This is a genomic window from Sphingomonas sp. BT-65 (assembly GCF_026107375.2).
Lineage (GTDB): Bacteria > Pseudomonadota > Alphaproteobacteria > Sphingomonadales > Sphingomonadaceae > Sphingomonas.
The window spans coordinates 1,972,511-2,431,371 of record NZ_JAPCIA010000001.1; the positions used below are offsets into that span (position 1 = coordinate 1,972,511).

At 67.4% G+C, this 458,861-nt stretch carries 413 protein-coding genes, 8 tRNA genes, 2 pseudogenes and 1 riboswitch (2 of these 424 running past the window's edge); of the genes and pseudogenes, 194 read left to right on the forward strand and 229 right to left on the reverse strand.

Translation table 11 applies throughout. The features are described 5' to 3' along the window. The 4 genes from OK349_RS09475 to OK349_RS09490 all read right to left on the reverse strand — a co-directional run. On the reverse strand, positions 1-918 hold the 5' portion of the coding sequence (locus OK349_RS09475; RefSeq protein ID WP_265117566.1) for a transglycosylase domain-containing protein. The gene continues 1,182 nt to the left of window position 1, outside the view; the window shows 918 of its 2,100 coding nt (coding positions 1-918); the start codon lies at positions 916-918; the stop codon falls past the left edge of the window. 84 nt (positions 919-1,002) lie between these two features. After that, positions 1,003-3,060, reverse strand: coding sequence for a S9 family peptidase (locus tag OK349_RS09480; RefSeq protein WP_265117567.1), 2,058 nt, complete (start codon positions 3,058-3,060; stop codon positions 1,003-1,005). Between the two features lie 67 nt (positions 3,061-3,127). Beyond that, entirely contained in the window at positions 3,128-4,723 is a 1,596-nt protein-coding gene (locus OK349_RS09485; RefSeq protein WP_265117568.1) for a serine hydrolase, read from the reverse strand. Between the two features lie 161 nt (positions 4,724-4,884). After that, a complete protein-coding gene (locus OK349_RS09490) occupies positions 4,885-5,451 on the reverse strand; it encodes an HNH endonuclease (RefSeq protein WP_265117569.1) in 567 nt (188 codons plus the stop codon). Between the two features lie 113 nt (positions 5,452-5,564). Here OK349_RS09490 and gluQRS point away from each other — a divergent pair, with 113 nt between their 5' ends. From gluQRS to OK349_RS09515, 5 genes are all read left to right on the forward strand, one after another. Next, positions 5,565-6,521, forward strand: a complete 957-nt coding sequence (gene gluQRS / locus OK349_RS09495) for a tRNA glutamyl-Q(34) synthetase GluQRS (protein WP_265117570.1) — start codon at positions 5,565-5,567, stop codon at positions 6,519-6,521. Positions 6,522-6,530: 9 nt separating this feature from the next. Next, positions 6,531-6,761, forward strand: a complete 231-nt coding sequence (locus tag OK349_RS09500; RefSeq protein WP_265117571.1) for a twin transmembrane helix small protein — start codon at positions 6,531-6,533, stop codon at positions 6,759-6,761. 11 nt (positions 6,762-6,772) lie between these two features. Next, positions 6,773-7,342 (forward strand): cob(I)yrinic acid a,c-diamide adenosyltransferase, encoded by a 570-nt coding sequence (locus tag OK349_RS09505; RefSeq protein ID WP_265117572.1) that lies wholly within the window; start codon positions 6,773-6,775, stop codon positions 7,340-7,342. Positions 7,343-7,393: 51 nt separating this feature from the next. After that, positions 7,394-7,467 (forward strand) — tRNA-Gly (locus OK349_RS09510). 32 nt (positions 7,468-7,499) lie between these two features. Then, on the forward strand, positions 7,500-7,751 hold the full coding sequence (locus OK349_RS09515) for a hypothetical protein (protein WP_265117573.1): 252 nt from the start codon (positions 7,500-7,502) through the stop codon (positions 7,749-7,751). A 19-nt stretch (positions 7,752-7,770) separates the two neighbouring features. On the opposite strand, the gene OK349_RS09520 is transcribed toward OK349_RS09515, so the two are convergent. After that, positions 7,771-7,856, reverse strand: a tRNA-Tyr gene (locus OK349_RS09520). Positions 7,857-7,950: 94 nt separating this feature from the next. Here OK349_RS09520 and rlmB point away from each other — a divergent pair. Together rlmB and OK349_RS09530 are read left to right on the forward strand one after the other, a co-directional pair. Continuing rightward, complete coding sequence (gene rlmB / locus OK349_RS09525) at positions 7,951-8,706, forward strand: 23S rRNA (guanosine(2251)-2'-O)-methyltransferase RlmB (protein WP_265117574.1); 756 nt, start codon at positions 7,951-7,953, stop codon at positions 8,704-8,706. Between the two features lie 25 nt (positions 8,707-8,731). Continuing rightward, entirely contained in the window at positions 8,732-9,508 is a 777-nt protein-coding gene (locus OK349_RS09530; protein ID WP_265117575.1) for a hypothetical protein, read from the forward strand. 486 nt (positions 9,509-9,994) lie between these two features. Here OK349_RS09530 and OK349_RS09535 read toward each other — a convergent pair whose 3' ends face one another. Beyond that, positions 9,995-10,498 carry an SgcJ/EcaC family oxidoreductase gene (locus OK349_RS09535; RefSeq protein ID WP_265117576.1) on the reverse strand — a complete coding sequence of 168 codons (504 nt, stop codon included), beginning with the start codon at positions 10,496-10,498 and terminating at the stop codon, positions 9,995-9,997. A 245-nt stretch (positions 10,499-10,743) separates the two neighbouring features. Further along, complete coding sequence (locus tag OK349_RS09540; RefSeq protein ID WP_265117577.1) at positions 10,744-11,061, reverse strand: 2Fe-2S iron-sulfur cluster-binding protein; 318 nt, start codon at positions 11,059-11,061, stop codon at positions 10,744-10,746. Positions 11,062-11,139: 78 nt separating this feature from the next. Here OK349_RS09540 and OK349_RS09545 point away from each other — a divergent pair, with 78 nt between their 5' ends. From OK349_RS09545 to OK349_RS09575, 7 genes are all read left to right on the forward strand, one after another. After that, a complete protein-coding gene (locus tag OK349_RS09545) occupies positions 11,140-11,763 on the forward strand; it encodes a DNA-3-methyladenine glycosylase family protein (RefSeq protein ID WP_265117578.1) in 624 nt (207 codons plus the stop codon). A gap of 123 nt (positions 11,764-11,886) precedes the next feature. Next, on the forward strand, positions 11,887-12,999 hold the full coding sequence (locus OK349_RS09550) for an S-(hydroxymethyl)glutathione dehydrogenase/class III alcohol dehydrogenase (protein WP_265117579.1): 1,113 nt from the start codon (positions 11,887-11,889) through the stop codon (positions 12,997-12,999). 18 nt (positions 13,000-13,017) lie between these two features. Beyond that, a complete protein-coding gene (locus OK349_RS09555) occupies positions 13,018-13,410 on the forward strand; it encodes a VOC family protein (protein WP_265117580.1) in 393 nt (130 codons plus the stop codon). Further along, the gene (gene fghA, locus OK349_RS09560; RefSeq protein WP_265117581.1) at positions 13,407-14,249 is read left to right on the forward strand and encodes an S-formylglutathione hydrolase; all 843 of its coding nucleotides are present in this window, start codon (positions 13,407-13,409) and stop codon (positions 14,247-14,249) included. Before OK349_RS09555 ends, fghA begins: the two co-directional genes overlap by 4 nt. Then, complete coding sequence (locus tag OK349_RS09565) at positions 14,246-15,853, forward strand: phytoene desaturase family protein (protein ID WP_265117582.1); 1,608 nt, start codon at positions 14,246-14,248, stop codon at positions 15,851-15,853. Before fghA ends, OK349_RS09565 begins: the two co-directional genes overlap by 4 nt. Before the next feature lie 223 nt (positions 15,854-16,076). Further along, the gene (locus OK349_RS09570) at positions 16,077-16,478 is read left to right on the forward strand and encodes a hypothetical protein (protein WP_265117583.1); all 402 of its coding nucleotides are present in this window, start codon (positions 16,077-16,079) and stop codon (positions 16,476-16,478) included. 81 nt (positions 16,479-16,559) lie between these two features. Then, complete coding sequence (locus OK349_RS09575; RefSeq protein WP_265117584.1) at positions 16,560-16,892, forward strand: DUF1905 domain-containing protein; 333 nt, start codon at positions 16,560-16,562, stop codon at positions 16,890-16,892. Positions 16,893-16,947: 55 nt separating this feature from the next. On the opposite strand, the gene OK349_RS09580 is transcribed toward OK349_RS09575, so the two are convergent. Genes OK349_RS09580 through OK349_RS09615 form a run of 8 tightly spaced genes read right to left on the reverse strand, consistent with a single transcriptional unit; the run spans position 16,948 to position 20,995 of the window. Beyond that, complete coding sequence (locus OK349_RS09580) at positions 16,948-17,310, reverse strand: hypothetical protein (RefSeq protein ID WP_265117585.1); 363 nt, start codon at positions 17,308-17,310, stop codon at positions 16,948-16,950. Between the two features lie 27 nt (positions 17,311-17,337). Next, positions 17,338-17,571, reverse strand: coding sequence for a hypothetical protein (locus tag OK349_RS09585; protein WP_265117586.1), 234 nt, complete (start codon positions 17,569-17,571; stop codon positions 17,338-17,340). Between the two features lie 34 nt (positions 17,572-17,605). Next, entirely contained in the window at positions 17,606-18,349 is a 744-nt protein-coding gene (locus OK349_RS09590; RefSeq protein ID WP_265117587.1) for a pentapeptide repeat-containing protein, read from the reverse strand. Beyond that, positions 18,342-19,157 carry a hypothetical protein gene (locus OK349_RS09595; RefSeq protein WP_265117588.1) on the reverse strand — a complete coding sequence of 272 codons (816 nt, stop codon included), beginning with the start codon at positions 19,155-19,157 and terminating at the stop codon, positions 18,342-18,344. The genes OK349_RS09590 and OK349_RS09595 overlap by 8 nt, the downstream gene beginning before the upstream one ends. Positions 19,158-19,202: 45 nt before the next feature. Then, entirely contained in the window at positions 19,203-20,258 is a 1,056-nt protein-coding gene (locus OK349_RS09600; protein WP_265117589.1) for a ribonucleotide-diphosphate reductase subunit beta, read from the reverse strand. 4 nt (positions 20,259-20,262) lie between these two features. After that, positions 20,263-20,505 carry a hypothetical protein gene (locus OK349_RS09605; RefSeq protein WP_265117590.1) on the reverse strand — a complete coding sequence of 81 codons (243 nt, stop codon included), beginning with the start codon at positions 20,503-20,505 and terminating at the stop codon, positions 20,263-20,265. Next, positions 20,502-20,693, reverse strand: coding sequence for a hypothetical protein (locus tag OK349_RS09610; RefSeq protein ID WP_265117591.1), 192 nt, complete (start codon positions 20,691-20,693; stop codon positions 20,502-20,504). The genes OK349_RS09605 and OK349_RS09610 overlap by 4 nt, the downstream gene beginning before the upstream one ends. Further along, positions 20,693-20,995, reverse strand: a complete 303-nt coding sequence (locus OK349_RS09615; protein WP_265117592.1) for a hypothetical protein — start codon at positions 20,993-20,995, stop codon at positions 20,693-20,695. The genes OK349_RS09610 and OK349_RS09615 overlap by 1 nt, the downstream gene beginning before the upstream one ends. A gap of 68 nt (positions 20,996-21,063) precedes the next feature. Between OK349_RS09615 and OK349_RS09620 the strand changes: the two genes are divergently transcribed. Further along, the gene (locus tag OK349_RS09620; protein ID WP_265117593.1) at positions 21,064-21,336 is read left to right on the forward strand and encodes a DUF2171 domain-containing protein; all 273 of its coding nucleotides are present in this window, start codon (positions 21,064-21,066) and stop codon (positions 21,334-21,336) included. A gap of 85 nt (positions 21,337-21,421) precedes the next feature. Here the strand turns inward: OK349_RS09620 and OK349_RS09625 are convergent, their stop codons facing one another. Beyond that, complete coding sequence (locus OK349_RS09625; RefSeq protein ID WP_265117594.1) at positions 21,422-23,347, reverse strand: ribonucleoside-diphosphate reductase subunit alpha; 1,926 nt, start codon at positions 23,345-23,347, stop codon at positions 21,422-21,424. Between the two features lie 1,020 nt (positions 23,348-24,367). Here OK349_RS09625 and OK349_RS09630 point away from each other — a divergent pair. Next, complete coding sequence (locus tag OK349_RS09630; protein ID WP_265117595.1) at positions 24,368-25,891, forward strand: M20/M25/M40 family metallo-hydrolase; 1,524 nt, start codon at positions 24,368-24,370, stop codon at positions 25,889-25,891. Between the two features lie 149 nt (positions 25,892-26,040). On the opposite strand, the gene OK349_RS09635 is transcribed toward OK349_RS09630, so the two are convergent. Next, positions 26,041-26,541 (reverse strand): winged helix-turn-helix transcriptional regulator, encoded by a 501-nt coding sequence (locus OK349_RS09635; RefSeq protein WP_265117596.1) that lies wholly within the window; start codon positions 26,539-26,541, stop codon positions 26,041-26,043. Between the two features lie 88 nt (positions 26,542-26,629). Here OK349_RS09635 and OK349_RS09640 point away from each other — a divergent pair, with 88 nt between their 5' ends. Both OK349_RS09640 and OK349_RS09645 read left to right on the forward strand, forming a co-directional pair. Further along, entirely contained in the window at positions 26,630-27,274 is a 645-nt protein-coding gene (locus OK349_RS09640; RefSeq protein ID WP_265117597.1) for a dihydrofolate reductase family protein, read from the forward strand. 207 nt (positions 27,275-27,481) lie between these two features. Then, the gene (locus OK349_RS09645) at positions 27,482-27,811 is read left to right on the forward strand and encodes a hypothetical protein (protein ID WP_265117598.1); all 330 of its coding nucleotides are present in this window, start codon (positions 27,482-27,484) and stop codon (positions 27,809-27,811) included. 113 nt (positions 27,812-27,924) lie between these two features. Here the strand turns inward: OK349_RS09645 and OK349_RS09650 are convergent, their stop codons facing one another. Beyond that, positions 27,925-28,581, reverse strand: a complete 657-nt coding sequence (locus tag OK349_RS09650; RefSeq protein ID WP_265117599.1) for a thermonuclease family protein — start codon at positions 28,579-28,581, stop codon at positions 27,925-27,927. A 151-nt stretch (positions 28,582-28,732) separates the two neighbouring features. On the opposite strand from OK349_RS09650, the gene OK349_RS09655 reads away from it, so the two are divergent. Then, complete coding sequence (locus OK349_RS09655) at positions 28,733-28,921, forward strand: hypothetical protein (RefSeq protein WP_265117600.1); 189 nt, start codon at positions 28,733-28,735, stop codon at positions 28,919-28,921. A 258-nt stretch (positions 28,922-29,179) separates the two neighbouring features. Here the strand turns inward: OK349_RS09655 and OK349_RS09660 are convergent, their stop codons facing one another. The 3 genes from OK349_RS09660 to OK349_RS09670 form a co-directional block, all read right to left on the reverse strand. Further along, positions 29,180-31,261 carry a S9 family peptidase gene (locus OK349_RS09660; RefSeq protein WP_265117601.1) on the reverse strand — a complete coding sequence of 694 codons (2,082 nt, stop codon included), beginning with the start codon at positions 31,259-31,261 and terminating at the stop codon, positions 29,180-29,182. A 233-nt stretch (positions 31,262-31,494) separates the two neighbouring features. Next, positions 31,495-31,974 (reverse strand): methylated-DNA--[protein]-cysteine S-methyltransferase, encoded by a 480-nt coding sequence (locus OK349_RS09665; protein WP_265117602.1) that lies wholly within the window; start codon positions 31,972-31,974, stop codon positions 31,495-31,497. Positions 31,975-32,053: 79 nt separating this feature from the next. Then, complete coding sequence (locus OK349_RS09670; RefSeq protein ID WP_265117603.1) at positions 32,054-32,713, reverse strand: L,D-transpeptidase family protein; 660 nt, start codon at positions 32,711-32,713, stop codon at positions 32,054-32,056. Between the two features lie 247 nt (positions 32,714-32,960). Here OK349_RS09670 and OK349_RS09675 point away from each other — a divergent pair, with 247 nt between their 5' ends. Continuing rightward, on the forward strand, positions 32,961-34,763 hold the full coding sequence (locus tag OK349_RS09675) for an aminopeptidase P family protein (protein WP_265117604.1): 1,803 nt from the start codon (positions 32,961-32,963) through the stop codon (positions 34,761-34,763). 1 nt (position 34,764) lies between these two features. Here the strand turns inward: OK349_RS09675 and OK349_RS09680 are convergent, their stop codons facing one another. After that, positions 34,765-34,893, reverse strand: coding sequence for a hypothetical protein (locus tag OK349_RS09680; protein WP_265117605.1), 129 nt, complete (start codon positions 34,891-34,893; stop codon positions 34,765-34,767). Positions 34,894-34,994: 101 nt separating this feature from the next. Here OK349_RS09680 and OK349_RS09685 point away from each other — a divergent pair. From OK349_RS09685 to OK349_RS09695, 3 genes are all read left to right on the forward strand, one after another. Beyond that, positions 34,995-35,069, forward strand: a tRNA-Thr gene (locus OK349_RS09685). 140 nt (positions 35,070-35,209) lie between these two features. Then, positions 35,210-36,850 (forward strand): DUF5597 domain-containing protein, encoded by a 1,641-nt coding sequence (locus tag OK349_RS09690; protein WP_265117606.1) that lies wholly within the window; start codon positions 35,210-35,212, stop codon positions 36,848-36,850. Positions 36,851-36,874: 24 nt separating this feature from the next. Beyond that, positions 36,875-39,742, forward strand: a complete 2,868-nt coding sequence (locus OK349_RS09695) for a glycoside hydrolase family 31 protein (protein WP_265117607.1) — start codon at positions 36,875-36,877, stop codon at positions 39,740-39,742. Positions 39,743-39,925: 183 nt separating this feature from the next. Here the strand turns inward: OK349_RS09695 and OK349_RS09700 are convergent, their stop codons facing one another. Further along, positions 39,926-41,530 carry an alpha-L-fucosidase gene (locus OK349_RS09700; RefSeq protein ID WP_265117608.1) on the reverse strand — a complete coding sequence of 535 codons (1,605 nt, stop codon included), beginning with the start codon at positions 41,528-41,530 and terminating at the stop codon, positions 39,926-39,928. A gap of 113 nt (positions 41,531-41,643) precedes the next feature. Here OK349_RS09700 and OK349_RS09705 point away from each other — a divergent pair, with 113 nt between their 5' ends. After that, on the forward strand, positions 41,644-43,485 hold the full coding sequence (locus OK349_RS09705) for a sialate O-acetylesterase (RefSeq protein WP_265117609.1): 1,842 nt from the start codon (positions 41,644-41,646) through the stop codon (positions 43,483-43,485). Here the strand turns inward: OK349_RS09705 and OK349_RS09710 are convergent. Beyond that, on the reverse strand, positions 43,482-45,713 hold the full coding sequence (locus tag OK349_RS09710) for a WD40/YVTN/BNR-like repeat-containing protein (RefSeq protein ID WP_265117610.1): 2,232 nt from the start codon (positions 45,711-45,713) through the stop codon (positions 43,482-43,484). The two genes, OK349_RS09705 and OK349_RS09710, sit on opposite strands and share 4 nt — an antisense overlap. Positions 45,714-45,784: 71 nt before the next feature. Between OK349_RS09710 and OK349_RS09715 the strand changes: the two genes are divergently transcribed. Beyond that, positions 45,785-48,241 (forward strand): glycoside hydrolase family 3 protein, encoded by a 2,457-nt coding sequence (locus OK349_RS09715; protein ID WP_265117611.1) that lies wholly within the window; start codon positions 45,785-45,787, stop codon positions 48,239-48,241. 3 nt (positions 48,242-48,244) lie between these two features. Here OK349_RS09715 and OK349_RS09720 read toward each other — a convergent pair whose 3' ends face one another. Continuing rightward, the gene (locus OK349_RS09720) at positions 48,245-49,591 is read right to left on the reverse strand and encodes a glycoside hydrolase family 27 protein (protein WP_265117612.1); all 1,347 of its coding nucleotides are present in this window, start codon (positions 49,589-49,591) and stop codon (positions 48,245-48,247) included. A gap of 316 nt (positions 49,592-49,907) precedes the next feature. Between OK349_RS09720 and OK349_RS09725 the strand changes: the two genes are divergently transcribed. Genes OK349_RS09725 through OK349_RS09745 form a run of 5 tightly spaced genes read left to right on the forward strand, consistent with a single transcriptional unit; the run spans position 49,908 to position 59,301 of the window. Beyond that, positions 49,908-52,874 (forward strand): TonB-dependent receptor, encoded by a 2,967-nt coding sequence (locus OK349_RS09725; protein ID WP_265117613.1) that lies wholly within the window; start codon positions 49,908-49,910, stop codon positions 52,872-52,874. A gap of 52 nt (positions 52,875-52,926) precedes the next feature. Beyond that, complete coding sequence (locus OK349_RS09730; protein WP_265117614.1) at positions 52,927-54,465, forward strand: tryptophan halogenase family protein; 1,539 nt, start codon at positions 52,927-52,929, stop codon at positions 54,463-54,465. Beyond that, positions 54,462-55,994 carry a tryptophan halogenase family protein gene (locus OK349_RS09735; protein ID WP_265117615.1) on the forward strand — a complete coding sequence of 511 codons (1,533 nt, stop codon included), beginning with the start codon at positions 54,462-54,464 and terminating at the stop codon, positions 55,992-55,994. Before OK349_RS09730 ends, OK349_RS09735 begins: the two co-directional genes overlap by 4 nt. A gap of 39 nt (positions 55,995-56,033) precedes the next feature. Next, positions 56,034-57,635 carry a GH39 family glycosyl hydrolase gene (locus tag OK349_RS09740; RefSeq protein WP_265117616.1) on the forward strand — a complete coding sequence of 534 codons (1,602 nt, stop codon included), beginning with the start codon at positions 56,034-56,036 and terminating at the stop codon, positions 57,633-57,635. A 19-nt stretch (positions 57,636-57,654) separates the two neighbouring features. Then, on the forward strand, positions 57,655-59,301 hold the full coding sequence (locus tag OK349_RS09745; protein WP_265117617.1) for a family 43 glycosylhydrolase: 1,647 nt from the start codon (positions 57,655-57,657) through the stop codon (positions 59,299-59,301). On the opposite strand, the gene OK349_RS09750 is transcribed toward OK349_RS09745, so the two are convergent. From OK349_RS09750 to OK349_RS09795, 10 genes are all read right to left on the reverse strand, one after another. Next, the gene (locus OK349_RS09750; RefSeq protein WP_265117618.1) at positions 59,262-61,766 is read right to left on the reverse strand and encodes a glycoside hydrolase family 3 protein; all 2,505 of its coding nucleotides are present in this window, start codon (positions 61,764-61,766) and stop codon (positions 59,262-59,264) included. The genes OK349_RS09745 and OK349_RS09750 overlap by 40 nt on opposite strands. 38 nt (positions 61,767-61,804) lie before the next feature. Next, a complete protein-coding gene (locus OK349_RS09755) occupies positions 61,805-62,119 on the reverse strand; it encodes a hypothetical protein (protein WP_265117619.1) in 315 nt (104 codons plus the stop codon). Continuing rightward, positions 62,116-63,789, reverse strand: a complete 1,674-nt coding sequence (locus OK349_RS09760) for an AMP-binding protein (protein ID WP_265117620.1) — start codon at positions 63,787-63,789, stop codon at positions 62,116-62,118. Before OK349_RS09760 ends, OK349_RS09755 begins: the two co-directional genes overlap by 4 nt. Beyond that, entirely contained in the window at positions 63,786-65,366 is a 1,581-nt protein-coding gene (locus OK349_RS09765) for a tannase/feruloyl esterase family alpha/beta hydrolase (protein WP_265117621.1), read from the reverse strand. The genes OK349_RS09760 and OK349_RS09765 overlap by 4 nt, the downstream gene beginning before the upstream one ends. Beyond that, entirely contained in the window at positions 65,363-66,232 is an 870-nt protein-coding gene (locus OK349_RS09770) for an alpha/beta hydrolase (protein ID WP_265117622.1), read from the reverse strand. Before OK349_RS09770 ends, OK349_RS09765 begins: the two co-directional genes overlap by 4 nt. Positions 66,233-66,243: 11 nt before the next feature. Further along, positions 66,244-67,704: a carboxylesterase/lipase family protein gene (locus OK349_RS09775; RefSeq protein ID WP_265117623.1), complete on the reverse strand. Its 1,461-nt coding sequence runs from the start codon at positions 67,702-67,704 to the stop codon at positions 66,244-66,246. After that, positions 67,701-70,913, reverse strand: coding sequence for a family 78 glycoside hydrolase catalytic domain (locus OK349_RS09780; RefSeq protein WP_265117624.1), 3,213 nt, complete (start codon positions 70,911-70,913; stop codon positions 67,701-67,703). Before OK349_RS09780 ends, OK349_RS09775 begins: the two co-directional genes overlap by 4 nt. Before the next feature lie 79 nt (positions 70,914-70,992). Further along, a complete protein-coding gene (locus OK349_RS09785) occupies positions 70,993-73,914 on the reverse strand; it encodes a TonB-dependent receptor (RefSeq protein WP_265117625.1) in 2,922 nt (973 codons plus the stop codon). A 61-nt stretch (positions 73,915-73,975) separates the two neighbouring features. Next, complete coding sequence (locus OK349_RS09790) at positions 73,976-75,040, reverse strand: FecR family protein (RefSeq protein WP_265117626.1); 1,065 nt, start codon at positions 75,038-75,040, stop codon at positions 73,976-73,978. A gap of 32 nt (positions 75,041-75,072) precedes the next feature. Then, on the reverse strand, positions 75,073-75,606 hold the full coding sequence (locus OK349_RS09795; RefSeq protein WP_265117627.1) for an RNA polymerase sigma factor: 534 nt from the start codon (positions 75,604-75,606) through the stop codon (positions 75,073-75,075). 176 nt (positions 75,607-75,782) lie between these two features. Here OK349_RS09795 and OK349_RS09800 point away from each other — a divergent pair, with 176 nt between their 5' ends. Continuing rightward, positions 75,783-77,492, forward strand: coding sequence for a hypothetical protein (locus OK349_RS09800; protein ID WP_265117628.1), 1,710 nt, complete (start codon positions 75,783-75,785; stop codon positions 77,490-77,492). Positions 77,493-77,540: 48 nt separating this feature from the next. On the opposite strand, the gene OK349_RS09805 is transcribed toward OK349_RS09800, so the two are convergent. The 10 genes from OK349_RS09805 to OK349_RS09850 all read right to left on the reverse strand — a co-directional run bounded on the left by OK349_RS09805 (position 77,541) and on the right by OK349_RS09850 (position 89,984). After that, positions 77,541-78,869 carry an MFS transporter gene (locus OK349_RS09805; RefSeq protein WP_265117629.1) on the reverse strand — a complete coding sequence of 443 codons (1,329 nt, stop codon included), beginning with the start codon at positions 78,867-78,869 and terminating at the stop codon, positions 77,541-77,543. 88 nt (positions 78,870-78,957) lie between these two features. Further along, entirely contained in the window at positions 78,958-80,739 is a 1,782-nt protein-coding gene (locus OK349_RS09810; RefSeq protein ID WP_265117630.1) for an IlvD/Edd family dehydratase, read from the reverse strand. Beyond that, positions 80,736-81,701: a Gfo/Idh/MocA family protein gene (locus OK349_RS09815; RefSeq protein WP_265117631.1), complete on the reverse strand. Its 966-nt coding sequence runs from the start codon at positions 81,699-81,701 to the stop codon at positions 80,736-80,738. The genes OK349_RS09810 and OK349_RS09815 overlap by 4 nt, the downstream gene beginning before the upstream one ends. Before the next feature lie 2 nt (positions 81,702-81,703). Beyond that, positions 81,704-83,320 (reverse strand): sodium:solute symporter family transporter, encoded by a 1,617-nt coding sequence (locus tag OK349_RS09820; RefSeq protein ID WP_265117632.1) that lies wholly within the window; start codon positions 83,318-83,320, stop codon positions 81,704-81,706. A 25-nt stretch (positions 83,321-83,345) separates the two neighbouring features. Next, positions 83,346-84,059: an SDR family NAD(P)-dependent oxidoreductase gene (locus OK349_RS09825; RefSeq protein ID WP_265117633.1), complete on the reverse strand. Its 714-nt coding sequence runs from the start codon at positions 84,057-84,059 to the stop codon at positions 83,346-83,348. Next, the gene (locus OK349_RS09830) at positions 84,056-84,886 is read right to left on the reverse strand and encodes a fumarylacetoacetate hydrolase family protein (RefSeq protein ID WP_265117634.1); all 831 of its coding nucleotides are present in this window, start codon (positions 84,884-84,886) and stop codon (positions 84,056-84,058) included. Before OK349_RS09830 ends, OK349_RS09825 begins: the two co-directional genes overlap by 4 nt. Beyond that, positions 84,883-86,217, reverse strand: coding sequence for a phosphopyruvate hydratase (gene eno, locus OK349_RS09835; protein WP_265117635.1), 1,335 nt, complete (start codon positions 86,215-86,217; stop codon positions 84,883-84,885). Before eno ends, OK349_RS09830 begins: the two co-directional genes overlap by 4 nt. After that, complete coding sequence (locus OK349_RS09840; RefSeq protein ID WP_265117636.1) at positions 86,214-87,191, reverse strand: phosphotransferase family protein; 978 nt, start codon at positions 87,189-87,191, stop codon at positions 86,214-86,216. The genes eno and OK349_RS09840 overlap by 4 nt, the downstream gene beginning before the upstream one ends. 95 nt (positions 87,192-87,286) lie before the next feature. Further along, entirely contained in the window at positions 87,287-88,042 is a 756-nt protein-coding gene (locus OK349_RS09845; RefSeq protein ID WP_265117637.1) for a FadR/GntR family transcriptional regulator, read from the reverse strand. Between the two features lie 145 nt (positions 88,043-88,187). Beyond that, positions 88,188-89,984 (reverse strand): alpha-1,3-galactosidase-related protein, encoded by a 1,797-nt coding sequence (locus tag OK349_RS09850; RefSeq protein ID WP_265117638.1) that lies wholly within the window; start codon positions 89,982-89,984, stop codon positions 88,188-88,190. Between the two features lie 272 nt (positions 89,985-90,256). Here OK349_RS09850 and OK349_RS09855 point away from each other — a divergent pair, with 272 nt between their 5' ends. Both OK349_RS09855 and OK349_RS09860 read left to right on the forward strand, forming a co-directional pair. Next, positions 90,257-91,738 carry a sulfatase family protein gene (locus OK349_RS09855; protein WP_265117639.1) on the forward strand — a complete coding sequence of 494 codons (1,482 nt, stop codon included), beginning with the start codon at positions 90,257-90,259 and terminating at the stop codon, positions 91,736-91,738. A 42-nt stretch (positions 91,739-91,780) separates the two neighbouring features. After that, positions 91,781-93,739 carry a sialate O-acetylesterase gene (locus tag OK349_RS09860; protein WP_265117640.1) on the forward strand — a complete coding sequence of 653 codons (1,959 nt, stop codon included), beginning with the start codon at positions 91,781-91,783 and terminating at the stop codon, positions 93,737-93,739. 8 nt (positions 93,740-93,747) lie between these two features. Here OK349_RS09860 and OK349_RS09865 read toward each other — a convergent pair whose 3' ends face one another. The 3 genes from OK349_RS09865 to OK349_RS09875 are packed head-to-tail and all read right to left on the reverse strand — an operon-like array spanning position 93,748 to position 97,892. Further along, positions 93,748-95,466 carry a sulfatase family protein gene (locus OK349_RS09865; protein WP_265117641.1) on the reverse strand — a complete coding sequence of 573 codons (1,719 nt, stop codon included), beginning with the start codon at positions 95,464-95,466 and terminating at the stop codon, positions 93,748-93,750. Positions 95,467-95,475: 9 nt separating this feature from the next. After that, positions 95,476-95,835, reverse strand: coding sequence for an EF-hand domain-containing protein (locus tag OK349_RS09870; RefSeq protein ID WP_265117642.1), 360 nt, complete (start codon positions 95,833-95,835; stop codon positions 95,476-95,478). After that, positions 95,835-97,892: a sialate O-acetylesterase gene (locus OK349_RS09875; RefSeq protein WP_265117643.1), complete on the reverse strand. Its 2,058-nt coding sequence runs from the start codon at positions 97,890-97,892 to the stop codon at positions 95,835-95,837. The genes OK349_RS09870 and OK349_RS09875 overlap by 1 nt, the downstream gene beginning before the upstream one ends. Positions 97,893-98,191: 299 nt before the next feature. On the opposite strand from OK349_RS09875, the gene OK349_RS09880 reads away from it, so the two are divergent. Further along, positions 98,192-100,849, forward strand: a complete 2,658-nt coding sequence (locus OK349_RS09880) for a TonB-dependent receptor (RefSeq protein ID WP_265117644.1) — start codon at positions 98,192-98,194, stop codon at positions 100,847-100,849. Positions 100,850-100,968: 119 nt separating this feature from the next. Here OK349_RS09880 and OK349_RS09885 read toward each other — a convergent pair whose 3' ends face one another. Continuing rightward, positions 100,969-102,876, reverse strand: a complete 1,908-nt coding sequence (locus tag OK349_RS09885; protein ID WP_265117645.1) for a hypothetical protein — start codon at positions 102,874-102,876, stop codon at positions 100,969-100,971. Between the two features lie 371 nt (positions 102,877-103,247). On the opposite strand from OK349_RS09885, the gene OK349_RS09890 reads away from it, so the two are divergent. Together OK349_RS09890 and OK349_RS09895 are read left to right on the forward strand one after the other, a co-directional pair. Continuing rightward, a complete protein-coding gene (locus OK349_RS09890) occupies positions 103,248-103,604 on the forward strand; it encodes an ArsR/SmtB family transcription factor (RefSeq protein ID WP_265117646.1) in 357 nt (118 codons plus the stop codon). After that, complete coding sequence (locus tag OK349_RS09895) at positions 103,588-104,091, forward strand: SRPBCC family protein (protein ID WP_265117647.1); 504 nt, start codon at positions 103,588-103,590, stop codon at positions 104,089-104,091. Before OK349_RS09890 ends, OK349_RS09895 begins: the two co-directional genes overlap by 17 nt. A 200-nt stretch (positions 104,092-104,291) precedes the next feature. Here OK349_RS09895 and OK349_RS09900 read toward each other — a convergent pair whose 3' ends face one another. The 4 genes from OK349_RS09900 to OK349_RS09915 form a co-directional block, all read right to left on the reverse strand. Then, positions 104,292-105,215, reverse strand: coding sequence for an alpha/beta hydrolase family protein (locus OK349_RS09900; protein WP_265117648.1), 924 nt, complete (start codon positions 105,213-105,215; stop codon positions 104,292-104,294). Beyond that, entirely contained in the window at positions 105,212-106,003 is a 792-nt protein-coding gene (locus OK349_RS09905) for a sterol desaturase family protein (protein WP_265117649.1), read from the reverse strand. Before OK349_RS09905 ends, OK349_RS09900 begins: the two co-directional genes overlap by 4 nt. A gap of 37 nt (positions 106,004-106,040) precedes the next feature. Continuing rightward, positions 106,041-106,466, reverse strand: a complete 426-nt coding sequence (locus OK349_RS09910) for an EF-hand domain-containing protein (protein WP_265117650.1) — start codon at positions 106,464-106,466, stop codon at positions 106,041-106,043. Between the two features lie 74 nt (positions 106,467-106,540). Then, positions 106,541-107,023: a hypothetical protein gene (locus OK349_RS09915; protein ID WP_265117651.1), complete on the reverse strand. Its 483-nt coding sequence runs from the start codon at positions 107,021-107,023 to the stop codon at positions 106,541-106,543. 157 nt (positions 107,024-107,180) lie between these two features. Here OK349_RS09915 and OK349_RS09920 point away from each other — a divergent pair, with 157 nt between their 5' ends. From OK349_RS09920 to msrB, 5 genes are all read left to right on the forward strand, one after another. Continuing rightward, positions 107,181-107,897 carry a response regulator gene (locus OK349_RS09920; protein ID WP_265117652.1) on the forward strand — a complete coding sequence of 239 codons (717 nt, stop codon included), beginning with the start codon at positions 107,181-107,183 and terminating at the stop codon, positions 107,895-107,897. Beyond that, positions 107,894-109,234, forward strand: a complete 1,341-nt coding sequence (locus tag OK349_RS09925; RefSeq protein ID WP_265117653.1) for an ATP-binding protein — start codon at positions 107,894-107,896, stop codon at positions 109,232-109,234. Before OK349_RS09920 ends, OK349_RS09925 begins: the two co-directional genes overlap by 4 nt. A 1,187-nt stretch (positions 109,235-110,421) precedes the next feature. After that, positions 110,422-111,654 (forward strand): epoxide hydrolase family protein, encoded by a 1,233-nt coding sequence (locus OK349_RS09930; RefSeq protein WP_265117654.1) that lies wholly within the window; start codon positions 110,422-110,424, stop codon positions 111,652-111,654. 71 nt (positions 111,655-111,725) lie between these two features. Continuing rightward, the gene (locus tag OK349_RS09935) at positions 111,726-112,145 is read left to right on the forward strand and encodes a cupin domain-containing protein (RefSeq protein ID WP_265117655.1); all 420 of its coding nucleotides are present in this window, start codon (positions 111,726-111,728) and stop codon (positions 112,143-112,145) included. Positions 112,146-112,147: 2 nt separating this feature from the next. Next, complete coding sequence (msrB, locus tag OK349_RS09940; protein WP_265117656.1) at positions 112,148-112,651, forward strand: peptide-methionine (R)-S-oxide reductase MsrB; 504 nt, start codon at positions 112,148-112,150, stop codon at positions 112,649-112,651. Between the two features lie 196 nt (positions 112,652-112,847). On the opposite strand, the gene OK349_RS09945 is transcribed toward msrB, so the two are convergent. The 3 genes from OK349_RS09945 to OK349_RS09955 all read right to left on the reverse strand — a co-directional run bounded on the left by OK349_RS09945 (position 112,848) and on the right by OK349_RS09955 (position 114,597). Beyond that, on the reverse strand, positions 112,848-113,294 hold the full coding sequence (locus OK349_RS09945) for a DUF6130 family protein (protein ID WP_265117657.1): 447 nt from the start codon (positions 113,292-113,294) through the stop codon (positions 112,848-112,850). Between the two features lie 67 nt (positions 113,295-113,361). Further along, entirely contained in the window at positions 113,362-113,772 is a 411-nt protein-coding gene (locus OK349_RS09950; protein WP_265117658.1) for an organic hydroperoxide resistance protein, read from the reverse strand. 30 nt (positions 113,773-113,802) lie between these two features. Beyond that, positions 113,803-114,597, reverse strand: coding sequence for an SDR family NAD(P)-dependent oxidoreductase (locus OK349_RS09955; protein ID WP_265117659.1), 795 nt, complete (start codon positions 114,595-114,597; stop codon positions 113,803-113,805). 207 nt (positions 114,598-114,804) lie between these two features. Here OK349_RS09955 and OK349_RS09960 point away from each other — a divergent pair, with 207 nt between their 5' ends. Next, positions 114,805-115,026 (forward strand): DUF2798 domain-containing protein, encoded by a 222-nt coding sequence (locus tag OK349_RS09960; protein ID WP_265117660.1) that lies wholly within the window; start codon positions 114,805-114,807, stop codon positions 115,024-115,026. 59 nt (positions 115,027-115,085) lie between these two features. Further along, positions 115,086-116,006 (forward strand): alpha/beta fold hydrolase, encoded by a 921-nt coding sequence (locus OK349_RS09965; RefSeq protein ID WP_265117661.1) that lies wholly within the window; start codon positions 115,086-115,088, stop codon positions 116,004-116,006. Here the strand turns inward: OK349_RS09965 and OK349_RS09970 are convergent. Together OK349_RS09970 and OK349_RS09975 are read right to left on the reverse strand one after the other, a co-directional pair. After that, entirely contained in the window at positions 115,999-116,919 is a 921-nt protein-coding gene (locus OK349_RS09970; RefSeq protein ID WP_265117662.1) for a LysR family transcriptional regulator, read from the reverse strand. The genes OK349_RS09965 and OK349_RS09970 overlap by 8 nt on opposite strands. A 409-nt stretch (positions 116,920-117,328) precedes the next feature. Beyond that, on the reverse strand, positions 117,329-117,799 hold the full coding sequence (locus OK349_RS09975) for a YybH family protein (RefSeq protein ID WP_265117663.1): 471 nt from the start codon (positions 117,797-117,799) through the stop codon (positions 117,329-117,331). An 840-nt stretch (positions 117,800-118,639) separates the two neighbouring features. Between OK349_RS09975 and OK349_RS09980 the strand changes: the two genes are divergently transcribed. After that, positions 118,640-121,714, forward strand: a complete 3,075-nt coding sequence (locus OK349_RS09980) for a putative Ig domain-containing protein (protein ID WP_265117664.1) — start codon at positions 118,640-118,642, stop codon at positions 121,712-121,714. A 261-nt stretch (positions 121,715-121,975) separates the two neighbouring features. Continuing rightward, positions 121,976-122,233 (forward strand): VOC family protein, encoded by a 258-nt coding sequence (locus tag OK349_RS09985; RefSeq protein ID WP_265117665.1) that lies wholly within the window; start codon positions 121,976-121,978, stop codon positions 122,231-122,233. A 75-nt stretch (positions 122,234-122,308) separates the two neighbouring features. On the opposite strand, the gene OK349_RS09990 is transcribed toward OK349_RS09985, so the two are convergent. Then, on the reverse strand, positions 122,309-124,408 hold the full coding sequence (locus OK349_RS09990; protein ID WP_265117666.1) for an alpha-glucuronidase family glycosyl hydrolase: 2,100 nt from the start codon (positions 124,406-124,408) through the stop codon (positions 122,309-122,311). Positions 124,409-124,523: 115 nt separating this feature from the next. On the opposite strand from OK349_RS09990, the gene OK349_RS09995 reads away from it, so the two are divergent. The 3 genes from OK349_RS09995 (at position 124,524) to OK349_RS10005 (ending at position 129,660) form a co-directional block, all read left to right on the forward strand. Then, positions 124,524-126,932, forward strand: coding sequence for a glycoside hydrolase family 3 N-terminal domain-containing protein (locus OK349_RS09995; RefSeq protein WP_265117667.1), 2,409 nt, complete (start codon positions 124,524-124,526; stop codon positions 126,930-126,932). A 68-nt stretch (positions 126,933-127,000) separates the two neighbouring features. Beyond that, positions 127,001-128,194, forward strand: coding sequence for an SGNH/GDSL hydrolase family protein (locus OK349_RS10000; protein WP_265117668.1), 1,194 nt, complete (start codon positions 127,001-127,003; stop codon positions 128,192-128,194). Between the two features lie 140 nt (positions 128,195-128,334). Then, positions 128,335-129,660, forward strand: coding sequence for a Gfo/Idh/MocA family protein (locus OK349_RS10005; RefSeq protein ID WP_265117669.1), 1,326 nt, complete (start codon positions 128,335-128,337; stop codon positions 129,658-129,660). A gap of 99 nt (positions 129,661-129,759) precedes the next feature. Here the strand turns inward: OK349_RS10005 and OK349_RS10010 are convergent, their stop codons facing one another. From OK349_RS10010 to OK349_RS10035, 6 genes are all read right to left on the reverse strand, one after another. Further along, positions 129,760-130,728, reverse strand: a complete 969-nt coding sequence (locus OK349_RS10010) for an alpha/beta hydrolase (RefSeq protein ID WP_372340546.1) — start codon at positions 130,726-130,728, stop codon at positions 129,760-129,762. 72 nt (positions 130,729-130,800) lie between these two features. Beyond that, positions 130,801-131,919, reverse strand: a complete 1,119-nt coding sequence (locus tag OK349_RS10015; RefSeq protein ID WP_265117670.1) for a glycoside hydrolase family 43 protein — start codon at positions 131,917-131,919, stop codon at positions 130,801-130,803. Between the two features lie 35 nt (positions 131,920-131,954). After that, positions 131,955-133,469, reverse strand: coding sequence for an alpha-N-arabinofuranosidase (locus OK349_RS10020; protein WP_265117671.1), 1,515 nt, complete (start codon positions 133,467-133,469; stop codon positions 131,955-131,957). A gap of 128 nt (positions 133,470-133,597) precedes the next feature. Then, on the reverse strand, positions 133,598-136,273 hold the full coding sequence (locus OK349_RS10025; protein WP_265117672.1) for a glycoside hydrolase family 3 C-terminal domain-containing protein: 2,676 nt from the start codon (positions 136,271-136,273) through the stop codon (positions 133,598-133,600). Positions 136,274-136,327: 54 nt separating this feature from the next. Further along, positions 136,328-137,866, reverse strand: coding sequence for a tryptophan halogenase family protein (locus OK349_RS10030; protein ID WP_265117673.1), 1,539 nt, complete (start codon positions 137,864-137,866; stop codon positions 136,328-136,330). A gap of 63 nt (positions 137,867-137,929) precedes the next feature. Further along, complete coding sequence (locus tag OK349_RS10035) at positions 137,930-141,013, reverse strand: TonB-dependent receptor (RefSeq protein WP_265117674.1); 3,084 nt, start codon at positions 141,011-141,013, stop codon at positions 137,930-137,932. A gap of 139 nt (positions 141,014-141,152) precedes the next feature. On the opposite strand from OK349_RS10035, the gene OK349_RS10040 reads away from it, so the two are divergent. Continuing rightward, positions 141,153-141,836 (forward strand): SapC family protein, encoded by a 684-nt coding sequence (locus tag OK349_RS10040; RefSeq protein WP_265117675.1) that lies wholly within the window; start codon positions 141,153-141,155, stop codon positions 141,834-141,836. After that, the gene (locus tag OK349_RS10045; RefSeq protein WP_265117676.1) at positions 141,833-142,843 is read left to right on the forward strand and encodes a cupin-like domain-containing protein; all 1,011 of its coding nucleotides are present in this window, start codon (positions 141,833-141,835) and stop codon (positions 142,841-142,843) included. The genes OK349_RS10040 and OK349_RS10045 overlap by 4 nt, the downstream gene beginning before the upstream one ends. 134 nt (positions 142,844-142,977) lie before the next feature. Here OK349_RS10045 and OK349_RS10050 read toward each other — a convergent pair whose 3' ends face one another. Then, positions 142,978-143,238: a helix-turn-helix domain-containing protein gene (locus OK349_RS10050; protein WP_265118575.1), complete on the reverse strand. Its 261-nt coding sequence runs from the start codon at positions 143,236-143,238 to the stop codon at positions 142,978-142,980. A 247-nt stretch (positions 143,239-143,485) separates the two neighbouring features. Here OK349_RS10050 and OK349_RS10055 point away from each other — a divergent pair, with 247 nt between their 5' ends. Beyond that, entirely contained in the window at positions 143,486-144,163 is a 678-nt protein-coding gene (locus OK349_RS10055) for a FadR/GntR family transcriptional regulator (protein ID WP_265117677.1), read from the forward strand. Here OK349_RS10055 and OK349_RS10060 read toward each other — a convergent pair. Then, on the reverse strand, positions 144,153-144,665 hold the full coding sequence (locus OK349_RS10060; protein ID WP_265118576.1) for a gluconokinase: 513 nt from the start codon (positions 144,663-144,665) through the stop codon (positions 144,153-144,155). The genes OK349_RS10055 and OK349_RS10060 overlap by 11 nt on opposite strands. A gap of 205 nt (positions 144,666-144,870) precedes the next feature. Between OK349_RS10060 and OK349_RS10065 the strand changes: the two genes are divergently transcribed. From OK349_RS10065 to OK349_RS10080, 4 genes are all read left to right on the forward strand, one after another. Beyond that, positions 144,871-147,885, forward strand: coding sequence for a glycosyl hydrolase family 28-related protein (locus OK349_RS10065; RefSeq protein ID WP_265117678.1), 3,015 nt, complete (start codon positions 144,871-144,873; stop codon positions 147,883-147,885). A 114-nt stretch (positions 147,886-147,999) separates the two neighbouring features. Beyond that, on the forward strand, positions 148,000-150,993 hold the full coding sequence (locus tag OK349_RS10070) for a TonB-dependent receptor plug domain-containing protein (protein WP_265117679.1): 2,994 nt from the start codon (positions 148,000-148,002) through the stop codon (positions 150,991-150,993). An 86-nt stretch (positions 150,994-151,079) separates the two neighbouring features. After that, entirely contained in the window at positions 151,080-154,115 is a 3,036-nt protein-coding gene (locus OK349_RS10075; RefSeq protein WP_265117680.1) for a glycosyl hydrolase family 28-related protein, read from the forward strand. A 105-nt stretch (positions 154,116-154,220) separates the two neighbouring features. Further along, on the forward strand, positions 154,221-155,495 hold the full coding sequence (locus tag OK349_RS10080) for an MFS transporter (RefSeq protein ID WP_265117681.1): 1,275 nt from the start codon (positions 154,221-154,223) through the stop codon (positions 155,493-155,495). A 197-nt stretch (positions 155,496-155,692) separates the two neighbouring features. Here OK349_RS10080 and OK349_RS10085 read toward each other — a convergent pair. After that, a tRNA-Ser gene (locus OK349_RS10085) sits at positions 155,693-155,783 on the reverse strand. A gap of 86 nt (positions 155,784-155,869) precedes the next feature. Here OK349_RS10085 and OK349_RS10090 point away from each other — a divergent pair. Continuing rightward, a complete protein-coding gene (locus OK349_RS10090) occupies positions 155,870-156,745 on the forward strand; it encodes a peptidylprolyl isomerase (RefSeq protein ID WP_265117682.1) in 876 nt (291 codons plus the stop codon). A gap of 127 nt (positions 156,746-156,872) precedes the next feature. Here OK349_RS10090 and OK349_RS10095 read toward each other — a convergent pair whose 3' ends face one another. The 4 genes from OK349_RS10095 to OK349_RS10110 are packed head-to-tail and all read right to left on the reverse strand — an operon-like array spanning position 156,873 to position 160,394. Further along, positions 156,873-157,487, reverse strand: a complete 615-nt coding sequence (locus OK349_RS10095; RefSeq protein ID WP_265117683.1) for an ABC-type transport auxiliary lipoprotein family protein — start codon at positions 157,485-157,487, stop codon at positions 156,873-156,875. 8 nt (positions 157,488-157,495) lie between these two features. Further along, positions 157,496-158,467, reverse strand: coding sequence for an MlaD family protein (locus OK349_RS10100; protein WP_265117684.1), 972 nt, complete (start codon positions 158,465-158,467; stop codon positions 157,496-157,498). Positions 158,468-158,475: 8 nt separating this feature from the next. Then, a complete protein-coding gene (locus OK349_RS10105; RefSeq protein ID WP_265117685.1) occupies positions 158,476-159,288 on the reverse strand; it encodes an ABC transporter ATP-binding protein in 813 nt (270 codons plus the stop codon). Further along, the gene (locus OK349_RS10110) at positions 159,288-160,394 is read right to left on the reverse strand and encodes an ABC transporter permease (RefSeq protein WP_265117686.1); all 1,107 of its coding nucleotides are present in this window, start codon (positions 160,392-160,394) and stop codon (positions 159,288-159,290) included. Before OK349_RS10110 ends, OK349_RS10105 begins: the two co-directional genes overlap by 1 nt. Before the next feature lie 96 nt (positions 160,395-160,490). Between OK349_RS10110 and OK349_RS10115 the strand changes: the two genes are divergently transcribed. Continuing rightward, positions 160,491-161,165, forward strand: coding sequence for an HAD family hydrolase (locus tag OK349_RS10115; RefSeq protein ID WP_265117687.1), 675 nt, complete (start codon positions 160,491-160,493; stop codon positions 161,163-161,165). Positions 161,166-161,206: 41 nt separating this feature from the next. Here the strand turns inward: OK349_RS10115 and OK349_RS10120 are convergent, their stop codons facing one another. The 4 genes from OK349_RS10120 to OK349_RS10135 form a co-directional block, all read right to left on the reverse strand. Further along, a complete protein-coding gene (locus OK349_RS10120; RefSeq protein WP_265117688.1) occupies positions 161,207-161,464 on the reverse strand; it encodes a hypothetical protein in 258 nt (85 codons plus the stop codon). Between the two features lie 188 nt (positions 161,465-161,652). Continuing rightward, positions 161,653-162,858, reverse strand: a complete 1,206-nt coding sequence (locus tag OK349_RS10125; protein ID WP_265118577.1) for a DUF445 domain-containing protein — start codon at positions 162,856-162,858, stop codon at positions 161,653-161,655. A 127-nt stretch (positions 162,859-162,985) separates the two neighbouring features. After that, positions 162,986-166,117 (reverse strand): efflux RND transporter permease subunit, encoded by a 3,132-nt coding sequence (locus tag OK349_RS10130; RefSeq protein WP_265117689.1) that lies wholly within the window; start codon positions 166,115-166,117, stop codon positions 162,986-162,988. 21 nt (positions 166,118-166,138) lie between these two features. Next, the gene (locus tag OK349_RS10135) at positions 166,139-167,344 is read right to left on the reverse strand and encodes an efflux RND transporter periplasmic adaptor subunit (RefSeq protein ID WP_265117690.1); all 1,206 of its coding nucleotides are present in this window, start codon (positions 167,342-167,344) and stop codon (positions 166,139-166,141) included. Between the two features lie 245 nt (positions 167,345-167,589). Here OK349_RS10135 and OK349_RS10140 point away from each other — a divergent pair, with 245 nt between their 5' ends. Beyond that, positions 167,590-167,850, forward strand: coding sequence for a GlsB/YeaQ/YmgE family stress response membrane protein (locus OK349_RS10140; RefSeq protein ID WP_265117691.1), 261 nt, complete (start codon positions 167,590-167,592; stop codon positions 167,848-167,850). An 87-nt stretch (positions 167,851-167,937) separates the two neighbouring features. Beyond that, positions 167,938-168,648, forward strand: coding sequence for an SIMPL domain-containing protein (locus OK349_RS10145; RefSeq protein WP_265117692.1), 711 nt, complete (start codon positions 167,938-167,940; stop codon positions 168,646-168,648). 57 nt (positions 168,649-168,705) lie between these two features. Here the strand turns inward: OK349_RS10145 and OK349_RS10150 are convergent, their stop codons facing one another. The 3 genes from OK349_RS10150 to OK349_RS10160 form a co-directional block, all read right to left on the reverse strand. Next, on the reverse strand, positions 168,706-168,969 hold the full coding sequence (locus OK349_RS10150) for a GlsB/YeaQ/YmgE family stress response membrane protein (protein WP_265117693.1): 264 nt from the start codon (positions 168,967-168,969) through the stop codon (positions 168,706-168,708). Positions 168,970-169,096: 127 nt separating this feature from the next. Further along, positions 169,097-169,396, reverse strand: a complete 300-nt coding sequence (locus OK349_RS10155; protein ID WP_265117694.1) for a CtrA inhibitor SciP — start codon at positions 169,394-169,396, stop codon at positions 169,097-169,099. Between the two features lie 100 nt (positions 169,397-169,496). Further along, entirely contained in the window at positions 169,497-169,724 is a 228-nt protein-coding gene (locus OK349_RS10160) for a hypothetical protein (protein WP_265117695.1), read from the reverse strand. A gap of 116 nt (positions 169,725-169,840) precedes the next feature. Between OK349_RS10160 and mnmA the strand changes: the two genes are divergently transcribed. Then, positions 169,841-170,950 carry a tRNA 2-thiouridine(34) synthase MnmA gene (gene mnmA / locus OK349_RS10165; protein WP_265117696.1) on the forward strand — a complete coding sequence of 370 codons (1,110 nt, stop codon included), beginning with the start codon at positions 169,841-169,843 and terminating at the stop codon, positions 170,948-170,950. A gap of 7 nt (positions 170,951-170,957) precedes the next feature. Here the strand turns inward: mnmA and OK349_RS10170 are convergent, their stop codons facing one another. The 6 genes from OK349_RS10170 to OK349_RS10195 all read right to left on the reverse strand — a co-directional run bounded on the left by OK349_RS10170 (position 170,958) and on the right by OK349_RS10195 (position 175,877). Next, complete coding sequence (locus tag OK349_RS10170) at positions 170,958-171,635, reverse strand: hypothetical protein (protein ID WP_265117697.1); 678 nt, start codon at positions 171,633-171,635, stop codon at positions 170,958-170,960. A 50-nt stretch (positions 171,636-171,685) separates the two neighbouring features. Continuing rightward, the gene (locus OK349_RS10175; protein ID WP_372340547.1) at positions 171,686-172,393 is read right to left on the reverse strand and encodes a GNAT family N-acetyltransferase; all 708 of its coding nucleotides are present in this window, start codon (positions 172,391-172,393) and stop codon (positions 171,686-171,688) included. Then, positions 172,357-173,148, reverse strand: coding sequence for a PhzF family phenazine biosynthesis protein (locus OK349_RS10180; RefSeq protein WP_265117699.1), 792 nt, complete (start codon positions 173,146-173,148; stop codon positions 172,357-172,359). Before OK349_RS10180 ends, OK349_RS10175 begins: the two co-directional genes overlap by 37 nt. A 2-nt stretch (positions 173,149-173,150) precedes the next feature. Continuing rightward, positions 173,151-174,068 carry a cation diffusion facilitator family transporter gene (locus OK349_RS10185; RefSeq protein WP_265117700.1) on the reverse strand — a complete coding sequence of 306 codons (918 nt, stop codon included), beginning with the start codon at positions 174,066-174,068 and terminating at the stop codon, positions 173,151-173,153. Continuing rightward, a complete protein-coding gene (gene pdxH / locus OK349_RS10190) occupies positions 174,065-174,640 on the reverse strand; it encodes a pyridoxamine 5'-phosphate oxidase (RefSeq protein WP_265117701.1) in 576 nt (191 codons plus the stop codon). Before pdxH ends, OK349_RS10185 begins: the two co-directional genes overlap by 4 nt. 118 nt (positions 174,641-174,758) lie before the next feature. Further along, positions 174,759-175,877 carry a glycoside hydrolase family 130 protein gene (locus tag OK349_RS10195; RefSeq protein ID WP_265117702.1) on the reverse strand — a complete coding sequence of 373 codons (1,119 nt, stop codon included), beginning with the start codon at positions 175,875-175,877 and terminating at the stop codon, positions 174,759-174,761. Between the two features lie 134 nt (positions 175,878-176,011). On the opposite strand from OK349_RS10195, the gene OK349_RS10200 reads away from it, so the two are divergent. After that, complete coding sequence (locus OK349_RS10200) at positions 176,012-177,061, forward strand: LacI family DNA-binding transcriptional regulator (RefSeq protein ID WP_265117703.1); 1,050 nt, start codon at positions 176,012-176,014, stop codon at positions 177,059-177,061. 93 nt (positions 177,062-177,154) lie between these two features. Continuing rightward, entirely contained in the window at positions 177,155-178,561 is a 1,407-nt protein-coding gene (locus OK349_RS10205) for a sugar porter family MFS transporter (RefSeq protein WP_265117704.1), read from the forward strand. Positions 178,562-178,582: 21 nt separating this feature from the next. Here the strand turns inward: OK349_RS10205 and OK349_RS10210 are convergent, their stop codons facing one another. The 12 genes from OK349_RS10210 to OK349_RS10265 all read right to left on the reverse strand — a co-directional run bounded on the left by OK349_RS10210 (position 178,583) and on the right by OK349_RS10265 (position 195,128). Beyond that, complete coding sequence (locus OK349_RS10210; protein ID WP_265117705.1) at positions 178,583-179,413, reverse strand: aldose 1-epimerase; 831 nt, start codon at positions 179,411-179,413, stop codon at positions 178,583-178,585. Continuing rightward, a complete protein-coding gene (locus tag OK349_RS10215; RefSeq protein ID WP_265117706.1) occupies positions 179,410-180,300 on the reverse strand; it encodes an SMP-30/gluconolactonase/LRE family protein in 891 nt (296 codons plus the stop codon). The genes OK349_RS10210 and OK349_RS10215 overlap by 4 nt, the downstream gene beginning before the upstream one ends. Then, positions 180,297-181,085: a D-xylose 1-dehydrogenase gene (locus OK349_RS10220; RefSeq protein ID WP_265117707.1), complete on the reverse strand. Its 789-nt coding sequence runs from the start codon at positions 181,083-181,085 to the stop codon at positions 180,297-180,299. The genes OK349_RS10215 and OK349_RS10220 overlap by 4 nt, the downstream gene beginning before the upstream one ends. Continuing rightward, positions 181,086-182,252: a fumarylacetoacetate hydrolase family protein gene (locus OK349_RS10225; RefSeq protein WP_372340548.1), complete on the reverse strand. Its 1,167-nt coding sequence runs from the start codon at positions 182,250-182,252 to the stop codon at positions 181,086-181,088. A gap of 79 nt (positions 182,253-182,331) precedes the next feature. Continuing rightward, positions 182,332-183,906 carry an aldehyde dehydrogenase (NADP(+)) gene (locus tag OK349_RS10230; RefSeq protein ID WP_265117708.1) on the reverse strand — a complete coding sequence of 525 codons (1,575 nt, stop codon included), beginning with the start codon at positions 183,904-183,906 and terminating at the stop codon, positions 182,332-182,334. A gap of 150 nt (positions 183,907-184,056) precedes the next feature. Continuing rightward, entirely contained in the window at positions 184,057-184,800 is a 744-nt protein-coding gene (locus OK349_RS10235) for a FadR/GntR family transcriptional regulator (protein ID WP_265117709.1), read from the reverse strand. A 160-nt stretch (positions 184,801-184,960) separates the two neighbouring features. Next, complete coding sequence (locus OK349_RS10240; protein ID WP_265117710.1) at positions 184,961-187,852, reverse strand: TonB-dependent receptor; 2,892 nt, start codon at positions 187,850-187,852, stop codon at positions 184,961-184,963. Between the two features lie 103 nt (positions 187,853-187,955). Continuing rightward, positions 187,956-188,807 carry a rhamnogalacturonan acetylesterase gene (locus OK349_RS10245; RefSeq protein WP_265117711.1) on the reverse strand — a complete coding sequence of 284 codons (852 nt, stop codon included), beginning with the start codon at positions 188,805-188,807 and terminating at the stop codon, positions 187,956-187,958. Further along, positions 188,804-189,556 carry an SDR family NAD(P)-dependent oxidoreductase gene (locus OK349_RS10250; protein WP_265117712.1) on the reverse strand — a complete coding sequence of 251 codons (753 nt, stop codon included), beginning with the start codon at positions 189,554-189,556 and terminating at the stop codon, positions 188,804-188,806. The genes OK349_RS10245 and OK349_RS10250 overlap by 4 nt, the downstream gene beginning before the upstream one ends. A gap of 9 nt (positions 189,557-189,565) precedes the next feature. Beyond that, positions 189,566-190,837 carry an MFS transporter gene (locus tag OK349_RS10255; protein ID WP_265117713.1) on the reverse strand — a complete coding sequence of 424 codons (1,272 nt, stop codon included), beginning with the start codon at positions 190,835-190,837 and terminating at the stop codon, positions 189,566-189,568. Then, on the reverse strand, positions 190,834-193,011 hold the full coding sequence (locus OK349_RS10260; protein ID WP_265117714.1) for an alginate lyase family protein: 2,178 nt from the start codon (positions 193,009-193,011) through the stop codon (positions 190,834-190,836). The genes OK349_RS10255 and OK349_RS10260 overlap by 4 nt, the downstream gene beginning before the upstream one ends. Then, on the reverse strand, positions 193,008-195,128 hold the full coding sequence (locus OK349_RS10265; protein WP_265117715.1) for a polysaccharide lyase 6 family protein: 2,121 nt from the start codon (positions 195,126-195,128) through the stop codon (positions 193,008-193,010). The genes OK349_RS10260 and OK349_RS10265 overlap by 4 nt, the downstream gene beginning before the upstream one ends. Positions 195,129-195,367: 239 nt before the next feature. Here OK349_RS10265 and OK349_RS10270 point away from each other — a divergent pair, with 239 nt between their 5' ends. Continuing rightward, entirely contained in the window at positions 195,368-196,273 is a 906-nt protein-coding gene (locus OK349_RS10270) for an SH3 domain-containing protein (protein WP_265117716.1), read from the forward strand. An 80-nt stretch (positions 196,274-196,353) separates the two neighbouring features. Next, positions 196,354-196,842, forward strand: a complete 489-nt coding sequence (locus OK349_RS10275; protein WP_265117717.1) for an asparaginase domain-containing protein — start codon at positions 196,354-196,356, stop codon at positions 196,840-196,842. 25 nt (positions 196,843-196,867) lie between these two features. Here the strand turns inward: OK349_RS10275 and OK349_RS10280 are convergent. From OK349_RS10280 to infA, 5 genes are all read right to left on the reverse strand, one after another. Next, positions 196,868-196,943 (reverse strand) — tRNA-Phe (locus OK349_RS10280). Between the two features lie 21 nt (positions 196,944-196,964). Then, positions 196,965-197,159, reverse strand: a complete 195-nt coding sequence (locus OK349_RS10285; RefSeq protein WP_265117718.1) for a DNA gyrase inhibitor YacG — start codon at positions 197,157-197,159, stop codon at positions 196,965-196,967. Further along, the gene (locus tag OK349_RS10290) at positions 197,156-198,091 is read right to left on the reverse strand and encodes a ribonuclease (RefSeq protein ID WP_265117719.1); all 936 of its coding nucleotides are present in this window, start codon (positions 198,089-198,091) and stop codon (positions 197,156-197,158) included. Before OK349_RS10290 ends, OK349_RS10285 begins: the two co-directional genes overlap by 4 nt. Beyond that, positions 198,084-198,653 (reverse strand): Maf family protein, encoded by a 570-nt coding sequence (locus OK349_RS10295; RefSeq protein ID WP_265117720.1) that lies wholly within the window; start codon positions 198,651-198,653, stop codon positions 198,084-198,086. Before OK349_RS10295 ends, OK349_RS10290 begins: the two co-directional genes overlap by 8 nt. Positions 198,654-198,663: 10 nt before the next feature. Continuing rightward, the gene (gene infA / locus OK349_RS10300) at positions 198,664-198,882 is read right to left on the reverse strand and encodes a translation initiation factor IF-1 (RefSeq protein WP_066578926.1); all 219 of its coding nucleotides are present in this window, start codon (positions 198,880-198,882) and stop codon (positions 198,664-198,666) included. A gap of 162 nt (positions 198,883-199,044) precedes the next feature. Here infA and OK349_RS10305 point away from each other — a divergent pair, with 162 nt between their 5' ends. From OK349_RS10305 to OK349_RS10330, 6 genes are all read left to right on the forward strand, one after another. Further along, on the forward strand, positions 199,045-199,617 hold the full coding sequence (locus tag OK349_RS10305; RefSeq protein WP_265118579.1) for a NifU family protein: 573 nt from the start codon (positions 199,045-199,047) through the stop codon (positions 199,615-199,617). Further along, the gene (locus tag OK349_RS10310; protein WP_265117721.1) at positions 199,617-200,207 is read left to right on the forward strand and encodes a malonic semialdehyde reductase; all 591 of its coding nucleotides are present in this window, start codon (positions 199,617-199,619) and stop codon (positions 200,205-200,207) included. Before OK349_RS10305 ends, OK349_RS10310 begins: the two co-directional genes overlap by 1 nt. Beyond that, complete coding sequence (tsaB, locus tag OK349_RS10315) at positions 200,200-200,820, forward strand: tRNA (adenosine(37)-N6)-threonylcarbamoyltransferase complex dimerization subunit type 1 TsaB (protein WP_265117722.1); 621 nt, start codon at positions 200,200-200,202, stop codon at positions 200,818-200,820. Before OK349_RS10310 ends, tsaB begins: the two co-directional genes overlap by 8 nt. 68 nt (positions 200,821-200,888) lie before the next feature. Continuing rightward, positions 200,889-201,293: a GNAT family N-acetyltransferase gene (locus OK349_RS10320; protein ID WP_306310662.1), complete on the forward strand. Its 405-nt coding sequence runs from the start codon at positions 200,889-200,891 to the stop codon at positions 201,291-201,293. Positions 201,294-201,402: 109 nt separating this feature from the next. Then, complete coding sequence (locus OK349_RS10325; RefSeq protein WP_265117724.1) at positions 201,403-201,819, forward strand: Ros/MucR family transcriptional regulator; 417 nt, start codon at positions 201,403-201,405, stop codon at positions 201,817-201,819. 108 nt (positions 201,820-201,927) lie between these two features. Continuing rightward, positions 201,928-202,350 (forward strand): Fur family transcriptional regulator, encoded by a 423-nt coding sequence (locus OK349_RS10330; protein WP_265117725.1) that lies wholly within the window; start codon positions 201,928-201,930, stop codon positions 202,348-202,350. 3 nt (positions 202,351-202,353) lie between these two features. Here the strand turns inward: OK349_RS10330 and ubiG are convergent, their stop codons facing one another. After that, complete coding sequence (gene ubiG / locus OK349_RS10335; RefSeq protein WP_265117726.1) at positions 202,354-203,085, reverse strand: bifunctional 2-polyprenyl-6-hydroxyphenol methylase/3-demethylubiquinol 3-O-methyltransferase UbiG; 732 nt, start codon at positions 203,083-203,085, stop codon at positions 202,354-202,356. A gap of 50 nt (positions 203,086-203,135) precedes the next feature. Here ubiG and OK349_RS10340 point away from each other — a divergent pair, with 50 nt between their 5' ends. Continuing rightward, positions 203,136-204,395, forward strand: a complete 1,260-nt coding sequence (locus OK349_RS10340; protein ID WP_265117727.1) for an aspartate kinase — start codon at positions 203,136-203,138, stop codon at positions 204,393-204,395. A gap of 4 nt (positions 204,396-204,399) precedes the next feature. Here OK349_RS10340 and OK349_RS10345 read toward each other — a convergent pair whose 3' ends face one another. Together OK349_RS10345 and OK349_RS10350 are read right to left on the reverse strand one after the other, a co-directional pair. After that, complete coding sequence (locus tag OK349_RS10345; protein WP_265117728.1) at positions 204,400-204,642, reverse strand: hypothetical protein; 243 nt, start codon at positions 204,640-204,642, stop codon at positions 204,400-204,402. Between the two features lie 18 nt (positions 204,643-204,660). Continuing rightward, a complete protein-coding gene (locus OK349_RS10350; protein ID WP_265117729.1) occupies positions 204,661-205,077 on the reverse strand; it encodes a secondary thiamine-phosphate synthase enzyme YjbQ in 417 nt (138 codons plus the stop codon). 46 nt (positions 205,078-205,123) lie between these two features. Between OK349_RS10350 and OK349_RS10355 the strand changes: the two genes are divergently transcribed. The 6 genes from OK349_RS10355 to ftsH all read left to right on the forward strand — a co-directional run bounded on the left by OK349_RS10355 (position 205,124) and on the right by ftsH (position 213,606). After that, positions 205,124-206,143 (forward strand): NAD(P)H-dependent flavin oxidoreductase, encoded by a 1,020-nt coding sequence (locus tag OK349_RS10355; protein WP_265117730.1) that lies wholly within the window; start codon positions 205,124-205,126, stop codon positions 206,141-206,143. A gap of 64 nt (positions 206,144-206,207) precedes the next feature. Continuing rightward, the gene (ptsP, locus tag OK349_RS10360) at positions 206,208-208,487 is read left to right on the forward strand and encodes a phosphoenolpyruvate--protein phosphotransferase (RefSeq protein WP_265117731.1); all 2,280 of its coding nucleotides are present in this window, start codon (positions 206,208-206,210) and stop codon (positions 208,485-208,487) included. Between the two features lie 241 nt (positions 208,488-208,728). Next, a complete protein-coding gene (locus tag OK349_RS10365) occupies positions 208,729-209,613 on the forward strand; it encodes a helix-turn-helix domain-containing protein (protein WP_265117732.1) in 885 nt (294 codons plus the stop codon). Between the two features lie 93 nt (positions 209,614-209,706). After that, a complete protein-coding gene (locus OK349_RS10370) occupies positions 209,707-210,579 on the forward strand; it encodes a tetratricopeptide repeat protein (protein WP_265117733.1) in 873 nt (290 codons plus the stop codon). Beyond that, complete coding sequence (gene tilS / locus OK349_RS10375) at positions 210,542-211,579, forward strand: tRNA lysidine(34) synthetase TilS (RefSeq protein ID WP_265117734.1); 1,038 nt, start codon at positions 210,542-210,544, stop codon at positions 211,577-211,579. Before OK349_RS10370 ends, tilS begins: the two co-directional genes overlap by 38 nt. 68 nt (positions 211,580-211,647) lie before the next feature. Continuing rightward, a complete protein-coding gene (gene ftsH / locus OK349_RS10380) occupies positions 211,648-213,606 on the forward strand; it encodes an ATP-dependent zinc metalloprotease FtsH (RefSeq protein WP_265117735.1) in 1,959 nt (652 codons plus the stop codon). A 6-nt stretch (positions 213,607-213,612) separates the two neighbouring features. On the opposite strand, the gene OK349_RS10385 is transcribed toward ftsH, so the two are convergent. Together OK349_RS10385 and OK349_RS10390 are read right to left on the reverse strand one after the other, a co-directional pair. Then, positions 213,613-215,865 (reverse strand): hypothetical protein, encoded by a 2,253-nt coding sequence (locus OK349_RS10385; protein WP_265117736.1) that lies wholly within the window; start codon positions 215,863-215,865, stop codon positions 213,613-213,615. Further along, on the reverse strand, positions 215,862-217,562 hold the full coding sequence (locus OK349_RS10390) for an Hsp70 family protein (protein ID WP_265117737.1): 1,701 nt from the start codon (positions 217,560-217,562) through the stop codon (positions 215,862-215,864). Before OK349_RS10390 ends, OK349_RS10385 begins: the two co-directional genes overlap by 4 nt. A 111-nt stretch (positions 217,563-217,673) precedes the next feature. On the opposite strand from OK349_RS10390, the gene OK349_RS10395 reads away from it, so the two are divergent. Both OK349_RS10395 and OK349_RS10400 read left to right on the forward strand, forming a co-directional pair. Then, complete coding sequence (locus OK349_RS10395; RefSeq protein WP_265117738.1) at positions 217,674-218,045, forward strand: hypothetical protein; 372 nt, start codon at positions 217,674-217,676, stop codon at positions 218,043-218,045. Between the two features lie 5 nt (positions 218,046-218,050). After that, positions 218,051-218,956 (forward strand): DUF2268 domain-containing protein, encoded by a 906-nt coding sequence (locus OK349_RS10400; RefSeq protein ID WP_265117739.1) that lies wholly within the window; start codon positions 218,051-218,053, stop codon positions 218,954-218,956. A gap of 1 nt (position 218,957) precedes the next feature. Here the strand turns inward: OK349_RS10400 and OK349_RS10405 are convergent, their stop codons facing one another. Next, a complete protein-coding gene (locus tag OK349_RS10405) occupies positions 218,958-220,019 on the reverse strand; it encodes a DUF3667 domain-containing protein (protein ID WP_265117740.1) in 1,062 nt (353 codons plus the stop codon). 74 nt (positions 220,020-220,093) lie between these two features. Here OK349_RS10405 and OK349_RS10410 point away from each other — a divergent pair, with 74 nt between their 5' ends. The 16 genes and pseudogenes from OK349_RS10410 to OK349_RS10485 form a co-directional block, all read left to right on the forward strand. Then, positions 220,094-221,362 (forward strand): glutamate-5-semialdehyde dehydrogenase, encoded by a 1,269-nt coding sequence (locus OK349_RS10410; protein WP_265117741.1) that lies wholly within the window; start codon positions 220,094-220,096, stop codon positions 221,360-221,362. A 31-nt stretch (positions 221,363-221,393) separates the two neighbouring features. Next, the gene (locus tag OK349_RS10415) at positions 221,394-221,657 is read left to right on the forward strand and encodes a CopG family ribbon-helix-helix protein (RefSeq protein WP_265117742.1); all 264 of its coding nucleotides are present in this window, start codon (positions 221,394-221,396) and stop codon (positions 221,655-221,657) included. Continuing rightward, positions 221,645-221,941 (forward strand): type II toxin-antitoxin system RelE/ParE family toxin, encoded by a 297-nt coding sequence (locus tag OK349_RS10420; RefSeq protein ID WP_265117743.1) that lies wholly within the window; start codon positions 221,645-221,647, stop codon positions 221,939-221,941. The genes OK349_RS10415 and OK349_RS10420 overlap by 13 nt, the downstream gene beginning before the upstream one ends. After that, positions 221,938-222,561: a nicotinate-nucleotide adenylyltransferase gene (locus OK349_RS10425; protein WP_265117744.1), complete on the forward strand. Its 624-nt coding sequence runs from the start codon at positions 221,938-221,940 to the stop codon at positions 222,559-222,561. Before OK349_RS10420 ends, OK349_RS10425 begins: the two co-directional genes overlap by 4 nt. An 8-nt stretch (positions 222,562-222,569) precedes the next feature. Beyond that, on the forward strand, positions 222,570-222,968 hold the full coding sequence (rsfS, locus tag OK349_RS10430) for a ribosome silencing factor (RefSeq protein WP_372340549.1): 399 nt from the start codon (positions 222,570-222,572) through the stop codon (positions 222,966-222,968). A 12-nt stretch (positions 222,969-222,980) separates the two neighbouring features. Beyond that, entirely contained in the window at positions 222,981-223,403 is a 423-nt protein-coding gene (locus tag OK349_RS10435; protein ID WP_265117745.1) for a 23S rRNA (pseudouridine(1915)-N(3))-methyltransferase RlmH, read from the forward strand. Positions 223,404-223,407: 4 nt separating this feature from the next. Beyond that, positions 223,408-224,601: a murein hydrolase activator EnvC family protein gene (locus OK349_RS10440; RefSeq protein WP_265117746.1), complete on the forward strand. Its 1,194-nt coding sequence runs from the start codon at positions 223,408-223,410 to the stop codon at positions 224,599-224,601. A 107-nt stretch (positions 224,602-224,708) separates the two neighbouring features. After that, positions 224,709-226,052, forward strand: a complete 1,344-nt coding sequence (locus OK349_RS10445) for a S41 family peptidase (RefSeq protein ID WP_265117747.1) — start codon at positions 224,709-224,711, stop codon at positions 226,050-226,052. 6 nt (positions 226,053-226,058) lie between these two features. Next, entirely contained in the window at positions 226,059-226,535 is a 477-nt protein-coding gene (locus OK349_RS10450) for a disulfide bond formation protein B (RefSeq protein WP_265117748.1), read from the forward strand. Next, a complete protein-coding gene (locus OK349_RS10455) occupies positions 226,535-227,068 on the forward strand; it encodes a demethoxyubiquinone hydroxylase family protein (RefSeq protein WP_265117749.1) in 534 nt (177 codons plus the stop codon). The genes OK349_RS10450 and OK349_RS10455 overlap by 1 nt, the downstream gene beginning before the upstream one ends. Before the next feature lie 36 nt (positions 227,069-227,104). Further along, the gene (locus tag OK349_RS10460) at positions 227,105-227,506 is read left to right on the forward strand and encodes a hypothetical protein (RefSeq protein WP_265117750.1); all 402 of its coding nucleotides are present in this window, start codon (positions 227,105-227,107) and stop codon (positions 227,504-227,506) included. 221 nt (positions 227,507-227,727) lie between these two features. Then, the gene (locus tag OK349_RS10465; RefSeq protein ID WP_265117751.1) at positions 227,728-229,158 is read left to right on the forward strand and encodes a hypothetical protein; all 1,431 of its coding nucleotides are present in this window, start codon (positions 227,728-227,730) and stop codon (positions 229,156-229,158) included. A gap of 63 nt (positions 229,159-229,221) precedes the next feature. After that, positions 229,222-229,704: a hemerythrin domain-containing protein gene (locus tag OK349_RS10470; RefSeq protein WP_265117752.1), complete on the forward strand. Its 483-nt coding sequence runs from the start codon at positions 229,222-229,224 to the stop codon at positions 229,702-229,704. Positions 229,705-229,774: 70 nt separating this feature from the next. Continuing rightward, a complete protein-coding gene (locus OK349_RS10475) occupies positions 229,775-230,977 on the forward strand; it encodes a parallel beta-helix domain-containing protein (protein ID WP_265117753.1) in 1,203 nt (400 codons plus the stop codon). Beyond that, positions 230,974-231,996, forward strand: a complete 1,023-nt coding sequence (locus tag OK349_RS10480; RefSeq protein WP_265117754.1) for an SO2930 family diheme c-type cytochrome — start codon at positions 230,974-230,976, stop codon at positions 231,994-231,996. Before OK349_RS10475 ends, OK349_RS10480 begins: the two co-directional genes overlap by 4 nt. Before the next feature lie 8 nt (positions 231,997-232,004). Then, positions 232,005-232,667 (forward strand): annotated as a pseudogene (locus tag OK349_RS10485) (UdgX family uracil-DNA binding protein); the annotation flags it as partial. Here OK349_RS10485 and OK349_RS10490 read toward each other — a convergent pair. Together OK349_RS10490 and OK349_RS10495 are read right to left on the reverse strand one after the other, a co-directional pair. Beyond that, the gene (locus tag OK349_RS10490) at positions 232,651-233,163 is read right to left on the reverse strand and encodes a DUF177 domain-containing protein (RefSeq protein ID WP_265117755.1); all 513 of its coding nucleotides are present in this window, start codon (positions 233,161-233,163) and stop codon (positions 232,651-232,653) included. The pseudogene OK349_RS10485 and the gene OK349_RS10490 overlap by 17 nt on opposite strands. Next, complete coding sequence (locus OK349_RS10495; protein ID WP_265117756.1) at positions 233,160-233,678, reverse strand: ubiquinol-cytochrome C chaperone family protein; 519 nt, start codon at positions 233,676-233,678, stop codon at positions 233,160-233,162. Before OK349_RS10495 ends, OK349_RS10490 begins: the two co-directional genes overlap by 4 nt. Positions 233,679-233,785: 107 nt before the next feature. On the opposite strand from OK349_RS10495, the gene OK349_RS10500 reads away from it, so the two are divergent. Further along, positions 233,786-234,256: an outer membrane protein assembly factor BamE gene (locus OK349_RS10500; RefSeq protein WP_265117757.1), complete on the forward strand. Its 471-nt coding sequence runs from the start codon at positions 233,786-233,788 to the stop codon at positions 234,254-234,256. Between the two features lie 125 nt (positions 234,257-234,381). Further along, positions 234,382-234,903 carry an RcnB family protein gene (locus OK349_RS10505; RefSeq protein ID WP_265117758.1) on the forward strand — a complete coding sequence of 174 codons (522 nt, stop codon included), beginning with the start codon at positions 234,382-234,384 and terminating at the stop codon, positions 234,901-234,903. 241 nt (positions 234,904-235,144) lie between these two features. On the opposite strand, the gene pbpC is transcribed toward OK349_RS10505, so the two are convergent. Both pbpC and OK349_RS10515 read right to left on the reverse strand, forming a co-directional pair. Beyond that, positions 235,145-237,334 carry a penicillin-binding protein 1C gene (pbpC, locus tag OK349_RS10510; RefSeq protein WP_265117759.1) on the reverse strand — a complete coding sequence of 730 codons (2,190 nt, stop codon included), beginning with the start codon at positions 237,332-237,334 and terminating at the stop codon, positions 235,145-235,147. Positions 237,335-237,480: 146 nt separating this feature from the next. Next, positions 237,481-243,228, reverse strand: coding sequence for an alpha-2-macroglobulin family protein (locus tag OK349_RS10515; RefSeq protein WP_265117760.1), 5,748 nt, complete (start codon positions 243,226-243,228; stop codon positions 237,481-237,483). Positions 243,229-243,430: 202 nt separating this feature from the next. Between OK349_RS10515 and OK349_RS10520 the strand changes: the two genes are divergently transcribed. From OK349_RS10520 to OK349_RS10530, 3 genes are read left to right on the forward strand one after another with little or no spacing between them, the layout of a single operon-like run. Further along, positions 243,431-243,778, forward strand: coding sequence for an ArsR/SmtB family transcription factor (locus OK349_RS10520; RefSeq protein WP_265117761.1), 348 nt, complete (start codon positions 243,431-243,433; stop codon positions 243,776-243,778). Then, on the forward strand, positions 243,775-244,248 hold the full coding sequence (locus OK349_RS10525) for an SRPBCC family protein (RefSeq protein WP_265117762.1): 474 nt from the start codon (positions 243,775-243,777) through the stop codon (positions 244,246-244,248). The genes OK349_RS10520 and OK349_RS10525 overlap by 4 nt, the downstream gene beginning before the upstream one ends. Beyond that, on the forward strand, positions 244,245-244,898 hold the full coding sequence (locus OK349_RS10530; RefSeq protein ID WP_265117763.1) for a glutathione S-transferase family protein: 654 nt from the start codon (positions 244,245-244,247) through the stop codon (positions 244,896-244,898). Before OK349_RS10525 ends, OK349_RS10530 begins: the two co-directional genes overlap by 4 nt. Positions 244,899-245,300: 402 nt before the next feature. Here the strand turns inward: OK349_RS10530 and OK349_RS10535 are convergent, their stop codons facing one another. After that, a complete protein-coding gene (locus tag OK349_RS10535; protein ID WP_265117764.1) occupies positions 245,301-245,981 on the reverse strand; it encodes an RlmE family RNA methyltransferase in 681 nt (226 codons plus the stop codon). Positions 245,982-245,991: 10 nt separating this feature from the next. Continuing rightward, entirely contained in the window at positions 245,992-247,029 is a 1,038-nt protein-coding gene (locus tag OK349_RS10540) for a Ppx/GppA phosphatase family protein (protein WP_265117765.1), read from the reverse strand. Between the two features lie 191 nt (positions 247,030-247,220). Here OK349_RS10540 and OK349_RS10545 point away from each other — a divergent pair. Further along, a tRNA-Gln gene (locus tag OK349_RS10545) sits at positions 247,221-247,294 on the forward strand. A 59-nt stretch (positions 247,295-247,353) separates the two neighbouring features. On the opposite strand, the gene OK349_RS10550 is transcribed toward OK349_RS10545, so the two are convergent. After that, entirely contained in the window at positions 247,354-249,516 is a 2,163-nt protein-coding gene (locus OK349_RS10550) for a M3 family metallopeptidase (protein WP_265117766.1), read from the reverse strand. Between the two features lie 135 nt (positions 249,517-249,651). Here OK349_RS10550 and OK349_RS10555 point away from each other — a divergent pair, with 135 nt between their 5' ends. From OK349_RS10555 to OK349_RS10570, 4 genes are read left to right on the forward strand one after another with little or no spacing between them, the layout of a single operon-like run. Beyond that, complete coding sequence (locus OK349_RS10555) at positions 249,652-250,401, forward strand: ImuA family protein (protein WP_265117767.1); 750 nt, start codon at positions 249,652-249,654, stop codon at positions 250,399-250,401. Beyond that, positions 250,319-252,208, forward strand: coding sequence for a Y-family DNA polymerase (locus OK349_RS10560; protein ID WP_265117768.1), 1,890 nt, complete (start codon positions 250,319-250,321; stop codon positions 252,206-252,208). Before OK349_RS10555 ends, OK349_RS10560 begins: the two co-directional genes overlap by 83 nt. Beyond that, positions 252,205-255,516, forward strand: coding sequence for an error-prone DNA polymerase (locus OK349_RS10565; protein WP_265117769.1), 3,312 nt, complete (start codon positions 252,205-252,207; stop codon positions 255,514-255,516). The genes OK349_RS10560 and OK349_RS10565 overlap by 4 nt, the downstream gene beginning before the upstream one ends. Before the next feature lies 1 nt (position 255,517). After that, complete coding sequence (locus tag OK349_RS10570; RefSeq protein WP_265117770.1) at positions 255,518-256,042, forward strand: 2'-5' RNA ligase family protein; 525 nt, start codon at positions 255,518-255,520, stop codon at positions 256,040-256,042. A gap of 42 nt (positions 256,043-256,084) precedes the next feature. Here the strand turns inward: OK349_RS10570 and OK349_RS10575 are convergent, their stop codons facing one another. Together OK349_RS10575 and OK349_RS10580 are read right to left on the reverse strand one after the other, a co-directional pair. Then, positions 256,085-256,654 (reverse strand): methylated-DNA--[protein]-cysteine S-methyltransferase, encoded by a 570-nt coding sequence (locus OK349_RS10575; RefSeq protein ID WP_265117771.1) that lies wholly within the window; start codon positions 256,652-256,654, stop codon positions 256,085-256,087. A gap of 90 nt (positions 256,655-256,744) precedes the next feature. After that, positions 256,745-257,749 carry a fumarylacetoacetate hydrolase family protein gene (locus OK349_RS10580; protein ID WP_265117772.1) on the reverse strand — a complete coding sequence of 335 codons (1,005 nt, stop codon included), beginning with the start codon at positions 257,747-257,749 and terminating at the stop codon, positions 256,745-256,747. A 172-nt stretch (positions 257,750-257,921) separates the two neighbouring features. Here OK349_RS10580 and OK349_RS10585 point away from each other — a divergent pair, with 172 nt between their 5' ends. Then, entirely contained in the window at positions 257,922-259,211 is a 1,290-nt protein-coding gene (locus OK349_RS10585) for an adenylosuccinate synthase (RefSeq protein WP_265117773.1), read from the forward strand. Between the two features lie 90 nt (positions 259,212-259,301). Here the strand turns inward: OK349_RS10585 and OK349_RS10590 are convergent, their stop codons facing one another. The 10 genes from OK349_RS10590 to OK349_RS10635 all read right to left on the reverse strand — a co-directional run bounded on the left by OK349_RS10590 (position 259,302) and on the right by OK349_RS10635 (position 270,798). Further along, a complete protein-coding gene (locus OK349_RS10590; protein WP_265117774.1) occupies positions 259,302-259,541 on the reverse strand; it encodes a hypothetical protein in 240 nt (79 codons plus the stop codon). 147 nt (positions 259,542-259,688) lie between these two features. Next, positions 259,689-260,756, reverse strand: coding sequence for a chorismate synthase (gene aroC / locus OK349_RS10595; protein WP_265117775.1), 1,068 nt, complete (start codon positions 260,754-260,756; stop codon positions 259,689-259,691). Continuing rightward, positions 260,753-261,280 carry a GNAT family N-acetyltransferase gene (locus OK349_RS10600; protein ID WP_265117776.1) on the reverse strand — a complete coding sequence of 176 codons (528 nt, stop codon included), beginning with the start codon at positions 261,278-261,280 and terminating at the stop codon, positions 260,753-260,755. The genes aroC and OK349_RS10600 overlap by 4 nt, the downstream gene beginning before the upstream one ends. 15 nt (positions 261,281-261,295) lie before the next feature. Further along, positions 261,296-262,099 carry an enoyl-ACP reductase FabI gene (gene fabI, locus OK349_RS10605; protein WP_265117777.1) on the reverse strand — a complete coding sequence of 268 codons (804 nt, stop codon included), beginning with the start codon at positions 262,097-262,099 and terminating at the stop codon, positions 261,296-261,298. A 3-nt stretch (positions 262,100-262,102) separates the two neighbouring features. Continuing rightward, positions 262,103-263,038, reverse strand: coding sequence for a YihY/virulence factor BrkB family protein (locus tag OK349_RS10610; RefSeq protein WP_265117778.1), 936 nt, complete (start codon positions 263,036-263,038; stop codon positions 262,103-262,105). 6 nt (positions 263,039-263,044) lie between these two features. Further along, positions 263,045-263,989: a DnaJ C-terminal domain-containing protein gene (locus OK349_RS10615; protein ID WP_265117779.1), complete on the reverse strand. Its 945-nt coding sequence runs from the start codon at positions 263,987-263,989 to the stop codon at positions 263,045-263,047. Positions 263,990-264,018: 29 nt separating this feature from the next. After that, positions 264,019-264,945, reverse strand: coding sequence for a transglutaminase family protein (locus OK349_RS10620; protein ID WP_265117780.1), 927 nt, complete (start codon positions 264,943-264,945; stop codon positions 264,019-264,021). After that, positions 264,945-267,431, reverse strand: coding sequence for a circularly permuted type 2 ATP-grasp protein (locus OK349_RS10625; protein WP_372340571.1), 2,487 nt, complete (start codon positions 267,429-267,431; stop codon positions 264,945-264,947). Before OK349_RS10625 ends, OK349_RS10620 begins: the two co-directional genes overlap by 1 nt. 72 nt (positions 267,432-267,503) lie before the next feature. Next, positions 267,504-269,948, reverse strand: coding sequence for a DNA ligase D (gene ligD, locus OK349_RS10630; RefSeq protein WP_265117782.1), 2,445 nt, complete (start codon positions 269,946-269,948; stop codon positions 267,504-267,506). Between the two features lie 4 nt (positions 269,949-269,952). Further along, positions 269,953-270,798, reverse strand: a complete 846-nt coding sequence (locus OK349_RS10635) for a non-homologous end joining protein Ku (protein ID WP_265117783.1) — start codon at positions 270,796-270,798, stop codon at positions 269,953-269,955. A gap of 100 nt (positions 270,799-270,898) precedes the next feature. Between OK349_RS10635 and OK349_RS10640 the strand changes: the two genes are divergently transcribed. Further along, complete coding sequence (locus OK349_RS10640; RefSeq protein ID WP_265117784.1) at positions 270,899-272,440, forward strand: sodium:solute symporter family transporter; 1,542 nt, start codon at positions 270,899-270,901, stop codon at positions 272,438-272,440. 29 nt (positions 272,441-272,469) lie between these two features. Beyond that, the gene (locus OK349_RS10645; RefSeq protein WP_265117785.1) at positions 272,470-273,378 is read left to right on the forward strand and encodes a TraB/GumN family protein; all 909 of its coding nucleotides are present in this window, start codon (positions 272,470-272,472) and stop codon (positions 273,376-273,378) included. A 23-nt stretch (positions 273,379-273,401) separates the two neighbouring features. On the opposite strand, the gene OK349_RS10650 is transcribed toward OK349_RS10645, so the two are convergent. From OK349_RS10650 to OK349_RS10675, 6 genes are read right to left on the reverse strand one after another with little or no spacing between them, the layout of a single operon-like run. Further along, the gene (locus OK349_RS10650) at positions 273,402-274,517 is read right to left on the reverse strand and encodes a sialidase family protein (RefSeq protein ID WP_265117786.1); all 1,116 of its coding nucleotides are present in this window, start codon (positions 274,515-274,517) and stop codon (positions 273,402-273,404) included. A 41-nt stretch (positions 274,518-274,558) separates the two neighbouring features. After that, the gene (locus OK349_RS10655) at positions 274,559-275,317 is read right to left on the reverse strand and encodes an exonuclease domain-containing protein (RefSeq protein WP_265117787.1); all 759 of its coding nucleotides are present in this window, start codon (positions 275,315-275,317) and stop codon (positions 274,559-274,561) included. A gap of 49 nt (positions 275,318-275,366) precedes the next feature. After that, complete coding sequence (locus OK349_RS10660; protein ID WP_265117788.1) at positions 275,367-275,993, reverse strand: GNAT family N-acetyltransferase; 627 nt, start codon at positions 275,991-275,993, stop codon at positions 275,367-275,369. After that, positions 275,990-277,372: a phosphoglucomutase/phosphomannomutase PgmG gene (gene pgmG / locus OK349_RS10665; RefSeq protein ID WP_265117789.1), complete on the reverse strand. Its 1,383-nt coding sequence runs from the start codon at positions 277,370-277,372 to the stop codon at positions 275,990-275,992. The genes OK349_RS10660 and pgmG overlap by 4 nt, the downstream gene beginning before the upstream one ends. A gap of 53 nt (positions 277,373-277,425) precedes the next feature. Then, complete coding sequence (locus OK349_RS10670; protein WP_372340550.1) at positions 277,426-277,725, reverse strand: J domain-containing protein; 300 nt, start codon at positions 277,723-277,725, stop codon at positions 277,426-277,428. Positions 277,726-277,732: 7 nt separating this feature from the next. Continuing rightward, positions 277,733-278,542 (reverse strand): division plane positioning ATPase MipZ, encoded by an 810-nt coding sequence (locus tag OK349_RS10675; protein WP_265117790.1) that lies wholly within the window; start codon positions 278,540-278,542, stop codon positions 277,733-277,735. 80 nt (positions 278,543-278,622) lie between these two features. Between OK349_RS10675 and panC the strand changes: the two genes are divergently transcribed. Continuing rightward, complete coding sequence (panC, locus tag OK349_RS10680; protein WP_265118582.1) at positions 278,623-279,462, forward strand: pantoate--beta-alanine ligase; 840 nt, start codon at positions 278,623-278,625, stop codon at positions 279,460-279,462. A gap of 78 nt (positions 279,463-279,540) precedes the next feature. Continuing rightward, positions 279,541-279,837 (forward strand): SEL1-like repeat protein, encoded by a 297-nt coding sequence (locus tag OK349_RS10685; protein WP_265117791.1) that lies wholly within the window; start codon positions 279,541-279,543, stop codon positions 279,835-279,837. Position 279,838: 1 nt separating this feature from the next. Here the strand turns inward: OK349_RS10685 and topA are convergent, their stop codons facing one another. After that, positions 279,839-282,373 (reverse strand): type I DNA topoisomerase, encoded by a 2,535-nt coding sequence (gene topA / locus OK349_RS10690; protein WP_265117792.1) that lies wholly within the window; start codon positions 282,371-282,373, stop codon positions 279,839-279,841. 137 nt (positions 282,374-282,510) lie between these two features. Between topA and OK349_RS10695 the strand changes: the two genes are divergently transcribed. Further along, positions 282,511-282,939, forward strand: coding sequence for a hemerythrin domain-containing protein (locus OK349_RS10695; protein ID WP_265117793.1), 429 nt, complete (start codon positions 282,511-282,513; stop codon positions 282,937-282,939). Positions 282,940-282,952: 13 nt separating this feature from the next. Here the strand turns inward: OK349_RS10695 and OK349_RS10700 are convergent, their stop codons facing one another. Genes OK349_RS10700 through plsY form a run of 3 tightly spaced genes read right to left on the reverse strand, consistent with a single transcriptional unit; the run spans position 282,953 to position 285,306 of the window. Further along, positions 282,953-283,642 carry a hypothetical protein gene (locus tag OK349_RS10700; RefSeq protein WP_265117794.1) on the reverse strand — a complete coding sequence of 230 codons (690 nt, stop codon included), beginning with the start codon at positions 283,640-283,642 and terminating at the stop codon, positions 282,953-282,955. A 1-nt stretch (position 283,643) separates the two neighbouring features. Then, positions 283,644-284,729, reverse strand: coding sequence for a DNA-processing protein DprA (dprA, locus tag OK349_RS10705; protein WP_265117795.1), 1,086 nt, complete (start codon positions 284,727-284,729; stop codon positions 283,644-283,646). Then, positions 284,722-285,306 carry a glycerol-3-phosphate 1-O-acyltransferase PlsY gene (gene plsY, locus OK349_RS10710; protein WP_265117796.1) on the reverse strand — a complete coding sequence of 195 codons (585 nt, stop codon included), beginning with the start codon at positions 285,304-285,306 and terminating at the stop codon, positions 284,722-284,724. Before plsY ends, dprA begins: the two co-directional genes overlap by 8 nt. A gap of 100 nt (positions 285,307-285,406) precedes the next feature. On the opposite strand from plsY, the gene murI reads away from it, so the two are divergent. Continuing rightward, positions 285,407-286,204, forward strand: a complete 798-nt coding sequence (gene murI / locus OK349_RS10715; protein WP_265118583.1) for a glutamate racemase — start codon at positions 285,407-285,409, stop codon at positions 286,202-286,204. Positions 286,205-286,259: 55 nt separating this feature from the next. Here murI and OK349_RS10720 read toward each other — a convergent pair whose 3' ends face one another. Beyond that, positions 286,260-286,424 carry a hypothetical protein gene (locus OK349_RS10720; protein ID WP_265117797.1) on the reverse strand — a complete coding sequence of 55 codons (165 nt, stop codon included), beginning with the start codon at positions 286,422-286,424 and terminating at the stop codon, positions 286,260-286,262. A gap of 206 nt (positions 286,425-286,630) precedes the next feature. Here OK349_RS10720 and hemA point away from each other — a divergent pair, with 206 nt between their 5' ends. Beyond that, a complete protein-coding gene (hemA, locus tag OK349_RS10725) occupies positions 286,631-287,884 on the forward strand; it encodes a 5-aminolevulinate synthase (protein ID WP_265117798.1) in 1,254 nt (417 codons plus the stop codon). A 128-nt stretch (positions 287,885-288,012) separates the two neighbouring features. After that, on the forward strand, positions 288,013-288,240 hold the full coding sequence (locus OK349_RS10730) for a DUF2061 domain-containing protein (protein WP_265117799.1): 228 nt from the start codon (positions 288,013-288,015) through the stop codon (positions 288,238-288,240). Between the two features lies 1 nt (position 288,241). Here the strand turns inward: OK349_RS10730 and OK349_RS10735 are convergent, their stop codons facing one another. Next, complete coding sequence (locus tag OK349_RS10735; RefSeq protein ID WP_265117800.1) at positions 288,242-288,559, reverse strand: antibiotic biosynthesis monooxygenase family protein; 318 nt, start codon at positions 288,557-288,559, stop codon at positions 288,242-288,244. A 100-nt stretch (positions 288,560-288,659) separates the two neighbouring features. On the opposite strand from OK349_RS10735, the gene OK349_RS10740 reads away from it, so the two are divergent. Further along, complete coding sequence (locus OK349_RS10740; protein WP_265117801.1) at positions 288,660-289,214, forward strand: hypothetical protein; 555 nt, start codon at positions 288,660-288,662, stop codon at positions 289,212-289,214. On the opposite strand, the gene OK349_RS10745 is transcribed toward OK349_RS10740, so the two are convergent. From OK349_RS10745 to OK349_RS10765, 5 genes are all read right to left on the reverse strand, one after another. Continuing rightward, positions 289,211-289,948: a phosphatase PAP2 family protein gene (locus tag OK349_RS10745; protein ID WP_265117802.1), complete on the reverse strand. Its 738-nt coding sequence runs from the start codon at positions 289,946-289,948 to the stop codon at positions 289,211-289,213. The genes OK349_RS10740 and OK349_RS10745 overlap by 4 nt on opposite strands. Positions 289,949-290,001: 53 nt before the next feature. Further along, the gene (locus OK349_RS10750) at positions 290,002-290,148 is read right to left on the reverse strand and encodes a hypothetical protein (protein ID WP_265117803.1); all 147 of its coding nucleotides are present in this window, start codon (positions 290,146-290,148) and stop codon (positions 290,002-290,004) included. Between the two features lie 42 nt (positions 290,149-290,190). Further along, positions 290,191-290,436: a hypothetical protein gene (locus tag OK349_RS10755; RefSeq protein ID WP_265117804.1), complete on the reverse strand. Its 246-nt coding sequence runs from the start codon at positions 290,434-290,436 to the stop codon at positions 290,191-290,193. A gap of 75 nt (positions 290,437-290,511) precedes the next feature. Next, entirely contained in the window at positions 290,512-290,922 is a 411-nt protein-coding gene (gene arr / locus OK349_RS10760) for an NAD(+)--rifampin ADP-ribosyltransferase (protein WP_265117805.1), read from the reverse strand. A 147-nt stretch (positions 290,923-291,069) separates the two neighbouring features. Further along, on the reverse strand, positions 291,070-291,756 hold the full coding sequence (locus tag OK349_RS10765) for a hypothetical protein (protein WP_265117806.1): 687 nt from the start codon (positions 291,754-291,756) through the stop codon (positions 291,070-291,072). 457 nt (positions 291,757-292,213) lie between these two features. On the opposite strand from OK349_RS10765, the gene dgt reads away from it, so the two are divergent. Next, entirely contained in the window at positions 292,214-293,611 is a 1,398-nt protein-coding gene (dgt, locus tag OK349_RS10770; RefSeq protein WP_265117807.1) for a dGTP triphosphohydrolase, read from the forward strand. Here the strand turns inward: dgt and OK349_RS10775 are convergent. From OK349_RS10775 to OK349_RS10820, 10 genes are all read right to left on the reverse strand, one after another. Beyond that, on the reverse strand, positions 293,598-293,891 hold the full coding sequence (locus OK349_RS10775) for a hypothetical protein (protein ID WP_265117808.1): 294 nt from the start codon (positions 293,889-293,891) through the stop codon (positions 293,598-293,600). The two genes, dgt and OK349_RS10775, sit on opposite strands and share 14 nt — an antisense overlap. A gap of 299 nt (positions 293,892-294,190) precedes the next feature. After that, positions 294,191-294,748, reverse strand: a complete 558-nt coding sequence (locus OK349_RS10780) for a DUF2199 domain-containing protein (protein ID WP_265117809.1) — start codon at positions 294,746-294,748, stop codon at positions 294,191-294,193. A gap of 32 nt (positions 294,749-294,780) precedes the next feature. Beyond that, the gene (thiC, locus tag OK349_RS10785; protein WP_265117810.1) at positions 294,781-296,781 is read right to left on the reverse strand and encodes a phosphomethylpyrimidine synthase ThiC; all 2,001 of its coding nucleotides are present in this window, start codon (positions 296,779-296,781) and stop codon (positions 294,781-294,783) included. 36 nt (positions 296,782-296,817) lie between these two features. Next, positions 296,818-296,926, reverse strand: a riboswitch (TPP riboswitch). A gap of 38 nt (positions 296,927-296,964) precedes the next feature. Further along, complete coding sequence (locus OK349_RS10790; protein WP_265117811.1) at positions 296,965-297,468, reverse strand: hypothetical protein; 504 nt, start codon at positions 297,466-297,468, stop codon at positions 296,965-296,967. A 41-nt stretch (positions 297,469-297,509) separates the two neighbouring features. Beyond that, positions 297,510-298,412 (reverse strand): MipA/OmpV family protein, encoded by a 903-nt coding sequence (locus OK349_RS10795; RefSeq protein WP_265117812.1) that lies wholly within the window; start codon positions 298,410-298,412, stop codon positions 297,510-297,512. A gap of 67 nt (positions 298,413-298,479) precedes the next feature. Continuing rightward, positions 298,480-299,265, reverse strand: a complete 786-nt coding sequence (locus OK349_RS10800; RefSeq protein WP_265117813.1) for a sterol desaturase family protein — start codon at positions 299,263-299,265, stop codon at positions 298,480-298,482. After that, positions 299,253-299,546 carry a type II toxin-antitoxin system RelE/ParE family toxin gene (locus OK349_RS10805; protein WP_265117814.1) on the reverse strand — a complete coding sequence of 98 codons (294 nt, stop codon included), beginning with the start codon at positions 299,544-299,546 and terminating at the stop codon, positions 299,253-299,255. Before OK349_RS10805 ends, OK349_RS10800 begins: the two co-directional genes overlap by 13 nt. 4 nt (positions 299,547-299,550) lie before the next feature. Beyond that, positions 299,551-299,805 carry a type II toxin-antitoxin system ParD family antitoxin gene (locus OK349_RS10810; RefSeq protein ID WP_265117815.1) on the reverse strand — a complete coding sequence of 85 codons (255 nt, stop codon included), beginning with the start codon at positions 299,803-299,805 and terminating at the stop codon, positions 299,551-299,553. 68 nt (positions 299,806-299,873) lie between these two features. After that, positions 299,874-300,644, reverse strand: a complete 771-nt coding sequence (locus OK349_RS10815; RefSeq protein WP_265117816.1) for an SDR family NAD(P)-dependent oxidoreductase — start codon at positions 300,642-300,644, stop codon at positions 299,874-299,876. A gap of 31 nt (positions 300,645-300,675) precedes the next feature. Next, complete coding sequence (locus OK349_RS10820; RefSeq protein WP_265117817.1) at positions 300,676-301,287, reverse strand: TetR/AcrR family transcriptional regulator; 612 nt, start codon at positions 301,285-301,287, stop codon at positions 300,676-300,678. Positions 301,288-301,356: 69 nt separating this feature from the next. On the opposite strand from OK349_RS10820, the gene OK349_RS10825 reads away from it, so the two are divergent. The 7 genes from OK349_RS10825 (at position 301,357) to OK349_RS10855 (ending at position 308,355) form a co-directional block, all read left to right on the forward strand. Further along, the gene (locus tag OK349_RS10825; RefSeq protein ID WP_265117818.1) at positions 301,357-301,971 is read left to right on the forward strand and encodes a glutathione binding-like protein; all 615 of its coding nucleotides are present in this window, start codon (positions 301,357-301,359) and stop codon (positions 301,969-301,971) included. A 75-nt stretch (positions 301,972-302,046) separates the two neighbouring features. Then, positions 302,047-303,222, forward strand: a complete 1,176-nt coding sequence (gene crtY, locus OK349_RS10830; protein WP_265117819.1) for a lycopene beta-cyclase CrtY — start codon at positions 302,047-302,049, stop codon at positions 303,220-303,222. Then, positions 303,219-304,694 (forward strand): phytoene desaturase, encoded by a 1,476-nt coding sequence (locus OK349_RS10835; RefSeq protein WP_265117820.1) that lies wholly within the window; start codon positions 303,219-303,221, stop codon positions 304,692-304,694. Before crtY ends, OK349_RS10835 begins: the two co-directional genes overlap by 4 nt. A 2-nt stretch (positions 304,695-304,696) precedes the next feature. After that, positions 304,697-305,278 carry an LOG family protein gene (locus OK349_RS10840; RefSeq protein ID WP_265118584.1) on the forward strand — a complete coding sequence of 194 codons (582 nt, stop codon included), beginning with the start codon at positions 304,697-304,699 and terminating at the stop codon, positions 305,276-305,278. Beyond that, complete coding sequence (locus tag OK349_RS10845; protein WP_265117821.1) at positions 305,275-306,222, forward strand: phytoene/squalene synthase family protein; 948 nt, start codon at positions 305,275-305,277, stop codon at positions 306,220-306,222. The genes OK349_RS10840 and OK349_RS10845 overlap by 4 nt, the downstream gene beginning before the upstream one ends. Before the next feature lie 49 nt (positions 306,223-306,271). After that, entirely contained in the window at positions 306,272-306,466 is a 195-nt protein-coding gene (locus OK349_RS10850; RefSeq protein WP_265117822.1) for a hypothetical protein, read from the forward strand. 71 nt (positions 306,467-306,537) lie between these two features. Then, the gene (locus tag OK349_RS10855) at positions 306,538-308,355 is read left to right on the forward strand and encodes an ABCB family ABC transporter ATP-binding protein/permease (RefSeq protein ID WP_265117823.1); all 1,818 of its coding nucleotides are present in this window, start codon (positions 306,538-306,540) and stop codon (positions 308,353-308,355) included. Positions 308,356-308,362: 7 nt separating this feature from the next. Here OK349_RS10855 and OK349_RS10860 read toward each other — a convergent pair whose 3' ends face one another. Both OK349_RS10860 and OK349_RS10865 read right to left on the reverse strand, forming a co-directional pair. Beyond that, positions 308,363-308,512, reverse strand: coding sequence for a hypothetical protein (locus OK349_RS10860; RefSeq protein WP_265117824.1), 150 nt, complete (start codon positions 308,510-308,512; stop codon positions 308,363-308,365). Between the two features lie 6 nt (positions 308,513-308,518). After that, the gene (locus tag OK349_RS10865; RefSeq protein ID WP_265117825.1) at positions 308,519-309,844 is read right to left on the reverse strand and encodes a dihydroorotase; all 1,326 of its coding nucleotides are present in this window, start codon (positions 309,842-309,844) and stop codon (positions 308,519-308,521) included. 44 nt (positions 309,845-309,888) lie between these two features. On the opposite strand from OK349_RS10865, the gene OK349_RS10870 reads away from it, so the two are divergent. Further along, the gene (locus tag OK349_RS10870; RefSeq protein WP_265117826.1) at positions 309,889-310,632 is read left to right on the forward strand and encodes a CAF17-like 4Fe-4S cluster assembly/insertion protein YgfZ; all 744 of its coding nucleotides are present in this window, start codon (positions 309,889-309,891) and stop codon (positions 310,630-310,632) included. A 73-nt stretch (positions 310,633-310,705) separates the two neighbouring features. Here the strand turns inward: OK349_RS10870 and OK349_RS10875 are convergent, their stop codons facing one another. The 13 genes and pseudogenes from OK349_RS10875 to OK349_RS10935 form a co-directional block, all read right to left on the reverse strand. Continuing rightward, complete coding sequence (locus tag OK349_RS10875; protein WP_265117827.1) at positions 310,706-311,506, reverse strand: alpha/beta hydrolase; 801 nt, start codon at positions 311,504-311,506, stop codon at positions 310,706-310,708. Positions 311,507-311,601: 95 nt separating this feature from the next. Continuing rightward, the gene (locus OK349_RS10880) at positions 311,602-312,729 is read right to left on the reverse strand and encodes an OmpA family protein (RefSeq protein WP_265117828.1); all 1,128 of its coding nucleotides are present in this window, start codon (positions 312,727-312,729) and stop codon (positions 311,602-311,604) included. A gap of 108 nt (positions 312,730-312,837) precedes the next feature. Then, a complete protein-coding gene (locus OK349_RS10885) occupies positions 312,838-313,245 on the reverse strand; it encodes a DUF2793 domain-containing protein (RefSeq protein ID WP_265118585.1) in 408 nt (135 codons plus the stop codon). 6 nt (positions 313,246-313,251) lie between these two features. Beyond that, positions 313,252-314,247 (reverse strand): annotated as a pseudogene (locus OK349_RS10890) (phage major capsid protein); the annotation flags it as partial. Between the two features lie 381 nt (positions 314,248-314,628). After that, a complete protein-coding gene (locus tag OK349_RS10895) occupies positions 314,629-315,162 on the reverse strand; it encodes a Panacea domain-containing protein (protein ID WP_265117829.1) in 534 nt (177 codons plus the stop codon). A gap of 111 nt (positions 315,163-315,273) precedes the next feature. After that, positions 315,274-315,660 (reverse strand): HK97 family phage prohead protease, encoded by a 387-nt coding sequence (locus OK349_RS10900; RefSeq protein WP_265117830.1) that lies wholly within the window; start codon positions 315,658-315,660, stop codon positions 315,274-315,276. Then, a complete protein-coding gene (locus OK349_RS10905; RefSeq protein WP_265117831.1) occupies positions 315,657-315,962 on the reverse strand; it encodes a DUF6127 family protein in 306 nt (101 codons plus the stop codon). The genes OK349_RS10900 and OK349_RS10905 overlap by 4 nt, the downstream gene beginning before the upstream one ends. Beyond that, on the reverse strand, positions 315,959-317,074 hold the full coding sequence (locus OK349_RS10910) for a phage portal protein (RefSeq protein WP_265117832.1): 1,116 nt from the start codon (positions 317,072-317,074) through the stop codon (positions 315,959-315,961). Before OK349_RS10910 ends, OK349_RS10905 begins: the two co-directional genes overlap by 4 nt. A 142-nt stretch (positions 317,075-317,216) precedes the next feature. Next, complete coding sequence (locus tag OK349_RS10915; RefSeq protein WP_265117833.1) at positions 317,217-317,885, reverse strand: spermidine synthase; 669 nt, start codon at positions 317,883-317,885, stop codon at positions 317,217-317,219. Positions 317,886-317,917: 32 nt separating this feature from the next. After that, positions 317,918-318,646, reverse strand: coding sequence for an NRDE family protein (locus OK349_RS10920; RefSeq protein WP_265117834.1), 729 nt, complete (start codon positions 318,644-318,646; stop codon positions 317,918-317,920). 90 nt (positions 318,647-318,736) lie between these two features. After that, positions 318,737-319,387 (reverse strand): PilZ domain-containing protein, encoded by a 651-nt coding sequence (locus OK349_RS10925; RefSeq protein WP_265117835.1) that lies wholly within the window; start codon positions 319,385-319,387, stop codon positions 318,737-318,739. Between the two features lie 180 nt (positions 319,388-319,567). After that, the gene (locus OK349_RS10930; RefSeq protein ID WP_265117836.1) at positions 319,568-319,969 is read right to left on the reverse strand and encodes a GFA family protein; all 402 of its coding nucleotides are present in this window, start codon (positions 319,967-319,969) and stop codon (positions 319,568-319,570) included. Positions 319,970-320,040: 71 nt separating this feature from the next. Continuing rightward, on the reverse strand, positions 320,041-320,262 hold the full coding sequence (locus tag OK349_RS10935; RefSeq protein WP_265117837.1) for a hypothetical protein: 222 nt from the start codon (positions 320,260-320,262) through the stop codon (positions 320,041-320,043). 329 nt (positions 320,263-320,591) lie between these two features. On the opposite strand from OK349_RS10935, the gene OK349_RS10940 reads away from it, so the two are divergent. After that, on the forward strand, positions 320,592-320,972 hold the full coding sequence (locus tag OK349_RS10940) for an endonuclease domain-containing protein (RefSeq protein WP_265117838.1): 381 nt from the start codon (positions 320,592-320,594) through the stop codon (positions 320,970-320,972). 100 nt (positions 320,973-321,072) lie between these two features. On the opposite strand, the gene OK349_RS10945 is transcribed toward OK349_RS10940, so the two are convergent. Beyond that, the gene (locus OK349_RS10945) at positions 321,073-322,419 is read right to left on the reverse strand and encodes a DNA-packaging protein (RefSeq protein ID WP_372340551.1); all 1,347 of its coding nucleotides are present in this window, start codon (positions 322,417-322,419) and stop codon (positions 321,073-321,075) included. Continuing rightward, on the reverse strand, positions 322,416-322,958 hold the full coding sequence (locus OK349_RS10950) for a hypothetical protein (RefSeq protein ID WP_265117839.1): 543 nt from the start codon (positions 322,956-322,958) through the stop codon (positions 322,416-322,418). Before OK349_RS10950 ends, OK349_RS10945 begins: the two co-directional genes overlap by 4 nt. A 294-nt stretch (positions 322,959-323,252) precedes the next feature. Between OK349_RS10950 and OK349_RS10955 the strand changes: the two genes are divergently transcribed. Continuing rightward, positions 323,253-323,642 carry a DUF6491 family protein gene (locus tag OK349_RS10955; protein ID WP_265117840.1) on the forward strand — a complete coding sequence of 130 codons (390 nt, stop codon included), beginning with the start codon at positions 323,253-323,255 and terminating at the stop codon, positions 323,640-323,642. Position 323,643: 1 nt separating this feature from the next. Here the strand turns inward: OK349_RS10955 and dapF are convergent, their stop codons facing one another. Next, on the reverse strand, positions 323,644-324,582 hold the full coding sequence (gene dapF, locus OK349_RS10960) for a diaminopimelate epimerase (RefSeq protein ID WP_265117841.1): 939 nt from the start codon (positions 324,580-324,582) through the stop codon (positions 323,644-323,646). 28 nt (positions 324,583-324,610) lie between these two features. Between dapF and OK349_RS10965 the strand changes: the two genes are divergently transcribed. After that, positions 324,611-327,175 carry a DUF2339 domain-containing protein gene (locus OK349_RS10965; RefSeq protein ID WP_265117842.1) on the forward strand — a complete coding sequence of 855 codons (2,565 nt, stop codon included), beginning with the start codon at positions 324,611-324,613 and terminating at the stop codon, positions 327,173-327,175. 7 nt (positions 327,176-327,182) lie between these two features. On the opposite strand, the gene OK349_RS10970 is transcribed toward OK349_RS10965, so the two are convergent. After that, positions 327,183-327,662: a DUF6456 domain-containing protein gene (locus OK349_RS10970; RefSeq protein ID WP_265117843.1), complete on the reverse strand. Its 480-nt coding sequence runs from the start codon at positions 327,660-327,662 to the stop codon at positions 327,183-327,185. A gap of 92 nt (positions 327,663-327,754) precedes the next feature. Between OK349_RS10970 and OK349_RS10975 the strand changes: the two genes are divergently transcribed. The 5 genes from OK349_RS10975 (at position 327,755) to OK349_RS10995 (ending at position 332,841) form a co-directional block, all read left to right on the forward strand. Further along, on the forward strand, positions 327,755-328,324 hold the full coding sequence (locus OK349_RS10975) for a helix-turn-helix domain-containing protein (protein WP_265117844.1): 570 nt from the start codon (positions 327,755-327,757) through the stop codon (positions 328,322-328,324). Positions 328,325-328,390: 66 nt separating this feature from the next. Then, a complete protein-coding gene (locus OK349_RS10980; protein WP_265117845.1) occupies positions 328,391-328,753 on the forward strand; it encodes a hypothetical protein in 363 nt (120 codons plus the stop codon). 272 nt (positions 328,754-329,025) lie between these two features. Then, on the forward strand, positions 329,026-329,646 hold the full coding sequence (locus tag OK349_RS10985; protein ID WP_265117846.1) for a 2Fe-2S iron-sulfur cluster-binding protein: 621 nt from the start codon (positions 329,026-329,028) through the stop codon (positions 329,644-329,646). Then, positions 329,643-330,578 (forward strand): FAD binding domain-containing protein, encoded by a 936-nt coding sequence (locus tag OK349_RS10990; RefSeq protein WP_265117847.1) that lies wholly within the window; start codon positions 329,643-329,645, stop codon positions 330,576-330,578. The genes OK349_RS10985 and OK349_RS10990 overlap by 4 nt, the downstream gene beginning before the upstream one ends. Before the next feature lies 1 nt (position 330,579). Further along, positions 330,580-332,841: a xanthine dehydrogenase family protein molybdopterin-binding subunit gene (locus OK349_RS10995; RefSeq protein ID WP_265117848.1), complete on the forward strand. Its 2,262-nt coding sequence runs from the start codon at positions 330,580-330,582 to the stop codon at positions 332,839-332,841. 343 nt (positions 332,842-333,184) lie between these two features. Here OK349_RS10995 and OK349_RS11000 read toward each other — a convergent pair whose 3' ends face one another. Together OK349_RS11000 and OK349_RS11005 are read right to left on the reverse strand one after the other, a co-directional pair. Next, entirely contained in the window at positions 333,185-333,658 is a 474-nt protein-coding gene (locus tag OK349_RS11000) for an SRPBCC family protein (protein ID WP_265117849.1), read from the reverse strand. 37 nt (positions 333,659-333,695) lie between these two features. Next, on the reverse strand, positions 333,696-334,559 hold the full coding sequence (locus OK349_RS11005) for an SDR family oxidoreductase (RefSeq protein ID WP_265117850.1): 864 nt from the start codon (positions 334,557-334,559) through the stop codon (positions 333,696-333,698). 105 nt (positions 334,560-334,664) lie between these two features. Here OK349_RS11005 and OK349_RS11010 point away from each other — a divergent pair, with 105 nt between their 5' ends. Beyond that, the gene (locus OK349_RS11010; RefSeq protein ID WP_265117851.1) at positions 334,665-335,558 is read left to right on the forward strand and encodes a LysR family transcriptional regulator; all 894 of its coding nucleotides are present in this window, start codon (positions 334,665-334,667) and stop codon (positions 335,556-335,558) included. Between the two features lie 282 nt (positions 335,559-335,840). Here the strand turns inward: OK349_RS11010 and OK349_RS11015 are convergent, their stop codons facing one another. The 4 genes from OK349_RS11015 to OK349_RS11030 all read right to left on the reverse strand — a co-directional run bounded on the left by OK349_RS11015 (position 335,841) and on the right by OK349_RS11030 (position 339,765). Continuing rightward, positions 335,841-337,553: a serine hydrolase domain-containing protein gene (locus tag OK349_RS11015; RefSeq protein ID WP_265117852.1), complete on the reverse strand. Its 1,713-nt coding sequence runs from the start codon at positions 337,551-337,553 to the stop codon at positions 335,841-335,843. Between the two features lie 670 nt (positions 337,554-338,223). Beyond that, positions 338,224-338,466, reverse strand: coding sequence for a hypothetical protein (locus OK349_RS11020; protein WP_265117853.1), 243 nt, complete (start codon positions 338,464-338,466; stop codon positions 338,224-338,226). A 196-nt stretch (positions 338,467-338,662) separates the two neighbouring features. Next, a complete protein-coding gene (locus OK349_RS11025; protein ID WP_265117854.1) occupies positions 338,663-339,124 on the reverse strand; it encodes a PaaI family thioesterase in 462 nt (153 codons plus the stop codon). Then, positions 339,121-339,765, reverse strand: a complete 645-nt coding sequence (locus OK349_RS11030) for a TetR/AcrR family transcriptional regulator (RefSeq protein WP_265118587.1) — start codon at positions 339,763-339,765, stop codon at positions 339,121-339,123. Before OK349_RS11030 ends, OK349_RS11025 begins: the two co-directional genes overlap by 4 nt. 49 nt (positions 339,766-339,814) lie before the next feature. Here OK349_RS11030 and OK349_RS11035 point away from each other — a divergent pair, with 49 nt between their 5' ends. The 3 genes from OK349_RS11035 to OK349_RS11045 are packed head-to-tail and all read left to right on the forward strand — an operon-like array spanning position 339,815 to position 342,767. Next, complete coding sequence (locus OK349_RS11035; protein ID WP_265117855.1) at positions 339,815-340,603, forward strand: SDR family NAD(P)-dependent oxidoreductase; 789 nt, start codon at positions 339,815-339,817, stop codon at positions 340,601-340,603. Between the two features lie 54 nt (positions 340,604-340,657). After that, the gene (locus OK349_RS11040) at positions 340,658-341,752 is read left to right on the forward strand and encodes an alkene reductase (protein WP_265117856.1); all 1,095 of its coding nucleotides are present in this window, start codon (positions 340,658-340,660) and stop codon (positions 341,750-341,752) included. Positions 341,753-341,768: 16 nt separating this feature from the next. Then, entirely contained in the window at positions 341,769-342,767 is a 999-nt protein-coding gene (locus tag OK349_RS11045; RefSeq protein WP_265117857.1) for an NADP-dependent oxidoreductase, read from the forward strand. Positions 342,768-343,182: 415 nt separating this feature from the next. Here OK349_RS11045 and OK349_RS11050 read toward each other — a convergent pair whose 3' ends face one another. Next, positions 343,183-344,301 (reverse strand): hypothetical protein, encoded by a 1,119-nt coding sequence (locus OK349_RS11050; protein WP_265117858.1) that lies wholly within the window; start codon positions 344,299-344,301, stop codon positions 343,183-343,185. Between the two features lie 185 nt (positions 344,302-344,486). Then, positions 344,487-345,074 carry a hypothetical protein gene (locus OK349_RS11055; RefSeq protein ID WP_265117859.1) on the reverse strand — a complete coding sequence of 196 codons (588 nt, stop codon included), beginning with the start codon at positions 345,072-345,074 and terminating at the stop codon, positions 344,487-344,489. 432 nt (positions 345,075-345,506) lie between these two features. On the opposite strand from OK349_RS11055, the gene OK349_RS11060 reads away from it, so the two are divergent. The 3 genes from OK349_RS11060 to OK349_RS11070 all read left to right on the forward strand — a co-directional run bounded on the left by OK349_RS11060 (position 345,507) and on the right by OK349_RS11070 (position 348,157). Continuing rightward, positions 345,507-345,782 carry a PadR family transcriptional regulator gene (locus tag OK349_RS11060; protein ID WP_265117860.1) on the forward strand — a complete coding sequence of 92 codons (276 nt, stop codon included), beginning with the start codon at positions 345,507-345,509 and terminating at the stop codon, positions 345,780-345,782. Then, complete coding sequence (locus OK349_RS11065) at positions 345,779-346,432, forward strand: hypothetical protein (protein ID WP_265117861.1); 654 nt, start codon at positions 345,779-345,781, stop codon at positions 346,430-346,432. The genes OK349_RS11060 and OK349_RS11065 overlap by 4 nt, the downstream gene beginning before the upstream one ends. A 72-nt stretch (positions 346,433-346,504) precedes the next feature. Beyond that, positions 346,505-348,157, forward strand: a complete 1,653-nt coding sequence (locus OK349_RS11070) for an alpha/beta hydrolase family protein (protein WP_265117862.1) — start codon at positions 346,505-346,507, stop codon at positions 348,155-348,157. A 129-nt stretch (positions 348,158-348,286) separates the two neighbouring features. On the opposite strand, the gene OK349_RS11075 is transcribed toward OK349_RS11070, so the two are convergent. Then, positions 348,287-348,362: transfer RNA gene (locus OK349_RS11075), tRNA-Val, on the reverse strand. A gap of 93 nt (positions 348,363-348,455) precedes the next feature. Here OK349_RS11075 and gltX point away from each other — a divergent pair. The 13 genes from gltX to OK349_RS11140 all read left to right on the forward strand — a co-directional run bounded on the left by gltX (position 348,456) and on the right by OK349_RS11140 (position 360,005). Continuing rightward, positions 348,456-349,781 (forward strand): glutamate--tRNA ligase, encoded by a 1,326-nt coding sequence (gene gltX, locus OK349_RS11080; RefSeq protein WP_265117863.1) that lies wholly within the window; start codon positions 348,456-348,458, stop codon positions 349,779-349,781. A gap of 101 nt (positions 349,782-349,882) precedes the next feature. Next, on the forward strand, positions 349,883-350,551 hold the full coding sequence (locus OK349_RS11085) for an energy transducer TonB (protein WP_265117864.1): 669 nt from the start codon (positions 349,883-349,885) through the stop codon (positions 350,549-350,551). Positions 350,552-350,593: 42 nt separating this feature from the next. Further along, positions 350,594-350,950, forward strand: a complete 357-nt coding sequence (locus OK349_RS11090; RefSeq protein WP_265117865.1) for a hypothetical protein — start codon at positions 350,594-350,596, stop codon at positions 350,948-350,950. A gap of 14 nt (positions 350,951-350,964) precedes the next feature. Further along, complete coding sequence (ribD, locus tag OK349_RS11095; protein WP_265118588.1) at positions 350,965-351,909, forward strand: bifunctional diaminohydroxyphosphoribosylaminopyrimidine deaminase/5-amino-6-(5-phosphoribosylamino)uracil reductase RibD; 945 nt, start codon at positions 350,965-350,967, stop codon at positions 351,907-351,909. 17 nt (positions 351,910-351,926) lie between these two features. Next, positions 351,927-352,535 (forward strand): riboflavin synthase, encoded by a 609-nt coding sequence (locus OK349_RS11100; protein ID WP_265117866.1) that lies wholly within the window; start codon positions 351,927-351,929, stop codon positions 352,533-352,535. After that, a complete protein-coding gene (ribB, locus tag OK349_RS11105) occupies positions 352,519-353,664 on the forward strand; it encodes a 3,4-dihydroxy-2-butanone-4-phosphate synthase (protein ID WP_265118589.1) in 1,146 nt (381 codons plus the stop codon). The genes OK349_RS11100 and ribB overlap by 17 nt, the downstream gene beginning before the upstream one ends. Then, positions 353,664-354,083 carry a 6,7-dimethyl-8-ribityllumazine synthase gene (ribH, locus tag OK349_RS11110; protein WP_265117867.1) on the forward strand — a complete coding sequence of 140 codons (420 nt, stop codon included), beginning with the start codon at positions 353,664-353,666 and terminating at the stop codon, positions 354,081-354,083. Before ribB ends, ribH begins: the two co-directional genes overlap by 1 nt. Before the next feature lie 7 nt (positions 354,084-354,090). Then, on the forward strand, positions 354,091-354,636 hold the full coding sequence (locus OK349_RS11115) for a GNAT family N-acetyltransferase (RefSeq protein ID WP_265117868.1): 546 nt from the start codon (positions 354,091-354,093) through the stop codon (positions 354,634-354,636). After that, positions 354,633-355,079 (forward strand): hypothetical protein, encoded by a 447-nt coding sequence (locus OK349_RS11120; protein WP_265117869.1) that lies wholly within the window; start codon positions 354,633-354,635, stop codon positions 355,077-355,079. The genes OK349_RS11115 and OK349_RS11120 overlap by 4 nt, the downstream gene beginning before the upstream one ends. Before the next feature lie 71 nt (positions 355,080-355,150). Next, a complete protein-coding gene (locus tag OK349_RS11125) occupies positions 355,151-356,086 on the forward strand; it encodes a DMT family transporter (protein WP_265117870.1) in 936 nt (311 codons plus the stop codon). Positions 356,087-356,089: 3 nt separating this feature from the next. Then, positions 356,090-356,749 (forward strand): COQ9 family protein, encoded by a 660-nt coding sequence (locus tag OK349_RS11130; protein WP_265117871.1) that lies wholly within the window; start codon positions 356,090-356,092, stop codon positions 356,747-356,749. Further along, a complete protein-coding gene (locus OK349_RS11135) occupies positions 356,746-359,466 on the forward strand; it encodes an ATP-dependent DNA helicase (RefSeq protein WP_265117872.1) in 2,721 nt (906 codons plus the stop codon). The genes OK349_RS11130 and OK349_RS11135 overlap by 4 nt, the downstream gene beginning before the upstream one ends. Further along, positions 359,463-360,005 carry a SixA phosphatase family protein gene (locus OK349_RS11140; RefSeq protein WP_265117873.1) on the forward strand — a complete coding sequence of 181 codons (543 nt, stop codon included), beginning with the start codon at positions 359,463-359,465 and terminating at the stop codon, positions 360,003-360,005. The genes OK349_RS11135 and OK349_RS11140 overlap by 4 nt, the downstream gene beginning before the upstream one ends. 3 nt (positions 360,006-360,008) lie before the next feature. Here the strand turns inward: OK349_RS11140 and OK349_RS11145 are convergent, their stop codons facing one another. The 5 genes from OK349_RS11145 to rpmF form a co-directional block, all read right to left on the reverse strand. After that, positions 360,009-360,353 (reverse strand): MerR family transcriptional regulator, encoded by a 345-nt coding sequence (locus tag OK349_RS11145; protein WP_265117874.1) that lies wholly within the window; start codon positions 360,351-360,353, stop codon positions 360,009-360,011. A gap of 1 nt (position 360,354) precedes the next feature. After that, complete coding sequence (locus OK349_RS11150) at positions 360,355-360,654, reverse strand: integration host factor subunit alpha (protein WP_265117875.1); 300 nt, start codon at positions 360,652-360,654, stop codon at positions 360,355-360,357. 90 nt (positions 360,655-360,744) lie between these two features. Then, positions 360,745-361,725 (reverse strand): beta-ketoacyl-ACP synthase III, encoded by a 981-nt coding sequence (locus OK349_RS11155; RefSeq protein ID WP_265117876.1) that lies wholly within the window; start codon positions 361,723-361,725, stop codon positions 360,745-360,747. After that, positions 361,722-362,753, reverse strand: coding sequence for a phosphate acyltransferase PlsX (gene plsX / locus OK349_RS11160; protein WP_265117877.1), 1,032 nt, complete (start codon positions 362,751-362,753; stop codon positions 361,722-361,724). Before plsX ends, OK349_RS11155 begins: the two co-directional genes overlap by 4 nt. A gap of 26 nt (positions 362,754-362,779) precedes the next feature. Continuing rightward, entirely contained in the window at positions 362,780-362,959 is a 180-nt protein-coding gene (gene rpmF, locus OK349_RS11165) for a 50S ribosomal protein L32 (protein WP_265118590.1), read from the reverse strand. Positions 362,960-363,168: 209 nt separating this feature from the next. Here rpmF and OK349_RS11170 point away from each other — a divergent pair, with 209 nt between their 5' ends. Next, complete coding sequence (locus OK349_RS11170) at positions 363,169-363,603, forward strand: MAPEG family protein (RefSeq protein ID WP_265117878.1); 435 nt, start codon at positions 363,169-363,171, stop codon at positions 363,601-363,603. On the opposite strand, the gene nudC is transcribed toward OK349_RS11170, so the two are convergent. The 3 genes from nudC to mutY are packed head-to-tail and all read right to left on the reverse strand — an operon-like array spanning position 363,600 to position 366,870. Further along, positions 363,600-364,469, reverse strand: a complete 870-nt coding sequence (gene nudC, locus OK349_RS11175) for an NAD(+) diphosphatase (RefSeq protein ID WP_265117879.1) — start codon at positions 364,467-364,469, stop codon at positions 363,600-363,602. The two genes, OK349_RS11170 and nudC, sit on opposite strands and share 4 nt — an antisense overlap. 2 nt (positions 364,470-364,471) lie before the next feature. Continuing rightward, entirely contained in the window at positions 364,472-365,794 is a 1,323-nt protein-coding gene (locus OK349_RS11180; RefSeq protein ID WP_265117880.1) for a serine hydrolase domain-containing protein, read from the reverse strand. Then, positions 365,791-366,870, reverse strand: coding sequence for an A/G-specific adenine glycosylase (gene mutY / locus OK349_RS11185; protein WP_372340552.1), 1,080 nt, complete (start codon positions 366,868-366,870; stop codon positions 365,791-365,793). The genes OK349_RS11180 and mutY overlap by 4 nt, the downstream gene beginning before the upstream one ends. Before the next feature lie 27 nt (positions 366,871-366,897). Here mutY and OK349_RS11190 point away from each other — a divergent pair, with 27 nt between their 5' ends. The 6 genes from OK349_RS11190 to OK349_RS11215 are packed head-to-tail and all read left to right on the forward strand — an operon-like array spanning position 366,898 to position 374,174. Further along, positions 366,898-367,410, forward strand: a complete 513-nt coding sequence (locus tag OK349_RS11190; RefSeq protein ID WP_265117881.1) for a DUF721 domain-containing protein — start codon at positions 366,898-366,900, stop codon at positions 367,408-367,410. Beyond that, entirely contained in the window at positions 367,410-368,093 is a 684-nt protein-coding gene (locus OK349_RS11195) for a DsbA family protein (RefSeq protein WP_265117882.1), read from the forward strand. The genes OK349_RS11190 and OK349_RS11195 overlap by 1 nt, the downstream gene beginning before the upstream one ends. A 28-nt stretch (positions 368,094-368,121) precedes the next feature. Next, a complete protein-coding gene (locus OK349_RS11200; RefSeq protein WP_265117883.1) occupies positions 368,122-368,859 on the forward strand; it encodes a thioredoxin domain-containing protein in 738 nt (245 codons plus the stop codon). Between the two features lie 31 nt (positions 368,860-368,890). After that, positions 368,891-372,304 (forward strand): chromosome segregation protein SMC, encoded by a 3,414-nt coding sequence (gene smc / locus OK349_RS11205; RefSeq protein WP_265117884.1) that lies wholly within the window; start codon positions 368,891-368,893, stop codon positions 372,302-372,304. Positions 372,305-372,309: 5 nt separating this feature from the next. Further along, the gene (locus OK349_RS11210) at positions 372,310-372,846 is read left to right on the forward strand and encodes a YcxB family protein (RefSeq protein ID WP_265117885.1); all 537 of its coding nucleotides are present in this window, start codon (positions 372,310-372,312) and stop codon (positions 372,844-372,846) included. Beyond that, positions 372,843-374,174, forward strand: coding sequence for an MFS transporter (locus tag OK349_RS11215; RefSeq protein WP_265117886.1), 1,332 nt, complete (start codon positions 372,843-372,845; stop codon positions 374,172-374,174). The genes OK349_RS11210 and OK349_RS11215 overlap by 4 nt, the downstream gene beginning before the upstream one ends. Before the next feature lie 71 nt (positions 374,175-374,245). Here OK349_RS11215 and OK349_RS11220 read toward each other — a convergent pair whose 3' ends face one another. After that, the gene (locus OK349_RS11220; protein ID WP_265117887.1) at positions 374,246-376,534 is read right to left on the reverse strand and encodes a glycoside hydrolase family 3 N-terminal domain-containing protein; all 2,289 of its coding nucleotides are present in this window, start codon (positions 376,532-376,534) and stop codon (positions 374,246-374,248) included. A 213-nt stretch (positions 376,535-376,747) separates the two neighbouring features. On the opposite strand from OK349_RS11220, the gene OK349_RS11225 reads away from it, so the two are divergent. Continuing rightward, the gene (locus OK349_RS11225; protein WP_265117888.1) at positions 376,748-377,743 is read left to right on the forward strand and encodes a LacI family DNA-binding transcriptional regulator; all 996 of its coding nucleotides are present in this window, start codon (positions 376,748-376,750) and stop codon (positions 377,741-377,743) included. A gap of 31 nt (positions 377,744-377,774) precedes the next feature. After that, positions 377,775-379,205, forward strand: a complete 1,431-nt coding sequence (locus OK349_RS11230; RefSeq protein WP_265117889.1) for a glucoamylase family protein — start codon at positions 377,775-377,777, stop codon at positions 379,203-379,205. A 134-nt stretch (positions 379,206-379,339) separates the two neighbouring features. Here OK349_RS11230 and OK349_RS11235 read toward each other — a convergent pair whose 3' ends face one another. The 7 genes from OK349_RS11235 to OK349_RS11265 all read right to left on the reverse strand — a co-directional run bounded on the left by OK349_RS11235 (position 379,340) and on the right by OK349_RS11265 (position 391,737). Next, on the reverse strand, positions 379,340-381,172 hold the full coding sequence (locus tag OK349_RS11235; RefSeq protein ID WP_265117890.1) for a family 43 glycosylhydrolase: 1,833 nt from the start codon (positions 381,170-381,172) through the stop codon (positions 379,340-379,342). A gap of 11 nt (positions 381,173-381,183) precedes the next feature. After that, positions 381,184-381,858: a DUF6445 family protein gene (locus tag OK349_RS11240; protein WP_265117891.1), complete on the reverse strand. Its 675-nt coding sequence runs from the start codon at positions 381,856-381,858 to the stop codon at positions 381,184-381,186. Between the two features lie 77 nt (positions 381,859-381,935). Further along, on the reverse strand, positions 381,936-384,950 hold the full coding sequence (locus tag OK349_RS11245; RefSeq protein ID WP_265117892.1) for a TonB-dependent receptor: 3,015 nt from the start codon (positions 384,948-384,950) through the stop codon (positions 381,936-381,938). A 176-nt stretch (positions 384,951-385,126) separates the two neighbouring features. Then, complete coding sequence (locus tag OK349_RS11250) at positions 385,127-388,324, reverse strand: amidohydrolase family protein (protein ID WP_265117893.1); 3,198 nt, start codon at positions 388,322-388,324, stop codon at positions 385,127-385,129. Between the two features lie 79 nt (positions 388,325-388,403). Continuing rightward, complete coding sequence (gene metW / locus OK349_RS11255; protein WP_265117894.1) at positions 388,404-389,030, reverse strand: methionine biosynthesis protein MetW; 627 nt, start codon at positions 389,028-389,030, stop codon at positions 388,404-388,406. Next, positions 389,027-390,145 carry a homoserine O-acetyltransferase MetX gene (locus tag OK349_RS11260; protein ID WP_265117895.1) on the reverse strand — a complete coding sequence of 373 codons (1,119 nt, stop codon included), beginning with the start codon at positions 390,143-390,145 and terminating at the stop codon, positions 389,027-389,029. The genes metW and OK349_RS11260 overlap by 4 nt, the downstream gene beginning before the upstream one ends. A gap of 32 nt (positions 390,146-390,177) precedes the next feature. Continuing rightward, positions 390,178-391,737: a flavin monoamine oxidase family protein gene (locus OK349_RS11265; protein WP_301531115.1), complete on the reverse strand. Its 1,560-nt coding sequence runs from the start codon at positions 391,735-391,737 to the stop codon at positions 390,178-390,180. 84 nt (positions 391,738-391,821) lie between these two features. Between OK349_RS11265 and hisC the strand changes: the two genes are divergently transcribed. Continuing rightward, entirely contained in the window at positions 391,822-392,946 is a 1,125-nt protein-coding gene (hisC, locus tag OK349_RS11270) for a histidinol-phosphate transaminase (protein WP_265117896.1), read from the forward strand. Further along, entirely contained in the window at positions 392,943-393,692 is a 750-nt protein-coding gene (locus OK349_RS11275; protein ID WP_265117897.1) for a prephenate dehydrogenase/arogenate dehydrogenase family protein, read from the forward strand. The genes hisC and OK349_RS11275 overlap by 4 nt, the downstream gene beginning before the upstream one ends. Positions 393,693-393,694: 2 nt before the next feature. Here OK349_RS11275 and OK349_RS11280 read toward each other — a convergent pair whose 3' ends face one another. The 5 genes from OK349_RS11280 to ftsE form a co-directional block, all read right to left on the reverse strand. Continuing rightward, entirely contained in the window at positions 393,695-394,180 is a 486-nt protein-coding gene (locus tag OK349_RS11280) for an anthrone oxygenase family protein (RefSeq protein WP_265117898.1), read from the reverse strand. Positions 394,181-394,209: 29 nt separating this feature from the next. Further along, positions 394,210-394,896: a lysophospholipid acyltransferase family protein gene (locus tag OK349_RS11285; protein ID WP_265117899.1), complete on the reverse strand. Its 687-nt coding sequence runs from the start codon at positions 394,894-394,896 to the stop codon at positions 394,210-394,212. Further along, positions 394,889-395,371, reverse strand: a complete 483-nt coding sequence (locus tag OK349_RS11290) for a YdcF family protein (protein WP_265118593.1) — start codon at positions 395,369-395,371, stop codon at positions 394,889-394,891. Before OK349_RS11290 ends, OK349_RS11285 begins: the two co-directional genes overlap by 8 nt. Positions 395,372-395,436: 65 nt before the next feature. Further along, complete coding sequence (locus OK349_RS11295) at positions 395,437-396,327, reverse strand: cell division protein FtsX (protein WP_265117900.1); 891 nt, start codon at positions 396,325-396,327, stop codon at positions 395,437-395,439. Continuing rightward, the gene (gene ftsE / locus OK349_RS11300; RefSeq protein ID WP_265117901.1) at positions 396,324-397,031 is read right to left on the reverse strand and encodes a cell division ATP-binding protein FtsE; all 708 of its coding nucleotides are present in this window, start codon (positions 397,029-397,031) and stop codon (positions 396,324-396,326) included. The genes OK349_RS11295 and ftsE overlap by 4 nt, the downstream gene beginning before the upstream one ends. Before the next feature lie 162 nt (positions 397,032-397,193). Here ftsE and OK349_RS11305 point away from each other — a divergent pair, with 162 nt between their 5' ends. Then, on the forward strand, positions 397,194-397,907 hold the full coding sequence (locus tag OK349_RS11305; RefSeq protein WP_265117902.1) for an MJ0042-type zinc finger domain-containing protein: 714 nt from the start codon (positions 397,194-397,196) through the stop codon (positions 397,905-397,907). On the opposite strand, the gene OK349_RS11310 is transcribed toward OK349_RS11305, so the two are convergent. Further along, positions 397,879-399,237, reverse strand: coding sequence for an MATE family efflux transporter (locus OK349_RS11310; RefSeq protein WP_265117903.1), 1,359 nt, complete (start codon positions 399,235-399,237; stop codon positions 397,879-397,881). The genes OK349_RS11305 and OK349_RS11310 overlap by 29 nt on opposite strands. Before the next feature lie 293 nt (positions 399,238-399,530). Here OK349_RS11310 and OK349_RS11315 point away from each other — a divergent pair. Beyond that, positions 399,531-399,617: transfer RNA gene (locus OK349_RS11315), tRNA-Leu, on the forward strand. A 121-nt stretch (positions 399,618-399,738) separates the two neighbouring features. On the opposite strand, the gene OK349_RS11320 is transcribed toward OK349_RS11315, so the two are convergent. Further along, positions 399,739-400,152 carry a DUF2147 domain-containing protein gene (locus OK349_RS11320; protein ID WP_265117904.1) on the reverse strand — a complete coding sequence of 138 codons (414 nt, stop codon included), beginning with the start codon at positions 400,150-400,152 and terminating at the stop codon, positions 399,739-399,741. Beyond that, positions 400,149-400,949, reverse strand: a complete 801-nt coding sequence (locus OK349_RS11325) for a metal-dependent hydrolase (protein ID WP_265117905.1) — start codon at positions 400,947-400,949, stop codon at positions 400,149-400,151. The genes OK349_RS11320 and OK349_RS11325 overlap by 4 nt, the downstream gene beginning before the upstream one ends. A 243-nt stretch (positions 400,950-401,192) precedes the next feature. Between OK349_RS11325 and OK349_RS11330 the strand changes: the two genes are divergently transcribed. Beyond that, positions 401,193-401,819, forward strand: a complete 627-nt coding sequence (locus OK349_RS11330; RefSeq protein ID WP_265117906.1) for a TetR/AcrR family transcriptional regulator — start codon at positions 401,193-401,195, stop codon at positions 401,817-401,819. A 191-nt stretch (positions 401,820-402,010) separates the two neighbouring features. On the opposite strand, the gene OK349_RS11335 is transcribed toward OK349_RS11330, so the two are convergent. The 3 genes from OK349_RS11335 to OK349_RS11345 form a co-directional block, all read right to left on the reverse strand. Next, complete coding sequence (locus OK349_RS11335; protein WP_265117907.1) at positions 402,011-404,584, reverse strand: TonB-dependent receptor; 2,574 nt, start codon at positions 404,582-404,584, stop codon at positions 402,011-402,013. A 228-nt stretch (positions 404,585-404,812) separates the two neighbouring features. Continuing rightward, positions 404,813-405,370: a hypothetical protein gene (locus OK349_RS11340; protein WP_265117908.1), complete on the reverse strand. Its 558-nt coding sequence runs from the start codon at positions 405,368-405,370 to the stop codon at positions 404,813-404,815. A gap of 174 nt (positions 405,371-405,544) precedes the next feature. Further along, positions 405,545-408,613, reverse strand: coding sequence for a TonB-dependent receptor domain-containing protein (locus tag OK349_RS11345; protein ID WP_265117909.1), 3,069 nt, complete (start codon positions 408,611-408,613; stop codon positions 405,545-405,547). A gap of 412 nt (positions 408,614-409,025) precedes the next feature. Here OK349_RS11345 and OK349_RS11350 point away from each other — a divergent pair, with 412 nt between their 5' ends. Continuing rightward, positions 409,026-410,549, forward strand: a complete 1,524-nt coding sequence (locus tag OK349_RS11350) for a tryptophan halogenase family protein (RefSeq protein WP_265117910.1) — start codon at positions 409,026-409,028, stop codon at positions 410,547-410,549. 7 nt (positions 410,550-410,556) lie between these two features. Here the strand turns inward: OK349_RS11350 and ssb are convergent, their stop codons facing one another. Then, positions 410,557-411,105, reverse strand: coding sequence for a single-stranded DNA-binding protein (ssb, locus tag OK349_RS11355; RefSeq protein WP_265117911.1), 549 nt, complete (start codon positions 411,103-411,105; stop codon positions 410,557-410,559). A gap of 51 nt (positions 411,106-411,156) precedes the next feature. On the opposite strand from ssb, the gene OK349_RS11360 reads away from it, so the two are divergent. Then, entirely contained in the window at positions 411,157-411,330 is a 174-nt protein-coding gene (locus OK349_RS11360; RefSeq protein ID WP_265117912.1) for a DUF4169 family protein, read from the forward strand. Between the two features lie 173 nt (positions 411,331-411,503). On the opposite strand, the gene OK349_RS11365 is transcribed toward OK349_RS11360, so the two are convergent. Continuing rightward, a complete protein-coding gene (locus tag OK349_RS11365) occupies positions 411,504-413,351 on the reverse strand; it encodes a ferrous iron transporter B (RefSeq protein WP_265117913.1) in 1,848 nt (615 codons plus the stop codon). Further along, positions 413,348-413,596 carry a FeoA family protein gene (locus OK349_RS11370; RefSeq protein ID WP_265117914.1) on the reverse strand — a complete coding sequence of 83 codons (249 nt, stop codon included), beginning with the start codon at positions 413,594-413,596 and terminating at the stop codon, positions 413,348-413,350. Before OK349_RS11370 ends, OK349_RS11365 begins: the two co-directional genes overlap by 4 nt. Positions 413,597-413,736: 140 nt before the next feature. Between OK349_RS11370 and OK349_RS11375 the strand changes: the two genes are divergently transcribed. The 4 genes from OK349_RS11375 to OK349_RS11390 all read left to right on the forward strand — a co-directional run bounded on the left by OK349_RS11375 (position 413,737) and on the right by OK349_RS11390 (position 418,543). Beyond that, positions 413,737-415,326 (forward strand): lysine--tRNA ligase, encoded by a 1,590-nt coding sequence (locus tag OK349_RS11375; protein WP_265117915.1) that lies wholly within the window; start codon positions 413,737-413,739, stop codon positions 415,324-415,326. Between the two features lie 105 nt (positions 415,327-415,431). Further along, a complete protein-coding gene (gene nhaA / locus OK349_RS11380; protein ID WP_265117916.1) occupies positions 415,432-416,640 on the forward strand; it encodes a Na+/H+ antiporter NhaA in 1,209 nt (402 codons plus the stop codon). 4 nt (positions 416,641-416,644) lie between these two features. Next, positions 416,645-417,895, forward strand: coding sequence for a sigma factor (locus tag OK349_RS11385; protein ID WP_265117917.1), 1,251 nt, complete (start codon positions 416,645-416,647; stop codon positions 417,893-417,895). 243 nt (positions 417,896-418,138) lie between these two features. Continuing rightward, positions 418,139-418,543: a DUF2147 domain-containing protein gene (locus OK349_RS11390; RefSeq protein WP_265117918.1), complete on the forward strand. Its 405-nt coding sequence runs from the start codon at positions 418,139-418,141 to the stop codon at positions 418,541-418,543. Between the two features lie 33 nt (positions 418,544-418,576). Here OK349_RS11390 and OK349_RS11395 read toward each other — a convergent pair whose 3' ends face one another. The 4 genes from OK349_RS11395 to OK349_RS11410 all read right to left on the reverse strand — a co-directional run bounded on the left by OK349_RS11395 (position 418,577) and on the right by OK349_RS11410 (position 422,107). Further along, positions 418,577-419,506, reverse strand: coding sequence for an electron transfer flavoprotein subunit alpha/FixB family protein (locus tag OK349_RS11395; protein WP_265117919.1), 930 nt, complete (start codon positions 419,504-419,506; stop codon positions 418,577-418,579). Continuing rightward, a complete protein-coding gene (locus OK349_RS11400) occupies positions 419,503-420,252 on the reverse strand; it encodes an electron transfer flavoprotein subunit beta/FixA family protein (RefSeq protein ID WP_265117920.1) in 750 nt (249 codons plus the stop codon). The genes OK349_RS11395 and OK349_RS11400 overlap by 4 nt, the downstream gene beginning before the upstream one ends. Before the next feature lie 189 nt (positions 420,253-420,441). Beyond that, the gene (gene sucC, locus OK349_RS11405; protein ID WP_265117921.1) at positions 420,442-421,641 is read right to left on the reverse strand and encodes an ADP-forming succinate--CoA ligase subunit beta; all 1,200 of its coding nucleotides are present in this window, start codon (positions 421,639-421,641) and stop codon (positions 420,442-420,444) included. 166 nt (positions 421,642-421,807) lie between these two features. Beyond that, positions 421,808-422,107 carry a hypothetical protein gene (locus OK349_RS11410; RefSeq protein ID WP_265117922.1) on the reverse strand — a complete coding sequence of 100 codons (300 nt, stop codon included), beginning with the start codon at positions 422,105-422,107 and terminating at the stop codon, positions 421,808-421,810. Between OK349_RS11410 and OK349_RS11415 the strand changes: the two genes are divergently transcribed. Further along, positions 422,106-422,633 carry a sterol desaturase family protein gene (locus tag OK349_RS11415; protein WP_265117923.1) on the forward strand — a complete coding sequence of 176 codons (528 nt, stop codon included), beginning with the start codon at positions 422,106-422,108 and terminating at the stop codon, positions 422,631-422,633. The two genes, OK349_RS11410 and OK349_RS11415, sit on opposite strands and share 2 nt — an antisense overlap. Further along, on the forward strand, positions 422,630-423,376 hold the full coding sequence (locus OK349_RS11420) for a sulfite exporter TauE/SafE family protein (protein ID WP_265118594.1): 747 nt from the start codon (positions 422,630-422,632) through the stop codon (positions 423,374-423,376). Before OK349_RS11415 ends, OK349_RS11420 begins: the two co-directional genes overlap by 4 nt. Positions 423,377-423,519: 143 nt before the next feature. Here the strand turns inward: OK349_RS11420 and OK349_RS11425 are convergent, their stop codons facing one another. Further along, entirely contained in the window at positions 423,520-424,455 is a 936-nt protein-coding gene (locus OK349_RS11425; protein ID WP_265117924.1) for a ribose-phosphate pyrophosphokinase, read from the reverse strand. Positions 424,456-424,682: 227 nt separating this feature from the next. Between OK349_RS11425 and OK349_RS11430 the strand changes: the two genes are divergently transcribed. The 4 genes from OK349_RS11430 (at position 424,683) to OK349_RS11445 (ending at position 428,894) form a co-directional block, all read left to right on the forward strand. Continuing rightward, a complete protein-coding gene (locus tag OK349_RS11430) occupies positions 424,683-425,972 on the forward strand; it encodes a 3-methyl-2-oxobutanoate dehydrogenase (2-methylpropanoyl-transferring) subunit alpha (protein ID WP_265117925.1) in 1,290 nt (429 codons plus the stop codon). A 53-nt stretch (positions 425,973-426,025) separates the two neighbouring features. Next, on the forward strand, positions 426,026-427,030 hold the full coding sequence (locus OK349_RS11435) for an alpha-ketoacid dehydrogenase subunit beta (RefSeq protein ID WP_265118595.1): 1,005 nt from the start codon (positions 426,026-426,028) through the stop codon (positions 427,028-427,030). A 5-nt stretch (positions 427,031-427,035) separates the two neighbouring features. Further along, entirely contained in the window at positions 427,036-428,307 is a 1,272-nt protein-coding gene (locus OK349_RS11440) for a dihydrolipoamide acetyltransferase family protein (protein WP_265117926.1), read from the forward strand. A 107-nt stretch (positions 428,308-428,414) separates the two neighbouring features. Then, entirely contained in the window at positions 428,415-428,894 is a 480-nt protein-coding gene (locus OK349_RS11445) for an MAPEG family protein (protein WP_265117927.1), read from the forward strand. Here the strand turns inward: OK349_RS11445 and OK349_RS11450 are convergent. After that, the gene (locus OK349_RS11450) at positions 428,891-429,832 is read right to left on the reverse strand and encodes a hypothetical protein (protein WP_265117928.1); all 942 of its coding nucleotides are present in this window, start codon (positions 429,830-429,832) and stop codon (positions 428,891-428,893) included. The two genes, OK349_RS11445 and OK349_RS11450, sit on opposite strands and share 4 nt — an antisense overlap. 55 nt (positions 429,833-429,887) lie before the next feature. Beyond that, positions 429,888-430,781 (reverse strand): prephenate dehydratase, encoded by an 894-nt coding sequence (locus OK349_RS11455; RefSeq protein ID WP_265117929.1) that lies wholly within the window; start codon positions 430,779-430,781, stop codon positions 429,888-429,890. A gap of 123 nt (positions 430,782-430,904) precedes the next feature. On the opposite strand from OK349_RS11455, the gene OK349_RS11460 reads away from it, so the two are divergent. Further along, entirely contained in the window at positions 430,905-431,579 is a 675-nt protein-coding gene (locus OK349_RS11460) for a c-type cytochrome (RefSeq protein WP_265117930.1), read from the forward strand. A 94-nt stretch (positions 431,580-431,673) separates the two neighbouring features. Here the strand turns inward: OK349_RS11460 and OK349_RS11465 are convergent, their stop codons facing one another. Beyond that, a complete protein-coding gene (locus OK349_RS11465) occupies positions 431,674-432,543 on the reverse strand; it encodes an LOG family protein (RefSeq protein WP_265117931.1) in 870 nt (289 codons plus the stop codon). 118 nt (positions 432,544-432,661) lie between these two features. Between OK349_RS11465 and OK349_RS11470 the strand changes: the two genes are divergently transcribed. After that, positions 432,662-433,159 carry a group II truncated hemoglobin gene (locus OK349_RS11470; RefSeq protein ID WP_265117932.1) on the forward strand — a complete coding sequence of 166 codons (498 nt, stop codon included), beginning with the start codon at positions 432,662-432,664 and terminating at the stop codon, positions 433,157-433,159. Here the strand turns inward: OK349_RS11470 and OK349_RS11475 are convergent. Beyond that, complete coding sequence (locus OK349_RS11475) at positions 433,156-433,833, reverse strand: extensin family protein (RefSeq protein ID WP_265117933.1); 678 nt, start codon at positions 433,831-433,833, stop codon at positions 433,156-433,158. The two genes, OK349_RS11470 and OK349_RS11475, sit on opposite strands and share 4 nt — an antisense overlap. 185 nt (positions 433,834-434,018) lie before the next feature. Between OK349_RS11475 and OK349_RS11480 the strand changes: the two genes are divergently transcribed. From OK349_RS11480 to OK349_RS11490, 3 genes are all read left to right on the forward strand, one after another. Then, positions 434,019-435,179, forward strand: a complete 1,161-nt coding sequence (locus OK349_RS11480) for a phosphoserine transaminase (RefSeq protein WP_265117934.1) — start codon at positions 434,019-434,021, stop codon at positions 435,177-435,179. 147 nt (positions 435,180-435,326) lie between these two features. Next, on the forward strand, positions 435,327-436,904 hold the full coding sequence (gene serA, locus OK349_RS11485) for a phosphoglycerate dehydrogenase (protein WP_265117935.1): 1,578 nt from the start codon (positions 435,327-435,329) through the stop codon (positions 436,902-436,904). Positions 436,905-437,030: 126 nt separating this feature from the next. After that, positions 437,031-438,122: an ATP phosphoribosyltransferase regulatory subunit gene (locus OK349_RS11490; RefSeq protein WP_265117936.1), complete on the forward strand. Its 1,092-nt coding sequence runs from the start codon at positions 437,031-437,033 to the stop codon at positions 438,120-438,122. 165 nt (positions 438,123-438,287) lie between these two features. Here the strand turns inward: OK349_RS11490 and OK349_RS11495 are convergent, their stop codons facing one another. Next, complete coding sequence (locus OK349_RS11495) at positions 438,288-438,575, reverse strand: GNAT family N-acetyltransferase (protein ID WP_265117937.1); 288 nt, start codon at positions 438,573-438,575, stop codon at positions 438,288-438,290. Positions 438,576-438,666: 91 nt separating this feature from the next. Here OK349_RS11495 and recQ point away from each other — a divergent pair, with 91 nt between their 5' ends. From recQ to OK349_RS11520, 5 genes are read left to right on the forward strand one after another with little or no spacing between them, the layout of a single operon-like run. After that, positions 438,667-440,436, forward strand: a complete 1,770-nt coding sequence (recQ, locus tag OK349_RS11500; protein ID WP_265117938.1) for a DNA helicase RecQ — start codon at positions 438,667-438,669, stop codon at positions 440,434-440,436. Between the two features lie 11 nt (positions 440,437-440,447). Next, the gene (locus OK349_RS11505; RefSeq protein ID WP_265117939.1) at positions 440,448-440,882 is read left to right on the forward strand and encodes a protein tyrosine phosphatase family protein; all 435 of its coding nucleotides are present in this window, start codon (positions 440,448-440,450) and stop codon (positions 440,880-440,882) included. Beyond that, positions 440,879-441,277, forward strand: a complete 399-nt coding sequence (locus OK349_RS11510) for a hypothetical protein (RefSeq protein ID WP_265117940.1) — start codon at positions 440,879-440,881, stop codon at positions 441,275-441,277. The genes OK349_RS11505 and OK349_RS11510 overlap by 4 nt, the downstream gene beginning before the upstream one ends. Positions 441,278-441,335: 58 nt before the next feature. Next, entirely contained in the window at positions 441,336-442,298 is a 963-nt protein-coding gene (locus OK349_RS11515) for a sterol desaturase family protein (RefSeq protein ID WP_265117941.1), read from the forward strand. After that, positions 442,232-443,809, forward strand: a complete 1,578-nt coding sequence (locus tag OK349_RS11520; protein ID WP_265117942.1) for a GMC family oxidoreductase — start codon at positions 442,232-442,234, stop codon at positions 443,807-443,809. Before OK349_RS11515 ends, OK349_RS11520 begins: the two co-directional genes overlap by 67 nt. Positions 443,810-443,846: 37 nt before the next feature. Here the strand turns inward: OK349_RS11520 and OK349_RS11525 are convergent, their stop codons facing one another. The 7 genes from OK349_RS11525 to OK349_RS11555 all read right to left on the reverse strand — a co-directional run bounded on the left by OK349_RS11525 (position 443,847) and on the right by OK349_RS11555 (position 451,155). Further along, positions 443,847-446,252, reverse strand: a complete 2,406-nt coding sequence (locus OK349_RS11525; RefSeq protein WP_265117943.1) for a TonB-dependent receptor — start codon at positions 446,250-446,252, stop codon at positions 443,847-443,849. Between the two features lie 227 nt (positions 446,253-446,479). Continuing rightward, a complete protein-coding gene (locus tag OK349_RS11530) occupies positions 446,480-447,955 on the reverse strand; it encodes an ammonium transporter (RefSeq protein ID WP_265117944.1) in 1,476 nt (491 codons plus the stop codon). Between the two features lie 14 nt (positions 447,956-447,969). Further along, positions 447,970-448,308, reverse strand: a complete 339-nt coding sequence (locus OK349_RS11535) for a P-II family nitrogen regulator (protein WP_265117945.1) — start codon at positions 448,306-448,308, stop codon at positions 447,970-447,972. Between the two features lie 143 nt (positions 448,309-448,451). Beyond that, a complete protein-coding gene (locus tag OK349_RS11540) occupies positions 448,452-448,655 on the reverse strand; it encodes a DUF2007 domain-containing protein (RefSeq protein ID WP_265117946.1) in 204 nt (67 codons plus the stop codon). Continuing rightward, positions 448,655-449,488, reverse strand: coding sequence for an arylamine N-acetyltransferase family protein (locus OK349_RS11545; protein WP_265117947.1), 834 nt, complete (start codon positions 449,486-449,488; stop codon positions 448,655-448,657). Before OK349_RS11545 ends, OK349_RS11540 begins: the two co-directional genes overlap by 1 nt. After that, entirely contained in the window at positions 449,485-450,906 is a 1,422-nt protein-coding gene (gene tldD / locus OK349_RS11550) for a metalloprotease TldD (RefSeq protein WP_265117948.1), read from the reverse strand. Before tldD ends, OK349_RS11545 begins: the two co-directional genes overlap by 4 nt. Before the next feature lie 18 nt (positions 450,907-450,924). Next, complete coding sequence (locus OK349_RS11555) at positions 450,925-451,155, reverse strand: zinc-finger domain-containing protein (protein ID WP_265117949.1); 231 nt, start codon at positions 451,153-451,155, stop codon at positions 450,925-450,927. A 157-nt stretch (positions 451,156-451,312) separates the two neighbouring features. Between OK349_RS11555 and OK349_RS11560 the strand changes: the two genes are divergently transcribed. The 6 genes from OK349_RS11560 to polA form a co-directional block, all read left to right on the forward strand. After that, the gene (locus tag OK349_RS11560; protein ID WP_265117950.1) at positions 451,313-453,355 is read left to right on the forward strand and encodes a putative bifunctional diguanylate cyclase/phosphodiesterase; all 2,043 of its coding nucleotides are present in this window, start codon (positions 451,313-451,315) and stop codon (positions 453,353-453,355) included. A gap of 61 nt (positions 453,356-453,416) precedes the next feature. Beyond that, complete coding sequence (locus OK349_RS11565; protein ID WP_265117951.1) at positions 453,417-454,340, forward strand: ABC transporter ATP-binding protein; 924 nt, start codon at positions 453,417-453,419, stop codon at positions 454,338-454,340. Further along, on the forward strand, positions 454,333-455,916 hold the full coding sequence (gene nadB / locus OK349_RS11570) for an L-aspartate oxidase (protein ID WP_265117952.1): 1,584 nt from the start codon (positions 454,333-454,335) through the stop codon (positions 455,914-455,916). Before OK349_RS11565 ends, nadB begins: the two co-directional genes overlap by 8 nt. 125 nt (positions 455,917-456,041) lie before the next feature. Then, positions 456,042-457,148 (forward strand): serine hydrolase, encoded by a 1,107-nt coding sequence (locus OK349_RS11575; RefSeq protein ID WP_372340572.1) that lies wholly within the window; start codon positions 456,042-456,044, stop codon positions 457,146-457,148. A 56-nt stretch (positions 457,149-457,204) separates the two neighbouring features. Further along, positions 457,205-457,906 carry a 2OG-Fe(II) oxygenase gene (locus tag OK349_RS11580; RefSeq protein WP_265117954.1) on the forward strand — a complete coding sequence of 234 codons (702 nt, stop codon included), beginning with the start codon at positions 457,205-457,207 and terminating at the stop codon, positions 457,904-457,906. A gap of 183 nt (positions 457,907-458,089) precedes the next feature. Further along, positions 458,090-458,861: the 5' end (the start) of a DNA polymerase I gene (polA, locus tag OK349_RS11585; protein WP_265117955.1), read on the forward strand. The gene runs 1,994 nt beyond the window's last position; 772 of the gene's 2,766 nt are visible here — the first part of the coding sequence; the start codon lies at positions 458,090-458,092; the stop codon falls past the right edge of the window.

Below are 458,861 nucleotides of genomic sequence, written 5' to 3' on the forward strand. Positions count from 1 at the left end.
GAGGACCCAGTCGGCGAAATAGGTGCCCGACGGCAGCTGCTTGCTGCGCGCGAGGCGCAGGCGCGCGGGGGCGATCGCGCGCCCTTCGGCCTCGGTCAGGAAGCCGGCATCGACCATCGTGCCGACCACCACCTTCTGGCGCTCCCGCGCGCCCTTGAGGTTCGACGAGGGCGCGAGCCGCGACGGCGCCTTGACGAGACCCGCCAGCATCGCCGCCTGCCCCGTGGTCAGATCGTCGGCGGGACGGCTGAAATAGTGCCGCGCGGCCGCGTCGAGGCCGTACTGGTTGTCGCCGAAATAGACGTTGGAAAGGTAGCGCGAGAGGATCTCGTCCTTGGTCAGCCACGCCTCCAGCCAGAAGGCGATCAGCACCTCCTGGAACTTGCGGCCGAAGGTGCGCTTCGAGCTCAGGAACGCGTTCTTGGCGAGCTGCTGGGTGATCGTGCTGCCGCCCTGCGAGCTGTTGCTCGTGAAGACGTTGTTGACGAAGGCGCGGATGATGCCGCGCGGATCGATCCCCCAATGGCTGCGGAAGCGGCGGTCCTCGACCGCGATGAACGCCTCGACGACGTGGTCGGGCAGCTTGGCCGCGTCAACCGGCTTGCCGACCTCCGCGCCGGTCTTGGCGATCGGATTGCCCTCGGCCGAGAGCAGGGTGATCGAGGGCGGCACGGGCGGCTCAAGCGACTTGCTGAGCGGCGCGGTGAACACCAGCCACCCCACGGCGATCACGAACAAGATGATCAGCGCGGCGAGCCCGCGCATGCTCCAGCGCCACCACGGGCGCTGGCGCAGCGGCAGCCGCGGCGGCCGCCCGCCCGGCGGCAGGTCGCCGCCAGCGAAACCGTCGAACGGATTGGGCGGGGCCGCAGCTGCGCGCGGGTCCGCGATCTCGGGATACAGGGTGTCGTAGCGCATCGAACCGGGCACTGTATTAGAGCCCTACGACAGCGCGTTCAAGCGCCCGCCATCCAAAGCCGGTCAGGACAGCGGGCGCCTGCATCACTTGGCCGCCGGCGCGCTGGCCGCGACCTTGGGCGCCGCTTCCGCCAGCCCGGGGACATAGGCCGCGCCTTCCAGCACTTGGAGGCTCGAGCCGGCGAAGTCGCCGCCGATCGGCTGCGCGCGCCCGCCCAGGCACTTGGCCAGGAAGCCCTCGGTGATGCCGAAGAAGCTCAGCCGGTTCTCCGGCCGCACGAAGCCGTGCCCCTCGTCGGGATAGTTGATGTAGGTGACCGGCAGCTTCTTGGCCTTCATCGCCGCGACGATCTGGTCGCTCTCCGCCTTGACCACGCGCGGATCGTTGCCGCCCTGCCCGATCAGCAGCGGCTTGTTGATCGCATCGACGCGGCTGATCGGCGACTGCGCCATCATGCGCTTGAGATCATCGGGCTTCGAGGGATCGCCGATATGCTTGTAGAAGGTGCCTTCGAGGATCGGGCGCCAATAGGGCGGGAAGCTCTCCATCAGCGTCTTGAGGTTGGACGGACCGACGATGTCGACGCCGCACGCGAAGCGATCGGGGGTGAAGGTCAAGCCCACCAGCGTGGCATAGCCGCCGTACGAGCCGCCGAAGATCGCGACCTTGTCCCTGGTCGTGACGCCGCCCTTGATCGCCCAGTCGACCGCGTCGATCAGATCCTGATGCATCTTGCCCGACCATTCGCCGATCGCGGCGTTGACGAAGCCCTTGCCGAACCCGGTCGAGCCGCGGAAATTGACCGAGAGCACCGCATAACCGCGATTGGCGAACCACTGGTGGGCGCTGTTATAGCCATAGCCATCGCGCGCCCAAGGCCCGCCATGCACGTTGAGCACCAGCGGCACCGGCTTGTCGGGCTTGCCGTCGTTGTTCGCGTCCGCATCGGCGGGGAGCGTCAGATAGCTCACCAGCGTCTTGCCGTCGCCGGTCGGGATCTCGACCGGCCACATCGGCCGCAGCTTGTAGGCGGCGAGGTCGGGACGCGTCTCATAGAGCTTGGTCAGCGTCTTCGCCTTGCGGTCGTAGATATAGGTGGTGGCAGGCTTTTCCGCCGCGCTCGCCGCGACGATCAGCTTGCTCGCATCGTCGGTCGCCGAGGTGATCGCGACCTCGCCCGGCAGCTTCGCCTCGAGGAAATCGAGATCGGCCTTGGCCGCGGCGTTGAGCGGGGTCCACTCGTTCTTGAGATAGTTCACCGAATAGGCGATCGGCTCATAGCTATCGGGGTCGGTGAGCAGGCCCTGGATGTCGGCCTTGTCGCTCGCCGCGATCACCTCGGTCTTGAGGCTCGCCGCGTCCATCTTGACCAAAGCCGCCTTGTCGCGGCCGCGGCTGTCGACCCAGTAGAGCGTCGTGCCGTCCTTGTTGAAGCCGATCGGGTTGGTGGTGAAGAAATCCTCGTTCGCCACCGTCAGCACCTCGGCCCATTTGCCGTCGGCGCCGAGCCGGAAATATTTGCTGCCGCCGCCCGGCACCTGCTGAAAGGCGAAGCGGGGTTTGAGCTGATTGTCGGTGACGAAGCCGCCATAGCCGGGATTCTGCATCACCAGCTTCTTCGCACCGGTCTTGTAGTCGACCTCGTAGAGATCGAAGAATTGCGGGTTGCGGTCGTTGAGGCCGATCAGCACCACGTCGGGGCGCAGCTTGCTTACCCCCTGGATCTGCGCGCGCACCTTCTCCTTGGCCTCGGTCAACGCGACGTCGGCGCCGGTCGCGATCGCCACCGAATGGACGCGAAAATTCTCGTTCCCGCCCGAATCCTGGAGATAGATGATGTGCGCGCCGTCGGGCGCCCAGAAATAGCTCTGCAGCCCGCGCTTGGTCTCCTTGGTCACCGCCTTGGCCGCCCCCAGGTCGGCGATCGGCGCGACCCACACGTTCATCACGCCGTTCACCGGCGCGAGCCAGCTGACATGCTTGCCGTCGGGGCTGATCTGCCCGCCCGCGCGGCTGGGATTGCCGAAGATCTTGTCGCGCGGGATCAGCGTGTCCGCGCTGGCCTGGGGCGGCGTCGCGACGGCGGCCCCCGCGCTCAGCAGCACCGTGCCCGACAGCAGGGCAATGGCAAGTCGTTTCATGGATCATCCCTCCGTTGAATGCGAGCAGCCTAACCCCGCAACTGTATTATTTCAACAACACACTTGTTCAACGCACCGGCACGAAATCGAGGTGGTGGAAGTCATAGCTGAAATCGGCGAGCGGCGAGAGCGCCTTCATCCTGACGCCGGTGACCTTGCCGCCGGCGACCGCGAAGGTCACCACCGCGTCCTCGCCCGCCCCGGCGGGGAAGCGGGTGCGGAAACTGTCGGTGCCCCAGGGTTCGAGCACGCTCCGGAAGGCGCGCGTCGGCACGAACTTGATGTGCAGTCCCCCGCCCTTCGCCGTCACCACGATGTCGCCGTACCAGGCGTCGCGATAGCGGCCGGCATAGGCGGAAAGCGGCAGGCTCGGCTTACCCTCGGGCGGTTTGGCCTCACCAGCAGACACTTCTGCGAGCGCCTCGTCCTGCGCCTGTTTGTTGCGCGCGACATAGCTCGCCACCCAGTCATAGACCGGCGCGGTGCCGAGCAGATGATCGAGGATCGCGTTGCGGATGCCGCCCGACACGCTGTCCTCGGTGTTGCTGAACACCGCGACGCCGAGCCCGGCGGAGGGGATCATCGCGGTCTGCGTCACCTGGCCCGACAGGCCGCCCGAATGGCTGATCAGCCGCCGGCCGCGAAAGTCCTGCACCATCCAGCCGAGCGCATAGCCCTGCATCACCGGTCGCGCAGGGTTGAGATCGGTCGCGCCGTCGCTTGACGACATGATCACCTGCGGCTTCCACATCTCCGCCGCGGTCTCGGCGCTCCATAGCCTTTTGCCGCCGGGCAGCTCGCCGAGCGCCAGCTGCACCTCGAGCCATTTGGCGATGTCGGCGAGGCTGGCGTTGATCCCGCCGCCGGGGTCGATCAGCGGCGCCTCGTCGGGCTTGACCGGCTGCATCGGCCCGATGCCGCGCACCGGCGGGCCCAGCCGCGCGTGGCGCCCGGCGACATTGTCGGACTTGAGCAGCTCGCGCGAGGGCACCGCGTCGATCATCCCCAGCGGCGCCAGCAGCCGCTCGCTGACGAAGGCGCGCCAGCTCCTGCCCGAGATGCGCTCGATCAGGATGCCGGCGACAATGTAGAGGATGTTGTCGTAATCATAGCCGGTGCGGAAGCCGCGCACCGGGCGCAGGAACTGCAGCCCACGCATCACCTGCACGGTGTCGGCGGTCGATTGCGGGAAATACATGAGGTCGCCCGCGCCGAGCGGGAGGCCGCTGCGATGGACCAGCAGATCGCGCACGGTGAACATGGCGGTCACCGCCGGGTCGTGCATCTTGAACTCGGGCAAGTGCCTGGTCAGCACGTCGTCCCAACCGAGCTTGCCCTCCTCGACCAGCAAGGCGAGCGCGGCGGCGGTGAATGCCTTGGAATTGGAGGCGATGCCGAAGCGGGTGTGGACGTCGACCGGATCGGGCTTGCCCATCGTGCGCACGCCATAGCCGCGGAGCCAGGGTACCTGCCCCTTGCGTACGATCGCGACGCCGATGCCGGGCGTCTCGAACGCCTTCATGAAGTTCGAGACGATGGCGTCGACCGCGGCGTCGAGGTCGGCGGGCGCCGCATCCTGCGCCCAGGCCGGCAATGCCAACGCCACCGCACCGCCGAGCCCAAGCGCCAGCGCGCCGCGCCGGTCCACCGTCAATCCGCTCATTCCACCCCTCTCCACGCGCAACCGTCACCCCGGCCCTGTGCCGGGCCCCACGGCGCGGCGAGACATACCGCACGAGCCGTCAGGGCAAACCTTGCCGGGAGGTGGACCCCGGAACAAGTCCGGGGTGACGATCGAAACGGGATATTGCGCGACGAGAGACGTTACGCCTCGAGCTCGACATCCCAGTAGAGCCAGTCGTGCCAGGTCTCGTGCAGATGGTTGGGCGGGAAGCGGCGGCCATGTTCCTGCAGCTGCCAGCTGGTCGGGCGGATCGGCGCCATGAACAGCGGCATCGCGGCCTGCTTGGGCGTGCGCCCGCCCTTCTTGAGGTTGCACGGCGCACAGGCGGTCGCGACATTCTCCCACGTCGTCCGCCCGCCCTGCGCGCGCGGAATGACATGGTCGAAGGTGAGGTCGCGGTGGCTGCCGCAATATTGGCACTCGAACTTGTCGCGCAGGAACAGGTTGAAGCGCGTGAAGGCGGGGAATTGCGACGGCCGCACATATTGCTTGAGCGCGATCACCGACGGCAGCTTGATCGAAGCGGTGGGGCTGCGCACCTCGCGCTCATAATGGCTGACGATGTCCACCCGGTCGAGGAACACCGCCTTGATCGCCGTCTGCCACGGCCACACGCTCAGGGGATAATAAGAGAGCGGGGTGTAATCGGCATTCAGCACAAGGGCGGGACACCCGTCAGGATGGCGGATCAGATCGGGATGGTACATGGTCCCCCTCGTGCCCGTTACGCCAAGAACACTTTGCCGGTCCCGCCTCTCGCCACGAAGCGTTACGCCGTCATGACAACATATGCCGCGACTCGCGGTCAAGAGCCGCTTTGATGATTGTCACGCGTTTCGCGCCGAGCCCCACCGGACGGTTGCATTTGGGCCACGCTTTCTCCGCGATCCGGGCGCATGATTTCGCGCGCGAGCGCGGCGGATGCTTTCTGCTGCGGATCGAGGACATCGACGGGACGCGCAGCCGGCCCGAGCATGTCGCGACGATCCTCGCCGACCTTGCATGGCTGGGGCTCGCCTGGGACGGCGAGGTCGTGTTCCAGTCGCAGCGGCTGGCGCTTTACCAGGCCGCGCTCGACCGGCTGAAGGCGATGGGGCTGCTCTATCCCTGTTTCTGCACCCGCGCCGACATCGCCGCGAGCGCCAGCGCGCCGCACGGGCCGGAGGGTGCGGTCTATCCGGGAACTTGCCGGGGGCTGGATGCGCCCGATCTCACGCGGCCGCATTGCTGGCGGCTCGATATGACGAAGGCGCTTCAATTCCTCCCCCACCGGGGGAGGGGGACCACGCGAAGCGTGGTGGAGGGGCGGCGGGGCGCAGCACCGCCGTCTGCGACGGCGGCCCCACCGTCATCGCTTCGCGATGCCACCTCCCCTGAAGGGGCGGATTTGGCCTTTCACGACTCCATCCGCGGCGTGATCCTAGCCGATCCGGCGAGCCATGGCGACGTCGTACTCGCGCGCAAGGATGCGCCGGCATCCTATCACCTCGCCGTGACGATCGACGATGCGGCGCAGGGCGTCACGGACATCGTGCGCGGGGAGGATCTGTTCGCCGCAACCCATGTCCATCGCCTGCTCCAGGCGCTGCTCGATCTTCCCGTCCCGCGCTACCATCACCACGCGTTGCTCACCGGTCCTGACGGCGAGCGGCTCGCCAAGCGGCATGGCGCGCCGACACTCGCCGCGCTGCGCGAGGGCGGCGAGGATGGGCGGGCGCTCGCCGATGCGCTGCGCCTGGGCGAACTCCCAGTTGGATTCGCCGCCGCGAAGGCCTAAATCACGAATATGAAACTCTTCCTCATCCTGCTCCTCATCGCGGCAATGATCGCGACGGTCGTCGCGCTGGTTCGCGGCATCATCACCTTCCTCAAGGTGACCGAGGCGGATCTCAAGGGCGGCACGGGCCCGAGCGCCTCGGCGCTCAAGTCGAACAAGATGATGCAGCAGCGCATCCTGTTCCAGGGCATCGCCATCGCGATCGTCGCCGTGCTGTTGCTGATGGCCAGCAGCAGCTAAGGCCAGCGGCCTTGGTCAAGCTCAACAAGCTCTACACCCGCACCGGCGACGACGGCACCACTGGGCTCGTCGACGGCTCGCGCGTCGCCAAGCATGATCCGCGCATGGCCGCGATCGGCGATGTCGACGAGGCGAACAGCGCGATCGGCGTCGCGATCGCCACGCTCGACGGGGAATATCCCGCACGCCTGCTCGAGACCGTGCAGAACGACCTGTTCGACCTCGGCGCCGATCTCGCCACCCCGGGCGAGGACTTCACACCCTCCGAAACGGCACTGCGCATCGCGCCGGCGCAGGTCGCCCGGCTCGAAGTGGCGATCGACGCCGCCAACGAGGCGCTCGAACCGCTGCGCAGCTTCATCCTGCCCGGCGGCTCGCCCGTCGCCGCGGCGCTGCACCTCGCCCGCGCCATCACCCGCCGCGCCGAGCGCAGCGCGGTCGCCGCCGCACAGGAGGTGCCGCTCAACCCGCAGGCGCTCGCTTATCTCAACCGGCTGTCCGATCTGCTCTTCGTGCTGGCGCGAGAAACGAACCTGGCGGTGGCGGGCGACGTGTTGTGGAAACCCGGGGCGAACAGCTAAAAGGTTGACCGCGACCGCGCCGATATGGCAACCGGCGCGCCTGCCAAGTGCGCGGGTATAGCACAATGGTAGTGCAGCAGCCTTCCAAGCTGAATACGCGGGTTCGATTCCCGCTACCCGCTCCACCCCTTCGTTTCGTGTCCGTTATCGAATCGTCATGTGCCGCCCCTATGGCAGCCGGATCGGGATGGGGTTGCAGATGCGCGAACTGCTTGTCGGATATGGCTGGGCCATGTTGCCATTGGGTGCGATCGTGGGATTCGCCTTGCTTCTCGCACGGCGGAATGCCCGTCGCGTGCGGGCCGAGCGGCGTGGCCGGCGCCGTCAGCGCAACATCGCGCATCGGCGCGCCTGGGACTGGCTGATGGGCCGCGCCCGGCTGCGCATCACGCACGCTCCCGAGGAGTAAGCTCGCGATCCTGGGGAGGTGGTGGAAGGGACTGGATTCGAACCAGTGTACGCTCACGCGGGCAGATTTACAGTCTGCTGCCTTTAACCACTCGGCCACCCTTCCATGCGGCACGCCGAAGCGAGTGGGGGCCATTGCCGAAGCACGCCGCGCCTGTCAACGCCTTGCACCGCGCTTTCGTGCCGCCTAGCGTCGATCCGTGAGCCAGAGGCCAAGACGCGGGCATCGCCCCCAATCCGGATCGAACAGCAACCGCCCCCGCTTCTGGGGCCGCCACGCCGTGATCGCGGCGCTGGCCAACCCCGAGCGCACCGTGCGCAAGGTGTGGGGCACGCGTGAGGCGCTGGCGGCGCTGGAGCTGCCCCCGGTGCTCCCGATCACCTACGCCGACGTCGCCGACCTTGCCCGGATGGTGCCCGGCGATGCGCCGCACCAGGGCATCGTGATCGAGGTCGACCCGCTCGAGGAGATCTGGCTCGGCGACCTGCTGGAGCAGGGCGCGGACGACCGGCGGCCGCTGCTGGTGCTCGACCATGTCACCGACCCGCACAATGTCGGCGCGATCCTGCGCTCGGCGGCGGCGTTCGACGCGCTGGGGATCGTCACCCACGACCGGCATACCCCGCCCGAATCGGGGACGCTGGCCCGCTCGGCATCGGGTGCGCTGGAAATCGTGCCCTGGGTGCGCGTGGTCAACCTCGCGCGCGCACTCGACGAGATCGGCGAGGCGGGGTTCTGGCGGATCGGGCTGGCGGGCGAGGCCAAGGGCACGCTGGCGCAGGTGATGGGCGACACCCGCCCCGCGCTGGTGCTCGGCGCCGAGGGCGAAGGCATGCGCCACAACACCGCACAGCATTGCGACGAGCTTGCACGCCTGCCGATCTCGCCTAAGGTCGAGAGCCTGAACGTGTCCAACGCCGCGGCGATCGCGCTCTACGCCGCAGTGTCGCGCTAACGGAGCGCCAACGGGGGGAAGTGCGATGTTCGACCGGATCAAGGGCATTGCGCTCGCGCTGATCGCGCCGCTGGTGCTGGTCGGCTGCGCGTTCAGCCCGGGCAAGTTCACCTCATCGCTCACCCTGCTCGCCGACCGCAGCTTCACCTTCACCTATCAGGGCGAGGTGATCGCAGTGGATATCGCCGGGGAGATGGCGAAGGGCATGGGCGACGCGTTCAAGGACGACGACAAGGACAAGAAGAAGGACACCAGCACCACCGCGCTGCTGCGCGATGCCGCATGGCAGGACGAGGACGCCGCCGGGAACGCGACCGAGCCTGCGGATGACGACGCGAAGGATTCGGCTGAGGAAAAGGCCAAGAAGGAAGCCAAGTTCAAGGCGATCGGCGAGGCGCTGACCAAGGAGGCAGGCTATCGCTCGGTCACCTACAAGGGCGATGGCGTGTTCCTGATCGACTATCAGATCAGCGGCAAGCTGACCCATAATTTCCTGTGGCCCTATAATCTCGATGCCGAGGTGATCTTCCCGTTCGTGGTGATCGAGCTGCGCGGGCGCGACCAGGTGCGGGTCAAGGCGCCGGCATTCGGCGACAATGATTCGCCGGGCAAGGGCAAGACCGAGGACAGCAAGGCCAAGCTCGACGGCACCTTCACATTGGTCACCGACGGCGAGCTGGTGAGCCAGAACAACGAGGACGGCGCGAAGACCGAAGGCGGCCGCAAGACCGTGACCTGGAAGGCCACGCCGCTGAGCAAGGACGCGCCGATGGCGGTGGTGAAGATCGCGCCGCTGCCCTGAAGCGCGGCGGAAGCGGCAGGCGGAAGTTGACGAGGTTACGCGGAACGCGGTTCATCCTGTCAACTTCGTCGCCTTTGTCTGATGCGTGTTCGGCAGGGCCGTTCTGCTGCGCGGATCGACGAAATCAAAGAGCGGCCGACATGCGGCCAAGCGACGCAAGCAAATGAATTCCAACATTGCAAGCGGGGTGGCTATTGGGTGGAAAGCGGACGTTACGGAAGCCGTTCCCACGTCAGGTCGAATGTGCTTGCAACTCCGCCCAGTTGGCGTGGCGGGGTGCCCAGCGTCAGGCGGTTTCCCGTAAGCCTCACAGTCCTTACAAGGTGTCACACGCCCCCGCAGGCGCGGGTTCGGCGAAAACGACCGCCGCAATACCGATCGCGAATATGCTCACCACCGCAGTTTGCGCCCCTTACAGAATATCCGCAACGGGTGGAAAGCAGACCTTCAGCTAGAGCCAGAGCGGTTTCGAAGGAGTGCCAAAGGCTATCGCGCCGTTGCCGCCACTGCCGGCGTCAATCGGGTATTCTGTCCATACAGAATTCTCCAAACACCGTCGCGCTGGGTCAGCACAAGCAGTTTGTGGCCGAGGATGGTGGATCCAGCTTCACGGGAATCGCCCGTCAAGGTGGTAAGCGACCGCGCGACGACCACCCCCGGCGCAACCAGACTGATCTCCTGCGGATTGGAGAGCTGAGTGCTGTTACGGAAGAAGGTCCGATGCGCCTCGACATGCCCTTCTTCTATAGCTTGGCGGCCCCTCCATACTCGGCCAGTCCAGACGATCCAGGTCGCATCCTCGTGGAACAGTTGGGCGAAGGCATGCATATCGTGCGAGTTCCACGCGTTCTGCCATCGCTCGAAAATGCCGCTGATCTGCCGCAGGTCATCAGTAGCCAGCTCATTTCCGGGGACCTGTGCCGGTGCGCGCGCCTGTGTCGTCGGGCATGCGATGAGGAATGCGGCGGCAAGTAGGACAATTCGCATCATCACGGCTCCTCCCCCAGCAACATCTAACTTTGCGCAAATGTCCGCAATGGGTCGTTAGCAGTCGCCCCTACCTTCCATCATCCCGGCCTTGTGCCGGGATCCACCAGCAGGCGGGCTGGTAGCAAGATGCTCGATCCCATTGCGCGCGGCACCGTGGATCCCGGCACAGGGCCGGGATGACGGCTGGTTGGCCATGATCGCTATCCGCCGGAGGCTGTCACGCCCTCCGACCGTATGCGTCCGGATCAATCCTCCGCCGCGATCGTCACCTTGAGGCCGTCGAGCGCGGGGCCGAACTGGATCTGGCACGACAGGCGCGAGCGGTCGTCGCGGTCGGACGAGCTGTCGAGCAGGTCGTTCTCGTCCTCGCTCATCGGCGGAAGTTTGTCCGCAAATTCCGGATCGACATGGACGTGGCAGGTCGCGCACGAGCAGCAGCCGCCGCACAGCGCGAGCAGCTCGTCGAACCCATTGTCCCGGATCACTTCCATGACGCTCAGGCCCGTTTCGCCCTCCACCTCGCGTTCTTCTCCTTCGCGGGTAACGACGATAAGCTTGGGCATGATCAACTCCTTCGTGTCCCGCGCCCATGCCGGGCTTTGGCCCCGCGTTCAAGGTTTCCTCTGGCAAGGTTCCGCCCGATGGGCCTGAGCGCACACCAGATCCGCGCCTCGATCGATGCGATCGCCGCCACCGAGCCGCTGGTGGCCGCCGCGGTGGCGCGCGTCGGCTATCCCGAACCACGCATCCGCGACCGCGGCTATGAGACGCTGCTGCGCACGATCGTCGGCCAGCAGGTGAGCGTCGCCGCCGCCGCCTCGATCTGGAACAAGCTCGCCGCCGGGCTTGGCGACCTGACCAAGCCGGAGATCGTCGCCGCGGCTTCGGACGAGGCGCTGCGCGCCGCTGGGCTCTCGCGCCAGAAGGCGAGCTATGCCCGCAGCCTTGCGGACGAGGTGACCAGCGGACGGCTCGACCTTGCCAACCTGCCCGAGGACGATGAGGAGGCGATCGCCCAGCTTGTCCATATCAAGGGCATCGGGCGCTGGTCGGCGGAGATCTACCTGCTCTTCGCCGAGGGGCGGCCCGACATCTGGCCCGCGGGCGACCTTGCCGTGCAGATCGAGATCGGGCGGATCATGGGCCATGCCGAGCGGCCGAGCGAGAAGCTGACCCGCGAGATCGCCGAACCCTGGCGCCCGCATCGCGGCGCCGCGGCGATCCTCGCCTGGCACCATTACAAGGCCGACATGGAGGTCATCTAGGGCATATCGACAAACATTCCTCCCCCGGAGGGGGAGGAATAGTTGACTGTCGATACAGCGTGGGACTGGCGCCACCGGGCGTCCCTTGCCAAAGAGCGCGGGACAGCAAGGAGGCCAGACCCCATGAAGACCCGCGCCGCCGTCGCCTTCGAGGCGAAACAGCCGCTCGAGATCGTCGAGCTCGATCTGGAGGGGCCGAAGCCCGGCGAGGTGCTGGTCGAGATCATGGCGACGGGCATCTGCCATACCGACAGCTACACGCTCGACGGGTTCGACAGCGAGGGGATCTTCCCGTCGGTTCTGGGGCACGAGGGCGCCGGCGTGGTGCGCGAGGTGGGCGCAGGCGTCACCAGCGTGAAGCCGGGCGACCATGTCATCCCGCTCTACACCCCTGAATGCCGCCAGTGTAAGTCGTGCCTCAGCGGCAAGACCAACCTGTGCACCGCGATCCGCGCCACCCAGGGCAAGGGGCTGATGCCCGACGGCACCACGCGGTTCAGCTACAAGGGGCAGCCGATCTTCCATTATATGGGCTGCTCGACCTTCTCGAACTTCACCGTGCTGCCCGAGATTGCCGTCGCGAAGATCCGCGAGGACGCGCCGTTCCAGACCAGCTGCTATATCGGCTGCGGCGTCACCACCGGGGTGGGCGCGGTGGTCAACACCGCCAAGGTGCAGGTCGGCGAGAAAGTGGTGGTGTTCGGCCTGGGCGGGATCGGCCTCAACGTCATTCAGGGCGCGCGGATGGTCGGCGCGGACGTGATCGTCGGCGTCGACATCAACCCCGACCGCGAGGAATGGGGCCGCAAGTTCGGCATGACCCATTTCATCAACGGCAAGGGCAAGAGCCGCGACGAGGTGATCGCCGAAGTGCTGGCGCTGACCGACGGCGGCGCCGACTACAGCTTCGACGCGACCGGCAACACCGAAGTCATGCGCACCGCGCTCGAATGCTGCCATCGCGGCTGGGGGACAAGCATCATCATCGGCGTCGCCGAAGCCGGCAAGGAGATCGCCACCCGCCCCTTCCAGCTCGTCACCGGCCGGGTGTGGAAGGGCACCGCATTCGGCGGCGCCAAGGGCCGCACCGACGTGCCCAAGATCGTCGACTGGTATATGAACGGCAAAATCGCGATCGACCCGATGATCACCCATGTGCTGAGCCTCGAGGAGATCAACAGGGGGTTCGACCTGATGCATGCGGGCGAGAGTATCCGCAGCGTCGTCGTCTATTGACCACGAAGGAGTGGAGCCATGTTCAACCACATCATGCTCGGGTCGAACGACCTCGAGCGGTCCAAGGCGTTCTACGACGCGGTGCTCGGCACGCTGGGCTTTGACGGCGAAGCGTTCCGCAACGTTTCGGCGAGCGGGCATACGCGGCTGTTCTACCGGCACGACGGCGGCACGCTGTGCCTCTCCGAGCCGATCAACGACGAGCCCGCGAGCTGCGCCAATGGCGGGACGATCGGGTTCAAGTGCAGCTCGCCCGACCAGGTGAAGCTGTTCCACGACGTCGCGGTCGCCCATGGCGGCACCTCGATCGAGGACCCGCCGGGGCTGCGGCAGGGCCCGCTCGGACCGATGCATCTGAGCTATGTCCGCGATCCCGACGGCAACAAGCTCTGCGCCATCCACCGCCCATGACCATCGAAACCCTCTCCTCGACCAAGGCGCATGGCGGCATCCAGCACGTGTATCGCCACCAGAGCGCCACCACCGGCACGCCGATGACCTTCTCGGCCTTTGTCCCGGCGCATGCCGATGGCGCCAAGCTGCCCGTGCTCTGGTACCTCTCCGGCCTCACCTGCACCCACGCCAACGTCACCGAAAAGGGCGAGTACCGGCAAGCCTGCGCCGAGCATGGCGTGATCTTCATCGCCCCCGACACCTCGCCCCGCGGCGAGGATGTGCCCGATGACGACGCCTATGACTTCGGCCAGGGCGCGGGCTTCTATGTCGATGCGACGCAGGAGCCGTGGGAGGCGAACTATCGCATGCGGTCGTACATCGAGGACGAGCTGCCCGCGCTGATCCTGCGCGAGTTCGCTTGCGCCGACTTGTCGCGCCAGGGCATCACCGGCCACTCGATGGGCGGGCATGGCGCGCTGACCATGGGCCTGCGCAACCCCGACCGCTTCCGCTCGGTCTCCGCCTTCGCCCCGATCTGCGCGCCGCTCCACTGCCCGTGGGGCGAGAAGGCGCTGACCGGCTATCTCGGCGGCAACCGCGAGGAGTGGCGCGCCTATGATGCCTGCGCGATGATCGCCGACGGGCTGTCCGTGCCCGAGCTGCTGGTCGACCAGGGCGATGCCGACCCGTATCTGGCCGAGCAGCTCAAGCCCGAGTTGCTGGAGAAGGCGTGCAAGGACGCCGGGATCGACCTCACGCTGCGCATGCAGCCGGGCTATGATCACAGCTATTATTTCATCTCCACCTTCCTTCCCGGGCATGTCGGCTGGCACGCCGAGCGGTTGAAGCGGTGACCAAGCGCTACGACGCGCTGATCGTCGGCGGGGGGCATAACGGTCTGGTCTGCGCCTTCTACCTCGCCCGCGCCGGGATGAAGGTGCGGGTGCTGGAGCGGCGCGTGGTCGTCGGCGGCGCGGCGGTGACCGAGGAATTCCACCCCGGCTTCCGCAATTCGGCGGCGAGCTACACGGTCAGCCTCCTCCAGCCCAGGGTGATCGCCGACATGCGGCTCGCCGAGCGCGGATATCGCGTGATCGAGCGGCCGATCAGCAACTTTTTCCCGCTGGAGAACGGGTATTTGAAGCTCGGCGGCGGGGCGGAGCGAACGCGAGCGGAGCTCGCGCGCTTCTCTGCCAAGGATGCCGCGGCGCTCCCCGGGTACGAGGACGCGCTGGAGCGGGTCGCGGACATGCTGCGCAGCATGGCGCTCAAGACTCCGCCCAATGCGGGGGGCGGGATCGCGGCGCTGCTCGCCGCGGCGGCGCAGGGACGCGAGCTGGCGCGGATGCCGATCGCGGGGCAGCGCGACGCGCTGGCGCTGTTCGTCCAGTCGGCGCGCGAGTTTTTGGATGGGTGGTTCGAGAACGAGCATGTGAAGGCGGCGTTCGCGTTCGACGCGGTGGTAGGCAATTTCGCCGGGCCGTCGGCGCCGGGATCGGCATATGTGCTGCTGCACCATGTGTTCGGCGAGGTGAACGGCAAGAAGGGCGCGTGGGGCCATCCGCTCGGCGGGATGGGCGCGATCACCGGGTATATGGCCGACGCGGCGCGCGAGGCCGGGGTGGAGATCAGCCTGGAGGCGCCGGTCAGCCAAGTGCTGGTGGATGGCGGCCGCGTGGCGGGCGTGCGGCTGGCGAGCGGCGAGGAGATCGCGGCTTCGGTGGTCGCGGCCAATGTCGGGCCGGCGCTGCTGTACCGGCAGATGATCGACGCGAGCGATCTCGACGCGGATTTCCGGCGGCGGATCGACGGGTTCAAGACGGGATCGGGCAGCTTCCGGATGAACGTGGCGCTGTCGCAGCTGCCCGACTTCACCGTGCTGCCGGGCAAGGATGGCGAGCACCACAGGAGCGGGATCATCATCGCGCCGACCATGGACTATATGGACCGCGCGCATGCCGACGCGGTGACATATGGCTGGTCGAACGCGCCGGTGGTGGAGATGACCATCCCGTCCCTGGTCGACGACAGCCTGGCGCCGCCGGGCGCGCATGTCGCGAGCCTGTTCTGCCAGCATTTCGCGCCCGAGCTGCCCAACGGACGCAGTTGGGACGACGAGCGCGAGGCGGCGGCGGACGACATCATCGACACGGTGACCGAACATGCGCCCAATTTCCGGGACTCGATCCTCGCACGGCAGATCCACTCGCCGCTCGACCTCGAGCGCAAGTTCGGGCTGGTCGGGGGCGACATCTTCCACGGGCGGATGTCGCTCGATCAGCTGTGGGCGGCGCGGCCGGTGCTGGGGCATGGCGATTATCGCGGGCCGATCGCGGGGCTCTACATGTGCGGCGCGGGCACGCATCCGGGCGGCGGCGTGACCGGGGCACCCGGGCACAATGCGGCGCGCGAGATCTTGCGCGACCGATCGCTGATCGGGCGGTGGCTGCGGCGCTGATCGTTTCACCTGCGACTTTATTTCCACGCGTAATGCTGCTAACGGCGCCGAGCTCGTCCGGACTGGCCGGACCGATATGAGGAGGGCGGACATGTTCAAACTCGTTTCCGCGCTTCCCGAAACGCGGCGACCAGCCGCGGCTGTGTAAGCCGCCGGCCCGACGCGGCCGGCCCGTTTCCCAGGCAATCGAAATGTCCCGCGCCCCGCGCGGGGGAGCATCGTCATGTATCTGCGCTTCATCGCGCCGGGGTGGGAGGTCCGCCGCGGCGTGGACCGTGGCCTGTTCGGCCCGGCCTATAGCCATGCCCGCGATCCGGCGACGCCGGAGAGCATCGCGCGTGCCCTGTGGCACGAGATCCGCTGGTTCGAGCGCGAGCTGCCGGTGCCGCGGTGGCGCGCCTTCCAGGTGCGGTCGAAGCGGCGCTGGCGCCCGCACGGGATTTGCTGGTTCCGCGACGACGCGCGCGCGATGATCGCGCACGGCCATGTGCTGGCGGCATTGCTGCACGAGCTGGGCGTGCCGGTCACGCGCCACGTGACGCACCGGCCGGGCACGATCCTGTACCGGGACGACTGGCAGATCGTCGCCAAGCCCGACGCGGCGACCCCGACGCGGTGGCATTGAGCCGCCGCGCCGGGGCGCTGCGGCGACTCCCGCCAGCCCGCGCCCTTCCGGCCGCGGCGCGATCCGGCTAGATCGCGGGGCATGGCGCATGACGGCGACCCTTCGTTCGAGATCGAGGCCGAGCTGTGGCGCTGGACGCCCGAGCCGCCGGCCAAGGCGAGCTGGTATTTCGTGACGATCACCGGCGAAACGGCGGACGCGATCCGCGCGCTGGGGTTCGAGCGGCGCGCGCTGGGCGGGACGCGCGGGTTCGGATCGGTGCGCCTGGCGGTCAGCGTCGATGGGGTGGCGTTCGAGACCTCGGCCTTCCCGCACGCGTCGAGCGGGGGCTATCTGCTGCCGGTCAAGGCCGCGGTGCGCAAGGCCGCCGGGGTGAGCGAGGGGGCGATGGTGACCGTGGGGCTGTGGCTCTGACGGCCGTCGCGATCCGCGGAAAGTCCCAAAAGTCACACTGCCACGCGCGCGCGAGTCAGCCGTCCTCGTAATCATAGTCGTCGTCCGCATCCTCGTCGGTGGGCGGGGACAAAGCCTCGCGGCCGTCGACGAGCGAGGACGGCTGATAGTGGCGCGCGGTGAGCGGTTCGGCGGGGACGGCGCTATCGGCGAGCGCGCCGAGCGTCTCTCCGAACTGCGGGGTAACGCCGGCGCTCCAGTCGAGGATCCGGCCCCATTGGTCGCCCACGGCGGCATGGCGCACGGGCGCGGGGGCGACACGATCGAGCAGCCAGATCAGCAGCCGGTCGGACGGCTGGCGCACCTCGGCGACGACGACGCCGTCCTTCCACATCTCACGGATGCCGCCCTTGATCGCGCGCTCGTACGCCGTGGTCATCAGCCGCGCGGCGGCGAGCTGAAGCGCCTAATCCCAGGCGACGGAGAAGGCCCGACCATTGGGATGATGGCGCAGGCGATAGGCCGAGCGCGGGGTGATGCCGGTGATGTGCGCGGCTTCGGAGATGCAGCCGGTATCGGCGAGCGCGCGCAGGAAGCTGCGCTGGCGCTCCGCGGTCCAGCCGTCGTGGCGGGCGCGGAGGGTGACGGGGGTGTAGTCGGCGAGGGGGTCGGTGGTGTCGGTGGGGTGGTCATGCTTCATGGGTCGGCTCCTTTGGTTAGAGGAGCCGGGGTATTTAACCTAACTGGTTCGTGTAGGAAAACTCGATTTGATCGCTTTGCCGCTCTTCAACCCACCCTCGGGACAACGAGCGTAGAACTTCGTCTGCCCGTGGACTCTTAGTCACCGACTTAAGAAAATCGAGCACAGGAGTAGCTCCAATGTCTTTCGGTTCAACATTCCAGTAATGGAACATGCCAACAAGGATGGCAATTCGCATTGCCTTCGTTCTGCCGCCTAAATGCCCGAAGGACCCCACCGCTTCTTCGTATACATCCCGTTTGATTTTCAGGGAATGGGGACGACCACTCTGCTGAGATACAATAAACTGAGCACTTTTATTTCTATAAAACCAATCTGTCCAAATGGACGACCTTCCTAAAAAAGAAGTTTCCTTTTTGCTCCATTCTAGAAGAGATTTAATTGCCCAACCAGTATATAGATAACTTGTGTCCGCTTCATATATACGCAGGCAAATATAGAGATTTCTTGGGACGCTTACAGTCCGCCTTGTGTATGTAGCGTCCAATCTAGGATCAAAATGCTCGTCAATAAGAGTATGATCGTCTATTATGGCACTATGAAGATCGGCGCCGGTCAAATCTAAGCCACGCAAGTCTTGATTGCGTAGATCAACGCCAGCAAAGTTTAAGTTCCTGTAAAGCCGGATTGGCGATACGCCAGCGGCCTTTGCGAGCTCGACCAAATTGTCACTCTCGCATTCAAGAATTCTCCTTACAGCATCCTGCCAATTAACCACCAGACTCCTCAACCATCACGTCAGCCAGGCAAATCGACCCGAATGGATCGGAAATATTTGCAAATTCAAGATTTTCCGACGAAAGGATATGGGTTAAGTATGCTTCAACAGCTGCTATCTTATTTTTTAGATTATAGCTGTTTGATATTTTTTCGAGGATACCCTGATCCTTGATGTCTATATCCTCAATAATCAAATCTTCACGCCTGCATCTAACCTCTATTCTCATAGATCCTTGGATCTGATTTGCAGACTTCCGCAAGTCCTTTACAGAGAAGCGAGGGTCCTTCTCCGGGTCCCAAGGTCGTCCGTTCAATTTAGCCCCGAGCGTCGGTTTGCACTCCCAGCGATAGTGACCATCATGCGTCTTACTCTGAGTAATGAGAACCAAACGCATTTGCTCCTCAGAAGAGACTACCTCTGAGCTTGCCTGCTTCATTCCCAAACCACCGGAAGCAGCAGCGGCCGCCACAACTGGAAATGCAACTTTGGCATTCGCGGACATGTTGATGTCGGTCGATGTCTCAGATCGCCGAGCAATTTTAACACTGCTAATGGACTGGTTGCGCGCGACAGATCCTTTATCGACAGCGAGAGGTTCCGTTGGGGCGATAGCGACCACCACATCGGCCCGTCTTAAACTAAGCCGAAAGCGGATTGGCGCATTAGCTTCGCCACCTAGTCGCGCTTCACCGAACACTGCGTCGATATGAACCGTGGCGGTACCTGTTCTACCGTCGAATGGCGTGTGCCAACTGTCGATTGATACTACGTCTGCAAATATTCGCTTGAGATTGTTTCCGCTCAATCGCCCCCCTCCCGAGATTAGAACAATCAACCGTTGCGATCTACCTCACTCCGCCGCCACCCCGGCCCCATCGAACAGCCCGCCCTCGCCCGCGCCATCCTCGTTCGCCGCCGGCCCGGCCTTCGCCTTTTGCCGCTTGTCGAACGAATCCCACACCTCGCCCCAGTTCCCCCGGGTCGCGCCCTTCGAATATTCCGTCGCGCGGGTCTCGAAGAAGTTGGCGTGCTCGACGCCGTTGAGCAGCGGGGTGAGCCAGGGGAGCGGGTGCTCGTCGATCATGTAGATCGGGCGCAGGCCGAGCTGGTTCAAACGCCAGTCGGCGATGAAGCGGATATACTTCTTGATCTCCTTGGGCGTCATACCGGGGACCGGGCCCTGCTCGAACGCGAGGTCGATGAACGCGTCCTCGAGCCGCACGGTCGTCTGGCAGACGTCCATGATGTCGTCCTTGACCGCCTTGGTCAGGCAGTCGCGCTCCTTGCAGAAGGCGTGGAACAGGCGCGTGATGCCCTCGCAGTGCAGGCTCTCGTCGCGCACCGACCACGACACGATCTGGCCCATGCCCTTCATCTTGTTGAAGCGCGGGAAGTTCATCAGCATCGCGAAGGAGGCGAAGAGCTGAAGCCCCTCGGTGAAGCCGCCGAACATGGCGAGCGTCTTGGCGATGTCCTCGTCGGTGTCGACGCCGAACTTCTGAAGGTAATCGTGCTTGTCCTTCATCTCGGCATATTCGAGGAACATGCCGTATTCGCTCTCGGGCATGCCGATCGTGTCGAGCAGGTGGCTGTAGGCGGCGATGTGCACCGTCTCCATGTTGGAGAAGGCGGCGAGCATCATCTTGATCTCGACCGGCTTGAACACGCGGCCATATTTCTCGTGGTAGCAATCCTGCACCTCGATGTCCGCCTGGGTGAAGAAGCGGAAGATCTGCGTGAGCAGGTTGCGCTCGTGATCGGTGAGCTTCTGCGCCCAGTCGCGGCAATCCTCGCCCAGCGGCACCTCTTCGGGCAGCCAGTGGACCTGCTGCTGGCGCTTCCAGAACTCGTACGCCCAGGGATATTCGAAGGGCTTGTAGGTCTTGCGGGCTTCGAGAAGAGGCATTGGATTACTCCGGGACGAATTTCGTGAATGTGAGAACCAGCGCGGCGCCACCAAGCGCGATCCACAGGACCGCGACGACGCGAAGCGAGACGATGTTGAAACGGCGCATCGCGTCGAGCCAGCGCAGGGGAATGACCCCGAGGCTTCGATGCAAGGCATAGATCGCAGTCTCTACGCCGGCCGCATGCCGGAACAGCACGTAACCGGCGAAGATGATCGCGAGACCAATGAGGATGGCCGCGATCATGCCGCGCTCGCCAGGCTGAACACCAGCGCGAAGCCGGTGAGGAAGAGGCAGAGCGCGACCAGCATCATGCCGGCGATGCGCGTGGCATAGGCGCCCTCGGGCGTGGCGGCGCGGCGGCGCAGCAGGGCGAGGCCGGCGACGCCGCTGACGATGCCGAGGCCGGCCTGAAGGGCGAGCGCGCGGGTCACTATTCGCGGACCTTCACCACGCGCTCGCGCACCACGACCTTCTTGCCGCGCCACGAGCCGACGCCGAACACGACGATGCCGAGGAAGAAGCCGAAGTCGTACCAGCCGCCATTGTTGGGCACGGCATAGACCGCGACCTCGCTGAGGAAGAGCGAGAGCACCCAGGCGACCGGGAAGATGAAGCCGTGCCACAGGCCGAGCAGGAAGCCGGGCGCGGCGGGCTCGACCGCGGTGGAGACTTGCTGCGCGCAGGCGGCGAGCAGGGCGAGGCTGGCGATCGCGAAGGCCGAACGAAGCTTCATGGCTGCACTCCTGCATCGAACGGGCGACAAGCGCGTTGTGCGGTCGAACCCCGAAGTGGAGAACGCACATGACCGATATCAGCAACATCCGCGAGCATATGGAAGTGATCGGCGCCGATGGCGTGCATGTCGGTACGGTCGACCGCGTCGAAGGGGACCGCATCAAGCTGATCAAGGCCGACAGCGGCGCCGAGATCGAAGGCGTCGAGGATGAAGGGCGCCATCACCATTACATCCCCGCCGGGCTGATCGCCGAGGTCGAGGGCGACCAGGTGCGGCTCTCCGCCAACGCCGATGTCGCGATCACCTTCGAGGAGGAGGAAGACGGGGAGGCGATCTGAACCCCGAGTGCTTGCGGCGCCGCGCGCCCCAGCCTGAGGCCGGGGCGACGATGGAGGCCGGACGGGGCGCGCTAGCTCCGCCACCTCACTGGCACGCCAGACATTCGTCATAGTCGGTCGACTCGCCGAGATTGAACTGCGGCTTCTCGATCGTGTTGTCGGCCTCCACGCCGCCCGCGAAGCCGGCGCGCTGCACCGATTTCGAGCGGAGATAGTAGAGCGACTTGATGCCGAGCTCCCAGGCGCGGAAGTGGAGCATCAGCAGGTCCCACTTCTCGACATCGGCCGGGATGAACAAGTTCAGCGAGGCCGACTGGTCGATATAGGGGGTGCGGTCCGCGGCGAGCTCGAGCAGCCAGCGCTGGTCGATCTCGAAGCTGGTCTTGTAGCAGTCCTTCTCCTCCTGGCTGAGGAAGTCGAGATGCTGGACCGAGCCGCCCTGCTCGAGGATCGAGTTCCAGACATTGTCGGAATTCTTCGACTTCTCGATCAGGATCTTCTCGAGATAGGGGTTCTTGACCACGAAGCTGCCCGACAGCGTCTTGTGGGTGTAGATGTTGGCCGGGATCGGCTCGATGCAGGCCGAGGTGCCGCCGCAGATGATCGAGATCGACGCGGTCGGCGCGATCGCCATCTTGCAGGAAAAGCGCTCCATCACGCCCATGTCGGCGGCGTCGGGGCACGGGCCGCGCTCGACCGCGAGCTGCATCGAGGCCTCGTCGACCTGCGCCTTGATGTGCTTGAAGATGCGCAGGTTCCAGGTCTTGGCCATCGCCCCCTCGAAGGGCAGGCCGCGCGCCTGGAGGAAGCTGTGATAGCCCATCACGCCAAGGCCCACCGAACGCTCGCGGCTGGCGGAATAGGCGGCCTTCTCCATGCCCGGCTCGGCGCGGTCGATATAGTCCTGCAGCACGTTGTCGAGGAAGCGCATCACGTCCTCGACGAAGCCCTTGGCGTCCTTCCACTCGTCCCACGTCTCGAGGTTGAGCGAGGACAGGCAGCACACCGCGGTACGCTCGTTGCCGAGATGATCCTTGCCGGTCGGCAGGGTGATCTCCGAGCACAGGTTCGAGGTCGAGACCTTGAGGCCCAGATCGCGGTGATGCTTGGGCATGTTCTTGTTCACGTGATCGGCGAACACGATGTACGGCTCGCCGGTCGCGAGGCGGGTCTCGACCAGCTTCTGGAACAGCGCGCGGGCGTCGACCTTGGCGCGGACGCTGCCGTCCTTGGGCGACTTGAGCTCCCACTCGGCGCCATCGCGCACCGCTTCCATGAACGCGTCGGGGATGAGCACGCCGTGGTGCAGGTTGAGCGCCTTGCGGTTGAAGTCGCCCGAGGGCTTGCGGATCTCGAGGAACTCCTCGATCTCCGGATGCGAGATGTCGAGATAGCAGGCGGCCGAGCCGCGGCGCAGCGAGCCCTGCGAGATCGCCAGCGTGAGGCTGTCCATCACGCGCACGAACGGGATGATGCCTGACGTCTTGCCGTTGAGGCCGACCGGCTCGCCGATACCGCGGACATTGCCCCAATAGGTGCCGATGCCGCCGCCACGCGAGGCGAGCCAGACATTCTCGTTCCAGGTGTCGACGATGCCGTCGAGGCTGTCGGGCACCGAATTCAGGAAGCACGAGATCGGCAGGCCGCGGCCGGTGCCGCCGTTCGACAGCACGGGCGTCGCCGGCATGAACCACAGACGCGAGATATAGTCGTAGATGCGCTGGGCGTGCGCGGCATCATCCGCGTACGCCGACGCGACGCGAACGAACAGGTCCTGGAAGGTCTCGCCCGGGAGCAGGTAGCGGTCCTTGAGCGTCTCCTTGCCGAACTCCGTCAGCAACGCGTCGCGCGAGTGATCGACCTCGACCGGATAGGGCCGCGGGTTCACCGCCTTGGTATCGGGCTTGGCGGCCTTCTTCGCCTTGGCCGGCGCTGCGGCCTTGGTCTCGGCGATCGCCTCTGCGCTGTCGGTCTCGCTCACGCTCGGTTCCTGCTCTTCCCTAAAGTCCATCGTCGCTCGCCTCTTGCCCGTCCAGATCACGACTCGGGGGCATCCGGCGATGTTACCACCGCCCACGCTCGGGCGTGAGAACAAAAAGTGTCCACCGCCCTGTCCAAGGCACGAGCGGGCCCATACCGCGATATGGGGTCGCGGACGGCGTTCCACCAGTGCTTGGGCTCGACCCCCTGTCTAGCCACTAGAGATTGTGTCAGATCGGCCCGGGAGGCAAGACCGTAAATGACAAATGAAAGACTCGGTTCGTCGCTGATTTGACTCGGCTCGTGGCGCGTCCGGAACGGCTTGGCGGATGCGACGCGCGGACCTTCCTCGCCTTTTCAGAATGCAAGAGAACGAAGGCGGAACTCACAAATATTTCGTCCGCAGATTCATCCACAGGAAATTGCCCCGCGCTGGTCAGCCTTGGGAAAGCTTCGGCCGGTCACAACAGGATGGAGTGCTCCGTAAAGGCGCCGTGGGAGATCCGAACGATGCGAATCGCGTTGCTTGCCGCTGCCGCTGCCGTGACCACCCTCCCCGCCGCGGCGCAGATCCGCGACCCTTCGGGCGGGGTGCGCTGGCCGGCCCCCTCGCCCGCCCTGCCCGGCGTGGCGCGCGAGCTGGGCCAGGCCGACCAGTCGATCCGCGACGGGCGCGAGAGCGGGCAGCTGTCGGACGCGAGGCCAGGGCGCTGCGCCGCGAGAGCCGCCAGATCGCGGTGCTGGAGGAACGTTACGCGCGAGGGGGGCTTTCGGAGACCGAGCGCGCCGAGCTCGAATCGCGCATCCACGCGCTGCGCAGCGTCACCGGGGCGAAGCGGAGCAGCAAGCGCTAGGTAGAACCGCCACCACGCCTTCCCTACCGTCACCCCGGCCTTGTGCCGGGGTCCACCGGGAGGCGAGCGCTGGACATCAGGCTCGATCGCTCCGCGTTAGGCGCCGTGGACCCCGGCACAGGGCCGGGGTGACGGGTAGGCGATTGCAGTCCGTTCGCGTCGCGCTAGGCTCGCCCCCACACGCAGGGAGGCGGCACATGCATGAGACCAACGGCACCATCGGGCGGCGGGCGATGCTCAAGGGCGCGGTGGCGGGCGCGGCGCTGAGTGCCCCGGGCGCCGCGCTGGCCGCGGACAATATGGCCGAGGTGAAGCAGGCGATCGCCGCCGGGCACGACGCGGCGGTGAAGCGGCTGCAGGACTGGATCCGCCTGCCCTCGATCGCCGCGGAGAATCGCGGCTATCCCGAGGGCCCCGAACATATGAAGAGCCTCGCGCTCGACGCCGGCTTCCAGCATGCCGAGATCGTGCCGTCCAAGGGCAAGGCGGGGGTGTTCGCGACGCTCGACGCGGGCGCGAAAAAGACGCTCGGCATCTATTTCATGTACGACGTCAAGCAGTTCGACCCGGCGGAATGGGAGCATCCCCCGCTCGAGGCGAAGCTGATCGACAAGCCGGGCTTCGGCAAGGTGGTGATGGGCCGCGGCGCGGTGAACCAGAAGGGGCCGCAGGCGACCTTCCTCGCCGCGCTGCACGCGATGAAGGCGGCGGGGCGCAAGCTGCCGGTCAATCTGGTGCTGGTGGCCGAGGGCGAGGAGGAGATCGGATCGCCCAATTTCCACGAGATCGTCACCGCGCCGCAGGTCGCCGCCGCGCTCAAAAGGACCGTCGGCGTGATCATCCCGACCGGTTGGCAAAGCCCCGCGACGGGCGGCTTGACGCTGGCGCTGGGCGCCAAGGGGATGGTCGAGTTCGAGCTGACCGTATCGGGCGATAAATGGGGCCGCGGTCCCAAGGGCGACGTCCATTCGAGCGAGAAGGCGCGCGTCGACAGCCCGCCCTGGCGGCTGGTCGCGGCGCTCTCCACGCTGGTGACGCCCGATGGCAACACCGTCACGATCGACGGCATCCAGGACAAGGTGCGCCCGCTCAGCGCCCGCGAGCGCGAACTGATCCTGCTCAATGCGCGCGCCAACAGCGAGGAGGCGGCGAAGAAGGCGCTCGGTGTCAGCCGCTGGATCGGCGACATGAGCTGGGAGGAATCGCTGGTGCGGCTGGCGCAAGTGCCGACGGTCAACATCCAGGGCCTCGTCTCGGGCTATATGGGCCCGGGCGGCAAGACCGTGCTGCCAGGCAAGGCGACCGCCAAGATCGAGATGCGGCTGGTGCCCGACATGACCAAGGACGACACGCTGGCCAAGCTGCGCGCGCATCTCGACAAGCGCGGCTTCAATGATGTCGAGGTCAACGTCTCGGGCGGCTATGGCCCGACCGAGACCGACGAGAAGAGCGCGCTGATCCGCGCCGAGCTCGCCACCTGCGAGCGGCTCGGCGTGCCGGCGACGCTCTCGCCGCGGCTGGCGGGGAGCTGGCCGGGAGTGATCTTCACCGGCCCGCCGCTGGGCCTGCCCGCCGGCCAGTTCGGCTTCGGCCATGGCAGCGGGGCGCACGCGCCGAACGAATATTTCGTGATCGAGAGCAGCAATCCCAAGGTGATGGGGATGGACGCCGCGACGTTCGGCTTCGTCGACTTCCTCTATCAGGTCGCGGCGACGGCCTGAGGAACCATCCTGTCCTCCCCCGCCAGGGGGAGGTGGCAGGCGCAGCCTGACGGAGGGGGCGGACGCGGCGCATTCCAAGATCGAGCGGCCCGCCGCCCTCCCCCTCCGACGCCTTCGGCGCCACCTCCCCCTGGCGGGGGAGGATAGGACTATGCTTCCCCTCCACACGCCGCCAGCGCGGCGCGGGCCGCGTCGAGGCGCTCGCGCACCGGGGTCGCGGCGGGATCGGGCGCGGCGCCGAGATGCTCGACGCGCAACTCGTCCATGAAGGCGGCGATCAGCTCGGGCCCGCCCTCCTCCAATAGCTGGTTGCGGATCGCGAGCTCGGGCGTGACCGGCAAATGCCGCCGGCCCCACGCGCCCATCGCGACGAGCAATGGCAGCAGCTCGATCGCCGCCTCGGTGAGGTTGTAGCGCGCCTTCTGCTTGTGGCTGGGATCGTCGCCCTTGGTGACGAGCCCGCGCGCCTCGAGCCGCTTCAATCGGTCGGCGAGGATGTTCGACGCGATCCCCTCCATCGAGCCGCGCATCAGCTCGCGGAAATAATGGCGGTTTCCGAACATCATGTCGCGGATCACCACCAGGCTCCAGCGGTCGCCCAGCACCTCCAGCGTCAAGTTGATCGGGCAGCCCGATCGCGGTTCGCTCATGCCATCCTCCAAAAACCGCTTGCAATATACAATCAGTTTGACTAGTTCGCAACTGGTTGCTATTTGCAAGCAGTATGGGAGACGGACGATGAGCAAGATACGGGTGAACGGCTTCAGCATCTCGGCCGACGGCTATGGCGCGGGCGCAGAGCAGAGCCTGGCGGATCCGCTGGGCAAGGGCGGCGAGGACATCCACCCCTGGATGGTCGAGACGCGCCATTTCAAGGCGATGTACGGCAAGGAAGGCGGCGCTGAAGGCGTCGACAACGACTATACGGTGCGGGCGATGGCCAATCTCGGCGCCTGGGTGATGGGGCGCAACATGTTCGGGCCGGTGCGCGGCGAATGGCCCGATCACGAATGGAAGGGCTGGTGGGGCGACAACCCGCCCTATCACTGCCCGGTGTTCGTGCTGACGCATCATGCGCGACCGCCGCTGGAAATGGACGGCGGCACGGTGTTCCACTTCGTGACCGAAGGGCCGGAGGCTGCGCTGGAACTGGCGCGCGCCGCGGCGGGCGACAGGGACGTGCGCATCGGCGGCGGGGTGTCGACGGTGAGGCACTATCTCAAGACTCGCGCGATCGACGAGATGCACCTGGCGATCGCGCCCGCGTTGCTCGGCAAGGGCGAGGCGCTGCTCGAGGGCATCGACCTGCCCGCGCTCGGCTATCGCGTGGCCGAGCAGGCGGTGGGCGAACGCGCGCTGCATCTGGTGATCGCGCGAGGGTGAATCCGGCGGAATTGTGGCGGTCGGCTGAACCCCGGGTGAAGGGGCCGGCTTGCCGCCACATTCGCGCGGGTTCGGCCCGCCCGTTCCCTGCCACGCTTCGTCCCGCTCCATTGCAGGCAAGTGCGCGAGACCGGCCGTTTCGCTCGGCAACCGGCGCTGCGGCCGACCGTTCTTGCGCCGGTTCATGGCGACATGAGGAGACGAACGATGCGAACTTTGTGTATCACCGCCGCGGCGCTTGCCGCGTTCACCGCCGCCCCCGCGCTGGCCGACGACCGGGGCCGCCATATCTATGACGACAGCAACCACCATTATCTCGACTACAAGACCTCGATCAGCGAGGCGAAGCGCGAGCTGCGCAAGGATCTCGCCGACGCTGATGACGAGGCCGACCGCGTCGACGCCTATGCCGAATATGAGGCCGAGGTCGCCGATGCCGACAAGGATTTCCGCAAGGAGATGGCCGAGAAGGGCATCCGCATCCCCGCCGGCCGCGTGATGGTCGAGACTGAGGTGTCGATGCTCTCGCCGCGCTGATGCGGCGCTGATCTCCTGAACTGCTTACGTGGTCCGGACTTCAGGTCCGGGAGGGCGGGAGCGGCGTTCGCGCGGACAGTTCGCGAGTGCCGCTTCCGTCCTTTTTTGCCTGCTCAGCCGCACCAGCCCTCGCGACGGCCGCCGGCATAGGGCCGGGCGAGCCCCTCGGCGACCAGCGTGTCGCCGACGCCGCGGCCATCGACCGACACGAGATGCAGCTGCCGGCCATAGCGATCGGTGTCGCGGCCGATGCCGGCGAGCGCGACCTCGCCCGAATTGAGCAGCGCCCGCAGCCGCCGCGTCGCCGCCGCGCCGAGCTCGGCCTCGCGGGCGCAGCGCGCGGGATGCGTCTCGGGCGTGTCGATATCGGCGATGCGGATCTTGGCCCCATCCATCCAGAAGGTGTCCCCATCGACCACGCAATTGGCGCCGCCGCCGGTGTGGCAGAAGTTGAAGCTGGTGCGGACGCCGCGTGCTGGTGCGGCGGACATGGAAGCGCTTTCCCCATCCGCGAACAGCGCGGCCGCGTGGCGCGCCTGCGGATCGGCGGCGGACATGGCCTCGGTGGCGGCGGTATCGCCCGCGAGCATCGGCCATGTCGCCCAGCCGAGCCCCGCGAAGATCCCGGCGAACGCCATCGTCACCAGCTCGATCCGTCCGAAGCGCGAACGGCGGCGGGGGCGGCGTGCAAGGATGCGCGATTCGAGATGTGCGCCACGCCATGAGCGCCGGGCGAAGCGCGCACGGTGCAGGCTGAACGGCTCTTCCATCGGCGGTGATGCTAGTGGGCGCGCCTCACCAAATCCTTTCCAGACGGCGCGATTTCGGCCGCGCTTGCCGCCAGAATGGAGGCACCGGCGATATATCCGTTTCGGACCGGACAATCCCCAAATCGGCGCGATCGCCGGCTAACATGCGCGGGTGAGCGAGAAGGGGCGGATCATTTACGTGTGCGATGGCTGCGGCACGCCGGGCGTGACGCGCGAGGCCTGGGCGGCGTGGGACGTGGAGACGCAGGCCTGGGTGCTAACGGAGATGTTCGACTACGCCTTCTGCCACAGCTGCCACCGAAGGACGCAGCTGGTGGAGCGGGCGGTGGAGGGGGAGTGAAGGTGTCTGGCTGAATATCGCGGAGCCGTTGCGAAAGGGGAGGTTCGCACTCGGGTCCTCGAGACGGGGTCTGGACCGCGTGCACTAGCCCTGGGCGAGCCGGGGCGATCGAGTTCATCCCAACTCGTCACCCCGGCCTTGTGCCGGGGTGACGCTCCTTGCGCGATGGGTTGTGCGATGGGTTATGCGATGGGCGGTTGCGAATGCGACGAGGCGTTCGGGCGAGCAGTGCGGCAGGCGGCTTAGGCCGCTGCATGGCTACCCCGCGTTGCTCAATCCTAGCTGCCAGAGGACGAAGGCATTCTCCTCCGCGGCCTCGTGCAGGCTTTCCCAGCGGCCCGACTTGCCGCCATGCCCCGCGCCCATGTTGGTCTTGAGCAGCAGGACATTGCCGTCGGTCTTGGTCGCGCGGAGCTTGGCGGCCCATTTGGCGGGCTCCCAATAGGTGACGCGCGGATCGTTGAGCCCGCCCGAGATGAACATCGGCGGATAAGCCTGGGGCCGCACATTGTCGTAGGGCGAATAGCCGCGGATCAGCTCGAACGCCTGCGCGTCGGTGATCGGGTTGCCCCATTCGGGCCACTCGCCCGGCGTGAGCGGCAGGCTGTCGTCGAGCATGGTGTTGAGCACGTCGACGAACGGCACGTCGGCGACCACCGCGGCCCACAGATCGGGATCGGAATTGACCACTGCGCCCATCAGCTCGCCACCGGCCGAGCGCCCGGCGATGGCGATGCCGCCCTTGTGGGTGAAGCCGCGCGCGATCAGCCCCTTCGCGACATCGACGAAATCGTTGAAGGTGTTGGCGCGCTTCTCCAGCTTGCCATCGAGATACCATTGCTGGCCGAGATCGTCGCCGCCGCGGATATGCGCGATGGCGAAGGCGACGCCGCGGTCGAGGAACGACATGCGTGCGGTCGAGAAGCCCGGCGGGATGGCGTAGCCGTAGGCGCCATAGGCGTAGAGATAGACTTTGCCGCTCCCGTCGCGCGGGAAGTCCTTCGGATAGACGATCGAGCAGGGGACTTCGGTGCCGTCGCGCACAGTGATCTTGAGGCGCTCGGTGGCGTATTTCGACGCGTCATAGCCCGAGGGGATCTCCTGGACCTTCCGCACCTCGAGCTCGCCGGTCGCAACGTGATAGTCATAGACGGTGCCGGGCGTGACCATCGATTCATAGCCGAGGCGCAGCACGTCCATCGCATATTCGGGATTGTCGCCGAGGCTGGCGACGTAGCTCGGCTCCGGAAACACGATGCGCACCGGCGCGATTGCGGGATCGTAGCGATGCAGCTCGATCTGGTCCAAGCCGTCCTCGCGCCCCTCGACGATGAAGAAATCGGCGAAGGTGGTGACCCCGGTCATGTAGAAATGCGGCGAGGGCGCGATCCGCTCCTGCCACTCGCCCGGCGCGTCGAGGCTGGCGGTGACGAGCCGCCAGTTGGTGTGGGTGTCGTTGGTATGGATGAAGAGCGTGCCGTCATGCTCCTCGACGTCGTACTCGCGGCCGGGCTTGCGCGGGGCGACCAGGATCGGATCGGCGAGCGGGTCGTTCGCGGGGAGCAGGCGCACCTCGCTCGTCACATGATCGCCGGTCGAGATGACGATCCACTTGCGCGACTGGGTCTCGCCGACGCCGACGCGATAGCCCTCGTCATCCTCGTGGTAGAGTTCGACATCCGCGGCCGGGTCGCTGCCGAGCCGGTGGTAGCGGGCATTGTCGGTGCGCCACTGCTCGTTGGCGATGCCGTAGAGGAAGCCGGCATCGTCCGAAGTCCACACGATGTCGGAGAGCGTGCCGGGGATCTCGTCGGGCAAATGCTCGCCGGTCTCGAGGTCCTTGACCTTGAGCAGGAAGCGCTCCGAGCCGTTGTCGTCATAGGCATAAGCGAGCCAGCGGCCGTTGTTCGACACCGAGAAGCCGCCGAGGCGGAAATATTCCTTGCCCTCGGCCAGCGCGGGTTCGTCGAGGATGAGCTGGGCCTGTTCGTTTCCGGGGCCGCCCGCGACGGGCTTGCGCCACCAGCGGCGATATTCCCCGCCGGTCTCGTGATCGGTCCAGTAGAGGAAGGCACCGTCCTTCTGGGGCACGGTCGCCTCGTCCTCCTTGATGCGGCCGCGCATCTCCTTGAACAGCGTGTCGGCGAGCGGCTTCAGCGGCTTCATCACCGCTTCGTAATAGGCATTTTCTTCCTTGAGGTAGGCGAGCACCTCCTCGCTGGTGACATTGGGGTAGCCCGGGTCGCGCAGCCAGTTCCACGGATCCTCGATCGTCACGCCGTGGCGCTCGAAGCTGTGGGGACGGGTAGCGGCGACGGGGGGCGTGGGCAGATCGGTCATGCCCGATCCATAGCCCCCCGCCCCGGCTTGTCGAGAGCGCTAAGCCGGATCGACATTTGAGTTTCCGGGTCTTCGCCGGTCTGATTTCTCAACCGTCACCCCGGCCTCGTGCCGGGGTCCACCGGCAGGCAAGGGACGAGAAAGAGGCTCAAACTCAGCCGGGGAGTTGGGGTGGACCCCGGCACGAGGCCGGGGTGACGAAGAGGGCGGGCTAATCCGGATACCGATCCGCCCTAAGCCGCTTCGAGGTCGAGCAGCAGTCGCTTGGCCTCGAGCCCGCCGGCGAAGCCGGTGAGCGCACCGCCGGTGCCGATCACGCGGTGGCAGGGCGCGATGATCGAGACGGGGTTGCGGCCATTGGCGGCGCCGACCGCGCGGCTCGCGCTGGGGCGGCCGATCTGGCGCGCGATCTGCCCATAGCTGCGCGTCTCGCCATAGGGGATGGTGAGCAGCGCCTGCCACACGCTGCGCTGGAAATCGGTGCCGCGCAGATCGAGCGGGACGTCGAAGGCGCGGCGCTTGCCGGCGAAATATTCGCCGACCTGCGCGGCCGCTTGGACGAGGACGGGGTGCGTCGCATCCTCGGCGCTGGGGCCGAGCGGGACGCGGCCGGCGCGCTCATTTGGCCAGAGGATCGCGACAAGGCCCGTATCGCTGGCGACCAGCCGCAGCGTGCCGACGGGTGAGCCGATATCGGTGTGAACGAGGGTCATCTGAAGTCTCCTACGGATATGCTCCGCAAGATAGACCTGGGGCAACTCCAGTGCTTCCCGTGGCTTGCGGCCAAAGGAATCAGTTGGCGATCACCCCGCCCATGCCGAGCCGCTTGCCGCGGGTGATGATCACGCGGTCGCCGAGCTTGGCCTGCGCGAACAGCAGCTTCGCGAAGGGCAAGGGCACGCCGATGCAGCCGTGGGTCGCCGCGCCCATCTCGACCTCCGAGGCGTGGATCGCGACGCCGTCATCGGTGAGGCGCATCATATACGGCATCGGCGCGCCGTAGAGGTTGGAGATGTGATGCACCTTCTTCTGCGTGATCTTGTGAAGCCCAAGCGGAGTCGGCTTCTCGTCGGCGCCATAGAGGATCGCGGTGGCACCGATCTCGTAGCCGTCGCGGAAGACGGACAGGGTCTCGGCCTCGAGATCGATCGTGATCGTGAGCGCGCCGTCCGCGGGGATGCCCTTGGCGTCCCAATAATATTCGCCGAAGCGGATCGGGCCGGGGATATCGAGGATGCGCTTCACGACGAGCTCCGCGGGCGCGGGCGCGGGAGCAGCCACGGCGGGCTTGGGCACGGGCGGCTTGGCCACTGGCTTGGGTTGCGGCGCGACCGCGGGCTGCGCCGGTGCCGCGGCCGGCGAATTGGCGGGGACCAGCGCCGCAGCGCCCATCGCGGCGGCCACGCCGCCGACGAGAAGCCCCGTCCTGATCGCCCATCCACTCCAACGCACCTGCCCGACTCCCCTGCTCGCTGTCCCGCCATGATCCGCAATTCGGACGCGGCGTGCCACCCCCGATTTGGCGGCGTTCCATGCTGGCACAACCAGAGGGGCCGTTAACTTGCCCGCCGCGCCCCTTCCAAAAGCCGCGCGATCGGCCTAGCCATTCGCCATTGCCCGGACGGCTTCACAGGCGGCCCCGCCGCCCCCAGATTGGGCCTGGAGCCGCCGGATCACGCGCTTTCTAAGGACCAGAACCATGTCGACCTATGCCGATCGCCTGAACGCCCTTCGCGAGCAACTGAAGCGCGAGAAGCTGGACGGGTTCGTCGTGCCGCTGACCGACGAGCATATGAGCGAATATGTCGGCGCCTATGCGCAGCGGCTGGGCTGGCTCACCGGCTTCCAGGGCAGCGCGGGGAGCGCAGTGGTGCTGCCCGAGGCAGCGGCGATCTTCACCGACGGGCGCTACACGCTGCAGGTGCGCCAGCAGGTCGACGGCGCGCATTGGGAATATGTCCCGGTGCCGCAGGTGAGCATCGCCAGCTGGCTTGGTGAGCATGCGCCGCAGGGCGGACGGATCGGCTATGACCCGTGGCTGCACACGCGCGGCTGGGTCGAGGAGGCGAGGAAGGCGCTGGCCGAGAAGGGCGCCGAGCTGGTCGCGGTGACCAGCAATCCGATCGACGCGGTGTGGAACGACCAGCCGCTGCCCTCCGACGCCAAGCTTGCGGTGCAGGACGACGATAAGGCGGGCCAGACCAGCGCCGCCAAGCGCGCCGGGATCGCCGACTGGCTGAGCGAGCGCAAGGCCGATGCGGTGGTGCTCTCCGCGCTCGATTCGATTGCCTGGGCGTTCAACGTGCGCGGCAAGGATGTGAGCCACACGCCCGTCGCGCTCGCCTATGCCATCGTCCATGCCGACGGCACCGCCGACCTGTTCGTCGCGAAGGACAAGGTCGGCGAGGAGGTGGCGCAGCATCTCGGCAACGCGGTGCGCGTGCACGACCGCTCGGCCTTCGCGCCGGCGCTCGGCAAGTTCGCGGGCAAGCGCGTCGCGGCCGATCCCGCAGGGTCGGTGGCGGCGATCTTCGACGCGCTCGAGGCGGGCGGAGCCAAGGTGCTCGCCGTGCGCGATCCGGTGGTGCTGGCCAAGGCGATCAAGAACCAGGCCGAGATCTCCGGGCACAAGGCGGCGCAGGCGCGCGACGGGGCGGCGCTGGCGCGCTTCCTCAAATGGGCCGAGGCGGAGATGCCCAAGGGCGGGGTGACCGAGATTTCGGCGGCGGCGCGGTTGCAGGCGTTCCGCGAAGAGACAGGCGTGCTCAAGGACCTGTCGTTCGACACCATCTCGGGCACCGGCGCGAATGGCGCGATCCCGCACTACAAGGTGACCGAGGAATCGAGCCTGCCGATCGAGACCGGGCACCTGTATCTCGTCGATTCGGGCGGGCAATATGCCGACGGCACCACCGACGTGACCCGCGTGATTCCCGTGGGCGAGCCGACGCAGGAGATGCGCGACCGCTTCACCCGCGTGCTCAAGGGCCATATCGCGATCGCCACCGCTGTGTTCCCGGCGGGCACCACCGGCGGGCAGATCGACGCCTTCGCGCGGCGGCCGCTGTGGGAAGTCGGCTGCGACTATGCGCACGGCACCGGCCATGGCGTCGGCGCCTATCTGTCGGTGCACGAAGGGCCGCAGCGCATCGCCGCGCCCAACTATCCGGGCGGCGGGCCGGCCGAGCCGCTGCGCGCCGGCATGTTCCTCTCCAACGAGCCCGGCTACTACAAGGCCGGCGAGTTCGGCATCCGCATCGAGAATCTGGTGCTGGTGATCGAGAAGGACATTCCCGGCGCCGAATCGCCGATGCTCGGCTTCGAGACGCTGACCTTCGCGCCGATCGAGCGCGATCTCATCGAACCCGCGCTGCTGACCGAGGAGGAGCGGCGCTGGCTCGACGCCTATCATGCGCGGGTGCTGGAGGTGCTTGGCCCGCAGCTCTCGCCCGAGGAGCGGGTGTGGCTCGAGGCCAAGTGCCGGCCGATCGCCGCGCGATGAGCTAGTCGTCCTCGCGCTCGCGCGGCGGCTCGGGCCGGGTCTCCCCCACCGACCGCGCCTGCGCCTTGCGCTTGCGCAGGTTCTCGCGCAGCGCGGCGGCGAGGCGGGCCTTCTTCTCGGCATCGTTCATGGCGCGATGCGATAAACCCGGCGCGTCCGCCTTGACAACCAGGCACCCCTGCGCAAAAGGGCCGCTCCCGCGCGGGGCCGGACACGCCGCCCGCGCCGAGTGCTGCCGTAGCTCAGTGGTAGAGCGCATCCTTGGTAAGGCTGAGGTCGTGAGTTCAATCCTCACCGGCAGCACCATTTTTTTCCCGATGGTGATCGTACGCCAGCGTCAGCGACCTGGCTCAGACGACATAGACAGGCCAACATTGAAATGATACCGCTACCATAAACCGGGAGCGGCACGTTCTGCCACGCCCCGGACAAAAGGGGAGGAATGCGTGCATTGGATCGGCCGCCGTGCGGAAGACAAGGTTAGGAAGGTACCCCGGCTTGCGCTGGCCGTAGCCATGCTGTTCGCCGCCACCGCCGCGCCGGCTGAGGAACTGCCCCGCCTGGAAAGCCGTGACGGCCATCATGCGCTGATCGTCGACGGGGCGCCGTTTCTGGTGCTCGGCGCGCAGGTCAACAACTCGAGTGCATGGCCGGCGATGCTGCCCAAGGTGTGGCCGATGATGAACCGGCTCCACGCCAACACCGTGCAGGTGCCGATCGCCTGGGAGCAGATCGAGCCCGAGGAAGGCAAGTTCGACTTCAGCTTCCTCGACCAGCTGCTGCGCGAGGCGCGCGCCAACGACAAGCGCCTGATCCTTTTGTGGTTCGCGACGTGGAAGAACACCGCGCCGGCCTATGCCCCGGCCTGGGTGAAGCTCGACAACAAGCGCTTCCCGCGGATGCTCAACGCCAAGGGCGAGACGCATTATGCGCTGTCGCCCTTCGCGACATCGACGCTGGAGGCGGACACGCGCGCGTTCGTGCGGCTGATGGAGCACCTCAAAACCGCCGATCCGCAGAATACGGTGATCACCGTGCAGGTGCAGAACGAAGCCGGCACCTATGGCAGCGCGCGCGATCACTCGCCCGAGGCCAACCGCCTGTTCGCGGGGCCCGTGCCCGAGGCGGTGCGCAAGCGCTTCGGCAAGGGCCCGGGCAGCTGGACCGCGCTATTCGGGCGCGATGCCGAGCTCTATTTCCATAGCTGGGCGGTGGCCTCGTATATCGACAAGGTCGCGGCGGCGGGGAAGAAGGTGAAGCCGCTGCCAATGTATGTGAACGCGGCGCTGCCCAGCGATCCGTTCGTCTGGCAGGATCCGAACACCTACGCATCCGGCGGCCCCGCGCCCGCGGTGATCGATGTCTACAAGGCGGCGGCGCCGAACCTCGACTGGCTGTCGCCCGATATCTACAATCCGGACCACAAGGCCTATCTCGGCTTCCTTGGCCAATATGCGCGCAAGGACAATCCGCTGTTCGTCGCGGAGACGGGCAATGCGCGCCACTATGCCCGCTATTTCTTCGCGGCGATCGGGCGCGGCGCGATCGGCTTCTCGCCGTTCGGGATGGACGAGACGGACTATTTCAATTTCCCGCTCGGCGCGAAGGCGCTGGACGAGGCGACCGTCGCCGCCTTCGCGCGCAATTACGAGCTGTTCGCGCCGATGCAGCGCGTCTGGGCGAAGGCCGCAGCCGCGGGCAAGGTGTGGGGTGCGGCCGAGCCGACCGATCCGGCCGCCAAGTTCGCGCAAGTGCTGAATCTCGGCCGCTATACCGCCACCGTCACCTTCGGCCGGCCGCAATTCGGCGTCGATCCGCCCAAGGGGAATCCGTCACCTTCCGGCGGCGTCGCCGTCGCGGAGCTGGGACCGGACGAGTATCTGGTCACCGGCTTCGACGCGCGGATCGAGTTCGCGCGCGCCGAGGGCGACAAGAGGCCATTGCTCTTCGACCGGGTCGAGGAAGGTCATTACGACAAGGGCCAATGGGTCTTCCTGCGCCGCTGGAACGGCGACCAGATCGATTACGGCCTGAATTTCACGGGCGCCAGGCAAGTGCTGCGCGTCAAGCTCGCCACTTACCGCTAAACCACAAGATCGCCGGAGAGAGAGATGAAGATCGCCGCCCTGCTGAGCGCCAGCATGATAGCGTTGTCGGTGCCCGCCATGGCCCAATCGACGGAGGGCTGGCGCAAGACCGGCACCGGCATCGTGGTCACACCGGCGCAGGGCGAGGAGAAGCGCGTCGAGCTTCAGGTCTATGGCGACGGACTGATCCGCGTGACCGAGAGCGACACGGCCGATCCCAAGGTGCCGGAGAGCCTGCAGGTGATCGCCGCACCCGTGAAGCAGGGCTTCACCGTCAGCGAGAGCGGCGGCAGCGTGACGCTGGCGACGCCGAGCCTGTCGGCGACGGTGCGGCTGGTGGACGGCAATGTCGCGTTCCGGGACGCGGCGGGCAATGCGATCCTGAGCGAAGCGGCGAGCGCCAGCTTCCGGCCAGCGCATGCTGAGGGGCAGAATTACGTCGCGGTGACCCAGCAGTTCAACCGTGGCACCGACGAAGGCTTTTACGGCCTCGGCCAGCACCAGAACGGCCAGTTCAATTACAATGGCGAGGATGTCGAGCTCGCCCAGTATAATTTCGTCGCGGCGGTGCCCTTCGTCGTCTCGACGCGCAACTATGGCGTGCTGTGGGACAATAACGGCATCAGCCGCTTCGGGAATCCCAAGCCCTATGCGCTCGCCGGTGCCGCGGGCGATGGCCTGCGCGTCGAGGGCAAGGATGGCCGCCCCGGCTGGGACGCGCGCTATTATCTCGGCGAGCGGCTCGCGGTTTCGCAGAGCGAGCAGGCGATCAACTACCAGCATATCCGCGACCTCAAGAACTGGCCGGCGGACGCCAAGGCCAAGACCGTCGCGGCCGAGGGCGGGCAGAATACTGCGGGCAACGCGGTCGAGACCCAGCGCGTCGAATGGTCGGCGAACGTGACCGCGGACAAGAGCGGGCTGCACCGCTTCCGGCTCTATGGCTCAAGCTATTTCAAGCTCTATGTCGACGGCAAGCTGGTGATGGATCGCTGGCGCCAGAACTGGCACCCCTGGTTCCACAATTTCGACGTGCCGATGACAGCAGGCAAGCCGGTCGCGATCCGCATCGAATGGGAGCCGAACGCCGGCTATCTCTCGCTCCACCATAGCGATCCGTTGCCGCAGGCCGAGCGCCACTCGCTCACCCTGACCTCCGATCTGGCGCGTGCGATCGATTACTATGTCGTCGCGGGCAAGGACCTGGACGGGGTGGTCTCGGGCTATCGCAAGCTCACCGGCAAGGCGTCAATGCTGCCCAAATGGGCCTATGGCTTCTGGCAGAGCCGCCAGCGCTACGACACGCAGCAGGAGATCCTCGATGTCGTGAAGACCTATCGCGACCTCAAGATCCCGCTCGACAACATCGTGCTCGACTGGCGCTATTGGCGCGACGACGATTGGGGCAGCCACCGGCTCGAACCCAAGCGCTTCCCCGACCCCAAGGGGATGATCGACGCGCTGCACAAGCAGCACGCCAACTTCATGATCTCGGTCTGGCCCAAATTCTATCCGACCACCGACACCTACAAGGAGCTCGCGGCGGCGGGCGGCGTCTATACGCGCAACATCACCATGGGGAACAAGGACTGGGTCGGCCCCGGCTATCTCAACACCGACTACGACCCCTACAACCCCAGGGCGCGCGACATCTATTGGCGGCAGATCCGCGACCGGCTCGCGGTGCTCGGGGTCGACGGCTGGTGGCTCGACGCCAACGAGCCCGACATGCACTCCAACCTCTCGCCCGAGGAGCGCGCCTGGATCATGGGCCCGACCGCGCGGGGCCCTGGCGGCGAATTCTACAACAGCTTCTCGCTGCCGCATTCGGAGAATGTCTATCGCGGCCAGCGCGCGATGCGGCCCGATGTGCGGCCCTATATCCTTTCGCGCTCGGCCTTTGGCGGCATCCAGCGCGCCGGGGCGACCATCTGGTCGGGCGACATCGCCAGCCGCTGGGACGATCTGCGCGAGCAGATTCCGGCGGGGATCAACTTCTCGATGACCGGCATCCCCAACTGGTCGCACGACATCGGCGGCTTCGCGCTCGAGGATCGCTATACGAAGCAGGACCCGGCGCATGTCGACGAGTGGCGCGAGCTCTATCTGCGCTGGTTCCAGTTCGGCGCTTTCTCGCCGGTGTTCCGCAGCCACGGCGAGTTCCCGTATCGCGAGACCTACAATATCGCCCCCGCGGGCTCGCCGGTGCGCGATGCGCTGATCCGCTACACCCAGCTGCGCTACCGGCTGATGCCGTACATCTACACGCTCGCCGCCGACACCAACCAGAAGGACGGCAGCATCATGCGCGGGCTGGTGATGGACTTCCCGCAGGACCCCAAGGTGCGCGGCATCGGCGACCAGTATCTGTTCGGCCCGGCGCTGCTCGTGACCCCGGTGACGCAGTTCAAGGCGCGCAGCCGCGACGTCTACCTCCCCGCCGGGGCCGACTGGTTCGACCTCGACACCGGCAAGCGCGAGCGCGGTGGCCGGACGGTGAAGGCCGATGCGCCGGCCGAGATCATCCCGGTCTATGTCCGCGCCGGCAGCATCGTCCCTACCGGGCCGGTGATGCAATATACCGACGAGACGCCCGACGCGCCGCTGACCATCCTGGTCTATCCCGGCGCCGACGGCAGCTTCTCGCTCTATGAGGATGATGGCCGCAGCCACCAGTTCGAGAAGGGCGGGTTCAGCCGCATCCCCTTCGCCTATGACGACGCCACCGGCACGCTCACCATCGGCGCGCGCCAGGGCAGCTACAAGGGGATGGTCGCCAACCGCCAGATCATCGTGCGCTGGATGAAGGACGGCAGCGGCATCGACGGCAGCGACGGGCTGGCGGCGCCGGTCACCTATGCGGGACGGCAGGTGACGGTGAAGCGGCCGTGAGCCTTCCACCCGCCGCCGGTGCGTGCCGGCGGAAGCAGCTCAATCCTCCCCCGCCAGGAGAGGTGTCAGCCGCAGGCTGACGGAGGGGGCGGAAACGGTCATGCTTGTTGGGAATCCTCCCCCTCCGTCGCGTTTCGCGCGCCACCTCCCCCTGGCTGGCGGGGGAGGATTGTACGATGCCCTCTACGTGACCCTGCCGCCCTCGATCCGCAGCACAGGGACGAATGCCCCCGCGTCCGGCGGCGGGAGCGTGACGCGCAGCCCGCCCGTCCCGCGCTCGAACGCGACCGGCCCGTGGCCGAGCAGCGTCACCCGCTCCACCGCGGCCTCCGCAAGCGCGGCGATCGTCACCGCCTCGCGCGGCCAGTCCATCACCGCCGCGTAGAGCTTGCCGCGGTTTGCAGTGAAGCGGATGTCGGCGGCGGAGAATACGGCCTTGTCTTCATTGAACATGCCCTCGCCGATCTGCATCGGGCCCTCGCCATAGCGGCGCCATGGGCGGCTGCCGTGAATCGCCTCGGCATTCACCGCCATCCAGCGCGCCATGCCGTCCAGCACCTTCTCCTCCTCGTCGTCGATGCTCCCGTCACCGCGCTGGGGAATGGAGAGGAGGAGGTTGCCGTTCTTCGAGACGATGTCCAGCAGCCGCTGGATCACCTGCTTCGCGGTCTTGTAGCCCTTCCGCTCATAGAGCGGGCGGTCATAGTGCCAGCTGCCGAGACAGGTGCAGGTCTGCCAGGGTTCGGGCCGGATATCCGCGACAAAGCCCCGCTCGACATCGTCGGTAGCGGCGCGACGCTGTTCGGGAGTCAGCGTCTTGGCGGTCAGAACGACATCGACTGCGCCGTGCATCGCAATCGACTGGTTGTAGTAATGCGCCGCCGCCTCGAGCCCGAAGCGCTCCAGCGGAAGCCTGAAATTGTCCATGTAGACAAGGTCTGGCCGGTATTTCTCGACCAGATCCTTCTGCCGCGCCAACCAGTGCGGGGCAAAGCCGGGATTGTTCGCTGGCACGTTCTCAAGCCACTTGCCGTCGTTCGCTTCGTGCCAGGTAGCCATTTCCTTCATGCTGCCCAGGCCGTTTGGGACGACCATCGACGGGCCGGTATAGAGGAGCTGCGGGTCGAACCCCTGCCACCATCTGCCCTTGCCGTCGGCCTTGCGCAGCCGGAAGGCGTCGTAGCGCACGCCGCGCATCGGCCCCTCGGCGTCATAGCCATAGGCGGTCTGCCACCAATGCCAGGCATGTGCGCTATGGTTGGAGACACCGAAGCGCAGCCCTGCCGCGCGCACCGCGCGTTGCCAAGTCCCGACGATGTCACGCTTCGGGCCGATCCGGGTCGTGTTCCACGGGTGGTGGCTGCTGTCGAACATATCGAGATTGTCGTGATGGTTCGCCATCGACACGATATAGCGCGCGCCCGCAGCCTTATACTTGGCGACCAGCACCTCGGGCTGCCACTTGTCCGCGCGCCAGCGCGGGATGAACTCCATGAAGCCGAATTTCGACGGGTGGCCGTAGGTGCGCAGGTGATGCTCGTAGGTGGGGTGGCCCTGGATGTACATCAGCCGGCCGTACCAGTCGCCGAACTCGGGCACGCATTGCGGCCCCCAGTGCGACCACAGGCCAAGTTTGGCGTCGCGAAACCAGTCTGGGCTACGGAAATGATCGGTGAGCGAAGCCCAGTCGGGGCGCACCGGTCCTTGCGCACCCTTGCCGCCTGCATGGGCCGCGCCCGCCAGCATCGCCGCGGCACCTCCGGCAAGCGCGTTGCGTCTGGTGATCATGTCGGTTCCTCTCCTGTCACGTCTTGCGCGATCCGATCAATATGGTAGCGCTATCATCAAACAAGGTCGAGAGGGTTGCGATGCAAAGGTGGATTTGCGGTACGGCGCTGACGATGGCTCTGGTGGCAGCGACGCCGGCGGGCGCGCAGACGTTGAAGCTCGCGCCGGTCTTTTCGGATCATATGGTGGTGCAACGGGACAAGCCCATGCCGGTGGAAGGGCATGCCGCGCCGGGCGCAGAGGTATCGGCACAGTTTGGCGACGCGCCTGCGGTGACCGGCCGCGCGGACGGCGAAGGCAAATGGCGGATCGAGCTTCCCGGGCATGGGCCGCTTGCATCCACCACGCTGACCGTGCGGTCGGGGAGCGAGACCGCGCGTCTCGCCAATGTCGCGGTTGGCGATGTGTTCCTCTGCTCCGGCCAGTCGAACATGGAGTTCACGCTCCGCGTCGCCACCAATGCCGATACAGCCGTCGCGCAGAGCGCCAACCCCGCGCTGCGCCTGTTCAACGTGCCGCGCCAGAGCAGCACCGCACCGCAAGCGCAGTTCGCGGGGCCGGTCGTTTGGCAGCCGTCCGCGCCCACCAGCGCGCGCGATTTCTCCGCCGCCTGCTGGTTCATGGGAGCCGAACTGCAGCGCCTTCGCAAGGTGCCGGTCGGACTGATCGCGGCTTCCTGGGGCGGTTCGATCATCCAGGATTGGCTGAGCGAGGCGGGCTTGCGCCGCAATGGCGGTTTCGACGACGGGCTGGCGATGCTGGCGTTGCGCGGCACCGATCCCGCCGCCGCGCAACGCTGGCTGGACAAGGAGCTCGACCGCTATTTCAAGCGCGCGACGGCAAAACTCGGAGCGCCGATCCCCGCCGATCCCAATCGGTTCTGGGAAGAGTGGGATGTACCTGATCTGGCATCCTTCGACGGCGCCGGGGTCTACACCAGCGAGGTGATGCTGACCGCTGACCAAGCACGGCGCGCACGGCGTATCCATCTGGGCGCGGTCGATGATTTCGATCAGACGCTGATCAATGGCGCAGTGATCGGCAGCACGGTCGGCTGGACCAGCCAACGAACCTATCCGCTCGCCTCCGGCCAGCTCCGCGCCGGAGTCAACCGCATCCAGGTTCGCGCCATCGACACCGCCGGCGGCGGCGGCATGTGGGGCACGACGCCCCGCGGGATCGAACTGGATGACGGCAGCTCGGTCCCGCTCAACGGCCGCTGGCAGTTCCAGCGCGGCCTGGATGTTCGCGATGCGGGGACAGCGCCATCTGTGCCCTGGATCGGAGCGAGCGGCCTGACGACGCTCTATAACGGCATGATCGCACCGCTGGGACGGATTCCGCTGGCCGGCATCGCTTGGTATCAGGGCGAGGCCAATGTCGGCGACTCCGCGGGTTACGCGAAGCTGCTGCCCTCGCTGATGGCGGACTGGCGCGCGCGTTTCTCGACCCGGCGATTCGCGATCGTCCAGCTCGCCAACTTCGGCCCGATGCAGAGCAAGCCCGTCGATTCGGCCTGGGCCGGGTTGCGCGAGGTGCAGCGTGCGACCGTGGCCGCGGATCGCGACGCGGGCCTCGCGGTGGCGATCGACATCGGCGACCCGCGCGACATTCATCCGACGGACAAGAAGAGCGTTGGCCTGCGTCTCGCGCTCGCGATGGAGGGAGCGAGCAATGCCCAGCTTCCGCAAGCTGTGCGGGAGGGCGGTCATGTGCGGTTGCGGTTCGATCGCCCATTGCAGGTGATCGGCGGCGCGGGAGCGGTCGGGTTCGAGGCATGCGGCGCGAACGGGTGCCGCTTCACCGCAGCGCGGCTCGCCGATCCCTCCACGATCCTCGTCGATGCAGTGCCGGGCGACACCAGGGTCCGCTATCTCTGGGCCGACAGCCCGATCGCCAATCTCTACGATCGCGACGGGCTGCCGGTGGTACCGTTCGAGATCACCCTGCCCTAGCGCGCGGTCTGCTCGCCATAGAGCAGGCCGCGCCCGTCGGTGCCGACATAGACGCGGCCGAAGATGCGCGGATCGCCCTCGATCAGGCGGATGCGATTGCCCCATTGGTTGGCGTCGTCATTGACGCGCACCCAACTCGCGCCGCCGTCGGTCGAGCGCCAGATGCCGGTCACGCCGCCCAGCGTACCGAATGCGAACACCGTCGGTTCGCGCGCACCCTCGGCCGGTTTGCCGAGCGCGAACCGCTTGATCTCCAGCCCCTTGCTCGCGACGGCGAAGCTGCGCCCGCCGTCGCGGCTGCGGTGCAGCGTGCCGCCGATGTCGAGCCACAGGTCGCCTGCCGCGAAGGGCGAGGCGACGAGCGGCCACGGCGTCTCGACATTGTAGGTACGCGCCTTCCACAGGTCGCCGGGCAGGGTCGCCGCGGCGCGGAACTTGCGGCCGCCGTCGGTGCTGACGAACAGCTTCGCCGAGGCGAAATCGAGCATGTAGAAGCGCTGCGGATCGACCTTGTCCGCCACCGCGCGGGTCTCGCGCGGCGCGTTGTGGCCCGAGGTCCAGGTGGCGCCGCCGTCGTGCGAGAAGAGCGGCGTCGGCGTCGCGACCGCGAGCACGCCGCCGTCGGCGGACACGGTGATCGCCGGAGTCTTCAGCAAGTCGTGGCGCTTGGCCTCGGTCTCGCCGACCTCGGCATAAGCGGGGACGAGAACCGAGCGCCACGACCGCCCGCCATCCTTGGACAGCGCGAGCGTCGCCTCGGTCTTCCACCCCTGGTGCACCCGGCCGCTGCGCACGACGACTTCAGGCGCGCGGCCCGCATAATCGAGGTTGATCGTGGTCACGAGGTGCGGGTTGAGGTGAATCTTCGGCGGCGAGACCGCGAAATCATCGTGCACGAAGCCCGCGATGTCGCCGAAGCCGGAGATGAGATGCGCGCCGCCGGTGGGGCTGGCGAGCGAGACGATCGCGGTTTCCTCGACGCCGTCGGTCCAGGGCTGCCACAACCCGCTGCTCCAGTCACCGGTCGCATAGACCGTCGCGCCCGTGGTGTAGGCGATCCGCCCGGCATCGAACGGATCGATCGCGAGCCCCGCGATCCAGTGCCCGAAATCGGCCTCGGCCTCGCCGAGGCGCAGCCAGGGCGCGGCGGCGATGTCGCGCCGGCTGTCCTTGCCGATATCGGTCCAGGTTGCGCCCCAGTCGCGCGAGACATAGGCGGTGTCGGGCGACGCGTTCATCGTCGCCACCGCCAATGTGCCGGGCGCGCCATGCGCCAGGCTGATCGCCATATAGCCGCCGCCGTGGCGCGCGCCCTTGCCGGGGGTGATGTCCGTCCACTGCCCGCCGGCCAGCCGCGACACCGCCCCGCCCGACACGCCGTTCGGGCCCATCCAGTTGGACCAGGCGATCACCAGCCGCCCGTCGTCGGAGATGTCGCCCTTGGCGGGCATCAGGCCGCCGGGTCCGCCCCGCACCCTCGCCCAGCTCCCGCCGCCATCGACCGAGCGATAAAGGCCCTGCCCGTCGGGATCGGCGACCGCGGCATAGAGGGTCTGCGACTTGCCGTCCTTCGCGCTCGAACGGTCGAACAGGATGAAGCTCACCCCGGCATTGCTGTCCCACCGTTCGGCCGGGGCGGGGCGACCGGCATGGGGGAAGCTCGCGACCTTGCTCCAGCTCTCACCCGAATCGGTGCTGCGCCACAGCCCGTCGAAGCGCGATCCGAAATAGAGGATGGCGGGGTTGTTGGGGTCGATCGCCAGCCGCTCGCCCAGACCCCGGCCGGGCTCGTTGCCGCCCATCCGGAACGGGACCGGGATCACGCGCCAGCTCGCCCCGCGATCGACCGATTTGAGGATCGCAGCGGGATCGCGGTGATACATGCCCGCGGCGAGATAGACGATGTCGGGATTGCGCGGGTCGGCGGCGATGCTCTCGATCCCATGATAGTTGCTCTCGCCAATCGAGTCCTGCAGCGGGATCCAGCGCTTCGCCTTCGCGTCCCAGCGATAGGCGCCGCCGATATCGGTACGCAGATAGGCGAGCCCGCGTTCGGCGCGGCTGAAGATCACGCCCGGTGAGAAGCCGCCGCCGCCGACCTTGACGTTCTGCCAGCGATAGGGGACGGATGGTGCCGCGCGCGCTTGCTGCGCGGAGGCGGGCCCGTCCACACCGGTCATGGCGAAGGCGAACAGCGCCGCCGCCGCCGCCCGGAAAAATGTGGACATGGCTTCCTCCCGCATTATGGTAGCGCTCACATTTCTTCAATTGAACATAGAAATCAACCTAGGAGAGCGTCATGAAGGCAAGCCGGGCGGTGTTGCTGCTACTGGCCGGGACAACGTTGTCCGTCGGCCCTGCCGCGGGCCAGGACAGCCCGGCCTCGACCGCCCATCCGGCGAACTGGCCGGCGGCGAAGAGCGTCGGCCTGATCGACCCGGCGATCGAGAAGCGGGTCGACGAGCTGCTCGCCAAATTATCGCTGGAGCAGAAGGTCGGGCAGATGATCCAGGGCGACACCTCCTCGATCAAGCCCGAGGAGCTGCGCAAATATCCGCTCGGCAGCATCCTGGCGGGCGGCAGCTCGCCGCCGCTCGGCGCGCCAGATCGCTCGCCGATCGAGCCCTGGCTCGCGACGGCGCAGGCATTCCGCGCGGTGTCGCTCGAGCAGCGGCCGGGATATGTGCCGATCCCCAACATCTTCGGCATCGACGCGGTCCACGGCAACAGCAACATCGTCGGGGCGACGATCTTCCCGCACAATATTGGCCTCGGCGCGGCGAACGATCCGGCGCTGATCGAGAAGATCGGACGCATCACCGCGCTGGAGACCGCGGCGGCGGGGATCGACTGGGCGTTCGGGCCGACGCTGGCGGTGCCGCAGGACGACCGCTGGGGCCGCGCCTATGAGGGCTATTCGGAAAAGCCCGACATCTCGAAGGCCTATGCCAAGGCGCTGATCGACGGGCTGCAAGGCGCGCGCGCCAGCGGCACGATCCAACAGGGCCATGTCGCCGCCTCCGCCAAGCATTTCCTGGGCGACGGCGGCACCACCGGCGGCATCGACCAGGGCGACACGCAGGTCGACGAGAAGACGCTGATCGTGACTCACGCGCAGGGCTATATCGCCGCGATCGATGCCGGCGTGATGACCGTGATGGCGTCATACAACAGCTGGAACGGCGAGAAGATGCACGGCAACAAGTCGATGCTGACCGACGTGCTCAAGGGCAAGATGGGGTTTGACGGCTTCATCGTCAGCGACTGGAACGGGCATGCCCAGATCCCGGGCTGCACGCGCACCGATTGCGCGCGCGGCTTCAACGCCGGCATCGACATGGTGATGGCGCCGGACACGTGGAAGGGACTCTACGAGAGCACGCTGGCACAGGCGAAGAGCGGCGCGATCCCGATGGCGCGGATCGACGACGCCGTGCGTCGTATCCTGCGCGTCAAGTTCAAGCTCGGCCTGTTCGACGCGGCCCGCCCCTATGACGGCCGCGCCGAGCTGATGGGCGCGCCCGAGCATCGCGCGGTGGCGCGCGAGGCGGTGCGCAAGTCGCTGGTGCTGCTCAAGAATAATGGCGGCGTGCTGCCGATCCGCGGCGGCGCGAAGCTGCTCGTCGCGGGCCCCGCGGCGAACGACATGGGGCCGCAGACCGGCGGCTGGACGCTGAGCTGGCAGGGCGACGGCAACAAGCGCAGCGATTTCCCCAACGCCCAGACGATCTGGGAGGGGATCGACGCGACGATGCGCGCGCAGGGCGGCTCGGCGACGCTCAGCGCCGACGGCAGCTTCGCCACCAAGCCCGACGTCGCGATCGTGGTGTTCGGCGAAGCGCCCTATGCCGAGATGCGCGGCGACATCCGCTCGCTCGAGTTCGAGCCGGGCGACAAGCAGGCGCTGGCCACGCTCAAGAAGCTCAAGGCGGCGGGCATCCCCACCGTCTCGGTGTTCCTCTCGGGCCGCCCGCTCTGGGTGAACCCGGAGATCAACGCCTCCGACGCGTTCGTCGCGGCGTGGCTTCCGGGCAGCGAAGGCGGCGGCATCGCCGACGTGCTGATCGGCGACAAGGCCGGCAAGCCGCGCCACGACTTCCAGGGGCGGCTGAGCTTCTCCTGGCCGAATACGGCGGGCCAGTTCGTGCTCAATCCCGGCCAGCCCAATTATGACCCGCTGTTCGCCTATGGCTTCGGGCTCGATTACCGGACGCCGGGCAAGCCGCTCGGTGCGCTGAGCGAGGTCTCGGGCGTCGACGCCAGCCTGTCCAACCGCTCGGTATTCTTCGCGCGCGGCGCGACGCCGGCGCCGTTCAGCGCGTCGCTCGGCGCCGGTATCACCCGCAGCCCGGTCGATTCGGCGACCCAGCAGGAGGGCGCGATCCGCCTCGCCTGGACCGCCGCGGCGCCCGCTGCGTTCACGATCACCGGGCCTGAGCTGGACTGGTCGCGCGAGAGCAATGCCGATCTGTCGCTGCGCATCGTTTATCGGGTCGATGCGGCGCCCAAGGGGCCGGTCGAGCTCGCCGTGCCGGAGAGCGCCCCCGGCAAGGGCCTGCCCGCGACTGCGATGTTCAGCCGCAGGCCCGGCGAATGGCAGACCGCGGCAATCAGCCTCAAATGCTTCGCCACGGTCAATCCCGGCCTCAAGAAGGTGGCGTCGCCGCTGCGCATCACCGCAGCCGCGCCGTTCACGGTGAGCATCGCCGACGCGCGGATCGTGTCCGATCCGAACGCCAGCGGTTGTCCGGAATAGACGTCAGCTGAGCTTGAACAAGGCCGAGGCATGGCCGCGCAGCTCGATCGCGAGCTCGGTGTCCACGTCGCCGGCTTCGCCGGTCCACAGGTTGAGCGCCTTCGCTTTGCGCGGCGCGCCGATCGCCTTGAACTTCTGTTCGACGACGAGCGGGTGGTCGGAGAGGTTGAACAGCGCGAGATAGCGCGCCGTACCGTCCGCGGTTTGCGCGGTCCACACCACGCGCGCGCCGTCGTTCGACACGGGCATATTGTCGCGGCTGGTTTGGTTGAGCGCGATCACCTCGCGGTTGGTCAGCAGCTTCAATGTGGCCGCGTCGAGCCCGCGCAGGTCGCCGCCCATGATCAGCGGCGAGCGCGCGATCGCCCACAGCGTCATCAGCGTCTGCTGCTCGTCGGGCGTGAATTTGGTCTTGCGCGATCCCATCGCCAACAGACCGAGCGGGAGCATGTCGGCGTCGGGCCAGGCGCCCGGACGGCGATAGGGATTCCATGCCTCGAGCCGCCGGAACTGGTCCTTGAGCAGGGGCCATTCGTCCCAGAAATCGTCGGAGATGCGCCACATCTGGGCATGCTGCTGCGCGTGCACGCCCCATTTGAGGTCGGTTTCGCCCGGCGAGAGGCTGAGGACCATCGGCCGGCCCGACGCGGCGATCGCGGCCTGCGCCGCCTCGATCTCCGCCCAGTTATTGGCATAGGGGCGGCTCATATCGTCCATCTTGACGAAATCGACGCCCCATTGCGCGAACAGTGCGAACACCGAGTCATAATAAGCCTGCGCCCCCGGCTTCGACATGTCGACGCCGTACATGTCGGTATTCCAGGTGCACACCGAATTGGGATTGGCGATGTCGCGCGCGGAATGGCGCGTGCCGAGCACGGGCAGGTCGCGCGCATAGGCAAGGCGCGGGATGCCACGCATCAGATGCACCCCGAACTTGAGGCCCAGCGCGTGGATCCGGTCCGCCAGCGGGCCAAAGCCCTTCCCCGCCGCCGCCGAGGGAAAGCGATTCGGCGCGGGCTGCAGCCGTCCGTAACCGTCCATCGCGAGCTCCGCGCCCGCGCGATAGGCATAGCCGGTGGCATTCGGCTCATACCATTGGATGTCGACCGTGAAGACGTCGTAGCCGAAGGGCAGCAGCTTCTCCGCCATGATCCGCGCCGTCTCCAGAGCCTGCGCCTCGGTGAGCGTGGTGGCGAACGAGTTCCAGCTGTTCCAACCCATCGGCGGCGCCGGCGCGCGCAAGCGCGAATCGGCGGCGCGCATGCCTCTCCGAATCGCCAGCGCGGGCGAGGCGGCAGCAAGGCCCAGCAAGGCCGGAACGGCGAGAAAATCACGGCGGTCGAGCAAATTTCCCCTCCTTGACGACACAGTCGAAACTCCAGGCACCGATATTTCTCCTACTATATTTTCCCTGAAGATGGGGTCAATCGCCTCGTAGGCAGTGGGCTTCATGTCACACAACTCCGCCGTTCGCGCCAAGTCGAGGCCATTTTATATCAGACAAAATAATGTCACTTAACTGTCGTGACATCGTTGACAGCCCCCGGTGAATATGATCAATGAGATTATGAGCCCAGTGTCCGGAAGAAGGCACTAGAGCCAGCGATGCGATGCGTCGCCAGGGAGAGGAAGATAAATGACGTCTCAAAATGTTAGCGGTAACATGAGCACCAAGGTCCTAGCACGGACCGGCGCCTCCTGTCTTGCGATGATCGCCATGGGCATCACGGCGCCGGCATGGGCGATGGAAACACCTTCCGCCCCCGCGGCCGAACCGCCTGCCCCGCTTCAGGAGACGGCGGCGCCAGCCGACCAGTCCGGCGGCGAGCAGGACGTCATCATCACCGCCCGCCGTCGCGCGCTCGAGGCCGCCGATGCGCGTAAGAAGGCGTCGGAAAGCATCATCAGCTCGGTCGTCGCCGACGAAGCCGGCAAGCTGCCCGACAACTCGATCACCGAAGTCCTCCAGCGCGTGTCGGGCGTGAGCATCGTCCGCTTCGCCGCGCTCAACGACCCTGACCATTTCTCGGTCGAGGGCTCGGGCATCCAGGTGCGCGGGCTCTCGGGCGTCGCCTCGCGCCTCAATGGCCGCGAGATCTTCAGCGCCAATGGCGGACGCGGACTGGTCTGGGGCGATGTCACGCCCGAGCTGATGTCGGCGGTCGATGTCTACAAGGCGGCAACGGCGGACCTGATCGAGGGCGGCACCGGCGGCCAGATCGACCTGCGCACCAAGCTGCCGTTCGACTTCTCGCCCGGCTGGCACGCCGCGGGCAGCCTCGAGGTCAGCATGGGCGACCTCGTGGAACGGACCGACTATTCCGGATCGCTCCTGCTCACCAATCGCTGGAGCACCGGCATCGGCGACATCGGCGTCCTGGTCGACCTGGCGCACAGCCAGCTCACCTCGCGGTCGAACTTCTTCCGTATGGAGCCCTATTTCCGGCGCCGGCTGCTCGGCGATACCGAGGACGTGTTCCTCCCCGGCGGCTACGACTATGGCGACGAGGAGTTCAAGCGCGACCGCACCGGCATCTACGCCGCGGTGCAATGGGCGCCGAGCGATGATCTCAAGCTGACCGGCATCTTCTTCCAGTCGCGCTACAAGAACCACAATCAGTCGCACTTCGCGATGCAGACGTCGCAGGACCTAGTGGTCAACCGCAACGGGAGCACGTTCGACGAGAATGGCGCGCTACTGTCGACGGATGCGATGTTCCTGCGCGATGGGAACACCTTCCTGCCCACCGGCGGCACCATCAATGGCGGCGGCGGTACCGAGGGCACGCGGTCGAAGTCGCTGACCCGGGACATCTCCGCCGAGTTCAGCTGGCAGCCGGGCCAGGGACCGTTCAAGCTCTCGGGCGCCTATCAGAACGTCCTGTCGACCTCGCAGCTCGATCGCCTGGCGATCTTCCGCGACCTGCCCTTCCCATCGACGTTCGGCCTCGACCTGACGGGCAAGTTCCCCAAGGTCACCTTGCCGGCGCTGGCTCCGGGCCAGTTCACCAACCCGGCCAATTACACCTGGGCGGCGGCGATGCCGCACAACGAACGCAACCGCGGCACGATGCACGCGGCCAACCTCGACGCGGAATATACCTTCGAGGACAGCTTCTTCCGCGCGATCAAGGTCGGCGGCCGCTGGTCGGAGCGCCGCGAGCGCGACCTCAACAACGGCTTCACCTGGACCGCGCTCGGCCGCGGCTGGAACGGCGATCCGCAGCTGACCTTCGCCGATGCGCGGCCGGGCGACGTCGAATTCTATGCCTTCGACAATTTCTTCCACGGCGACATCGACGTTCCCGCGAACACGCTATGGCCGTCGATCGCACTCGTCGAAGGCGTGAGCGCCGATGATCTTCATCGCCCCGCCCCGCTCGGCTATGGCGGTCCGCGGTCGCGGCCTGTCGCATTCCAGCCGGAAGATCGCGGCCTGTGGAGAACCGAGACATTCTCCGGCTATGCGCAGGTCCGCTTCGGGCGGGACTATGAAGCTGGCAAGCTCGGCTTCTCGGGCAATGTCGGCGGGCGCGTGGTGCGCGTGAAGAACGAGTCCCAGGGCTTCATCGTCCAGGAGGCGTTCAACTTCATCCGCAATGGTCAACAAGTGAACCTGGGGCGCCGGGTCGATCCTCGGGGCGGCAGCGCGACCTTCACGCGCTTCCTGCCCTCGGTGAACCTGCAGTTGCAGCCGAGCGAGGACATCAAGCTGCGCGCGGCCTACAACATCACGATGGATCTGCCGAGCTTCAACGCGACGCGCGGCGGTGGAACGATCGGCGCAGACACGGACGACAATCCGGTGCAGGGCCAGCCCGGCATCTTCACCAACTTCACGGCGTCGACCGGCAACCCCTTCCTCAAGCCCGCCATGTCCAACAACGTGGACGTGTCGCTGGAATGGTACGTCAAGCCGGGAACGATGTTCTACGTCAACGGCTTCTACAAGCACATCACGGATCTTCCGATCTTCTCGCTGACCCAGCGTGACGTCACGATCTACTATCAGGACGGCACGACCGAGATCGCCCAGGCGGCGGCGTCGGATGTGGTCACGGCGACCGAGGCGGCGACAGTGAAGGGCGTCGAAGTGGGCGGCCGCGCCTTCCTCGACATGCTGCCTGGCGACCTGGCCGGATTCGGCGTCGAGGCCAACTACACCTTCATCGACAGCAAGAACCCGGGCGACCTGTATCGCGACATCTTCGGCACGATCCGCAACGATGCCCCGCTGCAGGGTCTCTCGAAGCACAACTTCAACGTCACCCTGCTCTACGAGCGCAGCAAGCTCTCCGCGCGCGTGGCCTATTCGTGGCGGTCGAGATATCTGCAGTCGACCAACTCGAACGGCACCACGCCGACCTATATTTACAAGCCGTTGCCGAGTCCCACCAACCCGCCCGGCACCCAGATCGCGCTACCGGTCTATGGCGACGCCTATGGCCAGGTGGATGTGGGCGTGACCTACAAGGTGACCGACAACCTGTCGTTCACCGTCAAGGGCACGAACATCCTCAACGAAACGCAGCGCACGCTGATGGGCGGCTACAAGAACGATGCCATCTATACGCGAAGCTGGTTCCAGAGCGACCGGCGCGTCAGCATCGGCGCGAACCTGTCCTTCTAGTATAGCGTTCCTGGGGCGGCCGGCCGCAACGCCGGCCCCCCTTAGGAGGCATATGAAAAAGCAGATCCTCATCGTCGGAGGTGGCACCGCCGGGTGGATCGCCGCGGGCTATCTCGCCAAGCGGCTCGGTGCCGACCTCCCCGGAGGCGCAGCGGTGCGCCTCGTCGAATCCAGCGCGATCGGCATCCTCGGGGTCGGCGAAGGCACCTTCCCCACCATCCGCAAGACGCTGGCGACGATTGGCGTCGACGAGGCCGAGCTGGTGCGGCGCTGCGGCGCGACCTTCAAGCAGGGGGCGAAGTTCGCCAACTGGCGCACGGGAGACGACCATTATCTCCACGCGTTCCAGCAGGCTGACGAGCGCTCAGGGCTCGAGCTGCTGCCGTACTGGCTGCTCGGTGCGGCGGGCAATGAGGGCTGGGACGAGGTCAGCACGCCCCAGAAGAAGGCGGCCGACGCACACCGCGCGCCCAAGCTGCCCTCGCACCCCGACTATGTCGCGCCGCTCAACTACGCCTTCCACTTCGATGCGGTGATCCTCGCCGAACTGCTGCGCGACCAGGCGGTCGCGAACGGTGTCGAGCATCTGACCGACACCGTGACCGAAGTGCTGGTCGGCGCCGACGGCGCGATCGCCGGGGTGCGGACCGAGGCCAGCGGCCTGATCGAGGCGGACCTCTATATCGACTGCACCGGCTTCCGCGCCGAGCTGATCGGCAAGGCGCTCGGCATGCCCTGGCGCTCGTGCCGCGAGGTGCTGTTCTGCGACAGCGCGATCGCGATCCAGGTACCCTATGCGCGCGCCGACGATCCGATCGCTTCCTACACCATCTCGACCGCGCAGCAGGCGGGCTGGATCTGGGACATCGGCCTCGATCATCGCCGCGGCATCGGCCATGTCTTTTCCTCCGCGCACACCGACGATGCCGCCGCCGAGGCGGGGTTGCGCACCTATATCGGCGAGGCGGCGGATGGCCTCGAGATGCGCAAGTTCCGCTTCGACGCGGGCTATCGCGAGATCAACTGGCACAAGAACTGCGTCGCGATCGGGCTGTCGAGCGGGTTCTTCGAGCCGCTCGAGGCGACCGGGATCGTCTTCTCCGAGGTCGCCGCGGCGATGGTCGCCAACCTCTTTCCCTGGGGCGGCGACTACGAAACCTCGGCGCGCCAGTTCAACGAGATCATGCGCCGCCGCTACGAACGCACGCTCGACTTCATCAAGATGCACTATTGCCTGACCGAGCGCCGCGACACGCAGTTCTGGCGCGACAATGCCGATCCCGCGACCGTTCCCGAGAGCCTGCACGAGCTGCTCGACCGCTGGCGCTTCCGCCCGCCAAACGAGATGGACGTCGACACGAACATCGACATCTTCACCGAAGCGAGCTGGCAATATGTGCTCTATGGCATGGGCTGGAAGACCGACCTCAGCGCCAGGACAGGCCTCTACCGCTACCATGAAGAAGCGCGCGCGGCGTTCGCCGAAGTGGGCCGCCAGGCGCAATTCGCGATCCACAATCTCCCAAGCAATCGCGCGCTCGTCGAATATGCCCGGACCGGGCGGTTCGGGGCGCAGGGCGCCGCGGCGTGAGCGCGGGCGCGCCGATCACCAAGGTCGTGATCGTCGGCGGCGGCACCGCCGGCTGGATGACGGCGGCCGCCGTGTCGCGCCTCACGGCCGCGGGCGTCTCCGTGACCCTGGTCGAATCCGACGAGATCGGCACCGTCGGCGTGGGCGAGGCGACGATCCCGTCGCTCCACGATTTCAACCGCCTGCTCGGACTGGACGAGGACGAATTCATCCGCGCCACCCAGGCGACGTTCAAGCTCGGCATCGAGTTCGTGAACTGGGGACGGCTGGGCGACCGCTATCTCCATCCCTTCGGCGTCCACGGCCGCGACACCCAGGGGCTCAAATTCCACCAGATCTGGCTGCGCCAGTCGAGCCTTGGCGGTGCGGACGGCGATGTCGGACCGCTCGCCGACTATTGCCTCTCCGCGGTCGCGGCGGGGATGGGCAAGTTCGCGCGGCCGTCGCAGAACCCGGCGGCGGTGCTGTCGACGATGGCCTATGCCTTTCATTTCGACGCCGGCCTCTATGCGCGTTTCCTGCGCGGCTATGCCGAGGAGCGCGGCGTCACGCGCGTCGAGGGCAAGATCGCGACGGTCGAGCAGGATGGCGAGACCGGCTTCATCACCGCGGTCGTGCTCGGCGATGGCCGTCGCGTCGAGGGCGAACTGTTCATCGACTGCTCGGGCTTCCGCGCACTGCTGCTCGGCGAGACGCTGGGGGTCGGCTATCATAGCTGGCTGCACTGGCTGCCGTGCGACCGCGCGATCGCGATTCCCAGCGAGAGCGTCAGCCCGCTCACCCCCTATACGCGCGCGACCGCGGGCAAGGCGGGGTGGCGCTGGCGAATCCCGCTGCAGCACCGCATCGGCAACGGCCATGTCTATTCGAGTGCGCATTATGGCGACGAGGACGCGCTGCGCGACCTGCTCGACGGGCTCGACGGCGCGCCGACCGCCGAGCCGCGCCATCTGCGCTTCACCCCCGGCCGGCGTGAGCGGCTGTGGGAGAAGAACTGCATCGCCATCGGCCTGTCGGGTGGTTTCATCGAGCCGCTCGAATCGACCAGCATCCACCTCATCCAGTCGGGCATTTCCCGGCTGCTGGCGCTGTTCCCCGATACCGGTTTCGATGCCGTGGAACGAGACGAATATAATCGCTGGCTGACGCGCGAATATGCGCAAGTGCGCGATTTCGTCATTCTTCATTACCACGCCACCGAGCGCAGCGACACGAGCTTCTGGGACTATTGCCGGACGATGCCGGTGCCCGACAGCCTGACCGAGCGGGTGGAATTGTGGCGCGGCAAGGCGCGCAACTTCCGCATGCAGGGCGACCTGTTCACCGAGGACAGCTGGTACGCCGTGCTGCTGGGACAGCATATCGTGCCGCATGGCTATGATCCGCTCGCCGCCGCGCTGCCGGTCCCCGAGACCAGCCGCTTCCTGCATCACCTGCGCGACGTGATCGGCAAGACCGCCGCCGCCATGCCGACCCATGAAGAATTCATCGCGCAGCATTGCGCGGCGAGGCCGCCCGGCGCGGCATGAGATGCGCCGCCACGCCGACCGACCAGCCAAGGATATGAAATGAACCGGAGTCGTCGCCCCGCGTCCAACTTGCTCGCCGGCCTGCTGCTGGCGCTCGCCGCGCTGGGCACCAGTCCCGCGCACGCACAGGCGCAGGAGGTGCGCCGCATCGAGATCGACCTCGCCAAGGCGCGCGAACCGCTCGACCGTTCCTTCAACTTCTCGGTCGGCGCCGATTATCCCGGCACGCTGATCCGCCCCGACAGCCTGGCGCAGCTCAAGACCGCGCGGGATGAGCTCGGCTTCCGCTACATCCGCTTCCACGCGATCTTCCATGACGTGCTCGGCACGGTGCGCGTCGTCGACGGCAAGACCGTCTATGACTGGACCAAGATCGACCAGCTCTACGACGCGCTGCTCGGCATGGGGATCAAGCCCTTCGTCGAGCTGGGCTTCACGCCCGAGGCGATGGCGAGCTCGAAGCAGACGATCTTCTACTGGAAGGGCAACACCTCGCACCCCGAGCCCAAGGCCTGGGCCGCTTTGGTCGACGCGTTCGTGCGCCACCTGCGCCAGCGCTATGGCGAGGCGGAAGTGCGCAGCTGGTATTTCGAGGTGTGGAACGAACCCAATCTCGACGGCTTCTGGGAGCGCGCCGACCAGAAGGCCTATTTCGAGCTCTACGAAAACAGCGCACGCACGATCAAGGCGATCGATCCCGCGCTTCGGGTCGGCGGCCCCTCCACCGCGGGCGCGGCCTGGGTTCCGGAGTTCCTCGACTATGCCCATCGCCGCGGCATCGCAGTCGATTTCGTCACGACCCACACTTATGGCGTCGACGGCGGCTTCCTCGACGAGAAGGGCGAGGACGACAACAAGCTCTCGACCAATCCCGATGCGGTCACCGGCGACGTGCGCCGGGTGCGCCAACAGATCGCGGCATCCAAATTCCCCGACCTGCCGCTGTTCTTCACCGAATGGAGCGCGAGCTACAACCCGCGTGACCCGGTCCACGACAGCTATATCAGCGCCGCCTATGTGCTTTCGAAGCTCAAGGCGACGCGGCCCTATGCCCAGGGGATGAGCTACTGGACCTATAGCGACTTGTTCGAGGAGGCGGGCCCTCCGCCGACGCCCTTCCATGGCGGCTTCGGCCTGATCAACCGCGAGGGCGTCCCCAAGGCCACGTTCTTCGCGTACAAATATCTGAACCAACTCGATGGGCGCGAGGTGCCGTCGGTGGACGCGTCCGTGATCGCCGCGACTGCAAAGGGCCGCACCGGCGTGGTGTTCTGGAACTGGACTCAGCCCGAGCAGACGCTGAGCAACCGGCCCTTCTTCACCAAGGTGCTGCCGGCACAGCCCGCGGCGCCCGCCGAGCTCAGCTTCGCCGGCGTCGCGCCGGGCAGCTACCGGGTGACGGTGCGGCGCACAGGGTTCCAGGCGAATGACGCGCATACGCGCTACCTGCAAATGGGCTCGCCCAAGGACCTGAGCACGGGTCAGGTCGCCGAGCTGCGCGCGCTGACGCAGGACAAGCCCGAGACGATCGCGACCGTCCGGGTCGGTCCCGACGGGCGCTACACGTTGCGCGTTCCGATGCGGACGAACGACGTGGTCTTCGCGCAGCTCGAGCCGCTCGGCGCTGCGAAGCGCAAATAAGTCCCCTGGAGTTAGCGTCATGGAACCCACACGCCGCCAGACCCTTGCCCTCGCGCTGGCCGGGGCAGGCTTCGCGCTGCCGGGCGGTGCCCGTGCCGCTTCCGGGTCGCCGCAACCGGACAGCTTTGGCGACCCGGCACCCGCGTGGAAGCCGGGCATCGAAGGCCAGCGCAAGGCCGATCTCGGCGACGGGCGCTATCTCAACCCGGTGTTCGCGGGCGACCGGCCCGATCCCAACGTGCTCAAGGACGGGGACGATTATTACGCCACCTTCTCGTCCTTCCAATATTATCCCGGCATCCCGATCTGGCATTCGCGCGACCTGGTGAACTGGACGCCGCTGACCACCGCGCTCAAGCAGCATATCGGCATCGTCTGGGCGCTCGACATCGCCAAGCATGACGGGCGCTATTTCATCTACATCCCCGCGCTCGACCCCAATGACGCCATGCGCGGCATCAAGACCTGGGTGATCCACGCCGACAACATGGCCGGACCGTGGAGCGATCCGATCGACATGAAGATCGACAATCTGATCGACCCCGGCCACGCGGTGGGCGAGGACGGCAAGCGCTATCTGTTCTTCAACGCGGGCAACCGCGTGCGGATCAGCGACGACGGGCTGTCGGCGGCGGGGCCGGTCGAGCATGTCTATGGCGGCTGGCCGATCCCCGAGGACTGGATCATCGAGGGCTTCGCGCTCGAAGGCCCCAAGGTGATGCGCCGCAACGGCTGGTTCTATCTCTTCTCCGGGCAGGGCGGCACGGCCGGGCCCCCGACCAGCCACATGGTGGTGGTCGCCCGGTCACGCTCGATCCACGGCCCCTGGGAGAATTGCCCGCGCAATCCGATCGTCCGTACGAAGCACGCGAGCGAGCCCTGGTGGTCGCGCGGCCATGCGACCCCCGTCGAGGGGCCGGACGGCGACTGGTGGATGATCTATCACGGCTATGAGAACGGCTTCCGCACGCTCGGGCGGCAGATGCTGCTCGAGCCGATGGAATGGACCGCCGACGACTGGCCGCGCGCGCTCGGCGGCGATCTGTCACGCCCGTTCGCCAAACCGCGCGGCGCGCGTGAGGGCAAGCATGGCACCGCGCTATCGGGTTTCACCGACGACATGTTCGCGACGCACATGGCCTTCCAGACCATGGACCGCGACTATGCCGATCGCGTGCGGCTGAAGGACGGGGTGCTGCGGCTCGCGGGCCGCGGCACGAGCCCCGCCGATTGCTCGCCGCTCACCTTCGTCGCGGGCGACCGCGCCTATCAGATCGACGTCGAGGTCGAGATCGAGGGCGCCGCGCAGGGCGGGCTGCTGCTGTTCTACAACGAGAAATTGTTCTGCGGCATCGGGCTCAGCGACGGCAAGCTGCACGCCTGGCGCATCGGCCAGGAGGAGCGCTGGCCGCCGGGCGGCCCCGCCTCGACCCGGCGCATGCACCTGCGCGTAGTGAATGACGAAAACATCGTCACCTTCTTCCACAGCCCCGACGGCCGCAAATGGGTCAAGGAGCGCTCGGTCGAGGTCGCGGGCTACAACCACAATGTCGCCGACGGTTTCCTGAGCCTGCGTCCCGGCTTCTACGCGGCCGGGAACGGGAACGTGACCTTCCGCGCGCTGACCTATCGCGCGCGCCCCTCGGATCCATCCGCAACGACCTGAACCGTACCAGTCTGCCGGATATCCTCCGACGACGACCCCGCCAGCACGCGATAGGCCCCCGGACGGACGCGCCAGCCGCCCGCCCTGGAATCGTAGAAGGAGAAGGCGCGCGGATCGAGCGCGAGCGTCACCTCGTGTTGCGCGCCCGCGGAAATCGCGACTTTCCGGAACGCCCGCAACGTGCGCGTCGGCTCGCCCGGCCGCGGCTCGGCGGGCTCGACATAGAGCTGCACGACCTCCTGCCCCGCCCGCTTGCCAGTGTTGCGGACCGTGAGCCGTACCGTCACCGGCTTGCCGCCTGTCGCGCGTGCCGGCACCTTGAGCGCGGAATAGGCGAAGTTCGTGTAGGACAGCCCGTGGCCGAACGCGAACAACGGCTTGATCCCGCGCGCGCGATAGCCGCGATAGCCGACCAGCAATCCTTCCGAATAGGCACTCTTCGAAGTCTTGAGGTCGACTGGATCGTCCTCCGTGCGCTGGAGGAAGGTGACGGGCAGCTTGCCCGAGGGATTGACCTTGCCGGTCAGCACATCGGCCAGCGCCGCCGCGCCGCCCTCGCCGGGCAGCCACATGTCGAGGATCGCAGGCGCGCGATCGCGCCACGGCATGGTCATCGCCGCGCCGGCGTTGACCACTACCGCGGTGCGCGGATTGGCGGCGGCGACCGCTTCGACCAGCCGGTTCTGCTCGCCGGGAAGGTCGAGCGACGCGCGGTCATAGCCCTCGCCCTCGGTGGTCGAGGACGAGCCGATGATCACGATCGCCGCATCCGCTTCCCGCGCCGCGGCGACCGCCGCGTCGAACGACGGCTGGGGTTCGCGCACGCCGAAGCTCAGATTCTCGTACGGGGTGCCGCCATTGGCGTAATCGACCCGGATCGGATAGCCGCGCCCCGCCGCCAGCTCGACCTGCACCGTCCGCCGCGGCACGGGGAAGCCGAGCACGTCGCGATTGTCGGGGACGACCCTGCTCACCTTCTCCAGGATCACCTTGCCGTCGAGCGTGATGCGCGGGGTGCCGGTGCCGCGAATACTGAACTCGTGGATACCGCTGGCGCGCGGCCAGAACATGCCCTCCCAGCGGATCGCGGCATAACCGGTGACCTTGGGCCCTGCGACATTGCCGCTGATCCAGCGCACGAAGCGGGTGACGCGCTCGGTCTTGGTCGGCGCGCCGCTCGCATCCTCGCTCATATAGTAGCTCGCCGTCAGGCCCGTCTCGCCGCGCTCGGCGCCAGGGCTGAACAGCTTGGCATCGGCGGCGGGCGGCGTCTCCTCATTGTCGACGCCCTTCTGATAGGTGATGCGCACGCCGGACAGCGCGGCGCGCAACGCCTCGAGCGGGCTCTGCGTCTCGAACGGCACGACATTCGAGCTGCCGCCGCCCTGGATGCGCACGACATCGGCATTGGGCCCGATCACCGCGAGCGAGCGGATCGAGCGATCGAGCGGCAGCACCCCATCGTTCTTGAGGAGCACGATCGCCTCCTCGGCCGCCCTGCGCGCGACATCGGCCTGGCGTAGCGGTTGCGCGGCGGGCATGCGCGACGTGCCGCGCTCGATCACCCCGCTGCGCAGGATCAGGCGGACCATGCGCCGGGCATTCGCGTCGATCTGCGCCGGGCTCACCTCGCCCGCCGCGACCGCGGCCTTGAGCTTGTCGCCGAAATGCTTGGGCGGCCCGGGCATTTCCAGATCGAGCCCGGCATTGGCGGCCGGCGCGGTCGAATGGGTCGCGCCCCAGTCGGACACGACGAAGCCCTTATAGCCCCATTCCGTCTTGAGCAGGTCGGTCAGCAGCCAGCGATTCTCCGCCGCATAGGTGCCGTTGATCTTGTTGTACGAGGCCATCACCGACCAGGGATCGGCCTCGCGCACCACCGCCTCGAACGCGGGCAGGTAGATCTCGCGCAGCGTCCGCTGGTCGACCACCGAGTCGACGACGAAGCGGTAGCTTTCCTGGTTGTTCGCGGCGAAATGCTTGATCGAGACGCCGATCCCCTCGCCCTGCGCGCCGCGCACATAGCCGAGCGCGAGCCGGGCGGTGAGCCACGGATCCTCCGAATAGGTCTCGAAGTTCCGCCCCCAGCGCGGGGTGCGCACGATGTTGACGGTCGGCGCGAGCAGCACGTCGGCGCCGTGCGCCTTGGTCTCGCGCGCGATCGCCGCGCCGACCGCGCCGGCGAGCTCGGGGTTCCAGCTCGCCGCGAGCGCGACACCGACCGGAAAGACCGTCGCCGGCTTGCCGTCGGGCGAACGCACCCCGGTCGGCCCGTCGGTCATCTTCACCGCCGGGATACCGAGCCGCGGGATCGGATTGAGCGCCATCGAGGATTCGCCGGCGAGCAGCAGGATCTTCTCGTCGAGCGTCAGCCGCGCCATCAGGTCGTCGACGCGCGCCTCGAGCGGCGCCTTCGCATCGCGATAGACGGGCGCCGCCTCCCGCGATCCGGCGGGCGTTGCCATGGCGAAGATCAACGCGACTGCCGCAACCTGCGCCAATCTCATTTGATCGCGGCCAGGCTGGTCTCGGTCTTGGCGAGCAGTTCGTCGGTGAGCTTGCCATCCGAATAGGGCTGAAGCTGCTTGAGGCTCAGCCCCTTGATCATCTCGATCTGGGGCAACTGGGTGAGCCCGGGCAGGTCCTTGTCGAGCACTGCCTTGGCCTGCTCGTTCGCGAGCAGCTCACCGATCGGCGTGTCGAGCGTGAACTTCGCGGCAGCGGCAGGCTTGGCGGGTTCGGCCGGAGCAGGCGCGGTCTGCGCGGCAGCAATGACGGGCACGAGCAAGGCCGCCCCGATCAGCAGAAGGGATTTCATGACTGGTTCTCCTTGGCTTCGGCGGTCGCGGGCTGCGCGCCGGAATCGCTGGCGATGCCGAGCTCGGCGATCATCGCCTGCCGGATCAGATATTTCTGGACCTTGCCGGTCACCGTGGTCGGGAAGCTGTCGACGATGCGGACGTAGCGCGGCACCTTGAAGTGCGCGATCTGCTCGCGGCAATAGGCGCGGATCGCTTCCGCATCGGCCTCGGCGCCCGCGCGCAGGCGGACCCAGGCGCAGACCTCCTCGCCCATCCGTGCGTCGGGCACGCCGACCACGGCGACATCCTCGACCGCGGGGTGCCGGTAGAGGAACTCCTCGATCTCGCGCGGGTAGATGTTCTCGCCGCCGCGGATCACCATGTCCTTGAGGCGCCCGACGATGTTGGCGTAGCCCGCACCGTCGATCACCGCGAGGTCGCCGCTGTGCATCCAGCCCGCGGCGTCGATCGCCTCGGCGGTGCGCTCGGGCTCGTTCCAATAGCCGTGCATCACCGAATAACCGCGCGTGCACAGCTCGCCCGGCTGACCGACGGGAACGACCCCGCCGTCGGGACCGATCAGCTTGCATTCGAGATGCGGTTGCACCCGGCCGATCGAGCCGGTGCGGCGGTCGAGCGGGTCGTCGAGCCCGGTCTGGAAGCTCACCGGGCTCGTCTCGGTCATGCCGTACGCGATCGTCACGTCGCGCATGTGCAGCCGCTCGATCACCTCGCGCATCAGCGGCTCGGGACAGATCGCCCCCGCCATGCAGCCGGTGCGCAGCGAGCCGAGGTCGAAGCTGTCGAACTGCGGATGCGCGAGCAGCGCGATGAACATGGTCGGCACGCCGTAGAGCGCGGTGCAGCGCTCCGCCTCCACCGCGCGCAGCGTCGCCTCCGGCTCGAACCCCGGCGCGGGATAGACCATCGCCGCGCCATGGGTGATGCTGGCGAGATTGCCCATCACCATGCCGAAGCAATGATAGAGCGGCACCGGGATGCAGATGCGGTCGTCCGCGCTCAGTCCCATCCCGCGCCCGACGAAATAGCCGTTGTTGAGGATGTTGCGGTGGCTCAGCGTCGCGCCCTTGGGCAGGCCGGTGGTGCCGCTGGTGAACTGGATGTTGATCGGGTCGCCGGGGTGCAGGTCCTCGGGCAGGCTGGCGCGACCATCGACCGCGGCAAAGGGGATCCAGCCCGGCCGCGCCGCCTCGCCGATCAGGACGCGCGCGCGCAGCGTCGGTAGCCGCTCGGGGCCCAGCGCTTCGACCATCTCGGCATAGGCGCTGGTCTTGAAGCGCTCGGCCGCGACCAGCGCGCTGAGGCCGACCTTGTTGATCGTATATTCCACCTCTGACAGGCGATAGGCCGGGTTGATCGTCACCAGGATCAGCCCGGCGCGCGCCGCGGCGAACTGGGTCAGCGCCCATTCCGCGCAATTGGGCGACCAGATACCGATCCGCTCGCCGGGCTTGAGACCGAGCGCGAGCAGCCCCCCGGCGAGCGCATCGGCCCGCGCGAGCGACTCTGCGAAGCTCCACCGTATCCCCTGCGCGACCGAGACCAGCGCATTGCGATCGCCCCATTGCGCCGCCGCGCGCACCAGCGCCTCACCGATCGTGTGCTCCAGCAGCGGCGGCGCATCGGCGCCGCACACATGGCTGAGCCCGGGCGTGACGAAGCTCATGTGCCGGGCGCCACGCAAGTGAAGCTCACGGCGGCGTCGGTCGAGCCCTTGCCGTCCCAGCGCGCGACCTTGGGCCAGGCGCACAGCGGACGCGTGCGCTGCGCCTTGGCTGGAAAGCCGAGATAACCGAACAGATCGTTGTCGAACTTGGTCGCGACGATCCGCTCGGGCGCGGGGCCGCCCTGGTGCCAGGCGTCGAGCGTGCCGAGCGCGTCGAACACGTTCGGGCCGGGCCCGGCGAGGCAGTGCGACATGCCCGGCGCCATGAACAGGCGCGTCCGCTCGCGCGCCGCGGGATTCGCGGCGCGCACGCGTTCGTAATAGCCGATCGTATTCTCCGGCGGGATCGCGGCGTCCTGCCAGCCATGATACATCAGCAGCCGGCCGCCGCGGCGGAAGAAGGCGCCGAGGTCGGGATCGTCGGCGTCGAGCTCGCTGCCGACGCGCGCCTTCGCCAGCGCATAGTCGCGGACGAGATCGAAGCGCGACAACGGCCATTCGGGATCGGCGTGCACGAAATAGCGGAAGAATTGAGTCGAGAATTTCGCATGCTGCGAGTCGGCAGCGGTCAGCCACATCGCCCACGTGCCCTCGGCCGCTTCCGCACCCGGCGCGAAGCCTGGGTAGAAGGACTTGCCATCCGGGGTCTTCGGCCCCTGGTAGAGATGCCGCGCCGCCTCGACCTGCGCGGCGGTGAGGCAATCGGCCTCGCCCGCCTTGCACTGCAGCTCGGCGGGATCGAAGCGGCATTGGCGCGGATTCCCGATCACGCCGTCAGCGACGCCGTCGAGCTTGTCGCATTTGGCGAGCGACGCCGTCTGGAGCAGCTTGAGCTGAGCCGCCCCGAGCGCCGCGCCGGGCCGCGACAGCGCGAGGCTGTTGCTCGCGAAGGCGCTGGCCATGCGCGTCCAGGGGATTGCGGGCGCCCCGGCGATGATCGCGTCATAATCCTCGGGGAAGCGCCGTGCCTCGATCAGCGCCTGGCGCCCGCCATCCGAGCAGCCATGGAAATAGCTCGCGGCGAGCGGGGCCGCATAATAGGCAGCGATCACCTGCTTTGCCGCCTGCGCTGCGAGATGGTTCGCACGCCAGCCATAGTCCTTGATCTTCTCCGGCGCATTGAGCGCCCAGCTCGCGTCGACGTCGCTCTTGCCGAAATGGCCCATGTCGCTGCCGACCGCGGCATAGCCCCGGCTCACCGCGCCGCGCATCAGCAGCGCCGGGATGCCGAGATTGGCGCCGAAGCCGCCATTGCCCGCGCCCATCAGCTTGCCGTTCCACGCCGCGCGCTCGGGCAGCCACACCTCGACCTTGATCGACGAGCTGGGGACCGGCGTCAGCACCGCTTGCACGCGGCAGAACGGCGCGGATGCGGGCAGGCCGGGCATGCCGGGGCCGGTGTCGACCGTCGCACCCGTCGTGAGCAAGGCAGCCGCCTCAATCTTACCGTTGGCGAGCGGTCGGCCGGTCAGCGCGGCACAGTTCTCCGCCTGCTGCGCGGGTTTCGCCGCGAGAGGCGTTGCGGTGCTGGCGAAGAGCGCGGCGGCCCCGAAAGCTGCCAAGCGAAAGCGGTTCATTTCTGCAGCACTCCCAGCGAGTTCATCCATGCCTGCAGGCGTTCGGTCCACGCGTCGCTCGGCTTGTCCTGATGCTTCATGCCGAAGCCGTGGCCGCCCTTGGCAAAGGTCACGAGCTCGGACCGCGCCCCGCCCGCGCGCCAGGCGGCGTCGAGCCGGGCGCTATCGGCACGTGCGAGCTTGTCGTCGTCGGCGACCGCGACGAACAATGGCGGCGCCTTGGGTGGCGCCGCGATCGGATCGGGGAGCAGGCCGGGATAGATCGCCGCGGCGAAATCGGGCCGGCTGTCGGCGTGGTTCGCCAGCATCGTCCACACCGTGACCGCGCCGCCGGCCGAGAAGCCGAGCATGCCGACGCGATCCGGCTTCACGCCGTAACGCGCGGCGCTGGTACGGACATGGCGCACCGCCTGCTCGCCATCGGCGGTCGCGAGCGGGCGCAGCGGCTCGACCGCCGCGGCGAGCTTGGGCATGTCGCCGAAATAGCGCAGCAGCACGAACGGCAGATCGCCACCCGACTTGAGCAGGCGGTAGCGCAGCACGAAGGCGGTGACGCCGCGCTCGTTGAGCCAGCGCGCGACCGCGACGCCCTCATTCTCGATCGAGAGCATGTGGAACGCCCCGCCCGGCGCGACGATCACCGCCGTGCCGTTCGCCTTGGCAGGGTCGGGGCGATAGATGGTGAGCGTCGCATCCTCGACATTGCGGACGATCGTGCCGAACGGCGCACGATCTTCCAGCACCCCGGGCGAGGCCGCAGGCTGGTCGGGCCAGATACGGACCACCTCTTCCGCAGCGGCGGCAGGCGGCGCGCCGGGCAAGGCGACCAGCGCAGCCACGACGGCGAGCAACGCGATGAGGCGCATCGTCATCTCCTTCATTGCGAATCCAGCGCCGCGGCGATCGCGGCGATCGGCGGCGTGGCGGCGGGGGCCATGGCGGTGCGGTCGATGCCGATCGCGAGCAATTCAGGCTTGGCGGGATCGAGCCGCGACCAGGCCGGAAGCCCGTTGCCATTGGGGTCACCGCTACGGGCGAAGTTGGTCCAGTAGGCCATGATCCGCTCCGCCGCCGCGCGGTCGGCGGGCGTCGCGTCCGCGGCGAGGTTGCCGAACTGGAACGCGACGTCGCTGGCATGGCCCGCACCCCTGCCCGGCTCGCGCTTGCCTTCCGCGACATAGCCGAAGCGATAGAGCCAGGCCGGCGCGCCGCTGCGTGCATGGCGCCGGGCCAGCGCCAATGCGGGCTCGCCGAAGATCGCGTCACCCGCGATATGGCGCGTCGCTTTCTCCTCCGACCCATAGGCGGTCTTCACCGCCTCCGCCCCCGCGCCAAACTCCTTGAGCACCGGACCGTTGACCATCGGCAGGAACGGCGCGGGCACGAAGCCGAGCTCGTCATCGTTGCTGCCGGCGATGAAAGGGATGCGGGCCTGCCCGCCCGCGGCGAAGATCGCGTCGGCATTGCCCGAGACGATCGCACCGTCGGTGATCGGGCCGGAATAGATCGCCTCCTCCTTGTTGAGGATGGCGATGCCGCCACGCACCGTTTCGGCCGGAAGGGCGCGCAGCGCAGCGAGATCGGCGGCTCCCGCCTTGGCCGCGAACGCGATCCCCTTGGCCTGTGCTTCGGCCAACGCCGGCCAGCGGTCGCGGCCACCGCCCGATGCTGCGATCCCCTTGGCGAACAGGCTGCGCGCCACGGGCGAGGCCATCAGCCGCGCGACAGATTGTCCGCCCGCGCTCTCGCCGAACAAGGTGACATTGGCCGGATCGCCGCCGAACGCCGCGATGTTGCGCTTGACCCAGTGCAACGCGGCGATCTGGTCCATCAGGCCCCAATTGCCGCCTGCGCCCAGTGCCGGATGGGCGAAGAAACCGAAGCGGCCGAGGCGGTAGTTGAAAGTGACGACAACCACGCCGCGTTTCGCGAGCCCCGCGCCATCGGTCACGTCGAGCGCGCCCGATCCGGCGACGAAGCCGCCGCCATGGATCCACACCATCACTGGAAGCTTCGCGCTCGCAGCGGGCTTGGGCGTCCAGACGTTGAGGAACAGGCAATCCTCGGCCATCGGCGCGCCGCGGCTGACATCGCCCGGGATCGGGTTCTGCGTGCAGTCGGCGCCGAAGCGCGTGGCATCGCGCGGCTCGGTCCAGGGCACGACCGGCGCCGGACGCGTCCAGCGCCGCTCGCCGACCGGAGGCGCGGCATAGGGAATGCCCTTGAACGCGGCGACGCCGTCCGTGGTCGCGCCGTTCAGCGCGCCGCTGTCGACGCGGACCTGCTGTGCGGTAGCGGGCATTGCGGCCAGCAAGGCCAAGACGAGCAGACGGATCATGCGCCCCCTCCCGTGCGAAACTCGAACAGGCCGGGGCCGGTGCGATAGACCGCATGGCCGCCCTCGCGCCGCAGCAGCTCGGCACCGGCCGGCGCAGTGATCGCGCCGAAGCGTTCGGGCACCCAGACCTCGCCGCTGGTGTTGGCGGGCACTTCGGCGGTGAGCCGCAGTCGCCCATTCTCGACCTGCCAGCGCGACGCGGCGCGACCGTGGATCGTCTCCATCACCGCCTCGGCATGAGCGAGCCCGGCGGGGATTGCGGGCTTGACCAGCACCGTCCTGTAGCCCGGCGCGCCTGGCCTCAGGCCCGCGAGCCGCTGACGCATCCAGTCGGCGATCGACGCGAAATAGTGATGGTCGCGCGAGCGGCTTTCGAGGCTCCAGCTCTCGAACATCGTCGAATGGCCGTTGGCGATCCACCAGCCCCAGCTTGGCTCGTCGGTGCGCGTCGCGACGCGATAGGCGAGATCGGCATGGCCGTAGTCGCTCAATATCTCGAGCAGGTAGCGCGTGCCGAACACGCCGGTGCGCAGCCCCTGCTTGGCGACATCGCGCGCGATCGCGTCGGCGACGCCCTGCTCGCGGCCAGCGGGCGCCATGCCGAAGGCAAGCGGCAGGACATTCTGAACCTGAGTCGGCGGCCCCGCTACGCCCTTGGCATCGACCGTACGGTACCAGCCGTTCGCGTCGTCCCAGTAGCGCGCATTGTACGCCGCGCGGATCGCCTCGGCGAGCTGGCGGTAGCGCGCCGCGTCCTCCGCCTTGCCGATCACCATCGAGGATCGCGCGAGCAGATCGGCCTCGTGGAAGAAATAGGCGGTCGTCACCGCATCGACTCCACCGCCGCGCGCGTTCAAAAAGTCGAGCGGCCCCGGCGGCATCCATTCGCTGAGACCGGTCTCGCGGCGGAACCCGGGCGCCTTGATAAAGGTCGCAGTATAATCGACCACCCGCCGCTGCATGTCGTGGCTGCGCTCGAGGATGCGTGTATCGCCATAGGTGGCGTAGAGCTCCCACGGCAGGATCAGCGCCGCGGCGTCCCATGGCGTGGTCGGCCCCCAGATGATGCTCCAGCCGGGTGTGTTCTCGTAGCCGTAGTTGGGCGTGGCGGGGACGATCTCGGGCAGTTCGCCGCTCGGCGCCTGCGCATCGCGGAAGTCGGCGAGCCACTTGGTCCAGATCCGCGCGATATCGAGGCTGCGCGCCGCCGCACCCGCCGAGGCCTGCGCGTCGCCGGTCCAGCCATTCTTCTCATAGGTCGGCGTGTCGGTGACGAAGCCGTGGAGGTTGTTGAGAATGGTTCCGGTCGCCGCGGCATCGATCCTGCCGAGCAGCGGGTCGGCGCTGGCGAAGCTGCCGGTGCGCGCGACATTGGAATGGACGATGCGTGCCTTGAGCACGGCGCCGGGCAGACCACGCAGCTCGACATAGCGGAAGCCGCGATAGCCGAAGCTCGGCTCCCAGCGCTCGATGCCCCTGCCCGCCAGTGTGTAGCGGTCGGTCTGCAGCTGCGCGTGGATCAGGCCGGAGGCGGGGACGACGCGGCCGTCCGCGGCGCGCTTCTCCCCCGCCATCATCGACACCGTGACGCCGCGCGGACCGCTGGCTTCGAGCACCGGCCAGCCGGCGATGATGCGCCCGAAATCGTGAACCCAGATGCCCGGCGCGACCTCCTTCACCGACGCCGGGGCGATCGTCTCGACCGGCTCGATCGGCTCGGCATTGGCGGCGACGAGCTTCCCCGTCGGGCCCGGCACCACCATCGCGGCCTGCCAGTTCGCGCGGAAGCCGGGACGGTCCCAGCCAACGGGCAGCAGCCGCGCGTCGTAGCGCTCGCCGCGATGCACCGAATCGCTGCGCGTCGGGCCAGGCGCCGTCCGCCAGCTGCCGTCGGTCGCGATGGTCTGGCGGGTGCCGTCGGCATAGTCGATCTCGAGCTGCGCCTTGAGCGCGGGGTCGGCGCGCCATGGCGCGGCGTGGAAATACCATTCGTCGGGATCCGTCAGCGCATACCAGCCGCGTCCGAGCTCCGCGCCCAGCACATTCGCGCCCGGCCGCAGCAGTGCGGTCACGTCGTGCGTGTAGCTGAGCGCGCGCTTGTCATAGGCGATGAATCCCGCGCCGAGCGGCGACCCGACCTGCGCGCCGTTGAGCACGATGCGCGGCATGCCGGCGCCCGCATGATAGAGCCGCGCCCGCGCAATCGGCTTGCGCGCCACGTCGAACGCGCGGCGGACCAGCGGCGCGGGTGCCTCGATCGGCAGCACGAACGCAACCCGCGACACGCCGGCCGCGACGGCCAGCCCATCCGCCTCGACCGAGCCGCCGGTGAAGGGATTGTCATTGCGCGCGAAGCTGGTGCGGAGGGCAGCGCTGCCCGTGCCGGCGACCGCGACCGAATGGATCGTCGCGGCCTGCGCCTCGGCCGCCGCGAAGCCGACCGTGCCACGGGCGTGTGTCGTATCCTCCAGCGTGTCGACGATCCGGCCGTCGAAGCGCGTCTCGATCCGCGAACCCTCGGCGCGGATCGTCAGCCGATGGCGCCCGCCCTTGAGCGGCGTGCCGAGCGGCACGCACTTCAGCACATCCGTCTTCACCGTCGCGCTGCTGCCGCCGGGATAGCGGCGCACGCTCGCGGTCAGCGCCGCCCCCTCGGCACCATCGCTCAGCGTCCAGACATAAGCATCACCATAGGTCTTGCCGTGCGGCAGCGCGCGGAACAGCACGTCCACCGCCTTGCCGGTCAGCGTCAGCTCGACGTCGAGCGTGAGGTCGCCCCAGTCATGCGCGAGCGGCTCGCGTCCGGCAATCCACTGCGCCTGCCAGTCGGCGGGGGCGAGCAGCCCCATCTCCCACCAGCCGGGCGCGCTCCAGCCGCTCGGCCGGTACTCGGCATCCCAGGCCTGGACTCGCCACCAGTAGCGCCGACGCGATGCCAGCGGCGGGCCGGCATAGGCGATCTGGACATTGGCGTCCGACGCGACCTTGCCGCTGTCCCACACCAGATCGCCCGCGGCGAGCGCCTCGGGCGAAAACGCCACCTGGATGCGGTACGCGCTCTGCCGCGCGACCGGCGAGCGCCAGGCGAGCCGCGGCGCCGGCTCGTCGAGCCCGAGCGGCGCGGCTGAATATTCGACGCGAAGCGCAACCGGCACCGGGGCCGGATCCGCCGCCCGCGCGGGCGCCAGCGCGAGAAGCAGCGCCCCCACAAATATCCGGAAGCGGCCGATGCGGAGGCCGCTTCCGGACAAGGGGAGCGTGGGAAGCCTCGGCAGCATGCCCCCTTCCCTAGAACTTCGTCCGCAGGCCGAACGAGACGAGCCGGCCGAGCGTGAAGCCGTTGGTGTAGCCGATCGAGCTGTGCGAATAGGGCGGATCCTGGTCGAACACATTGTCGACGTTGACCGTCAGCATTGTGTCCCTGAGCATCCCGCCCAGATCATAGGCGAAGAACAGATCGACGGTGTCGAAGGCGCGCACATCGGTCTGCGGCGCGGCGCCCAGGATCGGATAGCCGCCGCGATGATTGAGCGTGGCGCGCGCGGTGAAATCGCCGACCTTCGCACCGAGCGCCGCGACGAAAGCGAGCCGCCCGGTGCCGTTCTTGAGATTGTCGTCGAACGCGCTGCCCGCGACCGCCTGGGTCTTGCGGTTGAGCGTGTAGGTGCCGGCGATGCTCGCGTTGATCGATCCGAACCCGGTCGCGCGCAGATAGGCGAGGTTGAAGTCGATCCCGTCGACATGGATCGCGCCGAGATTGGTCCGCCGCGCGTCCATCAGCACATAGGGCGAGGTACCGAGATAGAGGCTCTCCAGGCTCGGCGCGCCGTTGAGCGGCGTGTCGCCGACCAGCGCGCGCACCTGCGCCAGCGTCGGATTGATCGTGTAGAAGCTGCGGAACCCCGGGTCGGTGAAGAAGATCGGCAGCAGCACCGGCGGCACCGAGATCGCATCGGTGAAGCGGACATTGTAATAGGTCGCACTCGCGACCAGGCCGGGAACCGCCCTGGGCGTCCAGTCGAAGCCGATCGACCAGGTCTTCGCCTCTTCGGGCTTGAGCGCCGGATTGCCGCCGGCAAGCACCAGCGTGGGCCGCAGGAAATCTGTCGGCGGGCTGCCCGGCGCGCGCAGCGGGCTGACGAGCAGAATCTGCACGCGCGCATCGGCGAGGCTGGTCGTGTCGGCGAGGCTCGGCGCGTGGAACGACGTGCCATAATTGCCGCGGATCAGCAGGTCGTCGAACGGCTTGTAGTTGAAGCCGATCTTGGGATTCGTCGTGCCGCCGACATCGTCATAGCTGTCGTGCCGGATCGAGCCCGAGATCTGGAAGGCGCGCAGCCCCGGCATCGAGTTGGCTGGTCCGACGAGCGGGATCAGCACCTCGGCGAACACCGACTTGACGTTGCGGCTGCTCACCGATCCGATCGCGTTGGTGAAGTCGTTGCGCCGGGCGAGCGAGACGATCGAGTCGAGCTTCTCGAAAAAATACTCGGCGCCGATCGCCAGCCGGATGTCGCCGCCGGCGATCGTGGCGAGCCGCCCGTCGAGGATCGCGCGCGTCTGGAACAGCTCCTGGTCGGCCTGGCCGAAATTCTCGAAATCGCGGATCGCGGCGAGCACCGCCGGGTTGGTCGCGCCCGGATCATAGGGGTCGAGCGCGGTCGCGACCGTCGTGCCGGCGAGCGCCAATGTGGCGGCGGTGGCGTTGATCGTCGGCTCGCGCACCTGCGAGAAGCTGTGGCCGTAATTGGCCTCGGTGCGCAGCTCCCACCGGTCGCCGAGGCGGATCGAAAGGCTCGGCGCGACACCCCAGCTGTCGAAGCGGGCATGGCTCTCCATGCTCTCGCCGAACACGCTGGCGAAGGACATCGCGACCTGCTGGATGGGCTGGAAGCCGATCGGGCGGAAATAGGGATTGGTGAAGAGGATCTGCCCGGTGAAGCCGGGCGTGGCGTTGAGCCGCGTCGTGTCGCGCCGCGCCCAATAGGCGGTCGCCTGGAAGTCGACGCTGTCGCTCAGCTGCTGGGTCAGCCCGGCGAAGACGGCGTGCCGCTCCTCGCGCGGATAGACATCGGCATAGTCGGTGGCGTCGCAGCGGTTCTGGGTGTTGGGCAGCAGCGCCGGCGCAGCATGGCTGACGCCGTTGTTCAGCGTGATGAAATTGCCCAGCGCACAAGTGGTCGAGCGCAGGTCGTTTCCGCCGAACGGGCGATGATCGGCACGGACATAGTCGCGGTCGATGCCCAGGATGTTGTCGTGCCAGGCATAAGCGTAGGAAGCATAGATCGAGCCGCTGCCCCAATCCCTGCCCACCGTCAGATTGCCTTCGACCGTCTGATAGTCGTCGGCGAAGCCGTAGCGCAGGTTGGCGCCGATCCCGTCGAAGCGCTTGCGCGTGATGAAGTTGATCACGCCGCCGATCGCGTCCGAGCCATAGATCGCCGAGCCGCCGTCGGGCACCACCTCGACGCGCTCGATCATGTCGGGCGGGATGATCGACGGGTCGACCGAGGTCTGCAGCACGCCCGCGCCGACGATGCGCCGCCCGTTCATCAGCACCAGCGTGGTGGTGCCGCCAGAGGCGCCGAGGTTGCGGATGTTGGGCCGCACCACGGGAAGCGAGATGTCGCCGCTCCCGCTCGGCACCGTGCCGAAATTGCCGACCTGGGGGATCGAGGCGAGCAGGTCGTTCGCCGAACTCGCACCAGTCGCCAGCACGTCGTCGCGCTTCACGCTCACCACATTGGTGCCGGTCGGCGCGACGCCGCGCAGCAGCGTGCCGGTGACGACGACTTCGTCGTCCTCCGTGGCGCCGGAGGCATCGTCGACAGTGGGCCCGGCGTCTGAGGTCTGCGGGGCGCGCGCGACCGGCGGCGATTCCTGCGCCTCGATCACGAAGGCGCCGCCCGAGGTCGGCCGGGCGCGCAGGCCGTGGCCGGCGATCAGGCGGTCGATCGCTTCGGCGGCCGAGTAGCTTCCCCGGAGCGCCGGGGCCTGTTTGCCGCGCACCAGCGCCGGATTGAAGACGATCTCGGTCCGGGTCTGTCGGCCGAGCCGGGTCAGTGCGGACGACAGGCTCTGCGCCTCGAGCTGGATCGCCGCGCGCGGACTGGCCTGGGCGACGGCGGGCACCGTCGACAATGCGAGCGGCGCGATGCCGATCAGGGCCAGCAGGCGAAAAGCGGTTTTGTGGCGGCGATTGCGGCGCATGGTTCCCCTCCCTTGCAAAGCCGGCTTCAGCCGGTCTTCAAAAGATCAGGACGCGCCCCGCTCAGTTTTCCACATCGGCCGGCGAAGATTTTTTCGACGAGGCGGTATCCGCGGTACGCGCGATCGTCACGCTTCCGTCGGCGAGCCGCTCGACGCGCACCGGCAGCAGCTCGCGCACCAGCCCGGCGAAGCGGTCGGCGTCGCCCGTGCGGAACACGCCGCTGACCCGCATCCGCCCGGTCTCCTCGTCGAGCACGCGGATCGGCGCGGCGGTGTAGCGGCTCATCTCGGCGACCGCCGCGGCGAGGGGCGTGTCCTCGAGCGAGACATAGCCCTCGCGCCACATCAGTTCGCTGCCGACATCCACCGGCGCGACGCGCTGCGGGACGCCGAGCTCGGCGACCAGCGCCTGCCCCGGCTTGAGCAACGTGGGCGCGGGATCGGGCAGCTCGGAACCGCCCGCGGCACGATCGACTACCACGCGCCCTTCGATCAGCACCACCTTCATCCGGCCGGGATCGAGGCGGACCTCGAACACCGTGCCGAGCGCGGTCACGCGGCGGCCCGCGGCCTCGACCGAGAAGGGCCGGGCGGCATCCTTCGCCACCTCGAACAGCGCCTGGCCGCGCAGCAGGCGGACATGACGGCTCCCGGGGGTGTAGGCGAGCGCGATGGCGGTGTCGGTGTTGAGCGTCACGCGCGTGCCGTCGGGCAGCGAGACGGTGCGGCGCTCGCCCTTGGCAGTGGCGAACCGCGCCGCCGCCGGCTGAGCCTCGGTTCCCGCCATCACGTCCGCCGCGGGCGTGTGCGGACCGTCGATCAGCCCGAGCTGGCCCGGAAGCAGCAGCGCCGCCGCGGCAAGGCTGGCCGCGAGACCCGCGCCCAGCGCCGGGATCCAGCGCCGGCGCGGTGCAGGCGTGGCGAGCGCTGCCTGGCGCAGCGCGGTCAGATGCGGATCGGCGTCGGCCTGATCGAACACGTCCCACACGCCATTGGCCTTGCGGAACGCGCGGGCATTCGCCTCGCTGGCGTCGAGCCAGGCGGCAAAAGCGGCCCGGTCGGCAGCCGATAGCTCCTCCCGGTCGTGCCGCAGCACCCAATAGACCGCGGCCTCGTCGGCGGTCATGCCCAGTATGGGGTTGGTTCGCGCCAGCGAAATCATGGCTCGCCCAACCGCTGCACGAGATGCGTCATGGCGCGCGTCATATGCTTCTCGACCGCGCTGACCGAGATGCCCAGTCGCGCGGCGATGTCCAGATAGCGCATCCCTTCGAGGCGTCGCATCACGAAAACCACTCGCGTCCGTTCGGGCAATTCGAGGAGCACGGCGGTCGCCCGTCCCAATGCTTCCTTGCCCAATAGGACGCGCTCGGGCGAAAAATCCACATCGCCGTGGCGCTGCCCGTCGAACGCCTCATGATCCGCCTCGAACCGGCTGCGCTTCCGCCGCAACCGGTCGGTCAGGACGCTGCTCGCGGTCTCGAACACATAGCCGCCGATCTTGTCGACATCGTCGAGGCTGCCGCGCCTGGCGAGCCGCAGGAACACTTCCTGGATCAGATCCTCGATCTCGCCCCGGTCGCGCATGCGGCGCGAGAAATAGCGATCGAGCGACGCCCGGAAACGCGCATCGAGCGCTTCGAGCGACACCTTGCCCGCGCCGGGACTGGATCGTGGAATGGCCCTGGTCATCAACTCTCGCCCTCGCGCGCGAGGCTGCGACAGTTGCGCAAGCTTGGCAATGCGTCCGGCGCTGAAGGCAAAAACCGGCTTAAATATGATTTATTGACTTTGAGTCCAAGTTGCAAAATAAAGCATATAAATAGGGAGGTCTCGCGAAACGGCGCTCCCGCAACGAGGAGAGGGGCATGAACAGGACTCGAAATTTCCCACACAAATTGCTTGCCTGCGTAGCGGCCGGGGCGGTTGCAGCCGCTGCTGCCACCGGCATCACGATCAGCGCGCCCGGCGAACCGGCCGGCACCGTCCAGATTCCGCGCGCGGCGGGTGATGCGCCAGTGCGCCCGGCTGCGAACGAAGCTGCGCTCGGCACCGCGTCGTTCACGACCAGCACCGGTTTCGATCCCAACGCGACCCAGTGTAGCTACCCCACCACCAATGTGGAATATTGGGACGTCGCGGACCAGTTCGGCGGCGGAGAGACTACGCGCGAGGCGCTCAGCGCCGCGGTCGCCGCCGCCAACAACTGGTGGGCCGATTCGGCCAACGATCCCGACACCACGATCGTGCTCCAGATCGATTCCGGCGACTGGGACATCGCCGGCGACCCCGGAATCAGCCTCAACAACCTCAACCATTCGCGTCCCGCCGCGCAGGGCTGGCTGGTGTTCGAGGGGGCGGGCATGAACGCCACGACGCTGCGCTTCAGCAACATCCGCGCGACCGGCTTCCGGGGCATCAACGTCCATCGCCTCCATATCTGCAACATGCATCTGACGCGTGCGCAGGAAACGGTGACCCAGGGCACGATCGTCGGCTTCCGCGCCGGGGCGGTGTGGGGCGCGGATCCCGACCCCAACGTGTTCGGCGATCAGGTGCTGACCAACCTCGGCACGCATACCACCACGCCGAACCGCTTCGTGGTGGTGCGCATCGATCCCGGCTTCCCCAGCATCCTGTCGGTCTATGACGAGACCTTCGGCCAGGGCCGCTACATCCGCAAATATCGCTACGGGCCGGGCGGCGAGCCCTATCTGGTGCAGGACGGCAATGGCCAGACCAGCTGGCAGCAGAAGCACCAGCTTGCCAATGGCGACTGGGTGATCGGCACTGGTGTCCATGGCGGAACCTATGCCTTAGGCGACACCGTTGCGGTGAAATCGAAGAAGGCAGGCGAGCCGTTCTGGTTCTCCGGAGGCGATTCGATCACGATCGAGAATGTCCGCTTCACCCGCGCCAGCCGGCTGCTGTTCCGTAACGGAATCGATCATCTGCGCTTCTCCAACATTTCGGTCGAGCGCGGGCCGGCGATCGACGGCAAGGTCCCCTATCTGTCGACCTCCGAAGGCGGACCGCAGATCGGCCAGCCCACTGAAGGGCCGCTGCTCGATGCGGTGGTCGAGAACAGCCGGTTCTTCGGCACCGGCGACGACGCCATCGCCGCGTTCGACACCACCGGCCTGCGGGTCAGCGGCGTGCGTATCGAGGACAGCTTCGCGCGCGGCATCCTGCTCGACCACACATCGACCACGCCGTGCATCCACGACACGCTGATCGACCGCAGCCCATTGACGATGCTGATGACGAGCGGCTTCGCCTGGGCATGCGTGACCGATTCCATCGCGCCCGCAGCCCCGACCGGAGTCGGCGCTTCAGCCGCGCCGGGGATCGTCACGCTGAGCTGGACCGCATCGGGCGCGAGCGACCTGGATGGCTATGCCGTCACGCGCACGCCGTCCGGCGGCACGCCGGTGGTGATCGCCACAGGCGTGACCGGCACGAGCTATCAGGACATCACGGCCAAGGCGGGCGTGCAATATAGCTACACGCTCGTCGCCTTCGACACCTCGCGCAACAATAGCGCGGCATCGGGCGGCGCCACCATCACCGCCATGTGAAACTCGGCCCGGCCGCGCATCTCGCGATGCGCGGCCAGGCACCTTTCTTCAGACGTCCTTGTTGCCGGCCGGCAGCGCGGGAAGCGCCAGGGCGAGCACTGCCCCCGCGAGCAGCACCGCCGCGAGGAAGCCGAGCCCCGCGCCATAGCCTCCGGTATCCTTGAGCAGCCCGATCGCGGTCGGGCCGAAATAGCCGCCGAGATTGCCGACCGCGTTGACCAGCGCGATTCCCGCGGCGGCGCCGGTGCCCGCCAGGATCGCCGCGGGGCGGGTCCAGAACACCGGCAGCGCGGCATAGACGCCCATGATCGCGGCGGTGAAGGCGATCAGGCTCAGCACGGCATTGGCCGGCACCAGGCTCGCGGAGGCGAACCCGGCGGCGCCGACCAGCATCGGAATGGCGAGATGCCAGCGCCGCTCCTGCCGCGCGTCCGAGCTGCGCCCCCACAAGATGATCGCGGCGGCGGCGAGGAGATAGGGCAGCATGGTCAGCGCGCCGGTCTGCTGGTTGCTGGCGCCGGCCAGCGCCTTGATCATCTGCGGCCCCCAGAAAGCGAAGCCGTAGAGCCCGGTGACGATGCCGAAATAGATGAGGGCGAGATGCCAGACCTGCGGGCTGCGCGCCGCGTCCCACGGCAGCTCGTGACGTCCACCGCCGCGATGCTCCTCGCGCACCGCGCGCTCGATTGCCGCGGCCTCTTGCGTGTCGAGCCAGCGCGCGTCGCGCGGCCGGTCCGGCAGGATCATCCACACCACCACGCCGAGCAGCACGGCGGGAATCCCCTCGATCACGAACATGCCCTGCCAGCCAGTGAGGCCGAGGAACGGCTTGTCGAGCAGCCAGGTCGAGATCGGCGCCCCGAACGCGCTCGACAGCGGCAGCGCGACGAGGAACCAGCCCATGATCCGCCCCCGCATCGGCGCGGGGAACCAGTAAGTGAGATAGAGGATGATGCCGGGAAAGAAGCCCGCCTCGGCGACGCCGAGCAGGAAGCGCACGATCCAGAAGCTGACCGGGCCGGTGACGAACGCCGAGGCGATCGTGAGCAGGCCCCAGGTCACCATGATCCGCGAGATCCAGCGCCGTGCGCCGACCCGCGCGAGGATCAGGTTCGACGGCACCTCGAACAGGAAATAGCCGAGAAAGAAGATCCCGGTGCCCGCGCCATAGGCGACCGCGGTGAGACCGAGATCGGCGTTCATCGTCAACGCGGCGAAACCGACATTCACGCGATCGAGGAAGGAGATGAAATAGAGCAGGCCGAGAAAGGGAAGCAGGCGCCCCGCCGCCTTGCGCAACGCGCGGCGCGCTTCGCCGTCGGTCTCCAGGGTCGAGCGCATCGCGCCGGCGTCCGCCGGGGTCTCCGTCACGGCCATCTACCTCTCCCTATTTTTCCTCCCTCGTAGCGATCTGCCTGCCGGGGAGGCAATCTTTCCTAGCCGGCGTGGCGTGGCATGACGCGCATCAGTGGCTGTCGCGCGGCAGGCCGTTCTGGGCGATGCGCTGGTACTTGACCGCGGGCTCGAGCGTCGCGCCGGTGTCGAACTGGCCGACCATCCCGCGCTGGATCTCCTGCCACGGCGTCTGCGCGGGCGGGGCGAACGGCTTCGCCCCGCCCGCGTGGCGGCGCGCGAGTTCGGCGGCATCGACCAGCATATCGGCCGAGCCGGTGTTGAGATCGATGCGGATGCGGTCCCCCGTGCGCAACAGCGCAAGGCCCCCGCCCACCGCCGCCTCGGGCGCGGCGTTGAGGATCGAGGGCGAGCCGCTGGTGCCCGACTGGCGCCCGTCGCCGAGGCACGGCAGCGCCTCGATCCCCGCGGCGATCAGCGCGGCGGGCGGGCGCATGTTGACGACCTCGGCGCCGCCGGGATAGCCGACCGGGCCCGCGCCGCGCATGACCAGGATGCAGCATTCGTCGATCGCAAGCGCGGGATCGTCGATCCGCGCGTGATAATCCTCCGGCCCGTCGAACACGACCGCCCTGCCCTCGAACGCATTTGGATTGTCGGGATCGGACAGGTAGCGCGCACGGAATGCCTCGGAGATCACCGAACGCTTCATCACCGCGCCGTCGAACAGATTGCCGCGTAGCACCGTGAGCCCGGCGTCGGGCTTGAGCGGCGTGCTCACCGGCCGGATCACGTCGCGGTCGAGCGTCGCGAAGCCACGGACATTCTCTGCGACGCTGCACCCATTGGCGCTCAGCGCGTCGCTGGCGAGCATCCCCGCCTCGAGCAGCATCCCCATCACCGCGCGCACGCCACCCGCGCGGTGATAATCCTCGCCGAGATACTTGCCGGCGGGCTGGAGGTTGACCAGCAGCGGCACATCCGCGCCGTGGTGCTCCCAATCTTCCAGCGTGAGGTCCACGCCGATATGGCGCGCGATCGCGTTGAGGTGGATCGGCGCGTTGGTCGAGCCGCCGATCGCCGAATTGACGACGATCGCGTTGAGAAACGCCTCGCGCGTCAGGATGTCGGAGGGCTTGCGGTCGGCGCGCACCATCTCGACGATCGCCTTGCCGGTTTCCCATGCCGCTTCCTGCCGGTCGCGATGCGGCGCGGGGACCGCGGCCGAACCGGGGAGCGACATGCCCAAAGCCTCGGTGAGGCTGTTCATCGTCGTCGCGGTGCCCATCGTGTTGCAATAGCCGGTCGACGGCGCCGACTGGGCGGCGAGCGCGATGAAGCCTTTGTAATCGATCTTGCCCTGCGAGAGCAGCTCGCGCGCCTTCCAGATGATCGTGCCCGAGCCGATCCGCTCGCCTTCGTGCCAGCCGCTCAGCATCGGGCCGACCGACAGCGCGATCGCGGGGATGTTGACGGTGGCCGCGGCCATCAGCGCGGCGGGGGTGGTCTTGTCGCAGCCAATGGTGAGGACGACGCCGTCGAGCGGATAGCCATGGAGCACCTCGACCAGGCCGAGATAGGCAAGGTTGCGGTCTAGTCCGGCGGTGGGGCGCTTGCCGGTCTCCTGCAGCGGGTGGGTGGGGAATTCGATCGGGATGCCGCCGGCGTCGCGGATGCCCTCGCGCACGCGCTCGGCGAGCACGAGATGATGGCGGTTGCACGGCACCAGGTCGCTGCCCGACTGGGCGATGCCGATCACCGGACGGTCCGACTGGAGTTCCTTGAGGCTGAGGCCAAAGTTCAGATAGCGCTCGATATAGATTGCGGTGAGATCGGGGTTCGACGCGTTGTCGAACCATGCGCGTGACCGCAGCGCGCGCTTGCCATCCGTCATATTGCCATCCGTTTTGTGTTCTTCTCTTCAATCTGGTCGAAGAAGGGCGCCGCGGTCCGGCGCGTGCCGAGCAGGAAGGCATCCGCGACCAGGCGGAACGGCGCGAGGTCTGCGTCGATCCGTCCATCGGCGACGATATCGGCGAAGCGCGCATAGATGCGGTGATATTCCGGGAGGTGTGGCACCGGCACCGGCGCGCCGTCGATCAGCAGGCGGTTGCCGCCCTCGACCAGGTCGAGCATGCCGCGGTCGGTCTCGACGCGGATGTCCCAGCGCTGCGGCCCCTGCTGGTCGAACGAGAACTGCACGTCGACCGGCGCGCCGTGGCCGTCGGCGAGGGCGAGCTCGGCGGCGATCGGCGCGTCGCGATTCTCGGGGAAATGCAGCGCCGCCTCCTGCACGGCGAGCGGCCCGGGCAGGATATGGGTCGCGATCGAGAAGGCGTTGATGCCGGGATCGAACACGCCGATCCCGGGCTTCCAGATCCATTGCTGTCCCGGGTGCCAGACGCGGACATCCTCGAGCCAGCGGATCTCGGTGCGGCGCACCTGCTTGTCCGCCAGCCACGCGCGCGCCGGGGCGACCGCGGGCGCCTCGCGCGCGTGCCAGGTGGCGTAGAAGCCGCGCCCCGCCGCCGCGGCCAGCGCCGCGAACCCCTCGGCCTCGGCCAGCGTCGCGGCGGGCGGCTTCTCGATCAGCACGTGCAGCCCGGCGCGGAACGCGGCGGCGATCAGCGCGTGGCGCCCGATCGGCGGGGTGCAGATCGCGACCGCGCGGACTTCGGGCAGCGCGGCCGCCAGCGCCTCGATCGTCCGCAAGGCCGGCACGTCGAGATCGTCGGCATGCGCCGAGACCACGGCCGCCAGTTCGAACGCCGGGCTCGCCGCGATCGCCGGTAGATGCTGGTCGCGCGCAATCTTGCCGATGCCGACGACAGCAATCGGTATGGGTATATCGTCCATGGTCACCAGAAGACGGCGTAGAGCGCGACGAGGATCACGATGATCCCGGCGCCGAGCGCATTGAACAGCGGGGTGGTGCGATAGCTGACGTCGCGCGTCTCGATATGGTCGGCACGGCGTTGCGGCAGGAGCAGCGAGACGATCATCGCGAACACCAGCGCGACCAGGAACACCACCAGCCAGCGGTTCATGAACGGCAGCGATGGCCAATATTGCGCGAACAGGATCGACAGCACCAGCGATCCGATCGCGCCGGTCAGCGCCCCCGCCTCGCTCGCACGCTTCCAGAACAGACCGAGCAGGAAGATCACCGTGATGCCCGGCGTGAAATAGCCGGTATATTCCTGGATGAACTGGAAGGCCTGGTCCGAATCCCCGAGCAGCGGGCGCGCCGCGGCGGCGGCGATCACCGTCGCCACCACCGCGCTGATCCGGCCGACCAGCACCAGCTCGCGCTCCTCGCGGCGGCGTTCCTCGGGCGATACCGCGGCGGCGGTCTCGCTCGCGCCTTCGGCGATTCCGGTGAAGCGCTCCGGGCGGAACTTGCGGTAGAGATCGAGCGTGAAGATCGTCCCGATCGAATTGATCTTCGACGCGGCCGAGGCGATGATCGCCGCGGTCAGCGCCGCGAAGACGAGGCCGAGCATGCCGGTCGGTAGCAGCCGCATCATCGTGGGATAGGCCTGGTCGGGCTTGTCGAGCCCGGGCGCCAGCATCACCGCGGCGATGCCGGGCAGCACGATGATCACGGGCATCAACAGCTTCAGATAGGCGGCGAAGACGACGCCCTTTTGCGCTTCCTGGATGTTCTTCGCGGCCAGCGCGCGCTGGATGATATACTGGTTGAAGCCCCAGTAAGCGAGGTTGGCGATCCACATGCCGCCCGCGACCACGGCGATGCCGGGCAGGTCCTTGAAGAAGGGATGCGAGGGATCGAGGATCATCTCGAAATGGCCGGGCACCGCGGTGGTGAGCTTGGTGAAGCCCGCGACGATACTGCCCTCCCCGATCTTGCCGAGCGTGAGCGCACTGATCATCAGCCCGCCGAGCACCAGCAAGGTGACCTGGACGATGTCGGTCAGCGCCACCGCCTTCAGGCCGCCGCGCAACTGGTAGATCAGCGCGAAGGCGGCGAGGCCGTAGAGCGCGGCGTCCTGGTCGATGCCGGTCACCTGCGCTACCGCGATCGAGCCGAGCCAGATGATCGAGGTCAGGTTCACGAAGATGTAGAGGCCGAGCCAGAACACCGCCATCACCGTCCGGATCGTCGGGCCGAACCGCCGCTCGAGGAACTGCGGCATGGTGTAGATCTCGTTGCGCAGGAAGATCGGCAGGAACCATTTGCCGACGATCAGCAATGTCGCCGCCGCCATCCACTCGTAGGACGCGATGGCGAGCCCGATCGCATAGCCCGATCCGGACATGCCGACGATCTGCTCGGCCGAGATGTTGGCCGCGATCAGCGAGGCGCCGATCGCCCACCAGGGCAGGTTCTTCGACGCGAGGAAATAGTCGGTGCTGTCCTTGGCGTGCCCCGCCTTCTCGCGCGAGACCAGCTGCGCGAGCCCGAAGATCGCGATGAAATAGACGACGACGATCGCGATATCGATGGTGGACATGATCGATGCCTCCCCTATGGCCGGGTCAGTAGGTCGCCCGCCCGCCCGATATGTCGAACACGGCGCCGGTGGTGAAGGAGTTCTCGGCCGAGACCATCCACGCGATCATCGAGCCGATCTCCTCGAGCTCGAGGAAGCGGCCGCGCGGGATCTTGGCGAGCATGTAATCGACGAACTCCTGCGACACCGAGTCGAAGATGCGCGTGCGCGCGGCGGCGGGCGTGACGCAATTGACCGCGATGTCGTGCCCCGCCAGCTCCTTGCCGAGCGACTTGGTCAGCGCGATCACCGCCGCCTTGGACGAGCTGTAGGCGGCCGCCTTGGGATTGCCCTCCTTGCCGGCGATCGAGGCGATGTTGACCACGCGGCCATAGTTGCGCTCGATCATCCCGGGCAGCACCGCGCGGCAGCACAGGAAGGTGCCGTCGGTGTTGATCCGCTGCACGCGCTGCCAGTCGGCCAGGCTATATTCCCAGGTGTTGGCGGTGGGACCGGCGATACCGGCGCTGTTGACCAGGATGTCGATCGCGCCATGCGCCTTGAGCGTGACCTCGGCCGCGGCGGCGATGCTCGCCTCGTCGGCGACGTCGACCTGGAGATGGTCGGGCGCGGTGCATTCGAGGTCCCACACCACGACCCGCGCGCCCGATTGCGCGAGCCGGTGCGCGACCGCGGCGCCGATGCCCTGCGCACCGCCGGTGACCACCGCGACGCGGCCCTGGAGATCGATCCGGTTCACGCCGCTTCCACCCGCTGTTGCTGCTCGCCCATGCCGGCGATGCCGAGCCGCACGCTGTCGCCGGGCTTGAGGAAGACCTGCGGCTTGAAGCCCGCGCCGACCCCCGCGGGCGTGCCGGTGCAGATCAGGTCGCCGGGTTCGAGCCGCGCGAACTGGCTCAAATAGCTGACGATCCGCGCGACCGGGAAGATCATCGAGGCGGTGTTGCCGTCCTGCTTGCGCTCGCCATTGACCTCGAGCCACAGCGACAGCGCCTGCGGATCGGGCACCTCGTCGCGCGTCACCAGCCAGGGTCCGACCGGGCAGAAATTGGGGTGGCACTTGCCCTTCATCCACTGGCCGCCGCGGTCGAGCTGCCAGGCGCGTTCGGACACGTCGTTGACCACCGTATAGCCAAAGACGTGGTCGAGCGCGTCGGCTTCGGCGACGTGATAAGCCGGGCGCCCGACCACGATGCCAAGCTCGACCTCCCAATCGAGCTTGGTCATGTCCTGGCGGAAGGGGATCGGATCATTGGGGCCGCAGACCGAGCTCGGCGCCTTGCTGAACACCACTGGCTCGGACGGGATCGCCATGCCGGCTTCCTGCGCGTGGTCGACATAGTTGAGGCCGATGCACCAGATCATGCCGAAGCGCGCGAGCGGCGACCCCATGCGCGTGCCGGCGAGATCGACTTCGGGTTGCCCCGCGAGATCGGCCGGGTCGAAGCCGCGCAGCGTGTCCGGCGCGAAATCGCCGACCAGCGCGGAGACGTCGAAGGCGTGCCCTTCGGCATCGATGACTCCGGGGCGCTCGGCGCCGGCCTGCCCGTAGCGAAACAATTTCACGCATATTCTCCATTGCGAATGGGCGCGCGCGCCTGGCCCCACCAGGTTGCGGCAAGCGGTGCGCCCGCGGCGAAGCGCGCGTCGGCGCCGAGCGCTTCCTCGATCCGCAGGCATTCGTTCCATTTGGCCATGCGCTCGCTGCGCGCGAACGAGCCGACCTTGAGCTGGCCGGAATCGAGCCCGACCGCGAGATGGCTGATCGACACGTCCTCGCTCTCGCCCGAGCGGGCGGAGACGATCGTGCCCCAGCCGGCGCGCTTGGCGGCGTCGAGCGCGGCGATCGCGCGGCTGACGGTGCCGGCCTGGTTGACCTTGATCAGCGCGGTGTTGCAGGCGCCCTCGCCCGCCGCCCAGGCGACACGGGCAGCATCGGTCACGAGATAGTCGTCGCCGACCAGCTGGACGCGGTCGCCATAGGCGCGGGCGAAGGCGCGGAAGCCGGCATCGTCGTCCTCCGCCACCGGATCCTCGATCGCGGCGATCGGATAGCGATCGATCCAGCCGCCGAGCTTCTCGATCAGCGCATCGGTGTCGAGCCGGGTATCGTCGAGCGCGAGGCGGTAGCCGTCGCCATCGCGGAATTGGGTCGCGGCGATGTCGAGCGAGATCACCACGCGGTCGCCCGGCGTCTCGCCTGCCGCCTCGATCGCGCGCATCAGCATGTCGAGCGCGTCCTCGTTCGACGCGAAATCGGGCCACCAGCCGCCCTCGTCGGCGACCCCGGCGAGCTTGCCGCGCTCGGCCATGCAGCGGCCGGCGGCGCGATAGACCTCGGCGGTGATCGCCATGGCCTCGTCAAAGCTCGCCGCGCCGGGCGCCATGATCATGAAGTCCTGCACGTCCACGCGCTTCGCGGCATGCGCCCCGCCGCCAAAGATCTGGATCTCGGGCAAGGGCAGCGACGGGCACGTGCCGCGGCTTCGCGCGAGGTGGCGCCACAGCGGCTCGCCCGAAGCAGCAGCCGCGGCGTGGAGCACCGCTAGCGACGTCGCGACGACCGCATTGCCGCCCAGCGCGGCGAAGGCCGGGCCGGGGTCGAGCGCCTCGATCCGCGCATCCACCGCCGCCTGGTCGGTCGCATCGAGCCCGATCAGCGCGGGCGCGATATAGGCCTCGACATTGGCGACCGCGCGCGCGACGCCCTTGCCGCCGAACGCCGCGCCGCCGTCGCGCAGCTCGATCGCCTCGCGCGATCCGCACGACGCGCCGGCCGGCGCGATCGCCCGGCCCCGCCCGCCCCCGGCGAGCGCAACCTCGACCTCGACCGTGGGCAAGCCGCGCGAATCCCAGACGCGCCGCGCATGGACGCCAATGATCCGCGACACGCTCATGCCAATGCCTCCCTGATGAAAAGCCCGCCGGGCACTCTCGCTTCGCCGCGCAGCACGGCGCGGGCGATGCGGCGGACGGCATCGCCGCTTTCCGGCGTCAGATATTCGAGCGGCGACTTGCCATCGACGCGCGCCAGCATCAGCGCGGGCAGGATGCGCGCGACGCGCGCCTGCACCGCCGCCGCGGGCTCCCAATCGATCCCGGCGCGATAGGCGGTCCACAGGGCCTCCGCCGACGCCTCCAGCCACACCGAAGGGAAGACGATCGATTTGATCACCAGATGATTGAGGCAGAAGGCGATATCGAATGCCGGGTCGCCGAAGGTCGCGCATTCAGCATCGATGAACACCGGCCCCTTGGGCCCGCACAGGATGTTCTTGGGGCTGATGTCGCCATGCACCAGCGCGATCCGCGCCGTGGCGAGCGCGGCGGCCAGTGCCTCGAGCTGGCTCGCGAGATCGGGATGGCGCGCGGCGGTGAAGCGCAGATAGGGATCGAGCCGCAGCGACGCGAAGTTGTCGGCATTGTCGAACCGCTCGGCCATGCGCGGCTCGATCGCCGAACGCGAATGGATCGCCGCGAGCCGCGCGCCGACCTCGCCGGCAAACGCCACATCAATGTCGCCGGCCAGCAGCCGCGCCTTCCAGGTCGGATGGTCCGCGGGGGGCAGGAATTCCATGACGATCGCGTGATTGGCGTCGTCGACTCCGAGCAGCGACGGCACGAAGCCGGGAAAGGCCGAGGCGACGAAGGCGAGCCAGGCATGCTCGGCGGCGCTGCGGCCGACCGGCGCGCGCCATTCGCTGGCGACGCGCAGCTGATCGATCGCGAACTTCACGCAGACCGTGCGATCGTCCAGCTCGACGCGGAAGATGTCGGACGAGACGCCGCCCGTCAGCGGCTGCACGGCAGCGACGCGTGCGTCGATGCCGACATGCCGCAGGACATCCCCGATCTGCTCGCCACGATCCACCCGGTCCCCTCCCTGACGCCCGCTTGCAGGCTACAGGTCCGGGTTATTCTCCGGGGTCCGAGAGGTCAAGTATAAAACATATTTATTCACCACCCTCAATCGGTGGCGAGCGGCGCCTTCTCTTCCACCGGATGCGCGCTGCGGATCAGCGCGCGCGTCTCGAGCAACAGCAGTTCGAGCGCCGCGCGCGCCGCCGGCGGATCGCTGAGCTTGATCGCCTGGAGCACGCGGCGATGCGCCTCGAGCTTGACATCATGGTCGTGCGACAAGGTGTTGGTGAGCCCGATCGAGAAATGCAGCGCGGTCGAGACGAGCGGCTTGAGCCGGCGATAGAAGCGGTTCCCGCTCGCGTCGAGGATCGCGAGATGGAAGGCGACGTCGGAGGCGAGCCGGTCGTCCTGGCCGATCTCGGCTGCGACCATGCGGTCATAGCCCTTCTCAATTAATATGATATTTTCTTCGTCGGCGCGGCTCGCGGCGAGCGCCGCCGCCATCGGTTCGATGCCGAGGCGCACCTCGGTGAACTCGATCAGCAGCGGCAGCGAGAAGCCGCCATAGAGCGTCCAGCGCAGCACGTCGGGATCGAACAGATTCCATTCGGACGGCGGCGTGACGAAGGTGCCGGCGCGCGGCCGTGCGGTCAGCAGCCCCTTGGCGTTGAGCACCTTGATCGCCTCGCGCAGCACGCTGCGGCTCGCCTCGTAGCGCGCGGCCATCGCGGTCTCGACGGGCAGCAGCTCGTTCGGGCGATGCTGGCCGGTGACGATCGCGATCCCGATCGCGTCGACGATCGATCGGGTGATGCGGCCGAGGCCCTTATTCCCTTCGCCCGACTGCAACAATGCTGCCATCATGCTCCCGCCTGAATTGCCTGGAGGAACAGGGATAGCGGCCAAGCGGCCTAAAATCGAGCCGCAAGCATCGGGAGGCGAATCCGCGTCTATGGCATGCCCGCCGTCGGTACGGCCGCGAGCGTCGCGCCAGGGAATAGCCGGCTCATTTGTGCGTCTGCTCCGAGACTTTCGAGAGCGAAGCGAAGTTGAATCCCTTCACCTCGTTGTTCGCGATGTCGAGCTTGCCGACCGCGTTGACCTGGATCGGGCTGGTGACGGTGCGGAACGGCGGATAGGCGGTGCTCGCCTCGATGCGGTTGTCGCGGAACACCAGCTCGGCGGTGCGATAGGCGTGGACGAGCAGCCCGTCGAAGGTGGCGAAGCGGTTGCCGGTGATCGCGACGCGCCCATGATAGGGGACGGTGCTGGTCGAATCCTTGCCATCGACCGCGACGATGTCGATCACCGCCTCGCCCCACAGGCCGTAGCGGCAATTGTCGAACTCATTGTCGCGGATCACGACCTCGCTCGCGGGTCCTGATTCATACCAGTGATCGACGCCGCTCGAGACGCGGATCGCCGAGCCGGGCGCGTGGAAGCGGCTCTTCTCGATCAGCACCTTGCCCGCGGTCGAGACCAGCACGCCGCGCGCGCGGTTCTTGCCGATCGACCCGCCCGAGAAGATCACGTCGGGATTGCGCGAGAGATTGTTGATGACGTCGCCCTTGCCCGGCGCGCGCGGCAGCGGCGGCACGACCTCGAGCTCGAGCTGGCGATCGTCGGGATAGCGAACCGACTTCACCTTGCCGCGATACCAGATCTCGAGCGTGGTCGCGTCGGCGATGGTGATCGCATCATTCCTCGCGAGCACGTCGATGCCGTGCTGCTGGAAGTCGGCGCGCTCGGCGGAGATGAGGCCGGCCTCGTTCGCGCTTAGGATCGGCAGGAAGATGCCGTGGACGTTGAGCCCGTCGTCGATATGGTTGCTCGTATGGCAGCCGCGCAGCGCAATCGTGCCCGAGCAGTTCACGAAATGCGTCGCGTCGAACATCGTCGAGACATAGCGCCCCGAATCCGGCCGCGGCCGCACCTCGCACTGGTCGAGCGAGATGTCGCTGCTCAGCTGCGCGATCACGCCCATGCAGCCGGCATGGCGGATCGCGACGCGCTCGAGCTTCACGCGATCCGAATTGGCGATGTGGATCGCGGGCGCCTTGCGCCGGCGCGGCTGCAGCACGACGCGCTGGCCGGGCTCGGGCGTGTCGCGGAACTTGCCCGGCACCTCGATGCGCAGCCGGCGCGGCGCGATCTCGCTGACCTTGTATTTCCGGACATATTTGCCGTCGCGGGTCAGGAAGAAATTGTCGGCGACCTGGTAGGCGGTCTCATGCCGGACGCGGTCGAAGGCGAGGATGTTGCCGATCCCGGTCCGCTCGAATCCCTCGCCATGGAAATGGAACTGCCCCTCGGCGTCGAGCCGGTAGGAAAAGGGCTCGGGCACATGGATCTCGACCCAGCCGCCGCCCGGATCGGCGGCAAGCACATCGCCCTCGCAGTGGAAGGGCACGTCCCAGTCGATCTCGAAATTGCGCAGCGTGATGTCGCGCGCCCCGAGCAGCACGAACGGCGTCACCTCGCCATGGAACACCAGCCGCGAACCATTGCCGTCGATCGTCAGCTTCTCGTGCCCGTCGACCGGGAAGATGATCTGGTTCCGACCGGGATCGTTGTTCGAGATATAGAGGTCGCGGACCAGCGCGGCGTCGGGCCAGAAATGATGCTCGCCCGCGGGCAGCGACAGGGTGCCCCCGCCCTGTCTGGCGAGCCGGTCGAGTTCGGCGCGCACGATCGGCGTCATGTCCTTGGCCTTGTCCGGACGCAGCCTCGCCGCCGCTGCCGATGGCAGCGAAAGCGCGGCCAGCAGGCCTCCCCCGAACGTCCGTCGCCGTATCTCGATCATATACTCTCCCAAGCACGCAAAGCTGCGATCGCCGCGGCAAACCGCATTATATATGTTTTATTGATAGGCTTGAGCTAGGGCTTGTCAACTGCGCCGATGTAATTGGAGAATTGCCCCACGGTGCTGCGGGCCGCATGGCGATTCGTCGAATCGCGCTCAGTTCCAACGAGCGAATCCCTATTCCTTTCGAACCGCCGGTTCCAGCGTGAAGCCGATTGACGCCAAAATAAAACGTATTTAATCAGGCGAACAGAATCGAGAGGGAGAGGGCGTTGCGTATCCATCGCAGAACCGCGGTGCTGGCCGCATTGGGAGCCAGCGTCGCGCCGCTCCTCTTCGCCGCCAGCGCCCCGGCCCAGCCGCGCCCGCAGGGAAACGCGTCCCCGCCCGCGCCCACGCAACGCCCCAACATCGTGCTGATCGTCGCGGACGACCACGGCACCGATGCGATCGGCGCCTATGGCAATCGCGTCATCAAGACCCCTAATCTCGACCAGCTTGCGGCCGAGGGCGTGCGCTTCACCAGCGCCTTCGCGACCACGGCGAGCTGCAGCCCGAGCCGCTCGGTGCTGCTCACCGGGCTGCAGGGTCATAGCAACGGCATGTACGGCCTTGCCCAGGCGCCGTATAATTTCCAGACCTCTCCCCGCATCAAGTCGCTGCCCGCGATGCTGTCGGCCAACGGCTACCGCACTGCGATCGTCGGCAAGAACCATGTGGCGCCGGCCGGGGTCTACAAATTCGACGAGGTGCTCGAGCCGAGCGCGAAGGAGCCGTACACGGTCGGCCGCAACGCGGTGGAGATGGCCGAGCTGTCGGACCGCGTGATCGCCGCCAAGGATCCGCGGCCCTTCTTCCTCTATTTCGCGACCGACGATCCGCACCGGCTCGGCCCGCACGACGTGACCAGGCCTAACAGCTTCGGCAATCTGCCGCAGGGCCATCCCGGCGTGACCGAGGTGACCTACGACCCGGCCAGGGTCGAGGTTCCCCGTTTCCTGCCCGACATCCCCGAGACGCGCGGCGAGCTGGCGCAATATTATCAGGCGGTATCGCGGCTCGACCAGGGCGTCGGCAAGCTGATCGCCGAACTCAAGGCGGCGGGCAAATACGACAACACGATCATCATCTATCTCTCGGACAACGGCATCGCCTTCCCCGGCGCCAAGACCACGCTCTACGATCCCGGCATCCGCCTGCCGCTGATCGTCAAGGCGCCGGACAATATGAAGGCCGCCCGCGTCTCCGATGCGCTGGTCTCGTGGACCGACATCACGCCGACGCTGCTCGACTATGCCGGCGTCACGCAACCCGGCGCAAAGTTCCAGGGCGTGTCGATCCGGCAGGTGATCAAGGGCGCGCCCGAGGTGCCGGGGCGGACCGCGGTGTTTGGATCGCACAGCTTCCACGAGCTGCAGATGTACTATCCGATGCGGATGGTGCGGACGCATCAGTTCAAGCTGATCCAGAACCTCGCTTCACCGCTCGCCTTCCCCGCCGCTTCGGACCTGTTCCATTCGAGCACCTGGCAGGCGACGCTGACGCGCAAGCTCGCCTACGGCAAGCGCTCGGTCGAGGCCTATCTGCACCGGCCGCAATATGAGCTCTACGATCTCGCCGCCGATCCCGACGAGAGCCGCAACCTCGCGGCCGATCCCAAATATGCCGCCCGGCTCGAGGAGCTGAAGGGCCGGCTGCACGGGTTCATGCGCGAGACCAGGGATCCCTGGCTGAGCAAGCTCGACTACGAATAAGCCCTCGGGTCGCACTGCGGGCACCGGAATGGAGAAGACGAGATGATCGTTGGCGCACGCCGCGGGCTGGTTCTGGCCGCGCTCATTGTTCCCGCCGCCGCAGCGGCGCAAACCGCGCCGCCGCTGCTCGATCCGGTCTTCGCCGATCATATGGTGCTGCAGCGCGGCCGCCCGATCGCCTTGCGGGGCCAGGCGCCCGCGGGCGGCACGGTGACGGCTGTCTTCGCGGGCGAGGAGAAACACGTCCGCGCCGGCAATGACGGCAAGTGGCGCGCCGAGTTCGCAGCGCGCGATGCCGCGACCGGGCTGACGCTCGAAGTGCGCGGGCCGGGTGCATCCGTGCGTGCGACCGACGTGTCGGTGGGCGACGTGTTCCTGTGCTCGGGCCAGTCGAACATGGTGGTCCCGGTCAACCGCGCGCTCAATCCGCAACGCGAGTTCGCGCGGCCGGTCGACCGCAACATCCGCTTCCTGCGGCTCGATCAGACCGCCGCCGCCGCGCCGCAGGCCTCGATCCAGTCGCGCATGGGCTGGACCGTGCCGTCGGCGGCGACGGTCAAGGATTTCTCGGCGGTGTGCATGTTCTTCGGCCGCGAGGTCGCGGCGGCGAAGAAGGTGCCAGTGGGGCTGGTCCATTCCGCCTGGGGCGGCTCGCAGATCGAGGCGTGGATCCCCGCCGCCGGGCTGCGGCCGATGAAGAACTTCGACCCGACGCTCGATCTTCTCGCTGCCTATGCGCGCAACCCTGCGGCCGGCTTTGCGCTGGTGGGCAAGGAATGGGAGAACTGGTGGCGCAGCTCGGTCTCGGCGAGCGACCTGCCCTGGACCAGGACGCCTGCCGCGGTGGCGGCGCTCAAGCCCGCTCCCGCCGCGCCGGGCGACTGGAAGGGCTTCGACGATCCCGAGCTGCGGCAGCATACCGGCATGGTGTGGTTCTACCGCACACTGGAGCTCAACCCCGAACAGGCGGCCAAGGCGCGACGGATCGACCTCGGCGAGGTCGGCGAGATCGGATCGGTGTGGCTCAACGGCCGGTTCCTGGGATCAAGCGGGGGCGGCGAGGCGAGCCGCTACGACGTGCCCGCGGGCATGCTCAAGCCCGGCACCAACATCATCGCGGTGAGCGGCTATAGCAGCAACCGCAACGTCGATGCGGGGCTGCTCGGCCCGGCGAGCGCGATGGCGCTGACGATCGAGGGCGGCGCGAGCGTGCCGCTCGCCTCGGGCTGGCGCTATGCGCGCGTCGCGGACCGCCGCGCCGTGCCGCCACGCGTGCCTTGGGAGGGTCGGATGGGCATCACCGCCATCTACAATGCGATGGTGGCGCCGCTCGGGCCGCTGCCGCTGGCCGGCGTGGTCTGGTACCAGGGCGAGAGCAACGCCACGCGCGCCGACGAATACAAGCCGCTGCTCCAGGCGATGATCGCGTCGTGGCGCGCGCAGTTCCGGCCCGACCTGCCTTTCGTCATCGTACAGCTCGCCAATTTCGGCGAGCTTTCGGCGGCCGCCGGCGAAGACGGCTGGGCGCGGGTGCGCGAGGCGCAGCGGGAGATCGCCGAGACGGATCCGCACACCGCGCTCGCGGTAACGATCGACGTCGGCGAGAAATACGACATCCATCCGCCCAACAAGGCGGTGGTCGCGGCGCGCGCCTTCCAGGCGGCGCGCGCGGCGGTCTATGGCGAGAAGCTCGCGCCCTCGGGGCCCCGGCCGGTCGCGGCAAAGCTCGCTGGGGGTCAGATCACGGTCTCTTTCCGTGACGTTTCGGGCGCGCTGATGGCCGCCTCGGCCAATCGCCCGTTCCCGTTCATGGTATGCGCCAGCAAGACGCAGTGCAGCTATGCCGATGCCCGGCTCGACGGCAATTCGGTGGTGGTCGACGTGCCCGCGGGCGTGGAGCCGGCGTGGGTGCGCTATTGCTGGGGCCAGTCGCCGATCTGCAACCTGTTCGATACCGCCCAGGCCCCGGCCGGGCCGTTCGAACTCAAGGTCGCGCGGTAGCTGGCGCGCTAGGCGCGCGGTAGCGCGCGTAGCTGCGGGTCGAGCGCGGCGAGGCGCGCCGCCAGCTCGGGCGGCGCGATCGCCCCGACGATGCGCGGCGAGAGCTGCCGCCACTCGCCCCCGCCCGCCCGCGCGACGTTGGGCAAGAGCGGCTCGACCAGCCGGGCGGTGAGCGGATCGCGGCTGAGCGCGTCGAACGACGCATCGATCGAGCGCGGCTGGCTCGCCGGCACCGGCAAGGTCGCGCGCCAGTCGCCCCAAGGACTGTGGTTCACGCCCACCGGCACCTTGGCCTCGAGATAATGTTCGAGGCGATCGCGGCGGAGATAGGCGTCGCCCGGCAGGAACGCGTCGTCGAGCCGGTGCCGCCACCCTATCAGCTCCGCCTCAAGACCTTCGCGAACACGCGCGTACGCCGGATCGGCGACGCGGTTGCGCTTCTGGAACGGATCCTCGCGATGGTCGTAGAGCAGCCACGGGCCGTGGATCGAGCGGACATAGGTGTGGCGATCGGTGCGCACCCCGCGATAGGCGTCGATCCCATCCATCCGCGCGTCCCACACCGGCACCGGCATGCAGAGATAGGCGCTGGTCGCGGCATCGGGCATCGCCTCGCCGCGCAGCAGCGGGGAATAGTCCTTGCCGGCAACGCTCGCCGGGACTTCCAGCCCGGCGAGGCCGAGCAGCGTCGGCATGATGTCCGGCATGTTGATCGGCACGCGCGGCGTGGCAGCGCGGCGGCCGAGCAACGCCGGGTAGCGGACCAGCAGCGGGATCGCGACGGACTCCTCCCAAGGCGCGAGCTTGCGCAACAGCCCCTGCGACCAGGCCATCTCACCATGGTCGGCCATGAACAGCACGATCGTGTCGTCGGCGATGCCGAGCCGGTCGAGCGCGCCGGTCAGGTCGCGGAAGCAATCGTCGAGCAGCGCGCAGGCGGCGTAATAGTTGCGCAGTTCCTCGGTCGCATCGTCGCGGCGGTCGGGCGGCACGTTGGGACGGAGATCGATCGTGCGGTCGCGGTAGAGCGCCGCATATGGCTCGGGCGCCATGTACGGGAAATGCGGCGGCCCCCAGGAGAGCGCGAGGAAGAACGGATCGTCGCTCGCGGCGCGGCTCTCGATGAAGCCGATCGCGTCCTTGGTCTGCGCGATCGCATCATAGCCCGGCCAGTAGCGCGGTGTGGGATCGTCGCCGTCGAAATAGAGCGAGTGCGCGTAGTTGTGCGTGGATTCGCAGGCCTTCCAATAATCGAAGCCGAAGCGCTTCGCCCGCGGGACCGGCTGGAGGCGGCGCTCCCAGCGGCCTTCCGGGCTGCCATGGAGATGCCATTTGCCGATATAGCCGGTGCGATACCCGGCCCGGGCGAAGGCCTCGCCCAGTGTCGTCCCCTTGGGCTCAAGCGGAACGTCGTTGATGTAGACCCCGTGCTGGAGCGGATATTGCCCAGTGAGCAGGCTCGCTCGCGCTGGGCAGCAGACCGGCGTCCCTGCGGTCGCATTGGGAAAGGAACAGGCTTCGCGCGCGAAGGCGTCGAACGCCGGGGTGCGGGCGTTGCGGTCGCCGGCATGGCCGAACGCCTGGGCGCGCCACTCGTCGGCGATGACCAGCAGCACATTGGGCCGGCGGCGCTGCGAGGGCGAAGCCGCGTCCGCGCCGGAAGGGAAAAAACCGGCGCCGGACGCGGCAGCCGCGCCGAGAAACTCCCTGCGGCTATAGCCGGACATCGCGGTGGATCATTCGTCCGGGGTTTTCTGCGCCCCGGCGCCCTTGGCAGCCTGAGCCTCATCGCGCGTCAGCACCTTGTCGCCATTGGCGTCCAGCTTGGTGAAGCGCGCGGTGATGAACGCGTCGATCTCCGCCGGGCTGGCCGATCCATCCTTGTCCGCGTCGAGCGTAGCGAACAGCCGCGCGGGGTCTCCGCCGGCGCCGGCGCGCGCCTGTTTCCACTCGTCGAGCGAGAGGCTGCCATCCTTGTTGGCGTCGGCCGCGAGCAGGCGTTCCTTGCGCGCGGAGACGAAGCGCTCGAGCGTCATGCCGCCCGCCTGCGGCGCGGCCGCGGCGAGCATCGGGCTGAGGGCGAGAAGCAGCAGCATCAGTGGGTTCCTTTCGGGGCAGTGATCTTGAGCTCGAACGGGCCGGCCGGCTCCTGCGCCGCAGCGGAATCGAACAGGTTGCAGACCGGCACACGGCTCCAGCAATAGCGCACCATCACCGGCTGGACGCCGCCGGGCAGGTCGATCACCACGCTGCTGCCCGCGATCTTCGCGTCGGCGAACAAACAGCTCTTGCCGTCCGCGGCGCAGATCATGAAGGGATAGGGCCGTCCCGCGGCGGCGGCGAGCAGCTTGCCCGACACGCCGGTGAACGGGATCACCACGGTGTTGCCCGCCAGCTCGGCCTTGAGCGGAACGGGGCCCGAGGGCGTGACATCCTCGCCATAGACCGCCTTGCGCGCCGCCTGCCAGGCACGCGCGCCGATCGCCTTCTTCTGCGCGGGATGGGGATCGAAGCGGTCGTCCGTGTCGAAGGTGACGACCAGCGCGGTGTGCGGGTCCTCCAGCGTCACCTGCCGCTGCGCCTCGCGGATGCGCGACCAGCTGTCGTCCTCGGCTTCGGAGGTCATCTTCCCGACGCCGGTGAGCTGGACGATGACGAACGGGAGCTCGGGCGTCTTGAACTGCCCGCGCCACTCGGAGATCATCGTCTTGAGCAATGTCTTGTATTCGCCCGCGCGGATCGCGTTGCTCCCGCCCTGGTCCCACACCACGCCGGCGAGCGGCAGCGGCCCGAGCGGCGCGATCATCGCATTGTAGATGCTGGTATAGCCGACGCGCCCTTCCCAGGGCAGGCGCGGCGGCGACCCGCGCCGCTCGCTGCGCGCATAACGCCATTCGCTATCGAGCGGCAGCGGCTCGGCACCTTCGACATTCAGCCGCATCGCACCGGCCGGGCCGAGCAGGCCGGCGCGGACGTTGGAATTGCTGTTATAGGCGGCGATCGCGATCACGTTCGCGCCGGGCTTCAGCACGCCCGTGGGAAGCGCGTAGCTGCCCTTCTCGTCGCCCGCGCTCGAACCGCCCGCGCTCGCGCCCACAAACTTGCCGTTGATCCACACCGAGGCGATCTCGCCGATCGTGCCGAAGCCGATGCGGTGCGCCTTGGCGACCTGGTCGGGCGTCAAGTCGAGCGTGCGGTAGAACCACACCATCCCGACATGGCGCTTCATCGCCGGATCGGGAAAGCCCTTCCAGTCCTCGAGCCCCGGCGGCACCGCGGGAAGCGTCTCGACCTGCACGGCTGGGCGCTGCCAGGGCCGCTCGTTCGGCGTGCGCTGGAGCCACCACGCCTCCCATTGCTTTCCGGCCATCGCATAGCCCTCGGCCGGGTTGCGGATGAAGGTCTCGAGCGTGGTGAGCTCGGTCTCGAAGCCGCCGACCTTGCGCAGCCCCTCGGCGCCGATCCAGGTCTCGATATGCGTGCCGCCCCAGGCCGAGAAGACGAGGCCGACCGGCACCTTCTTCTCGATCGTGACGTTGCGGCCGAAGAACATGCACACGGCGGAGAAATTCTCGACCGTCTTGACCGTCGCCACCGCCCAGGCCGCGCCCTTGGGCGTGACTGCCTGTGGCGCGGCGGCGCTGGTCAGCGGTACGTCGAACAGGCGAATATTCCTGTCCTCGGGCCGGTTGAGCTCGCGCATCGGGTTGAGCGCGCGATACATCGGATGGACCATGTTCGACTGGCCCGAGCACAGGAACACATCGCCGATCGACAGGTCATCGGCCGATCCGCTCTGCCCGCCTTCCTCGCGCACCTCGAGCTTGAGCCCCTTGCCGGTGGCGCGGGCCGGGAATTGGGCTCGCCATTTGCCGTCGGTACCGGCGCGCACGGTCTGCGCCGTCCCGTCAAACGTAACGCTGACCGACGCGCCCGGGCGCGCCCAACCCCAGAAGGGGATCGGCTTGTTGCGCTGGAGCACCGCATGGCTCTGGAAGAGCGGATGGATCAGCGGCGTCTGCTGCGCATCCTGCGCGGCGGGTTTCGCCTGCTGCTGCGCATTCGCTGCCTGCGGCATCGCGCAAACGGCGCTCGCGCAGGCGAGGAGATGCCAAAGCGCCTTGGTCCGTTTCGGCACAAACTGGATTTGCATCGCATCCCTCCCGGCCAATATTTGGCGGCGATTTAAATACGATTTATTTTGGCGTCAATCGTGCCGATTCACCCGCACCCACGCGACGCTCATCAGCACCCCAATGGTCCACGCCGCATCGCTCTCTTCATAGGGCGACCCGTATAAGGGTGATTGACAGCGGCTCCAAATCGTCTGAATAAAGCATATAAATAAGGCGGGAGAGGTTGGCTATGATTGCGGCGTATAGCGGCATGAGGGCGGGGGGTGGAATTGCCGCGAGTCGGCGCCGGCGCATTATAGCTTATGGCTGCGCCGGCGTGATCGCACTCGCAACGCCGCAGCTCGCGATGGCGCAAGAGATCCCGGCCGACTCGCGGGCCGCAACCGACTCGGCCGAGCAGGAGATCGTCATCGAGGGGTTCCGCGCCAGCCTCGACGATATCCTGCGCCAGAAGCGCGACTCGGTCGGCGTCGCCGATTTCGTCCCGTTGGGGGACATTGGCGACCTGCCGACCTCCAACATCGCCGAGACGCTGGAGTTCGTCCCCGGCGTGATCGGCACACGCTTCCGCGGCACGGTCGAGGACATCTCGATGCGCGGCCTGCCCTCGCTGCTGACGCTCACCACTGTCAACGGCCGCGAGCTCACCTCGAAGAGCGGCACGCGCAGCGTCGGCTTCCGCATCTGGCCATCCGAATTCTTCACGCGGGCGGGGGTGTACAAGTCGGCGGTCGCCAGCATCACCGAAGGCGGGATCGCCGGCACGGTCGATCTCAGCACGCCCTCACCGCTCGATCTGAAGCCGGGCATGCGCGTCTCGGGCCGCATGCAATATTCGCCCTACAGCAAGCACAATGACCGCGCCGATGATACGGGGAAGCGGCTGGACGTCTTCGGCTCGCAGAAGTTCGACCTCGGCGGCAGCGAGCTCGGCATCGCATTCGGCTTCAACCATACCGACGAGCCGGCGCTCACCGCCACGGGCAATCTCGGCCCGTTCGTCGAGCTGACCATCCGCGGCCAGCGCGCGATCGTCCCGAGCGGCGCGACCTTCGCCCAGATCGCCGAGAGCTTCGAGCGCAACGCGCTGCTTGGCGTCGTCGAGTGGCGCTCTGACAGCGGTTTCGCGGCGAAGCTCGACGGCATTTACATCGATGCCTATGGCCTCACCGAATCGAACTTCCAACAGTTCGCCGGACTCAATGCCGCCGCGCGCTGGCCGACCGCGACGATCGTCGGCGGCGCGATCCAGACCGGCACGCTCACCGGTATCAGCGCCACGAGCCGCGTCGATCGGGTGCCGAACCAGAATTATGCCTGGATGCTGGGCGGGAACTTCTCCTACGAACGCGGCGGCTGGAAGGCGGCGCTCGACATCTATGCGTCACGCACGACCGAGCTCAGGTTCCTCGACCGCGTGACCCTGATCACGACCGGCGTTTCGGCGACCGCGACCTTCACGCCCGAGCGCATGGAGTTCACCAACTTCAACAAGGATCTCGCCAATCCTGCGGTCTATGGCGTGAACCAGTACGCCGCATCGAAGAGCGAGGTGGACGATCAGGCGAAGGGCGCACAGCTCAGCCTCAGCCGCAGTTTCGAGGGATCGTTCATACGGCGGATCGGCATTGGCGGCCGCTATATGGAGCGGCATCTCGATTCGCTCGAGAATGTCGTGCTCAACAACGATGTGCGCAACGCGGCGCTGTTTCCGCAATTCGCGGTGGGCAAGCTCGCGCCGGGCTTCTTCGCCACGACGCCCTATCTCGACTTCAACCTCAGCGGATCGACGCGCGGGACCTTCCCCGCGCCGCACGCGCTGCTCGACTTCGACTTCGCCATCGGGGCGATGCCGCGGACCAGCTTCCCGATCACCGACACGGTGCTGCTGACCGGCGCAGTGGACAATCGCGAGAAGAACTGGGCTGCCTATGCCGAAGCCGATTTCGGCGCGGGCGGCCTCTCCGGCACGCTCGGCGTGCGCCTGGTCCGCACCGAGCTGACCGCGCGAGGCTATACCGGCAACCTCGTCGCGACCACCAATCCAGTCACCGGGGCGACGGTCATCACGGTCAACGGCCTGGTCCCCGCAACCGAGCGCAAGAGCTATACCGAGGTGCTCCCGAGCCTGAACCTCAAATATGAGCTGACGCGCACGTTGCAGGCGCGCCTCGCCCTGGGTCGCGCCATCTCGCGTCCAAACTTCTTCGACCAGCGCCTGGCGCAGCAGCTCAATGGCGGCGACACGGTCAACCAGCCGTTCCGCGGCACCGCCGGCAATCCGCAGCTCGAGCCGATCCGTTCCGACCAGGTCGACCTGACGCTCGAATGGTATCCCGAGCGCGGCACCGCGATCACGCTCGGCGGCTATTACAAGCGCGTCGACGGCTTCATCACCGACGCCGTCCGCGACGTCGAAATCGCCGGACTGCAATATCAGCTGTCGTCGCCGGTCAACACCAATGCCGGCGACTTCTACGGCATCGAAGGGCTGATCCGGAAGGATTTCAGCTTCCTCCCCGCGCCGTTCGACGGCTTCGGGATCATCGCCAGCGGCTCCTACAACTGGACCACGATCGACCCCGGCTACGGCATCCTCAACGCGACCGCGGCCGACGGCTCGTTCATCTACGATCCCGCCGACCGCGATCCGGGCGTCGAGGGCTTCACCAAGGCGACGGCGACCGCGATCCTCTATTTCGAGAAGGGCCCGTTCTCCGCCCGCGGCTCGGCGCGCTACGCTAGCGAACGCGTCCGCGCGGTCTCGTCGCTCAACGCCCCGCTGGTGAGCAACGAGCGCGTCTATTTCGACGCCTCGGCCTCGATCGGCCTGCTCGACAACCTCAAGCTGCAGTTCGGCGTGAACAACATCACCGAGGTGATCGACGATTCCTACTATGTGTTCCGCAACTATACCGGCGTGAGCCAGCAGCCGGGCCGCGTCTTCTACTTCGGGCTCGACTTCAAGCTCTGAGCCTCACTTTCCCGCGTGCAAAGACGCAGGAAAAAGGGCCCCGGTTGTCGCGACCGGGGCCCTGATTGTTTTGAGCATCGATGGACGGGGAGCACAGCGGGCCGCGCTCCCCGCATCGTTCAGGGCGTGGTGACGTTGACAGTCACGCCGGCCGACTTGTTACGCGACTTGTCATAGGCGTAGATGGTGTAAACATAGGACACACCCGATTTCACCGTGACGTCGGTATAGGCGGTACCGCGGATCCCGATCACCACCGGCTTCTCGGTGCCCACCGCGTCGGTCGAGCGGCGGCGATGGATCTCGAACGCGTCCATGTCGGGCGCGCCCGCGTGCGCCCAGCCCAACAGCACGCGATTGGCGAACACGCCTGTCGTCACGAACGACGTCGCCGCGGGCGGCGCCACGCTGTCGGTATTGCAACCCCAGGGGAAGGGGTTCGGTGTCGACGAGGCTTCGATCAGGATCGGTCCGTGCTGAATGAGCGCACGGATGCACGGCGTGGTCGTGCCGTCCGCCAGTGCGATGCCGCGGCCGAAGGAGTCCTCGATCCGGACGCTGCGTACGAGCAGCCCGCTGACGTTGAACGCGCCGATCGCATCGTCTCCCGTGCCGTAGAAATCGGCGTTTTCGATAATTGCGTTGGTCATCGGATCCGCGGTCTCGATCGGGGGAGGCGAACCTGTCGAGCATGGCGTGGGAGTCGGCGTGGGCGTAGGCGTGGGGCTCGGCGTCGGCGCCGGACGGAATGCACCTGCGACCTGCGGACCGCCCTCCGCAGTCGAGATCATCGGCACGCGCCAGACCTGATCGACCGGATCCCATTTCGCTGGCATCCGCTCCACGCCGATGTTGGTGATCCGGACGTCATCCATCGACTCGCCGGCCACGTCTCCGCCGCGCAGTGCGATGCGGCTCGCCCGCGTCATGCGGACATTCTCCACCACGATGTCGCGGCCTTGCCCGATCCAAATGGCATCGCGAGTCTTCTTCGACTTGATCGCGATCTGGTCGCCCGCCTTGTAGCGCGCCGCGGGATTTGGCGAGTTGGGATTGAACAGATGCCCCGGCCGGCCGAGGCCGATCGCCCACATCCCGTCGAGGCTCGTGCCCGTGCCGGTGATCTTCCATTTCTGGAGCCAGGGCATGAAGCCGTTGTCGTCGAGCTCGATGACGGGCTTGGTCCCGTAATATTGATATTTGCGGATATAGCGGCCCGAGCATTGGAACGCGGCACCGGCGCCTTCGTCATAGATCTCGTTGAGCTCGGGGAAGCCGCCGTGGAGATCCAAGACCATGATCTGCGCCATCTGTCCGTTGGCGCCGTCGGCCAGCGTGCCGATCGTGGTGAGCGTCTCGTCGCCATAGGGATAATTGCTTTCCGACCAGACCCCCTGGGGCAGGAAGCCGACCACCGTCCCCTGCGACACGGTCTCGGTGGACCGGGTCAAGTGCATGTCGCAGAGCGTGAAACGATAGACCCGTGCGCCCTCGAACGAGCGCTGCTTGAAGTTGGTGAAGGTGAGCGTGGTTCCGGTGGCGTCGGTCATTCCCGCCCCGGCGATGATGAGCCGTCCGGTGCCCGGCCGCTCCGCTTCGATGCCAGGCGTGTCGTCGTAATTGACGTTGTAGAGGCCGAGCGCTTCGTTGACGTTCGCGGCGTCCGCCTTGCCGATCTCCCAGTTGCCGGCGGGCAGCTTGAGCGCGATCGAATCGTTCGGATTGGTGGCGAGATCGGCGTTGGCGGCGACGATCGCGGCGTTGATGATCCCGGCATTGGTGATGCTGTCATCGCCTGCGGTGTTGACCAGCGCGAGCTCACGCACCTCGGCACCCTCGAGGCTGCAGAGCGGCGCGTTGATGTCGAAGCCGGCCGTCGGCGTGGGGGTTTCCATCGCGATCTGGCTGGACGATTTCCCGGCCCTCTGGTCGATCGCGATGCGGCCGGGCCCGGTCCCCTGTTGCGGCGCCAATGTGGCGTAGGCGATGATCGAGCCCGCCGCCGCGACGAGCGGGACGGTCTTCACCAGGGTTGCTTTGCTGACATGTGGTAGTGACATGCGGCATCCTCCTCTCAAGGCAGATGGACGCGCTCGCGTGTTACGATACGCGACTGCCCGCCGCGTTTAAATCATATCTATTAGGGCTTGAAAAGTGACTCTGTACGTAGGGAAATGCGTTAATTTCCCTTCACGATAGCCTTAGTACTGATAATATTGCGTTATTCCCGAACGGTGCTCAGAGAAATTAAATATTATCTTTCCGCGCAACTTCGCGGATGCACAGGCGCCTCGACAGCAGCCCCAAGGAAACCGGCGCCGAGTTCGATATGCATCTACGGCACAGAAAGTTCGGGACGCTTGCGCTTCCAGCGCGAGCAGGGTAGACACTGAACCATATGGTTCAGTATTTAAGCCCTCCCCTCGATCTCTCGTTTGCGGCGCTGTCCGATGCGACCCGCCGCGGGATCATCGATCAGCTTGGGCGGGGGGACGCGTCGATCACCAGTCTCGCGGACAAGTTCCAGATGACGCTGACCGGCATGAAGAAGCACGTCCAGGTTCTCGAGCGGGCGGGGCTCGTTGTCACGCAGAAGGTCGGACGGGTGAGAAGCTGCAAGCTTGGGAAACGCGGCCTCAAGGCGGAGGCCGAGTGGATCGAGGCGCATCGCAAGCTGTTCGAGGACCGCTTCGATGCATTGGACGAGATCATCAGCGAAATGAAACAGGAGGGAAGCGATGGATCAGCAAGTTAGCAGTGCAGGTGGTGCGCAGAACCGCACGTCAGTCGAGCGCAGAGGGGATCGCGAACTCGTCGTAACGCGGACATTCGATGCGCCGCCGAGCATTGTTTACAGGGCGTGGAGCCAGTCCGAGCTGTTCCAGCGCTGGTGGATGCCGAAATCACTATCCGGCGTTTCGCTCGTATCGTGCGATATGGACGTCCGTACCGGCGGCAAATATCGGCTGGAATTCAGCGCCGGCGGTCCGGACACCATGGCCTTCTACGGCAAGTATCTCGAGGTGGTGCCGAACGAGCGCATCGTCTGGACCAACGACGAGGGCGAAGAGGGCGCGGTCACGACCGTGACCTTCGAGGACCAGGACGGGAAGACGCTGCTGAATTTCCACGAAGTCTATCCGTCCAGGGAGGCGCTCGAGGAAGCCCTACAGGGCTCGGCGGCCGGATTGCCGGAGCAGCTGGAGCAGCTCGACGAATTGCTTTCCAGCATAGGGGAGTAGCGCGGGGGAAAACTCGCCTCGGGGGGAACGTCTGCTCGCGAGAAGCGCCCCCCGCCTTTCCAGCCGGAGCTAGCTGATCTCGATCGCGCTCCTGCTCTCCTTCGCGCATCACAGTCGCTAGATGATCGCAAAGCCGGCCTGAGATATCCCGTTCGACTTCCATAGCCGCGCCCGGATGCGAGGGAGGCTCAAGCGCCGGCTCAGCGATGCTCGAAGCGATCCCCTGACGGCAGGGTCGCGCCGAACTGCGCAAGCTCGGAGAGGGCGGCCGCATCGCCGAGGAGCGTCGCGCGCCAGAACAGGGTGGTCGCTGCGATCACGGTAGCGCGGATGTGGGGCGTGGCGGTTGAAGCCGGCCCCCGCAGCCCGTCCTGGGCATTGAACATCATGTGATTGGCACCCTCGATCACCAGCAGATATTTCCCGCCCGCCGGCATCGCCCGGAACGGACGCTCCCGGTCTTTGGGCGTGATGCTCGGCGTGACCCGCGCGGCATCTTCGGTTCCGGTGATCGACAAGAACGGGATGGCGATTCCGCCGAACGCTGCGGCGTCGGATCCCCGCATCGGCGGCGAGGGACTGAACGCGACCGCCGCCTTGACGCGCGGATCGGCCGCAATCCCGGCCACCGGGAAGCGCTGGCCAGCGATCGCCTGAGTGGTGTGGGCGCCGAAGCTGTGTCCGGACATGCCGACATGGGCGAGGTCGACCCGGCGCAGATCGCACACGCCCTCGCGCGGACGCCGGCCGAGTTCGTCGAGCACGAAATGCACGTCATCGACACGCGCGACGAGCTGCGCGGGTGCCATCGCTGCACCGATGCGCCCCTGGCCGAGGATCGAGCGGTCGCTGCCCGGATGCTGGAGATTGACGACGATGAAGCCGGCCTTCGCCCAGGCCACTGCCCAGTTGGTGCCGCCGTCGAGCGAACCGCCCAGGCCGTGGCTGAACAGGATCACCGGCGCCTTGCCGGTGCCGGCGGGCATGCGGATACGCATCGGCACATCGCGGCCGCGCGCATCATCGCGCCACTCGGCGTCGCAGGTGGTGACGGCATCGGCGGGCGCCGCATGCGCAACCGCCGGTGCCGCCAGCATGGCAGCAAGGAACATCGTCTTGATCATGGTCTTTCCTTCATTCGCGGCATCGCGAACAGCGCATGCGCTTTCGCGCGCCATCCCTGCGCGCCACGGGCCTCGCCGAGCATCATCGCCCACTCGCGAAACGCGAGCCGGATCGGATTGGCGGTCGCCGGGCGATGCGCGAGCCCGTAGCGGATCGGCTCGTCGGCCTGTTCGTGCGCCAGGGTGCCGAACAGCCGGTCGAACAGGATCAGCACGCCGCCATAGTTCTTGTCGACATAGGCGTCGTTCGAGGCGTGGTGCAGCCGGTGGTGCGCGGGCGTGTTGAACACCCATTCGATCGGCCCGAGCCTCCCTACGGCTTCGGTGTGGAGGAAGAACTGATAGCGCAGGTTGAGCGCCAGCAATGCGACCAGCACGAACGGCGGCAATCCCGCGAAGATCAGGGGCACGTAGAACACCCAGCCCGCGGAAAGGAGATTGGTCCAGCCGAGCCGGAGTGAGGCCAGGAGAGTCATCTGCTCGGCGGAATGATGCACGGAATGCGAGGCCCAGAGCCAGCGTATCCGGTGACTGGCGCGGTGGAACCAGTAATAGGCGAACTCGACCGCGAGGAACCCGCCGGCCCAGGTCACCCAATGGTCCGCCGGCCAGTGGACCGGGGCCGCCGCCCAGACCGCGCCGAACACCAGGCTCAGCACCGCAGCATTCATCGCCGCGAAGGGCAGGTTGCCGAGCACCAGCCCCAGCGTGGTCAGCGCTGCGCGGCCATCATAGCCGCGGCCCCGCGCAAGGCGCCAGGCGGCTTCGGCCAGCACCAGCGCGAGCATCGTCGCAAGCCATAGCGGGGAACGCCCGGCTTCCATCTCAACGCCGCTGCTTCATCGCTTCGATGCGCGACTTGGCCGCGGCCATCTCGTTGGCGTCGATCCGCCCATCGCCATTGGCGTCGGCGCGGTCGAACAGCGGCATCGGCGCCGCCTCGAACTCGGCACGGGTCGCCTTGCCGTCCTTGTTGGCGTCCATCGCGGCGATCAGCGTATCGAGGCGACTGGCGGCGTCGGGCTTGAAGCGGGCGAGCCGCTTGAAGTCGGACTTGCTCACCGCGCCGTCCTTGTTGCGGTCCATACGGGCGAAATTGGCGGCGCGCGCGCGGGCATATTCGTCGCGCGTGACGACACCGTCGCGATTGGCGTCGGCGCCGGTGAGCAGCTTCATGCCGTCGCCCTGCGACTGGGCGAAGGCGGCCGGCGCGGCGAGCAACGCTGCGGCGGCGAGGATCATCTTCTTCATCATGCTTCCTTTGACTTGGGGTGCGGCCGCGCCCCGTGGACGAGAGGGGGCCTGGAGCGCGGCCGCGGGGGAGATCAGGGCCGCGGCACCATGCCCGAGACGGTGCGCGAGCTTCCGTTCGCGCGGGTGAGCGTGCTGTTGTAGCTCGCGGTGCCGTCGCCATTGTTGGTCGCACTGGTGGTGCGGTTGCGGGTCCGGCCGTCATTGGCGGCGATGGTATGGCTGCCATTGTATGCGCCATTGCCCCAGGTCGCATCGCGCGAGTTGGTCACGCCGCGGCCATTGTTCGCCTGGACGCTGCGGTCGCTCGAATAATAGCCGGGGCCATAGTTGCGGCTGCGCGAGGCCTGATAGCCGCGCCCATTGTTGGTCTGCAGGCCGCGGCTGATCGTCGCGGAGCCGCGCTGGCGCGACGCCGAGCGCCACTGCGTGAAGCCGTGGCCGCGCGCGCCCTGCACGCTCACGCTGTGGCCGCGGCGCACCTGCGCTTCGGCGGGGACCGCGGTCGCCGCCATGCCGGCGGTGAGCGCGGCGAGGCTCAAAATCATCTTGTACATGTCTCACTCCTTGCACGGGCGACGGTTCGTCCGCCGCATCGGGCTTATGGAGGCCAATCGTAATTGGGCTGCGTCGGGCAGGTGACGAAGCGTAACAGAGTGTAACTGGGGCGCAGCCGCTCTTCGCCGCGCGCGATGCAGGCGCTATTTGGGCGTCATGGAAACCAGTTGCATCGCCGTGGTCGAGGACGACCGGGAAATTCGCGCGCTTGTCGTCGACCTGCTCACTCGCGAGGGTTTCGAGGCAGTCGGCTGCCGCAGCGCGGGCGAGTTCGACCAGCTCAACGAACGGCGGCGGATCGATCTCGCCATACTCGACATCATGCTGCCGGGCGAGGATGGGCTCTCGCTCTGCCGCCGGTTGCGCGCCACCGGAGACATGCCGGTATTGATGGTGACCGCCAAGGGCGACGACATCGACCGTATCGTCGGCCTGGAAGTCGGCGCCGACGACTATCTCCCCAAGCCGTTCAATCCGCGCGAGTTGGTGGCGCGGGTGCGCGCGATCCTGCGGCGGACGCGCGACCAGCACCGCGCCGTCCCGGCGATCGCCAACGAACGCTATCGCTTCGGGGGCTGGTCGCTCGATGTCGGCGCGCGCGCGGTCGCTTGTCCCAACGGGAACGACGTGGAGCTTACCGGAGGCGAGTTCGACCTGCTGCTGTGCTTCGTCACCCATCCGCAGCGTGTGCTCAACCGCGACCAGCTCCTCGACTGGACGCGTGGCCGCAGCGTCGGGCCGTTCGATCGCGCGGTCGACGTCCAGCTCAGCCGCCTGCGCCGCAAGCTCGCAGCGGCGCCCGGCGGCGCGGCGATCATCAAGACCGTGCGCGGCGGCGGCTATCAGTTCACGCTGGCAGTGGAGCGGGCATGACGATCGGATCGAACCTGTCGCTGCGCCTCGCCGCCATCTTGCTGGTCGGGTTCATTGCGCTTCAACTCCTGCTCGCCGTCGTCCTGCCTTCGTCCGACGACGCGCGCCGGCCCTACAACCTCCCGCGGCCCGAAGAGGCGGCAGCAATCGCGAACGCGCTCGACCGGGCGCCTGAAGGCGAGCGCGCGGGGCTGGTGGAGGCACTCGACGGCGCGCTTTACTCGATCAAACTCGTTCCAGCATCGCCAATGCCAGGGCGCCGCTCAGACGACCTGCAGGATCTCGAGGATAGCTATGGCGCGGCGATGCCTGGCCGCCGGGTGAACGTGGACGGACGGCGGCCGCGGCTCGGGCGCTGGATCGGCTCCGCAGCACGGCCCGCGCGGTTTTTCGCGCCGATCCGCGTAGCGATCGGCCTGAACGCAGGCGGCGTGCTGCTGATCACCAGCCAGCCTTCGGACTCGGCGCGCGCCTATCTGCAAGGCCGCGCGGTGATCGGCGCGCTGGGCGGACTGGTGCTGCTCGCCGCCCTCATGCTGGCGGTGCGCCAGACCACGCGCCCGCTCAGCCAACTCTCGCGCGGCGTGCGGCGGTTCGCCGGCAATCTCGACACGCCGGATCTCCCGGTCGGCGGGCCGCGCGAGGTGCGTGAGCTCGCCGCGGCGTTCAACGATATGAAGGCGCAGATCCGCGCGCTGATCGGCGAACGGACGCGCGTGCTCGCGGCGATCGCGCATGACCTCCGGACCTATTTGACGCGGCTGCGGTTGCGTGCGGAGTTCATCGACGATCCCGACCACCGCACCCGGGCCGTGCGTGATCTCGACGAGATGACCGCCCTCATCAACGATACGCTGCTGCTGGCGGACCGCGACTCCGCCCCGCCGAGCCATCCCGAGCGCGTGGGAGTCGCGCACGTGCTTGCCGAGATCGTCGACGCGCATCGCGAACTCGGCGAAACCGTGACGTTGGCGCCCGTGCCCGACAATCTAGCGATCGCCGCCACGCCGCTCTCGCTGCGCCGCGTCCTCGACAACCTCATCGCAAACGGGCTCCGTCACGGCAACGCGGTGGCGGTCTCGGCAAATGCGGCCGGCGAGACGGTCGACATCATCGTCGAGGATGACGGGCCAGGCGTTCCGGCCGACGCGCTGGCCAGCCTCGGGATACCCTTTCAACGCTTCGACCCCTCCCGCAGTCGCGAGACGGGGGGCGCGGGCCTCGGGCTCGCGATCGTGCGGGCGCTTGCCGGCCGTGATCGTGCGGAGGTCATCTTCGCCCAAGGAGCGCCGGCAGGACTGCGCGTGACGGTCCGCTATCCTCGCGTCGACGGCTGATGGCACGAGAGCGCTATGATGCTGGAAATATCCCTCCCGGACCCTGGATAGCCACCGCCGATTTCGCTCGGACCAGCTGTCAACGAACTGTTCCTTGAAGCTGTCGTGACATGGGGAACATCCGCTTCCGAGCGTCGGCAGGAAGTGACTGAGCGGCGAAAATTGGGCGCCAAACCGCCATGACTGCACGTGAGGCAAGGTCGCTAACAATTCAACGGCCGTCGCATCTACTACGCCAGCGTATTCGCTGCAGACTGTGAGTATGACACGGCAGCGCACGGCGGTGTCTGGCGGAGCGGGAGGGATTCGAACCCCGCTTTTTTAACCGACTGACCGGTCTCCACAAATTCGCTGATTTCGGCTATTAATTCAATAGTTTGTGTGGTGGTCTCGGCCGATTTTGGATCGCATTGGTCCGCTTCAATCCGCGCTGATCCACGACTCAAACCGGGTTGCCAGCCGTCCGGGATCAGTCGGAGGTCGGCAGTGTCGCGTTCGCTTCATAAGGCTTCCGCCGGTCGGCGACGGCCGTTCCGGACAGCCCTCAGAGTCCACATAAGCCGTGAAAATGGAATGGCCCAATGGGCTTTGATGGGCCTCGATAGGCGTGAAAAGGCCAGCTTCGGCCATTCGGCTAAGCGCCGACCATGGACCCTCTACTCTAAGCCAAGCCAAATCCGGTCGCGCCTCGTCCCTCAATCATCTCGAAGAACGATCATTCGTTACGGATGCGCCTCAACACCTGCGGACGAACGGGCAGTGGCTGTTTTGGGCCCCAGTTCCAGTCATACAGCGCGTGCCGGGCGATACCCCAAAGCTGCCATATGTTCAGGTACCGGGAAATGACCGTTATCAACCCAGTCGACCTTCCCCGACCTGCCGCACGAAGCCCTATTTGGTCCTAGGGCTGGCCGTCTGATGAATGCTACATTCGGCTGTCTCGGACCGAGTCGAATTTGCGACCGACCGTTTCAATCGCATTTGACCCCCTCGCGAGACCTCGGCGCCGGCCCTGTCGGCCGGATTCTCTTGTCGTTCGTGGGCGGTGCACGCCTCCGGACGAGGAGGCGACCATGACCCAGCCAGAAACCACCGTACCACCACAGCCGGAGCTTGCGCCGGCGAGCCAGCCAACGCCCCTCGGGCAGGAATCATCGCCCGGAAAAGCCGATGGTCAAGAGACCTTCATGCTGCCCGAAGCTGGCGAAGCGCCCGTCCGGCCCTTCGAATTTCACGCCTCCGACGACGATCTAGCCGACCTCAAGCGCCGGATTTTGGCGACACGCTGGCCCGACCGGGAGACGGTTCCGGACGACACGCAGGGCGTACAGCTCGCCACGATGGAGAAGCTCGCAGCCTATTGGGCCACCGACTATGACTGGCGAAAATGCGAGGCCCGACTCAACGCCCTGCCCAATTTCGTCACTGAAATCGACGGGCTCGACATCCACTTCATCCATGTGAAATCGAAGCACCCCGACGCGCTGCCCGTCATCATCACCCATGGCTGGCCAGGCTCTATCGTCGAGCAGCTCAAGATCATCGGCCCGCTCACCGATCCCACTGCGCATGGCGGAACCGAGGCGGACGCGTTCCACGTGGTCATCCCGTCGATGCCGGGCTACGGCTTCTCGGCCCGTCCGACCGAGGCGGGCTGGAATCCGCCGCGGATCGCCAATGCCTGGCTCACCCTGATGCAGCGGCTCGGATATACTCGATTCGTAGCGCAAGGCGGCGACTGGGGTGCGCTGATGACCGAGATTCTGGGTGCTATCGCACCCCCGGAGCTTCTCGCGATCCACACCAACATGGCCTCCACGGCACCGCCGGAGATCTTCGATGCGCTGCGCGCGGGCGAGGGTCCGCCGGCCGGTCTTACGGACGATGAGCGCTGGGCCTATGAGCGGCTCGAGCTCTTCTTCACTCATGGTCTCGCCTATGCGAACCAGATGGGGCAGCGCCCGCAGACGCTGTACGGCATCGCGGATTCACCGGTCGGGCTCGCCGCATGGTTCCTCGATCACGACATCGCGAGCTACCGGATGATCGCGCGCGCGTTCGACGGCGTGGCGGAGGGGATGACGCGCGACGACGTGCTCGACAACATCACGATTACCTGGCTGACCAACACCGCCATTTCCGGCGCACGGCTCTATTGGGAGGCGCTGCCGCGCACCTCGCCGGGCTTCGGCATCGAGCGCAACAACGTTCGCTTCTTCGAACCGATCGGGGTCACGGCGCCGATCGCGGTGAGCGCCTTCCCCGATGAGCTCAACCAAGCGCCACGAAGCTGGGCGGAACGGGCCTATCCCAAGCTCATCCACTATAATCGCCTTCCCAAGGGCGGGCATTTCGCCGCCTTCGAGCAGCCGGACGATCTGGTGGAGGAGATGCGGGCCGGCTTCCGCTCGATCCGCTGAATGCGCCAGGCCGCGCGGGCGTCGCCACCGGGCGCCGCCCGCGCTCCTGCAACCCCAAGGGGAGACCCGATATGCGCATCAAATATCTCATCGCGACCGCGCTGATCACCAGCACCATGGCCTTGTCGGCGCAAACGCCGCCTCCGCGTCCGCCGGGCTCTACCCGCACCGACCTCCAGCGCCACGACTTGGCCATTCCCGGCTGGGAGACGATCCAGGCCCGCATCGATTTTGCGCCGGGTGCGAGCTTTCCGGCGCACCGCCATCCCGGCGAGGAGATCATCTACGTGCTCGAGGGCAAGCTCGAATACCAGCTCAAAGGCCGACCGCCCGTCACGCTCGCGGCTGGCGACGTCCTGTTCGTCCCTGCGGGCGCGTTCCATTCGGCGCGGAACGTCGGCACGACACGGGGCAGCGAACTCGCCACCTATGTGGTGGAAAAGGGTAAGCCGCTGGTCGAGTTTGCCCCCTCGGCGCCTGAAGGACCCTGACCATGAACGAAACCGCGACGCACGAGTTCGATCTCACCCCGCCGACCGAGGAAGAGTTCGCGCGGCTGGCAGCCGACCTCGATGAAGATGAACGTCACGTCCTGCTCGAGCATGGCACGGAGGCGCCGTTCTGTGGCGTCTTTCTCGACGAGAAGCGGCCGGGCACCTACACCTGCCGGCTGTGCGGGCTCCCATTGTTCCACGGCGGTGCAAAGTTCGAAAGCGGTACCGGTTGGCCGAGCTTCACCCGGCCGTTCGCCCCCGGCCACCTCGCATACATCCGCGACACCAGCGACGGCATGATCCGCACCGAGATCGTCTGCAGTCGCTGTGGCGCACACCAGGGTCACGTCTTTCCGGACGGTCCGCCGCCGACCGGCGAGCGCTACTGCATTAACTCGGTGAGCCTCGCCTTCACCTCTGCCGGCGAACCACTGCCCGACAAGTTGGGACGCGGCGTCCCGGAGGGCGAAATATGGCGTCGCGAGGGAAACGAACTGGCCTGACGCGTCGCACGACCACTTTCCGTCCCTCGCTTACCTGCGGGGCTCCGCCGTGGGTGTGGCCTCAACCAGCCGCTTCGAGAAATCTCGCCGCCTGAGGGCGCGATTCGATCATAGTCGAGACGCTTGGTCGTGATTCATTCCATCCTGGAGCCGCCGGCCGGCGACCTTCCAGGCGAAGGCCGCCTGGTGGAGCACCTCAATGACGCGCGGGGCGGATTTCCGGCACGGTGAACGACACGGTCCTGCCGCTGATCACCCGATGCTCGGGCGTTGCGATCTCGATCAGCACACTGTGCTGGCCTGCAGGCAGGCCCGCCAGCACGATGGCACCCGTATTGCCGGCATCCGCCCAGTGCCACGGCAGGTTGTTAACCGTGACGTGGAGGTGGCCGGCGCGCGGCGACACCTCGCTCGCTCCTGGACCGAAGATCGGAAGGATCCTGAAATTTTCGGTGCGATAGGGGATGATCACCGTGGCGCGGGACGCGAGCGGTCCGGCAAGCGGCTGCTCGACGAACAGCTTCGCCTCGGGTTCGTTGGGGATGGGGATGAACTGCGAGGCTGGACCGGTTTGCGCCACGGCGCTCGTCGCGGCGAGAAACGCGGTGGCGATCACGCCGATGGTCTTGAAGGTCCGGTTCATGGGTTGATCTCCTTGGGTGTCCGCGCCGGCCGGTGCCAGGCGGCACGCGTCACGGCGGGACTGGGTTTCAGGCGACGTTGAGCGCGACCTCGATATTGCCGCGCGTTGCCTTGGAATAAGGGCAGAGCTGATGCGCACGCTCGATGAGCGTGGTCGCAAACTCCGGTTCAATCCCCGGCAGGCTCACATTGAGGCGCGCGCGCAGGAAATAGCCGTCATCGCCCAAAGCGAGGTCGATCTCGGCATCGACGGCAGCGCCGGCGGGAAGGCGAAGCTCGCGCTCCATGGCCGCGCGACCGACTGCGCCGAGGAAGCAAGCGGACCAGCCGGCGGCGAAAAGCTGCTCGGGATTGGTGCCGGAGCCGGTCGAGCCCGGCGGCGAGAGCTGGATGTCGAGCAGTCCGTCGGAGCTGCGCGACGCGCCGTCGCGGCCGCCGGTGGTGTGGGTCTTTCCGGTATAGATGATCTTCGTAGACATTTGATGTTCCTTGGTTTTTTTGGATTGGAGTCAGGCGGCCAGGTAGCGGGGCGCCGGACTGCTGGTTGAGAGATCGCCGGCCATAGCGAGCCGGGCTGCTTCGTAGGCATCCCATTGGCCGGCATCGTGCAGGCTGGGGATGGTGACGAACTCGTGGCGGGACAGGCCGAGCAGCGCGGCGTCGACCAGCGCCTGCGCCGGCATGACGATCTCCGTGGGGAGATGATCGACCGGCGTTCCGGCGGTGTCCCAGAAATCGGTGGCGGTAGCGCCGGGCAGGACGACCTGCACATGGACGTTGCTGCCGGCCAGTTCGTGCCGCAGGCTCTGGCTGAGCGCGAGCACGAACGCCTTGGTCGCTCCGTAGACCCCGTTCAGCGTCTCCGGCGTGATCGCGACGATCGACGCGATGTTGACGATCGTTCCCCTGTCCCGCGCGACGAAGGCGGGGACTGCGGCATAGGTCAGACGCATCAGCGCCTCGACATTGAGCGCGATCATCGCGCTCATCGCCTTGACGTCCGAATGGAGCAGCGGCGCGGTCGCGCCGACGCCGGCATTGTTGACCAGCATGGTGATCCGCGGATCCTGTGCGACCAGCGCCGTGACCTGGTCCAGGTCGGCGGGAGCGGTCAGGTCGGCGACGACGGTCTCGACCGTGCGGCCGATCTGCTTGCGGATGACGGCGGCGACGCGCTCCAGACGATCGCCGCTGCGTGCGACGAGGATGAGGTCGTAACCCTGGCGTGCCAGGCGATCGGCATAGATGGCGCCGATCCCGTTCGATGCGCCGGTGACGACGGCGCTACCCAGTGACTGTTGCATGGCTTTTCCTTTCAGGCTGTCGTGGCGGCAGGCTTGGCTCGTCCGGGAGCTGGCGGCCTGCGACTGGCGATGATCTATGTCGCGCGCCGGCGGTCCGGCAGACGGCGGAATCGAGAACCAGCCTCTCAGGATCATGATCTACCGGCCGTGCCGGCGATGGCGCAGTTGGCGGCTTGAGGCGCCGATCGCGCCGGACCGGAGACCATCATGACCACGCATCTCAAACGCAAGATCGCCTTCGCCCTCGCCATGGGGGTCGTGACGACGGGGATCATCTCGTTCGCCCTCATCGCCCTCAATCTGGGCTTTGCGGACGGCTTCGCACGCACCTGGCTGCGCTCCTGGGGAATCAGCTATGTGATCGTCATCCCCGCCATCCTCATCCTCGGTCCGCGCCTGCAGGCGCAGATCGAGCGCTTCATCCGTTGAGCTATCGAAAGAGGAATGGCGACATGATCACGCACACACGCCGAACGCTGCTCGCCGGCATGCTCGCTTTGTCTCTTGCGCCGGTCGTAGGACAGACACCCGCGCTTGCGGCGTCTGAACCTAGGGCCGAAATCGGCTTCATCGAGATCGACAAGGACATCACGCTCAGACGGCTGATCGTGCCCAATTCGAAGGCCAAGGGCACCGTGCTGTTCCTGCATGGCTTCCCGGAGACGCTCTACGCCTGGAAGGACATCGCGCTGGCGCTGGGCCCGGACTATGAAGTCCATGCGTTCGACTGGCCGGGTTATGGCCAGTCGACGCGGCCGCGTGTCGACAGCTTCGCGTACGCGCCGCGCGATTATGCGCGCGTCCTCAAGGCCTATATCGCGAAAGCCGGCATCGAGCGGTCGTCACTGATCATCTATGCGACGGACATCGGCGCGCTCCCGGCTCTCCTGCTCGCGCTGGACGAGCCTCGCATCGCGAAATCGATCATCGTCGGCGATTTCGCGCCGTTCGACCGGCCGCAACATATGTATCCGAGCCTTCAGAGCCTGAAGGTGAAGCCCTCGGCCGAGCAGACCCGCGCGCACATGAACCGGACCCGCGAGGAAATTCTGGAGAACGCGTTCCGGCGCGGGCTCCCGAAGGAAGCGCAGTTCGAGGTCTCGGCCGAATTCAGGGAGGATATGGCCCGGGGCTGGGACCAGGGCGGGATGACCACGGCCGACGCCTTCTATCATTATTATTCCCATTTCACGCGGGATCAGAACGCTCTCGAGGCGAACCTGGCCCGGCTCAGGACGCCGGTGAAAGCCGTCTGGGGCGAGAGGGATCTCTACATCAACAAGGAGATGGGCGCCGAGTTTGCCCGCCGGACCGGTGCGCAGCTGACGCTGCTGCCGGGGATCGGTCACTATCCCCATCTGCAGGCGCCGGCGCGGACGATCGACGAAATCCGGGCGGCCTTCAGATAGCGGACAAGCCGTGGACCTCGGCATAGCCGCTGCAGGCCTCGCGCAGCCGCGGCAGGGTCCAGTCGATGAAGGCGCGGACCTTTAGCGCGAGCAGGCCCTGTCGGGGATAGACGAGATGGATGGGCTGCGGCTCGCTCACATAGCCCGGCAGGATCGGCACCAGCGCGCCGGACGCCAGCTCATCGAAGATCTGATAGTCGAACAGACGCGCGATCCCCACGCCCCGCATCGCCGCCGCCGCGCTGTTAGCGGCGGTGTTGACCTCGATCCGGCACCGCGGAACGTGCTCGACGATTTTGCCGTCGACGTTGAAGGCCCAGAAGAACGAGACGTTGTTGAAGATCACGCCGCAGTGATCCGCGAGCTCCGCGGGATGTTGCGGCACGCCGTGGCGGTCCAGATAGGCAGGGCTGGCGCAGGTCAGCAGGCGGAATTCGCCGGCCTTGACCGCGTAGAGCGAACTGTCGGTGAGCGGGCCCAGCCGGATGGCGACGTCGACCTGCTCGTTCACGAGGTGCAGCGAGCGGTCGGAGGACACGAGGTTCAGCGTGACCTCAGGATGCTTCTCCATGAAGTCGAGTGCGATCGGCAGCACGAAGCGGTTCCCGAACTCCACCGGCATGGTGATGGTCAGTGTGCCGCGGGGCGTGCGATACTCGCCCGACGCGCGCCGCTCGGCCTCTTCGAGCTCGGCCATGATGTTCCGCGCTGCTTCGACAAAATCCCGGCCAGCGTCCGTGAGCTGCAGGTTGCGGCTGGTGCGGATGAGCAGGTTCGCGCCCAGATAGCGTTCCAACTCGGCAACCTTGCGGCTGACGCTGGGCAGCGGCGCGTTCAGCTTGCGGCCGCCCGCCGACAGGCTGCCGGCGTCGACTACGGCCAGCAAGACCCGTATCGCGTCGAGACGATCCATTCGGTACCGCCGTGAGAAGGTTGCCTTGAGCCCGCAAACTTACCCTCATGGCTGCCAGGAGAACAGAGAAACCCTCGGGTGAAGGGGCCATGAAGAAGCGGAGTGAGCCGCGACGCGGGTGTGTGGAGAGAGGTAGCGGCACTTCTTCCGTTCAGCAGCTATGTGCCCGGATTCTGGTCGTTCGAACAGCCCGCGGACGACCCCGAAAGCCGCCATTCGTTCAAACGACAGTTTGGTGGTGAACTCATTAAATGGATTACAAGCAGCGACAGTTGCTCATTGTGGTCGAACCGGCATCTTCCTGTGGCAGGGCGGAACTCCGGCGAGATTCGAGCTTGGCGATGGCAGGGAAGAGATTGCCTGATACCCAGCACACTTTTTGTGGCCAGCTTAACTATGAGGATGGGCCTCACTTGCTCGGCAATTTGTTAGGCGGCGTGCTGGGATTGACATTAGTGAAACTCACGACGCGCCAACCGGCTGGTTGTCTCTCAAGAACATAGGTTCCAATAGTCGGTCCAGCCTGACTTCGTTTCGAGACCTGCTTCGTCGAGACCTGTACCACCGCAACATTGGATCCGATCAACCGGATCTTTTCGATCGTCGGCTCGCGCTGGCTGAATCTCCCGGTCCCTGTATGCACGAATGTAAGATCACGATGAATGTCAGCCTTCCCTTTGTGCCATTCACCGAACACGTTGATGTGATCTACGTCTTCGGAATATATCGATACCATCTTGTCGGGATCATGTTCGTTCCATCCCTCGTAAAACACGGCAAGTGTCGCTCGAACCTCATCTTCAGGGCTGCGCGTTTGTGCGGCACTCGCAGCAGAGATAACTAACGTCGCGGATGCCAGAAACTTCATGAATGTCTTCATGGCTTCTCCTCCCAAATTACGTTTCCGGGCGTCCCAGACATTACCCGAAATCCTAGACTCGGTCAGCTAGTTCTATGGCTACGATTTGCGCCGCCGAGTTCGCGACGATATTCACTCATTCAATGTTCGCAACGAGTCATGTCCTGACTGCCCGCATTATGAGTCTACGCCCTGATGGGTGGTTTCTGTCCGGCAGTTTGGGGCATCACGCTGAGAAGAGCAAACGTTCTTCGTGGCGTAATGGGGTTGAATGCCGCCATTCGATTTCGAGATCATCGCGTCGGCAGCAACGCGCCCTCATTGCAGTCGTTCGACGAGCAGGCGGGCGATCCCAAAACCCGCCGTTCGTTCAGACGATGATCTTGCGGCCGCTTTTGGGTGGTAAGTGGACGTGCGCTCAGCTTGGCGGCAGATCGGTCACTTTCCCTGTGCAGTAGTCGATACTGAAACGGACGCCGCTGGTATCCGGCATTACCAGGCAGTTGCGAATCGGTTTGCATAACGTGCCCGAACAAATTGCACTTCGGTTGCTGACTGAGGTTGTTACGAAAATCGAGGTTAACTAGGTCGATACGTAATTTTCAACCAGCACGCGCTTTACAAAGTCATCGCAGAACGACAGTCAATCGGATGTCATCGTGAAGAGCGCGGCCTCACAGCGCGTTTGGGCGCCAGCGGTGGCTCGGGTGACCTGTTACCCGCGTAGACGAATTGGCCGGCAGGGAAAGCCGGCTGGCGTAATCCCGTGCCAGCAAGTTGGCTCTGTCTTCCGGGCCTGTTTGCGGGACGAAAGAGGGGGCGGCGGTGACTCGATCCTATCCTGGTTTAGCGGGCCATTGGATGCAGGCTCTCCTGACGGCGCTGTTCGCGCTGATGCTGCTGGTGCCGGCAAGCGCGCAGGCGCAGGTCACGATTGCTCCGGCCGTCCTTCCCGGCGGAAGCGCCGGCTCCCCCTATAGCGCGGTGCTGACGGCCAGCGGCGGCACGGCACCCTATAGCTTTTCCCTGCAGGCGGGCGCGCTCCCGGTCGGTCTGGCCTTTTCGAGCGCCGGCGTCCTTTCCGGGACGCCGGTTACGACGGGGACGTTCAACTTCACCGTCAGGGCGACGGATTCGCTGGGCGTTTCCGGGACGCAAGCCTACAGCGTCACGATTGCCGCGCCGACGATCGTGCTGTCGCCCGCCGCCGGCGCGTTGCCCGGAGCCACCGCTTCCGTACCCTATAGCCAGACCTTTACCGCGAGCGGCGGGACCGGACCCTACAGCTTCAGCCTGCCGAGTGGTGCGCTGCCCGTGGGGATGTTCTTCTCTAGCGCCGGCAATTTCTCAGGCACGCCAACGGTTCCGGGCACCTATAATTTTAGCGTGCGCGCGACCGACGCGCACGGGTTCAACACCACCAACAATTACAGCATCACCGTTACGGCGCCGACGATCGTGTTGTCCCCGCCGGCGGGCGCGCTACCCGGGGCCACTGCTTCCGTGCCCTATAACCAGACCTTAACCGCGAGTGGTGGAACCGGGCCTTACAGCTTCAGCCTGCCGAGTGGCGCGCCGCCGATCGGTATCGCATTTTCGAGCGTCGGCAATTTATCGGGCACGCCAACCGTTCCCGGCACCTATAATTTCAGCGTGCGCGCGACCGACGCGCACGGCTTCAACACCACCAATAACTACAGCATCACCGTTACCGCACCGACGATCGTGCTGTCGCCAGCGGCGGGACCGCTGCCCGGCGTCACCGCCTATACACCATACAGCCTGACATTCACTGCGAGCGGCGGAACGGGGCCGTATGCGTTCAGCCTCCCCAGCGGCGCGCTGCCCCTGGGAATCTCGATGTCGAGCGGCGGCGTGTTCGCAGGCACGCCGACCACGCCCGGCACCTATAATTTCAGCGTCAGGACGACCGACGCGCACGGCTTCAGCGCCACCAACGCCTATAGCTTCACCGTGACGGCGCCGGTCATTACCGTGGCGCCGGGCAGCCTGCCCAACGGCGCGACCCTGACCGCCTATAGCCAGACGCTCGCGGCGAGCGGCGGCGCTGCGCCCTACACCTTCAGCCCCGCCAGCGGGGCGCTGCCACCTGGCCTCAGCCTGTCGGCCGCAGGCGTGATTTCGGGTACGCCGACCGCACCCGGCAGTTTCAGCTTCGCCGTCAGGGCGACGGATGCGCATGGCTTTACCGGCAGCGCCGCCTACACGCTGGCGATCGACGAGACGGTGCCGACGGCGGCGGGACAGTCCGTCACTGTGGTCGGCGGACGGAGCGTGACGATCGACGCGCTTGCCGGATCGACGGGGGCGCCGATCACCGGCGTCGCGATCGCCACCCCGCCGGCACATGGCAGCGCCACCGTTTCCGGCACGAGCATCGTCTACACCGCCAACGCGACCTATGCGGGGGCGGACAGCTTCACCTATACGCTCACAAACGGGGGTGGCACCTCCGCCCCCGCGACCGTCAGCGTCACCGTCAATCCCGCGCCGCTCACCGCGCCGCCCAAGGCGGTCACGATCCTTGCAGGCCAGACGGCGAGCGTCCTTCTGACCGAAGGCGCGAGCGGCGGACCGTTCACGGGCGCCGCAACCGTCTCCATCACGCCGGCATCGTCGGGCACGGCCAACATCGTCAGCAGCGGCGGCCAGTTCACGCTGCGTTTTCAGCCCGCAAGCAGCTTCAGCGGCGTCGTCACGATTCTCTATACGCTCACCAATGCCCATGCGACTTCGGCGCCGGGCACGGTGACGATCACGGTCGAGGCGCGCCCCGACCCCACGCGCGATCCTGACGTCATCGGGCTGATCAACGCCCAGGTCAGCGCCGCGCGCCGCTTTGCCACCACCCAGATCTCGAACGTCAACCACCGGCTCGAGCGGCTGCACGACGACGGCGGCGAGGGCGGCTTCACCAACAATGTCCGGATGGCCGGACCCGGCGGCCGCTACCGGCCCGACAATCTGGCGGCAGGGGGCAGCGAGCTCGATCCGCGCAAGATGAACCGGGGGCAGGGTGGCGCGCCCGATCTCATGGCCGCCCCCGAAGGGCTCCGCAATACATCCGGAAACGGTGGTGCGCCGTCCGCGGTCGGGATCTGGACTTCGGGCTCGATCAACTGGGGCCAGCGCGACCCCAACGATTACAGCGCCGGCTATCAGTTCACGACCGACGGGATCACTTTCGGCCTCGATTATCGTCTCAGCGACAGCTTCGTGGCGGGTGTCGCGGCCGGCTATGCGCATGATGATACGCGGATCGGGGAGGACGCCACACGCAGCCGTGCGGAGAGCTACAGCGGCACGCTCTATGCCAGCTTCCATCCCGGCGGCGGGATCTTCCTCGACGGCCTAGCAGGCTATGGCGGGCTAAGCTTCCGCAGCCAGCGCTATGTCGTGCCGCTCAGCGCGCTGGCACGCGGCGAACGCGACGGCCATCAATGGTTCGGCTCGCTCACCGCCGGTTATGACTATCGCGACGGCCCGCTGCACCTCGTGCCCTATGGCCGGATCGAAGTGACTCGCTCGACGCTCGGCGCCTTCACCGAGCACGGCACGGGCCCCTATGACCTGCACTATGCGCTCCAGACGGCGGACACGCTGACGGGGGTGGCGAGCCTGCGCGGAGACTATCGCATTCCCGCGCGCTTCGGCTTCGTCGTGCCGCGCTTCCGCGTCGAGTACAGCCATGATTTCGAAGGCTCCACGCGTGCGCTTCTGAGCTACGCCGACTGGGTCGGCGGCCCGACCTATTCGTTCGAGGGCCTGACGCTCGCGCGCGACCGGGTGCTGATCGGAGGCGGGTTCGACGTGCTGGTGGGTGAGCGCCTGAAGCTCGGGCTCGACTATGAGGGGCTGCTGCAAAGCGGAGGCGAAGCGAACCGCGTGATCCTCTCGATCGCGCTGGGGTTCTGAAGGTCGAGGTCGGACGAATAGCGACGACCCGGAAACTCTACGATCTCACCACCAATGGACAGCATTTGGACCGTTAGCTGTCATCTGGGGACCTGCTCATCGCGTCGGCGGCTAAGCGCCCTAATCCTCGTCGATCAAGCGCGAACCAGTTGCTCCCGAAAGCTGCCCTTCGTTCACCTAGTGCCTGATGACCGAAAGGGAAAGGATCGGGCCTCCGCAATGGGCGTGGCTGGTGTCGCAGGAATCTGTCAGATCGGAGGCATGGCCCAGCACCAGACCATGCCGATTCTTCCCTGCAACGATATCGATGCGACCCAGGCTTTCTACGAGCGGCTGGGATTCACGGTCACCGGTGGCGATTCGGGATTTCGCATTTTAACGGACGGGCGAGGCTGGCAACTTGCATTACGACCTGCAGAGCAGGGCTGGGTGATCCCCGATCGCAACTCGGCTTCTCCAGCATCCGCGCAAAATTGGGTTCGGCTGTCCGACACGGATCAAGGCCCCGCGCTTCGTTGATCTCGCCTCAATAACAAGGAATGGTGAGCTTGGCTTCCAGCCCGTCGCGTCAATTTGTGGGTTGTCACGGGACGCTCAATGCGGGTTGCCAGGTGCGAACGGGAAGCTTCGCGCCTTGTACCACTCGAGATCGTGCCCGGGCGGGCGCACCCCTTCGGGCAGCGGCAGCTGGTTGAGCGACATCCAATAGGCGATACTGGCGTCGCGCCACCAGATCGCCTCGCGCTCCTGCACGCTCAGCAGTGCGGCCTGCTTCTTCCAGCGCCCCGCATCGATCTTGGGCTTGAGCGTATTCCACTGGCGCCGCAGGTCACCGACGGTGGCGACTCCGCGATCATAACGCCACACCAGCTCCGCCCATAGCGTGCGGCCGGTCGAGACGCGGTAGGTCCATGGCAAATGATGGAACCACAGCAGCTCCTCGAGTGGGGTCTTTTTGGGATCGGCATAGATCCGCGCGATCGACGGGGCGTATTGTGAGATGGCGTTGCTGCCGCTGCGCGTGCGGTCAAAGCCGATCCCGTTGCGGTCGGCACGATGATAATAGACGGGGTTCCATTCGGGTCGCTTGAGATCCGCGATCCACGGCCCTGGTCCATAATGGTGTCCGGTTGCGAACAAATGGGCGAGGCCGAGCGCGCCGGTATAGTCGACCACCGCCTCACGCGAAGCGATCATCATGCGGGTGACCCTATCGATCAGCGCCGGATCGTGGCCGAAGGTCTGCGCCGCCCATTCGCGCGCAACCGCCTCGGCGCCGAGCCCCGGGTCCCAGGCCATCCGCCCGAAGACATACCAGTTCGCCTGATTGAAGGTCGAGCCGGTCCAGTCGCGCGCATCGCCGATATTGGCGACGCCGGCCATCCCGGTCAGCCGCGGCCGCGCGCGCTCTCCGGTGATGACGCTCGCCACCGTCTCGCCCGCCCGCCTTCCAGTGCGCGCGTCGAGCACCTCCTCAAACAACGAGCCGAGATAGACGAGGTGGCTGGCGAAGCCGAGATATTCCTTGGTGATCTGAAATTCCATCATCAGCGGCGTTGCCGGCATGGCGCCGAAAAGGGGGTGAAATGGCTCGCGCGGCTGAAAGTCGATGGCGCCGTTCTTGACCTGAACGATAACATTATCGGCGAACTTGCCATCGAGCGGCTTGAACTCGGTATAGGCCTGTTTCGCGCGATCTTCGGGATCGGTATCGGCATAGACGAAGGCGCGCCACATCACGACGCCGCCATGCGGCTTCACCGCCGCTGCGAGCATGTTGGCGCCGTCGGCGTGGGTGGCACCGTAATCGCGCGGGCCCGGCTGGCCTTCACTGTTCGCCTTGACCAGAAAGCCGCCGAAATCGGGGATCGCACGATAGATCTCGCCAGCCTTGGCCTTCCACCAGGCGGCGACTTGCGGATCACGCGGATCGGCGCTCTTCAGCCCGCCAAGCTCGACCGGCGCCGAGAAGCGCGCCGAGAGATAGACCCTGATGCCATAGGGGCGGAACACGTCCGCCAGCGCCGCGGCTTTCGCAATGTAGAGGGGAGTAAGACTCTCCGCCTTGGCGTTGACGTTGTTGAGCACGGTGCCGTTGATGCCGATCGAGGCATTGGCACGCGCGTAATCGACATAGCGTGGATCCTTCACGTCCGGCAGGTTCCACCAGTCCCATAGTGAATGGCCGGCATAGCCGCGCTCCACCTGGCCATCCAGATTGTCCCAATGGTTGAGCAGGCGCAGCCGCACCGCTGGTGCCGAAACGAGATTGACTCGCTCGATCGAGCCGCCGCTTCCGAGATGCCGCAACAACGCGAAGGCGCCGTAGAGAATGCCGCGATCGCTGTTGCCGGTGACCAGCGTGACCATCCGGCCGCCAATCGTGACTCGACGGACGATATAGCCTTCGTCCCCGAGCGAAGTGGTGCGCAGGCGAAGCGGCGCGAGGGCCGCATCGCTGGCACGGGCGAGCACTACGGGACCTGCAACCGCCCGCAGGCCGCGGCGCAACTCGTCACGTGCGACCGCAAGCGTCGGTGAATCGCCGCGCGTCTCGACCGCAGCATCACCGGCGGAAGCATAGCGCAGCCACAGGGCATAGCCGTCATCGACTGGTGCCGCCGCGATCGGCGGTGCGCTGGCGAACAGCCCGAACAACAGGGCAATGACTCCGGCAACAGCCCGCGCCTTCATCGCATCCTCCCATGGTTCTTCCGCGGCCGTTGACAAGCCTGGTTCGGGCCATGCATGTTATCGCTATCATAAGGGCGGCTTCAACAGCAATGTCGCCTCGAAGGAGGGATGTTGCATGCGCGACGGTCGAGCTGCCACGAGTGCGCCGAGGCTGTCGCGGCGAAATCTCTTGCGCTGGAGCGGCGCGGCCTCTGCCCTGGCTTTCCTCCCCTTGCCCGCGCGCGCGGCGGCGGCGCCGCCGGTCTATCGCGATGCGCGCGCGCCGATCGACCTGCGCGTCCGCGACCTTATGTCGCGTATGACGCTGGACGAAAAGGTCGCGCAGCTCATCACCCTGTCCCGTCGCAAGCGCGAGGTGATGGATGCGGCGCTCGCCTTCGACCCCGCCAAGGCCGATGCCGCGCATCCGCATGGGATCGGCCAGATCGCTCGGCCGTCGGACCGGGGCGGTGCGGCGACCGCGGACAACAGTGCGGCCGGCGGCACCGGGCGGTGGCGCCCGCCCGCCAACACGATCGCCTTTGTCAACGCCGCGCAGAAATGGGCGCGTGAGCGCACGCGGCTCGGCATCCCGATCCTGTTCCACGAAGAGGCGCTGCATGGCTATATGGCGCCGGAGGCGACGAGCTTCCCGCAGGCGATCGCGCTCGCCGGCACGTTCGACCGCGGCCTGATGCAACGCGTGAGCGCGGTGGTCGGGCGCGAAGTGCGCGCCCACGGCACGGTGCTCGCGCTGTCGCCGGTCGTCGACATCGCGCGCGATCCGCGCTGGGGCCGGATCGAGGAGACGTTCGGCGAGGACGCCTATCTGTGCGGCGAGATGGGCGTCGCGGCAGTGCGCGGGCTGCAGGGCGACAGCGAGATTCTGGCGCCGGGCAAGGTGTTCGCCACGCTCAAGCACATGACCGGCCACGGCCAGCCCGAGAGCGGCGTCAATGTGGCGCCCGCACCGCTTGCCGAGCGGGAATTGCGCGAACGCTTCTTCCCGCCCTTTCGCAAGGTGGTGGCGCAGACCGCCATCGCCGCGGTGATGCCCTCGTACAACGAGATCGACGGCGTGCCGAGCCACGCCAATCGCTGGCTGTTGGGTGACGTGCTGCGCGGTGAATGGGGCTTCGACGGCGCGATCGTCAGCGACTATGCCGCGATCGGCGAACTGGCGACCTTCCACAAGGTGGCGCCCGATCTGGCCGGCGCAGCGCATCTGGCGCTGCTCGCCGGGGTCGATTGCGATTTGCCGGACGGGGAGGCTTATGGCGGACTCGCGGCGCAGGCGCGCGCGGGCAAGGTGCCGATGGCACTGATCGATCGGGCGTGCCGCCACATGCTGACGCTGAAATTCCGTGCCGGGCTGTTCGAGGCGGGCCCGGTCGATCCGCGCGCCGCAGCACGGCTGACTGCCAATGGCGAGGCGCTGGCGCTGGCGCGCGAGGCGGCCGAGAAGGCGATCACCCTGCTCACGAACGACGGTACGCTGCCGTTGACCCCCGGCGCGCACAAGCGCGTGGCGGTGATCGGGCCCAATGCCGCGATCGCACGTCTCGGCGGCTATTCGTCGATTCCGCGCAACCCGGTCTCGCTGCTCGAGGGCGTGCGCGCGCGGCTCGCCGGCAAGGCCGAGGTGGTGCACGCCCAGGGCGTGTTCATCACCCAGAGCGAGGATCGTAGCGCAAACGAGATTCTGCTCGCCGATCCTGCGCGCAACCGCCAGCTGATCGAGGAGGCGGCGGCGCTGGCGCGTACCACCGACGTCATCCTGCTCGCGATCGGCGATACCGAGCAGACCAGCCGCGAGGGTTATGCCAAGAACCACCTCGGCGACCGCGCCGATCTCGGCCTGGTCGGGGAGCAGAATGAGCTGTTCACTGCGATGAAGGCGACGGGCAAGCCGGTGGTGGTGGTTGCGATCAACGGTCGGCCGCCGTCCTGGCCGGCGGTGGCAGCGGGCGCCAACGCGATGCTCGAATGCTGGTACATGGGACAGGAGGGCGGACATGCCATGGCGGCCGCGCTGTTCGGTGACGTCAATCCGGGCGGCAAGCTGCCCGTGAGTGTCGCGCGACATGTCGGCCAGGTGCCGGTCTATTATGATGCGAAGCCGTCGGCGCGGCGCGGTTACCTGTTCGAATCCACCGACCCGCTGTTCCCGTTCGGCCACGGCCTCAGCTACACTCGCTTTGAACTCAGCGAGCCGCGCCTGTCAGCGCCCCGCATCGGCGTCGGCGGCAGCGTCACGGTCGAGGTGGACGTCGCCAATGTCGGCGAGCGCACCGGCGACGAGGTGATACAGCTCTATATCCGCGACCAAGTCGCGTCGGTCACGCAGCCGGTTAAGACGCTCCGCGGCTTCGAGCGCGTGAGGCTCCGGCCGGGCGAGCGGCGCACGGTGAAGCTAGAGCTTGGTCCTGACGCCTTTGGCATCTGGAACGACCAGATGAAGGAAGTGGTCGAGCCCGGCTTGTTCGACATTATGACTGGTCCCGACAGCCGGAACCTCCAGGCCGTCACGCTCGAAATCGCGTGAGGCGCGCAATGCCCCGGATCACTTCCGCCCGCGCCTCGTCCAGCGGAGCCTGGTTGATCGGATCGACGGTGCTCGGCTGCATCGCGCTTGTCTCGGCCGTTCCCGCCGCTGCGCAGGCATGTCCGTGGCGTGCGGCCTGGGCGTCGTCGCAGACGCGCCCCGATAGCGCCAATGCGCTGCCGGCCGAGGCGCTGGCGGACACGACCTTGCGCCAGATCGTGCGCAGCTCGATCGCCGGCAATCAGGTGCGCGTGCGCATCTCGAATGTGTTTGGAGACGCGCCGCTCCGCATCGCTGCCGCGACGATCGCACGCTCAGCCGGAAACGGGAGCGCACGGATCCATCCGCAGACGCTGCGGACGCTGCGGTTCGCAGACGCGCCCGGCGCGGTCGTTCCGCCGGGTAGCGACTGGTTGAGCGATCCAGTCACCCTGCCGATCGGCGCATTCGACGACCTCGTCGTCAGCATCCGCGTGATGGATGCGCGTGGCGCACAGACCGCGCATCCCGGCTCGCGCGCGACCTCCTATCATGTCCAGGGCGACATGACCGCGGCGACCGATCTTCCGGCCGCGGCCCGCATCGACCGCTGGCACATGCTCTCTGGCATCGAAGTGACGAGTTGCACGGCGCGCGGCGGCATCGTCGTGCTGGGGGACTCGATCACCGACGGCCGCGGCTCGACGACCAACGGCAATGATCGCTGGACCGATTTTCTTGCGCGGCGGCTCGGCGGACGTTTGGCCGTGATCAACCAGGGGATCGGCGGCAACCGCGTGCTGCTGGACGGACTCGGACCCAGCGCCATGGCGCGACTGGACCGAGATGTGCTGGCCCAGCCCGGCGTCGCTCATCTGATTCTGCTCGAAGGGGTAAATGACCTGGGCACGCTCGGCCGCGACAAGCCTGCGACGGACGCGCAATATCGCGCGCTCGTCACACAATTGACAGGGGCCTATGCGCAGATCGTCGCGCGTGCCCGTGCACGCGGGCTGAGGGTGCATGGCGCCACGATCCTGCCGTTCATGGGCAATGACTATTATCGTCCAACCGAAGCCGCCGAGCGGGCCCGCCAAGCCATCAACCAGTGGATCCGCACGCGTGGCAATTTCGACAGCGTGATCGACTTCGATCACGCGCTACGCGATCCCGCACGGCCCGCCTATCTTGCCCCTCAGTTCGATACGGGAGATGGGCTGCACCCCAATCCCGCTGGGTTCCGCGCGATGGCGAACGCCGTGTCGCTGACGATCTTTAAATAGCCGAACTCGCTCTCCCTGGAGCTAGAGCGGTATGAGAGTGCATTGGTGGTCTCAGTTTGTCCTGCCACATGCACTTTGCGCCTTGCGAAGCGACATGTTCGCGCTACCAACGCCGGAGCGATAATCGGGGAGAGACCAACATGACTGCCAGCTTCGATCGCCGCACTCTCCTCGTCGGTGGCCTCGCCGCCTCGGCCGCTAGCCTCGCGCCGCATGGCCAGGCCTTCGCCCAGCGCCGCCGCGTGTCTGCCAACGACAAGGTCCAGGTGGGCCTGATCGGTTGCAAGGGCATGGGCTGGGCGAATCTCACTGCGATGATGAAGGGGGCCGACGTTACTCCCGTCGCCCTCTGCGACGTGGATGCCAGGGTCCTCGCCGAGCGCGGAGCCGAGCTGCAGAAGGCCTCCGGCCGGGCGCCGCGGCTTTACGACGACTATCGCCGCATGCTCGACGACAAGTCGGTGGACGCGGTGATCATCGCGACGCCCGATCACTGGCACGCGCTCCAGCTCATCGATGCCATGTCGGCGGGCAAGGACGCCTATTGCGAAAAGCCGCTCGGCAACTCCATCGCCGAATGCCGCGCCATGGTCGCCGCCAAGCAGCGCCATAACCGCGTCGTCCAGGTCGGCCAGTGGCAGCGCAGCAACCAGCACTGGGCCGATGCCATCGCCCACGTGCATGCCGGCGGCATCGGCCGCGTGCGGAAGGTCAAGGCCTGGGCCTATATGGGCTGGATGAAGAACATCCCTCCGCAGCCGGATCAGGCGCCGCCTCCGGGGGTCGACTATGACCGCTGGCTCGGCCCTGCGCCCCTGCATTCCTTCAATCCCAACCGCTTCCACTTCAGCTGGCGCTGGTACTGGGACTATGCCGGTGGCCTTATGACCGACTGGGGCGTCCACTTGATGGACATCGCCTTGCTCGGCATGAAGGCCCAGGCGCCGAACTCCGTCAGCTCGCTGGGGGGCGCGTATGGCTATCCGGGCTCGGCCATGGAGACTCCGGACACCCAGACCGCGATCTTCGATTTCGGCAATTATTCGGTGGAGTGGGAACATGCGGTCGGCATCAGCCGCGGTCCCTTCGGCGGCGGCGACCATGGCGTGGCCTTCGTGGGCGAAACCGGCACGCTGGTGGTGGACCGCGACAAATGGTGGGTATCGCCGGAGATGCGCAACGGCCAGCCACTGACCCGGGAAATTCCTGTCACCAAGGCGTCGGACAACGGGCTTGATCGGCATATGGCGGATTTCGTCGCCTGTATGAAGAACCGCTCGCGCACGCCCGCTTGCCCGATTGAATCGGCGGCCAACACCGCCACCGTTTGTCAGATGGGCAACGTCGCCTGGCGCACCGGCCGCAAGGTCCACTGGGATGCAGCGGCGGGCCAGTTCAAGGATGACGCCGAAGCCAACGCCCTGATCACGCCCCGCTACCGCGCCCCTTACCGCCTGCCGGCGTAAGCAGGTCGGGGTCGGGCACGGGCATGACGCAGGTCAGAGCCGCCCTTGGGCGCGGCCTGGTTCTCGTCGCGAACGGCGCGGGGCTCCCTGCTCCCTAACCTAACGGGCCGCCTTCAGGTAACCGTGCATCGCCAGCCAGCGCGCGAATGCATCGAACCAGCCGGTGCTCGTGGTCTCCTTGGGGTACATGCCGAAGCCGTGCCCGCCCTGCTCATAGAGGTGGAACTCGACGGGGCGCTTTGCCGCCTTCCAGCTCTCGATCAGACCGAAGCCGCTGTTGGCAAAGAGCGGGTCGTCGGCGGCGAGCGCAACGAACAGCGGCGGCGCGTCCGCTGGCACCGTCACCGGCGAGAGCGGACCATAGATATTGGCGATGAACGCCGGCTTCGCATCCTGGCCGGCGAATGTGGTCGCCATGGTCAGCATCGCCCCCGCGGAAAAGCCGATCATGCCGATCCGGTCCGGATCGACGCGCCACTCGGCCGCGCGGCGGCGGATGAGCGCGAACGCCGCGCGCGCATCGGCGATCTGCGGCGCCAGTCGCGCTCGCGCCTGTTCGGGGTCCGTGCGAGGTGGACGGGCGGCGCCCGAGAACAACTCGCGCATCGAACGCTCGAACGCCGGCATGTCGCTCGGCGTCGGGTTGAGACGGTATTTCAGCACGAACGCCGCGACGCCGCGCGCCGCCAGCGCCCGGGCGACGTCCCAGCCCTCATTCTCCATCGACAGCGTGCGAAAGGCCCCGCCAGGCGCCACCACGACCGCGGCGCCAGTCGCTTTCGCCGGATCGGGCAGGAACGGCGTGAGCGTCGCGATCGTGACATTGCGGGCGAATTTACTGCCATATTGGCTATGCCACATCTCCCTGGCGGTCGCTCCCGGCAACGGGCCGGTTCCAAGCTCGATCGCGTCCGGCTGGGCCGGAATCTCGGTTGGCGTCATCCGATCGTCTTGCGCCGCCGCCATGCCGGTGGCCGTCAGGGTGATTGCTAGCGTCGCCGTAACCAGCCGCCCAGACCATCGCTGGATCGAACCGGCGGCTCCCACCGGGCTGCCATGATTGCGCATGCCTCTCTCCACTCTGTTTCGTCCGTCATTTGCGCGGAAACGGGATGCTTCTCTCGAGCACCCGACAATCAATCAGGGGCGAAACGGGTTGATCATCGGGATCGTGCCGTCGGCGTTGAACTTGAGCTCGGTCACCTTGACGCTGCGCAGATGGTTTTTGTTGCTGAGCTGGGTGTCGTGATAGAACAGCCACCACTTGCCGTTCCATTCGATGATCGAATGATGCGACGTCCAGCCCTGCACCGGCGCGAGGATATGGCCCTTGTAGGTGAAGGGGCCGTAGGGATTGTCGCCGATCGCATAGTTCACGAAATGCGTGTCGCCGGTCGAGTAGGTATAGTAATATTTCCCGCCGCGCTTGAAGGTCCATGATGCCTCGAAGAAGCGCCGATCGTGATCGCCGCCCTTCACCGGCTGGCCCCTCTCGTCGAGGATCACGGCGTCGCGCACCGGTTCGGCAAAGGTCTTCATGTCGGGATTCATGCGCACGACCTTGCCGGAAATGGCGGGCTGGTCGTCCTGCATCAGATCGGTGTCGGAGCCGTTGGGATCGTAGACGCCGTTCTTCCAGCGCTGAAGCTGACCGCCCCAGATGCCGCCGAAATACATGTAGCTTGTCCCGTCGTCGTCGGTGAACACCGCCGGGTCCATCGAAAAGCTTCCCGGAATATAGTTCGCCTCGGGGACGAAGGGCCCCATCGGGTTCTTGGAGGTGGCGACCCCGATGCGGAAGGCGCCTAGGCCGTTCTTGTCCTTCGATTTGTCGCGGGCGGGGAAATACAGATAATAGGTGCCGTTCTTATAGGCGGCGTCGGGCGCCCACATCTGCTGCGAGGCCCAGGGAACATCTTTCACGTCGAGCGCGACCGGGCCGATCGTCACGGGTCCGCCGATCCGGTCCATGCGCAGGACGCGATAATCGCGCATGGCGTATTGATTGCCGAGATCGTCGTCGGGAATGCCAGCATCGATATCGTGGCTGGGGTAAACATAGATCTTGCCGCCGAAGACGTGCGCGGACGGGTCCGCGGTGTAGATTTCAGTCACCAGCGGCTGCGCCAGATATTGCCGGCCGTCGGGCGCACGGGCGGTGCTGGCATTCGCTTCGGTTTCGGCGCGATTGTCGGCGCCGCCATTGCAGGCCGCCAGGCATGCGCTGAGGATCACGAGGGGGATGGGCGCACTACGCATCGATTCTCTCCTGTGTTTGACCGTTACGCCGCCGCTCAGTTCAGCTTGAGCATGACCACCGATTTCGCGGGGAGCGTCGCTGAAAGCCTCCCATCAGCGATGGTTGCCCCCTCGAACATGGCCGGCGCGACGATATTGGGCTGGTCGAAGCTGTTATGCGCATCCATCGCGCCAGCGGTAAGGATGCGCCCAGTCACCGCGGTTGCTTGCACACCACGAAGATCGACCGTGACCGGAAGCGCCCGGTTCGGATCGACATTGACAAGCGCGACATGCACCGCGCCCGCGGTGTCGCGTACTGCGGAGACGCTGATCGCGGGGATCGCGACCTCGTCCTTGTGATACCAGGGCGCCTTGAGCTCGACCGGGAGGCTCGTCGCGCCCTGCCACGGCGTGTAGAGATCGAACACCCAGTAGGTCGGGGTTTTCACCATGCGCGGACCGTCGGTCAGCAGCATCGCCTGGAGCACATTCACCATCTGGGCGATCGCCGCCATCTTCACCCGCTCGGCGTGGCGGGTGAAGATGTGGATATTGAGCGCCGCCACCATTGCGTCGCGCAGGCTGTTCTGCTGCTGCAGGAAACCCGGGTTCGACCCCGGTGCCGGATCGTACCAGGTGCCCCATTCGTCGACTGCGAGCATCACGCGCTTCTGCGGATCATATTTGTCCATGATCGCCGAATGCTTGGTGATGAACTCGTCCATCTGCAGCGTATGCTGGAGCGTCGAGGCCCATTCGCGCTCGGGGAAGCCGAGTGCCGCGCCCTTGTCCTCCCATTTCTCGTCGCGCGGCCGCGTGTAGAAATGCAGCGCCAGGCCGTCGATGTGCTTGGCCGACATCTTCATCATCGTCTCGGTCCACTCATAATTGGCGTCCGAGGGGCCGCTCGCGATCTTGAGCATCTTGCCGGTTCCGGCCTTGGCGAAGGTGATGTACCGGTTGGTGAGGTCGGCGGCATATTCGGCACGCATGTTCCCGCCGCAGCCCCATAATTCATTGCCGATGCCCAGATAGTGCACGGCCCATGGCTCGCTGCGCCCATTGGCGGCGCGTTCCTTGGCGAGCATCGTCGTGTTCGCCGGAGCGGTCATATACTCCACCCATTGCGAGGTTTCCGCAGGCGTGCCGCTGCCGATATTGGCCGAGACATAGGCCCGCGCGCCCAGCCGCTCGACCAGTCCCATGAACTCATGCGTGCCGAAGCTGTTGTCCTCGTTCACGCCGCCCCAGTTGGTGTTGATCTTGACCGGACGCCGGCTGCGCGGGCCGATCCCGTCGCGCCAGTGATACTCGTCCGCGAAGCATCCGCCGGGCCAGCGCACCATCGGCACCTTGATCGCCTTCAGCGCTTCCAGCACGTCGCGTCGATAGCCCTTGTCGTTGGGAATGGAGGAGCGTTCGCCGACCCAGATCCCGCCATAGATGCCGGTGCCGAGATGCTCGGCGAACTGTCCGAAGACGTCGGGATGAACCTGTGGTCCGGGGCGGTCGGCCTGGACCGTCGCTGTGGCCGCTTCGGCCTGCTGCGCGACAGCCGGAGCGGTCATATATGTGGCCGTCAGCAACAATGCGGCCAGCGCGGTCAAACGGTTCGAGCGGGCGGCGCCGCAGAGCTTTGTCACAATCGATGTCGTCACGATGATCCTCTCGCTGATTGCCCCTGAAGGCCGTCGTTTCATTTGGGCAGTTCCTGCGGCTTCTCGACCGTAAAGGTCGCGCTTTTGCCCGCGACAGCAGTTCCCGGCTGGCCCGATCCGACCGTCACGCGATAGTTGCCGGGCGAGACCCAGCGCACGCCATCGGGCGTCACGCTCGAGATGTCGCGGGATGACAATTCGAAGTTCAGCTTCTTCGTCTCGCCCGGCTTGAGCGAGACGCGCTGGAACCCGCGCAACGCGACACGCGGCATTCCGGGGCGCTGCGGAAAGGCGAGATAGAGCTGCGCGACCTCATCGCCCGCGCGGGCGCCGGTGTTGGTGAGATTCGTGGTGACGGTGATGCCGTTCTGAGCGCCGCCGCGCGCCGATCGCACTTCCACCGGCCCATAGCTGAAGCTGGTGTAGCTCAGGCCATGGCCGAACGAATAGACAGGGGCGCCCGTGAAATAGCGATAGGTCCGCCCCTTCATCGAATAGTCGTCGAAGGGCGGAAGATCGTCGACGCTGCGGTAGAAGGTAAGCGGCAGGCGCCCCGACGGGTTGGTCCGCCCAGTAAGGATGTTGGCCGCGGCGGTGCCGCCCGCTTCTCCGGGGTACCACGCTTCAAGCACGGCGGCGGCGTGATCCTTGCCCCATTGCAGGTTGATCGGACTGCCGTTCATCGCCACGAGGATGACTGGCTTTCCGGTCGCGCGCGCCTGTTCGAGCATGGCGAGCTGATCGCGCGGCAGGTCGAGCGAGGTCTTGTCGCCGCCGGAGAAGCCTTCGATCTTGAACGAGGTTTCCTCGGCTTCCATGTCGGAGGTGAGCCCGACCACGGCGACCAGCGTGTCGGCACCGGCGGCGGCGCGCTTGAGGTCGGCGTCCGGCGTGCTTGAGATGCGTTTCCACACCAGGTCGGAGCCACCGCCCTCGATGGTGAAGGGGTAGCGTTTGCCGGCGGCGAGCTGGAACGTCGTCAGGCTGGGGAGGTCGTTATATTTGGCCTTGCGGCGGTCCGCGATCATGCGGTCAGCGAACCGCAGCGTCCCGCCAGGACCGGTCAAACCGATGCGATAGGTGCCGGTTGCGGGTGGCACGAGGAATCCCGAAAACACCCGGCGATGGACATCGGCCACCTGCGCCAGGTCCAGCTGGCGATCACCGACATCCGGCTCGATCCGCGTTACCACCGGCGCCGCCGCATATTGGACGGTTTGCAGGAGCTTGTCGCGAGTCCCCGGCGCGAACTTCGTCGGCACCGGCGTCGCCGGGTTGTAGTAGCGCACGAGCACGCCCGGCTGTCCATCCGGGGCGCGCAGCGCCGATGTCGGCACCCGGTCGCCATCGGTCACCGATGCGCCAAAGGGGACCAGCGTCACATTGGCGTCGCCGAGCGCCGCGCGCAGCCCATCGACGATCGAGACGGGCGGTCCCGTCAGCGTCGAGGAATAGTTTCCGCGCAGCACGCGCGTCGCATCGCCGAGCGGCCCGATCACCGCGACCCTGGCACCCGGCGCCAGCGGCAATATCCCCGCGTTCTTGAGCAGCACCATCGACTTCTCGGCCGCGTGCAGCGCAAGCTGGCGATGCTTCGCCGCGCCGATCGCACCGACTGGAACGGCGGGAGGCGCGCCGGCCACGCCGGGCAGATCGCCGGTGCGATAGCGCGCGGCGAAAAGCAGGACGAGGCTCTCGTCGATCTGGCTTTCGGTCAGCAGCCCGCGAGCGAGCGCCTCGCGATAACGGTGCTCGAGCCCCGCGGTATCGGACAGGGTATTCGTGTTGCACTCATTGTCGACGCCGGAGCGAAGCGCGATGGCGACGCCAGCCGCCGCGTCAGGCGCATATTTATGGTTCTCGTCGATGTCGCGCACCGCGTCGCAATCCGAGACGACATAGCCCTTGAACCCCCAGGCCCCGCGCAGATGGTCCTTCAGCAGCAGGTCGCTCGCGCATGCCGGCTGACCATCGACGCGGTTGTACGCGCACATGATCGATCCCGCGCGCGCCTCGACGATCGCCGCGCGGAATGCGGGCAGATAGGTGTCTTCAAGATCATAGGGCGAGACGTAGAAATTGTCGTGGTGGCGCGTAGCCTCGGGCCCGCTGTGAACCGCGAAATGCTTCGGCGTGGCGATCACATGCGGGCGGTCCGGATCGGGGCCCTGCATCCCGCGGATGAAGGCCTTGCCGATCTCCGCCGTCAGGAACGGATCCTCGCCATAGGTTTCCTGCCCGCGTCCCCAGCGCGGATCGCGGAAGATGTTGATGTTGGGAGACCAGGTGTCGAGCCCGGTCCCGATCCGCCCCAACCGCCCGGTCTGCCGGGCCAGCGTATGGAAGGCGCGCACCTCCATGCTGATTACGCCGGCGACCTGTCCCACCAGCGGCGCGTCGAACGTCGCGGCCAGGCCCACGGGCTCGGGGAAGTTGGTCGTGGGGATGGGCCCCAACGCACCGTGCAGCGACTCCGTCCACCAATTATACGCCGGGATCTCCAGCCTGGGAATCGCGGGCGCCGTATTGAGGAGCTGGGGCAGCTTTTCCTCGATCGTCATCTTCGCCACGAGTTCACGCGCGAGGCGGATCGCCTCGTCCGGCTGCGCACGCTCCTCCTGCGGCGCCGAAGGCGACGGCGCGGCTTGCGCGGCGGAGAACGCCGTCGCCAAACTCAGCGATGCGAAGATCACGCGCCAAACCGCCACGCCCATATGCGTCTCCTCCCTCTCGCGGCGCCGGGGCGCCCTTTCGCGCTCAACGCGCGGTCATACCGGCTGCATGCCGTGCCGGCCGATCTTCTCGAGCAGCTCGCGATGGCGCGGCAGGCCGGCCATCAGGCGCGCGGTCTGGGTGCGGTTCTCCCGCCAGGCGCGCCGGGCGAGTTCGGCATCGGCATCGCTAGCACCCCGTTGCACCTGGGTGCGGTGCCCCATGCCGTAGAGGACATATTGATAGCTCGCCGCCGGGAAGACCTCTTCCGCACGATCGAATTCGTCGTGCAGCCACGGCGCCTGATATTTCCACAGCTCCATCAGCCCCTGGAGCCGATCGGGGATCGTTTCGGGGCGCCTGTTGTCGCGCCAGAAGTCGCTGTCGGCGCGCTGAGTCAGCGCATAATGGAGCTTTAGGAAATCGATGATCCGTCCCCATCGATAGTGTGTCGTCTCGTTGTAGCGCCGAGCGAGGAAGTCCATCACGTCGCGATTGGGTGGAAGCTGTTCGGCGATCATCTTCGCCGACAATTCGATCAGGACGATGGCCGACGCCTCAAGCGGCTCCAGGAAGCCGGCGGCCAATCCGACCGCCACGACATTCCCCTTCCAGAAGGTCTCGCGATGTCCTGAGCGGATCGGGATACGGCGGACGGTCAAACCCTCCGCCGCCGGGCCGATATAGGCGCGCAGCTCGCGTTCGGCTTCCTCCGCGCTGATGTGGCTGCTCGAGAACACATGGCCCACACCACGCCGCGTTGGCAGGCCAATGTCCCAGATCCAGCCGGCCGACTGCGCGGTCGAGATGGTGTGGCACGCGACCGGATCGTCCGGATCGTCATAGGGCACCTGAACCGCCAGCGCGGTGTCGCAGAAGAGCACGTCGTTGCATTCGCGGAACGGAACGCCCATCGCCTGGCCGATCAGGAGCGCCCGGAAGCCGGTGCAATCGACGAACAGGTCGCCCTCGACGACAGGCCCTTGCGCGGTCTCCAGCGCCGCCACGTCGCCGTTCTCCGACATGCGGACATCGGTCACATCGGCCAGGACATGGTGCACGCCCAGCGTTTCGCAGCAATGCTGCTGCAGGAAGCTCGAGAATTTCCCGGCATCGAGGTGATAGGCGTAGTTGGCGACCGCCTCATATTCCGGCGTGGCGATGGTCTTGGGCGCAAGGCCCTCCTCGCACAGCTGCCCCTGCGGCGTCACCGCGTCGCAGAAACTGCCTTCGCCATCGGCCAGCCAATGCGGCGCGAGATTCACGCGCGCGAAACTCTGGGGCAGCATGAGCGGGTGATAATAGCCGTCGTCCGGCGCACCCGTCGCCCATCGGTTGAAGCGCGCGCCCTGCTTGAACGCGGCATCGCAACGGCGAAAGAAATCCGTTTCGCGAACGCCGATCCGGCGAAGCGTGGTGCGCAGCGTTGGCCAGGTGCCCTCGCCGACGCCAATGATCGGAACATTGGGCGATTCGATGAGAGTCACGCTGAAGCCGTGAGGCCTCCGCCCCTGATGACGGGCGGCGATAACGCCGGCAGTAAGCCAGCCCGCCGTACCGCCCCCGACGATGACGATGCGCTTCACCTGCTGCATGGGACCCCAGTCGAAAAAGGGGACAGGGCGCAGATGGACCGCGCCCCGCCCATCAGGGGAGCCCTAATAGCGGAAACGCAGCCCGAGCGTGTAGCGCCGCCCGTAATCGAATACGTCCAGCATCTGGTTCGAAAAGCGCCCATGCGTGCTCTGCTGGTTATTGGTGATGTTCAACGCCTCGGCAAAGACGCTGAAATTCCTGTTGAAGTCATAGCTCGTGCTCAGATCGATCTGGAAGCTCTCGTCAACGAAGGTCGGCTCCGCACCGAACGAACCGGTATTCTGGTTCTGGCCGAACTGGAGCAGATATTCGTCACGCCAGTTGACCGCCGCGCGGATCTGAAACCCGTCCTTGTCGTAGAAGCCGACGAAGTTGGCGGAGTTGGCAAGACCCGTGACCGCGAACCCGGTCTGCGAGAGATCCTGGTCGTCATACGGCCGGTTGGTGTTGACGAAGGTGGCGTTGGCCTGGAAGCCGAAGCCCGAATCCCCGAACACATGCTGCCACGCGAATTCGATGCCGCGAACCGTGGCGTCCGGCCCGTTGACCTGCTGGGTGACCGAGAAGATCGCAGGCCGGCCGGTCGTGGGATCGATGACGCCGTTAATCTCCTGCGTGGTCACGCCGCCGATGATGAAGTTGCTGACGTTCTTGAGGAAGGCGTTGACCGAGAGATAGGAGTTCCTCTGGTAATACCATTCGGCGGCGAGATCGAAATTGTCGGCCAGATAAGGCCGCAGATTCGGGTTGCCGCCGTTGGCGGTCAGCGCGCCGATACGCTGGCCGGACCCTACGTTCAGCACCGGATTGAGCAGGTTGAGCGCTGGCCGCGTCAGCGTTCGCGAGGCGCTCAAGCGGACCAGGAACTTCGGCGTGATCTCGAGCCGGGCGTCCACGCTCGGAAGCAGATAGGAATAGCTGCTGCTGTTCTCGATCGGCTGGGTCGGTCCATAGGACACGGTGAGCAGTGTCGGGTCCGCCGTGCTGGTGGCGATCGACGTCGGCAACCGGCCCTGACCGGTCGAGCGGAGGTTCGTGGTCTCGTTGCGCACCCCTGCGTTGAAGTGGAACGGCATGCCCGCGATCTCGGTCTTGAAATTGACCCGCAGGAAAAGCGACCAGGTTCGCTCGCGCACGTTCATGACGCTTCCGGGATCGATCTGCTCATCGAAGGTGCCGGTGAACCCGTTGACCGAACCATAGTTGAACCCGGGAATGACCTGTGTCTGCGGATTTCCGAGGCTCGTCAGATAATTCTGATAGGCAACCGGGCTGAACAGGAACACCGACGGCGGCAGGCTGCCCGAATAGCCGGGAATGAAATCAGCTAGGCTGATGCTGCCCTCGTACAGGGAAGCTGGCAGCGGCGCGATGCCGGTGGTTCGTCCAGACGGCGTGCCGTAACCGGCATAGGCCTGCCAGAAATTGTTGGTGAACGTGCTCTGGTTCAGGAAGTCGAACGTATCCTGATAGAACTGACCGCCAAATTTGACGGTGAGGTCATCCTGCTCCCAGGTGCCCGCGGCGCGGAACTGCCACAATTCATCGGTATTGCGCTGGGTCTGGTTGACGGTGACGTGCGAGCCGATCAGCGCCTGGTTTGCCCAGGCTGCCGCATTGCCGGCCGGTCCGAAATTGGCGATGGACGGGAACGCATCCTTGCTGTCGCCATCGACAATAAACTGCAAGTTGGTGCCCAGCGCGCCGCCATAGCCGATATCGGCGTTGAGGCTTCCGACGTGATCGCCCGGATTGCGCCAGCTCTTGGCATAGGCGCCATCGACCTCGAAGCTCAGATTTTCCGATGCATCGATCTTGATGTTCAGGCCAGTCTGATTGGTCTTGAGAATTTCCTTGTTCAGCGCGGAGGTGAAGTCCGTCGGGCTGCCTGCCTGGGTGAAATTGACGGCCGTGCCATTTTCATCCTGCTCGACATTGCGCAGATCGGTCTGGTTGAACCAGACGCCGAACGCGTAATTCTCCGAAACGACTTCCTGGCGAGAGAAGTTGTTGTCCAGCGTGACCATGATGCCATCGGAGGGCTGCCATTGCAGCGCGAGTCGCGCATCGATCCGCTCGTCGCTTACGCGCTGCTGCTCCGCGCCATATTGCTGGGGGAACCAGCCCGGAACGGTGCGCGCGTCCGACGCGGCCACACCGGGGCCGGGATTCGCCGGGGCGCAGGTCGGGGCTGTGCTTCCCGCAAGCTGGCACGGTGCGAAATTGCCGCCCGGCCAACCGTTGACGAAGACCCGGTTGGTGTCCGTGTCGCGCCGCGTATAGATGACGTTGGCCAGCACGCCGAACTTGTCGTTGAACGTGTTGCTGACGAGAAGCCCCGCCGTGGGAACGATCTTCCCGGCGCGGTCCTGGATCGAGCCGGAGGCCGTGGCCGCGACGCGGAAGCCGGGCCGATCGAACGGCTTCGGAAACTGGATATCGACCGTCGCGCCGATCGCGCTTGCGGAAAGCGACACGTCCGGCGTCTTCAGAACGCTCAGCTGACCGATGAAATCGACACCGACCGTACTGAAGTCGATCTGGCGCCCGCCGGTCGCGGTCGAGATGCGCCGCCCGTCATACAGGGTGGTATTGAAGTCGCCGCCGAAACCGCGAACCGTAATGCCGGTCGGCTCGCCGCGCGCACCGCTACGTTGGATCGACACGCCCGGAAGGCGCTGGAGCGAGGCCGCGACGTTCGAATCGGGGAACTTGCCGATATCCTCGGCCGAGATCACGTCGACCACGCCGGGCGACGTCCGCTTGACGTCCAGGTTGCGCTGCAGCGAGCCGCGCAAGCCGGTGATGACGATCTCGTCGGTCTGGGTTTGTCTGGCTCGGTCGTCCGCCGGGGCGGGATCGGCTTCCTGGACCGTGGCCGAAGGCGTTGTGGATCCTCCCGCCAGGGGCTGAGTCGCTGGACCGGTGGAGGCATCGCCGCCGTCCCGCGCTACGGCCGGAGCCGCCCATGCCAGCGCCATGGCGCTCGTCGCACAGCCCAATGAAAGAATGTTAGCGCTAACAATCGAGCTGGTTCGTGCAGGCTTAGCCTTTAACATGCCCCTTCTCCTCTCCCGGCCGCCCCTTATGTCGAGTTGGGCTGACCTTATCCCCAACGCGCTTGCGTGAGCCCTGCAGTGTTCCATCGGAGGATGGACAATTCGGGCCTGTGCCGTCAGGTTAGCGCTACCATACCCTAATCAGTAACAAACGCAAGCTTTTGTCGGAGTATCTGATTTCATGTAATCTGCCGCTGTGGAACGTGGTGAAAATGGGGATAAGTGAATGGGAAATCTGGAGTTTCTGGACCCCCAAGCCCATGCGAACCTCCGTCTGGACACGCGCAACGCCGCAAATCGAAACTTTGTGCAGATCGTGGCATGCGAGTTCCTGCCGGCCATGCACGACTACCCGATTCTGTTCACGAAGAATCCCGGGTCCGGCGCCTTTTATGCGGGTGCGGTCATGGGGTTGGAGCCCGGACAGAATCTCCTCGCGAATGACGGCCTCCTCCTTGGCTATCGCCCCGCTGATCTCGTGCGGCAGGGCTTTTTCCTCTCGGACGGGAAGATCGCGATCGATCCAGACGAGCTCGTCTTCGCTGCCGATGGGGAGCCGCTTTTCGATGCCGCCGGACAACCGAGCGAGACGCTCAAGCGGGTTCAGCAGGCGATGCACACACTGCATCACGGGCTGCCCGAGACCAGCGCGATCATCGATCGCTTCCTTGCCCATCGCTTGATCGAGCCGATCGACATCACGCTCGATTTCGACGACGGCGGCAGGCTGCGGCTGGAGGGGCTTTACTCCGTCAGTCTCGATTCGTTGCACGCGTTGCCGGACGACGTTGCTCTCGATCTTTTCCGGCGAGGCGATCTTCAGATCGCCTATGCGCAAGCGGCATCAATCCAACATATTCGGCGCTTGGCGCGCATGCGTAACGATCGCCTGTTCGCCGGCCTCACATGACCGTCGCGCTGCCCATAGCCGACGCGGATGGACTTACCGACTACGCGGCGTTCCGCGCCCGTATCATGGCTCCCGGCCGGCCCGTCCTACTGCCAGGCGCGGCGAGATCCTGGCCACTGCTGTCCGGAACCGGCGCGAACGGCGTGATCGAGATGCTCAACCGCTTCGATGCGGGAAGCGAGGCCGAAATCTTCGTCGGCAAGGCCGAGATCGAAGGACGTTATGATTACGCCCCCGCGCTCGCCGGGTTCAACTTCACCCGCGAGAATGTCGCCGTCGCCAAGGGCCTGCGGCGTATCGCCGATAGGGCCGGTGGGGACGACGGCGAGACGATCTATATGGGCTCGTTGCGGTCGGAACGACATTTTCCGGGCATCGAGGCATTCACCCGCCTCCCCTTCGTCCCTGACACGGTGAAGCCGCGATTCTGGATCGGGCACGCCTCACGCGTCGCCTGTCACTACGACACGATGGATAATGTGGCGTGCGTCGCGGCCGGCAGGCGTCGGTTTACCCTCTACCCGCCCGAAGCGATCGCCGATCTCTATGTCGGTCCAATCGATCGCACCATAGCGGGCCAACCCATTAGCCTGTCCGCCGCCAGCGCGCCGGGCGACCCGCGCTTTCCCCGCTTCGAAGCGATACGCGATTCCGCCTTGGTGTCGGAACTCGAGGCGGGCGATGCGATCTATATTCCCAAGCTCTGGTGGCATCAGGTCGAGGCGCTGGATGATCTCAATGTCTTGGTCAATTTCTGGTGGGACGGATTCGCCGCCGGCTCCGATCCCCCCTATGCGGCGATGCTGCTCGCGATGATCACCCTAGCCGAACGACCAGCGAGTGAACGCGCGGCCTGGCGCGCCTGGTTCGATCATTATGTGTTCCGGCTTCATGGGCATCCACTCGCCTTTCTTCAGGAGGAGCAGCGCGGCATTCTCGGCCCATTGGCTGGTGGGAACTATCAGCGCATTCGGATGATCGTCATGCGCCTGCTGCGGGGCGGCTGATTAAGCGTCCGCAGCATCGGCCTCATGCTCGAGGTTTTACGGTCGGCTCATCTGCGCCGTTCCTTCACCGCCACTTAGCTTCAGACGCAGAGAACCAGCTCGCTCGCTACGGCGTCAGCTGTTGTGACCGGGTCTCAACCGAGCGCGATCCGGTCCAGGGACCCGGCTACGATGGCCACCTGGGTACGGCTGCGGACCTTCAGCTTGCGCATAAGCGCCGTCATGTGCGCCTTGACGGTGGACTCGGCGATGCCGAGCTCGAACGCGATCTGCTTGTTCATCAGGCCCGAGTGCACGCCCTGAAGAACCTTGAGCTGCGTGGGAGTGAGTTTGGCCGGGAAATCGGGGGCGGCCCCGTTGCAATCATAGCCAAGGCCGGCTTGCGCGAAATGCATGCTCATCGATCATCCTCCTCTCGCGGACGGATAGCTGATCTGACGCCAGCACCAATTGCCGCAACCGAAGCTTTAGGAGGATTGGTCCGACAGATTCAAGTGCATATTTGGACTTATGACCAGGAATATCGGAGTTGAGACGCGTTTTCGGCACAATCTGTCGGACAGATTGTGCCAGGCCCTTCCGATTGCCCTTGCTCCGGAACGGCGTCCATAGGATAGGTGCGCGATAAAGGAGGGGCGACCCATGAGCCACGCAAGGTTGGCCGATCGCGCCTATGCGGGCATCGTCGAGCTTATCAATTCGCAGTCGCTGCAGGTCGGCGACCGGCTCCCGTCCGAATCGGGTCTGGCCGAAATGCTGGGCGTGTCGCGCACCATCGTGCGGGAGGCGCTGGCGCGGCTGACATCCGACGGCTTCACCGAGACGCGACGCGGTGCGGGCTCGTACGTCAAGAGCCGCCCTTCAGACCGCCTTGCGGCCTTTATGCCCTGGGCGGAGATGCCGACCACCATGGGCAGCTACGAGGTGCGGCTGGTGCTGGAGGCGGAGGCGGCCCGACTTGCAGCCCAGCGCCGTTCCAGCGAAGCGATGGCCGAGATCGAGCAGGCGCTGGAAAATCTGCGCGGGGCGTTGCTGTCGAGTGCGCCGGCCCATGAGGAGGACCTCGCCTTTCACCGTTGCGTCGCCGAGGCAACCGCGAACGATGCCTTCGTCGCCGCCTTCAATGCGCTGGAGAATGATATCGACAGGATCATGCGGGCGGGCGTCGACATCTCCCGGTCGCGCGCGCCCGAGGTGATCGAAACCATGATGCGGGAGCATGAGACGATCGTCGAGGCAATCCGCGTGCAGGATCCAGAAGGTGCAGCGCTCGCCATGCGCTGGCACCTTTGGGAGGGACGCAAGCGGCTTATGCCCTGACCTGCAGACTCGTCAGTCGCTCGACCGCCATTCGACACAGCGCCTCGGGCGAGGCGTTGCTGAGCAGGACGAGGACGGGCTCGTCCGCCGATGGCCGCTCGAGCGTCGCGAACTGACTGTCGAGCAGGCTGGCCGGCATGAATTCGTGCGTCCGCGCCGCCAAGCGCCGCAGGATCTCCTCGCGGCTATTGTCGAGCAGCACGAAATGGGTCCGCACGGGAATCGCGGCCCGCATCCGGTCGCGATAGGCGCGGCGGAGCGCCGAGCAGGCGACCACGATCGTTCCTTCGCTCGCCGCCGCGCTCGCGACCGCCTCGCCGATCCGGTCGAGCCAGGGCCATCTGTCCTCGTCGGTGAGCGGGTCGCCGCGGCGCATCTTCTCGATCGCAGCGGCGTCGTGAAACATGTCGCCTTCGAGAAAGCGGCAGCCCAGTCGCTCGGCCAGCAATGCGCCGACCGTCGACTTGCCACACCCGCTGACCCCTATGACGATCACCGCCATCGGCGCGCTGCCGCTTTGATTGGCGTTCTTCCGCAAGGTCGTCGCCTCTGCCCAGATCGGCGGAATTTCGCCACTGACAACGCTGCAATAGCGGCTCCTCGACGCTTGGAAATACGACCTTGGTAGCAGGTGACCTTAGTCCCCTTGCGCCGTAACGATCTGCTGAGTTGGGCGAATCGGCCCTCGCGAAAGGATGGGTCGGCCTATGCGTGCGCTTCTCCTGGCGGTGTTCCTTCTGTTGATTGCGGGGCCGAGCCTGGCCCAATCCCGATCGGTCTATCCGACTGCCCCGGACGAGCCGCGCGCGGTGACGGTCAAGGGCCGGGGTGACGGGCGCACCGACGACACGGCTGCCATCCAGAAGGCGCTCGACACGGCGCGCGACCAGAGCGGTCACGGCATCGTCTTCCTTCCCTCCGGCCGCTACCGCCTGACCCGGACCGTGGTGGTGCCGCCGGGCGTTCGCATCTACGGCGTCGGTGCCACGCGCCCCGTGCTCGTGCTCGCGCCCAATACGCCCGGCTTCCAGAAGGGCGTGTCGACGATGGTCGTGTTCGGCGGCAATCCGCAATATCAGCCGGGCAAGCCGCCCGTTCCGGTACCCACGATGGTGCCGCGGGATCGCGAGCAGCGCGATGCGCATTCGGGCACCTTCTATTCCGCCATGGCCAACATCGACGTGGAGATCGGCGCCGGTAATCCGGCCGCGGCCGCGATCCGCTTCCGCATGGCCCAGCACGCCTTCCTCAATCACATGGACTTCCGCATCGGGTCGGGCTTCGCCGGCGTCTACCAGGCCGGCAACATGATGAAGGACGTGCATTTCCATGGCGGCCGCTATGGCATCGTCACGGAAAAGACGTCGCCCGCCTGGCAGTTCACCCTGGTCGACGCCACGTTCGACGGGCAGCGCGACGCCGCCATCCGCGAGCATGAGGCGCGGCTCACCATGGCCAATGTCTCCATCCGCAACACCCCCGTCGGGATCGAGATCGACCGCGGCTATTCCGACTCGCTGTGGGGCAAGAACATCCGGTTCGAGAATGTCAGCCGGGCGGGCGTGATCATCTCCAACGAGGAGCGGGTGTTCACCCAGATCGGCTTCGAGGGCGCGGTGGCGAGCAACACGCCGACCTTTGCGCGCTTCCGGGACAGCGGCAAGACGGTGCCCGGCAAGGGGCGCAGCTACGAAGTCGCTTCGTTCAGCTATGGCCTGCACCTGCCTGGTCAGGGCCGGTTCGGGGAATACAAGACCGAGGTGGAGATCAGGCCGATCGCGGCGCTCCCCGCGCAGGCGCGGGTCATCCGCGACACGCCGCCCATGCGTGAATGGGTCAACGTCAAGACGCAGGGCGTCCGGGGAGATTGGGAGACGGACGACACGGCCGCGATCCAGCGCGCCATCGACACCCACCGCGTGCTTTATTTCCCGATTGGCCACTACCGGGTGACGGATACCCTCAAGCTGCGGCCCGACACCGTGCTGGTGGGCCTGCATCCGGCGATTACCCAACTCTCCATCCCGGAGGACAATCCGCGCCACGCCGGAGTGGGAACGGTCGTTCCGATCATCGAAAGCCCGCGGGGCGGCGACAATATCCTGAATGGCATCGGTCTGTTCACCGGCCGAATCAATCCGCGCGCGTCGGCTTTGCTGTGGCGCTCCGGCGCGACCAGCCTGGTGGAGGACGTGAAGATCGCGGGCGGCGGCGGCACCGTCACGCCCGACGGTAAGCCGCTCTATTACCGGTCGACGCGGGGCGGGGATCCGATCCTCGACGACCGGCTGGATGGACAATATCCCAGCATCTGGGTGACGGACGGAGGCGGCGGCACCTTTGCGGACGTGTGGAGCCCGCAGAATTTCGCCTCCGCCGGCTTCTACATCAGCGACACGAGCACGCCCGGGCGCATCTACGAAGTGTCGGTGGAGCACCATGCCCGCAACGAGTTCGTGCTCGACAATGTGCAGAACTGGGAATTCTATGCGCCGCAGACGGAGCAGGAGGTGAGCGACGGGCCCAACGCCATCGGGCTCCAGATCAGCAATTCGAAGAACCTGCTCTTCGCCAATTACCATGCCTATCGCGTCACCCGGACCTACCATCCGGCGCGCAGCGCGATCAAAATCTACAATTCGACCGATATCCGTTTCCACAATCTGCACAGCAATGCCGAAAGCGGCGCGGCGCTGTGCAGCGACGACGCCTGCGGCACCTATCTTCGCGCGAGCAAGTTCCCGTTCGAGAATGCGATCGAGGATGTGACCAACGGCATCTTCACGCGCGAGCGCGAATTCGCCAAGTTGCATATCAAGGGCGAACAGGAGAGGCCGGCGGATTCCCAACTGCCCGGCGCCGGCGCACTCAGGAAGATCGCCGACGGCTTCTTTTCCATCTCGGGCGCGAGCGTGGCGGCGGATGGGACGCTCTACTTCATCGATCGCCGCTTCCAGCGCATCCACCGCTGGACGCAGGCGCGCGGGCTGGAGGTGATCCGCGATCACCCGCTCGACCCCGTCAATCTCGCGGTCGACCGGTCGGGCCACCTCATGGTCGTATCCGGCCAAGGCAAATATGCGACTGTCTATTCGTTCGACCCCGACGGGCCGAAGGATCGCCTTACGGTGATCGAGCCGACGCCAGCGCGAACGGGTGGGGACGCCAAGGTCGCGTTGCCGGCAAATTGGTGGAACAACGGCGAGTTCCGCGACCAGCTGAACCACGACACCTACGAATTCACCACGCTTGCGGAGATGTTCGCGCGCGATGTCGGAACGCCGAAGGCGAATGAATATGTCTCGCCCGACGACAGCCTGGTCCTGCCCGCCTTTCCGGTGTGGCAGCAGGGTCCGATCGACCGGATCGGCTGGCGCTGGACGGACAGCCTCAACACGACGGGGCTGCTCCAGGCCAGGAAGGGCGAGCGCGTGTTCGTGTCCAACAGCTCGGAGAATGTGACCTATAGCGGCGTGGTAGGCGACGGCGGCACGCTCACCGATCTCCGCCTCTTCGCCAATCGCGGCGGCGAAAGTGTCGCGGCGGACCGGCGCGGACGCGTCTTCGTCGCGAACGGGCAGGTGTTCGTCTTTGCGCCCGATGGCCGTCCGGTCGGCCGAATCGACGTGCCGGAGCGGCCGTTGCAACTGGTCTTCGGCGGCGAGGGCGGCCGCACGCTCTTCATTCTCACGCACCGCAGCCTGTACGCGGTACAGCCCTGAACGCCGCGCTTCGACTTTGGTCGTAGATGTAGCGCTACCATCGTTGAGTTAAGCCCTCGGATGCAACTCGAACCGGCGGGAGCCGGGAGGACAATCTATTCGGGGGCTTGAGACATGACGAAGACCTTTCTTCCGCGCCGCCTTCCTTTTCTCACGAGCACCAGCATCGCCGTGCTGGCGGGACTTGCGCTCGGTAACCCGGCATTCGCAAAAGACGCGGCGCAGGAGACGCCTCCTGCGGCTCCCGCGCCCGAGACCCCGGCCGCCCAAGCCGACCCGGGTGATGCGGCCCAGGGCGAGCGTGAAATCATCGTCACGGGCACCCGCATCACGACAAGCGGATTCTCCGCCCCCACGCCGACCACCGTCATCGGCGAGGAGCAGATCCAGAACAATGCGATGCCCAACATCTTCAACACCGTCGCGCAGCTCCCTTCGCTGCAAGGCTCGACCGGCGCGGCGACCGGCACCTTCAGCACCTCGAGTGGCCTGCAGGGCATCAGCTCCTTCTCGCTTCGCGGCCTTCAGCCGATCCGCACGCTGACGTTGCTGGACGGGCAGCGCGTGGTCGGCTCGAACGTCACCGGGGTTCCCGACATCAGCATGTTCCCGCAGCTGCTGGTCAAGCGGGTCGACGTCGTCAACGGCGGCGCCTCCGCCTCCTATGGCTCGGACGCCGTCGGCGGTGTTGTCAACTTCATCACCGACACGCGCTTCGAAGGCTTCAAGGCCAACGTCCTTGGCAGCGTCACCAAATATGGGGATGACGGGACCGCGCTTGTCCAGGCAGCCTATGGCAAGGCGTTCCTCGACAACCGCCTGCACGTCGTGCTGAGCGGCGAATATGACCATGAAGGCGGCGTGGGACCCGGCCATTTCGGCATCGACCTTGCCGGGAGCCGCGATTGGCACCGCGCCTCGACGCTCTTGAATACGGGCATCACCAACAACGGCCTGCCGCAGTTCAACTATCGCGACTATGCGCAGCCCTATCAATATTCGCTCTACGGGCTGATCAACAACGGGCCGCTCCAGGGCATCGCCTTCGATGCGAACGGCACGCCCTATAATTTCAACTATGGCTCGAACGGCGTGCCACTGGGCAACGGCCGGGTCAGCAACTGCTATCCGGGCAACTCCTTCTGCGTCGGCGGCGACCTGTCCGGCGCGGTCGGCTCGGGCGCGTCGCTGAAGTCGTCGCTGGAGCGGATCAACGGCTATGGCCGCCTGGGCTATGATTTCGCCGAGGGCAACGAGATCTACGTCTCTGTCAACGTGGCGCAGGTCAAGACGCACAACCAGCCGAGCCCCGGCTATAATCGCGCGAGCCTGACCGTCCAGTGCGCCAATCCTTATGTGCCGCAGCTGGTGCGGGACCGGTGCGCGACGGCGGGGATCACCGAATTCACCCTGGGCACCAGCAACGGCTCGTTCCCGAGCCCGCAAGTCTATACGGACCGGCGCCAATATCGCTTCGTCGCCGGGCTCAAGGGAAGCTTCGGCGTCGGCGGGCGCGACTGGAAATATGATGCCTATTACCAGAAGGGCACCACCAAGTCGTATATCGACGTCGAGCAGATCGTCCTGCAGAACCGCTATGTCGCCGCCACCAACGCCATCGTGCTGAACGGCGTCATCGTCTGCGCCGATCCCAACGCCCGGGCGCTGGGCTGCCAGCCGATCAACGTGTTCGGGTCTCCGCGCCCCTCGCAGGCGGCGCTCGACTATATCATGCCGCCCAACGGCCCGTTCCAGAACACCAGGCTGACGCAGGATGTCGCCAGCATCAACTTCTCGGGCGAACCGTTCGACCTCTGGGCGGGACCGCTCTCGATCGCGTTCGGCGGCGAGTATCGTCACGAATTCTACCAGGTCCGCGCCGACCCCTATGGCGCCGGCGTCTCGGAGCTGAGCCCCAACAGCCCGGAATATCCGGCAGATCCGCTGCTCAATTCCGCGCAGGGCAGCAACTATGCCGCTGGCAACTACAAGAATGGGGGCGGCGCATATGACGTTTATGAGGGGTTCGTCGAGGTCGACGTGCCGCTGTGGAACAGCTCGGCGCTGGGCCGCGCCAACCTGAATGCGGCCGCTCGCGTGACGAACTACAGCACGTCCGGCACCGTGTGGGCCTGGAAGGTCGGCGGCACCTGGACGACCCCGATCGACGGCCTGAAGCTGCGGGCGGTGACCTCCCGCGACGTGCGCGCCCCGAACCTCTCGGAGCTGTTCGCGGCGCCGACCGTCACGACCCTGCCGAGCTTCAACGATCCGTTCCGCAACGTGGCGGTGCAGGTGTTCCAGAACCAGATCGGCAACACCGACCTGAAGCCCGAGATCGCGCGCGATACCGAGCTTGGCATCGTCTATTCGCGCCCGTCCTGGGCGCCGGGGCTCAGCCTGTCGGTCGACTATTACAGCATCAAGCTGAACGGCGTCATCTCCACGCTCACGGCGCAGCAGATCGTGCAATTCTGCTTCGAGGGCAATCAGGCCTTTTGCGGCGGATTCCAGCTGGACGGTCCGCAGGGCACCAACTTCGTCAATGTGCAGCCCTTCAACCTGGCGTCGTGGAAGACGAGCGGTTTCAACATCGAGGCGAGCTACCAGTGGCAGCGGCCGCTGGGCCTTCCGGGCACTTTCACCCTGCGCGCACTCGGCACGCACATCCGCGAGTTCATCGTCGATGCGGGCATCGCCGGCGTCGATCCGGTGGACCAGGCCGGCGCGAATACCGGTGCCACGCCCCATTGGAAGTGGCTGGCGGTCCAGACTTACGAGAATGGCCCGCTCACCCTGACGGTACAGGAGCGTTGGTTCAGCAACGGTGTGTTCGGCAACCAATATGTGGTGTGCCAGTCGAACTGCCCGGTCTCCACCGGCAATCACCCGACCATCGACTTCAACGAAATGCCCGGCGCCTTCTACGTCGACATCGGGGCTTCGTACGACGTCAGCGAGGCGTTCACCATCTACGGCAAGGTGGACAATGTATTCGACAAGGACCCGACGCCCTCGCCGCAGACCAATACGGGCCTGGACGTCAATCCAGCGCTCTACGACACGTTGGGCACGACCTTCCGCCTCGGCGCGCGCGTCCGCTTCTAAGCGGCTGCGCTGAGGTGACGAACATGAATTCGGTCCCCTCCCTGCTCCCGGCCTTACCGCCGGGAGCTTCTTCTCAAGGTGCCGCCATGCGCAGCGAGTTGTGGATCTGGATCGCGGCCCTTCTGCTGACGATGGTGGCTGCGCCCGCCGCCGCCCAGTCGATCTACCTGACTGCGCCGCCGGAGCCGAACGCCGTCACGGTCATGGGGAGGGGGGATGGGAAGGCGGATGACGGGCCCGCGATCCAGCGGGCGATCGATCAAGCGGCCGACAAGGGGGGCGGCGGCATCGTCTTCCTCCCGTCGGGCACCTACCGGATCAGCAAGACCCTCTTCCTCTGGCCGGGCGTGCGCATCTTCGGCGTGGGCGCCCAGCGGCCAGTCATCCTGCTCGGCGCCAATACGCCCGGCTTCCAGCGTGGCCTGTCAAACATGCTGATCTTCGCCGGCGCCCGCGAGCGAGATCCCGCCACGCCGGGGCGGGTTCCCTTCCCGCCTCCCGGGAGCGTGCCGTTCAATCCCAATATCGCCGATGCAAATCCCGGCACCTTCTACTCGGCACTCAGCAACATCGATTTTCGCATTGGCCCCGGCAATCCGGCAGCGGCCGCCATCCGCTTCCACGCCGCGCAGCATGCCTATGTCAGCCATGCCGAGTTCGACATCGGCTCGGGTCTCGCCGGCCTCTATCATGTCGCCAATTATGCCGAGAAGCTGGTGTTTCGCGGCGGGCGCTACGGCATCCTTGCCGAAAAGACCTCGCCTGCCTGGCCGTTCGCTCTGGTCGATGCGACGTTCGAGGGACAGCGCGACGCCGCCATTCGCGAGCATGAGGCGGGGCTCACCATGGTCAACGTTTCGTTCCGCGACACGCCGGTCGGGGTCGAGATCGACAGGGGCTATGGCGACTGGTTGTGGGGTCAGCAGCTGCGATTCGAGAACGTCTCGCGCGCCGCCGTCCTGATCTCGAACGAGAACAACGTCTACACGCAGGTCGGCTTCCAGGATGTCGTCGCGGCGAACACGCCGACCTTCGCCCGTTTCCGCGAGAGCGGGCGGTCGGTCACCGGTAAGGGCCGCGCCTATCGGGTGTCGTCTTTCACTTACGGCCTGACCTTGCCCTCGATCGGCGAGATGGGTGCCTATCGGACGCAATTCAGTGCAGAAGCGATCGCCGAGCTCCCGCGGCGCATCGCGCCCGCCATCCGGCCGCTGCCGCCCGTGGCGGACTGGGTCGACGTGCGCGCGCTCGGCGCCAAGGGGGATGACAAGACCGACGATACCGCTGCGATCCAGCGCGCGATCGACGGGCACCGCGTTGTCTACTTCCCGTCGGGCTTCTATCATGTGTCCGATACGCTCCGGCTGCGCGCCGAGAGCGTCCTCATCGGCCTCCACCCAAGCCTCACGCAAATCATCCTTCCCGACCGCACCGCCGGCTTCCATGGCGTCGGCCCGCCCAAGGCGCTCGTCCAAAGTGCGGCTGGAGGCGACAATCTGGTGGTCGGCCTTGGGCTCAACACCAATGGCGTCAATCCGCGCGCGACGGCCCTGCTGTGGACGGCCGGGGCTTCATCGCTGGTCGCCGACGTCAAGTTCCAGGGCGGTCATGGCACCAATCTGTTCGACGGCACGCGGGTCAGCCCCTACAACGGCAACCAGACCGGCGATCCCGAGCCGGCGCGCCGCTGGGACGGGCAATATGCCAGCCTCTGGGTCACCAAGGGAGGCGGAGGCACCTTCGCCAACATCTGGAGCCCCAGCACCTTCGGCCATCCCGGCATCTACATCTCCGACACGGAGACTCCCGGGCGTATCATCCAGGCCTCGGTCGAACATCATGTGCGCACCGAGATCGGGCTCAACCGCGTGGCGAATTGGGAGCTGCTCGCGCCGCAGACCGAGGGCGAGGCAGGCGAAAGCGGAGACGCGGTGGCGCTCGAGATCCGCAATTCCCGCAACATTCTGGTCGCAAATCTGCATGCCTATCGCGTGACGCGCACCCGCAAGGCGGCCTCCGCCGCGGTCACTCTCTACGATTCGCACGACATTCGCTTCCGCAACGTGCACGTGAACGGCGAGAGCGGCGTCGGCACCTGCGACGATGCGGGCTGCTTCACCTTCCTGCGGCTCACCAAGTTTCCGTTCGAAAACGCCATTCACGACGTCACCCGCGGCGTCGAGGTACGCGAGCGGCAGTTCGCGGTGCTCGACGTGAAGGGAGACGCCCCTCCGCCCGCAGCAGCCACGTTCGACGGCAGCCGCGTGGAGCGGCTCGCCGATGGCTTCCATTCGCTCGGCGGCGCGGCGGTCGGACCGGACGGCACGCTCTACTTCGTCGACCGGCGCGCGCAGCGCATCTACGCCTGGTCCGATGCGCGGCGGCTGGAGATCGTGCGCGACCAGCCGCTCGATCCCGTCAATCTTGCCGCCGACCGCTCCGGCAACCTCATGGTCCTGTCCGCGAGCGGACCAGGCGGAACCGTCTACAGCTTCAAGCCAGGCAGCCCCGACGGCGAGCTCGCACTCATCGAAGCGACGCCGGGGACGGCGCGCACCGATGCGGCCATTGCGCTACCGGCCAATTGGTGGGCGAATGGCGAGTTCCGCGACCAGCTCGATACCAGGACCTACCGCTTCAGGACGCTGGCCGAGATCTTCGCTGCAGAGATCGGCGCGCCCAACGCACGGCAATATGTCTCGCCCGACGGCAGCCTGATGCTGCCTGCCTATCGGACGGTCGTGCAGGGCCCGCCCGACTTCCGCGCCATGCGCTTCTCGCATGCGCTGGATACTTATGGCTTGGTCACGGCTGAGGCTGGCGGGCGCGTCCTCGTCACCAACGCTTCCGAAAACAAGACCTATAGCGGGTTGGTGGACACGACGGGCGCGGTCACCGACCTCAAGGTCTTCGCCGATCGCGGCGGCGAGAGCGTCGCCGCAGGTCCAGATGGCCGAGTCTATGTCGCGAACGGGCAAGTGTTCGTCCATGCGAGCGATGGCCGGCAGCTCGGCCGGATCGATGTGCCCGATCGGCCGCTGCAGCTGATCTTCGGAGGGGCGGAGCGGAACATCCTTTATGTGCTCACCCATCACGCACTCTACGCGGTCCGCTGGCCTTGACCTGCCTGTTCGAGCGAAAAGCGCAACGATGCCGGTCACGCAGAGGCGGCATCTCATGATTATGTGGCGGTCGCGGATTCGGAGCCGCGCCTGAGGAGAATGGATATGGACGATTTGGGGCGAGCGACGATCAGCCGCGTTTCCTGGCGGCTGATGCCGCTCCTCGGGCTCATCTACATGGTCGCCTATATCGACCGGCAGAACGTCTCCTATGCCAAGCTGCAGATGGTGAGCGACTTGAGCCTCAGCGAGGCCGCCTATGGCCTCGGCGCCTCGCTCTTCTTCATCGGCTATTTCCTGTTCGAGGTGCCGAGTAACCTGCTGCTCGAAAGGGTTGGCGCCAGACTGTGGTTCGCGCGGATCATGGCGACCTGGGGTGTGGTCACGGTGCTGCTCGGCTTCACCAGCAGCCCCACCATGTTCTACGTGCTGCGCTTCCTGCTCGGCGTAGCCGAGGCGGGGTTCTTTCCGGGCGTACTCTATGCGTTGACGCTGTGGTTCCCGCAGGCGCACCGGGCGCGGGCGGTCGGCTCCTTCATGCTGGCAAGTGCCGTTGCGAACGCGATCGGCGCGGCGATAGGAGGCGTGCTGCTCGATCTCGATGGCATGCTGGGCCTGCGCGGCTGGCAATGGGTGTTCATCGCCACCGGAATACCGGCGGTGGTCCTGGTGCCGGTGGTGCTCGCGACATTGCCGAGCGGCCCTGCCGAGGCGCGTTGGCTAACGGAGCGGCAGAAAAGCTGGCTGGCGGATGTGCTCCATGCGGAGCGGTCGGGTGAACATGTCGCGGACCATCGCAACCCGATGCGCGCGCTCGCCGATCCGCGCGTGCTGGCGCTCTCCGTTGCCTATATCGGCTTTCCGCTTGCCGCCTATGGGCTTGGCTATTGGCTGCCGACGATCGTCAAGGGCTTCGGGGTCTCGAATACGGTCAACGGCTTCCTGAACGTCATTCCGTGGACGCTGGTCGGCCTCGCGCTGTGGTGGGTGCCGCGCCACGCGGCGCGCTTCCAGAACCAGCGTTGGCACATCGCGGGGCCGGCGCTCATCGGCGCGGTGGCGCTAGTGCTGAGCGTCCTCGTGCCCGGCCCGGTACTAAAGTTCGTCATGCTGTGCATCGCGGCCCCGGCGATCTTTTCGGGACAGCCGGTGTTCTGGACATTGCCGCCCCGCTTCTTGAAGGGAGCCAGCGCTGCTGCCGGCTTCGCGGCCATCAACTCGATCGGCAATCTCGGCGGCTTCGTCGCGCAGACGGTGGTGCCCCGCATCCGCGATGAAAGCGGCAGCGATCTCGCCCCCATGCTCTTCCTCGCCCTCTGCCTCGCCTTGGCCGCCTTCGGCGTCCTCCTCGCGGAAAGGCGGCTACCTACGAGCGCGTGAACGAAGAAGCAGATGACAGCGCGGGTCTACCGCTTGCTGCGGGCATCTTCTCGCACCGACGTCGGGACCACGAATCAGACCCACGCCACAATTGGCGCGTGCGGACTGCTGTGAACGACCTGACCCGCCAAGCGTCGGATTTCAGAGGGAAAACGTCAATCTCGGTGGACTTCTACGGCCCCCCTGCGGACAGGGTCTGGCGGAGCGGGAGGGATTCGAACCCTCGATACGGTTTTGCCGTATACTCACTTTCCAGGCGAGCGCCTTCGACCACTCGGCCACCGCTCCGCATGCCAGGAAGGCGCTGCCCTAGTGATTTGCGCCGGTCACCGCAAGCGTTGCGCGCCGCGGGCGACCGTGCCAGCCTGTCGCGCATGCTGACCGCCCTTCTCGCCCTCGCGCTCCAGGCGAGCGCCCCGCCCGCGCCGCCCCCGCCTCCACCCAAGCCCTCCGACCCGCTGCCCGCCGACTGGCGGGCGGTGCCCGACGACGAGCTGCTGGTGATGACGCTGGCGGGCGACCGGCGCGTCTATATCCGCCTCGCCGCGCGCTACACGCCGATGCATGTGGCCAATATCCGCAAGCTCGCCGCGGCGCGGTGGTGGGATGGCGAGACGGTCTATCGCGTCCACGACAATTATGTCGTGCAATGGGGCGACGCGACCGAGAAGAAACCGCTGCCCGCGGACGTGATCGCCCAGCCGCCCGCCGAATATGATTGGCCGCGCTATGATGCGGTGACGAAGCTCGCCCGGACCGACCCCTATTCGACCGCCACCGGGCACAGCGCCGACGGCTGGCCGCTCGCGACCAACGGCAAGGTCGCGTGGATCCCGCATTGCTACGGGATGGTCGGTGTCGCGCGCGATCTCGCGCCGAGCACGGGCAGCGGCGGCGACCTCTATGCCGTGATCGGCCACGGCCCGCGTCATCTCGACCGCAACATCGCCATCGTCGGCCGCGTGCTCGAGGGGGTCGAGCATCTCTCGTCCCTGCCGCGCGGCACCGAGGGCGGGCTGGGGCTCTATAAGGAAGCGAGCCAATATGTGCCGATCGTCAGCGTGCGGCTGGCGAGCGAGCTGCCCGCGGCGGAACGCCCGCGCTTCGAATATCGCGCCGCGGACAATGCCCGCTTCGCCGCCTGGGTGAAGGCGCGCGAGAATCGCGAGCCGCCGTTCTTCAACCTGCCCGCGGGCGGCGCCGATATCTGCAATGTCATGCCGCCGGTACGACGGGCAGCCGAGCAATAGTCCGCTGCCCAAAAGTCCCAAAAGTCACACTGCCACGCGCGGGGCCTGCTATTCCAATATTGTCAAAGAGCGGCGAAAGGCTCGCGGCCGTAATCCAACATTGCAAGTGCCCAGGTGATGGCTGAGCTCAGCGCCCGACCCAGTCGGCGACCTCAGCCGCGACCTGGTTGGCGGCGGTGTTGAGCGCCACGCCGGCAGCGGCGGGGGTGATCTCGGCGACCGGCACGCGCGCCTCGAACCGGCGCCGCTCGAACGTCATCGGCGGTCGCGCGCCGCGTTCGGCGGGCGGGCGGTCGCGCACCAATGTCGCGTCATAGGTCACCACCGCTTCACTCGTCGCGGCGTCAATGCCGAACTGTCTGAGCTCGCCGCCGAGCCGTGCGCCAGGGTCCGACAGCGACTGGCGCAGCGTCAGCACCACCCGCCCGGTGCGCGCCGAGATCGTCTCCGACAGCAGCCGCGCGAACAGCCGGCTGGGCGGCTCGACCCACACCGCTTTCTTGAGATAGGCGACGTTCGTATCGTCCGAACGCACCGGCACGCGCGCCACCGCCAGCTCCTGCGGCGTGACGGGCACGGTGATGGTGATCGACTTGGCGGTGGCCGAGTTCGCCGTCTCGCCCACCGCGACCGTGGCGGCCGGGGTCAGCGTCAGCAGCGAGGGCGGCGGCTCGGCGCCGAAACGGATGCAGCCGCCGAGCGCGAACGGCGCGATGAGCATGAGTGGGGCGAGCTTCTTCATGGGACTGCTCACTTCTTCTTGGGGTCATAGTCGGGGAGCTTGGGCGATCCGATCAGCGAACTGGCGCCGCCGCGATCGACCTTCTCCGCCACCGATTGCAGCGCGATCGACATCTCGCGCAGATCCTGGATCAGCTGGTTGACCTCGGGAAGGGTCTGCGTCGAGACTTGGTCGATCCCGGCATCGGCCTTGCCCAGCGTGCGTTCGAGCGCCTTCATGCTGCCGTCGGCCGAGGCGATCGCCTTGCGCAGATCGGCCATCGCCGGGCCGACCTCGCTCGCCAGCACCTTGTCGGTGGTGTCCGAAAGCTGGCCGATCTGCTCGGCGGCGAACCCGGCCTGCTTGACCGTGTTGCGCAGCTCGGCGATCGCGGCGCGCAGATCGGGCGCACCCTTGGCCAGTTCCTCGGTCATCCGGTCGGTATTCTCGAGGATGCCGGCGATCGACGCCTGGTTGCGGTCGGAGAGCAGCTCGGTCAGCCGCTCGGTGAGGGTCGAGAGGCGCTCGAGCAGCCGCGGCGCAGTGTTGAGCAGCGCGCCGAGCCCGCCCTGCTTGGTCGGGATCACCGGCACGCCCAGCGGGCAGACGCTGCGCGGATTGACTTCGGGGCAGACGATCGCGGGCGCCCCCTTGACCGCGCCGTCGAGCTGGATCTGGCTGACCCCGGTGAAGCCGACGCCCTGAATCGTGGCGGTGGTGCCCTGCAGGATCGGCACCTCCTTGTTCACGCTGATGCGCACACGCACCAGGCTGGGATCGGGCGGGAACAGCGCGATCTCCTTGACCTGCCCCGCGGGCACGCCGGAAAAGGCTACGGCCGAGCCCTTGTTCACGCCGTCGATCGCCTGCTTGAAGAAGATGTCGTACTCCTTCTCCGTCGCGGTGTTGAGGCGCGCGAGCCACACGGTGAACAGCGCCAGCACGGCGAGCAGGATCAGCACCACGGCGCCGACCAGCACATGATTTGACCGGGTTTCCATCTAGTGCCTCATGCCCCTTGCGGTTCCGCCGCGCGCTCGACGCTGGTGACCGCCGCCCGCCCGCGCGGGCCGTTGAAATATTCCTGGATCCACGGGTGATCCAACGCGAGTAGCTCCTCGATGGTGCCGACCGCGATCACGCGCTTGTCGGCGAGCACCGCGACACGATCGCAGATCGCATAGAGCGTATCGAGGTCGTGCGTGATCAGGAACACCGTGAGGCCGAGCGTGCGCTGGAGCGACAGCGTCAGCTCGTCGAACGCCGCCGCGCCGATCGGATCGAGCCCGGCGGTGGGCTCGTCGAGGAACAGCAGTTCGGGATCGAGCGCAAGGCTGCGCGCGAGCCCGGCGCGCTTCTTCATGCCGCCCGACAGCTCGGCGGGATATTTGGGGCCGGCGTCGGCCGGCAGGCCGGTCATCACCACCTTATAGGCCGCAATCTCGTCGAGCAGCGCCTGATCGAGCTTGGGATAGAACTCCTTGAGCGGGACCTGGACATTCTCGGCCACGGTCAGCGTCGAGAACAGCGCCCCGCCCTGGAACAGCACGCCCCAGCGCTTGCGGATCTCGATCGCCTCGTCCTCGTCGATGTCCAGCGCATTCTCGCCGAACACCTCGACCGACCCGGCGTCGGGCTGCTGCAGCCCGATGATCGAGCGCATCAGCACCGACTTGCCCGTGCCCGATCCGCCGACCACGCCGAGGATCTCGCCACGCTTGACGTCGAGGTCGAGATTTTCGTGCACGACCTGCTCGCCGAAGCTGTTCTTGAGGCCGCGCACGCGGATGATCGCCTCACCGTCGAAGGTCGCCGCGGTCATCAGTTCCACCCGACTTCGGTGAAGAACACCGCGAAGAAGGCGTCGAGCACGATCACCAGGAAGATCGCCTGCACCACCGCCGTGGTGGTGCGCATGCCGACCTGCTCGGCATCCGCCTCGACCTGCATGCCCTGGAAGCAGCCGGCGATGGCGATGATCGCGCCGAACACGGGCGCCTTGACCAGGCCGACATAGAGATCGGTGATCGGCACCACCTCGCGGATGCGTTGGACGAAGGTGACCGGCGGAATGTCGAGCGAGATCCAGCAGAGCAGCCCGCCGCCGATCATCGCGACCACCGACGCATAGAAGCCGAGCAAGGGCAGCATCAGCACCGCCGCGAGCACGCGGGGGATCACCAGCGCTTCCATCGGGTTGACCCCGATGGTGCGCATCGCGTCGATCTCCTCGGTCAGCTTCATCGTGCCGATCTGCGCGGCGAAGGCCGAGCCCGAACGGCCCGCGACCATGATCGCGGTCATCAGGATGCCGAGCTCGCGCAGCGTGAGGCGGCCGACCAGGTTGATCGTGAACACCTCCGCGCCGAACTGGCGCAGCTGCACCGCGCCCTGCTGCGCGATGACGATGCCGATCAGGAAGCTCATCAGCCCGATGATGCCGAGCGCGGTCACGCCGACCACTTCAAAGCGGTGGACGGTGGCGTGGAAGCGGAAGCTGCGCGGATTGACGATCACCCGGCCGAACGCCATCGCGGTCGCGCCCATGAAGCCGAGCAGGCCGTAGAGCGTCTTGAACGCCTGGATCACCGCCTCGCCCATCTCCGCGAGCAGGCGGGTGAAGGTGCCGAGCGGCGCGGGGGGCGTCGCGATCGGCTGGTCGGCTTCGGTCACCTGATCGAACAGATGCTGCGAGTCGGTGTTGAGGCCCGACACCTTGGCGCCGGACTCGCGCGCGAAACGGTGGACGATCCACGCGCCCACCGTGTCGATCCGCTCGACCCGCGAAAGATCGAGCTCGGCCACGGAGCCGCTCACCGCGGCGAGCCGCTCGGGCAGGTCGCCGATGTGGCGAAGCGAGAGATCGCCGCTGAACCGCAGCGTGCCGCCATCGGCCGCGTCATGCTGGAAGTCGGCTGGCGCGCTCATCCCTCTTCCATGATTGATTGGCACTGGAACGGCAAGCGCTTGCCTTTACAGATGTTTCACCTCCGACCCAATCCAGGAAACGCCTCGAAGGTTCCGATGCGAAGTGTTGCAATTTATGACATGGACAAGACGATCACGCGAAAGGCGACCTGGACGCCGTTCCTGGTCCATGCGGCACTCACCCGCGCGCCGTGGCGGCTGGCGCTGCTGCCGGTGGCTGGAATCGCGTCGGTCGCCTATCTCGCCAAGGTGATCGACCGTGCCCAGCTCAAGCAGGCGACGCATCGGCTGATGCTCGGCCGCGCCATCCCGCCGGCCGACCTCGACGCGGTGGCGGAGGCGTTCGCCGACAGCGTGGCGGCGAGCAACATGTTCGACGACGCCCGGGCGCGGGTGGAGGCCGATCGTGCCGCCGGCTGGGAGCCGGTGCTGGCGACCGCGAGCCATGGCTATTATGCCCGCGCCATCGCCGCACGGCTGGGAATCACCCAGGTGATCGCGACCGAGGCCCGGCGCGACGCCGACGGCAATGTGCTGGCGGGGATCGAGGGCGAGAATTGCTACGGCCCCGCCAAGCTGCGGCTGATCGAGGCATGGCTGGCGCGCGAGGGGCTGGCGCGGGGCGATGTGCGCGTGCGCTTCTACAGCGACCATGTCTCGGACGCGCCGGTGCTCGAATGGGCGGACGAGGCGTTCGCGGTGAATGCGCACGGGCCGCTGCGGCGGCTGGCGGCGGCGCGCGGGTGGGCGGTGCTGGACTGGGAGGGGTGAGCGCAGTGGAAACCGTGGGCTAGCGACGCGGTTGCGGAGGTTCAACCACCGGACAGTTGGGCGTACATGCTACGTAGAATCTCATCTCCTCTCGTGGAGGAAGATATCAAGCAGGGATCATCCCATTCGTTCTGATAGAGGAACTCCTCGCCGCCGAAGGCGAGGATGGTCGCGATGCCAGCCGGAGCTGCTTTCCGACCCGGATATTGCGCGTCAACCAATGCTTGAATCGCATCCAGATCGCTTGGATCGAACTCGAGCGACAGGTGCTTACCCACGCTCAGCAGGGTCATGGTCATCTCACGAAGTTACTACGGCGAATGACCGTAACCAATAGCCGACCCTCATCCCCACCGTCACCCCTGCCCTGTGCCGGGGTCCACCGTGCGGCGGGCGATGCGCGTCAGATTCGATGGCATCGCTCGGGGAGCCCTGGATCCCGGCACAGGGCCGGGATGACGGTGGGGTATGCGGTGAACGCTGAGTATCAGAGCCACAGGTGCAGCGTGTGGATGACGAGCCCGACCAGTCCGCCGACCAACGTCCCGTTGATGCGGATATATTGCAGGTCCTGCCCCACCGCATTCTCCAGCCGGCCGGTGATCGTGCGCGCGTCCCAGCCGCGCACCGTGTCCGACACCAGCCGCACGATGCCGTCGCCATAGTCGGCAGCGGTGCCGACCGCGGCGCGGCGGACGAAGCGGTTGATCATGTGCGCAAGCCGCGGGTCGTTCTGCAGCGTCTGCCCAAGCTGGCGCAGCGCGTCGCCGAGCTTGCCCGCCAGCGCCGCATCGGGATCGCGCGCGATGCGCAGCAGCGCGTTGCGGCCCTGTTCCCACATCCCCTCGATCCAGCGGGCGAGCGCCGGATTGTCGAGCATCTCCGCCTTGAACTCCTCGACCTTCACCCGCGTCGGGATGTCGAACTGGAGGTCGAAGGCGAGCTTCTCGAGCCCCTCCTCGACCTTGGCGCGCAGCGGGTGGCCGGGATCCTCAGCGACGTCGGCGACGAGCTTGTAGAGCCCGTCGATAATCGCGTTGGCGAGCGTCTCGTCGAGCCCGGTCCAGCGCATGATCGCGCCGGCGCGCTCGTGCACCATCTTGCGGATCAGCTCTTCATTCTGGTCGATCACCTTGGCGAGCCAGCGCAGCATGCCGTCCATCAGCGGCAGATGGCGCCCCTCGGCGATGGCGGCGCCGAGCGCCTGACCGATCAGCGGCGCGACATCGGTCTGGCGCAGGCGGCTGGCGACCGCGCTCTTGATCATCCCGCCGAGCTGTTCCTGGTCGAGCGATTCGAGCAGGCTCGCCGCCATGCGCGAGGCGCCACGGCGCAGGCGGCCCGAGGACTCGGGCGGCTGGGCGAGCCACCGCCCCGCCGCGCCCGCGACGTCGAGGCGGCGCATGCGCCGTGCGACCACGCCGGGCACGAGGAAATTGTCGCGCAGGAAATTGGCGAGCGCGGTCGCGATGCGATCCTTGTTGCGCGGGATGATCGCGGTGTGCGGGATCGGCAGCCCGAGCGGGTGGCGGAACAGCGCGGTGACCGCGAACCAGTCGGCCAGCCCGCCGACCATCGCCGCCTCGGCAAAGGCGCGGACGAACCCGGCAGCCGGGTAGACGGGCTCATAATGCCGCGCCGCGAGATAGACCGCGGCCATCGCGACGAGCAGCCCGGTGGCGATGAAGCGCATCCGCCGCAGGCCGGGCGGGGCCGGTTCGCGGCGCAGGCCGTTGAACACTCGGCCGGAAAGCGCGCGGCCGGAAAGCACGCGGGGAGACGGGTTCATGCCCGTAACAATCCCCCCGCGCGCAATTGGTTCACTCGGCAGGCTGGGTTCCCTCTCCGCCCCCGTGACCGATGCGGCCCTGATGCTCGATCACGGGCCCCTGCGGCCCATGCTCGTCGCCGGGCGTATAGGTCAGCAGGCGGCGGCGCAGACGCGGGCCAAGCCATTTCTCGACCCCGATCGCCAGGCTGAAGCTCGCCGGGACGATCAGCAGCGTGAGCACGGTGGACAGGATCAGGCCGCCGATCACGGTGATGCCCATCGGCGCGCGCCACGAGGAGTCGCCCGTCAGCGAGAGCGCGGTGGGCACCATGCCCGCGACCATCGCCACCGTGGTCATCACGATCGGCTGGGCGCGCTTGTGCCCGGCGTCGGCGATCGCGGTGAGCTTGTCGACGCCCTTCTCCATCTCCTCGATCGCGAAGTCGATCAGCAGGATCGAGTTCTTGGCGACGATGCCGAGCAGCATCAGCAGGCCGATATAGACCGGCATCGAGATCGGCTGGCCGGCAATCATCAGCGCCAGCAGGCCGCCCAGCGGGGCGAGCAGCAGCGAGCCCATATTGACCAGCGGCGAGACGAAGCGGCGGTAGAGCAGCACCAGCACCGCGAACACCAGGAAGATGCCCGAGATCACGGCGATGATGAAGTTCTGCACCATCTCGGCCTGCCACTTGGCCGAACCGAGGGTGAGCTTGCCGACGCCGAGCGGCAGGTTCTTCATCGTCGGCAGCTGATCGATCTGCTTCATCGCTTCGCCGCTGACGATGCCGGGGGCGAGATCGGCGCCGATCATGATGCGGCGCTGCTTGTTGATGCGGTCGATGCGCGTCGGGCCGGCGCCGAAGCCGATATCGGCGACGAGGCTCAGCGGCACCGATCCGCCCGCCTGGGTCTGCACCGGCAGGTTCTGGATCGTCGAGAGCTTCGCGCGCGCATCCTCGTCGAGCGCGACGCGGATCGGGATCTGGCGATCCGAGAGCGAGAAGCGCGCGCTGTTCTGGTCGATGTCGCCGAGCGTCGCGATGCGGATCGCGGTCGACAGCGCGGCGGTGGTGACGCCCATATCGGCCGCCAGGTCCATGCGCGGCCGGATCACGATCTCGGGCCGCTGCAGGTCGCCCGAGATGCGCGGCGCGACCACGCTCTTGAGGCCCTCCATTTCCTCGACGATCTTCTGTGCGGTGCGCGTCAGCAGCGCCGGGTCCTCGCCGCCGAGCGTGATGGTGAGGGCGCGGCCGGAGCCGCCCCAACCCTGCTGGTTGCGGAACGAGACGCGCGCGTCGGGGATCTTGGCGAGCTCGGGCGTCAGGCGGCGCTCGAACTCGTCGCTCTTGAACGGCCGCTTCTTGGCCAGCATCGCGGTGACGCGGCCATTGCCGACGAAGGCGCGCGAATAGGTGTTGTCGACGCCTTCCTGCGCAGCGAGCAGGTCGCGCACGCGATCGACCACCACCTTGGTCTGCTCGAGCGTGGTGCCGGGCACCATCTCGATACTCGCGGTCACCGCGTCCTGATCGAGATTGGGCTGGAAGGTCATCGGCAGCGACATGAAGCAGACGACAGTGAGCGCGAGCGACACGATGCCGCCGACGATCGCCGACCAGCGATGGCGCAGCGTCCAGTGCAGGATCTTCATATACTGGTCCATCATCCACCCTTCGCCATGGGTGGCGTGGCCCTTCGCCTTGAGGAAATAGGCGGCGATCATCGGCGTCAGCAGGCGCGCGACGGCAAGGCTCATCAGCACCGCCGCGACGACGGTGAGGCCGAAATTCTTGAAGAACTGGCCCGAAATGCCGGGCATCATGCCGACGGGCAGGAACACCGCGACGATCGACATGGTGGTGGCGACCACCGCGACGCCGATCTCGTCGGCCGCGTCGATCGCTGCCTGATAGGCGGTCTTGCCCATACGCATGTGGCGGACGATGTTCTCGATCTCCACGATCGCGTCGTCGACCAGCACGCCCGCCACCAGGCTGAGCGCGAGCAAGGTCATCTGGTTCAAGTTGAACCCGAGCAGCTCCATGAAGAAGAAGGTCGGGATCGCCGACAGCGGGATCGCCAGCGCCGAGATCAGCGTCGCGCGCCAGTCGCGCAGGAACAGGAAGACGACGACGACCGCGAGCGCGGCACCTTCGAGTAGCGCCTCGATCGCCGAGTGATATTGCGATTCGGCATATTCGGTGTTGTTGAACAGCACCTCGAAGCGCACCTTGGGATTGCGCTTCTGCAGCTCCTCGAGCTTCTTCTCCGCCGCGTGGAACACCGCGACGTCCGACGCGCCCTTGCCGCGCTTGATGTCGAAGGCGAGCACTTGCTGCCCGTTCCACTCGGCCGAGCTGCGCTGCTCGGCATAGAGATCCTTGACGTCGGCAATGTCGGAAAGGCGCACCGTGCGGCCGCCGCCGATCGAAATCTGGGTCTGGCCGAGCGCATAGGCGTTGGCGGCGTTGCCGAGCACGCGCACCGACTGCTCGGTGCCCGAGATCTCGGCGCGGCCGCCCGCGGCGTTGAGGTTCACCTGGCGCAGCTGCTGGTTCACCTGGCTCGCGGTCAGGCCATAGGACTGGACCTTGGCCGGATCGAGGATGACGCGGATCTCGCGGTTGACGCCGCCGACGCGGTCGACCGCGGTGAGGCCCGAGACCGACAGCAGCTCCTTCGCCACCGCATTGTCGACATACCAGGAGAGCTCCTCCATCGTCATGTCGGTGGCGATGGCGGTGAAGCTGGCGATGTCGTTGTCGGTGGTGTTTGCGCGGAACACCTGCGGCTCGAGGATGCCGTCGGGCAGGTCGCCGCGGATCTGGTTGATCGCCTCGCGCACGTCGTTCACCGCGCGGTCGATCGGCGTGCCGATGTCGAGCTGGATGATCGTGACCGAGCTGCCCTCGGTGACGTTCGATTCGATCTGGTCGATGCCCTGCAGCGCGCGCACCGCGGATTCGACGCGCTGGGTGATCTGGGTCTCGAGCTCGGTCGGCGCCGCACCCGGCTGGCTGATCGTGACGATCGCGATCGGGAAGTCGATGTCGGGATCGTTGTTGACGTCCATCCGCGCGAAGCTGACGAAGCCCGCGATCGTCAGCGCGATGAACAGGACGATCGGCGGAACCGGGTTCCGGATCGACCAGGCCGAGATGTTGCGAAAGCCCATAGCTGTATCCTTAGTCCCGCATCACCGCTTGAGCTGCGTGAGGTTGGGCCGCACCTTCTGCCCCGGATTGAGGAAGGCGCCTGCAGTGATCACCACGCGCTCGGTGCCGTTGAGGCCGCTGGTGATCGCCACGCCAGCGTCGGACACGTCGCCGGTGGTGATCGGACGGCGCTCCGCCTCATCCTTGGCGTTGAGGACATAGACGAAGTTGCCCTTGGCGTCGCTCTGAATCGCCGATTGCGGCAGCATCGGCGCGACCTGACCGCCGGTGTGGAGCCGCGCGCTGGCGAAGCCGCCCGGGCGCAGCGCCTTGTTGTAGGACAGCGCGATGCGGGCGATGCCCTGGCGCGTCTGCGGATCGATCACGGGCGAGACTTGCCACACCTGACCGATGAAGGTCTCGGTCGTGCCCGTCGGCGTGACCTCGGCGCGCGCGCCGACCGGGATGCGCTGGAGGTCCGCCTCGCTGAGCTGCGCGCGCATCTCGAACTGGCCGCCCTGCGCGACGCGGAACAACGTGCCCGATCCCGAGCTCACGATCTGGCCCGGCTCGACCGTGCGGGTCAGCACCAGGCCCGCCGCGGGCGAGCGGATGTCGAGGCGGCGGTTGCGCGCGTTGGTCTCGGAATGCTGTGCCTGCGCGACGCGGACCCGCGCCGCCGCGGCATCGCGAGTCGCGGTCTTGCGGTCGATATCGGCCTTGGACACGAAGCCACGGCCGAGCAACTGCTGCGCGCGGTCGAGCTCGGACTGCGCGATCTTGAGATCGGCCTGCGCGACGCGGACGTTCGCCGCCTGCGACTGGGCGGTCTGTGCCTGGACCGAGCGGTCGACGGTCGCCAGCACCTGGCCCGCCGCGACCCAGTCGCCGGGCTCGACCAGCACGCGCGTCACCTCGCCGCCCTCGCCGGCGACGCCAACCGGCATCTCGCGCCGCGCGGCGAGCGAGCCGGTGCCGCTGATCACGCGGTCGATCGACTGGCGGCCAGGCACCGCGACGGTCACCACCGGAAGCTGGCGATTGCCGCCCCCGCCTTCCGCGCCCTTGGCTGCCGCGCCGGCCTTCTCGCCGCCGCCGCTGCCCGAGGCGAAGGCGAACCAAGCCGCGGCGAGCACCGCGATCGCGACCAGCGCACCGCCGATGATCCACCAGCGCCGCTTCGACCGGCCTTCCCCCTCCAGTGCCAGCTGCTCGTCCCTGCCCAACATCCCTGCCTCATAGTTCATGCGCGACTCTTTCCACCTCGGTCATGCGACCGTTGCGGGCTATCCCCGTCACGCTGTGTTATATGAATAAATCACCGGCCTCAAGAGCCGTTGTTTCCCCGGCCGCTACCTGCCTGTTTTCGTCTTGTTCCGCAAGGGGACATGTGCCGCGCCGCACCATCGAATCGGGGTTTGCAGCGCACGCATCCTCGGGCAAGTTCCGCGCCGGCTTCCCTTCGCGGGAACCGCAGAACAGGAGGAATCGCATGCCCGACGGTATTCTCGGTTGGATCCTCATCGGCCTTGTCGCCGGTGCTCTCGGCAAGCTGATCATGCCCGGCAAGGATCCGGGCGGTATCATTGTCACCATCCTGATCGGTATCGCGGGCGCGTTGCTCGCGGGGTTCATCGCCCCGGCGATCGGCATCAACCTCACCGGCACCTTCACCAGCTATATCGCCGCCACGATCGGCGCGGTGGTGCTGCTGGCGCTCTACCGTCTGGTGATCGCCCGCCGGGCCAGCTGAGCACGGTTCGTCGCACCTAAGGGGCCGTTCAGCCAGCGTTGTCCCGCCGCCGCTAGATGCGGCGGGACAACAAGGAAAGGCCCATACATGGTTCGATTGCTGACGCTTGCGGCGGTTGCCGCCGCGCTCCCGATGGCCGCCGCCGCGCAGGTCGCTGCGCCCGCGCTTCCCGCGGACGGCACGCTGCTCGACGTCGTGGCGGAAGGCGAGGCGACCCGCGTTCCCGACATCGCGACGATTCGCGCCGGCGTCGTCACCCAGGCGTCGACCGCTGCCGCCGCGCTTGCCGCCAATGCGCGGCAGATGACGCGCGTGCTCGCCGCGCTCAAGGCGGCCGGGGTCGCCGAGCGCGACGTGCAGACCGCGACGATCTCGCTCCAGCCGCAATATCGCTATGCCGAGAATCAGCCGCCGGTGATCACCGGCTATCAGGCGTCGAACAGCGTCTCGGTCAAGTTCCGCGACATCGCGAAGAGCGGCAACATCCTCGACGCGCTGGTCAAGGAAGGCGCCAACCAGATCGATGGCCCGAACCTGTCGATCGACCGACTCGAGGCCGCGCAGGACGAGGCGCGGACCGATGCGGTCAAGCGCGCCCGCGCGCGGGCCGAGCTTTATGCCAAGGCGCTGGGCATGCGCGTCGACCGGTTGGTGTCGCTGAGCGAGGCGCTCGACGGCGGCGGTCCCGGACCGGTGCCGGTGATGATGGCGCGGATGGAAGCCAAGGATTCGACTCAGGTCGTGCCCGGCGAGCAGCGCGTCGGCGTGACGATTCGCGTACGCTTCCTGCTCAGGTAGAAACGAAGAAGGGCCGCCCTACGCGGGGCGGCCCTTTCCTCTCCTTGGCCAATTAGCTCAGCGCACCGAACCGCGGCGCACCAAGTTGACGATCGCGAGCAGGATGATCGCACCCAGCAGCGACACCACGAAGCTGTACACCGACAGCCCCTGGTTGATCGATCCGCCGCTGAAGATCAGCCCGCCGATGAACGCGCCGACGATGCCGACGACGATGTTGAGCAGGATGCCCTGCTGCGCATCGGTGCGCATCACCATGCTGGCGAGCCAGCCGACGACGCCACCGATCACGAGCCACACGATGATTCCGACGAGGTCCATTGCTTCCTCCATCTTGTCGCCCGCGCGATGACGGGCCTTGTGGGGAAAAGACTCGCAAGCCGCCAAAATGGTTCCGCCCGCGTTTCGAGGCGCGGGCGGAAGGAGGGAGGAACTCAGGAGGAAGAAATCAATATTTCTGCTGCCGCTCGTAGAGCGAGCGATAGTGCTGGATACGCGTCACGCGCAGGCCCGGCATGCCCGAGCGGTCGATCGCGCGCTGCCAGCCGGCAAATTCCTCGACCGTCAGGCCGTAGCGGTCGCACACTTCATCGACCGTCAGCAGACCGCCATTGACCGCGGCCACCACCTCCGCCTTGCGGCGCACGACCCAACGAGTCGTGTCGGGGGGCGGCAGGGTGTCGAGCGTCAGCGGCTCGCCGAGCGGTCCGATCACCTTGGCCGGGCGGATCTTCTGGTTTTCAATCATCACTTACCTCGATCAGGGCGGGGGGTCCCCGTCTTTGTTCTGTAACGACCGTAGCGGCACCGGCTTGAGCTTCGGCTAAACGGCACGGTAAACGCCGCCTTCATTGCTCTTGCCAGCCGGTTAGCGCGGTTTCCGTGGCATGGTTGAACGCCCCGTGCGCGGGCGCGAGCAACGCGTCCGCCGCAGTGGTGCGCGCGAGCAATGCCTGAAGCTGCGCAGTGGGACTCGCCGCCTGACGCACGGCGACGCCAACCATCAGCACCGCAAGCTCGGTGGGGATGGCGGTCATCACCGCGATGTCCCGGTCGAAACGGAAGCTCAGGTCCACAACGCTACTCGCCTAGAGTCGAATCCACCCATTTTGGATAAAGGCGAAGGTTGAAGGCCGGGTAAACGCGCCCGGATTTTGCATCCGCGCCCCTCCATCCCTATGTGCGGGGCGCGATGACCGGACCCGATTTTCAGTTGAATGGACCGCTGGGCACGCGGCGCATCGTCGTCGCCATGTCGGGCGGCGTCGATTCGTCGGTGGTGGCCGCGCTCGCCGCGCGCACCGGCGCCGAGACGATCGGCGTGACGCTCCAGCTCTACGACCATGGCGAGGCGGTGGGCCGTGCCGGCAGTTGCTGCGCGGGCCGCGACATCCGCGATGCGCGCGCCGTGTGCGACCGGCTCGGCATCGCGCATTATGTGTTCGACCACGCCTCCAGCTTCCGCGAGTCGGTGATCGACGACTTCGCCGACGAGTATCTCGCCGGCCGCACCCCGATCCCCTGCGTCAAGTGCAACATGGGCCCCAAGTTCACCGACCTGTTCGCGCTCGCCCGCGATCTCGGCGCCGACTGCCTCGCCACCGGCCATTATGTGCAGCGCGTGATCGGCGCTGAGGGCCCCGAGCTGCACAAGGGCGCCGATCCGGCGCGCGACCAGAGCTATTTCCTGTTCGCGACCACCGCCGCGCAGCTCGATTTTCTGCGCTTCCCGCTGGGCGGCATGCCCAAGGCGCGCGTGCGCGAGATCGCCGCCGAGCTCGGCCTCGGCGTCGCGGCCAAGCCCGACAGCCAGGATATCTGCTTCGTCCCCGACCGCGATTATGCGGGGCTGGTGAAGAAGCTGCGGCCCGAGGCGGATACCGCCGGCGCGATCGTCGACGAGGCGGGCAACACGCTCGGCGAACACAAGGGCTTGATCCACTTTACCGTCGGCCAGCGCCGCGGGCTCGAGATCGGCGGCAGCCCCGAGCCGCTCTACGTCATCCGGCTCGACGCCGAACGCCGCGAAGTGGTGGTCGGCCCCAAATCGGCGCTCGCCGTGCGCGCGGCACGGATCGAGGGCATGAACTGGCTCGGCGGCAGCTATTCGGGCCCGATGACCGCCAAAGTCCGCTCGATGGCCCGCCCCGTCCCGGCGCGGCTGGAGGGCGATCGCGTGGTGTTCGAGGAGGCCGAATATGGCGTCGCCCCGGGCCAGGCGGCGGTGCTCTATGCCGGCGAGCGGGTGCTGGGCGGCGGCTGGATCAAGGAAACCGAGCGCGCGGCGCTGGCGATGGCCTGAGCGGCGGTCAGGGCGCTTTCAGCGTATCCGGCAGGACGAACGCGGCCTTGGAAGCAACTTGCCGCTCGCACCAGGTGACCGCATCGCCCAGCCCGCGGTTGTCGACCGGATAACGCACGCGATTCCAGCCCTCGGGCAGCCGATTTTCGGGGACGCTGCTGTCCACGTCCTTCCAGTTCCGCGACTTGAAGCTCCACGCGATCTTCCGCGCCGCGATCAGCCGTTCATACAACCGGCTCACATGCCGCCACGGCTCGCTTTCCGTCCTTCGGACCGCCTGATGCCCGCGCCAAATGAGAATGATCTCCCCCGGCTTCGACTCAGGATAAGGCAGGTTCGAGAATTGCCGGGAAGGCAAGGGGATGTTGGCATATTCCCAACGTTCGCCATCGATATACAGCCACAGCCGGTCGCCCAGCAGTGTGATCTGCTCACGCTCGCCATCCTCGTCCGGTGACCCCAGGAAGCTGATCCTCAGCGAGGTCAACGTGCCGGCGCTGTCCATCTCGAAGCTGAATTGCGGGCTTTCGCCGCGACAGCCGATCTGTGTCACCGTCGGCAGTCCGCCGGGCTGGCGCCAATTGACCTGGGTCGTCGCCTTCAAATCCCAGCCGTTGGATCGCTCGGTCGCGAAGTCGAAGCTGTCGGGCCGCTGCTGCGCCAAGGCCTCCTGTTGCGCGAGCACGATTGCGGCGCAGCTGATCCAGACAGCGATCCCCCTCATCTTTTCGCCTCCTATTGACGCTCCAGGAAGGTCGCGATCACCTCTCGCCGCACGCGGAACCCCAATTTCTCGTACAGCGCGATCGCGCCCGCGTTGGTGGCATAGCTGTGCAGGAACGGCGTCTCGCCGCGCGCCACGATCCGCGCCATCACCACGCGCATCAGCTTGCCCGCAAGCCCGCGCCCGCGCCAGTCGGGGTGGGTGCAGACCGCGCTCACCTCGGTCAGGCCGGGCGCGCGCATCCGCTCGCCCGCCATCGCGACGAGCCGGCCATCGACGCGCACGCCGATGAACGCGCCCAGCTTGTGCGTCGCCTCGACGAACGGCCCGGGCTCGGTTAGCGTCGCCAGCGCGACCATCTCGGGCGCGTCGACATCGCCGAGGTTTAGATAGTCCAGCGGCTCAGGCGGCGCGGGGTGCTCGGCGAGCATCTGGACGAGCATCGCCTGCTTCGCGATCGCCAGGCCCGGCGGAACCGGGGTCTCGGCGGCCTCGACCGTTGCGATCTTCCCGCCCGGCGGCACCAGCACGGCGAGCGCGGCCAGCGCCTCGGGCGACTCGTCCGCGGCCGCGGCGAGGATGTTGATCTCCGGCCGGTAGCGTACCGCACGGGCGTCCCCCGCCGCGAACCCGGCCTGCCGCCCGTTGAGCGCAGTCCAGACGGGACGGTCGAGCGGATGGCTCACAGCGTGAACATCCCCTCGATCACCGTCACGCATTTGCCGCGCAGGATCACCTGCTCCCCCGCCGCCTCGCAGCCGAGATGGCCGCCGCGGCGGCTCGCCTGGAAGGCAGTGAAGCGAGCGCGCCCCAGCCGCGCCGCCCAATAGGGGATGAGCACGCTGTGCGCCGAGCCGGTGACCGGATCCTCGTCGATTCCCGCGGCGGGCGCGAAGACGCGGCTGATTACATCGGTCTGGTCCCCTGGCGCAGTGACGATGTTGAGCGTGTCGCCGATCGCGGCGAGCGCGCGAAACTCCGGCTCGAGCGCACGTACCGCCTCGGCGCTGTCGAGCACGACCATATCATAGCCATTGGCATGCCGCAGCATCTCGCCCCGTTCGACGCCGAGCGCATCGAGCAGCCCCGGCACCTCGGCCGATTCGGGCGGATAGGCGGGCAGCGCCATGCGATAGCCATCGCCTTCCCGCGCCACTTCGAGCACCCCCGCCTTGCGCGTGCGGAAGCGGACGCGTTCGAGCGCCGGATCGCGCGTCAGCAGATAATGCCCGCTCGCCAGCGTCGCATGCCCGCACAGCGCGATCTCGACCGCAGGCGTGAACCAGCGCAGCTCCCAGTCCGCCTCGCCGCTCGCATCGGGGACGATGAACGCGGTCTCGGCGAGGTTGTTCTCCTCGGCGATCGCCTGCAGCACCGCATCGTCGAGCCACGCGTCGAGCGGCATCACCCCGGCCTGGTTGCCGGTGAAGGGCCGGTCGGCAAAGGCGTCAACCTGGGCGAAGGGAAGCTGCATCGTCACTCCTTGAGCTGCTCGATCTCGTCGGCCTCGCGCAAGTCGTCGCCCGGATGGTCGACATGCCCCGCCGGGTCGACATGGATCAGGATCTCGGTGCCGGGGAAGGCCGCTTCAAGCCGCGCCTCGAGCTTTTCGACCAGCGCATGCGCCGCCTCGACGGACATCGTGCCGGGTACGTGGATATGGAATTGCGCGAAGTCCCGCGATCCGCTGGTGCGCGTGCGCAGGTCGTGCAGGCTCTGCAGCTCCGGCTCGCGCGCCGCGACCTCGACCAGCGCGCGGCGCTTCGCCTCGGGCCATTCGCGGTCCATCAGCTGCGCGATCGCGTCCGCCGCGGCGCGCCATGCGCCCCACAGCAGCCACAGCGCGATGGCGATGCCGAACAGCGGATCGGCGCCGCTCAGCGACAGATACTGCTCGGCGGCGAGCGCGGCGATCACCCCGGCGTTGAGCAGCAGGTCGGACTGATAGTGAAGCCGGTCGGTGCGGATCGCGATCGATCCGCTCGCGGCGATCGCGCGCTGCTGATAGGCGGTGAGCAGCAAGGTGACGAGGATCGCGGCGAGCGAAACCGCGATCCCGGATTCGGCTCGCGCGGCGACCTCACCCGTGCGCAGCCGCTCGACCGCACGCACCGCGATGAACCCGGCGGAGATCGAGATCAGCGCGACCTGAAACAGCGCCGCCAGCGCCTCCGCCTTGCCATGGCCGAAGCGATGCTCGGCATCCGGCGGCTGCGCGGCGATGCGCACCCCGGCCAGCGTGACCAGCGAGGCGACGAGGTCGAGCAGGCTGTCGGCGAGGCTGGCGAGCATCGCCACCGATCCGGTCGCCCATGCCGCCCAGCCCTTGAGCCCGCCGAGCAGCACCGCCGCGCAGACGCTCGCGATTGCTGCGCGGGTGGGCGTCGCGCTCACGGGTAAAGCAGCCCCTCGGTCCAGGCATCCCCCTCGCGGATGAACACGCGGCGCTCGTGCAGCCGGTGCGCGCGGTCCTGCCAGAACTCGATTCGCTCGGGCATCACGCGATAGCCGCCCCAATGCGGCGGGCGCGGCACGTCCTGTCCCTCGAACCGGTCGCGCATCGCTTCGTAGCGCGCCTCGAAGGTCGCGCGCGTATCGAGCGGGCGCGATTGGTCGCTCGCCCAGGCGCCGAGCTGCGAATCGCGGCTGCGGCTCGCGAAATAGGCGTCGGATTCGGCCTCGCCGGCGAGGCTCACCGGACCCTCGATGCGGATCTGGCGGCGCAGCGTCTTCCAGTGGAACAGCAGCGCCGCCCTGGGCACCGCGGCCAGTTCGTCCGCCTTGCGGCTTTCGCGGTTGGTGTAGAAGACGAAGCCGCCGGGCCCGTGCCCCTTGAGCAGCACCATTCGCAGCGAAGGCTGGCCGGCGGCGTCGACCGTCGCCAGCGCCATCGCGTTGGAGTCGTTGGGTTCGCTCGCCCGCGCCTCGGCGAACCATTGGTCGAACAGCGCGAAGGGATCGGTCATGCGCGGGCCATAGCGGCTCGGCGCGCACATAAAAAGGCGCCGGCCTGACCGGAACCGGGCCGGCGCTATCACCGATGAGAGGACTCCGGTTCGGGGGGAGAGGCGTTTGGGCAGCGAGCTAGGCGAAGGTGCTTTTCGGGATGTGCGTGATGCGGCAGGCGAGGTCGGCCTCGCCCGACGCCACGACATAGTGATCGCCCGCATCGGCGATGCCCGTCGTGAACACCACGTCGTGGACGTACATCCGGTCCGCCAGCGGCGCGGTCAGGTTCGGACTCGCCTCGAGCAGCGGGGCCTGCCCGGTGTGCAGCAAGACCGAGGGATCGTCGCGGTCGAGCAGCGACCAATAAGTGCGGTAGATGCCGACGATCTCCTTGGGCTCGACCCCGTGCCACAGCGTCAGCCAGCCGCGCGCGGTGAGGATCGGCGGCGTGCCTCCACCGATTCGCGCGGTCGCCACCGTGCCGGCATGCGGGCGGATGCCCGGGTTCAGGTGCGGCTTCCAGTGGCGGCCGTCGGGCGAGGTGGCGAGGTTGATCGACGGCCCCGCGCGCCACTCGCTGCCCGGCGGATAGGCGAAATAGAGATCGCCGAGCGGGCGGGTCTGCGCCCAATATTGCCCGCCGGGCCTGCCCTCGAAGATCAGCATGTCCTTGTTCTGGTGATCGAGCGCGACCCCGTCGAAGCGCCAGTCGATCCCGTTGTCCGACGCGTACAGCGTGGTCGAATGCCGCTCGGGGCTGACCGAGCAGGTCGTCATCAGCCATTCGTCGCCGACCTTGCTGATCCGCGCATCCTCGACGCCATAGCATTGGAAGCTGCCCTCGGGCGCGACCGCCTTGTCGTAATGCACCGCCACGACCTCCAGCCCGTCCGCCGACAGCTCGACCGGCAACAGCCAGGACAGCGAAGTCAGCGCCATGATCCGCCACCCGCCGCCGCGCAGCATGAACTTGCGCGGGTCGGCGGTGTCGGTGAGGTCGAGTGGCCAGCCGTCGAGGACATAGATGCCGTCCTTCCAGCGGATCGCATGCACCATGCCGTCGCGGATCGGCTCGCGCAGCGCCTCGGCGATGCGCACCATCAGCAGCAGATTGCCGCTGGGCAGCCGCGTCATCCCCGGGTTGAAGGCGCCGAGCACATAGGTCTCGGCATCGAGATGCCCGGCGAGCGGCGAGCGCGACAGATCGACATCGTCCGGCCCGAAGACGAGTTGGTCGATCGGAAAACAGGTCATGCAGTACCACCCGGCAATTGCGCTTCCTTGATGAAAGCCGTGCAACCAAGCCATCACCCAGCCGCAGGTTCCATCCCACCCTGCACAATTGCAATGTCCGCATCCCGCTCATATCCCGTGCACAGGAGACACGGATGAGCCGATCGACACGCAGGACACTTGGCAGCGTGACCGTACAGGATGTCGCGCGCGCCGCCGGGGTCTCGGCGATGACCGTGTCGCGCGTGATGAACGGCGGCACCAACGTACGCGAGGATACGCGAAAGTCCGTGCTCGCCGCCGTCGAGAAGCTGAACTACCGCCCCAATGCGGCGGCCCGCTCGCTCGCCGCCGGCGGCGCCGCGCAGATCGGATTGCTCTATGCCAATCCGTCGGCGAGCTATCTCAGCCAGTTCCTGATCGGCGCGCTCGAAACCGCACGTCGCGCCGGCTCGCATCTCGTGCTCGAATCCTGCGAGGACGAAGGCGAAGCAGCGCAAGCCGAGGCGGTCCGCCAGCTGATCGATGCCGAAGTGCGCGGCGTAGTGCTTCCCCCGCCGCTCTCCGAATCGCAGACGGTGCGCGCCGCGCTGGCCGACGCCGGCATCCCCTGGGCGGCGATCGCGATGGGATCGCGCGAAGCGGGCACGCTCAATGTGCGCATCGACGATTTCGAGGCGGCGCGCGCGATGACGCGGCACCTGATCGAGCTCGGCCATCGCGACATCGCCTTCATCATCGGCCACTACAACCAGGTGGCGAGCGCGGAGCGGCGGCGCGGCTTCGTCGCGGCGCTGGAGGAGGCAGGGATCGATCCCGCCCGCGCCGCGATCGAGCAGGGCCTGTTCACCTATCGCTCCGGCCTCGACGCGGCCGAGAGGATCCTCGCCGGACCCCGTCTGCCGACTGCAATCTTCGCCTCCAATGACGACATGGCGGCCGCTGCGGTCGGCGTCGCGCATCGCCGCGGGCTCCAGGTTCCGGGCGACATCAGCATCGTCGGGTTCGACGACACCGCGATCGCCACCAGCATCTGGCCCGCCCTCACCACGATCCGCCAGCCGATCGCCGACATGGCGGAGGCCGCGATCACCATGCTGCTGCGCCGCGTGCGCGAACGGCCCGGCCAAACCGGTGCCTCCGAGGAGGAGGTCCTGCCCTACGAGCTGGTCGTCCGCGAATCCGCCGGACCGCACCGCGGCTAGCGGCTCGAAGACAAGGCTTGCCAAGCCGTTTCGAAGCGGCATAGTTACCGCTAACAAACAACGCGCCGGAGCGCGTCATTGGGAGGGACGGGGATGAACGAGGCAGTCGCCAGCCGCGCCAATATGGGGCTGATCATCGCCATCGTCGCGGTCGCGACGATCGGCGGCCTGCTGTTCGGCTATGACAGCGGCGCCGTGAACGGCACGCAAGCCGGCCTCAAATCCACCTTCGGCCTCAGCGAGGGGGGTCTGGGCTTCACCGTCGGCTCGCTGCTGATCGGCTGCTTCATCGGCGCCTTCCTCGCCGGCCGCCTCGCCGACCTGATGGGGCGGCGCAACGTGATGATCCTGACGGCCATCCTGTTCCTGATCGGCGCGCTGATCCAGGGGTTCAGCCACGAGCAGTGGATCTTCGTCGCCGCGCGCATCGCGGGCGGCATGGCGGTGGGCGCAGCGAGCGTGCTCTCCCCCGCCTATATCTCCGAGGTCGCCCCTGCCGACATTCGCGGGCGGATGACGACGATCCAGCAGATCATGATCATCTCCGGGCTCACCGCGGCGTTCGTGGTGAACTATTATCTCGCCCGGACCGCGGGCGCCTCGACCAATGAATTCTGGCTGGGCTACGAGGCGTGGCGCTGGATGTACTGGATGCAGGCGATCCCCGCCACGGTGTTCCTGGTCGCTTTGTTCTTCATCCCCGAAAGTCCGCGCTACCTGGTCTCCAAGGGCCGTCACGAGGAGGCGACGCGCGTCCTCACCAGCCTGTTCGGCGCCGGTACCGCGGCGCGGAAGCTCGCCGAGATCCAGGCGAGCTTCGCCGACCACCGCCCGGCGCTGCGCGACATCCTCGATCCGGTGAAGGGCGGGGTGCGCCCGATCGTCTGGGCGGGCCTGCTGCTCGCGGTGTTCCAGCAGCTCGTCGGCATCAACGTGATCTTCTATTACGGCGCGACGCTGTGGCAGCTCGCCGGCTTCACCGAGAATGATGCGCTACTCATCAACATCGTCTCGGGCCTGGTCTCGATCGCGGCCTGCTTCGTCACCGTCGCGCTGGTCGACCGCATCGGGCGCAAGCCGCTGCTGCTGATTGGCTCCGCAGGCATGGCGGTGACGCTGTTCACGATGGTCTTCGCCTTCAGCCAGGGGTCGCTCGACGCGGCCGGCAAGCTGGTGCTCTCGCAGCAGCTCGGCACCGTCGCGGTGATCGCCGCCAATCTCTACGTCATCTTCTTCAACGTCTCGTGGGGCCCGGTGATGTGGGTGATGCTGGGCGAGATGTTCCCCAACCAGATCCGCGGATCGGCGCTGGCGGTGTGCGGCTTCGCGCAATGGTTCGCCAACTATCTCATCGCGCAGAGCTTCCCGATCATGGCCGCTGGTCTCGGCCTCGCCGTAAGCTACAGCTTCTACGCGGTGTGCGCGCTGATCAGCTTCTTCCTGGTCCAGAAGTTCATCCACGAGACCAAGGGCAAGGAGCTCGAGGAGATGCAGGGCTGAGGGACGGCTCGCCCGGCGACGTCAGACGCTGAGCGTCATCGCCAGTCTCAGCGTCGCGCCGGGCGCGAGCACGTCCATGCCGTCGCGGTTGATCGCATCGGGCAGGTGGCTCACCGGCTCGACGCAGAAGAAATCGGCGGCGGGCGGACGATAGAGGTGAAGGACGCGCGCGCCCTCCCCGCGCATCGCAAATCCGCCCCAGCGCTGCCCGATCCCTGCCGCGCCGTCCCAGCCATCATAGGCATTGTCGATCAGCGTCGTGCCCGCGACAGGTGCGGTCGCCGGCCAATCACCAAACGCCTCGGCGGGCGCCGATTCGGTCGGCAGCATTGTTTCGTCCGCAAGCCACACCCGCTCGGCCGTGAAGGTCAGATAGGTCTCCGCGTCGCACGGGAAATAGGGGTGCAGGCCCAACCCCGCGGGCATCGGCGTATCCGCCGCGTTGGTCAGCGAAAGCTCGACCCGCATCCGCTCTGGCGCCAGCGTGAAACGCTGTTCGGCGCGATAGGCCCAGGGCCATCCCGCACCGCCGTCATGCGTATGGGCCAACGTCGCGCGGTCGGGGCCAGTCGCCGCGATCGTCCACGCCGCCTGCCAGCCGAGACCGTGCAGGCTGTGCGGATGATCCCCGAAGTTCAACGGCAGCTGGTGTTCCTGCCCAGCGAACGCAAACCGCCCGTGCGCGATGCGGTTGGCATAGGGCACCAGCGGGAAACAGCCCGCGGCGAGCGGGTCGGCGATGCCTCGCGGCGCAGGCCGCAGCACATCATGGCCGTCATGCCGCAACGCTCCGATCGCACCGCCCAGTGCGGGCAGCAGCTCGAGCGCCCAGCTATACGCGTCGAGCTTCACAGCCCGACCGAGACCTCATGCCCCGCCGCGCCCGGCACCGATACCTCGAACGCGAACAGATCGCCGGCGTGCGGCTCGGCCGCGCGGCCTTGCGCATCGAGATGCTTGTTCGCGGTGGTCGCATAGACCGTGCGCAGGTCAGGTCCGCCGAACGCCACCTTGGTGATCGCGCTTACCGGGAATTCGACCACCTCGAGCAGCTCGCCCGTGGGCGCATAGCGCCGCACCGCACCGCCATTGTAGAGGCCGATCCATATGCAGCCCTCGGCATCCACCGCGGGACCGTCGGGAAATCCCTCGGCATTGGGGATCACGGCGAATTCGCGCGATTCGCCCAGCGTCCCGTCCACGCCGATCGCGGCGGCGTAGACGATGCCCCCCAGCGTATCGACATGATAGAGGGTGCGCCCGTCAGGGCTCACCGCCGGGCCGTTGGAGATCGATACCGCCGCGGTCTCGGCGACGCAGCCGCCGTCGGCGCCGAGCCGGTAGATGCGCCCGGTCACCTCGCCCTCGCCATCGTCCATCGTGCCGAACCACAGCCGGCCGGCCGGATCGACCGTGCCGTCGTTGAGCCGGTTGCCGGGCAGCGCGGGCTCGGGATCGACCAGCGGCACGAAGCTGCCATCGGCGGGATCGAAGATCGCAAGGCCGGTCTGCAGCCCGGCGATGAACTTGCCGTTCGCCGCGGGCAGGCAGAAGCCGATCTGCGCGGGCGCGTCCCAGCTGCGCTTGTCGCCGTTCGCCGGATCGAGCCGGTGCACCTTGTGCGATTTGATGTCGACGAACCACAACGCCGCGTCGCGCGCGACCCACACCGGTCCCTCGAGCAGCGGCGCGCCGAGCGCCCAGACCGATCGCGGAGCGCTCCGGACGACCGCCGTCACCGCCAGCCCGCGTCGACGAAATAGCTGTGTCCGGTCACCAGACGCGCATCATCGGAGGCCAGGAACAAAACCATCGCCGCGACATCCTCCGGCGCGAGCCGTCCGTCAAGGCATTGCGCTGCGACGATCTCCGCCTCGCCGTCGGGCGTATACCATTGCAGCTGACGCGGCGTGCGGACATTGCCCGGGATCACGCAAGTCGCGCGAATGCCGTCGCGGCCGAGATCGCGCGCCAGGCTGCGCGTCAGCCCCTCGATCGCCGCCTTGCAGGTCTGGTAGAGCACCAGGTCGTTGAGCCCGAGATGCCACGAGATCGAGCCTAAATTAACGATCGCCCCGCCGCCCTTGGCGCGCATCGCCGGCACCACCGCCTGCGCGCAGAAGAACATGTGCTTGAGATTGACGCTCAGCCGTTCGTCCCAATAGGTTTCGGTGATCTCGTCGATCGAATGCCGATCGTCATTGGCGGCGTTGTTGACGAGGATGTCGAACGCGCCCGAACGCTCGACCAGTCGCGCGATCACTGCCTGCAACGTGGCGACGTCGGTCAGATCGACTCGTTCGAAACACGCCTTGTGCCCGCCCTCGGCCAGCCGTTCGACCAGCAGCCTGGAATCGGTTTCGGCGATGTCGAAGAAGGTGACGTCGGCGCCCTGCCGCGCAAACCCCTCGACAATCCCGGCGCCGATCCCCGATCCGCCGCCGGTAACCAGTACCCGCTTGCCGGCGAGGCTCGGGTAGAGCGCGCGCTGCGACGCCTCGATCGCGGGAGCGTGCGCGCCCATCTAGGCCGGCTCCGCCACGCGCCGCGCCGCAAGGCTGCGGTAGAGGTCACGGATGCCGAAGGTCCAGGGCGCGGCGTTCTTCGAGGTGGTGACGCGGTTGGCCAGCGTGCCGAGCCGGGGCGAATGGATGCGCACGGTGTCGCCCACCTTGTGCGTGAAGCCGCGGCCGGGCTCGTCGCGGTCCTGCACCGGCGCGAACAGCGTGCCGAGGAACAGTGCGAAGCCGTCGGGATATTGATGCTCGGACAGGGTCTGGCGAACCAGCTCGAGCGGATCGCGGCTGATCTGGCTCATCGAGCTGCGCCCTTCGAGCCGGTAGCCTTCGGGCCCCTCGATCACCAGGTCGAGCTCGGCGTTGCGCACGTCGTCGATCGTGAAGCTCGCGTCGAACAGCCGCACGAACGGCCCGATCGCGCAGGCGGCGTTGTTGTCCTTAGCCTTGCCGAGAAGCAGCGCGCTGCGCCCCTCGAAATCGCGCAGATTGACGTCGTTGCCCAGCGTCGCGCCGACTGCCTTGCCCGCGGCGTTGACGATCACCACCACTTCGGGTTCGGGGTTGTTCCAGCTCGAATCCGAGCGGATGCCGACCTCCGCCCCCCAGCCGACCGACGAGAGCACCGGCGCCTTGGTGAACACTTCGGCATCGGGGCCGATCGCGACCTCGAGATATTGCGACCACATGTCCGCCTCGATCAGCGCCGCCTTGAGCTTCGCCGCCTCGTCGCTGCCCGGCACCACCGATCGGATGCCGCCGCCGATCCTGTCCTCCAGCTCGGCGCGGATCGCCGCGGCCGCGCTTGCATCACCCCTCGCGCGTTCCTCGATCACCCGCTCGATCGCCGAGACCGCGAAGGTGACCCCGCACGCCTTGACGCATTGCAGGTCGATCGGCGCGAGCAGCGCATGCGCGCCGCCGCCAACCGTGAGATCGCCGATCCCGCACAGCTCCGGGCCTTCGGCAGCGGCCGGATCGTCGAGGTCAAACAGGTCGGCGGTGGTCGGCGCGGCGGCCGACACGTCGAGCACGCGCCCGCCGCGCACGATCACCGGCACCGGTCCGTCGGCCAGCATCACCCGGCCCGCCAACACCGCCTGTTCATGATCGGCGGGGAGCGCCGCGATATCGAAGCCCTGGCTCACATTCTCTCCCTTCGCCGCAGCCGTCATGATACGCGGCCTGACGCTGATACCGGTGTCGATGATAGCGCTATCACGCAGTCTTCTCGACCGCAAGGCGAGACACGCATCAGAGCTTCCAGGCCCCGTCGATGCGCGCGGGCACGCCCGCCTGGCCGCCTTCGCGCAGTGCGTCGGGCAGCAGCGCCTCGGGCAGGTCCTGATAGCTCACCGGGCGCAGGAAGCGATCGATCGCGAGCGTGCCGACCGAGGTGCTGCGCGGGTCCGACGTCGCCGGATAGGGCCCGCCATGCACCATCGCATGCGTCACCTCGACTCCCGTCGGCCAGCCATTGGCGATGACGCGGCCGACGGTGCGCTCGAGCACCGGAAGCAGGCCTCGCGCTGCTTCATAGTCGCCCTCGTCGACCTGCAGCGTCGCGGTGAGCTGGCCTTCGAGCTCGTCCAGCACGGCCTTGAGCTCGTCCAGGCTCGCGCAGCGCACCACGACCGAGGACACGCCGAACACTTCGTGCAGATGCACCGGATCGGCGAGGAAGTCCTTGCCCGCCACGCTGAACAGCGCCGCACGGCCGCGGTTCGGGCCTTCGGGCTCGGCACCCTCGGCGAGCCTGGTGACATAGGCGCTGCCCGCGAGCTTGGCCTTGCCGCTCTCGAACGCCTCCCAGATACCGTCGGTCAGCATTACCTGCGCCGGCTGGCCCGACAGCACTTCGCCGGCACGTGTGACGAAGGCGTCGAGCTCGGGGCCGTCCACGCCCATCACCAGCCCGGGATTGGTGCAGAACTGCCCCGCGCCCATCGCAAGGCTCGCGACGAACGCATCGGCCAGCGCAATGCCCCGCGCCTTGAGCGCCTCGGGCATCAGGATCACCGGGTTGATCGCCGACATCTCGGCATAGACCGGGATCGGGCGCGGGCGCGCCGCGGCGATCTTCATCAGCGCCTCGCCGCCGCCGCGCGAGCCGGTGAAACCCACCGCCTGGATGCGCGGATCGGCGACCAGCGCCTCGCCGACGCGGCGCGAGGTGCCGTTGACCAGGCTGAACACACCCGCCGGCATGCCGCACTTCTCGACCGCGCGGGCGATCGCCGTCGCAATCAGCTCGGCAGTGCCAGGGTGCGCCCGATGCCCTTTCATCACCACCGGGCAGCCCGCGGCGAGCGCGGAGGCGGTGTCGCCGCCGGCGGTCGAGAAAGCGAGCGGGAAGTTGGACGCGCCGAATACCGCGACGGGGCCGATCGGAATCATGCGCAGCCGCAGGTCGGGCTTGGGCGGCGTGCGCGCCGGATCGGCATGATCAATGCGCAGCTTCTGCCACGCGCCGTCGCGCACTTCCCTGGCGAACAGGCGCAGCTGGTTGGCGGTGCGCCCGCGCTCGCCGGTGATGCGCGCGGCGGGCAGGCCGGATTCGCGGCTGGCGCGCTCGACCAGTGCCTCACCCAGCGCCTCGATCTCGTCGGCGATCGTTTCAAGGAAGCGCGCACGCTCCTCGAGCGGCCTGGTCGAATAGGGCAGGAATGCAGCTTCGGCCGCAGCGCAGGCGTCGGCGACGTCCTGCTCGCTCGCACCGGCGAAGCCCGCATCCTCGATCTCCGCCCCGGCGGCGGGATCATAGGCGCGGAAGCGTTCCGCCGACTGACGGCGCTCGCCGCCGATGAAGAGTCCGCCCGTCAGTTCCATCGCTCGTCTCCATCGATTGCCGCGGCCGGTCAGCCGGCGCCGGGAAGGTGCCGCCTAGGTACAATCGTCATATGAATTTTCAACCCGTGCGGGCCAAAATACTGGTAGCGCTACCACCTCCAAGCGTCAACGCGCCCCACCATTGCGTTTTCAGCGCAGACGCGCGCTCATCAGGAAACGTTCGCGGCTCTCCGCGGCCTTGCGCCGCAGCTCGAGGATCGCGCGCTCCTCGGTCGCGTCGAGCATCGCTTCGAGCAGCCGGTTGAAATGCTGGCGCATCGCGACGCGCGCCGCGCCCGGATCGCCCGCGCGCAGCGCGTCGACGATCGCGCCATGCTCCTGTCGGCGCGTGCGGCCGTCATGCTGGCAGACGCTGGCATAGGTGGTGCGCACTTCGGGCACGTCGGTGCGCATCCGCCACAGCGACTTGATCACATGGATGATCGCCTGGTTGCCCGATGCCGAGGCGATCAGCAGGTGGAATTCCTGGTCGGCCTCGGTCGACTTGTCGTCCTCGCTGTCGTCACGACCCATGATCTCGAGCAGTTCGTCGAGCCGTTCGAGCGTCTCGGGCGTGATCGTCGATGCGGCGAGCGCCGCCGCCTCGGACTCGAACAGCGAGCGCGCTTCGGTCAGCTCGAACGCGCTCACCGCCGGCGCCTCGTCGGCGCGCGCTGCCTTGCCGTCGGTGACGTAGACGCCCGAGCCGGTCTTGATACGAATGCGGCCGATCGCCTGCAGCGCAATCTCCGCCTCGCGGATCGTCACGCGGCTGACGTTGAAGCGCTCCGCCAGCTCGCGCTCGCCGGGCAGGCGTGATCCGGGCGGAAACACCCCCTCGTCGATCAGCGCGGTGATCTGATCGGCAATGCTCTGGTATAGCCGGTCAACCACGGCGGTCCTCACCAATTCGCATCACCCGATCCTTATTGCCTGCGCGCCAAAGCGCAAGCACATGCGAGCGGCCCGCGCCCGCTCCGTCGGCCCGCCGGGAGGAGGGGCGGATGGACGGAAAGGACGCGGGCCGGCGCGGTATCGGCATGGCCGACCGGGACTAGAGCCGGACGCGCGCGCCGATGAAGTAGCGCGGGCCGTAATAGTGATATTGGCGCGAACTGCCCTGCACCGGCATGTAGGTCGCCTTGGGCTCGTCGAAGATGTTGATCGCCTCGAACCGCAGCGACACGTTCTTCATCAGGTTGAGCGTCGCGCGCAGGTCGAACGTCTCATTGTCCTCGACGTAACGCAGCTGCGTGTTGCCGCCGACAAAGTCCTGATAATAGTTCGACCGGTAGTTGTAGATGCCCTGCACCGACAGCGGACCGATCTCGTAATAGGCCTGGGCCGACAGCACGTGCTTCGAATAGCCGCTGATGTTGGCGGGCGGGATGATCCCCGGCGTGATATCGCCGGTCACCGCATCGACTACATCGCCCAGCCGGATGTCGTGCGTCTTGAAGTCCGAATCGGCATAATTGTAGCTGACTTTGAAGCCAAGGCCGTCGAGCGGCTTGGGCAGCCAGCTCAGGCGGTGCGCGGCGGTGACTTCGAGGCCCCAGATGCGGCTCTTGTCGTCGCTGTTCTGGGTCTGCGTCACGGGCACGGTGATCTGCTGCCCGCCGATCGTGAACTGCTCGTCGATCACCACCGGGATGAACCCGCCGCTGAACTGCTTATAGTAGACCGTGCCCGACAGGAGGGTGTCGCGGTTGGGGTACCATTCGAGCGCGAGGTCGCCGTTCCACGACATCAGCGGCTCGAGCCGCGGGCTGCCGTTGGCGGTGATGTTCCTGATCGCGTCCTCGATCGAGGTAAACGAGGTGCCACTCTCGAGCACGATCGAACGGCCCGCGCCGAGGCTGCTCGGCGCTGGACGCGACATCGCGCGATAGACCGCCGCGCGCAGCAGCAGGTCGTCCTTGAGGTCAAAGATCGCGTTGAGGCTCGGCAGGGCGCGCGTCGTCGCATTCTCGATCACGACATTGGTGAAGTCGCCGGATTCGACCAGGCGGATGCTGCCATCGGGGTTGGTCACGACGTCGAGGTCGCTGCGCAAGCCGACCGAGGTGACCTCGGTCCGCACCACGCGCACGCCGAAATTGCCGCGCACCGGCAGGCTGCCGAGATCGCCGCGATACTCGCCCATGATGTAGCCGGCATAGACCCGCTCGGTCACGTCGCGGTTGGCCACCGCGCGCGTGTCGGCGTTGCGCCCCGGATCGACGCTGCCGGTATATTCGCGGAACAGGCAGTCGGGGTCGAAGGTCGCCCAGCTGGTGATCGTGTTGCCTTCCGCTGCCTTGAGGAAGTTGGTCTGCGGGAAGGCGCGTACGCGGCAGAGGTTGTTGATGCGCCGGTCCTCGGTCATCGCCGGGTTGAGGTTGAACTCCTTGCGGTCGTCATAGTCGTTGAAGGTCAGTTCGGAGATGCGCCCGCCGACCGACAGGGCATCGAGGAAGCCGCCGAACTCGTAGCGCGCATCGAACCGGCCAGCGATGATCTCGTTGTGACGCCGGCTCTCGTCGCGGCGCATGCGCGCATCGTCCCAGAACAGATTGTGATTGTTGAGGTTGAAGCGCGGATCGATCGTCACGCGCGGCACGAATTCGCCCTCGGGCAGCGAGAAGCTGTACGGTACGCGCATGCTGCTGGTCCCGAACGGCGCCGTGGCGAAGAAATTACGCGTGTTGTTGACGTCGAACGGATCGGTGCGCAGCCGCGCGTTGCGTTCGATCTCGGTGCGGATGGTGCGCGAGAAGGAGGCGTCGGCGGTGAGCGTCAGGCGATCGATGGGCTGCCATTTGATCTGCGCCCCGCCGCCCAGATACTCTTCCGACCGCGACAGCTCGGATGCGGTGGATTCGAGCGCGGACAAGCCGTTGAAGCTGCGCAGCACGTGGTTCTCGTCAAAGACCACGTTGGTCAGCCCGAAGCGCATCTCCGAGATGTTGAGGTCGCGCCGGTTCTCGACGAAGGTGCGGTCGGAATATTGCACGTCGATGTTGAGCTCGAACCGGTCGCTCGGCTGCCACTGGATCGCGCCGAAGAACGCGTCGCGCTTGTCGTCCTCGCTGATCTGGCGCCATGCCATCGAGTTGGGGACGAGGTAGAAGGGCGCCCCTGCCAAGGCTTGGGCGCGCGTTACTTCGGTGCAGGTGCCGTTGGCGACGACGGTGGGCGAGCAGGCGGTCCAGGTCGAGCTGCCCGCGACCGTCTCCTCGGGGTTGCTGCCTTCGTTGCGCTGATAGCCGAGCGAAATGCCGAGCCGGCCGAGCCCGCCCAGGTCGAACTGGTCGACATAGCTGGCGGTCACGCGATAGCCGAGCCCGCCGCTGCCGACGATGCGGTCGCCATAGGGGCTGAAATTGCCCTTCAATTCCGCCTGGATGCGCCTGCCGTTCACACTGAGCGGACGGAGCGTACCGAGCTCGATCGTGCCGGCGACGCCGCCCTCGATCAGGTCGGCCTGCTGCGACTTGTAGATCTTGATCTCGTTGATCAGCTCTGACGGGAACTGGTTGTAGTTGACCGAGCGGTCGCCGCTGCCGTTGGTCGCCTCACGGCCATTGAAGGTCGAGTTGCTGAGGAACGGGCCGAGGCCGCGCAGCGCGATCTCCGAGGCATCGCCCTTCTCACGATGGGTGGTCGCGCCGGTAATCGTCTGGATCGCCTGGCCGACCGAGAGCGCGGGCAGGTCGCCGATATCGTCCGACGAGAGCGCGTCGACGATCGCCGTCTCGTTGCGCTTGGTCGCGATCGAGGTCTGGATTGTCTCGCGGATGCCGGAAATGACGATCTCTTCCTCGTCCGCCGGCGCGGCTTCGGCGGGAGGCGCCTGGTCCTGTGCCATCGCCTGCGTCGCGGCGAGCAGCGACAGCGCCGCGCTTCCCATCAGCCATGCGCGACGCGCACGTGCCGAACGCTCGGCATTGGCCGGCTTACCCATTCGTCCTCTCCCTGAGTCCAATCTTGTCGATACACTGTTTGCCGGTTGACCAATAATTGTCAACCGATCTCTTATGCCTTTACCGGTAAATTGGTCCTACCAATTATGGTACGAGCTGCGATGCCAGTGCCGGGACCGCGCGCGCCAGGTCGTCCGCCACCAGCTTGGCGAACACGCCCGCCCCGGTCTCGCCGAGATGGGTGTAGTCGAACTTGCGCGTATGCTGGCCGCGCGGTCCGCCGGGCTTGACCGGCAGGTCGGGCAAGCGCGCCTCTTCCGCCGAACGCGGCTTGAGCGTGGTGCCGGTCTTGGCAGCGGCGCGCTCCTCGGCGGTGGGCTCGGTTTGCGCGAGCGCCATCGACTCCTCGGCCCCCAGCTTCTGCACTACCGCCGCGCTGCGCCGGTTGAGATCGACCAGCGGCGTGTTGGTCGCGGTGGCGACCTTGCGCACTTGCTCCGACCAGCTCTCGAGCGTGTTATCGAGCTTGCCGTCCTTGAACTGGCGGCGCGCCAGCGGCGTCACCAGCACAGGCACCGCGCCCGCTGCGCGGACCTCCTCGACCATATGGGCGAGGTTCGCCGGGAACTCGGTGCCCTGCTCGGTCCAGCGCTCGGGGGCGCTCGACTGGTCGTTATGGCCGAACTGGATCAGGACATAGGTCGCCTTGTATCCCGCCACCTTGGCCTCGGCGAGCGCGATCGGCCACGAGCCTTCCTGGCGGTAGCTGCGCGTCGAACGCCCGCCGCGCCCGAGATTGAGGCACGCGGTCGACGATTTGACATGCCGTGCGCAGAACATCGACGCCCAGCCACTGCCGACCGCCATCGTCGAATCCCCGACCAGTATGATCTTGTACGGCTCGATCGGCGGCGCATCGGTGCGCTCGCGCGCCTGCTGCGCTAGCGCGGGCGAAGCCACGGCCAGCACGGCGGCGGCGAGCACAAGCCGGCTCACGAGAAGAACAGCCCGCCGTTGATGTCGACGTTCGTGCCGGTGAGGAACGAAGCATCGCCCGAAGCGAGGAAAGCGACCGCCGCCGCGACCTCGTCGGGATGTCCCTCGCGGCGCAGCGGGGTGTTGCCAGCGACCGCGGCACGGCCCTCGGGCTTGGAGAAGATGTCGTGGAACGACGTGCCGATCAGCCCCGGGCACAGCGCGTTGACGCGGATCCCTTGCGGCCCCAGCTCCTTCGCCCAGCTGCGCGTGATCGTCATCAGCGCGCCTTTGGACGCGGCATAGACGCTCGCGCCCGGCCCGCCGCCATCGCGCCCGGCCTGCGAGGCGATGTTGACGATCGCCGCGCCCTCGCCGAGGTGCGGCAGCGCCGCCTTGGTGACGAGGAAGGCGGACTTGAGGTTCAGGTCCATCACCGTGTCGAAGAACGCCTCGTCCATCTCGGCGAGCGTCTTGCGAGCCACCATCCCGCCCGCGCAGTTGACCAGCACGTCGATCTTGCCGCCGAACGCCTCGGTCGCGGCCTTGACCAGCCACGCCGCCTCGTCGGCCTTGGTCACGTCGGCGCGCGCGAGCAGGCCGGTGCCGCCAGCGGCCTCGATCGCATCGAGCGTCGCCTTGGCCGCGGCCTCGTCGCTGCGATAGTTGATGACGACCTTCGCGCCCTCGCTGGCGAGACGCAGCGAAATCGACTTGCCGATGTCGCGCCCACCGCCGGTGACGACGGCAACCTTGTCCTTGAAACGCATGAATACCCCTTAGTCGTTGGTCTTGGGTTGAACGGGTTCGATCCGGCCGCCGAGCCAGATGGAAAGAAGCGAGAGCGGCACCAACGCCGCGCCCAGGATGAAGATCGGCGCGAAGCTCGCCTTGGTCATCGCCGGCACCAGCCAGGTGGTGATCAGCGTGCCCGCGACCGCGGCGGTGCCGCTGATCCCGGCGAGCGAGCCGACCGCGCCGCCGGCGAACCAGTCGCTCGGCAAGGTCTGGATGTTGTTGATCGCGACCTGGAAGCCGAACAGGATCGCCGCGATCAGCAGCACCGCATAGAGCGGCGTCGATGCCGTCGCGGTGAGCAGCAGCGCCGGCAGCATGATCACGCAGCCGAGCGTGATCGCCGTCTTGCGCGCCTTGTCCGCGCTCCAGCCGCGCTGGATCAGCTTGCCCGACAGCCATCCGCCCGAGAGCGAGCCCGCCATCGCGCCGACGAACGGCACCCAGGCGAACATGCCGATCTGCTTGACGTCGAAGCCGAAGCTTTCGTTGAGGTAGATCGGCAGCCACGAGACGAACAGCCACCAGATCGGATCGAGGAAGAAGCGCCCGGCCATCACCGCCCAGGCCTGGCGATGGCGCAGCAGCTGGCCCATCGACGGGGCGTAGCCGTCCGGCTTGGCGTCGGCATCGACACGCTCGTTCGCGCCCAGGATATGTTCGCGCTCGGCCTGGCTCAGCCAAGGGTGCGCGTCGGGGTCGGACTTGTAGACCCACAGCCACGGCAGCAGCCACAGGAAGCCGAGGATACCGACGATCAGGAAGGTGGTGCGCCAGCCGACGAAGCCGAACAGCACGGCCACGAGCGGCGCCGACACGATCGCGCCGAGCGACGCGCCGGCGTTGAAGATGCCCTGCGCGAAAGCGCGCTCCGAGCGCGGGAACCAGGTCGCGTTGGCCTTGGCCGCGCCGGGCCAGTTGCCCGCCTCGCTGATGCCGAGCGTCGCGCGCAACAGCCCGAGCATCGCCATCGAACGCACGAAGCTGTGCGCGGCGATCGACAGCGACCACACGATGATCGAGATGGCGAAGCCCATGCGCGTGCCGACCACGTCGAAGATCTTGCCGAACAGCGACTGGCCGAGCGCGTAGAAGACCATGAAGATGGTCACCAGCAGGGCATAGTCTTCCTTGTCGGCGCCGATGTCCTTGGCGACCTCGGGCCACATCACCGCGAGCGCGTTGCGGTCGATGTAATTGATCACGGTCGCGAGCGCGATCAGCGCGATGATCCACCAGCGGAAACCCGATTTCATTTGCTTGCCTCTCCGTCGAACCGGCCCACCGGTCCGCGCCATTCGAGCTTGCGCCCGCTCACGGTGACGCTGTGCGCCTTGTCCGCCGTCGTATCGGCCGCGATCGCGACCAGGATCTGCTTGCCGCCGACGAGCGCGATCGTCGCGATACGCGCACCGCCGGCCTCGGCCACGGTCAGGCCGGTGACCGCGCTGCGGCTGTTGGTGGTGGTCTCGGTCGCCGCGTCGTAGCGGCCGTGCGGTTCGATCAGGCTCAGGAACGCGGCGTCGCCCGCGCCCTCGATCCGTTGGATCACCACCGGCTCGCGGCGCAGGTTGAAGCGTGGGTCGTTGGCGCCGCTCTCGGCGAGGATCACCTGCGCGCCTGCGGTCGCCATGCGATAGGTGTAGAAGCGCCCGTCCGTGATCCAGGTGACGCGGCCCTGCCCGTTGGCGAGCGCCGCGGTCGCATCGACCCAGAGATGCTGATAGCCATTGGCTTTGCCCAGCACCGGCCGTGCCGCGACGTTCGAGGCGAGCTTCAAATCGGTATCGATGATGTGCCCGGCAAAGTGGAGCGGCAGGTCGTAGGTCGCCTTGCCCGCGTTCTTCACGGTGAGCAGGTCGAGCACCAAAGGCGAGCCCTTGCCCGTCTCGATCTGCACCAGCCCGCGGCGGAAGGTCACGCCGGGATAGGCGCCCGCCATCTCGCCGATCGACCAGCGCGCCGGTCCCTCACCCTTGAATGCGAGTTGCACCGGCGCGACCTTCTCAGCCGGCGCGAGCCTGGTCTCGAAATGGCTGGTCTCGTTCACCACCAGCGTGTTGTGCGCGATCGTCTGCTGCGCCCAGCTGTCATTCTCGGGCAGGTAGCGCCCGCCGTCCTTGGCCTCGATGTTGAGGAAGCGCGCCGCGCCATAATCGGTCACGATCGCATTGCCATTGTCGTAGAGCAGCCAGTTGAGCTTGTCGAAATGGCCGTGGCCCATGCCCTGCGCGGTGTTCTTGGCGACGACGACTTGCGCCTTCTCGTCGGGCCCGGAACGCAGGATCGCGAGCGCGCCGTCCTTGCCCTCGGGCCCGTCGCGCAGCAGCGTCGAGGCGAAGGCGAACGGCTTCGCCTTGCCCGCCGCGATGTCGCGCGCCACCGCGAAGCCTTGCGGCGACAGCGCGACCTTGCCCTGCCATCGCGCGATCCCGAGCAGCCCGGCGTCGCCGCTCGCGGCATAGCCGATCGCCACGCCCTGATAGAGCTCCTCAGTCTTGAGGCTCTTGTCGGGCATCGCGTCGTTGATCGGGAAGAAATAGCCCGCATAGGTGGTCTGCACCGCGGTGCGGATCGCCTTGAGCACGATCCCGTCGCGATAGTCGAAGATCTTGCGGCTTGGCTCATTGTCCGCGATCGCCTGTGCGAACACCACGAAGGGCTGGAGCGCATAGCGCTGATAGTAAGGCCCCTCGGCATAATAGCCGTCGGGCGAGAAGAGCAGGTCGAGCTGGCGCAGGAAGCCGACCTTGCCGCTACGGTCGCTGCCCTTGAGCGCCTGCTCCACCAGCACCTTGTCGCGCAGCACATAGCCAGTCATGCCGACCCCGGCATTGGCCCAGGTCGAATGATTATGGATTCGATCGAAGGTGGCCGGCTCGCTCGTCAGGAACGCGGCCATGCGGCGGAACACGTCGTCGTCGATCGTCTTGCGCTCAGCCGGCGTCAGGTCGCCGCGCACCGCGTCGTAACCCTGGATCGCATGGACCAGCCACACGCTGTCGTTGAGGCTCTGCCAGAACAGCCGCCCAGGCACCTGGTTCGCCGCCGCCGGATGCTTGCCCAGCCCCGGATAGAGCTTGGCGTACGCCAGCAGCATGTCGCGGACATAGTCGGCGTAGCTTTTGTCGCCGGTCACCCGGTACAGCGTTCCCGCCAGCTGGATCAGCTTGTAGTTATCCTTGTGCCGCTCGTGCGTCGGCCCGCCGCCGCGATCCTTGGGCACCGGCACGTCGATCCCGGCGCGCATCCCCGCCTCGACCGCCCTCTTTGCCGAAGCCAGCTCGCGCGCAAACAGCGGCGCGTGGGCGCCCTCGGCCGCCATCGCGCGATAGGCCTCGGTACTGGCGAGCACCGGCGCGGCAGCGTCCTGCGCGAAGGCAGGCGCGGCGGTCGCGAGCAGCGCGGCGGCGAGGACCAAGCGGATCACGGCCGCCCCACCACGATGTTGCCTGCCATAACAACATCGGGCGAACCCTGCGGATAGAGCTTGGTCACCTTGGGCTCGGGCGTCGCGGCGAAGCGGTTGTCGGAAATCCGCACCACCGGCGCGCCGACGCTGTTGGCGATCTCGATCCCGCTCGCCTCGGCGAAGCGGTTGCGCGCGATCTCGACAGACTGCACGCCGGAGAGGCGCACCTTCCCGCCGCGCGTCACTGCATTGCCGGTCATCACGAAGCGCGGGCCGAAGGTGCTCTCGTCGGTGCCCAGCCGCGCGACATCGGCGATCGTCGCAACCTCCGCGAAGCTGTTGTCGGTGATCTCGATCTGCTCGGCGCTGTAGAGGCCCTTGCTCCCGGTCTCCGACACCGCCGCGACTACCGCGCCGCTGACCTTGGCAAAGCTCGATCCGCGGATCTCGACCTTCTCGGCGAAGGTGCCCGGCATCGCGGCATAGACGTCGAAATTCGGCGCGGTCAGGTCGCGCACCGAGACATCGTCGAGCGTAACGCGATAATTGTACGTGCTCACCGCCTGCGGCGCACGCACCAGCGCGTTGCGCGAGGTGCCGGTCGCCTCGGCGCCGGACAGGGTGACGCCGCGCAGCGTCAGGCTCCCGCCGGGAAACAGCTGGAACAAAGTCACGCCCAGGCTCTCGATCACCGCCTCGCGCGGGCCGTCGATCGTCAGCGGATGCGCCACGGCGACCGGCCCCAGCACTCGGTGCACCCCCGGCGCCATGCGGATCGTGTCGCCCGGCGCGGACGCGGCCACCGCCTTCGCCAGCGCATCGGCCTGTGCCGGCGCCTCGATCTGCCGCCCGGCCGCTGCCGCGGGCGCGTCCTTGGCATACCAGTCGGGACCTGCCTCCTCGCGCTTGAGCGGCACCAGGTCGCGCGGCGCGCCCGCATCCACCGCCGCATCGGCGGGATAGAGCAAGCCGTTGGCGGCGCGCGCGAGCTTCATTGCCCCCGCCACATTGCCCGCCATCGCGATGCCCGAGACGTCGCCCTCGTTGCGCACGATGTCCTTGCCGTCGGCATTGACGATCAGGTTGCGCTCGAACCGGCTGTCCACTGGCGGCGCGGTGCGTTCGGCATCGGCCCCGGCGCCAAAGGTGATCCGCGCCGCCTCGATGATCGAGTTGCGCTCGATCCGCGCGTTGGCGACCTGGTGGTAGCGGTTGATCACCGAATTCGGCACGCCGTTCATCACCGCGATCGCGCTCAGGAACGACGTCCCCGTCACTCCCTCCAGATAGTTGTCGCGCACCATCTGGTCGCGGTTGATCACGCGGATCCCGCCGGTGCTCGGCTTGCCCTTGCCGAGGAAGATGTTGCGCTCGACCAGATTGCCGTTGCCGTGGCGCAGCACGATCGCGCCCTGCGACTCGACGATCATGTTCCCCCGGATCACGTTGCCGCCCGACTTGATCGAGACGATCTCGACCTCGCCGTCGCATTTCTCGAACCAGTTGCGCTCGATCACGGTCTTCGAATCGCTCAGCGATTCATCGCTCGTCCCGATGCGGATCGTCTCGCCCCCGTTCGAGCCGAGCGGCGGGCGCGGGCCGAAATAATTATGGTCGATCCGCGCGCGGTTCGCTTGCGGCTGGCCCTTGGGCCGGATCACCGCAAGCGTCACCCCGGCATTGCCCTTGCCCGCGAACCACGAATGGTCGACGCGGTTGTCGGCACCATAGATCGCGACCCAGATATCCTCGGCGCGCCGGTCGGGATTGGTGAAATTGTCGACGACGATCCCGGTCAGCCGCGTGTCGCTCGCGATCGTCTTCGAATCCCGGCGCAGCGCGATCAGCTCCTTGGTCGGCGAGAAGCCACCACGGAAGACGAGGTTCGAGACGACGAGATGCTTGCCCCCGATGCGCAGGTTGGACTTGCCCGCGATCACCACCTTGCCCGGGGTCTGCGCGGTCAGCGTGATCGGCTTGTCCGCGATGCCGGTGCCGGTGAACACGATCTGGAAATCGCGCCACTCCCCGTCGGCTAGGACGATGCGGTCGCCCGGCGCCGCCTTCTTGACCGCGGCGGCATAGGCGCCTTGGTCGCGCACGAGATGATCGGCGGCGAAGGCCGGTGCTGCCATCGTCAACATGGCCAGTGCCAATGATCCGCCCGCCCGCATCCGCCGCTCCCGTGATTCTGTTCTGCAGATTGGACTAATCAACTGGCATGAACTCTACAAGAGACGATTAGACCACTTTCGAAAATTGGTATGTTTTAAGGTGTGCGCTGTGGGCGATCTTCGCCACGATCGATTCGCTGGCGCATTGACATCGACGGCAAAGAGGCGCGGACTCGACGCTCCTGGCAAGGAGAGAAGACATGCAGAATATCGCATTGTTCAGCATCGTATCCGTCGCCGCTGCAATCACCGCCGCCACCGCGATCGCGCCGAGTAAGGCGCAGTCCCAACGAATCACCGCGAAGAACAACGCCCCGCTCAAGGCCGCGCCCAACCCGCAGGCCCGCATCCTCGCCACCGTGCCGCGCGGTTCCACGCTCACCCTCGAATATTGCAACGCCGACGAATGGTGCCGCGTGCAGTTCGGACGGCGGACCGGCTGGATGGCGGCGGTCAACCTCAACCTGCCCGCCGGGCGCGAGACGGCGCGGGTCACCGGCCGCGCGCAGCTTCGCGCAGGGCCCGGCACGCAATATCAGGCGCTGGCGACGCTCCAGCCCGGTACGCGCGTCGGCGTGGTCCGCTGCCAGCCGCAATGGTGCAACGTCACCGCCGGCAACCGGCGCGGCTGGGTCGCGACCCGCCTGCTCGATCAAGGCGGCTGGACCGGCCCGCAGCCGCCGCTGCCCGGCCCTGGCAAGCGCTCCGAGCTGCGCATGTTCACCGAGCGCAATTGTCGCGGCAACATCTATTCGACGCTCGTGGCCGTGCCAGACCTCAACTATCCGGCGCGCTCGGCGCGCGTCATCGGCGGCACCGGCGACGTCAGCCGCGACGCATGGCAGCTGTGCGTCGGCACCAATTATAACGGCATCTGCACCTCGACCACGCCGAGCTGCTCGAACCTCAGCGAGCTGTCGGGCCGCGGGCTCCGTTCGGTCCGCCCCGCCTTCGGCGAAGGCAGCGGCATGCCGCCCCAGGGCGCCTGCACCCGGGAATATGCACCGGTCTGCGCCCGCTCGGGCCGCCAGGACAGGACCTTCCCCAATGCCTGCGAGGCGAGGGCGGCAGGCTATACCATCCGTCATCAGGGGCAGTGCCGGTAACATCGGCGCGACAACGGACCGGCGGCGCAAGCTAGCCGGTCCGTCTTTGCTACGAAACGCGCCGTGGCTATAGGCGCGCCATGGCAGACATCCTCATCCTCACCACCGGCGGCACGATCGACAAGCTCTATTTCGACGCGCTGAGCGAGTATCAGATCGGCGACAGCGTCGTCTCGCGCCTGCTCGCCGTGGCGCGCGCGGCGTGCGACGTGCGGATCGTCGAGCTGATGCGCAAGGACAGCCTCGAGCTCACCGACGAGGATCGCGCCGCGATCGCCGAGGCAGTGCGCGCCGCACCCGAGCAGCGCATCGTCATCACCCACGGCACCGATACGATGACGCAGACCGCCGCGGCGCTCACCGGCATTCCCGGCAAGCGCATCGCGCTGCTCGGCGCGCTCGCCCCGGCGCGCTTCGCGGAGAGCGACGCCGCGTTCAACCTCGGCATGGCCTTCGCCACGGTGCAGGTCGCGCCTGGCCCGGGCGTGTGGATCGCGATGAACGGCACGATCTTCCCCGCCGGTAGCGTGCGCAAGGATCGGACAAGCAACAGCTTCGTACCGGTCTAGGGCGTTATCGCCAATCTCGGGGAGATGGTGCCCGGGGACGGAGTCGAACCGCCGACACTGCGATTTTCAGTCGCATGCTCTACCAACTGAGCTACCCGGGCACGTAGCGGGAAGCGGCGCTCTTAGTCGCGGGGTTCGCCCCTGTCCAGCCCGCTTTGCGCGCCCTCCGCATCATCGGGATCGATCGCCGCGCCGGGCAGGCGATAGCCCTCGCCCAGCCATTGCAACAGGTCGCGGTCCTTGCAGCCGCGGCTGCAGAAAGGCTTGAACGCCGGGTCGGGGGTGTTGCCGCAGATCGGGCAATCGTCGCGTTTCACGTCTGCTCCACGAATTGCGTGCGCCCGCCCGTGCGGCGGTGCAGCTCGGCAAGCCATTGCGGCTCGCGCTCCAGGCGCCGCAGCAAGGCGGCAGGCAACATATGGGTATCGGGAGCGGGCGGGGGAAGACGTTCGAGCCGGCGCAGCTCGGCGCGCAGCGCGGCGCCCGCCGGGTCCGCGGCGAGCAACTCGGGCAGCGACATGCGCGTGCGCCGCCGCACGACCTGGAGAAAGCCGAAGCCGTTCATCGCCGTGCGCTCGAACGGCTGCGGCAATGCAGCGTCGATCGCCTCGGCCACTGCATTGCGCTCGTTCTTGTTGGCGAGCGTCGGGAAGTCGATGCCGACCGATCCGGCGATCTCCATCCGCTCCATCGCCTGGGCGACCGCATGCGCCGCGCTGATCGAGAGCACCCCCAGCGGGGCCGGGCCGTCGACGTCGAACAGCGTCATGGCCGGCGTCACCGCCATGCGCAGCGCGCCCCCGGCAAAGGCGATCTCGCCGGTCGCGGCCTCCTCGAGCAATTCGGACCAGCCGGCATCTTCGAGCTGGTCGGGTTCGTGCGCGCGCAGCTGCCGCACCGGCAGGTCGGTCGCCTTGATCCGGGTGAGCAGGTCGGGCCCCGGCATCGGCGGCGCCTCGGCGGGCACCGCTTTGGGCAGCTTGGCGCGGCCCTTCTCGGCGATCGCCTCGCGCACGATGCGCACGGTGAAGCTCGCGCCCTGCGTGATGCCGGGCGGGAGCGGGTCGCACAGCGCCTCCTCGCCAGTCTCGAGCGCGATCTTGCCGGTGATACGGTCAACCAGGCGCGCGCGCGCGATCGTGCCGGCGCGCAGGTCGGGTAGCTCGATCGCCGCCTTCCAGATCACGCCGCGCGCGACCAGGGCGGCGCGGTTCTCGCCGATCCCGGCTTCGTAGAGCCACTCAGCCAAGAGGGTACCCGGCGCTTTCCAGCAAGGCGCGCGTCTCGAACACCGGCAGCCCGACCACGCCCGAATGGCTGCCCGAGAGGAAGCGCACGAACGCTTCGGCGCGCCCCTGAATGGCGTAGCCGCCCGCCTTGCCCATCCCCTCGCCGCTCGCGACATAGCGGCCGATTTCGGCTTCGGTCAGCCGCTTGAAGGTGACGATCGTATCGCTGAGCCGCATCCGCGCTTTGCCTGCCGTGTCGATCAAGCACACCGCCGACAGGCAATGATGCCGCCGCCCCGAGAGCAGGGCGAGCATGCGGCGCAGGTCGGCCTCGTCCTCGGGCTTGCCCAGGATGCGGCGGCCAACGGCGATGGTGGTGTCGCCCGCCAGCACGATCTCATCCGCCGCGCGCGCGACCGCCTGCGCCTTGCCGAGCGCGATGCGCTGGACATAGGCGCGCGGCAATTCGCCCTTGAGCGGTTCCTCGTCGATATCGGGCGCGGCGATTCGATCGGGCGCGACCCCGATCCGCGCGAGCAGGTCGCGGCGGCGCGGCGAGGTGGAGGCCAGGACCAGCCGCACCGGCCCGGCCTTATTTGAAGCGATAGGTGATGCGGCCCTTGGTCAGGTCGTAAGGCGTCAGTTCGACGAGGACTTCGTCGCCCACCAGAACGCGGATGCGGTTCTTGCGCATCTTGCCGGCGGTGTGGCCGAGAATCTCGTGATCATTCTCGAGCCGGACGCGGAACATCGCGTTGGGGAGCAGTTCCACCACGCGGCCGCGCATTTCAAGCAGTTCTTCCTTGGCCAAACAAACCTCTTGCGATGATCGGAAAAAAGACGCGGTGCCTTACTCTTCCTTGTTCCAAAAGAAAAGCGCGCGCTGCGTCGCGTACCTTCGCTCCTCCCCGGGCAACAATCGGTTTCCCGCTGTTCGCTTGATGCGGGGCGCGTTCGGGCCCAAATGGGTGGTATGCTGATCGAGACCGAAGCCACGCCCAATCCGGCGACCCTGAAGTTCCTGCCTGGCCGCACCGTGATGGATGCCGGTACGCGCGATTTCGCGACCCCGGAGGAGGCGGAAGCCTCGCCGCTCGCCGATGCCTTGTTCAACCTCGGCGACGTGACCGGGGTATTCTTCGGCCGCGACTTCATCTCGGTCACCGCCGCGCCTGGCGTGGAATGGACCGGGCTCAAACCCGATGTGCTCGGCATCCTGCTCGACCATTTCAGCGCGAACATGCCGCTGTTCCGGACCGGAACCGCTGCCAGCTTCTCCGTTCCGCCCGAGGATGTCTTCACCGACGATCCCGAAGACGCCGATATCGTCGCCCAGATCAAGGAGCTGATCGAGACCCGCGTCCGCCCCGCGGTCGCCAATGACGGCGGCGACATCGTCTATCGCGGCTTCGACAAGGGCAAGGTTTACCTCCAGATGCAGGGCGCCTGCTCCGGCTGCCCCTCCTCCACCGCAACGCTCAAGAACGGGATCGAGCAGTTGCTCAAATATTACGTCCCCGAAGTCACCGAGGTGCGGGCGGTTTGATGGGAGCGCCGCTCGACGAGGCCGGCCTCGATACGATCTTCCGCACCGCGCGCACCTATAACGGCTATCTGCCGGGCGAGGTGACGGAAGGCGACATCCGCGCGATCTACGAGCTGCTCAAGATGGGGCCGACCTCGGCCAACATGCAGCCCGCACGCTTCGTGTGGTGCTTGAGCCAGGAGGCCAAGGACAAACTCGCCGACTGCGCGACCGGCGCCAACCCGCCCAAGATCCGTGTTGCGCCCGCCGCGGTGGTGATCGGCATGGACTATGACTATCACGAGCAACTACCCTGGCTGTTCCCGCACACCGACGCGAAGAGCTGGTTCCCCGATCCCGAGGCGCGCAAGATCCATGCGCTGCGCAACGGATCGCTGCAGGGCGCCTATCTGCTGATCGCGGCGCGCGCACTGGGCTTCGACACCGGCCCCATGTCGGGGATCGACTTCGCCGCGACCGACCGCGCCTTCTTCGCCGACCAGCCCTCGGTCCACGCCAATTTCATCGCCACGATCGGCCGCGGCGACCCGGCGAGCATCTTCGGCCGCAGCCCGCGGCCGGCCTTCGAGCAGTTCAACAAGATTGTCTGAAACTCTCGTCATCGAGACCGCCACCGCCGCCTGTTCGGTCGCGCTGATCCGCGACGGGACGGTGATCGCCGAGCGGCACGAGGATGTCGGCCGCGGCCATGCCGAGCGGCTGATCCCGATGATCGCGGAGCTCCCCGATGGCGGCCGCGCCGATCGCATCCTCGTCGATTGCGGTCCGGGCAGCTTCACCGGCATCCGCGTCGGCATCGCCGCCGCGCGCGGCCTCGCGCTCGGCTGGGGGGCGGAGGTGACCGGCTTCTCGTCGCTGCCGCTGGTCGCTGCCGCCGCACTCGCCGCCGATCCGGCGCTCGACGAACTTGCCGTCGTCCTCGAAGGCGGACATGGTGAGGTCTTCATGCAGGCCTTCACCCGCCCGCTGGCCGAAACCGGCCCCTTTGCCTCGCGCCAGCCCGAGGCGGCGCTGGCCGCGCTCGGCGGCCGCCCGGCCATCGGAAACGGCATTCGCCACCTCGCCGCGCTCGACCCCAGACTCGACCTGCGCGAGGCCCTGCCGCGCGCTGCCGACGCCGCGCTGCTTCCGCCCGGCTTCACCGCACTCCCGGCCCGCCCCATTTATGGCCGCGCCCCCGACGCCAAGCCGCTCGGGTCATGAGCACCGCGCCGCAACTGGTCGAGATTGTCCATGGACGCCCAGCCGACTTGCCAGTGATCAACGCGATCATGGCCGAGGCGTTCGATCCGCGCTTCGGCGAAGCCTGGACCCCCAGCCAGTGCATGGGAATGATCGCATTGCCCGGTGTGTGGTCCAGCATCGCGTGGAGCGGCGCGCAGCCCGCTGGCTTCGCGCTCGCCCGGACGGCGGCCGACGAAGCCGAGCTGCTTCTGCTCGCCATTCGTCCGGCGATGCGCCGCCGTGGCATCGGCACCGCGCTGCTGCGCTCGATCGTCGCCGATTCGCGTGAGCGCGGCGCATCGGTGCTGCATCTCGAGGTACGCGCCAACAATGACGCGGTCCGCCTCTATCGCGCCGAAGGTTTCGACAAGATCGGTGAGCGGCGTGAATACTATCGCGGAAAAGAGGGCAAACTGTTCGATGCCCACACCTTTTCACTCAAGATCGGGTGAAATCGACGAACAGCTTTCAAGCTAGACTTGCAATTGCTCCATTCCCGATCGATAGGCTGTCGTGCGGTGTGTAACCTTGCTGCCGCGGCACCAGTTCGAAAGGATCACAATGGACGCCCAGAACGACATGCAGGAAACGCTGATCACGCTAACTGCCGATATTGTCGCCGCGCACGTCAGCAACAACAGCGTCGCGGTTTCGGACCTCCCGTTGCTGATCGCGAATGTCCACGGCGCGCTCGCCGGTCTTGGCGCCAAGGCGCCCGAGCCCGAAGCCAAGAAGCAGGAACCGGCGGTTTCGATCCGCTCGTCGATCAAGCCCGACTATATCGTCTGCCTCGAGGACGGGAAGAAGCTCAAGATGCTGAAGCGGCACCTGATGACGCACTATCAGATGACCCCGGAACAGTATCGCGCCAAGTGGAACCTGCCCGCCGACTATCCAATGGTCGCGCCCAACTATGCCGAGCAGCGCCGCAGCCTGGCCAAGAAGATCGGCCTCGGCACCAAGCGCCGCAAGCGCTGAGCGCCGCGAGCGTCAATCCGCGGAACGCCGGCTGGGCCCAGGCCTCGTCGGCGTTTCCTATTTCCTGGTCCCCTTTTCCCCCGCGGTCATAAGCGCTACATCACCGCCATGGCCCGCAAGATCGACCTCGAAGCCCTTTGCCATGAGAAGGGCCTCCGCATCACCGAGCAGCGCAAGGTGATCGCCCGCGTCCTCTCCGAAGCGGAGGATCATCCCGATGTCGAGAAGGTCTATGCCCGCGCCTCGGCGATCGATCCCGGCATCTCGATCGCGACGGTCTATCGCACCGTCCGCCTGTTCGAGGAGGCAGGGATCCTCGACCGCCACGATTTCGGCGATGGCCGCGCGCGCTACGAGCCCGCGCCCGAAGCGCATCACGATCATCTGATCGATGTCGAGACGGGCAAGGTGATCGAGTTCGTCGATCCCGAGCTCGAGCTGCTCCAGAAGCAGATCGCCGAACGCCTGGGCTTCCGCCTCGTCGACCACCGCATGGAACTCTACGGCGTCGCGCTCGACCGGAAGAATTGAACGTCAGGCCCTGGCCGTCAGCAGATAGTTGAGGCTGGTATCGCCGGACAGGTGGAAGCCCGCCACGGGTGAGAAGCTGAGGCCGCGCAGATCAGCCACCTCGAGGCCGGTGGCGGCCAGCATCTCGGTCAGCTCGTCGGGCGTGATGAACTTGGCGTGATCGTGCGTGCCGCGCGGGATCATGCCGAGCCCCTCGCCCACGGTGATCATCGCCAGCCGCGACAGCGGCGTGCGGTTGGGGGTGGAGAGGATCATCAGGCCACCGGGAGCCAGCGCGGCGGCGAGGCCGGCGACGAAGGCCGCGGGGTCGGTGACATGCTCGATCACCTCCATCGAAGTGACGAGATCGAAGGTCCGGCCGGCGGCCATCTCTTCGAACTCACCGGCGCGATAGTCGATCGTCAACCCCGAAGCCTCGGCGTGCGCCCGCGCCGCGCCGATATTCTCGGGCGCGGCATCGATCCCGGTGACGCTCGCGCCGAGCCGGGCGAGCGGCTCGCACAATAGCCCGGCGCCGCAGCCGACATCGAGTGCGGTCTTGCCCGCGAGCGGGGTGAAGCCGTTGGGATCGCTCCCCCAATGCGCATCGACCGCCTCGCGGATATAGCGCAGCCGCGGCGGATTGAGGCGGTGGAGCATCGCCGAGGACCCCTTGGGGTTCCACCAGTCCGCCGCCAGCCGTCCGAAATGCTCAGCTTCACGCGGGTCAATGGTTGCTTTGCTTGTCATCGCCATCCCCCACACTTATCAGCGCGCCCACACCTTCCCAAGGGGGCAGAAGACAGATGGCACGCATCGTGATGAAGTTCGGTGGCACGTCGATGGCGGGCATCGAGCGGATTCGCAACGTCGCCAGCCGCGTCAAGGCCGAGTGGGAAGCGGGCAACCAGGTCGCCGTCGTCGTTTCGGCGATGGCCGGCGAGACCGATCGGCTCGTCGGTTTCTGCAAGGAAGCTTCGCCGCTCTACGATCTGCGCGAATATGACGTGGTGGTGTCCTCAGGCGAGCAGGTCACCAGCGGGCTGCTCGCGATCACCTTGCAGGCGATGGGCGTGCCAGCGCGCTCATGGCTCGGCTGGCAGCTGCCGGTCCACACCAGCAGCGCGCATTCGAGCGCGCGGATCGGCGAGATCGACACCGCCGAGCTCAACGCCAGCCTTGCCGACGGCAATGTCGCGGTGGTGCCGGGCTTCCAGGGGGTGGCCGACGACAATCGCGTGACCACGCTCGGCCGCGGCGGATCGGATACCAGCGCGGTAGCGGTGGCGGCGGCGATGAAGGCCGACCGCTGCGACATCTATACCGATGTCGACGGTGTCTACACCACCGACCCGCGCATCGTGCCGAGGGCGCGCAAGCTCACCAAGGTGACGTACGAGGAGATGCTGGAGCTGGCGAGCGTCGGGGCCAAGGTGCTCCAGACCCGCTCGGTCGGCCTGGCGATGAAGGAAGGCGTGCGCGTGCGCGTGCTTTCCTCGTTCGAGGATACGCATGACGAGCTGGGCCATCGCGGCACGCTGATCGTCGGCGAAGAGGAGATTGACGACGTGGAACGCCAGCTGATCACCGGCATCGCGCACGACAAGAACGAGGCGAAGGTGACGCTCACCAACGTCCCCGACCGGCCCGGCGCGGTGGCGCACATCTTCGGCCCGCTGGCCGAGGCCGGGATCAACGTCGACATGATCGTGCAGAATGTGGCGCACGCGACGGGCTCGACCGACGTGACGTTTACGGTCCCCCGCGCGGAACTGGCGCGGGCGCTCGACGTGCTCGAGAAGGCCAAGGCGCCGATCGGCTATGACGAGCTGATCCACGACACCAAGATCGCCAAGATCAGCGTGGTGGGCGTGGGCATGCGCAGCCATGCCGGCGTCGCCGCGACGATGTTCGATACGCTGGGCGAGCGCCGCATCAACATCCTCGCCATCACCACCAGCGAGATCAAGGTGAGCGTGCTGATCCACGAGGACGAGACCGAACTCGCGGTGCGCGTGCTGCACACGGCGTACGGGCTGGATGCGCCGGAGGACGAGGCGGCTTAAGGGCTTATTTGTCGCGGTTACGCGTCAGCACATGGACGGCGGCACCAACGCCAAAGCCGATCAGCGCACAAAACAGGAAAGCGCCGACCAGAATAAGCATATTGCTGTGACAACTGGTGCCGCGCGGACACGTATAGGTCGCCAGAAAAAGCGTGGCTGGCATCACAAAGATTGCGACCAGCCCAGCGGTGACGCATCCCCATCTGACACTCGCTCCGGCCGCTGGCTTGTAGCTGTCGCCCGGCATTCTCACTCCCCCATCATCTCACTCCCCCATCAAATGCACTGCCACCCGCCGCCGGTGCGCCATGCGGCGATGCTCGAACAGATAGATGCCCTGCCAGGTGCCGAGCGCCGGCGTGCCGTTCGCCACGGGGATCGTCAGCGAGGTCGCGGTGATCGCGGCGCGGAGATGGGCGGGCATGTCGTCGGGTCCTTCGTCGTCATGCTCATAGGCATCGGATTCCGGCGCGAGGCGGGCGAGCCAGCGTTCGAGGTCGCGGCGCGCGGCCGGAGCGGCATTCTCCTGGATCAGCAGTGAGCATGAGGTGTGGCGTACGAACAAAGTGAGCAGGCCGGTGGCGGTGCCGGTACCTGCCGTCCAGCGCAGCACCGCCGGGGTGAATTCGTGCAGCCCCTGTCCGGGCGTGTCGATGACGAGCTCGCCGATGTCCTGCCGCATATCATCTGCTTGCCTGAAACCGCTTCGCCCGGCTAGGCCCGCGCGCATGAGCATTGGTGAAGAGCGGCTTCAGCGCCGTATGGCGCGCGGGCGCGCATTCCTCGGCAGCGAGACGGCGATCCTGTGCGGCGCGATGTCGTGGGTGAGCGAGCGCAACCTCGTCTCCGCGATCTCCAACGCGGGCGGGTTCGGGCTGATCGCGTGCGGCGCGATGACGCCCGAGCTGCTCGATGCCGAGATCGCCGGGACCAAGGCGCTCACCGGCAAGCCGTTCGGCGTGAACCTGATCACGATGCACCCGCAGCTGTTCGAGCTCATCGAGGTATGCGCGAAGCACCAGGTGACGCATATCGTGCTGGCGGGCGGGCTGCCGCCGGCCGGTAGCCTCGACGCGATCAAGGGGAATGGCGCCAAGCTGATCTGCTTCGCGCCGGCGCTCAGCCTCGCCAAGAAGCTGATCCGCTCGGGCGTCGACGCGCTGGTGGTCGAGGGGATGGAAGCCGGCGGGCATATCGGCCCGGTCTCGACCAGCGTGCTGGCGCAGGAGATCCTCCCCGAGGTCGCCGAGCAGCTCCCCGTGTTCGTCGCGGGCGGGATCGGGCGCGGCGAGGCGATCGCCGGCTATCTCGACATGGGCGCGGCGGGGGTCCAGCTCGGCACACGCTTCGCCTGCGCGACCGAGAGCATCGCGCACCCCAATTTCAAGAAGGCCTTCTTCCGCGCCTCGGCCCGCGATGCGGTGGCGAGCGTGCAGATCGACCCGCGCCTGCCGGTGATCCCGGTGCGCGCGCTCAAGAACGCCTCGTCCGAGCTGTTCACCGCCAAGCAGCGCGAAGTCGCGCAGCTGCTCGACGAGAACAAGGTCGAGATGATGGAGGCGCAGCTCCAGATCGAGCATTACTGGGCGGGCGCGCTGCGCCGCGCGGTGATCGAGGGCGATGTCGACAATGGCTCGCTGATGGCGGGCCAGTCGGTGGGGATGGTGACCAGGGAAGAGCCGGTCGCCGAGATCATCGCCCAGCTGATGGCCGAGGCTGCGCACGCGCTGGAGAAGCGCGCGGCCTGACGAACCGCGCTCGCCGCGCGTTGAACCGATTGGCGCGCCCGCGCCGATCTGATAGCGCGATACCATGCCCGTTTCCGCCGCCGCCTCCGCCCGCGAGATCCTGACACGGCTGCACGACGTGATGGCCTCGCGCGCCGCGGCGCAGGCCAAGTTGAACTCGGTCGTCAACATCATCGGCGAGGCGCTGCATAGCGAGGTCTGCTCGATCTACCTGCTGCGCGAGGGGGTGCTCGAGCTGTTCGCCACACGCGGGCTGGCGCAGGAGGCGGTCCACGTCACCAAGCTCGCCTTGGGCGAGGGCCTCACCGGCACGATCGCGGCGAATGTCGAGACGCTCAACCTCGACGAGGCGGCTGCGCACCCCGACTTCGCCTACCGCCCCGAAACGGGTGAGGATCGCTTCCACAGCTATGCTGGCGTGCCGATCATCCGCAAGGAGCGCGCGGTGGGCGTGCTGGCGGTGCAGCATGCCGATCCGCGCAAGTACGACGAAGTCGAGATCGAGGCGCTGCAGACCGTGGCGATGGTGCTGTCGGAACTGATCGCCAATGCCGGGCTGATCGACGCGGCGGGCGGCGGCGGATCGACGCGCCCGCAATCCACCGCGACGGCGCGCGTGTCCGGTTTCAAGCTGGTCGAGGGCATGGCGGCGGGCGCCGCGGTGTTCCACCAGCCGCGCATCATCATCGAGCACACCGTCGCCGAGGATACCGAAGCCGAGCGCCACCGCGTCTATGCCGCGTTCGACAAGATGCGCGAGCAGATCGACCGCATGACCAGCCAAGCCGAGTTCGGCGGCGGCGGCGAGCATGAGGAGGTACTCGAGACCTACAAGATGTTCGCCTATGACGAGGGCTGGAGCCGCCGCATCAACGAGGCGATCGACTCCGGCCTCACCGCCGAGGCGGCGATCGAGCGCGTCCAGCAGCGCACGCGGATGCGCATGCGGCAGATCGACGATCCGCTGCTGCGCGATCGCATGCACGACCTGGAGGACCTGTCCAACCGGCTGCTGCGCATCGTCTCGGGCCAGCTCGGCACCGCGGCGCAGCTCGGCCTGCGGCAGGATTCAATCCTGATCGCGCGCAACCTCGGGCCCGCCGAGTTGCTCGAATACGACCGGCGGCGCCTCAAGGGCGTGGTGCTCGAGGAAGGATCGCTGACCGCGCACGTCACCATCGTCGCGCGCGCGATGGGCGTGCCGGTGCTGGGCCGGGTCAAGGACATCCGCCGCCTGATCGCCGAGGGCGACAAGCTGCTGGTCGACGTGACCGAGGACACGCTGATCATCCGCCCGACCGCGGCGATGGAGGAAGCGTTCGACGCCAAGCTGCTGATCACCCAGAAGCGCCGCGCCGCCTTCGCCGCGCTCAAGAACGAGGCGCCGGTCACCAAGGACGGGCATCGCGTCACGGTGATGGTCAATGCGGGCCTCCGCGACGACGTCGCCGCGCTCGACCTGACCGGCGCCGACGGCATCGGGCTGTTCCGCACCGAATTCCAGTTCCTCGTCTCCGCCACCCTGCCCCAGCGCGAGGGGCAGCGCCGCCTCTATCGCGACGTGCTCGAAGCGGCGGGCGAGCGGCCGGTGACGTTCCGCACCGTCGATATCGGGGGCGACAAGGCGCTGCCCTATCTCGACCATGACGAGAATGGCGACGAGGAGAATCCGGCGATGGGCTGGCGCGCGCTGCGCCTGGCGCTCGACCGCGAAGGCTTGATGAAGGTGCAGGCGCGCGCGCTGCTCGAGGCCGCGGCCGGGCGCACGCTCAACGTCATGTTCCCGATGGTCAGCGAGCCGTGGGAATTCGACCAGGCGCGTGCGCTGTTCGAGAGCCAGCGGGTGTGGCTGGAAGGGCGCGGGAACAAGCTCCCGTTGCAGATCCGCTATGGCGCGATGCTCGAGGTGCCGGCGCTGGCCGAGGTGCTCGATATCCTGCTGCCCAATATCGATTTCCTGTCGGTCGGCACCAACGACCTGACGCAATTCCTGTTCGCCGCCGACCGCGCGCATCCCAAGCTCGCGGTGCGCTACGACTGGCTCTCGCCCTCGATCCTGCGCTTCCTGCGCCGCGTGACGCTGGAGGCCAATGCCGCCGACGTGCCATTGGCGGTGTGCGGCGAGATGGGCGGGCGGCCGCTCGAGGCGATGGCGCTGATCGGGCTCGGCATCGAGCGCCTGTCGATCACCCCCGCGGCGGTCGGCCCGATCAAGGCGATGCTGCGCACGCTCGACCGCGGCGCACTGGTCGGGGCGATGGCCGGGTTCCTGGCGCTGCCGCCGCACGACATGCGTGTGGCGCTGGAGAATTGGGCGGACGAGCATGGCGTCGAGCTCGCCTGATTTGGTTTTGAGCTGGATTCAGCTTCGCTGAATTACGGCACCGCCCTCCGCAGCCATTCCAACGATGCTTCGCATCGCCGGAACCTTGGGCTGCTCCGCCCGCTCCCCCACGTTTCAGCTTTGCTGAAACAGACCCTATTTTCCGGCTTGCCAGCGTTGACAGCGGGGGACGGGTGGTGGACACCGCAGCCGCGGCCTGCATCCCCCTGGCGTGAACCCCAATGCGACCGGAGTGACTTGAATGGACGGCGAATCCGGCGAGAACCCGACGCTCTTCCCCGAGAAGGTCGGGGAGAAGCTGCGCGACGCGCGGCTCGCGCAGGGACTCGAGCTGTCCGACATCGCCGCGCGCACCCGCGTGCCGCTGCGCCATCTGCAGGCGATCGAGAATTCGGACTATTCGGGCCTGCCCTCGCCGACCTATGCGATCGGCTTCGTCAAGGCCTATGCCCGCGCCGTGGGCGCCGACGAGGTCGCGCTGGCCCGGGAGTTGCGCACCGAGACCGAGGGTCTGTTCGCCGCGCGCGAGGTCTATGAGAGCTATGATCCGCAGGATCCGGTGCGCGAGCCGCCGCGGGGTCTCGCCTGGGCCGGCGCGGTGATCGCGGCGCTGCTGCTGGTGGCGGTCGGTGTGTGGTACGGCACCGACCTGTTCCGCAGCGCAGGCAGCGAGCCGGAGCCGACGCCGACCGAGACGCCGGCTACCCCTGAAGCGCCCGCCGAGCCCTCGCCCGCGCCGGTGCCGGCCAATGGTGGGCAAGTGACGTTGACCGCGACCCAGCCGGTCTGGCTCCGCATCTACGACGCGAGCGGCACGCGGCTGTTCGAGAAGGAGATGGCGGCGGGCGAGCGCTATGACGTGCCGCCGGGCGCCAATGGCCCCATGATCAATCTCGGCCGGCCCGAGGCGATCCGCGTGACGATCAACGGATCGGACGTCGCGCCGCTCGGCCCCGCCGGCCGCGCGATCAAGGACGTGCCGATCAGCGCCGAGGCACTGCGCGCGCGCGGTACCGCGAATGCCGGCACCACACCGCAGCCTGGCGCCACCGCGACGCCGGCCGCCGTCCCGGCCTTTCAGCCCGCATTCGACCCCGAACCGGCTGGAAACGCCACCTTCCCTTAAGCGTGGCGACAGATTCGGCATATCATGTATAAGGCGTTGAGGATGTTTACGCCTGCGGGGATTTCGATGCGTTTGATTGGGACATTTGCGGCAATGGCCGCGCTTGCGGCGGTCATGCCCGCGGCGGCGCAGACCAGTCGCGGGGACGGGATCGAGGGCCGGGTCGACCGGCTCGAGCGCGAGATGCGCGCGGTGCAGCGCAAGGTCTTTCCGGGCGGCGCTGGCCAGACGATCGAGCCGCAGATCATCGCCCCGCAGCAGCTCCAGGCCCCTCCCGGGCAGCCCGCGACCAGCGCGGTCGCCGATCTCAACGCCCGCGTCAGCGCGGTGGAATCGCAACTGTCGCAAATGACCGGGCAGATCGAACAGGGCCAGTACCGCCTGCGCCAGCTCGAGGAGGCGTTCAACGCCTACAGGCGTGCGACCGACGCGCGCCTGAAGGTGCTCGAGGCGGGCGCGGCGCCGGCCGAGGCGGAGGAGCCGGTGACCGGAGCGGTGCGGCCCGGACCCGCGCGCCCCGCGGTCGGCGGCCCCGCCACGCCGACGGTGAACGTCGACCGGCCCAAGAGCGAGGATCCGGCCGAGGACGGCTATATCTATGGCTATCGCCTGTGGCAGGCGAAACAGTATGACAAGGCGATTCCGGAGCTGCGCGCGGTCGTCCAGAAATATCCCAAGCACCGCCGCGCCAGCTATTCGCAGAACCTGCTCGGCCGTACTTTGCTCGACCAGGGCAAGCCGGCGCTCGCCGCGACCGCCTTCTTCGAGAGCTACCAGAAGATGCCGAACGGCGAGCGGGCGCCGGATTCGCTCTATTACCTCGCCCAGGCGCTGGTGAAGATGAAGAAGCCCGCAAGCGAGGTGTGCAAGGTCTATGACGAGCTCACGCAAGTCTATGGCGACCGCCTGTCCGAAGCGATGAAGATGGATGTCGCCACCGGCCGCTCCGCCAGCAAGTGCAAGTGAGCTGAAGCCGCCCGACACCGAATGGGTCGAGCGGTTCCGGCGGGATTTCGACACGCTGTGCGTGCGGGCGGTCGGCGGCGCTCTGCCTGACGGCACTTCGGTCGCGCTCGCCGTGTCCGGCGGACCCGACAGCATGGCGATGCTGCTGCTCGCCGCCGCCGCCTTTCCCGGACAAGTCCTCGCGGCGACAGTCGATCACGGCCTGCGTCCCGAAGCCGCCGGCGAAGCGGCGATGGTCGCGGCGGTCTGCGCCGGGCTCGGCGTGCCGCACGAGACCCTCTCCCCGGCTGCACCGATCGCGGGAAGCAGCATGCAGAAACAGGCCCGCGAGGCGCGTTACGACGCACTTTTGTCATGGGCCGAGCGGTGCGGCGCCTATCCTCTGCTGACCGCACATCACGCCGACGACCAGGCGGAAACGCTGCTCATGCGCCTCAACCGCGCGTCCGGGGTGGCCGGGTTGAGCGGCATCCGGCCGTGGCGCTTCGAGCAGAATTGCCTGCTGCTCCGGCCGTTACTCGGCTGGCGCCGCGGACGGTTGCGGATGATCGCCGAGGCGGCGGGCGTGCCCTGGGTGGACGACCCTTCGAATGAGGACCCGCGCCATGACCGAACGCAAGTTCGCATGTTCCTGACGCATCAGACCTTGCTCGATCCCGCCGCATTGGCCGAGTCCGCCGCGCATATCGCGGAGACGGAGGAGGCGCTCGAAGCGCTGACGAGGATGTTCGAGGCGGATCGCTGGTACGGACGCAAGTGCCTGCTCCGCGCCGCCGATCTGCCGCGCGAGCTGCAGCGCCGGCTGGTGCGCCGCGCGGTAGCGGAGACGCGCGCGGTGCACGGCATCCTCCTACCGCCCTTTTCCGACGCGGCGAATGTCGAGCCGCTGCTCGACGCGTTGGAGGCCGGCCGGCCCGCTACCCAGGCCGGCGTAATGGTGACGCCCGAGCGCGACGGACGCTGGCATTTCGCCCCGGCCCCGCCGCGGCGATCACACTGACCGACGCTGTTCCATTGCCATTAACCTGCCAACGCCTATCTTAGGTAGAATCATCACACGGAAATTCGATGAACGACAACGACAAGCAGCAGGGCCCCGAGAATAACGGCAATCCCTGGATGAAGAGCCTGCTGATCTGGGTGGGCATCCTGGCCGCGCTCGCGCTGTTCGTGACGATGTTCGATACGCGCTCGAGCCAGTCTGCGGGCAGCACGCTCGCTTATTCGGAGTTTCTCGACAAGGTCGAGCAGGGCACCGTCAAGGACGTCAACGTCGCCGGCAGCGTGATCACCGGCACGCTGACCAACGACAGCAAGTTCCGCACCAACGCGGTGCCCGACCCGCAGCTGATCCCGACGCTGCGCGCCAAGGGCGTGACGATCAGCGCGCGGCCCGAGGAGCAGCCCTCGGTGTGGCTGTACCTGCTCTATCAGTCGCTGCCGTTCCTGCTGTTTCTTGGCATCGCCTTCTTTGTGCTGCGCCAGATGCAGAAGGGCTCGGGCTCCGGCGCGATGGGCTTCGGCAAGTCGCGCGCAAAGCTGCTGACGCAGAAGGAGGGCAAGGTCACCTTCGACGACGTCGCCGGCATCGACGAGGCACGCGAGGAATTGCAGGAGATCGTCGAGTTCCTGAAGGATCCGACCAAGTTCGCGCGCCTCGGCGGCAAGATCCCCAAGGGCGCGCTGCTGGTCGGCTCGCCCGGCACCGGCAAGACGCTGCTCGCCCGCGCCATCGCGGGCGAGGCGGGCGTACCGTTCTTCACCATTTCGGGATCGGACTTCGTCGAGATGTTCGTCGGCGTCGGTGCGAGCCGCGTGCGCGACATGTTCGAGCAGGCCAAGAAGTCGGCGCCATGCATCGTCTTCATCGACGAGATCGACGCGGTCGGCCGCCATCGCGGTGCGGGCCTCGGCAACGGCAATGACGAGCGCGAGCAGACGCTGAACCAGCTGCTGGTCGAGATGGACGGCTTCGAGGCGAACGAAGGCATCATCATCATCGCCGCGACCAACCGTCCCGACGTGCTTGATCCGGCGCTGCTGCGCCCGGGCCGCTTCGACCGCCAGGTGGTGGTGCCGCGCCCCGACATCGAGGGCCGCGTCAAGATCCTGCAGGTCCATATGAAGAAGGTGCCGCTGGCGCCCGACGTCGACGCGCGCACCATCGCGCGCGGCACGCCGGGCTTCTCGGGCGCCGATCTCGCCAACCTCGTCAACGAGGCGGCGCTGATGGCCGCGCGCAAGGGCAAGCGGCTGGTTGCGATGCAGGAGTTCGAGGAAGCCAAGGACAAGGTGATGATGGGCGCCGAGCGGCGTTCGATGGTGATGACCGACGACGAGAAGCGGATGACCGCCTATCACGAGGCCGGCCACGCCATCGTCAGCCTGCACGAGCCGGCATCGGACCCGATCCACAAGGCGACGATCATCCCGCGCGGCCGTGCGCTGGGCATGGTCATGCGCCTGCCCGAGCGGGACAGCTACAGCTATCACCGCGACAAGATGTACGCGAACCTCGCCGTGGCGATGGGCGGCCGCGTCGCCGAGGAGATCATCTTCGGCTACGACAAGGTCTCGTCGGGCGCGTCGGGCGACATCCAGTACGCCACGGGCCTTGCCCGCGACATGATCACCAAATGGGGCATGTCGGACAAGGTCGGCCCGGTCGAATACGCCCAGCCCGAGGGCGAATCGTTCCTCGGCTATTCGGCGTCGCAGCCGCGGCACATGTCGAACGAGACCCAGCAGCTGATCGACCATGAGATCCGGTCGACCGTCGAGGGCGGGCTCAAGCGTGCGCGCGAGGTGCTGACCGAGCATCTCGAACAGCTTCACACGCTGGCCGGCGCGCTGCTCGAATATGAGACGCTGTCGGGCGAGGAGATCAAGAAGCTGCTCGCCGACGGCGATATCGGGCGCCCCGAGCCGGGCTCGCTCAAGGGTCCGGTCGCGGCGGCGGGAACCTCAATTCCCAAGACGCGGCGGCCCAAGGGTCCGTTCGGCAGCCCGGCCCCACAGGGGGCATAGGGCTCCTTACTTCTTCGCTGAATCCGGTTCGGCCCGCGCGGTGAGCGCGGGCCGCATCGTTTTGGCGATGTCGATGTCGTCCTGCGCGACCAACGCCTCGAGGAAGGCGATGCGCGCATCGCACTTGGCCTTCACGTCGCTGCCCTCCATCGCCGCGCCGAGACGCTCGGCCTTCGCGGCGTCGTCATTGGCGGCGACGCGGAGCAGCTCGTTCGCCGGGATCTCGCGCCCCCGCGCCAGATCGCTGGCGCTCGCCGGATAGCTCCCCGCGACCTTGAGTGCGTGACGATAGTGCCGCTCGCGCAGCGTCTCGCTGATTTGCGGCGACTTGCCTTCGCCCGCACCCGAGGCGCAGGCGCGGACATCGAGACCGCGATATTCGCGCAGCGTGGCAAGGCGGATGTCCATTTCCGCTGCAAGCAAGGCGGCCGGCGCGCGTGGCAAGCGCTCCCGATAGGCGGCGTTGACCAGCCGGTCGATCTCGCGGCTAGCCTCGGCGCCAGTCTTGGTCCGGTCGGCCTGCTGCTGGCGGAGCAGCGCGACCGCCGAATGGAGCCCGGGATTGCCCATCTTCAATGCGGCGAAGCCCGGCTCGCGCTGTTCGAGCTGCTTCATCGGATCCGCGGGGACGACGCCCGAGCGCTCGACCGGCGGGGTCGAGAGGATCGCGGCGAACACCAGCATGATCCACAACCCCCAGCGCGCCCAGGGCAGCACCGGCACCACCGGGCTGCTGTCGGCGATCTCGCGCACCGCGCCGAGCAGCACCATCCCGGCGATCGCCGTCGCGCCCCACGGCACCAGCGGCTCGGGCGCGCCGGGCAGCTGGAAGCGGATGATGGCCGACAGGATCAGCGTCACCGTAATCGCCAGCGCGGCCAGCGTCGGCCACCGCACGACCCGCCACAGCGCCGCCGCGAGCCCGGCGCTGCCCGAAAAGGCGATCAACGCCGACGCAGCCGCGAACACGCTCAGCGCGAGCTTCTCCGGCCCCGAGAGCGCGAAGAACGCCGCGCCGCCGATCAGCGCAAGCACGGCGAACGAGAAGATCTTGTAGAGCGGACTGCCGATCGCGGGCTCGCGTCCCACGGTCACCGCCATCCAGCCGGTCGCGACCGTGCAGAGGGCGGAAACGATCCCCGCGGTCCATGCGCCAGCCGGGAGCACCACGAGCAGCAATGCGGCGACCAGCCAGGGCACCGGCCAGGCATCCGCGAGCCAGCCGGGCGCCTCGTCCGCCATCTCGCGCCGCTCACGCCACGGCACGACGATCCGCAGCCGGACGAACGGAAAGGCGATGCCGGAGAGGAGCGCCGCGGCAGCACCCCCGATCCGCGCCGCCGGCGTCTCGGCGACGAGCGCGACGACGCCCGCCAGCGCAGCGGCGAGCAGCAGCGTGGCGAGGTCAACGAAGCCGAAGCGCGGCGCGTCGAGATGCGCGCGCCACCACGCCGCCGCATCGGGATCGAAACTGTGGGCGATCCCCGGCGTCTGATAGTCGGCGAGATCGAACAATTGCCGCACCTGCGCGGCGATGCCCGGACGCAGCGAGCTGACCCGCCGCTGCCAGCCGGGCGCCTTGGCGCGCGTGAGCGCATTCCACCCCGCCGACAGCGCATGATCGCCGCGCCGCAGCGCCTGAATCACGCGCCATTCGTCGATCCGCGCGAGGATGCGCCATACCGACGGCGGATGATTGCCCTCATCCTCCCAGCCAAACGCATCGATCGCATGGCGCAGCACGGGATCGCTGCGCGGGCTGGTGTCGGCGAGCAGGTCGGCGAGCCAGTTCTCGATCGAATCGCGCACCGCGATCTCGATCAGCGCGGGCGCGGCGAGAATCGCGTCGAGCTGCGCGGTCAGCGCGGCGGCGTCGCCGTGCCACGGACCGCGCAACCCGGCGTCGAGTGCGGCGGTGCGGCGGCGCAGTTCCTCGTGATCGGCGGCGCGAGCCTCGGCGAGCGGATCGGGCTCGGGCGGCGCGGGATCGAAGGCCGGCACCGGATCAGGCGATTGCAGCGGTTCGGCCAGCTCGACAGCGAATGCCGGCTCCTGTGCAACGGCCTCTTCATCCGATTCCTCCCAGTCGACATCATATTCGACCCAGCGCAGCGCCGCCTCATAGGCTTCGCGCAGCGCCATGAAGCCCTGCGGATCGTCCTCGGGATTGGTGACGCGCAGCTTCTTGGCATAGGCGCGGCGAATCGTCGCGCGGTCGCTCTTGCGCGGCACGCCGAGCACCTGCCACCAGCTCTTCACAGGAAGGTTTCACCCTCGAGCGTGTCGAGCGCCTGGTGCAGCTCCTTGCGCGCGGCCTCGATCGTGCGCGGGTCCTGGGTCTCGAGCGCGGCGCTGAAGCGGCCCAGCACTTCACCCACCCAATAGCGCTGCTCGCCGAGGAAATTCTCGAAGCATTTCTCGCCGCGCGCGATCGCCGCCTTGTTCTCCGCCTCGTCGCGCGGATGCACCTTCAGCGCGGCGAGCGATTTGCGCGCCTTGTCCAGCGCTTTCTCGTCCCCGGCCATGCCGTCGTTGATCGTGAGATTCACCGTCTCGCCGGTCTGCGCGACGATGATGTCAACCTCGAGCAGCCCGCTGACGTCGTAGGAGAAGCGGACATCGACCTGCTGCCCCGCCGGCCCGCGCGGCACGCGGACCGAGGTGCGGCCGATCTCGACATTGTCGCGCACCAGCCGCGCCTCGCCCTGGAAGATGCCGAAATCGACCTTGGTCTGGTTGTCGTGCATCGTGCCGAAGCTGTGGATGCGGCTCGCCGGGATCACCGTGCCGCGCTCGATGATCGGGGCGAACAGCCCGTCCTCGATCCCGCCGCCGGGCAGCCGCCGCGAATGCTCGACGCCGAGCGAGTAGGGGCAGACGTCGGTCACGACGACTTCCTTGAGCGCCACGTCGCGCGACTTGAGCCCGGCCTGCACCGCCGCGCCCAGCGCCACCGCCTCGTCCGGGTTGACCGTGGCGTTGGGGAAGCGGCCGAACATGCGCGTGACCGCGCTGCGCACCAGCGGCATGCGCGTCGCGCCGCCGATCAGGATGATCTCGGAAAGCTCGGCGCTCTTGATCCCTGAATCGCGCATCGAGCGCAGCACCGGCTCGCGCAGCCGGTCGATCAGCGGCTTGGCCGCCTCCTCGAACGCCTGGGTGGTGACGGTGTGGCGATATTCGGCGTCGTTCCAGACGAGGCGCATCTCCGCCTCAGCCCCGCTGCTCAGCGCCCGGCGCGCGCGCTCGGCGGTCTCGCGCAGTTTCTGGTGAAGCGGATCATCGCCGCGTCCCGCTTCACCGAATGCCTCGGTATGGGCTTCGCGCATCAACCCGACGAGCAACTCGTTGAAGTCCTCGCCGCCAAGGTGATTGTCGCCGGTCGAAGCGCGCACCTCGATGATCCCCTCGAAAATCTCGACGATCGACACGTCGAACGTGCCGCCGCCGAGATCGAACACCAGGAAGCGCGATTCGTCCTCAAGCTGGTGGATGCCATAAGCGAGCGCGGCGGCGGTGGGCTCGTTGACCAGCCGCTCGACCTTGAGGCCCGCAAGCTCGCCCGCGCGGTGCGTCGCCTTGCGCTGCTTGTCGTTGAAATAAGCGGGGACGGTGATCACCGCCTCGATCACCTCTTCGCCCAGAAACGCCTCGGCATCGGCCTTGAGGCTGCGCAGCACCAGCGCCGAGAGCTCCTCGGGCGTGAACTCGCGCTTGCCGAGCCGAGCGGTGCGGCGCGTGCCCATATAGCGCTTGAACGCGGTGGCGGTGACCTCGGGGTGGCTCGCCATGCGCTCACGCGCGGCGAGGCCGGTGATCACCTCGCCATCGTCGCCGATACTCACTGCGCTGGGGGTGAGGACGTGCCCGAGCCGGTTGGGCACGAGCACCGCCTCCCCGTCGCGCCAGACCGCCGCGGCACTGTTCGTGGTGCCGAGGTCGATACCGATGATCATGCTTGGGCCCCCAGTTGAAACCGCGCGACTTTAGCGAGAGGCGCGGCGCTGTGAAGCCGTCAACAACCGGCCATAATCGCATTCTAGCGAGTGGCGCGGGAGGACGTGCCGATGAAGCGCCGGATGATTGCCGCGATGATGCTGATCGCCTTGCCCGCCAGCGCGCAGGCGATGACCGTCGCGCAGTTCCTGGCCAAGGCCAATGCGCTCAAGGCCAAGGGTTTCCTCGCGATCGGATCGCCCGACATCAAGCTGCTGCGCGCCGAGGTGCAGAGCGTGGCCGACGCCTATCGCGCCGACCTCACCGCCGCGCGCCAGGCCGGGCGCACCCCGCACAGCTGCCCGCCGCCCAAGGGCAAGGCGAAGCTCGGCGCGAACGAGGTGATGGCCGAATTCAACGCGATCCCTACGGCTCAGCGCGGGATGAGCGTCAAGACCGCCTTCTACGCGATGATGAAGAAGCGCTTCCCCTGCAAAGGCTGAACCCGATGATCCGCGCCACTCTTGCCCTCATGCTTGCCGGACTGTCCCCTGCCGCCGGGGACGGGCCGGAGATCCGCACCGCCGACGTCGACCGGTTCTACGCACTCTATGACGCGACCGCCGGCAAGCCGAGCGTCGCGCAGATCCAGCGCGACTATCTCGACCATGCCAGCGACGGCTTTGCCGCGTTCATGCGGATGCGCCGGATCACCGCGGAGAGCATCGCCCAGCGGCTCGCCGCGCAGCCCGATCTCTATGTGAAGGCGCGCGGCTGCGCCAGCCACCTGCCCGTGATCCGGACCCGGCTTGCGGCAGACCTCGGTAAGCTCCGCGATCTCTATCCCGAGGCGCGGCTGCCGCCGGTGACGGTCGCGGTCGGCCGCGGCAAGCCGGCCGGCGTCGCCAATGCGGACGGGGTGATGATCGGGCTCGAGGCGCTGTGCGCGGCGGATTTCGCCGTGGCCGATCCCGAGGATCGCTTCGTCCACGTCATCGCCCATGAATATGTCCATGTTCAGCAGGCGGCCGCCGGATCGGATACCGATACGGGAATGACCGTGCTTCAGGCCGCGCTGGTCGAGGGCGGCGCGGAATTCATCGGCGAGCTGATGTCGGGCGCGGTCGGCTCGCAGCATCTGCACCGCATCACCCGCGGGCGCGAAGCGGCGTTCGAGGCCAGCTTCCTCGACGACCTCGACAAGCCCGCCGAGGGATCGCGCTGGCTGTACAACGGCCTCGGCACACCCGAATGGCCCGGGGATCTTGGCTATTGGGTCGGCTATCGCATCGCCAAGGCCTATTATGTCCGCGCCAAGGACAAGCGCGCCGCGGTGCGCGAGATCATCGCGCTGCGCGATCCCAAGGCATTCCTCGCCGCGAGCGGCTGGCGCCCGGGCATCACGCTCGACTGAGCTAGCCGAGCAGCCCGAGGCCGAGCAGCAGCAGCGCGAAGATCACCACGATGAAGGTGATCATGTTGAGCAGCACGAAGGTGCGCAGCAAGGCGCTCCAGCCGCGCAGGCGATAGGCGCCCTTCATCTGGAAATAGATGTGCAGCGGCGGGACGAACAACGCCGCCAGCGCGATCACGCTTCCGGCCAGCCCCAGCCCGCCCGCGATCGTCAGCAGGATCGACAGCAGCGACATGAACGAGAGCGAATAGGTCACGAACACTGCGTGGTCGTAGCCCTTGAAGCGCCGCTTCCAGAAGAACAGCAGCCACACGAACGGGATCGACAGCGGGATCAGTACCCAGCTGAACTTGTAGCTGTTGGTCTGCAGCTTGTAGAGCGCGAGGCCGGGGTTCTGGTTGACCTTCTCGATCCCCTTGTCGATCCGCTTCCAGCCGGTCTTGAAATTGAGGCCCTTGCCGCTCGCCCGGCTGAGCGAGACCGGGATCTTCTTGAATTCCTCGAGATCATGCGAGAGGCCGGCAATGCGCTTGTCGAGCTTCTGCGCGCGCTCGCTACCGGGCGTGGCCTTGGCACGCGCTTCCCGCGCGTCGGCGAGCGCGCTCTCGGTATTCTGCCGCGCGAAGGTCAGGCCCTGCTCGAACTGCGCGGCGGTGCCGACCTCGGCCGGCGGCGAGATGCCCATGATCTGGAGCACCGCGAACATCGTGAAGACCGAGAACAGGAACATCGCCATCGGCGAGACGAAGCGCGCGCGCTCGCCATGGATGTAGCGCCGCGTCAGCTCGCCGGGACGGAAGAACAGCAGCGGCAGCGTGTTCCACAGCTTGCCCTCGAAATGGACGACGCCGTGCAGGATCTCGTGCCCGATCGCGCCGATCGTGCGGTGGACATGCCCCGCCTGGCCGCAGTGGTGGCAGTGCGGGCCGATGAGGCGCGTGCCGCAATTGAGGCAGATGCCGCCATGCTCGCCGTCACCGTGCGCCTCGCCATGCCGCTTCTCGACCGCGCGGCTCCACAGCGCTCCGCTGACGACTTCTCCGGCTGCGTCGAATTCCCCCATGAAAGCCCACCTAACAAACCCGCAAAGCAGAGGCGATAGGGACTTTCGCCGCCACCCATGATAGCCCAAGGGCCATGGACATGATGACGGAGACCTCGCCTGAAGCCCTGATCGCGGACATGGGCGCCCGCGCCCGCGCCGCAGCGGTGACGCTGGCCGCGCTGCCGACCGCGCGCAAGGCCGAGGGGCTGCGCGCCGCCGCAGCGGAGATGCGCGCGCAGGCCGATGCGATCCTGGCGGCGAATGCGCAGGATGTCGCGGCGGGCGCGGCGAACGGCCTCAGCGCCGCGCTGCTCGACCGGCTGCGGCTCGATCCGGGCCGGCTGGAGGGCGCGGCGGCGGGCGTCGAGGCAGTCGCGGCGCTTGCTGATCCGGTGGGCGAGGTGATCAGCCGCAGCGAGCGGCCCAACGGGCTCCAGCTCAGCCGCGTGCGCGTGCCGATCGGGGTGATCGGGATCATTTACGAAAGCCGCCCCAACGTCACCGCCGACGCGGCGGCGCTGTGCGTGATGAGCGGCAATGCCGCGATCCTGCGCGGCGGTTCCGAGGCAGCGCACAGCAACCGCGCGATCCACGCCGCCTTCGCCGCGGGGCTCGAGCGCGCCGGGCTCCCCGCCGATGCCGCGCAGCTCGTCCCCACCACCGATCGCGCCGCGGTCGGCGCAATGCTGCGGGCCGAGGGCGCGATCGACCTGGTCGTGCCGCGCGGCGGCAAGAGCCTGGTCGCGCGCGTGCAGGAGGAGGCGCGCGTCCCCGTGCTCGCGCATCTCGACGGGATCAACCACACCTATATCGACGGCGCCGCCGACCCGGCGATGGCGCGCGACCTGGCCGTGAACGCCAAGATGCGCCGCACCGGCATCTGCGGCGCGACCGAGACGCTGCTGATCGACGACGCCTTCGCCGATCCAGCCCCGATCCTGTCGGCGCTCGCCGACACCGGCTGCGAGCTGCGCGGCGACGCCGACATCCGCGCGCTCGAGCCACGCGTCGTGGCGGCCAATGCCGGGGACTGGGACACCGAGTATCTCGATTCGATCCTGTCGGTGAAGCGAGTCGACGGCGTCGACGGCGCGATGGCGCATATCGCGGCGCACGGATCGCACCACACCGACGCGATCGTCACCGAGGACGCGGACGCGGCCGAGCGCTTCCTCAACGGCGTCGACAGCGCCATCGTGATGTGGAACGCCTCGACCCAGTTCGCCGATGGCGGCGAGTTCGGGCTCGGCGCCGAGATCGGCATCGCCACCGGCCGCCTCCATGCCCGCGGTCCGGTCGCGCTGGAGGGGCTGACGACCTATAAATGGGTGGTGCGCGGGAGCGGACAGACGCGTCCTTGAAGTTCCAGCATCATTTGTATACATTCGATACATGAGCAAATCAGCCGTCATCACCACCCGTCTCGACGGGGAGACCGCCGATCTGATTGATCAAGCCGCTGCGCGTCACGGTCAAAGCCGATCTTGGTTCGTTAGTCGTGTCCTTGCTCAAGCTGCCAAGCGCGAAGCAGAGTTTCTCGCCTACATCCAAGAAGGTATCGACGAACTGGATCGCGGCGAGGGAATTCCGCACGAAGTGGTAATGGCGGAGCTCGATGCGATGATCGCCAAGCATGAGGCTCGATGCCGGGATTGATCTGGGCGCCATCCGCGCGCCGCGATCTGATGACGATCGACGAATATCTCAGCGAACATGATCAGCGAGCGGCACTGAACACGCTTCGTGCAATCCGTGTCGCCGCCAATCGACTGACGGAATATCCGCGCATCGGCCGAGCCGTTGACCCGCCATTTCGCGTCCTTGGGGTCCGCTCGACCCAATATCTCATCGTTTACCGCCTCAAGGGCGAAGGCGTGGAGATCGCTCGGGTGCGGCACCGGCGCGAGAATTGGACTTACGACATCGAAGGGGATCTTTGAAACGCATCGGCCTTCTCGGCGGGTCGTTCAACCCGGCGCATCGCGGGCATCGCGCGATCTCGCTCCACGCACTGCGCGCGCTGGGGCTGGACGAGGTGTGGTGGATGGTGTCGCCGGGCAATCCCTTGAAGGAGCGCGAAGGGATGGCGCCGTTCGCCGCGCGCATCGCCTCGGCCCGCGCCATGGCCAGGCACGCGCCAATCCGTCCCACCGCGGTCGAGAAACGGCTCAAGACGCGCTACACCGTCGACACGCTGACCAAGCTCCCCCGCCTCTATCCCAAGCACCGCTTCATCTGGCTGATGGGCGCCGACAACCTCGCGCAATTCGACCAGTGGAAGGGCTGGCGCCATATTGCGCGACAGGTTCCGATTGCGGTGATCGCGCGCCCGGGTTATGATCGTGACGCCCATGCAAGTCCTGCCATGGGCTGGCTGCGGCGCTTTGTGCGGCCCGCAGGCCAGGCGAAGAACTGGACGAAGTGGAGTTTGCCGGCCCTGGTGCTGTTGCGCTTCCGCCCCGACCCGACTTCGGCGACCCGCCTGCGCGCCGCCGACCCCGCCTGGCACCGGCGTTATGCGCCGTCCCCACATCACCGCACGCGCGTCACCAGACGCTAGGAGTCCCCTTGAACGCATCGCCCCATGTTTCGCGTACGCCCCAGCCACAGGGTAACCTGGACGAGGCTGAGGCGCTCCACCAGCTCGTCCTGACCTCGCTCGACGACGATCAGGCGGTCGAGACGGTCTCGATCCCGCTCGCCGGCAAGAGCAGCATCGCCGACTATATGGTCGTGGCCTCGGGCCGCTCGACCCGTCAGGTCGCGTCGATGGCGAACAAGCTGGCCGAGAAGATCAAGGCGGAGTTCGGCCGCAATCCGCGCGTCGAAGGGCTGCCCACCGCCGACTGGGTGCTGATCGACGCCGGCGACGTGATCGTCCACTTGTTCCGGCCGGAAGTCCGCACCTTCTACAATCTCGAGCGGATGTGGGCGTTCGGGGACACGGCGCCGGTCGGCAACGCCTGAGCTTTACCGCCCGTGCTGCTGCATATCGTGGCGCGCGGGCGCATTGGGCGCGGACCTGAAGCGGAGCTGGTCGAGCGCTATCTCAAGCGCGTCACCTGGCCGCACAGGATTACCGAGCTTCCCGACACCGGGGGCAAGCTGCCCGATCTCCAGCCCGGCACGCGCCGCGTGATGCTCGACGAGAAGGGCGAGAACCTGCCCTCGCGCGTGCTCGCCGAGCGGCTCCAGGCGTGGCGTGACGACGGGGTGCGCGAGACGCGCTTCCTGATCGGCGCGGCGGACGGGTTCGGCGATGCCGAGCGGGCCGAGGCCGACCTGCTGATCGCCTTCGGCCGCGCGACCTGGCCACATCTGATGGCGCGCGCGATGCTCGCCGAGCAATTGTGGCGCGCCACCAGCATCCTTGCCAACCACCCCTATCACCGCGAAGGCTGACGGGATGCGCTGGGTCCTGACCGCCATTGCCGTCCTCCTGCTCGGACTCGCGGGCTTCACCGCGCTGCCCGCCCAGGCGCCCGACCTCGCCGCGCAGCAGGGCCAGCTCAAGGCCGCAAACCAGGCCGCCAGGGACGCCGCGGCGCGCGCCGGGCGGCTGCAACGGGCGGCGGCGGGCGAGCGCGACGAGGCGCGGCGTGCCAAGGCCCGCGAAGCCGCGGTCGCCGCGAGCATCGATGCCGCGCAAGCGCAGATCGCTGCCGCCCGTGCCCGCGTCGCGATCGTCGACCGGCTGCTCGCCGCGCAGCGCGCGCGGCTGGAGACGCAGCAGGGCCCGATCGCGCGGCTGATCGCGGCGCTCCAGTCGCTCGCGCGGCGCCCGGCGATGCTCGGGCTGCTTCAGCCGGGCTCGACCGCCGACATCGTCCATGTCCGCGCGGTGCTGGGCAGCGTCGCCCCGGTGGTGCGCGAACGCAGCGCGGGCGTCCGCGCCGAGATCGCGCGCACCCGCCGCCTGCGCGAAGGCGCGCAGATCGCCGCACGCAGCCTGGACGAAGGGCGCGAGCGCCTCGAGACCCAGCGGCTCGCGCTGGTGCGGATGGAGGCCGGGCACCGGCTGCGTGCCGCGGGCTACCGCCGTGACGCGATGTTCGAATCGGATCGCGCGCTCGCGCTCGGCGAACAGGCGCGCGACCTGGTCGAGCTGATGGACTCGCTCGGCGCCGCCGCCGAGACGCGCGAGGCGCTGGAGGCGCTGCCCGGCCCGCTGCCGCGCCCCGGCGCCGCTGGTGAGGAGGATAGACCCGCCCCGGCCCGCGCCGCGCGACAGGGACCGCCGCCCTACCGGCTCCCGGTCGCGGGCAGCATCGTCACTGGCCTCGGCGAGGTGTCCGAGGCCGGCGTGCACTCGCGCGGCCTCACGCTGTCGAGCTGGGCCGGGGCCCAGGTCGTCGCGCCCGCCGCGGGGCGGGTGATCTATGCCGGGCGCTTCCGCGGCTATGGCAATATCGTGATCCTCGACCATGGCGCCGGCTGGACCTCGCTCGTCGCGGGACTCGACCGGGTGCTGGTGCGAGTCGGCGACGCGCCGGTGCAGGGCACCCCGCTCGGCCGCGCCCCGCAGGGCGAGGCGCCGCGCATCACCGTCGAGCTGCGCCGCCAGGGCCACAGCGTGGACCTCGCGCAGTTGCTGGATTGAGAAGTCCCCCCCGTCGGGGGAGGATTTTTCCCGCCCCACCCTTGCCGCTTTGCCGCCACGGCTTTCCGGTCTATCTTGCTATCAAGCACTGCTCAGGAAGTAAGCGTATGATCCGTCCCATCCTCCAGGTCACCGCCGCGGTCGGCGCGCTGGCGCTCGTCCCGCTCACCACCGGCGCGATGGCCAGCGTCGATACCTCCAGCTACCGCGAGCTCGATGCCTTCATGGACGTCTATGCCCGGGTGAAGGCCGATTATGTCGAGAAGGTCGACGACAAGACGCTGATCAAGGGCGCGATCGACGGCATGCTCGCCAGCCTCGATCCGCACAGCTCCTATGTCGACGCGGTCGCGTTCGACAATATGCGCCTCGCCACCGAGGGCAATTACGGCGGGCTCGGCCTGTCGGTCACGATGGAGGACGGCGCGGTCAAGATCGTCACCCCGACTGAGGACACGCCGGCCTGGCGCGCCGGCCTCAAGTCGGGCGACTTCATCACGCATCTCGACGGCAAGCTGATCTATGGCGGCACGCTCGACGAGGCGATCAGCCAGATGCGCGGCGAGCCGGGCACCAAGATCACGCTGCGCATCATCCGTCCCGGCCGCGACAAGCCGTTCGACGTCACGCTGACCCGCGACACCATCGTCCAGAAGGCGGTGAAGTGGGAGGTCAAGGACGGCATCGGCATCCTCAACATCAACACCTTCAGCGCCACGACCGCGTCGGACATGCGCGCGGGCATCGCGGCGATCGAGAAGCAGCTGGGCGGCAAGCCCAAGGGCTATGTCATCGACCTGCGCGCCAATGGCGGCGGCCTGCTGACCCAGGCGATCGAGGTGACCGACGCGTTCCTGGCGCATGGCGAGATCGTCTCGCAGCGCGGTCGCGAGAAGGCCGATATCGAGCGCTGGTACGCCAAGACCGACGATCTCGCGCGCGGCCTGCCGCTGGTCGTGCTGGTTGACGCCGGCACCGCTTCGGCCTCGGAAATCGTCGCCGGCGCGCTGCAGGACCATCACCGCGCGCTGGTGCTGGGCGAGAAGACCTTCGGCAAGGGATCGGTGCAGACCTTGCTCCAGCTCGGCCCGCGCACCGCGCTGCGCCTCACCACGGCGCGCTACTACACCCCCTCGGGCCGTTCGGTGCAGGAGGGCGGGATCGAGCCCGACCTGCTGGTGCCGCAGCTTTCCGACGCCGACTACAAGACTCGGCCGGTGTTCCGCGAGGCGGACCTGCGCCGCCACCTGATCAACGAGACCAAGGTCGACAACTCGATCCTCGAGGAGGACACCAAGACCGATCCGCGCTTCGCCGCAAGCGTCGAGGATCTCAAGAAGAAGGGCGTGGAGGACTTCCAGCTCCATTATGCGCTGCAGACCATCGCACGCACCTCCGCCCCCGCGCGGATGGCGGCGGGCGGCGCGCCCAAGAGCGGCACGAAGCGCTAACCGGCGATGGCTCCCCGCCGCACCGCGCAGGCGCTCGCCCTGCTGCTCCCGCTCGGCCTGATGGCGGGGGCGCTCTACAGCCAATATGTCGGCGGGCTGTTCCCGTGCGAAATGTGCATGTGGCAGCGCTACCCGCATTATGCCGCGATCATCCTCGCCGCGCTGTCCTTCGCGGCAAAGCCGGGACGCGACGTGCTGGTGTGGCTCGCCACGCTCGCCATCGCGATCAGCGGGGCGATCGGCGCATTCCATGCCGGGGTCGAATATGGCTGGTGGGAAGGGCTCACCCGCTGCGCCACCAATTTCGGCAGCGGCAATGCCCTCGACGCGATCATGAACGCGCCTTTGGTGCGCTGCGACGTCGCGCCGTGGCATTTCCTCGGCATCTCGCTCGCCGGCTGGAACGCGATCCTTTCGCTCGGTGGTGCGTTGGTGATCGCGATGCTGATGCTCAGGAAACAGAAGCGCAGGGCGTTCGCGTGATGCGGTGGAAGCCCGGCGATCCCCGCCCCGACATCGGGTCGATGATCCGCGTCGATCAGGCGGGCGAATATGGCGCGACCCGCATCTATGCCGGGCAGCTCGCCGTGATGGGGGACCGGCACGACATGGCGCGCGCGATTTCGGGCATGGCGAACCAGGAGGAACGGCACCGCGCCTTCTTCGATGCGTTGATCGCCGAGCGCGGCGTGCGGCCGACCGCGCTGCAGCCGGTGTGGAACGCGGCGGGCTTCGCGCTGGGCGCGGCCACGGCGGCGCTCGGGCCGGCGGCGGCGATGGCCTGCACGGTGGCGGTCGAGACCGAGATCGACCTCCATTACCAGGAACAGCTCGACGCGCTGGGCGAGGATGATCCCACGCTCTCCGCGGCGGTCGCCGAATTCCGCGCCGAGGAGCTGGAGCATCGCGATTCGGCGCTGGCGGCAGGCGCGGAGACGGCGCCGGCCTATCCGCTGCTCTCGGGCGCGATCCGGCTGGCGTGCAAGGCTGCCATTGCAGCCTCGAAACGGATATAGACGCGATATGGGGCGTTAGGGGACTTGGAGTTGACGATGACGAAGACGATCCTGCTGGGCCTGACCCTCGCCGCCGCGCCGCTCGCGGCGCCGCTTCCCGCGCTCGCGCAGAATGCGGCGCAGAACGGCGTGCTCGTCATCTATGGCGACGACAAATGCCCGACCAACGCCGATGGCGATGAAGTCGTGGTCTGCGTCCGCCGCCCCGCCGAGGAGCGTTTCCGCATCCCGCAGGAGCTGCGCGACCAGGAGGTCACCCCGCAGAACGAGAGCTGGGCGGTGCGCCAGCAGGGTGCGATGTCGGTGGGCGACACCGGCATCGGCAGCTGCACCACGGTCGGCCCGGGCGGCGGGATCGGCTGTTCGACCCGCGAGATCCAGGCCGGCAAGGCCGAGGCCGATGCGCGCCGCAAGGCCGAGAAGGTCCTGCCGGACTAAGATAGATCACCCTCACCCTTCCCACCGCCTGGCGGCGTGTTCGAGCGATCGCGCTCCCAGCGCGATCTTGGCCTGCCGGGGGCAGGCCAAAGCTCGAACACCCCTTCCCTCTCCAATTGGGAGAAGGAGGGAGGCGCGAAGCGCCGGAAGGGTGAGGGCGATCAGACCAGCCACGACAACCCGCTTCCCGAGCCTTCATGCAATCATCAACATCGTCATTGATGGCCAGGAAGCGCTGGCAGGTCCCGGCGCTGCTGTTCGCGCTGGTCTGGCTGTCCTGCACCTGGTTCGGCTCCTGGGCGTTCAATCCCAACAGCGCGACGCGGCTGCTCGCCGCCACCGCGATCGTCGAGAAGGGCGATGCGCGGATCGACGATTTCGCCGACATGACGATAGACAAGGCGCTGTTCGACGGCCATTTCTACATGGACAAGGCGCCGGGCATGACGCTGATGGCGCTGCCCTGGGTGGCGCTGACCAACCACGTCACCAATAGCACTTCGTTCGACATCCCGCACCGGCTGTTCGATCCGGCCGCGGAGGATTTCCTGCGGCTGCGCCTGCGTGTCGCGGTCGCCTTCACCAGCGCGATCCTGACCGCGCTGGCGGCGATCGCGCTGCTCGACCTCGGCACCGGCCTCACCGGCAGCCGCGCTGCCGGGCTGTTCGGCGCGGTGGGGTTCGCCTTTGGCACGACGATGTGGGGCTGGAGCACCACCTATTTCGGCCATGCGCCGACCACCGCGCTGATCGCCATCGCGCTGTGGTCGGTGTGGCGCGGGACCAGTGGGGGATCGCCGGGACGGCATGCGCTGATCGCCGGGCTCGCGCTCGGCTGGGCGGTGGTGATCGAGCACACCGCGATCCTCACCGGCGCGCCGGTCGCGCTCTGGGCGCTGTGGCGCATCCGCGGCTGGGAAGCACAGCGGCTGTGGCGCACGATCGGCCTCGCGCTCGCCGGCGGTATCGTCGCGGCGATCCCGCTGCTCGCCTACAACCTCGCCGTGTTCGGCCATCCCTTCCAGACCGGCTATTCGGGCGTGGTCGGTTTCGAGGGGATGCGGCAGGGATTGTTCGGTCTGACCTATCCCAAGCTCGACGTGCTGTGGCAGATCCTCGGCGGCAAAAGGCGGGGCATGGTATGGGTGGCACCGGTGCTGGTGCTCGCCCCCTTCGGTATCTGGACGTTGCTGCGCACCCCCCGGACGCGCGACATCGGCGCGGTAGCGGCGGCGGGTGCGGTGGTCGCGTTCCTCTATCACGCCGCCTATGTCTATTGGGACGGCGGCAACTCGACCGGGCCGCGCCACGCGCTCCCCGCGGTCGCCTATCTCGCCATCGGTCTCGCCGCCTTCTGGAGCGGCGCCAACCGCTTCGAGGAATGGCTGGGCGGCGGCTTCCTCATCGCGAGCGTCGCGATCAACCTCGCCATCGCCGCAGCCGAGGTGCAGGCGCCGCATTTCTACCCCGCACCGGTGACGCAGCACATCATCCCCAAATTCCTCGCCGGCGATATCCGGACGATTCCCAACGAGTTCTGGGGCTGGTCGTCCTGGGCCGGGCTCGGCCTTTACCTGTTGCTCGCTGGACTGCTGGCGGCGCTGCTGGCGCGGGCATGGCGGCGGGAGGGGCAAGTCGCTGAAACAGCGTGAGAATGATTCGCGGCTGAAACCTCGCCTCTCCTGACCAGTTGAAACGCCAAAGGAGAATTTCCGATGGCCGACGACCGTATCTTCGCAGACCTCAAGCGCGACCACGATCGCCAGCGCAAGCTGCTCGACGCGATCGGCGAAACCAGCGGCGACAGTGCGGAACGCCGCACCCTGTTCGAGGAACTGCGCCTTGAGCTGCAGGCGCACGCCGCGGCCGAGGAGGAATCGCTCTACGCGACGATGCTCGCCAACCCCGAGCTGCGCGACGATGCTCGCCATTCGGTGTCCGAGCACAAGGAGGTCGACGACATGCTCGGCGAGCTGGTCGAGATGGACATGAGCTCGACCGGCTGGCTCACCCGCTTCAAGACGATGCGTGACCGCTACCTCCACCATATCGACGAGGAGGAGGAAGAGATGTTCCCGGCGGCGGCCAAGGACCTCGACGAGGAAACCAAGGCGCGGCTCGCCGCGGTGTTCGAGAAGCGCAAGCCCAAGGAGCTCGAACGCGCCGAGGATGAGCTGCCGGGCGACGCGCGTGCGTAACTGACAGGCATGTTAATGGCTGGACGGGCGCTGCGGACCGGGTAAGCTGGGCGGAAAACAGGAGAGGCCCATGATCCGCACCGCTGCCGCGGCCACCGTGCTGCTTGCCTTTGCGTCGCCCACCGCGCTCGCCAAGACGATCGACGTCCCCGCCGGCCCCAACGCGCAGGAGCGGCTGCAGGAGGCGCTGCTCGACGCCAAGCCGGGCGACACCGTCCAGATCGGCCCCGGCCGCTTCGAGCTGACCGACGGTCTCAGCCTCGATGTCGACAAGGTGACGGTGCGCGGCGCCGGGCCGGACAAGACCGTGCTGAGCTTCAAGGGCCAGCTCGGCGCGGGCGAGGGGCTGCTCGTCACCTCCGACGACGTCGTGCTGCGCGGCTTCGCGGTCGAGGACAGCAAGGGCGACGGGATCAAGTCGAAGGAGGCGAATCGCATCGTCTATAAGGACATCCGAGTCGAATGGACCGGCGGGCCCAAGGCGACCAACGGCGCTTATGGCGTCTATCCCGTTTCCAGCCACACCATCCTGGTCGATGGCGTCACGGTGAAGGGCGCGTCGGACGCCGGCATCTATGTCGGCCAGTCCGAGCGGATCGTGGTGCGCAACTCAACCGTCTCGCAGAACGTCGCGGGGATCGAGATCGAGAACAGCAACATGGCCGACGTCCATGGCAACACCGCCACGGGCAATACCGGCGGCATCCTGGTGTTCGACCTGCCCAACCTGCCGCGCATGAACGGCGGCCGGGTGCGCGTGTTCGGCAACAAGGTGTTCGCCAACGACACCCCGAACTTCGCGCCCAAGGGCAATATCGTCGCGACCGTACCCAAGGGCACCGGCGTGCTGGTGATGGCCAATGACGGCGTCCACGTGTTCGACAACGACCTGTCGGAGAACGCCACGGCGAACGTCATGATCATTTCCTACCGCCCCAAGTTCGAGGACGCGAAGTACAACCCCTATCCGCGCCGCATCATCGTGTCGGGCAACCGCCATGGCCGCGCCGGCTTTGCGCCGGATGTCCCGAGCGGCGGATTCCTCACCGCGGCGTTCGGCGGCGCGGCCCCGCCGGTCTGGTGGGACGGCACCGGCAAGGCGGACGAGCTCGGCCTGCGCGTCGCCGACGCGGTGCCGGTGCTCGGCCTCGGCCTCGCGCTCGGTGCGCCGGTCGAGAGCGCCAAGCCGTCCAAGGTCGAGCTGAACGCCCCCGACCTGCCCCAGCCCGCCGCGGTGGTGCTGCCGGCGGAGATGGAGGCCGCCGCCAAGTGAAGCGGCTGGGGCCGGTGCTGCTAGGGCTCGCGGTGCTCGGCTTCGCCGCCGCCGCGGCGCGCCCCTCGCCACAGGTCAACGACACAGCGATCACCGCGGAGGGCTATCCGGCGAAGCTCTCCGACTATGGCTTCTTCGCCGATCTGACCAAGCGCACCCCCGCGCCGCGCGTCACCGGCTACGACCTCGAAACCGCGCTCTTCTCCGACTACACCGTGAAGCAGCGCTTCATCTACGTCCCCGCGGGCGCGACGGCGAAATACGACCCCGCCAAGGCGTTCGACTTCCCCGTCGGCACCGCGCTCATCAAGACCTTCGGCTATGGCGAGGGCGCTTCGTTCAAGCCCCTCGAAACCCGATTGCTGCTGCGCCGCGCCGCGGGCTGGGTCGCGATCCCCTATGTCTGGAACGCCGAAGGCACCGACGCGGTGCTCAAACGCGCGGGAACCCGCCTCGCGGTCGCCTTCACCGATCCCTCGGGCAAGCCGCGCCAGATCAGCTACGCCGTGCCCAACCAGAACCAGTGCAAGGACTGCCATGCGCTGTCCGGCCAGATCACCCCGATCGGCGCCAAGGCACGCTACCTCAACCATGGTGGCCAGCTGCAGAAGCTCGCCGCCGCCGGCCTGCTCGATCGCGCGCCCGCGGATGCCCCGCGCGTCGCGCGCTGGGACGACACCAAGGCCCCGCTCGAAGCCCGCGCTCGCGCCTATCTCGAGATCAACTGCGCGCATTGCCACAACCCGGCGGGCGCGGCGTCCAACTCCGGCCTGTTCCTTGAGCTCGACCGCAAGGAGGCGGTGACGATCGGCATCGGCAAGCGCCCGGTCGCGGCGGGACGCGGCAGCGGCGGACGCGAGTTCGCGATTGCGCCGGGCGACGCCGAGGCGTCGATTCTGATCTACCGCCTGCGCAGCACCGATCCCGGCATCGCCATGCCCGAGCTTGGCCGCGCCACCGCGCATGACGAAGGCATCGCCCTGCTCTCGCAATGGATCGATTCGATGCCCGCGCGTTGAACAACCGTGCGCATCGTCGCGCACGGGAGACGGTGATGGCGAAGAGGGCAGGCGCGGCGCCAGGTGCCAACAGCGAACTCGCATGGGAGGCCCTGCGCGACGAAGCGGCCGCCTGCACCCGCTGCCGTCTCTACAAGCACGCGACCCAGACCGTGTTCGGCGAAGGCCCGGTCGACGCCCCGCTGATGCTGGTCGGTGAGCAGCCCGGCGACCAGGAGGACTTGCAGGGCCGCCCGTTCGTCGGTCCGGCGGGGCAAATGCTCGACCGCGCGCTCGCCGATGCCGGGATCGACCGCGACAAGGCCTACCTCACCAACGCGGTCAAGCATTTCAAGTTCGAGCCGCGCGGCAAACGCCGCATCCACGCCAAGCCCGATGCCGGCGAGATCAGCGCGTGCCGCTGGTGGATCGAGCAGGAGTTGCTGCTGGTTCGCCCCAAGGTGATCGTCGCGCTCGGCGCGACCGCGGCGCGCGCGTTGCTCGGCAAGGTGATGACGATCAGCCGCTCACGCGGCACCCCGCATCCGCTCGCCGAGGGCGGCGAAGGCTGGGTCACCGTCCACCCGAGCTATCTGCTGCGCATCCCCGAAGCCGAGCGCAAGGCCGAGGAATATGACCGCTTCGTCGCCGATCTCAGCGCGGCAGCGGCGCGAATCACAGCTTCTTCTTGAGCGCCGCCAACGCCGCGAACGGCCCGGCCTCGTTCTCGCTCAGCACGCCGGCTTCGCGCAGCACGGCCTCCGCGCCGGGGCTGCGCGGGAAGGGATCGAGCGCCAGCGCCAGCGTTTCCGCCGCTGCCTCGCCCAGGTCGATCGCGCCGCCGGTGTAGAAGACGGTGTCGCAATCATCCGCGCTCAGCTCGATCTCGTCGCCGCTCCCGCTGCCCTCGGGGAGGAAGCGGATCGCGAAATCCTCCTCGATCTTCGCCGGGACCGGATCGCCGGTGACGCCGCACGCCTGCACCACCGCGCCCGAGAGATGCCCGCGTGCGAAAATCCCGGCGGCGTCGCGCCGCACCGCATAATCCGCCGCGAGCCGGTCGACCGCAATCAGCCCGAAGCGCCGCGCGAGCGCCTTGCGCTCCTCCGCGTCTGCCGCGATCGCGACGCGGCTCTCGCCCGCGCCGATCGTGTCGAGCCGGTGGGGACGGGCGAATTCGGGAGTCATGCCGGCAGCCGTCCCGCCATCAGCGCGTCGAACTCGACTCCGGCGAGCGCGGCATGCAGCCTGCGCAGCTCGCCCGCGCCATGCGCCAGCGCCGCCTCGCCGGGATGCTCGGCGCGGTAGAGGTTGCGCAGCAGCGCGTCCTCGAAGCTGCCCTTCCCCTCGATCAGCGCCTCGCGATAGGCGCCGAGGCGGCCGCCGAGCAGCCCCATCATCTTGCCCATGCGCTTGCCGACCACGACGTCGCCGATGCCGATCTGGCGCAGCTGGCCGTCCATGTCGTCGACGAAGCACTCGATCAGCCGCGCCGTCGCTTCGGCGGCGGTCGGCTCGGCTTCCAGCCGCAGCAGCACGATCGCCAGCACGCTCGCGATCGCGTCGAAACGGCCGTTCACCGTGTCCGGCACCCCGCCCGCCTCGTACCAATGCGCCTCGCGACCGCGCGCGACGATGGCCTGATACAGCGCCGCCGCGGGATTTTCCGCCTTGCGTCCGGCCAGCCGTTGCCACAATCCCATGTTCTAACTCCTCGCCACGCTTGTTTGCGCGGGGTTGCCCGCATATTGAGGCGAATGGCCTGCGATGCAATCCGCAGGAATCTGCCCGCCTTGGGAGAGTGAGTTTGATGATTTCCGCCCGTGTCCTTCTTGCCGCCGCTTCCGGTATCGCGCTGCTCGGCGCCGGTGCGTGCGCACCGCTCCGCGGCTATCAGGGCTATGTCGTCGATGCCGATCTGGTGAACTCGGTGCAGCCCGGCGTGGACAATCGCGAATCGGTGCTGGCGACGCTCGGCAAGCCGACGCTGACCAGCCAGTTCAACCAGGGCGAATGGTATTATATCGGGCGCAACACCCGCAATTATGCCTACAATAACCCCAAGCCGCGCGCGCAGACCACGCTGCGCATCCGCTTTGACGCGCAGGGCAACGTCACCGAGGTGTCGCGCACCGGCGTCGAGCAGGTCGCGTCGATCAACCCGTCGAACAAGAAGACCCCGACGCTCGGCCGCGACCGCGGCTTCTTCGAGGATCTGTTCGGCAATATCGGCACGGTCGGCGCGCCCGGCACCGGGCCCGGCCCGAGCGGCGGCCCCTGATCGCCTGGGTCCCAGACCTACGGCTTTCATTTCGCTGACAGATTCATTCCCGCGCCGTTCAGTCGCGCAGGGATAGCTTTTCCTTCACGCCGGTTGATCCGGCATGAGAACAAGGAGGAGCTGTGATGAAGAAGAAGCTCATATTGACCGCGCTGATCGCCGCCGTGGCGATGCCGACGATGGCTGCGGCGCCTGCCGCTGCCCAGTCGCAGCGCGAGCTGCGCCGCGATCGCCAGGAGATCCGCGAGGAGCAGCGTGAACTGGAGCGCGCCAAGCGTTATGGCACCCGCCGCGACGTGCGCGAGGAGCGCCGTGACGTCCGCGACGCCCGCCGCGAGTATCGCGAGGACCTGTCCGACCGTAACCGCCGCTGGGGCAATGACGACTGGCGCGGCTGGCGCGACCGCAATCGCGGCATCTATGCCCGCGGCAGCTGGCGTGCGCCGTTCCGCTACAACGGCTTCCGTGCCGGCGTGCGCATCGCGCCGCACTATTATGGCAGCCGCTACTACATCAGCGATCCGTGGCGTTATCGCCTGCCCCCCGCGGGCCGCTGGCAGCGCTGGGTGCGTCACTATGACGACATGCTGCTGGTCGACACGCGCCGCGGCATCGTGGTCCGGGTGATCCGCAACTTCTTCTGGTAAGCCAGAGGAATCGCCAAAAAGATGGCCGCGCCGGCGGGTTACGCTGCCGGCGCGGCCGAACGGTTTCGGTCCCGAAAGGGTTTAGGACCAATCGCCGCAACGCGCGGGAATCGTTTTGGTTCGATTCACCCTTCGCGTGCGGCCGGTGCTGGGCTCCTTTCCCCCGAAGCCGTGTCCCTGTGGCAACATTTTGTGGGGCACGGCGGGAAAGCGCCCGGCATCGTATCCCTGCTATGCGGGCTCAGCGCACCGTGAACAGCACCTGATCGACCACTCGCCCGCCCGGGTCGACCAACCGCAGGCGATGCCGCCCGGGCCCCGCCAGCACCATCGGCCGCGCATCCGCCGCACCCAGATCGCGCCCGTCGAGCTCGAGCCGGTGCCCCGTGACTTCGCCCGACGCCGAGATCGCCATGCGCTGGCGCTCGACCGGGATGTCGGGATCGAGCGCATAGACGCTGCCCGACACCGGGCTGACGATGCGCGGGCGGCGCGAGGCGGGGGGCGCGACGGCAATCTCGCTCATCCCCGTACCGGCAAGGAAATATTCGCGACGCGGCTGCTCGATATTGTTCGCGAAGCGGATCGCGCGCTCCTCGATCCCCTGCGGCCGTGCGGGCGCCCGCCCCGGCTGGCCGGCATGCAGCGCCATCATCACGTCGCGCCACACCGGCGCCGCGCCGCTGGTGCCGGAGACCGCGCGCATCGGATCGCCCTCGAGATTCCCGACCCACACGCCGACGGTGTAGCGGTCGGTGAAGCCGATGCACCAATTGTCGCGCATCGCCTTCGACGTCCCCGTCTTCACCGCCGCCCAGAAGGGCAGGCGCAGCGCCGAATCCATGCCGAAGGTGCTCGCCCGCGCATTGGGATCGGCGAGCATGTCGGCGACCAGCCACGCGGCCTGCGGGGTGGTGGTGGCGCGCGGCGCCTCGGCCTTGGCGTCCTTGCGCACATGCAGCGGCGACCAGCGCCCGCCGAGCGCGAGGCTGCGATAGGCCGCCACCTGCTCGACCAAGGTCACCTCGGCCGAGCCGAGCGCGAGGCTGTAGCCATAATATTCGCCGCTCTCGGTGAGGCCGCGATAGCCTGTATCCCAGAGGCGATCGCGGAACGGCTCGACCCCGGTGAGCAGCAGCGTGCGCACCGCCGGCACGTTGAGCGACCCCGCCAGCGCCGCCCGCGCACTGACCGGCCCCTTGAACGCGCGGTCGTAATTCTGCGGCACATAGAGCCCCGAGGCGGTGTCGAGCTGGACCGGCGAATCGTCGAGGATCGAGGCCGGCGTCAGATAGCCCTTCTCCAGCCCCAGCGCGTAGAGGAAGGGTTTCAGCGTCGATCCCGCCTGCCGGTAACTGTTCGCGCCGTCGACCGAGGGCGCGGTCGAGGACCCGCCGATCCCGCCGACCCAGGCAAGGATCTCGCCGGTGCGGTTGTCCGCCACCACCACCGCCCCGTCGCGCGCCCGCGTCCCGCCCAGCCCTTGCAGCTGCCGCCGCAATGCGCGGGTCGCGAGCCGCTGGATGCGCGCGTCGATCGTGGTCTCGACGCGCAGCCCCGGCTCGGTCAGCAGCTGGTTGGCGAGATGCGGCGCGAGGCCGGGATCGAGCGCAAGGCTGCGCGCCGGGCCGAGCATCGAGGCGGCGGCGCCCGGGAAGCGGCTGCAATCGCTTTCGCGTGAGAGGGCACAGGCGCGGCGCGCGACCTCCGCCGCGCCCGCTGCCGGATTGGGCAACAACGCCGCGAGCAGCAGCCCGTCGTCGCGAGTCAGCGCCTCGGGGGTTTTGCCGAACAGCCCCAGCGCCGCCGCGCCGATCCCCTGCGCCTCGCCGCGAAAGCCCGCGAGGTTGAGATAGGCCTCGAGGATCTGGTCCTTGCTCCACCCTCGTTCGAGCGCCGCCCCGGCGCGCATCTGGCGCAATTTGTCGAGCAGCCCGCGCGATCCCGGCGCCGACAGCCCGGGCGCGAGATAGGCCGCCACCTGCATCGACAGCGTCGAGGCGCCACGCGCGCGCTTGCCTTCGATGCGGTCGCGCATCGATCCGGCGACCGACCACCAGTCGATCCCGTCATGGTCGCGAAAGCGCTTGTCCTCGGCCGCGACCAGCGCCTCGACCGCCGCCGGCGCGACCTCGTCGAGCGGCATCCACCCCAGCCGCCGCGCCTGGAAATCGACTCGCGCCGAATCGAGCAGCCTTCCCTCGCGATCGTAGAGCCAAGCCTCGGACGGTTTCCACGCCGCGACGGTCGCATCAGGACCGGGAAGCCGCGGCGGGCGCGTGGCATAATCAGCGGCGGCATAGAGCGCGCCGAGGCTCAGTACCGCGGCGATGACGAGGCGAGGGCCGGTCCACCACGCACGATGCGTGGGGGCCTCGGCGATTGCCCAGAGGCCGCGGACACGTTGCCAGAAGCGAGCCAGGCCAGTCATCCCAAAACCCGTCACCCCGGCCTTGTGCCGGGGTCCACCGAGAGACAAGCGCTGGGCGCAAGGCTCCCGCCCATCGCGCGGGGAGCCGTGGACCCCGGCACAAGGCCGGGGTGACGGTAGGGTCGAGTTACCAAGCCGCGCTCACCTCACCGCTGCGCAATCACCATCGGCTGGTTCGGCACCGCCGCGCGGATCTCGGGCGAGTACATCGCCTCGACCTTCGACGGCGGCAGCTGCATCCGGCCCGCGGCGTTCAAGCGCATCACGTAGGTCACCGTGTGCGTCCCCCGCGGCAGCCACGCGAAATAGCCGCGCCATGTGTCGCGCCCGCGCTCGACATAGCTCGGCTGCGCGCCCGCCGCCTCGCCGCCCTCGGCCAGCATCTCCGATTGCCCGCCGAGCGATCCGAGCACCGTCGCGCCCGCCGGGACCGGATCGGCGATCACCACCCAGTTGCGGTCGGCGGTCGCTTCGACCGTCAGCGTCACGCGGATCACGTCGCCGCGCGTCAGCACGCCCTTGGTCTTGGCCTGCACCACCTCGGTCTTCCGCGACAGGCGGTAGCCGGCGCTGAGCGGCTGGGTCAGCGGCACCGCGGCCTTGACCTGCACCATCGCCCATGGCCCGGCCCCGCCCGACTGGCTGAGCGTCAACGGCGTCTGCTGCCCCACTGCGGGCAACGCCATGACGAAGCTGCGCTGCGGATCGGGCAGCGGCCAGCTGCGCGTCACGCTCTGCCCGCCGAGCGAGGCGGTGGTGATCCCCGCCACCGCGCTCGCGGGATAGGTGGTCGAGAATTTGCGCGCCGCGATCACGCCCCAGGCATTGGCGGTGGTCGTGTCCCAATGCCCGCGCTGCTGGCGGAGCGCCGCGCCGACCATCATCTTCGGCCCCTCGCCCGAGAAGCTCGGCCGCCCGAGCGTCGCGACCAGCGCTCGCAGCACCGACTCGTCGCCCGAGGACATCATCCACCACGCCGTGTTGGCGCTGTCGCTCAAGTCGATCCGCGTGCCCTCATAGACCAGCCGCGTCTTGAGCACGCCCTCCGCCGCCGCGCGCAGCTGCGCGCCATTGGCGAGACCAGCCACCTTGCCCAGCGCCGCGATGTAATCGGCCAGCGTAGAGGTCGGCATGTCCTGCGGGGTCATGCCGATCTGGCCGAGCATCGCGGCATTGGCCGCGCCCTGCCGCGCCAGCGCCGCGAACGCCGCGACCTTCTGCAGCCGGACATCGCCATAATCCTCGTGCCGCAGCCGCCCGTCGAGCACCGCCTTGAGCGCCTCGATCATCCGGCCGCGCGGCCCGTCGGGGATCGGCAGCCCCGCCTCGGCGGTGATCGACAGGATGTAGCTGGTCAGCGCCTCCGACCCGCGCAGGCTGTCCGAGGGGAAGTAACGCAGCAGCCCGTCGCTATCGAGATAGACCGGCATCTCCCCCGACAGGCGGTTCCACTCGCCCATGTCGCCGAGCACGATCGCGCGCGAGGTGCGCTGCTCGAAACAGCCATAGGGATAGGCCGCCATGTAATCGCGCACGCCCTGCAACGGCGGCGCCAGCGTGTCGGTGAGCAGCACCGAGACCTGGCCGAACCCCGCCAGCGCCCCCGCCGGCGGCTGGATCGCGACCGGCCCGCCCTCACCGACGCGCACCAGCGTCGCCGCCCAGGTCTCGACCGGCACTGCGGGCGCGATCTCCTGCGCCACGGTGATCGCATCGGCGGCCTTGCCACTCGCGTCCTTCGCCGTGACCTTCCACTGCAATTTGTCGAAGCCAGCCGGCGCGGTCAGGTTCCACGCGATCGGCACCGCCCCGCCCGCCGGAATCTCGACCGTGAGGTCACGCCCGGTAGCGACGCGCGGCGACAGCTCGACATGCGCCGTCACCTTCATCGGCTTGTCCGATCCGTTGCGCAGCGTGAAGCCGGCCGAATAGAAGTCGCCATTGCGCACCAGCGGCGGGATGCCGGCAAAGATCGACAGGTCCTGCGCGGTGCGCACCACGGTCTCGCCCATGCCGAAGGTCTGGCCGCCCTCCCCCAGCGCAATCGCCACAAGCTTGAACGAGCTCAGCGCATCGGACAGCGGCACTTGCAGTCGCGCTTGCCCGTCCGTGCCGATCGGGACCTTGCCTTTCCATAGCAGCACCGGCTGGAAATTCTCGCGGTTGAGCGCCGACAGATCCCCGCCGCCCCCGCCGCCGGCCTCGACCGCCTTGCGGCCATAGTGGCGCTTGCCGACCACCTGAGTCTGCGCAGTCGAGGTGAGCACCGAGATCGGCCGCTCGCCCATCATCGCCTTCAGCACGTCCCAGCTCTCGTTGGGCGCGAGCTGGAGCAGCGCCTCGTCCACCGCGACGAACGCGACATCGGCATTCGCCGCCGCCTTGCCGTCCGGGTTCCGCACCGTCAGCGCCACCGTGGCCGTATCGCGCGCGGCGTAACGCTCCTTGTCCGCCGCCACGTCGACTTTCATCCGGTGCCCTTCCCAGCCGACCTTCACCTTGGCGATGCCCAGGCGATAGCTCGGCTTGGCGAGATCGACCGTCGCGGTCGGCGCCGCGCCCTCGCGCGAGAAGAAGGGCAGGTTCCAGCGGCGCGCGAGGTCCGCCCACCAGAGCTTCCACCCGCCGATGCGCCCGCGCACCGCCATCACCGACACGAACACGTCGGGGGCATAGACGCCCTGCATCGGCACCTCGACCACCGGGTTATCGCCCGACAGCTCGGTGACGAAGCTCGACAGCACCCCCTCGCGCTCGACCGTGACCAGCGCGGTCGCGTTACGGAACGGCATGCGCACCTGGAAGCGTGCGGTGTCGCTCGACTTGTACTCCTGCTGCTCGGGGATGACGTCCATGCGGTCGCCATTGTCGCCGCCGAACCACCAGTCGTCCTCGCCCGCCAGCCACACCGAGGTCACCGCGCGCGCGACGTTGCCGCTCGCGTCCTCGGTCGTCGCCACCGCATAGACCTCGCCCGACACGCCCGGGTCGATCGCGCATTGCGCGAGGCCCAGCTCGTCAGTAGTCGCCGAGCAGCTCGCCGCGATCTTGGTCGTCTTGGCGTTGTTCTCATAGGCATAAAAGCCGCCGATCAGGCGCCGCCGCGCAGTCAATATCTCACGGCTGTACAGCGCCACCTGCACCCGCTGCCCCTTGACCGGCTTGCCCTGCGTATCGAGCGCGACGAAGCGGAGGCGCAGATCGTCCTCCTTCATCAGCCAGCCGTCGGTCCGGACCCCCAGCTGCACGCCCGAGGCATAGATCGGCACGCGCCGCGACGCCGTCAGGATCTCGCCATTGGCGTCCTGATAGTCCATCTCGACGCGCATCTGGCTGCTGCCGTCGAGCGTCTGCGGGATGTCGACATTGGTCCGCGCCGTCCCGTCCGCGCCCAAGGTGACCGGCAGCGTCTGCATCGGCGGAAGCGTGGTGGTGTCCTCCTCGCCCTCGCCATTCAGCGGCTTGGTCCCCTCGGCGATCGCCTTGCCGCCGAAGCTGTAGCCGTCATAGCCGTCGGGCGCCGCGATCCCGTCATAATAGCCGACGCGCAACTCGACCGGCAGGTTGGAGGCGCCACCGCCCGAGAGATAGCCGACGAACAGGTCGAGCGGCAGGCTCTTGGGCTTGACCGCCGCCTCCTTCGGCCCCGCGACCGAGGCCTTCATCGTCGGCAGCTTGTACTCGTCAACCTTGATCGACTGGTTGGTCCAGATCGTGTCGTCGCCCTTCACGAACTGCAGGTCGTAATCGCCCATCGGCGCGCCCTGCGGCACGTTCCACACCGTCTCGCCCACGCCCGAGGCATCGACCGTCACTGGCAGCTCGAAGCTGGTGTCCGACCCGCGATGACTGAGCTTGAGCGTCCCCGTGAACCCCGCCGGCGTCACGAAGCCCTGCGCCACCGGGCGGCGCAGCACATGCTTCATGTTGACCGCCTCGCCCTGGCGCACCAGCGCGCGGTCGAAGATGGTGTGGACGATCTCGCCCGCCGCCTCATAGCCATAGCGCAGGTCGAAGTCGTAGGGCCGGATGCCCTCGCCCCACGCGGTCAGCGTGAAGCTCATATCGTCGCCCTTGCGCGCCGAGATCATCAGCGGGTGCGAGTTGCCGTCCTCGCAGCTGCCATAGCTTTGCGGCTCGGGGATGCCCTGCTTGACCGCGAGCCGCCCCATATCGTCGGTGGTGCCCGTCGCCAGCGCCTGGCCGGTGCAGCTGTCGGTCACCTTGACCGCCGCGCCGCCAACCGGCTTGCCGCTGTCGAGCGAGGTCACCCAGGCGAGCGAGCCCTCGCGGCCCCATTTGAAATGCACCGCCATGTTGGTGACCAGCGCCCCCGCTGCCACGTAGCGCGGCGCATTCCTCCCGAGCAGCGCCTGCCCGAGCTGAGGCGAAGCCAGCTCGACGACATAGAATCCGGGCTTCTGCAGCGGAATCCCGACGACCTCGAACTCCTTGCCCTTGCCGGGCAGGCCGATGTTGAGCGGCGCGCCGAGACCCGGCGTCAGGATCGGCTTGGCGCCGGTCTGGTTGATGCGGATCGTCTCCTCGCCGCGCTTGACCTCGTCGACCGCGTAATCGTCGGCCTTGTCGATGTTGCGCAGCCATTTGGCGATCACCCCGTCCGAGGCATCGACGCGCATATGCTGCCCGGCGACCGAGAGGCCCTTGCCCTGCAGCGCGGCTTCGACGTTGCGCACGGTGACGGGCAGGATACCGCCCTCCTCCGCCTCGATGATCCCGAAGGGCGCCGCGAACTTCACCAGCGGCGGCGCCTCGTCGAAACGCACCTCGAGCGGGAAGCGCTCGGCATTGGCGAGCACGCGCCCGCTCTCGTCCTTGACCCCGGCAGGCAGGACGAGCTTTGCCGTGGTCGAGGCGGGCAGCGGCGACTCGAACTTGAGATCGCTCATCGTGTTGGCGCGCTTGTCGTCGTCGGACAGCGTCGGCGTCAGCTTCTTGCCGTCGGGCAGCTCGATGCGGACCTGCTCGGCCAGCTCCTTGGGGATCCGCGCGGAGAAGCGCACCCACGCCTCCTGCACCGGCGAGCAGCCCGCCTGCGGGTTGACGCGTGAGCATTCGAAGCGCGCGGTGAACGGCTTGCGCACGGTGAAGTCGAAGCGCTGCTCGGCCCCCGCGGTCTTGCCGCCCGCGCCAGCGATCGAGGCGCCCCACACCAGCGAGACGTCGCGGCCCGGCGGCAGCGGACGCCCGCACTTGACCGCGACCACGCTCGCCAGCGCCTTGGCACGAGTCGCCGCGTCGTCGGGCAATTTCTCGGCGATCCCCGAATCGGACAGGAAGTTGCGCACCTCCCAGCGCTCCGGGTTCAGCCCCTGGAGCAGCTTGCCGGGCAGCCCGGCGTCGAGCAGCTCGACCGGGATCTGCTCGCCCAGCCCCTCGACCGCGCAATAGGCCCCCGCGGCGATCGATTCGCGCGTCGCGGGCATGTTGGTGCCGATCAGGAAGACCTGGTCTTCCTCGATCTGCCCGCCGTAACGGCTCGGCAGCATCCCCTTCACGGTCGGCCCGCCGGCATCGACCTTGAAGCTCTGCGAACCGGTGACCGCATAGCCCGACAGGCTCTTCAGTTTCTCGTTGAGCTGGAACTCGCACACCGTGCCACCGGGCAAGGGGCTTGCGAACTCATGGACGAAGGTCTGCTGGTCGATCCAGCGCCCCTCGCCGCCGACCGGGCAAGTGACCTTGGCCGGCGCCGCCGCGCGCGGATCGCCGAGCGGCACCATCGGCGCGCTGAACCGGATCGTGAAACGCTCGATCGCGCCGTCGCCCATCCCGGGCGTGGCGAGCACCACCTGCGGGCTGGCGTCGCCCCAGGCAGCAAGCGGCGTCAACGCCAATGCCAGAACCGCCGCGGCGCGTGCGAGGTGCTTCATCGAACCCTCTCCCCCTTACAGGATGGCGGGAGCGTAACGAGGCGCGCGGGCAAGTCCAGCGGAGAGCTTCGTGAGAGCACTGATTTCGCAGCAACAGGCGGTGACTCAGTTTGGATCCCATCGTCACCCCGGCTCAAACTGCGTCTCCGCCCAGCAACGGTCACGGTTGACTCTCGATCGCTTCGAGTAAATACTTAAGTGAATGCTACAGTATCAAGCCGCCCCGCTCGACCTCGCCTTCCAGGCCCTGTCCGATCCCGCACGCCGTGCCATGGTCGAGCGCCTGAGCCTGGGGCCCGCCTCGGTCAGCGAGTTGGCCAAGCCACTCCCGATGACCCTGTCGGCGGTGGTCCAGCACCTGAAGGTTCTCGAAGAGGCCGCGCTGGTGAAAAGCGAGAAGGTGGGCCGCGTGCGCACCTGCACGCTGGAGATCAGCACCGTGACTCAGGTCGAACGCTGGATCGCCGAGCGCAAGCGCTTCTGGGAACAGCAATATGATCAACTGGAGGCCTATCTGGCCCGGACCGCCCCCGAGGAGGAAGACCGATGACCGTCACCAATGCGACCTTCACCATCGAGCGGGTGCTGAACGCTTCGCCGACGCGGGTGTTTGCGGCCTATGCCAGCCTCGAGGCCAAGAGCGCCTGGTTCAAGGCGCCGACGGACATCGAAACGCTGAACCGCGACTTCGACTTCCGCGTCGGCGGCAAGGAACGCTTCCACGCCCGCTGGCCAAGCGGCATGGTCACCGACTTCCAGGCCACCTACCACGACATCGTGGAGGATGAACGGATCATCCTCGTCTACGACATGTTCCACAACGGCGATAAGCTGTCGGTCTCCCTGCTGACGATCGAACTCAGGGCCGAGGGCGACAGGACCCGGCTGACCCACACCGAGCAGGGCTCCTATCTGACCGGCGGCGACGAGGCAGTGAAGAGCCGCGAGCACGGCACGACCTGGCATATCGACAATCTCGTCGCTGTCCTCGAGGGCCGCGAAGCAAGGGCGTTCGCATGAGCATCGAACTCTTCGCTCACCCCTTCTCGTCCTACTGCCAGAAGGCGCTCATCGCCTTCTACGAGAACGATGTCCCGTTCACCTGGCGGATGCTGGAGGACGCCGGCGTCGGCGAGGAACTCGCGTCGCTGTGGCCGATGAAGCGCTTTCCGATCCTGCGCGAGAACGGGCGCGTGGTGCTGGAGGCCAGCATCGTCATCGAATATCTTCAGGTCCATCACCCGGGACCGGTGAAGCTGATCCCGGAGGATCCCGATCTCGCCCTCGAGGCGCGGATGCTCGACCACTTCTTCGACAACTATGTCATGACGCCCCAGGGCAAGTTCGTGTTCGACGCCCTGCGCCCGGCCGAGAACCGCGATCCCCACGGCGTCGAGGACGCGCGCAAGATGCTGGACACCAGCTACGCGTGGCTGGACCAGTATCTGCAGGGCCGCACCTGGGCGGTGGGCGAGACCTTTACCCTCGCCGACTGCGCCGCCGCGCCCTCGCTCTTCTATGCCGATTGGACCCACCGGATTCCCGAGCAATACGGCAATCTCACGGCCTATCGCACACGCCTGCTGCAGCGGCCGTCCTTCGCCCGGGCGGTGGACGAGGCGCGGCGCTTCCGCCACTATTTCCCGCTGGGGGCGCCGGACCGGGATTAGGCGCGCCTGCGACCATCCGGGCTTGTCGCAACGCGCTCAGCTCCCGCCAAACACCCGCAACGGGCCGGTAGCGGCCTCCGGTCGGGCGCTTCCCTTTAAGCGACAATCTGATGGGCGAAGAGGAGACGCCAAGCGGGTGAATCACCAACTTCGGCAACGACATGTTCCGCCGCCGGGTTTTCCCGGGCCCGGCGAATCGGCCTGTTTTCGCCGATCCGGCGCGCCACGCGCCCTTCCGTCAAACACGCAACGCCCGGAAAACCACGGGGACGCGCTTGCGCTTTCCTACAGGAACCCAATTGGTTATACTGATAACTGAATTCGAGCCGATATGGGGAAAGTGGAATCCATGCCACATGCTGTCCGAAAATGTGGAAATTGGAAAAAGGGATTGGGCGCGGCTCAGTCCTCTGTCGTCTCCACCCGCCCCTTGAATCCCTGCGCCACCACGAACCACTCCACCGATCCCTTGCGGCTCGATGGCGGCTTGGCGTGCTTCACGGTGGCGAAGTTGCGCTTCATCTCGGCGACGAACTTGCCGTCGCCGCCGCTCGCGAACACCTTGCTGACGAAGGTGCCGCCGGGCGCGAGATTCTCGATCGCGAACTGGAACGCGGTCTCGACCAGCCCCATGGTGCGCAACGCATCGGTCTGCGGATGGCCGACGGTGTTCGCCGCCATGTCCGACATGACCAGGTCGGGCGCGCCGCCCAGCGCCTCGAGCAGCAGGCCCGGCGCGGCGTCGTCCATGAAGTCCATCTGGAAGATCGTGACGCCCTCGATCGGGTCGACGGGCAGCAGGTCGATCCCCACCACCGCCGCCCGGGGGCATTTGCGGCGCACCACCTGGCTCCACCCGCCCGGCGCCAGCCCCAGGTCGACCACACGCTTCGATCCCTTGAGCATGTCGAACTTCTCGTCGAGCTCGATCAGCTTGTAGGCGGCACGGCTGCGATAGCCCTCGGCCTTGGCCTGCTTGACATAGGGGTCGTTGAGCTGGCGTTCGAGCCAGCGCACCGATTGGCTGGTGCGCCCGCGCGCCGTCCTGACGCGGGTGCGCCCGCGCGTTCCACCCCGGCTCATTTCGCGTCCCTCATTGTGCGCGGCTGCCCATCAGGCGGCGCAGGATGCCCTCGCGGATGCCGCGATCGGCGATGCCGAGCCGCTCGGCGGGCCAGATGTCCATGATCGTCTCCAGGATCGCGCAGCCCGCCACCACCAGGTCGGCGCGCTCCGCCCCGATGCACGGGATCGCCGAGCGCCCCTTCATGTCGAGCCCGGCGATACGCTGGCTGACGGCGCGCATCGACGCGGCGGGCATGATCAGCCCGTCGACCGCCGAGCGGTCGTAGGAGGGCAGGCCGAGATGCACGCTGGCGAGCGTCGTCACCGTCCCGCTGGTGCCGAGCAGCCGCGGCGTTCCGGAGACCGCGGGCAGCCGCGCGATGAACGGCGCGAACGCCTCGGCCACGCTCTCGCGCATCCGGGCATAGCCGGCGGCGCGCAGCTTGGGATCGTGATCGCCGGTGATGCCGCGCGCCTCGGTCAGCGAGACCACGCCCCACGGCGCGCTGTGCCAGTCGAGGATGCGCGGATGCTCGCCCGCCGAATCGACCAGCACCAGCTCGGTCGAGCCGCCGCCGATGTCGAACACCAGTGCCGGGCCGTCGCCCGGCTCGAGCAGCGCGTGGCAGCCGAGCACGGCGAGCCGCGCCTCCTCCTCGGCGGTGATGATGTCGAGCACGATCCCCGTCTCGCGATAGACGCGCTGGATGAACTCGGGCCCGTTGGCGGCCTGGCGGCACGCCTCGGTTGCGACCGCGCGCGACAGCGCGACGTGGCGGCGCTTGAGCTTGTCCGCGCAGATCCGGAGCGCAGCGATGGTGCGCTCGATCGCGGCGTCGGAGAGCCGCCCGCTCGACGCGAGCCCTTCGCCGAGCCGCACGATCCGCGAAAAGGCATCGACCACGGTGAACCCCGACCCCTGCGGGCGGGCGATCAGCAGCCGGCAATTGTTGGTGCCAAGGTCGAGCGCGGCATAGTGCCGGGCCTCGGGCCAGCGTGCCCGCCCTTGCGGCGGAGACGGATTCGGGGCCGGGCGGGCCGGTTTCGGAGCCGGCGGGCGCGGCATCCTGGCGGAGCCTTCCCCCATCGCAAACCACTCACTTATGTTCTTCCGTCACGGCCAAGCCGGCCGCCGGTGCTTGGGGGCGAAGCTAGCGCATGGCGGGCAGGGGGGCAAGGCAAGGGGAATCGGCGACCCGGACAACCCCTCTTGACCCCCGCCCGGCGCCCGCCTAGATGCCCCGGCTCCAACGGCATTGCCCTGTCGTCTAATGGTAAGACTACGGACTCTGACTCCGTCAATCGTGGTTCGAATCCACGCGGGGCATCCAATTCTTCACCGCCGCTGAAGCGAAAGCGCCGCCAGCACAATGCCGACGGCGCCTCAACCTTACTGCGTCGGGAAACCCCGGCGCTTGAACAGCGCCTTCACGTCGGGATCGCGGCCGCGGAAGGCCTTGTAGGCTTCCTTGCGGTCGGTCTCGTTGCCCGTCGCCAGCAGGATGGTGCGGAACTTGTCGGCGGTGGCCTTGTCCCAGACGTTGCCGGTCTCCTCGAACGCCGCCCAGGTGTCGGCGTCCATCGTCTCCGACCACAGGTACGAATAGTACCCGGCCGAATAGGCGTCGGACGAGAACAGGTGATTGAACTGCGGCAGGCGGTGCCGCATCACGATCTCCTTGGGCATCTGCAGCTCGGCCAGCGTCTGGCGCTCGAACGCGTCGGGATCGGCGACCGGCGTGTCGCGGTCGTGCAGCTTCATATCGACGATCGCCGAGGAGAGATACTCGACCGTGTCGAAGCCCTGGTTGAAGGTCTGCGCCTTCTCGATCTTCTCGACCAAAGCCGCCGGGATCACCTCGCCGGTCTTGTAGTGCTTGGCGAAGCGGTTGAGCACATCTGGCGTCAGCAGCCAGTTCTCGTTCACCTGGCTCGGATATTCGACGAAGTCGCGCGGCGTGCCGCCGAGGCCGGGATAATAGACGTCGCCGAGCAGCGCGTGCAGCGCGTGGCCGAATTCGTGGAACAGCGTCGAGGCGTCGTCGATGCTGATCAGCGTCGGTTCACCCCCGCCGCCCTTGGTGAAATTGTTGTTGTTCGAGCCCAGCACGATGTTGTCGCCGCGCAGCCCCGAACGGCCGCGATAGGCGGTCGCCCAGGCGCCCGAGCGCTTCCCCGCGCGCGCGAAATTGTCGAGGTAGAAGACGCCGACGGTCTTGCCCTCGCGCGTCACCTCGAAGGTGCGGACATCGGGGTGGAACACCGGGATGGTGCCGGTATTTTCCTTGAACTGCAGGTCGTAAAGGCGCCCTGCGGCATAGAACATGGCGTTCACCATGTTGTTGAGCTCGAGATACGGCTTCACCTCGCTCTCATCGAGGTCGTACTTCGCCTTGCGGACCTTTTCCGCATAATAGCGATAGTCCCAGCCTTCGATCGTGATCTTGGGCCCCTTGCCCGCCGCGGCCTCGGCATCGGCGAGCTTCTGCATATCGGCGACTTCCTCGAGCACGCGGGCACGCGCCGCGGGCCAGACCGACATCATCAGCTTGGTCGCGTTGGCGGGGGTCTCTGCCATCGTGTCGTCCATCCGGTATTCGGCGTGGTTCTTGAAGCCGAGGATCTTGGCGCGCTCCTGCCTGAGCTTGAGGATCGCGGCGATGGTCGCGTTGGTGTCGTTCGCGTCGCCATTGTCGCCGCGGTTGATGTACGCGTTGTAGACCTTCTCGCGCAGGTCGCGGCGCGTCGAGTACATCAGGAAGGGCTGCATCGACGAGCGCGTGTTCTTGACCGCCCACTTCCCCGCCTGGCCGCGCGCCTTGGCTTCCTCGGCAAGGCTCGCCTTGAAGCTATCGGACAACCCGGCGAGGTCGGCCTCGCTCGCCAGGATGATCGCGGTCTCCTCATCGGCCAGCACGCGCTTGCTGAACTCGGTGTAGAGCTTGGCGAGTTCGCCGTTGATGCGCTTGACCTCGGTCTTCTGCGCGTCGTCGAGCAGCGCGCCCGAGGTGACGTAGTCGCGATATTCGCGCTCGAGCAGGCGCAGTTGCTGGGCGTTGAGGCCGAGCGACTGACGCTTGTCGTGAAGCGCCTTCACCCGGGCGAACATCTTGGGGTCGAGGCTCAATTCGGTGAAGAAGGCCGAGAGCTTGGGACTCCATTCGGCCGCGATCTTCTGCACCTCGGGCGTGGCGAGGTTGCTGGTGTAGACGCCCCATACCGGGAAGACGCGGTTGAACGCGCTGGTGTTCTTCTCGGCCGCCTCGATCGTGTTGGCGAAGGTCGGGGCCTCGGGATTGTCGCGGATCTTGACGAACTCGGCGCGCGCCTCGGCCATCGCCTTCTCGAACGCCGCCGGGAACATCGCCGGGGTCAGCTTGTCCCACTGGGGCACGCCGTCGAACAGGCCGGGCCATTTGTCGAGCATCGGCGCGGGATCGGGGGCAGCGGCGGTGGCGGGAGCCGGAGCGTTCTGGGGCATGGGAGCGGCCTGGACGTTGGTGGCGAACAGCGAGGTGGTGGCGAGCAGGATCGCGCCGGTGACGGGCTTCATCAAATTCCCCCGGAATATGGTGTGATAGGCGAATGATACGCAGCCGCCAACGCCATTGGCAAGCGGTTGACTCTGTCTACCAACGGAACAAAATAGGAACGATCTGTCCCGAGTCGGAGTTTGCAGGCAGGAAACATGGCCGATCCCGCCGTCATCAGGCAATTGCGCGAGACGCTGAGCGCAATCGAGGGAAGCGGTTTTCTTCGCCGCCGCCCGGTGCTGCCGTTCGGCCTCGGCAGGCTCGATACGCGGCTGGCGGATGGCGGGCTGCGGCTTGATGCGCTGCACGAGGTCGCGGCGGCGACGCCCGACCTGTCCGACGATGCCGCCGCGACCCTGTTCACGGCCGGAATCGCCGCGCGCGCCTGGGGCCCGGTGCTGTGGGTGGTGCGGCGGCGCGACCTGTTCGCGCCGGGCCTCTACCAGTCGGGGCTCGCGCCCAAGCGCGTGCTCTATGCCGAGGCCGCGGACGATGACGAGCTGCTCGCGATCATGGAGGAGGGACTGCGGCACCGCGGCCTCGGCGCGGTGGTGGGCGAGGCGCGGCGGGTGGGCATGCCGGCGACGCGACGGCTCCAGCTCGCGGCGGAGGGCGGGCGCACGATCGCGCTGCTGATGAAGCGGCACCCCAGGCAGGCGGGTGACCCGCTCGGCGCGCCCTCGGCGGCGGTGACGCGGTGGCGCGTGGCCTGCGCGCCCTCGGCGCCGCTGCCGGTGGAAGGCGTGGGGCGTGCGCGCTGGCAGCTCGGCCTCGCACGGCAAAAGGGGGGCGATTCTTTCGATATTCAAGTGGAGGCATGCGATGAAACGGGTCGCTGCGCTCTACCTGCCCCTCTGGCCGATCGAGCGGTTGCGGCAGGCGGAGCGGCGGCACGCGCCGCCTGAGATCGCGCACGGCGCGCTCCCCGCGGCACGCGCCCCGCTGCGCAAGCCGGCCCAGCATGAGGGTCATTGGCGCCCCGGCGCACGCTGGGCGGCGGATGCGGATGAGGTGTCGGCACAATCCTCCCCCGCCAGGGAGTGCCGGGTTGGATTGCCGCCGGCAATCCAAGCCCGTGCCGGGGGCACGGGCGACCCGACACTGTGGCAGGCGAAGCCTGACGGAGGGGGAGGAAGCACAACGGGAGTTGGTCGCCGCCCTCCCCCTCCACCGCCTTCGGCGGTCCCCCTCCCCCTGGCGGGGGAGGATCAGGGCGACCCCCTCGTCACCTCGCTCCGCAACGGCAGCCGGATCGAGATCGCCGCGGCCTGCCCCGCTGCCCAGGCATTGGGGCTGCGAGCCGGCATGGCGGTCACCCAGGCGCGCGCGCAGGTGCGCGGGCTCGATATCCGCCCGGCGGATCCCGAGGGCGATCTCGCCGCGCTCCGCCGTCTCGCTACCCTCGCGGCACGGCGCTGGTCGCCGATCGTCGCACTGTCGGGCAGCGACGGGCTGTTCCTTGACCTCACCGGCACGGCGCATCTGTTCGGCGGCGAAGCCCGGATGGCACGCCATTTCGTCCGCCTGCTCGCTCGCGCCGGCTTCACCGCGCAGGTCGCGGTCGCCGACACGCCAGGCGCCGCCTGGGCGCTGGCGCGGCATGCGCGCGAACGGGTGACGATCTGCCCGCCCGATCGACAGGCGCAGGCGCTCACCGATTTCCCCACCTCCGCGCTGCGCATCGACGAAGCCGCGGTCGAACTGCTCAAGCGCCTCGGCATCGAACGGATCGGCCAGCTCGCCGCGATGCCGCGCGGACCGCTCGTCCGCCGCTTCGGCGCGGCGGCGGTGCTGCGCATCGACCAGGCGCTGGGCCGCATGCCCGAGCCGCTCGACCCGGTGATCCCGCCCGAGGCCGTCGTCGCCCGCCAGCGCTTCGCCGAGCCGATCGCGACGGCCGAGGCGATCGAACATTGGCTGGGCGAGCTCGTCCCCAGCCTCACCGCCGCGCTCGAGGGCGAGGGGTTGGGTGTACAGGCGCTCGAATGCATCGCCGACCGGGTGGACGGCGTGCCGCAGCGTATCCGCATCGGCCTTGCCCGGCCGAGTCGCGATCCGGCGCATCTCCTGCGCCTGCTCAAGCGCCGGATCGAGGATGTGGAGCCTGGCTACGGCATCGACGCCATCGCGCTCCACGTGCGCCGCGCCGCGCCGCTGGGCCCCGAGCCGGTGGTCGAGCGGCTCGACGAGGAGGCCGCGCCCGACATCGCGACCCTGGTCGATACGCTGGCGACGCGGATCGGCCTCAAGCGGATGTGGCGAATGCGCGCAGTGGAGAGCGACGTCCCCGAACGCGCCGCGGCGCGGACGGCGGTGCTCGACCCGCCCGAACGCGGCGGCGCGCGGCCACGGATCGACGATGTGGGACAGCTCGATCGCAACCCGGCGCTGCATCCCTGGCATCCCGAATGGCCCAAGCCCGCGCGCCTGCTGCGCCGGCCCGAGCGGCTCGACCATGTCATCGCCGAGCTGCCCGACCATGCCCCGCGCCGCTTCACCTGGCGCGGCCAGCCCCACCGCGTGGTGCGCGCCGACGGGCCCGAGCGAATCCATGGCGAATGGTGGAAGCGCCCAGCCGAGGCCGAGCAGGTGCGCGACTACTTCCGCGTCGAGGACGAGGCCGGCCGCCGCTACTGGCTGTTCCGCCGCGGCGATGGCGAGCAGAGCGCGACGGGGGACCTCAGCTGGTATCTCCATGGGGTGTTCGGATGAGTTACGCCGAGCTCCAGGTCACCACGCATTTCTCGTTCCTGCGCGGCGCCTCCTCGCCCGAGGAATTGTTCCGCCAGGCCGCTTTGCTCGGCCTGCCCGCGCTCGGCATCGTCGACCGCAATTCGGTGGGCGGGGTGGTGCGTTCGCTGGTCGCCGCCGAGCAATTCGCCGCGCTCGGCGCGCCGATCCGGATGATCGCGGGCTGCCGGCTCGACCTGACCGACGGCAGCTCGGTGCTGGTCTGGCCCGAGGATCGCGCCGCATGGTCGCGGCTCACCCGCCTGCTCACGCTCGGCAAGTCCCGCGCCGACGCGCAAAGGGGCGAGAAGGGCAGATGCTTCCTTCATTGGGAGGATCTCGCCGAGGCGGCCAAAGGGCTGGTCGGCGCGCTGGTGCCCGGCATGGCCGACCCGGGCGACCCCTTGGCGCTACGCTGGATGGCGGACGCGTTCGGCGACCGCGGCCATGTCTGCCTGACCCAGCACCGCCGTCCCGGCGATGCGATGCGGCTGCACCAGCTCGACATCGCCGCCCGGCGCTTCGGGCTCACGCCACTCGCCACCGGTGACGTGCTCTACGCCACCCCGGGTGAGCGCATGCTGCAGGACGTGGTCACCGCAATCCGCGAGAAATGCACGATCGACGAGCTTGGCTTCCGCCGCGAGCGCAGCGCCGACCGGCATCTGAAATCACCCGAAGACATGGCGCGCCGCTTCCGCGATCATCCCGAAGCGCTGCGCGCGTCGCTGGCGATCGCCGAACGCTGCACCTTCTCGCTGCGCGAGCTCAAGCATCAATATCCAGAGGAGGAAGTCCTTCACGGAAGGACGGCGCAGCAAGCGTTGCACCAACTGGCATGGAACGGGCTGCGGCAAAAATTTGGGCCGCATCCGGCCAAGCCCTATTGCGACCTGCTCACCCACGAGCTCGGGCTGGTCGAGCGGATGGGCTACGCGCCCTATTTCCTCACGGTCAATTCGATCGTCCAGTTCGCCTTGAGCCAGCAGATCCTGTGCCAGGGGCGCGGCAGCGCGGCCAATTCGGTGATCTGCTTCGCGCTCGGCATCACCTCGATCGATCCGATCGAGCACCAATTGCTGTTCGAACGCTTCATCTCGACCGAGCGCAAGGAGCCGCCCGACATCGATGTCGATTTCGAGCATGAGCGGCGCGAGGAAGTGATCCAGTGGATCTACGAGGCCTATGGCCACGATCATGCCGCGCTGACCGCGGTGGTCAGCCGCTACCGCTCGCGTGGGGCATTGCGTGAGGTCGGCAAGGCGATGGGTCTGCCCGAGGATCTGACGGCGGCGCTGTCGAGCCAGGTCTGGGGCTCGTCGAACGATGTCGACGACAAGCATGCCGACGCGCTCAACCTCGACCGCAGCGACCCGCGCCTCGCGCTGACGCTCGAGTTGGCACGCCAACTGGTCGGCACGCCGCGCCATCTGTCGCAGCATCCCGGCGGCTTCGTGCTGACCCGCGACAAGCTCCACGACCTGATCCCGGTCGAGCCGGCGGCGATGATCGACCGCCGCGTAGTCGAGTGGGAGAAGCTCGATATCGAGGAGCTCGGCTTCATGAAGGTCGATATCCTCGGCCTCGGCATGCTCGGTTGCATGCGCCGCGCCTTCGACTTGCTCGCCGCGCACAAGGCGACGCACCTCACCCTCGCCTCGCCGCTGATGCAGAAGGACGATCCGCTCACCTTCGAGATGATCCGGCAGGCCGACACGCTCGGCGTGTTCCAGATCGAGAGCCGTGCGCAGATGTCGATGCTGCCGCGGATGAAGCCGGTCAATTTCTACGACATCGCGATCCAGGTGGCGATCGTCCGGCCCGGCCCGATCCAGGGCAATATGGTGCACCCCTATCTCAAGCGGCGGCAGGATCCCGATCAGGTCGAATATCCCTCGCCCAAATTGAAAACGGTGTTGCTGAAAACATTGGGCGTGCCGCTGTTCCAGGAACAGGCGATGCAGGTCGCGATCGTCGGGGCGGGTTTTTCGCCTTCGGAAGCTGACCGGCTACGCCGCGCCATGGCGACGTTCAAGTCAACCGGAGGAATTGGCGAGTTCAGACCCAAGCTGATCGATGGCATGCTGGCCAACGGCATCAGCCAGGAGTTCGCCGAGCGGCTGGTCGCGCAGATCGAGGGGTTCAGCAACTACGGCTTCCCGGAGAGCCATGCGGCGAGCTTCGCCAAGATCGCCTACGCCTCGTCTTGGATGAAATGCCATCATCCCGACGTGTTCTGCACGGCGCTGCTCAATGCGCAGCCGATGGGCTTCTACGCGCCCGCCCAGCTCATCCGCGATGCCCGGACGCACGGCGTGGAGGCGCGGCCGGTGTGCATCAACGACAGCGACTGGGATACGCGGATGGTGCCGGAAGGAGATAATGCACGGCCGCGGCATGCCGGCTTCTGTGGAACCGATACGGATTGGGCGACCCTTCAGCCCATCCGGCTGGGCATGCGGATCGTACAGGGGCTGTCAAAGGACGACGGCGAGGCCATCATCAAGGCCCGCACCGCTGACGGTCCTTTCACCTCGATCGAGGAGGTCTGGCGCCGTTCGGGCGTGAAGCCAGCCGCGCTCGAACGGCTGGCGCGCGCCGATGCCTTTCAGGCGCTGGGGCTCAATCGCCGCCAGGCACTGTGGGCGATCAAGGGTCTCGCCAACCGGCCGCTCGACCTGTTCGCTGCCGCCGACCTGCGCGAGGGCAAAACCGCGCCCGAGAGCATCGAGGCGCCGGTCGCGCTCGCGCCGCTCACGCAAGGGCGCGAGGTGGTCGAGGATTACCGCGCGACGCAATTGTCGCTCCGCGCGCATCCGGTGGCGTTCCTGCGCGATCGCCTTGCGGCGCGGCGGATCGTGCGATGCGCGGACCTCATGCAGATGAAGGACGGCCAGCGCGTCGAGGTCGCCGGGCTGATCCTCGTGCGCCAGCGGCCGGGCAGCGCCAAGGGCGTGGTGTTCGTGACGCTGGAGGACGAGACCGGCATCGCCAATGCGGTGCTGTGGGCCGACCGGTTCGAGGCCAATCGCCGCACCGTAATGGCCGCGACGATGCTCGCGGTGCGCGGCCGGGTGCAGCGCGAGGGGATCGTGATCCATGTCGTCGCCGAGCAGCTCACCAACTTGACCGACTGGCTGCGCGAGGTGGGCGATCTCGACCTGCCGCACCTCATGCCCGGCGACGGCGCGACGCATGGCGGCACGATCGACCCGCGCGACCGGCTGCTGCCGCGCCGCAGCCTCAAGACGCCGGACCTGATCCCGGTGCGTTCGCGGGATTTCCATTGAGATGGGCGGGCAGGCGAAGCGGCAATGGCACAGGCCGCTCTATCTGATGATCAAGCCGCACTCGCCCGAACGTGCCCGGCTCGTCCGCCTCTGCGCGGCGCTCGGGATCGAGATCAGCTACGCGCCCGAACGGTGGCACAGCACCTTGCTGCCGATTGGGGAGAGCACGCGATCGACGATCGACAAGGTGCATTGGGCGCTGGAGCGGCTCGACGCCGAACCCTTTCCGGTCGCGTTCGACCATATCGAGGGCGACACGCTCAAACCCCGCAAGGGCCAGCGCACACCAGGATATTTCCAGCGTGCCCTCGCGGCGCGCATCGCGCGTTGCGGCATTCCAGTGCCGGACTACAAGTTCAGCCTGCACCTCAATCTCGCCTATGGCGGCGCCTCGGCGCGGCGCGCCGCGGTCCCGCTCATCGAATGGGCGGTCGATGAAATCTTGCTGATCGAAAGCGGGAACGGCCGGCATATCGATCATGGCCGATGGCCGCTGATCGATCGGCAGGGCGTGCTCGAATTCTGATCGGTCCCGGCGCGGGATCGCGCCGCCACAGCCGATCGATGCTCAGAAACCCAACCCCAACTGCGGCATCTCCCGCGTGACAACACCGTCTTTCACCTCGACGCCCTCGATCTCGAGCATGCGCGCCTTGGACAACGCGCCACCGGGTGCCGAGAAGCCCCCGATCCGCCCGTTCGCAGCCGTCACGCGATGGCAGGGGATGATCAGCGGTACCGGGTTGGCCGCCATTGCCTGCCCCACGTCGCGGGCGAACTCCGGCCCTGCTCCGAGCATTCTGGCGATCGCACCATAGGTCGCCGTCTCGCCCCAACCAAGTTGGCGCACGACACCATAGACGCGTTCGAAAAAGGGCTCCTGCACCCCGAGATCGACGGGCACGCCGGCAAAATCGACCTGCTCCCCGGCGAAATATCGCAGCACGTCATCGATCACGGCCTGCACCGGAGCGAGCGGCGATACTGCCTTCGCGCCCGGCAGGCGCCGCAGAAGCGCTCGCTCCGCCTCCTGCGCCGAGCCTGCCGGCAGCCGGAAGCGGTTGATGCCCTTTGCGTTCCAGCCGATCGCCGCAAAGCCCGCCGCGGTCCTGAACACGTGATAGCTTTCGACCGTCATGATGCACCATCAGCCCGCAGCGCCGCTGCGCTCAGGTGAACATCGGAACTCCATCAGGCGTTCGCAACCCGCCTTGCCGGCAAGCGCGTCCTAGCCCCCGACGGTCTGCTCGATCACCCCGAAGATCGGGTGATGCCGGTCGTCCTCAGCCCAGATGCGCACAGTGTCGCCGGTCTTGAGGAACGGCGTCACCGGCTTGCCGCCGTTGATCGTCTCGACCGTGCGGACCTCGGCCAGGCACGAATAGCCGACGCCGCCCTCGGCGATCGGCTTGCCGGGGCCGCCATCGCCGTCGCGGTTCGAGACGGTACCCGAACCGATGATCGTGCCTGCGCCCAGCGCGCGAGTCTTGGCGGCATGCGCGACCAAGGTGCCGAAGTCGAACGTCATGTCCTCGCCCGCCTCCGCGCGGCCGAATGGCTTGCCGTTCAAATCCACCATCAGCTTGCGGTGCAGCTTGCCATCGCGCCACCAATCGCCGAGCGCGTCCGGGGTCACCAACACCGGGGAGAAAGCGCTCGCCGGCTTGGACTGGAAGAAGCCGAATCCCTTGGCGAGCTCGCCGGGAATCAGGTTGCGCAGCGACACGTCATTGGTGAGGCCGACCAGCCGGATCGCGGCCAACGCCTGCTCACGGCTGGCGCCAAGCGGCACGTCGCCGGTGACCACCACCACTTCGGCCTCGAGGTCGCAGCCCCAGGCCTCGTCGGCGAGCGGAATCGGGTCGCGGGGCCCGAGAAAACCGTCGCTGCCACCCTGGTACATCAGCGGATCGTGCCAGAAGCTCTCGGGCATCTCCGCCCCGCGCGCCTGCCGCACCAGCGCGACATGGTTCACATAGGCCGAGCCATCGGCCCATTGATAGGCACGCGGCAACGGTGCCGCCGCCTCGCGCTCGTGGAAGCGTTCGCGCGGGATCACCTCGTGATCGAGATCGGTGGCGAGGTTGCGGAGGTCGGGCTCGAGCCGGTCCCAGTCGTCGAGCGCGGCCTGCAGCGTCGGCGCGATATGCCCGGCATCGGCATACCAGGCGAGATCGGTGGAGACAACGACCAGCTTGCCGTCACGGCCTTGCTTGAGGCTCGCCAGTTTCATTCGTTACTCCTTCTCCTGTCTCATACCCTTAGCGTAGCCGCCCAACCGCGCAACGCCTCTTGACGCGAACGCCCCCGACGGCCATTGGCGCCCCGCATTTCCGAAAAGCCCGGCCGCCGAGTCCTGTCGAAGGGCGGCCTTGGGTCTGCCTGGCAGGCGGAGACGTGTATCCATGGCAAATGTCGCAGTGATCGGCGCCCAATGGGGCGATGAGGGCAAGGGCAAGATCGTCGACTGGCTCGCCAGCCGCGCCGATCTGGTGGTCCGCTTCCAGGGCGGGCACAATGCCGGCCACACGCTCGTCGTCGGCGACAAGGTCTACAAGCTCTCGCTGCTCCCCTCGGGCCTGGTGCGCGGCACGCTCTCGGCGATCGGCAACGGGGTGGTGTTCGACCCCTGGCATTTCCGCGACGAGGTCGCCCGGCTGCGCGAGCAGGGCGTCGAGATCAGCCCCGAGACGCTTCAGGTCGCCGAGACCGCCCCGCTGATCCTGCCCTTTCACCGCGATCTCGATGCGCTGCGCGAGGATGCCTCAGGCGCGGGCAAGATCGGCACCACCCGCCGCGGCATCGGCCCGGCCTATGAGGACAAGGTTGGCCGCCGCGCGATCCGGGTGTGCGACCTTGCCCATCTCGACGACCTCGGCGCGCAGCTCGACCGCCTGTGCGCGCACCACGACGCGCTGCGCGCTGGGTTCGGCGAGCCGCCGATCGACCGTGCCGCGCTGCTCGAAGAGTTGCGCGAGATCGCCCCTTCCGTCCTGCCCTATGCCGCGCCGGTGTGGCTGACGCTCAAACACGCCAAGGAAGCCGGCAAGCGCATCCTGTTCGAAGGCGCGCAGGGCGTGCTGCTCGACGTCGATCACGGCACTTACCCCTTCGTCACCTCGTCCAACACGGTGAGCGGCTCGGCCGCCTCCGGCTCGGGCCTCGGCCCGGGCTCGGTCGGGTTCGTGCTGGGAATCGTCAAGGCCTACACCACGCGCGTCGGCTCGGGGCCCTTCCCGAGCGAACAGGATAACGCGATCGGCGAATTGCTCGGCACGCGGGGGCGCGAGTTCGGCGTGGTGACGGGGCGCAAGCGCCGCTGCGGCTGGTTCGACGCGGTGCTGGTGCGCCAGTCGGTCGCGGTGAGCGGCGTCACCGGTGTGGCGCTGACCAAGCTCGACATCCTCGACGGGATGGAGAATCTCCGCATCTGCATCGGCTACAAGGTCGGCGACCGGCACTATGACTATCTGCCGCCCAGCCCGCAGGACCAGGCGCGCGCCGAAGCGGTCTATGAGGAATTCGAGGGCTGGCGCGAATCGACCGCAGGCGCGCGCAGCTGGGCGCAGCTTCCCGCGCAGGCGATCAAATATATCCGCCGGATCGAGGAGCTGATCGGGTGCCCGGTGGCGCTGGTCTCGACCAGCCCCGAGCGCGAAGACACGATCCTCGTCCGCGACCCGTTCGCGGACTGACCGAAAACTTCCGCGATCCCTTCGCGGACTACTCAAAAAGTCGTCGTTTCGGACGCAACAGGTCGCTGCGCCCGAAACGACGAAAGCCCGTCAATAAGCGGTCGAGTTAGGCTCGGGCGCCGTCTCGGTGCCGTTGCTGGTCGGATCGGTGCTGGGCTCGACATCGGTCGTATTCGACGTCGTCTCAGGTGCCGTGGTTTCCGGCGCGGGCACGCCCTGGTTGCTCATCTCGTTCTGCAACGGCGGCTCGGTCTGGCCCGGCGCGATATGCGCGATCGCAGCGGTCGAACCGCAAAGAAGAAGAAGGCTGAACAGCGTCTTATGGCGCATGGGATACTCCTGGTTACGTGGCATAGGAGTAACGCCGCGGCGCGCAGAGGGTCCCGAAACCGTTCCTCGCCTCGTCGCCCCGACGTGCCGTTCCGTCCCCGGAACGCATGCAACGCGGGACGAGACGATTGAACTAGATCGAGAAAATCAGCCGATCTGGGCGCGATGCAGCAGTTTCTGGTCGGCCAGGACCAGCGCCATCATCGCCTCGACCACCGGCGCGCCGCGGATACCGACGCAGGGATCGTGCCGCCCCTTGGTGCGGATCTCGGTCGCTTCGCCCTCGCGCGTGACCGTCTCCACGGGGGTCAGGATCGAGCTGGTCGGCTTGAACGCGACGCGCACGCGCACCGGCTGACCGGTCGCGATCCCGCCGGCGATGCCGCCCGCGTGGTTGGCGAGGAATTGCGGGCCGTTCTCGCCCGGCCGCATCGGATCGGCATTGGCCTCGCCGGTCAGCGCCGCCGCAGCGAAGCCGTCGCCGATCTCGACGCCCTTCACGGCATTGATGCTCATCATCGCCGCGGCGAGCTCGCTGTCGAGCTTGGCATAGAGCGGCGCACCCCAGCCTGCGGGCACGCCGGTCGCCTCGCACGCGATCACCGCGCCGAGCGACGAGCCCGCCTTGCGCGCGTCGTCGACGAGCGTCTCCCAGCGCGCAGCAGCGTCGGCATCGGGGCAGAAGAAGGGGTTGTTGCCGATCTCGGCGGCGTCGAACTTCGCATAGTCGATCGCGTCGCCGCCGATCGCCTCGACCCAAGCGAGGATCGCGACCTCCGGGATCACCTTGCGCGCCACCGCACCCGCCGCGACGCGCATCGCGGTCTCGCGCGCCGAGGAGCGCCCGCCGCCGCGATAGTCGCGAAAGCCGTATTTGGCGTCATAGGCATAGTCGGCATGGCCGGGTCGATAGGCCGCGGCCACTTCCGAATAGTCCTTGGAACGCTGGTCGACATTCTCGATCAGCAGGCTGATCGGGGTGCCGGTGGTCTTGCCTTCGAACACGCCGGAGAGGATGCGGACCAGGTCCGGCTCCTGCCGCTGCGTGGTGAAGCGCGACTGGCCGGGACGGCGCTTGTCGAGAAAGGGCTGGATATCGGCTTCGGCGAGTTCCAGACTTGGCGGGCAACCATCCACCACAGCGCCGATCGCGGGGCCATGGCTCTCTCCCCAGGTGGTGAAGCGGAAGACCCGCCCGAACGTGTTGAAGCTCACCCGTCTTGTCCCAGCATCGCGAACGCTCCCGCATGGTCCGCCTGCCCGCGGACCCCGCACGGAAGCTTTCCATCCTGCAGCGCCAGCGCCATCAGATAGTCGCCCGCATAGGGCGAGACGAAGCCTCGCGCCAGATCGGCCGCATAGCCGAACCGCTCATAATAAGCCGGATCGCCGAGCACGAAGCTCAGCACATAGCCTGCATCGGCGAGATGCTGGTGCCCCACTGCGATCAACGCTTCGGCCACGCCCTGGCGGCGATACGCCATGTCGACTGCAACCGGGGCAAGCGCCACGGCAGCGATCGGCTGGTCGTTGACCCGCGCATCCATCCGGCTGAACGCGACCATGCCGGCGAGCGCGCCGGTCTCCTCGTCGTCCGCCACCAACGTCAGCACCATATCGCCGTCGATGCACAGCCGCTGGACGAGCAGCGCCTCATCCGGCGCCGGGAAACTGCGCCGCAGCAGCGCGTCGATCGCCGCGACGTCGCCGCCGGTCGCCGGGCGGATCGCGATGGTCATCAGACCAGCGCCCAATCAGACAAGGGCAATATCCGGCGCGTCCTCGGCTTTCATGCCGATCACGTGATAGCCGGCATCGACATGGTGGGTCTCGCCGGTGGTGCCGCTCGACAGGTCGGAGAGGAAGTAGAGGCCGGCGCCGCCGACATCCTCGATCGTCACGTTGCGTTTCAATGGCGAGTTGAGCTCGTTCCACTTGAGGATCAGGCGGAAGTCGCCGATGCCCGATGCCGCCAGCGTCTTGATCGGCCCGGCGCTGATCGCGTTGACGCGGATATTCTGCCTGCCGAGATCGACCGCGAGATACTGCACGCTGGTCTCCAGCGCCGCCTTGGCCACGCCCATCACGTTATAGTGCGGGATCACCTTCTCGGCACCGTAATAGCTCAGCGTCAGCAGCGAACCACCCTCGGGCATCATCGCGCTGGCGCGCTTCGCCACGGCGACAAACGAATAGACACTGATGTTCATCGTCATCAGGAAATTGTCGAGGCTGGTGTCGACATAGCCGCCGCGCAGCTCGTTCTTGTCCGAGAAGCCGATCGCGTGGACGACAAAGTCGATCGTCGGCCAGCGTTCCGCGAGCGTCGCGAAGGTCTTGTCGAGCTCGGTCATGTCGCTGACGTCGCAGTCGATCAGGAAATCGCTGCCGAGCTCCTCGGCCAGCGGGCGCACACGCTTCTCCAGCGCCTCGCCCTGGTAGCTGAACGCCAGCTCGGCACCATGCTCGCGCAGCTTCTTCGCAATCCCCCAGGCGAGCGAGCGATCATTGGCCAGGCCCATGATCAGCCCGCGCTTGCCCTGCATCAATCCGGTCACGTCCTACCCTCCGGTCTTTTCTTGCGGTTCCTCTAGACCGTTCTCCGGCGTTTCCGCCAGCGCCGCATTCAGTTCCGCGCCGATAACCACCCCGAACCCGATCAGGAAGAAGAAGATAAGCGCCACCATCACCCCCGCAAGGCTGCCATAGGTGAGCCCATAGCCGCCGAACACGCCGATCACATGCGGCAGCGCGGCGGTGCACCCCATCCACCAGATCGTCACGAACAACGGCCCCGGCCATTTCGGGCATTTCGATTGGCGGTAGCGCGAGGGCGTCAGCGTGTAGAACAGGATGTAAAGCGCCCCGTAGAGCGCGATGGCGGGGGCGATCTTGGTCACCGACACGATCCGCGCGGCATCCGACGCGAAGGGCAGCACGCGCCAGATGAACTGCTCGGCGCCGATCAGCAGCACCTGGAAGCTGAACGCCATCATCGCCAGGATCACCGATCCGATCACCATCCCGATCGCACCGAGCTTCAATCGCCAGAAGGGCGTGCCCGATTGGACGCCATAGGCCTGGCGCAAGATCGCGCGCACCGTCTCGATGAAGCCGGAGGTGGTCCAGAGCCCGACCAGCGCGCCGAGCCACAGCAGCGAGCCCGAGCGCGCGTCGAGCACTTCGAGAATGGCGGGGCGAAGCAGCGCGCCGACCTCGGGCGGCACGGTCTGCAGAAACGCCGCGACTGCCTGAAGCCCGTCCCCGGTGCGACCCACCAGCCGGGCGATCGCGGTGGCGACGATGAAGAAGGGGAAGAGCGTGACAAGGCTCAAATAGGCGAGGTTCCCGGCATGCGTGAAGCCATCGGTATAGGCGCCGACCACCACGCGCTTGACCACTTCGATCACCCGGTCGGTGATGCCGAGATCCGACAGATGCTTGTGGAACCCGCGGCGGCGGGCCTCAGGGGATTCGGGGGAGATCGGCTCGCTCACGCGGGATCAGACGCCCAGCCGGGCACGCGGGTTCCCCCCATTCTCCCAGTCGCTTACGAACTCGGCGAGCTTGGCGTCCGCGGCCGGAATCTCGATCATCAGCGTGACCAGCAGGTCGCCGCGGGCGGCCTTGCCGTGGAAGCCGCGGCCCTTGAGGCGCAGCGTCTTGCCCGAGCTCGATCCGGCGGGGACCTTGAGGTTGACCGCGCCCTCGGGCGTCGGCACGCGCACCGACGCGCCCTCGACCGCTTCCTTGAGCGTCACCGGGAGATCGAGGCGGATGTTGTCGCCGTCGCGGCTGTAGAAACGGTGCGGCTCGATATCGATCGTCACGATCGCGTCGCCATTGCCGCCGGGGCCGGGGTCGCCCTTGCCAGAGAGCCGCATCTGCGTGCCGGTCTCGACTCCCTTGGGCAGCTTCAAGTCGATCGTGCCGCCCTCGCGCAGCTGGATACGCTGCGGCTTCAAGGCAGCGGCATCCTCGAACGGCACGCGCAGGCGATAGGCGACATTGGCGCCCTTGGCAGGCGGCGGACGCCGTCCGAACCCGCTCGAAAAGCCGCCGCCCTGCTGCCCGCCCATGCCGGCGCGCCCGCCGAAGAGGCCTTCGAGAATGTCCTCGAACCCGGTCTCGCCGCCGCCGCCGAAGTCGAACTGCGCGCCGCCCGGCCGGAAACCGCCCTGCGCGCGACCGCCGCCGCCGAAGCCCGCGCCGAAGGGGGAGGTGGGGTTGCCCTCGGCATCGATCTCGCCACGGTCGAAGCGCGCGCGCTTGTCCTTGTCCATCAACAGGTCATAGGCCTGCGTTACCGTGCTGAAGCGCTCGGCGGCCTTGGGGTTGTCCTTGTTGCGGTCGGGATGCAGCTCTTTCGCGAGCTTGCGATACGCCTTCTTGACCTCGTCCTCGCTGGCCCCGCGCGAGACTCCCAAGGTTGCGTAAGGATCGGCCACTTGTTTCCCCGAATTGATGTTCTGGCGTGTTAGCCCGCTACATCGGCCGCTGGCGCCGCGGTTGCAAGAGAAGCCGCATCGTCGAGCGGCTCGACATCCACCGAAACGTGCATGTTCTGCGCGCCATAGCCCAGGATGATGCCGTCGATCGGCGCGATGTCGGCATAGTCCCGCCCGATCGCGATGATGACGTGATCGTTCGCCATCCAGATGCCGTTGGTGGGATCGAACCCGACCCAGCCGCGCTCCGGCCCGCACCACAGCAGCACCCATGCGTGCGTCGCGTCCGCGCCTACCAGCCGCGGCTTGCCCGGCGGGGGCAGCGTGCGGAGGTAACCCGAGGCATAGGCGGCGGGGAGCCCCGCGGCGCGCAGGCCCGAAATCATGATCTGCGCGAAATCCTGACAGACGCCGCCGCGTTTCACGAACGCCTCGTGCGGCGGGGTGTCGACCAGGGTCGCGGTGGGATCGAAGTCAAATTCGCGCTGGATGCGGCGGGCGAGGGCGATGCCGGCCTCGAGCGCGCCGCGACCGAGATCGAGGTCCTGCGCGCACCAGGCGGCGATCTCGGGATCCAGCGGGATCAGCGGCGAGGGGAACATATAGGCGGCGGGACTGGCCGGGCCCGCGTCGCGGCTGTCGCGGGCGAGAGCCGCGATCTGCGCTAGCGTTGGGTCGCCGGGCGCGGACTCGGGCACCGGGCGGTCAACGGTGATCCGGCAACGGCTCTCGATCGTCAGGCTGTTCGCCGCCTGCTCGACCACCAGCCGCACGACATTGGCGAGCCCCGCCTCGGCGCGCGCGGGCGCGGTGCGCCCGCCCGGCTCGACGCTGAGATCATAGTCGTGGAGCTGCTGGCCCGACCAGTGGATCGGCTTCAAGCGCAGGTTGCAGCGCGCGAACCCGACGGGCTCGGCATAGTCGAAACGCGTCACATGCCGGATCGAATAGAGCATCAGGCGAGAACAAGCCCGGCGGCGCGCAGCGGTTCCGAACCCTGCAGGAAATAGCGCCGCGCGATCGCGTCGGAGAGCGACGCCAGCCGGTTGCCAATCTCGGCGAGCTTGCCCTCGTCGAGCGCTGCCGCCTGGGTAATCGCGACGATCGCGGTAAGCTCGGCCGCCTGGGCCTGCTGCGGCTCGGCGAGGCCGTCGTCGGACAGCACCGGGAGCTTCGCGAGATGGTCGCAGATCGCCGCGACCTGATAGGCGATGCCGCGCGGATTGCCGGGATCGAGCGCGACGAGGTCGAGCACCGGCACCCGCGCGATGCCAGTGAGGTAGCGCTGACGGTAGCTGATCTGGCTGTCGGCGAGATCGAGCAGGGTCGAGAGATCGTCGCTCGTGGCGCCGGCATGGCCGAACGCACCGATCGCCCGGATCGCTCCCATCGCACGCTCGACCCGCCGGCCGAGATCGTGAAAGCGCCAGGCATCGGTCCGCCCGAGATGCTCGGCGCCGAGCCCGGCCAGCGCATAATAGCGCCGCTGGAGTGATCCCGCCCGGTCGAGTGCCCCGCCCTTCGTCGGAAATGGCGCGTCGAGCAGCTTGATCATGTCGGCCGACAGCCGGTCGCGGCTCACTGCGCCAATGCCGCGCGCTTGGCGGTTGATCGCGCGTACGCTGTACCAGCCGTCGGCCGCCTCCATCGCCATGCGCGAAAAATGGTTGAGATCGGCGCGGCGGAAGCTCGCCGGCGCGGGCGCCGCGCCCTTCTCCACCACCAGATCGACCAGCTGGCGCACCGTCTCGACCGAGAGCGCGGCGCCGGTGTCGGCGCTGATCGAATGGCCGAGCAGCGAACGGATCACGCCGAGCAGCGCCTCGCCGCGCTCGAGATAGCGGCCGAGCCAGAAGAGATTGTCGGCAACGCGGCTGGGCAGCGTGCCGGGATTGCGGCGCAACTGGGTGGTGTCGTCCGACGGCAGCAGCGTCACCGGGGTCACCGGATCAGGGCCATGGACGATGACGTCGGCCGACCAGCTGCCCTCGCCCATCACCGCGGCGCGCTCGTCGGCATGCTCGCCGATCTGCGCGAAGCCGCCGGGCAGCACGTGCCAGCCGCCATCGGCCCGCCGCGCCGCGAAGACGCGCAGCGTGAACGGCCGCGCAGCCAGGCCGCCCTCGCCCACCACCGGCATGGTCGAGAGGCGCACCACCTCGCGCCCGACATAGTCCTGCGGCCGCCGCTCGAAATCGGCGAGCAGCGCGGCGCGCTGCGCCCCGGGCATGTCGGAACCGAGCACCGCCGAGCCGTCGCCAAGCACATTGGTCGCCACGCCGAACGCCGGCGCGATCAGCATGTTGTCGAGATCGCCCGCGACCTCTTGCCGCTCACGCTCCTGCCCGCACCACCAGGTCGCGATGTTGGCGAGCTTCAATTGCTCGCCGGTCAGCCGGGTACACAGGCGCGGCAGGAAGGCGGCGAAGGCCGGCGCCTCGAGCATCCCGGCGCCCGGCGAGTTGGTCACCACCACCTCGTCCGCCGCCATCGCATCGATCAGCCCCGGCACGCCGATCCCCGAATGCGAATCGAAGGCGAGCGGGTCGATCATCCGCGGATCGACGCGATGCCACAGCGCATCGACGCGCTTGAGGCCCGCGATGGTGCGCAGATAGACGCGGTCGTCGAGCACGGCGAGGTCGCCACCCTCGACCAGCGGAAAGCCGAGATAGCGCGCGAGATGCGCCTGCTCGGCATAGCTGGGGTTGAACCGGCCCGGTGTGAGCAGTCCGATCCGCGGTTCGGCGCGACGGCAGCGCGCGGCGAGCCCCTCACGGAAGGCGGCGAAGAAGGGCGCGTGCCGCTCGATGTTGAGCCGGGTCTGCAGGCCGCCGAGCAGCCGCGACATGGCGAGCCGGTTCTCGAGCGCATAGCCCGCCCCGACGGGCGCACGGAGTTGGTCGGACAGCACGCGCCATTCGCCCGACGGCCCGCGACATAGATCGACCGCGACGAAGTTCAGGTGATAGCCGCCCGGCGGCGCGAGGCCCGCCATCGGCCGCAGGAAATAAGGGCTGCCGGTAACCAGCGCGGCGGGGAGATAACCGCCCGACACCAGCTTCTGCTCGCCATAGCAATCGGCGAGCAGCGCTTCGAGCAGGTCGGCGCGCTGCGCGACACCGGTGGCGATCGTGTCCCATTCGCGCTTGGCGATCAGCAGCGGGATCGGTGAGAGCGGCCAGCGGCGCTCCTCAACCTCGCCCGCGATGCGGAAGCCGGTGCCGATATCCTCGGCGTGGCGCTGCGCCCGCTCGCGCGCGTTGACGAGATCGTCGCCCGAGCGACCGGCCAGTTCCTCGAACAGCGCATTCCATGCCGGATCGTCGAGCCCGGCAGCGTAGAGCATGTCGGTCGCGGGGGTCGCGGCGCGGTAGGCGGCCACCCAGCGCGCGGCGATGGTGGCCGCATCGAACAGGGATGTCGCCACTACGCTCGCCAAATTCACCAACCCCTTCCGCCGCGCCTTGTGACCCCATTGATATGGCGGTGCAACAAAGATCACCTTCTGAGGTCAGATGTCGGGCAGCATCTGATCGGCTTGTCCCCAGCCCTTGAGCGCGCGCCCATTGGCGCGCTCGATCAGCTCGGCCGCGTCCTTCACGCTGAAGCGTTGCGGCGTCTCGAGGTCGCGCAGCTCGCTCCAGCTGATCGGTGCCGACACGGGCGCGCCCGGCCGCGCCCGTGCGACATAGGGCAGCACGGCCGTAGAACCGCGCTGGTTGCGCAGATAATCAAGGAAGATCTTGCCCTTGCGGTTAGCTTTCTTGAGGTTGGCGGTGAAGCGGTCAGGCTCGGCCTCCGCCAGCGCGCGCGCGAAGCGCTCGGCGAACGACCTGACCGCCGGCCACTCCGCTTCGGGACGCAGCGGCACGACGACATGGAGCCCCTTGCCGCCCGACAGCATCGGCCAGGTGGTGAGGCCGATATCGGCGAGATGCCGCTTGAGGTCGTCGGCCGCCTTCTTCACCTCCTCGAAATCGAGCCCCTCGTCGGGATCGAGATCGAACACCATCCGGTCGGGCTTCTCGACGTCGGCGACCAGGCTGCCCCAGCCGTGGAACTCGATCGTGCCCATCTGCACACAGGTGAGCAGCCCCGCTTCATCCTCGACATAGAGATAGGGTTCGACCGACCCGTCCTTCTCCTTGATGTCGATATGATGGACATGCTCGCCGAAGCTGCCCGCATCGTGCTTCTGAAAGAAGCAATGCTTGGCGCGGCCCTGCGGGCAGCGCACCAGGCTGATCGGGCGGCTGGCGAGCCAGGGGAGCAGCACCGGCGCCACCTCGGCATAGAAATCGGCGAGGTCGCCCTTGGTGATCTTGGCGTCGGGGAAGATCACCCGGTCGCGATTGCTGATCCTGACGTCGATTTCGGGTGCCTTGGGCATGGTTGCCACCTCCTCGGTCTCGACCTCGCCCGCCGGCTTATCCTCGCGCAGGCCGAGGAAGCTGGCGTGGCGCACGACATTCTCGGCAGTGAATTCGGCAAAGGCGACCTCCGCGACCAGCTTGGGCGTCACCCAATGTGCACCGCGTGCCGCCTCGCGCGGGACGTCGATCGCGGCCGATTTGCGGGCGAGGCGGTCGAGCTGGTCGCGCAACGCATGGCTGGTCTCGGTATTGAAGCCGGTACCGACCTTGCCCGCGTAGCGCAGTTTGCCGTCCTCGTTCACTCCGAGCAGCAGCGCGCGGAAACCGCGGCCCTTGGCGCTGCTTTCGGTCCAGCCGACGATCACGAATTCCTGCCGCCGCGTGCATTTGGTCTTGAGCCAGGCCTTAGTCCGTCGGCCGCGATAGGGCGCGTCCGCGCGCTTCGAGACAACGCCTTCGTGGCTGGCGCCGCACATCGCTTCGAACAGTTTCTCGCCCGCGCCGATGACATGCTCGGAAAAGAGGATGCGTTCATCCGCGCCGGCGATGAGCGCGCGCAGCCGTTCCTTGCGCTGCGCCTGGGGCAGCTTGGCGATATCCTCGCCGTCGAGCGCGAGCAGATCGAAGGCGAAATAGGTGAGCCCCTCGCCGCCATTCGAGATCGCGTCCTGCAGCGTCGAGAAGTCGGTCTTGCCGTCCTTGAACGCGACGACCTCGCCGTCGATCAGCGCCGAGCCGGCGGGAATCGTGCGCGCGGCCAGCGCGATGCCGGGGAATTTGGCGGTCCAGTCGAGCCCGGTGCGCGTATAGAGTTTGGGTCCGCCCTTCCCGATCGCGATCAGCGTGCGGTAGCCGTCATATTTCATCTCGTGCAGCCAGCCATTGCCGGCGGGCACGCTGTCCACCAGCGTCGCGAGCTGGGGTGGCTGGAATTTGGGCAATGCGCCCGCGCGCTTCGGGGCAGTGCGGGTAGGCTTGGCGGGTCCGGTCTTCGCCTTGGCCTTCTTGCCCTCGGCGATCTCCTGCATCGTCCGGCCGGTCTTGACGCTGGTGAGGCCGGTCTCGACCAGGGCATCGGTCGCCCCCGCCGCATCGTCGTCGATCTTGCGCAGCAGCCAGTTCTCGCGCTTCTCCTTGCCGCGCGGGGGCAGCCGGACCAGCAGCCATTCGCCGTTCATCCGCTCGCCGCGGAGCATGAAGTGGAGATGGCCCTTCTCCAGATCCTTGGCGCTCTTGCCCGCAATCGGCGCCCATTCGCCCTCGTCCCACAGCATCACCGTGCCGCCGCCATATTCGCCCTTGGGGATGGTCCCCTCGAAGCTGGCATAGGACATGGGATGATCCTCGGTGCGCACCGCGAGCCGCTTCTCGTCGGGATCGAGGCTCGGCCCGCGCGTCACCGCCCAGCTCTTGAGCACGCCGTCCAGCTCGAGCCGGAAGTCCCAGTGCAGCCGGGTCGCGTCATGCTTCTGGACGATGAACTTGCGGCCCTTGCCGCGATCGAGCTCGCCCTTGGGCTCGGCGGTCTTCGAGAAGTCCCGCTTCGAATTATATTTGGCGAGCGGATCAGCCTTTGCAGCCATCGCCTCACGCCCGCTTGCGCGCGGGCGCCTTCCTGGCGGCCGGCTTCTTCGCGGCGCCCGGCTTCTCCAGGCTCTTCTTGAGCGCCGCCATCAGGTCGACGACGTTCGAGCCGCGCTTGTCGCCGCCTTCGTCCTTGTCCTCGATGATCAGGCGGTTGCTCTTCTGCTTGCGCTTGCGCTCGATCAGCTTCTCCAGCGCCTCGACATAGCGGTTGTGGAACTCCTTCGGATCGAATTTCGCCGCCTTCTTCTCGATCAGCGATTCGGCGAGGCCGAGCAACTCGGCGTCGGGCTCGATATCGGGGATGTCGCGGAAATAGCCCTGCGCCTTGTTGACCTCGTCGGCATAGCGCAGCGTCTCGAGCACCATGCCGCGCCCGCAGGGTTTCAGGCTCACCACATATTCGCGCCCGCGCATCGCGAGCTGCCCCAGCCCCACTTTCCGCGTACGTTTGAGGGCCTCGCGCAGCACCACGAACGCTTCCTCGGCCAGATCGTCGGCGGGCACCACGAAATAGGGCTTCTCGTAATAGAGCACATCGATCTCGTCGGCATCGACGAACTGGGTCAGCTCCAGCGTCTTCTTGGACTCGAGCTTGACCGCCTCGATCTCCTCCTGGTCGAGCAGGACATATTCGCCCTTCTCATACTCGAAGCCCTTCATGATCTCGTCGGTGTCGACCGGGCCGATGCCGGGCACGACCTTCTCGTACTTGATCCGCTTGCCCGAGGGTTCGTGGACTTGGTGGAACGCGATCTGCGCGCCCGACTTGGTCGCCGAATAGATCTCGACCGGGATCGAGACGAGCGCGAGGCGGATCTGCCCCTGCCAATAGGCGCGCGCGGCCATGTGCGTTGCTCCTCGTTGCGTGACCGATTCAAAGCGCGAGCGCGGGAGTCGTTCCGCACTTGGAGGATGACGGCGCGCGCGGCGCTGCTACAAACTCGCGATGACTCCGCAATTCGCTCCGCTCGACTGGCTGGTGGTCGGGCTCTACGTGCTGGTGTTGCTCGCCGGCGGCTGGCTGTTCTCGCGCTTCAAGGCGGATGACGCGCGGGATTACTTCCTGGCGGGCCGGACCGTTCCGGCCTGGCTCGCGGCGGTGTCGGTGCTCTCCGCGACGCAATCGGCGGCGACCTTCCTCGGTGCGCCCGATCAGGGCTATCGTGGCGATTACAGCTATCTCGGCGCCGTGGTCGCGCCGGTGCTGGCAGCATTCTTCGTCGCCTATGTGCTGATCCCGCGCTTCTACGCGATGCGGGCAACCACGGTGTACGAGCTGCTCGAGGCGCGGTTCGACGCGCGCGCCAAGCAATGGGCGGGGGGCATGTTCCTGGTTGGGCGGGTGCTCGCCGGCGGCGCGCGCGTCTATCTCGCCGCGATCGCGATCGCGATGGTCGCGTTCGGCAGCATCGATGCACAGGCGATCATTCTCTCCGCCGCCGCGGTGATGCTGGTGAGCTTCCTCTTCACCTTCCATGGCGGGCTCAAGTCGGTGATCTGGAACGATCTCATCCAGTTCGTCATCTATGCCGGCTCGGCGGTCGCGGTGCTAGTGTTCCTGCGGTTGTCGATCCCGGCGAGCAACGCCGAACTGATCGCGGCGCTGTCGAGCACGCCGGAAGGGGTGAACAAGCTGCGGCTGTTCGACTTCTCCACCGACCTGTCCAAGCCGTTCACGGTGCTGGCGATCTTCACCGGCCTGTTCCTGCTCAACATCGCCAATGCCGGGCTCGACCAGGATACGACGCAGCGGCTGCTCGCCAGCCCCGACGCGAAGACCGGCGCGCGCGGCCTGATCCTCTCGCAGCTCGCCAGCATCCCGCTGATCGCGATGTTCGTGACGATCGGGCTGCTGCTCTATGTCTTCTACAACCGCCCCGACCTGATCGGTGCGCAGAACCAGGCCGCGACCAGCTTCGCGGGCGAGAAGATCACGGTGTTCGTCCACTATATCCTGACCCAGGTGCCGCCAGGTCTGCGCGGGCTCGTCACGATCGGCGTGACGGCGGCGGCGGTCGCCACCACCAACTCGGCGCTCAACGCGATGTCTTCGGTGATGATCAGCGATTTCTACCGGCCGTGGCGCGAGCGGACGGGTGAGGCGAGTGCGAAACATTATGTGCATGCGGGGCGGTGGGGCATGGGGATCGTCGCGGCCGCGATGTTCGGCATGGCGGTGCTGAGCTTCTACTGGCAGCGCCACACCGACATGCCCTTGCTCGAATTCGCGCTGCAGGTGATGGTGTTCGCCTATGCCGGGCTGCTCGGCGTCTATTTCGTCGCGGTGTTCACGACCCGCGGCAGCAGCGCATCGGTGATCGCGGGACTCGCGGCGGGGTTCGTGACCGTGCTGCTGCTCCAGCCCTTCGTCCTCGGCCCCGCGGGCCTCGCCTTCCCCTATCAGCTGTGCATCGGCACCACGGTCGCGGCGTTCATCGCGGCGATCCCGCGCGGAAAGGGCGTGGCGGTCGCCAACGTCATCGCATAGGGTCGCCCCGAATCTGACCCGGAGTTGAGATGCTTACCAAGCTGCTTCGCCACGCCGCGCCGCTCGCCCTCCTGCTCAGCGCGCCAAACGCCTTGGCGCAGGACGCGGCACAAGCACCCGCGGCCAAGGACGCCGACCCGGCGCTGTGGGTGGTCAAGGACAAGGACACGACGATCTATCTGTTCGGCACCGTCCACATCCTGAAGCCGGGCCTGTCCTGGTTCGACGAAGCCGTGAAGAAGGCGTTTGACGCGAGCGGCGAGCTCGTGACCGAGATCGGCGGCACGCCTGATCCGGCCGCCGTTCAGCAAACGATCTTGAAACTGGGCTTCAACCCGACCGGCCCGACGCTCACCGAGCGTCTACCTGAGGAAAAGCGTGCCGAGTTCGTTAAAGCTGTAGCCGATCTCGGCTTGCCGCCAGCCAGCTTCGATCGTGTCGATCCGTGGGTCGCAAGTATTCAAATTATCGGGCTGTCGGCGATCCGGCTGGGCTACAACCCCCAAAGCGGCGTTGAGGCAGCTCTCAACAACGCGGCCAAGGCGGCGAACAAGCCTGTTTCGGGTCTTGAGACAGTGGACGAGCAGTTCGGTTTCTTCGATTCGCTGTCGGATGGCGACCAGATCAAACTGCTGGTTGAGACAATCGACAAGCTAGCCGAGACGGGACCCACGCTCGACGCGATGATCGCCGAATGGGGAGCGGGCGACGCCGAAAGGCTTGCCGCGCGGATGAACGAAGGCTTCAAGGCATCACCCGACCTCGCGAAGAAGCTGCTCGCAGACCGCAATGCCCGGTGGGCGGAATGGATCGACGAACGGCTCGACAAGCCGGGGGTGGTGTTCGTCGCTGTGGGCGCAGGGCATCTCGCGGGTCCCGAAAGCGTCCAAGCCTATCTGAAAACACGCAAGATCAAGACGAAGCGAATGAAATATTGATCGCCGCCGTGACCGGCCCTGTTCTAGGGACCGGTCACCGTCGGCGCATCAGCCCAATCGCCCCTGGGCAGCCGCGCGGGATCGAGCACCACGTGGCGGATGCGCTTGCGGTCCCAGGTATAGGTGATGTGCACGCGCCCGTCGCGTGCCTGGATGACCGCGGGATAGGCATAGCCCGCGCCCAGCGGCGCGCTCTCCAGCGTCAGCACCTTGCGCCAGGCGACGCCGTCGTCCGAGATCGCGACGTTGATCGGATAGCGCAAGCCCTTGCCCGCCCGCGCATGGCTGTGTGCGGTGTGGTTGTAGACGATCAGCTGCCGCCCGTCGGCAAGCGTGACCGCATCGGTCCCCGAATTGGGATTGGGCAGGTCGATCGCCGAGAGCGGCGACCAGCTCTTGCCCTGATCCTTCGACCAGCTCGCCGCCACCACGCCCTCGCGCGTCCGCGCCACCGCCTGAAGCTGCCCATCCTTGTTGAACAGGATGCTCGGCTGGATCGCATCGATGCCTTCGGGCGAAGCGACCGGCGGAGTCGCCTGCCAGCTCTTGCCGCCGTCGCTGCTGCGCTCGAAGTGCAGCGACCAGCGGTCGCCCTCCTGCTCGGTGCTCGACGGCGACAGCCAGCTGCCGTCGGCCAGCTCGACCGGCTTGTTCTTGATCGGACCGAGAATCCCGTCGGGCAGGCGCTGCGGCTTGCTCCACGTCCGGCCATCGTCGGTCGAGGTGATCACCATCCCCCACCATTCGCGCGGGCTCGGGCCGACCTTGTAGAACAAGGTCAGCGGGCCGTTCCTGGGCTGGAACAGCACCGGGTTCCAGGTCGGCAGCCGTGGGCGGCCGGGCTGGATGCCGTTGGCCACACTCACGGCCGGTTGCCAGGCGCCGTCCTGGTATCGCGCGACATAGATCTCGACGTCCGGATTGCGCTCCCGGGTGCCGCCGAACCAGGCCGTAAGGATCGTGCCCGCGCGCGTCTCGACGATCGTCGAGGCATGGACCTGAGGATAGGGCGCGGTTTCGAAGGTGAAGCCGGCGCTCAGGACCGGCGAGGCCGGCTGGGCGGCTTGCCGCGGCGCTGCGGCGGCGAGCAGGGGGGCAGCGAGGGCGAGCGCACACGCGGCGCGGAAAGCTTGGGCCATATAGTCATACTAATGGCGAAGCGCGCGGCGTCCAGCGCGTTTCAGAACAGCGCCGGCTGCCGTTCCGGGCGAACCACGCGCCCATGCCCGCGCCGCCGCTCCAGCTCGACCTGTGCGGTGTAGCGGATATCGGCGTCGCGATCCTGGAGGAAGCCGTCGAGCGAATCGTCGTCAATCTCGCTCCATTCCTTGCCGCGATCGGGGCCATAGCGGACGCGCGGCAGCAGGCCGGGGAGCTTCGACCATTCGATCAGCTGCGCGACGCTCGCTTCGTTGAGCATGTCGCGCAGATGATGCGCGGTCACATAGGCGTCGGGGAAAGCGCGGTGCGCGGGCAGGCCGCGTTCATGCTCCAACCCCTCGGGCATACGGAAATAGCGCAGCATCTGGTTCGAGAAGCCCGGGCTTCCCGGCCACAGCCGCATCGCGCATTTCCAGGTGCAGATCCAGTCGGCGCCACGGGTGAGCGCGGGCGTGCAGAACTGCTCCTCGAAGCTCGCGCGGTGCGCGGCGAGCGCGAGGCGGCGCGGCCAGGGATCGAGGATCGGCCGCGCGACATCGTGCCACCACGGCGCGTCGGCGACGTCCTGATCGCGGATATGGTGCACCGCCATGGTCAGCGGCGGAATCGGCCGGCCGGGATTGACCATGCGGTTGCCGCCTTCGCCCTGCAGCTCCCACCGCCCGTTCGCGCCGAGCGCGACATCCTGCCAGCCGATCTCGCACACGGCATGCGCCGGCGGCTTGTCGCCGGTGGTCTCGAGATCGATGACGCGGATGATCTGGGGCATTGCAGCCATGCCCGCCTAAGTGGGAGGTAGCGGCCCGAAAAGCGAGTCGAAACGGAGATCAGGCGGAAGGGATTTCGGCGGTGACGAAGGGCGAGAGCACCGTCCAGCCGAGCGCAGTGTAGAGCGCGCGGCCTTCGTCGGTAGCGACAAGCAGCTCGGTCGCTGCGCGATCCGCTCGGGTCTCATGCAACGCCGCCATCACGACGCGGCCCAATCCCCTGCGGCGATGGTTCGGCTCGGTGATGATCCGGTCGTAGACGAAGACTCCCCCGGCCTCGGCGGCGGTACCGCTCGCGGCAAGCGCGCCGTCCGGCGCCAGGATGGCGACGCGGCTGCCCCGCGCATCGCGATCGAACTGCAGCGTATAGCCCGCAGGCAGCGCGGACGCCGGCGGCGGGGTCTCCGGCCCCTGCATACAATAGCCCAGATCCTGCAGGCGCCAGCGCGGCGGAAGCGGTGCCAGCAGATCCGCGCCATTGCCGCACAGCTTGAGAAAATAGCCGGGCGCGTCGAGCGCGTGGCCGAGCTCTGTCAGTCCCGTGCAAGGCCGGGTGAAGGCCCAGCGGCAGATTTCGACTTCACCCCCGGTATCGACCCGGAATCCGTCATGATCCGCTACTGGCGCCGGCAGCCCGCGCGCGATCGACCGCGCCGCGAGCCAGCCGAACAATAGTGCGTCGTTCAATGCGCCGCTTGCGGTCCACGCTTGAGGCCGCTCGCCTCGAGCTGCGCGTCGATCTGCGCGAGCAGGCGGTCGAGCGCCTCCTGGCTCTTCGCTTCGGCGCGCGCGACCAGCACGTCCTGCGTGTTCGACGCGCGCAACAGCCACCAGCCGTCGGGCGTGTTGACGCGCGCGCCATCGGTGTCGTTGACGTCGGCGCCAGCCGCCTTCAATCGCGCCAGCACCTCGTCGATCACCGCGAACTTGCGGCTCTCATCGATCTGGAAGCGCATCTCCGGCGTGTTGACGAAGGCGGGCATGCTCCCGCGAATCTCGGTGAGCGACTTGCCGATCAGGTGCACCGCGTTGATCAGCTGCACCGCGGCATATTGCGCGTCGTCAAACCCGTAATAGTCCTGCGCGAAGAAGATGTGGCCGCTCATCTCGCCGGCGAGCGGCGCGTGCGTCTCCTTCATCTTGGTCTTCACGAGGCTGTGGCCGGTCTTCCACATTAGCGGCTGCCCACCGAGCTCCGCGACGCGGTCGAACAGCATCTGCGACGCCTTGACGTCGGCAATGATCGTCGCGCCGGGCTCCTTCCTGAGCACAGGTTCAGCCAGAATGGACAGAAGCTGATCGCCCCAGATCACGCGGCCTTCGCCGTCGATCGCGCCGATCCGGTCGCCGTCGCCGTCGAAGGCCAGTCCGAAATCGAGGTTCTTCTCGGCGACGAGCCGCCGCAGGTCCGCCAGATTCTTCTCTTCGGTGGGATCGGGGTGATGGTTCGGAAAATTACCGTCCACATCGGTGAACAGCGTGTGATGCTCACCCGGCAGGAGCTCGACCAGCTTCTCGATCACCGGGCCGGCGGCGCCATTGCCGGCATCCCAGCCGATCCGGAAGCTGCCACCCGCATAGCCCGCGAACAGGCGGCCGACATAATCGTCCAGGACATCGGCGTCGGAGACGCTTCCCGCGCCGTCCTCCCAGTCGCCCGCCGCGGCAAGCTGGCCGATCTCCTGAATGTCCTGGCCGAAAAACGGACGGTGCTGAAACACCATCTTGAAGCCGTTGTAATCGCCGGGATTGTGGCTGCCGGTTATCTGTATGCCGCCATCCACTTCTAGGATCGCCTCGGCATAATAGAGCATCGGCGTGGGACCCATGCCGGTGCGCACCACGTCGCAACCCGATGCGGTCAGCCCCTCGACCAGCGCGGCTTCCAGCTCCGGCGAGGAGATGCGCCCGTCACGGCCGACCGCGACGCGATGCCCGCCCGCGCGGCGCAGCAACGTCGCGAAACTGCGGCCGATCGCGCGCGCGTCGGCCGGCCCCAGCGTCTTTCCGACGATGCCGCGGATGTCATACTCGCGGAGCGAGGTCGGGTCGAAACGGTGCGTCATGATGCCTCCCGGAGGTTTCGGTAACCGCCCAATCCGCGAGCGGGACGGAAGTTTCAACCGTCCGATCTGCGAAGCAGCGTATCGCGTGCAGCATTCACCTGACGCGTCAGTTCGGGCGAGCCGCCGCGGTCGGGATGAACGCTGGCGATCAAGCGGCGGTGTGCGGCGCGGATCTCCTCGGGTCCGGCCTCCGCGCTGACGCCGAGCACCGCGCGCGCGTCCGCCTCGGGGCCGGCCGGCGCGGGCGGGATCGGGGCCGGCGTAGGCGTGCCGGGCATCGGCCGCCCCCAGCCGTGCCACATCCGCCAGCCGATCCAGCCGATCGCCAGCGCGACGAGGAGCTTCCAGATCATGGCCGCGTCACGCGAACATCGGCATGGTGCTGGCGGTTTCGGGCGTTTCGGGCAGCGCCAGCCCCGCCATCATCTCGCGCAGCTCCTGCCGCGCCGCGACATGCGCCAGCCCCATCTCACCGAACTCGCGCGCGTCGAGCATGGTCAGCCCCTTGGGGAACAGCTCGCGGTAGATCACGCGCTCGCTGAGTCCGGGGATGACGCGGAAGCCGACTCGCTTGGCGAGCTGATCGATCGCCTCGGACACGCGCTTCATGTTGCGCGCCTCGATATGCTGCATGCGGTTGCGCAGGACGACCCAGTCGATCGTCGCGCCATCGGCCTTGGCGCGGCGCTTGCGCGAATCCCAGATCAGCTCGGAATAGAAGCTCGGCTGAGTCACGCGGAACGTGTCCGGGTCGACATGGCCGATCAGGTCGAAATCGACGAAACTGTCGTTCATCGGCGTGACCAGCGTATCGGCGTTGGTGATCGCGATCCGCCCGAACTTGTCGTCGCGGCCCGGCGTGTCGACGATCAGGAAGTCCGATCCTTCGCTCAGCCGTTCGAGCGATTCGGAGAACAGCTCGTTGCTCTCGCCGTCATGCGTCTCGTAGCGCGGCATCGGCAGTTCGCGCCCAGTGCGCTTGATCGTGGCGAGGCGATTGTCGAGATAGCGGCCGAGCGTGCGCTGGCGATGGTCGAGATCAAGGCATGCGACGCGCGCGCCCCGCGCCGCCAGCGCGATCGCGGTGTGGACTGCCGTGGTGGACTTGCCGGTGCCGCCCTTCTCGTTGGCGAAGACGATGACATGCAACGGGTTCGACGCTTCGCCCACCAATTAACTTCCTTGATTGATCACCGGACCCACCCCCCATAGAAGGCCGCGCTTCCGTCCATATCCAAGGCCTCATGCGCGTGCAAACCGTCCGTCAGCTTCCCGACCTCCGCGATGCCATTTCGGGATTTCGAGCCGCCGGAGAGCGAATTGCGTTCGTGCCGACGATGGGCGCGCTCCACGCCGGGCACATGGCGCTGGTGGCCGAGGCGAAGCTCGCTGCGACTCGAGTCGTGGTGTCGATCTTCGTCAATCCCAAGCAGTTCGGCCCGAACGAGGATCTAGCGCAATATCCGCGCAAGGAGCAGGCCGATTCGCGGATGCTCGCCGAAGCGGGCGTGGACCTGCTGTGGCTGCCCCCGGTCGAGGTTATGTATCCCAAGGGGCATTCGACCAATGTCGCGGTCGCGGGCGTGAGCGAGCCGCTCGACGGCGCCGCGCGGCCCGGCCATTTCGACGGCGTCGCGACGGTCATTGCCAAGCTGTTCAACCAGGTGAAGCCCGACATCGCCTTGTTCGGCGAGAAGGATTTCCAGCAGCTTGCGGTGATCCGCCGCATGGTCGCCGATCTCGATTTCGACATCGAGGTGCGCGGCGTGCCGACTCAGCGCGACGATGACGGCCTCGCCCTGTCCTCGCGCAACGCCTATCTCGCGCCGGAGGACCGTGCCGCCGCGGTAGCGCTGCCCCGCGCGCTCGGAGTCGCGGCCAAGGCGATCGAGAAGGGCGACGATGCGGAAGGCGCGCTCGCTACCGCCCGTGCCTCGCTCGAAGCGGCGGGCTTCGACATCGATTATGTCGAACTGGTGGACGCCGAAACGCTGGGCGCCCCAGCCGCTGGAAGGCCCCGCCGCCTGCTCGCTGCTGCCCGGATCGGCGGCACGCGCCTCATCGACAACATCTCCGTCGAAGGCGCGTAAACAACATTAACGCTTTAGTTACCATGACTGCCCCACCCTGCGTCCCATGAGGATACAGAGCAAAAGTGGGGCAACGTCATGGGCAACAGTCTTAAGAGCGCACAGTTCCTGATCGACAGCCGGCTGGCCGACGCGGCGCGGGGAAACGCCGAAGCGGCCTATGAGCTCGGCATGGTCTATTCGAGCGGCGCGGCCGGCATCGATGTCGACCTGATCGAAGCGCACAAATGGTTCAACATCGCCGCTCTCAAGGGCGATGCCCACGCGCCGTACATGCGCGCGGAGATCGCCGAGGACATGACCGCGCGCGAGATCATCGAGGCGCAGAAGCAGGCACGCTCCTGGCTCCAGCTGACCACGCTGCGAGCGGCCTGAGCTACTTCTTCGCCGCCGTCTTCCTGGCGGGCACCTTCTTCGCCGGAGCCTTTTTCGCGGGCGCCTTGCGGCCCTTCTTCTTGGCCGGCCCTGCCGCTGCCTTGGCGTCGATCAGCTGCACCGCCTCGTCGAGAGTCAGCGCGGCCTGATCGACCGATTTGGGCAGCGTCGCATTGGTCGTGCCGTCGGTGAGATAGGGGCCGAAGCGCCCTTCCATCAGCTTGATCTCCGCGCCCGACACCGGGTGTGCGCCCATGACCTTCAGCGGCTCGCGCGAGCCGCGCTGCACCCGGCCGCCGCCATTCGCGGCCTCGGCGAGCTTGACCACCGCCGCGTTCATTCCCGTCTCGAACACCTCGGCGGTCGAGGACAGCCGGGCGTACTTGCCGTCATGCGCCAGATAGGGGCCATAGCGGCCGATCGACGCGGTGATCGGATTGCCCGTCTCGGGATGGTCGCCGATCGTGCGCGGGAGGTTGAGCAGCTTCACCGCCCAGTCGAGATCGAACTCGGGAATGTCCTTGGGGATCGAGGCGCGCGCCGCGTCCTTGCCCTCGCCGCGCTGGATGTACGGCCCGAACCGGCCCGAACGGCGCGAGATGTCCTCGCCCGTCACCGGATCCTGCCCGATCACTTCCGGCCCGCTATCCCCGCCATTCTCGCCGCCCGGCTGGCCGAAGCGGCGGGTGAACTTGCACTCGGGATAGTTGGAGCAGGCGACGAACGCGCCGAACTTGCCGCCGCGCAACGCCAGACGCCCCTCGCCGCACGACGGACATAGCCGCGGGTCGCTGCCGTCGCCCTTGTCGGGGAAGAGATAGGGCTCGAGGAACTTGTCGAGCGCTTCGGTAACCTCGCTCGGCTTGCGCTCCATCACCTCGTCGGTACGCGGACGGAAATCCTTCCAGAAGGCGTCGAGCACCGCCTGCCACCCGGCGCGGCCGCCCGACACGTCGTCCAGCTCCTCCTCGAGCCCGGCGGTGAAGTCGTAGTTGACGTATTTCTCGAAGAAGCGCTCGAGGAACGCGGTCAGCAGCCGGCCGCTCTCCTCGGCGAAGAAGCGGTTCTTCTCGACGCGGACATAGGCGCGGTCCTTGAGCACCTGAATGATCGAGGCGTAGGTCGAGGGGCGGCCGATGCCGAGCTCCTCGAGCCTTTTCACCAGCGAGGCTTCGGAGAAGCGCGGCGGGGGCTGGGTGAAATGCTGCTCGGCGTCGACGCCCTTCTTGGCCGGCGTGTCGCCTTGGCGGATCACGGGGAGGCGGCGGCTGTCCTCATCCTCCGAATCGTCCCTGCCCTCTTCGTAGAGCGCGAGATAGCCGGGGAAGATCACCACCTGGCCGGTCGCACGCAGCGCGTCCTGCCCGGTCGGCTCTTCCAGCTCGACGGTGGTGCGCTCCATCCGCGCGCTCGACATCTGGCTGGCCAGCGCACGCTTCCAGATCAGCTCGTAGAGCTTGGCATGGTCGCCGCCGCCGGCGCGATCCCGGCTGAAATCCGTCGGCCGGATCGCCTCATGCGCTTCCTGCGCGTTCTTGGCCTTGGTCTGGTATTGGCGCGGCTTGTCGGGGATGTAGCTCGGCTGATAGCGGTTCACGATCGCCTTGCGCGCGGCGTCGATGGCGCTGCCGTCCATCTGCACGCCGTCGGTCCGCATATAGGTGATCGCGCCATCCTCGTAGAGCGCCTGCGCGATGCGCATCGTGTGGCTCGCCGAAAAGCCGAGTTTCCGCGCCGCCTCCTGCTGCAGGGTCGACGTCGTGAAAGGCGGCGGCGGGTTGCGCATCGCCGGCTTGGTCTCGACCGACGCGACGCTGAAGCGGCCCTGCTCGACTGCCGCCTTGGCGCGCATGGCGGTGCCTTCGTCGCCGATCGACAGGCGATCGAGCTTCTTGCCCTCGAACCGCGTGAGCCGCGCGTCGAACGCGGTGCCGTCATGCTCGAGATGCGCGGTGACCGACCAATATTCCTGCGACTTGAACAGCTCGATCTCGCGCTCGCGCTCGACGATCAGGCGCAGCGCGACCGACTGGACGCGGCCCGCCGACTTGGCGCCCGGCAGCTTGCGCCACAGCACCGGCGAGAGGGTGAAGCCGACGAGATAGTCGAGCGCGCGGCGCGCCCGGTATGCGTCGATCAGGTCGGTATCGAGCTGGCGGGGATGCGCCATCGCCTCGGTCACCGCTGCCTTGGTAATCGCGTTGAAGGTGACTCGCTCGACCTCCGCGGGCAGCGCCTTCTTCTTCGCCAGCAGCTCCTGCACGTGCCAGCTGATCGCCTCGCCCTCGCGATCGGGGTCGGTGGCGAGGATCAGGCGATCGGCCTTCTTGGCCTCGTCGGTGATCGCCTTCAGCTGCTTCGCCTTGTCGGGATAGGTCTCCCAGTCCATCGCGAAGCCGTCGTCCGGCTTCACCGAGCCGTCCTTAGGCGGCAGGTCGCGGACATGGCCGTAGGAAGCGAGGACGCGATAGTCCTTGCCCAGATATTTCTCGATGGTTTTCGCCTTGGCGGGCGATTCGACGATGACGAGCTGCATGGGGTTCCGATAAAGGCTTCGCGTATACGCGCGAGGATGGGAAGCCGCGGCGCCGGGCGTCAAGAGGGCTGCGGCGCGACTTGTTGTTAACCCGATCCGGCTATCGGGCGAGCAATGGGCCCGGCAGCGTCTCTCCCTTGCTCTCGTTCGAACGCCTGATTCGCGATCACAGCGTGATCGCCGCGGCGGCCGCGGCGTTGGTTCGCGCGTTGCAGGCGAATGCGGTTCCGGCCGAGCTGGCCGAGGCTGTGGAACGGCTCGATGCCGTGTTGACTCCCCATGTCGCGATCGAGGACGAGCAGATCTATCCGCTGCTGCTCGCCAGCAAGGACGCCGGGCAGCGAGTCGCCGCACGCGAAGCGATCGAGGCCTATGCGACGTTGGGCGCCAGCTGGCGGGCATTCGTGGCCAAGTGGGACGAAGCGGCAATCGCTGCGGACCACAAACGTTTCGCCGCCGATCTCGACGTGATCCTCGAAATGATCCGGGGACGAGTCCGCTCTGAAAACGAGACGCTCTACCCCATGGCACTCCGCGCCGCGCATATCCGCCTGCGCTGCGCGTGACGCGAAGTTCGACTCAGGCGAACACGTCTTCGATCGCTCCGGCCTTCGGTGCGGTGAGGCGATAGGCCGCTCCCGCAATCGCCCAGCCCGCCAGCGTGATCGCACCGATCACCAGGTTGCTGAGCAGCGCGAATTCGAGCGAGGTCTCGTCGGACAGCAAGCTCTCCTGATCGACCACCCAGACGATGACTCCAAGGCCGATAAAACCGAAAAGCGGAACGAGCAGCAGCGCCTGTCCCAGCATCAGCGGCAACCAGCTTTGCCGCGTGCGCCGCCAGCTTTGCGCGATGCTCGCGAACAGGCCGGTGCGCTCGGCCACGCTCACCCCCACCGCGGCCGAAAGGCGGCCAGCCAGATAGCATCCAGGTAGCACGAGCAGCACATAGCCGATGCTGGCCACGATCCAGACGACGAGATAGGTCGCGACAGCGGTCACTGGCGCGAGCAATGCCGCCAACCGGCCACCGGGCACTGGGGGCCCGAGCGCGCGGCGAAGCACGAGATACTGGAGCAGGCCGGAAAGCAGGGTGATCGCCCCCAGCGTCACGAACTGCGCCCCCAATGACCAGATCTGGCTGTCGATCCAGATTCCCGCCGCGACATAGATGGCGGTTGCCGCGCCAAAGGTCAGCGGGCGATCCCCGACAAGCGCCGCGGCATCGTTGAGCAATGCCGCCAGTTCGATTCGGGGCGTATCAGCCATGTCAGATCAGGCTCACCCGGCCGCCAGCATGCCGCTCCAGCCGCCCGGCAAGCTCGAGCTCGAGTAGCACGAGCTGGACCGCCGCAGCAGGCAGCCCGGCCTGGCGGATCAGCTCGTCGACGGGAACCGGGACCGGCCCCAGCAGCCCTTCGATCCGGCGCCGTTCGGCGTCATTGGGCTCGGCCGCCGGCTCGCCGCCGAAGTCGCGCACGGGCGAACGCACCGCACGCGGATCGATCGGGCGGATCGCCTCGAGGATATCCTCGACACTCTGCACCAAGGTCGCGCCCTCGCGGATCAGCAGGTTGCAGCCCTGCGCGCGCGGATCGAGCGGCGAGCCCGGCACCGCCATCACCTCGCGCCCGGCCTCGGCCGCGATCCGCGCGGTGATCAGCGAGCCCGAGCGCGGCGCCGCCTCGACCACCACCGTGCCCTGCGCGAGCCCAGCGATGATGCGGTTGCGCGAAGGGAAATGGCGCGCGAGCGGCTCGGTGCCCGGCGGCTGTTCAGCGATCAGCAGGCCCTCATTGGCGACCCGCTCCTGCAACTCGCGATTCTCCGGCGGGAAGGCGATGTCGATCCCGCTCGCGATCACCCCGATCGTGCCGCCGCCGATCGAGCCCAGATGCGCCGAGGTGTCGACGCCGCGCGCCAGGCCGGAAACGACCGTCGCGCCTGCCTCCGCCAGCCCCTGGGCGAGCTGGCGCGCGAAGCGGCAGGCGGCCGCCGAGGCGTTGCGCGCGCCGACCATCGCAACGCACGAGCGCCGGGCGAGCGCGAGTTGGCCGCGCACCAGCATCGCGGCCGGCGCATTTTCGAGCTCGGCAAGCAGCTGCGGATAATCGGGATCGCCGAGGAACAGATAGCGCGCGCCGAGCTGCGCCGCAGCCGCCATCTCGCGGCGCACGGCCGCGACCTCGGCGATTACCGGCGTCGCGCCGCCGCCACGCATCGCCAGCGCCGGCAAGGCGTCCAGCGCCGCCTCGGCGGTACCGAAACGGGCGATCAGCTGGCGATAGGTGACAGGGCCGATTCGGGGCGAACGGATCAGGCGGAGCCGGGCGAGATCCGCCTCGGCCTCACCCATCCTTGCGGCCGATTCGCGGCTCCGTTCCGGCCAGCAGCCGCTCGATATTGGCGCGATGCTTCCACAGCACGACCATCGCCAGGCCGAGGAGCAGCAGGACGATATCGAACCGGTCGAAAAAGGCGGCGCTCACCGGCGCGCTGACCGCCGCGGTCATCCCCGCGACCGACGAGATGCGGACCAGGCCGAGCAGGCCGAGCCACACCGCCGCGAACACCAGCCCCGACGGCCAGTGCAGCGCGAGCACGATCCCCATCAGCGTCGCGACGCCCTTGCCGCCCTTGAAGCCCAGCCACACCGGATAGCAATGGCCGAAAAAGGCGCCCGCAGCGGCGAGCACGCCCGTCCCCGGCCACAGGCGTTCGGCGATCCACACCGCCGCCGCGCCCTTGCCGAGATCGAGCAGCAGGGTCGCCGCCGCCAGACCCTTACGGCCCGTGCGCAGCACGTTGGTGGCGCCGATATTGCCCGATCCGATCGCGCGCAGGTCCCCGGCGCCGGTCATGCGCGTCAGCAGCACGCCGAACGGGATCGAGCCGAGCAGATAGCCCAGCAGCAGCGCCAGGGTCGGCGTCACCCAGAGGATTTCGGTGGTCAGCTTCGTTCCCCTTGCTTGCGTCCGAAGCTAGGTACTTCGATAAGCGGGCGCAACAATCTCAATCAGGCGATGCATGCATATGGCCGATACCCGGCCCATCCTCTTCTTCGACTCGGGCGTGGGCGGCCTCTCCGTGCTCGCGCCCACCCGCGCCGTGCTGCCGCAAGCGCCTTTGGTCTATGCCGCCGACAGCGCGGGCTTCCCTTATGGCACGCGCAGCGAGGCCGAGATTGCCGCGCGCGTGCCCGCGCTGCTCGGGCGGCTCGCCGAGCGCTACCGGCCGCGGCTGATCGTCATCGCCTGCAACACCGCCTCGACCATCGCGCTGGCGCATGTCCGCGCGGCGCTCGACATACCGATCGTCGGCACGGTGCCGGCAATCAAGCCCGCAGCCGCGCTGTCACGGACACGCGTCATCGGCGTGCTCGGCACCGACGCGACCGTCCGCCAGCCCTATGTCGACAAGCTCGCCGCCGAATTCGCCGCCGACTGTACGGTGGTCCGCCACGGCAGCGCCGAGCTAGTGCAGCTAGCCGAAGCGAAGCTGCGCGGCGAATCACTCGACCCGGCGCGGTTCTACACGGTGCTCGAAGGCCTGTTCGGCCAGTCCGGCGGCGAGAGGATCGACGTGATCGTCAACGCCTGCACGCATTTCCCGCTGGTCGAAGAGGAGCTTGCTGCGGCGGCGGCGCGGCCGATCGCGTTCATCGATGGCGGTCCCGGCATCGCGCGCCGAATCGCGCATCTGACCGAGGGTCAGGACTGGCCCCGCACGCCGGCGCCGGGCGTCGCAGTGTTTACGCGCCTCGACGAGGCCGCACAGGCGCTCGCCCCGGCACTAGGGCGCTACGGCCTCGAACGAATCGAGGCGCTCTGACCGTTTCGATATCGAAGCCAGCGGCCGGTGGTAATGCCCGGCCGCCGTCATAAGGCTAGATCGCGTTGGACACCGGCGGCGCCAGCGACCGCACCCGCTCGGCATAGCGCTCGGCCATGTCGAGATGCGCGCGGCGCGCCGTCAGGTCCTGGGCGCGTTCGGCATAGGCGCGCTCGTCCTGCTCGCGCTGCCTGAAATAATGATAGTCGTTCCGTTCCATGCGACCGATCTCCCTTCGCTTCAAGCGGGAGCCCTTCTGGTCTCTCAGCCGCGGGAATGCTGCGAGTCGTCCCACGGTGCGTTCACCATAGCAGAAACGGCCTCCGGAGTCCCGATCCAGGATGGGTCCCCATCGCGTTCGTCCGCCCAATCGGACCGGATCGAGATGCTGGCATTGCCCGCGCAAAACCGCTATCGGGACCGCCCATGACTACCCCAGTGCCCACCGACGCCAGCCCGCGTGCCGTGGATTATTCGCGCGTCTTCACTCAGGCGATCGACCGGCTGCATGCCGAGGGCCGCTATCGCGTGTTCATCGACATCCTGCGCAACAAGGGCGCCTTCCCCAATGCGCGCTGCTTCGCCGGCCACAACGGCCCCAAGCCGATCACGGTGTGGTGCTCGAACGACTATCTCGCGATGGGCCAGCATCCCAAGGTGATCGCAGCGATGGAGGAAGCGCTGCACGATGTCGGCGCGGGTTCGGGGGGCACGCGCAACATCGGCGGCAACACGCACTACCATGTCGATCTCGAAGGCGAGCTCGCCGACCTGCACGGCAAGGAAGGGGCGCTGCTGTTCACCAGCGGCTATGTCTCGAACGAGGCGACGCTGTCGACGCTCGCCAAGATCCTGCCCGGCTGCATCATCTATTCGGACGAGCTCAACCACGCCTCGATGATCGCGGGCATCCGCAATTCGGGCTGCGAGAAGCGCGTGTGGCGGCATAACGACCTCGCGCATCTCGAGGAGCTGCTCGCCGCCGACGATCCCACTGCGCCCAAGCTGATCGCGTTCGAGAGCGTCTACTCGATGGATGGCGACATCGCCCCGATCCACGCGATCTGCGATCTCGCCGACAAGTACAACGCGCTCACCTATCTCGACGAAGTCCATGCCGTCGGCATGTACGGCGCGCGCGGCGGCGGCATTTCGGAGCGCGACGAGGCGGCGGGCCGGCTGACGATCATCGAAGGCACGCTGGGCAAGGCGTTCGGCGTGATGGGCGGATATATCGCCGCGGACCAGACGATCATCGACGTGATCCGCAGCTACGCCCCCGGCTTCATCTTCACCACCTCGCTCTCGCCGGTGCTGGTCGCCGGTGCGCTCGCCTCGGTCCGCCACCTCAAGCAATCGAGCGCGGAGCGTGACGGGCAGCAGGCGGCTGCGGCGAGCCTAAAGGCGATGTTCGCCGAGGCGGGGCTTCCGGTGATGAACTCGGTCACGCACATCGTGCCACTGATGGTCGGCGATCCGGTCAAGGCCAAGCGGATCAGCGACATCCTGCTCGCCGAATACGGCGTCTATGTACAGCCGATCAACTATCCGACGGTATCGCGGGGCACCGAGCGGCTGCGCTTCACGCCCGGCCCGGCGCATGACGAGACGATGATGCGCGAACTCACCACCGCGCTGGTCGAGATCTGGGAACGGCTGGAGCTGCGCGCCGCGGCCTGAGGCCAGTTGGAGAATGCGCGATAAGGCTGGTCTGATCGCCTGAATCGATCACTGAAGCCATATCTTCGCGTTTCGGATCGATTCCTCCATTCACTAGGTGGGTGGTTCCACTTAACGAGGAATCGTCCATGCCCCGCGATCTCATGAAGACGCTGACCTATCTCGCGGTCCATCTGATCGTGGGCTTCTCGGTCGCCTATGCCTTCACCGGCTCGCTGACGCTGGCCGGCGGGATCGCCTTGATCGAACCGTGCATCAACGCGGTCGCCTTCTTCTTCCACGAGAAGGCGTGGAAACGGGCAGAGCGGCACGCCGCGATCGACCCGTTCGTGCGCTCGGCGGTGGCGCACGGTTGAGCTAGCTGCCGCGGTCGAGCAGGTCGTCGGTGACTTCCATCAGCAGCAGCGGCTCGGTCGCCGCATCGGCGATAGCGTCGACGAACGCGGCGCGGGTCGCGGGCTCATCATAGACCATCCTCGCGTCGAACGCCGCCTGCCAGGTGGCGCGGTCGGGCCATTCGGCGACGCCGATGAAGCGTCCCTGATCGTCGCGATGGAGCCGCGAGCCGAGCGAGCCGTACTTGGCCTGGATGAGCTCCGTCCCGCGGCGCCAAGCGGCGCGGAACTGGGCTTCCTTGCCGGGATGCACCTTCCACCAATAGGCAGCGACGAACATGGCGGGCCTCCTTGTGGATGAAGCGTTTCGCCCCGGCGAAGGTTGCGCTGCAGCCGCGTCCGGCGCAGAATAGACACCGGTTTCCTTGAGGAGAGTTTCGATGCGCCGCACCGCCCCCGCCCTCATTCTCGTTGCGGCGCTCGCCGCCTGCTCCCCGGCCGCCGAGACCGGCAACAATGCCGCGGCAGCCGATAATGGCGTGCTGCCCGAGGGCCCCGAGACGGCGATCAACGAGGTCACCGCGGCCGAGCTGCCCGCGGGTCTCGCCGAGCTGGTCGAGGCGACGGTGCCGGGAATGACGATCGCCGAGGCCGAGCGGAAGGAGCTCGAGGGGCGCATCTATTACGACGTCGAGGGCAAGCGTCCCGACGGCAGCGAGGTCGAGATCGACGTGCTGCAGGACGCCGACGGCAAGTTGAGCGCGGTGGAAGTGCAGCGCGACATCGACTGGGCCACCGCCCCCGCGCCGGTGCGCGCGGCTGCGGCGGCGAAGAAGGACGCCTTCACCCCCGAGCGGGTGATCGAGAGCCGCCAGGTCGAGGGCGGCGCGACGATCTACGAACTGTTCGCGCCGGGCCGCAAGGACGAGCCGGCGATGGAAGTGCGCTGGCAGGGCGGCAAGGCCGAAGTGCTGGGCGAGCGCTGGGCGCACTAGCCTCGCCGGGACAGGCGCAACCGCAGCCAGCTGCTCGCGGCCCACCAGGCGAGCGCCCAGAGCAGGCCGAAGCTCCAGCCGGCGAGCACGTCGCTCGGCCAGTGGACGCCGAGATAGACGCGACTCACCCCGATCGCTGCGACCAGCAGCAGGGTGGCGACGAGCAGGAACAGCCGCGCCGAGCTGCGGTGGACCACCTGGATGCTGACCAGCGCGATCGTCAGATAGATGATCGCGCTGTTGGCGGCATGGCCGCTGGGGAAGCTTGCCGAGCCGACCTCGACCAGGTGATCGACCAAGGCCGGCCGCTCGCGCCCGACGAGACGCTTGGCGAGTGCGACGGCGATCGAGCCGGTGGTGGTGCCGGCGAACACGAGGGCCGCGGCGAGCAGGTGGCGATTGACCGCCAGGAAGAGAATGGTGACCGCGGCGGCGAGGGTGAGCACGGTCTCGCCGCCCAGCGCGGTCACGTCGACCATCGCCTGTTTGAGCCAGAGCGGACCGGCGGGGACCGCGAGGTTGCCGTCCTGGCGCAACGCCAGCATGATCGCGCTGTCGAAGGCGAAGCGGCTGCCGCCGGCGATGGTGCGGCCGAGGATCGCGAGCACCAGCACCGCGCCGGCGAGCGCGGCGAGCGCGATCAGCACGAAGGGCGGGTGGCGCACGTCCGGCGCGGACTGATCGGGGGTGACCGGCGCTTCGGTGATCGCGGACAGGGAGAAGGGTTCGCTCATCCCCGGGGGTCTGGCAAAGCCGGCGGGCGAGGGCAAGCGAACCAGCGGGCGCTTCAGTGCCGCTTGAAATACTGGATCTCGCGCTCGTGCTGCTCCGCCGCCGCGCGCGTCTCGAAGGTGCCGAGATTGCGGCGCTTGCCGGTTCTCGGGTCCTTGTGCCGCGAGTAGATGCGGTAGCCGGCCTTGAGCTTGCGGATCATGCGGCAGGAACGCGCGAGTCCGGGAAGGGATGCGCGGCGCGCCTAGTGCGGGTGGCTGTGCGTGGGCGTGGGGCGGGGTGTTGGCCGGGTGGAGGGCAGGCTGCCGTCGGCGCCGTCGAAGCTCTTGACGTGGCCCGAGCCGCCGCCCTTCGGGCGCGAGGTCGGCGCGGGGGTCGGCTTGGGCTTGGGCTTCGCAGCCTGGGTAGGCGCCGCGGACGTCGTCGCGATCGGCAGCGCCGCGAGCGCGGCGAGCGCGGCGGTGGTGGCGAGCAGGGCGAAGCGACGCATGAGCGGGCCTTTCAAATGCGGGGAGCGGGCGCTTCTAGCATGGCCTGCGGTGCGCGGCCAATGGCGGGCGGCGCGCTAGTCGATCGCCTCGACACCTGCTTCCTTGAGGCGGGCGAGATGCTCCTTCATGTGGCGGAGCTGCTCGGGCGAATGGCCCTGCCATTGCTCGACCTCGCCGATGACGCGCAGCGGATCGCGCGAGCGGTAGGACTTGGTCGGGTTGCCGGGGAAGCGCTGGTCGGTGAGGTTGGGATCGTCGACGAATTCGCCGGTCGGCTCGACGATATAGACGCGCTCGCGCGCATCTTCCTGCGCCAGCTCCGCACCCCAGATCGCGGCCTCGAGCGTGCCGGAGAAATAGACCCAGGAAGCGGCTTTGCGCTCGCCATAGTTGGACGCGTAGCCGGGGCCGATCAGGTCGCCGGGCGCGAGATCGGCGCGGTTGCCGTGGTAATAGGGCGGAGCGGCGTCCCTGGCATAGGTCATGGCGTGACAGTCCTGCGGTGACGGGAGGAGGACGGAGCGGACGCGGGGATGCCGTAGCCTGCTTCACCGGGCGCGCGGAAGCCTGCCGCCCGGATCGCGGCGACCCGGATCACGGCAAGACGCGCGCGGAAGCTGTCAAAGCTCACACTACATCCCCCCCGATTCGCGATCCTTGGGCGGAATCAGGTCGTCGCGCAACCAGGCGTTGAATTCATTCTGGCGGATCGCATGGATCCGGCCCTCCTCGCGCGCTTCGCGTTCGGCCTCGGCTTCGTCGGGAGAAGGACGGCGGCGGAGCAGCGGTGCGGCCTGGGGCGAGCGGGGACCGCCGAGCGCGTCTGCCCAGGCATCGTCCCCGACCCGGTCGGTCCAGCGCGCGAGCGCGAGCGCGGCGCCGTCCGGGTGGCGCTCGGCGATCATGTCGTCGAGCCAGGCGCCATAGCGCACCGGATCGCGATAGCGCAGGAGGAACATGGTGAGCCGCTCGTCATAATAGCGCCGCTCGCCGACCTGCTCGCCCTGGAAGAAGACCGGACGCGACACGCCATTGAGCGCGCGGGCGAAGGCGGCGTCGGACAGGCGCTGGACGGCGTGGTCCAGAGCAGCCTCCCACGCCATGCGGAAGCTCTGCGCGTCCGGGCGGCGGCGCAGGGTATAGGCGGTGGTGGCGCTCATCCCGACGCGCGCCGCGGCCTCGGTGACGCAACCGGATTCGGCGAGGGCGTCGATGAAACCGGTCTGCTTCTCGGGCGTCCAGCCGTCGTGGCGCGGGCGCGTGGGGACGGGATCGAACGGGGTGTCGAGTCCGTCAGCGGGCTGCGTGGCCGCGGGCATGCGCGGGCCTCTGCGGGGGTTGTGCTTCATCCGAGAGGATGGAGCATTTTGGTTCCAACATGTCTCCAACAATCGGGGGTGTTGGAGAATGTTGGAATTGGGTGTGGCTTGGGGGTGACAGCTTGGTTCGGACTTTAGGGAGCGTCACTTAGCGACGACAGTCCTTGATTTCGGAACATATAAAGAACATACTGAGTTCGAAATCTCCAACGCGATTCACTAACGAGTAGTCGAATCTGAGCTGGACAAGCGTTCATGAATAGATTCTACAAATGTTTTGCGACGGGGCTCACTAAAGGGGGGATGAGGCGCCTATGTCTGACCATGCGAGGATTGCATCGGAATCCCATCGGATTTCTGAGGAAAAATTGCGCCTATTAAAAATGGTGGTAGAAGAGCGCCTGAAAGAACGGCCTCGGCGTCAGTCAGAAAAGGCCGCTCATTCGGGGGGATAGGAATGAGCAATCTTCTGTATGGACCTAGAGACAGTAGCAGGTTCATACAGGAGACAGGGTCGAGTGAAAGCTGGCGTGACGAGTTCCGACGGGACTTCGCCCGGGTTATTCACTGCCCAAGCTTTCGAAGGCTTCAAGGTAAGACGCAGCTCTTCCCTGGGCACGAATCCGACTTTTTTCGGAACAGACTCACCCACTCACTCGAAGTGGGTCAGATCGCTGAGTCGATCGCCCATGCCATAAATGGCAAACAGCCATTCTTCGCCAATAATCCGATAAATCCACGTATTTGCCTAACAGCCGCCCTCCTACACGACATCGGGCATCCACCGTTTGGTCACAACGGAGAAGAAGCACTCGATGAGCAAATGCGAGAGCATGGCGGGTTTGAAGGCAATGCCCAGACGCTTCGGATCGTGAGCCAGTTAGAGAAGAAGAGATTTACCTCGCAAACCTGCCCTCTAGAGAGAAGAGCGGGCCTCAACTTAACCTATCGAACTCTCGGCGCCGTTCTAAAGTACGATCGGCCGATTGGACTTAAGCGCGAGAAAGTAGACAAAGTAGCTAAAGGGTATTATTTCGAGGACAGGCCAGTAGTAGACGATATAAAAGAAGCGGTAGCACCCGGCTTTCAAGGATCGTCATTTAAGACAATCGAATGTTCGATAATGGATATCGCTGACGATATCGCCTATTCTACATATGACCTTGAGGACTCTTTCAAAGCTGGTTTTCTATGCCCTTCAAAGATACTTTCGATGGACTTCTCCATACTTCACAGAGTCGCAGAAAAGGTAAAAAAAGAAGTAAATATTGAGGACTTTTCTGCAACAGACGTGCTACAAGTATTTCTGGAAATATTTGAAAACCATTTTGAGATACCCACAGACCTAAGCCCTCTTCGACCGGACTCCAAGCCGGAGAGAATATTATCTTCATTACAGGTTATGACAGAATTGGACAATATAGCCACCGATAGCTATATTAGGACTCAGTTTACGTCAGACCTGGTAGGTTCATTTATATCAGGAGTATCAATTACAGAAAACCATGAGCTACCACAGTTAAGTAAGGTGGTCGTGGACAAAGAAATACTTATTAAAATTGAAACTCTTAAGAATTTATCGTTTGAAGCCACTATATTTTCCAATCGGGTCAAAGTATCTGAGTATCGTGGCAAGGATATAGTTAGTGGGATATTCAGCGCTCTCGCCGGAGAGAAGGGCCACCTCCTTTTACCTGAGGATGCGCTGAAGCTCTTTGTGGCCGCGAGAGATGACCGTCAAAAGCAGCTACGGGTCGTATGTGATTTTATAGCGGGAATGACCGACAGGTATGCGATTGAGTTCTACAGTCGTCTCTACTCCGATAATGCGCAAAGCATGTTCAAGCCTCTCTAGCTATCTCTCGAGGGAAGCGTCGACTGATGCTAGAACGCATCGCCTCCCTACCAAACCTCCACACCCCCTCGAACGGCGGGCTGTCGCGCATGCTGTGCCAGGCCTTGAAGTGGAGGCGGGTGGGGATGATGCTCGTGCCGCGATAGTTGGGCTCGACTGCCATCTTGTCGATCAGGCCTTTGTCGGTGAAGCGTTCGAGCGTGCCGATCAGCAGCGCGCGGGCCTCGGCGGCTTCGGGGGTGATGTAGCCGGTGTTGACCGTGTCCTTGGGGCCGCCCAACTCGGTGGGGAAGAAGTGGATCTCACCAGCCTGCCTTTCCGGACCAGGTGCTTGGCGGCGGCCTTGGTGATGACGGCGGTGAAATCAGGGGCGTTCGGCGTGAGATCCTTCTCCTCAACCGCCGCAGCGGGTGCGAGGATCAACGCGCCGAACACGAGCAACAGGCCGCCGATCGCCAGCCCCGATCGTCCCCACCGCATAGTCATTCCCCCCGACGCGAATGCCGGCAGGCTATCGGCTTTCGCGTCGGGAATGGACGCAAGCTGGTCCGTTTCGGAGGCGACTCCCGCGAGCCGCCCTCAGGCCGGCGCGTGGCCGTAGTAGCGCAGGATCTCCATCAGCCGATCGATGGTGATGCCTTCGTCCTGATCGATCGCGAGGGCATGATCAGGGTCCATGATGCGCAGCGTGGGACGTTGCCGGTCGGGCTGCGGGAAGACATGGACGCTCTGTGGCTCGGTGCCGATATAGGTTTCGAGCCGGTTGCATAGCCAGCCGGTCCACGGCCCCCAGTCGGGAAAGGCGCCGTCGTCGAAGCCCTCGATATATTTGTCGAAATTCTCGCGCGACAGGGTGGACCAGCAGCCGAAGCCGAACTTTTCCGCCAAGCCGCGCACCGGGATTTCGAGCACGGCGCGAACGAAGAAATACTTGCCGCCGAGCACGCAGAAATCCTCGGACAGGAAGTCGCCTTCCAGCCGGATGGCGCCGTTCGGCTCGCGCGCTTCGCCGTGCGGCCAGGGATCGGGCGCGAACGCCGCCAGGTCCATCATGCCGTGATGGACCTCACCGCACCCGGCGCAGGTCCATACATCGGAAAAGGGATTGGCGGGCTTTGCCCGGCGGAACCAGCTCATGCCGCGATCCTAGGCGCGCGTATGCGGGCGGATCAATCGTGCTCCCGCCCGCCCGAGCCCATGTAGAGCTCGCTGCCGGTTTCCTTGAAGACGGCGCTCATCGCGGCCATGCCCGCCTCGGCTTCTTCCGCGCCTAGCGGCGCGGCCCCTCCGTCATCGCTGCGCGATGCCACCTCCCCTGAAGGGGAGGAATTGGTGGCGGCGAGGAAGCTCTCAGCGCCCTGGTTCTGCTTCGCGGCGAAGTCCCGCACCTCCTGCGTGATCTTCATCGAGCAGAATTTCGGCCCGCACATCGAGCAGAAATGCGCGGTCTTGGCGCCTTCCGCGGGGAGGGTCTGGTCGTGATACTGCTCGGCGGTGTCGGGATCGAGCGACAGGTTGAACTGGTCGCGCCAGCGGAACTCGAACCTCGCACGGCTCAGCGCGTCGTCGCGCATCTTCGCGGCGGGGTGGCCCTTGGCGAGATCGGCGGCGTGGGCGGCGAGCTTGTAGGTCACCACGCCGACCTTGACGTCGTCGCGGTCGGGAAGCCCCAGATGCTCCTTGGGCGTGACGTAGCAGAGCATCGCCGTGCCGTACCAGCCGATCATCGCCGCGCCGATGCCGCTGGTGATATGGTCATAGCCCGGCGCGATGTCGGTGGTGAGCGGCCCGAGCGTGTAGAAGGGCGCCTCGCCGCACGCCTGCAGCTGCTTGTCCATATTCTCCTTGATCTTGTGCATCGGCACATGGCCGGGGCCCTCGATCATCACCTGCACGTCCTGTTCCCAGGCGCGCCTGGTGAGCTCGCCCAGCGTGTAGAGCTCGGCGAACTGGGCCTCGTCATTGGCGTCGGCGATCGAGCCGGGGCGCAGGCCGTCGCCCAATGAATAGGCGATGTCGTAGGCCTTCATGATCTCGGTGATCTCGTCGAACTTCTCGTAGAGGAAGCTCTCGCGGTGGTGGGCGAGGCACCATTTCGCCATGATCGAGCCGCCGCGGCTGACGATGCCGGTGACGCGCCTGGCGGTCATCGGGATGTAGGGCAGGCGCACGCCGGCGTGGATCGTGAAATAATCGACGCCCTGCTCGGCCTGCTCGATCAGCGTGTCGCGGAAGATCTCCCAGGTCAGGTCCTCGGCGATGCCGCCGACCTTCTCGAGCGCCTGGTAGATCGGGACGGTGCCGACCGGGACGGGCGAGTTGCGCAGGATCCATTCGCGCGTGTCGTGGATGTTGCGGCCGGTGGAGAGGTCCATGATCGTGTCGGCGCCCCAGCGGATCGCCCACACCATCTTGTCGACCTCGGCCGCGACGTCGGAGGCGACGGCGGAGTTGCCGATATTGGCGTTGATCTTGACCAGGAAGTTGCGACCGATCGCCATCGGCTCGGATTCGGGGTGGTTGATGTTGCTGGGGATGATCGCGCGGCCCCGCGCCACCTCGTCGCGGACGAATTCGGGGGTGACATAGTCGGGGATCGAGGCGCCCCAGTCCTCGCCGTCTCGCACATATTCGGCGAGCCTCTCGCGGCCGAGATTCTCGCGGGTGGCGACATATTCCATCTCGGGCGTGACGATGCCGCGGCGGGCATAGTGCATCTGGGAGACGTTGGCGCCGGGCCGGGCGCGGAGCACCTGCTTGCGGACATTGGGGAAGGGCTGGACGCCGCCGTTTCTGTTGCCGCTCCGCGCAACAGCGCTCGCGGTGCGGTCGGGGCCGAGCTGGCCATTGTCCTCGGGGCGGACCTCACGCTGGGCGACTTCCTCGACGTCGCCTCGGTTGCGGATCCAGTCGCGGCGCAGCTCGGGCAGGCCGGCCATGATGTCGATACGGGCTTCGGGGTCGGTGTAGGGGCCGGAGCAGTCATAGACGCGCAGCGGGGGTTCGCCGGAGGAAGGTTCGAGATGGATCTCGCGCATCGCTACGCCGAGCGGGCCGACATGGATTTTCTTCGAGCCGCGGATCGGGCCGGTGGTGACCTTCAATTCGGTGCGCGCGGGCCGCTGGCTTCCAGCGGAAGCCAGTTCAACCTTCGAATCAATATCGGCCATTCGTCACTACTCCTCAGACGGGAGAGGACGGACTTCGGGAGAAAGCCGCTCCCTCCCTACGCCGGTGTCAGCCGGATCAGGTTCAGCGGGTCGGAAGCTGCTGCTTCCCTCTCAAGCGCGCGTCAGCGCTCCCCCGGGGATGGCCGGACTCTAGAGGGCGGCGCGGCAAAGGTCCAGCGGCGGTTAGCCGAGGACCTTGCGCACGAGGATGGCGATCCACAGCAACAGCCCCGCCGCGCCGCCCGCCAGCGTCCAGCGCACGGCATGGCGCAGCAGGCGCGCCTGCACGTCCATCGAGCGGATGAAGGCGGCGAACAGGCGCTGGCGCAGCGCGTCGCTGTCGTCGAGCCCTTCGCCATCGACCTCCTCGCCAAGCAGCATCGCGCGCAGGCACAGGAAGCTCGACACGATCAGCGGAACGAGCGAGGCGCAGCAGAGCAGGGTCAGCACCGGCTGGCGCGCGGCGTCGAGGCTAAGCGGCGCGCCGGGCGAGGCGGAGATCGGATGCGTGCCGATCGTGATCATCAGCGCGTTGAAGGCGAGCATCGCGCCGAGCCGCACCGAGAGATCGAGATCGCGGTTCTGGAGATAGTCGAGATCGGCGGCGAAGCCCGCGTCGATCCGCTCGCCGCGTATCGCCTGGAACGCGCGGAAGGCAGAGCGGAAGCTGCGGGGACGCCGGGCCATGCGGCACAGCCTAGCCGCATGGCCGCGCCGCGCAATCCCGGTCAGAAGGTCAGCGCCAGCCCCGCACCGAAGGTCCAGTTGTGGCGCGAGCCGGCGATCGCGACGATGGGCGAGTCGGCGAAGTCGCCCAGCAGCTTCCGGTAGGAGACGCCGGTGACAAGGGCGAGGCCCTTGGTCAGGTCGCCGGTCAGCGCATAGGTGAACAGGCCGCCGACGGTGATGTCCTTTTGCCCGCCTTCGGGCGTGAACACGGGCAGGCCGCTCGCCACGCTGCCCGCGGGGGTGACGCCGAAATAGGTGCGGGCGTAATCGTCCTCGACGAACTCGGCCGAGGCGAAGATGCCGACCAGCGCCTTGGTGCTGAGTGGCGTCGTATAATTGATCGAGGGGGTCCAGATGCCACTCTTGTGGATCTTGGTCACGTCGTGGCGATAGGAGAGCGAGAGCGAGAGCTTGTCATAGTCGCTGGTGATGAGGCCGGTCTTGCCGATGCCGACGAAGCCGCCGACCTCGACCGCTGTGTCGATCTCGCCCAGCGCGGCGACGCGCGAATCCTCGATCGCGTCGATGTTGGTGCGATTGAGGTTGAGCACCGCGACCGGGCCGAACTGGAAGTCCCAGGTGGGGCCGGTGGGATTGGGGATCAGGTCCATGCTGGCGCGGTTGCCGAGCACGGTGAAGCTCATCCCCGCGATCGTGCCGTTGGCGGCGGGGAGCGGGGTCCAGCGCTTGTCGTCCGAGCCCTCATAGTCGGGGATGTTGGCGACGCCCGCGCCGATGGTGAGCCGCGCGGCGCCCTCCTCGGCCGCGGCGGCCTGCTCGGCTGCCGCCTGCGTCGGCGCGGTCTCCCCCGCGGGCGGGTTCACCGCTTCGGCAGGCGGCGCATCCTGGGCGAAGGCGGGCGTGGCGACGAGCGCGATGGCGGGGAACAGGGCGTGACGCATTGAGTAGCTTCCTGAAACTGTTTCAGGTGCGCAACGCCGCAGCGCGCGAATGGATGCGAGCGAATTGTTACAAAGAGTTGCGGCGGACAGTTTCCGGGGCGCGACTTGCCGTCATGCCGCGAGCATGGCTGTGCGCGAAATCCCCGACCCCACGGTCGGTACCGCAGAGCCGGTCCCAGAAGCGGAAATAGAGGCCATAGTTGCACCCGTATTGCGCGTGGTGCCGCTGATGGTGGCTCGCCGTGATCAGCCACGCCCCCAAGGGCCCCCGCCACATCGCCCGCGGGAAGATCTCCCAGCCCATGTGATTGGTGACGCCCATCACCGTCATGATTGCGAGCACGATGCCCAATGCGGCGGCGTGGATCGGGATGAGGAAGACGAGCGCCGGGATCACCACTGCGCCGGTCACCGCCTCGATCGGATGGAAGCTCATCGCCGCCCAGGCGGTCGGGGGCCGGCTGGCATGGTGGACGGCATGGGCGAGGCGGAACCAGCGCGGCCGGTGCATCCAGCGGTGGGTCCAGTAGAACCAGGCGTCGTGCGCGAGGAGATAGAGGAGGACCGAGACGGGAAGGTACCAGAGCGGCCAGGCGTCGAGATCGGTATAGATCCGCGTCCAGCCGCGGTTCTGCCAGCCCCAGGCGACCACCCCCGCGGGGATGCCGTAGATCGCCGCGCTGGCGAGGCTCCAGCGGATCTCCTGGGCCATCTGCTTGTCGAGCCCGCGATAGAGGCCGGGATGCTTGAGCCGCGTCGCCCAGGCGAAACCGCCCGAGACGATCAGATAGCGCATCCCGACGATCAGCGTCATCGCGAGCGCGGAGAGGAGGATGGCGGTCAATCCAACCATTGCCGCGGGTCCATGGCATGATGCAGGACGCGGATGACCAGTACGATGTCGTCTTCGTAGCGGTAGAAAATGCGATGCCGCCCGCACGGAAGGCAGCGCGGCCGTCGCTTCAGTTCCGCAACAAGAACTCCCAGCTCGGGAAACTCGGAAAGCAGGGCAAATGCTTTGTGGAGTTCGGACACATAGGCGTCGGCCACGTCAACTCCGAACATCGCAATGCTGTAACTGGCGATCTCGTCCAGATCGACGAACGCTTCATTGCTGAGCTCGACCCGAACCATCGGCTCAGCCCTGGTTACGCGCGTCGTCTATTTTCCGCCTGAGACGAGCAAAGACTTCCTCCACGGAATGCTCGCTCACGCCGGATGCCAAGCCCTTGTCGATTTCGGCCTGCAGCACGCGCAGCTTCTCCGCATATTCCTGATCCCTGCGCATCAGGTCGCGGACATAATCGCTGGTGCTGCTGTAGCGGCCCTCGGCGACGCGGGATTCGGCCCAGGCCTTGAGGCCTTCGGGGAGCGAGACGTTCATCTGTGCCATAAACATAATATAGGATTTTGCGCTAAGATTGACAACGCGCGAAAGCAGCGGTGCCACAGCGACACGCCCTATTCCGCGTAGATCATCCTGCGCGTCATCCCGCCGTCGACGACGATCTGCTGCCCGGTGATGAAGCCCGCGCCCGCGCTGGCGAGGAAGACGACGGTCGCGGCGATGTCCTCGGGCACGCCGACGCGGCCGACAGGATGCTGTTCGCGATCGATCGCGCGGTGATCGGGCTCGCGCCGCTTCGACGCCTTCGCCCAGGGGCCGGTCTCGATCCAGCCGGGCAGGATCGCGTTGACGCGGATCGCCGGGCCGAGGCTGACGGCGAGTGCATGGGTGAGCGCGACCAGCCCGCCCTTGGCCGCGGCATAGGCCTCGCAATGCGGCTCGGACTGGAGCGCGCGGGTCGAGGCCATGAGGATGATCGAGCCCTTGCGCGGACGCAGCAGCGGCACGGCGGCGCGGACCATCAGGAAGCCGCCGGTCAGGTGGCTGTCGATCCATTTGTGCCAGCCCGCAAGGCTGAGCGCCTCGACCGGGCCGTTCACCGGGTTGGCGGCGCCGGCATTGCTGACGAGCAGATCGAGGCCGGGCTCCTCGCCCAATTCCCTGAGCCACACGCCGAACGCGTCGAACGCGTCGCCCACCGCCTGCTCGTCGCCGACATCGAGCGTCAGCGCGAGCAGCGGCCGGGGCGCGTGCGCCGCGGCGAGTTCCTTCACCGCCTGCGCGTCGAGGTCGAGCGCGGCGACGGCCCAGCCTTCGCCGAGCAGCCGCTCGACCACCGCGCGACCAATGCCTTGCGCCCCGCCGGTGACGATCGCTGTCTTCATGCGGCGCCAACGCGGGGACACGCGAAAGGCTTCATGCGGCCGGGGCGATCAAGTCGATACAGTCCTGCGCCAGAGCGTCCAGCTCGGCGCGTGGCGCGCGCGCACGGGCACGCACGCTGAGCGAATGGATCATCGCGGTGACGAACCGCGCCTGCGTCTCGGGCGCGGCGGCGCCCGCGTTGCGCAACAGCCGCTCGACCTGCGCGTCCTCCATCGCGAGGAAGCGCGCGATCGCGGCGCGCACCTCCGGATCGCCGACCGATTCGGTTGCCGCAGTGCTGATGAACAGGCAGCCCGCGGGACCGTTCTCGCCGGTGAGATAACCGTCGATCACCGCATTGAAGAGGCGTTCGAGCATCGCCCGCAACGGCAGATCCGCCTCTCCCAGCCGGACGAAGCCTCGCTCGGCGCGGGCATAGGTGCGCTCGAGCGCGGCGAGGTAGAGCGCCTTCTTGTCGCCGAACGCCGAATAGAGGCTCGGCCGGTTGAGCCGCGTCGCCGCGGCGAGCTCGTCGAGCGACGTGCCCGAATAGCCACTCGCGCGGAACCGCTCGGCCGCTGCGCCCAGCGCCGTATCGGGATCGAACGCACGGGGACGGCCGCGTCCTCTCGAGCTTTCGGGCTTTTTTGTACTATCTCGCATAAAATTCCTTGACCGCCCTGATATTCTTGCGAGATGGTACAAAAATCAACCCCAGGAAGGAGTCGTGCCATGAAGCTCTATTTCATCCCCTTCGCCTGCTCGCTCGCCACCCGCATCGCGATCGAGGAAGCCGGCCTCGACGCCGAATTCGTGCAGGTGCTGACCGGCCACAAGCTGCCCGACGGCAGCGATTTCCTTAGCGTGAGTCCGATGGGCTATGTTCCGGCGCTGGAGACGCGCTCGGGCATTACGCTGACCGAGGGGCCGGCGGTGCTGCAATATCTCGCCGACAATGCCGCGGACGGCGTGCTCGCCCCGGCGCTGTTCAGCGAGGACCGTTACCGCATGCAGCTGTGGCTCAACTTCATCAGCACCGAGGTGCACAAGGCGGTGTTCGCGCCGCTGTTCGCCAAGGATGCCGGCGAGGCGGAGAAGGCGGCGGCGCTCGGCCGGGTGGCCAAGCCGTTCGGCGTGCTCTCCGCGCATCTCGACGGGCGCGAATATCTCGGCGAGAGCTTCACCGTCGCCGACGCCTATCTGCTCGCGGTGCTCAACTGGTGCGAGACCGCGGGCGTGGACATCGCCGGCTGGCCGGTGTTGCTCGCCTATCGCACGCGGCTGCGCACCCGCCCGTCGGTGGTACGAGCAATGGCAGTGGAGATGCCGCTGCTCAAGGCGGCCTGACATTCGCCTCGCCGCGTCGCAATCGCCCGCGCCCCGGGGGTTTCCCGCGCGCGGGCGATCCGCTAGGCGGCGTCGATGCCAGCCATCATCCATTGCGACGTCGCCATCGTCGGCGGCGGGCTAGCGGGCGGACTGATCGCGCTCGCACTGCGCAAGAAACGCCCCGAGCTCGACATCCGCATCGTCGAAAGCGGCGAGCGCCTTGGCGGCAATCACCTCTGGTCGTTCTTCGCGAGCGACGTCGCGGCCGCCGACCGCTGGCTGGTGGCGCCGCTGATCTCCTATGGCTGGACGCACTACGACGTCGTCTTCCCGGGGCACGCCCGCACGCTCAAGGCAGGCTATTATGCGATCGAGTCCGACCGGCTCGACCAGATGGTGCGCGCCGCGCTGCCCGCGCACGCCGTGATGACCGGGCGCAAGGCGCTGGGGGCGAGCGCGCGCGCGGTGGTGCTGGCCGATGGCGACCGGATCGAGGCGGGCGGGGTGATCGATTGCCGCGGCCCCGGCAACCTGGCGCAGCTCGATCTTGGCTGGCAGAAATTCCTCGGGCGCGAGTTCGCGCTGGCCGAGCCGCATCCGCTCAAGCGCCCGCTGATCATGGACGCGACGGTGGCGCAGGCCGATGGCTATCGCTTCGTCTATGCCCTGCCCTTCGCGGCGACGCGGCTGTTCGTCGAGGACACCTATTACAGCGACACGCCCGAGATCGATACGCCGGTGCTGCGCGCGCGGATCGACGACTGGCTGGCGGCGCGCCGGATCGAGACCGAGGGGGTGACGCGTGAGGAGACCGGCGTGCTGCCGGTGGCGATGGGCGGCGATTTCGAGGAATATTGGCGATCGGGCGGCAACCGCGTCGCCAAGGCGGGGATGCGCGCCGGCCTGTTCCATCCGCTCACCGGCTATTCGCTGCCCGACGCTGTGCGCCTCGCGCGGACCATCGCCGATGCGAGCGACCTCAGCGGCCCGGCGCTGCACGAGCTGACCTATGGCTATGCCCGGCGGCAATGGCAGCGGCGCGGATTCTACCGCATGCTTTCGGCGATGCTGTTCCGTGCGGCGGAGCCGGAGGAACGCTATCGCATCCTCGAACGCTTCTACCGGCTGGACGCGGGGCTCATCGCACGCTTCTATGCGGGCCAGTCGAGCCTGCTCGATCGCGCGCGGGTGCTGGTGGGGAAACCGCCGGTGCCGGTCGGACGGGCGCTCAACGTGGTCAAGAGCGTCGCCATCAGGGGAAGCCAGTGAAGCGGGCAGTGGTCATCGGCGCGGGGTTTGGCGGGCTGGCGCTGGCGATCCGTCTGCAGTCGGCGGGGGTCGACACGACGCTGATCGAGGCGCGCGACAAGCCCGGGGGCCGCGCTTATTATTGGGAGAAGGACGGCTTCACCTTCGACGCCGGGCCGACGGTGATCACCGCGCCGCAAGCGCTGGAGGAGCTGTGGGCGCTCTCGGGCCACCGCATGGCGGACGATGTCACGCTGGCGCCGGTCAACCCCTTCTATCGCCTGAACTGGCCCGACGGGACCAATTTCGACTATTCGAACGACGATGCGGCGCTGGCGAGCGAGATCGCCAAGCTCGACCCGGCGGACATCGCGGGCTACCGGCGCTTCCTCGACTATTCGGCCGGGGTCTATCGCGAGGGGTACGAGAAGCTTGGCCAGGTGGCGTTCCTCGACTTCGCCGCGATGGTGAAGGCGGCGCCCGACCTCGCCAGATACCAGGCGTGGCGCAGCGTCTATTCGATCGTCTCGTCCTTCGTGAAGAACGAGAAATTGCGCCAGGCGCTGAGCTTTCACACGCTGCTGATTGGCGGCAATCCGATGACGACCAGCGCGATCTATGCGCTGATCCACAAGCTCGAGCGCGACGGGGGCGTGTGGTTTGCGATGGGCGGCACCAACCGGCTGGTCGCGGGGATGGCGCGGTTGTTCGAGCGATTGGGCGGGGTGCTGCGGCTCGGCGACCCGGTGGCGCAGATCGAGACGCTGGGCGAGCGCGCGACCGCGGTGGTAACCAAGAGCGGCGCGCGCTTCGAAGCCGATGCAGTGGCGAGCAACGCCGACCTGATCCACAGCTATCGCGACCTGCTCAAGGGGTCGCGCAGCGCGCAGCGCACCGCGGCACGGCTGGCGCGCAAGCGCTTCTCGCCCTCGCTGTTCCTCGTCCATTTCGGGGTCAAGGGCAGCTGGCCGGGGATCCCGCACCACATGATCCTGTTCGGGCCACGCTACAAAGAGCTGCTCGAGGATATCTACGACCATGGCGTGCTGAGCCAGGATTCCGCGCTCTACCTTCACCACCCGACGGTGACCGATCCGAGCCTCGCGCCGCCGGGCCATTCGACCTTCTACGCGCTCGCCCCGGTACCGCATCTCGGCAAGTTCCCGGTCGACTGGAGCGAGATCACGCCGGTGCTGGAGAAGCGCATCCTCGACGAGGTCGGGCGGCGGCTGATCCCCGACATCCATGCGCGCATTGTGACCAAGTTCAGCTATGCGCCGAACGACTTCCGCGACGATCTCGGCGCGCATCTGGGCAGCGCGTTCAGCCTCGAGCCGATCCTGTCGCAGAGCGCGTATTTCCGCGCGCACAATCGCGACGACTCGATCCCCAACCTCTATTTCGTCGGCGCCGGCACGCATCCGGGCGCCGGCATCCCCGGCGTGGTCGGCAGCGCCAAGGCGACCGCCGCGCTGATGCTGGAGCAACCATGAGCCTGAAACGCCTCGCCATCTATTGCGGGTCGGCGACCCCCAACGATCCCGTGTTCATCGAGAATGCGCGCTACGTCGGCCGGACTCTCGCCGAGCGCGGGATCGGGGTGGTCTATGGCGGCGGCCGGCTTGGCCTGATGGGCGCCATCGCGGACAGCGCGCTGGCGGCGGGCGGCGAGGTGATCGGGGTGATCCCGCAGGCGCTGGTCGATGCCGAAGTCGCCCATCGCGGCTGCACCGAGCTGCACGTCGTGCGCACGATGCACGAGCGCAAGCAGGCCTTCACCGACCTCTCCGACGGCTTCGTCACTTTGCCCGGCGGCACCGGGACGATGGACGAATTATGGGAGGCGATGAGCTGGGCGCAGATCGGCTATCACGCCAAGCCCGTGGGGCTGCTCAACGTCGCGAGCTTCTATGACGGGCTGATCGAGTTCGTCGGCAAGATGGGCGAGGCCGGCTTTCTGCGGCCGCAGCACCAGGGGCTGCTGATCATCGACAGCGAGCTCGACGGCCTGCTCGGCAAGATGGCCGCGCACCGTCCGGCCGCGACGATCGGCCAGATCGGCGCCAAAGATCTGTGAGCGCGCCCGCGCCGACCCGCGCGTCGGTGGTCGCCGCGGCACAGGACAGCATCGCGCGGGGATCGCGCAGCTTCGCCGCGGCGAGCCAGCTGTTCGACCGCCGGACGCGCGAGCGGGCATGGTTGCTCTATGCCTGGTGCCGCGCGTGCGACGACCTCGCCGACGGGCAGGAGCTGGGGCATGGGGCACGGCCGGTCGCGGATTCCGCCGCGCGGCTGGCGCGGATCCGCGACCTCACCGGCAGGGCGCTGGCCGGGGAATCGACCGGCGACCTGGCATTCGATGCGCTCAAGCTCGTCGCCGGCGAGACGCGCATGCCGCCCCGCTTCGCGCACGACGTGATCGAGGGCTTCGCGCTCGACGCCAAGGGGTGGTTCCCGCGCTCCGAGACCGATCTGCTGCGCTATTGCTATCATGTCGCGGGCGCGGTCGGCTGCATGATGGCGGTGGTGATGGGGGTGGACCCGCAGGACGAGGCGACGCTCGACCGCGCGTGCGATCTCGGCATCGCCTTCCAGCTCGCCAATATCGCGCGCGACATCGAGGCTGACGACCGCATGGGCCGCTGCTATCTGCCCGTCGAGTGGCTGGTCGAGATGGACCTGCCCCCCGGCCAGCACATGAAGCCGCCGTTCCGCGCGCGGCTCGTGGTGATCGCGCGATGGCTGGCGGAGATGGCGGCGGACTATGCCGCGAGCGCGCGGCGCGGCACGCCGGCGTTGCGCTTGCGCTCGGCCTGGGCGGTGCTGGCGGCGGCGGGCATCTATGGCGACATCGCGCGCGAGGTGACGGCGCGCGGCGCGCACGCCTGGGACCATCGCGCGCATACCAGCAATGTGCAGAAGCTCGGCTGGATCGCCCGCGCCCTGCCGCAGGCGATGTTGCGCGATCGGCTCTACCGCCCCGTCCCGCGTCCGGCCGGGCTGTGGACGCGGCCGCGTTAACCGTGTTCAGCGAGACTTGGGTAAAGCCGCTGGCGCCATAGAGGCGGCGATGACCGCGTTATCGCTTCACCTGTCCCGCGCGCTCGCCAAAGGCCGCGCAGCCCCCGCCCCGCCCGCGAGCCGCGCGGACCTTTTGTTCACGCTGCTGCGCAAGCGCGCCGCCGCGCACAATGCCGGCGCGCCGGAGCTCGAAGCGCTGCTGCGCGACCAGATCCGCTGGGCGCTGCCCATCGAGCGGGGTTAAGGACGCCGTTCGCGCTGGGCGAACGGCATGCACGCGTTGCATCCGGGCGCACACGGGCCCAGATAGCGGTCATGCCGCCCCAGACCGCACCCGCCAGCGGCGAACGCCCGTTGTTCGCCACGCTCAGGCGTTTCCTCCCCTATCTCTGGCCCGCCGGCATGACGGGGCTGAAGGTGCGCATCATCGGCGCGTTGCTGCTGGTGCTGCTCTCAAAGGTCGTGCAGGTCTATGGCGCTGCCTATGCGCTCAAGGCCGCGGTGGATTCGATGGCGATCAGCGATCGCAGCGCGGTGACCTTCGTCATCCTGATGGTCGTCGGCTACGCCGCCGCGCGGCTGTTCACCACCGTCTTCGACAACCTCCGCAACACGGTGTTCGAGAAGGTCGGGCAGGATGCGACGCGGCGGCTCGCCATCGTCACCTTCCGCCATCTCCACCAACTCTCGCTGCGCTTCCATCTCGAGCGGCGCACCGGCGCGGTGACCAAGGTGGTCGAGCGCGGCACCAAGAGCATCGACACGATGCTCTATTTCCTGCTGTTCAACATCGCACCGACGATCCTCGAGCTGGCCCTGGTGCTGCAGATCTTCGGCTCGCGCTTCGGCTGGTGGCTGGTCGCCTCTACGATGGCGATGGTGGTGATCTACATCGCCTTCACCCGCTGGGTGACCGACTGGCGCTCCAAGCTGCGCGAGCAGATGAACGACCTCGACACCGGCGCGGTCGCGCACGCGGTGGATTCGCTGCTCAACTTCGAGACGGTCAAATATTTCAACGCCGAGAAGCGCGAGGCAGACCGCTATTCGGCGGCGGTCGAGGCCTATGCCAAGGCGGCGGTGAAGTCCGAGAATTCGCTCGCCTGGCTCAACATGGGCCAGTCGCTGATCACCAACGTCATGCTCGGCGCGGGGATGGCGGTGGTCGCCTGGGGCTGGTCGAGCGGGCGTTTCTCGCCGGGCGACGTGGTGTTCGTGTCGACCTTGCTCAGCCAGTTGTTCCGGCCGCTCGACATGCTCGGCTGGGTCTATCGCACGATCCGCCAGGGCGTGATCGACATGGGCGCGATGTTCGACCTGATCGACACCGATGCCGAGGTGAAGGATGCCCCCGGCGCGCCCGCGCTGGTCGTCGACCGGGGCGAGGTGCGGTTCGAGGGGGTGCGCTTCGGCTACGAGGCGGATCGCGACATATTGAAGGGCATCGACCTGGTCATCGCGCCCGGCCACACCGTCGCGGTGGTCGGCCCGTCGGGCGCGGGCAAGTCGACGCTGGCGCGTATCCTCTATCGCTTCTACGACCTGTCGGGCGGGCGGGTGACGATCGACGGGCAGGATATCGCCCGGGTGACCCAGGCAAGCCTGCGCGCCGCGATCGGCATCGTGCCGCAGGATACGGTGCTGTTCAACGACACGGTCGGCTACAACATCGCCTATGGCCGCGAGGGCGCGACGCCGGACCAGGTCGCCGCGGCGGCACGCGGCGCGGCGATCGCCGGGTTCATCGAGAGCATGCCCGACGGGTATGAGACGCGCGTCGGCGAGCGCGGATTGAAGCTGTCGGGAGGCGAGAAGCAGCGCGTCGCGATCGCGCGCACCCTGCTCAAGGATCCGCCGATCCTGATCCTCGACGAGGCGACCAGCGCGCTCGACAGCCGCACCGAAGCGGAGATTCTCGACACGCTCGAGGCGATCGAGCGCGGGCGCACCACGATCGTGATCGCGCACCGGCTCTCGACCGTGGTCAATGCCGACCGCATCGTGGTGCTGGAGGCCGGCCGCATCGCCGAGCAGGGCACGCATGCCGAATTGCTGGAGATGCGCGGCGTCTATGCCGAGATGTGGGCGCGCCAGCAGGCCGAGCGCGAGGCGGTGGCGGAGGCGGCGGAGTAACGTTCGGCTAGCTAAAAGCCCACCAAAGCGCCGCTGCCGCGGCGATCAGCGGCGCCACGGTGAGCATGATCGCCAGCGTCCAGGCGATCCAGCGCCCATATTTGTCCTCGACCCGTTCGACCAAGGCAGCTGCGAAATCGAACCACGCCGGTGTCATATCGGCTCAGCCGAACTCGACCGCCTCGAACCGCACCGGGCGGCCGTGCGCGGCGTTGGCGAGCTGACCGTCCCACATCACGCGGCGGCCGCGGATAATTGTCCCGATCGGCTTGCCGGTGAGCTCGTCCCCGGTGAACGGCGACCAGCCGCAACGCGAAGCGAGCCAGCTCTCCTCGACCGTCCACTTCGCCTTCAAATCCACCACGGTGAAATCCGCGTCATAGCCCGCCGCGATGCGCCCCTTGCCGACCAGCCCGAACACGCGCTGCGGCCCGGCGCTGGTGAGGTCGATCAGGCGTGCAAGCGTGGTGCGGCCCTTGGCGACATGATCGAGCAGCAGCGGCAGCAGCGTCTGCACCCCGGGCATGCCGCTGGGCGAGGCGGGGTAGGGCTTGGCCTTCTCCTCGATCGTGTGCGGCGCGTGGTCCGAGCCGAGCACATCGGGCACGCCCTGGTTGAGCCAGTGCCACAGGCCATCGCGATGCGCCGCCGAGCGGATCGGGGGGTTCATCTGGGCATAGGTGCCAAGGCGTGGATAGGCGTCCTCGCCCGCCAGCGTCAGATGTTGCGGCGTCACCTCGCAGGTCGCGATGTCCTTGTGCTGCGCGAGCAGCTCGAGCTCCGCCGGGGTGGTGACGTGGAGGACGTGGATGCGCCGCCGCGCCTCGCGTGCGAGCTTGAGGATGCGGCGGGTGGCGAGGATCGCGCTCTCGTCGTCGCGCCACACGGGGTGCGAGGAAGGGTCGCCCGCGACGCGCTCGCCCTCGCGATCGTTCATGCGGAACTCGTCCTCGGCATGGATCGCGACGCGGCGATGGCCCGAGGCGAGCACGCGCGCGAGATTGGCGTCGTCTGACACCAAGAGGTCGCCGGTCGAGGCGCCCATGAAGATCTTGACCCCCGCGGTGCCCGGCATGCGCTCGAGCTCGGCAAGCTCGGCCGCGTTGTTGTTGGTCGCGCCGACATAGAAGGCGTGGTCGCACCACATCCGGTCCTTCGCGCGGGCGAGCTTGTCGTTCACCGCGTCGGCGCTGTCGGTGTTGGGCTTGGTGTTCGGCATCTCGAACACCGCTGTCACCCCGCCCAGCACCGCCGCGCGGCTGCCGCTTTCAAGGTCTTCCTTGGCCTCCAGCCCCGGCTCGCGGAAATGGACCTGCGTGTCGATCACGCCGGGAAGCACGTCGAGTCCGGTGCAGTCGATCGTCTCGCCCGCGTCGCCGTTCGCGCCGATCGCGACGATCTTGCCGTCGCGTACGCCGAGATCGATCTGGGCCGGGCCGCCGGGCAGGTGCACCGTGCCGCCGGTGAGCTTGAGATCGAACGTCGCCATGGGAGCCTCTTTTGAAGTCGCTCCGCGCGTCCTACCTGTTCGCCATGACAGAGACCAGCCAAGTTCGGGCCACCCTGCTCGCCGACCGCGCCCTCATCCGCATCTCCGGCGAGGATGTCCGCGGCTTCCTCCAGGGATTGGTGACGCAGGACGTCGCTGTAGTGCGGCCGGGCGCGCCGCAATGGGCGGGACTGCTCACTGCGCAGGGCAAAGCGCTGTTCGATTTCATCCTGTGGGATGCGGACGATGCGATCCTGATCGACTGCGAAGCCGATCAGCGCGAGGCGCTCATCCGGCGCCTGTCGATCTACCGCCTGCGCCGCCCGATCGCGATCGAGCCGGTCGAAGGCGGCGTGCACTGGTCGCGCGACGCGGGCGCGGGCGTGGTCGATCCCCGGCTTGCGGAGCTCGGCTATCGCTGGCTGGGGGAAGCGGCCGGCGCCGCGGCGACCGGCTGGCGCGAGCATCGTCTGCGCCTCGGCGTAACCGAGGGTGCCGCCGAGCTCGGCCAGGACAAGACGCTCTGGCTCGAATGCAACGCTGCCGAGCTCAACGGCGTGAGCTTCGCCAAGGGGTGCTATGTCGGCCAGGAGAATACCGCGCGGATGAACTGGCGCGCGAAGGTCAACCGCCGGCTCGTCGTCGCGCCACTCGGCGAGCCGGGCGAGCGCACCCGCATCGCCTATCCCGATCTCGGGCTGATGGTCGAGCATCGCCGCGTCGAGGCGCTGGGCGATGCGATCGTGCCGGCGTGGCTCGGCGCCACATTGGCGGCTGGAGAAGTCTAACTCGTTTCGCTTCGATCGGTTGTTCCCTTGCGAAGTACGGGGGACGATCCATCCGAAAGGAACCGTGACTAGCTCAGCTTGGCAATCGGGCCAGCCATTCCACGATTTTCGCTTGGCTGGCGGGTAAATAGGCGAGATCATGACCCGCGCCCCTGACGCGCACCAACGCGCCGTTCGGAGAGGCTGCGGCCAATTGCTCGCCATGCCGGATCGGAATCAGCGTATCGTCGGTTCCATGAAGCACGAGCACCGGCGCCGAGACCTGCTTGAGCTTGGTGCGATTGTCGTAACGGTCGCGCAGCAGAAGACCGACGGGCGCCCAGGGATAATGTTGAGACGCCGCATCGGTGAGGCTGGTGAAGCCGGAGACCAGCACGAGCGCCGCCACCTTCTCCTCGCTCGCCAGCTGGACCGCGACGCCGGACCCGAGCGAATTACCGATCAGCACGATCCGCTCCCGCCCCACACCCTGCGCGGCGAGCCAGGCCAGCGCCGCGCGCCCATCACGATATAGGCCGGCTTCGCTGGGGCTGCCGGGATTGGCGCCATAGCCGCGATACTCGACGAGAAGCCGGCCATAGCCGGCGGCATCGAGCCGCTCGGTCGCCCGGTCGGCGCCTGCGAGGCTGTCGCCATTGCCGTGGAAGAAGACGATCACCGGCAGACGGCCAGCGCCCGGCTTATAGGCCGCCCGCAAGGAAAGCCCATCCTCCGTCTCGAGCATGACCGGTCGCATCCCATCGGGGACGCCGGGCTCGGACGACGCGGGCGCGGGATAGATCATCGCGCGCTGAGCCAGAAATAGTCCGCCGAGCAACGCCAGAACCATCACAGTGAAGAGGAGCACGGTCCAGATGGCGAGCTTGAGGATCATCTGCCTCCCCGGTTGATCGCTGTAACGCAAAGAAAAAGGGAGGCCGGTTGCCCGGCCTCCCATATTCTGTCGATCCGCAGTGCGGACCGCGTGGCTTACATGCCCGAGCCCGGACCGTAAGTGATTTCCACGCGGCGGTTCTGCAGTTCGCGGACGCCGTCGGCGGTCTCGACACGCGGACGGCTCTCGCCGAACGCTTCCGAGCTGATCACGCCGTCGGGGATGCCCCGGCCGCCGAGATACGCACGGACCGAGTCCGCACGGCGCTGCGACAGGCCGACGTTGTAGCTCGCCGAACCCGAACGGTCGGCGTGGCCCGCCAGCATGACCTGCGCGTTGCCGCAGTTCTGGTACGCCGAGATCGCGTTGTCGAGAATGCCGGCCGCCTCGGGCGTGATGTCCGACTTGTCCCACTCGAAGAACACGATGTACGGCCCCGGGGTGCAGGGCACCGGCGGCGGCGGCGGCGGCGGGGTCGGCGCCGGCGGCGGGGGCGGCGGAGCCGGCTCCGGCGGCGGCGGCGGCGGCGCAGCCGGCTCGCCGAAGTTGAAGGTCACGCCGCCCAGGATGCTGTGCGAGCGGAACCGGCCTTCGAACTCGCGGCCGGTCACGTCGACCAGCTTGACGTTGTCGGCGTTGAAGAAACGATACTTCAGCGTCACGTCGATGTTGTCGCTGATCGGCTGACGCAGACCCGCGATGACCTGCCACGCGAACACGGTGTCCGAATCGTCGAGGAACGAACCGTTGGTGGTCAGCGCATAGTCGGCCTTGACGCGGGACACGCCCGCACCGCCGCCGATGAAGCCCTGCACGCCATCGTCCTCACCGAAGTCGAGGAGACCGTTGACCATGAAGCTCAGCGCCGACGAGGAGCCGCCTGCATAGTCGAACGTGCCGGCCGGCGCGCTCACGACCGCACCAGCACCGGTGAAGAACGGCGTGGTCACGGTCGAGCTGTAGCCGTCGACGCTCGCGCGGCGATAGCTGACGTCCGCCTCGATGCGGAACCCGCCGAGATCGTAACCGATGACGCCGCCGACGTCCCAGCCATAGTTGTGGTCGACCCGGCTCGCATCCTCGACGGCGCCGATGTCGAAATTGATGTCTTCGACGATCATCGCGCCGCCTTCAACACCCACATACCACGCGTCATCGCGGGCGAGGGCGGGCGTGCTGAGCGCGGTCGAAGCGAGTGCCAGTGTTACGGCAAGCTTCCGCATCATAATCCCCTTTCTTGGTTGCCACTTCGGACAGCGCTAACTTCCTACCTTGTGGAAAGTTTCCGCGCAAGCGAACAAAATCTGGGGACTGTTGCCGGAACGTCACAGTTATCCGCCGTCGATCAGGCCATGTGCCCGCAACGCCTGCAAAATTGCTTCGATCGCCGCGCGGGCCTCGGCGTCGACCACGCTGCCGCCGTCCGGCTCGTCGATCGCCCCCTCGCGCGCACCGACCACCTGCTCGCCATCGATCACGAGCTGCGCCGCGCTGAGCTGACCGGCGCGCCACGCGCCCGAAACATAGCGGGCGGCCAGTTCCTCGCCGGCGATCCAGACGGCCATGCCTTCGCGCGGCGCCGCGAACCGCCATCCACCCTCGGTCCACGACGCCAGCGCGCCCGCCGATCCGGCCCAGGCGCCCGCGGGCGAATCACCCACGATCCAGCATTGGCCCGGAACCGGATCCGGCGGCGGCGCACCGAGGCCGAACGCCTCGACGCACGGCTGCACCAGCATGTCGGCGAGCAGCGTGGCGTAGAAGTGCACGAACGGCTTGTTCGAGTAGGGGTCGCGCAGGATCTGCGTCTCGCCGCGCTCGGCGATCAGATAGCCGGCCTTGAAGTTGCCGAACGCGATCGACAGCGCGTTCGCCGCGATGTCGGGCATGTCCTCGGCCTCGACCACTGGATAGCCGAGCAGCGTCGCCGGCTGGCCCGAAGCGATGCCCGGCTGCCACAGGAACGCGCCATCGCTGGTCTTGAACTTGCGGATCCGCGCCAGCGTCGACGAGTTCATCACGAACACCGCGCCTTGGCGATAGGGCGGCCGCAGCGCCTGGACCAGGTCGATCAGCTTCTCCTCGGGATTGGCCGCGAATGCACCCGACGCGCCCGACGCGACATGCTGCAGCGTGCCGAACGCACGGGCTCCGTCGCTCGTCGCTGCGGTGGCATAGGCGAGGAAGCCCTTGGGCTTGTTGGTCCCGTTGCCGCTCACGAACGCGGCACCCTCGGCACGGGCGAACTCGCGCGCGATCTCGTCGGCGAGCCACGCCTCGACGTCGAACGCCGCGTCGTCGAGCATCGTCTGGCTCGCCGCCGGGTTGGCGTAGAGGTCGCCCATCGGCGGCGCGATCTCGTTGAACGTCGCGGTGCTGGTCTCGTCGCGGTCGCCGGTCTCGGCCGCCCAGCCCGAGGGCGTGCCGCCCGACGCGACGAGCTTGCGATAGCCCGCGCTGCCCACCGTCACGACATTGGCGATCGCGCGGATCGGCGAGATGCTCGCCAGCGTCGTGTCCACCAGCGCGTCGATCTCGCGCGGGATGGCATAGCCGCCCGCGCCATCGGTCGCGCCCGACATCGCCTTCATCTCGAGCGCACCGGCGCCACTGCGCAGAAACCCTTCGAACGCCGCGCCATTGGGAGTCCGCGCCCCCTCCAGCACCGGCCGCGCCACCGGCACGCCCGCACCCTCAATCGCCTCGAACGACTGTTCGAGGACGTCCGCCTTCGTTTCCATGTCTTTCTCCCACGCGAAAAACCCGCCGGGAGGGTTCCCGACGGGCAAATTTGGTCATTCGAGTTTCAAGTTCGCGGAATGCCTCCGCGCGCAGGTACTAACCGATAGCGGCGACCTTGATGCGGACGTTCGCGCCTAACACCGAATAGACAAGCTTAACTCTGGGTAGAGCGCGGTCTTCGTCTCCAGCTGCAGCAAACAACCGGTGTCCCTTGGCAAACCGGGCATCCGCTACGCCTTCCACATGCGCTGTGAAGCGCAAGCGCTCCAGGATATCATTCCAATGCTGCTCGAAGGCTGGATTAGTATCGATTGCCTGAGCAACCAACGCTTGGACGCCAGGCGAGCAAGTAATCTTGAACCCGCCCGGCGGCCGTAGAATCATGCGCTAGCGCGATCCATTGCACTTAGTGCCCAAGCGATATCCGTCCCGTCGAGATCGTCCGGCACTACGACCGCCGCTCCTACAGGAATTTGCTCTCCGATCTCGGCGTTTTCCCAAAGCTTGTCATGCGACAGCTCACTGATCGATCGAGCGGTATGGAGTTCGCATACCCAATCGATTGCCTCATTCAGGATATCGACCTCATCGGCGCTAAACGTCGACAAATCCGGCTTCTGCAGCCACACGTGTTCGCGCCGGGTACCGCCGAACGTCGGTACCTCGCGCGTCGCGATCTTATCACTCTGTTCCAAGCGGCGAATGCTTCGAACAATATTGTTTGGCACTGGGCCGTGTTGGCGTTTTTCGTACGAGGCCTGACCAGTTACGGTACGGCCGAGCCGCCGATACGCCTCCAAATCCGCAAACCACATTACCTTGTTGAGCTTTACAGCACCGAGTTTATTCGGGTCTGCGCGTGCGATAATGTAGTGCGCCACAGCTTCAGTGCGATCCTGCTGTGTCAGGGTCACGTTGCGCTCCGCATCAATTTTGTCGGTCCCCTTTGCCCGCTCGTACGGGTCCCATTCCACCGACTCAGTAACATACAAACGACTCGTTGGGCAAAGTTTATCCACACTCGCTTAATCGAGTTTGAACGGAGCCACAGCATGAACCCGCGCCAGCCTCTGCATCGGCCGCGCCACCAGGCTGACCTCGCACAGCTCGACCGCATTCAGCTCACGCCAGCGGCCATGCCGTGCGCCACGCACGCGATAACCGAAGCTCAGCCCGGTCACCGCGCCCTTCGCTACCCGCTCCGCCAGTTCGGGCGCATCGATCCGCCCGGTCACGCGCAGCCCGCGCGCATCTTCGCCAATCGCCTCGATCACGCCCACCGGCTCGCCGCGATGCTGCCATAGCAGCGGCACGCGCCGCACCCGCGGGCCGAACGCGCCCTTGCGGATCACGTCCCCGCCGCGGTCGGGCGCATCGAACACCGCCGCGTACCCCGCGAACCGAACGCTCACTTGCCCAGCCCCCAGAAGCCGAGCTTCACCGCCAGCCCGATCACCACCAGCGCGAGCAGCATCCGCACCACCCAGCCCGCCACGGCCTTCACCGCCGAGCGCTTGGCGTCGCGCCATGCCTCGAGCAGCTCGCGCAGATCGCTCATGTCCTTGGCCGCCTGCGGGTCGTCGAGCCCCAGTCGAGTCAGCGCGCGGCTTGCGCCGAGCTCGCCCGCTTCCTCGGCAATCGCGCGCAAGGTCGCCAGGTCCGCGCCCTCGGCCGCACCCTGTGCGATCAGCTGCGCCAGCAGTCCGCTGTTCATGCCGCGCCTCCTTCCAGGCCGAGCATTGCCCGCTTCTCTTCCGTCGTCAGGAAATCCGCCGCGCTGACCGACCGCCACAGCCGCTCGCGGTCCTCCGCCATCGCCGGCAGCTTGTCGATCTCGACCCGCAGCCAGGCATCCGGAAACCAGCCGCTCAGCCCTTGCGTCAGTTCGGTCAGGATCTTGTCGGCGAGCGGCAGGATCGTCAGCCGCCACACCGCGCGATTGGCCTCGCGATAATTGGCATAGCTGTTGTCGCCGGGCAGGCCGACCAGCATCGGCGGCACGCCGAACGCCAGCGCGATCTCGCGCGCCGCCGCGGCCTTCAGCCCGACGAAATCCATATCCGCCGGGGTCAGGCTCATCGCCTGCCATTTGAGCCCGCCCTCGAGCAGCATCGGCCGCCCCGCATTGGCCGCACCCGAGAACGCCGCCTCCATGTCCGCCTTCAGCCGGTCGAACTGCGCCGGCGCCAGCGCCGATCCGTCGCCCGGATCATAGACCAGCGCCCCCGACGGCCGCGCCGCATTGTCGAGCAACGCCTTGTTCCAGCGTGTCGCCGCATTGTGGATCGCAATCGCGCCCGATGCCGCGCCCAGGCAGCCAAGGCCATAATGATCGTCGACCGGGCTGAACGCCTTCAAATGGATCACCTGCGGTTTGCCCGCCGCATCCTCCGCCGCGATCCGGCTCACGCTTCCGCCCACGCGATAGCGATAGGCGGCGGGCCAGCCGCCCGCGTCGGTCTCGACGCTGACCCGTTCGGGCCGCAGCGCGAACAGCTCCGCCACCCCCCCGGCGCCGTCGCCCAGCAGCTGCACGAACGCGTTGCCGTGGAGCAGCAATTGCGCCGCCAGCGCCGCGATCAGCGCCTGCCCCTGCGTCCGCATCGCCACCAGCGCCAGCAGCGCCGGGTCGGATGCCGCGATTGGCGCGTCCGCCACGCCCTCGGCGATGATCTTCACCGCGCGCTGCGCCACCGGGTTGGCGCAATAGCCCTCACGCACCTGCGCCTCATAGCTTTGCGGCCATTCGCCGAGCACGCCCGCCGCGCCATGCGCGCGCGTCAGCGCCGGCCGCGACGCATCGCGCCGCTTCCCGAACCATTTCATGTTGTTCTCCTTTTATCGCCTCTCGGCGATGGGGCGGTGCCGGCCCGCTCCCCCACCCGGCCACCCAACGCCAGTATCCTATGGGTGGCCGGGTGGGGGAGCGGGCCGGCACCGCATCCGCGTCAGCGGATCGAAAACGCCGCTATTTCCTTCCGAACCAGATCACGTGCCGCGGTCCCTTGCCATTGGACCTTGCGCGCACCGCCACCTCTTCCACTGCAAACCCGGCCTCGCCCATCCGCCGCCGGAAGCGGTCGTCCGGCGCCGCCGACCACACCGCCAGAATCCCGCCAGGCTTCAGCGCCGCCTGCGCCGCGCGCAGCCCGTCGAACGTATAGAGCCGGTCGTTCGCCAGCCGCGTCAGCCCGTCCGGACCATTGTCCACGTCGAGCAGGATCGCGTCATATTCGCCACGCCCCTGCGCGATCACCGCGCCGACATCGCCGATCATCACTTCCGTCCGCGGATCGTCGAGGCACCCGGCGGCAAGCTCGGCCATCGGCCCGCGCGCCCAGTCGATGATCCCGGGCACCAGCTCGGCCACCACCGCCTTGCCCGCCGGCCCCAGCAGCGCCAGCGCCCTGCGCAGCGTGAACCCCATGCCGTACCCGCCGATCAGCAGCCGTGCCTCCTTCGGCGCCTTCAGCCGCGCCAGCGTCAGCTCCGCCAGCGCCTCTTCCGATCCGCTCATCCGGCTCGACATCAGCTCGTTGCGGTCGAGCACGATCATGAAGTCGCCCCCGCGCCGGAACAGCCGCAGCGGCTCGCCGCCCGGCACCTCGGCCACGCCGATCAGCTCGCGCGGGGTCAACTCTCGTGTCCAGTCATCCCCGCCTCATGCCCTCACGGCCAGCGAAAGCGCAACACCGTCTCGCCCGCCGGCGCGCCGTCGGCATGGAAGCGCCGCTCGGCGATCCGCCCGCGCCCGTCGCGGTCCACCGTCACCACCGTGCTGCACCGCGTGCCATAGACCGGCCCGCGGATGAACACCGGCGAGTTGACCGGCTCGAACACGTCCGGCTCGTCCAGCTCGGGCGATCCCGCCGGCCGCTCGTCGGCCAGCGCCGCGAACAAGGGCTCGATCGCCTCGCCGCCCGCCGCCAGCCAGCTCGCCACCCCCGCCTGCAGCCGCAGCGTCTTGGGCCACAAGGTATCGAGCAATCCGTTCGACAGCCCGTGCATCCCCGCGCCCAAGGGCCGGTGCAGCGGCTCGGGCCGGTTGGTCAGGAACATCGGCCCCTCGGGCTCGACCGCGATCAGGTTGAAGGGGTTGAACGCCTCTAGGTCCGCGGGCTCGTTCCCCGCCAGCATGTCCGTCACCAGCGCCCCGCGCGAAGCTTTCGCCGGGTCGGGCACCTGTCCATGCACATTGGTCACCGCCGCGAACCGCCCGCTCTCGTTCAGCCCGAGCCAGGTCCCGCCCGCCACCAGGTCGCGCCCGGCAATGACGGGCCCGCCGGCCATCCACCGCGCCAGCGCCGCCGCCGGCCGGTCATGCCGCTCGTCGCGGTTGCCCGCCGCCACCAGCCGCCAATCCGGATGCGCATGCCATGCCAGCGCCAGAACACACATGACGCCAAGCTAGCGCCGCCGGTGCCCCATCGCCAAGGCCGGGGCGCGCGCGCTACCGCATCCGCGCTCCGCTTCGCCCAGCCCCGCGCGTCAATCGCCCGCGGGCGCGGCCTCCTCATCGGACAGTGCGCTCACCCATTCGGCGAGATCGGCGAGCGCGATCGCGCGCGAGAACTCGATGCCGATCCGGTCCTCCTTGATCCAGCGCACCCGGCCCGACACCGGGGCGAGGCGCTCGACCATCAGCTCGACGCTCGCCTCCAGCTCCATCGGCAGGTCGCTTTTGACCTTCGCGCCCTTTTGCGACAGGTCGATCAGGTCGACGAGGTGCCACATCACCCCCACGCGCAGCCGCGCGCGGCGGTCGACCGTGAGCCGCGGCCCGCGCGGCGCCTCCAGCGTCGGTGACAGCTGGTGCGGATTGAGATAGGCCGCGACATCGATCGGCGCGTCGAAGGTGACGCCGGCATTCCTGTCCTTCACCCAGCAGATCTTGCCGTTGACTGGCGCGGACCCCTTGGGTTCGACTCGCACCGCCGTTCCCGTGTCGAACCGCGCATAGGTTTCCAGCATCAGGCCACCGGCGCCGATGTTGCGGATCAGGCACAAATGCTGCGCGCCGTCCTCGAGGACGACGCGGGCGACGCGGAACAGCGTCGTGAACCGTTCGTCTGAACGTTGGTCAGGCGCACGCTGATCAGATACAAGGTTCGCTTCCGGCGCAACCGCATAGCTTCGCACGGGCATTCCTCCCGCGAGCATCGACAACCGTGACAGGAAGCGTGCTCGCAGCCCCCCTGTCCGGACCCCCACGGGCTGTCATACGCCTTTAGGGCTAACTCGAACTTGCCGGGAATGGTTAATTTCCACGCCTTTGGTTCCGGGTCCGCAGGCCGGCGTCTTCGCGGCACTGGCGTGCAGCTAGAAGAAATGCTCCAGCGGCAGCTGCCCCGCCGCGAGCGCCCAGGGGTGCTGCCGCTCCTCATAGACCGACACATACGGCGCCGGAAACGCCGGATCGGCGAACGCCCCCACCGCCACATAGACCAGATCCGGCATCTCCGCAGGCTCCCAATAGACCGTCGAGCCGCACACCGGACAGAAATGGAACAGCGCCGACCCGCCGCTGTCGCCGGCCCGCGTCCAGGTCGTCGAGCGGCCCTCGCGCGTCACCTCCTCGCGCGCGAAGCGTGCCTGCGTCGCGAAGACGCTGCCGGTGCGTTTCTGGCATTCGAGGCAATGGCAGATCGACACGCGAACCGGCTCGCCCGCGCAGGTCAGGCGAAGCTGTCCGCAACTGCACGACGCGACCCGGTTCGACATGCGCTTATCCTTAATGCGCGCGCAATCGGCGCGAAAGCTGGTTACCTCGAATTATCCGGTTCGGGCGGTCGTCATCCCGGACGATCGATCGCCACCAGGAACATCAGCAGCGCTAGCATCCCGACCGCAAGCAGCACCAGCACGACGAGCGGCAGACAGGTGCCCAGATCATTGTCATGCCGCCACGCGATCCACAGAATCGCTACGACCGCGGCGATCAGGCCTCCGACCGGTCCGAACAGGCTTCCGGCAATCGCCGTCGCGACAAGCGCGATGACGATCGAGGTGAGCACTCGTATCGCCGTTGTTCGCCGCACCATCGAGTCTCCGTTTCACACCTTTGCCCGCATCGCCGCACATTCGCTGTTGATGGAAAACCGACGGTCGGGTCTTCTAGCCCTCTCCCGCTTGCGGGAGAGGGTTGGGTGAGGGCCTTCTAGTGTTCTTACTCGTGAGAGGCCGCAAGCGCGGCGCTGATCACTGCGACCCCCTCGTCGCACGGGGTTTGACCCCGGGTCCAGCTTCTACGCGCCGCACTTCCGCTTTGAGGAAAGCGTACGTTCCCCTATCCTCCCCCGCCAGGGGGAGGTGTCGCCGCAGGCGTCGGAGGGGGAGGACGGCGATGCGCCTCGAAGGTTCGGAAGACGGCCGCCGCAACGCAAAGCGCCTGCGCCGCGAAATGACGCCGCCCGAGATCGGATTATGGCTTGCGCTTCGCAGCAATGATCAGGGCCTGCGCTTCCGCAAGCAGCATGGCGCCGGAAACTATGTCCTCGACTTCTACTGCGCCCCCGCAAGGCTCGCGATCGAAGTCGATGGCGAAGCGCATGAGCGCGGCGACCGGCCCGCTCGGGATTCGGCGCGCGATGCCTGGCTCAATTCGCGAGGGGTCCACGTGCTTCGCTATCCCGCGCAGGAAGTCTTGGCCAACCTCGAGGGTGTCGTACGGCAGATCTTGGCGATTGCGATCAAGCGACGGGAGCACAAACGGCCGGACCGCTGACCTCCCCCTCCGTCAGGCAACGCCTGACACCTCCCCCTCGCGGGGGAGGATTAAAGATGTCCGCAATCGGCTCGTTGGCAGAATCTTCGACACAATCCTCCTACCCCAGCCCCCTGACCCCCGCCGCGCCCTTGCGCCCCAGCATCAGTTCGCTCAGCGCCCACACCAGCGCGTCGGCCCGGTCGGGCGAGCGCCCCGGCCCTTCGTAGCCGCCGCCCGCCACCAGCCCGCACAACTCATCCTCCAGCGCGGGAAACCGCCCGGCATGCTTCACCCGCCCGCTCTCGTACAAGGCCGCGACCGGCTCGGCGCGCGCCGTCTTGCCGCGGCTGGCATGCACCAGCCTCAAGGGCAGCGTCACTTCCGCCGCGTGCAGCACGCTCTTCACCATGTCGCCGCCCTGGTTCTTCTCCGCCACGACCTTGTCCGCGCCGTGCCGCCGCGCGCATTTCGCCACCGCGCGCGCCCAGCCCTCGGGCGACAGGCCGCCCACGCTCGCATCCTCGAGCACATGCCCCACGCCCGTGGCATCCAGCGCCACAACGACGATCCCGCAGGCATCGCCCTCGGCGCTCGCCGGCGGGTCGACGCCAACCACCACCCGCGCGATCCCCTTGGGCTTCCTGCCCCGGCAGGCCTCGATCATCCCGCGCGTCCACAAGGCGCCGGCGACATCGTCGATCAGCTCGCCGTCCAGCTCCTGTCTTCCCAGCCGCGTGCCACCATATTCGGCCTCCATCGCCTCGATGAAACTGCGCGGCAAGTGCGGATTGTCCCGCGTCCGTCCGCGCGTCTCGACCGTACCCGGCAGCGCCATCACCCGCCGCATCAGCCGCGTCGGCCGCGGCGTCGTCGTCACCAGTACGCGCGGCTGCTCGCCGGCGCGCAGCCCCAGCATCAGATTGTCCCACATCGTTTCGCCATGCCGCCATTTGGCGAGCTCGTCGCACCATGCGGCGTGATGTTCGGGGCCGCGCAATTTCTCGGGCGCCTCCGCCGAATAGACAAAACCCTTCGCCCCCGATGCGAAGCGCACCTCGCCGATGCTCGCCCGCCATGTCACCGGTTCGTCGTCATGCGCGATCGCGAGCAATCCGCTCGGTCCCTCGATCATCACCTTGGCGACGTCGTCCTCGCTCGCACCGACCAGCGCGATGCGCCCGTCGCCATGCCGCCGCGCCCATTCGCTCACCCATTCGGCGCCCGCGCGCGTCTTGCCAAAGCCGCGCCCGGCGCGGATCAGCCACACCCGCCACGCGCCTGGCGGCTCGATCTGCCCGGCATGCGCCCAGGCCAGCCAGCGCTCGCGCAGCTCGATCTGCTCCAGGCGCGTCAGCCGGTTGATGACGATCGAGCGGTGCGGTTCGTCGATCAGCGCCAGCTTTTCGAGCTCGGTGAGCGGAGGCGTCTCCGCCGCTTCATCCGCGCCCGGCGAAGCGCCGCTCACGGTGCCCGCCCGGACTCGCGGAGCCTGCGCGCCAGCGCGTCGAGCTGCTTCCTGAGCGCGGCGTCGGTCTCGGCCGGGGTCGGCCGTGCGCCGCGCTTGGTCACCGGCTTGCGGTCCACGGTCTGGCGGTGCTTGGTCAGCAATGCCAGCGCCAGCTGCACCGCGCCCGGCTCCACCAGCGCCCCGCCGGCAGCCGCCTTCTGCCCATGACCCTCGCCCATGGCCTCGGCCGCCTCGATCGCCTCGCCGATGTCGATCGCATTCACCCCGATCAGCGCATGCTCGAGTAGCGCGGCCTCCAGCCGCTCATATCCAATGTCCAGCGCCTCGGCCCATAGCGCGGCAAAGCCCGCGTCGCGCTTGCGCAACTGATAGGCGCCGCTCGGGGTCATCCCCGCGGCGGCGACGGCCTTCAGCACGTTGCAGCTCTCGGCCAGCGTGGCCAGGAAGACGCTCCGCTTGGCCTTGGTCCAGCCCGTGCGCGGCAGCCGCCGCTGCTGGATCGGGCGCCGGCATCCGGGCTCCAGCTTCTCCGTCATCATCCACTCCCCGAAACGCGATGGCAGCTATCCCCTTCGCGGGAACGACGAAAATCATTGTTCAAACGAGATAGCCGACAAACCGAGTCGAGACGGAAGGCGTCGCCGCCCCGGCCCGACTCGCAATTCTTCAGCGTTCTTGTTTTGTACCTAATCAGCGCGACGATGTCAAGCGTAATTTTCCCATTTGGTTCGTTGCAGGGAAGATTCCGGTTCGCTCCGCGCATCCTTTCGCGCGGCTGACCGTTGAACTCAGCGCGCGTTCAGTCGCCCGCGCCCAGAGGCCGCCGCATCATGACTCGATTGATCCGCCCGTTCGCCGCAGCCGCACTCGCTGTGGCTTCGCTGTCCGCTCTCCCCGCCGCGGCGCAGGAACCCCGCGCGCGCGCCGTGAAGGAAGCGCGCATCCCCTTCGCCTCGATGGTCAGCGACTATCGTGCCGAGGAACGCGACGTGATCTATCTGCGCGCCGGGCGCGACTGGTATCGCGGCACCTTCATGGCACCGTGCCAGGAGCTGCCCTGGGCGTGGAACATCCGCTTCGAAAACAGCCCCGGCATCGACGCGATCGACCGCTTCTCCACCGTCATCGCCCGCGGCGAGCGCTGCCGGCTCAATTCGCTGATCAAGATCGACGGCCAGCCCCCCGCGAAGGCGAAGAAACCCGCGCGCAAGAAGGACTGATCTAGCCCGTCACCGCCGCCCAGGCCGCGACCTCGTCGTCGCGCCGCCGGGTGACGGTCAGCGCGCCCGCTTCGCCGGTCGCGGGGTCGATCTCGATCTCGCCGTCCCACTCGAACGTGGCGTTGCCCGCGATCGACACGCGGTCGTCGCCCGCCGGACCTTCGGCACGCACGCGTACGCGGCCGCCAGGATTGTGCACCGTGATCCATTGGCCGAACGGCAGGCGGCCGGTCAGCCCGGCGACGTGCGTCGCCGCGCCCATCGCCGTGCCGCACGCCTTGGTGAGGCCGATGCCGCGCTCATAGGTGTGGACGTAGAGGTCAGCGCTGCGCAGCTCGACGAAGCTCACATTGGCGCGATCGGCGAGCAGCTCGGGCCCGGCCTCGCACCAGTCGCCGAGCGCGGTCAGCTCGGCGACATCGACCTTGTCGACGAACGCGATCAGATGCGGATTGGGCATCGCCAGCGCGGTGAAGGCGCGGCCGCTGGGCAGCCCCGGCACTTGCGCTTCGATCACCGGCGCCGCGGCGCGCAGCCCGGCCGCGGCGGGATCGGTCGATGCCGGTCCCACGGTGGTGCGCACGGTATAGACGCCGGGGGCCAGTTCGGCCTCGTGCTCCACTTCGGCGTTGCTCGTCTTCAATCGCACCGTCGCCGCGTCGATCCCCAGCGCCTCGAACCCGGCGCGCGCGGTGCAGCGCAGCCCGTTGAGGCAGGTCTCGGGGATCGAGCCGTCGGCGTTCACCACCATCTGCGCGAACGCGGCCTCGCCCCCGCCCTGCCGCAGCAACAGCAGTCCGTCAGCCCCCACCGGACCGCTCCGGTCGCACAGTGTCCGCGCGATCCGCCCCCATTCGGCGTCGGACAGATCCAACGCGCGGACGTCCAGAAGGGCGAAATCATTCCCCGATCCGTGGCATTTGGTGAACGCGAGCCGCATGCCCCGCATCTAGGGACATCGCCGGGCCATGCAACCGCAGATCGGCTTGATGCGCGCAAAGCCGGACTGGCGCATCATGGCGCAAGCTGCGACAAGCGGCGCGATGACGGGCATCCTGTTCCTCGCGGTCGTGGTCCTCGGCATCGTCGTTGCGGCGCAGGGCCAGCGGCTGCGCGAGTTCGGCCGCCGCCTCGACAAATTCGAGCGCACGCGCCCGGCTGCCCCAGTGATGGCCGACCCGGCCCAGGCACCACCGCCACCAGCTCCCGCACCCATGCCGGTTGCCATTGCGCCGGTGCCGCTGGTCACGCCGGAGCCGGAACCCGTCATGGCCGCCGCACCGGAGCCGGAATTGGAACCCGCGCTGCCTCCGCGTCCCGGCCTCGAATCGCTGATCGGCGCGCGCCTGCCGGTATGGATCGGCGCCATCGCGCTCGTCGCCGCCGGCTTCTTCCTCGTCCGCTACTCGATCGAGATAGGCCTGCTTGGCCCCGCCGTCCGCACGCTTCTCGCCGCGCTGTTCGCCGCCCTGCTGGTCGCCGCGAGCGAGGTCGCGCGCCGCCTGCCCGCACTGCGCGAGGATCCGCGCATCGCCCAGGCGCTCGCCGGCGCGGGCATCGCCAGTTCCTATGGCACGCTCTACATCGCCGCCGCGCTCTACCACCTGATCGCGCCGCTTCCCGCCTTCGTGCTGATGATCGGCGTCACCGCGCTGGGTCTCGGGCTCGCGCTGCGCCACGGTCCGCCCACTGCAGTGCTGGCGCTGGCTGGCGGCTTCGTCGCGCCGCTGGTTGCGGGCTATGACGCGGCCGGGATCGGGCCTTTGCTCGTCTATCTCGCGCTGTTCGCCGCGGCGCTGTTCGGGCTTGCGGCGCATCGCGGCTGGGCGTGGCTGGCCATCGCCGCGACCGCGTGCGGCTTCGCCTGGGTCAATTTCCTGCTATTCGCCCTCGGCAGCGATGATCTCGCCGCTCCCGCCGCGTTCGTGGTGCTGCTCGCCGTCGGCGCCAGCCTCGCCTTGCCCCGTGCCGGGGTCACGGCGGCCTGGCTCCGCCTTGCCCCGCTCGTCGCCGGTCTCGTCCAGCTCCTCGCCTTCGCCCCCGCCCTCGACTTCTCCGCACTGGCCTGGGCACTCTACCTAACCCTCGCCGCCGCCACCCTATTCCTCGCCTGGCGGGACGAGACCTATCTTCCCGGCGCACTCGCCGCGCTTGGCCTCACGCTGTTGCTGCTCGCGATCGGCCTCGACCCGCCGCAACCGGGCGCAACCCTCGCCGCCGCGATCGCCGCCGCTCCGCTCTTTGCGGGGCCCGGCCTCATCCTTCTCGCTCGCGCGCGCGGCTGGGCGATTGTCGCGCTCGGCGGCATCGCCGGACCGCTGCTGCTCGCCAATGCCCTCGATCCGGATCGCCTCCTCGACTGGCAATGGGCCGGGCTTAGCCTCGGCGGCGCGGCGCTTGCGGCATGGCTGAGCTGGCGCCGCCGTCTCGAAGCCGGCAAGCGCGATCCCGGCCTGATCGGCGGCACGCTCGTCGCGGCCATTCTCGCGGTCGTGGCGCTGGGCCAGTTCGCGGGCGCCGACTGGATCGCGCTCCCGCTCGCTCTCACCGCCGTCGCGCTGGGGCTGTGGGCGCGCCACACCGGCGACCCGCAACTCCATCTCCTCCCGGCGATCGCGCTCGCCGTGATCCTCCTGGCAGGCGGCGAACCCCTTGCCCGCTACGCCACGCTCATCGTCGAATCCGCGAGCGGCACGCATTTGCCCTATCTCGATCTCCCCGACCTCGCTCTATCGCTTCGGTACCTGCTTCCCGCGCTGCTCGCCGCGGCAGCGCTGCTCGCCGACCGCCAGCAGCTCGCCCGCACCCGCCCGGCGGTATGGAGAGGTGCGATCATCGTCGCGCTGCTCCTCCTCTACCACCTCGCCAAGCTGCCCCTCGCGATCGCCGACGAGTCCCGCTTCACCGCCTGGGGCTTCGTCGAGCGCGCGCTCATCACGCAGGCACTGCTCGCCGCCGGCTGGGCGATCCGCCGCCGTGCCGGCTGGACCGCGCTGTCCCTCGCTCTGTTCGGTCTGGGCCTCGTCCGCATCGCCTGGTTCGATCTGCTGCTGCTCAACCCGGCATTCGTTGCGCAGCAGGTGGGCGGCATCCCACTCACCAATGCCGCCACGCTTCATCTCGGCCTCGCCGCCTTCTGGAGCTTTACCTTCGCACCCGGCCGGCCATGGCGCGCGATCGGCCTCGCCCTGGTCCTCGCCGCGATCGCCGCTTTCGTCCGTCAGGCCGCGCATGGCAGCCTGCTCACCGGACCGATCCCGACCGGCGAGAATTACGGCTATTCGGCCGCGTTCCTTCTCCTCGCGCTCGCCTGGCTCGCGCTCGGGATCCGCAGCGGCGCACGCGACCTTCGCCTCGCCGGCCTCGCGCTGCTCACCGCGGTGACGCTCAAGGTCTTCCTCATCGACGCCGCCGCGCTCGGTGGACTGCTCCGCATCCTCTCGTTCCTCGGCCTCGGCGTCGCGCTGATCGGCATTGGCTGGGTCTATAACCGCTTCCTCGCCGTACCCTCCGGCGCGGCGGAGAAGGCCTGACCGCCGTTCACTGCATCCCGTAGTGCGCCGCCACCCGGTCGAGCGCCAGCGTCAGCACCAGCCGGCCGGCGCGCGCGGGCCAACCGAGCGCCTTCTCGGCCACCGGAACCGTCTCCCCGGCACAGATCACCCGCCACAGGATATCTGCAAGCCCCGGTCCGGCGGCCGCCACCGCGGCATCGAACCGGCGCTTGGCGGCGATCTGCGCGGTCGTCGGATCGAGTCCGTCGTGCGCGCGCCCTCCGCGCGGCCCGGCCGGCGCGGCGTCCCAGCGCATCGTCACGCGCGGTCCCAGCGCCGCGGTCTCATAGTCGGCGCGCAACCGCTCGCCCGCGTCAAACTGGCGTGCATCGACCAGCCCCCGCGCGCGCAGCCAGGAAAGCGGCGATTCGGCCAGGTTCACCGTGATTCGCCGCCCGCTCTTCCGCGCCGGTCCATGGTGGACGACATGTCCGTCTTCGATCGATCGTTCCACCAGTTCACGCATCCGCCCATCTCCCGGCAATTACGAATCACCCTTGCCATATCGTCACGCTTGTAGGAAAATGATTTAACCACACTGGTTATCGGAGCTGGGGAATGATCACCGCCATCCGTGAAGTACGCCGCGCCAAGGGGTTGACGCTCGAGGAAGTGGCGCAGCGCTGTGACCCGTCCACCACCGCGCAGACCATCGGCCGGCTCGAAACCGGCACGCGCACCGTCTCGGTCGACTGGCTCAATCGCATCGCCGCCGCGCTCGGCGTCGATGCCGCCGATCTGGTGCGCCTACCCGACCGGCCGGACATCGCCGTCGCGGCGATGCTCGACGCTTCGGGCGCTCAGGCCCCGCGCCGCGCCGCCACGGTGGCGCCGCCGCATCCCGAGCCCGAGCTTGTCGCCGTCACCGTCGCCGGTGGCATCGGCGACTATCGCACGGGCGACGTCATCTGGTGCCGCCGCCTCGCTCCCGGCGACTTCGCCTCGGCGCTCAACCGCGACGTGTTGATCCCCCGCCCGGCGGGCCGCTTCCTGTTCGGCCGGCTGATCGCGCATGAGGGCGAAGGTGGCCGGCTCAACGTCCTTCCGCTGGGCCCCGGCGCGCGCCAGCAAGTGGTCGCCGATCCGCCCTGGATCGCGTGCGCGGTCCAGCTCATCCGCCAGCTCTGACCCCATCTTGCGAAGCACCCGATAGAGGCGCATGCTCACGGCGTTCCTTTAGGAGAGGAATGCACCATGAAGCACTTCATCGCGCTGGCGGGGGCCATGCTCGTAGCGACGCCGGCGCTCGCCGAAGACTGGGATTTCATGCTCACCAACGGCTCGGGCAAGTCGATCAAGACGATCGAGCTCGCCCCGACCGGCACGACCGATTTCAAGCCGCAGACCGTCGATACCGAAATGCGCCGCGACCCGGTCATCAAGGTCGGCGCCAAGACCACGGTTCGCTTCGATAAGGCGGAAAAGCAGTGCCGCTATGATCTCAAGGCGACGTTCGAGGACGGGACCAGCATCGTCTGGGCCGGAGCGAACATCTGCGAGAACAGCTACATCACGCTGAAGCTCACGAACGGGAAGCCTTCGCTCACGGCAAGCTGATGCCGATATCCGCGGCATGGCGGGCGTTGACGGGCTCGAACCGCCGACCCTCTCGGTGTAAACATTGGGATAGTACCGAGCCTTGGTATCCCGGCAAACGCTATCCCGGCAAACGCTATCCCGGCGTAATTGCGCGTGCCCAGTAAGCGCAGTCCTGAGCGGCCAACCATGCCAAAAATACGGTCTTCGGTTCACAATCGACGTCATTTGGAACGGAAGCCGATGGCAGTGGTTCGATCCCCTTGGGATCCCGGCGGAGCAGGTTTCCAGCCATGACAAACGAAATCAGGATTACGCGCCGTGAGCTGATTGAAGCGGGTGCGGTTGCTCCTGCACTGCTTGCGGCGAGCGAGGTGGCCGCGCAAGCGCGAGACGCGGGAGCTCCGACGGCGAGCGTGACGCTCACGGTCAACGGCCGGCGCGAAACGCGCGATGTCGACACGCGAACCACATTGCTCGACTTCCTGCGTGAGCATCTCGGGCTGACCGGCAGCAAGAAAGGCTGCGATCATGGTCAGTGCGGCGCGTGCACGGTGATCCTCAACGGCCGCCGCGCGAATGCCTGTCTGACATTGGCGGTAATGGCCGATGGCGACGAGGTCACCACGATCGAAGGGCTCGGCGGCGACGACCGGCTCCATCCGATGCAGGAGGCCTTCATCAAGCATGACGGCTTCCAGTGCGGCTATTGCACGCCGGGGCAGATTTGCTCGGCGATCGGGATGCTCGATGAAGCGAAGGCGGGCTGGCCGAGCCATGTCACTGCCGACGTCGCCTCTCGGCCCAGGCTCGATGATGACGAGATCCGCGAGCGGATGAGCGGCAATCTCTGCCGCTGCTCTTGCTATATCGGCATCCTCGCCGCGATCAGGGACGCAGGAGGTGTGGCATGAAATCCTTCACCTACGAGCGCGCTTCCGATCCAGTCTCCGCCGCGCGCGCAGTTGCGGCGCGTCCCGACGCCAAGTTCATCGCCGGCGGAACCAACCTTGTCGACCTGATGAAGCTGCAGATCGAGGCGCCGGGGCATCTGGTCGACGTCAGCCGGCTCGATCTCGATCGCGTCGAACGAGTGGACGGCGGGCTCCGCATCGGCGCCGAGGTGCGCAATAGCGACCTCGCCGCCAATCGGACGGTGCGCGACCGCTATCCGGTGCTCGCCGAGGCGCTGCTTGCGGGCGCCTCGGGCCAGCTCCGCAACCGGGCGACCACGGGCGGCAACCTGCTGCAACGGACGCGCTGCTATTATTTCTACGACCCTTCCAAGCCCTGCAACAAGCGCGAGCCGGGCTCAGGCTGCTCGGCGATCGGCGGGTTCAACCGTATCCATGCGATCCTCGGCGCGAGCGAGCGCTGCATCGCCACCCATCCCTCCGATATGGCGGTGGCCATGGCCGCCCTCGACGCGACGGTCGAGACGATGAGGCCCGACGGCAGCACACGGCGTATCCCGATCGCCGAGTTCCATCGCCTTCCCGGCGGCACGCCCGAGGTCGAGACGGTGATCGAGCGCGGCGAACTGATCACGCATGTGACCTTGCCGCCGCCGCCTCGGGGCCGGCAGAAATATGTGAAGGTGCGCGACCGCGCTTCCTATGCCTTCGCATTAGTCTCGGTGGCGGTGGCGGGGCGAGCGGTGGCGCTCGGCGGCGTCGCGCACAAGCCGTGGCGGGCGAGCCGGCTGGAGGCTGCGATCGCCGGCGGAGCGCCGGTCGCGCAGGCGATCGATGCCGAGTTCGCGCCGGCGCGGACCTATCCGCATAACGCCTTCAAGGTGCCGCTCGCGAAGCGGGTGATCGCCTCGGCTTTGGGCGAGGAGGTCTGAGATGACGCAGCAGCAGCCGACGCCCGAGGTCATTCCGCTTTCCGACACCTGGCGCGATGCCAAGATGGTGGGCGACCCCGTCCACCGGCTCGACGGGCCCGCCAAAGTGCGCGGCCAGGCGAAATATGCCTATGAGTATCGTGGTGCCGGCGAGGTGGCCTATGGTTGGATCGTGGAGGCGACGATCGCCAGGGGCCGGATCGCCGCGATCGACACCCGGGCGGCCGAGAGCGCGCCGGGGGTGCTCATGGTGATGACCCACGCCAATGCGCCCAGGCAGGGTGGTCCGCCTCCGCGCCCGACCCAGCCCAACCGCTTCGATCGGCCGATGCCGGTGCTGTTCCAGCCGGCGGTGCGTTATCATGGCGAGCCGGTGGCGCTGGTGGTCGCCGAGACGCTCGAGGCGGCGCGCGCCGCAGCGGCGCTGGTCACAGTTCGCTATGCTGCCGGCCGCGCCACGGTCGATTTCGAGCGGAACCGGGACAAGGCCTACAAGCCGGCCAACCGCATCAACGCCTTTGCGCAGCCCGATACCAGCGAGGGCGACTTCGCGGGCGCGTTCGGTGCGGCGCCGGTCAAGGTCGATGCGACCTATGTGACCTCGTACGAGCACAATATGCCGATGGAGCCGCATGCGGCGATCGCGGAGTGGCAGGGCGATCGGCTGACCCTCTGGTCGGCGCAGCAGAATCTGGGCACCGCCGTCGGCACGATCGCCAAGACATTGCTGATCCCGCCCGGAAATATCCGCGTGCTGAGCCCGTTCATCGGCGGCGGCTTCGGCTCCAAAGTGCCGGTGACACCCAATGCGATCCTCGCGGCAATGGCGGCGCAGCAGCTCGGGCGGCCGGTCAAGATCGCGCAGACCCGCCAGCAGATGTTTGCCAACACCGCCCATCGGCCGCTCAATCATCAACGCGTGCGGCTGGGCGCGGAGCGCGACGGGCGGCTCATCGCTTTCGCGCATGACGTGATCCAGCAAACGACGCCTTATGACGAGTTCATTGAGCAGACCGCCACCTTCGGGCGCGGCATGTACCAGGCGCCCAACCGGCTGACGACCAGCCGCGGGGTGATGCTCGACATGCCGAGCGGCGACATCATGCGCGCGCCGGGCGAGCAGCCGGGCAGCTTCGCGCTCGAGAGCGCTATGGACGAGCTGGCGCACGCGCTGAAGATGGACCCGATAGAGCTGCGCCTGCTCAACGAGCCGGCACGCGATCCCGAGGGCGACAAGCCCTTCTCGAGCCGCAGCCTAGTGGCGTGCCTGAAGGAGGGCGCAGCCAAGTTCGGCTGGGTCCAGCGGCCGAGCGCGCCCGGATCGCTGCGGCAGGGCGACTGGCTGGTCGGCTTCGGTGTGGCGGCGGCAACCTTCCCCGCCTTTGTGCGGCCCGCATCGGCAATGGTGGAGCTGACGCCCGACGGCACTGCGATCGGGCGGGCCGACTTCACCGATCTCGGAACCGGCAGCTGGACGAGCATGGCACAGATCCTGGCGAAGGAAACCGGGCTGCCGGTCAACCGCGTCAGGTTCGAGATCGGCGATTCGCGCTTTCCCCGCACCGCCGGCTCGGGCGGATCGTTCGGCATGACCAGCGCGGGCGCTGGCGTCCACCGCGCGTGCGAGAACCTGCGCGCGGAAATGGGGAAACTCGCCGGCGCCAGCGGCGCGGTGAAGCTGGCGGAGGGGCGCGTGCACTGGGACGGTCAGGCGCAGCCGCTGGCCGAGTTCATGCGGCGATACGCGCCGAAGGGTCTTTCGGCGCAGGGAGGACAGGGTGGACTGCCGCCGCCCGAGAAGCTGCCGGTTTCGGCGCATAGCTATGGCGCGCAGTTCGTCGAGATCGGCGTGCACCGCGTCACCTTCGAGCTGCGCATTCGTCGCGCGCTAGGCGCGTTCGCTGCGGGACGGATCATCAATGAGCGGCTCGCGCGTTCGCAGCTGCTCGGCGGGATGATCATGGGAATCGGATCGGGGCTGCACGAGGAATCGGTGGTCGATCCCCGCCATGGCCAGTTCGTCAATCGCGATCTGGCCGAATATCACATACCCGTCCATGCCGACATCCGGAACCTCGACGTGCTGTTCATCCCTGAGCGCGAGGAGGTGTTGAATCCCTTGGGCACCAAAGGCCTGGGCGAGATCGGCATCGTGGGAGTAGCGGCAGCGATCGCCAACGCGGTGTTCAACGCGACCGGTGCGCGCGTGCGCGAAGCACCGGTGACGCTCGATAAGGTCATGGTGGGACCCGGCCAAATGTAGCGCTTCGTCGTTGCGTATCAGCGCGCTTCAGTCTCTGAAGCTTCCCTGAAGAGCTCAATCAGACTGGAGGCTCGAATGAATTGTGGGTCGACCTAGCTTTGAGGTTCGCCGTGCTATGCGACCGCTAAGCGCGCCCTCATTCCGGTCGTTCGGCCGGTGCGCGGACGACCCTGAAAGCAGTCGTTCGTGCAGACGCAGGCCAGGTGTCGGCTATTGGGCGGGAATCTGCCCAGCCGCTCGGGGTGCCGGTCTGAGTGAAGCGGACATTATGCTGAGGTTGCGGGAGTCCACTTCAACGGCGAGACTGCTCGAGTTGCAGTCTCGCCGTAGATGTCGGAGATGATCAGAGCTTGCCCTCCGCAAGCAGCTCCCGGGTGCGCTTAAGCGTCGACAGCAGGGCAGCTTTATATCCATTGTCGCCGTCGAATTGTGCCTGCTCCGCCTGCTCCTCGGGGCCGTTCGGCGCGTTGCCGCGCAGGCCGAGATGGCAATAGAAGCGCAGTTGAAGCGCGCCGGCTTCATCCTCGTAGAGCTCGTTGATGATCGCGCCTTCGCGCAGGCCGGCGGCCTGGAAGAAGGTGACCTTGCGCTCGTGCTCCAGCACGACGATCTCGCGCAGATCGGCGCCGCCGATCGTGGCTTCGCGGACGAAATGCGTGACGCTCTCCTCCACGACATCGCAACGGGTGCACAGGCCGGGCGGAAGGAACAGGCGCGCGTCGCGGGCCTTCAGCTCCAGCCCGGCCCATGCCTGCGCGCGAGTCAATTTGATCTCGCCCTCGGGGTTCACCGGGACGGTGGCGGTCGAATAGATCATAGAATATCTCCTTGTTGCGGGTTGCCGCGGGCTGGGCTCAGGCCGCGATTTCGGCGGCGAATTCGCGATAGGTGCGCAAGGGGCGGCCCAGCAGCGCAGTGAGGCGATCGACGTCGCCGGCAGCGGGGATCATTCCTTCGGTTTGGAAGCGCTCGGCCATCAGGCGCATGTCGTAGGCCATCCAGCTTGGCGCGAACTGCCGCAGGTTCTGCTCGAATCCGGCGATGTCGTCGCCCGGATAGGCGATCGGACGCCCCAGGACCTCGGTCCAGATCGCGGCGACGTCCGCCCCAGTCAGGGTGTCAGGGCCGACGATCGTGATCCGCTCGAGCGGAAGCGGCGTGCTTGCCTGTTCGCGGCGAATGAGCTCAATTGCCGCGACCTCTCCCAGATCGCGCGCGTCGATCATGGCCAGGCCCTTGCCGCCGATGGGCATCGGGTACACGCCATAGCCGGTCACCACGTCCTTGATGGTGAGATCGTTCTGGATGAAATAGGCGGGGCGCAGGATCGTGGCGTTGAGGCCCATCTGCTCGATCATCCGCTCGACCGCGAGCTTGCCCGCGAAGTGCGGCACGTTCACATAGAGATCGCCGTGGATCACCGACAGGTAGACGATCCGCTCGATGCCGGCGTCACGGGCGAGGTTGAGCGCGATGAGCGCCTGGGTGAATTCGTCCGCCGCCACCGCGTTGAGCAGGAACAGCGTCGAGACACCCGAGAACGCGCTGCGCAGGGAGTCGATGTCGAGCAGGTTGCCCTGAACGACAGTGACGCCCGCGGGGAGGTTCGCCTTGGCAGGATCGCGAACGAGCGCGCGCACATCGGCGCCGCGGTGGATGAGCTGTTCGACGACATAGCGTCCGACCTGGCCGGTAGCGCCGGTAACGAGGATGGTCATGAGGGTAACTCCTGGTTGATGCCAAATGGCACTCCCAGAAATTGGTGATCCACATGCGCGCCAATAGACGCTAGATTTGGACACAGCGTCTCACTGGTGGAACACATGGACCTGCTCGCTCTCGCCGATTTCAATCTCGTCGCACGGCACGGTGGCTTTGGACGCGCCGCGCGCGCGGCCGGACGCCCCAAGGCCACCTTGTCCCGCCGGGTTTCGGAGCTGGAAGCCAGCCTGGACCTACGGCTGTTCGAGCGCGGCGCGCGCATGCTCAAGCTGACCGAGGAGGGGCGCGCTCTCTATGAACGGACGGGCGCGTTGCTCACCGAGCTCAACGAGACCGCGGCTGCCATCGCTTCCGGTGGACACACACCGCGCGGGCGGTTGCGGATCAGCGCGCCGTTGCTGTTCTCGCAGATCGCGATGGGAAAGCTCGCCGCCGGATTCACCGCCCGTTTCCCCGAGGTGCGGCTCGAAGTGACAACCGAAGATCGGCCGGTGGACATGATCGAGGAAGGTTATGATCTCGTGATCCGCGTTAACCCGGCTCCGGACGAGAGCCTCGTCGGACGCCCGTTTCTGCGCGATCGGTTGGTGGTGGTGGCAAACCCCTCCATCGCTCGGCCGAAAGACGGCGAGGCGGCTCCTGCGGTCATTCGCGGATCGTTCGATCAGACCGTGGACTGGAGGGTGAAGACCCCGGATGGGGTGATCCGCATCGCGGTCGAGCCGGTCCTCAGCGTGTCGTCGCTGGTCATGAACCGCGACGCGGTCCGCGCTGGGGCTGGTGCCGGACGCCTTCCGATATCGCTCGTCAGTCGCGATCTGGCTGCCGGGACCCTGGTGCATTGGGGCGACATCGACGGGCCGGAAATCGCCTTGTGGGCGCTCTATCCCTCGCGCCGCTTGCTGAGCGCCCGCGTGTCGGCATTCCTCGACTATCTCAAATTGGCCTTTCCTACGGGGGCGCCGGACGAACTGGCCGCCTTTGTCGCAGGGTGAATGAAGGTCGGCTTCCGGAATTCTTACGCCCAAACATCGATGTCCGAACTTGGGGCGCTAGCTGACGTCCGGTCTCAAGTTCGCATAGCCGGCGGCTACGCGCCCTCATTTCGGTCGTTCATCGCGTTTAGGGCGATGCCCACAAGCTGTCATTCGTTTGGGTCGAGGAGTAGCGGCAGCTAGCAACCCACTTGCGACCGTTCAGCCGCATCGCCGCTGCCCTCATCTTCTGGCTCTGATCACGAATCCTGACCGTGGCGACATCACAATCGGAGCGCGCGACTATTCGGTCGACAGGTCGGTATCCGCGACCAGGCCGCCTGGCGTCAGAAAGACCAGCAGCTCGGTGTCGTGGAGATCGCCTTTGACGCGATAGGACAAAACATTGGCGACAGCCTCGCCATGACGCGAAATGCCACGGCCCTGAACAGCCTCATCGTGAAGCAGTTGGAGCGAACGGATTCCGCCCAAATCGATCGAACCGCTGAAATTGCGTTTCCGCCCCGGCGCGATCGCAGCTGAATCCCGGACGGCGGTCACACCCTTCTCCATAGCAATCAACCCGGCCTTCACGAGTGCCGCGCGCTTCGGATCTTGATGCTCGATCGGCACTGCGGCGGCGAAAACGGGCGCGAGACGTGGAATGACGCGGCGGTTGCCGTCCGCGCCGATCACCGCCATCCCGTTTACCCTGCCGGCCCCATCCTTCACCGGCATGAGCGACGTCGCGTCCTCCTCGTTCCAGAAGCGCCCGTCCGCTGTCGCCAGAAATTCGACCGGGCTTCCACCGCCAAGCCTCGCCGAGAATCCGCGCGGCGCCGGCAACAACGCGAGCATATAGTTGCCCCAATATTCGTAATAGCCGGCAGCCGCCGCGAGTGTGGCATGATCCGGGCGCTTCAGGGCCGGCGCAGGGCCCAGATGTGGTGGGCGCAGCGCGGGAAGATACAATCGCGCGATTCCGCCCGCGATGCGCCGGCTTTCGGCCAGATCGCTCTGGTTGACGGCAACGATCACCGTGACATGGTCATCCGGGTAACGTTGCATGCTCGACAAGAACCCGTTCATCGCCCCGTTGTGCGTGATGAGGGGATGGCCGTTGACCTGCGAGACTTCCCAGCCGAAGCCATAGCCGGTCGCCTTGCCGTCATTGAGCGTGCCCGAGGTCCACATTTGCCTGCGGCTGTCGGCTGTGAGCAGTCTGTTTCCGTTCAGAGCGGCCTCCCAGCGGACGAGGTCGCGCAGCGTGGATTGTAGCGATCCCGAGCCGCGAAATCGCGTGGGGCTGCGGGGCAGGCACAGGCGCAACGCGCCCCGCGCCCAAAGATAGCCCTGGACCCGGTTCGGCGTGATTCCGGTCCGGTCGGCCACGCGCGTGGCGGACATTCCGGCTGGCCCGAAGATACGCGCCTGCAGGAAGTCGCCGTAAGCCTGTCCGCTGACGCGGCTGACGATGATGGACAGCAGGTCATAACCGAGATTGCTATAGGCGAAGGCCGTACCGGGCAGCGCCAGGAGCGGCAGCGCCGTCGCCGAGGCGAGGAATTCGGGCTCGCTGAAATCAGCCAGTTCCGTCTTGGCGTCGGTGGAGATGCCGTCGGTCGCCAGCCCCGAGCTGTGGTTCAGCAATTGCCGGATGGTGATGTCACGCCAGGTGGGCGGCGCTTCCCCAAGATATCGGTTGATAGGATCGTCCAGCGCCACTTTGCGATCCTGGACCAGGAGCATGATCGCCGCCGCGGTGAAGGATTTGGTGAGCGAGCCGATGTCGATGACGCTGTCTGGCGTCATTGGCGTGTTCAGCTCCAGATTGGCTCGCCCATAGCTCTTCAGTTTGACCACTCGGCCGCGATCGATCACCGCCAGCGACAAGCCCGGCACGTGCTGCGACTCCATCTGGCGAGCGACGTAAGCATCGAGGGCGTCCGCGCGGGCCGCGGTCGCGCCGACCGTTGCAGCCACCACGATCAAAACAGCGCGTGCGGCCGCAGCCACGAAAGTTACGGTTCTAGCCATCCCCTTCACCCATCCTGTAAGTGGCTCGAGTGCAGGCCGCTCCCACATGGAGGATCCGGCCGAGCCGTCAGCTGTTGAATGACGCGCGTCGCTGAATTCGCCTCGCAACTTAGCCTTGGTTCCCGCTCCTTCCGCGCGCTCGGCGTTCGATGAGCTTGCTCTTCATCCGCCTGCGCTTGCACGACGATTACATTTGTAGACGTTGCGATTACAGCTGTAAACGCAAGAGCTGGATGAACGAAGGAGGAGCGCTCATCCGCGCGGGCCGTCTTCGCATCGCGGCAGGGTCAGGCACATCTTGAGCTCCTCAAGGAGCGTGGGCTGGGCCACAACAGTCTATGGCGCTGCGCAAGTTCGCGCTCGGGCTGGAAGCATTGCACGCTTTTGTCGAGCATGCTCCTCCGACGCGCGTCCATCAGCCCATGCTGGCATGCAGGCGATGGAGAGGGAGCTGGTGAATCCGCGGCTCTGACCAGGATGTGCCCGTCCGCTTTCGACCTTTCGAAGCTTTAAAGCCGACGGGCGGCGCGTTCGTGCTGGGGATTCTCGCGGGTGCGGTGTAATATGCACCTAGTCAGCAGATTTGCCTGACCGCGCGAGCAGAAGGATCTCAGGCAGCATTGCCGTTGCCGGGGGTTGGCAAACTGCTCTAACGGCGCAGCTTGTTCTGCGCTGCCTTGCGATCGTTGCGGGCCGCGACGAAAAACAAGATAATAACGACTCCCAGCAGGCCTCCCATGGCCATTCCCATTGTCTGGCCGAGGACCGCCTGGAAATCCGATGTGACGCGAGCGGGATTGGCCATGCCGTAACGGGCGAGATACCACCATATGCCTGCCAAGGCCGCTTCGATGATCACCATCACCAGGATCAGTCTCGCCTTCTTGCTCATCAGCATTCCTCGACTAGCGATGCCTTCGGCCTAGCATGGTGGATCGAACGGCGACAACGTTCGTGGCTGCGGCGTTCGCCGGTGCGCCTAATTTAAATCGTTCAGGCGCGGATTCACGATTCCCAAAGCGGATGAACATCGACCAGAGTATGGCGGCATAGGGTGGACGGCGTTCCAACCGCCGCCATGAATCTTGCTAAGCGTTCGGCGGTTCAATCGGGAACACCAGCAGCGTTGAGGTTGCAGAGGCGCACAATCGTCCCTGGGCATCGACAAGCCGCGCTTCGGAGAAAGCCACGCGCCGGCCGAGGGTTACCAGCTTGCCCTCCACGCGCACAGGCCCGCTTTGGTCGCTCAAGGCACGATGATAGGCGACTTTCAGCTCGAGCGTGGTGTAGCCTTGCCCCGCTGGAAGGCTCGAATGCACCGCGCAGCCACAGGCGCTGTCGAGCAGCGTGGCGGCATAACCACCATGCACCGATCCGATCGGATTGAAGACCTTGCGCGTCGGCGATCCCTCGAACACGACGCGCCCGCGCTCCAGCTCGATCAGGACGAATTCAAGCGTTTCTCCGATCGGCGGATGGATGTTGGCGCTCATCAGCGCGGCGAGCTGATCGTGGCCGTCGAGACCGGCGTCATTGGCGAGAATGTTCATGCAGCACGCCCCTTGCGCGCCGCCATTTTCGGATCCGGTGAATTCCTGCCGTCGATCCACGCCCGAGTCTTGGTCAACAGCTCGTCCGCCAGCGCGGGATCATCGATCGACCGGGCGAGGATGAGCGCGCCGACCATCGCCGACCAACTGCCGATCGCCGCCAGGCGGCGCTCGGCGGCATCAGCCCCCGGCATGGCATCAGCGAGGCTGTCGATCTGCTCCGCCAGAACCCGCGCCATGGACGCGCGCGCTTCCGGCGCCTGTTGCCGCATGAGGCCCGCCAGGGCGGCCGTCGGACAACCCAGCCCCGGATGATCGCGATGGCGCCGCGACAGATAGGCATCGATCCAGCCGTCGATACCGTCCGTCGCTGACTGACTGCCCGAAGCATGACCGATCGCGTGCGCGATCAGATCGTCCTTCGATCGGAAATGCCCATAGAAGCCGCCATGGGTAAGCCCTGCCGCCTTCATCACTTCGGCGACGCTCACCGCCTCGAAGCCCTTCTCGCGAAACAGGCGTCCGGCCTCGGTCAGGATGCGGCTGCGGTTCTCCGCCATCTGCTCCCTGCTCACCTTCATTTCCAGCTGACTCCACGGGTCATTGACATATTCATGATAACGATCATATATAACCGTCATTGATGACAATCATCATGAATATAGCTTCAATCCAGCGAAAGGCAAGGCCATGACCTCCAAACCATCCGTCCTCGTGACCGGCGCTTCCACCGGCATCGGCGCGGCTTACGCCGAGCGCTTCGCGCGGCGCGGCCATGACCTGGTGCTGGTGGCCCGTAACACGGCGCGGCTGGAGGCGCTGGCTGATCGTCTGCGGGCCGACACCGGCGCTACGATCGATATCCTCTCGGCAGACCTTGCCGATACCACCCAGCGCGTAGCGATCGAGGCGCGCCTGCGCGACGATGCAAGGATCGGAATCCTCATCAACAATGCCGGGACGAGCCTGGGGGGCACCTTCATCGAGCAAGCCATTGACGACATCGACAGGCTGGTGGCGCTCAACACGACCGCGCTTGTGCACCTCGCGCACGCCATCGCCCCCCGCCTTGCGCAAGCGGGCGAAGGCGCGATCGTGAATATCGGTTCTGCGGTCGGCCTCGTGCCGGAATTCGGCATGCCGGTCTATGGCGCGACCAAGGCCTTCGTGCTGCATCTCTCCCAAGCGTTGAGCCTCCAGCTCGCGTCCCAGGGCGTCTATGTCCAGGCTGTGCTTCCGGCCGCGACCCGCACCGAAATCTGGGGCCATGCGGGCGTCGATGTCGACACCCTTTCGGGCGTGATGGAAGTGGACGATCTGGTGGACGCGGCCCTGGTCGGCTTCGACCGGCGCGAGCCCGTCACCATCCCACCACTTCACGACGTGGGACAATGGGAAGCTTTCGAGGCCGCGCGTCAGGCCATGATCCCCGGCTTCGCGCAGTCCCGACCCGCCGATCGCTATCTGGCGACCGCGTGAGAAGCCACGGAATTACGCAAACGCATTCACCACATTCGAACGGAAATCGAGACGATGACCGATACCGATCTGTTCAGCCCTTACGACCTCGGCGGGCTCACGCTTGCGAACCGCATCGTCATGGCGCCCTTGACCCGTAACCGCGCCGCAGCCGGCCTTGTCCCGAACGACCTGGCGGCGGACTATTATTCGCAGCGCGCGAGCGCCGGCCTAATCATCACCGAGGCTACGCAGGTTTCGAAGCAGGCCCAGGGCTATCAGGATACGCCCGGCCTCTACACGCCAGACCAGATCGCCGGCTGGCGCAAGGTGACCGACGCGGTTCATGCTAGGAACGGGCGCATCTTCGCCCAGCTGTGGCATGTGGGCCGCGTCAGCCATGTCGATCTTCACGGCGGAGAGGCACCAGTCGCGCCGTCGGCGATCCGCGCAGAGACCAAGACCTTTGTGAACAACGGTTTTGCCGATGTGTCGCAGCCGCGCGCGCTCGACCTGGAGGAGATCCCGGGCATCGTCGATGACTTCCGCCGTGCAGCAGCCAATGCGATCGAGGCAGGTTTCGACGGGGTCGAGGTGCATGGCGCGAACGGCTATCTGCTGGACCAGTTCCTGCGGGAAACCGCCAACGTCCGCACCGACGCCTATGGCGGTTCGATCGAGAACCGCGCCCGGCTGTTGATCGAAGTGACGGCCGCGGTGGCGAGCGAGATCGGGGCGCAGCGGACGGGCGTCCGCCTCTCGCCGGTGTCGCCGGCAAGCGGCGTCGTCCCGGCGAGCGACGAGCAACCGCAGTTCAACCACGTAGTGGAAGCGCTCGACGGACTCGGCATCGCCTATATTCATGTGGTCGAGGGCGCGACAGGCGGGCCGCGCGATGCGCGGCCGTTCGATTTCGACGCGCTGCGCAAGAAGTTCCGCAACACCTATATCGCCAACAACGGCTACGATCTGGAGCTTGCAAGCTCACGCCTCGCGGAGGGGAAGGTGGACCTCTTCGCCTTCGGGCGTCCCTTCATCGCCAATCCCGATCTGGTCGAGCGGCTCAAGAACGATGTGACGCTCGCTCAGCTCGACCCTGCCACGCTTTATGGCGGCGGCGCAAAGGGCTATACCGACTATGCTGCCGCCGCCGTCGCGGCCGAAGCCTGATCAGGAGAAGCGTGCCATGAAGGCCTTCATCCTCGATCGCTACAAGACGCGGACGCTGCGTCTCGATGACGTGCCGGAGCCGGCGCCCGATCCCGGCGACGTGCTGGTCAGGGTGGAGGCCGCCGGCCTCAACTTGCTGGACGCCAAGATCCGGGACGGTGAGCTCAAGTCGGTCCTGTCCTACAAAACGCCGCTTGTTCTCGGCCACGACCTTGCCGGGACCGTCGTCAAGGTCGGTGCGAATGTGCGGCGCTTCAAGCCGGGCGACGCGGTATACGCCCGTCCACGCGATGGTCAGATCGGCACCTTCGCCGAGCAGATCGTCGTCAAGGAAGCCGATCTCGCGGCAAAGCCCGTCAAGCTGTCGATGGTGGAAGCCGCGTCGATCCCGCTGGTCGGGCTGACCGCGTGGCAGGTGCTGGTGGAACGCGCGCAGATCAAGCCGGGGCAAAAGGTGCTGATCCATGCCGGATCGGGCGGCGTCGGCACCTTCGCCATCCAGCTCGCCAGGCATCTCGGTGCGACGGTCGCGACGACAGCGAGCGCCGCAAACGCCGCGCTGGTGAAGGAGCTGGGAGCGAATATCGTCATCGACTATCGCAGCCAGAGGTTCGAGGAAGAGTTGTCGGGCTACGATGTCGTCCTCAATAGTCTCGATGCCGGCACGCTGGAAAAATCGCTCAAGGTTCTGAAACCTGGCGGCCATCTGATCTCCATTTCGGGCCCACCCGATCCCGCCTTCGCGCGCGCGCGCGGGCTGAACCCGGTGCTGCGTCTCATGCTGCGACTGATGAGCGCCAGGATTCGGCGCGAGGCGAAGCGCGCGGGCGCCGATTATTCCTTCCTCTTCATGCGTGCTGATGGAGGCCAGCTCGACCAGATCACCAAGCTGATCGAGGACGGCACGATCCGCCCGGTGGTCGATCGCATCTTCCCCTTCGCGGATTTGAACGAAGCCTTTGCCTACATCGAGACGGGACGCGCCAAGGGCAAGGTTGTCGTCACGCTGAAGTGACGCACGCTGCCAGGAACCATAGAAGTCGATAGCCGCGGGGGAGCCTCGTCCAGCACCATTACCTCAAGGGTGTCGGGAGCCGATGCCCCTTCCGGGACGTCGCCCACTTTTGGACTACAATGTGCGGTGAAGCCGTGCCAGGGCGCTCCCGGGCAGACGAACCATGGTGCCATCGGTCCGTTCCCCGCGCCAGGGAATGGAAGCCGAAATTGCGCTAGCCGGCGCGGATAACCAAGTGGGGCAACGCTTCCTCTTTCGCAGGAAAGACAGTTGCCAGTGGTTGGTGCGGAGCAGCGAAGACACGGTGGCACGATGATTCTGACCGAGATCTTGCTGCCCGAGGGCGCCCCACTCTCAAACGGACTTTTATACTTGTTGAGCAGTGCGCCGGTCGGTCGAGGTCAGCCTGAGGGCATCATTTCCTCAATTCAACAAAATAGACTTGTCTATTATCCCGCTTTTCTGTGCCGAGCTTTGCCGCCATCGTCAGCTCGCGATATTGGATCCTGGTCAGAATTTTGCCGAGTTTCGGAAAGCCGCGTGCTGCGGCATTGGCCCTCGCCATATCCTCCGGCAATGCCCGAATGCGGGTGAGGTCATAGCCGGTCAGCGCGCAATTCACCTGATCGCTTTTTATGCGTTCGCAACCCTTTTCGGTGAAGCTGGGAGCGGGATTCTCGGCAAACAAACCATCGACCAGCAAAATTTCTCCGGGCCTTGCCGTGAACGACGCAAAAGGCGTTGTCAGAATTGCTTGTACTTCAACGCCGTCCACCTTCACTTCTTTTGTCGTTTTATAATATCCAGCGGCTCGTCCCTGGCTAGTCACGTTATCGGTATAAGTGCCCCATTGTACACACTGATCGCTTCCGGCTATAGCCATCGCGCAATAATTGGATTTCACCGTTTCGGTGACATAGGCTGCATTACGCCATTCCTGACCCATTTGATATTCGGAGAATTTGGTTTCTCTGAAAGAGACCTGACCTATTCTGGAGGCCCCGCCCGTGCCGCGGCTCGCGCCGGCCCGGGGAGCGCGCGTCCGGGGCAACTTATAGCTGCCACCGGTAAGGGTGTAGGTTCCCGGGGCAACGATATAGACCATGTACCGTGTGCCGCCTGACGTGAAACTGTAGAAAGCGCGGTCGAGCTCGCCGCTTTTGAAATCCGAATCATTTCCAACGGTGAAGAAACTTTCAGGCCGTTGCCCCTTCCAGACAGACGTGGATGTCCGGTCGATTACAAACGTCCCTGTTCTGCTGGATGTATATAACGCGCTATTATCGATCATGGCGTCTTTATTGGGGTATTTATGATCTAGATTGATTGTTGCGGTGACGATTATGCTCATCCCATTCTCTAAGGCATCCAAAAAAAGCTGGTCGGTCAGCGCGGCATTTCGGGCTGCCCCTTCTCTGCCTTTATCTCCTGGCGCCCTTTGAGCATGCGCAGGCACAGCTACGCACGTCATTATTGCCGCAACGGCAACCCAACCGCCAAATCGCGATGCGAGATCGGAATGGATCTTCGTCATGAGCACCTCAAATTTGAACTAAGCATTTACAATGTAATGAACGATATCGATAAATATGCCGTCTGCAGTCAGCGCATTTTATGACGATCGTCATCCATCACTCATAAGATCTGATGTTGGATTGATTTCCTTCACCGCCTGATTGTTCTGAAAACATCCGAAGCCTGACGAAGCGGTCGCAATGACTATCCTGCCACAATTTCCCTGGGCGGATAGTCCGCCTTTTCAGAGGGGCACTGTCCTTGCATCATGATGCCTTCCTTTCCGGCCGAGAACCATTGGGATGAAGCAAAGGCATCAGGCTCAACCGGGGCGACAGCTTTATAGATGCAAACATCGGCTTTGCCGCCATCGGGGGTGATTGCTACTGCCCAGTTATAGGAGTCCTCGGCGCGATTTTCTGCGCCCCATGCAACGATACGCCCATTTTTCTCGTAGATCGGAACTTCAAGGCCGCGGGTGCCATAGATAAAGGCACGGTCATCGGCATCACGGAGCACGGATCGGATCGCCGCCTTCACAAGCGGGTTATCCAGAAAGCGCTGTCCGTCCACCTTGTCTCCAGGATATTTGCCGACATAGCCGGATAGGCTGACCGATGCCTTTGCCGCAGCGTTGGAGGCGTCGGTTGCTGTATCCGATTGTATGATCGCTCCAGCCTCCGCCTGCACATTGCTGGCGGTGCCGCTCGCACTCTCCTTTTCCGCCGATTGCGGCCCACAAGCTGAAAGTATAAAAATAGCCGCAATTGGCGTGATCAGTACGTTTTTCACAAGCACGCTACCCTCACCATCCACTGCACTCTGGCGTGATCTGTATCAGGTGGCATTTTGCGGACAACCCCGCGAAAATTCCGCGGTACGGCACCGGACTTGCCCTGCCTGACAGAACGGAGACTGCGTGGGACCAGCGGCAGCTATTTCGGCGGCGATGCCCAATGCGGCCGATCCGCAATCGGCCACCTCCCGTCATCCCCTCCCAACGGCTATTATGCGCCCTCTTACCTGTCGTTAAAGCGCTGTCTTCCCGTTCCCGACAGCGGACGCGCTCTCAGGCTGACGTCCCTGCTGCGCAGGCGTGACGCTCATGCCTCAGTTAGCGGCCACTTTCGTAGCTCACACCAATCGATGGGACCACTTGACCGCTAACTCTACATATGTTGTATTGTTTTTGTAATGGCCGTTACTCGCCGCCCGTCGCGCCAAATGCGCATCTTGCTTGAACAGCTGTTGGCCCATGCCCCGCGGTTGCAGCACGGATATGAATTGATGAAGCAAACGGGGCTGTCTTCAGGCACGCTCTATCCGCTTTTGATGCGAATGGCCGATCAAGGGCTCGTAGAGGCGGAATGGCAGGCGCCTTTACAGCCTGGCCGACCGGCGCGTCACGCCTATCGCTTGACTACTGGCGGCGCGCAGTTCGCTCGCGACGCGTTGCGGGATGACGGAGGTGCGCCGCGCGGCGTGCCGTTCCCCGCATGACCACTACATCGGCCAGGCTGGTGATGGCGCTGGCGGTGCAGAGCCTCGGCGAGCATCGCATTGCATGGGCGCAGGCGATGGCAGCCGAATTCAAGGCCGCGGAGGAAGACGGGCGTCCGCTTCGTTTTGCACTGGGCTGCCTGATCGGCGCGTGGCGGATGATGCCGGCCCATGCCGAGGGCCGCTTCGTACTTGCCAGCTATGCCCTGTCGCTAGGGGTGCTCATCCCCGTAGCCGCGATGCTGGCGCTGGCCGCAGCGTTTGGCTTCCCCTTCTTCGCTGCAAGCGACGGCGTCGATGGTTACCTTTGGGGCAGTGGCGCTCATGTGCTGCTTCTGAATGACGGAAACATGATTGTCGCGCCCTCCCTTGCCCTTTTGATGATGGCGATGGCGGCACTCCACCTTCCGCTCGCCTGGTGGATGCTGGACGGCGATTGGGATCGCGTCGCCGCCGCCAACCGATTCGGCGCGGCAGCCGCTACGACGCTGGCGATCGTCATGAGCCTTGCCGCGCTGGACCCGACTCGACTGTTGCTGCCGATTGCGGTGCTGGCCGCGGAGATGGCCACGATCTGGGCGCTGACGCGGTGGTACCAACGACTCTTCGGCGACGACGACGCTCTCGACGAGTTCGCTGCGGCGAGCTGAGCAAGACGCAATCGAGGGGAGCAAGACGTGCCAAGGGCAAGAACAATCGTGCCGCACCGACTTGTGCAACATGTGACGTGGTTTTTCCTCGTGCTTTCACTCGCGATTGGCCTCGTTGGACCAGGCCGGGCGGATGCCCAGCAGGTGCAGACCTATGGTGCATCGCGCTGGCAGATCTGGGGCACGACGTCCGGTTATGGCCTTGACCAAACGGTCTCCGGAGGCGGAACCGTGGCGGTGCAGCCGCGGACGGGGCCCGGCGAACCCTGGTCGAGCGGCGCAGGCATGACGATCCCGGGAAGGATCACCTCAGGAGAGCGCGTGACCGCCATTTTCTGGGCTCGCGCAGCGCGGCCGGTGCGGCTGACCGTGGCATTGCAGGGTGGCGCACCGGGCTATGCGCGCTTTGCAACGATGGAGGCGGCGTTGACGTCTGCCTGGCAGCAGGTGTCAGTCAGCGGCATAGCACCCAGTGACTTCGCCGCGGATTCACAGTCGCTTTCGGTGCCGCTCGGTCTGGCAGGCGCCGAGGTCACGCTGGGGCCAGTTGCATTCCTGCGCGGAACTGTCGACCGCACTACCGTCGTGCGCGCCTTCGCCGATTTCCGACCTGCGGAAATCGTCGTCGACGTCCGCCTCCAGTCCAAGCCCGGCGTAATTCTGGCCGGGACGCTGCGCTTGCCGACCGGCCACGGCGACGGCCCTTTTCCGATCGCGATCCTGATCCAGGGGCATGGGCCCAATGGGCGCGGTGGATTCCCGGAGATTATCAAGCGGCTGACCGGCGACGGCATCGCGACTCTTGAATATGACAAACGCGGGATCGGGCAGTCGACCGGCAAATACGAGGAGGACATAGAGCGATTGACCGCCGACGCTGCGGCCGCCGTAGCGGCGATGCGCCGCCAACCGGATGTTGACGGTAGCCGCGTCGCGCTGGTCGGGCAAAGCCAAGGCGGTGTGATCGCACCTGCGGTGGCGGCTGCTGACCCGACGATCGCAACCGTGGTCATGCTCGCCGGATCGGTCGGGGACGGACTGCCTTACCTTCGGCAGGCGATTTTCAGTCAAATGATCTTTGCCGGTCGGCCCGAGGCGACGGCGGGCCCCGCGGCCGATGCCGCCATCGCGCTCCTCCAGGCCCGGATCGACGGCAAGGATGCAGCGACGATCGAAACGTTACGCGCGGCGGTAATCAAAAAGTTCGAGGCAGCGGGTTTTCCGCGGCCGATGGCGGAACGCGCGCTGGCGACGATCGACACGCCGACCGCGTGGAAGGCAAATCAGCTTCGATCGGCCTCCGATCTCAAGATGCTGCGGATGCCGGTCCTGGCGGTGTTCGGGACCAAGGACCCGCTCGTTGTGGCTTCTCACGAAGCCCCGGCGGCGCGCGCGGCGCTGACCGATAACCCACGCGCACGCGTGGTGGTGCTGGACGGGCTGAGCCACTGGTTCCAGGAAGGCGCCGTTACCGGCGCGTCAGCGGAAGGTACGAAGCTGGGCCCGAATCTCGGGTCGCCGCGCCTGGTGACGCTTGTCGGGGACTGGCTGCGCGATGTGCTGGCGCCGGGAAGCGGCAAACCAGAGCGCGCTAGAGCGGTTTGGGATCGAATTACATCCGATCAACGATCTCACGCCGACATCGTCGCCGAAGGCCCCTGCCTTGCCGGGTCAGCTTCGGCTATCAGCTTGCTTATAAGCGGCCTGGCAGCTTACGGCCCCTAAGCAGCCATCAAATACCCTTCAGGAACCGAGGGTATCTTCGTGCACGAGTTCGCTGGATACACAGCATCATGACCGGGTCTGGCCGATGCCGTCCAATCACAAAAAAATGGCGGTTTTCCGCGGTCTGGATGGTGGGCGCTGACGGGCTCGAACCGCCGACCCTCTCGGTGTAAACGAGATGCTCTACCAACTGAGCTAAGCGCCCGGCCGCTCGGCCGTGTGCGCTCCGATAGGCCGGTTCGGCGCGCGCGTAAACCGGGCGGTGCACGCGGCCGCGAAATGGAGTAGCGGGCGTCGCATGAGCGTCGTCACCCGTTTCGCACCCAGCCCCACCGGCCGCCTGCATGTCGGCAACATCCGCACCGCACTCCATAATTGGATGTGGGCGCGCAAGGCGGGCGGCCGCTTCCTGCTGCGCATCGACGACACTGACCGCGAACGATCGCGCGAGGAGCATGTCGAGGCAATCCGCGCCGATCTCGCCTGGCTCGGCCTCATCCCCGACGGCGAGGCGCGCCAGTCGGAGCGCTTCGACCTGTACGAGCGCCGCTTCGCCGAGCTGGTGACCGCGGGCCGCGTCTATCCCGCTTATGAGACCCAGCAGGAGCTCGATCTCAAGCGCAAGATCCTGCTCGGCCGCGGCCTGCCGCCTGTCTATGACCGCGCAGCGCTGGCGCTGACCGACGCTGACAGCGCCCGGCTCGAGGCCGAGGGCATCCGCCCGCACTGGCGCTTCAAGCTCGATCACGGCGCTCCGATCGAGTGGCACGATCTGATCCGCGGGCCCCAGCGCTTCGATCCGGCGACGATGAGCGATCCCGTCATCCGCCGCGCCGACAGCTCGTGGCTCTATCTCCTCCCTTCGGTGATCGACGACGTCGATCTCGCCATCACGCATGTGGTGCGCGGCGAGGATCACGTCTCCAACACCGCGGCGCAGCTCCAGATGTTCGCCGCGCTCGGCGCCGCGCCGCCTGCCTTTGCGCACGAAGCGCTACTGACCGGCGCCGAGGGCAAGCTCTCCAAGCGCCTCGGCTCGCTCGGCGCCGATCATTTTCGAGAGGCAGGGATCGAGCCGCAGGCGATCGTCGCGCTGCTCACCCGGCTTGGGACCAGCGATCCGGTCGAGCCGCTTGCCGATCCCGCACCGCTGATCGAGAGCTTCGATTTCGCGCGTTTCGGCCGCGCTCCCGCGCGCTTCGACGAAACCGAGCTCGCCCAGCTCAATACGCGCATCGTCCATCAGCTCGACTACGCTGATGTCGCCGGGCGGCTTCCTGCCGCCATGGATGAGGCTGGCTGGCTCGCGATCCGCCCGAATCTCACAACCGTCGCCGAGGCCGCGGACTGGTGGGCGGTGGTCGAGGGGCCGATCGACTCGAGCCCCGATCCCGACGACGTCGAGTTTCTTCGCCTCGCGGCGCGGACCGTCGCTGCGATCGACTGGTCCGGCGATCCCTGGCACGCCCTCACCGGCGCGCTCAAGGACGCGACCGGCCGCAAGGGCCGCACGCTCTTCCTCCCGTTGCGTCGCGCGCTCACCGGCCGCGATCATGGCCCCGACATGGCGGCGCTGCTGCCCCTGATCGGCCGCGACCGTTCGATCGAGCGGCTAGGCGGCTAAAGGCAGCACGATTCGTCGCCGCGCAGAACCGTCTTGCCTCAGTGATGTAATAGTGTAACATCTCTTCATCCGGCCAAGACCGGAGACAAGGAGAGCAAGCCATGTATGCCGACAGGTATCATTCGACGGCATCGCGCCCGGCCGGAGCCGGCGCAGCCCTTCTGATCAGCGGCGCGATGATCCTGGGCCTCTATTATGCGGGTCCGACGATCATGCCCGGCAGCATCACCACCGTCCTTACCGGTCGCAATATCCCACTGCCCGAACCCACCCCGCCGAAGCCCAAGCCGCAGCCCCCGGCCGAGCAGGCGATCAAGTCCCGCACCACCCCTCCCATCACGCAGCCTGATCCCAGGGTGGTGCTTCCTCCGACGGGGCCGGCGATCGGCACCACGCCGGATCCCGGCCCCGTCACCTTTGATCCCCCTGGCGATCCCGGACCGGCCTCCGGCGGCATCACGGTCGACCCGCCACGCGCCCCGGTGCTGGTTAGCGCGGCGGTCGATCCGCGCTACGCCGATGCGCTGCAGCCGCCCTATCCGCCCTCCGCGATCCGCGGCGGGATCGAAGGGAGCGTCAAGGTCCGCGCGCTGATCGGCGTGGATGGCCGGGTCAAGGTGATCGAGGTCGTGAAGAGCCCCAACGATGTGCTGGCCGACGCGACGCGCCGCCATGCGCTCGCCCGCTGGCGCTTCAAGCCCGCGACGCGCGACGGCATCCCGGTCGAGGGGTGGAAGACGATGACGATGCGTTTCCAGATCGTCGAGTAAGCGGGACTGGTCCCGGCCGCGCGGCACGCCTATCTTGGCGCCATGTTCTTCATGAGGCGCAACAGGCAGGTGTCGTCGGTCGGGCCGCTCCAGGACCTGCGCGACGTCCTGCGTATCCGTCATCGCTACCAGCTCTGGTTCCTGCTCGCCGCCTTCGTGACGACCGGGCTGATCCTGACCGGTTTCTATTTGGATTCCTATTTCGAGCGCGCCTACAAGCGCGAGATCATCTACGTCCAGAACTGGCGCGCCGACCGCACGCTGGACGAGATCATCGCCCAGCAGAAGGTCGACGAGGAAAAGCGCCTGAAGCGCGAGGCCGAGGAAAAGGCCCGCGCCGAGAAGAAGCGGCTCGAATACAAGAAGATCGACGACCAACTGAAAGCCATGGGCCTTTGAGCGACGCACGCTGGATGGGCGTGGCGGTGGCGCTCGCGTCGCGCGGGCGCGGCCGGACCGCGCCGAATCCCAATGTCGGCTGCTTGCTCGTCAATAGCGGCCGGGTCGTCGGCCGCGGTTGGACCCAGCCCGGCGGCCGGCCCCACGCCGAAGCGATGGCGCTCGCCCAGGCCGGCATCGCGGCGCGCGGCGCCACCGCCTATGTCACGCTCGAGCCGTGCGCGCATGTCTCGCCCCGCGGTCCCGCTTGCTCCACCTCGCTGATCGAAGCGGGAATCGCCCGGGTTGTGATCGCCATCACCGATCCCGACCCGCGCACCAACGGCAAAGGCATCGAGTCGCTGCGTGCGTCCGGTATTGAGGTCACGACTGGCACCGCCGAGGCCGACGCCCGTCGCGCAACGGCCGGCTTCCCCATTCGCCAGGCACATGGCCGCCCGCACGTCACGCTCAAGCTCGCCACCTCGCTCGACGGCTGCGTCGCGCTGGCGAACGGCAAGAGCCGCTGGATTACGGGACCCGAGGCGCGCGCCCACGTCCATCTCGAACGCGCGCGCCACGAGGCGATCCTGGTCGGGCGCGGCACGCTGGAGGCCGACTCGCCGCGTCTCGACGTCCGCCTGCCCGGCCTCGAAGACCGCGCCCCGCGCCGCATCCTCCTGTCGAGCTACGCCGCCGAAGGCTGGACGACGATCGCCGCGCCCGAAGTCATCGCAACACTCGACGGTGTCGACCATCTCTTCGTGGAGGGCGGCGCGCAAACCGCCACCGCCTTCCTTCGCGCCGATCTGATCGATCGCCTGCTGCTCTATCGCGCGCCCGTGCTGCTCGGCGGCAAGCCCGGCCTCGCCGATCTCGGCCTCGCATCGCTCGCCGACGCACATGGCCGCTGGCGGCTCATCGACACGCGCATGCTTGGCAGCGACCGGCTCGAGGTTTACGAGCGCGCCAGGACTTGAGGATTCAGAATAAAGGTATGTTCACAGGCATCGTCACCGACATCGGCACCATCGACGCCGTCGAGAACCGCGGCGATCTGCGCGTCCGTATCGCGACGGCCTACGACACCGCGACGGTCGACCTCGGCGCCTCGATCGCCTGCTCGGGCGTGTGCCTCACCGTGGTCGATAAGGCGCCCGGCTGGTTCGCGGTCGACGTCTCGCACGAGACCGTATCGCGTACTGCCGACCAATGGGCGCAAGGCCGCAAGCTCAACCTCGAACGCGCGCTCAAGGTCGGTGACGAGCTCGGCGGCCATATCGTCACCGGCCATGTCGATGGCACCGGCACCGTGCTCGACATCGAGCCCGACGGCGAGTCGAAGCGGATCGGCTTGAGCGTCCCCCGGGCACTGGCCCCCTTCATCGCCGCCAAGGGCTCAATCACGATCGACGGCGTCTCGCTGACCGTCAACGAGATCGCCGACCAGGCCGACGGCACCGCGAACTTCACCGTCAACCTCATCCCCCACACCCAGGCCGTCACCACCCTCGGCGCACTCGCGCAGGGTCAGGCCGTCAACCTCGAGATCGACGTGCTCGCACGCTATCTCCAACGCATGGAGGCCCATCGTGGCCAAGCCTGAACTAGCCCGTCTGCGCCACGCCTTCCTCTCTTCGCCCGAGGAGATCATCGACGAGGCGCGCAACGGCCGCATGTTCATCCTCGTCGACGACGAGGACCGCGAGAATGAGGGCGACCTCGTCATCCCCGCGCAGATGGCGACCCCCGATGCGATTGCCTTCATGGCCAAGCATGGCCGCGGCCTGATCTGCCTCGCCATGACCAAGGCGCGGATCGACCAGCTCGGGCTCGAGCCGATGGCACGCAAGAACGGCACCAAGATGGGCACCGCCTTCACCGTCTCGATCGAGGCCAAGGAAGGCGTCACCACCGGCATCTCCGCCGCCGACCGCGCGCGCACCGTCGCCGTCGCCGTCGACTCGAACAACGGCCCCGACGATCTCGTCTCGCCCGGCCATGTCTTCCCGCTCGTCGCGCGCGAGGGCGGCGTGTTGGTCCGTGCCGGCCATACCGAGGCCGCGGTCGACGTCGCGCGTCTCGCCGGCCTCAACCCCTCGGGCGTGATCTGCGAGGTGATGAAGGACGACGGGACGATGGCCCGGCTCGACGATCTCGTCGCCTTCGCCCAGCTCCACAACCTCAAGATCGGCACGATCCGCGACCTCATCGCCTATCGCCGCCGTCACGACCATCTCGTCGAGCGCCGCGCCGAAACCGTCTTCACCAGCCGCTGGGGCGGCGAGTGGCGCGTCCTCACCTTCTGGAACAAGGCGACCGGCACCGAGCAGATCGCGCTGATGAAGGGCCGCGTCGACGCGGACAAGCCGACCCTCGTCCGTATGCACGCGCTCTCACCCTTCGGCGACCTGTTCGGCGAGGAGGGCGCGCGCGGCAAGCTGCTCCAGCGCTCGATGGAGATCATCGGCGAGGAGGGCGCCGGCGTCGTCATCGTGATCAACAAGCCGCGCCCCGACGCCTTCACCATGGCGGTCGAGCGCAAGGCGGGCAAGCGCACCGAGGCGGACATGGAGGAGCTGCGCGACTATGGCGTCGGCGCGATGATCCTGACCGAGCTCGGCGTCGAGGAGATGGTGCTGCTCACCAACACCCACCACACGCTGGTCGGCCTCGATGGCTATGGCCTGTCGATTGTCGGCGAACATCCAATCGATCTCGACGGAGCCGCTTGATGGCCCGGGTCCTGCTCGTCGAGGCGCGCTTCTACGATCATTTGAACGACATGCTGCTCGCCGGCGCCCGCGCCGCGGTCGAGGCGGCGGGTCACAGCCATGAGACGATCACCGTCCCCGGCGCGCTCGAGGTGCCCGGCGCCATCGCCATGGCCGCGGAAACCGGCCGCTATGACGCCTATGTCGCGCTCGGCGTGGTGATCCGGGGCGAGACCTATCATTTCGAGATCGTCGCCAATGAGAGCGCGCGCGGCATCATGGCGCTGACGATGGACGGCATTCCGATCGGCAACGGCATCCTCACCACCGAAAATGAGGTCCAGGCGATCGCCCGCGCCGATCCCAGGCACCTGAACAAGGGTGGCGGCGCGGCCGAAGCGGCGCTGGCGATGCTCGCACTCCGCGGACAGCTCGGATGACGAAGCCATGGTGAACGGGCCGGTCCTCTTCACCGAGCGGCTACTCCTGCGCCGCCCGGCGGCGGCGGATCTCGACGGCTGGGCGGCCTTCTCCGCCGATCCGGTCGCGATGGAGCATCTCGGCGGTCCCGTCGAACGCAGCGTCGCCTGGCGCCACCTCTGCATCATGGCGGGCGCGTGGGAAATCGCCGGCTACGGCATGTTCTCGGTGATCGAGCGCACCACCGGCAAATGGGTCGGCCGGCTCGGCCCCTGGATGCCCGAGGGCTGGCCGGGAACCGAGGTCGGCTGGGGCGTCGCGTCGGAGTTCGCCGGCAAGGGCTATGCGCATGAGGGCGCGGTCGCCGCGATGGATTATGCGGTCGAAATTCTCGGCTGGACCAATGTGATCCATACCATCGCGCCCGAGAATAGCCGCTCGATCCGCCTCGCGCAGCGGCTCGGCTCGTACAATATGGGGCCAACGAAGCTGCCGGCGCCTTATGCGGACGTTGCCGTGGACGCCTGGGGCCAGACCGCCAAGGAATGGCGGGCGAGGCGCGCCGCGAAATGACCGACGCGCCGCCCAGCCGCTACAAGGTAGTTGAGCGCGGGCGGCGGCTGGTGGTGATCGATACGCGAACCGGGCAGCCAGCGGTGCGCGAGCCGGTGGTGCGTGCGCCCTCGCCCTCAGGCACGCCTGCCGTCCGGCCGGTAGAGACGATGACGCCGAGCAGCGTCGACGATCGCAGCGGCAGCGCCATCCTCACTACCTCGCGCCTCTACGACCTCAAGGGGCCGCGCCGGATCGTGATGAGCGACAATTTCTCCAATCGCCTTGGCCGCGCGCTGGGCGGCTGGATAATCGCGCTGTTCATCTTCGTCGCGGTGACCGCGCTCTTCTTCCCGTGGCTGCTGCTGCTCCCGCTCGTGATGCTCTTCCAGCCCAAGGCCCGCGCGGTGTTCCGCCAATGGATCACAGCGCGGCTCGACGAGACCGATCGCACCGCATCCTGAGCCCGCACCGGCCTGTGAAATTTTCCTGCCGATGGGTTGCAATACGCAACAGTTAGGAGGCTAAGGGCGGCATGCATCAGCGAGCTGCCTCACGACAAGCTGCGCCGCAGCACAGCGGGACTGCGCCGCCCTTCGCGGCGCTGATCCTCGGCAATATCGCGCTCGCCTTCGGTCCGTGGTTCGTGCGCGCCGCCGATGTCGGTCCCGTCGCGGCGGGGTTCTGGCGGCTGGCGATCGGTGTGCCGTTCCTGTTCGCGATCGTCTTCGTGATGGAGCGCAATCCGCTGCGGAATGCCAAGGGGCTCGGCCTTGTCCTGCTGCTCGCCGGCATCGCTTTCGCCGCCGATCTCGCTTCGTGGCATGTCGGCATCCTGCACACGACCCTCGCCAACGCGACGCTGTTCGGCAACTCGGCGACGCTCATGTACCCGATTTGGGGGTTCCTGATCGCGCGCGCTTGGCCGACGCGGCAGCAGGGAGTCGCGCTCGCGCTCGCCGCGCTCGGCGCGGGGCTACTGCTCGGCCGCTCCTACAGCCTGTCGCCCGAGCATTTGCTCGGCGACCTGCTCTGCCTGCTCGCCGGGGTCCTCTATACCGTCTATTTCATCCTCATGGCCCGCGCGCGTGGCGCCATGACGCCGCTGCCGGCGCTGGCGCTGTCGAGTGCTGCCGGAATTCTGCCCCTCCTGCTCTTCGCCATCGCACTCGGTGAACAGATCTGGCCGCAAAATTGGGGCGTGCTCGTCGGCCTCGCACTCGCCAGCCAGGTGCTCGGCCAAGGGCTGCTGATCTACGCGCTCGGGCATCTCTCGCCGCTCGTCGTCGGCATCGCCCTGCTCTCGCAGCCGATCGTCGCGGGGACCGTCGGCTGGATCGTCTATGACGAGCGGCTCGGCCTGCCCGATTTCATCGGCGCGATCCTGGTCGCGATCGCGCTCGTCCTGGTCCGCCGCGGCTCGGCACCGGCCGGGCAGGTTGCAACCGCGGAAAGCGAGGCTAAGTCTTGAACCATGGCTGACGTTGCCGACATGACGCTTGACGAGCTGCGCGAGGCGCTTGCACCGCATCTCGCCCCCAATGCCGCCTTCGATGGCTGGGGCGCGACCGCGGTGGACGCGGCGGCCGACGCGATCGGCGCGGACCGCGACGTCGCCCGGCTCGCTGTCCCCGGCAATGCGGTCGACATGATCGATCTATGGTTCGAGCAGATCGACCGGCGGATGGCCGAGGCGCTGCCGCCCGAGACGCTCGGCGCGATGAAAATTCGGCAGAAGATCACCGCCCTTGTCGAAGCCCGGTTAGCCGCGCTCGCCCCGAATCGCGAGGCGCTGCGCCGTGCCGTCGCAATCCTCGCCATGCCGCAGAACGCCGCGCGCGCCGCCCGGCTCGGCTGGCGTTCGGCCGACACGATGTGGCGGCTCGCGGGCGACACCGCGACCGACTATAACCACTACACCAAGCGCGCGATGCTCGCCGGCATCTATGCCGCCACCATCGCCGTGTTCCTGAACGACGAGAGCGAAGGGCAGGCTGAGACCCGCGCCTTCCTAGCCCGCCGGATCGAGAACATCATGCAGTTCGAAAAGGCCAAGGCGAAGCTCGCCGGCCGCAAGGACCACCGCTTCAGCCTGTCGCGCTTCGTCGGCCGGCTGCGCTACAACGCGCGGTGACGCCGCTTCCCTATCCGGCCCTTCACGCCAGCCATGGCGGCATCTGGATCGCGACGGTGGAAGGCACGCGTAGCGTCGGCCGCGGCGAGGCGGTGCGCCTGGCCGCCGATACGCCGATGGTGCTGCTCAACGCGCCGCTCGCCGCACAGCGCCTCGGCTATGCCGAGCTCTCCGGGCTCGACCTGCTCGAACTCTTCGCCTTTCTCCGCCCCGCACGCTTCATGGTGCCCACGCCCCGCGGGCTCGCACGCACGCTCGGCCTCGCCGAACCGGCGAACGATGCCGAAATCGCCCCGTTCCTCCGCACCGCCGCCGAAGCGATGCTCGCCATCGCCGGCACGGACTGGCCCGAGCGCGAGGGCGCGTGGCACGCGGCGCAATCGCTTGCCCGCCTGCGCTGGAGCTGGGCGCCAGCCATCGCCCAGCGTCTGAACCGGCCCGAAAAGGCCGAGCGCTGGCTCTTCTCGCGCCTCCCCGAATGGACCGAACAGGCGCCACGCACCCCGCCGCGCACGGTGGCGCTCGAACCGGAGGAGGTGCGCGAACGCCTCGCCGCGCTGACCGGCAACGGCGCCGAGGAACGCGAGGGCCAGCGTCTCTACGCCGAAGCTGCTGCCAGCGCCTTTGCGCCCCGCGCCATGCGCGATTCGCCCAATCTCGTCCTTGCCGAGGCCGGGACCGGAATCGGCAAGACGCTGGGCTATCTCGCCCCCGCCTCGCTTTGGGCGGCGAAGGCCGGCGGCGCGGTATGGGTCTCGACCTTCACCAAAGCGCTCCAGCGCCAGCTGGGGCATGAGGGCGAGCGCCTGTTCGCCGACCCCGAAGTCCGCAAGCAGCGCATCGTGACGCGCAAGGGCCGCGAGAACTACGTCTGCCTGCTCAACCTCGAGGATGCGCTGCAAGGCGGCTTTGCGGGCCGCGCGGCGATCCTCGCCCAACTCGTCGCGCGCTGGGCGGCCTATACCGCCGACGGCGACATGGTCGGCGGCGATCTGCCCGGCTGGCTCCCCGCGCTGTTCCGCCGCAACGGCTCGACCGCGCTCACCGACCGGCGCGGCGAGTGCGTCTATGCCGGCTGCCCGCATTACCGCAAATGCTTCATCGAGCGCGCCGCAAGGGCAAGTGCCGACGCCGACATCGTCATCGCCAATCATGCGCTGGTGATGGTCAACGCCGCGCGCGGCCGCGAGACCGCGACGCGTCCGACGCGCTACGTGTTCGATGAGGGACACCACCTGTTCGACGCCGCCGACGCGATGTTCGGCACCGCCTTGTCGGGCCAGGAGACGATCGAGTTGCGGCGCTGGATCACCGGGCCTGAAGGCGGCGCGCGCGGCCGCCGGCGCGGTCTCGCTGCACGCCTGTCCGACGTCGCGAGCTATGACGATGCCGGCGGCCAGGCGATCGCCGAGGCGGTCGACGCCGCCCGCGCGCTGCCCACGGACGGCTGGCTCCAGCGTCTCGCCGAGGGCCAGCCCTTCGGTCCGGTCGAGCAGCTCCTCGCTGCGGTGCGCGGACTCGTCTATGCGCGCGACACCGACGGATCGGGCGAAGCCGGCTATGGCATGGAGACCGAGCTCGCGGAACCCGATCCCGCACTAGTCGACGCCGCCACCCCCGCCGCCGCCGCACTCGAGCGGCTGCTGCGCCCCATGATCGCGCTCGGCCGCCGCCTCGAAGCCGTGCTCGACGATGCGCCCGACTGGATGGACGGACCCGCCCGTGCCCGCATCGAAGGCGCGATCGCCTCGCTCGGCTGGCGTGCCGAGACGGTGGCGGCATGGCTCGCGCTGATCGCCCGCATCGGCGGCGCCCCGGCCGAGGAGTTCGTCGACTGGCTCGCCGTCGAACGCGTCGAAGGGCGGGAGATCGATATCGGCCTCCATCGCCGCTGGCTCGATCCGAGCAAGCCCTTCGCCGATACCGTGCTCAAACCCGCGCACGGCGCGCTCGTCACCTCGGCGACCTTGCGCGCCGGGGGCGACTGGGACGTCGCCGAGGCGCGCAGCGGCGCGCAGCACCTGCTCCATCCGCCGCAGCGGTTCGAGGCGCTGTCCCCGTTCGACTATGCCACGCGCTCCGAGGTGATCATCGTCACCGACATCAAGCGCGGCGACATGGGCGCGCTCGCCGCGGCCTATGCCCGCCTGATCGTCGCGGCGCAGGGCGGCACGCTCGGCCTGTTCACCGCGATCCGCAGGCTGCGCGCGGTCCATGCCCGCATCGCCGACCGGCTCGCGCGCGAAGGCCTGCCGCTCTACGCGCAGCATGTCGACCCAATCGACACCGGTACGTTGGTCGACATCTTCCGCGACGATCCGCGCGCGTCGCTGATCGGCACCGATGCGCTGCGCGACGGCGTTGACGTGCCCGGCCATTCGCTCCGCCTCGTCGTGATGGAGGGCGTACCCTGGGCCAAGCCCAGCGTGCTCCACGCCGCACGCCGGCTGACCAATGGGGGGAGCGCCTATGACGACCGCATCGTCCGCGCGCGGCTCGCCCAGGCGTTCGGCCGGCTGATCCGCCGCGCGGACGATTACGGCGCGTTCGTCCTGCTCTCCGCTGCGATGCCCTCGCGTCTGCTCGGCGCCTTTCCGCCCGGTACGCCGGTCGCGCGGCTGCCGCTCGACGAGGCGATCCGGCGCGTCGAACGTCTTTCCTCTGTCGCAAGCTTCGGGCAGAAGGCGCGCGCGACCCCCGAGCCGGAGCCCCGATGAAGACTCTGACGTTGCTGCGCCACGCCAAATCGAGCTGGGAAGATCCCGTGGCGCGCGATTTCGACCGGCCGCTCAACGCCAAGGGGCAGCGCGCCGCGGTCACCGTCGGCCGCCATCTGCGCGGCGAGGCGATGCGCTTCGATCACGTCGTCGCCTCGCCGGCCGCGCGCGTCGTCGAGACGGTCGAGCAGCTTGAGCAGGGCTATGGCAGCCAGCTCGCGCCCGCTTGGGACCGGCGCATCTACCTCGCCTCCGCCTCGAGCCTGCTCGACGTCGTCCACGAGCTTCCCGCGGGTGCCGAGAGCGCGCTGCTGATCGGCCATAATCCGGGCCTCGAGGATCTGATCCTGAAGCTGATCCCCAATCGTGCCGGCGATGCCCTACGCGATTCAGTGGAGGAAAAATTCCCTACCGCCGCCCTCGCGATAATGACCTTCGAGGTGAGTGATTGGCATGCAGTCCGCGCGGACGGCGGGACGCTCGTCCGCTTCACCCGCCCGCGCGATCTCGACCCGGCGCTCGGCCCCAGCCGGGACTGACGCTCAGCCGTCGCGCTTGAGCGCTTCGGCGAGCGTATCGCGAACCGTCTGCAGCGACTCCCCACTCTTGCCCCGCACCCCGCGCTCGGCGTCAAGCAGCCGCTGTACGCCGCGGATGGTGTAGCCCTCTTGGCCGAGCAGCGAGTCGATTCGCCGCACCAGCGCGACATCCTCGGGCCGGTAATAGCGGCGCCCGCCCGCGCGCTGGAGCGGGCGTAGCTGCGCGAACCGCGTTTCCCAATATCTCAGGATATGCTGGGGACGCCCGACTTCCTGCGCGAGTTCACCGATCGTCCGGAAGGCGCCAGGTTTCTTCTCTGACACCCCCTTATCCGGACCGGTGGCCATCTTACCCCCCGTTGACGATCCGGTCACGCAGCATCTGACTGGCGCGGAACGTCAGCACGCGGCGCGGCGCGATCGGCACTTCGACGCCGGTCTTCGGATTGCGGCCGATCCGTTCGCCCTTGTCGCGCAGGACGAAACTGCCGAAGCCCGAGATCTTGACGTTCTCACCATGGGCAAGCGCCTCGCACATGTGGCGCAGGATCTGCTCGACGAGACGCGACGCATCCGCACGCGACAGGCCCACTTCACGATGCAGCGCATCGGCAAGATCGGCTCTGGTCAGCGTCGCAGCGGTGGCCATTGTTGAATCTCCCAGTCGGGCCTTCGTAATACCGTAACACATGGATATCACAGCGCAACCATCGTTACGCGCTCGTGACGAGCCGGCGTCTCAGAAGCGGACGACCGCAGCCCCCCAGGTGAATCCGCCACCCATCGCTTCGAGCACCAGCAGGTCGCCCTGCTTGATCCGTCCATCGCGCACCGCCGTGTCCAGCGCCAGCGGTACCGAGGCGGCGGAGGTATTGGCATGTTCGTCGACCGTCACGATCACCTTCCCGGGCGCGAGGCCGAGCTTCTTCGCAGTCGCGTCGAGGATGCGGGCATTGGCCTGATGGGGTACCACCCAATCGACATCGGCCGGATCGAGCCCTGCAGCCGACAGGCTCTCGCCCATCACGGCCGCGAGGTTGACCACCGCATGGCGGAACACTTCCTTGCCCTTCATCCGCAGCTTACCGACCGTGCCGGTGGTCGAAGGGCCGCCATCGACATAGAGGAGCTGGTTGTGACGTCCGTCGGCATGCAGCTTGGCGGCGAGCACGCCGCGCCCGTCGCGTGACGCCGTCTCCTGCGCTTCGAGCACGATCGCGCCTGCGCCGTCGCCGAACAGCACGCAGGTCGCGCGGTCCTCCCAGTCGAGGATGCGGCTGAACGTCTCCGCGCCGATCACCAGCGCGCGGTTCGCACTGCCCGCGCGGATCATGCTCTCCGCCACCTGCAGCGCGTAGAGGAAGCCAGAGCAGACCGCGGCGACGTCGAACGCGACGCAATCGGCGATGCCGAGCGCCGCCTGCACCTTGGTCGCGCTGGCAGGGAAGGTCTGGTCCGGGGTCGCGGTTGCGAGCACGATCAGGTCGATATCGGTGGCCGCGGTTCCCGCCGCCGCCAGCGCCGCCTTCGCCGCATCGGTCGCCAGCGTCGCGGTGGTCTCGCCCTCCGCGGCGATATGGCGGAAGCGGATGCCGGTGCGCTCGACGATCCACTCGTCGCTCGTGTCGACCTGCTCCGCCAGCTCGGCGTTCGACACGCGGCGCGGCGGCAATGCCGAACCGGTTCCGGTGATCACCGCGCGACGCACCAACTCACTCATGCCGCTTGTGCCTCGAAATTACCCAGATCCTCGGCGATCCTTCGCGTAAGATCGTCACGCACCATCTTCGCCGCAACGCCGATCGCCGTGTCGACGCCCAGCTCGTTGGCGCTGCCGTGGCTCTTCACGACGATGCCGTTGAGACCGAGAAAGACCGCGCCATTGTGGTTGTTGGGATCGAGATGATGCCGCAGCAGCTCGGTCGCCGGGCGCGAGATCAGGAAGCCGATCTTGGATCGCGTCGAGCTGGAGAAAGCGCGCCGTAGTAGGTCGGCGACGAAGCGCGCGGTACCTTCGACCGTCTTGAGTGCAATATTGCCCGCAAAGCCGTCGCACACGATCACATCGACATCGCCGCGCGACAGCGCATTGCCCTCTATGAACCCGGTAAACTCGAGCGGCAGGTGAGTCGCGGCACGCAATCGCTGCGCGGCATCGCGGATGATGTCGGTGCCCTTCATCTCCTCGGTGCCGATGTTGAGTAGCGCGACGCGCGGCGCCTGCAGGTCGAGCACCGTCCGCGCATAAGCGGCGCCCATCACCGCGAACTGGATGAGGTTGCGGCTGTCGACCTCGGTGTTCGCGCCGAGATCGAGCATCACCACGTCATTGGCGCCCAGCGTCGGCATCAGCGCGGCGAGTGCAGGGCGGTCGATCCCGGGCATGGTGCGCAGCGCAAGCTTCGACATCGCCATCAGCGCACCGGTATTGCCCGACGAAACCGCCGCGGCGGCCTCGCCCTTCTTCACCAGGTCAATGGCGATGCCCATCGAGGTCACCTTGGCGCGGCGGATCGCCTGGCTCGGCTTGTCGTCGGCGGTAACGACCTCCGGCGCGTGGACGATCTCCGACGCGGCGGTGAGGTTGGGGTGCGTCTTGAGGCCCTCGCGTATCGCGGCCTCGTCGCCCACCAGCAGGAAGCGCATCCCGTCGAACCGGCGGCGCGCACGCGCGACCCCGGCGAGCATGACCGCCAGCCCCTCGTCGCCGCCCATCGCATCGACGGCGATCCGCGCGCTGGAGGTCATGGATGACAGCCCCTGTTGCTTCGAGTTCAGCCCTCGACCGAGACGATCTCGCGGCCGTTATAGTGACCGCAGGCGCCGCACAGCACGTGCGGGCGCTTGAGCTCACCGCAGTTCGAGCATTCCTGGAACGCCTCGACCTTCAGCGCGTCGTGCGCCCGGCGCATGCCGCGGCGGCTCGGCGAAACTTTTCTCTTAGGGACGGCCATTTCGGCAACCTTCTTGGATTCGTCATCAAAAAACTGGATCGCGATACGCCCGGCGCGGCGAACGGGCAAGCGCCGTGGAACCGGCACCCGCCGGACCGCCGGTCTGGCCTGTCGCGAAGCGAGCGAGCGCCTATACCGATTTTCGGCCAAGTTGCAAGGCGGCGCGCGGCATGGCAGCGAGGGCGGGTCAAAAAGGGGGAACCGACTTCATGGACGCGATCATCCTGCCCGTGGCGCTCGCCACCACCGCCGCCTGCGCGCTGATCAACCTGTGGCTCGCATTCCGGGTGGGGATCGTGCGGCGATCCGAGAAGGTCTCGATCGGCGACGGCGGCAGCCCGAAGCTGACCGCGCGGATGCGCGCGCAGCTCAACTTCGCCGAATATGCGCCGATCGTGCTGATCCTGATCGCGCTGATCGAGCTCGCGGTTGGCACCGTCGATTGGCTGTGGGCGGTCGCGGTCGTGTTCGTCGTCGCGCGCATCCTGCATCCGTTCGGGATGGACGGCTGGCGCCCGGGCCGGGCGATCGGGATCATCCTGACCTTCCTGGTGATCGCCGGTCTGGCGCTCTATGCCGCGAGCATCCCGTTCCTGAGCTTCGGCGAGACCGAGACGATCGAGATGATCCAGACCGCCGGCTAGCCGGCGAGCCAGGTCCGCAACAGCGTGTGGGCGATCGCATAGGGCGGCGGCGCACCGAACCGGGCGTCGGGTGCGCCATCGAGCGCGGCGCGCACTTCGTCTCGCGTCGCCCAGAACGCGTCCTCGAGCTCGTTCGTGTCCAGCGTGATCGCGTCGCCCTCCGCCGTCGCGACGCACGCGATCATCAGCGAGGAGGGAAAGGGCCAGGGCTGGCTGGCAACATAGCGAACGTTGCGCACAGCGATGCCGGCTTCCTCCAGCGTCTCGCGCGCAACCGCTTCCTCGATCGATTCGCCGACCTCGACGAACCCGGCGAGCGCCGAATAGCGTCCGGCCGGCCAGGCGGGACCGCGGCCCAGCAGCACCCGGCCGTCATGCTCGGCGAGCATGATCACCACCGGATCGGTGCGCGGGAAATGCTCGGCGGCACAGCTCTGGCAGCGCCGCGCCCAGCCGGCGCGGAACAGCTCGGTCGGGTTGCCGCAAGCCGGGCAGAAGCCGTGGCGCTGGTGCCAGTCGACCAGGCTGCGCGCGCAGGCATAGAGGCCGGCCTGGTCGGCAGGCATCAGCCCGAGCATCTGGAACAACGCGGGGGAGCGCACATTGCCGTGCCGCTCGCCCATCGCCAGCGGCGCGAAATGCGGCTTGCCGTCGATATAACCGAGGAACAGCGGCTCGCTCCCCTCGGGCAGGTCGGCGAGGCTGGTCCACACCAGCTGCCCTTCACCATCGAGCTCCGGTTCGAGCCCGTTCAGCCGGAGCAGCCGTGCGCGCCAGTCGCCGAGCGCCGCGGCCAGCGCCTCGGGATTATTGCGTTCGCGGTCGGCGCGGTCGAGCACCGCCCCGGTGAACCCGACCTCAACCACCGTCAGCGCGCCAGATCGGCATAGACGGCTTTCACCGAGTCGGCGCGCAGCGGCCATTTGTCGCTGGGGAAATAGTTGACCATCACGGTGGTGCGCACCTTGGTGGCAGGATCGACCCAGGCGATCGTGCCGGCGGCGCCGCCCCAGCCATAGGTGCCCTTGCCCGGCCCGCCCGGCACGCCTTCCAGATAGACCGAACCGCCCGCGCCATAGCCCATCCTGGGCGCGACATCGCCGCCGCTCCCGCTCGGCGCGCGCTGGAACTCGACGCCCTTGGGCAGCAGGTTCGACATGGCGAGCCGCACCGTCGCAGGCTTCATCACGCGCAACCCGTCGACCATACCCTGATTGACCAGCATATGGAGGAACCTGTCATAGTCGCGCGCCGACATCACCAGGCCAGCGCCGCCATAGGGGAAGGACGGCGGCGCGGCGAAGACCGAGGCCTTGCCGGGATCGAGCGGGATGCGGTTCTCCCCCGCCCAGAGATAGTTGGTCGCGAACCGGCCGATCTCACTCTCCGGCACGCTCCAATAGGTCGAGGTCATCTTGAGCGGGCCGAACAGCCGCGTCTGGACGAATTGCTCGAACGGCATGCCGCCCGCGACCTCGACCACGCGCGCGAGCACGTCGAGGCTGATCGAATAGCTCCACTTGGTACCCGGATCGGCGATCAGCGGCAGCGTCGCCACGCGATCGGCGAACGCCGCGAGCGAGGTGGGGCGCAGCTTGCGCAGCTCAGTTTCCACCCCGGGGTTGAGCGCCGCGGGGACGACCCCCAGCCGCTCATACTCCTTGAGCAGCGGCCCCTTGGTCACGATCGTGTAGCCCAGCCCGGCGGTATGGGTGAGCAGGTGCCGCACCGTCACCGGCCGCGCCGCGGGGCGCGTGGCGAGGCTGTTCGCCGGATCGGTCAGCACCTTCATCGACTTGAAGCCGGGGATGAAGTCGCTCACCGGCTGGTCGAGCTTGAGCTTGCCATCCTCGACCAGCAGCATCGCGGCGATACCGGTGATCGGCTTGGTCATCGAATAGACGCGCCATAGCGAATCGGCGTCGGCCTTGGCCGCGCTCTCCTCGTCGGCGATCTTGCCCGCGGCGGCGAAATTCGGGGGCCGGTCGCCCTTGGCATAGGCGATGACGATGCCAGGCGCCTTGCGGTCGGCGACATAGGCGCGGGCGAGCGCGGGAACAGCATCGGCGGCGACGGTGACGTCCTGCACCGGCGGCTGCACGGGCGGCGAGGTGACCGCCTGCCCAAAGGCGCCCGAAACCGCGACGATCGCAAGCGCGGCAGCGCCGCCGGCCAGCCAGAGTGTCTTCATCCCGTCCTCCGCAACGCTGCCACTGCCTTGGCGAACAGGGTCGGAAGCCCCGCCGAGTCGAGCTCGGCGATCGGCCACCATTCGCCGTCCGCGGGCGCAATGTGGCGGCCGATCGAGGCGGTCGCAAGCGCGGCGACCAGCTCGAAATGCGTAAAGCCGTGGGTGACCACGGCGTTGCGCAGCGTCCAGTCGGCGGCGAGGGGTGCCTCTGCAAGCGCAGGCGGCGCTTCACCCCAGGGACCGGTGGGTAGCGCACGCATGCCGCCGAGCAATCCCTTGGCGGGGCGGCGGACGAGTAGCACCTGCCCGTCGCACTCAGCCCAGAAGAAGGTGCCGTAGCGTACTGGGCGCGCCCGTTTCGGCGCCTTCACGGGATAGGCCTCGGCCATCCCCGCGGCGCGCGCGTCGCAGCGATCGGCGAGCGGGCAGAGCAGGCATTTGGGCGACCGGGGGGTGCAAATGGTGGCGCCGAGATCCATCATCGCCTGCGCGAAATCGCCCGCGCGGGCCGAGGGCGTGATCGAATCGGCGAGCTCACGCACCCGCGGCCTCGCCCCGGGCAACCGGTCGGCGAGTGCGAACAGGCGCGCGACCACGCGTTCGACATTGCCGTCTACCACCACCGCGCGCTCCCCGAAGGCGATCGCCGCCACCGCCGCCGCGGTATAGGGACCGAAGCCGGGCAGCTGGCGCAGCTTGGCTTCGCTCGAAGGAAGCTTGCCGTCATGCTCACCGGCGACCGCGCGTGCCGCGGCGAGGAGGTTACGCGCGCGGGCATAATAGCCGAGGCCGGCCCAGGCGCTCATCAGATCGGCGTCGTCAGCCGCCGCGAGGCTCGCGAAATCGGGCCAGCGCGCTGTGAACTTCGCAAAATAGGGGATCACCGCGGCGACCTGGGTCTGCTGGAGCATCACCTCCGACAACCATACGCGATAGGGATCGGGCGGCGGGGTGCCCGGGGCCGCGCGCCACGGCAGGACGCGCGCATTCGCATCGTACCAGGCGAGCAGCGGTCCGGAGACCTGCTTATCCCCGGAGACCTGCTTGGTGATGTCGCGAGAAACATTGTCGGGCACGGCCCGGCTATGGCATGGACTGGCGGGATGAGTAAGCCGCGTGCCCCGACCGACGAGCCGAAACGCAGCAACCGTATCCGCCAGGTGGCGGAGCTGGTGCCCGATGTCGGCCGCGTCGCGTTCCGTAAGTTCGGCTTCGTGCAGAGCGCGGTGGTGCGCCGCTGGAGCGAGATCGTCGGTGAGCGCTATGCCGGCGTGTCGGCGCCCGAATCGATCCGCTTCCCGCGCGGCGAGCGCGCCAACGGCGTGCTGAGCCTCGTCGTGCAGGGCGCGCACGCGCCGATGATGCAGCATATCGCGCCCGAGATCATGGAGCGGGTCAACCGCTTCTTCGGCTATCCCGCGGTGGCGCGCGTCGCGATCCGCCAGGGCGAGGTGCCCCGCGCGCCGATGCCCGCCGCGCCGGCTACGCCCGCTCCGGTTCCGGCCGAGCTCGGCGACAGCCTGCGCGCGATCGCCGATCCCGAGCTGCGCGCGGTGCTCGAGGGGCTCGCCGCGGGGGTAGCGATGCCCGTCCTCAAGCTGGGAAAGATCGACTGATGCGTTTCGTTCGCCTGTGCCTCGCGCTGATCGCGGGAGCCCTGCTCACCACCGCTGCACCGGCGCAGCGGGCGCAGGACTGGCGCGCCCATGTCGCGCAGGCGCCGTCGGGCGCGTTCCTGATCGGCAATCCGGCGGCCAAGGTGAAGCTGGTCGAGTATCTCAGCTATACCTGCCCGCATTGCGCGCATTTCGTGGCCGAATCGAAGGCGCCGCTGCACGACGATCTGGTCCGCCGCGGGCTGGTGCGCGTCGAGTTCCGCCATGCCGTGCGCGACCCGCTCGACATGGCAGCCGCGCTGCTCGCACGCTGCACCGGGGCCAAGGGCTTCAGCGGCGCGAGCCAGGCGATCTTCGCCGCGCAATCGAGCTGGTTCGAGCAGGGCCGGACCTGGTGGCAGGCCAATGCCGCAAGCCTCAAGTCGCAGCCCGAACTGGCGCGCCTGAAGGCGGCGGCGAACGGATCCGGCCTCACCGCGCTGATGGCGAAGCGCGGGATGAGCGCGGCGGCGGTCAATCAGTGTTTCGCGGCGCCGGGCGATCTCAACAAGGTGACCACGATGACCAAGGCGGCCTGGGGCACGATCCAGGGCACGCCGAGCTTCACGATCAACGGCAAGGCCGGCGGCGGCAGCGACTGGGCCGCGCTCGAACCCGAATTGCGCGCCGCGGGGGCGCGATGATCAAGTTTTCGACTGGAGAGACGAACTGATGCGTATAGCGATTGGCCTGGCTTCGGCGATGATCCTGGCGGGCTGCGGCGGCAGCGAGACCGGCAACAGCGTCACCCCCGCGGCGCCGGCTTCGCCGGTGGCGGGCACGGCGGCCCCGGCCGGCACCCAGTGGACCGACACGGTCGAGAAGACCGCCGAAGGCGGCTTCCGCATGGGCAACCCCGCCGCCCCGATCAAGCTGATCGAATATGGCTCGCGCACCTGCGGCCATTGCGCCGCCTTCGCGGTGACCGGCATGGAGCCGCTCAAGGCCTATGTCGCGGCGGGCAAGGTGAGCTTCGAGTTCCGCGACTTCCTGCTCAACCCGATCGACCTTGGCGCGGCGCTGCTCGGCCAGTGCGCCGGCCCGGGCCCGTTCTTCGCGATCATGGACCAGATGTACGAGCAGCAGCGCACATTGCTCGAGAACGGGCCCAAGGAAGGCGACCCCTTCCTCCAGCAGGTCGAGACAATGGCCCCGGCGCAGCGCACCACGGCGCTGGCCGAGCGCTTCGGTTATCTGGGCTTCGTCCAGCAGCGCGGCGTGCCCGAAGCGCAGGCGCGCCAGTGCCTTGCCGACCAGAAGGCGATCGACGCGCTGGTCAAGGGCAATGAAAACGCGGCCAAGGAATACAGCATCCCCGGCACGCCGACCTTCATCCTCAACGGCAAGGTGCTCGAGAACACCGGGACCTGGCCGCAGGTCGAGGCGGCGCTCAAGGCCGCGGGCGCCTGATCGGGTAAGCCGGGGGGCGGGCCGCACAGAGATGCAGATCAAGCGGCTCCGCCTCACCGGATTCAAGAGCTTCGTCGATCCCGCCGACCTGCGCATCGAGCCCGGGCTGACGGGGATCGTCGGCCCCAATGGCTGCGGCAAGTCCAACCTGCTCGAAGCGCTGCGCTGGACGATGGGCGAGAACAGCGCCAAGTCGATGCGCGGCGCGGGGATGGAGGACGTGATCTTCGCGGGCACCGCGACACGGCCGCAGCGCGACTTTGCCGAGGTCTCAATCCTCGCCGAGCAAGCGGGCGGCGAGGATGACGGCGAGATCGAGGTCGTCCGGCGGATCGAGCGCGGCGCGGGATCGGCCTATCGCATCAACGGGCGCGATGTGCGGGCCAAGGATGTGTCGCTGCTGTTCGCCGACTCCGCGACTGGCGCGCATTCGCCGGCGCTCGTGAGCCAGGGACGGATCGGCGCGATCATCCAGGCCAAGCCGGGCGAGCGGCGGCAGATGCTGGAGGAGGCGGCGGGCATCTCCGGCCTCCATGTCCGCCGCAAGGACGCCGAGCAGAAATTGCGCGCGACCGAGACCAATCTGACGCGGCTCGACGAGGTGATCTCTGACCAGGAGGCGCGCGCGGCGGCGCTCAAGCGGCAGGCGCGGCAGGCCGAGCGGTATCGCGAGCTTTCCGACAAGATCCGCACCGCCGAGGGGCGGATGATCTTCGCGCGCTGGCGCGACGCCGCGGCGGCAGCAGACGCGGCGAAGAAGGAGGCGGCGGAAGCCGAAGCGCTGGTCGCCGAGCGGACCGCGAAGCAGGAAGCGGCGCTCGCGACGCAGCAGGAAATGGCCGAAAAGCTTGGCTCGGCGCGCGCGGCGGCGCTGGCGGTGCGCGATCGGGCGAGCGAGGCGATGCACGCGCTGGCGGGGCTGCGCAGCGAGCGGGCGAGCGTCGAGCGGCGGATCGCCGAGCTGGCCGAGAGCGCGGCGCGGCTCGAGGCGGACAAGGGCCGCGAGGGCGCGCTGGCGCATGATGCGGCGGATGCGTTGGCCCGGCTAGGGGATGAGGCGGCGACGCTCGAGACCCGTATCAAGGATGCCAAGGCGCGGATGCCCTCGCTCGAAGCGACGTTGGCGAAGGCGGAAAGCGAATCTCGCGATGCGGAGGTCGCGCTGGCGCAGGCATTGTCCGCTCAGGCGAGCGAGGCGGCCGAGGCGCGCGTGGCGGATGCGGCATTCTCAGCGGCGCGGACGCGAGTCGAGCGCGCCGAGCGCGACGCGGCGCGCGTCACCGCCGAACTCCACGCGCTGGGCGACCCGACTCCGCTCAAGACGGCGCGGACGCAGGCGGCCGACGTCAAGGCCAAGGCCGAGCGCCAGGCCGAGACCGCGCGCACCGGGCTCGCCCGCGCCGACGCCACCGAGCGCGGTGCGGTCGAGGCGCGGACGCGGGCGCAGACCGCGCGCGCGGTCGCGCATGCCGAGCTGGCGCAGCTCGACAGCGAGGCAGCGGCGCTGGCCAAGGCGACGCGGCCGAGCGGCAAGGACCGGCTGCTCGACAAGCTCAAGGTCGATCCGGGCTATGAGCGCGCGCTCGCCGCAGCGCTGGGCGACGATCTCGAGGCCGGGCTCGATCCCAAGGACGAGCGGCACTGGGCGGGGGCCGAGGCGCTGAAGAGCGACCCCGGCGCGGCTTCGGGCACGACGCCGCTGGCCGGGCATGTCGAGGCGCCCGGTGTGCTCGCGCGACGGCTGGCGCAGGTGCTGGTGGCGGAGAGCGACGAGGGCCAAGCGCTTGCCGTAGGACAGCGGCTGGTGACGCTGGCGGGGGTGCTGCGGCGCTGGGACGGCTATGTCGCGAAGAGCGGCGGGGCGGCGGCCGCCGAGCGGCTGGAGCGCGTCAACCGGCTGCGCGCGATCGAGAAGGCACGGCCGGCGGCGGTGCGCGCGGTCGATGCTGCGGACGCCGAGCTGGCGCGGATCGAAGGCGACATCGCCGAGGCGCGCCGCGCGGCAGCCGAGTGCAAGCGGCTGCTCGACCATAGCGACAATGCGGCGCGCGAGGCGGCGCGGGCGGAGGATCGCGCCGCGGCGGCGATCGAGCGGCTCGACGCGCAGCGCGCCGACATGGAGGCGCGGCGCGCCCGCAGCACGGCTGAACTCGAAGAAGCCAATGGCGAGCTCAAGCGCGCCGAGGCGGCGCGCGCGGCGCTGCCCGACGGGAGCGCGACGCGGGCGAAGGTCGCCGCGCTGACCGCCGAGGCCGAGGCGCGGCGCAACGCGGCCGCCAATGCGCGCGCCGAGCGCGGCAATCTCGAACGCGACATCGCGAGCGCCCGCGAACGGCTGGCGGCGTCGCAGGCGGAGAGCAAGGGCTGGGGCGCGCGGGCGGGTGAGGCGGCGAAGCGAATCGCGGAGATGGACGCGCGCGCCATAGAACTGGCGCAGGCGGCCGAGGCGCTGAAGGATAGGCCCGCCGAGCTCGATGCCGGCATCGAACAAGCCGAGAAGGCCAATGACGAAGTGCGGATCGAGAGCGCCGCGGCGCAGCTTGCCGAGCGCGACGCCGAGGCCGCGCTACGCGACACCGAGACGGGGATGCGTGCCGCGGGCGAGGCGCTGGCGGAGGCGCGCGAGGCGCGCGCGGGCGCGGTGGCACGGCACGAGAACCAGGAGATGCGACGCCTGGAGATGGGGCGTCTATCGGGCGAGCGCTTCGAATGCCCGCCGCCCCTGCTGCCCGAGCGCGCGGGCTTCGCCGAGGACAGCGTGCGCGATCCGCAGGACGAATCCGCGGCGCATGACCGGCTGATCGCCGAGCGCGAGCGGATCGGACCGGTGAACCTGGTGGCCGAAAGCGAGCTGGCCGAGCTGACGACCAGCGCCGAAGCCAATGCCAGGGAGCGCGACGAGCTGATCCAGGCGGTGCACCGGCTGCGCGGGAGCATCGGCACGCTCAACCGCGAGGGCCGCCAGCGGCTGCTCGCGGCGTTCGAGGCGGTCGACCAGCATTTCCGGCGACTGTTCACCACGCTGTTCAATGGCGGGCAGGCGCATCTCGAGCTCATCGATTCGGACGATCCGCTCGAGGCGGGACTCGAGATCATGGCGCAGCCGCCGGGCAAGAAGCTGCAGTCGCTCACCCTGCTGTCGGGTGGCGAACAGGCGCTGACCGCGGTGGCGCTGATCTTCGCGCTGTTCCTGACCAACCCGGCGCCGATCTGCGTGCTCGACGAAGTCGACGCGCCGCTCGACGACGCCAATATCGAGCGCTTCTGCGACCTGCTCGACGCGATGACGCGCGAGACTGCGACGCGCTATCTGATCGTCACCCACAACGCCGCGACGATGAGCCGCATGCACCGATTGTTCGGCGTGACGATGGTCGAGCGCGGGGTCAGCCGACTGGTGTCGGTCGACCTGGGCGGGGCGGAGTCGCTGCTGGCGGCGGAGTGAGCCGGATGCATGGCCCCATCCGGTTCAGCCTCACCGCCGACGACTATGTCACGGCAACCCGGCTGCACATGACTCGCGAATTCTACCGCAGCAAGCTGATCAAACTGACCGCGCTCATGGGGCTGTTCTACGCGGCGCTGGTATTCCTCACATTGGGCCAATGGACTTGGCAGTACGCCGCCATCGCGGCGGGGCTGGGCGCGGTCGCAGCGGCGATCATCGTGCTTGGCATCGCCGTGACCAACCACATCATGATCGCGCGCCGATCCCGCCGGATCTACGCGCAGCAGAAGTCGCTACACGACGAATTCGAGTTCTTCTGGGACGAAACGGCGTTCAATCTCGCGACGCAATCGGCGCGGTCTCGGCACAATTGGGCCGACTTCAGGCAATGGGCCGAAGGTCCGGACGCGATCATCCTCTATCAGAGCGACGCGCTGTTCAACATGCTCCCGAAACGCGCCTTTCCGGAGGAAGCGCTGGCGGATATTCGGGAGCGGCTGAGCCAGGCCAAGGTTCGGCAGCTGACGGGCTGGCGTTGACCGCCATCCGTCCCTCCCGTGCGCGGCTGACCCTGTTCGCCTTCGGGGACTTCGCGTTCAATCTCTACTGGCAGAGCGCGATGCTCTTCCTGCTGTTCTACTATACCGATGCGCTTGGTCTGCCGGTGGGCGCCGCGGCGGCGATCTTCATGGCGGCGTCGGTGTGGGACGGGATCGCCAACTTCGCCGCCGGGGTGCTCGCCGACCGGCGCGAACCCAAAGGCGGGCTCGGGCGGCTGGTGGCGATTGGCGGCATCCCGCTGGGGCTCGGCTTCGTGCTTGCGTGGCTGCCACCGCTGGCGCCGGGCTGGTGGGGCATGGCGGGGGTGTTCGCGGGTCATATCGCGTTTCGCACCGCTTATGCCTTCATCAACCTGCCCTATCTCGCGATGAGCGCGCGGGTGAGCGCTGACAGCGGCGACCGCGCCTATGTCGCGGGGATGCGGATGCTGTCGGGCACGCTGGCGGCGGTGGTGGTGGCGCTGGGCACCGTACCGCTCGGCGGGCTGCTGCTCGGGACCAAGGTGGCCGCCAATGCCTATCTCGGCGCGGCATTGCTGTTCGCGGTGGCGGGCGCGGCGATCCTCGCCTGGGTGGGCCTCAGCTATCGCGAAGCGGATGTGCCCGAGCGGCGTGAACCGGTGCCGGTATGGACCGCGCTCAGGAGCATCGCCGCCAACCGCGCCTTCGTCACGCTCAACCTCGCGATGATGGCGATGATCGTGGCGGTGACGATCCTCAACAAGTCCGTACTCTATTATTTCAAATACTTCCTCGGCGACGAGGGTGGCGGGCAGCTCGCGCTTGCCTCGATGAGCGTGGTGAGCGCGGTGTCGGTGCCGCTGTGGATGCTGCTCCAGCGACGGCTGGGGACGCGCGCCTTGTGGTTCCTCGCCGCGGTGCTGGCGATGGCGGGGCTCGCATCGTTCGCGGCGTTCGACATCCAGCGCGCGGGAGTGATGCAGGCCTATCTAATGGCGATGCAGGCGATGATCGTGGGCCTCAACTTCGTCTTCTGGGCGATGCTGCCCAACACGATCGAATATGGCGAGCAGACCACCGGGCTGCGCGTCGAGGGGGCGGTGTTCGGCATGGCGGCGCTGCTGCAGCGCGTGGCGATCGGGATTGCAACGGTGATCCTGGGGCTGGGGTTCGAAAGCGCGGGCTATGTCGCCAATGTCGCGCAGAGCGCGGCGACGCTGAGCGCGATGCGGCTGACGATCGCGCTGGTGCCATTGGGCTTCCTCGCGCTGTCGTGCGTGCTGATGGCGATGAACCCGCTGGGGCGCGGGGCGCATGCACGGATCGTACGCGACCTCCGGGGGTAGCTGTCCGGCACCGCCCCGGGGAGGAGGGAAGGGAAGCGGTGCCGGACCCCCGGCATGCCGGGGAAGCGGGTTCAGGCCGTGAGCGTGAAGGTCGAATGTACGCCTTCCGCCTGCGCCGAGGGCGCGATCCACACGTCGAACAGGCCGGGCTCGACCGTCGGTTTCAGCTCGCGGCCGATGAATTCGAGCTGCGACCGCTTGAGCACGAAGCGGACGGTCTCCGACGCGCCCGGGGCGAGCGCGACCTTACGGAATGCCTTGAGCTCACGGATGGGGCGAGTGATGCTCGCCGCGCGATCGCGGATGTAGAGCTGCACCACCTCTTCCGCTGCGCGGGAGCCGCGGTTGGTGACTGTCGCGGTGAAGGCGATCTCACCGTCCCAGGCGAGATTGCCCTGGTCGGGGGTCAGGCCAGCATATTCGATCTTGCCGTAGGTCAAGCCGTGGCCGAACGGGTAGAGCGCCGAGTTCGGGATCGAGCGATAGTGGGTCTTGTACTCCTCGAGCTTGGCGTCGCTCGGGTTGGGGCGGCCGGTCGGCTTGTGGGAATAGTAGAAGGGCTGCTGGCCCGGCTCGCGCGGGAAGCTCATCGGCAGGCGGCCCGAGGGGCTGTAGTCGCCGAACAGGACGTCGGCGATGGCGTTGCCGCTCTCCGACCCCAGGAACCAGGTGACGAGGATCGCGGGAGCGTTCTTCACGGCACCTTCGAGCGCGAGCGCGCGGCCGTTCTTGAGGATGACGATCACCGGCTTGCCCACCGCGGCGACCGCCTCGGCCAGCGCCTGCTGGGGTTCGGGGACGGTGATACTGGTGCGCGACTGCGCCTCGCCCGACATGCGCTCGCTCTCGCCGATCGCGAGCAGGACGACATCGGCGTTGCGCGCCGCAGCGACCGCGGCGTCGATCCCGCCAGCGAGCGGCGCCTCGACCTCCGAGCCCTCGACCACAGTGATCTGCGCACTCTTGCCGAGCGCGTTGTGCACGCCGGTCTCGAGGTCGATGGCGAGCTTGTTGTCGCCATAGACGCACCACGGGCCGTTGAGGTCGTGCTGGCCGGCGGCGAACGGGCCGATGATCGCGATCTTCTGCCCACCCTTGCGCAGCGGGAGGATATCGCCCTCGTTCTTGAGGAGGACGATCGATTTCCTGGCCATCTCGCGCGACAATGCCAGCGTTGTCTTGTTGCGGCTGCGCGCAGCCTCGCGCTTCTCGTCGATGCGGCGGAACGGGTTCTCGAACAGGCCGAGCGCGGCCTTGATCGCCAGCACCTTGCGCACCGAGGCGTCGAGCCGCTCCATCGGCACTTCGCCCTTCTCGACCAGGTCGGGCAGGTGGTCGCGGTAGAAGCCGCTGGTCATGCTCATGTCGACCCCGGCCAGGAAGGCGAGCTTGGTCGCCTCGCGCGCGTCGGCGGCGAAGCCGTGCGCGATCATCTCCATGTCGCCGGTGTAATCGGACACGACGAAGCCCTGATAGCCCCATTCGTCGCGCAGCACCTTGCGCATCAGCCATTCGTTGCCGGTGGCGGGGATGCCCGACAACTCGTTGAACGAGGCCATCGCCGACAGCGCGCCGGCGTTGAAGGCGGACTGGAAGGGCGGGAAATAGATCTCGCGCAGCGTGCGCTCCGAGACGTCGACGGTGTTGTAGTCGAGCCCCGCCTCGGCCGCGCCATAGGCGGCGAAATGCTTGGCGCAGGCCATCATCGTGTCGATCGCCTTGAGGCTGGCGCCCTGGAAGCCGCGCACGCGCGCCGCGGCGAAGAGGTTGCCGAGATGCACGTCCTCGCCCGCGCCCTCCATCGTGCGACCCCAGCGCTGGTCGCGCGAGATGTCGACCATCGGCGCGAAGGTCCAGTCGATGCCCGCGGCGGCCGCTTCATAGGACGCGGCCCTGGCGGTCTTCTCGGCCAGCGCGGGCTCGAAGCTCGCGGCTTCGCCGACGGGGACTGGGAAGATGGTGCGGTGACCGTGGATGATGTCGGCGGCGAAGATCAGCGGGATCTTGAGCCGCGATTCCTTGACCGCGGCGGTCTGCATGATCCGGCACATGTGCGTGCCGCTGCCGTTGAACACGCCGGTGAGCATGCCCTTGCGGACTTCCTCGACCTGCTGCTCGAAGTTCGCGTTCGAGCCGCTGGCGGGATTGATCACAGTGCTGCCGCCCCAGGCCGAAGCCATCAGGCTGAGCTGCCCGGCCTTCTCTGCCAGCGTCATCTTGGCGACCAGCGCATCGATGAAGGCGGGCACCTCGACGCTCGCCGCCTGCTGCATGAGCGCGCGCGCCGGGCTGTGCAGCCACGCCGCGATCGCGCCGGCGCCCATCAGCGCCGCGCGGCGGGAAATCCGGGTGTCGAGCATCTCTTGTCCTCTCCTGAACGCATCGCGCCAGCGACAGCGCGGGGGGAATGCGAATGGAACGCCGCCCTATTTGCAAGGCCCCCTTTTCCAGGCCCCGGTTTTAGGGTTGTCGCGGTAAACCGTAACCGGTTACATGCCGTCGAACGAACCAATTTGCAATCGCGAATGATCCGCCCGAATACGGTTACCGCAACCTGGGGGGAGAGAGGGTGAATGGCCGAGGCGACGATCCGCGACGTGGCGCGCCGGGCGCAGGTATCGATCGCATCGGTATCGCGCGCGCTGAACGGGCTTGGCAATGTCCGGGAGGAGACGCGCGAGCGGGTGATCGCCGCCGCCGCCGAGCTCGGCTATGTGCCGCATGCCGGCGCGCGCAGCCTGAGTCTCGCGCGTGCCTATGCCGTGGGCGTGGTGCTGCCCGACCTGCACGGCGAATTCTTCAGCGAGTTCGTGCGCGGCATGGACCGCGAGGCGAGCCGGCGCGGCTATGTGCTGCTGCTGTCCAACATCCATGACGAGAGCGAGCAGGCTGCGAACGCGCTGAAGGCGATGCGCGGGCGCGTCGACGGGCTGATCGTGATGGCGCCGCACCTTGGCGCCGGGATGCTGCGCGCGGCGCTGCCGCCGACGCTGCCGTCGCTGTTCATCAACGGGCCCGAAGAAATCGACGACCGGCCGACGCTGCGCCTCGACAATGTGGGAGCCATGGACGCGATGGTCGCGCACCTGGTCGCCAACGGGCACCGGCGGATCGTCCATGTCGCGGGGCCGGAAGGCAATGTCGACGCGCGCGAACGCGTCGAGGGCTATCGCGCCGCGATGGCCCGGCATGCGCCCGATGTCGAGCCGTTGATCGTGGCGGGGGATTTCTCCGAGGAAGGCGGCGAAGCGGCGATCCGGACGATCCGGAAAAACGCGATTCCCTGTGACGCGGTGTTCGCGGCGAACGACATGATGGCGATCGGCTGCCTCCAGGCGCTGAAAGCCGCGGGGATCGACGTGCCGGGCGAGATCGCGGTCGCCGGCTTCGACGACGTTCCGCTGGCGCGCTACCTCGGCGTCACCACGGTGCGCGTGCGAATCGCCGAGATGGGCGCGCGCGCGATCGAGCGGCTGATCGACATACTCGAAGGCGGGCCGGCGGACGATCGCGCGGAACGCCACAGCGCCGAGCTGGTGGTGCGGGACACCACAGCGGCGCGGCCCTGACTTCAAGCAAGCTCACGAGAGGAACCCGTTCATGCGTATTCCCGTCACCCGCCGTTCGCTGCTCGCCGCACCCGCCCTCGGCGCTCTCGCCGTGCCCGCCACTGCGCGGCCGCTGCTTGCGCAGACCACGAAGCCCGCGCTGCCGGACTGGTATGCCGATCTCGAGCGGCGCACCTTCGACTTCTTCTGGGAGCTGGCCAACCGCAAGAATGGGCTGGTGCCCGATCGCTGGCCGACCCCGGCCTTCTGCTCGATCGCGTCGGTGGGCTATGCGCTCGGCGCTTATCCGATCGGTGTCGAGCGCGGCTGGGTGACGCGCGCTGCGGCGGCCGAGCTGACGCGGACCACGCTGCGCTTCTTCTGGAACGCGCCGCAGGGGTCCGAGCCGACGGGCAAGACCGGGCACAAGGGCTTCTTCTATCACTTCATCGACATGGAGACCGGGCATCGCTTCCGGAATGTCGAGCTGTCGAGCGTCGACACCACCATCCTGTTCATGGGCATCCTGTTCGCCGCCGAGTATTTCGATGCCGACAACGCTGTCGAGACCGAGATCCGCAAACTCGCCGTCGATATCTATGCGCGCGCCGACTGGAATTTCTTCCGCAGCGACGGGCGCGCGGCGATCTCGATGGGCTGGCACCCCGAGACCGGCCTGATCCCCGCCAATTGGACCGGATATAACGAGGGCATGTTCGTCTATGTCCTCGCGCTCGCATCGCCGACGCACGCGGTGCCGGCGAACAGCTGGGAGGCGTGGACCGCGAAATATGCGCAGTGCTGGCGCGGCACGGGCGACACCCGCCACCTCGCCTTCGCGCCGCTGTTCGGCCACCAGTACAGCCATATCTGGATCGATTTCCGCGGCATCCGCGACAAGCCGATGCGCGAGGCCGGGCTCGACTATTTCGAGAACAGCCGCCGCGCGACCTATGCCAACCGCGCCTACTGCATCGCCAACCCGATGGGCTGGAGCGGCTATTCGAAGGACATCTGGGGCCTCACCGCGTGCGACGGGCCAGGCAACTACCAGATCCCGTTCAAGGGCAGGACGGCAACCTTCTACGGTTATGCGGCGCGCGGGCCGCTCGGCCAGCCCGACGAGCGCGACGACGGCACGATCGCGCCGACCGCGGCGCTGGGCTCGCTGCCCTTCGCGCCCGAGATCGTGGTCCCGGCCGCCCAGGCGCTGCGCCAATCGCCAGGGCTCTACGCCAAATATGGCTTTCTCGACGCGATCAACCCGAGTTTCACCTGGACCGACAAGAAGCTCGAGGTCGGCAGGATCAATGGCGCACATGGCTGGCTCGGCACCGATTATATCGGCATCGACCAGGGTCCGATCCTGCTCCAGGCGGCGAACTATCGCAGCGACTTCGTATGGAAGCGGATGCGGGGATCCAAGGTGATCCGGCGCGGGCTGGAGCTGGCCGGGTTCACCGGGGGATGGTTGGCGGAATGAAGCTCCATTCCTCCCCCCGGGGGACCGCCGAAGGCGGTGGAGGGGTAGTTTCGGCAAGCGGTGCCGCGTGGGGAGAATACCCCTCCGTCAGCGCTACGCGCTGCCACCTCCCCCTCCGGGGGAGGATTTGAAAACTAGCGCATCCGCACCGGCTTGCTGCGCTTCGACACGCCGGTCTCGTTGAACGCCTCGACCGCGGCATAATAGCCGACGTCGACGTTCAGCGCGCGCAGGTCCTGCTTGCCGGTCTCGCCGCTACCGAGCTCGTCGGCGAAGACCTGATAAGTCAGCGTCAGGCGGTCGGGGCGCACGCCCCACATGACGTTGTAGCCCACCGCGCCAGGCACCTTGCGCCAGCTGATGCGGGCATTGCGCTGGTCCTTCTCGCGCACCGCCGTGACGCCGCCGGGGAGCGCAGGCGCGGCGCCCCCGGCATTGCCGAACACGCGCAGGTCGTTGATCGCGAGATGCGCGCCGCCGACATGGCCGTGGACGTAGCGGACGTAGCGGACCTTGGCCGGCGCCTCGAGCTGGAAATAGGCGTTGGGACGGTCGCGACGCGGGCCCTCGGTTTCGGCGAGCTTCGACCAGCGCTTGCCGTCGGCGGAGCCCTCGAGACGGAACTCGGTATAGATATCGGGCGCGTCGCCGAAGCGGCCGGACTTGTAGTCGGCGAAATTGACCTGGATCGCACGGACGGTCTTCACGGCGCCAAGGTCCATCGTCAGCGTCTCTCCGGGATTCCGACTCTGCGCGACCCAGAAGGTGCGCGGATTCTCGTCGGCGGCGCGGCTGGCGTCATATTCGCCGAGCGTCGAGGAGGCGACGAGCTGCTTGCGGTAGGAGAGCAGCATCCAGCCGGTGAACAGCGACTCGATGTCATCGACCTTGCTCTCGGGCGCCCAGTGCGGGAAGTCGCCGAAGCGCGCCGAGGACCACATCTGCCCGTCCGCCTCGAAGCGCGTCGGGAACATGTTGATACGCCGCTCGAAGGTCCAGTTGTGGCCGAGCCAGGGCGTGCCGGTGTTCCACCAGTTGCCGTGATTGTCCGCGAAGGTCGAGCCGTGGCCCGCGCCCTCGACGAAGCCGCCAGGCTTGTAGGCGACCGGGTTCCACGGCGCATATTCCCATGGGCCGAGCGGCGATTTCGAGGTGTAGGTGCCGTTAGCATAGGCGTTATACTCGGTGCCCGGCGCGCCGTATTGGAGATAATAGGTGCCGGCGACCTTGGTCATCCAGGCGCCCTCCATGAACGGCTTGATCGGCGTGCCGTTGGGCAGGCCGCCCGAATGATCCTGGCCGAAGCGCTCCCAGCCATGCTGGTCGGGATGGAGCTTGAACATCTCCTTGGCCGGGCCCTTGTAGACCAGGCGGTCGTCCTTGAACTCGATCTCGAGCCCGTAGAGCGGGAAGACGTTGGACGAGTTCCAGTAGAGATACCATTTGCCGTCATCGTCGAGGAACAATGCCGGATCCCATGGACCGGGCGGGATCTCGCCGGGCTTCATCTTCTCCTCCTCGCCGGGACGGACCTGGCCGGGAAGACGCGGCATGCGGCGGACGAAATAGTCGAGCCGGCCGGTCTCGGGCGCGTCGGTGACGTAGATCGCGCCGGGCTCCATCATCGAGGGCATGAGGTAGAGCCGCTCGCCGTCGGACCAGGCGGCGGGGGCGACGAAGCTGTCATTCTCCCAACGGCTGGGCGTGATGAAGGTCCAGTCGACCAGGTTGGTCGAGCGCCAATAGCCATCGGCAAGCGTCTGGAAGAGGTAGAAGGCGCCCTTGTGCCGGATGATCACCGGATCGGCGCCGGTGCGGTAGGAAATGCCCTCGTTCAATTGCTCGAAATTGTAGCGGTAATCGATGTCGATCGGGTTGGCGTAGCTGCGCTTGCCCGGCTGCGCGCTCGCCGCGGTGGCGACCAGGGCGGTCAGCGCGACCGTCAGCAGGGGAGCGTACTTGAACATCGGGCGGTTCCTCAGTGGGTGCGAATGAACAGGTTGGCGGTGAGCCGACCCTGGCGCGGGTCGGCGCTCAGCTTCATGCCATGGGGGATGATTCCCGAATGGAGCAGCGCGCCGCGATAGATGACGAGCCGGTCGGGCACCGCATCGATCCGCCCGATCTGCTCGAAATGCGCGTTGTTGGCATTGGTGTAGCCGGCGAGGCCCTCGCTCTCGGCCTTGGCGGCGGCGACGAAGGCGTCGCGATTTGCCTCGGTCACCAGCTCGATCCCGGTCGAGCGCTGGCGGTAGAAGGCCGTGCCGGTGCCGGGCGTGTCCGCGAGATAGTGGAGCACGGCGATGTAGTTGGGATCGGTCGAGTCGAAATGCGGCGCGCGCTGGGGAGGCGTAAGCGTCTCCGGCGGCGCGGTGACGATCGAGAAGCTCGCCTCGAGCAAGTCGAAGCCGTCGGCATCGAACGCCCCGCCGATGAACGGCGCGGCGGCCTCGAGCAGGCGGAAGGCATAGGCAACCGCATCGGCATCGGCCTGGGTGAAGATGCGGCGCAGGCCGGGATAATAGGTCTGGCTCGGCGGGAATGGCGCGAGGCGGGCGGCGATCGCGATGACCGCAGCGGGATCGCCGGTTGCGCCGTCCACCGTGACGACGGGCTGACGGCTCTCACCGACGCGGTGCAGCTCGGGTTTCACTTGCCCTCCCTCGCCGAAGAAAAGGGGAAGGAAGCGATCTTGCCTCCCTCCCCGATTATGCCATGCCGATCCGAAGATCAGAACTTGTACTTGAGGCCCGCCTGGAAGGTACGGGCATAACCAACGGTATTGGTCTCTTCGCGCGTGGGATTGGGGCCGCTGCCGGCACCCCATGTCGAATAGCTGCGGTTGACCCAGTCGAAGACGTTGAACACCTCGAAGTCCGCGGTGAGCTCGCCACCGACCAAGGGCATCTTGAATGTCTTGGCGACGCGCAGGTCGAGATTCTTGTAGGCGATCTTCTGCTTGGGCGAGAAGACGCCGGCGTCGTTGTAGTAGAAGCAGCCGCCGCAGTTCGGCGGCGGCGTCCGGGTGAAGTCGACATTGCCGAAGCGCGGCCCGGAGGCGAGCGTCAGCGTGCCCGCAACCTGGAAGCCCCAGGGCAGGTCGCCGATGCCGGTGGCGACGAAGCGCCAGCGTTCGAGGTTACGAGTCGGCTGCCAACCAAACGCGTCCTGCTTGCCCGCGTTGAACATCTGCCCTTCGTCGAACGAGATCGCCTGATTCGACTTCGCGTCCGAGATGGTGAGCGTCGCGGTGGCGCCCCAGCCCGAGTCCTTGGTGTAAGTCTTGTCAGCGGTCAGATAGAGCGCGGTGTACTTGGCCTTGCCCTCGCTCGACCCGATGTTGAGACGGCCGGTATAGCCCGGGACGAGGCCGTTGCCCGCCGGGAAATTGTCGCGCACCCAACCGAAACCGCCATCGGTATAGTTGCCATTGGTCTGGCGGTTGCCGCGCACGAAGATGAACGCGTTGTGCGACCGGTTGTGCGCGAGCGCCGCCGAAAGCTGGACCGGCCCGAGCCGCTTGCGTACGCCGAGCGTGAACTGATCGGTATAGGGCACCTTGGCGTCATTGTTGATCACCCAGATGTCACCGCTGAGCCCGGTCTGGGCGACCGCGGCGCGCAGCGCTTCGGGATCGCGATAGGCCTCGTTCCACTGGAGCAGGCCGGCGCCGCACGCCGGGAGGCCGGCCGCGCCGCAGAAGTTCACCGAAGCGTCGCTGCGGATGTTGTTGAACAGCGTCTCGAGCGAGGCGAGGTAGAAGATGTTGCGATCGTAGTAGCGGCCAGCGCCGGCGAACAAGATCAGATCGCGATCGCTATGGACGTCGTAGGAGACGCCGAGGCGCGGCTGGAACGCGCCCAGGAACGGTTTCCGCTTGGTTCCGTCGGTGATGTAATCCTCGGGATCGATGCCGGCGGCCTGCCACGGCTGGTAGTTGCGCAACGCGGTCGCGACCTTCTCCGGCGTGTGGTAGTTGTTATTGAAATTGTTGCTTTCATAGTCCCAGCGCAGGCCGAGATTGACGGTCCAGTGATCGTCGATCGTCCAGTCGTCCTGCAGGAACAGGCCAACTTGGACATTGTCCGCCTCCATCGGCGTCGGGGGAAGCAGCGAGATCGTGGCGCGATAGGGAATGCTGGAATCTTCATTGACGAACCGCTGATAGGCGAAACGGTACGCGCCATTGGCAAAGGCGTCCTCGATGCGCCGCAGCGTGTTCATCGAGATCTTGATGCCGGTCTTCACCACATGGTTGTCCCAGCCGGTGTAGGTGAAGTTGTTCTTGAAGGTGAAGCTTTCCTGCTCGTTTATCTGCTGGAACGAATTCGCGCCGAAGAAGAACAGGTCACCGCCACTGGGATCGTTCGGGTCGTTGTCCGGAGGACCATCGACGAGGCCGTCACCGTCATCGTCGAAGCCCGGTGCGCCGTTGGTCAGCACATATTCCGGCCCCTCCGTGATCGTCGGCGTGCCCGTGAAATTGCTGAAATAGCTGAACGTCAGCTCGTTGAGGAAGCCTTCGCCGCGATGGCTCCATTCGAGCTGATAATTCTTGCTTTCGGTCCCGACGTCGCGACCCTGCTCGAACGCGCGATTGTCGCCATAGTCCTTGACGTCAGTTTCCTTGCGCAGGAAGTAGCTGGCGCTGATGGTGTCAGCATCCGACGCGAACAGGGTCAGCTTGCCGAAATACAGGTCCTGCTTGAAATCCGCGGCGAAGTTGCCGCCGAAGCGGTCGCGGATACCACCCGGCAACAGCGCGGCCGGATTGACGATCTTCGCGGGGCTGGTCTGGCGCGTTCCTTCATAAGCCGCGAAGAAGTGCAGCACGCCGGGGATGATCGGGCCACCCAGGTCGCCGCCGAACTGCCAGCGCTTATAGTCGGGCTTGGGATTGGCGCCGGTCGGGTTGTTGACTTCGCCAGGCCGGTCGAAGAACGGACGGCCGTACCAGGATTTGGGCACGTACTTGCCGAACGCGCTGCCGTGGAAATCCTCGCCACCGGTCTTTGTGATTGCGGTGATGATCGCCGAACCGGCATTCTCGAATTCAGCCTTGAAGTTCTGCGTCTCGACGCGGAACTCCTGAATCGCGGACTGCGGGAAGGGATTGCCCTTCGAGAAGTTCTGACCGGCGACGCCGCCAAAGCCGACCTGGCTCTTCTGGCTGGTGCCGTCGATGAAGACGTTGACGTTGTTCGAGCTGACACCGCCTGCCTGGATTCCCACATTCTCACCTGCAGGCAGGGTGACGCCCGGGGCAAGCGCGGCGAAGTTCAGGAAGTTGCGGCTGGTCTGCGGCAGGCTCTCGATCTGAGCCTGGCTGACGCTGGTGCCGATCGTGGCAGTGCGCACCTCGGCGCGACCGCGCGTACCGGTGACCACGACTTCGCCACCTTCGGCGGCGGCCGCCTCCGGCGGGCCGAGATCGACATTGACGATCTGGCCGACGGGGAGCGAGACCTGCTGCGCTTCCTGACCCTCGGACTCGACGCGATAGGTGCTCGGACGCAGGCCGACCACGGTGAAGCTGCCGTCGGCGCGGGTGGTGGTGCTGACGGAGCGGCCGGTGACGGTGTCGGTGACGGTCACCGTGCTGCCCGCGCTCGCGCCCTCGACTCGACCCTGCAGGGTCGCGGTGGTCTGTGCGAAAGCGGAAGTGCTGACCATCAGCGCGGCGGCAAAGGCGCCCGCCGAGATCCCGCGGACGAGTTGTGAACGCTTGCTGCGGAAATCCCTCATCAATCTGCTCCCCTAAACCCAGTTATGTAACCGGTTACAGCGTCACCGGAGCTTTTAACATCTCCTGATACCTGCTTCACAAAGCTCTTTGTGACTACGTTGTCAATCGCCTTTTCGTGGGAGCTTGACCATGATGGGTAGGCGGGCCCGGATATACGGCATCCGGGCCACAGGCCTCATTCCCACCAATAGGGACGGCGCTTGGCGGCTCCAGTCTCGACCTCGTTCATCGTCTTGGCGTCATAGAGGCGGCCGCCGAGCATCACGCGGCTGACCTTGTCGCTGTTATGGATATCGGCGACGGGATCGGCGTCGAGCACCACCAGGTCGGCGAGCTTGCCCGGCTCAATCGAACCGATGTCCTTGGCGAAGCCGAGCGATTTCGCCGAATCGATCGTGCCCGCGCGCAGCGCCTCGACCGGCGTCATCCCGCCGCGCACGAACGACCACAGCTCCCAGTGCGGCCCGATCCCGGCCTGCTGCCCGTGCGCGCCGATCGACACCAGCTTGCCGGTCGCCGCGACCTTCTTCGCCTCGCGCGCATTGTCGTCGTCGACGAAATTGTCCTCGGGCGCCTTGGTCACGCGCATCGTGTCCGAGCGCAGCCGCGCCGGCGGGGTATGGACGAGCAGCGGGTTCTTCCACACATCGGTCGCCTGCCGCCAATAGGGATCGCCGGCGAGGCCGCCATAGCTGACGACGAGCGTCGGCGTGTAGTTGGTGTCGCCCTGCCCGAACAGCTGCAGCACGTCCTTGTAGAAGATGTCCGCAGGGACATTGTGCTCGAGCGTCGAGTTGCCGTCGGCGATCAGGTTCATGTCCATGCCGAACAGCGAGCCGCCCTCGGCCACGACCTGCATCCCCTCGGCGCGCGCCGCCGCGACGACCATCTGGCGCTGCTCGCGCCGCGGCTGGTTGTAGTTCTTCACCGAATGCGCGCCCTGCGCCTTGAGGCGGCGGACATGGGCAAGCGCGTCCTCGTAGCTGTCGATCTGCGCATAGACGTCGGCGTTCTTCGCGCCATAGACGATCTCGCCGGTCGAGAAGATGCGCGGCCCCAGGATCTTGCCGGCGCGCTGCAGCTGCTGCGCTGTGAAGACCAGGCTCGCCTGGCTCGACGGATCGTGGATCGTGGTGGTGCCGAGCGCGAGATTCTGGACCAGCGACCAGTTCTGCTGCGGCACGAGATCGTCGGTACCATAGGGGCCGTGGGCATGCGCGTCGACCAGCCCAGGGATGATCGTCTTGCCCGCGACGTCGATCGTCTTCGTGCCCGCGGGCAGCTGGATCGTAGCGGTCGGCGCGACCTGGACGATGCGGTCGCCCTCGATCACGATCGTGGCATTGTCGATGATGCCGCCGTCCGCGCCGGACATGGTGACAACGCGCGCACCGGTGAGCGCGATACGGCCTGTCGGCTTGGCGGCCTTCACTTCCATTGCGAGTGAGGTGGCGCGCGGTGTCACCGCCGGCTTGTCGCCCGGGGCTCCAGCGAAAAAGGCGCTGCGATCCGCGGTGAACAGCGTCGGGCCCATGCTCCAGTGGAGACGCGCGCCGTCGCCCGACCAGTGGATATAGTCGGCCCCGTCGGTACTGACCCGGTTCACCGGAAGCGCATCGGCCTTGGGCCCGACCGCGACCTCCTGCCCGCCGGGCATCAGCGGCATCGCGAACACCTGGTAATTCTGGCGGAAGGCGACGCTCCTGCCGTCGGGGGCGACGACATAGTCGTTGGCGAGCTCGCCGGTGGCGTGGACGCGCTTGCCCTCGCCGTGCAAATCGGTCGAGACGAGCTGGAGCTTGTCCTCGCCCGGCGCGGTCATGAACAGGCGCTCGCTCGACGCACCGAACTGCGGCCGCGCCATGCCGCGCGCGACGAGCTGTGGCGCGCCGCCCGCCGCCGCCACGCGGTACACGCCGGGATCGTCGGACCAGCCGGGCGCGGTGAGATTGCCGCCCGCCGCCTTCTCGAACACGATCGTCCGGCCATCGGGCGAGAATTGCGGGCGCGAATAGAGGCCGGGCTGGCTCGTCACGTCCTTCGCCGCGCCGCCCGACGCCGCGACGGTGCGGATGCGGCCGAGCCTGGCGTCGCTCCACTCGACGAACACGATCGACCGGCCGTCGCGCGACCAGGACGGATAGAGCTCCATGCCAGCATCTTCGGCCAGGCTGGTGAGCCGCTTGGGCGCCCCGCCCGAGACCGGCTTGATCCACAGCTTACCCATGCTCTCGAACACCACGCGACCGCCATCGGGCGAGACCGCGGCGAAGCGAGTCATTTTGGTCGTGAAGCTGGCGGGCGCGACCTCGATCTGCGGATGCGTTGCGGCGGCGACGGCGCGGCTGTCGGCGACGTGGAAGGGGATCACCGCGGCGTTCGCGCCGTCCGCATCGACGCGACGGATCTTGCCGCCCGCCCAGAAGACGATCGACTTGCTGTCGGGCGTCCAGTCCATGTTGGGATAGACGCCTGTGACCGCCCAGGTCTCCTGCACGTCCTGGTCGAGCGCGTCATAGACCTTGCGCTCCTCGCCCGAGGTCAGGTCCTTGACGTAGAGCTTCGACTTGGTCGCCTCGCGGCGGACGAAGGCGATCTTCCTGCCGTCGGGCGAGGGCGTCGGGCGCACCGAGCCGCCAAGGCCGGAGACCGCGGTGGTCGTCTCGCCGCTGTCGAGGTCGTAGCGCTCGATGTTGAACAGGTTGGTGTTCGAATCCTGGGCGTATTCGAAGATCGGCCCGGGGGTGATGTTGCGGGTGAAGAACACCGACTTGCCGTCGGCGGCATAGACCGGCTCGCCCAGCTCCTTCTGCACCTTCTCACTGGCGCGCTTGACCAGCTTGACCCCGCTGCCGCCCGAGACGTGGTAGAGCCACACCTCGCCCGTACCGAGCGAGCGGCCCGTCGTGAAATGCTTCTTGGCGACGAGATACTGGCCGTCGGGCGACCAGCTTGGCTGGTTCAAGAGCCGGAAATCCTCCTTGGTGAGCTGCTTCTTGTCGCTGCCGTCGGCGTTCATCAGCCAGATATTGTCGCCGCCGCCGCGATCCGAGGTGAAGGCGATGCGGCGGCCGTCGGGCGAGAAGCGCGGATGGACTTCCCAGGCCAGCCCCTCGGCAATCCGCGTCGGCGTGCCGCCCGCGATCGGCATGGTATAGATGTCGCCGAGCAGGGTGAAGGCGATCGTCCTGCCATCGGGCGCGACATCGACGTCGATCCAGGTGCCTTCGTCGGTGTCGATCGCCGCCTGCTTGAGTGCCGCACCCTGCGGCGCGTTGACGTCCCATTTGGGCTTTTCGGCCGGCTTGTCCTGCGCCTGGGCCTGACCAAGGGCGAAAAGCGCGGCGAGGACGCCGGCGACCGTGTGACGCATCCGAAAGCTCCCTGAACCTGTTGCGGGCGGGAGTGGTAACGGGCGAAACAGCCCGCGTCATCTGCGCTTGGTCGAAAAGCTAGCGCCGCAGCAGGAAGACGGCGTGCTCGGCGAGGAAATTGGCGGCGGCGGACGTGGTCCGCGAACCATTCGAGAGGAACCAGGCCTGCTCGACGGTGATGCCGCGCTCGCGGACATAGGCGCGGAAGTCGTCGATCGTGACGTGATGGATGTTGGGCGTTTCGTACCAAGCGACCGGCAGCAGCCGAGTCACCGGCATCCTCCCGCCCCACAGCAGCGACACGCGCACGCGCCAATGCGCGAAATTGGGGAAGGAGACGACCGCTCGCTCGCCGATGCGCAGCAGGTGATCGAGCACCACATGCGGACGCATTGTAGTCTGCAGCGTCTGGCTGAGGATGGCATAGTCGAAGCTTGCGTCGGGATAGTCGGCAAGATCGGTGTCGGCATCGCCCTGGATCACCGACAGGCCATGCGACACCGCGGTGGCAACGTTATGCGGGTCGATCTCGAGCCCGCGCGCGTCGCAGTCGCGATAGTCGCGCAAGGCGGCCATCAGCGCGCCGTCCCCGCAGCCGACGTCGAGGACGCGGCTTCCCCGCTCCACGTTCTGGAAGATGATCGACAGGTCCGGGCGGAGGTTCGGGGGCCCGGGGGTCAGCATTAGGCGGTCGCTGATCTTCATGGCTCCCCCGCGCGCAGAAACCCGTCCACAACCCGGTTCAATTCCGGCGCATCCAGCAGAAACGCGTCGTGGCCATAAGGTGAGCTCAGCTCGACGAAGCTGACCGGCGCGCCGGCGGCGTTGAGCGCGTGGACGATCGCGCGCGACTCCCGCGTGGGATAGAGCCAGTCAGTGTCGAAGCTGACCAGGCAGAAGCGCGCCCTGGTCTCGCGAAAGGCGTTGGCGAGCGTGCCGCCATGCTCCTCGGCGAGGTCGAAATAGTCCATGGCTCGCGTGATGTAGAGATAGGCGTTGGCGTCGAACCGGTCGACGAAGCTCAGGCCCTGGTGGCGCAGATAGGATTCGATCTGGAAGTCGGCGTCGAAGCCGAACGACTTGGCCTCACGCGCCTGCAGCCGTCGCCCGAACTTCTCGGTCAGGCCGGCCTCGGAGAGATAAGTGATGTGCGCCGCCATGCGCGCGACGGCGAGGCCGGCGGCGGGCGGTTCGCCGTCATAATAGGCGCCGCCGTTCCAGCGCGGATCGGCCATCACCGCCTGGCGGCCGACCTCGTGGAAGGCGATGTTCTGCGCCGAATGGCGCGCGGTCGAGGCGATCACCACCGCGGCCTCGACGCGGTCGGGAAAGGTCGCGGGCCAGCTCAGCGCCTGCATGCCCCCCATCGAGCCGCCGACCACCGCCTTCAGCCGGCCGACGCCGAGATGGTCGAGCAGCATCGCCTGGGCACGCACCATGTCGCGGATCGTGATCACCGGGAAGCGCATGCCCCAGGGCTGGCTGGTCGCGGGGTTGACCGTGGCCGGGCCCGACGTGCCCATGCAGCTGCCCAGCACATTGGCGCAGACGATGAAGTGGCGCTCGGGATCGACCGGCTTACCGGCACCCACCATGCGCGTCCACCAGCCCGGCTTGCCCGTCACCGGGTGCGGCGAGGCGACATGCTGGTCGCCGGTCAGCGCGTGGCAGATGAGGATCGCATTGCCGCCATCGGGCGTGAGATTGCCATAGGTCTCGTAGGCGATCTCGACCGGCGAGAGCAGCACGCCGCCGTCGAGCCGCAGCGGCCCGGGCAGGGTGACGTGGCGCGAGAGGCCGAAACGCGGGTCGTCGGACATGCGCGTGTGCCTAGGGGCCTCGCGGCCCGCGTTCAAGCGGCGCGGCGTCGCGACCGTGCGGCGATCACCGCCTGCGCCGCGAGCCGGCCGGTCTGCGCGCCGCCGTTCATGAAGCCGACCCAGGCATCCGAGACATGCTCGCCCGCGAACACCAGCCGTCCGGCGACCGCCTGCTGGCGCTCGGCGGGATCGTCGGATTCGATCCAGAAGAGAGGGCCGAAGCGGGTGAGTTGGCCCGGCGCGCTGTTGGTGTAGGCGCCGAGCGTCAGCGCATCGTTGCACCAGTTGGTGCGACGGACCATGCCGCCCGTCACTGCCTGTGCGATGCCGGGCACGGCGGGCTCGGTGCGCTGGGCGAAGGCCGCGGCGAGCGCTTCGGGTGTGTCCTTCGCCGCCGCGACCTGGTCGCCGCCGAGGAACCAGTTCCACACCGGTTTACCGCCCTTGATCCCCTTGAGCGTGCCGTCCCAGCCGAGCGAATAGGACGAGGCAGTGTCCCACAGCTCGCCGCCGGTGCCGAGCACCTCGGCCCAGGGCGTCGCCGAGGCGGTGACCTGCACCTTCTCGTTCCGGCCGAGGTCGGCCTGCGCGACGAATTCGCGCCAGCGCGCGGATAGCGGCACGGCGAAGTCGATCTGGCGCAGGATCGGCGCGGGGACGGCGACGATCACCGTGTCGGCCTCGGCGCTGGCCCCGTCGAGGAATTCGAGCCGCATGCCGCTGCCGGTCTCGTGGATCGCGCGCAGTCGCCGCCCGGTCTCGATCCGGTCGCGATGCGCCTGCGCGATCGCCTCGGCGAGCCGGCCACTGCCGCCCGCGATGACGTAGCGTTCGTCGCTGCCGGCGAGCACTTCGACATGCTCGCCCTTCACCGTTGGCAGGTTGAAGATCAGCTGGAGCGCCGAGGCACCCTCCGGCTCCGAGCCATATTCGGTGCGGATGCTCGACTCGATCAGCGCGCGGATGCGCGGGTCGCGGATCAGCGCGGCGTGGCGGTCGAGATATTGCGCGACCGACAGCCGGTCGATCGCCGCGGCGGTACGCGGGCTGGCATCCACCATTTCTGAATCGCGTGCGATCCGCGCAGCGAGCGGGGCGAGCAGCCGCGCGAGCTCGGCCTGCGGCGCCACCGCGCCGTCCGCCAGCACCACCGAATGGTGCAGTCCGGCCTTGCGATCGACCAAGGGCACCGCGAACTCCTTGGCGAGCGCATGCATGTCCGCATGATCCGAATTGACGAGCTGGCCGCCCGCCTCGAACAGCTGCCCCTCGGCGGTGCGCTGGGTGAACATGCGCCCGCCGAGACGATTGCGCGCCTCGTACAGCAGCGCGTCGACGCCCGCCTTGGTCAAGTGATGCAGCGCCGAAAGGCCCGCGATCCCGCCGCCGACGATCGCGACCCGGCCCGTGGCGGGTAGCGCCAGCGCCGGCGCGGGCAGACCCGCCGCCACGCCGCTCGCCGCCATGCCCTGCAGCAGCGTGCGCCGCCCGATCCCGCCATGACCGGCACGCGGCGCCGCCTTGCCCCGCGCCGCCAGATCATTCCGCCGCGCCAGCTCCAATGCGCGCCACAAGGTTTCGCTTCCCCGCATCCTGCCTCCTGTCGACGCTGTGCCTAGCATGGCGCGATTGCGCAAACCTTGCCATTCTTACCCGCTTCGGCCATCGCCCGCGCCATGAACGCACCTGCCAAGCCCCGGCCCATGCCCTGGATCATGGAGATCGCCCCCTATGTGCCCGGGCGCTCCAAGACCGATGACGGCCGCAAGGCGATCAAGCTCTCGTCGAACGAGAATCCGCTCGGCACCTCGCCCGCGGCGCGCGCGGCCTTCGCGGCCGCTGCGGACAATCTCGAGCGCTATCCCGATGCCAGCGGCACCGAGCTGCGCGAGGCGCTCGCGCAACTGCACGGGCTCGACCCCGCGCGGATCATCTATGGCAACGGGTCGGACGAAGTGCTTCACCTCGCCGCGGGCGCATTCGCCGGGCCGGGCGACGAGATCATCTATGTGAATTACGGCTTCTCGGTCTATCCGATCGCGACGCGGCGCGTCGGCGCGACCCCGGTGGTGGCGCCCGACAGCGACTATGCGACCGATGTCGACGCGATCCTGGCGTGCGTGAGCGAGAAGACGCGGATCGTGTTCATCGCCAACCCCAACAACCCGACCGGCACCTATGCGGCGCGCGAGGAGATCGCGCGGCTGCACGCGGGCCTTCGCCCCGACATCCTGCTGGTGCTCGACCACGCCTATGCCGAATATATCGAGGGCAAGATCGACGACGGCGGGATGGAGCTCGCCAGGACCGCGCCCAACGTGCTGGTCACGCGCACCTTCTCCAAGCTCTACGGGCTCGCCGCCGAGCGGATCGGCTGGGGCTATGCCTCGGCCGAGATCATCGAGGCGATGCATCGCATCCGCTTGCCGTTCAGCATCACCATCGCGGGCACCGCGGCGGCAATCGCGGCGCTCGGCGACACCGCGTTCGTCGAGCACACCCGGACGCACAATGCCAAATGGCGACGCTGGTTCGCGGACGAGATCGCGAAGCTCGGCAATGCCGGACTGCGCGCAGTACCGAGCCAGGCCAATTTCATCCTCGTGCTGTTTGAAGGCGCGCTGACCGCCGAGGCGGCATACAAGGGGCTGATGGACGCGGGCTATATCGTGCGCTGGCTGCCCGGCCAGGGGCTGCCGCACGGTCTGCGCATCACCATTGGCACCGAGGACGAGACCCGCGCGGTGGCGGGCATCCTTCAGCGGCTGGTGGCAGACGCACGCGACAGCGCGGCGGGATGAAGAGCTTCGGGATCATCGGCTTCGGCCGGTTCGGGCAGCTCGCTGCCAAGCATCTGCGCGATCATTTCGCGGTCACGGTGACCGACCGCGCCGACATCGCCGAACCGGCCGCGGCACTCGGCGTGCGCACCGGCACGCTCGAGCAGGCCGCGGCGAGCGACGTCGTGATGCTGGCGGTGCCGGTGCAGGCGATGGCGGCGACCGTCGCCGCGATCGCGCCGCTGCTGCGCCCCGGCGCGCTGGTGCTCGACGTCGCCTCGGTCAAGATGCTGCCCGCGCGCTGGATGCGCGAGATGCTGCCCGAAGGAGTCGACATTGTCGCCACCCATCCGCTGTTCGGCCCGCAGAGCGCACGCGGCGGCCTCGCCGGCCTGCCGCTGGTGGTGTGCCAGGTGCGCGGCGAGGCGCATCACAAGGTCGCCGAGTTCGGGCGCGGCCTCGGCCTCGCGGTGTCGATCACCACCGCCGAGGAACATGACCGCGAGATGGCCTATGTCCAGGCGCTCACCCATCTGATCGGGCGCACCTTGGTCAACATCCGCATCCCGGACGAGGAGCTCAAGACCCATAGCTACCAGCATTTGCTCGAGCTGTGCGGGCTGATCCGCGACGATACCGAGGAGCTGTTCTTCGCGATCCAGAACCTCAATCCGTTCGCGGAGGAGATCACGCGCCAGTTCATCGCCGAGGCGAACGGCCTGCTGGCGCGCAGCCTGAAGGCCGGCAACGCCAGCAGCGCCGGCTGACGCTAGCTTATCGCCCAGGCATAGGTAAGCACCACCGCCGCGACGAACGAGGCGAAGGTGCGGACATGGTTCCACCAAGTCCAGTCGCGCAGATAGCGTGCCCACAATGTCGCGCCCTGCTCGCTCTCCGGATCGACGCGGGCGAGCGCGTCATTGAGCGGGACGTTGCGCCACATCGTCAGAACGAAGCAGCCGAACACATAGCAGATCGCGCCGAGGATGACGTAAGGCGCGCCGGGCCGGCCGAGGTGCAGCGCCGCAGCCACGGCCAGCACCAACAGGAGCAGCGCCGTACCCATGAACACACCGAGGAACAGCGGCGTGATCACGGTGATGTTGATCGACTGCATCGCACGGATGCCCTCAGCCACCGGCAGGCGGGCAAGCGCCTGCATGATGAAGGTCGAGAAGCCGTAAAAGACGCCGGCGATGATGAAGGCGCCGATCGCGGCGACAAGGACGGGAAGTTCGAACAGGCTGGCCGTCATGATCCGTCTCCCTCCGTTCCTTCGTGCACCTAGGATTCGAGCGCGTTGATCCCCCTGTGTACCGCATCCTCCGCCTCGGCGCGTGGCAGGCCGGGCGGGACCGGCGCGCCGAAGCGGAAGGTGACGATCCCACCCCGCTTGGGTCCGCGCCGCGGCCACAGCCGGCCGCTGTCGAGCGCAACGGGCACCACTGTTAGACTAAGTGCGCGATAGAGACCCGCAAAGCCCGAACGCAGCGGCGGCGTTTCGCCCGGCGCGACGCGCGTTCCCTCGGGGAAGATCAGCACCGACCGGCCCTCGCCTGTCGCATCGCGCGCCTCGCGCATCATCTGCCGCAAGGCCTTGGCGTTGGCCGCGCGATCGACCACGATCACGCCATAGCGTTGCGCCGCCCAGCCCCACACGGGAATCTGCGCGAGCTCGCGCTTCATCACGATGGCGGGCGCGTCGAGCATGACGGCGAGCGCCATCGTCTCCAGCATCGCTTGGTGCTTGGCGGCATAGAGCGCCGGCCCGGCCGCGCGCTGGCCGTCGACGTGGATGCGGATGCCGGCGATGTGCCGCGCCGACCACACCCCGAACCTCGCCCAAGCCATGCAATAGGGACGCAGGATGCGCGCGCCGAACAGCGCCGCCACCGGCGCGCCCAGCACGATCGGCACCGACAGCCCATAGAAGAAGATCGCGAAGGCAAAGCTGCGCAACCGCTTAGCCATTGCCGAGCCCGAACAGCAAGGCGACGCGGCGGACCAGATATTTGTGATATTCGCGCAGTAGCATGGCGAAGCGCGGATTGGTGCGCACACCGTCGCCCTCAATCTCGATCTCGCCGCCCAGCGCATTGCCGAGCTCGAGCTTGGCGCGCGGCACGTGCCAGTCGGCGGTGACCAGCCGCACCGACTTGTAGCCGCGCGCACGCACCCAGGCGGCGGTCTCGTCGGCGTTGGAGCGGGTGTCGACCGCCTCGTGCCCAAGGTCGATGCAGCAGCGGAACAACGCCGGAGGCGCTCGGTGCTCGATGGCGAGCTCGATCGGGCGGACGGTGGGGTCGGTGCCGGTGATCAGCATGCGCTTCGCCGTGCCGCGCTGAAGCAGTGCGATGCCGCGCGGGATGCGCCCCGCGCCGCCGGTGGGGACGACGATCGCATCGGTGCGGACGCCGGGATCGAGCGGGGTGCCGAGCGAGAGCATGAACAGCGCAAAGCCGAGCGCCCAGGCGAGCGCGAGCACCGCGAGGATGCGCCACGCCGCCCCGATCACAGCGTCTTCCCCAGCGTGCCCAGCACGGCGATGCGCGCCGCGAACAGCGCCAGCAGCGCGAAGGCGAGCGGGAGCAGGAGCAGCAGCACCCAGTCGAGCGGCGCCAGCGCGACCCCGCCGAGCAACTCCGACCCGAGCCCCCCCGCCTGCTGGCCGAGCAGCCACACCACCGCCAGCGCCGCGGCCGTGCCGAGCGCGCCGCCGAGCAAGGTGTCGAACGCGATCCGCCGCTGGAACAGGCGCGCGACCTGCATGTCGGTCGAGCCGAGCATGTGCAGCACCGCGATCGTGTCGCGATGGGTGTCGAGCCCGCCGCGCGCGGCGAGCAGCACGACAATCGTGGTGGCGGTCGCCATCAGGATCACGAGCGCCGCGGCGAACCAGGTGATAGTGGTGAGGAAGCGGCTCACCGGCGAGAGCCATTGCGCGTGCCGGTCGACCTGCGCGGCGGGCGCGACCGCGCGCGCGGCGCGCGTCACGCGGTCGGCCGCAGCCGCGTCGCCCGACGCGAGATCGACGTCGATCATCGCCGGCATCGGCAGATCCGCGTCGAGCCCGGCCTCGCCCAGCCACGGCTCGAGCAGCGCGGCGAGATGCGCGCGATCGACTTCCGCGACGCGCATCACGCCGGGGAGCGCGCGCACACGTTCGGCGATGCGGCGGGCATTGGCGTCGCGCCGGGCGGCGTCCGCCTCGACGAGCTGGATGGTGAGACGTCCGGCGAGCTGGCGGTCGAGCGTGCGGCTGGCACCCGCCATGCCGAGACCGAGCGCGGCGGCGAGCACCGTCAGGAACAGCATGATCGCCATCACCCACAGCATCGCACGCGTGCGCCGGCTCTCGTCGAGCAGGCGGCGTTCGGGCTTGTCGCGTGCGAGGAGCTTCATGCCGGGGCGGCTCCGGGCGGGTAGCGCAGCGAGCCGGTGGGATCGACCAGCCGGCCCTTCTCGATCCGCATCATCTGCGCGTCGGGGATGCGGCTGATCAGCTGGAAGTCGTGCGTCGCCACCACCACCGTGGTGCCGAGCCGGTTGAGCGAATCGAATAGGTGCAGCAACCGTTCCGCCATGTCGGGGTCGACGTTGCCGGTCGGCTCGTCCGCGATCAGCATCTCGGGCCGGGTGATCACCGAGCGGGCGATCGCGACGCGCTGCTGCTCACCGCCCGACAGCGTCGGCGGCTTGGCGGTGTCGCGGTCCTTGAGGCCGACCCAGGCGAGCATTTCGCGCACCGGCCCCTCGATGTCGCTTTCGGGCATGCCCGCGACGCGCAGCGGCAATGCGACATTGTCATAGGCGGACATGTGCGGGAGCAGGCGGAAGTCCTGGAACACCACGCCGATGCGGCGGCGGAAACCCGGAAGACGTTTCCGCGGCAAGGCGCCCGCATCCTCGCCGAACAGCCGCACGATGCCGCGCGTCGGGCGCTGCGCGAGGTAGAGCAATTTGAGCAGCGAGGTCTTGCCCGCCCCCGAAGCGCCGGTGACGAAGTAGAAGGAGCCGGCACTGAGCGTGAAGCTGACGTCGCTCAGCGTCTCCGCCCCGGTCCCGTAGCGCAGGCCGACATTCTCGAACTGGACGATATTGGCCATGCCCGGCGCCCGGCCGCTCCTGAAAACGCTTTCCCCCGAAGAACCCAGCCATCGCACAGGCGGGGGGCGGGCTCAAGCGCGAGGACATGCCTCTTGCAAAGCCGAGTCGGGAGGTGTTTAGAATCGGGATCGGCCATTGTGCCCCGTACAAGATGTGCCGCGATGATCCTGGAATGCCCTGAGTGCCGCACCCGCTATTTGGTTCCCGACAGTGCGATCGGGGCGGATGGCCGCACGGTGCGTTGCGCGAGCTGCCGGCACAGCTGGCACCAACTCCCTGCGGGCACACCCGCCGCCAAGCCGGCGCCCGACGTGATCCGCGCCGACGCCTATTCGGCGCCGCCGCCACCTCCGCCGCCGCCGGCCGCTCCCGTCGCTCCGGTGGCAACAACGGAGGCCGAACGCGACTATGATCCCTTCGCGCACGAGCCGCCGTTCAAGCCGCGCAAGAACCCCGAGCGGCGCTGGACCGCGGCGGCGCTGATCACCGGCCTGTCGCTGTCGGTCGGCGCGGGTGCGATCCTGTGGCTCGGCGCGCCCGGCATCGCCTCGCAGCTCGGCCTGCCGATTGGTGAGGCGAAGACGCCGCTGATCTTCACTGCGCAGGCGGTCGAGCGCAAACCGCGGCTCAACGGGGGTGAATTGTTCGTTGTGAGCGGGCAAGTGATGAACCCGACCCGCGAGCGCCAGCGCGTCCCCAACATCCTCGCCGAGCTGCGCGACGCCAATAATTCGATCGTCTACAACTGGACGATCACGCCCGAGCCGCGCGCGCTGCCGCCGGGCGGCAGCCTCGAGTTCAACAGCGGCAAGCTCGACGTGCCGGCGAGCGGCAAGACGATCCAGTTCAGCTTTTCCGGCGAAGCCGCCGACTGACCCAGAATAGCCGTCCGCCGTTGAGCAGCGCCGCGGCGAGCATGCCCGACGCCGACGCGGCGACCAGCCCGTTCGCGCCCCAGCCGGCATGGACGGTCCAGAGACCGATCCCGCCAGTGAGCAGGAAGAAGGCGGCAATGCCGTTGAGCCCCGCCGCGACCTGGTCCCCCAGCGAGCGCAGCGCATAGACGAACACGACCTGAAGCCCGTCGAACAGGATGAACGGCCCCCAGAGCGGCAGCATCGCGGCGGCTGCGGCGGCCACCGCGGCGGTGGCGGGGAAGCCGCCGACGACGAGCATCGGCGCGAAGATCAGCGGGAGCGCGAGCAAGCCGAGGATCAGCGCGGCGAGCCCGGCAGCGATCGCGGTGCGCGGCCCGGCTTCGGCCGGCACGCCCTCGCCCACCGCATTGCCCGCGCGCACGCCGGCGGCCGAGCCCAGGCCCAGCGCGAAGGCGAAGGTGACGTTGTGAACCGAGAAGACGATCTGGAAGGCGTGAGTCACCGTCTCACCGAGCTGGGTCGAGAGCGCGATCAGGATCGAGAAACCGGCGAGCTCGAGCCCCGAGGCGATCGCCGGCACCAGGCCGAAGCCGAGCAGCGCCCGGACGCCGCGCCACATTGCGGGCGAACCGAAGTCATGCCAGTCGCGCACGCCGCGCTCGCGGGCACGTGGCAGCGTGAGTGCCGCCGCGACCATCGCTACTGCCCCAACCACGGTGGCGGTCACCGTCGCCGCTGCCGCACCGACCGCGCCCATCACGGGCAGGCCGAACTGGCCGGTCGCGAGCACCCAGGCGAGCAGCGCGTTCAACGGCAGGATCGAGAGATTGACCGCCATCACCCGCTGCGGCCGGCTGACGCCCTCGAGGAAGAAGCTTGCGGCGACGATCAGCAGCTGGAAGGGATAGCCGAGCGCCATCGTCCGCACGACCCGCGCCGCATCGGGTGCGATGTCCGGATCGACACCGACGCCGAGCAGCATCGGCAAAGCGAAGGCGAACAGGGCGCCGCCGCTGAGGAGGCCGAGCAGCAATCCCAGCACCAGTCCCTGGCGCAGCACCGCGCCGGTCCCCGGCAGGTCTTTCGCCCCGTCGGCGCGCGAGGCGAAGACGAGCACGCCGGTGAGCCAGCCGAGCGCGACGACGATGCCGATGAAGGTCAGCGTGCGGCTCGCGCCAAGCGCCGCCACCTCGTGCGTGCTGACCATGCCGACGACGACCACGTCGGTGACGTGCAGGATCGTCCAGTTGAGCCCGGTCAGCACCACCGGCCATGCCAGAGCGAGGATGCGGCGCGTCTCGGCACGGATGTCGGCTGGCAGGTGCATGGGCAGGCGGGGCTTAGCGTTTGTTCCGCTCACGCGGAAGCCGCACCAGTCCGCTCCCCCACCCGGCCACCCACGAAAGTATCCTGATGGGTGGCCGGGTGGGGAGTGTAGCGGTCGGTCATGCCCCCGGCATGACCTGAACAGCGCGGGGCGCTGTTCACCGCACACTGGCTGGTGCGGCCACCGTTGTCGTGAAACGACAACGCACGCATAGACGGTTGCAAGCCCCGTGACGCTTTGCTAGGGGCCGCGCCTTACCAGCCGCCGGGTTCATCCGGCGGACTTGAATCAGTGCGGTCGTGGCGGAACTGGTAGACGCGCAACGTTGAGGTCGTTGTGGGCGAAAGCCCGTGGAAGTTCGAGTCTTCTCGACCGCACCATTCGCCCCGGAAGGGGCCAATCCCATCGCCGGAATGAATTCGCGCTTCGGCGCGGACGCGGCTTGGCGCGCAAAGCCCAAGGGCTCCGCACGCCGTGTCATTCTTGGGATTATGTCCCCGCCTAGCGGACGCGGGTCCAGATCTTGGTGCGGCAGAAAACGGCGACGCAGCCCTTGAGCTCGAGCTTGCCGTCGGGCAGCAGCTTGAGATAACCACGGCCCGCCCCGTCGCCCGTTTCAGGGTCGTAGACCGGGCCGCCTTTCCATTCGCCCGGGCCGCCGGTGAAGCCGTTGAGCACCACCAGCCCCTTGAGCCGCCGCTGGCGCAGCTTGGGGTCCGAGTTGCGCAGGTCGCGCAGGTCGGGATTGGTGCGCAGCCGCGCGGCGTCGACCACGCGCCCGCACAGCGCCTGGCCGCAGCGATAGATCTGGACTCGCCCGCCTTCGCTCCCGGTGGCCCACACGCCGGTGATGTCGGCGGCCTGCGCGGCGCTGCCGGTGGCGAGCAAGGCGGCGACAAGCGCCAGCAGCCTCATGCCGCCTGGCTCCGCGGCTGCTCGAGCAGGGCGAGCGATTTCGCCAGCAAGGGCCGATCGTCGAGCTCCCAGGGATGGAAACCGGGCCGCATATAGACGAACACTCCCTTCAGCAGCAGGCGCAATGGGCCGGGACGGCCGTAGAGATAGCCCAGCAACCGGCGCCATGTCGCGAAATTGTTGCAGCCGTCCTGGCGCAGCAGATCGGCGGTGTTGCGGAAGATCACATAGTGGAAGCGCATCGTCGTCACGAACATCACCGTGCTGCGCTTGAGCCAGCGGCGCAGCCGCGTCATCTCGCGCGCGGCGTGGAGATAGGTGTCGAACGCCACCGCCTTGTGCTCGACCTCCTCGATCGCGTGCCATTGCCACAGCCGTTTGGCCTCGTCGGTCGCGCCCGCGAGATGCGCGGGATCGGCCAGCGCGTCATGCGCGAGCGTCGCGGTGAAATGTTCGAGCGCGCAGGTCGCCGCGAGCTGCTGGATCGGGGAGCGCCGCTTGACCCAGGCGATGGTGCGGCGCGCGCGGTCCTCCAGCGGCGCGATGTCGTATCCGACATCCTCGGCCTGGCGGTTGAACACCACATGCTCGCGCGAGTGCATCGACTCCTGATACAGGAAATCGTCGATCTGGCTGCGCAGCGGCTCCGGCGCGCCGTCGCGGAAATGACGCACCGAGGTCATGAAGAACTTCTCGCCGACCGGAAAGGTCGAGGAGAGCGCGTTGAAGAACGCCGTGCGCCCGGGATCACCGCTGTGCCACCAGCGCGGCAGCGGCGCCTTCCGGCCGAACTTCATATCCCGCTTGTGGATGGCGAGGTCCCGTGGCGTGCGGTCGGACAAGATGCACCTCATCGCGAATCAAATGACATTAACATCAATGTTAATATAGCAGGCCCACAATCGTTGCAAGATCGATTAAGACGCGGTCCAGATTGGGATTTCCGACGGAATCACCGGCGCAGAGAGGAATTGTGACTATTGCGCGCTTTGCGCTAAAACCGCGCGACCGGTCCGGGGGTGGGCCGGCAGGGAATGAGAATGTACAAGCAACCGCCACCGCGCGTGAAGCGGCGCAAACGGCTGGGCCCCGAAGTCCGCGAAGAAGGCCTGGCGGCGGCGCGGCGCCTGCTGCTCGAGGGCGGGCCCGCCGCGGTCACGCTCGCCAATATCGGCGACGAGATCGGCATGTCGCACGCCAACGTCCTGCATCACTTCGGATCGGCGGCGAGCCTGCAATCGGCGCTGATGGGTTCGATGATCAACGACCTCACCGTCGCGCTCGACCATGTCGTCGAGATGCTGCGGACCGACGCGGCTGCCCCACGCGCGGTGGCGGACAAGGTGTTCGACGCGTTCGACAAGGGCGGCGCGGGCCAGCTCGCCGCGTGGATCATCCTGTCGGGCGATGTCGAGCATCTCGAGCCGGTGCGCGACGCGGTCAAGTCGCTGGTCGAGGCGATCGTCGGCCAGGCGTCCGACGAAGGCGCGCCGGAGCGGGTGCGCATGGCGGTGCTGATGATGGCGGTGTGCGCGTTCGGCGATGCCGTGATCGGCCCCTATGTGCGCGACATGCTCGACCAGGAGGACGATGCGATGCGCAGCCTGATCTCGCGCATCTTGCCGCTGTTCCTGCTTCCCCAGGGAATCCCGCCGGCCCTGACCTGAGTCGGATTCAGCTTCGCTGAATCGCGGCACCAGCCAGTCTCGGGTGAACAGCGCCCCGCGCTGTTCAGGCCATGCCGGGGGCATGGCCGACCCGATACTCCCCACCCGGCCACCCATCAGGATACTTTCGGGGGTGGCCGGGTGGGGGAGCGGGCTGGTGCCGCCACGTTTCGGCTTTGCTGAAACAGATCCTAGAAGCGCTTGCGTACCGACAGCTTGATGGTCCGCCCGACCGGATCGACCTCGTCGCGGCTATACCCCGCCGGTACGCTGCCATCGCCCAGCGTCGCCCGGCGATAGTCGTTGAGCAGATTGTCGATATCGAGCGAGATCCGCATGTCGTCGAGCAACCTGGAGCGCTTCAGCGACGGAGAGAGATCCTCGGGATCGACGAACAGGCCGAGATCGACGCGCAGCGGCGGCGCGTAGCGATATTCGGCCTGCGGCCCGGTCGCGGCCCGATCGCGCAGGCGCGCGGCGCTGCTCCAGATCGCGCTGACGTTCGTCCCGAACGCCTTCTTTCCCGCCACGGCCTGGATCGACAGCAGGTGGCGGGACTGGCCCGTGTCGCGGAGTTGGTCGATCACCGGAACGCCGGGGCGCGTCAGCAACTCGCTCCTCAAGCGCCAGCGATGATTGAGCGTCAGCGTTAACCGGAGCGGATCGGCGGCCTTGGCCTCCGCCGGCCCCTTGGGCTTGGCGCCGGGGTCGGGGAGCCGCAGCGTGATGCCCGAGACGAGCTCGGACTCGCTGCTGCGGGCGATGTTGATCGCACGCGCGTCCACCGCCACCAGCCGCCCGGCCGCATCGCGCGTCACGCGCTCGGGAAAGGCCGCCTCGATCACCGGGGTCAGCTCGGGAAAGGCGGCGACCCCGCCGGTTCCGCGGTACGCGCGATAGGAGACGTCGATCGAGAGTGCCTGGCTTCCGAACGGCCGCAGCAACGCGCCGAACACGCGGTTCTGCCGGCTGCCGGCGCGCAGCAACGGGTTGCCGCCGGTGATCCAGACCGGCTCGGCCACTTCCTGGCGCGCGAAATCGTAGATGCGCAGCACGGTCTCGACCCGCGGCCCGTCGAGCTGCTCGAACGTCGGCGCCACCTCCTCATGATCGAACGATCCGCGCAACTGCAGTTTCGCGAACGGCGACCAGGTGAGCCCGGTGCCGTAGCGCTTCTGCCATTGCGAACCGGAGGTCTTGTGCCCGCCCAGCGACAGGTCGAGCGCAAGGTCGCCGAGCCGCCACAGCTCGCCCTCGCCGCGGCGCGAGATCGGCACGCCGAAGGAAAGCTGGCCATAGAGCTGGTCGCGCGTGCGGCGGTCCAGCGCGATCAGCGCGTCGAGATTGTCGATCCGGCGGTTCTCGACCGAGCTGCGGCTGGCATTCGCCGACAGGCTCGCCGTCACCGGCCCCGCCGGCAAATCGATAAGCGATTTCCCGAGACCGAACCGCGCGCTCATGTTCTCGCCGCGCGAACGATTGGTTTCGGCGAGGAGGAGCCGGTCGCCCCAGGGCGCATAGGGATTGAACGCGGGGTCGCCGCGGCTGACCAGCTCCTGCACGCGCACGGTATCGATCCCGCGCTCGAGCAGGCTGCTCGCCCAGTTGCGCGTATAGCTGGCCGCGACGTTGGTCTGCCAGCCGCCGATCGTGCCCGACAGGCTGAGCGCGGCACCCAGCGAGTCCGAACTGGTCTCGCTGCGCAACGGCCGGTCGCGCCGGAGCGGGCGGACCAGCAGGACGTCGTCGGCGAAGGGCGACCACGGGCTGCCAGCCGGCAGGACGATCGAAGCCATCGGCACGCCGCGCCGGCCGCTGCTGCTGTTCGACGCGGCGTTGACGCTGAGCGAGGCGCTGAAGGGGCCGAGCGGACGCGTCATGCCGAGCCGCAGCGAGAGGTTGCGCCGCGACGGCCGCAGCGTCTCGAAGTCGCGCGGATCGGCCGGATGATCGCGGTTGGCGGTCGCGACGAAGTCTTTGAGCGCCGGCGGCCGCGACAGGACATCGCCGGGAAAGGCGGCGATCGTGACGAGTCCGCCCGCCGCCCGGCTCAGCGCGGGATCGATTTCCGCCTGGCCGAGGCCGGCGGCATAGCCGGTCAGGTCGATCGGGCCGGTGCGCGGCGGGACGTTCCGCGCGCTCTTGGGCAAGGCGCTGTCGAGGGCGACGCGCGCCTGCACATTCCACCGCACGGGTCCTGCAATCGCGACCTGGCTCGCGGTCACGCCGCCGCCATATTGGCCGCCGCGAGTCGCCCATTCGACCTCCGCATCGGCGTTGCGGCTGGCGAAATTCTTCTTGAGCACCAGATTCACCACGCGCCGGCCCGGCGGGTGGCCATAGCGCGCGGCCGCCTCGGGACGCAGCACGGCGATGCGGCTCAGCGCTTCGGCGGGATAGCCCAGCACCGAGCGGTCGAATCCGACCTCCTGCCCGTTGACCAGGATGACCGGCTCCTCGTCCGATCCGGTGGCGATCGGGCCGAGGCGCTTGAGCAGCTCCTCGATACTGTCGGCGCCGTAGCTCGCGATCTCCGCTTCGCCGACCTCGGTCTCGGCCTCCACCTTGGCATCGCCATAGCGTTGGGCGGTGATCACGATCTCGTCGGGCCGCGCCGCGCCCTTGCCCGGATCGGTTGCGGTTTCGGAAGGCGGCGCCTGTGGCGGAGGCGCCGCACCGTTCGCCTGCCCCGCCCGCGCCCTGGCGTCGCCATGTCCCCAGGGGGACAGGATCGTGATCAAGACGGCGAAACGCGCCAGCTTCATTACGGGGCACCGATATTCTGCAACGATCCGCAACTCCGAACGATACTCCGCCGCCGGCGGCTGCCCCTGCCGAGCCTCGATCCTTCCAGCTGGCGAACCGCGGCGCGTTGATAGGCACGCGTCCGGCGCGCTGTCACCCCGGCCAGGCGGAACGAGCCGTCAGAAAAAACGGGCGCACGATACCGTGCGCCCGCCCCCTTTTAGGTTTCATTCCGATCGAACTTGCGATCAGGGATGGTTCGGGTTGTAGTCCCCGTCGCCAGGCTCAACCGCATTGCCCGAGCTCGGCGTGTCGAGATCGACGTCGCCGTCCAGCGTGCAGTCCGCGCCGCTCACCGCCGGCAGCGTGCCCGCGACGCTCAGCCGCTGCAGACCTTCGTTCCAGGTCGCGACGATATCGCCCTCGCAATTGCCCGGCGTGATCGTCGTCACGAACACGTCGTGCAGCGTGAAGGTGCTGCCCGAATAGCTGATCTTGCCCGCGGGAATCGGAGCGATGTTGACCGACGAGCAGAGGCCAAAGAGACCGCCCGTGAGGGTGATGGTCGCGCTCAGGCCGGCAACGTCGCTGTGATTGAAGGGGGGCGAGGTATCGGCCGCATCGTTGGTGCCGGTGATCTCGACCTCGGCAGTGCAGGTGAGTGCAATGCCCTTGTTGACATCGACAGTCCCCGTGAAGACCCACGGGCTCGTCGCGTCTGGAACGATATAAGCTTCCTGCGCCGCAACGGTCTGCGACCCGAGCAACGCGACAGAGCTTGCAAGAAATGCAAATGCCTTTTTCATCCCACGTCTCCCGATTTAGCTATGATTTAGCTATGTATTTTTGTCACGCGCCTGAAACTACACGGCATCTTCTTTCTACTCACATTGATGTCAATGTCAATACCTATCAATCCCTAAGCCGCCCTTAACCCTCCATTTCGGCGTCGATCGCGCCCGTCCCGCCGAGGAATCGCGCTAGAACCGCTTGGTCATGCTGAACCCGACGATCCGCGGGTCGAGCGTGAACACGTTGGTGGTGAGTCCGGTGTCGTCGGCGTTGGTGAAGAAATCGGTGATCGGCGCGTCGTCGAACACGTTCTTCACATAGAGCTGGAAGACCAGATCATCCGCCGGGCGCGCCAGCGTCATCGACAGGTTGAGATTGTCCCACGCTCGCAGCCGGTCATATTCCGTGTTGTAGATCCGCGCGAAGCTTTCCGACTGGCGATAATAGTCGCCGCGGACGGTCAGCTCCCAATCTCCGCCGCCGATGAAAAAGGTGTATTGGGCGCCGATATTCGCCGTCCAGCGCGGCGAGTTGGGCAGCTCGTTGCCGCCCAGATCCGCGTAGAAGCCACGCCCGCCATTGGGCGCACCGCTTCCGCCCTGGGCGATGTTGAGGCCGACCGTGGCGGGATTGTAGGGCGCCAGCGGATCATAGGTGAAGCCGTAGAAGGTCGAGAACGGCACCTGGCCGTTCGGCAGGGCGGGGTTGAAGTCGCCGATTCGGCTCGATCCAGGGCAGAGCCCGGACAGCGCGAGCGCCCGGAAGGCCGGATTACCGGACAGGATCCGCTCGACGAATGCGCGCGGCGCGATGCAGTTGGACGGCACCTGGATCCAGGGACGCAGCACGACCCAGTCCGGATCGCCCTGGGTGCGGTTCATCACGTCGATCGACTGCGACCCTTCCTTGAGCCGCGTCTTCAGCAGGCCGAAATTGCCGTCGATGCGGAAAGCGCGCGACGGGCGCCACGCCGCCTCGAACTCGAGTCCCATGCTGGTCGCGTCGAAATTCTCGTTGAACGCGATGCGATCGACGATCTGCGAGACCTGATAATCCTTGTAGTCGTAGAAGAAGCCGGTGACGTTGAAGGTTAGGCGCCCGCCGTCGAAGCTGTTCTTGGTCCCAATCTCGAACGCATTGACATATTCGGGTTCAAAGGTCTGCGGCAGGAACTGGTACTGAACCACCGCCGGGTTGAAATCGACCCGCGGCGGATTGGTGCCGCCGCCCTTGTAGCCGCGCGCGGCCGAGAGATAGATCAGCGTGTCGTCGGTGAAACCGAGGTCGGGCTTCCAGTCGAGCACCGCGCGACCGGTGAACCGGCCCCATTGCTGCTCGATATCGGGCAGCGCCGGATAGCCGCTGTTCACCCGGCCGCCGGTGATGCCGCCCGGAAACGCCATTCCCGTGCCGCCGCCGAGCAACAATTGGCTCGGGACCTGAGTCGATACCTTCTCGTCATTGGTGTAGCGCGCCCCGAGCGTCAGCTTCACATTGCTGGCGAGGTTCCAATAGAGCTCGCCGAATGCCGCCCAGCTTTTGATCCGTACGCCATTCTGGCTGAGGAAATAATTGTGGCCCTGGTTGTTCAGCTGGCCGATCGGATTGGGATCGACATAGATGCACTCCCTGCCTTCAAAGCCAAGCGCGCAGGGCAGGAGCGCATTGTTCCCGCCAAGCGCGGGATTGCTGTCCTTGCTGTAGAACCATTCCGCCAACAACGTGAAGAAGTTGTTGAAGACGTAATAATCGTCCTGCGATTTGAAATCGAGATAGTTGACGCCGAAGTTAAAATTCACCGGCCCATCGAAGCTCGACTGCAGACGGAGCTCCTGCGACCATTGTTCGTTGCGCGAGCGGCTGAGATCCGCGGACAGCATCCGGTCCGAACAGCCGAGCTGGGGATCGCAGCGAATGCCTCCCGGCGTCGGCCCCGGATACAAGGCGGTATTGAGCGGGACGTTGCGGTTGTTCACCAGCGCGCCGGTGGAATCGTTGAAGATCGGATTGCTGACGAACCGGTTATAGTCCTGCGTCGAGAAATAGCGGTCGCGCGCAAAGGCGGTCTGCGATACCAGCTGCAACCCGTCCGCGGGCTCGAACTGAAGGTTGAGCTGGAACACGTCGTTGGTCGCGCGGAACTTGGGATCATAGCTGGTCGCGATCTCGCGCAGGTTGCGCGATTGCGTTAGGCCAGCAAACGGGTCGCTCGCATTGGTCGCGAACACATCGGCCCCGGGCCTGGTGCCCGTACCCGGCCGCCTGCCGATGAGGATGCCCTCCGCCGGCACCAACGCGTAGACGAGGCTGCGGCCGTTGGGCACGCCATAAGCGGCTTCGTCATAGAGCGAGCCGGGCAAGCAGCCCTGGCTCATCCGTCCACGCAGCAGCGGATCGGTGACCGCGACATTGCCGACCCGCTCGGGCCCGGGATCGTTGGTGCACAGCTGCTTGCCGGTGCGCGAGCGGTCGTCATCCTCCTCGAAATGCTGCCAGATGAAGTTCGCGCGGAAGCGGTCGCTCGGCTCCCACTGGATCGACGCGCGCGTCGACCACAGGCTGCGGCCGTTGACGCGCTTCTGCGTGAAGGTGTTGTAGTCGAAGCCGTCGCGGCTGGTGAAGGCGCCCGCCACGCGCACGCCCAGCGTGTCGGTGAGCGGCACGTTGAGCATCCCGCTCGCCCGCATCGTGTCGAAACTGCCGACCTCGAGCTTGGCTTCCATCGCGAAATCCGGCCCGGGGAGCGCGGGGATGACGTTGACCACGCCGCCCGTCGCATTGCGGCCGTAGAGCGTACCCTGCGGGCCGCGCAGCACCTCCACCCGCTGCAAGTCGAAGAATTCGGATTCGAACAGCCGGTTGCGGATCAGCGGCGTGTTGTTGAAGCTCACCGCGACCGCCGGGTCGCTCGACGCGGAAATGGCCTTGGTCCCGATCCCGCGGATCGAGAAATTGTACATGCTGAAATTGCTCTTCGAGAAATTGACGTTGGGGACCGCGCGCAGCAGCTCCGACCCGCCCTCGATCTTGTACTGGTCGAGCGCCTCGGCCGAGAAGGCCGAGATCGCGATGGGAACATCCTTGAGCCGCTCCTCGCGCTTCTGCGCCGTGACGACCACCTCGCCCTCATAGGTCGGTGCAGCGCTCTGGTTCTGCGGGGTCTCGCCGCCGCCCTCCTGGGCATGCGCGGGAATCGCGAGCGCGCAGGCAAGGGCGAGAAGGCTGGTGGCACGTACGGCGTCGGATACGGTCTTCAAGATCTGTCCCCTCCACAATCCTGGCGTCGCGCCGTGCCGGTCACAGGGATGTCGCCGTCCCATCGACCGGCAAGGCGCGATGCGTCTTGTCTTTTACGGAGGAGATGCATCGGCAGTGCGCGCCCGGTGTCCCCAGCGGACCGCGCTCGAAATATCCTCTCCGTTTGCGGGGATGTTTCCCCTTACGTCAAGATTCCCATTATGAACATTGATGTCAATTAAAGATTGAGGAAAATCGTCCGCTCAGTTCCGGTGCTTGCGTAGAATCGTCCCCGCGCCGCCTTCACGCCAAAGGCGCCGCCGCCATCCTCGCGACGCGATCGCGTCCCCGACCTGTAACCGTTTACCCCTGACGGGCGCCCGCCTATAGATGCAGAGCGGCCGCGAGAGCCGGGCAAGAGGGGACGGACATATGGAGCATGGCAATCCGCCGATTCGCAGGATCGTGATCGTCGGCGGCGGCACGGCCGGCTGGATGACCGCGGCCCTGCTCTCCAAGCTGTTGTTCCGCGGGTACGAGATCACGCTGGTCGAATCGGACGAGATCGGGATCATCGGCGTCGGCGAAGCGACCATTCCCGGGATCAAGGACTACAACCTCCTCGCCGGCATCGACCTGACCGAGATGGTCCGCGCGACCCAGGCGACGTTCAAGCTGGGGATCGAGTTCGTCAACTGGCGCGAGCCGGGCTTTCGCTACATCCACGGCTTCGGCAAGATCGGCACCGACCTCATATGGCTCCACCCGCACCAGCTGTGGCTCAAGCTGGTGGCCATGGGACAGGCCAAGCATTTCGACCTCTATTCGCTCAACACGCTCGCCGCGCGGCAGAACAAGTTCTGCTTCCCCGATCCGCGCAACCCGGGATCGCCGATGGGGCATCTCGATTATGCCTATCATTTCGACGCCTCGCTTTATGCCCGCTTCCTGCGCGGCCAGTCCGAGGCGCGCGGGGTGACGCGGACCGAGGGCCGGATCGTCGAGGTGAAGCAGCGCGCCGAGGACGGCTTCGTCGAGGGCGTCGTGCTGGCCGACGGGCGCACGGTCGAGGGCGACCTGTTCGTCGATTGCTCGGGGATGCGCTCGCTGCTGCTCGGCCAGACCTTGGGCGTCGACTACGAGCACTGGAACCACTGGCTGCCCTGCGACCGCGCGCTCGCGGTACCGTGCGAGAGCGTCTCGCCGCTCACCCCCTATACGCGCTCGACCGCGCATGGCTCGGGCTGGCAATGGCGCATCCCACTGCAGCACCGCATCGGCAACGGCCATGTCTATGCGAGCGCGCAGATCAGCGACGACGAGGCCGCGGACGTGCTGCTCGCCAATCTCGACGGCAAGGCGCTCGCCGATCCGCGGCCAGTCAAGTTCGCACCGGGCAAGCGCCGCAAGGCGTGGGAGAAGAACGTCGTCGCGATCGGGCTCGCCAGCGGCTTCCTCGAGCCGCTCGAATCGACCAGCATTCACCTGATCCAGACCGGCATATTGCGGCTGGTGGCGCTGTTCCCCGGTCAGGGCTTCAACGCGGCCGACATCGCCGAGTATAACCGGCAGCACAATTTCGAGTTCGACGATGTGCGCGACTTCATCATCGCGCACTACAAGGTCACCAACCGCGAGGACACGCCGTTCTGGGCCTATGTCCGCAACATGGACATCCCCGACAGCTTGCACGAGCGGCTCGAGCTGTTCCGCGCCTCGGCCCGCTTCTTCGTCCACGGCAAGGCCGAGCTGTTCCGCGAGGAGAGCTGGGTTCAGGTGCTGCTCGGTCAGGGCCTGCCGATGACCTACGATCCGGTGGTCGACATGATCCCCGAGGAGGATGTCGTCGCGTTCATGCGCGACGTCGAGGAAGTGAACGCCGATGTCGCGGCGGCGATGCCGACGCACGAGGCGTTCATCGACCGCCACTGCAAGGCGCCGCCCCTAGCGGCGTGACGCACCCTTAGAAGGGCACGTCGTCGTCGAGATCATCGGGGAAGCCGCCGCCCGCAGGCGCACCGCCGCCGCTTCCGCCGCGACCGCCGGCGCCGGTCGAGCCGCCACCGAAGCCGCCGCGGCTGCTCGACTGGCCGGCGAAGTCGTCATTGCCGCCACCCCAGTCCTCGCGCGCGCCGCCGCCAGCGCCGCCCTGGCCGCCGCCGGGCCCGTCGAGCATCACCAGCTTGGCGTCGAAGCCCTGCAGCACGACCTCGGTCGAATAGCGGTCGGCGCCCGACTGGTCCTGCCACTTGCGGGTCTGGAGCTGGCCCTCGAGATAGACCTTACTGCCCTTGCGCAGATAGCGCTCGGCGACATTGGCGAGGCCTTCGGAGAAGATCGCGACCGAGTGCCATTCGGTCTTTTCCTTGCGCTCGCCGCTGTTGCGGTCCTTCCACGACTCGCTGGTGGCGATGCGCAGGTTCACCACCTTGCCGCCGTTCGAGAAGGACCGGCTCTCGGGATCGCGCCCGAGATTGCCGACCAGGATCACCTTGTTGACGCTGCCCGCCATGGAAACTCCGCGTTTTGATCGTTAATGTCTTGGTGCAAAGGGGTAGTCGCGATGGGCGAGGTCGTAAACCTCAACAAGATGCGCAAGGCGAAAGCCAAGACCGCCTCAGCCGCAAAGGCTGTGGAGAACCGCGCGAAGTTCGGCCGCACCAAGGCCGAGAAGGCGCGCGACGATGCCGAGCGCACCCGGATCGAGCGCGCGATCGACGAGTCGAAGCGCGACTGAAGCGTACCCGAAGCTTCGCGGCGGCTGCGGAAGTTGTCAAAGTTGCCACTACGTCCCCCCTCATTTCCCTTCCCCGGCGCGATGCCGTTGAGGCCGAGACGAACGAATGGGGCCGGATGCAATTCCGCATCCGAGAACAAAAGCAGAACTAATCCAACATGGCAAGCCCCGAGCTACAGCCCGATCGCCGTAGCCGTCCAGAAGGTGATCCCCGCGGCGGCATAGGCCAGCGTGAACAGATACACGATCATCACCACCGGCCATTTCCAGCCATTGGTCTCGCGCCGCGTCACCGCGATGGTCGACAGGCACTGCGGCGCGAACACGAACCAGGCGAGAAAGGCGAGCGCGGTGGGCAGCGACCAGCGCGACGAGAGCTGGCTGCCGAGCGCCTGCGCGCCGGCCTCTTCGTCCTCGGCATCGATCGAATAGACCGTCTGCAGCGCCGACACCGCGACCTCGCGCGCCGCCATCGCGGGGATCACCGCGAGGCTCATCTCGTGGTTGAACCCGATCGGGCGAAGCACGACCTCGAGCCCCGAGGCGATGCGGCCGGCGATCGAATATTCGCTCTGCTTCTGCCCCGCCGGCGCGACCGGATAGGACGCGAGCAGCCACAGCGCGATCGTCACGCCCATGATGATCGTGCCGGCGCGGCGCAGGAACACATAGGCGCGCTGCCACAGCCCGATGAGAAGGTCGCGCAGCGATGGCAGCTGGTAGCGCGGCAGCTCCATCATGAACCCGCCGGTCTTGCCCTTGGTCGCGGTCAGCCGCAGCACCAGCGCCGCCGCCACCGCGCCGATAATGCCGAACAGGTACAGGCCGAGCAGCACCAGCCCCTGGAGCCCGATGCCCGGACCGACGCTGATCGCCGGGATGAACGCGCCGATGATCACGGCATAGACCGGCAGGCGCGCCGAGCAGGTCATCAGCGGCGCGATCAGGATCGTGGTCAGCCGCTCCTTGGGATCGTCGATCGAGCGCGTCGCCATGATCCCCGGAATCGCGCAGGCGAAGGAGGAGAGCAGCGGGATGAACGCCCGGCCCGACAAACCGACTCCGGCCATCAGCCGGTCCATCAGGAAGGCGGCGCGGACCATATAGCCCGACGCCTCGAGCAGCAGGATGAAGAAGAACAGGATCAGGATCTGCGGCAGGAACACCACCACCGATCCGACGCCGTTGATGATCCCCTCGATCAGCAGGTCGCGCAGGAAGCTCTTGGGCAGTTCGGCGGCTGCACTCTCCGCAAGCCAGCCCTGCAACCCCTCGATCCAGCCGATCGGCGCTTCCGACCAGGCATAGACCGCCTGGAACATGACGAACAGCACGCCGAGCAGGATCAGCGGCCCGGCGACCGGATGCAGCACCACGGCGTCGACGGCGCGCGTGAAGGCGCGGCCGCGCGGCTGATCGGTGATCGCGGCCCTGGCGATACGGCGCGCCTCGCGCTGGAAATGCGTGATGTCGGCGTCGAGGGCGGCGGGCACGTCGGGCCGGGTGCCGAGCAGCACGCCGGCGAGCGCTGCGCGCAGATCCTCGAGCCCGCGCTTGCGCACCGCAACGGTCGTGACCACGGGCACGCCAAGCTCGGCCGCCAGTGCGCCGGTGTCGATCGTCAGGCCGTCGCGCGTCGCCATGTCGATCATGTTGAGCGCGACCACCATCGGCCGGCCGAGCTGACGCAGCTGGAGCACGAAGCGCAGATGGTTCTCGAGGTTCGAGGCGTCGGCGACCACCACCAGCGCGTCGGGCAGCCGCTCGCCATCCTGCTTGCCGAGCACGACGTCGCGCGTCACCTGCTCGTCGGGGCTTGAGGGATCGAGGCTGTAGGTCCCGGGCAGGTCGACCAGCTCGATCGGGCGCCCGTCGTCGAGCGCCATGCGCCCGGCATGGCGCTCGACGGTGACCCCGGGATAGTTGCCGACCTTCTGCCGCGCGCCGGTGAGCGCATTGAACAGCGCAGTCTTGCCGGCATTGGGGTTGCCGACCAGCGCGACGAGCGGGGCCTGGTTCATTCGGCCGCGACCGCGACCTGGATGGCTTCGGCGACATGCCGGCGCAGCGCCACCGTCATCCGCCCGATGCGGACGGCAGCGGGGCCGCCGGCCCAGCCGCCGGGGCGGACCAGCTCGACCTCGACACCCTCGTCGAGCCCGAACTCGCGCAGGCGGCGCGCTTCCGACGGGGCAAGCGAATTCCAGTCAACCGACGCGACCGTCGCGGGAACGTTGCGCGCGGTGCGCGCCAGCGAGAGACTCATAATGCGAGCGATTATCAACTGCGACAGGTAAAGACCATAGTCTATCCGCATCGCTGCCCGTTTTCCGGGCGCACAACCTTGCAAAAACCGCACCGATCGCGCACCGGCTGCCGGTTCCCTCCAGCACGGCAAGCTCGTCCATGACCGATCCCGCACCCAGCCTGTCCCTGCGCGATGCCGCGCTCGCTTCCAAGGCCTGGCCCTATGAAGAGGCGCGCAAGCTGCTCAAGCGCTATCCCGACGGGAAGCCTGGCGGCGCACCGGTGCTGTTCGAGACCGGCTATGGCCCGTCGGGGCTGCCGCATATCGGCACCTTCAACGAGGTGCTGCGCACGACGATGGTGCGGCATGCGTTCGAGACATTGTCCGACATCCCTACCCGGCTGATCGCGTTCAGCGACGACATGGACGGGCTGCGCAAGGTGCCGGACAATGTGCCGAACAAGGCGATGCTGACGCAGTATCTGGGCAAGCCGCTGACGAAGGTGCCCGACCCGTTCGAGAAGTATGAGAGCTTCGCGCACCACAACAACGCGATGCTGCGCGAATTCCTCGACCGGTTCGGGTTCGACTACGAGTTCGCCTCCTCGACCGACTATTATACGAGCGGCAAGTTCGACGACGCGCTCAAGCTCGTCCTGCGCAGCTACCAGGGCATCATGGACGTGATGCTGCCGACGCTGCGCGCCGAGCGGCAGGCGACCTATTCGCCCGTCCTCCCGATCAGCCCGAAGAGCGGGATCGTGCTGCAGGTGCCAGTCGAGGTGCTCGACCCGGAGACCGGAATGATCGCCTTCATCGATGAGGGTGAACGGATCGAGCAGTCGATCCTCGGCGGCAAGGCCAAGCTGCAGTGGAAGGTCGACTGGGCGATGCGCTGGGTCGCGCTCGGCGTCGATTACGAGATGTCGGGCAAGGACCTGATCGACTCGGTGATCCAGTCGTCGAAGATCGCGCGTGTCATGGGCGGCAAGCCGCCCGAGGGCTTCAACTACGAGATGTTCCTCGACGAGAAGGGCGAGAAGATCTCCAAGTCCAAGGGCAATGGCCTGAGCCTCGAGCAGTGGCTGACCTATGGCCCCGACGAGTCCCTTGCCTTCTACATCTATCGCGAGCCGAAAAAGGCCAAGGCGCTGCACATGGGCGTGATCCCACGCGCAATCGACGATTACTGGCAGTTCCGCGGCAACTATCCCGGCCAGCCGGTCGAGCAGAAGCTGGGCAACCCGGTGCACCATGTCCATAACGGCGCGGTGCCCGAAGAGACGCTGCCGGTGACCTTCGGCCTGCTGCTCAACCTCGTCGGCGTGATGGGCGAGGCGAGCAAGGCGCAGGTGTGGGGCTATCTGGCCAACTATGTCCCCGACGCGACGCCCGAGAAGCACCCCGCGCTCGACGCGCTGATCGGCTATGCGCTGGCCTATGGCCGCGACTTCATCGCGCCGACGCTCAAGCGCCGCCCGCCCGAAGGGGTCGAGATCGCGGCGTTGCAGCGGCTCGACGCCGATCTCGCCGCGCTGCCCGCGGAGGCCAGCGCCGAGGATATCCAGAACATCGTCTACGAGATCGGCAAGACGGGCGGCTTCGCCGAGCTGCGCGACTGGTTCAAGGCACTGTACGAGACGCTGCTCGGCTCCAGCCAGGGACCACGCATGGGCAGCTTCATCGCGCTCTACGGGATCGACAACTCTCGCAAGCTGATTGCCGAGGCGCTCGCCAAGGCGGGTTGACCTAACCTCCGTTCGCCCTGAGCTTGTCGAAGGGCTGCCATTCTTCCGCAAGCGGCCCAAGGGGAGAGCAGTGCTTCGACAAGCTCAGCACGAACGGGGTTCAGGATGCGGGCGCGCATAGCTCGAGTCCGATCGGCGTCCCGCGCGTTCCTAGAGAGCGAGGCGGCGGGCGGCCTCATCCTGATCGCCGCCGCGGCGCTGGCGATGCTGGTCGCCAACCTGCCCGGCCTGTCCCACGATTATTTCCACCTGCTCCACCTCGAGACCGGGCCGGTGATCAGCCCCAAATACGGGCCGATGACGGTGCATCTGTGGATCAACGATGCGCTGATGGCGGTGTTCTTCCTGCTCGTCGGGCTCGAGATCAAGCGTGAGTTCGTCGACGGGCAGCTGGCGAGCTGGGAGCATCGGCGGCTGCCGGTGGTGGCCGCCGCCGCGGGCATGGTGGCGCCGGCCGCGGTCTATCTCGCGATCACCGGCGGCGGCGAGCTGACGCCTGGCTGGGCGATCCCGGCGGCGACCGATATCGCCTTCGCGATCGGCGTGCTGGCACTTCTCGGCAGCCGTGCGCCCGCTTCGCTCAAGCTGTTCCTCACCACCGTGGCGATCGTCGACGACATGGGTGCGGTGGCGATCATCGCGCTCGCCTATACCAAGAGCATCGGCTCGCTCGCGCTGGCGGCCGGGGCGCTGGTGATGGCGGTGATGTACGTGCTGGGCCGCAGCGGGGTGCGCAGCCTGTGGCCCTATCTGCTGCTCGGGCTCGCGCTCTGGTATTTCGTGTTCCTGTCGGGCGTGCATGCAACCGTGGCCGGCGTGCTGACCGCGATGATGATCCCGGTGACCCGCACGCCCGGCGCGCCCGATTCGGCGGAGTCGCCGCTCCACCGGCTCGAGCATGCGCTGGCGCCGTGGGTCGCCTACGCCATCGTCCCGCTGTTCGGCTTCGCCAATGCCGGGGTGAGCCTCGCCGGCATGTCGCCCGCGATCCTCCTCGCGCCGTTGCCGCTCGGCATCGCCGCGGGGCTGTTCGTCGGCAAGCAGCTCGGCATCTTCGGGAGCATCTGGATCGCCGACCGCACCGGCTTCGCGCAGCGGCCGGGCGGGGCGAGCTGGGCGCAGCTCTATGGCGTCGCGATGCTCGCGGGGATCGGCTTCACCATGTCGCTGTTCATCGGCGGCCTCGCCTTCCCGGGCAACGAGGCGCTGGTCGACGAGGTCAAGATCGGCGTGCTCGCGGGATCGCTGCTGTCGGCGGTGGCGGGCTTCCTCGTGCTCCGGTTCGCGCCGCCGCGCGGCGCGCGCCGGGACTAGGCCGGTGCCGAGCGACGCTGGCCCGTTCGACCTCGCCGGTTCGCTCGAACGGGTCGCCGGCGGCGATCGACTGGCGATGGCGGCGCTCTATGAGACGACCGCGCCCATCCTTCATGGCATCGTCCAGTCGATCACCCGCGATTCCACGGCGGCCGCGCAACTGACCGAGGGCGTGTATCTGCGCATCTGGGACCGCGCGCCGCGCTTCGATCCGGCTGCAGGCGAGGCGCGCGCCTGGCTCGCCGCCATCGCCCGCAACGCGGCGATCGACTGGCGCCGCCGCGTGCCGGGCCCGTCCGCGCTTGCCGATGCCGAGATGGTGCTGTCGGACGAGACGCTGCTGACCGGCGAGGCACCGATCACCTGGGGCAACGCCGCCGCGCTGCTCCACTATCAGCTGCGCGCGCTCCCGTTCGATGCGCAGGCGGCGATCCGCGCGGCGATGCTGACCGGCGCGAGCGAGGGCGAGATCGCCCAAGCCGGCCTGATGCGCCCGGAGACGGCCGCGCAGCAAATCCGCGACGGGCTGGCCAGACTCGCGAGCGAATTCGGCCTGCCCGCGGCCGGCGGCGAGCTTGCCCTCGGCGCGGTGGAGGGCGAACGCCGCGCGCGGGCGCTGCGCATGCAGCTCGCCGACCCCGGCTTCGCGCTGGAGGTGGAGGCGTGGCAGCAGCGGCTGGCGCCGATGCTCGAAGCGCTGCCCGCGATCGAACCGCCCGCCGAGCTATGGACGCGGATCGACGCGCTGATCGAGCTGCGCGAGGCCGATGCACCCCGGCGCATGCGGCGGCGCCAGATGCGCTGGCCGATCGCCCGGACGACGGCGATCGGGCTCGCCGCCGCGCTCGCCGGGGCGCTGGTGACGATCGCGATCTTCACCTTCGCCTTTGGCGGGCTGCGGCCCGGCCCGCCGGGCGAGGCGCCGGTGCTGGTGGCGCAGATCGCGGGGCCGGATCGCCGCCCGGACATCGCGGTGCGCTATGATCCGACAGGCTCGGCACTGCGCGTCCGCATGCGCCGCTTCGATCCCGCAGCGGGAGTGGCTGATCTGTGGCTGCTCGCCGCCGACGGCACGCCCTTCTTCCTCGGGCGTGTCACCAGCAACGGGGTGGCGCGCTTCCCCCTGCCGCGCCCGACCCAGGCGCTGCTGCGCGATGGCGCGACGGTGATGGTGACGGTGGCGCCCGCCGATCAGGCGCGGCGCTCGCAGCCGGTGGGGCGGGTCATCGCCACCGCCCGCTTGGTGCTGGTCTGATCGCGCAAAATTTTTTGGCCGGTGCGGAACCAATCGCGGCAGGGGCGCGTTGTTTACCAGCTTGATCGATGAGAAAGAGCACTTCGACGAGCCGAACCTTTCACGAGGAACGGATCGTCAAGGAAGGCCCGCCATGAAAATGGCGGGCCTTACCTTTTGTGAGCCGCCGGCGTCCGGCGTCACCGATTGCCCGCCACCTCACGCTTCCCTAGAATGATCAGAGCCAGGCAATGGAGTAACCGCATGCGCGTCCTCGGCTTGTCCATCGCATTGCTGGCCGTCGCGCCCGCCCTTTCCGCAGAAGCCCGCGACCAGTCGTTCGGCGTCTGGCGCAACCCCTCCAACAGCGTGCACGTCCGCGCCGAGCCGTGCGGCCAGCGGATGTGCGGGGTGGTGGTGTGGGCGAACGACAAGGCCAAGGCCGACGCCGCGCGCGGCGGCACCGCGCAGCTGATCGGCGCGCGGCTGTTCCGCGACTTCCGTCAGGAAAAGCCCGGCGTGTGGCGCGGCCGGGTGTTCGTGCCCGACATCAACAAGACCTTCTCGGGCACGGTCAGCGTGCTCGATCCCAACCGCATCGAAGGCAAGGGCTGCCTGGTCGGGCGGATCGGCTGCAAATCGCAGATCTGGACGCGGATCCAGCCATAGAACGGGGCGGCCGAAACCGCCCCGCCATTACGATCAGAGCTTCTCTGTCAGCTCCGGCACGATCTTGAACAGGTCGCCGACCAGGCCGATGTCCGCGACCTGGAAGATCGGGGCGTCCTCGTCCTTGTTGATCGCGATGATCGTCTTGCTGTCCTTCATGCCCGCAAGGTGCTGGATCGCGCCCGAGATGCCGATCGCGACATAGACTTCCGGCGCGACGATCTTGCCGGTCTGGCCGACCTGATAGTCGTTCGGCGCATAGCCCGCATCGACCGCCGCGCGGCTCGCGCCGACGGCGGCGCCGAGCTTGTCGGCGAGCGGGTCGATCAGGCCGTGGAACTGCTCCGACGAGCCCAATGCCCGGCCGCCCGAGACGATCACCTTCGCGCTGGTGAGCTCCGGTCGCTCCGACTTGGCGATCTCGGCCCCGACGAAGATCGAGATGCCCGCATCGCCCTTGCCCGACACGGCTTCGACGCTGGCCGAGCCGCCCTCGGCCGCGGCCTTTTCGAACGCGGTGCCGCGCACGGTGAGGACCTTCTTGGCGTCCGATGACTTGACGGTGGCGATCGCGTTACCGGCGTAGATCGGGCGCGTGAAGGTATCGGCGCTTTCGACCGAGAGCACTTCGGAGACCTGCATCACGTCGAGCAACGCGGCGACGCGCGGCGCGATGTTCTTGCCAGTGGTGGTGGCGGGCGCGACGAACGCGTCGTAGCCGGACATCAGCTCGGCGATCAGCGGCGCGATATTCTCGGCCAGCGCGTGGCCATAGGCGGCGTCATCCGCCAGCAGCACCTTGGACACGCCGGCGATCTTGGCCGCGGCGTCGGCCGCAGCCTGCGCGCCCTGCCCGGCGACCAGAGCAACGACGTCGCCCAGCTTGGCACCCGCCGTGACGGCGGCGAGCGTGGCGTCCTTGACCGACGCATTGTCGTGTTCGACCCAGACCAGAACGCTCATTTCGCAACTCCCAGCGCCTTGAGCTTGCCGACAAGCTCATCCACATCCGCAACCTTGACGCCCGCCGTCCGCTTGGGCGGCTCGGCGACGCTGACGACGGTGAGACGCGGGGCCACATCGACGCCGTAGTCGGCCGGGGTCTTCTGCTCGAGCGGCTTGCTCTTCGCCTTCATGATGTTGGGCAGCGAGGCGTAGCGCGGCTCGTTGAGGCGAAGATCGGTGGTGACGATCGCGGGAAGCTTGAGCTTGACCGTTTCGAGCCCGCCATCGACCTCGCGCGTCACGTCGACCTGCTCGCCCGCGACCTCGACCTTGCTGGCGAAGGTGCCCTGGCCCCAGCCGAGCAGCGCGCCCAGCATCTGGCCGGTCTGGTTGTTGTCGTCGTCGATCGCCTGCTTGCCGAGGATGACGAGGCCGGGCTGCTCCGCCTCGGCGACCTTCGCGAGCAGCTTGGCGACGCCGAGCGGCTCGACCGGGCCGTCGGACTGGATCAGGATCGCGCGGTCGGCGCCCATCGCCAGCGCCGTGCGCAACGTCTCCTGCGCCTTGGCCTCGCCGATCGAGACCACGATGATTTCGGTCGCCACGCCCTTTTCCTTGAGGCGGATCGCCTCTTCCACGGCGATCTCGTCGAACGGGTTCATGCTCATCTTGACGTTGGCGAGGTCGACCCCCGTCCCGTCCGCCTTCACCCGCGGCTTCACATTATAGTCAAGCACACGCTTGACCGGCACCAGCACTTTCATCGCGTCCTCCGCTTGATCGCGTCGTTTTGCAGTTTCGAGTCTGCGGTTTCCTTGGTCAATTCAGGCCGTTTTCGCAAGTCCGGTATGGAATCGGCCGATTGCCGTAACGTCACCCGCACAAAACGCAAAAGGGGGCCGGGGCGGCCGCCGCCCCGAACCCCCTTTCAATGGGCTTCGAATGCCGGGCGATCAAGCAGCCTGCTTGACCTCCGCGACGATCTTGCGTGCCGCATCGCCGAGATCGTTGGCCGGGACGATGGCGAGGCCCGAATTGGCGAGGATGGCCTTGCCTTCCTCGACATTGGTGCCCTCGAGCCGGACCACGAGCGGCACCGACAGGTTCACTTCCTTCGCCGCGGCGACGATGCCCTCGGCGATGATGTCGCACTTCATGATCCCGCCGAAGATGTTGACGAGAATGCCCTTCACCGCGGGATCGGCGAGGATGATCTTGAACGCCGCCGTCACCTTCTCCTTCGAGGCGCCGCCGCCGACGTCGAGGAAATTGGCCGGGAACATGCCGTTGAGCTTGATGATGTCCATCGTCGCCATGGCAAGGCCGGCGCCGTTGACCATGCAGCCGATATCGCCGTCGAGCTTGATGTAAGCGAGGTCGTACTTCGACGCCTCGAGCTCGGCGGGATCCTCCTCGCTCTCGTCGCGCAGCTCCATCAGGTCCTTGTGGCGGAACATCGCGTTCGAATCGAAGCCGACCTTGGCGTCGAGCACGAGCAGGTTGCCCTGCTCGGTCAGCGCCAGCGGGTTGATCTCGATCTGCGAGGCGTCGGTGGCGAGGAAGGCGTCGTAGAGCGACTTGGCGACCTTCGCCGCCTGCTTGCCCTGCTCGCCGGTGAGGCCGAGCGCGGCGGCGACGGTGCGGCCGTGGTGGGGCATGAAGCCGGTCGCGGGATCGACCGAGAAGGTCTTGATCTTCTCGGGGGTCGAATGCGCGACTTCCTCGATGTCCATGCCGCCCTCGGTCGAGACGACGAAGGCGATCTCGCTCGACGCACGGTCGACGAGGAGCGCGAGGTAGAATTCCTTGGCGATGTCGGCGCCGTCGGTGATGTAGAGGCGGTTGACTTGCTTGCCGGCCTCGCCGGTCTGGATCGTCACCAGCGTGTTGCCGAGCATGTCGGTGGCGTGCGCGCGCACCTCGTCGAGGCTGAAGGCGAGGCGGACGCCGCCCTTGGCATCGGGGCCGAGCTCCTTGAACTTGCCCTTGCCGCGGCCGCCGGCATGGATCTGTGACTTCACCACGAACAGCGGCCCGGGGAGCTTCTTGGCGGCCTCGACCGCTTCCTCGACGGTGAAGGCGGCATGACCGGCCGCGATCGGCGCGCCGAACTTCGCGAGCAGTTCCTTGGCCTGATATTCGTGGATGTTCATCGGCGACCCCTTCGCGTGCGCAGCAAAAATCCCGCCGCCTTAAGCACAGGGGCGAAGTCGAATCAAACCGCGAAAAGTCACAAAGGTCCCACCCGCGCGCGTGAGGGCTCGGTGACGCTTTGCCCGACTCGAACCATGTCAGGCGAAATCCAACATTCCCAGCGCTTCAGCGAGCAAGCCCTGTCGCGCACAGCGCAGCCGAGCTGGAGGTGACCGAAAGAATTTCTGGGTCACCGAGCGCGCGCACGCGGCGGAGGAAGCGATCGACCGACTCGGCCTCGCGCGCCCTGGGCAGGTCGGCGAGGCGCATCAGCTGGGCGAGGCTGAGCCGGTCGACCATCCGCTCGGCCATGCACGCGGCGAGCGGGCGCGGCAGCCCGGCATTGACCAGGCCCGTCCGCAGCCGGTCCTCGGGCACGGCGCAGGCCGACAAGACGAGCAGAAGGAGAAAGGATGCGCTTCGCATGCCGCGTCGCTATATCGCGCGCATGCACCCGGCAATCGGCATCGCGCTGTTCCTCGGCACCATCGCGGCGATGGAGGGGGTGGCCTATGCCGCGCATCGCTGGGTGATGCACGGGCCGGGCTGGTTCCTGCATAGGAGCCATCACGAGCCGCGCGCCGGCATGTTCGAGCTCAACGATCTCTATGCCGTCGTGTTCGCGATCCCCTCGATCGTGCTGCTGCTCGGCGGGGTGCAACTGGGCTGGTGGCCGGGCTTCACCTGGATCGGCGCCGGGATCGCCGCCTATGGCGCGATCTATTTCGGGTTCCACGACGTGATCGTGCACAAGCGGATCGGCCACCGCTATTTGCCCAGATCGAGCTACATGAAGCGCATCATCCAGGCGCACCGCTTGCATCATGCCGTGGAAACCAGGGACGGCACGGTGAGCTTCGGCTTCCTGTGGGCGTCGGCGCCTGAGCAGCTCAAGGCGCAGCTCAATGCGCGCGGCAATGCCGGCATGCGTGCCCCGGCTGCCCGCTCCTGATTTCCGATCCGCTCTTCTACGCGCTGGCGATCCCCGCCGTCGCGCTGATCGGCCTGTCCAAGGGCGGATTCGCGGGGGCGGGCGCGCTTTCGCTGCCGATGATCGCCTTCGCCACCGATCCGGTGCAGGCGGCGGCGATCCTGCTCCCGCTGCTGATCGCGCAGGACGTGGTCGGGGTTTGGGCGTTCCGGCGGACCGTCGACTGGTTCGTGCTCGGCTGGACGCTGGCGGGGGCGGTGATCGGCATCGCGCTCGGCTATTGGTATGCGGCGAGCGTCTCGGCGGATGCCGTGCTGGCGATGGTCGGCGGCATCTCGATGCTGTTCGGCGCCTATCGCCTGTGGCGCGACCGCCATGGCGCCCCCGCGCCGTCGACCTCGCCGGGCTGGGTCGGATCGCTGTTCGGCATCGCCTCGGGCTTCACCAGCCAGATCGCGCATGCCGGGCAGCCGCCGTGGCAGCTATGGGTGCTGCCGCGCCGGCTCGAACGCGACATGCTGGTGGGGACCACCGCGGTCTATTTCGCGCTGGTTAACTGGATCAAGGTGCCCGCCTATCTCGCGCTCGGCCAGTTCACGCGCGAGAATCTGCTGACCTCGGCGGCGCTGCTGCCGGTCGCGGTCGCCTCGACCTTCGCCGGGGTGTGGCTGGTGCGGCGCGTCTCGCCCGAGCGTTTCTACACTGCGATCTACTGGCTGATGATCGCGGTAGGTGCGGTCCTCGTCTGGAAGGCGCTGGCATAAGCCTTCCGGCGCCTTCACAACTCCCGCTCCCGTCACCCTGAACTTGTTTCAGGGTCCATTTCTCCGCAGGCGACTGAGCCGCCTGGGGTACGATGGATGCTGAAACAAGTTCAGCATGACGGCAAAGAGGTTGAAGCCAAATCTCAGTCGAACAGGCTGGAGACCGAGCTCTCGTCCGCGATGCGGCGGATGGCTTCGGCGATCAGCGGCGCGATGGTGAGGTGGCGGATTTTCTGGGCGTCGGCGATGACGTTGTGATTGCCGATCGAATCGGTGATCACCAGCTCAAGCAGCGACGATCCGTCGACGCGCGCGACCGCGCCGCCCGACAGCACGCCATGCGTGCAATAGGCCACGACGTCCTCCGCCCCTGCTTCCTTGAGCGCCGCGGCGGCGTTGCACAGCGTGCCGGCCGAATCGACGATGTCGTCGATCAGGATGCAGAAACGGCCCGAGACCTCGCCGATGATGTTCATCACCTCCGATTCGCCGGCCTTCTCGCGGCGCTTGTCGACGATCGCGAGCGGCGCGTTCTCCAGCCGCTTGGCCAGCGCACGCGCGCGCACCACACCGCCGACGTCGGGCGAGACGACCATCAGGTTACGGTCGGAGAAGCGCGCCTTGATGTCCTCGCTCATCACCGGCGCGGCGAAGAGATTGTCGGTCGGGATGTCGAAAAAGCCCTGGATCTGCCCGGCGTGCAGGTCGACCGAGAGCACACGGTTGGCCCCCGCGGTGGTGATCAGGTTGGCGACGAGCTTGGCCGAGATCGGCGTACGCGGCCCGGGCTTCCGGTCCTGCCGGGCATAGCCGAAATAGGGGAGCACCGCTGTGATACGCTTGGCCGACGCGCGGCGCAGCGCGTCGATCATGATCAGCAGCTCCATCAGATTGTCGTTCGCCGGATAGGCGGTCGACTGGAGCACGAACACATCCTCGCCGCGGACATTCTCGAGGATCTCGACGAAGATCTCCTCGTCGGCGAAGCGCCGGACATTGGCCTCGGTCAGCGGGATTTCGAGATAGGAAGCGATCGCCTGGGCGAGCGGCAGGTTCGAATTGCCGGCCATCAATTTCATGTGTCTCGCTCCCCAGCGACATTTCTCTGCAATGCTTTCCCTTAGGAGGCGCGAGCCGATCGGGAAAGGGGGCGATTCGCCTGAACCGGTGCGGCGCGATACAATGAAAGTCAGGACAGCGTTGCTGACCCATCTCGACTCGCACGTTGAAAGAATATAACAGGGGCCTGAAATCATATTCCGTGCGTTGGACGGCGACACGGAGGCCTTTTGACGCTGGAGAGAGCATGACTGCGGACGCCGTGCGCCCCAATTTGCCGCCGCTCAGCCTGCATGTGCCCGAACCGCGGTTCCGGCCCGGCGATGCGGTGGACTTCGCCGATGTCGAGGTGCCGCCCGCCGGCGCGCAGCCCCGCCCCGATACCGCCGCCGAGGCCGCGAGCTTCCATGAGCTCGCCTATACGCTGGTGCGCGTGCTCGATGAGGAAGGCCGCGCAGTCGGCCCGTGGAATCCCAAGCTCGACCCCGACACGCTTCGCAAGATGTTGCGCGACATGGCGCTGGTGCGCGCGTTCGACGAGCGCATGTTCCGCGCCCAGCGCCAGGGCAAGACCAGCTTCTACATGAAATGCACCGGCGAGGAGGCGGTGGCGATCGCCGCGGCGCATGCCCTCGCCAGCGACGACATGTGCTTCCCGAGCTACCGCCAGCAGGGCCTGCTCATCACGCGCGGCTACAGCCTCGTGCAGATGATGAACCAGATCTACTCGAACAAGGGCGACGATCTGCAGGGCAAGCAGCTGCCGATCATGTACTCGTCGAGGGAGAAGGGCTTCTTCTCGATCTCCGGCAACCTCGCCACGCAATATCCGCAGGCAGTGGGCTGGGCGATGGCGAGCGCGGCCAAGGGCGACACGCGCATCGCCGCGACCTGGTGCGGCGAGGGCTCGACCGCGGAGGGCGACTTCCACTCCGCGATGACCTTCGCCACCGTGTACAAGGCGCCGGTGATCCTCAACGTGGTCAACAACCAATGGGCGATCTCGAGCTTTTCGGGCTTTGCCGGGGCCGAGGCGACCACCTTCGCGGCGCGCGCGCTGGGCTATGGCATCGCGGGCCTGCGCATCGACGGCAACGACGCGCTCGCGGTCTATGCGGCGACCCAGTGGGCGGCGGAGCGCGCGCGGACCAACCAGGGCCCGACGCTGATCGAGCATTTCACCTATCGCGCCGAGGGTCACTCGACCTCCGACGACCCCTCGCAATATCGCAGCGCAGGCGAGCCGACCGCCTGGCCGCTGGGCGATCCGATCGCGCGGCTCAAGCAGCACCTGATCGCGCTCGGCGAATGGGACGAGGAACGTCACGCCGAGCAGGACCGCGAGCTCGCCGAGATGGTCAAGGCGGCGCAGAAGGAAGCCGAGAAGAACGGCATCCTCGGCCATGGCCTGCACCAGCCGCTCGATTCGCTGTTCGACGGCGTGTTCGAGGAGATGCCGTGGCACCTCAAGGAACAGCAGCAGATGATGATTGCCGAGGAAGAAGCCTCGGGCCGTCCGTGGGCGCGCAAGAAATGAGCGAGGGACGCGTGAGCGAGGCTGAGGCCGGCGAGGCGGGCGCGACCACCCGCATGAACATGATCCAGGCGATCAACTCCGCCATGGACGTAATGATGGACCGCGATCCCTCGGTGATCGTGATGGGCGAGGATGTCGGCTATTTCGGCGGCGTGTTTCGCGCCACCGCGGGGCTGCAGGCCAAATACGGCAAGACCCGCGTGTTCGACACGCCGATCACCGAATGCGGCATCATCGGCGTCGCGATCGGCATGGGCGCCTATGGCCTGCGCCCGGTGCCCGAGATCCAGTTCGCCGACTATATCTACCCCGCGCTCGACCAGCTGGTGAGCGAGGCGGCGCGGCTGCGCTATCGCTCGGCCGGGCAGTTCACCGCGCCGCTGACGGTGCGTTCGCCCTTCGGTGGCGGCATCTTCGGCGGGCAGACGCACAGCCAGTCGCCCGAGGGCATCTTCACCCATGTTTCGGGCGTGAAGACGGTGATCCCCTCGACCCCCTATGACGCCAAGGGCCTGCTGATCGCTGCGATCGAGGACAATGACCCGGTCATCTTCTTCGAGCCCAAGCGCATCTACAACGGCCCGTTCAACGGCCATTGGGACCGCCCGGCCGAGAACTGGTCGAAGCATCCCGGCGGCGAGGTGCCCGAGGGCTATTACCGCATCGATCTGGGCAAGGCGGCGATCGTCCGGCCGGGCGAGGCGCTGACCATCCTCGCTTACGGCACGATGGTGCATGTCGTGCAGGCGACGGTCGAGGAGCTGGGCATCGATGCCGAGATCATTGATCTGCGCACGCTGGTGCCGCTCGACATCGAGACGATCGAGGAATCGGTCAGGAAGACCGGCCGCTGCATGGTGGTCCACGAGGCGACGCGCACCAGCGGTTTCGGCGCCGAGCTGGCGAGCCTGGTGCAGGAACGCTGCTTCTATCACCTCGAGGCGCCGGTCGAGCGCGTCACCGGCTTCGACACGCCGTATCCCCATTCGCTCGAGTGGGCGTATTTCCCGGGCCCGGTCCGCATCGGACAGGCATTGAAGAAAATCCTCAAGGACTGACCCGCATGGCACGCTTCACCTTCCGTCTCCCCGATATCGGCGAAGGCATCGCCGAGGCCGAGATCGTCGCTTGGCATGTCAAGGTCGGCGATCGCGTCGAGGAGGATCAGCAGGTCGCCGACATGATGACCGACAAGGCGACCGTCGAGATGGAATCGCCGGTGTCGGGCGTGGTGGTCGAACTGGCCGGCGAGGTCGGCGACCAGGTCGCGATCGGCGCGGCGCTGATCGTGGTCGAGACCGGCGGCGATGTTGCGGAAGAGCCGGAAGCTGCGCCGGTCTCCGAAGAGGTCGAAGTGCAGATCGAGGCGGAAACGCCGGGGTTCGAGGAGGTCGTGGAAGCACCGCCGCCTGCGCCCACCCCGGCGCCTGCACCCGCTCCCGAGCCGGTGGTCGAAGCGCCCGCGGCGTCGCACCGCGCGGTCCTCGCCTCGCCCGCTGTCCGCCAGCGCGCCAAGGACCTCGGCATCGATCTCACCCAGGTGAAGGCTGAGGGCGATCGCATCCGCCATGCCGATCTCGACGCCTTTCTGCGTTACGGCAGCGGCCAGGGCTATCACGCGCCGCACGCCAGCCGGGCGCGCGAGGACGAGGCGGTCAAGGTCATCGGCATGCGCCGCCGCATCGCCGAGAACATGGCGGCGTCGAAGCGCGCCATCCCGCACTTCACCTATGTCGACGAGATCGACGTGACCGCGCTCGAGGAGATGCGCGCCGACCTCAACGCCAATCGCGGCGCGCGGCCCAAGCTGACGATGCTGCCGTTCCTGATCGCCGCGATCTGCCGCACCTTGCCCGATTTCCCGATGCTCAACGCGCGCTACGACGACGAGGCCGGCGTGGTGACGCGCCACGGCCGCGTGCACATGGGCATGGCGACTCAGACCGACGCGGGCCTCATGGTTCCCGTCATCCGCGACGCGCAGGACCTCAATGTCTGGCAGCTCGCGACCGAGATCACCCGCCTGGCCGAGGCCGCGCGCACCGGCAAGGCGAAGAGCGAGGAGCTGTCGGGCTCGACCATCACGATCACCTCGCTCGGCTCGCTCGGCGGCATCGCGACGACGCCGGTGATCAACAAGCCCGAGGTCGCGATCATCGGCCCCAACAAGATCGTCGAACGCCCGATGTTCCACGGCGACGATATCGTCCGCGCCAAGCTGATGAACCTGTCGATCAGCTGCGACCACCGCGTCGTCGATGGCTGGGATGCGGCGAGCTATGTGCAAGCGCTGCGCAAGCTGCTCGAGACCCCCGTGCTGCTGTTCGCCGACTGATGTCCGCGCAATCGCGACTGGCGCTGGCCATCGGGCTTTCGCTTCCGGTCGCGATTGGGCTCTGGGTTGCCCTTGTACATTGGCTGCCACCGATCGCGATCGAGCCAATGCGGTTCACGCTCGGCTGCGTCGCGGCGTCGGTGCTGCTCGCCTTCCTGCCGGGAATCGAGGCAGTCGCGCATGAGCGGCTGTTCTCGCGCGCGATCGATCCGCTCGCCGGCGCCGATTCGCGGCGGCTGGTCGTCAACCAGCGCTACGTCCAGAATACGCTCGAACAGCTCTGGGTGTTCGCGCCGGGGCTGGCGCTCCTGGGCCTCTATGCCGACCCGCGCGTTGTCGCCGCAACCGCGATCACCTGGGTGATCGGGCGCTGGGCGTACTGGATCGGCTATCACCGCGATCCGCTGTGGCGCGGGATTGGGGCGTCGTCGCTCGCGCAAAGCCTGATCGTGCTGGCTTATGGCGTGGGCTGCTTCGGCCATGAGCTGGCGGGCTGGGCGGGCGTCGCCGCGCTGCTCGGCCCGTTCCTCGCGATCGAGGCGTATCTGTTCGCCGCGCTCCGCAAGCCGCCCGTGGCCGAACGCTAGCGCGTCAGCGCCTCGCGCACCTGCTCGCGCCCGGCGATCCGCCCTTCCTTCGCCGCGCGCTGCAACGCCTCGGTCTCGCCCGCCGCCGCCAGCACCCGCCGCGTCGTCCCGGCGAACGTCGCGCGATCGCCCGCATTGGCGAAGCCGAAATAACCCGCCGCATTGTGCCAGGTCCGGCGCGCGAGCAGTTCGCATTGCGCCCGGCTGGCACGGGCCAGCTCGACCCGGTTCGCCAGCCGCGCATCCTCGTCGCCCGCGGTGACGACTGCATGTACGCCCGGCTTGGTCGCCGCGGACAGCTCCGAGCGATCGACGGCTTCGGCAAGCCGTGCGGTGCGCTCGCGCGCGCGCTTGCTGTGGTCCTGCGCCAGCTGCTCCAGGTCCGAGATCGACGCGCAATCGGTCAGGATCTGCGGCGCCTGCTGGAGCAGATAGGGGCTGCTCAGCACGCCGAGGTTGAACTTGACCAGCGCGTCGCCCCAGGCGCGATCATCCTTGTCCGCCTCGCGGATCGCCGCGAGATAGGCGGCCGACGCGGTGCCGCGCGCCGCAGCGGCGGCCGGCACGCCCGGCTTGCCGTCGGCGGCGATGTCGAGCTCGGCGAAGGTCCGCGCATCCTCCGCGGAACGCGCGACATGGATGCGGCCCGCACCCAGCCCCGCCAATGCCCCCGCCGCTGGAAGCACGAGCAGTGCGCCCCCGACCACCAGCCATTGCCGCGTGCGGCTCCCCGCCAGCAGCACCAGCAGCCACAGCGCAAGCCCTGCCCCCGCGCCGGCCAGCACCATGGTCGAGAGATCGAGACGCGGGAGCAGCGCCGGCGCGAACGCGCTGGCGAGGATGAGCGCGAGGCAGCTGAGCAGCGCAATGAGCAGCGGCCAGCCGAACACTGCGCTCCGCCGCATACCCTCGTCCGCGAATTCGAGTTCCCCGCTCATGCTTGCGCCCCCTTGCCCCGCATCGATCTAGCAAGGGCCGGGCGGGCACGCGAGCCTATTCCGGCCGCGCACGCGCCTGCAGATAGGTGCCGAGCAGGCGCATCGACTTGGTGTGGAACTTGAGCTCGTCGAGCGCGCGGTCGACCGCCGGATCCCCCGGTCGGCCGACGATGTCGGCGTAGAACTCGGTCGCCGCGAAGCTGCCGCCGCGCTGGTAGCTCTCCAGCTTGGTCATGTTGACGCCGTTGGTCGCGAAGCCGCCCAGCGCCTTGTAGAGCGCGGCGGGGACGTTCTTCACCTCGAAGATGAAGGTCGTCATGTACGGCCCATGGTCGCGCAGCGGCGGCGCGGTGCGCGCCAGCACGACGAATCGGGTCATGTTATGGTCGGCGTCGGCGACGTCGTTCTCGAAGATGGTGAGGCCATAGAGCGGCGCGGCGCCCGGCGGCGCGAGCGCGGCGGTCGCCGGGTCCGCGTCCTCCGCCACCACCGCGGCGGCGCCGGCGGTGTCGGGATAGGCGAGCGGCGCGATGCCCTGCCCCTTGAGCCAGTGGCGGCATTGGCCGAGCGCCTGCGGGTGGCTCATCGCCTGGCGCACGCCCGAACGCTCGCCCAGGCCCATCAGCGCGTAGCGGATCGGCAGGAAATGCTCGCCGATGATCGTGAGGCCGGATTCGGGCAGCAGGAAATGGATGTCGGCGACGCGGCCGTGCAGCGAATTCTCGATCGGGATGATCGCGCAATCGGCCTTGCCTTCGCGCACCGCGTCAATCGCGTCCTCGAAGCTGAAACACGGCAGCGGCAGCCCATTGGGGAACGCTTCGAGCGCCGCCATGTGCGAATTGGCGCCCGGCGCGCCCTGAAACGCGACAGCACGTTTGGGCTCGGCAAGCGCGGCTTGCGTCATGCGTGCGACGATCGGACGCGCGGGCGCGGCGAAATTTTCCATTGGCGGGCGCGATTAGCGAGGTGGAGGAAGCCGAGCAAGCCCGGGTTGCGGTGTGCAAAAGGCCGCACTAAAGGATCGCGCCAACCGACACGTCATATCAACTCTGGGGCAAACGGGCGCGCAATGGACAATCGCATGAACACGATCGCAGGCTGGGTCCTGTTCGGCTGTGCCTCGGCGCTGGGCCTGTCGATCGCCAGCGGCATGGTCTATCATAGCGGTAAGCCCGAAAAGGCCGGCTATCCGGTCGAGAGCGCGGACGGCGGCGAGGGCGGTGGCGGCGCGGCCGCAGCGGCGCCGATCGCCAACCGCCTCGCCACGGCCGATGTCGCCAAGGGCCAGGCCTCGTTCGCCAAGTGCGCGGCGTGCCACACCATCACCAGCGGCGGCGCCAATGGCGTCGGCCCGAACCTCTGGGCGACGGTCGGCAAGCCGCACGGCCATATCGCGGGCTTCGGCTATTCGGACGCGCTGAAGGGCGTGCCGGGCAACTGGACCTTCGAGGCGCTCGACCAGTGGCTCGCCTCGCCGCGCAAGTACGCGCCGGGCACCAAGATGACCTTCGCGGGCCTGTCCGACCCGCAGGAGCGCGCCAACGTCATCGCCTATATGAACGCGCAGGGCTCGAACCTGCCGCTCCCGGCGGCCGAGGCGGCGCCGGCCGCTGGCGAGGGTGCAGACAATGCGGCGGCGCCTGATGCCAACTCGACCGAGCTGGGCAATGCCGGCACCCCGGCGAGCGGCGCGCCGTCGGTCGATCCGGCGGCAGCGACCGAGGCAGCGAAGAAGGGCCACTGAGCCACTCACCGTCACTCCGGCGAAGGCCGGGGCTGCCAAGTTATTAGCTAAAAGTCCCGCCACATAGCGGCCTCGGCCTGCGCCGGGGCGACGATCAGCTTTCCTCGCGGTCCTCGTAGAATTTCTGGACGATCGCCCAACCCTCTTCCGCGGTCTCGCAAAAGTGGAACAGGTCGAGGTCGCGCGGGGAAATCACGCCCTCCTCGCACAGCGCCTCGAAATTGACGACGCGGCTCCAGAACTCCTTGCCGTAGAACAGCACCGGGATCGGCGCGATCTTGCCGGTCTGGATCAGCGTCAGCAGCTCGAACGATTCATCGAACGTGCCGAACCCGCCGGGGAACACCGCCACCGCGCGCGCGTGGAGCAGGAAGTGCATCTTCCTCAGCGCGAAATAGTGGAACTGCATCGACAGCGAGGGCGTCACATATTCGTTGGGCGCTTGCTCGTGCGGCAGCACGATGTTGAGCCCGATCGATTCGCAGCCCTTTTCGGTCGCGCCGCGATTCGCCGCCTCCATGATCGACGGGCCGCCGCCCGAGCACACCACGAAATGGCGCTGCCCGTCGGTGTCCAGCGGGTAGCAGCTCGCCAGGCCGGCGAGCTCGCGCGCGACGTCGTAATATTTGGACTTGGCGATCAGCCGCTCGGCGATGCGGCGCGAAGGCGCGTCGGTGGCGAGGTCGAGCAGCGCCTGCGCCTTGGCCGGTTCGGGAATCCGTGCCGAGCCATAGATCACGAAGGTCGAGGCGATTCTGGCCTCGTCGAGCAGCAATTGCGGCTTGAGCAACTCGAGCTGGAAGCGGACGGGACGCAGATCCTCGCGCAGCAGGAAGTCCATGTCCTGAAAGGCGAGGCGATAGGCGGGATGCTCGGTCTGCGGGGTGGACACGCCGGTCGCGGCGGTCTCGGCATCCTGGCGTGCGCGCGGAAAGACGCGCGAGGGCACTTTGGTGTCTGTCATCACCGGCCCCTAGCCGAGATCGCGGGACTTCCCAAGATCGCAACCGCGGGGTCCGCGTTCCGGTTGCGCCGGCACGGCCGCGCTGCCAAGCTGCCCGCCGGCGCGAGGGAGCACCAGGATGAGCGACATTCCGCAAGCGGTCGAGCCCGCGTCAGGCCCGCCCTCGCTCGCCGAATGGGCCGGCGGCGGCGAGGCGTTCGCGCGAATCTTCACCCGCTTCTACGAACGTGTGCGCGAAGATGCCGTGCTCGCCCCGGTCTTCGCCGCGATGGACCCGCACCATGCCGAACATGTCGCGCGCTTCGTCACCGAAGTGCTGGGCGGCGCTAGGCTTTATTCGCAAGCCGGCGGGTCGCATGCCGGCATGATCTCGCGCCACATGGACCGCCACCTCACCCATTACCAGCGCCGCCGCTGGATGGCATTGCTGCTCGATACCGCCGACTCGCTGGACCTTGCCGACGATCCCGAGTTCCGCGCCAGCCTGGTCGGCTATCTCGAATGGGGCTCACGGCTGGCGGTGATGAACTCGCAGGCCGGCGTGCCGCCGCCCGACGCGGACATGCCGATGCCGGCCTGGACGTGGAGTTCGCCGGGCGGCCCCTACCAGCCTTAGCGGCAGAACGGCCCGCGCCCCATGTCGAAATGGAAGTGGTTGTCGTGCGCCGCATTGTAGTCGGGGCCGAGCACGGTGGCGAAGCGGCGGCATGCCGAGCGATGGAGGATGCGCAAGAACTCCCGCACCTTCTCGTCGTCCGAGTTCCAGCCTTGCTCGACGCTGATCCGCCGCCCGTCGCGCAGGATGAAGGCGGCGACGTCCACGGCATTGCCCAGGCCATGTTCCGACACGCGCCCCGCCGCGCGCGTCCCGCCGCCAATGATGCCGCGGCACGAATAGGTGCCGAAGGTCTCGACCCGCACCAGTTCGCCGTTCAGGATCTCGCGCGCCGCCGGCACCGCGGCGTTGCGCACCCAGGCGATGAAGGTGCGTGCAAGCGGGCAGCGCATGCCCTTGAGATTGGTCACCGGCAGGCCGATGTCGATCAGCTGAACCGCGCCGATCACCTGGCAGCCGCCGCCATAGTCGCGGTCGGGCAGCGGGCTGAACCGCACGCCCGCGGCCGACAGGTCGGCATAGCATTGCTTGGTCTCGCGGCTGGTCGGCAGGTTGAGCGTCACCGGGCCGCGCGGGTCAGGCCGGATGCCGGGACGCTTCGGGGGCTCGCGATCGCCGCCGCCGAAACAGGCTGTCAGGAGCAGGGCGGGCAGCAGGACCGACAGGATACGCATCGTAGCGACTGTAGCGGCTGGTCCGAATCCGCCACAACCGTCAATTCCTCCCCGGGGAAGGGAAGGGTTCAAAAGATACTATTCCGCCGGCCGCTCTTTGCTTGACTTCGCAGGCCTTGCCGTTAGGGCCGCCGGCGGGCCACGCGGTCCCAACGCCGCGCGTGCTCTCTGCAAGGAGAGTCTATATGACTGAAGTGACTGCCGCCGACGCCGGAATTGCGTCCATTGCCAAGCCCGCCGCCAAGCCGGCCCGCCCCCATTTCTCCTCCGGTCCCTGCGCCAAGCCTCCGGGCTGGGACGCGTCGAAACTCGCCGTCGAGGTCCTCGGACGCTCGCATCGTTCGAAGCTCGGCAAGAACCGTCTCGCCTATTGCATCGACCTGATGCGCGAGATGCTGCGGCTCCCCGACACCCACCGCATCGGCATCGTCCCCGGCTCCGACACCGGCGCGTTCGAGATGGCGATGTGGACGATGCTCGGCGCGCGCGGCGTGACCACGCTCGCCTGGGAGAGCTTCGGCGAGGGCTGGGTCACCGACGCCGTCAAGCAGCTCAAGCTCGATCCCAATGTGATCCGCGCCGATTACGGCCAGCTGCCCGACCTCAGCCAGGTCGACTTCGCCGACGACGTGCTGTTCACCTGGAACGGCACCACCAGCGGCGTGCGCGTGCCCGACGGCGACTGGATCCCGGCGGATCGCGAGGGCCTGACCTTCGCCGACGCGACCTCGGCCGTATTCGCCTACGACCTGCCGTGGGACAAGATCGATGTCGCCACCTTCTCGTGGCAGAAGGTGCTGGGCGGCGAGGGCGGCCATGGCGTGCTGATCCTCGGCCCGCGCGCGGTCGAGCGGCTCGAGAGCTACACCCCGGCGTGGCCGCTGCCCAAGGTGTTCCGCCTGGTCAGCAAGGGCAAGCTCGCCGAGGGCGTGTTCAAGGGCGAGACGATCAACACGCCATCGATGCTGGCGGTCGAGGACGCGATCTTCGCGCTCGAATGGGCGAAGTCGCTCGGCGGCCTCGACGGCCTGATCGCGCGCTCGGACGCCAATGCCGCCGCGCTCGACACGATCGTCGCGGAGCGCGACTGGCTCGGCCATCTCGCACTGGACGAAGGCTCGCGCTCGAAGACCAGCGTGTGCCTGACGGTCGAGGGCGCGGACGCCGACTTCATCAAGACGTTCGCCTCGCTCCTCGAAAAGGAGGACGCCGCCTATGACGTCGCCGGATATCGCGATGCTCCGGCAGGGCTGCGCATCTGGTGCGGCGCGACGGTCGACACCGCCGACATCGAGGCGCTCGGCCCCTGGCTCGACTGGGCCTACGCGTCGGCGAAGGCCGGTTAATTCCCTCTCCCGCCTGCGGGAGAGGGTGGCCGAGCGAAGCGAGATCGGGTGAGGGCCCGAACCATCCGCAAGCGCACCGCCAGCCTCCCGCACATACCCTCACCCCGACCCTCTCCCGCAAGCGGGAGAGGGAGATGGAGCAAGACAATGCCCAAGGTACTCATCAGCGACAAAATGGACCCCAAGGCCGCGCAGATCTTCCGCGAGCGCGGCGTCGAGGTCGACGAGATCACCGGCAAGACCCCCGAGGAATTGAAGGCGATCATCGGCAATTATGACGGCCTCGCCATCCGCAGCGCGACCAAGGTAACCAAGGAGATCCTCGACGCCGCGCCCAACCTCAAGGTTGTCGGCCGCGCCGGGATCGGCGTCGACAATGTCGACATCCCCAGCGCCTCGGCCAAGGGCGTGGTGGTCATGAACACCCCGTTCGGCAACTCGATCACCACCGCCGAGCACGCCATCGCGCTCATGTTCGCGCTTGCGCGCCAGCTGCCCGAGGCCGATCTCTCGACCCAGCAGGGCAAGTGGGAGAAGAACCGCTTCATGGGCGTCGAGCTGACCGGCAAGACGCTCGGCCTGATCGGCGCGGGCAATATCGGCTCGATCGTCGCCGATCGCGCGCATGGCCTGCGCATGAAGGTCGTCGCCTATGACCCGTTCCTCAGCCCCGAGCGCGCGATCGAGATGGGCGTCGAGAAGGTCGAGCTCGAGCAGCTGCTCGCGCGCGCCGACTTCATCACGCTGCACACCCCGCTGACCGACCAGACGCGCAACATCCTCTCGGCCGAGAATCTCGCCAAGACCAGGAAGGGCGTGCGCATCATCAACTGCGCGCGCGGCGGCCTCATTGACGAGGCGGCGCTCAAGCAACTGCTCGATTCGGGCCATGTCGCGGGCGCCGCGCTCGACGTGTTCGTGAGCGAACCGGCCAAGGAGCACCCGCTGTTCAACACGCCGAACTTCGTCGCCACGCCGCACCTCGGCGCGTCGACCAGCGAGGCGCAGGTCAACGTCGCGATCCAGGTCGCCGAGCAGATGGCCGACTATCTCGTCAACGGCGGGGTCACCAACGCGCTCAACATGCCGAGCCTGTCGGCCGAGGAAGCGCCGCGGGTGAAGCCGTACATGGAGCTCGCCGAGAAGCTCGGCAGCCTGGTCGGCCAGCTCGCCCATGGCAACATCCCGCGCGTCTCGATCCACAGCGAGGGCGCGGCGACCGAGGTCAACCAGAAGCCGATCGTCAGCGCCGTGCTGGCAGGTTTCCTGCGCACCCAGACCGACACGGTGAACATGGTCAACGCCCCCTTCCTCGCCAAGGAGCGCGGCATTGAGGTGCGCGAGGTCAAGACCGAGAAGGAAGGCGATTACCACACGCTGGTCCGCGTCTCGGTCAAGACCGATGCGGGGGAACGTTCGGTCGCCGGCACGCTGTTCGGCAACAAGGCGCCGCGCCTGGTCGAGCTGTTCGGGATCAAGGTCGAGGCCGATCTCGCCGGGCACATGCTCTATGTCGTCAACGAGGACGCGCCTGGCTTCATCGGCCGCCTCGGCGCGACGCTGGGCGATGCCGGGGTTAATATCGGCACCTTCCACCTCGGCCGCCGCGAGGCGGGTGGCGAGGCGGTGCTGCTGCTCTCGGTCGACGAAGCGGTGACCCCCCAGCTGATCGCCCAGGTCCGCGCGCTGCCCGGCGTGAAGACCGCGATGGCGCTGAAGTTTTAGTTTCATCCGTCACCCCGGACTTGTTCCGGGGTCCACAGTGCGGCAAGCGGCACGCTCGAGCCTCGAGCATCATCGCCTGCGGCCAAGTGGACCCCGGCACGAGGCCGGGGTGACGGGATTGAACAAATGAACGGACTTCTTCCCGAGGGCTTCCACGATCGCCTGCCTCCGCATGCCGATGCGGCGGCGGCGCTTGAGCGGCGTGTGCTCGATGTCGCGCGGCTCTATGGCTATGAGCGCGTCGATCCGCCGCTCGCCGAGTTCGAGGAATCGCTCGGCGCGCGGCTCAAGGCGGCGAGCGCCAAGGACGCGGTGCGCTTCACCGATCCCGCCTCGCGCCGCACGCTGGCGATCCGGCCCGACATCACCGCACAGATCGGCCGCATCGCGGCGACGCGCATGGCGCACCACCCGCGCCCCGTGCGCCTCTCCTATGCTGGCACCGTGCTCAAGCTGCGCGCCAGCGAGCTCCGCCCCGAGCGCGCGATGCGCCAGATCGGCTGCGAGCTGATCGGCCGCGACAGCGTGGCCGCCGCGCGCGAGATCGTGACCGTCGCGGTCGAGGCGCTGGAGGCAGCAGGCGTCGCCGGCCTCGCGCTCGACTTCACCCTGCCCGACCTGGTCGAGCAGCTCGCCCCCGGCATGGTGTCCGGGCAGCTGACGGCGCTGCGCGACCGGCTCGACGCCAAGGACGCGGCGGGCGTCGCGGCGATCGACCCGGATTTCCTGCCGCTGATCGAGGCCGCCGGACCGTTCGACGCGGCAATCGCGCGGTTGCGCACGCACGACAAGGGCGGCACACTGACCTCGCGGCTCGATGGCCTCACCGCAGTCGCCGAGGCGGTCGCCGGCAAGGTCGCGCTGACGCTCGACCCGACCGAGCGCCACGGCTTCGAATATCAGAGCTGGATCGGCTTCTCGCTGTTCGCACGCGGCGTACGCGGCGAGATCGGACGCGGCGGCAGCTATTCGGTGATCGGCGCGGACGGGTATGAGCCCGCCGTCGGCATGTCGCTATTCGTCGATCCGATCCTCGACGCGGGACTCGCCAATGGCGACCGGCGGCGGCTGTTCCTCCCCGTCGATACCGATCCGGCGGTCGCCGCGAAGCTGCGCGCCGAGGGCTGGGTCGCGGTGGCCGCGCTGGACGAAGACGACAGCGCCGCGGCGCAGCTCTGCACCCACCAGCTCGTCGACGGGAAGCCCGCCGCGCTCTAGCCGCGCAACTTGCAATGTTGGATTTGTTCTGCATATGTTCCAGTATGCAGTGTTACCTTCTCCTGGCCACGTCCCCGCCGCACCCGCGTGCGGGAGGGCAAGTCGGGGGGGGGACGTAGTGTGAACTTTGACAACTTCCGGCGCGAAGCCGGGCTCGTCGAGCGCCTATTCGAGTGGCCGGGCCAGCAGCTCCGCCCATTCGGGATGCTTGCGGATATAGGCCGCGACGAACGGACATTGCGCGATCACCCGCAGGCCGCGGCCGCGCACGTCGGTGAGCGCATGCAGGATCAGCCGGCTGGCGATGCCGCGCCCCTCGAGCGCGGGCGGCACGACGGTGTGGGTGAAGGTGATGACCTCGCCGTCGATGCGGTAGGCGGCGAAGGCGGTGTGCCCCTCCTCCTCGAGCTCGAAGCGGCTGCGATCGCGATTGTCGGTGACGTCAGGGTCCACGGAACCTCCTGCGGATGGCATGTACGCCAGCCTATATGATTCTTCGCCGATCGGCGCGCATTTCCGGGAGACACCCGTTATACGCCCTGCGATGAATCCGCGCGACGTCCTCCGCACGACTTTCGGCTTTCCAGATTTCCGCGGCGTCCAGCACGACGTGGTCGATCGCGTGCTCGCCGGCCAACGCACGCTGGCGGTGATGCCGACCGGCGCGGGCAAGTCGCTGACCTACCAGCTGCCCGCGGTGATGTTGGAGGGGACGTGCCTCGTCGTCTCGCCGCTGATCGCGCTGATGCACGACCAGCTCCGCGCGGCGGAGGCGGTGGGCATCCGCGCCGCGACGCTGACCAGCGCCGACGACAATCGCGACGAGACGATCGCGCGCTTCCGCGCCGGCGAGCTCGACCTGCTCTACGTCGCGCCCGAACGCGCCTCGGGCGAGGGCTTCCGCAACCTGCTTCGCCAGGCGAAGCTGTCGATGTTCGCGATCGACGAGGCGCATTGCGTCAGCGAATGGGGCCATGACTTCAGACCCGATTATCGCCTGCTCCGCCCGCTGCTCGACGCCTTTCCCGAGCTGCCGCGCCTCGCGCTCACCGCCACCGCCGACGCGCACACCCGTGCCGACATCCTCGAACAGCTCGGCATCCCCGCCGACGGCCTGATCATCGCCGGGTTCGACCGTCCCAACATTCGCTATGCGATCACCAGCACCGCGTCGAAGGGCTCGGCGATCGCCTCTTTGGTCAAGCGCACGCCGGGCGCAGGGATCATCTACGCCACCTCGCGCGACCGCACCGAGAAGCTTGCCGCGGCGCTCGCCGGGACCGGGCGCCCGACGCGCTTCTATCATGCCGGGATGCCGCCCGATCAGCGGCGCCGTGCGCAGGCCGAGTTCGTCCGCTCGGAGGACATGGTGATGGTTGCGACGATCGCGTTCGGTATGGGCATCGACAAGCCCGATGTGCGCTTCGTCGCGCATGCCGGACTGCCCAAGTCGATCGAGGGCTATTATCAGGAGAGCGGCCGCGCGGGTCGCGACGGCGATCCGGCGGTGGCGCACCTCTTCTGGGCGCCCGGCGACTTCACGCGCGCACGTGAATGGCTCACCGAACTGCCGCAGAACCGGCAGACAGCGGAGCGCGCGCGGCTCGATGCGCTGTCAGGCCTCGTCGAGACCGCAGGGTGCCGCCGTGCCGTGCTACTGCGCTATTTCGGCGAGACGCCGCCCGAGCGCTGCGGCAATTGCGACAATTGCCTCAACGCGCCCGGCGTGCGCGACGCGACCGAGACCGCGCGGAAACTGCTCTCCGCGGTCTATCGCACTGGCCAGCGCTTCGGCGTCGGGCATCTCGAGAAGGTGCTGAGCGGCGCCACCGACGAGCGCATCGAGAAATGGGGGCACGACCGCCTCACCGTGTTCGGCATCGCGGACGCTGAGGACATGGCGCTGGTCAAGCCGGTCGCGCGGGCGCTGCAGGCGCGCGGCGTGCTGGTCGCCAACGAGCATGGCGGACTGGCGCTCGGGGGCGATGCACGCGCGATCCTGCGCGGCGAGGCCAAGGTCGAAGTGGTGCTCGCTGCCGAACCCGAGCGCGGCCGCAAGCGCCGCAGCGAGGCGGCGGCGGCAATGGCCCCCGAGGACGCCCCGCTGTTCGAGGCATTGCGCGCCAAGCGCCGCGAGCTGGCCGAGGCAGCGAGCGTGCCGCCCTATGTCATCTTCCACGATTCGGTGCTGCGCGAGATGGCCGCGCGCCGACCGCAGGACCGCGCGACACTCGCCACGATCAGCGGCGTCGGCGAGCGCAAGCTCGACGCCTATGGCGACGCCTTCCTGCAGGTGATACGCGACGGGGCTTGAGGAGAAGACGCATGGCCAGCATCCGCCGCATCAACGACCACATTTCGGTCGCCCCGCAGATCGATCCCGCCGATGTCGTCGAGGCCGCGCGCGCCGGGTTCGTGGCGATCGTCAACAACCGGCCCGATGACGAGGAAGCCGGCCAGCCCGAGGGCGAGTCGATCCGCACCGTCGCCGAGACGCTCGGCCTCGCCTATCACGCCATCCCGATCACCCATGCCGGCTTCTCCGCGACTCAGGTCGAGGCGATGCGCGAGGTGCTCGACAATGTGGACGGCCCCGTGCTGGCCTATTGCCGCTCGGGCACGCGCTCGACCAACCTGTGGGCGCTGGCCGAGGCCAGCCGTGGCGAACATCCCGCCGGGCTGATCGAGCAGGCTGCGGGCGCGGGCTACGACTTGAACGGCCTGCGCCCGATGCTCGACGCGCTGTCAGGGAAAGCATGAACTGGTGGCTGGCCGCGGGCTCGCTCGCGGCGGTGCTGGCGCTCGCCGGCATGGCCTGGCTGCTGAAGCTCGGCGGCACGCAGCGGCTGGAAACCGGCGCGGACGCGATCCGGCTCGCCGAAGCGTTGAGCTCGGGATTCGAGGGCAAGGCCGGCATCGTCTCGACGAGCGGTGAGTTCGCCGCGGTCGCGGGCGGCCCCGGCGATCTCGTGCTGGTCGAGCCAATGGGTGCGCGTCACCGCGCCCGCCGGATCTCGGGCGCGCGAATTGCCATGCTAGACGGCGGGCCGGACGGCGCCACGATCACCTTGCAGGGTTCGCCAGGCGAGATGTTCCGGATCACCGTCGCCGACATCGCTGCGGTGCGCGCCTTCGCCGACACGCTGGGCAGCTGATCGTCCCCATTGCGTCCGCGCATCGGACAAGCCTATTTACACATGTGTAAGGAGAGCGATGCCCAACCTGCCCGATCCCGTCGATCTGGCCGTTCCCGCCTTCGTCCTGCTCGTGGCGGCGGAGATGGTCGTCGCGCGGCTCAAGGATCGCAGCCGCTATTGCCCGCGCGACACGCTGACCTCGCTGATGCTCGGCTTCGGCAGCACGATCGCCGGCGTGCTGGCGGGCGGTATGGTGTTCGCCCTGGCGACCTGGGTGCACCAGTTCCGGCTCTTCGACATCAACTATGCCTGGTATTGGTTCGTCCTCGCCTTCGTGCTCGACGACCTCGCTTACTATGTCTTCCACCGTTCGGCGCATCGCGTGCGGTGGTTCTGGGCGAGCCACGTCATCCACCATTCGAGCCAGCATTATAATCTGTCGACCGCGCTGCGTCAGACCTGGACCGGCTTCTTCAGCCTGGGCTTCATCTTCCGCTTGCCGCTGTTCCTGATTGGCTTCCCGCCGGCGATGGTGTTCTTCGTCGCGGGCGTGAACCTCGTCTATCAGTTCTGGATCCACACCGAGATGATCGGGCGGTTGCCGCGCTGGTTCGAGGCGGTGATGAACACGCCCTCACATCACCGCGTCCATCACGCGACCAACGCGCGCTATCTCGACAAGAATTATGCCGGGGTGTTCATCGTCTGGGACCGGATGTTCGGCACGTTCGAGCCCGAGCGCGACGACGAGCGCCCGCGCTACGGCATCGTCCACAATTTGCCCGACTTCAACGTGATCCGCGCGGCATTCCACGAATGGTGGGGGATCGCGAAGGATGTGTGGGCGGCGCCGGGCATGAAGGCACGGCTCGGCTATATGTTCGGGCCACCGGGGTGGAGCCACGACGGCAGCCGCGATACATCCGAAACGATCAAGGCGCGCTGGCGCGCGCGGGAACAGGCGGGGGAGCAGTGGAAGAGGCGGACATCGTCGTCATCGGCGCCGGATCCGGGGGCAGCGCCGCCGCGGGCCGCCTGAGCGAGGACGGCAAGTACAAGGTCGCGGTGCTCGAGGCGGGCGGGCGCAATACCGGCTTCCGCACGCTGATGCCCGGTGCGATCGCGATGCAGACACCCGCGACCAACTGGGCGTATGAGACGGTCCCGCAGCCCGGGCTCAACGGCCGGCGCGGCTACCAGCCGCGCGGCAAGGGTCTGGGCGGATCGAGCGCGATCAATGCGATGCTCTATATCCGCGGGCATCCCTGGGATTATGACAATTGGGAAAAGCTCGGCGCCACTGGCTGGGGTTGGGACGATGTGCTCCCGGTGTTCAAGCGCAGCGAGGCCAATGGGCGCGGGACGAATGAGTGGCACGGCGGTGACGGACCGCTGCAGGTCAGCGACCAGAGTTTCGTCCATCCCGGCAGCGCGGCGTTCGTCGACGCCGCCGCATCGCTTCAGATCCCGCGCAACGCCGACTTCAACGGCGCCCGGCAGGAGGGCGCGGGCATCTATCAGGTGACGCAGAAGGGCGGTGAGCGCTGGACGGCATCGCGCGGCTATCTGACCGAGCGGCCGAATCTCGAGATCCTGTGCGACTCGATTGTCGAGCGCGTGCTGTTCGAGGACGGCCGTGCCTGGGGCGTCGCCTATTCGCGCGGCGGCCAGTCCAAGGTGATCCGGGCACGGCGCGCGGTGGTGCTGGCGGGCGGGGTGTTCGGCACTGCGCAGCTGCTGATGCTGTCCGGCATCGGGCCGGGGGCGCACCTCCAGGAGCTCGGGCTACCGGTGCGGATCGAGCGCGGCGAGGTTGGGAGCAATTTGCAGGACCATCTCGACTATGTCGCGGCGTTCGAGACCAAGGGCAGCTTGTTCCTCGGCCGCTCGCTGATCGGATCGCTCAAGGGGCTGGCGGCGATGGCGCGCTGGTTCCGCACCCGCAGCGGGCCGATGACCTCGCCCTTCGCCGAGGCCGGGGCGTTCCTCAAGACCGATCCCGCGCTGCCCGCGCCCGATATTCAGCTCCACTTCCTCGTCGCGATCGTCGAGGATCATGGACGCGCCAAGGTCAAGGCGCACGGCTATAGCTGCCACGCCTGCGTGCTGCGCCCCGAGAGCCGCGGCACCGTGCGGCTCGCCTCGCCCGATTCGCGCGCCGCGCCGCTGATCGACCCCGGTTTCCTCACCGACCGCCGCGACGTCGACCTGCTCATCAAGGGCGTCCGGACGATGTACCGCATCCTGGACGCGCAACCGCTCGCCGCATTCGGGGCGCGCGACCGCTACCCAATCGACCGGAACGACAATGCCGCGCTCGAACGCCTGATCCGGGCGCGAGCGGACACCATCTATCACCCGGTGGGCACCGCGCGGATGGGCAGCGATGCCGACGCTGTCTGCGATCCCAAGCTGCGCGTGCGCGGCGTCGAAGGCCTCTATGTCGCCGACGCCTCGGTGATGCCGCGGCTGATCGGCGGGAACACCAACGCGCCGAGCATCATGATCGGCGAGCGTTGCGCCGATTTCATCCGCACCGATCTCAGTTGATGAAAAGGGCCGGTTGTGACACCGGCCCTGATTGCGTTCAGAAACCCTTGCGCACCGTCAGGCCGAATGTGCGCGGCTGGCTCACACTGAAGCCCAGCCGGGCGCGCCCGCCGCGTTCGCGATCGAATGCCAGCAGGGCGTTCTCGTCGAGCAGGTTGTTGACGTAGATCGATACGCCGAGATCCCCCGGGAAGTTCGCGCCGGCACTGAGGTTGACCAGCTCATAGGCCGGCAGCTTGAGATCGAGCACCGTGGACGCGCTCGCGGGAGCGCCGCCGAACGGCAGACCATGGACGAACGTCCGCGGATTATTCTCCTGATCGCCCGGCTGGGTGAAGCGGCTGCCGACATGCTGGAACGATGCGCCGAAATAGGCTTCAGTGTCCGGCCCCACCGGGAACCCATATTGCGCGTTGGCGGAGATCTGGAACTTGGGCACCGATGGCAGACGATTGCCGTCACGGATGCCCTCGATCACCGTGCCATTGGGTCGCGCGATGGTCGCGTCGAACTCCGCCTCGACCAGACTGCCGGACACCGACAGATCAAGGCCGGTCACCGGTTCCGCCGCCAGCTCGAACTCAAGCCCCATTGTATGCGCCTCAGGTACGTTGAACACGATGCGCGAGGAGCAGCTGCCGGCGTCCGCCGTGACCTGCAAGTTCTTGATCTTGGTATAGAAGCCCGCGACGTTGAAGGTGATGCCGCCGAACTGGGCCTTCATCCCGCCTTCGTAGTTCCATAAGGTCTCATCGTCGTAGCGCGGCCGCCCGCCAAAGGTCTGCGCGTCGGGGCCGTTGGGCGCACCGCCGTCGCAGAGCGGCAGGTTGAGCGGATCGTTGACGCCGCCGAGGCGGAAGCCCTTGGCAACCTGGGCGTTGAGGGTCACGCGCGGCGCCACTTCGTAGCTCAGGATGAAGCGCGGTGAGAAACCCTCGGACGAGGTGCGGTCGCGGTTGTTGTCGAGGTTGGTGAACAGGCCGCCCGACTTGAAGGTGCGCTCCTCGTTATAGCCGTAATAACGGCCGCCCGCGGTGGCGGTTAACCCCGGCGCCAACTCGTAGCTGAGCTCGCCGAACACCGCGAGCTGCTTGAGCTTGTAGGGAATGTCGGCGTTGTAGGGGGAGTCGCCCGCAAAGCCGTTCGCCACTGCCGCCGAAGTTCCCGCGCCCAACGTGGCATCGGTGACCGCGTCATAGCCCGGCGTCGGCAGCCGCTGCGCATATTGGCGGTCTGTATCCGAATAGAAGCCGCCGACCAGCCACTGGAACGGTCCGCTGCCGGTCGAGGCGAAGCGCAGCTCCTGAGTGAATTGCTTGAGCTTGGTGGTGTCGACCAGGTTCGAGGGCAGCAGTACGCCTGCGGTCGGGAAGCCGAGGTCGACCGAGACGCTGCCGGTCAACGCGCTGGCATCGCGGCTGACGCGGATGTCGCGGTCGGTGTAGCTGGTGACGGAGGTGACGGCGACCGGCCCGTGCTCCCAGTTCACGGTGAGATCCGCGATCTTGACCTCGTCGGAGAAGCTCTCGTCGAGCAGCAAATATTGCTGGCGGCCGCCGAGCTGAATCGCCGGCCGCGTCGTGGTGTAGGGGTTGGCGTAGAGGTTGTAGACCTCCTGCCGGTTGAACCCGTTGGTGGTGATCTTCTGCCAGAGAAAGCGCGGCGTGATGCTGAGCTCGCTGGTCGGTTCGAACAGCAGCGCGATCCGCCCGCCATAGCGTTCGCCGGTGTTGACGTTCTCCTGCACGCCGCCGCCTTCGCGCAGCGCATCGATGAACCCGCCATAGCGCGTGTAATAGCCGACCGCGCGGAGCGCGACATTGCCGCTGAGCGGCAGGTTGATCGCGCCCTTGATGTGTCCGCCGAAGCTGTCGCCATCGACGAGGTTGATGTTCGCCTCGACCTTGCCTTCGGTCCGCGCGGTGGTGGGCTGATTGGTGATATAGCGCAGCGTCCCGCCGACCGAGCCGGAGCCGAACAGCGTGCCCTGCGGGCCGCGCAACGTCTCGACGCGGTTGAGATCGAACAGGTCGAGATCGGGCGTGAACAGCGACAGCGAGATCACCGATTCATCGAGATAGACGCCGACCTGCTCCTTCACGCCGGGCTGGTCGCGTGCAATCTGGCCGGCGGAGACGCCGCGCACGGCGACAGTGCTCTGCCCCGGCCCGAGATTCTGCACCGCGAGGCCGGCGATGTTGCGCGACAGGTCTTCGACGGTGGTCGCATTGGCGCGCTCGATCGACTCCTCGGTCTGCGCGTTGATCGAGAAGGGAACGTCCTGCACGGTCGACGCGCGCTTGGTCGCGGTCACAACGATTTCATCCGGGGCGTCGGGATCGGTTTCCTGCGCCAATGCGGCCTGGGCGGCGACGGCGATCGCGATGAACGAAGATGCGGCAAGGCACGCGCGCACGCGGCGCGCGAAACGGAGGCTAGTCATGGTCCTCTCCTGTTACAGGCGGCTCTGCGGCCGCATCGCAGGGTATAGGGCTTGACCAGAATTGGGCCAATGCGGCCCAAAATTTTATTTCAAGCGTGTCTTCTGTGCATCTGCCGAAGTAAAATGGCGATAAACCATAAAAAAAGGGCCGGTGGACTTGCCACCGGCCCAGTCGTCCGCAGGAGGAACGAAGTTAGGGGCCGCGCCGGAGCGCGACCCCAATCTCGTCAATAGTTGTAGGCGCGTTCGCCGTGCTCGTTGATGTCCAGACCTTCGGTCTCGACTTCCTTGCTCGGGCGAAGGCCGATCGTGTGCTTGAGCGCGAGGAACAGCACCGCGCTGACCACGCCGGTCCACAGCACGGTGGTGCCGACCGCCCAGAGCTGAGTCGTCACCTGGCCGGCCATGTCATAGGCGCCGGCCTTGGCGACGGGGGCGGTGTAGTCGATCCAGCCCTGGCCGCCGAGCGCCGGGTCGGCGACGATGCCGGTCCCGATCGCGCCGACGATGCCGCCGACCGCGTGAATGCCGAACACGTCGAGCGTATCGTCATACTTCAGCTTGTTCTTCACCGTGGTGACGAAGAAGAAGCAGATCGCCGAGGCGGCCGCGCCCAGCAGGATCGCGGTGCCGGGGTGGGCGAAGCCCGCCGCCGGGGTGATCGCGACCAGGCCGGCGACGACGCCCGAGGCGGCGCCGAGCAGCGACGGCTTCTTGTGGATGATCTGCTCGATCACTGCCCAGGTCACACCCGCCGCTGCTGTGGCGGTGAAGGTGTTGATGAAGGCCAGCGCGCCGAATGCGTTGGCTTCGAGGCCCGAGCCGGCGTTGAAGCCGAACCAGCCGATCCACAGCAGCGAGGCGCCGATCATGGTCATGACCAGGCTGTGCGGCGGCATCGGCTCGCTCTTGTAGCCAAGGCGCGGACCGATCACGAGGCAGCCGATCAGGCCGGCGACGCCCGCATTGATGTGCACCACGGTGCCGCCCGCGAAGTCGAGCGCGCCCCAGCCCCACAGCAGGCCGGCATCCTGCGATACGAGGTTGCCAGCGGCATCCTTGACGATCGTGGCGTGCAGGAAGTCCGGACCCGCCCAGTACCAGACCATGTGCGCGATCGGGAAGTAGGCAAGCGTCAGCCATGCGACCACGAAGATGATCAGCGGGGTGAACTTCACGCGCTCCGCAAACGCCCCGACGATCAGCGCCGGCGTGATGCAGGCGAAGGTCATCTGGAAAATCACGAAGACATATTCGGGAAGATAGACGCCGTTCGAGAAGGTCGCCGCGAAGGTGGTCGGATCGACGCCTTTGAGGAAGACCTTGTCCAGGCCGCCGACCAGTTGCGGGAACGGCGAGCCGGTCGAAGTGAAGGCCATCGAATAGCCCCAGGCGAACCAGACCAAGGCCGCGACGCAGACGATCGTCAGCACCTGCATCAGCACCGAGAGCATGTTCTTGGTGCGGACCAAACCGCCGTAGAACAGCGCGAGCGCCGGGACCGACATCATCAGCACAAAGGCCGAGGCGACCAGCATCCAGGCGACATCGCCCTTGTTCACCATCTCCGCCGTCGGCGTGAACGCGGCGGCGGCAGCAGGCGCCGCTTCGGCGACGTTGCCCGCCGCTTCCTGAGCCCAGGCAGGCAGCGCCGCGAACAGCGTGGCGCCCACGCCTGCGGCAAGTTTCAAGCCATTCTTCATCGAAACCCCCTTCATCAAAGCGCGGTCTGGTCGGTCTCGCCGGTGCGGATGCGCACCGCCTGACCGACGTCGAGCACGAAGATCTTGCCGTCGCCGATCGCGCCGGTGTTGGCCGCGGCCTGGATCGCCTCGACCACGCGGGCGGCGAGATCGCTCGCGCAGACCACCTCGATCTTGATCTTGGGCACCATGTTGGTGCTGTATTCCGCGCCGCGGTAAATCTCGGTCTGACCCTTTTGCCGGCCGAACCCCTTCACCTCGGTCACGGTCATGCCAGCGACGCCCAGCTCGGTGAGCGCTTCGCGGACGTCATCGAGCTTGAACGGCTTGATGATGGCGATGACGAGTTTCATTCCGCCCCCTTTCGCAATTGACCGGAGGGCCATCAGCAAAGCGCGTGCCAGAGTCGGAAATGTGCGGATTCCGCGGGAGTCGGCGGTAAGCGCGCGGGCCACGAAGGTAAAAAATTGTGCAGCAGCGAATGGCTGCCTAATTTTTAGGCTGTGTTAAGCGCTTCCCGCGCAATAAGCAGATCGTCCTCGTCCAGCATCACCCGAACCGGGATCAGTGCGGCGATACTGCCCTCGACGATGCTGGACCCGGCATCGAATGCGATGGCCGCGATGCCCTCGGCCGCGAGCCGGCCGATGACGATATGCGCCTCGGGCGGCGGATAACGGCCGAGCTCGACCAGCGCCATCAGCCCGCCGCCAGTGCCGGGAGATCACGGTGCAGGCGCGCGAGGAGCGCGGGCCGATCGGGGATCGCGATGCCGAAATCCGCTTCGATCACGGCGACGATTTCCTCGGGCGTCGCCAGCGTGCGCCGTTCGCTGGCGCCGCCGAGCGGGTGGAGGGCGAATTCATTGCCGCGCAGGCTCACCCGCCGCCCGGCAAGCGGGCGCGCGAGCGTGAGGCCGTGGCGGAAATGCGAGCTCGGATGGGTCGAGGTGTACCAGTTGGCCACTAGGTAATCGATCTCGTGCTGGGGCGAGAGATCGAAGCGATAGGTGGTGCGCCACGCGCTGCCGATGCGGATCTGCGCGCGCCATTCCTCGCCGTTGCGGGCGAAGCGGAAGGGCTCGTGCGGGGTCGGCTGCTCGATATCGGGGATCAGGTCGAGCACGCCGGTGGGCACGGCGGCGCCGAAGCCCGAATCGATCAGCACGGGCCCTTCGGCCAGCTCGACGCGAAGCAGCATATGCGTGCGTGCGGTGACCGCTTCGGGGTCCATGTTCCACACCACCCGCCCCGAGAGCGGCGTGACCGCGAAGCCGAGCGCCTCGAGCATGTGGCGCAACAGCCCGTTCTGCTCGAAGCAATAGCCGCCGCGCCCGCCATGGACGAGCTTGGCCATCAGCACCTCGGCCGCAAGATCAACTGGACGATCGAGATAGGGATCGAGATTCTCGAACGGGATCGCGGCGGGATGGCGCAGGGCGATCGCGTTCAACGTCGCGCGATCCGCCGCGACCGGCCCAGACCAGCCGATCCGCGCGAAATAGGCATCGATATCGGCCGGGCGCAGCGTCACGCCGCGGTGCCGCCCACCGTCAGTCCCTCGACCAGCAAGGTCGGCTGGCCGACGCCCGCAGGCACGCTCTGCCCGCCCTTGCCGCACATGCCGATGCCTTCGTCCAAGGCGAAGTCATTCCCGATCCCGGTCACCTTGGTGAGGCAGGTGGGGCCGTCGCCGATCAGCGTCGCGCCCTTGATCGGCGCGCCGAGCTTGCCGTCCTCGATCCGGTAGGCCTCGGTGCAGGAGAAGACGAACTTGCCCGAGACGATGTCGACCTGCCCGCCGCCGAACGACTTTGCGAAGATGCCCTTCTTCACCCGGCTGAGCAGCTCGGCGGGATCATCCCCTCCGGCGCGCATGAAGGTGTTGGTCATGCGTGGCATCGGCGCGTGCTGGAAGCTCTCGCGGCGGCCATTGCCGGTCGGCTCGACGCCCATCAGCCGCGCGTTGAGGCGATCCTGCATATAGCCCTTGAGGATGCCGTCCTCGATCAGCACCGTCTCGCGCGTCGGCGTGCCCTCGTCGTCGATCGAGAGCGAGCCGCGGCGGTCAAGGATCGAGCCGTCGTCGACCACGGTGACCCCCGGCGCGGCGACGCGCTCGCCGATGCGGCCCGAAAAGGCGCTGGTGCCCTTGCGGTTGAAATCGCCCTCGAGCCCATGGCCGACCGCCTCGTGCAGCAGCACGCCGGGCCAGCCGGGGCCGAGCAACACGGTCATCTCGCCCGCTGGGGCATCGACCGCCTCGAGATTGACCAAAGCCTGTGCCAGTGCCTCGTCGATCGCGCGGTTCCACGTCTCCGGCTCGAACAGCCGGTCATAGAGCGCGCGGCCGCCGGTACCGAAGCTCCCGGTCTCGCGCCGCCCGTTCGCCTCGACCACGATCGAGACGTTGAGCCGGACGAGCGGGCGGACGTCCGTGGCGATGAAGCCGTCAGGCCGGACGATCTCGACCACGCTCCACGAACCGAGCAGGCTGACGGAGACCTGCACCACGCGCGGATCCCGGGCACGGGCGGCGGCGTCGATTGCCTGGCACAGATTGACCTTGTCCGCGAAGGGGACGAGGTCGAGCGGGTCGGCATCGGTATAGAGGTGCCGGTTGGTGCGCGGCGGCGGCGCGGCCTGCGGACCCTTGGCCGGATCGATCAGCGCCATCGTCTCGCCCGCGCGGCGGATCGCGGCCTCGCTGATCTCGTTGGCATGGGCGAAGGCGGTGGTCTCGCCGCTCACCGCGCGCAGGCCGAAGCCCGAATCGGTGTTGTACGACGCGGTCTTGAGCCGCCCATCATCGAAGCCGAACGCCTCGGACTTGCGGTACTGGAGATAGAGCTCGCCATCCTCGGCACGGCCGAGGATCGAGGCGGTCAGGCGTTGGGCGGCGTCGGCATCGAAGCCGTCGCGATAGAGGAAGCCACGGGGATCGCTGTACATCCTCGGAATATAGGCGGCCTAAGCGCTGGCACCAGCCGGATGATCGGGCAATTCTCCCTGATCCGCGCCATCGGCGGGACCGCCGACGAGCACGAAGCGGCGATCACAATAGCCGCAATCGACATAGCCGAGCTCGTCGATCTCGAGGAACACGCGCGGATGCCCGAGCGCGGCCGGGATGCCGGCCTGCGCGCCGTCGCAAGCGACGCGGCGATGGGTGACGCGGGTGACTTCGGGCGGCGCGATCATGCGCCGCGGTTAGCAAAGGCGCGCGGCGGCGGCAATTGCCTCGATGCGCGCGAGGCTTCGGTCGACAATTAAGGTCCTCACAAGCATTTGACCCGTAAAAGCGCCGGAATGGACCTTCCGGCAAGCCGGGCCGGGCGCACAAGCGAAAGCATACCGCATGATCGACGTCGCACTTTGCATTGCGATTGACCATAATCCCTGGCTCGTACTGGTTGCCGTCGCGATCTGCTGCGCCGGTGCCTTCGCGATCGCGCAAACCTTCGAGCGGGCGAACCAGGCCGGCGGGTGGCAGCGGTTCGGCTGGGTCGTGCTGGCCGCGATGGCCGCGGGCGCGACGATCTGGTGCACGCATTTCGTCGCAATGCTTGCCTATCGGGCAAAAGTCCCGGTGACGCTCGACCCGGTACTGACGATCGTCTCGCTTCTCGTCGCGATCGCGGGGACCGGAATCGGGATCGCCATCGCCACCCGGCCGGGCCGTATCTGGCCGGTTCTGGGGGGAGCGGTGTTCGGCGGTGCGATCACCAGCATGCATTATGTCGGAATGGCCGCCTATCGCATCGATGGCATCACGCAGTGGCGCTGGGGCTATGTGTCGGTCTCGGTGCTGTGCGCGATCGGCTTTGCCGCAGCGGCATTCGCGGTCCTTCGCTCGACGAAACCCGGCCATTATCGCGCTGCGACGGGCAGCGTATTGCTGGTCACCGCGATCGCGACGCTGCACTTCATCGCCATGACCGCGCTCCGCGTCACGCCGCTGCGGCTCGACGATTCGGCGCTCAGCCCGGATGCGATGGTGGCGCTGGCCCTCGCCACCGGGCTGGTGGGTCTGGTGGTGATCGCGGCGGGCGTGCTGGCCGCGTTCATGGACCGCCAGACCCGCAACGACGCGCTGCACAGCCTGCGCCGCATGGCGATGAGCGATCCGCTGACCGGGCTGCCCAACCGTACGCATTTCCAGCAGGCGCTCGACACCCGGCTGGCTCGCGCCCGCCACGCCGGCACCTCCTTCGCCGCGATCGCGATCGATCTCGAGCGTTTCAAGGAAGTCAACGATCTTCATGGACACAAGGCAGGCGACCAGGTGCTGGTGGCGATCGCAGGCCGGATCGAGCGCGCGATGGGAACCGCCGACACCGTCGCGCGGCTGGGCGGCGACGAGTTCGTCGTGCTGCGCGACATCGAGGATCGCGTCGAGCTGGTCGCCTTTGTCGAGCAGCTCGACGCGATCCTGCGCGCGCCGCTCAAGATCGGCGGATATGAGACGCGCGTCGGAGCGAGCATCGGCGTCGCGGTCTATCCCGACGATGCGCGCGAGGCCGATGTGCTGGCCAACAACGCCGATCTCGCAATGTACCGGGCCAAGAGCATGCGCCACCTTGGCCCCTGCTACTATGACGCCGAACTCGACGAGGCGATCCGCGAACGCCGGGAACTTGCCAACGACCTGCGCCTCGCGATTGAAGGCAACCAGCTCGACGTCCACTATCAGCTCCAGGCCTCGGTCAGCACCGGCGACATTACCGGCTATGAGGCGCTGGTACGGTGGAACCACCCGCAGCGCGGCACCATCGGCCCCTCGGTCTTCGTTCCCATCGCCGAGGAGAATGGCCTGATCCTCCAGCTCGGCGAATGGGTGCTGCGCCGCGCCTGCACCGACGCAATGCAATGGCCGCACAAGTCGCGCGTCGCGGTCAACGTGTCGCCGGTCCAGCTCGCCCATGCCGATCTGCCGCAATTGTTCCACCGCGTCATGCTGGAAACCGGATTGCCGCCGCGCCGCCTGGAGATCGAGCTGACCGAAAGCGCGATCATGGCGGACCGCGCGCGTGCGCTGCACGTGCTGCGTCAGATCAAGGCGCTGGGTGTCGGCGTCGCGCTCGATGATTTCGGGACGGGCTATTCCTCGCTCGAAACGCTGCGGGCGTTCCCGTTCGACAAGATCAAGCTCGACCAGTTCTTCGTCGCCGAGATCGAGAGCAGCCCGCAAGCGATCGCGATCATCCGCGCCGTCCTGGCGCTGGGCAAGAGCCTGTCGATCCCGATCCTGGCCGAAGGAATCGAAACCGACGACCAGCTCGACGCGCTCCGGCGGGAGGGCTGCGACGAAGTTCAGGGCTTCCTGCTCGGGCGGCCCGTTCCATCGCCGGTCGGCACTCCGGCCGAGCCGCCGCGCCAGGCTGGTTTCCGCGCCGCGTGAGCGCGGTGCCGGCTGCCGGTTTCGCTTGCCAAGCCGGATCGCGAGTTCCAAGTCAGCGCGCATGAGCGACGCGGCGATCGAGATTGAAGGCCTCTCCAAAACCTATGCCGGCGGCAAGCAGGCGCTCGACGATGTGAGCTTCACCGTACCGCGCGGGCAGATCTTCGGGCTGCTCGGTCCCAACGGCGCGGGCAAATCGACGCTGATCAACATCCTCGCGGGCCTCGTCAACAAGACCGGCGGGCGCGCCAGCGTGTGGGGCTTCGACATCGACCAGCATCCGCGCAACGCCAAGCGCGCGATCGGCATCGTCAACCAGGAGATATTGTTCGACCCGTTCTTCACGCCGGTGGAGACGCTGGAGATCCAGGCGGGGCTGTACGGCGTGCCCAAGGCCGAGCGGCGCTCGATGGAGCTGCTGCGCGCGGTGCATCTGGAGGACAAGGCGCACGCCTATTCGCGCACCTTGTCCGGGGGCATGAAGCGGCGGCTGATGGTGGCCAAGGCGATGGTCCATGCGCCGCCCGTGCTGGTGCTCGACGAGCCGACCGCGGGCGTCGATATCGAGTTGCGCCAGCAGCTCTGGGCCTATGTCCGCATGCTCAACGAGCGCGGGGTAACGGTGGTGCTGACCACCCATTATCTCGAGGAAGCCGAGGAGCTGTGCGACCGCATCGCGATCATCAACCATGGCAGGCTGATCGCCAACGAGCCGACACGCGAGCTGGTCGGCAAGACGCAGGAAAAGGCGGTCGAGGTGACGGTGGACCGCGACATCGCCGCGGTGCCCGACAATCGCTGCTTCCAGAAGATCGAGGCGAAGGGCGAGCGCACGCTGGTCATCACCTATCGCAAGGACCAGGCGAATGCCGGCGAGGTGTTGGGTGCGGTCCAGGCCGCGGGGTTCGGCATCGTCGATGTCTCGACCCGCGAGGCGGACCTGGAGGATGTTTTCCTCAGCCTGACGAGGGCATCCCATGGCTGAGACGAGCGATGTCCTCATCGTCGGGTCGGGCGCGGCGGGGCTGACCGCGGCGATCAATCTGGCCGACCGGTTCAAGGTGACGGTGCTGGCCAAGGGCGCGCTCAACGAAGGCTCGACCGCCTGGGCACAGGGCGGAATTGCCGCGGTGCTCGAGCCTGGCGACACGTTCGAGGCGCATATCGCCGACACGATGATCGCGGGCGCGGGGCTCAACGACCGCGCCACGGTCGAGTTCGTGGTCGAGAACGCGCCCGCCGCGATCGAACGGCTGGCGAAGCTCGGCGTGCCGTTCAACGCCGATGGCGATTCGCTGCATTTGACACGCGAGGGCGGGCACAGCGCGCGCCGCATCGTCCATGTCGACGACGCCACCGGCTGGGCGGTGCAGGAAGCACTGCTCAACGCCGCGCGCGCCAATCCCAACATCACGCTCGTGCCGGACATGGTGGCGATCGACCTCGCCACCAGCCGCCACGAGGAACGCTATTCGGGCGCGGGCAATGTGTGGGGCGTCTATGCCGTCAACCGCGCGACCGGCCATGTCGAGCTGTTCACCGCGAACGCCACGATCCTGGCAACGGGCGGCGCGGGGCGCACCTATCTCTTCTCCACTGCGCCCAAGGGGGCCACGGGCGACGGCATCGCGATGGCGTGGCGCGCCGGTTGCCGCATCTCCAACATGGAGATGATGCAGTTCCACCCGACCTGCCTCTACAATCTCGAAGTCAAGAACTTCCTGATCACCGAGGCGGTGCGCGGCGAGGGCGGGCGACTGATCAACCCGACCACCGGCAAGCGCTTCATGACCTATTACGATGCCGAGCGCATGGAGCTGGCGCCACGCGACGTGGTGGCGCGCGCGATCGATGCCGAGATCAAGCGCTACGGCCTCGACTATGTCCATCTCGACATCAGCCACATGCCGGCCGAGTTCGTGAAAGGGCATTTCCCCAACATCTACGAGAAGCTGATCGGCCTGGGCATCGACATGACCGCGGGCCCGATCCCGGTGGTGCCGGCGCAGCATTATACGTGCGGCGGGATCGTCATCGACCTTGACGGCCGCACCGACCTGCCCGGGCTCTATGCCGCCGGCGAATGCACCGAGAGCGGGCTGCACGGCGCCAACCGCCTCGCCAGCAACTCGCTGCTCGAATGCTTCGTGTTCGGCGAGGCCGCGGCGAAGCACATCATCGCCAACTGGGACGATCTCCCCCCGGCCCCCGCGATCCGGCCGTGGGACGAAAGCCGCGTCGCCGATTCCGACGAGGAAGTGGTGATCAAGCAGAACTGGACCGAGATCCGCCGCTTCATGTGGAATTATGTGGGCATCGTGCGCACCACTAAGCGGCTCGAGCGCGCCGCGCACCGCATCAAGATGCTCAACGACGAGGTCGCCGACTATTACGGCCATTTCCGCGTGACGCCCGACCTGATCGAGCTCCGGAACCTGCTCCAGGCGGCCGAATTGATCGTGCGATCGGCGCTCCACCGCCACGAAAGCCGCGGGCTGCACTATACGCTCGACTATCCCGAAACGGCGCGGGAAGCCGTGGACACCGTGCTAGTTCCTTGATTCCTTACCGCTTTGTTCACGCTTTACCGTCATATTCGCGGCATTCGTCGCAGCTTGGCATCAATGTGCTTGAACCAGCCCGGTTCATGGAGACATAATCACATTGGGCAAGGGGCAGTGTGAGCGTGTTGGCAATTCAGGATTTCTCGATCGTTCAACGGGCATTGACGCTGTGCGGGCTCGCGCCCGCGCTGCTGATCGGCGCGGGGGTGCATTCGCAAGAGGTGCCGCATAACCTGGTGCCGCCGAGCTATCGCGTCACGATGAGCCTTCCGCCGGCGCCGCGGCCACTGCCGGTCGCGCCGGCGCCGGCCATGCTTCAGTCGAGTATCGCCACGCTCGCGCGCAATTTCGGCGGCGTCGTCGGGGTCTCGGTGCGCAGCCTCGACGCCGGCTGGCAGGTCGACGCCAACGGCGCGCGGCGCATGCCGCAGCAGAGTGTCTCCAAGCTGTGGGTGGCGATGACCGTGCTCGACGCGCGCGACCGCGGCCAGCTGACGCTCGACGATCCGGTGACGCTGACGCGCGAGAACCTCACCGTCTTCCACCAGCCGATCGCCGCGCTCGTCGTGAAGGACGGCGTCTACCGCACTACGGTGCGCGAGCTGCTGCTGCGCGCGATGCAGCAGAGCGACAACACCGCCAACGACCGGCTGCTCCATCTGGTCGGCGGTCCCGAGGCGGTGCGCGCCTTCATCCGCGACAAGGGGCTGGGCGACATCCGCTTCGGCCCGGGCGAACGGTTGCTGCAGGCCGGCACCGCGGGCCTCGAATGGAGGCCCGAATATTCGGTCGGGCGCGCATTCTATCAGGCGCGCGCGGCGCTTTCTCCGACAGTGCGGCGCGCGGCGTTCAACGCCTATGTCGCCGATCCGCCCGACGGCGCCGCGCCGGCCGCGATCGCGCTGGCGCTGGCCCGACTCAAGGCGGGGGAAGTCCTGTCCCCTTCGTCGAGCCGTTGGCTGATGACGGTGATGGAAGCCTCGCGCACCGGCAAGTTCCGGCTGCGCGGCGCCGTCCCGCCGGGCTGGAGCTTCGGGCACAAGACCGGCACCGGCCAGAATCTGGGCGGGCGCACCGCGGGCTATAACGATGTCGGCATCCTGACCGCGCCCGACGGCAAGGCCTATTCGATCGCGGTGATGATCGGCGACACGCCGCGGACGATCAAGGAACGCCAGGAGCTGATGCAGGCGGTGGTCGCCGCGGTCGTCGCCAATCATCAGCTGTAAGTTCGGGCGCAAGCTCCGGGAAGCATGGCGCGCGGGCGCGGCCTAGACGCCGCGGCATGACCTCTACGCCCGCTCGCCACGACTGGCCCGCCATCGAAACCGCGCTCGATCAGGAAGGCTGGGCGGTGCTGCCCGGCCTGCTCTCCGCCAGCGCATGCACGACTCTCGCTGGGATCTATGACGCGGATGCGCCATTCCGCAGCACGGTGACGATGGCGCGGCACGGGTTCGGGCGCGGCGAATATCGCTACTTCGCCTATCCGTTGCCGCCGCTGGTGTCGGCGCTGCGCGCCGCGGTCTATCCGCATCTCGCGGACATCGCCAACCGCTGGCACGACCGGATGGGATTGAGCCGGCGCTTTCCCGTGGCGCATGAGGAGTTCCTGGCCGAATGCCGGGCGGGCGGGCAGACCCGTCCGACACCGCTGCTGCTGCGCTACGGCCCCGGCGACTATAACTGCCTGCATCAGGACTTGTACGGCGATCACGTCTTCCCGCTCCAGGTCGCGGTGCTGCTCTCGGCGCCCGGCGCGGACTTCGACGGCGGCGAGCTGGTGCTGACCGAGCAGCGGCCGCGGATGCAGTCGCGCGCGGCGGTGGTGCCGCTCGGCCAGGGCGATGCAGTGGTGTTCGCCGTCAACCAGCGGCCGGTGCGCGGTGGCCGCGGCGACTATCGCGTGACGATGCGGCACGGGGTGAGCGCGGTCCGGCGCGGGCGGCGGCATACGCTCGGCATCATCTTCCACGATGCGCGTTAGGTGACGATCCGGCTTTCGCCGAATCGTGGCGGCACCGGCCCGCTCCCCCACCCGGCCACCCAACGACAGTATTTTATGGGTGGCCGGGTGGGGGAGCGGGCCGGTGCCGCATCCGCGTGAGCGGATCCACACAAACGCCGCGAAATAGTTTGAGCCGTCCGCGGCATGGGCTATCTCCCGACCATGCCCCATCTCTATCTGGTCGACGGCTCCGGCTATATCTTCCGCGCCTATCACCGGCTGCCGCCGCTCACCAACAAGCATGGCGAGCCGGTCGGCGCGGTCTATGGCTACACCACGATGCTGTGGAAGCTCGCCGACGAGCTCAACAAGGCCGACGGCCCGACGCACATGGCGGTGATCCTCGACAAGAGCGAGCACACCTTCCGCAACGATCTCTACGACCAGTACAAGGCGCACCGCCCGCCCGCGCCTGAGGATCTCGTCCCGCAATTCCCAATGATCCGCGATGCGACACGCGCCTTCAGCCTGCCGTGCATCGAGGAACTGGGCTGGGAAGCCGACGACCTGATCGCATCCTATACCAAGGCCGCGCTGGCGCAGGGTTGGTCGGTCACGATCGTCAGCTCCGACAAAGATCTGATGCAGCTGATGACCGATCCGTCGGTCGACATGCTCGACACGATGAACAACCGCCGGCTGGGGCCGGAGGCGACGTTCGAGAAGTTCGGCGTCTATCCCGACAAGCTCGGCGAGGTGCTGGCGCTGATGGGCGACAGCGTCGACAATGTGCCCGGCGTCCCCGGTGTCGGCCCCAAGACCGCGGCCAAGCTGATCGCCGAGCATGGCGATGTCGAGGCGGTGCTCGCCGCGGCGCCGTCGATGAAGCCGGGCAAGCTGCGCGACAATCTGATCGAGCATGCCGAGATGGCGCGGCTGTCGCGCAAGCTGGTCGAGCTGTCGTGCGACGTGCCGCTGCCCGATCCGCTCGAGG

Bases quoted from the DNA above. Each gene is read 5' to 3' on its own strand.
- OK349_RS09480 (WP_265117567.1), bottom strand. From the start codon at position 3,060: ATGAAACGACTTGCCATTGCCCTGCTGTCGGGCACGGTGCTGCTGAGC.
- OK349_RS09485 (WP_265117568.1), bottom strand. From the start codon at position 4,723: ATGAGCGGATTGACGGTGGACCGGCGCGGCGCGCTGGCGCTTGGGCTC.
- OK349_RS09490 (WP_265117569.1), bottom strand. From the start codon at position 5,451: ATGTACCATCCCGATCTGATCCGCCATCCTGACGGGTGTCCCGCCCTT.
- gluQRS (WP_265117570.1), top strand. From the start codon at position 5,565: ATGATTGTCACGCGTTTCGCGCCGAGCCCCACCGGACGGTTGCATTTG.
- OK349_RS09500 (WP_265117571.1), top strand. From the start codon at position 6,531: ATGAAACTCTTCCTCATCCTGCTCCTCATCGCGGCAATGATCGCGACG.
- OK349_RS09515 (WP_265117573.1), top strand. From the start codon at position 7,500: ATGTGCCGCCCCTATGGCAGCCGGATCGGGATGGGGTTGCAGATGCGC.
- OK349_RS09530 (WP_265117575.1), top strand. From the start codon at position 8,732: ATGTTCGACCGGATCAAGGGCATTGCGCTCGCGCTGATCGCGCCGCTG.
- OK349_RS09535 (WP_265117576.1), bottom strand. From the start codon at position 10,498: ATGATGCGAATTGTCCTACTTGCCGCCGCATTCCTCATCGCATGCCCG.
- OK349_RS09540 (WP_265117577.1), bottom strand. From the start codon at position 11,061: ATGCCCAAGCTTATCGTCGTTACCCGCGAAGGAGAAGAACGCGAGGTG.
- OK349_RS09545 (WP_265117578.1), top strand. From the start codon at position 11,140: ATGGGCCTGAGCGCACACCAGATCCGCGCCTCGATCGATGCGATCGCC.
- OK349_RS09550 (WP_265117579.1), top strand. From the start codon at position 11,887: ATGAAGACCCGCGCCGCCGTCGCCTTCGAGGCGAAACAGCCGCTCGAG.
- OK349_RS09555 (WP_265117580.1), top strand. From the start codon at position 13,018: ATGTTCAACCACATCATGCTCGGGTCGAACGACCTCGAGCGGTCCAAG.
- fghA (WP_265117581.1), top strand. From the start codon at position 13,407: ATGACCATCGAAACCCTCTCCTCGACCAAGGCGCATGGCGGCATCCAG.
- OK349_RS09570 (WP_265117583.1), top strand. From the start codon at position 16,077: ATGTATCTGCGCTTCATCGCGCCGGGGTGGGAGGTCCGCCGCGGCGTG.
- OK349_RS09575 (WP_265117584.1), top strand. From the start codon at position 16,560: ATGGCGCATGACGGCGACCCTTCGTTCGAGATCGAGGCCGAGCTGTGG.
- OK349_RS09580 (WP_265117585.1), bottom strand. From the start codon at position 17,310: ATGACCACGGCGTACGAGCGCGCGATCAAGGGCGGCATCCGTGAGATG.
- OK349_RS09585 (WP_265117586.1), bottom strand. From the start codon at position 17,571: ATGAAGCATGACCACCCCACCGACACCACCGACCCCCTCGCCGACTAC.
- OK349_RS09600 (WP_265117589.1), bottom strand. From the start codon at position 20,258: ATGCCTCTTCTCGAAGCCCGCAAGACCTACAAGCCCTTCGAATATCCC.
- OK349_RS09605 (WP_265117590.1), bottom strand. From the start codon at position 20,505: ATGATCGCGGCCATCCTCATTGGTCTCGCGATCATCTTCGCCGGTTAC.
- OK349_RS09615 (WP_265117592.1), bottom strand. From the start codon at position 20,995: ATGAAGCTTCGTTCGGCCTTCGCGATCGCCAGCCTCGCCCTGCTCGCC.
- OK349_RS09620 (WP_265117593.1), top strand. From the start codon at position 21,064: ATGACCGATATCAGCAACATCCGCGAGCATATGGAAGTGATCGGCGCC.
- OK349_RS09625 (WP_265117594.1), bottom strand. From the start codon at position 23,347: ATGGACTTTAGGGAAGAGCAGGAACCGAGCGTGAGCGAGACCGACAGC.
- OK349_RS09630 (WP_265117595.1), top strand. From the start codon at position 24,368: ATGCATGAGACCAACGGCACCATCGGGCGGCGGGCGATGCTCAAGGGC.
- OK349_RS09635 (WP_265117596.1), bottom strand. From the start codon at position 26,541: ATGAGCGAACCGCGATCGGGCTGCCCGATCAACTTGACGCTGGAGGTG.
- OK349_RS09640 (WP_265117597.1), top strand. From the start codon at position 26,630: ATGAGCAAGATACGGGTGAACGGCTTCAGCATCTCGGCCGACGGCTAT.
- OK349_RS09645 (WP_265117598.1), top strand. From the start codon at position 27,482: ATGCGAACTTTGTGTATCACCGCCGCGGCGCTTGCCGCGTTCACCGCC.
- OK349_RS09650 (WP_265117599.1), bottom strand. From the start codon at position 28,581: ATGGAAGAGCCGTTCAGCCTGCACCGTGCGCGCTTCGCCCGGCGCTCA.
- OK349_RS09660 (WP_265117601.1), bottom strand. From the start codon at position 31,261: ATGACCGATCTGCCCACGCCCCCCGTCGCCGCTACCCGTCCCCACAGC.
- OK349_RS09665 (WP_265117602.1), bottom strand. From the start codon at position 31,974: ATGACCCTCGTTCACACCGATATCGGCTCACCCGTCGGCACGCTGCGG.
- OK349_RS09675 (WP_265117604.1), top strand. From the start codon at position 32,961: ATGTCGACCTATGCCGATCGCCTGAACGCCCTTCGCGAGCAACTGAAG.
- OK349_RS09680 (WP_265117605.1), bottom strand. From the start codon at position 34,893: ATGAACGATGCCGAGAAGAAGGCCCGCCTCGCCGCCGCGCTGCGCGAG.
- OK349_RS09695 (WP_265117607.1), top strand. From the start codon at position 36,875: ATGAAGATCGCCGCCCTGCTGAGCGCCAGCATGATAGCGTTGTCGGTG.
- OK349_RS09700 (WP_265117608.1), bottom strand. From the start codon at position 41,530: ATGATCACCAGACGCAACGCGCTTGCCGGAGGTGCCGCGGCGATGCTG.
- OK349_RS09705 (WP_265117609.1), top strand. From the start codon at position 41,644: ATGGCTCTGGTGGCAGCGACGCCGGCGGGCGCGCAGACGTTGAAGCTC.
- OK349_RS09710 (WP_265117610.1), bottom strand. From the start codon at position 45,713: ATGTCCACATTTTTCCGGGCGGCGGCGGCGGCGCTGTTCGCCTTCGCC.
- OK349_RS09715 (WP_265117611.1), top strand. From the start codon at position 45,785: ATGAAGGCAAGCCGGGCGGTGTTGCTGCTACTGGCCGGGACAACGTTG.
- OK349_RS09725 (WP_265117613.1), top strand. From the start codon at position 49,908: ATGAGCACCAAGGTCCTAGCACGGACCGGCGCCTCCTGTCTTGCGATG.
- OK349_RS09730 (WP_265117614.1), top strand. From the start codon at position 52,927: ATGAAAAAGCAGATCCTCATCGTCGGAGGTGGCACCGCCGGGTGGATC.
- OK349_RS09740 (WP_265117616.1), top strand. From the start codon at position 56,034: ATGAACCGGAGTCGTCGCCCCGCGTCCAACTTGCTCGCCGGCCTGCTG.
- OK349_RS09745 (WP_265117617.1), top strand. From the start codon at position 57,655: ATGGAACCCACACGCCGCCAGACCCTTGCCCTCGCGCTGGCCGGGGCA.
- OK349_RS09750 (WP_265117618.1), bottom strand. From the start codon at position 61,766: ATGGCAACGCCCGCCGGATCGCGGGAGGCGGCGCCCGTCTATCGCGAT.
- OK349_RS09755 (WP_265117619.1), bottom strand. From the start codon at position 62,119: ATGAAATCCCTTCTGCTGATCGGGGCGGCCTTGCTCGTGCCCGTCATT.
- OK349_RS09760 (WP_265117620.1), bottom strand. From the start codon at position 63,789: ATGAGCTTCGTCACGCCCGGGCTCAGCCATGTGTGCGGCGCCGATGCG.
- OK349_RS09765 (WP_265117621.1), bottom strand. From the start codon at position 65,366: ATGAACCGCTTTCGCTTGGCAGCTTTCGGGGCCGCCGCGCTCTTCGCC.
- OK349_RS09770 (WP_265117622.1), bottom strand. From the start codon at position 66,232: ATGCGCCTCATCGCGTTGCTCGCCGTCGTGGCTGCGCTGGTCGCCTTG.
- OK349_RS09775 (WP_265117623.1), bottom strand. From the start codon at position 67,704: ATGATCCGTCTGCTCGTCTTGGCCTTGCTGGCCGCAATGCCCGCTACC.
- OK349_RS09785 (WP_265117625.1), bottom strand. From the start codon at position 73,914: ATGCGCCGCAATCGCCGCCACAAAACCGCTTTTCGCCTGCTGGCCCTG.
- OK349_RS09790 (WP_265117626.1), bottom strand. From the start codon at position 75,040: ATGACCGCCGACGAGGCCGCGGTCTATTGGGTGCTGCGGCACGACCGG.
- OK349_RS09795 (WP_265117627.1), bottom strand. From the start codon at position 75,606: ATGACCAGGGCCATTCCACGATCCAGTCCCGGCGCGGGCAAGGTGTCG.
- OK349_RS09800 (WP_265117628.1), top strand. From the start codon at position 75,783: ATGAACAGGACTCGAAATTTCCCACACAAATTGCTTGCCTGCGTAGCG.
- OK349_RS09805 (WP_265117629.1), bottom strand. From the start codon at position 78,869: ATGGCCGTGACGGAGACCCCGGCGGACGCCGGCGCGATGCGCTCGACC.
- OK349_RS09810 (WP_265117630.1), bottom strand. From the start codon at position 80,739: ATGACGGATGGCAAGCGCGCGCTGCGGTCACGCGCATGGTTCGACAAC.
- OK349_RS09815 (WP_265117631.1), bottom strand. From the start codon at position 81,701: ATGGACGATATACCCATACCGATTGCTGTCGTCGGCATCGGCAAGATT.
- OK349_RS09820 (WP_265117632.1), bottom strand. From the start codon at position 83,320: ATGTCCACCATCGATATCGCGATCGTCGTCGTCTATTTCATCGCGATC.
- eno (WP_265117635.1), bottom strand. From the start codon at position 86,217: ATGAGCGTGTCGCGGATCATTGGCGTCCATGCGCGGCGCGTCTGGGAT.
- OK349_RS09845 (WP_265117637.1), bottom strand. From the start codon at position 88,042: ATGGCAGCATTGTTGCAGTCGGGCGAAGGGAATAAGGGCCTCGGCCGC.
- OK349_RS09850 (WP_265117638.1), bottom strand. From the start codon at position 89,984: ATGATCGAGATACGGCGACGGACGTTCGGGGGAGGCCTGCTGGCCGCG.
- OK349_RS09860 (WP_265117640.1), top strand. From the start codon at position 91,781: ATGATCGTTGGCGCACGCCGCGGGCTGGTTCTGGCCGCGCTCATTGTT.
- OK349_RS09865 (WP_265117641.1), bottom strand. From the start codon at position 95,466: ATGTCCGGCTATAGCCGCAGGGAGTTTCTCGGCGCGGCTGCCGCGTCC.
- OK349_RS09870 (WP_265117642.1), bottom strand. From the start codon at position 95,835: ATGCTGCTGCTTCTCGCCCTCAGCCCGATGCTCGCCGCGGCCGCGCCG.
- OK349_RS09875 (WP_265117643.1), bottom strand. From the start codon at position 97,892: ATGCAAATCCAGTTTGTGCCGAAACGGACCAAGGCGCTTTGGCATCTC.
- OK349_RS09890 (WP_265117646.1), top strand. From the start codon at position 103,248: ATGGTTCAGTATTTAAGCCCTCCCCTCGATCTCTCGTTTGCGGCGCTG.
- OK349_RS09895 (WP_265117647.1), top strand. From the start codon at position 103,588: ATGGATCAGCAAGTTAGCAGTGCAGGTGGTGCGCAGAACCGCACGTCA.
- OK349_RS09900 (WP_265117648.1), bottom strand. From the start codon at position 105,215: ATGATCAAGACGATGTTCCTTGCTGCCATGCTGGCGGCACCGGCGGTT.
- OK349_RS09905 (WP_265117649.1), bottom strand. From the start codon at position 106,003: ATGCTCGCGCTGGTGCTGGCCGAAGCCGCCTGGCGCCTTGCGCGGGGC.
- OK349_RS09910 (WP_265117650.1), bottom strand. From the start codon at position 106,466: ATGAAGAAGATGATCCTCGCCGCCGCAGCGTTGCTCGCCGCGCCGGCC.
- OK349_RS09915 (WP_265117651.1), bottom strand. From the start codon at position 107,023: ATGTACAAGATGATTTTGAGCCTCGCCGCGCTCACCGCCGGCATGGCG.
- OK349_RS09920 (WP_265117652.1), top strand. From the start codon at position 107,181: ATGGAAACCAGTTGCATCGCCGTGGTCGAGGACGACCGGGAAATTCGC.
- OK349_RS09925 (WP_265117653.1), top strand. From the start codon at position 107,894: ATGACGATCGGATCGAACCTGTCGCTGCGCCTCGCCGCCATCTTGCTG.
- OK349_RS09930 (WP_265117654.1), top strand. From the start codon at position 110,422: ATGCTGCCCGAAGCTGGCGAAGCGCCCGTCCGGCCCTTCGAATTTCAC.
- OK349_RS09935 (WP_265117655.1), top strand. From the start codon at position 111,726: ATGCGCATCAAATATCTCATCGCGACCGCGCTGATCACCAGCACCATG.
- msrB (WP_265117656.1), top strand. From the start codon at position 112,148: ATGAACGAAACCGCGACGCACGAGTTCGATCTCACCCCGCCGACCGAG.
- OK349_RS09945 (WP_265117657.1), bottom strand. From the start codon at position 113,294: ATGAACCGGACCTTCAAGACCATCGGCGTGATCGCCACCGCGTTTCTC.
- OK349_RS09950 (WP_265117658.1), bottom strand. From the start codon at position 113,772: ATGTCTACGAAGATCATCTATACCGGAAAGACCCACACCACCGGCGGC.
- OK349_RS09955 (WP_265117659.1), bottom strand. From the start codon at position 114,597: ATGCAACAGTCACTGGGTAGCGCCGTCGTCACCGGCGCATCGAACGGG.
- OK349_RS09960 (WP_265117660.1), top strand. From the start codon at position 114,805: ATGACCACGCATCTCAAACGCAAGATCGCCTTCGCCCTCGCCATGGGG.
- OK349_RS09965 (WP_265117661.1), top strand. From the start codon at position 115,086: ATGCTCGCTTTGTCTCTTGCGCCGGTCGTAGGACAGACACCCGCGCTT.
- OK349_RS09970 (WP_265117662.1), bottom strand. From the start codon at position 116,919: ATGGATCGTCTCGACGCGATACGGGTCTTGCTGGCCGTAGTCGACGCC.
- OK349_RS09975 (WP_265117663.1), bottom strand. From the start codon at position 117,799: ATGAAGACATTCATGAAGTTTCTGGCATCCGCGACGTTAGTTATCTCT.
- OK349_RS09980 (WP_265117664.1), top strand. From the start codon at position 118,640: ATGCAGGCTCTCCTGACGGCGCTGTTCGCGCTGATGCTGCTGGTGCCG.
- OK349_RS09985 (WP_265117665.1), top strand. From the start codon at position 121,976: ATGGCCCAGCACCAGACCATGCCGATTCTTCCCTGCAACGATATCGAT.
- OK349_RS09990 (WP_265117666.1), bottom strand. From the start codon at position 124,408: ATGAAGGCGCGGGCTGTTGCCGGAGTCATTGCCCTGTTGTTCGGGCTG.
- OK349_RS09995 (WP_265117667.1), top strand. From the start codon at position 124,524: ATGCGCGACGGTCGAGCTGCCACGAGTGCGCCGAGGCTGTCGCGGCGA.
- OK349_RS10005 (WP_265117669.1), top strand. From the start codon at position 128,335: ATGACTGCCAGCTTCGATCGCCGCACTCTCCTCGTCGGTGGCCTCGCC.
- OK349_RS10010 (WP_372340546.1), bottom strand. From the start codon at position 130,728: ATGCGCAATCATGGCAGCCCGGTGGGAGCCGCCGGTTCGATCCAGCGA.
- OK349_RS10015 (WP_265117670.1), bottom strand. From the start codon at position 131,919: ATGCGTAGTGCGCCCATCCCCCTCGTGATCCTCAGCGCATGCCTGGCG.
- OK349_RS10020 (WP_265117671.1), bottom strand. From the start codon at position 133,469: ATGACCGCTCCGGCTGTCGCGCAGCAGGCCGAAGCGGCCACAGCGACG.
- OK349_RS10025 (WP_265117672.1), bottom strand. From the start codon at position 136,273: ATGGGCGTGGCGGTTTGGCGCGTGATCTTCGCATCGCTGAGTTTGGCG.
- OK349_RS10030 (WP_265117673.1), bottom strand. From the start codon at position 137,866: ATGCAGCAGGTGAAGCGCATCGTCATCGTCGGGGGCGGTACGGCGGGC.
- OK349_RS10035 (WP_265117674.1), bottom strand. From the start codon at position 141,013: ATGGAACACTGCAGGGCTCACGCAAGCGCGTTGGGGATAAGGTCAGCC.
- OK349_RS10040 (WP_265117675.1), top strand. From the start codon at position 141,153: ATGGGAAATCTGGAGTTTCTGGACCCCCAAGCCCATGCGAACCTCCGT.
- OK349_RS10045 (WP_265117676.1), top strand. From the start codon at position 141,833: ATGACCGTCGCGCTGCCCATAGCCGACGCGGATGGACTTACCGACTAC.
- OK349_RS10050 (WP_265118575.1), bottom strand. From the start codon at position 143,238: ATGCATTTCGCGCAAGCCGGCCTTGGCTATGATTGCAACGGGGCCGCC.
- OK349_RS10055 (WP_265117677.1), top strand. From the start codon at position 143,486: ATGAGCCACGCAAGGTTGGCCGATCGCGCCTATGCGGGCATCGTCGAG.
- OK349_RS10060 (WP_265118576.1), bottom strand. From the start codon at position 144,665: ATGGCGGTGATCGTCATAGGGGTCAGCGGGTGTGGCAAGTCGACGGTC.
- OK349_RS10065 (WP_265117678.1), top strand. From the start codon at position 144,871: ATGCGTGCGCTTCTCCTGGCGGTGTTCCTTCTGTTGATTGCGGGGCCG.
- OK349_RS10070 (WP_265117679.1), top strand. From the start codon at position 148,000: ATGACGAAGACCTTTCTTCCGCGCCGCCTTCCTTTTCTCACGAGCACC.
- OK349_RS10075 (WP_265117680.1), top strand. From the start codon at position 151,080: ATGCGCAGCGAGTTGTGGATCTGGATCGCGGCCCTTCTGCTGACGATG.
- OK349_RS10080 (WP_265117681.1), top strand. From the start codon at position 154,221: ATGGACGATTTGGGGCGAGCGACGATCAGCCGCGTTTCCTGGCGGCTG.
- OK349_RS10090 (WP_265117682.1), top strand. From the start codon at position 155,870: ATGCTGACCGCCCTTCTCGCCCTCGCGCTCCAGGCGAGCGCCCCGCCC.
- OK349_RS10095 (WP_265117683.1), bottom strand. From the start codon at position 157,487: ATGAAGAAGCTCGCCCCACTCATGCTCATCGCGCCGTTCGCGCTCGGC.
- OK349_RS10100 (WP_265117684.1), bottom strand. From the start codon at position 158,467: ATGGAAACCCGGTCAAATCATGTGCTGGTCGGCGCCGTGGTGCTGATC.
- OK349_RS10105 (WP_265117685.1), bottom strand. From the start codon at position 159,288: ATGACCGCGGCGACCTTCGACGGTGAGGCGATCATCCGCGTGCGCGGC.
- OK349_RS10110 (WP_265117686.1), bottom strand. From the start codon at position 160,394: ATGAGCGCGCCAGCCGACTTCCAGCATGACGCGGCCGATGGCGGCACG.
- OK349_RS10115 (WP_265117687.1), top strand. From the start codon at position 160,491: ATGCGAAGTGTTGCAATTTATGACATGGACAAGACGATCACGCGAAAG.
- OK349_RS10120 (WP_265117688.1), bottom strand. From the start codon at position 161,464: ATGACCATGACCCTGCTGAGCGTGGGTAAGCACCTGTCGCTCGAGTTC.
- OK349_RS10125 (WP_265118577.1), bottom strand. From the start codon at position 162,858: ATGCGCTTCATCGCCACCGGGCTGCTCGTCGCGATGGCCGCGGTCTAT.
- OK349_RS10130 (WP_265117689.1), bottom strand. From the start codon at position 166,117: ATGGGCTTTCGCAACATCTCGGCCTGGTCGATCCGGAACCCGGTTCCG.
- OK349_RS10135 (WP_265117690.1), bottom strand. From the start codon at position 167,344: ATGAACTATGAGGCAGGGATGTTGGGCAGGGACGAGCAGCTGGCACTG.
- OK349_RS10140 (WP_265117691.1), top strand. From the start codon at position 167,590: ATGCCCGACGGTATTCTCGGTTGGATCCTCATCGGCCTTGTCGCCGGT.
- OK349_RS10145 (WP_265117692.1), top strand. From the start codon at position 167,938: ATGGTTCGATTGCTGACGCTTGCGGCGGTTGCCGCCGCGCTCCCGATG.
- OK349_RS10150 (WP_265117693.1), bottom strand. From the start codon at position 168,969: ATGGACCTCGTCGGAATCATCGTGTGGCTCGTGATCGGTGGCGTCGTC.
- OK349_RS10155 (WP_265117694.1), bottom strand. From the start codon at position 169,396: ATGATTGAAAACCAGAAGATCCGCCCGGCCAAGGTGATCGGACCGCTC.
- mnmA (WP_265117696.1), top strand. From the start codon at position 169,841: ATGACCGGACCCGATTTTCAGTTGAATGGACCGCTGGGCACGCGGCGC.
- OK349_RS10175 (WP_372340547.1), bottom strand. From the start codon at position 172,393: ATGCGTGACGGTGATCGAGGGGATGTTCACGCTGTGAGCCATCCGCTC.
- OK349_RS10180 (WP_265117699.1), bottom strand. From the start codon at position 173,148: ATGCAGCTTCCCTTCGCCCAGGTTGACGCCTTTGCCGACCGGCCCTTC.
- pdxH (WP_265117701.1), bottom strand. From the start codon at position 174,640: ATGACCGATCCCTTCGCGCTGTTCGACCAATGGTTCGCCGAGGCGCGG.
- OK349_RS10195 (WP_265117702.1), bottom strand. From the start codon at position 175,877: ATGACCTGTTTTCCGATCGACCAACTCGTCTTCGGGCCGGACGATGTC.
- OK349_RS10200 (WP_265117703.1), top strand. From the start codon at position 176,012: ATGAGCCGATCGACACGCAGGACACTTGGCAGCGTGACCGTACAGGAT.
- OK349_RS10205 (WP_265117704.1), top strand. From the start codon at position 177,155: ATGAACGAGGCAGTCGCCAGCCGCGCCAATATGGGGCTGATCATCGCC.
- OK349_RS10220 (WP_265117707.1), bottom strand. From the start codon at position 181,085: ATGGGCGCGCACGCTCCCGCGATCGAGGCGTCGCAGCGCGCGCTCTAC.
- OK349_RS10225 (WP_372340548.1), bottom strand. From the start codon at position 182,252: ATGACGGCTGCGGCGAAGGGAGAGAATGTGAGCCAGGGCTTCGATATC.
- OK349_RS10230 (WP_265117708.1), bottom strand. From the start codon at position 183,906: ATGGAACTGACGGGCGGACTCTTCATCGGCGGCGAGCGCCGTCAGTCG.
- OK349_RS10240 (WP_265117710.1), bottom strand. From the start codon at position 187,852: ATGGGTAAGCCGGCCAATGCCGAGCGTTCGGCACGTGCGCGTCGCGCA.
- OK349_RS10250 (WP_265117712.1), bottom strand. From the start codon at position 189,556: ATGCGTTTCAAGGACAAGGTTGCCGTCGTCACCGGCGGTGGGCGCGAC.
- OK349_RS10255 (WP_265117713.1), bottom strand. From the start codon at position 190,837: ATGAAATCGGGTTTCCGCTGGTGGATCATCGCGCTGATCGCGCTCGCG.
- OK349_RS10265 (WP_265117715.1), bottom strand. From the start codon at position 195,128: ATGGCAGCACCGGCCTTCGCCGCCGATCATCTCGTGCGCGACCAAGGC.
- OK349_RS10270 (WP_265117716.1), top strand. From the start codon at position 195,368: ATGCAGAATATCGCATTGTTCAGCATCGTATCCGTCGCCGCTGCAATC.
- OK349_RS10275 (WP_265117717.1), top strand. From the start codon at position 196,354: ATGGCAGACATCCTCATCCTCACCACCGGCGGCACGATCGACAAGCTC.
- OK349_RS10305 (WP_265118579.1), top strand. From the start codon at position 199,045: ATGCTGATCGAGACCGAAGCCACGCCCAATCCGGCGACCCTGAAGTTC.
- OK349_RS10310 (WP_265117721.1), top strand. From the start codon at position 199,617: ATGGGAGCGCCGCTCGACGAGGCCGGCCTCGATACGATCTTCCGCACC.
- OK349_RS10320 (WP_306310662.1), top strand. From the start codon at position 200,889: ATGGCCGAGGCGTTCGATCCGCGCTTCGGCGAAGCCTGGACCCCCAGC.
- OK349_RS10325 (WP_265117724.1), top strand. From the start codon at position 201,403: ATGGACGCCCAGAACGACATGCAGGAAACGCTGATCACGCTAACTGCC.
- OK349_RS10330 (WP_265117725.1), top strand. From the start codon at position 201,928: ATGGCCCGCAAGATCGACCTCGAAGCCCTTTGCCATGAGAAGGGCCTC.
- ubiG (WP_265117726.1), bottom strand. From the start codon at position 203,085: ATGGCGATGACAAGCAAAGCAACCATTGACCCGCGTGAAGCTGAGCAT.
- OK349_RS10340 (WP_265117727.1), top strand. From the start codon at position 203,136: ATGGCACGCATCGTGATGAAGTTCGGTGGCACGTCGATGGCGGGCATC.
- OK349_RS10345 (WP_265117728.1), bottom strand. From the start codon at position 204,642: ATGCCGGGCGACAGCTACAAGCCAGCGGCCGGAGCGAGTGTCAGATGG.
- OK349_RS10350 (WP_265117729.1), bottom strand. From the start codon at position 205,077: ATGCGGCAGGACATCGGCGAGCTCGTCATCGACACGCCCGGACAGGGG.
- OK349_RS10355 (WP_265117730.1), top strand. From the start codon at position 205,124: ATGAGCATTGGTGAAGAGCGGCTTCAGCGCCGTATGGCGCGCGGGCGC.
- ptsP (WP_265117731.1), top strand. From the start codon at position 206,208: ATGCCCGTTTCCGCCGCCGCCTCCGCCCGCGAGATCCTGACACGGCTG.
- OK349_RS10365 (WP_265117732.1), top strand. From the start codon at position 208,729: ATGGACGGCGAATCCGGCGAGAACCCGACGCTCTTCCCCGAGAAGGTC.
- OK349_RS10370 (WP_265117733.1), top strand. From the start codon at position 209,707: ATGGCCGCGCTTGCGGCGGTCATGCCCGCGGCGGCGCAGACCAGTCGC.
- tilS (WP_265117734.1), top strand. From the start codon at position 210,542: ATGTCGCCACCGGCCGCTCCGCCAGCAAGTGCAAGTGAGCTGAAGCCG.
- ftsH (WP_265117735.1), top strand. From the start codon at position 211,648: ATGAACGACAACGACAAGCAGCAGGGCCCCGAGAATAACGGCAATCCC.
- OK349_RS10390 (WP_265117737.1), bottom strand. From the start codon at position 217,562: ATGATCATCGGTATCGACCTCGGCACCACGAACAGTGCCGCGGCGGTC.
- OK349_RS10395 (WP_265117738.1), top strand. From the start codon at position 217,674: ATGAAGCGCCGGATGATTGCCGCGATGATGCTGATCGCCTTGCCCGCC.
- OK349_RS10400 (WP_265117739.1), top strand. From the start codon at position 218,051: ATGATCCGCGCCACTCTTGCCCTCATGCTTGCCGGACTGTCCCCTGCC.
- OK349_RS10405 (WP_265117740.1), bottom strand. From the start codon at position 220,019: ATGGGGGAATTCGACGCAGCCGGAGAAGTCGTCAGCGGAGCGCTGTGG.
- OK349_RS10410 (WP_265117741.1), top strand. From the start codon at position 220,094: ATGGACATGATGACGGAGACCTCGCCTGAAGCCCTGATCGCGGACATG.
- OK349_RS10415 (WP_265117742.1), top strand. From the start codon at position 221,394: ATGAGCAAATCAGCCGTCATCACCACCCGTCTCGACGGGGAGACCGCC.
- OK349_RS10420 (WP_265117743.1), top strand. From the start codon at position 221,645: ATGCCGGGATTGATCTGGGCGCCATCCGCGCGCCGCGATCTGATGACG.
- OK349_RS10440 (WP_265117746.1), top strand. From the start codon at position 223,408: ATGCGCTGGGTCCTGACCGCCATTGCCGTCCTCCTGCTCGGACTCGCG.
- OK349_RS10445 (WP_265117747.1), top strand. From the start codon at position 224,709: ATGATCCGTCCCATCCTCCAGGTCACCGCCGCGGTCGGCGCGCTGGCG.
- OK349_RS10450 (WP_265117748.1), top strand. From the start codon at position 226,059: ATGGCTCCCCGCCGCACCGCGCAGGCGCTCGCCCTGCTGCTCCCGCTC.
- OK349_RS10455 (WP_265117749.1), top strand. From the start codon at position 226,535: ATGCGGTGGAAGCCCGGCGATCCCCGCCCCGACATCGGGTCGATGATC.
- OK349_RS10460 (WP_265117750.1), top strand. From the start codon at position 227,105: ATGACGAAGACGATCCTGCTGGGCCTGACCCTCGCCGCCGCGCCGCTC.
- OK349_RS10465 (WP_265117751.1), top strand. From the start codon at position 227,728: ATGGCCAGGAAGCGCTGGCAGGTCCCGGCGCTGCTGTTCGCGCTGGTC.
- OK349_RS10470 (WP_265117752.1), top strand. From the start codon at position 229,222: ATGGCCGACGACCGTATCTTCGCAGACCTCAAGCGCGACCACGATCGC.
- OK349_RS10475 (WP_265117753.1), top strand. From the start codon at position 229,775: ATGATCCGCACCGCTGCCGCGGCCACCGTGCTGCTTGCCTTTGCGTCG.
- OK349_RS10490 (WP_265117755.1), bottom strand. From the start codon at position 233,163: ATGACTCCCGAATTCGCCCGTCCCCACCGGCTCGACACGATCGGCGCG.
- OK349_RS10495 (WP_265117756.1), bottom strand. From the start codon at position 233,678: ATGGGATTGTGGCAACGGCTGGCCGGACGCAAGGCGGAAAATCCCGCG.
- OK349_RS10500 (WP_265117757.1), top strand. From the start codon at position 233,786: ATGATTTCCGCCCGTGTCCTTCTTGCCGCCGCTTCCGGTATCGCGCTG.
- OK349_RS10505 (WP_265117758.1), top strand. From the start codon at position 234,382: ATGAAGAAGAAGCTCATATTGACCGCGCTGATCGCCGCCGTGGCGATG.
- pbpC (WP_265117759.1), bottom strand. From the start codon at position 237,334: ATGACTGGCCTGGCTCGCTTCTGGCAACGTGTCCGCGGCCTCTGGGCA.
- OK349_RS10515 (WP_265117760.1), bottom strand. From the start codon at position 243,228: ATGAAGCACCTCGCACGCGCCGCGGCGGTTCTGGCATTGGCGTTGACG.
- OK349_RS10520 (WP_265117761.1), top strand. From the start codon at position 243,431: ATGCTACAGTATCAAGCCGCCCCGCTCGACCTCGCCTTCCAGGCCCTG.
- OK349_RS10525 (WP_265117762.1), top strand. From the start codon at position 243,775: ATGACCGTCACCAATGCGACCTTCACCATCGAGCGGGTGCTGAACGCT.
- OK349_RS10530 (WP_265117763.1), top strand. From the start codon at position 244,245: ATGAGCATCGAACTCTTCGCTCACCCCTTCTCGTCCTACTGCCAGAAG.
- OK349_RS10535 (WP_265117764.1), bottom strand. From the start codon at position 245,981: ATGAGCCGGGGTGGAACGCGCGGGCGCACCCGCGTCAGGACGGCGCGC.
- OK349_RS10540 (WP_265117765.1), bottom strand. From the start codon at position 247,029: ATGCCGCGCCCGCCGGCTCCGAAACCGGCCCGCCCGGCCCCGAATCCG.
- OK349_RS10550 (WP_265117766.1), bottom strand. From the start codon at position 249,516: ATGAAGCCCGTCACCGGCGCGATCCTGCTCGCCACCACCTCGCTGTTC.
- OK349_RS10555 (WP_265117767.1), top strand. From the start codon at position 249,652: ATGGCCGATCCCGCCGTCATCAGGCAATTGCGCGAGACGCTGAGCGCA.
- OK349_RS10560 (WP_265117768.1), top strand. From the start codon at position 250,319: ATGAAACGGGTCGCTGCGCTCTACCTGCCCCTCTGGCCGATCGAGCGG.
- OK349_RS10565 (WP_265117769.1), top strand. From the start codon at position 252,205: ATGAGTTACGCCGAGCTCCAGGTCACCACGCATTTCTCGTTCCTGCGC.
- OK349_RS10570 (WP_265117770.1), top strand. From the start codon at position 255,518: ATGGGCGGGCAGGCGAAGCGGCAATGGCACAGGCCGCTCTATCTGATG.
- OK349_RS10575 (WP_265117771.1), bottom strand. From the start codon at position 256,654: ATGACGGTCGAAAGCTATCACGTGTTCAGGACCGCGGCGGGCTTTGCG.
- OK349_RS10580 (WP_265117772.1), bottom strand. From the start codon at position 257,749: ATGAAACTGGCGAGCCTCAAGCAAGGCCGTGACGGCAAGCTGGTCGTT.
- OK349_RS10585 (WP_265117773.1), top strand. From the start codon at position 257,922: ATGGCAAATGTCGCAGTGATCGGCGCCCAATGGGGCGATGAGGGCAAG.
- OK349_RS10590 (WP_265117774.1), bottom strand. From the start codon at position 259,541: ATGCGCCATAAGACGCTGTTCAGCCTTCTTCTTCTTTGCGGTTCGACC.
- OK349_RS10600 (WP_265117776.1), bottom strand. From the start codon at position 261,280: ATGACCATCGCGATCCGCCCGGCGACCGGCGGCGACGTCGCGGCGATC.
- OK349_RS10620 (WP_265117780.1), bottom strand. From the start codon at position 264,945: ATGCTCTATTCGATCCGGCATGTGACGCGTTTCGACTATGCCGAGCCC.
- ligD (WP_265117782.1), bottom strand. From the start codon at position 269,948: ATGGCTGCAAAGGCTGATCCGCTCGCCAAATATAATTCGAAGCGGGAC.
- OK349_RS10635 (WP_265117783.1), bottom strand. From the start codon at position 270,798: ATGGCCGCGCGCGCCTATTGGCAGGGGCAGATCCGCCTCGCGCTCGTC.
- OK349_RS10640 (WP_265117784.1), top strand. From the start codon at position 270,899: ATGACTCCGCAATTCGCTCCGCTCGACTGGCTGGTGGTCGGGCTCTAC.
- OK349_RS10645 (WP_265117785.1), top strand. From the start codon at position 272,470: ATGCTTACCAAGCTGCTTCGCCACGCCGCGCCGCTCGCCCTCCTGCTC.
- OK349_RS10650 (WP_265117786.1), bottom strand. From the start codon at position 274,517: ATGGCCCAAGCTTTCCGCGCCGCGTGTGCGCTCGCCCTCGCTGCCCCC.
- OK349_RS10655 (WP_265117787.1), bottom strand. From the start codon at position 275,317: ATGGCTGCAATGCCCCAGATCATCCGCGTCATCGATCTCGAGACCACC.
- pgmG (WP_265117789.1), bottom strand. From the start codon at position 277,372: ATGACGCACCGTTTCGACCCGACCTCGCTCCGCGAGTATGACATCCGC.
- OK349_RS10670 (WP_372340550.1), bottom strand. From the start codon at position 277,725: ATGATCTGGAAGCTCCTCGTCGCGCTGGCGATCGGCTGGATCGGCTGG.
- OK349_RS10685 (WP_265117791.1), top strand. From the start codon at position 279,541: ATGGGCAACAGTCTTAAGAGCGCACAGTTCCTGATCGACAGCCGGCTG.
- topA (WP_265117792.1), bottom strand. From the start codon at position 282,373: ATGCAGCTCGTCATCGTCGAATCGCCCGCCAAGGCGAAAACCATCGAG.
- OK349_RS10700 (WP_265117794.1), bottom strand. From the start codon at position 283,642: ATGGCTGATACGCCCCGAATCGAACTGGCGGCATTGCTCAACGATGCC.
- dprA (WP_265117795.1), bottom strand. From the start codon at position 284,729: ATGGGTGAGGCCGAGGCGGATCTCGCCCGGCTCCGCCTGATCCGTTCG.
- murI (WP_265118583.1), top strand. From the start codon at position 285,407: ATGGCCGATACCCGGCCCATCCTCTTCTTCGACTCGGGCGTGGGCGGC.
- OK349_RS10720 (WP_265117797.1), bottom strand. From the start codon at position 286,424: ATGGAACGGAACGACTATCATTATTTCAGGCAGCGCGAGCAGGACGAG.
- hemA (WP_265117798.1), top strand. From the start codon at position 286,631: ATGACTACCCCAGTGCCCACCGACGCCAGCCCGCGTGCCGTGGATTAT.
- OK349_RS10730 (WP_265117799.1), top strand. From the start codon at position 288,013: ATGCCCCGCGATCTCATGAAGACGCTGACCTATCTCGCGGTCCATCTG.
- OK349_RS10735 (WP_265117800.1), bottom strand. From the start codon at position 288,559: ATGTTCGTCGCTGCCTATTGGTGGAAGGTGCATCCCGGCAAGGAAGCC.
- OK349_RS10740 (WP_265117801.1), top strand. From the start codon at position 288,660: ATGCGCCGCACCGCCCCCGCCCTCATTCTCGTTGCGGCGCTCGCCGCC.
- OK349_RS10745 (WP_265117802.1), bottom strand. From the start codon at position 289,948: ATGAGCGAACCCTTCTCCCTGTCCGCGATCACCGAAGCGCCGGTCACC.
- OK349_RS10750 (WP_265117803.1), bottom strand. From the start codon at position 290,148: ATGATCCGCAAGCTCAAGGCCGGCTACCGCATCTACTCGCGGCACAAG.
- OK349_RS10755 (WP_265117804.1), bottom strand. From the start codon at position 290,436: ATGCGTCGCTTCGCCCTGCTCGCCACCACCGCCGCGCTCGCCGCGCTC.
- arr (WP_265117805.1), bottom strand. From the start codon at position 290,922: ATGACCTATGCCAGGGACGCCGCTCCGCCCTATTACCACGGCAACCGC.
- OK349_RS10765 (WP_265117806.1), bottom strand. From the start codon at position 291,756: ATGCCCGCGGCCACGCAGCCCGCTGACGGACTCGACACCCCGTTCGAT.
- dgt (WP_265117807.1), top strand. From the start codon at position 292,214: ATGAGCAATCTTCTGTATGGACCTAGAGACAGTAGCAGGTTCATACAG.
- OK349_RS10780 (WP_265117809.1), bottom strand. From the start codon at position 294,748: ATGAGCTGGTTCCGCCGGGCAAAGCCCGCCAATCCCTTTTCCGATGTA.
- thiC (WP_265117810.1), bottom strand. From the start codon at position 296,781: ATGGCCGATATTGATTCGAAGGTTGAACTGGCTTCCGCTGGAAGCCAG.
- OK349_RS10790 (WP_265117811.1), bottom strand. From the start codon at position 297,468: ATGGCCCGGCGTCCCCGCAGCTTCCGCTCTGCCTTCCGCGCGTTCCAG.
- OK349_RS10795 (WP_265117812.1), bottom strand. From the start codon at position 298,412: ATGCGTCACGCCCTGTTCCCCGCCATCGCGCTCGTCGCCACGCCCGCC.
- OK349_RS10800 (WP_265117813.1), bottom strand. From the start codon at position 299,265: ATGGTTGGATTGACCGCCATCCTCCTCTCCGCGCTCGCGATGACGCTG.
- OK349_RS10805 (WP_265117814.1), bottom strand. From the start codon at position 299,546: ATGGTTCGGGTCGAGCTCAGCAATGAAGCGTTCGTCGATCTGGACGAG.
- OK349_RS10810 (WP_265117815.1), bottom strand. From the start codon at position 299,805: ATGGCACAGATGAACGTCTCGCTCCCCGAAGGCCTCAAGGCCTGGGCC.
- OK349_RS10815 (WP_265117816.1), bottom strand. From the start codon at position 300,644: ATGAAGACAGCGATCGTCACCGGCGGGGCGCAAGGCATTGGTCGCGCG.
- OK349_RS10820 (WP_265117817.1), bottom strand. From the start codon at position 301,287: ATGCGAGATAGTACAAAAAAGCCCGAAAGCTCGAGAGGACGCGGCCGT.
- OK349_RS10825 (WP_265117818.1), top strand. From the start codon at position 301,357: ATGAAGCTCTATTTCATCCCCTTCGCCTGCTCGCTCGCCACCCGCATC.
- crtY (WP_265117819.1), top strand. From the start codon at position 302,047: ATGCCAGCCATCATCCATTGCGACGTCGCCATCGTCGGCGGCGGGCTA.
- OK349_RS10850 (WP_265117822.1), top strand. From the start codon at position 306,272: ATGACCGCGTTATCGCTTCACCTGTCCCGCGCGCTCGCCAAAGGCCGC.
- OK349_RS10855 (WP_265117823.1), top strand. From the start codon at position 306,538: ATGCCGCCCCAGACCGCACCCGCCAGCGGCGAACGCCCGTTGTTCGCC.
- OK349_RS10860 (WP_265117824.1), bottom strand. From the start codon at position 308,512: ATGACACCGGCGTGGTTCGATTTCGCAGCTGCCTTGGTCGAACGGGTC.
- OK349_RS10865 (WP_265117825.1), bottom strand. From the start codon at position 309,844: ATGGCGACGTTCGATCTCAAGCTCACCGGCGGCACGGTGCACCTGCCC.
- OK349_RS10870 (WP_265117826.1), top strand. From the start codon at position 309,889: ATGACAGAGACCAGCCAAGTTCGGGCCACCCTGCTCGCCGACCGCGCC.
- OK349_RS10875 (WP_265117827.1), bottom strand. From the start codon at position 311,506: ATGATCCTCAAGCTCGCCATCTGGACCGTGCTCCTCTTCACTGTGATG.
- OK349_RS10880 (WP_265117828.1), bottom strand. From the start codon at position 312,729: ATGCGGAAGCTTGCCGTAACACTGGCACTCGCTTCGACCGCGCTCAGC.
- OK349_RS10885 (WP_265118585.1), bottom strand. From the start codon at position 313,245: ATGCTGGTGCAGCCGTGCGTCGAGGCGTTCGGCCTCGGTGCGCCGCCG.
- OK349_RS10905 (WP_265117831.1), bottom strand. From the start codon at position 315,962: ATGAACAGCGGACTGCTGGCGCAGCTGATCGCACAGGGTGCGGCCGAG.
- OK349_RS10910 (WP_265117832.1), bottom strand. From the start codon at position 317,074: ATGAAATGGTTCGGGAAGCGGCGCGATGCGTCGCGGCCGGCGCTGACG.
- OK349_RS10920 (WP_265117834.1), bottom strand. From the start codon at position 318,646: ATGTGTGTTCTGGCGCTGGCATGGCATGCGCATCCGGATTGGCGGCTG.
- OK349_RS10930 (WP_265117836.1), bottom strand. From the start codon at position 319,969: ATGTCGAACCGGGTCGCGTCGTGCAGTTGCGGACAGCTTCGCCTGACC.
- OK349_RS10940 (WP_265117838.1), top strand. From the start codon at position 320,592: ATGCGCCTCGAAGGTTCGGAAGACGGCCGCCGCAACGCAAAGCGCCTG.
- OK349_RS10950 (WP_265117839.1), bottom strand. From the start codon at position 322,958: ATGACGGAGAAGCTGGAGCCCGGATGCCGGCGCCCGATCCAGCAGCGG.
- OK349_RS10955 (WP_265117840.1), top strand. From the start codon at position 323,253: ATGACTCGATTGATCCGCCCGTTCGCCGCAGCCGCACTCGCTGTGGCT.
- dapF (WP_265117841.1), bottom strand. From the start codon at position 324,582: ATGCGGCTCGCGTTCACCAAATGCCACGGATCGGGGAATGATTTCGCC.
- OK349_RS10965 (WP_265117842.1), top strand. From the start codon at position 324,611: ATGCAACCGCAGATCGGCTTGATGCGCGCAAAGCCGGACTGGCGCATC.
- OK349_RS10970 (WP_265117843.1), bottom strand. From the start codon at position 327,662: ATGCGTGAACTGGTGGAACGATCGATCGAAGACGGACATGTCGTCCAC.
- OK349_RS10975 (WP_265117844.1), top strand. From the start codon at position 327,755: ATGATCACCGCCATCCGTGAAGTACGCCGCGCCAAGGGGTTGACGCTC.
- OK349_RS10980 (WP_265117845.1), top strand. From the start codon at position 328,391: ATGAAGCACTTCATCGCGCTGGCGGGGGCCATGCTCGTAGCGACGCCG.
- OK349_RS10985 (WP_265117846.1), top strand. From the start codon at position 329,026: ATGACAAACGAAATCAGGATTACGCGCCGTGAGCTGATTGAAGCGGGT.
- OK349_RS10990 (WP_265117847.1), top strand. From the start codon at position 329,643: ATGAAATCCTTCACCTACGAGCGCGCTTCCGATCCAGTCTCCGCCGCG.
- OK349_RS10995 (WP_265117848.1), top strand. From the start codon at position 330,580: ATGACGCAGCAGCAGCCGACGCCCGAGGTCATTCCGCTTTCCGACACC.
- OK349_RS11000 (WP_265117849.1), bottom strand. From the start codon at position 333,658: ATGATCTATTCGACCGCCACCGTCCCGGTGAACCCCGAGGGCGAGATC.
- OK349_RS11005 (WP_265117850.1), bottom strand. From the start codon at position 334,559: ATGACCATCCTCGTTACCGGCGCTACCGGCCAGGTCGGACGCTATGTC.
- OK349_RS11010 (WP_265117851.1), top strand. From the start codon at position 334,665: ATGGACCTGCTCGCTCTCGCCGATTTCAATCTCGTCGCACGGCACGGT.
- OK349_RS11020 (WP_265117853.1), bottom strand. From the start codon at position 338,466: ATGAGCAAGAAGGCGAGACTGATCCTGGTGATGGTGATCATCGAAGCG.
- OK349_RS11025 (WP_265117854.1), bottom strand. From the start codon at position 339,124: ATGAACATTCTCGCCAATGACGCCGGTCTCGACGGCCACGATCAGCTC.
- OK349_RS11030 (WP_265118587.1), bottom strand. From the start codon at position 339,765: ATGACGGTTATATATGATCGTTATCATGAATATGTCAATGACCCGTGG.
- OK349_RS11035 (WP_265117855.1), top strand. From the start codon at position 339,815: ATGACCTCCAAACCATCCGTCCTCGTGACCGGCGCTTCCACCGGCATC.
- OK349_RS11040 (WP_265117856.1), top strand. From the start codon at position 340,658: ATGACCGATACCGATCTGTTCAGCCCTTACGACCTCGGCGGGCTCACG.
- OK349_RS11045 (WP_265117857.1), top strand. From the start codon at position 341,769: ATGAAGGCCTTCATCCTCGATCGCTACAAGACGCGGACGCTGCGTCTC.
- OK349_RS11050 (WP_265117858.1), bottom strand. From the start codon at position 344,301: ATGACGAAGATCCATTCCGATCTCGCATCGCGATTTGGCGGTTGGGTT.
- OK349_RS11060 (WP_265117860.1), top strand. From the start codon at position 345,507: ATGCGCATCTTGCTTGAACAGCTGTTGGCCCATGCCCCGCGGTTGCAG.
- OK349_RS11065 (WP_265117861.1), top strand. From the start codon at position 345,779: ATGACCACTACATCGGCCAGGCTGGTGATGGCGCTGGCGGTGCAGAGC.
- gltX (WP_265117863.1), top strand. From the start codon at position 348,456: ATGAGCGTCGTCACCCGTTTCGCACCCAGCCCCACCGGCCGCCTGCAT.
- OK349_RS11085 (WP_265117864.1), top strand. From the start codon at position 349,883: ATGTATGCCGACAGGTATCATTCGACGGCATCGCGCCCGGCCGGAGCC.
- OK349_RS11090 (WP_265117865.1), top strand. From the start codon at position 350,594: ATGTTCTTCATGAGGCGCAACAGGCAGGTGTCGTCGGTCGGGCCGCTC.
- ribD (WP_265118588.1), top strand. From the start codon at position 350,965: ATGGGCGTGGCGGTGGCGCTCGCGTCGCGCGGGCGCGGCCGGACCGCG.
- OK349_RS11100 (WP_265117866.1), top strand. From the start codon at position 351,927: ATGTTCACAGGCATCGTCACCGACATCGGCACCATCGACGCCGTCGAG.
- ribH (WP_265117867.1), top strand. From the start codon at position 353,664: ATGGCCCGGGTCCTGCTCGTCGAGGCGCGCTTCTACGATCATTTGAAC.
- OK349_RS11115 (WP_265117868.1), top strand. From the start codon at position 354,091: ATGGTGAACGGGCCGGTCCTCTTCACCGAGCGGCTACTCCTGCGCCGC.
- OK349_RS11120 (WP_265117869.1), top strand. From the start codon at position 354,633: ATGACCGACGCGCCGCCCAGCCGCTACAAGGTAGTTGAGCGCGGGCGG.
- OK349_RS11125 (WP_265117870.1), top strand. From the start codon at position 355,151: ATGCATCAGCGAGCTGCCTCACGACAAGCTGCGCCGCAGCACAGCGGG.
- OK349_RS11130 (WP_265117871.1), top strand. From the start codon at position 356,090: ATGGCTGACGTTGCCGACATGACGCTTGACGAGCTGCGCGAGGCGCTT.
- OK349_RS11140 (WP_265117873.1), top strand. From the start codon at position 359,463: ATGAAGACTCTGACGTTGCTGCGCCACGCCAAATCGAGCTGGGAAGAT.
- OK349_RS11145 (WP_265117874.1), bottom strand. From the start codon at position 360,353: ATGGCCACCGGTCCGGATAAGGGGGTGTCAGAGAAGAAACCTGGCGCC.
- OK349_RS11150 (WP_265117875.1), bottom strand. From the start codon at position 360,654: ATGGCCACCGCTGCGACGCTGACCAGAGCCGATCTTGCCGATGCGCTG.
- OK349_RS11155 (WP_265117876.1), bottom strand. From the start codon at position 361,725: ATGAGTGAGTTGGTGCGTCGCGCGGTGATCACCGGAACCGGTTCGGCA.
- plsX (WP_265117877.1), bottom strand. From the start codon at position 362,753: ATGACCTCCAGCGCGCGGATCGCCGTCGATGCGATGGGCGGCGACGAG.
- rpmF (WP_265118590.1), bottom strand. From the start codon at position 362,959: ATGGCCGTCCCTAAGAGAAAAGTTTCGCCGAGCCGCCGCGGCATGCGC.
- OK349_RS11170 (WP_265117878.1), top strand. From the start codon at position 363,169: ATGGACGCGATCATCCTGCCCGTGGCGCTCGCCACCACCGCCGCCTGC.
- OK349_RS11180 (WP_265117880.1), bottom strand. From the start codon at position 365,794: ATGAAGACACTCTGGCTGGCCGGCGGCGCTGCCGCGCTTGCGATCGTC.
- OK349_RS11190 (WP_265117881.1), top strand. From the start codon at position 366,898: ATGAGTAAGCCGCGTGCCCCGACCGACGAGCCGAAACGCAGCAACCGT.
- OK349_RS11195 (WP_265117882.1), top strand. From the start codon at position 367,410: ATGCGTTTCGTTCGCCTGTGCCTCGCGCTGATCGCGGGAGCCCTGCTC.
- OK349_RS11200 (WP_265117883.1), top strand. From the start codon at position 368,122: ATGCGTATAGCGATTGGCCTGGCTTCGGCGATGATCCTGGCGGGCTGC.
- smc (WP_265117884.1), top strand. From the start codon at position 368,891: ATGCAGATCAAGCGGCTCCGCCTCACCGGATTCAAGAGCTTCGTCGAT.
- OK349_RS11210 (WP_265117885.1), top strand. From the start codon at position 372,310: ATGCATGGCCCCATCCGGTTCAGCCTCACCGCCGACGACTATGTCACG.
- OK349_RS11220 (WP_265117887.1), bottom strand. From the start codon at position 376,534: ATGCTCGACACCCGGATTTCCCGCCGCGCGGCGCTGATGGGCGCCGGC.
- OK349_RS11225 (WP_265117888.1), top strand. From the start codon at position 376,748: ATGGCCGAGGCGACGATCCGCGACGTGGCGCGCCGGGCGCAGGTATCG.
- OK349_RS11230 (WP_265117889.1), top strand. From the start codon at position 377,775: ATGCGTATTCCCGTCACCCGCCGTTCGCTGCTCGCCGCACCCGCCCTC.
- OK349_RS11235 (WP_265117890.1), bottom strand. From the start codon at position 381,172: ATGTTCAAGTACGCTCCCCTGCTGACGGTCGCGCTGACCGCCCTGGTC.
- OK349_RS11245 (WP_265117892.1), bottom strand. From the start codon at position 384,950: ATGAGGGATTTCCGCAGCAAGCGTTCACAACTCGTCCGCGGGATCTCG.
- OK349_RS11250 (WP_265117893.1), bottom strand. From the start codon at position 388,324: ATGCGTCACACGGTCGCCGGCGTCCTCGCCGCGCTTTTCGCCCTTGGT.
- metW (WP_265117894.1), bottom strand. From the start codon at position 389,030: ATGAAGATCAGCGACCGCCTAATGCTGACCCCCGGGCCCCCGAACCTC.
- OK349_RS11260 (WP_265117895.1), bottom strand. From the start codon at position 390,145: ATGTCCGACGACCCGCGTTTCGGCCTCTCGCGCCACGTCACCCTGCCC.
- OK349_RS11265 (WP_301531115.1), bottom strand. From the start codon at position 391,737: ATGCGGGGAAGCGAAACCTTGTGGCGCGCATTGGAGCTGGCGCGGCGG.
- hisC (WP_265117896.1), top strand. From the start codon at position 391,822: ATGAACGCACCTGCCAAGCCCCGGCCCATGCCCTGGATCATGGAGATC.
- OK349_RS11275 (WP_265117897.1), top strand. From the start codon at position 392,943: ATGAAGAGCTTCGGGATCATCGGCTTCGGCCGGTTCGGGCAGCTCGCT.
- OK349_RS11280 (WP_265117898.1), bottom strand. From the start codon at position 394,180: ATGACGGCCAGCCTGTTCGAACTTCCCGTCCTTGTCGCCGCGATCGGC.
- OK349_RS11285 (WP_265117899.1), bottom strand. From the start codon at position 394,896: ATGGCTAAGCGGTTGCGCAGCTTTGCCTTCGCGATCTTCTTCTATGGG.
- OK349_RS11290 (WP_265118593.1), bottom strand. From the start codon at position 395,371: ATGCTCTCGCTCGGCACCCCGCTCGATCCCGGCGTCCGCACCGATGCG.
- OK349_RS11295 (WP_265117900.1), bottom strand. From the start codon at position 396,327: ATGAAGCTCCTCGCACGCGACAAGCCCGAACGCCGCCTGCTCGACGAG.
- ftsE (WP_265117901.1), bottom strand. From the start codon at position 397,031: ATGGCCAATATCGTCCAGTTCGAGAATGTCGGCCTGCGCTACGGGACC.
- OK349_RS11305 (WP_265117902.1), top strand. From the start codon at position 397,194: ATGATCCTGGAATGCCCTGAGTGCCGCACCCGCTATTTGGTTCCCGAC.
- OK349_RS11310 (WP_265117903.1), bottom strand. From the start codon at position 399,237: ATGCACCTGCCAGCCGACATCCGTGCCGAGACGCGCCGCATCCTCGCT.
- OK349_RS11320 (WP_265117904.1), bottom strand. From the start codon at position 400,152: ATGAGGCTGCTGGCGCTTGTCGCCGCCTTGCTCGCCACCGGCAGCGCC.
- OK349_RS11325 (WP_265117905.1), bottom strand. From the start codon at position 400,949: ATGAAGTTCGGCCGGAAGGCGCCGCTGCCGCGCTGGTGGCACAGCGGT.
- OK349_RS11330 (WP_265117906.1), top strand. From the start codon at position 401,193: ATGTACAAGCAACCGCCACCGCGCGTGAAGCGGCGCAAACGGCTGGGC.
- OK349_RS11335 (WP_265117907.1), bottom strand. From the start codon at position 404,584: ATGAAGCTGGCGCGTTTCGCCGTCTTGATCACGATCCTGTCCCCCTGG.
- OK349_RS11340 (WP_265117908.1), bottom strand. From the start codon at position 405,370: ATGAAAAAGGCATTTGCATTTCTTGCAAGCTCTGTCGCGTTGCTCGGG.
- OK349_RS11350 (WP_265117910.1), top strand. From the start codon at position 409,026: ATGGAGCATGGCAATCCGCCGATTCGCAGGATCGTGATCGTCGGCGGC.
- ssb (WP_265117911.1), bottom strand. From the start codon at position 411,105: ATGGCGGGCAGCGTCAACAAGGTGATCCTGGTCGGCAATCTCGGGCGC.
- OK349_RS11360 (WP_265117912.1), top strand. From the start codon at position 411,157: ATGGGCGAGGTCGTAAACCTCAACAAGATGCGCAAGGCGAAAGCCAAG.
- OK349_RS11365 (WP_265117913.1), bottom strand. From the start codon at position 413,351: ATGAACCAGGCCCCGCTCGTCGCGCTGGTCGGCAACCCCAATGCCGGC.
- OK349_RS11370 (WP_265117914.1), bottom strand. From the start codon at position 413,596: ATGAGTCTCTCGCTGGCGCGCACCGCGCGCAACGTTCCCGCGACGGTC.
- OK349_RS11375 (WP_265117915.1), top strand. From the start codon at position 413,737: ATGACCGATCCCGCACCCAGCCTGTCCCTGCGCGATGCCGCGCTCGCT.
- nhaA (WP_265117916.1), top strand. From the start codon at position 415,432: ATGCGGGCGCGCATAGCTCGAGTCCGATCGGCGTCCCGCGCGTTCCTA.
- OK349_RS11390 (WP_265117918.1), top strand. From the start codon at position 418,139: ATGCGCGTCCTCGGCTTGTCCATCGCATTGCTGGCCGTCGCGCCCGCC.
- OK349_RS11395 (WP_265117919.1), bottom strand. From the start codon at position 419,506: ATGAGCGTTCTGGTCTGGGTCGAACACGACAATGCGTCGGTCAAGGAC.
- OK349_RS11400 (WP_265117920.1), bottom strand. From the start codon at position 420,252: ATGAAAGTGCTGGTGCCGGTCAAGCGTGTGCTTGACTATAATGTGAAG.
- sucC (WP_265117921.1), bottom strand. From the start codon at position 421,641: ATGAACATCCACGAATATCAGGCCAAGGAACTGCTCGCGAAGTTCGGC.
- OK349_RS11415 (WP_265117923.1), top strand. From the start codon at position 422,106: ATGCCGCGTCGCTATATCGCGCGCATGCACCCGGCAATCGGCATCGCG.
- OK349_RS11410 (WP_265117922.1), bottom strand. From the start codon at position 422,107: ATGCGAAGCGCATCCTTTCTCCTTCTGCTCGTCTTGTCGGCCTGCGCC.
- OK349_RS11425 (WP_265117924.1), bottom strand. From the start codon at position 424,455: ATGAAATTGATGGCCGGCAATTCGAACCTGCCGCTCGCCCAGGCGATC.
- OK349_RS11430 (WP_265117925.1), top strand. From the start codon at position 424,683: ATGACTGCGGACGCCGTGCGCCCCAATTTGCCGCCGCTCAGCCTGCAT.
- OK349_RS11435 (WP_265118595.1), top strand. From the start codon at position 426,026: ATGAACATGATCCAGGCGATCAACTCCGCCATGGACGTAATGATGGAC.
- OK349_RS11440 (WP_265117926.1), top strand. From the start codon at position 427,036: ATGGCACGCTTCACCTTCCGTCTCCCCGATATCGGCGAAGGCATCGCC.
- OK349_RS11445 (WP_265117927.1), top strand. From the start codon at position 428,415: ATGCGGTTCACGCTCGGCTGCGTCGCGGCGTCGGTGCTGCTCGCCTTC.
- OK349_RS11450 (WP_265117928.1), bottom strand. From the start codon at position 429,832: ATGAGCGGGGAACTCGAATTCGCGGACGAGGGTATGCGGCGGAGCGCA.
- OK349_RS11455 (WP_265117929.1), bottom strand. From the start codon at position 430,781: ATGGAAAATTTCGCCGCGCCCGCGCGTCCGATCGTCGCACGCATGACG.
- OK349_RS11460 (WP_265117930.1), top strand. From the start codon at position 430,905: ATGGACAATCGCATGAACACGATCGCAGGCTGGGTCCTGTTCGGCTGT.
- OK349_RS11465 (WP_265117931.1), bottom strand. From the start codon at position 432,543: ATGACAGACACCAAAGTGCCCTCGCGCGTCTTTCCGCGCGCACGCCAG.
- OK349_RS11470 (WP_265117932.1), top strand. From the start codon at position 432,662: ATGAGCGACATTCCGCAAGCGGTCGAGCCCGCGTCAGGCCCGCCCTCG.
- OK349_RS11475 (WP_265117933.1), bottom strand. From the start codon at position 433,833: ATGCGTATCCTGTCGGTCCTGCTGCCCGCCCTGCTCCTGACAGCCTGT.
- OK349_RS11480 (WP_265117934.1), top strand. From the start codon at position 434,019: ATGACTGAAGTGACTGCCGCCGACGCCGGAATTGCGTCCATTGCCAAG.
- serA (WP_265117935.1), top strand. From the start codon at position 435,327: ATGCCCAAGGTACTCATCAGCGACAAAATGGACCCCAAGGCCGCGCAG.
- OK349_RS11490 (WP_265117936.1), top strand. From the start codon at position 437,031: ATGAACGGACTTCTTCCCGAGGGCTTCCACGATCGCCTGCCTCCGCAT.
- recQ (WP_265117938.1), top strand. From the start codon at position 438,667: ATGAATCCGCGCGACGTCCTCCGCACGACTTTCGGCTTTCCAGATTTC.
- OK349_RS11505 (WP_265117939.1), top strand. From the start codon at position 440,448: ATGGCCAGCATCCGCCGCATCAACGACCACATTTCGGTCGCCCCGCAG.
- OK349_RS11510 (WP_265117940.1), top strand. From the start codon at position 440,879: ATGAACTGGTGGCTGGCCGCGGGCTCGCTCGCGGCGGTGCTGGCGCTC.
- OK349_RS11515 (WP_265117941.1), top strand. From the start codon at position 441,336: ATGCCCAACCTGCCCGATCCCGTCGATCTGGCCGTTCCCGCCTTCGTC.
- OK349_RS11525 (WP_265117943.1), bottom strand. From the start codon at position 446,252: ATGACTAGCCTCCGTTTCGCGCGCCGCGTGCGCGCGTGCCTTGCCGCA.
- OK349_RS11530 (WP_265117944.1), bottom strand. From the start codon at position 447,955: ATGAAGAATGGCTTGAAACTTGCCGCAGGCGTGGGCGCCACGCTGTTC.
- OK349_RS11535 (WP_265117945.1), bottom strand. From the start codon at position 448,308: ATGAAACTCGTCATCGCCATCATCAAGCCGTTCAAGCTCGATGACGTC.
- OK349_RS11540 (WP_265117946.1), bottom strand. From the start codon at position 448,655: ATGGCGCTGGTCGAGCTCGGCCGTTATCCGCCGCCCGAGGCGCATATC.
- tldD (WP_265117948.1), bottom strand. From the start codon at position 450,906: ATGTACAGCGATCCCCGTGGCTTCCTCTATCGCGACGGCTTCGATGCC.
- OK349_RS11555 (WP_265117949.1), bottom strand. From the start codon at position 451,155: ATGATCGCGCCGCCCGAAGTCACCCGCGTCACCCATCGCCGCGTCGCT.
- OK349_RS11560 (WP_265117950.1), top strand. From the start codon at position 451,313: ATGATCGACGTCGCACTTTGCATTGCGATTGACCATAATCCCTGGCTC.
- OK349_RS11565 (WP_265117951.1), top strand. From the start codon at position 453,417: ATGAGCGACGCGGCGATCGAGATTGAAGGCCTCTCCAAAACCTATGCC.
- nadB (WP_265117952.1), top strand. From the start codon at position 454,333: ATGGCTGAGACGAGCGATGTCCTCATCGTCGGGTCGGGCGCGGCGGGG.
- OK349_RS11580 (WP_265117954.1), top strand. From the start codon at position 457,205: ATGACCTCTACGCCCGCTCGCCACGACTGGCCCGCCATCGAAACCGCG.